This is a genomic window from Streptomyces speibonae, from assembly GCF_984686075.1.
Genome location: NZ_OZ480260.1, coordinates 791,735 through 1,244,069 on the forward strand (window position 1 = coordinate 791,735; position 452,335 = coordinate 1,244,069).

Here is a 452,335-nt window from a genome sequence, read left to right on the forward strand (position 1 = left end):
CCGGCGGCGCGGATCTCGTCGAGGGTGGCGCGCAGGTCGTCGCGCACGGAGTCGAACATGATGACGGGGCTCCTTGGGAGGCGGATGACTTACGCGGTCCAGTCGAGGATGACCTTGCCGCCCTTGCCCGCGGCGGCGTCCTCGAAGGCGGACTCGAAGTCGCGGTAGGAGTAGCGGCCGGTGATCACGGGGGCGAGGTCGAGGCCGCCCTCCAGCAGGACCGACATGGCGTACCAGGTCTCGAACATCTCACGGCCGTAGATGCCCTTGATGGTGATCATCGAGGTGACGACGCGGGCCCAGTCGACCGGGAACTCCTCGGCGGGCAGGCCGAGCATCGCGATGCGGCCGCCGTGCGTCATGTTGCCGATCATGTCGCGCATGGCCTCGGGCCGGCCGGACATCTCCAGGCCGACGTCGAAGCCCTCGCGCAGCCCGAGGGCGTGCTGCCCGTCGGCGATGGTGGACTCGGCGACGTTCAGCGCCAGGGTCGCGCCGATCTTGCGGGCGAGCTCCAGGCGCTCCTCGCTGACGTCGGTGATGACGACGTTGCGCGCACCGGCGTGCCGGGCCACGGCGGCGGCCATCAGACCGATCGGGCCCGCGCCCGTGATCAGGACGTCCTCGCCGACCAGCGGGAAGGACAGCGCGGTGTGCACGGCGTTGCCGAACGGGTCGAAGATCGCGGCGACGTCGAGGTCGACGGGGACCCGGTGCACCCAGACGTTGGTGGCGGGCAGGACGACGTACTCGGCGAAGGCTCCGTCGCGTCCGACGCCGAGGCCGACCGTGGCCCGGCACAGGTGGCGGCGTCCGGCCAGGCAGTTGCGGCACTTGCCGCACACGAGGTGGCCCTCGCCGCTGACCCGGTCACCGGGCTTGGTGTCGGTGACGTCCCGGCCGGTCTCGAGGACCTCGCCGACGAACTCGTGCCCGAGCACCAGCGGCGTACTGATCGTCTGCCGCGCCCAGCCGTCCCAGGACCGGATGTGCAGATCGGTACCGCAGATACCGGTGCGCAGCACCTTGATCAGCACGTCGCCGGGTCCGACGGCGGGCTCCGGGACGTCCACGAGCCACAGCCCGGGCTCCGCCTTCTCCTTGACCAGCGCCTTCAACGCTACGGCTCCTGAGGGTGAGTCCCGGCCCCCGGGCACGCCTAAGCGGCCCCGGTCCGGGAGGAGGAGTGGAATCGCACAGCAATCTGCCGTACAACACCCTCACGGGTCCATCGAGGTTTTCTTAAGCACGGCCACAGCTTTGCTTCACACGGTCACCCCATCGGCGGCGCCGCCGGGTCTCACAGCGGCAGCCCCTCGTCCTGGAGCCGCTCCAGCCGCGCGGCGAGGTCCGCGGCCTGTGCCTTGATGGCGGCGAGTCCCGGCCGGCCCCAGGCCCGCGGCTGGACGTCGGTGACCGAGACGGTGCCGAGCACCATGCCGGTGCTGTCGATCAGCGGGGCGCCCAGGTAGGAGCGGATCCCGAACTCGTCCACCACCGGATTGCCCGCGAACCGCGGATAGTCGCTCACGTCCTCCAGGACCAGCGCCTTGCGCCGGGCCACCACATGGGGGCAGAAGCCGTGGTCGCGGGGCAGCGTGCGGTCCAGCAGCGCGCCGGTGCCGTCGGCGCGCACGAACGGGGCGGCGACCGGGGTGCGCAGTCCCGCGAAGAACTGGCCGTCCTCGCCGAGAAAGTTGACCATGGCGTACGGCGCGCCGGTGAGCTCCGCGAGGCCGTGGGCGAAGGCGTCGAGCGCGGGCTCGGGGCGGTGTCCCAGCCCCAGGCCGCGGAGTCTGCCGGTGCGGGCCGGGGCCTCCTTGTCCTCGGGGGTGAGCAGCAGACGACCTGCCGGGCGGGGCGGGTCGTAGCTCATGGGCGGGCTCCCGGTGTGTGGGCGAGGGTCATGTACGGGCTCCGAGGGGCTGCGGGGGTCATCTGTGCGCGCCGTACCCCGTGGTGGTGGCCGGGGCGTGGACGATGAGGTGGCGGACGAGGGTCAGCAGGGTCTGGACGCCGGAGCTGGAGATCCGGGCGTCGCAGCGGACGACCGGGACCTCGGCGGGGAGGTCGAGGGCGCCCCGCACCTCCGCGGGGTCGTAGCGGAACGCTCCGTCGAACTCGTTGACGGCGACGATGAATCCGAGGCCGCGCTGCTCGAAGAAGTCGACCGCCGCGAAGCACTCCTCCAGACGCCGGGTGTCGGCGAGGATGACCGCGCCGAGCGCGCCCTCGCAGAGCTCGTCCCACATGAACCAGAAGCGTTCCTGGCCGGGCGTGCCGAACAGGTACAGCACGTGGTCCGCGTCGAGGGTGATGCGGCCGAAGTCCATGGCCACGGTCGTCTCGACCTTGTTCTCGATGCCGTCGAGGTTGTCGGTGCCGGCGCTGACCGTGGTGAGGAGTTCCTCCGTGCTGAGCGGCGCGATCTCGCTGACCGCGCCGACGAAGGTCGTCTTGCCCACGCCGAACCCGCCCGCCACCAGGATCTTGAGGGCGGTCGGGAACGCGTCGTCACCGTGGGCCGTGCCGGCGCCCCGCTCAGAGCTGTCGTCGTAGTCCATCGAGCACTGCCTCCAGAAGGGCCCGGTCCGTGGGGTGGTGGTGGAACGCGGGGGGTTGGTCGGTCAGCGCCCCGCAGTCGACGAGGTCCGCCAGCAGCACCTTGGTGACGGCCACCGGCAGCCTCAGATGTGCGGCGACCTCGGCGACCGGGACCGGGGCGCGGCACAGGTCCAGGGCCTGTGCGTGCTCGGGGCCGAGATAGCCGAGTGGGGTGGCGCCGGTGGCTCTGACCTGCGACAGCAGGTCGAGTGCGACGGTGGGGCGGGTACGCCCGTTGCTGACCGTGAAGGGGCGCACCAGCCGGCCGGCCGCGTCGTCGAGCCACGGCCCGTCACCGGCCGCCTTCACGCTCAAGGCCTCATCGCCGGGGGTTCGACGCCCTGCTGCCGGGGGGCCGTCATCAGGTACGGCCGGACGGATTTGACCAGCATGGCCATCTCGTAGCCGAGCACGGCGGCGTCGGCCTCCCGGCCGGCCATCACGGCCAGGCAGGTGCCGGAGCCGGCGGTGGTGACGAACAGCAGCGTCGAGTCGAGTTCGACGACGACCTGGCGGACGTCGCCGCCGTCGCCGAAGCGGATGCCGGCGCTGCGGCCGAGGGAGTACAGGCCGGAGGCCAGGGCGGCCATGTGGTCGGCGCTGTCCGGGTCGAGGCCGTGCACGGACTTCACCAGCCCGTCGCAGGACAGCAGGACGGCGCTGCTCGTGTGCGGTACGCGTTGCACGAGGCCGCTCATCAGCCAGTCGAGGTCGGATACCTGGGCGGTCGGCGCATCGCTCGCCATGGTGGATCGACTCCTTGGGGTACGAAGGTCTGCGGGAGCGCTGGGCGTGGGGGTGGAAGGGCGGGTGGTCATCCGGCGGGTGCGCTCCCGTCCTGCCGGGCCGTGAGGTCGGTGCGGGGTGCGGCCGCGGACGGCCGCGGGGCGGCGGACGGCTCCTGCTGGGACTCGGCGAGGCTGACGCCCCGCTGGAAGGCCGCCATCAGCTGAGGGTCGTGGCCGGCGACGAACTCGGTGTCCTGGCGGGGTTCCGGTCGGTCGCGCAGTTGCGGTGCGATGTGCTCCTGGGCGCGGCGGCGCGGCAGTTGGGGGCGGCTCATGGTGCCGCGCACCGTGGTGCTGCGCGGGGTGAGGGGCGCGGTGGCGTTGGTGTCGACGGTGGCCCGGTCGCCGGGGCTCACCCCGGGTACGGCCTCGGCGGGATTGGGGCGCACCGAGCGGGCACCGCGCAGGGGCAGGGGCGGGGGGACGGCGCCCTGGTCGGGGGCCGTGGCCGGGGGGCGGGGCTGGGGGACGGCCGGGGTGAGGGACGCGGCGGGCGCGGGCGTGGCGGCGCCGTGGTGCGGGGTGCCCGGACCGTGTGCGGGGGCGGGGGCGGCGGCGGTTACGGCGGGCATGTGACGGGCCGTCGGCACGGCGCCGCTGCCGCTGTCGTGCGGCTGCCGGCCCGCCCCTGTGCCCTGTCCGCCGCCCGCGGCGTCCTGTTCCGTGCCGAGCAGGGACTGCGGCACCACGAGGACGGCCTGGACCCCGCCGTAGATGTTGGTCTGGAGCCGGACCTGGATCCCGTGCCGCTTGGCGAGCTGGGAGACCACGAAGAGCCCGATGCGGCCGTCGGCGAGCAGGCTGGCGACATGCACCTGGTCGGGGTCGGTGAGCAGCGCGTTCATCCGTTCCTGCTCGCCGACCGGCATCCCGAGTCCGCGGTCCTCGACCTCGACGGCGAGCCCGGAGGTGACGAGGTTGGCCCGCAGCAGCACCTGGGTGTGGGGTGCGGAGAACACCGTGGCGTTCTCCACGAGTTCGGCGAGCAGGTGGATGACGTCGGCGACGGCGTGCCCGCGCAGCGTGCCGTCGACCGGGGGCACGAGCTTGACCCGCGAATACTGCTCGACCTCGGCGATCGCCGAGCGGAGCACCTCCGTCATGGAGACGGGGTTGCTCCACTGCCGCCGGGAGACCGCCCCGCCGAGCACGGCGAGGTTCTCGGCGTGGCGGCGGATGCGGGTGGCGAGGTGGTCGACGTGGAAGAGGCCCTTGAGCAGGTCCGGGTCCTCCATCTCGTTCTCGAGCTCGTCGAGGATGGAGATCTCGCGGTGCACCAGGGACTGCAGGCGCCGGGCGAGGTTGACGAACACCTCGAGTTTCTGTTCGCTGCCCGTCTGGCTGGAGAGCTGCGCGGCCTGCACGACGGCGGTGACGGCGCCGTCGTGGGCGCGGGTGAGGTCGGCGGCGAGGAGGTCGAACTCGTCGGCGTCCTCGGGGGCCTGTTCACCGCGCCGGGGGCGCGGGGGCGGGGTCTCGCCGTGACGGAGCGCCTCGACGAGGGCGCGCAGATCGGCCTCGCGCCGGGTGGTGCTCCGGCGCAGGGTGCCGATGCGGTCGGTCACGCTCCGGGCGGCGCGGTCGGCGGCCACGGCGGCGATGACGATGCCGGCGCAGGTCACCGACAGGGCGCCGCCGAGCACGCCCCACAGGGTGGGGCCCGGCCGCACTCCGGTGGAGCGGACGGTGAAGAGCACGGCCGCGCAGGCGCTGAGCGCCACCGCGACGGGCGGCAGCACGGCGAGGCGCAGCAACTGGGGCCGTATCTGGGTCTCGGGCAGCAGGGAAGCGGTCCGCGCGGGCGGCCGTCCGTGCCGTCCGCCCTCGCGCCGCTCCGGCCGGCCCGCCGGGCCGGTCCGGCGGCTGCGGGAGTCGCCGGGGACCGCCCCGCCGCGGTCCGCCGCGCGGGCCACGACCGTGGTGCCGACGGGCGCCGGCGTGTGGATCGTGCCGCGAGCCCCCGCCGGACCGGGGGCGCCGGCCGGGCCCGGGCGCCGGGGCCCCTCGCCCCGCCGACTGACTCGTCCGCCTTGTGGCTGCACGTACCGGTCCCCGCTCCCTGATCCCGATCTCTCCGACGCGGTCCCGCGGCGCGACGCGCCCTGCGGTGTGAGCCGTCGCGCCTTCCGACCGACACTCACCGTAGTCGCCACCGCATCATGTGCGGTGGGCAGTTGACAAACTCATGCGGACAGCATCGCGCTCTGGTATGAGGCGTCGTACGACAGACCGATAACCGTCCAGCATGGCGGATCGAGAGTGGACACCGGGCGATCTACCCTGGTCATAAGCGGTCATCGAGCGTCGGGGCAGGCCGGGGCACCTCCGCCCGCGGCCCCGGTCCGGCACCCCGCCCCGACGGCCGGGACCGGCGCGCCGCGAGGGTCCGGACGTCTGCCGGGCGCCACACCCCTCCGGCCAGAGCGTGACGCTCCGTAGCGGAGAGTGCGAGGGCGCGGTTCCGGTTCGCGTCGGTACACGGGGACCAACTTGACAGCAGGTGGCTCAAGTTTTATCACGTCATGTAGAGCAGGTCACTGCACAGCAGCTCACCGGCAGGAGATCCGGCAGCCAGAGGCAGCACGAGGAGGGTGAACCCGAATGGCGCGTTCAGTCGGCATCGACCTCGGTACGACGAACTCGGTGGTCTCGGTCCTGGAGGGCGGCGAGCCCACCGTCATCACCAACACGGAGGGGACCCGTACGACCCCGTCGGTCGTGGCGTTCGCCAAGAACGGCGAGGTGCTGGTCGGCGAGGTCGCCAAGCGGCAGGCCGTGACGAACGTGGAGCGCACCGCGCGGTCCGTCAAGCGGTACGTGGGCGACCACGACTGGCGGTTCCCGGAGAAGGGCGACATCGACGGCAAGCGGTACACCGCGCAGGAGATCTCCGCGCGGGTGCTGCAGAAGCTGAAGCGGGACGCGGAGTCCTACCTGGGCGAGGACGTGACCGACGCCGTGGTCACGGTCCCCGCCTACTTCGACGACACCCAGCGGCAGGCCACCAAGGAGGCCGGGGAGATCGCCGGCCTGAACGTGCTGCGGATCATCAACGAGCCGACGGCGGCGGCCCTGGCGTACGGACTGGACAAGGAGGAGGACCAGACCGTCCTCGTCTTCGACCTGGGCGGTGGCACCTTCGACGTCTCCCTGCTGGAGATCGGTGAGGGCGTCATCGAGGTGAAGGCCACCAACGGCGACACCCGCCTGGGCGGCGACGACTGGGACGAGCGGATCGTCGATCACCTGGTCAAGCAGTTCAAGAACGGCTACGGCGTCGACCTGTCCAAGGACAAGATGGCCGTGCAGCGGCTGCGCGAGGCGGCGGAGAAGGCCAAGATCGAGCTGTCCAGCTCGACCGAGACGACGATCAACCTGCCCTACATCACCGCCTCGTCCGAGGGCCCGCTGCACCTGGACGAGAAGCTCACCCGCGCCCAGTTCGAGCAGCTGACCGCCGACCTGCTGGAGCGCTGCAAGGCGCCGTTCCACAACGCGGTCAAGGACGCCGGGATCAAGGTGTCCGACATCAACCACGTGATCCTGGTGGGCGGCTCGACGCGGATGCCGGCCGTCACCGAGCTGGTGCGGGAACTGACCGGCAAGGATCCGCACAAGGGCGTGAACCCGGACGAGGTCGTGGCCGTGGGCGCCTCGCTGCAGGCCGGTGTGCTCAAGGGCGAGGTCAAGGACGTCCTGCTGCTCGACGTCACCCCGCTGTCCCTCGGCATCGAGACCAAGGGCGGCATCATGACCAAGCTCATCGAGCGCAACACCACGATCCCGACCCGCCGTTCGGAGATCTTCACCACCGCCGAGGACAACCAGCCCTCGGTGACCGTGCAGGTCTACCAGGGCGAGCGGGAGATCGCGGCCTACAACAAGAAGCTCGGCATGTTCGAGCTGACCGGCATCGCCCCCGCTCCGCGCGGAGTGCCGCAGATCGAGGTGGCCTTCGACATCGACGCCAACGGCATCATGCATGTGTCCGCCAAGGACCTCGCCACGGGCCGGGAGCAGAAGATGACCGTCACCGGCGGTTCGGCACTGCCGAAGGAGGACATCGACCGGATGGTCCGCGAGGCGGAGCAGCACGCCGAGGAGGACCGCAAGCGCCGGGAGGCCGCCGAGACGCGGAACCAGGCCGAGCAGCTCGTCTACTCCACCGAGAAGCTGCTCCAGGACAACGCGGACAACATCCCGGCCGACGCGAAGTCCGAGACCGAGGCGGCGGTCGGCGAGCTGAAGGAGGCGCTGAAGGGCGACGACACGGCGGCCATCCGGCAGGCCGTGGAACGGGCCACGCAGGCGGCGCAGAAGGTCGGCACCGCGATGTACGAGCGGACGCGCGCCGAGAGCGGGCAGAGCACCGGGACCTCTGCGGGGACCTCGGCCGGGACCGGCGACGAGGACGAGGTGGTGGACGCCGAGATCGTCGACGACGACAAGGACGACAGGCGGGAGGCGGGCTGACCGTGGAGCGGGGCGGGCTGTCGGCCGGGGACTCCACCCGGCTGAAGCGTCTGCTGGAGGAGCGCACGGCCGACCTGCAGCGAGTGAAGGCCGAGTACGACAACTACCGCAAGCGGGTGCGCCGGGACCGTATCGCCGTACGGCAGATCGCCGTGGCCAACGTCCTGCGCACCCTCGTGCCCGTCCTGGACGCGGTCGACCGGACCTGCGCGCACGAACCCATGACGCCGGGCCTGAAGGACATCTCCGACACCCTGCGGACGCAGCTGGGGTCCTTGGGGCTCGAGGCGTTCGGGGAGGAGGGGGACGTGTTCGAGCCCGCCTGTCACGAGGCCGTGACGCATCATGTCTCCCCCGGCGCCGAGCGGCTCGTCTGCACGAAGATCCTGCGCTCCGGCTACCGGCTCGGCGACCAGCTGCTGCGTCCGGCCCATGTGGAGGTCACGGGCCCGCCGCCGGCCGCGGCGAACGGCACGGAGGGGTGATGTCGGGGTACGCGCAGGGGCGCGGGGCCGAGGAGGTGAGGGGTTCATGTGGCAGTCGTGCGTCCTGCTGAAGTACGGGGAGCTGATGCTCAAGGGCCGCAACCGGGGCCGCTTCGAGCGACAGCTGGTCGACAACGTGCGCCGTGTCCTGGACGACCTGGACCGCCCGGTCCGGGTGCGGCGCCGCGGCGGGCTGCTGCTGCTCTACTCCCCCGGGCAGGCGGAACTCCCGGCGGGTCTCCTCGAGCGGGTCCGGGATGTGATCGGGGTCAGCGTGGTGCAGCCCGCGCTCCGCGTGGACTCTACGCCCGAGGCCGCCGTCGACGCCGCGCTCCAGGTGGCCCGCGGGGTGCGGCCCGCGGGCCGGGCCGCCCGTTTCGCGGTCCGGGCGCGCCGCCGGCACAAGGGCTTCCCGCTCGGCTCCGCGCAGCTGGCCGCACGGATCGGGGAGCGGGTCGGCGCCGAGCTGGGCTGGTCGGTCGATCTGAGCACCCCCGAGGTGGAGATCGCGGTGGAGGTGGACCTGCACGAGGTCTTCGTGTCCGTGGAGCGGTACCGGGGCCATGACGGTCTGCCGGTGGGCAGCAGCGGGCGGGCGCTGGTCCTGCTCTCCGGCGGCTACGACTCGCCCGTGGCCGCGCACCGCGCCATGCGCCGCGGTCTGGCCTGCGACTTCGTCCACTTCACCGGTGCCCCGCTGACCGGGCCCGCCTCCGCGTACAAGGCGTACGCGCTGGCCCGGCGCCTTGCGCGGTTCCAGGGTCCCTCACGGCTGTGGCTGATCCCGCTGGGGCAGGCCCAGAAGGAGCTGGCCCTGGCCGGTGCCGGTTCCCTGCAGGTGGTGGCCCAGCGGCGGCTGATGGTGCGCGCCGCGGACCGGCTCGCCCGCGAGCACGGCGGGCAGGGCCTGGTCACCGGGGACAGCCTGGGCCAGGTCTCCAGCCAGACCCTGGCCAACCTGGCCACCGTGGAGCAGGCGGCCGAGCTGCCGCTGCTGCGTCCGCTGCTGGCCTGGGACAAGGACGAGATCATGGCCGAGGCGGGCAGGCTGGGCACCGCGGAGATCTCCCGGCTCCCGGACGAGGACTGCTGCACCCTGCTGCTGCCCCGGTCGGTGGCCACCCGCACCACGCCGGGACAGCTCGCCCGGATCGAGCGGCGGCTGGACGTGGACGACATGGTCGACACGCTGCTCACCAAGGCACGGCTGCTGCCCGTGTCCGTCGACCGGCCGTCGCCGGACGCCGGTTCTCCCGCGGACCGGGCCGTGTCGTGACCGGCCGGGCGGGCGACAGCGGCCCGCCCTACGGCGGTCTCACTTTTCGGGCGGTCCGTCGTCCGCCCGGTAACTTCTGCTCCACGTGGCACCACAGCGGCAGCGGGACTGCTCGACCAGTTCGCCGCCCTCACTCACACTGAGGCCGTCCCAGACGCGGACGTGAACGTGTTCACCCATCGCTACTCCTCTTCCGATGGGCGAAATGCTAGGCCGTGCGACGTCGAAATGGACAAGAACAGCTCACATGGTGAGATTTACCTCTTCTCACCTCTTCTTGCGCAGAAAGCGTCGCAGGCGGGTCTCCGGCCAGGTGTTGATCACGTCGTCCTTGGTGAGCCAGCCGCGCTGGGCCGTGCCCACGCCGTAGCACATGTGGGCCAGGTGGACGACGGCATGGGCGTCGCTGTCGACGGCGAACTTCACGCCGTGCTTCCTGGCCCGCAGGATGTCCTCGTCGCGCAGGTCCAGCCGGTCGGGGTGGGCGTTGATCTCCAGCGCGGTGCCGGTGCGGGCGCAGGCGGCGAAGATCACGTCGAGGTCGGCGTCGAGCGGCGGCCGCCTGCCGATCTTCCGGGTGGTGGGGTGGCCGATGATGTTGACGTACGGGTTTTCGCAGGCGCGGACGATCCTGCGGGTCAGCGCCTCGCGGCTCTGGTTGAAGTGCGAGTGCACCGAGGCCACGCACAGGTCGAAGCCGGCCAGGAACTCCTCGGGCCAGTCGACGGCGCCCTCCGGGCCGATGTTCAGCTCCGCTCCGTGCAGCAGCCGCATGCCGCGCCGCTTGCCGCGCCGTGCGTACCGCTCGTCGAGCTCCCGGACGCGTTCGCGCTGGGCCAGCATGCGTGCGTCGGTCATGCGCTGCATGTACAGGTCGGGGCCGTGGTCGGTGACGGCGTAGTAGGCGTAGCCGCGCCCGGCGGCCGCGGCGGCCATCTCCTCCAGCGGGGCCAGACCGTCGGTGAGGTCGGTGTGCGTGTGCAGGTCGCCCCGGATGTCCGACTCCTGGAGCAGGTCTGGCAGCTCGCCGCGCAGTCCGGCCTCGATCTCGCCGCGGTCCTCGCGCAGGGTCGGCGGGATCCAGGGCAGGCCGAGCCGGGCGTACACCTCTTCCTCGGTCTCGGAGACGATCCGCCGGCCGCTCTCGGTGTCGAAGAGCCCGTACTCGGAGAGCTTCAGCTTCTGGCGGACGGCGAGCTCGCGGGTGCGGATGTTGTGCGCCTTGGAGCCGGTGAAGTACTGCATTGCGGCGCCCCAGGACTCCGGCGGTACGACGCGCAGGTCGACGGAGAGGCCCTTGGTGGTGCGGACGGAGGTCTTCTTCTCGCCGTGCGCGATGACCTCCGAGACGTACGGCAGCTCGGTGAACGCCCGCATGACGGGGGCAGCTTCGCCGGCCGCGGCGAGCACGTCGATGTCGCCGATCGTCTCCCGGAAGCGGCGCAGCGACCCGGCGTAGGCGCAGCGCCGGCAGCCGGTCGCCCGGGACAGCGCGGTGACGATGTCGTCGGCCAGGTCCATCGCGGTGTCGAGCAGGACCCGCTCGCCGGAGGACCGCAGGAGCTCGATGCCGTGGAGGATGTTCTGCTCCGTCTTCGGGCCGAAGCCCTTCAGGTCGCGCAGGCGTTCCTGGTGGATGGCGTCGGCCAGTTCCTCGACGGAGGCGATGCCCAGCTCCTCGTACAGGAGGGAGGCCTTCTTCGGGCCCAGTGTGGGGATCCCGGTCAGCCGCCGGACACCGGCCGGGATCTTCGCCCGCAGCTCCTCGACGGCGGACACCCGGCCGCTGTCCAGGTACTCGAGGATCTTCTCGGCGATGGACCTGCCGACGTTGGGGATCTCCTGGAGCCCTTTGGCGTCGAGGGTGGACACGTCGGCGTGGTGGCCGCCCACGGACCGGGCGGCCTTCTCGTAGACGCGTGCCTTGTACGCGTCCCCTCCGGTGATCGATATCAGGTCCGCGTATTCGGAGAACAGCGCGGCCACCTCGTCGTTGGTGCGGGCCATGACTCCCGAGTGGACGGGCCGGGGCCGTTTCATGCCTGCCCGACGCCGTGCGGCGTTTCATGCCTTCATGGCGCGCCCGGGTCCTTTTGCCGATGAGGCAGGCGATACGGGCAAACATCCGCGGCCCGGTCGCACCACGCGAAGAGGACTCCCACCATGGAAAGTGACCGGAAGGAACCAAAGGAACCACCTCGTGGAGGTGAGCCGCGATGACGCTTCCCGTACCCCACCGATCCGGCAGCCTGCTGGAGCGGCCGTTCGCCGGCCTGGGCTGGGGCGAACCCCTCGCCGCCGGGTTCGAAGAACTGTTCGACCACATGAACCGGCTGATGGGCACCGCCGCTCCCGCCGCCATGTCCTGGTCTCCCGCGGCAGACATGCGGGAGACCGACGACGCCTATGTGATCGAGGCGGAACTGCCCGGGATCAAGCGGGACGACATCGACATCGAGATGAGCGAGCGGGGACTGCGCATCACCGGGGAGTACAAGGAGCGCGAACGCGACGGTGTGCTGCGCCGCAGCACGCGCCGCACCGGCCGCTTCGAGTACGAGACCCTCCTGCCCTCCGACGTCAAGGCCGACGAGGTCAGCGCGACCCTGCACGACGGCGTTCTGACCGTCACCGTGCCGAAGGCACAGGCCGCCAAGCCGCGGCACATCGAGATCACCGAGGGCTGACCGGACCCGGTGTGCGGCCGTCGCGCGGCAGGCCCTTCCCCTGATGGGGATCTCCGCCGCCGTGCGACGGCCGACCCGTGGGCACCGGCCGCGGCAATTGCCCCCGCAGCGAGGCAATTCATAATTCCCCCGCGCGCGAATGCTCATTCCCTCGCGAGCCGGGATGTGCGAGTGCGTCCGGCAATGAGCGCCCGAAAGGGCAGCCCGGTATTTACGTGAGGGCACTGCTTGAAAGTCAAGTGTTGACATGTGTGCGATCCGTGACTGATCATCACCAGTGCCTCACACGCCACAAGGCTTTCCGGCGATCCGCAATCGAGCCACCTCTTCTTTTCGGGAGCGGACCACTGAGCAGCACTTCTTCCGTCGTAATCCCCTCACGACCGCTTCCCCGCCTCTCCCATCCCCCTTCCGCGCGTCCTTCTCGGCCCCCTGCCTTCCGGTAATCCCGGACGGCCGTGTCCCTCACCTCCCCCAGTCCCACTCTGACGGGAAGACCAGGTAAGCCGATGCCGCACACACCCACCTCCGCCCCCGCGCCCCGCTCGTACGAGACCCCGGAGCACCGCGCCGAGGCCGCGCCGCCCGACGTCCGGCCGGCCTCCTTCGCCCAGCAACGCCTGTGGTTCCTGGCGCAGTTACCCGGCGCGAGCGCCGCGTACAACGAGACCGTGGCGCTCTCGCTCACCGGCCCGCTCGACCGCCCCGCGCTGGCCAGGGCCCTGGACGTCCTCAGCGACCGCCACGAGACGCTGCGCACGCGGCTGGTGTCCGATGCGGGGAGTGTCCGGCAACTCGTCGACCCGCCCGGCACCGGCTTCGCACTGACCCAGCAGGACCTCAGCGGCCTCGCCGGCCCCGACGCCGTGGTCGGCGCAGTCGCCGCCCTGCAACAGCGGGAAGCGGAACAGGAGTTCGACCTGGAGGCGGGGCCCCTCGGGCGCGGCCGGCTGCTCACGCTGGCCCCCGGGCGACACGCGCTTCTGCTGACGTTCCATCACAGTGTGTACGACGGCGCGTCGATGACCGTCATGATGCGCGAACTCGGCGTGATCTATGCGGCGTTGCTGGCGAAGGAGCCGGTCCCTCTGGCACCGCTCGTCACGCAGTACGCCGACCACGCACAGGCCCAGCGCGAGGCAGTGCTGTCCGGCGCCCTCGCGGACCAGGAACGGTACTGGGAGCGGACGCTGTCGGGGGCGCCGCCCGTGCTGGATCTGCCGACCGACCGGCCGCGTCCCGGGGAGCAGCGGTACGAGGGGGGCCGGGTCGAGTTCACGCTGGACTCGGACGTGGTCCCGGCGCTGCGTGCGCTGGCCCGGAGGCACCGGGCCACCCCGTTCGTGGCGGTGCTGACCGGGTGGAGCATTCTGCTCTCCCGCCTGTCCCGGATGGATGACATCGTTGTCGGCAGTCCGGTGGCGAACCGGCGCGGGTCCGGGGCGGCCGGCCTCATCGGCTTTCTGGTCAACTCGCTTCCCTTGCGCATCGATCTGTCCGGTGCGCCAACCGCCGCGGAGGCGCTCGCCCGTACCCGGTCCGTGGTCCGGGAGGCCCTGGCCCACCAGGATCTGCCCTTCGAGCGGATCGTCGAGCTGGTCAATCCCCCGCGCAGCGCCGCGCACACCCCGCTGTTCCAGACCATGCTGGCCTGGGTCCCGGACCGCCGGGACCTGCTCGACCTGCCCGGCGTCGAGACCCGGCCGCTGCCCATCGCCGACGCCCCGGCCAAGTTCGACCTCGCCCTGTCGGTGACCGAGTCCGAGGGGCGCCTGCACGGCCACCTCGACTACGCGACCGCCCTGTTCGACGACGCCACGGTACGGCGCTGGGCGGAGTACCTGCGCCGCCTGCTGACCGACATGGCCCACCATCCCGACCGCGACATCCGCGACCTGGAACTGATGGCCCCGCAGGAGATACGGCAATTGCTGCGAGCGGGCGACGCGACGACCGACGCGGCGACGGGCGCGGGGGCCTCCGCGCAAACCCGCGCGGTGACCGATCCGCGGGCCGGTGCGGAGGCTGATGCGACGGCCGATGACGCACAGACGCCCACGCTGGCCCACGCCACGACCGAACCACAGACCGCCCCGGAGCCCGACACAGCCGCCGACGCGAAGGCAGACACGAGTACCGAACCACCGGCCCACGCAGTGACCGACGCGCGGGCCGGTACCGGGCCCTTCACCATGGCCGACGCGCAAGCCCACGCAGCCGCCGACGCGAAGACGGGCACGCAGGCCCACACAGCGACCGAACCGCGGGCCGGTACCGCCCCCGGCACCATGGCCGAAGCGCAAGCCCACGCAGCCGCCCACGCGAAGACGGGCACGCAGGCCCACACAGCGACCGAACCGCGGGCCGGTACCGCCCCCGGCACCATGGCCGAAGCGCAAGCCCACGCAGCCGCCCACGCGAAGACGGGCACGCAGGCCCACACAGCGACCGAACCGCGGGCCGGTGCGGAACCCGACGCGCAGGCCCACGCAGTGACCGACACGCGAGCCGGTGCCGTGGCCGACGCGCACGCCGATGCAGTCGCGGGTGGACAGGCACGGCCGCGAACTCACGCAGTGGGCGGCGATGGAAGTGATCCCGTGGGTCTCGCGTTGCGGTCGGCGTCCGGGATCGCCGCGTTGTTCGAGGCTCAGGCGCGGGCGCGTGGGGAGGCCGTGGCCGTGGTGGACGGTGAGCGGTCGCTGGACTACGCGACCGTGGACCGCCGCGCCAACCGGCTGGCGCACGCCCTCGTCGCCCGGTCCGTGCGCCCCGGGGACGTGGTGGGCCTGCACGCCGGACGGTCGTGCGACCTCGTGGTCGGCATCCTGGGCATCCTCAAGGCGGGCGCCGCCTACCTCCCGCTCGACCCCGGCCAGCCCCTCCTGCGGCTCGCTGGCATGGTCGCGGACGCCGCCTGTCCCGTCGTACTGAGCGACCAGGGCGAGGAGGCGGACCGGCCCGAGGGCTGGCTCCCGCTCGCCGCCGTCGAGGCCGAGGGGCCGACCGGCGAGCGCCCGCCCTCCGGCACCGACCGGGCCCCGGACCGCATCGCGTACGTGATCTTCACCTCCGGTTCCACGGGCCGGCCCAAGGGCGTCGCGGTGGAACACCGCAGTGTCCTCAACCTCTTCGCCGCCTGGCACGACCGCATGGGCACGGCCCCCGGCGAGGCCGGTTCCGCCTGGTCCAGCATCGGCTTCGACGCCTCCATCCACGAACTGCTGCTCCCCCTGACCACCGGCGGTGTCCTGCACCTCGTTCCGGAGGAGCTGCGCGGCGACCCGGAGCACCTGCTGGCGTGGCTTCGGGAGCGCCGGGTGATCCAGGCGTTCCTGCCGCCGGCCTACGTCAAGTGGATCGACGAGGACCCCGCCGCACGGCTGCGCGGGCTGGCGCTGCGCAAACTGCTCACCGGGGTGGAGTCGCTCACCGAGGCCGCCCTGCACCGGATGTCCGAGCACCTGCCCGGCCTGCGGATCTGCTTCGGATACGGGCCCACCGAGGCGACGCTGTACAGCACCGCCTACTACACGCCGCGTCCGCTGGAGCGCCCCTGCCCCATCGGCCGCCCGCTCCCCGGCACCCGTCTGTATCTGCTCGATGACCGGATGCGTCCCGTGCCGCCGGGCGTGGTCGGAGAGGTGTACCTCGGCGGGGCCGGTCTCGCCCGCGGCTACCTGGGCCGCCCCGACCTCACCGAGGAGCGGTTCCTGCCGGACCCGTTCGTGCCCGGCGAGCGGATCTACCGCACCGGCGACCTGGCCAGGCGCCGGCCGGACGGCGAGGCGGTCTACGCCGGACGCGCGGACGACCAGGTCAAGCTGCGCGGCTTCCGCATCGAACCGGCGGAGATCGAGGCGGCGTTCATGGCACTGCCCGGGGTCCGGGAGGCCGTGGTCCTGGCCGACCGGGACGCCGCGGGCCAGGTCCGTCTCGTCGCCGGGGTCGGCCGGGGCACGGCACCGGCCCGTGTCGGCGGCGACTGGCGCGCCACGCTCTCCCACCGGCTGCCCGACTACATGGTCCCCTCCGTCGTGGTCGACCTCGAGGCCCTGCCGCTCAACCGCAGCGGCAAGGTCGACCGTGCCGCCCTGCTGGCGCTGGCCCGCGAACAGACCTCCCGGCAGGTCAACACCGCCAGCCCGCGCGACCACGTCGAGCACACCCTGTACCGGATCTGGCGCAGCATCCTGCTCCGCCCGGACATAGGCGTGGGCGACGACTTCTTCGAGGCCGGCGGGACGTCCCTGTCGGCGATCAAGATGGCCCACGCCGTCACGGAGGAGTTCGGGCGGCATCTGCCGGTGGCCGAGGTCGTGACGCGGCCCACGATCGAGGCGCTCGCGGCGCTGCTGCGCGAGGACACCGCCGACGCCACCCCGGGCAGTCTCATCGAGTTCCGGCGCGGTGCGGGGCCGCGGGTGGTCTGCGTCCATCCGGCCGGGGGCACCGCCTTCTGCTACCTGCCGCTGGCCGAGCATCTGCCCGCCGACGCGGGGCTCCACGGGATCCAGTCGCCGGGCGTGAACCCCGGCGAGGACGTCCTGCCCACGGTGGAGGCGATGGCGGAGGAGTATCTGCGCCTCCTCGGGCCGATGGACGACGGCCCCGTGGTGCTGACCGGCCTGTCCTACGGGGGGCTGGTCGCCCACCGGATGGGGGAGATCCTCGGCCGGGCCGGACGCCGTGACGTCAGCGTCGTCCTCCTCGACACCCAGGCCACCGACGACGCCGCGGCCCGTGCGGCGATCTCCTCGGTCGACGAGGCGGAGTTCCGCGACAAGCTTGTGAGGTTCAACGGGATGTACCCCGGCATCAGTGACGCGCAGATCGAGCGCTACTTGCGGCTGTACAACCACAACCGGTCGACGGCCCGGGAGTACCTGCCCGCCCCCTCCCCCACCCGCCTGGTCCTCGCCCAGGCGGTGCCGGACGGTGCGGACACGCCGTTCCACGCCGAGGTCCGCGCCTTCTGGCGGCGCCGCGCCGAGGGCGACTTCCGGGTCGAGACCCTCGCCTGTGACCACTGGGAGATCCTCGAAGGCGCCGAGGCGGTCCGGGTCGGCGCCCTGCTGACGGCGGAACTGGCCCACCACGGCCACCGGCCCGCGCCGGCGCCCGCCGGCGCCCTCCCCGTGGCGGGGGCACGATGAACACCGACGTCGCCGCCGCTTCCCACGGCGCCTCCCCCGCCCGGCCGGTCTCCGCTCTCGCCGACGCGGTGCTGGCAAGGGCCCAAAGCGCCCCGTCCGCGCTCGCCGTCGAGGACGGAGCACACCGCCTCGACCACGCCGGCCTCGACCGTCTCAGCGGCCGGGTGGCCGCGCGGCTGCGGGCCCTCGGGGTGGGCCCGGGGCAGGCCGTCGCCGTCTGCGTGCCGCGCTCGTGGCGGCTGGTCTGCGTGATGCTCGGCATCCGCCGCGCGGGCGCCACCGTCGTTCCCCTGGACCGGCTCAGCCCGTCCGGCCGACAGCGGCACATCCTCGACGACTCGGGGGCCGTCGCCGTCGTCGCACACGACGAACTCCCGGACATGGGCGAGGAGTTACCAGTCCTCGACGCCGACCTGCTCCTGCGCGACGAGGAACCGGACGCGGCGCGGTGGGCCCGTACCGTCCCGGACGCGGCGGCGCCCGCGGACACCGGGACCGGTTTCGTCTTCTACACCTCCGGCAGCACGGGCCGCCCCAAGGGCGTCGAGGTCACCGACGCGGGCGTACTGCGCCTGGCCCGGCCCGGCTACATCTCCCTGCCGCCCGGCGCCCGCTACGGCTGCCTGTCCAACCCGGCCTTCGACGCCCTCAGTTTCGAGGTCTGGGTGCCGTTGCTGACCGGCGGTGTCTGCGTGATCCTCGACGACGAGCAGGTGCACAGCCCGCACCGGCTCGCCGAGGTGCTCACGGAGCGGCGCGTCGACACCCTGTTCATCACGGTCGCGTTGTTCAACACGGTCGTCGAGAAGGTGCCCGACTGCTTCGCCACGGTCTCCCGGGTCCTCGTCGGCGGCGAGCAGCTCGACGCGCGGCTGATCCGCCGGTGGTACGGGAGCAACACCGCCTCGCGCACCGTCCTGCACAACGTGTACGGGCCGACGGAGGCGACCACGTTCGCCCTCTGCCATCCGATCCCCCGGGACTTCGCGGGCGCCACCGTGCCCCTCGGCACCCCGCTGCCCGGCACACGCATCCGGCTGCGCACCGAGGACGGACGCACAGCGGAGCCGGACGAGGTCGCCGAACTGCTCCTCGCCGGGCCCGCGTTGGCCCGGGGCTACCGCAACCTGCCCGAACAGACCGCGCGGAGCTTCGTCACACTCCCGGGCCCGCAGGGCGGCGAGGGCGGCGAGGGCGGCGAGGGCGGCGAGGAGCGCTGGTACCGCACGGGCGACCTCGTGCGCCAGGACTCCGAGGGCCGGGTGGCCTACGTCGGCCGGGCGGACCGCCAGGTGAAGGTGCGGGGCTTCCGCATCGAGCCCGGGGAGGTGGAGCGCTGCGTCCTCGCCCACCCGTCCGTGCGCCAGGCGTACGTGTGCACCCGACGCGACGAGGCCGGCCGCAACGAACTGCTCGCCTTCGTCGTCCCCGGCGGCGATCCCGGCGACCTGTCCTTCGACGCCTACGACCGCCACCTCACGGCCGGGCTGCCCCCGTACATGCGGCCCCACCGCACCCATCTCGTACCGGAACTGCCGCTCACCCCCAACGGCAAGGTCGACCGGGACGCGCTGCTGCGCGACGCCCCGCCGCCGTGGCGGCGCCCGTACGACGGCGAGGCGCGCGTCAGCGACGAGCAGCGGCCCGTGCTCGAGCTCGCCGAGAGCATCCTCGGGGTGGCCGGACTGCGCCCCGACGACCGGTGGATACCGCATGGCGGCGACTCCCTGAAGGCGCTGCGCTTCCGCTTCGAGGTCATGCGGCGTTTCCGCGCCGACCTGCCGCAGGGCCTGGTGCTCACCGCCGACTTCGCCGCACTCGCCGAGGCCGTGCACGCCCGGGGCAGCGGAGCCGGCGAGCATCCGCCCGTGCCCGCCGCCGGTTCCGGCGGGCCGGCCGCGCCGGCCACCCGGGAGCAGGAACGCCTCTGGTTCGTGCACCAGCGCGACCCCGAGGACCGCGCCTACGACGTACCGCTCGTGTTCCGTGTCCGGGGCGCGGTCGACCGGGCGGCCCTGCGCGAGGCGGTGCGGGCGCTGGTGGAGCGGCACCCCGCCCTGCGGACGCGGCTGGTCCCCACCCCGCACGGACTGCGTCAGCGGGCGGGCGACCCGTACGACCCCTGGGTGCCGCTCGACGGCGGCGAGGACGTGGACGCGCGGGACCTCGACGGCTGCGCGGACGAAGGGTGGCGGGAGCTCGCCGACCGGTTCTTCGGCCACCGCTTCGACCTCACGGACACCCGTATGCTGCGCGCCGCGTGGGTGGGCGGTCCGGACGCGGGGGTGCTCCTGCTGCACCTGCACCACGTCGCCGTGGACGGCTGGTCGCTCAACCTCCTCTTCCGCGACCTCGGCGACGCCTACTCCGCCGCGCTGCGGGGCGAGCCGGGCGGGTCCGGCACCACGTCCGCGTGCACCCCTCTGGACTTCGCGCGGTGGCAGCGGGAGTGGCAGGCGAGCGCCGCGTACGGACGGCGACGGGCCCGGCTCGGCGAGCGCTACGGCCGTGACGGCGGCCCCTCCCCCGCCCTGCCCGCCCCGGAGACGGCGACCGGCCGGCCCCGGGCCGGGCTGCTGCGGACCTCCCTCGACCTGGTCCGCCGGGCCGCCCTGGACCGGCTCGCCGCCGAACGCGGGCTGACGCGCTTCCAGTTGCTGGTGTCCGCGTTCGCCACGAGCCTGTACGGCGTGACCGGGCAGGACCGTCCGCTCGTGGCGTCACCGGTCTCCGGGCGGCCGCGGCCCGAATTCGCCGACGCCGTCGGCATGTTCGCCAACACCGTCCTGCTGGAGCTCGAGTTGCGCCCCCACGACGCCCTGGCCATCCAGCTCGCGTCACACGCGGAGACCGTCCGGGACGTCCTGGAGGACCAGGAGGTGGCCCTGGCCGACCTGCTGGCCGATCCGGTGCTGCGCGAGCGCACCCCTCTCTTCGACTATCTCTTCGTCCTGGAGAACACGGACTTCTCCGCGCTGCTGCTGGACGGCTGCGAGGTACGGCCCGTATGGCCCGAGCCGCTCGGCGCCAAGTGCGCGCTCACCCTGTCCGTCGTCGAGCACGAGTCCGGGTTCGACTGCCTGTGGGAGTACCGCGACGACTTCGGCGCCGAGCGCGCGCGGGCGGCGGCGCGGCTGTTCCGCCGGTGCCTGGACCACGTGACCGACGGCGACGACGTCACCGTGCGCGAACTGATCGCCGGCCACCGCCGCGCCCTGCCCGACACCGGCCGGGGCGAGGCGCTCGTCCCCGACTTCCCGACCGTCGCCGACGGCTTCGCCCGGCAAGTGACCGCCACCCCCGACGCCCCGGCCCTCACGGACGGCGCTACGACCCTCACCTACGCCGAACTCGACGCGCGGGCCCACGCGTTGGCGGCCGAGTTGGGCGCCCGCCATCCGCTGCCGGACGATCCAGCCGCACCGGCGTCCGTGGCGCTGTACCTCCAGCCTTCCGTCGAACACGTCGTGGCGCTGCTGGCCGCCGCCCGGCTGGGCGTGACCGTCGTCCCCCTCGACCCGGCCTATCCGCCGGCGCTGCTGCGGCACGTGCTCGGGCAGGCGGCCCCCCTGTGCGTACTGGTGTCCCGTCAGGATCTCGATGTCCTGGCCGCCTTCGCACCGCCGTCGCTCCCCCGCCACGTCGTCACCCTCGCCGACCTGTCCACCGACGCGTCGTCCTCCGTGCCGGTACCGTCCGCGCACGCCGGGGCGCGCCCGCTGTACACGCTGTTCACCTCGGGCTCCACCGGCGTCCCCAAGGGCGTCCAGGTGCCCGACCGGACCCTGTGCAATCTGCTGACCTGGCAGCGCGTCGCGGGCGGACTGGACCGGCCGGCCCGCACCCAGCAGTTCTCGATGCTCTCCTTCGACGTCTCCTTCCAGGAGATCTTCACCACGCTGTGCTCCGGTGGCCTGCTGCACCTGGTCGACCCCGCCTGGCGGCACGACCCGCCCGCCCTGCTCGACCAGTTGGAGGCAGCGGCGGTGGAGCGTGTCTTCCTGCCGTACGTGGCGCTCCAGTTGCTCGCCGAACACGGTGTCCGCTCCGGGCGGTACCCGTCGCGGCTGCGTGATGTCGTCACCGCGGGCGAGCAGTTGGTGTGCACCGACGCGATCCGCCGCTGGTTCGCGGGACTGCCGGGTGCGCGGCTGTTCAACCACTACGGTCCCACCGAGACGCATGTCGTCAGCGCCCTGTGTCTGGAGGGCGACCCGGCCGGCTGGCCGCTGCGTCCCGCCATCGGGCGGCCCGTGGCGGGCGCGGTGCTGCGGGTGGTGGACGACACCGGCCTCCCCGTCGCGCCGGGAGCCACCGGAGAGCTGCTGATCGGCGGGCCCATGGCGGGGCGCTGCTATCTCGGTGACCAGGCCGCGCACCGCGAACGCTTCGTCGACGACCCCGAGGTGGGCGTGCTGTACCGGACGGGCGACCTCGCCCGCTTCGACGCGCGGGGCCTGCTCCACTACGCGGGGCGGGACGACGCCCAGATCAAACTCGCCGGTCACCGGCTGGAGCTGGGACAGGTGGAGGCGGCGCTCCTGCAGTACCCGGGCGTGGTCAACGCGGTGGCGGCGGTGGCGGACGGCCGTCTGGTCGCCGCGCTGGAGTGCCGGGGCGAGGACCCCGACCCGGCCGGGCTCACGGAGCACCTGGCGGCGCTGCTGCCCGCGCACGTACGCGTCGCCCGCTTCCGCCGCGTGACCGCGCTGCCGCGCACCCCGAGCGGCAAGCTGGACCGGCGCGCGACGCTCACCGCCCCCGGGCACGAGCTGCGCCGGGGACAAGCGGCCGACGCCGGCCCGTCACCGCTGGAGGAGCGGCTGACGGCGCTGTTCGAGGAGGTCACGGGCACACCGATCGGCGTACGCCAGCGCTACTTCGACGCGGGCGCCACCAGCCTGGACCTCATGCGCTTCCAGCTCGCCTGCGCCGGCGAGAACGGCCTCTCCTTCGCCGTACCGGACCTCTTCGAACACGTCACACCCCGGGCCCTCGCCCGCTTCCTGGAGGGACGGGGCGGAGGGGAGGAGACGACGGCGGATCCGGAGGAGAGAGCGGGCGGCGCCCCGCCGGGCCGGGCGACGGGAGTGGCCGCACCCGACCGGGACGGCGGCCCGCACCGCCCCGGCCGGAACGCAGGCCCGGCGGCAGTGACGACGCCCGGCGGGAAGACCGACGGAGCGCTGCCGGGCCGCGGGACGGGCACGACGGCGCGGGACCGGGTCAGCGGCGCGATCCCGCCGGGGCGGGACACCGGCGTCGCACGACCCGCCCCGGAGGCGGACGTGGTCCGGGCGGGCCCGGAGGCCGCCGGCGAGCCCGTCGCCGTCGTCGGTATGGCCGTGCGGCTGCCGGGTGCGCGCGATCTGGGTGCCTTCTGGGAGCTGGTGGCCGCCGGACGCCGGGGGATCGAGCACTTCCCCGCGGCGGACGGCCGGGTCGGTGCCCGGAGCCAGATGGAGGGGCTCCTCGCCTTCGACCCGGGGCGCTTCGCCCTCAGCCCGGGCGAGGCGCGACTCATGGACCCGCAACAGCGCCACCTGCTGATGAGCTGCGCCGAGGCGCTCGCCCACGCTGGCATCGGCGATCCGGCCGGCCGGGAGGTGGGGCTGATCGCGGCGTGCGGGGAGAACACCTACTTCCAGAACATGCTGCGCGAGGGCGACCCGGACGCGCTGCCCGACGCCTTCCGGCTGGCCCTGCACCACGAGAAGGACTTCCTCGCCACCAAGGCGGCCTACCACCTGGGGCTGACCGGCCCCGCGTTCACCGTGCAGTCGGCGTGCTCCAGTTCGCTCGTCGGCGTGCACCTCGCGGCCGGGCTGCTGCGCCAGGGCGACGCCGAGGTCATGCTCGTCGGCGGGGTCCTCGTCGACACCGAGCTGACCGGCGGCTACACCTACCGGCCGCAGCACATCTTCTCCCCCGACGGGCACTGCCGTCCGTTCAGCGCGGACGCCGCGGGCACCGTCGGGGCGAGCGGCACCGGTGTGGTCGTCCTCAAACCCCTCGCGGCCGCCCGCCGGGACGGCGACACGGTGTACGCGGTCGTCACGGGCTCCGGCATCAACAACGACGGCGCGGACAAGCTCGGTTACAGCGCGCCCGCCCGCTCCGGCCAGCGGGCCGCGATCCGGGCCGCCCTGCGCCGCGGCGGCCGCAGGGGAACCGACGTCGGCTATGTGGAGGCGCACGGCACGGGCACCGCCCTGGGCGACCCGGTGGAGGCCGCCGCGCTGCGCGACGCGTACGGCCTGGCGGACGACGCCGGCGTGGCGCTGTCGTCCGTGAAGAGCCAGATCGGGCATCTGGGCGCCGCCGCGGGCGTCGTCGGCATGGTCCGTGCCGTGCTCGCCGTCCACCACGGGGTGATCCCGCCCACCGTGGACTTCGACCGCCTCAATCCGGAGATCGACGCGGGGCCGTTCCGGGTGCCGGTGACCGCCGAGCCCTGGCCCGGTGACGTGCCCCGGGTGGCCGCCGTCAGCAGTTTCGGGATCGGCGGGACCAACGCCCACCTGCTCGTGGAGCACCCCGCCGAGCGGGAGTCCGGCCCGGCGCCCGGCACCGCCGCGCCCGCCGCTGTGCCGTGTGTGGTGCTCTCCGCGAGCGGCGAGGCCGCGCTGCGCGCCGACGGCCGCCGCATCGCGGACTACCTGGACGCGCACCCCGCCTCCTACCCGCAGGTGCTGAGGCACCTTCAGGCCGGGCGCCCGGCGCTCGGTCACCGCGCGGCGGCGGTGTGCCCGGACGCCGCGTCCGCCTCGGCGTGGCTGCGCGCGCCCGCGCCGGTCGCCGCTCCGGGCACCGTCCGGGCCGGTGCGGAGGAGGTGCCGGTGCGCAGCGGTGACCCGCACCAGCTCGCGGAGGCGTGGACGGCCGGCCGCACCGTCGCCTGGCCCGAGGGACCGGCCTGCGCCCCCTGGGACTTCCCGCCGCCCGCCTTCGACCTGTCCGAGTACGACTTCCCGCGCGCCCCCGGCCGCGACGTGCCCGATCCCCCTCCGGCTGCCGGGGACGCGGGCCCGCCGTCGCGGCGGCTGCCCGCCGGCCAGTGGCTGCACCAGCCGCAGTGGACCCGGTTGCGCATGGCCCGTGCCGGCGCCCCCTCGGGACCGGACGCCGCCGGGCGTACCGCCGTCGTCGTCACCGAGGACGCCGGCGGGACCGGCGCGGACGCCTGGCGGTTCCTGGAGGACCACTACGCCCGGGTGGTGCGGGTGCGCCCCGGGACGGCGCTCGGCCGGCTCGCCGACGACCGTTACGAGGCCGCCCCCGACGACGCGGCCCAGCTCGGGGCCCTGCTCGCCCTCGTCGGCGCCGGTGCCGCCCCCACGGACGGCGGGCCCGGCCGCGTCGACTGGCTGCACGCGCTGCCGCTGGCCCTGGACGGCCGGACCGACGACGACGCGCTGGAGGACGCCCAGCGCGTCTGCCTCGACGCGGTGGCCGCGCTGGGCAAGGCCCTCGCCGGCCTGCCGGAGGCCTCCAGGCCCCGGGTGTGGCTGCTGTCGCAGCGGGCACAACCCGTCACCGGCGCCGTCGGCACCCCCCTGGCCGGTCTGCTCGCCGGGGGCATCGAGACACCCCGTCAGGAACTGGGGGTGGCCCCGCGCTGGATCGACCTGCCCGGCCCCGACCCGGCGGACTGGGCACCGTACCTGCCGGGACTGCTGCGCGACGACACGCTCGCCCCGCGCGTGGTGGCCCTGCGCGACGGCTACTGGTGGCAGCGCACCGTCCAGCCGGTCCCGGCGCCCGCGTTCCCGGCCGCCACCGACCGGGTGGCGGAGCCGGGTACGCATCTGGTCCTCGGCGGGACCGGAGGCATCGGTGCCACCCTGGCCGCCCGGCTGCTGGCGGACCCCGCCAACCGCGTGGTCCTGCTCGCCCGCGGCACCGAGGTCCCGGAGCAGCTGCGGCCGTACGGGGACCGTGTGACGCCCGTCGGCGCCGACCTCGCCGCGGAGGACCTGGACGCGATCGCCGGGCGGCTCGCCCCGCACCTCGACGGACTCGCCGGTGTCGTGCACGCGGCGGGCACGGCCGCGGGCGGGCTCCTCGCCGGGCGGGTGCCCGCCACCGCCCGCCGCGTCACCGCGGCCAAGCTGCGCGGTGCCCTGCTCGTCGAACGGCTCGCGGCCCGCCACGCCCCCGCGTACGTGGCGTACTGCTCGTCGATGGCGGCCCACCACGGCGGGGTCGGGCAGTTCGACTACGCGGCGGCCAACGCCTGCCTGGACGCCTTCGCCCACCACGCGCCCCCGGAGGGCGGCGGGGCGGGTGTCCGGCTGAGCGTCGGCTGGGACATCTGGGGCGAGGTCGGCATGGCGCGGCGGGCGCCGGCCGGTGACACCCGCCACCAGGAGCACCTGAAGGTGGCGCTCACCCCCGAGGACGGCGCGGCGGTCTTCGCGCACGCTCTGAACCTGCGCCTGCCGCATCTGATGGTCAGTACGACACCCCTGCCGCAGGCCCGGTTCTTCTACGAGGCGAGTCCCGTCGCCCACCGGCCCCGGCCGGAGGGAGCGGTGACGGAGGGCGCGAGGGAGACCGCGGCGGAGGGCGCCCTGGCGGCCGGCCTCACCGAGGTCCTGTGCGCACTGCTCGGCGTCGGCACCCTCGACCCCGACGCCCCCCTGTACGACCTGGGGGCCGACTCGCTGACCCTGCTGGAACTGCTGGAGGAGGTGAAACGCCGGCACGGCACCGATCTCGACCTCGCCGCTCTCGGCCACCGCGTGACGCTCACGGACATCCTGGCGAAGCTGGACGGCGGCGCCCGCCGGCCCGCCCAGGCGGGCGCCGAGGCGGAGGTCGAGGTCTGGCAGCGCGGCACCGGCGGGGACGTGGTGTGCCTGGTCCATCCGGTCGGCGGCGACATCCAGGCGTACCGGCCGCTGGTCTCGGCCCTGCCCGGTGAGCTGACGGTCTGTCTGGTCCCCGACCCGGCGCTGCGCGACCCGCGGCAGCCCGCCCGGTCGATCGCCGACCGGGCCGCCGGGTATCTGCGGGCCGTGCGGGCCGCGTTCCCCGGCTCAGGGCCCCGGCTGCGGCTGGCGGGCTGGTCGTTCGGGGCGTGGACCGCGCTGTCGATGGCGGCCCTCGCCGAACAGGACGGGCGGCCCGCGGCGGGCCTGTACCTGCTCGACCCTCCGCCGCCCGGTGCCGGAGCGGAGTTCGCCGTGTACGACCGGGCGCAGGTGGACGAGGTCTTCGCCCGTGAGCTGGGCGGCAACCGGGCCGGCGGCGCGAACGGTGCGGGCCGCGCGTACGCCGAGCGCCTCGCCCGCTGCTGCCGCGCCAACCTGGCCGCCATGGCCGAGCACCGGCTGCCGCGGATCACCACGACACCCACCACGGTGTGGCTCGCCGAACGCCCGGTGGACGGCTCGGTGCTCGCCCCGTGTCCGACACCGCCGGGCGCCTGGGACGCGCACCTGCCCCGCACTACGCGGGTGCACCGGGTCGACGCCGACCACTACGGCCTCGTCGCCGCGCCGCACGCGCGGGACGTCGCCGCCGTACTCGCCGCCGGCCCGCGCCCACGGCAGCCCTGAGGAGGCACCCCGCCCGCCATGGCAGCACACCCCTGTACGCGCCTGCCCGCACGCTCCCTCCGGCGCAGCGCGGTCGCCCCCGCACACCGCGGGCGGAGAGGAGCACTCCTGTGACGACGCCCCGCTCGACCACCACGGCCCCCGCCCGATTCCTCCTGCTCGGTGACTCCCACGCGGTCTGCGCCGGACAGGCCGCGCGGGCCGCCGAACTGCCCTTCGCGGGCGGGCCGGCCGGCTCGGGCAGGGTCCTGCACAGCGCGCTCCTGTCGACCCTGGCGGCGACTCGCCCTCTACGAGCACACGGCCGCGCTCGGTCTGCGGGTGGTGGCGGTCGTGCCGCCGCGGCGCGTCGCCGCCCCGGCCGACGCACGGGTTTCGCCTCGTGATCGCCGAACTCCTCGACCGGGGACTGTGATCCGCCCCCGGTCCGCTTCCCTTCCCGTCCCGTTCCCCTCCGGAGGTCCCCATGGAGCAGTACGCCCTTCAGGCCGTCGAGCGCCTCACCACCCGGCCCGCCGAGCCGTACGAGACCCTCTCCGTCCAGCCCCTCACCCCCGTGCTGGGCGCCGAGGTCTCGGGGCTCGACCTGTCGCGGGAGCTGACGCCCCAGCAGGAGAAGGAGATCAAGCACGCCTTCCGCACCCACCACGTCCTGGTCTTCCGCGACCAGGATCTCAGCCCCGAGCAGCACAAGCGGTTCGCGGGCGTCTTCGGTGAACTGCACCCGGTCACCCTCCCCGTGGAGGGTTCCGACCCGTACATCCTGGAGATCAGCGCGGACAAGAACTCCCGGGCGGTGGCCGGCAACGGCTGGCACTCCGACGGCACGGCGGACCCGGCGCCCTCCCTCGGCTCCCTGCTGTACCTCACGACGGTCCCCGAGGGAGGCAGCGGCGGCGACACCCTGTTCGCCAACATGCACCTCGCCTACGAACTGCTCTCCCCCGCGCTGCGGGAGTTCCTCCAGGGCCTGACCGCCCTGCATGACGGCGCCCTGCCGTGGACCGCCGCCGGGCAGACCCCTCCGGCCGAGTACGACGTGCCGCGCACCGAGCACCCCGTCGTGCCCCGGCACCCGGAGACCGGCCGCGAGCTGCTCTTCGTGAACGCCCCCTACACCTCGCACATCACCCAGCTCTCCCGCGCCGAGAGCGACGCCCTGCTGGGCATGCTGTACGCGCATGTGGCCCGTACCCCGATGCTGCAGTGCCGTGTGCGGTGGCAGCCGCGCACCCTGGTGCTCTGGGACAACCGCAGTGTGCAGCACCACGCCGTGTGGGACTACTTCCCCCTCAGCCGGCACGGCCGCCGGATCGCCGTCGAGGGCACGTCCCTGCACCGCTGACCCGGGTCCGGGTCCGGGTCCGTGCCGCGCCGGGCGTCACCCATGGGGAGCACAGTCCTGCCGCTCGACCCACCCTGGAATGGGCATGATTGAGGTGGTGTCGACAGGGCCAGGCGCAACCGCGCGGTGAGCCGCGGGTCCCCGGCCGGTGTTCAGCGGCCGCCGGCGAGGTCGAGGTTCTTCCGGTCGGTTCCGGGCGGCTGTTCGCTGCTTCCTGGGCGCCGCCACGGGCGGGGGATCGGGGCGGACACCGCGCGCCACCACGCCTCCCCGGGCACCTTCCCCGCCGGTTCGAACGGCTCGCCCGGCAGCGGGAACGCCAGTGTCTGGCCGGCCTCCTCGGCCACGTCCTTCATCCACTCCCCCGGCTCCGCCCACGCGTGCGGCGCCAGGTTGAAGGTGGCCCAGTGGATGGGCAGCAGCACGCCGGACGCCGCACCGCCCTGGAGGTCCAGGTGGGAACGCAGGCCCTCCTCGGGCGTCATGTGGATGTCCGGCCAGAAGTCCGAGTACGCGCCGACCTGGATCATCGTCGCGTCGAACGGGCCGTGGTCGGCGCCGATGTCGCGGAAGCCCTCGAAGTAGCCGGTGTCGCCGCTGTGGTAGATCCGGTGCTCCTCGCCGGTGACCACCCAGGAGGCCCAGAGGGTGTGCTGGGTGTTGCGCAGCGCCCGGCCGCAGAAGTGACGGGCCGGGGTGGCGGTCAGGGTGAGGCCGCCGACCTTCGTCGTCTCGTGCCAGTCCAGTTCCCGCAGCCGGCCCTCGGAGACGCCCCAGTGCTCCAGGTGCGCGCCCACGCCGAGGGGCACGGCGAACAGGGTGTCCGTGCCGGCCAGCTCCTTGATCGTGGGCAGGTCCAGGTGGTCGTAGTGGTCGTGGGAGATCACGACGGCGTCGACCGGGCCGAGCGCGGCCAGCGGCAGGGGCGCGGGGTGCAGCCGCTTGGGTCCGGCGAAGGGGAACGGCGAGCAGCGCTCACCCCACACGGGGTCGAACAGGATCCGGTGACTGTCGATCTCCGCGAGCACTCCGGAGTGGCCCATCCAGGTCAGGCGCAGCCCCGTGGCGGGCGGGCGGGAGATGTCGGCGAGGGTGGTCGGGTGCACCGGTATGCCGCCCGTGGGGGTGCGGCGGGACCGGCTGTCCCGGTCGAGGAAGAGCTTGGCCAGGTCCAGCTTCGAGCCCGAGGGACCGATGGTGACGGAGCCGCCCGGGTTCTGGAACACACCGTCCTTGAAGTGCGGGGATCTGCGGATGCGGGCCATGCGCTCACCGCTCGGGTCCACACCGAAGGCTTCGGGCCGCAGGGCACGCGGCCCTGGGCCAAGGAGACGGTAACCGGCCACGCTTCCTCCAAATGGAGTGGGTCAGGCGTTCCATTATGTGGGGACGGTGCGGCACCGCGGCGCGAGCTGCGGACGCGGCCACTGTGACGGGCGGCACACCATGAACACGTCCGTGCATCCTCCGACGCAGTGGCCGGCCGCAGTGTCCAGTCCTCCATGATCATCACGCTGTCGCGCGGGGGTTCACGCCACCGAGGCGATCCGCAGTTTGATGTCGTCCGGGGAGAGGGTGCCCTTGGCGGTCACGTGGTCGCCGGAGGACTCACCGCGCAGACGGCGGCCGATCCATGGCACCAGGTACTCGCGGGCCCAGTGGACGTCGTCGCGGCGGACCTCGAGGGTGCCGCGGACCGGCAGCGGCGGCCAGGGCTGCTCAGGGTCGGCGGGGACCTCGAGGCCGAGGGCCTGTCCGGCGCGGAGCGCCACCCGGGTGTGGCCCTCGGGCGACAGGTGCAGCCGGTCGGCGTCCCAGGCCCTGCGGTCCTGGACGCTCTTGAGGGACCACAGGTCGAGCACCGGGCAGCCGTAGCGGTCGGCGACGGCCCGGACATGTCCGTTGTAGGTGGCGATCTTGCCGCGCAGATGCTTGAGCAGGGGGACGCCGCGGGTGTCGAACCCGGTCGTCACCAGGACCGTGCCGGCCGCGGGCGCGAGCGCGGCGACGGCCCGCTCGAAGCGTTCGGCGACCTCGTCCGGGTCGGTGCCCGGGCGGAGGATGTCGTTGCCGCCCGCACAGAACGAGACCAGGTCGGGGGCGAGTTCCACGGCCCTCGGGAGCTGGTCCGCCACGATCTGGTCCAACAGCTTCCCGCGCACCGCGAGGTTGGTGTACTCGAAGTCACCTTCGGGCCGGCGGTCTGCGAGCAGCACGGCGAGCCGGTCGGCCCACCCGACGAACGCCCCGTCGGGACCGGGGTCGCCGACCCCCTCGGTGAAGCTGTCCCCCAGCGCCACGTACGACCCGATCACTCTTCTGCTGTCACTTCTCGAATCGTCTGCCACAGCAGCTCATGATTCACCCTCGAATGTGACCTACGCGACCGTAGGGGAGGGTTGACGAGCGGTGAGATAAGCCACTCCCACAGTGTCGCCCTGCCGGGAATACACGGGAATACACCGGAGGCCGGACCCGGGGATCGGGGTCCGGCCTTCGGCGCGCGTGTCAGGAAGGTCGCCGCAGGGGGTCAGATGGAGACGCCCTTGGAGCGGAGGTAGGAGATCGGGTCCACGTCCGAGCCGTAGTTCGGGCTGGTCCGGATCTCGAAGTGCAGGTGCGGGCCGGTCGAGTTGCCGGTCGAGCCGGAGAGACCGACCTGCTGGCCGGCGCTCACGGTCTGGCCGGCCGAGACCGACAGCGAGGACAGGTGGGCGTACTGGGCGTAGTAGCCGTCGCTCAGCTTGATGACGACCTGGTTGCCGTACGCGCCGGCCCAGCCCGCGGAGACGACCGTGCCGTTGCCGACCGCCTTCAGGGAGGTGCCGGTCCCGACGCTGAAGTCGACACCGGTGTGGTAGCCGCTGGACCACATGCTGCCGGCCACCTTGTAGGCGGTGCCGATGCCGCCGCCGGGCACCGGGGAGCTGTAACCGGAGGCGGCCTGGTTGGCGGTGGTCTGCTGGGCCGGCTTCTCGGCGGGCTTCTCGGCGGGCTTCTCGGCCTTGGGCGCGGCGGGCTTCTCGGCCTTCGGCGCGGCGGGCTTCGCGGTCGCCGGCGAAGAGGACTTCTTCGGCGTGGCCTTGGCAGCCTCGCCGTCGAGGGTGAGCTTCAGGCCGGGGTGGATGAGCGACGGGTCGTCGCCGACGGCCTCGCGGTTGTCCGCGTAGAGCTGCTTCCAGCCGCCGTCGACGTTCTCCGCCTCGGCGATCTTCGCGAGGTAGTCGCCGGCCTTCACGGTGTACGTGCGGGACTGGTCGCCCTTTTCGGCGGTGGCCTGCTGGCCGGTGACCGAAACGGAAAGTGACTGGGCGGCCTTTTCGGGGGCCGCCTGCGGCGTGGCCGCGTGGGCGCCGGTGGCGCCGAGAAGCGGCAGGGCGAGTGCGGCGCCACCGGTTCCGGCGACGGCGATGGAACGGGTGAAACGCTGAGCCTTGGTACGGCGGTGCTTACCCTTCGCGGGCATGACGAATTCCTCTCCGGCGCCTGCGAGGTGAGCTGTCGGGTTCGGACTGGAGATGTCCGGCCGCGATGTCACGCGGCTTAACCCCAAGCCTGTTCCGGAGACCGGACCAGGCAGTCTTACCTGTGGGTCCCCCGCTCCTGCCGTACACGGGTCAGTGTGTGCGGGCTCCGGGCGGCGGCAGGATTAGGCGTCCGTCCGGATCGGTGGCGAACGTAAGCGACCCGGACGCGAGGGGACAAGCGGAGGTTCCCCGCGAAGGTGCTTTTTCCGTGATCCACAGGAGGAATTGACGTCACCGAGCGTCGATCCCGACGTGGATTGCGTTTCGAATTCCCTTGTCGTTCGCCGTCATTACGTGAGCATGGCGACAACACATCGTCACGGATATGACGATGCTCACGCACCCCATTCCCATCCCCCTTTCTTTCGGGGCGCATTATGGCGAAGTGAATTAATCGGACAGAACGCCTTAATGCTGCTATTACCGGATGCCGGACGCCGCGTGTGGACAACTCATTGCCCCAGGCAGGCATGTCGTATCGTCGAGTGACGCACGCCGACGAGCCGCGGCGGCGGCGCCGAGTGGGAGGAGTCCCCGTGACGCAGCAGATCCCGTCGACCGAACCCGAGCTGGCCGGAGTGCGCAACTTCCGCGACGTGGGCGGACTGCCGACCGTGGACGGTCGGCGGGTGCGGCACGGAGTGCTGTTCCGCAGCGGTCACCTGGCCCACGCGACCGCGGAGGACGCCGTCTTCCTCTCCTCGCTCGGGCTGCACACGATCTTCGACTTCCGCAACGCGGCGGACCAGAAACTGGAAGGGCCGGACGTCGCGCTGCCGGGGGTGCGCAATGTGAACCTGCCGCTCAGCGACCCGGCCGACGGCGCCGAGTTCTGGAAGATGGTCCGCGACGGCGACCTGGACCAGCTGCGCTCGATCCTCGCGGACGGCCAGGGCGCGGACCGGATGATCCACTCCTACCGGACGATCATCAAGGAGCGCACCGCCGAGCACGCCCAGGTGCTGCGCTCACTCGCCGAGGACAGCTTCCCGGCACTGATGCACTGCGCGGCGGGCAAGGACCGGGCGGGACTGTCGGTGGCGGTGACGCTGCTCGCGCTGGGGGTCGAGCGGGAGGCGATCGTGGAGGACTACCTGAAGTCCAACGCCAAGCACCGCCGTTACAAGGTGTACCGCAGCGGCGGCTCCGACTCGGCCTACTCCCCCGAGGTGATGGAGCTGCTCAGCCCGCTGTTCGACGCGCGGGCGGAGTACCTGTCGGCCGCCTTCGACACCGTCGAGGAGACCTGGGGCGGCGTGGACACCTATCTGGAGCGGGGCCTCGGCCTCACCGCCGGGGCCCGGGAGCGGCTGCGCGCGCGCATGCTCGACTGAGGGGAGCCGCGCCGCCCGGCGGCTACTTCTTGGGAGCCATCTCGAACAGGAAGTAGATGAAGGCCGCGAAGACGTGCCCCACCACCACGTAGACGAACAGCCGCACCCACAGGGCCCGGGGGATTTTGTCCTCCATGTCCTTGATGCCCGCGGTGTCCTTGCTGTCCTTGCTGTCCTTGCCGATCTTGCCGGTCATGGCGCCTCTCCGTGGATCGGGCCCAGGCACAGCGCGGCCGTGGGACTCTGCAGCAGGGTGTGGACGAACAGCAGCTCCACCCCGTCGGGGCCGGCCGCGGCGATACGGTGCGGGGTCAGCGAGTCGAAGTGCGCACTGTCACCCGGGTCGAGCCGGTGCAGTACGTCGCCGAGGCGCAGCCGCAGCCGGCCCTTGAGGACGTACAGCCACTCCTCGCCGGGGTGGACGCGCACGATGTCGCCCTGGGAGCCGCGCGGTACATGGACCCGCAGGGCCTGCATGCCGCGCCCGGACGCCCCGGCCGGCCAGTACGTCCAGCCGCCCGCCGCCGTGGGTTCCATGTCGGCGGCGCGGACCACGGCGTCCCGGCCGGCGGCCGCCTCCCCGAGCAGCTCGGAGACCGTCGTACCGTAGATCCCGGCGAGGGAGAGCAGCATCGGCAGCGAGGGCTGGCGCTGTCCGGTCTCCAGCCGGGAGAGATGGGCCGGCGACAGACCGGCCTCGCGGGCCGCGGCCTCGAGGGTCAGGGAGGCCCGTCGCCGCAGGGAGCGCAGCTGGGGCGCGATCGCGGGAAGGGCACCGGCCGGACCGGCCGGCGGCCCGGCGTCGGAGGAGCTCATGCCTCCATTGAGCCGGAGGGAGTGCCTCTGAGGCAATTTTCTTGTCTCAGAGGCAAACACGCTCGGTACGCCGGTCTTCTCCGGTCAGCGCGTGGCGACCGCCTGCTTCACCAGTGCCCGGCCGAACTCCCACATCAGACCGCCGTCGTGCGCGTCGTCCATGACCGCGACGAAGGCGCGCACGAACCGGTCCACGTCCGCCTCGTCGACGACGAGCGGCGGGATCAGTTTGATCACCTCCATGTGATCGCCGGAGACCTGGGTGAGGATCCGGTGCCGTTGCAGCAGCGGCACGACCACCATCTGCGCGAAGAGCCCCTTGCGGGCCGCCTGGAGCATGGTCCAGCGCGAGCGCAGCTTCAGCGACCGGGGCCGGCCGAACTCGATGCCGATCATCAGGCCCCGGCCGCGCACGTCGGCGAGCAGCTCGTAGCGGTCGGTCAGGGCGGCCAGCCGGCTCCGCAGCAGCTCGCCGGTGGTGCGGACATTGGCGATGATCTGCTCGTCCTCCATGACCGAGAGCACCGCCAGGCCCGCCGCCATGGCCTGGGCGTTGGCCCCGAAGCTGGCCGAGTGGACCAGCACCCGGTCCATCGACGAGAAGACCTTCTTGAAGATCCAGTCCTTGCCGATGGTGGCGCCCACCGGTACGTACCCGCCGGAGAGCGCCTTGGCCACGCACACCAGGTCCGGCTCCACTCCCACCTCGTGCTGGTAGGCGTAGAAGTCGCCGGTGCGGCCCAGTCCGGTCTGCACCTCGTCGGCGATCAGCAGCGCCTTGTGCCGGTGCAGCAGCTCCTGGGCGGCCCGCAGATAGCCGGGAGGCGCCTCGTGCACGCCCTTGCCCTGGATCGGCTCGACGATCAGCGCGGCGACGTCCTTCTTGCGCAGCTCCCGCTCCAGGGCGTCCAGGTCGCCGAGCGGCACGGCCGTGTCCGGCAGCAGCGGGGTGAACCCGTCCCGGAAGCCGGACTCGCCGTTGACGGAGAGGGAGCCGGCGGTCAGCCCGTGGAAGGCGTGCTCGCAGTACAGGACGCGGGGCCTGCCGGTCACGTAGCGGGCGAACTTCAGGGCGCCCTCGACCGCCTCCGTGCCGCTGTTGCCGAAGAACACCCGGTCCAGGTGGGGGCTGTGCGCGAGCAGCTTCTCGGCCAGCAGTCCGGGCAGCGGCTGGCAGTCGAAGCGGGTGAGGTCGGCGAGCTGGGCGTCCAGGACGTCGTGCAGCGCCTTGCGGACCACGGGGTGATGGCGGCCCACACCCATCACCCCGAACCCGGCGAGCATGTCCAGGTAGTCGTTGCCGTCGGCGTCCCAGAAGTGGGCGCCCTCGGCGCGCTCGTAGACCTTGTCGAAGCCGATGGTGTGCAGCATGCGCGGGAGCTGGTGGTTGAGGTACCGGCTGTGCAGCTCGTAGCGCTCGGCCCCGCGTTCGGCCAGCAGTGCGCCGAGGTCGAACGTGCCGGCGGGTGAGGACTCCGAGGCGGACTCCGCGGTGGTCATGCCTGGTGCTCCTGTGCGTCATGTGACTGTTTCGCGCGTTCTTCCCCGGCGGCGAGGCCCGCGCCGATCCGCCCGGCGACCTCGACGGGCGTGAGACCGATGTCGGCGAGCACCTCCCCGCGCTTGGCGTGCGCGAGGAACTGCTCCGGGATGCCGAACCGGCGTACCGGCACGTCGACCTCGGCGTCGCCCAAGGACAGCGCCACCGCCGAACCCACCCCGGCGGCCCGGCTGTTGTCCTCCACCACGGCCACCATGCGGTGACCGGCGGCCAGCGGCGGGAGGGCCGGGTCGACGGGTTTGACCCAGCGGGGGTCGACCACCGTGCATCCGATGCCCCGGGCCTCGAGCAGTTCGGCGGCCTGAAGACAGACCGGGGCCATCACACCGACGGCCACCAGCAGCACCTCGGGCGCGTCCGCGCGGTGCAGCACGTCCATGCCGCCGATCCGGTCCAGCGCCGGGATCGCCGGGCCCACCGACTCCTTCGGGAAGCGGATCAGGGTGGGGGCGTCGTCGACGCAGACCGCCTCGCGCAGCTGAGCGCGCAGCTGGTCGGCGTCGCGGGGTGCGGCTATCCGCAGGCCGGGGACGACCTGGAGGACGGACAGGTCCCACATGCCGTTGTGGGAGGGCCCGTCGGCGCCGGTGACACCGGCCCGGTCCAGGACGAAGGTCACCCCGCAGCGGTGCAGCGCCACGTCCATCAGCAGCTGGTCGAAGGCGCGGTTGAGGAAGGTGGCGTAGACGGCGAGGACCGGATGCAGGCCGCCCGTGGCCAGGCCCGCCGCGGAGACGGCGGCGTGCTGTTCGGCGATGCCGACGTCCCACACCCGGTCCGGGAACCGCTCGGCGAAGGCGCCGAGGCCGACCGGGTGCAGCATGGCGGCGGTGATCGCCACCACGTCCTCGCGCTCCTCCCCGATCCGGACGATCTCCTCGCCGAAGACGGAGGTCCAGGAGGGGCCGCCGGACGGTGCGAGGGGCGCGCAGGTGAGCGGGTCCATCTTGCCGACGGTGTGGAAGTGGTCCTCCTCGTGAGCCAGGGCGGGCTCGTAGCCGCGGCCCTTCTCGGTGAGGCAGTGGACCAGGACGGGGCCGTGGAAGCGTTTGGCGCGGCGCAGCGCGGACTCCACGGCCCCGATGTCGTGGCCGTCGATCGGGCCGACGTACTTCAGCCCCAGGTCCTCGAAGAGGCCCTGGGGGGCGAAGGCGTCCTTGAAGCCCTTCTTCGCGCCGTGCAGTGCCTCGTAGACGGTGGAGCCGACCACGGGGGTGCGCTGGAGCACCTCCTTGCCCCAGGCCAGCACCCGTTCGTAGCCGTCCGTGGTGCGCAGGGTCGCCAGATGGTTGGCGAGCCCGCCGATGGTCGGGGCGTAGGAACGTTCGTTGTCGTTGACGACGATGATCAGCGGCCGGTCCTTGGCGGCGGCGATGTTGTTCAGCGCCTCCCAGGCCATCCCGCCGGTGAGCGCGCCGTCGCCGATCACCGCCACGACATGGCCCTTCTCCCCCTGCACCTGGCGGGCCTTGGCGAGCCCGTCGGCCCAGCCGAGGGCGGTGGAGGCGTGGCTGTTCTCGATGACGTCGTGCTCGGACTCCTCGCGGGAGGGATAGCCGGACAGGCCTCCCTTGCCGCGCAGCTTGGAGAAGTCCTGACGGCCGGTCAGCAGCTTGTGCACGTAGCTCTGGTGGCCGGTGTCCCACAGGATGCGGTCCGCGGGCGACTCGAAGACCCGGTGCAGGGCGACGGTGAGCTCGACCACCCCCAGGTTGGGTCCGAGGTGGCCGCCGGTCCTGGCCACCGCCTGCACCAGGAACTCTCTGATCTCGTGGGACAGTTCGCCGAGTTCCTCCTCGGACAGCGCCTTCAGGTCACGCGGTTGCCGGATGCTCTCCAGAATCGTCACGCTCGGGCCCCCTTCGGATTCCGTGCTGTTCAGCTCACGGTGACGGCCGGCTCCCCCGACGCGGCGCCGTCCTTCTCCATCTGCTCGGCGATCTTCATCGCCTCTTCGATCAGCGTCTCGACGATCTTCGACTCGGGGACGGTCTTGATGACCTCGCCCTTGACGAAGATCTGGCCCTTGCCGTTGCCGGAGGCGACCCCCAGGTCGGCCTCGCGCGCCTCGCCGGGGCCGTTGACCACACAGCCCATGACGGCGACCCGCAGTGGCACGGTCATGCCGTCCAGCCCGGCGGTGACCTCGTCGGCCAGCTTGTACACGTCGACCTGGGCGCGCCCGCAGGACGGGCAGGACACGATCTCCAGCCGCCGCTCCCTGAGCCCCAGCGACTGGAGGATCTGGATGCCGACCTTGACCTCCTCGGCCGGCGGCGCGGACAGGGACACCCGGATGGTGTCGCCGATGCCCTCGCTGAGCAGCGCCCCGAAGGCGACGGCCGACTTGACCGTGCCCTGGAACGCCGGTCCGGCCTCGGTGACGCCGAGGTGCAGCGGGTAGTCGCAGCGCTCGGCGAGCAGCCGGTAGGCGTTGATCATGACCACCGGGTCGTTGTGCTTCACGGAGATCTTGATGTCGCGGAAGTCGTGCTCCTCGAAGAGGGACGCCTCCCACAGCGCGGACTCCACCAGCGCCTCGGGCGTCGCCTTGCCGTACTTCTGGAGCAGGCGCCGGTCCAGCGAGCCGGCGTTGACCCCGATCCGGATCGGGGTGCCGTGGTCCTGCGCGGCCCGCGCGATCTCCTTCACCCGGTCGTCGAACTGCTTGATGTTGCCCGGGTTGACGCGGACGGCGGCGCATCCGGCCTCGATGGCCGCGAACACGTACTTGGGCTGGAAGTGGATGTCCGCGATCACCGGGATCTGCGACTTGCGGGCGATGGTGGCCAGCGCGTCCGCGTCGTCCTGTGTGGGGCAGGCGACCCGGACGATCTGGCAGCCGGAAGCGGTGAGTTCGGCGATCTGCTGCAAGGTGGCGCCGATGTCGGAGGTGCGGGTCGTCGTCATCGACTGCACCGACACCGGGGCGCCGCCGCCGACCGCCACCGGTCCGACCTGGATCCGCCGCGACGCGCGACGCTCGGCGAGCGGCGGCGCCGGAACCCCGGGCATACCCAGCGGGACAGCGGTCATGGCCTCACCCCCGGTTTCCGGAGACGGTCTCGCGCATGGCGCGCAGCGACTCCTTCAGCGATCCCATGGTGGCGAGGACGGCGGTGGGCTCGTAGCCGCAGTGCGCCATGCAGTTGGCGCAGCGCGGGTCCTTGCCGCGGCCGTAGCGGTCCCAGTCGGTCTCCTCGATCAGCTCCCGGTAGGTCGGCACGTACCCGTCGCTCATCAGGTAGCAGGGGCGCTGCCAGCCGAAGAGGGAGTAGTTCGGGATCGCCCACGCGGTGCACGGGAAGTCGACCTTGCCCTCGAGGAAGTCCAGGAAGAGCGGGGAGTGGTTGAGCCGCCAGCGGTTGCGGTTGCCGCCCGCGAAGGCCTTCTTGAACAGCTCGCGGGTCTGTTCCACGCCGAGGAAGTGCTCCTGGTCGGGGGCCTTCTCGTAGGCGTAGGCGGGCGAGATCATCATCTCGTCGACCTTGAGGTCGTCGTTGAGGTAGTTGAGCACCTCGACGACGGTCTGCGGGGTGTCGGTGTTGAAGAAGGTCGAGTTGGTGGTCACCCGGAAGCCGCGCCGCTTGGCCTCCTTGATGGCCTCGACGGCCTCGTCGAACACGCCCTCCTTCGCCACCGACTCGTCGTGCCGCTCACGCAGCCCGTCGATGTGCACGGCGAAGGCGAAGTAGGGCGAGGGGGTGAACCGGTCCATCTTCTTGCGCATCAGCAGGGCGTTGGTGCACAGGAAGACGTACTTGCGCTTGGCGACCAGCTGGCGCACGATCTCGTCGATCTGGGGGTGCATCAGGGGCTCGCCGCCCGCGATGGACACCATCGGCGCCCCGGACTCCAGCACCGCGCCCACGGCCTGGGCGACGGGCATGCGCTGCTTGAGCACACCGGCCGGATGCTGGATCTTGCCGCACCCCTCGCACTTGAGGTTGCAGGCGAAGAGCGGCTCCAGTTCGACGATGAGCGGGAACTTGTCCCGCCTGCGGAGCTTCTGTTCGGCCAAGTATGTAGCGACCTTGATGGACTGACGCAGCGGCATGGCCATCTGGCTCACCTCCTGGGGAGCAGCAAGGAACGGTGCCATTCATAGAAAGCCGGTAGTACGGAACGAAGGACACGGAAAGCCGATATTCCACCGCGGACCGTGCCGATGCGGACGAGTTCGTGTTCAGGAGCGTCCACGACCACCCGGACGGCCGCAACCGGGCGCTCGCCCGCGCGCACGGCGCTCAGGAGCGTGGCCGCCGATTCCATGTCGGCCGCGATCGCGCCGGTCGCCAGCAGATCGGACCGTTCGTGACCGCGGACGACGTGGTCGGAGCCGGTGAGCGGACCGGTGTGGACGGTGCGCCCGGGAATGGTGCGCACCAGCTCCTTCACCAGCAGTTCGGTCCCGGTGCAGCGGACGCTGCCGCGCGGGTCCCGGGTCTCCTCGGCCACCACCAGGTCGCCGGGGTGCATCCCGGGGGCGAGTCCGGCGCAGAAGCCGGTGGCCAGGACGGCCGCACCGCTCAGGGCCGGGCCGTCGAGCACCCGGGTGACGGAGCGCCCGGCCGCCGCCGGCCCCATGCCCGTACGGAGCACGGTGACCGGCCCGCCCGGGCTGCCGCCGCGTTCATGCCTGCGCAGGGCGAACTGCTCGATGCCGAGCGCGCAGGCGATCAGCAGCGGCGCCGGGGCGGGCTGAGGGCTCATCAGCTTCCCTTCGCCTCGGCGAGTGCCTGCTCCGCACCGGTGCGCGCCGGCACCGGCTTCTTCGTGAACGGCTCCCCGTGCACGTACCGGCCGAGCGCCGTGAGCGGGAAGACCTGGCGGTAGAGGTGGTAGTTGATGGAGAAGTCCCAGGGGAAGCCGGTACCGGTGAAGTACGGCTCGTCCCAGGAGCCGTCCTCGCGCTGGGTGGCGGCCAGCCACCGGATGCCCCGTTCGACGGCCCGGGAGTCCCGTTCGCCGGCCGCGAGCAGCGCCATCAGCGCCCAGGCCGTCTGCGAGGCGGTGGAGGCGCCCCGGCCGCTCCACTCCCGGACGTAGCGGTAGGAGCGCAGGTCCTCGCCCCAGCCGCCGTCGTCGTTCTGCACCTTCTCCAGCCAGGCCACGGCGCGCCGGATCGCCGGGTGCGAGGCGGGGATCCCGGCCGCGGTCAGGGCGGGGACGACGGAGCCGGTGCCGTAGATGTAGTTGACGCCCCAGCGTCCGAACCAGGAGCCGTCCAGCTCCTGTTCGGCGAGCAGCCACTGGATGCCGCGCCGGGTGCGGGGGTCGTGGGCGAGTCCCTCGACGGCGAGCATCTCCACGACGTGCGCGGTGACGTCGGCCGACGGGGGGTCGATGACCTCGCCGAAGTCGCAGAACGGCAGCCGGTTGGGGAAGGGGCTGGTGTTGTCCACGTCGAAGGCGCCCCAGGCGCCGTTCCTCGACTGCATGCCGAGGTTCCAGCGCACCCCGCGTCCGACGGCGTTGTCCAGCCGCTCGGGGTCGTGGTGCTTGACGCGGCGCAGCGCGAGGACCACCTCGGCGGTGTCGTCGATGTCCGGGTAGTTGTCGTTGTGGAACTCGAACGCCCAGCCGCCGGGCGGGAGATGAGGTCTGCGGACGGACCAGTCGCCGGGCCGCACGATCTGCTCGCCGAGCATCCAGTCGGCGGCCTTGACCAGTTGCGGATGGTCGGAGGGCAGCCCGGCGTCGGCGAGCGCGATGGTGGCCAGGCAGGTGTCCCACACCGGGGACTGGCAGGCCTCGATCATGCGGGCCCCGTCCTCGCGCCACACCGCGAACCGGTCCAGCGACTCCAGTCCGGCCCGCATCACCGGGTGGTTGAGGTCGTAGCCGAGCAGGTGCAGCGCGATGACCGAGTAGACGGCCGGGGGCTGGATGCCGCCCCAGCAGCCGTCGTTCTCCTGCCGCTCGATGATCCAGCGGGCGGCGGTGTTCATGGCCGCCCCGCGCAGCCGGCGCGGCACCGCCCGGCGCAGGACGTGCAGGCCCTTGTCCAGCCGCTGGAAGGCGCCGTCCCAGGTGTTCGGCGGGGCGAGCGGCCGGGGAGGGTTCGGCGTGCGCGGGTCGGTGTGCAGTTCGTCCAGCGGGAACGGGGCGGGGCGCACCGGCCGCTTGGCGGAGACGATGGTCAGCGGCACGATGGTCTGCCGGGCCCAGCAGCCGAAGTCGTAGATGTTGAGCGGCAGCCAGGTCGGGAACCAGATCAGCTCGGGCGGGAGTTCGGGCAGGTCCTCCCACTTCCACCAGCCGAACAGGGCCAGCCAGATCCGGGTGAAGACCCGGGCGGAGGCGATGCCGCCCCGCTCGCGGATCCAGGCGGAGGCCCTGGCCATGTGCGGGGCGTCGGGCGGGTCGCCGGCCAGCCGCAGGGCGACGTACGCCTCGATGGTGGTGGACAGTTCGCCGGGTCCGCCGTGGAAGGTGGCCCAGGTGCCGTCCTCGCGCTGCTCGCCGCGGATGAACAGGGCGGCGGCGCGGGTGGTGTCCTCGTCGAGGATGCCGAGGAACTGACGCAGCAGCAGGTCCTCGGCGTCCATCGTGACGTTGGTCTCGAGGTCGCCCTTCCACCAGCCCTGGTCGTGCTGCCGGGACAGCAGGAAGTCGGTGGCGCGCCGCATGGCGCGGGCGGCGATGTCGGGAACCCCGGCCGCCTCGGGGACGTCGGTGTCGTTGTCGCTGGCCGCGGTCACGCGGGGCGGCAGGGCGGCCCCGGTGCTTCCGTCGGTCGTCGCTGTCATGGCTTCCCCTTCGTGCAGTGCTGCAAGTGGTGCGTCTGCTGTGGGTCCGCCGTCGGCCGGTGCTGCTCTCCCCTGGGCACCGGCCGGCGACTACGCGAGGGCTATTCGACCGATAGTGATCATCTCTTTCGTACGACGACGAAGTCCGCGAGCGCCGTGAACTGCTCCCGCACCCGGTCGGGCATGTCCACGGTGTCGAGGGCCTCGATGGCGATGGTGTGCTGACGGCGTGCCTCGTCGGCGGTCCACTCGCGGCCGCCGGCCTCCTCGATGAGGGCGGCACGGGCCGCGAACTCCTCCTCGGAGAAGTTCGCGAAGTCGCTGCTCTTGGCGTCGGCCGCGAGGATCTCGCCGAGCCGGCGGGCGGCCGGCCCGTCGGCGGCGAGCGCGGCCACGACCGGGAGGGACTTCTTGCGCTGGCGCAGGTCGCTCCAGGTCTGCTTGCCGGTGGCCTCCGGGTCGCCCCAGATGCCGAGAAGGTCGTCCACGGCCTGGAAGGCAAGGCCGAGGTGGTGGCCGTAGCGCTCCAGGGCGTCGGCGGTGCGGTCGTCCGCGCCGCCGAGCACGGCGCCGACGGAGCTGGCGCAGGCGAGCAGGGCGCCGGTCTTGTTGCCCTCCATCTCCAGGCACTCCGCCACGCTGACGCGGTCGCGGTGCTCGAAGGACATGTCCTGGGCCTGGCCGTCGATGAGCGCCCGGCTGGCGGTGGCGAGCCGGCGGGTGGCGCGGCCCGACTCGACGGTGCCGAGCTCGAGGAGCACCTCGTTGGCCAGGGCGAACAGGGCGTCACCGACGAGGATGGCCTGGTCGGGGCCGTGCACCTTCCAGACGGTGTCGCGGTGCCGGCGCTGTTCGTCGCCGTCCATCAGGTCGTCGTGCAGCAGCGAGAAGTTGTGGACCAGTTCGACGGCGACCGCTCCCGGGACGCCGGTCTCCGGGCCGGCGCCGGTGACCTCGGCGGACAGCACGGCGAGGGCGGGGCGCACGGCCTTGCCCCCGTCGCCCTCCGCGGGCCGGCCGTGGGCGTCGGTCCAGCCGAAGTGGTAGGCGGCGACCGTGTCCATGGGAGATACCAGGCGGTCGACGGCCGCCCGCAGCACCGGAGTGGCCAGGGTCCGGCCGCGCTCCAGGAGCGCGGACACGTCCACCGCGGTCCTTCGAGCGGCCTGCGAGGCCGGGGGCACAGTGGGCACAGTCTCTCCTCTTGTCGCGGTACGGGGGGTGCGGGGACCTGCCGCGCCGCTCTGCTGGAGCATCAGGCCGCCTCCTCGATCGCGAAGAGGCGGCGGGGGCGGGGCCGGCCGAGGGAGTCCAGCGCGGCGTCCGCCGCGCCGACGCCGCTGCGGACCGCACTCTCCATGGTCGCGGGCCACCCGGTGGCGGTCCACGCTCCGGCCAGGTACAGGCCGGGGGCCTCGGTGCGGGCGCCGGGCCTGAGGCGTCCGACGCCGGGGGCGGGAGCGAAGGTGGCGGTGCGCTCCCGGGTGACGAAGAAGTCCTCGACGCGGGCGCCTTGGGCGCGCGGCAGCAGCCGCCGGAGTTCGGGCAGATACCGTGCGCGCAGGGCGGCCACCGGCTCGTCGATGTCGTCCTGGGCGACCGACTGGGACACCGCCAGGTACTGACCCCGTTTCAGGCCGGAGGCGGCGGTGCGGTCGAAGACCCACTGCACGGGGGTGCCGAGGGCCGCGAAGAACGGGCTGGCGAGCACCTGGCGGTCGTAGACGACGTGGAGGTTGAGGATCGGGGCGGTGCCGATGCCGAGCAGCCGCTCGGGGTCCCGGAGCGCTCCGTCCGGCAGCAGGTCGTACGCCTCGCGCTGCGGTACGGCGAGGACCACCGCGTCGGAGCGGAGGGTCTCGCCGGGAACCTGGACGCTCCAGCGCCCGTTCTCCTGGGGGGAGACGGAGGTGACCCGTGTACGGACCTCGGTACGCACGCCCGCGGAGTCGAGCGCCTTGCGGGCGAGCCGGTCGTGCAGTTCACCCAGCGGCACCCGGGCCCAGCCGATGTCGGCCGCGCCCGGGTCGGACAGCAGACCGGTCTTGAACACCATCGCGGCGAGCGCCAGGGACGAGTCGTCCGCGACCGCGTTGAGGGTGGCCACGCCGACCAGGTTCCACAGGGCTTCGACGGCGCGCGCCGACTGGCCGTGCGCGGCCAGCCAGCCGCCGAAGTCCTGGGCGTCCAGGGCCGGATCGGCGAGGTCGAGCCGTTGCAGCGCGAGCGCGGCCCGGCCCACCCTGGCCCGGTCGGCGAGCGACAGATGCGGATACGCGGCGAGGCTGCGCCCCAGGTGCAGGGGGACGGGCAGCGGGTCGCGCCGCAGTCTGCCCAGCCGGCGCCCCTCGGGGCGGGTGACGTCGAGCACGGGCACGTCCAGCCGGTCCTGCAGCGGTGCCAGCGCCGTGCCGCCGACGCGGTCCAGGAACCAGCGGTAGGCGGTGCAGCAGCGCAGGTACACGTGCTGGCCGTTGTCGACGGTCAGGTCGCCGCGCCGGAAGGAGAAGGCGAGCCCGCCCAGGCGCGGCCGGCCTTCGAGCAGGGTGACGCCGACTCCCGCGTCGGCGAGGGCGAGGGCTGCGGTGACGCCGGCCAGGCCGCCGCCGACCACGACGGCGTGCCGTCCCGCCGGGGCGGGGACGTCCGTGGGCGGCTCCGCGGTGCGTGTGCCGTGTCTCATGCGCCCTCCCCCGCCGGCCCGGACCGCTCGAACCGTGCGCGCCGGGCCGTCTCAGTCTGGGACGCGGCGTCGGGGCGGAGGGTTGCCCGCCGTTTGCCGCCGGGGAGCGGAGTGTCCATCAGGCGCGCCTCCTGACGGTCCGCCGGGTCACGTTCCTGGTGTCCAGGCCGGACAGGCCGCGCACGGCGACGTAGGCCTTCTCGCGGCCGGGCAGGGAGACCCGGCCGCGCAGCACCGCCTCGGGCTCGCGCTCGATGCGGTCCAGCAGCCGGCGGTAGATGCCGGCCATGGCGGCGACGCAGGCGCCGCTGCGCCGGTCGAGCAGGGGGAGCAGCCGGTAGCCCTCGGCGAAGAGGGCGCGGGCCCTGCGCACCTCGAAGTGGATCAGGCCCGCGAAGTCGGAGCCCTCCGGCGGTGTGGGTCCGTCGAACCCGGCCGAGCAGCCGAACTTGGCGAGGTCGTCGGCGGGCAGGTAGGTGCGCCCGCCCGCGGCGTCCTCGCGCACGTCGCGGAGGATGTTGGTCAGCTGGAGCGCGAGACCGAGCGTGTCGGCGTACTCGGGTGCGCGTTCGGCGCCGCGGGCGCCCGGTTCGGTGCCGAACACGCCGAGGCAGAGCCGTCCGATGGCGCCGGCCACACAGCGGCAGTAGACCTTGAGGTCGTCCCAGGTCTCGTAGGTCTCGCCGCGTACGTCCATCTGGACGCCGTCGATGAGCTCGTCCAGGCCGCCGAGGGGGATCGGGAAGCGCCGGGCGGCGTGGGCGAGGGCGACGGCGACCGGGTCGGTGTCGTCCTCGTCGACGGCGCCGTCGCGGATCCGGGAGAGCAGCGCCCGGGCGTCCTCCAAGCGGGTGACCTTGACCTCGTCGGCGAGCGCTCCGTCGCCGATGTCGTCGACGCGTCGGGAGAACGCGTACAGCGCCGACATCGCGCGCCGCTCGGGTGTCGGCAGCAGCCGGATGCCGTAGGCGAAGTTGCGCGCCTGCTGTCCGGTGACGGTCTCGCAGTAGCTGTAGGCGGCGAGTACCGGTGCGGACGCGGGTGGTTGCGACTCCACGGTCCGGATCACCCCTTTCCTCGCAGAGTCACGCCCGCCTCGCGCAGCAGCTGCATCCTGCCGGGCTTGGGCGGGCCGGGGAGTACGTCGTATTCGGCGGCGGCGATCGCCCGGACGGCCGCCCTTCCTCCCGCCACGAACCCCGCGAGCAGCAGTCTGAGCCTGCCGTGGACGCTACCCACCAGGGGGGCGCCCTCATTCAGCAGGTCGAGGGCGCGTTGCGCCTGGTACGCGACGAGCGCGCGCACCGACGCGCCGGCGGTGGGTGCGGCGAGGTCCGCCTCCTGGACGTGGAAGCGCTTCATGTCCGTGGCGGGCAGGTAGATGCGGTCGCGGCCGAGGTCCTCGGCGACGTCCTGGAGGTGTTCGACGATCTGCAGGGCCGTGCAGATCGCGTCGGAGCGGCGGATCCGTTCGGGGGTGGCGGTCCCGGTCACGGCGAGGACGAGACGGCCGACGGGGTTGGCCGACAGCTCGCAGTAGGCGAGCAGGTCGTCGTAGGTCTCGTAGCGGGTGACGAGCTGGTCCTGGCGGTTGGCCGCGATCAGGCCGAGGAACGGCTCGGGGGTCAGCGCGTGCCGGCGGACCGTGGGCCGCAGCCGGAGCAGCAGCGGATGCCGGGGCTCCGGGCCAGCCGGGTCGAACACCCGGTGAAGATCGGCTTCGAAGGCGTCGAGGAGCGCGAGCCGGTCCCCGGCCCGGTCGTCCGGGACGCCGAGGAGGCGGGCGTCGGCGCCGCCCGGCGCCAGGTCTCCGTCGCCGATGTCGTCGACCAGACGGGCGAAGCCGTACACGGCCATGAGGTCGGCCCGCCAGGGCCGGGGCAGGAAGAAGGGGGCCACGGGGAAGTTCTCGGCGGCGGCCTTGTCGAGGGTGGCACGCTCGACGTCGGCGCCGCCCGCCCTGTCGGGGGGCGTCATCGCGGACTGCCCGGAGCGGGGACGGCACATGCTGCGTTCAGCCGGGGAGTCTCCGTAGCCATTGCCGTCACATCTCCCGTTCTACACCGCTGACCCAATGCACACTATTTCGGACACGCCGCCCAGGTTCCCGCCCGGCGGCATCGTTGGACGGTGTCGGGCATTATGGCCCTGATTGCCGCCTTTCGGGACCGGTACAGCTTACGTTGTACAACGCGGTGCGCACCGCCGGGGGTCTCCTGGTCCGCACACAACACACCGAACGGCGTCAAGATTCCACGCCACGGCCGGAATTGACGCTTCTTTTGCAGACGCCGGACCCCGTCGGACAGTTGCGGCGGGGCCCTGGGCGGATCGGGTTACTTGCCCGTGAACTTCTCGTACTCCTTGAGCACCTCGTCGGTCGGCCCGTCCATGCGCAGCTCGCCCCGCTCCAGCCACAGCACGCGGTCGCAGGTGTCGCGGATGGACTTGTTGTTGTGGCTGACCAGGAAGACGGTGCCGGCCTCCTTGCGCAGCTCGCGGATGCGGGCCTCGGAGCGCTTCTGGAACTTGCGGTCCCCGGTGGCCAGCGCCTCGTCGATCATCAGGACGTCGTGGTCCTTGGCGGCGGCGATGGAGAAGCGCAGCCGGGCCGCCATGCCGGAGGAGTAGGTGCGCATCGGCAGGGTGATGAAGTCGCCCTTCTCGTTGATGCCGGAGAAGTCGACGATGTCCTGGTACCGGGCCTTGATCTGGTCACGGGACATGCCCATCGCGAGCCCGCCCAGGATGACGTTCCGCTCGCCGGTCAGGTCGTTCATCAGAGCCGCGTTCACCCCGAGCAGGGAGGGCTGGCCGTCGGTGTAGACCTTGCCCTTCTCGGCGGGCAGCAGTCCGGCGATGGCCCGCAGCAGGGTCGACTTGCCGGAGCCGTTGGAGCCGATCAGGCCGATGGCCTCGCCCCGGTAGGCGACGAAGGAGACCCCGCGCACGGCGTGCACCTTGCGCACCCCCCGCTCCTCGCCCCTCCGGAGGATACGGCTGAGCGCCGCCGTGGCACTGCCCTTCCCCGTCTTGGCACCGTTGACGCGGTAGACGATGTGCAGCTCGTCCGCGATGACGGTGGGCACCCGTGCGCCCGTCCGGTCGTCAGCCACGGCCGTACCTCTCCTCGGACTTCCAGAAGTAGACGAAGCCGACCACGCCGGTCAGCAGGGCCCAGCCCAGCGCGAACGCCCACACGTGCGGCGGCAGGTACGACGAGCCGTACTCGTCGATCAGCGCGAACCGCACCAGATCCATGTACACCGCCGCCGGATTCCACTGCAGGACGTCGGCCAGCCAGGACGGAACGTCCTTGTCGTGCAGCATCGCCGGAATGCTGAACATCACACCCGAGGCGTACATCCACGTACGCAGCACGAACGGCATCAGCTGGGCCAGGTCCGGCGTCTTGCTGCCCATCCGCGCGAAGATCAGCGCAAGCCCGGTGTTGAACACGAACTGCAGCACCAGCGCCGGCACGACCAGCAGCCACGACAGATCCGGAAAGCTGCCGAACGCCAGCATGATCACCACCAGCACGATCATCGACGCCAGCAACTGCTGGAGCTGCTGCAACGCGAACGAGATCGGCAGCGAGGCCCGCGGGAAGTGCAGCGCCCGCACCAGCCCCAGGTTGCCCGAGATCGCCCGCACACCCGCCAGCACCGAGCTCTGGGTGAACGTGAACACGAACACGCCCGTCACCAGGAACGGCACGTAGACATCCTTCGGGATGCCCCGGTTGGCGCCCAGCAGCAGACCGAAGATGAAGAAGTACACCGCCGCGTTCAGCAGCGGGGTCGCCACCTGCCACAGCTGGCCCAGCTTCGCCTGGCTGTACTGCGCGGTGAGCTTCGCCTGGGAGAAGGCGAGGATGAAATGCCGCCGGCCCCAGAGCTGACGGACGTACTCGATGAGGGACGGCCGGGCACCGCTGACGGACAGCCCGTACTTGGCGGCCAGCTGGGCCGGCGTGAGGCCCTCGTCGGGCGACACGGCCGCGGTGACCGCGACCGTGTCGTCGTGCGTTGTCTCGCTCACTGGTGGAAAAACTTTCGTCCTCGGGATGCGCGGCCCGCGCGGGCCTGACATGGACAGGAGAGCCTGGGTGCGGTTCCGGTCCCGGACCCGAGCTTGTCAGATCACGGGAGGCCGGCCCAGTCGGGTCAGCCGCCACACCGTACGCCACTTCATGGGCCGGCGGGGACCGCAGGGAGTGGTCAGGCCCTCCCTGAACCCCGCGAACCAGGCCCGCAGGGCCGGACGGGACGGCCGGCGCACGAGGGTGAGGACCATCCACACGCCCAGGTAGAGCGGGACGAGGAGGGCGGGCAGGTTGCGGCGGGCGAGCCAGACCCGGTTGCGGGCGACCATGCGGTGGTAGACCGCGTGCCGGGAGGGGGCGGTCGCCGGGTGGTACAGCACCATGTCGGCCCGGTAGTCGATCATCCAGTCGGCGTCGAGGGCCCGCCAGGCCAGATCGGTCTCCTCATGGGCGTAGAAGAACTCGTCCGGCAGTCCGCCGACCTCGGCGAAGACCTTGGTGCGCACGGCGTTGGCGCCGCCGAGGAAGGTGGTCACGCGGGAGGAGCGCATCGGGTCGGAGGCGCGCAGCCGCGGCACGTGGCGGCGCTGGGTGAGGCCGGTCTCCGGGTCGGCGATGCGGAAGCTGATGATGCCGAGCCGGGGGTCGGCCGCGAAGGCCTCCCGGCACAGCTCGGCGGTGTCGTGACGGGCGAGCAGGCCGTCGTCGTCGAGGAACAGCAGGATGTCGACGTCCCGGCCGCCGGGGCCGAAGGCCTCGACGCCGACGTTGCGGCCGCCGGGGATGCCCAGGTTCTCCGGCAGCTCGACGGTGCGCACGCCCTCGGGGACCTCGGGCACGGGCGAGCCGTTGCCGACGACCACGACCTGGACCGGGTCGCCGTCCTGCTTGGCGACCGAGTCCAGCAGGGCGCGCAGTTCGTCGGGGCGGTTGCCCATGGTGATGATCACCGCCCCGACCTTCATGCCGGTGCTCATTTCAGCCTGCTGGACGCCAGGACGGACACCAGGTGCAGCACCGTCTGCAGCAGCGCGATGCCGGCGAGCACGGCGGTGCCGAGGCGGGTGAAGAACAGGTCGCCACGGGCCGCGTCCACGATCGCGAGGACCAGGATCAGCAGGGACGCCTCGATACCGAGGATGAGCCGGTGGAACTTGAGCGCGGCGGCGGCCCTGCGGGCCAGCGCCATGCCGGAGGAGCGCGGCTCGGACGCCGCCTCCTTCACCGGGGGCAGTCCGCCCTGGTGGCGGGCGACTCCGACCAGGTCGGTCTCGGCCTTGACCAGGATCGCGCCGAGCGCGGCCAGGGTGCCGAGGAAGGCCCACAGCCAGTCGATCCGCCCGGAGCCCCACAGGTCGGCGGCGCGCAGGCCGAGCCCGACCAGAACGGCCGCGTCGCACAGGTAGGCGCCGACGCGGTCCAGGTAGACCCCGCCGAGCGAGTACTGCTTCTTCCAGCGCGCGACCTCGCCGTCGACGCAGTCCAGCAGCAGGTACAGCTGGACCATGACCACGCCGAGGACGGCTCCCGCGATCCCCGGCACCAGCAGGGCCGGGGCCGCCAGGACGCCGAAGACGGTCATCAGGTACGTGAGCTGGTTGGGCGTGACCCTGGTGTTCACCAGGTAGCGGTCCACCCGGAGGGACACCTCGCGCATGTAGAGGCGCCCCATCCAGTGCTCACCGCTGCGCCGGTCCTTGACCCCGGCGGGGTGCACGACCGGACGGAGTTCAGCTACCGATGGCCTTGACATAGTCGGCGTAGGTGTCCTTGATCTGGTCGGTCTTCAGGTCGAGGTGTTCGAGGATCGTGAAGCGGCCGGGGCGGGTCTCCGGGGCGAACTCGACGGCGCGGACGAACTCGTCCACGGTGAATCCGATCTCCTCGGGGAGCACCGGCAGCCCGTGCCGGCGCAGTACCTCGGCCATGGCCGCCGCCTCCTCGTGGGCCCCGCGCAGATGCATCGCGAAGGCGGCGCCCAGTCCGCACTGCTCGCCGTGGGCGGCGGCGCGTTTGGGGTAGAGCAGGTCGAAGGCGTGGTTGATCTCGTGGCAGGCGCCGGAGGAGGGGCGGGAGTCGCCCGACACGGACATGGCGATGCCGGTGAGGACCAGGGCCTCGGCGAGCACCTGGAGGAAGCCGTCGTCGCCGACGCCGCCGGGGTGGCGCAGCACGGCCTCGCCGGCCTGGCGGGCCATGGCGGCGGCGAGGCCGTCGATCTTCTCGCCGTTGACGCGGTGGGACAGCTCCCAGTCGGCGACGGCGGAGATGTTGGAGATGACGTCGCCGATGCCGGAGCGCACGAACCGGACGGGGGCCTCACGGATCACGTTGAGGTCGATGACCACCGCGATCGGGTTGGGCACGCCGTAGGAGCCGCGGCCCGCGTCGTTGTCGAGGGTCGCCACCGGCGAGCACAGGCCGTCGTGCGCGAGGTTGGTGGCGACGGCGACCAGCGGCAGGCCGACGCGCGCGGAGGCGAACTTGGCGCAGTCGATGATCTTGCCGCCGCCGAGTCCGACGACCGCGTCGTAGTGGCCGCCCTGGATGTCGCTCGCCAGGCGGACGGCGTCGTCGATGGTGCCGCCGCCGACCTGGTACCAGGTGGCGCCGGGCAGCGAGGGTGCGAGCCGCTCGCGCAGCCGGGCGCCCGAACCGCCGCTGACGGCGATCGCGAGCCGGCCCGACTGGGAGATGCGTTCGTCGGCGAGGACGCAGGCCAGGTCGTCGAGGGCGCCGGGGCGGATGTCGACGACGACCGGCGAGGGAATGAGCCGGGTCAGTACTGGCACGCGATCTCCCGCCCGCGCGCGAGGTCGTCGTGGTTGTCGATCTCGACCCACTCGACGTCGCCGATCGGCGCCACATCGACCCGGAACCCGCGGTTCACCAGCTCCTGGTAACCGTCCTCGTAGTACAGCTGCGGGTCCCGCTCGAACGTCGCCCTCAGCGCGTCCGCCAGCTCCCCGGCCGCCTCGCCCTCGATCAGCGTGACCCCGATGTACTCACCCGTCGCCTCGGCCGGATCCATCAGCTTCGTGATCCGCGTCATCCCCCGCTCCGGGTCGACGACGACCTTCATCTCCTCGTCGGCGAGCTTCTTCACCGTGTCCAGCGCGAGAATGATCCTCTTGCCGTCACCGCGCGCCGCCAGGAGGGTCTTCTCCACCGACACCGGGTGCACCGTGTCCCCGTTGGCGAGGATCACCCCGTCCTTCAGGGCGTCCCGGCCGCACCACAGCGAGTAGGCGTTGTTCCACTCCTCGGCCTTGTCGTTGTCGATCAGCGTCAGCTTCAGCCCGTACTTCGCCTCCAGGGCCGCCTTGCGCTCGTAGACGGCCTCCTTGGCGTAGCCGACGATGACACCGGCCTCGGTCAGCCCGATCTCGGCGAAGTTGGCGAGGGTCAGGTCCAGAACCGTCGGCTCGCCCTCCTCACCCGCGGGGCCCACCGGCACCAGCGCCTTGGGCAGGGTGTCGGTGTAGGGGCGCAGACGGCGTCCGGCGCCGGCCGCAAGCACGAGGCCGATCATGCGGGTTCTCCTTCGTCGTGTACGGCGGGCGCCCCTGCGGACACCCAGAAGCGGATGCTCTCGGCGAGCACCACGAGGGCCACGGCCACGGCGAGCGCCGTGAGCGCGACGGTGAACTGAGAGGCGGTGAGCACGGCCGCGAGCACGGCGACCGCCAGGGTGCGGCCCTCGTGTCCGCCGATCGCCCGGACCAGCCGGCGCGGGGGCGCGCCCGCGTTGCCGCGGATCCGGTAGACCGTGTCGTAGTGATGGTAGGCGACCGCGGCCACCAGCCCGTAGGCCGCCGGAAGGGCTCCGTCCACGTCCGCGTCGGCCGCCAGCGCCAGGACGGTGCCGTACTCGGCGGCGCGGAAGAACGGGGGGACCAGCCAGTCGAGGGCGCCCTTGAGAGGGCGGGCGACGGCGAGGGCCGAGGTCAGGACGTACGCACAGGCGGCGACGGCCGTCCAGGGGCCGCCGAAGCCGGTGGCCACGGCCGTCGCCGCCACGGCGAGGCCGCCGAGCAGGGCGACGGCGGGGACGGCGGTCCCGGGCAGCCGGCTCGCGGGCCGCGCCAGCGGGCCGCCCAGGGCCTGGGCGAGCGGGCCGGAGTCGGCCAGGTCCGCCAGCGCCTGTGCCGCCCGGTCGGTGCGGCGGGCCTTGCGGGTCAGCGAGCGCAGGACGCGGCCTGCGGTGGTGTACGTCGCGGCGAAGGCGCAGCCGACGAGCAGCGCGTAGAAGGTGATCCGGGGGGTGGTGACGGCCGTGAGGACGGCGATCATGGCCCAGCGTTCGCCGATCGGCAGGACGATCATGCGGCGCACCCAGACCGTCCAGCCGACGCTGTCGAGCCGGTCGGAGAGCGCGGCGGTGGGGCTGGTGTTGGCCGTCGCGTCGTGGTTGGCCTCGTTGAAGGAGAAGTCGACCACGTGCCGGCAGGTCTGCAGGACCATCGCGCCGAGGGCGAGGGCCCATACGTCGTCGCCGCCGCGGGCCGCGCCGAGGGCGAGGCCCGCGTAGTAGGCGTACTCCTTGGCGCGGTCGAAGGTGGCGTCGAGCCAGGCGCCGAGGGTGGAGTACTGCAGCGAGTAGCGGGCGAGCTGCCCGTCGGTGCAGTCCAGCACGAACGAGGCGAGGAGCAGCAGGCCGGCGGCGACGAACCCGCCGCGGGTGCCGGTGGCGGCGCAGCCGGCCGCTATGAGCGCGGTGAGCAGGGAGGCGGTGGTGACCTGGTTGGGGGTCAGTCCGCGGCGGGCGCACCAGCGCGCGATGTAGCGGGAGTACGGGCTGATGCAGTGGGTGGTGAAGAAGCCGTCGCGGGCCTTGACGGCGGACTTCAGGCGTATGGCCTCGTCGTCGACGGCGGCGACGGCCTGCCGGGCCTCGTTGCGGGTCTGGGGGTCGGCGGGGACGGTGGCGACGAGGCTGCCGAGCTCCGGGCGGTGCACGTCGGCGCCCTCGGCGCCGAGGGCGGTGACGACGCGGTCGGCGAGGCAGTCGACGAGGGTGGTGCCGCTGCCGGGTGCCTGGTCCGCCGAGCTCTCGCGGGCCAGCGCGCGGGTGAGGGCCTGGCGGCCGGACTGCTGGGCGGTGACGGCGCCGGGGATGGCGGAGATCGGGAAGCGGGGGTCGGTGAGGCCGAGGCGCAGCGCGTGCACATGCCCCACGAACCGGGCGTCGACCACGGCGACCCGCTGCCCCGCGGGCACCCCGGCGAGCAGCGTCTCGGCCTCGGCGGTGCCGGAGGCGATCCGTACGTCGAAGCCGAGGGAGCGCAGGTCGCCCTCGAGTGACGAACCGGGGACCGGCTGGCCGGTGAGGATGGCGGTCGACAACCGAATCTCACTCCCTGGGTGCCGACGCGTCCACGCCGGTCATGTACATGGTGGAGGCGCCCGTGCGGGGCCTCCGGGCGGCATGTCGGCAGAGGCTATCGGATACCCGGAAGCCCGCGTTCACCGCCCGTTCGGCCGCTGGATCGCGGTGGTTCGCCCGCGCCGGTGCCGCGATCATCATCGGGGATACGGGGCCCGCCCCACAAACCGCACCCCCACGACCGCCCCCGCCCCTCCGCTCCGGGAAGAACACCGGCCCATGATCACCGCCCTCACGCCTCCCCCCGGCCGCGTCCCACGCGCGGTCCTGCCCCGGCCCTCCGGCATCCGTGCCCCTCGACGGCCCGCCGCCCCGGCCACCTCCCGCACCACCGGCCCATAGGGCCCGCCACACCGGGACGGGAACCGTCAGGTGTGCCGGCGCCCGCGCCGCCCGGCCGCCTCCTGCGCCCACCGGCCCACACGGCCCGCCGCACCGGGATGGGAGTCGGCCAGGCCCCAGCACCCGTGCCGCCCGACGGCGCGCCACACCCGACCGCCTCCCGCGCCCACCAGTCCACACCGCCCGCACCACCGGGACAGGAGCCGACCAGGCCCCGGCGCCCGTACCGCCCGGTGGTCCGCTCGTGCAGACCCCGGTGGCCCGCGGGACGGCCGGCCGCCGTCGTCCTGCCCGGCCGGGCACCCGCCCGTGCCCCGAACGCCGGTGCGGGGCGGCATAGGGTGGGCGACCATGACGTGGCTGATCACCGGCGGAGCCGGGTACATCGGGGCACATGTGGTGCGCACCATGACAGGTGCCGGGGAGAGCGTCGTCGCCCTGGACGACCTCTCGGCCGGCGTGCCGGGGCGGCTTCCCGCCGGCGTACCGCTGGTCAGGGGCTCGGCGCTGGACGGCGAGCTGCTGAAGCGGACGCTCGCCGAGCACGAGGTGACGGGGGTGCTGCATCTCGCGGCGCGCAAGCAGGTCGCCGAGTCCGTGGCGCAGCCGACCCGGTACTACCGGGAGAACGTGGGCGGACTGGCGACGCTCCTGGACGCCGCCGCGGAGGCCGGTGTGCGGCGCTTCGTCTTCTCCTCCTCCGCCGCCGTGTACGGCGACCCGCGGGTGGACCTCATCACGGAGGACACCCCCTGCGCCCCGGTGAACCCCTACGGCGAGACCAAGCTCGCCGGGGAGTGGCTGGTCCGGGCGGCCGGCGAGGCGCACGGCATGGACACGGTGTGCCTGCGCTACTTCAACGTCGCGGGGGCGGCGGCGCCGGAGCTGGCCGACACCGGTGTCTTCAACATCGTGCCGATGGTGTTCGACCGGCTCACCCGTGGCGAGGCCCCGCGCATCTTCGGGGACGACTACCCGACACCGGACGGTACGTGTGTGCGGGACTACATCCATGTGGCCGATCTGGCGGAGGCACACCTGGCGGCGGTCCGCGCGCTGTCGGAGGGGGACCTGGCCGGGGACCTGACGGTCAACGTCGGCCGCGGCGAGGGCGTCTCCGTGCGCGAGCTGATCACGACCGTCGGCGAGGTCACCGGCGACAGGCGGGCCCCGGTCGTGGAGCCCCGCCGCCCCGGCGACGCGCCCCGCGCGGTGGCCTCCTCGGCCCTCGCGCGCGAGCGGCTCGGCTGGACCGCCCGCCGTTCGGTGCGCGAGATGGTCGGCTCGGCCTGGCAGGGCTGGCAACGGCACCAGGCCGCCGCGGCCGGCCGATGACGGGCATGGACAGGCGCTGACCTGCGGATCGTTTCCGCAGGTCAGGGCACATGACAACGGTGTTCAGTGCCGCTTTGCCCCATACCCCCCACCCGTAGTTCACTGTGCCTGGAGACGGCCATGGAAGGACGACGGAAGGACGGCGGCACCCATGGGGGCTGGACACGATCACGGGCATGCGCACGGTGCGCCTGCCGGCGGTACGGCGAGTGCGGCGTACCGCGGCAGGCTGCGCACCGCGCTGGCGATCACGCTCGGGGTCATGGTGGTCCAGATCACCGGCGGGCTGCTGGCCGACTCGCTGGCGCTGGTGGCGGACGCGGCCCACATGGCGACGGACGCCCTGGGCCTGGGCATGGCGCTGCTGGCGATCCACTTCGCGGGCCGCCCGCCGAGCGAGTACCGCACCTTCGGGCTCGCCCGCGCGGAGATCCTCGCCGCGCTGGCCAACTGTCTGCTGCTGCTCGGCGTCGGCGGCTATGTGCTGTACGAGGCGGTCGAGCGGTTCATCACCCCGGCCGGCACCGACGGCGGTCTGACCCTGCTCTTCGGCGCGATCGGCCTGGTCGCCAACCTCGTGTCGCTGACCCTGCTGATGCGCGGGCAGAAGGAGAGCCTGAACGTGCGCGGCGCCTTCCTGGAGGTGGCCGCCGACGCGCTCGGCTCGGTCGCGGTGATGCTGTCCGCGCTGGTGATCCTGACCACCGGCTGGACGGCGGCCGACCCGGCCGCCTCGCTGCTGATCGCGCTGATGATCGTGCCCCGGACCGTGAAGCTGCTGCGCGAGACGCTGGACGTGCTGCTGGAGGCGGCGCCCAAGGGCGTGGACATGGCGCGGGTACGGGAGCACATCCTCGCCACGGACGGCGTGGAGGACGTCCACGATCTGCACGCATGGACGATCACCTCGGGGATGCCGGTGCTGTCCGCGCACGTGGTCGTCAGCTCCGAGGTCCTGAACGCCATCGGGCACGAGAAGATGCTGCACGAGTTGCAGAGCTGCCTGGGCGACCACTTCGACGTGGAGCACTGCACCTTCCAGCTGGAGCCCGGCGGGCACGCCGAGCACGAGGCGCGTCTCTGCCACTGACCCCGGCCGGCGAGCGCCCCGGTGCATCTGTGCGCCACGGAAGACATCCTTCCGCCCCGTGACGGCGTCCCGTCCCGCACAGCACCCGTGGTGGCCGCATGTCCGCCGGCCCCCACGGGCACGCTCGGTTCCGTGTCCGCGGCTCCCTCCGGCCGGTACGACCGCCCCCGCGCCCGGCACGGACATGCGGGCGGGGAGCGGAGTGCCGGGAGTACCGGATTCGTGCGGCAGACTGGGCGCGAAGACCGAGTGAAGGATGGGTATGCCGATCACACCTGCCACCGCGACGAACAGCCCGTCGAGCGGCGCCGAGCCGATTTTGCTGGAACTGGTCGACGAGGAAGGCGTGACGATCGGCACCGCGGAGAAGCTCGCCGCGCATCAGCCACCGGGGCAGTTGCACCGGGCGTTCTCGGTGTTCCTGTTCGACGAGCGCGGCCGGCTGCTGGTCCAGCAACGGGCGCTGGGCAAGTACCACTCCCCCGGTGTGTGGTCCAACACCTGCTGCGGCCACCCGTACCCCGGTGAGGCGCCGTTCGCGGCGGCGGCCCGGCGGACCTTCGAGGAGCTGGGGGTGTCGCCCTCCCTCCTCGCCGAGGCCGGGACCGTCCGTTACAACCACCCGGACCCGGCCTCGGGCCTGGTAGAGCAGGAGTACAACCATCTCTTCGTCGGCCTGGTGCAGTCGCCGCTCCGGCCGGACCCGGAGGAGGTGGCGTCCACGGTGTTCGTGACGCCGGACGAGCTGGCGGAGCGGCACGCGAAGGACACCTTCTCCGCGTGGTTCATGACCGTGCTGGACGCGGCCCGCCCGGCGGTCCGGGAACTGACGGGACCGTCGGCGGGCTGGTGATCCGGGGCCGCGGTGCGCCCCCTCGTGACCGGGGGGCGCCCGTCTAGGGCTGCGCGGGCTTGAGCGGCAGGGCGGCCCAGATCACCTTGCCGCCGGTCGCGGTGTGCTCGACCTCGCACGCCCCGCCGGCCTCACGGGTGATCTCCCGCACCAGGAGCAGTCCGCGGCCGCCGGTGCGGGCGTGGTCGGTCTCCAGGGCGGTGGGGCGGTAGGGGTGGTTGTCCTCCACGGACACCCGGATCCACTCGGCGCCGACGGCGACCTCGACGCCGAGCATCGGGGACAGCAGCGCCGCGTGCCGCACCGCGTTGGTGACCAGCTCGGAGACGATCAGCAGCAGCCCCTGGACCACCTCGTCCGCGACCGGCACCCCCTGGCGCAGCAGCAGGTCCCGCACGGCGTGGCGGGCCTGGGGCACGGAGGCGTCCACGGCCGGGGCGGTGAACCGCCAGACACCCTCGTACGGCAGTGGATCGCCACTCTCACGCTCGATTGTCACCACACGTCGAGTGTTGGTACCGATCGGCTCCGCACTTCCGCACTGAACAGAAGTCAGCACATATCGAGCGTTTGCGACCGCCTGCGTATGACACCGTCAAACGACGGACCGTTCCCGTACGCCTTGTGCCGTGTCGGCGCACTATTCGGGTTGTACGGGTTTGGCGCCCGGCTCCCCATCCGAGCGCCCCGCCTCCTCACCGGCCAGCCGGTCGGAGACCATGCCGACGATCCGGCGTCCGCCGTACCCGGTGGCGATCAGGCCCAGCCCGTCGAAGAGCAGGGAGAGGGAGAAGAAGGTCCCGATGACGTACTGGCTGCTGCTCGGCCAGGTGCCCAGCACCAGGATGCCCAGCAGCAGTCCGAAGGCGCCCTGGACCAGGGTCCAGCCGAACTGCGGGCCGCGCACCACCAGGCTGCCGGCCAGCCGGAACACCCCGCCGGTGAGGAAGAGCAGCGCGGCGAACATGGTCAGCGCCTCGGCCGCCGCCTCCGGCGTCTTGATCACCACCACCCCGGCCGCGATGTTCAGCGCCGCGACGACCACGCCGAGCCAGAAGAAGTTGGTGTGCCGCGCCTGGACGGCGTGCAGCAGCCCGACCACTCCGCCGACCAGCAGCAGCCAGCCGAACAGCAGCATCGTGGTCAGGGTGGCGACTCCCGTGTACACCAGACCCACCAGCCCGGCGACGACCAGGATCACCCCGAGCACGGCGAGCCAGCCGAAGCCCCGGCTCAGTTCGGCGGCCCCGCCGCGGGGCTTCGCGGTCCCGGTGGACTTGCCCATGAGTGCCTCCCGGGTCTCGTTCCCCTTCCCCAGTCCCCCGCACCGGCCGGACGTAACGCCCCGCGCACTCCTGCCCGCGGGCGCGCCGGCCAGGGCGGATAGCATCCGGCCCATGGAGCCGCAGCTGCTGCACGCCGTCACCGACTCGGTCGCCACGGTCGTCATCCGCCACCCGGAGAAGCGCAACGCCATGACGTCCGCGATGTGGGCGTCGCTGCCGCCCCTGCTGGACACGCTGGCGGCCGACCCGGACGTCCGGGTGCTGGTGCTCACCGGGGACGGCTCCACGTTCTGCGCCGGTGCGGACATCTCAGCGCTGCGCGAGTCGGCCGCCGAGGCGCAGCGGCTGGCGGTGACGGCGGAGGAGGCGCTCGCCGCGTTCCCCAAGCCGACCCTGGCGGTGGTCCGCGGGCACTGCGTGGGCGGCGGTGCCCAGCTGGCGGCGGCCTGCGACCTGCGGTTCGCCGAGGAAGGCGCGCGGTTCGGGGTGACACCGGCGAAGCTCGGCATCGTCTACCCGGCCTCCGCCACCCGCCGGCTGGTGTCGCTGGTGGGCCCGGCGACCGCCAAGTACCTGCTGTTCTCGGGCGAGTTGATCGGGACCCGGCGGGCGCTGCGCACCGGCTTCGTGGACGAGGTGCTCCCCGGGGACGAACTGGACGCGCGGGTCGCGGAGTTCACCCGGATCCTGGTGTCCCGCTCGCAGCTGACACAGGGAGCGGCGAAGGAGTTCGCCGACGGCCGGATGGACCGGGACGCCTACTGGAGCGAGCGGGCCCGGGAGAGCGGCGACACCGCCGAGGGCGTCGCCGCGTTCCTGGAGCGGCGCCCGCCCCGCTTCACCTGGAGCGTGCCTACGTCCGCGCGAAGCGGCTCCGCGACCTGAACTTCTCGACGAGGTGCGCGGGCGCCTTCTCGGGCGATCCGGCGTCGTAGGGCGGCTGCGGGTCGTACTCGGTGAGCAGCTGTATGGACTGGGCGTGCTCGTCGCCGGCGATCCGGCCGAGCAGGGTGAACCCCATGTCGATGCCGGAGGAGACGCCGGCCGCGGTGACGTACTTGCCGTCGGTCTCCACGCGCTGCCCGGTCGGCTCGGCGCCGAACCGCTTCAGGTGGTCCAGGGCCAGCCAGTGGGAGGTGGCCCGGCGCCCCCGGAGGAGTCCGGCCGCGGCCAGCAGCAGGGATCCGGTGCATACGGACGTCGTCCAGGTGCTGGCGGCGTCGGCGGCGCGCAGCCAGTCCAGCAGGGCCCGGTTCTCCATCTGCCGGGTCTGGCCGGGGCCGCCGGGGACGACGACGATGTCCGGGGCCGGGACGTCGGCCAGGGCCTGGTCGGCGGTGAGCGCGAGCGCGCCGGTGTCGGTGCGCACGGGCCCGGTCCGTTCGGCGACGAACACGGTCTGTGCGTCCGGGAGCCGGCCGAGGGTCTCGTAAGGGCCCACGGCGTCGAGGGCGGTGAAGCGGTCGAAGAGGACGATGGCGATCTGCATCGGCGGCCTTTCAGGCGCGGGCGGGTGAGGGAGCGGGCCGGAAGCGGCGGCGGTACTCCGCCGGTGACGACCCGAGGGTGCGGACGAAGGCGCGGCGCATCGCCTCGGGCGTGCCGTAGCCGCTGGCGCGGGAGATCTCCTCGACACCGTCGCCGGTGTCCTCCAGCAGCCGCCGGGCGTGTTCCAGCCGTACCCGGTCGACGTAGCGGCGCGGCGTCACACCGGTCTCGGCGTGGAAGGCGCGGGCGAAGTGACGCGGCGAGAGAGCGGCGCGTGCGGCGAGCGCCTCGACGCTCAGATCCGCGCCGGGGTGCTCGGTGATCCACCGCTGGACTTCACGCAACGGCTCACGCTGTGCGGTCTGGGCGGCGAGCTGGGCGCTGAACTGGGCCTGGTTCCCCGGCCGGCGCAGGAACACCACCAGGTGCCGGGCGACGGTGAGGGCGGTCTCGCGGCCGAGGTCCTCCTCGACCAGGGCGAGGGCCAGGTCGATGCCCGAGGTGACACCGGCGGACGTGGCGACGTGTCCGTCCCGGATGTAGATGGGGTCGGGGTCGACCTCGACGGCCGGGTGGTCCCGCGCGAGCCGGCCGCTGTGGGCCCAGTGGGTGGTGGCGCGGCGGCCGTCCAGCAGTCCCGCCCCGGCGAGCAGGTGGGCCCCGGTGCAGACGGAGACCAGCCGCTCGGCGCGCGGTCCGTGCCGGCGCAGCCAGTCGGTCAGCCGCGGGTCGGGCCGGCGGCTGCCCCGCCCGCCGGGCACGAGCAGGGTGTGCGGGTCCGGTGCCCCGTCCAGCGCCCCGTCCGGTACGACGGTCAGTCCGCTGCTCGTCCGCACGGGAGCGCCGTCGAGGGAGGCGGTGCACAGCCGGTAGGTGCCCGGGGTGTGCTGCTCGGCGCCCGCGAACACCTCCACGGGTCCGGTGACATCGAGGCTCTGCACCCCGTCGAAGAGGACCACGAGAACGGTTCGCTGCGCCATGCGCATGATTCTTGACGTCGCCCTCGATGACCGCAATGACGGGTTCCCCACCTTTCCCGCCATGCATGTTGAAGCGTGGACGAGGTACCCGTGGTACGTCCGGCCGGGAAGGCCGGGAGACGAAAGGGGAGACACCGTGTTCCGAGCCATCGCAGATGTACTGCGCCAGATCGGCGGCGCGATCGCCACCGTGGTGACGCTGCCGTTCCGGGCACTCGCCCGGCTGTTCGGCGGGGCCTCGTCCGCCACCCGTGGCCGTCGCGCCTGACCCCGCCCGGGCCGTCCGGGGGCGCGTCGCCGCCCTGATCCCCTGTTGTCGGCGTCACCTGCCACAATTGCCGCGCAACCTCAGTGGAGAAGGCGGTACGGGAACGTGACGACACCCCTCGCAGGGTCCATCGAAGGCAGGATCGCCGAAGAGCTCGGCGTACGGGAGCGGCAGGTCAGGGCTGCCGTCGAACTGCTCGACGGCGGTTCGACGGTGCCCTTCATCGCCCGCTACCGCAAGGAAGCGACCGAGATGCTCGACGACGCGCAGCTGCGCACGCTCGAGGAGCGGCTGCGCTACCTGCGGGAGCTGGAGGACCGCCGGACGGCGATCCTGGAGTCGGTCCGCGAACAGGGCAAGCTCACCGAGGAACTGGAGGCCCGGATCCGGGGCGCGGAGACCAAGGCGCGCCTGGAGGACATCTATCTGCCGTTCAAGCCGAAGCGGCGCACCAAGGCGCAGATCGCGCGCGAGGCCGGGCTCGAGCCGCTGGCGGAGGGGCTGCTCGGGGATCCGGGTGTCGAGCCCCTCTCCGCGGCCGCCGCGTTCGTGGACGCCGGCAAGGGGGTCGCCGATCCCCAGGCCGCGCTGGACGGCGCGCGGGCGATCCTGACGGAGCGGTTCTCGGAGGACGCCGACCTGATCGGCGAGCTGCGCGAGCGGATGTGGACGCGCGGCCGGCTGGCCGCGAAGGTGCGCGAGGGCAAGGAGGAGGCGGGCGCGAAGTTCGCCGACTACTTCGACTTCGCCGAGCCGTTCACCGAGCTGCCCTCGCACCGTGTGCTGGCGCTGCTGCGCGGCGAGAAGGAGGAGGTCCTCGACCTCGTCCTGGAGCCGGAGGAGCCGGTGGACGGCCCGTCGTCGTACGAGGGGATCGTCGCGCACCGCTTCGGGGTCGCCGACCGGGGGCGTCCGGCGGACAAGTGGCTGCTCGACACGGTCCGCTGGGCCTGGCGCACCCGCATCCTGGTGCACCTGGGGATCGACCTCAGGCTGCGGCTGCGTACCGCGGCCGAGGACGAGGCGGTGCGGGTCTTCGCGGCGAACCTGCGCGACCTGCTGCTCGCCGCCCCCGCCGGTACGCGCGCGACGCTCGGTCTCGACCCGGGCTTCCGTACGGGTGTGAAGGTGGCCGTGGTGGACGCGACCGGCAAGGTCGTGGCCACGGACGTGATCCATCCGCATGTTCCGGCCAACCGGTGGGACGAGTCGATCGCCAAGCTGGCGCGGCTGGCGAAGGAGCACGCGGTCGAACTGATCGCGATCGGCAACGGCACGGCGTCCCGCGAGACCGACAAGCTCGCCGGTGAGCTCATCGCCAGGCACCCCGAGCTGAAGCTGACGAAGGTGATGGTGTCCGAGGCGGGCGCCTCGGTGTACTCGGCCTCCGCCTTCGCCTCGCAGGAACTGCCGGACATGGACGTGTCGCTGCGCGGCGCGGTGTCCATCGCGCGGCGGCTCCAGGACCCGCTTGCCGAGCTGGTGAAGATCGACCCGAAGTCGATCGGCGTCGGCCAGTACCAGCACGACCTGTCCGAGGTGAAGCTGTCGCGTTCGCTCGACGCGGTGGTCGAGGACTGTGTGAACGGCGTGGGCGTGGACGTCAACACGGCGTCGGCGCCGCTGCTCGCCCGGGTCTCCGGCATCACCTCCGGCCTCGCCGAGAACATCGTGGCGCACCGGGACTCCAACGGGCCGTTCCGGTCGCGCGGCGAGCTGAAGAAGGTGGCGCGGCTCGGCCCGAAGGCGTACGAGCAGTGTGCGGGCTTCCTGCGGATCCGCGGCGGGGAGGACCCGCTGGACGCGTCCAGCGTGCACCCCGAGGCGTACCCGGTGGTGCGGCGGATGGTGAAGACCACCGGCCAGGAGGTGGCCTCGCTCGTCGGCAACACGGCGGTGCTGCGCTCGCTGCGCCCGCAGGACTTCGTGGACGACACCTTCGGGCTGCCGACGGTGTCGGACATCCTCAAGGAGCTGGAGAAGCCGGGGCGTGACCCGCGTCCGGCGTTCAGGACCGCCGCCTTCAAGGAGGGCGTGGAGAAGATCTCCGACCTGTCCTCCGGGATGGTGCTGGAGGGTGTCGTCACGAACGTCGCCGCGTTCGGCGCGTTCGTGGACGTCGGTGTGCACCAGGACGGTCTGGTGCATGTGTCGGCGATGTCGAAGACGTTCGTCAAGGACCCGCGGGACGTGGTGAAGCCGGGTGACATCGTCAAGGTGAAGGTCCTGGATGTGGACATCCCGCGCAAGCGGATCTCGCTGACGCTGCGGCTGGACGACGAGGCCGCGCCGCAGGACCGGGGGTCCGGCGGTGAGCGCCGGCAGCGCGGCGGCCGTCCGCCGCAGCAGCGCCAGGGCCGCGGTGGCGGCGGCTCGCGGCAGGCGCCCGCGCCGGCGAACAGCGCGATGGCCGACGCCCTGCGCCGGGCCGGCCTGGTCGACCCCAAGGGCGGCAGGCGCTGAGCGGTCCCGCTTCCGGGCCCGGGTCCCGCGCGGTGGCGCGCGGATCCGGGCCCGGGCCGTAGGGTGGCGGCATGCCGGGATCACGCGTCATCACCTGGGACGTCACCGCGAGCGAGGGGTACGAGACGGCCTGGGCGGACATCGGTACAGGGTTGCTGCGGGCCCGCGGCCGGGCCGTCGGAACCGTCCCGGAGCCGTACTGGATCACCTACGGCCTCGAGACCGCGGACGACTACGTGACGAGGCGGCTGACGGTGACGGCCGAGGACGCCTCCGGCACCCGCACGCTCGATCTGCTGCACGACGGGCACGGCGGCTGGACGGCGAACGGTGAGCGCCTGCCCGGGCTCGCCGGCGCGCTCGACTGCGACCTGGGGCTGTGCCCGCTGACCAACACGATGCCGGTGCTCCGGCACGGGCTGCACCGGCGGGCCGGCGAGCGGGAGTTCCTGATGGCGTGGGTGTCCGTGCCCGACCTCGGCGTGCGGCCCTCGCGGCAGACGTACACGCATCTGGGTCCCGGGCGCGTCCGCTACGCGTCGGGGGACTTCAGCAGCGACCTGGAGTTCGACGACGACGGCTGTGTGGTCGACTATCCGCGCCTGGCCCGCCGCCTGACCGCCCGTTAGCGCTCGGGCGCCCGAGCGCTCAGTGCCGTACGGCCGTCACCAGGACCGTGCCGCCGGTGCGGGCCACGACGCAGGCGTCGCCCCGTGCCGACTTGGTGTCCAGGGGGACGCGGTGGCGGCCGGGTTCCAGCACGCCGTCGAAGAGGTCCCGGGTGTGGGCGCGGGCGAGGCGGTCGACCCGGTACGCGGTGAGCCGGACCCGGCAGGACGAGGTGACCTCGACCTCCACGGCTCCGTCGGCGGCGGTGAGTTCTGTCAGGCGGCGCCGCTGCGGCGGGCTGTTGTCGAGGGCCTGTTCGGTCTGGGCGACCAGCAGCGGGACGATCGGGGCGAGGCCGTCGACGCAGGGCACGTCGGCCCCGGCGGTGGTGAAGGCGCGGCGGACGGCGTCGCGGTCCGCGGCGCCGACGGACCGGCCGAAGACGACGGCGCCGTAGGCGCGCAGTTCGTCGGCGGGGACACCGTCGGCGTCCTGGGCGATGTCGGCGCCGATGCCGATCGTGCGCAGGGCGGCGGCGAGCCGGGCGAGCAGGGCGACCCGGGCGCCGATCAGCAGAACCCGGCGGCGGGAGCCGGGGGCGCCGCCGTCGAGCAGGGCGGCGAGCGCGGCGCGGTACTCGGTGCCGCGGAAGCGGAACGGGCCTATGCCGTGGTAGCCGTTGAACTCCAGGTCGGCGTGGTCGTCGGTCTGCCAGGCGAAGTCCCGCCAGACGACGTCCTCGCCGTCGCGTTCGATGACCGCGGTGACCGCGCCGCAGGCGAGATCCTCGCACTCGGGGCAGCCGTAGACGATGTACCGGCCGGCGGGCAGCGGCGCCTCGGTCTCCAGGAGCAGGCTGCGGACCTGGGCGGTGAAGATCGAGGGCGGGACGTCGGAGGCGAGCGGGGAGACGGCGTCCAGGTCGGAGAGGCGGAACAGCAGCGGGCATCCGTCGACGACGAAGTCGACGAAGTCCCGGTGGGCCTGGTGGTCACCGTTGGCGAGGAGTCCACCGGCCCTGGTCGCCGGTGCCAGGCCGAAGGTCGCGTACGCGGCAGACATGCCGTGAGTATTCCCTCCGGGGGACGGACCCGAGCACGGCATGACATATTCCGCTAAGGTCCACGCGATGGAGAGCGAACTGGGCTGCGACGTACTGGTGATCGGCGGCGGCGTCGTGGGGCTGTCCACGGCGGTGGTCCTGGCCGAGCGCGGCGCGCGGGTCCGGCTGTGGGCGCGGGACCCGGTGGAGGGGACCACCTCGGCGGTCGCGGGCGCGCTGTGGTGGCCGTACCACGTCGAGCCGATGGCGTCGGCCCGGGCGTGGGCGCTGCGCTCGCTGGACGTGTACGAGGAGCTGGCGCAGCGGCCCGGCACCACCGGCGTACGGATGGTCGAAGGGGTACTGGGCGAGACGTCCCTGGACGAGGTCGCCGCGTGGGCCGCTGCGAGGCTGCCGGGGCTGCGCCCGGCGACGGCCGCGGAGTATCCCGCAGGGACGGGGGTGCGGGCCCGGCTTCCGCTCATCGACATGTCGACTCATCTCCCGTGGCTGCGGGACCGGTTCCTGGCGGCGGGGGGTGTGGTCGAGGCGCGTACGGCGACGGATCTGTCCGGCACCGGAGCGCCGGTCGTGGTCAACTGCACGGGGCTGAGCGCGCGGGAGCTGGTGCCGGATCCGTCGGTGCGGCCGGTGCGGGGGCAGTTGGTGATCGTGGAGAACCCGGGGATCCGAACGTGGACGGTCTCCACGGGCGCCGACGGCTCGCTGGCGTACGTCTTCCCGCAGCCGGGGTGGCTGGTCCTCGGCGGTACGGCGGAGGAGGGCGTCTGGTCCACGGACCCGGACCCGGCGGAGGCCGACGCGATCGTACGACGGTGCACGGCCCTGCGCCCGGAGATCGCCGGCGCCCGCGTCCTGGACCACCGCGTGGGCCTGCGCCCGGCCCGCGACACGGTCCGCCTGGAACGCGTCCCCCTCCCCGACGGCACCGCCCTCGTCCACAACTACGGCCACGGCGGCGCGGGAGTCACGGTCGCCTGGGGCTGCGCGGAGGCCACGGCAACTCTGGCCCTGCGCTGAGCCGACCAGGTGGGCACCATGGGCGCGGCCGAGCGTGCGCACCGCCGGGCAGGGCCACGACCCGACGGCCGCTGCGACCGCCGCGTCGCCGACCGCGCGCACCCGGCATGCACGCCCGGCCGACTGCCCCGTCGCGACCGGCCCGCCCTGGCAAGGGCGGCATCCGCCCACGGCACACGCGCCGTTGCCCCGGGCCTCGCGCGAACAAGGCCCCTGCCGCCGGTACACCCCGGCAGGGGCGCGAAGCCGACCTAGGAGCCGGGCCGCCCACGGGTGCGGTCGGCCCCTCAGGGCTCCCCTGCGCCGCGCCGCCCCGGGCGTGCCACGGAGGAGCGGCCCGGGGGCGCCGCGCTTGCCGGCTCGACGCGGGTCCCCGCGCGGAGCGGGGCCCTGCGCTCGATGTGCGACGGCCGCGGCGGGGCAGGATGGGTGCCGGTGCGGAGCCGGGCAGCGCCCGGGGCACCCCGCCTCGCGTCGGCCCGGGTGCGCTGCCGGCCGAGCGCGATCGCGGCTTCGGCGACCGCGCTGTCACGTGGGCGTGGGTCCCCGCGCTGTGCGACGGCCGCAGCGGGGCAGGATGGGTGCCGGTGCGGAGCCGGGCAGCGCCCGGGGCACCCCGCCTCGCGTCGGCCCGGGTGCGCTGCCGGCCGAGCGCGATCGCGGCTTCGGCGGCCGCGCTGTCACGTGGGCGTGGGTCCCCGCGCGGGCGGCGGGCAGCCGGTCGGGCTCCCCTGCCCCGCGCCGGCAGGGCGCGTTGTGGACGAGCACGCTCGCGCGGCGGGAACGTCCGCCCACACGTACGACGTTGCCGCGGACCTCACGGGCCAGCCCCCGCAGTGGGCCGCGACGCCACCCGCGCGCAACCGCCACGTGCCCCCGGGCGGCTGACCATCGCGGCCGACCCGCCCGGGTGAGCCGTGTCCGCCGCCGGCACCCGTGCCGTGGGCGCGCGGCCCCCAAGCGGGCGGGGTTCCGACGCCGGTGCCCGGCGGCGAAGCGGACAGACGAGCCGGACCGGCCGGCGGGGCGTGTTCGGCACCGGTCGGGCTCCTCTGCCCGCGTCGGCCCGGGTGTGCCCGGGGTGCGGCGCGACCGCGCATGCCGCGTCGACACGCGCCCCCGCGCCCGCGGTGGGGGTCAGTGTTTGCCGATGGGGTCGCCCTCCACGTCCGGGCCCCGGCCGGGGCCGACGCGGAGTTCGAACTCGCCGTCGTACTTGGTGTGGCCCTCGATGACGGCGAGGCCCACCGCCTCGGAGCCCATGCGGTGCCGCACGATGAGCGGATCGCGGCGCAGGTCGCGCATGAGGGCCACGCACATGAAGATCATCACGATGATGAACGGGGCCGCCGCGAGGATCGTCAGGTTCTGCAGGCCGGTCAGCGCGTCGCCCTCGCCGCTGCCGACGAGCAGCATGATCGCCGCCACCGCACCGGTGACCACACCCCAGAACACCACGACCAGACGCCCCGGTTCGAGCGCTCCCTTCTGCGAGAGGGTGCCCATCACGACGGAGGCCGCGTCGGCGCCCGAGACGAAGAAGATGCCGACGAGGATCATCACCAGCAGGCTGGTGACGGTGGCGATGGGATAGTCCTGGAGCACGGCGAAGAGCCGCCCCTCGGGCGTCGTCTCGTCCCCGAGCCGGTTCTGCTCCTCCAGCCGCATCGCCGAGCCGCCGAAGATCGCGAACCAGACCAGGCTGACCACGCTCGGCACGAGGATGACCCCGCCGATGAACTGACGGATGGTCCGGCCCCGGCTGATGCGTGCGATGAACATGCCGACGAACGGCGTCCAGGAGATCCACCACGCCCAGTAGAAGACCGTCCAACTGCCCAGCCAGTCGGCGACGCCCTCACCACCGCTGATCTCGGTGCGGCCGGCCAGTTCGGGCAGGTCGCCGAGGTAGGCGAAGACCGAGGTGGGCAACAGGTCCAGGATGAGGATGGTCGGGCCCGCGACGAACACGAACACGGCGAGCAGCAGCGCCAGCACCATGTTGGTGTTGGACAGCCACTGGATGCCCTTCTCCACACCGGAGACGGCGGAGGCCACGAACGCCACGGTCAGGACGGCGATGATGGCGACCAGCAGGCCGGTGCTGACCGTGTCCAGCCAGTCGAGCTTCTCGACCCCGGACCCGATCTGCAGCGCCCCGAGGCCGAGCGAGGCCGCGGAGCCGAAGACCGTCGCGATGATGGCGAGGATGTCGATGACCCGGCCGCCGATGCCGCTCGCGTTCTTCTCGCCGATGAGCGGGGTGAACACCGCGCTGATGGTCTGCCGGCGGCGGCGCCGGAAGGTGCTGTAGGCGATGGCGAGGCCCACCACCGCGTAGATCGCCCACGGGTGGAGCGTCCAGTGGAAGAGGGTGGTGGCCATGGCCGTTTCCATGCGGTCGCCGGAGTCGGCCGGGCTGGTGCCGGGCGGGGAGTTCGTGTAGTGGGCGAGCGGTTCGCTCACGCCCCAGAACATCAGGCCGATGCCCATACCGGCGCTGAACATCATGGCGATCCACGACACCGTCCGGAACTCCGGCTCCTCGCCCTCCGCACCGAGGTGGATCCGGCCGTAGCGGCTGGCCGCGAGCCAGAGCGCGAAGACCACGAAGCCCGAGGCGGCCAGCATGAATCCCCAGCCGCCGTTGTGCATCAGCCCGCCGAGCATGCTGGAGGAGGCGTCCTCGAGCGAATCCGTCCAGATGGCGCCCCAGAGCACGAACGCGAGGGTGAGCACGGCGGTGACGCCGAACACCACCCGGTCGGTCCGCGGCTTGTCCCGTCCGGGCAGGCCCGCTTCGGAGCCGGGCAGCGGGCCCGCCACGTGGTCCTTGTCGGTATGTTCGTCCTGCGTCACAGGCGGCACCCTTCGTCAGAGCCGTGGGGCGGAGAACGTTTCTCCCGATAGGCCATTACCACCTTCGGCGCAAAACTCACCTCTTCAGCACAACGACGCGGTCTCGCCGGCCCGGGATGTTTCACCGGTCCGCCCCGGGGACACGGTGGGTGGCGTCGGGCCGGCCCACGCCGTGCAGGACGGCGTCCGGGGCGGCGGTGGCCTGCGCACCCGCCGTGGCGCGGGCGAACGCGGCCGTGCCGCCGACGAACGGCACCCGGGCGAACGTGCGTGCCAGGTCGACGCGGAGGGCCGGGGTGTCGGCAGGCGGGTCGATCAGGCCACGGTCCGTGCCGGCGACGATCAGCGCCAGACGGTGTCCCTCGGGCACCACGTGGTCGGTGGCGGCCAGGTCGAGCGTGATCGTGTACCGCTTGCCGGGGACCAGGGGCTCGCCCGTGCCGTCGCCCGCGTGGTGTCCGAGATCCGCCCAGCCGCGGCTGACGACGGTGTGCTCGACGTCGACGGTGCTCGCGCGGGTCTCGAGGAAGCAGGAGCTGTCGCCCTCGGTGCTCGCGCCCCAGCAGGTGCGTTCGGGCAGGGTGGCGATGCCCTCGCCGTCGCCGGTGTAGTCGCGGATGGTGTCGGGGCCGAGGTCCACGAGGACGGCGGACAGATGGGCCGTGGGGGTGCTGGGTGTGGCGGTGACGGTGACCTCGGAGGCACCGGACAGGCGCAGGTCGCGGGTGAGCGGGCCGGTGACGAAGCCCGCCTTGGCTGAAGTCGATGTGTCGACCTGGGCGGCCCAGTCGGCCTCGCCGAGGCGGGGGTCGTCGGTGAAGGACTCGCTGCCCGTGCCGCGGCGCAGCCCCAGGGTGCCGACGCCGGGTTCGTCACCCGCGCGGGGGCGCAGGGTGGTGGTGTGCGTGCCGCGCGGAGGCCAGGCGGGCGAGGTGACCCACTGGTCGGGCCTGCGCTCGATGTCGGCCATGGGTTCGCGGTCGATGCCGTTGTCGTAGCCGAGGAGTTCGTGGTCGAACCAGCGGTGCAGGGTGCGGACCCACTCGGCGCGGCGGAAGTCGAAGGGGTCGACGTGGCCGGTCTGGGAGAGCCAGATCTTGCGCCGCACGCCGGCCTTCCCGAGGGCGTCCCACCAGGGGCCGACGTGCTGCATACGCACGTTGAGGTCCTGCATGCCGTGCACCAGGAAGACGCTGGCCTCGACCTGCTCGGCCGCGCGCACGTAGTCGCGGGCGGTCCACAGCGGGGTGCGGTCGCCGCTGCGCGGGGCGCCCTCGACAAGTGCGCGCTGGACCTCGGCGCACTGGGCGCGGGCCTCGGGTGTCTCGACGTACTGGGAGAGCCAGTCGGGGCCGGAGTCGTAGAGCGGGGCGCCCTGGCTGAAGTAGTAGTCGTACCAGGTGGAGATGGCGGCGATCGGGACGATGGTCTCCAGGCCCTCGACGCCGGTGGCGGCGACGCCGTTGGCGATGGTGCCGTCCCAGCTCTTGCCGATCATGCCGGTGCGGCCGTTGGTCCAGCCGGCCCGGGCGCGCTCGGTGCCGGTGCGGCTGGTGTACGCCGTGCCGCGGCCGTTGAGCCAGTCGACGACGGCCTTCGCGGACTGGATGTCGGAGCGGCCCCCGACGTCCACGCAGCCGTCGGACCGGCTGGTTCCGGCCAGGTCCACGCCGACGACGGCGTAGCCGCGCGGCACGAAGTAGTTGTCGTAGAACAGCGGCATGCGCACGACGTCGCCGTTCGCGTCGTACGTCTTGCGCTGGCTCTCGTTGCCGCGCCCGCAGCAGGAGTAGTACGGGCTGGCGTCCATGATGACGGGGACCTTCCGGCCCTGCTGAGCCGGTTCGCGGGGCCGGACGATGTCGACGGCGACCCGGTCGGTCCGTCCGTCGCGGTCCTCGTCGAGGCCTGTGTCCACCCAGACGGCCTCGCGGATGGCGTCGTCGTAGGAGTGGACGGGCCGGCTCTCACGCGGCGTGGCCTCCGCCGCGGCCGGGGTGAGCAGGGTGGCCGTCAGGGCGGCGGTGGCCGCCGTCGCGAGCGTTCTCCAGATCGTGGGGCGCGTGCGTATCGGCATGCGCGGACGGTACATCCGTGAACTCGCGTGCAAAAGAGCGCATCTGACGCCTCGTGAGGTCTCGCCGCTCAGTCCCCGTGGTCGTACACCGTCACCGGTATCCCCCGCCGGGCCAGCCGCTCGTCGACGAGCGGCTCGACGCGGGACCACGTGCCGCCGGCGAGACCGCACCCGATGCGGGGCATGTGGACCGAGGCGCGCAGCGCGCTCGCGTGGCCGGCGAGGCGGTCGAGGGCCGCGTCGATCGCCTCGTAGCGCACGGGCACGCCCTTGCCGCCGGTCCTGATGCCCCGCTGGCCGATCATGTTGGCCACCCAGACGTGCCGCTCCACCTGGACGAGCCGCACCGCGCCCAGCGCGAAGTCGTTGCGGGCGCGGTCGCGGTGCCAGGCGCGGTAGGCCGCCTCGGGCTCGGGCCAGCGGCGCGACACGGCGAGGACGAAGCCCTTCCCCCAGCCCCCGATGTCGTTGCAGACGTGGGCGATCACCTTGGCGCCCTTCACGGACGGTGCGGTGGCGTCGCCCCGGATGTAAGTGATCCCCGACATGGCGCCACCCTACGGACCGCCACTGACAATGCGGCGGGGTGACAGTGCGGGTGTCACAGTGGTGGTGGGACAGCGATACTGCTGCACATGACGACCGAGACCGAGGCCCTGACGATCGACGAGCTGGCGGCCCGGGCGGGGGTCACCGTGCGCACGGTGCGCTTCTACGGCACCAAGGGGCTGCTGCCGCCGCCGGTGATCGGTCCGCGGCGGGTCGGCCGCTACGGCCGGGAACATCTGGCCCGGCTGGAACTCATCGAGGAACTGCAGAGCCGGGGCATGACGCTCGCGGCCATCGAACGCTATCTGGGGCAGCTGCCGTCGGACCTGAGCGTGCGTGACCTGGCGGTCCAGCGGGCCGTGGTGGCGTCCTGGGCGCCCGGCGCGACGGAGACGGTGTCGCGCGGGGAGCTGGAGCGCCGCGCGGGGCGTGCGCTGGGCGAGGAGGACCTGAAGCGGCTGGCGGCGATGGACGTCGTCGAGCGGACCGGGGAGACGCCGGACGGCGAGGTCTTCCGGGTCGACGCCGGGCTGTTGCGGCTCGGCGTCGAACTGCTGGACGTACCGCTGTCGCACGAGACGGTCCTCGCCGCCCGTACCGCGCTCATCGAGCACTCCCGCGCGGCGGCCCGTGAGCTGTCGCGGCTGCTGCGCGACGCGGTGGCGGACAAGGACGCGCGGGATGTGCGGTCCCTGTCCGCCCGGATGCATCCGCTCGTGGTGCAGGCGCTGCTCACGGCCTTTCAGCGGTCGCTGCGGGAGGAGCTGCGGGAGTGGCTCGACGAGGAGGGCGAGGGGCGTTGAACGCCGTCAGCGCGCGTCCCTGAAGACCTCCCCCTTCTCCGCCTTCGCCACCAGCAGGGCGGGCGGGGTGAAACGCTCCCCGTAGCGCTCGGCGAGCTCCCGCGCGCGGGCGACGAACCCGGGCAGCCCTCCCTCGTAGCCGTTGATGTACTGCAGGACGCCGCCGGTCCAGCCGGGGAAGCCGATGCCGAGGATCGAGCCGATGTTGGCGTCGGCGACGGATGTCAGCACGCCCTCCTCGAGCAGCCGGACGGTGTCCAGCGCCTCGGCGAACAGCATGCGTTCCTGCATGTCGCGGAAGGGGATCCGGTGGCCCGGCACGGTGAAGTGCTCGCGCAGTCCCGGCCACAGGGCGCCGCGGCCGCCGTCCTCGGCGTACTCGTAGAAGCCGGCGCCGCCGCTGCGGCCGGTGCGTCCGAACTCGTCGACCATGCGGTCGATGACCGCCTCGGCCGGGTGCGGGGTCCAGGTGCCGCCCGCCTCCTGCACGGCCCGCTTCGACTCGTCCCGGATCTTCCGCGGCAGGGTGAGCGTGAGCTCGTCCATCAGGGAGAGCACCTTGGCCGGGTAGCCCGCCTGGGCGGCGGCCTGCTCCACGGAGGCGGGCTCGACGCCCTCGCCGACCATGGCGACGCCCTCGTTGATGAAGTGCCCGATGACGCGGGAGGTGAAGAAGCCGCGCGAGTCGTTGACCACGATCGGGGTCTTGTTGATCTGCCGGACCAGGTCGAAGGCGCGGGCCAGTGCCTCCTCGCCGGTGCGCTCGCCCTTGATGATCTCGACCAGCGGCATCTTGTCGACGGGAGAGAAGAAGTGCAGCCCGATGAAGTCGTCCTGCCGCTCGACGCCCTCGGCCAGGGCGGTGATGGGCAGGGTGGAGGTGTTGGAGCACAGCAGCGCGTCGGGGGCGACGACGTCCTGGATCTCCTGGAACACCTTGTGCTTGAGGGAGGTGTCCTCGAAGACGGCCTCGATGACCGCGTCGCAGCCGGCGAGGTCGGCCGCCTCCGCCGTGGGCGTGATCCGCGCGAGCAGCGCGTCGGCCTTGTCCTGGGTGGTACGTCCCCTGCCGACGGCCTTGGCGCACAGCTTCTCGGAGTAGCCCTTGCCCTTGAGCGCGGCTTCGAGGGAGACGTCCTTCAGGACGACGTCGATCCCCGCGCGGGCGCACGAGTAGGCGATGCCGGCGCCCATCATCCCGGCGCCGAGGACGGCGACCTTGCGGACCGTGCGCGGTGCGATGCCCTGGGGGCGGTTGGCGCCGGAGTTGACGGCCTGGAGGTCGAAGAAGAACGCCTGGATCATGTTCTTGGCGGTCTGTCCTGCGGCCAGTTCGACGAAGTAGCGGGCCTCGATCACCTGGGCGGCCTCGAAGTCGACCTGGGCGCCCTCGACGGCGGCGGCCATGATGTTGCGCGGGGCCGGGTAGGGGGCGCCGCCGGTCTGCTTGCGCAGGTTGGCGGGGAAGGCGGGCAGGTTGGCGGCGAACTTCGGGTTCGACGGGGTGCCGCCCGGGATGCGGTAGCCGGGCCGGTCCCAGGGCTGCTGCGACTCGGGGTGGGCGTCGATGAAGGCGCGGGCCTTGGCGATCATGTCTTCGGGTGTGTCGGCGACCTCGTCGACCAGGCCGTTCTCCAGGGCGCGGCGCGGGGAGTACTGGGTGCCCTGGAGCAGCACCTTCAGCAGCGCGTCGGTGATGCCGAGCAGCCGCACGGTGCGCACGACACCGCCGCCGCCGGGGAGCAGGCCGAGGGTGACCTCGGGGCAGCCGATCCTGGAGCCGGGTGCGTCCAGGGCGATGCGGTGGTGGCAGGCCAGGGCGAGTTCGTAACCGCCCCCGAGGGCGGCGCCGTTGAGGGCGGCGACGACCGGCTTGCCGAGGGTCTCGATGCGGCGCAGCTGCCGCTTGAGCGCCAGGCCGCCGTCGAACAGTTCCTGGGCGGTCTCGGGCGTGACCCGGATCAGGTCGCGCAGGTCGCCGCCGGCGAAGAAGGTCTTCTTGGCGGAGGTGATGACGACCCCGCGGATGGAGTCCTGCTCGGCCTCCAGGCGGTCGGTGATCACGGCGAGGGAGTCGCGGAACGCCCGGTTCATGGTGTTCGCGGACTGGTGGGGGTCGTCGATCACGAGGGTGATGACGCCGGTGCGGTCCTGCTCCCAGCGGATGGTGGTGCTCTCGGTCATGAGGAGGTCTCCGTGAGTGAGGTGGCGGGACGCCGGGAGGTCAGAGGCGTTCGACGACGGTGGCGATGCCCATGCCGCCGCCCACGCACAGGGTGGCGAGCCCGTAGCGCTTGTCCTGGCGCTCGAGTTCGTCGACGAGGGTGCCGAGGATCATGGCGCCGGTGGCGCCGAGGGGGTGGCCCAGCGCGATGGCGCCACCGTTGACGTTGACCTTGTCCAGCGACAGGCCCATGTCCTTCACGAAGCGCAGGACGACGGCCGCGAACGCCTCGTTGATCTCGACCAGGTCGATGTCGTCGATGGTCAGTCCGGCCTTGGCGAGCGCCTTGTGGGTGGCCGGGGCGGGGCCGGTGAGCATGATGGTGGGCTCGGAGCCGGAGACGGCGGCGGAGACGATCCGGGCGCGCGGGGTGAGTCCGTTGCGTTCGCCGGCCTCCCTGGAGCCGATGGCGACGAGGGCGGCGCCGTCCACGATGCCGGAGGAGTTCCCCGCGTGGTGGACGTGGTCGATCTTCTCCACCCAGTGGTACTTCTGCAGGGCGACGGCGTCGAAACCGCCGAGGTCGCCGATGTCCGCGAAGGACGGCTTCAGCCTGCCCAGCGAGTCGGCGGTCGTGCCGGGTCGCATGTGCTCGTCGTGGTCGAGGACGACCAGGCCGCTGCGGTCCCTGACCGGGACGACGGACCGCTCGAAGCGGTTCTCCTTCCAGGCGGTGGCCGCGCGCTCCTGGGAGAGGGCCGCGTACTCGTCGACGTCGCGCCGGGAGAAGCCCTCGATGGTGGCGATGAGGTCGGCGCCGATGCCCTGCGGAACGAAGTTGACGGCGAGGTTGGTCATCGGGTCGTTGAACCAGGCGCCGCCGTCGGAGGCCATGGGGACGCGGGACATGGACTCCACGCCGCCCGCGAGGACGAGGTCCTCCCAGCCGGAGCGCACCTTGGCGGCGGCCAGGTTGACGGCCTCGAGACCCGAGGCGCAGAACCGGTTCTCCTGGACGCCCGCAACCGTGTCGGGCAGTCCGGCGGCGATCGCGGCGATGCGGGCGATGTCGGAGCCCTGGTCGCCGACCGGGCCGACGACGCCGAGCACGATGTCGTCCACGGCAGCCGGGTCCAGGTCCGGGAAGCGGTCCCGGATCTCGTGGATGAGGCCGACGACCAGGTCGATGGGCTTGGTCCCGTGCAGGGCGCCGGTCGCCTTGCCGCGCCCGCGCGGGGTGCGGATCGCGTCGTACACGTACGCTTCGGTGCTCACGAGGAGGCCTTTCACTGAGGGTGGGAGGGCGGTGAAGTGCGGGCGGGAGCCGGTGTCGCCGGCCGGGGCAGGTCCCAGTCGCGGGCCACGTCGTCGGTGTGCGCGCCCGGCCGGGCGGGGCCGGTGCGGACGGTGGCGGGCGTCGCGGAGAACCGCGGGGCGGGCGCGGGCTGGGTGATGCCGTCGTGGTCGGTGAAGGTGCCGCGGGCGGCGAGATGCGGGTGGTGCGGGGCCTCGCGGAGGGAGAGCACGGGCGCCACACAGGCGTCGGTACCCTCGAAGACGGCCGTCCACGCCTCGCGGGTGCGTTCCCGGAAGCGGGCGGCGACCCGTTCGCGCAGGGCGGGCCAGCGGGAGACGTCGGCGTGGGCCGCCTCCTGGTCCTCGATGCCGAGCAGGCGCAGGAACTCGGCGTAGAACCGCGGCTCCAGCGCGCCGACCGCCATGTGCCCGCCGTCGGCGGTCTCGTAGGTGCCGTAGTAGGGGCATCCCCCGTCGAGGAGGTTGGCGCCGCGCCGGTCCTGCCAGGCTCCCGCGGCGAGCATGCCGTGGATCATCGTGGACAGGTGGGCGGTCCCGTCCACGATCGCGGCGTCGACGACCTGGCCGGTGCCGGTCGCGCGCGCGTGGTGCAGGGCGGCGAGGACTCCGACGACGAGGTAGAGGGAGCCGCCCGCGTAGTCGCCGAGCAGGTTGGCGGGGACGGCCGGGGGCTCGTCGGGGCCGCCGATCAGGCCGAGGGTGCCGGTGAGGGCGATGTAGGCGATGTCGTGTCCCGCGCGGTCGGCGAGCGGGCCGTGCTGGCCCCAGCCGGTCATCCGGCCGTAGACCAGGCGGGGGTTGCGGGCGTGGCAGTCCCCGGGGCCGACGCCGAGGCGTTCGGCCACGCCGGGCCGGTAGCCCTCGATGAGGACGTCGGCGCGTTCGACGAGGTCCAGGACGCGGGCGGGGCCGTCGGTGTGCTTCAGGTCGACGATGACGGACCGCTTGTTGCGGTTGGTGACGTCCAGGGCGGGGTCGATGCCCAGGCCGGGCCCGCCCGGGCGGTCCACGCGCACGACGTCGGCGCCCAGGTCGGCCAGGAGCATCGCGGCGAACGGGCCCGGCCCGATGCCGGCCAGTTCGACCACGCGCACGCCGGTGAGCGGACCCTGTCCCGGCGCCTTCGCCTCCGTCATCGAGCCCCCAACGGCTGTGACACACATGCTGTAACACCAGCGATGTTAAGAACACGTTCCACCCGGCACAAGACCGGGCGAGCAAGCGCTTGGCCACTGTACGGTCCGGGCTCCGTCCCCGCCCGGTCACGCGGCCCTCTCAGCGTGCGTCGAGCTCGGCCGCCAGCCGCTTGGGGGCGATGGTCCGGTAGCTCTCCTCCACCCAGTCGCACAGCAGTCCCGCCGCCGGGGCGCCCTGGGGCTCCAGGGGGATGCTCACCCAGCCGGACCTGCCCAGTCCGTACCCGGCGGGCTCGGCGCCGGGGCAGGACAGCGCGTGGGCGTGCGCCGTCTCGTCCGTGAGCTTCACCGTCACCCTCAGGGGGTAGCTGCCGTCGTCGGTACCGAGGAAGACGAACACCTTCTTGTTGACCTTGGCGACGGTCTCGCCCCAGGGGTGCTCCTCGACGGCTTCCGGCAGCCCGAGGGCGTGGTCGCGCGTTTTTTCCCACTTCTTCAGGGCGTTCGGGGGCACGGCCATCGCTTTCCTCCGGGCTCGTCGTCGCGCTCCGCTCCCCTCACGCTAGCCTCGGCCCCCGACAGCGGCGCGGCCGCACGACCAAGGGGTGTCATGAGCAGGCTGAACAGGACGGATCGTCCCTACGACATCGTGCTCTTCGGAGCGACCGGGTTCGTCGGAACGCTGACCGCGGAGTACCTCGCCGCCCATGCCCCGGCCGGGCTGCGCTGGGCGATCGCGGGCCGCGGCACGGAGCGGCTCCAGCGGCTGCGGGAGCGGCTGCCCGGCGGCGCGGACGTGGGGCTGCTGCGGGCGGACGTCGCCGACCCGGGCTCCCTGCGCGCCCTCGCCGATCAGGCCCGCGTGGTCGCCACGACCGTGGGCCCCTATGTCGAGTACGGCGAGGAACTCGTCGCCGCCTGCGCGGACGCCGGGACGGACTACGCCGATCTCACGGGTGAACCGGAGTTCGTGGATCTCGTGTACGTCCGCCATGACGCACGCGCGCGGGAGACCGGGGCGCGGCTGGTGCACGCCTGCGGCTTCGACTCGGTGCCGCACGACCTCGGGGCGTACTTCACCGTGCGGCAGCTGCCGGAGGGGGTGCCGCTGACCGTGGACGGTTACGTCACCGTGGACGCGGCCTTCTCGGGCGGGACCCTCGCCTCGGCGCTGAACCAGTTCGCCCGGCACCGCCGGATCCGCGCGGCGGCCCGCGACCGCGGACGCCACGAACCGCGGCTGATGGACCGCCGGGCCTCGGCGCCCCTGGGCGCCCCGCGCTACGCGCCGGAGGTGGGCGCCTGGGCGCTGCCCCTGCCGACGATCGACGGGCAGATCGTGCGCCGCTCGGCGAGGTCGCTCGACCGCTACGGCCCCGACTTCCGCTACCGGCACTACGCGGCCGTGCCCCGCCTCCCGGTCGCCGTGGGCGGGGTCGCGGCGGTCGGCGCGCTGGTCACGGCGGCCCAGTTCCCGGCGCTGCGGCGCCGGCTCTCCGACCGGCTCAGGCCCGGCGAAGGGCCGGATCCGCAGAAGCGCGCCCGGAGCTGGTTCACCGTCCGCTTCGTCGGGGAGGGTGGCGGACGGCGGGTGTTCACGGAGGTCGCGGGAGGCGACCCCGGCTACGACGAGACCGCGAAGATGCTGGCCGAGGGGGCCCTGTGTCTGGCCCTGGACGACCTTCCCCCGACGGCGGGCCAGGTCACGACGGCGGTGGCGATGGGCGACGCCCTGACCGACCGCCTCCGCGCGGCGGGCATCCGCTTCCGCGTGGCGGCGACACGCTGAACGGCGTCCGGCGGGAGGCATGCTACAGCGGCCACCGGACCAGCGTGTAGATCATCCCGACGATCCAGCCCAGCCCGGCGATCGCGGCCAGGGCGAGCCCCACGGTGACGGCCCGCTCGACGGGCCGGCCGCCGGCGACGGACTTGGGTGCGCGGTGTGTCGTCATGCGGCCAAGGCTGCCGGGAGGGGCGGGCGCCGGCATCCGTACGGGTACTCAGGAGCGGTACTCACTCCGGCGGTGCCGTACGCCGCGCTGGGGCACCACCCCTTTGAGACTTCGGCACCCGGATCCCTCTCAGCACCGGCCCGGCAGGCTTCCAAGCTTCACTGGGCAGTTCAATGACACACTTGAAGGCATGCGATTTCACCTCGAAGTGGCCATGGACGGCGACGCCCTGACGAAGGACCCGGCGGGCGAGCTGGGACGGATCCTGCGGTACTGGGGCGGGAACCTGCGGCACTACGCGATGGAGCCCGGGGACGGGGCGGCGGTCTACGACTCGGACTACCGCGAAGTGGGGCGGTGGAGGGTCGAGGACGCCTCCTGAACGGGGGCGGCGGCCCCCGCGAGCGCCCGGCGGCACAGCGCGTCGGCTCTGCGGGTGGTCTCCGGAAGACGGTAGGCGGGGGCCAGCGCGAGAGTGTGGGCGCAGGCGTTGTCCAGGCTCACACGGTGGCCGACCGAGACGAAGACCGGCTTGACGGCGTCCCTGGTGCGCAGGGCGCGGCCGACCTCCTCGTGGCCGGCGAGCAGCGGGGCCGTGCTGCCGCGCGGGGTGTCCGGTTCCTCGTACGTGAAGGTGAAGGGGTTCTTGGCGACGCCGATCGTGGGCAGGCCGGTGAGGACGCCGAGGTGGGCGGCCAGGCCGAAGCGGCGGGGGTGGGCGCGGCCGTAGCCGTCACAGACCACGAGGCCGGGCGGGCACGGCAGGGCGTCCAGGGCCGCCAGCACGGCCGGGATCTCGCGGAAGGCGAGCAGGCCGGGGACGTACGGGAAGGAGACGCGGCCGACGGCCGTGGACTCGGCGACGACGTCCAGGGTGGCCGCGTCCAGGACGACCGCTGCGGCGGCGACGAGGTCCCGCTCGTCGTCGTACGCCACGTCGACGCCGGTCGCGTGGCCGGTGCCGGGTGGCGGGCCGGCCTCGTCGAGCACCACCCGCTCCCGCAGCCGGTCCTGGACGGCTCGGGCCTCTTCCTCGGTCGCGGGCCAGCCGGGCGGTGTGCGTACGGTCGTCATGGTGCCCCGAGCCTACGGGGCGGGTGTGCTCCGCGCGGAGGGCGCCTCCCGGTCCGTCCCCTCCGCGCGGAGGCGGCTCACTTGCCGAGCGCCCGCTGGAGCTGACTCTTGTTCATGCTCGAACGGCCTTCCACGCCCTTCTTCCTGGCCTCCTCGTACAACTGGTCGCGGGTCGGTCCCTGGGGACCCTTGCCGGACCGCTGACCGCCCCGCCTGCCGGACGACATGTCCTGGGTGGAGGTGCGGCTGGCTGTTTTGGACTCGCCGGACCGGGCGCGCTCCTTGTTGACGGTGCGGGCGGCGATCTCCTTGGCGCGCCCGGCGCTCTCGCCCCGGTCCTCGGCGCTCTCCTTGATGTGCTCGTACTGACGCTCCCGTTTGGGACTGGAACCGCGTGGCATGTCCGCTCACTTCCTCTCGCGTACGGCGCACGGGTACCCGGCCCGGCGGCGATCAGGGCACGCCGTCCGCGCTCAGTGCTCCAGACGGGCGACCCGCCCCTGCTCCCCCGCGGCCCAGCAGCCGCGGTCGGGCGTGCAGTCGACCGTGTCGTACGAGCCGGTGTCGACGGTCCGCCAGGTGCGGCCGGCGTCGGTCGTCAGGTCGGTGCCGGTGGGGCCGACCGCGAGGGCGGCGGTGCGGCGGTGCGGGAGCCAGGCGACGCCGGAGCGGTAGGCCGGGGGCGAGGCGTGGGCCGGGCGCCAGACGCGGCCGCCGTCGGCGGTGCGGGCGGCGGCGTCGGGTGAGGCCTGGTCGGGGCGGAAGTCGCCGCCGACGGCGAGGCCGTGGGCGCGGTCGCGGAAGGCGAGGGCGAAGACGCCGCGCGCCGGGTCGCCGCCCGGGATCGGGCTGTCGGTGACCGTCCAGGTGCGGCCCCGGTCGGCGGAGTGCAGCACGCGCGCGCGTGCCGCTCCTCCGGTGGCCAGCCAGACGTCCCTCGGTCCGGAGGACACCAGGCACTGGCCGCTCGCCGCGAACCCGGCCTCGCCCTCAAGGGCGGGCGGCATGCCGGTGTCCGGGAGCACCTTCCAGGACCGGCCGCCGTCGCCGGTCGCCAGGATGCGGAACCTCCCGTCCACCGGGTCGCTCATCGCCAGGCCGTGGCGGTGGTCGAAGAAGGTGAGGCAGTCGTAGAAGGCACGGGGGTCGGTGTTGCGGAAGGACTCCGTCCATGTGACTCCGCCGTCGTCGGTGCGGTACACGCGGGAGGCCTCGCCCTCGCCGATGGCGAGCACCACGGCGCGCCGCGCGTCGAACGCCTCGATGTCGCGGAACCGCACGTCCCCCGCGTCGGGCGGGGAGACGTTCCGCCAGTTCCGGCCGCCGTCGGTGGTGCGCAGGACGGTGCCCGCGGTGCCGGCCACCCACGCGGTGCTCCGGCTCACGGCGGCCAGCCCGCGGAACCTGACCTCCGGGGTGCCCGTGTCCTTGAGCGACCAGTGCGGTGCCGTGTGCCGTTCCGGTCCGTGCGCCTGTGCCGGTACGGCCGTGAGCGCGGCCACGGCCGCCGTGCACACCGCCGCCGCGGTCACCCGGAGGCGCGTACGCCCCGTCCGTCCCGCCGGTCCCGTCCGTCGCGTACTCCCCGAGCGCCTCATGGCGGGCGAAGCTAGTCCCCACGCCGTGGTGCCGTCCAGAGGGCCTCCCGCCGCCCCACCGGGCGTCTCGTGGAAACACCCAACGTCCGGATGTCCACAGCCCGTTGGTCCGGGCGTCAGGCGTCGCGCATCAGCTCCGCGAGGTCGTGGTCCAGGTCGAGCCGGAGGTGTTCGAGACCGGTCGGCACCAGTTCGCTCGTGGCGTCCAGGAACCGGCGCACCTCGCCCGAGCGGACGTGCACGACGGCGGTCCCCTCGGGGGCGTGGAACTCCAGCACGGTGCGGTCGTAGCCGTACGGGCGCACGCGTACGTCGCCGTGCCCCTCAGGACCCTGAAGCCCCGCGGCGAGCAGCTCACGGGCGAAGGTCCAGCAGACCTCGACGCCCTCCAGGGTGGCGGGCGCGGGGAAGGTCATGCGGACGGCGAAGGGGTCGTCGCCGTCGTAGTGCAGGGTGGCGGGGATGTTCGGCATCCGTGGCGCGGCGGCGACCAGACGGGCCTCTACGGGCTGCTCAATGACGGTGGACAACGCCTTGCTCCCTCGTGACGGCTGGGCGGGCTTCCGGGCGGTACGGGTCGGCTACTGGAAGAGACGACGGAATCAGCCAATCCGTGCACACGAAAAACGAGTGACCTCTGTCACCGCCTTCATGCACCGGAGTGACAAGGCTCTCCCCGCGGCGCCGTGAGGGGGACGGTGGGACACACGCGCATCGCGGCAGCCGTCGGCGCAGGCGCCAGGGCGATGCCACGCGAGGCGCCCGCGCGCCTCACCCACCGCGCGGGGGGCGCAAGCGCGCGGCCTGGACGAGGGACAACCGGCTTCACCGGCCCCGGAACCGCTGCCCCTCCCGCCGGGAGCGGCCACGGGTCAGGCCGGCCGTCACGCGCGCGTCCGCCCCCGTACGCCCCCGTCGATTCCACGCCGGGAATGCGCCGCACACGGGGTCGGCGTGCGCGTGGCCGCTTCCGGCGGGAAGTCAGCGGCTTCGGGCCAGTGGGCCCGCGCTCCCGCGCGGGGCGCGTTGAGGGCTGTACGGGGTGTTCAGCGGGCCTGCGGCGACTGGCAGAGCACCGAGCCGTCTCGTGGCCGCTTCGCCCGGTGAGGGTCAGCGGGTCCGGGCGGGGGAAGGCAGTGGGGTTTTGTCCGTCAGGCCTGCGCGGAGTTCGCGGAGGATGGGCTCGAGTCCGGGGGTGGACGTCCCCGCGCGGTGGGTGAGGGCCTCGGCGTGATGCCCCCGCGGCAGGGGCTTCGGCAGGCCCGCGGCCGCCGCGAGGGCGAGGGCCGTGGCGGTCGGCTCGGGGACGTCGTCGGTGCGGGCGGATCCGTCCAGGAGCCGGTGCGCCTCCCGGCGCAGGGCGTCCGCGCGGGCGGTGTCGGCCAGGACGTGCTCCACGGACGGGAACACGCCGAGCACCCGGTGCTTCTCGGCCCGCAGGACGCCCTCGGCCACCAGCTGCTCCCGGACCGCGTCCAGGGTGTGCCGCGCGTGCAGCGTCACCCAGACGCGCCAGCGGTGCGGGAGCGACTCGGTGACCAGTTCGAGGAGACCGTCGAGCACCGGATCCCCGGTCCTGGAGTCCAGGTCGACCGGCGTGGCGATGCCGTCGTCGTCGGTCAGCAGGCCGCGCCGGGCCAGCTCGGCGAGGGCACCGGCCCGCACCAGGGCGGACAGCCGGGCCGGATCGGTGTCCCAGGCCAGCAGGCAGAGACGGGCCGGCAGGGAGAGCGGGCCGTGGGGCACGGGGCCTCCTCGAACGGTTGGCGTCGCGGTCGTGAAAAGGCGTTGACAGCCCTTCCCGGCCGCTCCTACGGTGTACAACGCTTCTGTTGCCGTCGATTGGAGAAGGACGTTGCTCGTCTGAGGTTCTGAGACACCGCGTCACACCCCTCAGGTGTGCACGCCGCGTGCGACCTCGGCGTTCGAGCCGTCCTTGTGCTCCCTCCGGAACAGGGCTCTTCTCATGCCCACGGATTCCTTCCCGGCTGCCGGTCGTCGTCCCGCGGTGTCTCGATACGCGTTTGCCCCTGATCGCCCCGAGCAACCGCGGAGGCCCGCATGTCACCATCCATCACCTGTACGTCGCTCGCCTTCACCTGGCCCGACGGCACCCCCGTCTTCGAGGGTCTCGACGTCGCCTTCGGCCCCGGCCGCACCGGACTCGTCGGGGTCAACGGCTCGGGCAAGTCCACCCTGCTGAAGCTGATCGCCGGTGAGCTCACCCCGGCCGACGGCGCCGTCCGCGTCAGCGGCGAGGTGGGCCGGCTGCCGCAGAACGTGACCCTCGACACCGCGCTGCGGGTCGACGAGGCCCTCGGGATCGCCGCCCGGCGGGCCGCGCTGCACGCCATCGAGGCGGGCGACGTGGCCGAGGAGCACTTCGAGACCGTCGGCGACGACTGGGACGTGGAGGAACGCGCCCTGGCCACGCTGGGCGAACTCGGCCTCGGGCACATCGGTCTCGACCGCACCGCGGGCGAGGTGTCCGGCGGCGAGTCGGTGCTGCTGCGGCTGGCGGCGCTGCTGCTGCGGCGTCCGGACGTCCTGCTGCTCGACGAGCCCACCAACAACCTCGACCTGTACGCCCGCAGACGGCTGTACGCGGCCGTGGAGAACTGGCCCGGCGTCATGATCGTGGTCAGCCACGACCGTGAGCTGCTGGATCTCGTCGACCAGATCGCGGATCTGCGCTCCGGTGACGTTACCTGGTACGGCGGCAACTTCTCGGCGTACGAGGAGGCCCTGGCCGTCGAGCAGGAGGCCGCCGAGCGGATGGTGCGCGTCGCCGAGGCGGACCTGCGCAAGCAGAAGCGCGAACTGGTCGACGCCCAGGTCAAGCTGGCCCGCCGCCGGCGGTACGGCCAGAAGATGTTCGAGCAGAAGCGCGAGCCGAAGATCGTCATGGGGGCGCGCAAGCGCGCGGCGCAGGTGTCCGCGGGCAAGCACCGCATCATGCACGAGGAGAAGCTGTCCGAGGCCAAGGAGCGGCTCGACGACGCGGTGGAGGCCGTACGGGACGACGACGAGATCCGCGTCGACCTGCCGTACACGGCCGTACCGCCGGGCCGGGGCGTCCTCACTCTCATGGACCTGGACCTCGCGTACGGCGCGCGGGTGCGCGGCGGTCTCGATCTGCGCGGGCCGGAGCGGGTGGCGCTGATCGGGCGCAACGGCGCGGGCAAGACGACGCTGCTGCGCACGATCGCCGGGGAACTGGACCCGGTCTCCGGCGAGGCGCGGGCGCATGTGCCCCTGCGGTTCCTGCCGCAGCGCCTCGACGTCCTCGACCCGGAGCTGACCGTCGCCGAGAACGTGGCGCGGTTCGCCCCGGGCGCCACCAACAACCGGGTCCGGGCCCGGCTCGCCCGGTTCCTGTTCCGGGGCGCCCGCGCCGACCAGAAGGCGCTGACGCTCTCCGGCGGGGAACGTTTCCGGGCGGCGCTGGCCGCGCTGATGCTGGCGGAGCCCGCGCCGCAGCTGCTGATGCTGGACGAGCCGACCAACAACCTCGACATGGCGAGCGTCCGCCAGCTCACCACCGCGCTGGAGTCGTACGAGGGGGCGCTGATCGTGGCCAGTCACGATCTGCCGTTCCTGGAGTCGATCGGCATCACGCGGTGGCTGCTGATGGAGGAGGGAGAGCTGAAGGAGACCACGGCCGGGGCCGTGGGGGCGTCCCGCCCGGCGCACTGAGGCGTTACCGGTGGTACAACTCCGCCGTCAGGGGTGGTCCTGTCCGGATTCGCCCTGCATGATGGCTGCGCCGACGCCCGTGGGAGGCCGGCCGCCGCACGGCCTCCCCGGCTCGGCGGAGCCATGCCCGTCCCGTTCGAAAGGCGCACCCGTGCCCAGCAAGAAGGCCCTCGTCCGCCGCCCCTCCCCCCGCCTGGCCGAAGGTCTGGTGACGCACGTCGAACGCCAGGACGTCGACCTCGACCGGGCCGTGGAGCAGTGGGAGGCGTACACGGAGGCGCTGCGCGCCCACGGGTGGGAGACCATCGAGGTGGAGCCGGCCGACGACTGCCCGGACTCGGTCTTCGTGGAGGACACGGTGGTCATGTTCCGCAACGTGGCGCTGATCGCGCGGTCCGGCGCGGAGTCCCGGCGGGAGGAGACCTTCGGGGTCGAGGAGGCCGTGGCGTCCCTGGGCTGCTCGGTGAACTGGGTGTGGGAGCCGGGCACCCTGGACGGCGGCGATGTGCTGAAGGTCGGCGACACGGTGTACGTCGGCCGGGGCGGGCGCACCAACGCCGCCGGGGTGCAGCAGGTGCGGGCCGCGTTCGAGCCGCTGGGCGCGCGGGTCGTGGCGGTGCCGGTCGCGAAGGTGCTGCATCTGAAGTCGGCGGTGACGGCGCTGCCGGACGGGACGGTCGTCGGGCACATCCCGGCCATGGACGCGCCCTCGCTGTTCCCGCGCTTCCTGCCGGTACCGGAGGAGTCCGGGTCGCACGTGGTGCTGCTCGGCGGGGACAAGCTGCTGATGGCGGCGAGCGCGCCGAAGACCGCGGACCTCTACGCGGACCTCGGCTACGAGCCGGTCCTGGTGGACATCGGCGAGTTCGAGAAGCTCGAAGGGTGTGTGACGTGCCTCTCGGTGCGGCTGCGGGAGCTGTACGCCTGACGGCGTCGCCTCACCCGTACGGCGCAGCGACCTGCGGCTCCTGAGCCCGCGACGGCATCGGGTCCACTCGTACGGACCCCCGCTGATCAGCGGTCTTTACGGCGGCCTTAACCTACGGTTTCGTAACCTACGGATTCGTAGCCTACGATTCCGTAGGTTCCCGGCACCGCTCGCCGGACCTCAGCATGTCACCGTCCCCCTGGAGTCACCCGTGTCGATCACTTCCCCTCACCTCGGCAGCCCTTCCGTCTGGACCGACGCGCGGCTGTTGCACGCCCTGGAGGAAGTGGTCGAGAAGGAACTCAACCGGCATCTGAAGGTCGCCAAGGACTGGATGCCGCACGAGTACGTGCCGTTCAGCGACGCCCGCAACTTCCCCGGCTTCTTCGAGGACGGCGAGGCCTGGGACAAGGAGCAGTCGAAGGTCACCGAGGTCGGCCGGATCGCCCTGGTGGTGAACCTGCTGACCGAGGACAACCTCCCCAGCTACCACCACGAGATCGCCACGCTCTTCGGCCGGGAGGGCGCCTGGGGCACCTGGGTGCACCGCTGGACGGCCGAGGAGGGCCGGCACGGCATCGTGATGCGGGACTACCTGCTCGCCTCGCGGGCCGTCGACCCGGACAAGCTGGAGCAGTTCCGCATGGCGCACATGAGCGAGGGCTTCGAGTCGGACAACCGGCACTCGATGCTCCACTCGATCGCCTACGTCGCCTTCCAGGAGCTGGCCACCCGCATCTCGCACCGCAACACCGGCCACCAGTCGGGCGATCCGGTCTGCGACCGCATGCTGGCCCGCATCGCGACCGACGAGAACCTGCACATGGTCTTCTACCGCAACCTGCTCAAGTCGGCGTTCGAACTGGCGCCTGACCTCACGATGCGGGCGGTGCGCGACGTCGTGGTGAACTTCCGGATGCCCGGCCACGGCATCCCCGGCTTCGAGCGGGCGGCCGCGCAGATGGCCATCGGCGAGGTGTACAACCTGCGCATCCACCACGACGACGTGCTCCAGCCGGTGCTCCGCTTCCTCAAGGTCTTGGAGATCGACGGGCTGGGCCCGGAGGGCGTCAAGGCCCAGGAGGAACTGGGCCTGTTCATGGGCGGTCTGGACGCGGAGGCCGCGAAGTTCGACGAGAAGCTGGCGGCCCGCAAGGCCCGGATGGCGGCCCGCGCCGCCGGCTGACGCCACGGCCTCCCCCGAGGGGTCGACACGGCCCGCCCTCGCCGGCGAAGCCGGCGAGGGCGCACTCGGATGGCGGAGCGGAACGGTGCTCCGGTCACCGTCCCGTACGGCGCAGTTCGAGGCGTTCCTTCTCCGACATGCCGCCCCAGACTCCGAAGCGCATGTCGTGCGTCAGGGCGTACTCGAGGCAGGTGGCGCGGATCGGGCAGAGGCCGCAGATGCGCTTGGCCTCACGGACCGAGCTGCCCGGCTCGGGGAAGAAGAAGTCTCCCCCCGTCTGCGCGCACAACGCCTCCTCCTGCCAGGCGAGGTCGGGCGACGGGAATGTGTCGATGTGCATGGCGGGAAGCGTGCCCGAGCGGGAAAAACGTTCGATCAACGCCGCATCAACGCCAGGGCGTGCGGTGTCGGCGCGGTGACGGACGATGATGGCGCCCGGGCCCGACGTACGCACGGCGGCGCGCCGGTGGTCAGGTCTGGCGCGGATCGCCCTTGAGGACGGCGAAGCGCGCGCCGTAGGGATCCTCCAGTCGGGCGAGCCGGCCGACGCCGGCGAGGGATGTGGCGGGCATGCGTACCCTGCCGCCCAGTTCGGCGGCCCGGGCGACGACGGCGTCCGGGTCCTCCACTCCGATGTACGGCAGCCAGTACGGGGTCCCGCTCTCCGCCTCGACGGGGTCGTCGGCCAGCGGGACCAGCCCGCCGAACATGCCCTCGTCCCCCGTTCCGGCGGGGTTGACGGAGGTGTAGACGCCGCCGGGGAAGGTCACCGCCGAGGTCTCCCAGCCGAGGGTGGAGTGGTAGAAGGCGGCGCTGCGGGCGATGTCCGGGGTGTACAGCTCGGTCCAGCACAGTGAGCCCGCCTCGCCCGCCGCTTCGATGCCCTTGCGCCGCGCGGGCTCCCAGATGCCGAAGTGGGCGCCCGCCGGGTCGGTGAGGATCGCCGTCCTGCCCTGTTCCATCACGTCCACGGGTGCCATCGCCACGCCGCCGCCGGCCTGCCGGGCGGCGTCCGCGGTGGCGTCCGCGTCGGGGCTCTGGAAGTAGACGGTCCATGCGGGCGGGCCCTGCCCGGGTGCGCTCCGCATGCCGCCGGCGACGATGCGGCCGGCGAGCTCGAAGAAGCCGTAGCCTCCGGCGTCGGGGCCGGCGTCGCGGTAGTCCCAGCCGAACAGGGCCCGGTAGAACGACGCGGCGCCGTCGATGTCGGAGGTGCCGACGTCGATCCAGTTGGGGGCGCCGTTGACGAAGCGGGTGGTGAGCATGGGGGCCTCCTCCGGTGCGAGTCTTCCACCGTTCGCCGGTGATCACCGTCCGGAGCTCCCGGGTGAGGGTCGGGCTTTTCGCCCCCGCCGCCCCTTCCCGTCCCGTCCCCGGGGGCGCTGCCCCCGGACCCCGCTCCTCAAACGCCGGAGGGGCTGCATGGGGCGGCGCAGCCCTCGGCGCGGTCACGCCGACGCGCGGCGGATCAGTGTGGTCGGGAGGACGAGGCCGCCCGGGGTCTCGTCCCGCTCACCCGTACCGTCGAGCCTGCGCAGCAGCATGCGGGCCATCAGGCGGCCCATCTCCTCGATGTCCTGGCGCACCGTGGTGAGCGGAGGTTCCGTCTGTTCGGCGATCGGGAGCATGTCGTCGAAGCCGACCACCGCCACGTCGTCCGGCACCCGCCGCCCCCGTTCGCGCAGCACGCGCAGCGCGCCCGCCGCCATGAGGTCGTTGCCCGCGAACACCGCGTCGAGGCCGGGGCGGCGGCCGAGGAGTTCGCGCATCGCCCGCTCGCCGCTCGCCGAGGTGAAGTCGCCCTCCACGACCAGCTCGGGATCGGCGTCGGCCACGGCGTCGCGGTAGCCGTCGACCCGGTCCACGGCCGAGGTCTGGTCGAGGGCCCCGGTGATGTGCGCGATGCGGCCGCGGCCGAGCCCGATGAGATGCCGTACGGCGTCGCGGGCACCGCCCCGGTTGTCGCAGTCGACGTAGACGACGCCGTCGCCGCCGCCGCCGGTGAAGTCGGGCCGGCCGCCGAACACGGCCGGGACCCCGGCGCTCTGGATCAGCTCGGGCAGCGGGTCGTCGATGTGCAGCGAGATGACCAGCGCGCCGTCGACATGGCCGCCGGCGAGGTAGCGGCCGACGCGGGCGTGGTCGTCGCGGTCCTCGGTGAGCAGCAGGACGAGCTGGTTGTCGTGGGCGGTCAGTTCCTTGCTGATGCCGCGCAGCTGGCGGGCGAAGAAGGGGTCGGCGAAGACGCGGGTCTCCGGTTCGGCGACGATGACGGCGACGGCGTCGTGCCGCTTCGTCACCAGGCTGCGGGCGGCCTGGTTGGGGACGTACCCGAGTTCCTCCACCGCCTGTCTCACCCGCTCGGCCAGGGGTTCGCGCACCGCGTCGGAACCGTTGACCACGCGGGAGACCGTGGCCCGGGAGACCCCGGCGCGTGCGGCCACCGCCTCCAGCGTGGGGCGCGGCACTGTCTCGGTCACTTGGGCGCTCCTCACCTGCTGCTGCGGGAAAGGATATCCCCGGCCCGCCCATCGGCGAGAGCGCTCTTCGATCATGCCGGACGCCGTCAGTGCTCGTGCGTCGGTTCCTCCCCGGCGGCCGGCTCATGGGCGTGCTCGTGTTCGTCCGGGTCGTATCCCGGGATGGTGCCGTCCGGCTTCTTCACCAGGAACAGCCCGACCATGCCCATGTCGGAGTGGCTCTGGACGTGGCAGTGGTACATCCAGGCGCCCGCTCCGACGCCCTCCCCCGCGATGATCTGGAAGCCGAAGGAGTCGGCGGGGCCGCAGATCTTGTTGTCGATGACCGGGCTCGGGTCGTCGGGTCCGGTGAGCATGCCGGTGCGGTTGTCGGCCCAGCGGTGACCGTGCATGTGGAAGGTGTGGTAGAACTCGCCGTGCGTGATCATGACGATCTCGACGCGGTCGCCCACCGTGGCCTCGAAGTCGGGGCCGGAGTGGGCGGGCAGGTTGTTGATCGACATGTCGTTGAAGACGATGGTGTGGGTGGCGTCGGGCAGGATGTCGCCCTTGCGGCGGACGATCACGGGGCCGTAGAGGCCGTTGCGAATGCCTCCGGTGCCGTGCACCGTGCCGACGACGTGGTCGTGGTAGTGCCAGTAACCGGCGCTGCCCGCCCGCCAGGTGCCGTCGGAGCGCCGGCCCGGTTTGTGGGTGCGCCAGGTGTAGGTGCGGGTGCCGCCGGGCTCGACGTCGCTCTTGTTCTGCCGGGTGCCGTCGCTGGAGATCTCGTAGTCGAGGCCGTGGACGTGCAGGCTCACGGGTACGTCCATGGTGTTCTCGAACTCGATGTGCAGGGTGTCGCCCTCGTTGAGCTCGATCAGGGGGCCGGGGATCGACGCCTTGCCCTTCTCGAAGCCGTAGCCCATCTGTCCGCCGTCCAGCCGTTCGGCGTACATCTTGATGCGCCGCACCTCGCCGCCGGCGGGCGCGGTCTTCGCCGTCTTCGCCGCGCTCACTGCCTCGGGTGCCATGGACAACGATGTCGCCGCTACGGCGCCGCCCAGCAGTACCCGACGGTTGAACCCGCGTCTGTCCATGCCGAACTCCCCATGTGGCTGTCATGAACCTGTGAAACCGTAGCGGCCGCCCCGCTGTTTATCCACACTCAGGACAAAGTTTGATTCATTGCTGCGATAGGTATTGGCGTGTGGCGCAAAGAGGTCTAGCTTCCTTGACGCTGTTGCTGCGACCGAGGAGGGGTGGGTGGCCACGTGCGGTCCACATCGCATCAAGAACCCATGCGCTTAAGAGGGTTGAGCACGTCAAGCGCCATGAACGGACGACGGACGAGAAGAGGAAGACGCGTCTGGGCGGCCACCGTGACCGCCGGCGTCCTCGCCGCCGGGCTGCTGTCGGGTCCCGCCGCCAGCGCGCGCCCGGCCCCGGATCCGTCCCTGACAACGATGTCCATCAAGTCGCCCCCGGGCGGCGCGAACGTACGGGTGCTGCTCTTCCACGGCTCGGCGGCCGGCGGTGACGAGTCGCCGCTGGTGAACGCCGGCATCGCGGCGATCGAGAAGATCGGCCTGACCGGCCCGGAGGAGCAGCGGTTCCAGGTCACCGCCACCGACAACGCCTCGGTCTTCACCAACGACAAGAAGCTGGGCCGGTTCAACACCATCGTGTTCCTGACCGGCGGCGGCGACATCCTGACCCCGGAGCAGGAGGCGGGGCTCGAGGCGTACATGGAGGCCGGCGGCGGTTTCGTCGGGCTGCACGACGCCGCCCGCGCGGAGCCGTACTCGGACTGGTTCACCGGTCTGATCGGCGCCCGCCCGGCCGCCGGCGGCCCCGACAAGGCGCAGCGGGCGACCGTGGAGGTCGGCGACCGCGCCCATCCGGCGACCAAGGCTCTGCCGATGGAGTGGAAGCGCTCCGACAAGTGGCTGAACTGGGTGAAGAACCCCTCCGGCGATGTGCACACGGTCGCCAGGGTGCGCGAGTCGACCTACACGCCCGGTGCGGGCGCGGCCGGCTGGGACCACCCGGTCAGCTGGTGCCGTGACTACGACGGCGGCCGGTCCTTCTACACCGGCATGGGCGGCACGGTGTCGTCGTACGACGAGACCGACTTCCGCGACCATCTGCGCGGCGCCCTGCTGTGGACCAACCGGCTCGTGCGGGCCGACTGCAAGGCCACCATCACCGGCAACTACAAGGCGGAGCGCCTCACACAGCCCAACCAGCCCGGGCAGAACGACCAGATCGGCGAGCCGCACGGCCTGGTCACCGCCCCCGACGGACGGGTGTTCTACATCGGCCGGGGCGGCGCGGACGCCTCGCAGCCCGTGGTCACCGACTGGAACGACCCCGACATCGGCAAGGGCAAGGGCGAGATCCACGTCTGGGACCCCGGGACCGGCAAGGTCACCCTGGCCGGAGCGCTCACCGTCTTCGGCAACAAGGGCGGCGGCGACGAGCTGAGGAAGGTCGAGGAGGGCCTGCTCGGCATCGAACTGGACCCCGCGTTCGAGCGGAACGGATGGGTGTACCTGCACTACACGCCGCACTCCGAGATCAACCGGGACACCCACATGGCCGAGCGGCGGGTCTCCCGCTTCACGCTCGACCACGCCACCGACAAGCTGGACCTGAGCAGCGAGAAGGTGCTGCTGGAGTGGCCGGTGCAGATCCACAGCTGCTGCCACGCCGGCGGCGGGATGGCCTGGGACTCCAAGGGCAACCTGTACATCGCCACCGGTGACAACAACTCCAGCGGCTTCAGCGGCGGTTACTCGGGCAACAACCCCGAGCCCGACTTCAAGGGCGTGTCCTTCGCGGACGCCCGCCGCACGGCCGGCAACACCAACAACCTCAACGGCAAGATCCTGCGCATCCACCCCGAGCCGGACGGCACGTACACCCTCCCCGAGGGCAACCTGTTCACCGGCGAGGAGACCGCCGAGGGCGGCGGCAAGACGCGCGGCGAGATCTATGTGATGGGCGTGCGCAACCCGGCGCGCATCTCCGTCGACAAGAAGACCGACGTCCTCTACGCGGGCTGGGTCGGCCCCGACGCCGGTTCCCCGTCGACCGTCTGGGGCCCGGCGAAGTACGACACGTTCGCCGTCATCACCGAGGCGTCCAACCGCGGCTGGCCGTACTGCATGGGCAACAAGCAGCCCTACCGGGACCGCAACCTGCCGGACCCGTCCAAGCCGCTGGGCTGGTACGACTGCGACCACCCGAAGAACGAGTCGCCCAACAACGACGGTCTGGTCAATCTGCCGCCGGTGACCGGCAACAACATCTGGTACTCGCCGCAGGGCGGGGCCCCGGACTACCCGCGCGACGCGAACGGCATCCCGTCGTACGTGCAGGACGAGGCCACCTACCGGCTGCCCTGGCTGAAGGGCGGCGGCCAGGCCGCGATGAACGGCCCGGTCTACCGCTACGACGCCGGCAGCTCCAGTGACGTCAAGTGGCCGGCCTACTGGGACGGCAAGTGGTTCGTCGGTGACTTCTACGACGCCGACCAGCCGCGCAACGCGGTGCTCATGGACCCGAAGACCCAGGGCGACGGCGGTCTTCCGGTGCACTCGGAGTCCCTGAAGAAGATCGTGCCGGTCGGCAACGACGGCATCAGGAACCTGATGGGCTGGAAGTTCGGTCCGGACGGCGCGCTGTACGTCCTCGACTACGGCCGCGGGTTCTTCACCTCGGACGCCAAGTCCGCGCTGTGGCGGGTCACCTACACGGGCGGCGGCCCGACCCCGGCCGCCGGTCAGCTGGCGAGGAAGGCCGGATGAGACCAGTGACACGGAAACGAAGAGTGTGGGCCGGCCTGCTGGCCGCCCTGCTGATGATGCTCGGTCTGCAGACCACGGCGTCCTCGGCCGGCGAGAAGGAGTCCACGGCCGACGCGGCCGCGGCGCAGGTGCTCACCTGGACCGCGGGCGACAGCATCACCGCGTACACGTCCGCGCCGAAGACGGCGGTGGCCGGTCCGGCGACGATCGTCTTCGAGAACAGCGCGGCCACCGGCAACACCACCGGTATGCCGCACACGCTGACGTTCGTGACCTCCGACCCGGAGTTCAACAACGACGTCCAGCTCAACATCATGGCCACGCCCGGTGACGCGCAGGGCGGCCGGCACACGGCGGAGGTGACGCTCACCCCGGGCCGCTACTTCTATCACTGCACCATTCCCGGCCACCCCGAGATGCAGGGCATCCTGACGGTGACCGAGGGCAGTGGCGAGGACACCACCGCGCCCGAGGCCACCGCCGAGGTGACCGGCTCGCAGAACGACAAGGGCGAGTACGTCGGCGCGGCGAGCGTGACCCTCGAGGCCACGGACGACGCTTCCGGGGTGGAGCGGATCGAGTACGCCCTCGGCGCCGACGGCGCCTGGCAGCCGTACACCGCCCCGGTGGTCGTCGACCAGGTCGGCGCGCACACGCTGCGCTACCGCGCCCTGGACAAGGCGGGCAACGTCTCGGCGGAGCAGACCGTGACCTTCACGGTCGTCGCGCCGCCGACGGACGACACCACCGCGCCGGAGACCTCGGCGACGGTGGACGGCGAGAAGAACGACGACGGTGCCTACATCGACATGGCGACGGTCACCGTCACCGCGTCCGACACCGGCTCCGGCGTCAACACCATCGAGTACGCCCTCGGCGCCGACGGCGCCTGGCAGCCGTACACCGGGCCGGTGATGGTGCACCAGGTGGGCACGCACACCGTGCGCTACCGCGCCACCGACCGGGCGGGCAACACGGCGGCGGCCAAGAGCGTGGAGTTCACCGTCGTCGCCGCTCCCCCGCAGGACACCACCCCGCCGGCCACCGGCGTGACCGTGGAGGGCACCAGGAACTCCGACGGCGCCTACGTCGGTGACGCCACCGTGACCGTCACCGCGGACGACGGGCACGGCGGGTCCGGTGTCGCGGCCGTCGAGTACTCCCTCGACGGCGGCCCGTACCTGGCCTACACCGGGCCCGTGGTCGTCGACCGGGCGGGCCGGCACACCGTGGCCTACCGGGCGAGCGACAAGGCCGGCAACACCTCCGAGCCGCTCACGGTGAGCTTCACGGTCGTGGCGGACGGCGGGGTGCCCGCGCCCAACTGCCCCGAGTACGACGAACGGCTGACGGTGTTCGTCGGCACGGTCGACACGGGGGTGCCGAACCGGGTCACCAACAACCGCTGCCGGATCGGTGAGCTGATCGAGGACGAGAAGGAATGGACCTCGCACGCGCTGTTCCTCAAGCATGTGAAGAGCGTCGTGAACAAGCTCAAGAAGGAAGGGGTCATCGACAAGCGGGAGAAGCGGGCGATCAACCAGGCCGCCCGTGAGTCCGGCATCGGCGAGCCCGGCCGGACCGAGGGCTACCGCAAGATCCTCGACGGCACCCAGGAGTCGTTCGCCAAGTGGGAGCACGTCGGCGGCGGTTCGTTCGCGCTGAACCCGGACGGGTCGATCACCTCCGGCACCACCCGGGGCGGACTGGGCATGCTGTGGTTCCCCGAGCGCAAGTACGGCGACTTCTCGCTGAAGCTGCAGTGGCGTGACGACGCCCCGGGCACCGGCAACGCCAACTCCGGTGTGTTCGTGCGGTTCCCGCAGATCCACGACCACCCGGAGGAGCCGCGTCCGGAGTGGGCCGCCATCAAGTTCGGGCACGAGATCCAGGTGTTCGACTCGCCCACCGGCGACGTGTACAAGACCGGCTCGGTCTACGGCTTCGACCGGGTGGGCCTGGCCGGTGCGGGTGTGACGCAGAAGGGCACCTGGAACGACTACGAGATCCGCGTGGTGGACCAGCACTACTCCGTCTACCGCAACGGTGTGCTGATCAACGAGTTCGACAACATCGGCGGCCAGGACTTCACCCCGCCGCGCTCGGACGACCCGGGCACGGACGGGCGGCGGTACGCCACCGGTTACATCGGACTGCAGGTGCACGGCACGGGGGACGTCATCTCCTACCGTGACGTGCGGATCAAGGACCTGTAGCGCCCACGGGTGCTGAGGTCGCCCCGGGTCAGGAGGCCGAGGGTTTCGGCTTCCTGGCCCGGCTCGGCTGGACCCGGCTGGGTTCGCCCGGCATCTTCGGATACTCGGGCGGGTAGGGCAGATCGCCCAGGCCGTGGTCGTGTTCGTCACGGCGGGCGAGTTCCAGCAAGGGCTCCAGCGAGAAGGCGTGATCGTCCATGTCCGCGTGCACGTCGCCGAGTTCGGCGAAGCGCGCGGGCATGGTCGTGATGTCGAAGTCCCGCGGATGCGCCTCGCCGACCTCCTCCCAGCGCAGCGGCGCCGACACCGGCGCGTGCGGGTGGGGCCGCACGGAGTAGGCGGAGGCGATGGTGCGGTCGCGGGCGGTCTGGTTGTAGTCGACGAAGATGCGTTCGCCGCGCTCCTCCTTCCACCACTTGATGGTCACCTGCTGCGGCATCCGGCGTTCCAGTTCCCGGCCCACGGCGATGGCGGCGCGGCGCACCTGGGTGAAGGTCCAGCGCGGTTCGATCGGGACGAACACGTGGAGGCCGCGTCCGCCGGAGGTCTTGGGCCAGCCGCGCATCCCGTGGTCGTCGAGGACGGCGCGCAGTTCCCCGGCGGCCCGCACGGCGTCGTCGTAGTCGGTGCCGGGCTGCGGGTCGAGGTCGATGCGCAGTTCGTCGGGGTGGTCCACGTCCGAGCGCCGCACCGGCCAGGGGTGGAAGACGAGCGTGCCGTACTGGGCCGCCCACACCACGGCCGCCTCCTCGGTGGGGCACATCTCGTCGGCGCTGCGGCCGCTGGGGAAGGTGATGTGCGCGGTGGGGATCCAGTCGGGCATGCCCTTGGGGGCGCGCTTCTGGTAGAACCACTCGCCGGTGATGCCGTCGGGGTAGCGCTGGAGGGTGGTGGGCCGGTCGCGCAGGGCGCGCAGCAGCCCGGGGGCGACGGCCTGGTAGTAGCGGGCGACGTCCAGCTTGGTGTACCCGTGTTCCGGGAAGAAGACCTTGTCCGGACTGGACAGCCGTACGGTCCGGCCGCCCACCTCGAGTTCCACCGCGTCACCCATGCGAGCCACGGTACGGGTGGCACACATACCTCGCACACCGGGCGGCAACGGGCGCGGGCGCGCAGAATCGGAACATGGATCTTCCCGTCATGCCGCCCGTGAAGCCGATGCTCGCCAAGTCCGTGGCGAAGATCCCGCCGGGCATGCAGTACGAGGCGAAGTGGGACGGGTTCCGGGCGATCGTGTTCCGCGACGGGGACGAGGTCGAGCTGGGCAGCCGCACCGGGAAGTCGCTGACCAGGTATTTCCCCGAGGTGGTGGAGGCGGTGCGGGAGCGGCTTCCGGAGCGCTGCGTGCTGGACGGGGAGATCGTCATCGCCCGGGAGGGGCATCTGGACTTCGACGCGCTCACCGAGCGCATCCACCCGGCCGACTCGCGGGTGCGCACGCTCGCCGCGCGGAACCCGGCGTCCTTCGTCGCCTTCGACATCCTGGCGCTGGGGGACGAGTCGCTGCTGGACGTCCCGCAGTCGGACCGCCGGGAGCTGCTGGTCCGGGCGCTTCAGGGAGTGACGCCTCCGGTGCACGTGGCGCCGGCGACCACCGACATCGAGGTGGCGCGGGGGTGGTTCGAGCAGTACGAGGGCGCGGGTCTGGACGGGGTGATCGCCAAGCCGCTCGATCTGCGCTACCGGCAGGACGAGCGGGCCATGTTCAAGATCAAGCACGAGCGCACGGCCGATGTGGTCGTCGCCGGGTACCGGCTGCACAAGAGCGGCCCGGTCGTGGGCTCGCTGCTGCTGGGTCTGTACGACGACGGCCGGCTCCAGCACGTCGGCGTCTGCGCTGCGTTCCCGATGAAGCGGCGCGCGGAGCTGATCGAGGAGCTGGAGCCGCTGCGGATGGACGATGTGTCCGGCCATCCGTGGGCGGCCTGGGCGGACGAGGCGGCCCATGAGTCGGCGCGGCTGCCGGGGGCGCCGAGCCGCTGGTCGGGCGGCAAGGACCTGTCCTGGGTGCCGCTGCGGCCGGAGCGGGTGGCCGAGGTGGCCTACGACCACATGGAGAACGGGCAGCGTTTCCGGCACACCGCCCGCTTCCGCCGCTGGCGCCCGGACCGGGATCCCGCGAGCTGCACCTACGCCCAGCTGGAGGAGCCGGTCCGCTACGACCTGGCCGAGATCCTCGGCGGGCCGTGACCCGCCGGGTCGTGCGTCAGGGCCGCACGGTGTGCTGGGTGCTGGGTGTGCTGGGTGTGCGTCAGGGCTTGATCAGCACCTTGACCGCGCCGTCGCGCTTCTCCTGGAACATCGCGTAGGCCTCCGGCGCCTCGCTCAGCGGCACCCGGTGGGTGGCGAAGCCGTCCACGCCGAGGGGGTCCTCGTCGGTGAGGTAGGGGATGATCTCGTCGCTCCAGCGGCGGACGTTCGCCTGGCCCATGCGCATCTGGATCTGCTTGTCGAACAGGGTGAGTATGGGCATCGGGTCGGCCATGCCGCCGTAGACGCCGCTGATGGAGATGGTGCCGCCGCGGCGCACCAGGTCGATGGCGGTGTACAGGGCGGCGAGGCGGTCGACGCTGAAGCGTTCGGCCATCGGGCCGCTCAGTTTGCGGGGCAGCAGGGCCGAGGCGTTCTGCACCATGCGGGCCGCGGCGCTGCCGTGTGCCTCGGTGCCGACGGCGTCGATCACGGCGTCCGGTCCCCGGCCGTCGGTCTGGTCGCGGACGGCGGCGACCAGTTCCTTCTCGTCGTCGAAGGAGCGCAGGTCGAAGGTCTCCACGCCCCGCTCCTTGGCCCGGTTCAGCCGCTCCGGGACCATGTCCACGCCGAACACCCGTCCCGCGCCCTGGGCCTGGGCGACCCGGCAGGTCATGTCGCCGATGGGGCCGAGGCCGAGCACGGCGACGCTGCCGCCCTTGGGGATCCCGGCGTAGGCGACGGCCTGCCAGGCGGTGGGCAGCACGTCGGAGAGGTAGACGAAGCGGTCGTCGGAGGGCCCCTCGGGGACCTTGATCGGACCGTACTGGGCCTGCGGGACCCGCAGGTACTCGGCCTGGGCGCCCGGTACCGCGCCGTACAGCCGGGTGTAGCCGAACAGGGCGGCGCCCATGCCCTCGGAGCTGACCTGGGTGGTCTCGCACTGGGTGGGCAGTCCGGTCAGGCACATCCAGCAGTTGCCGCAGGCGATCTGGAACGGCACCACGACCCGGTCGCCGACCTGGAGGTCGGGCACCGCGGCGCCGACCTCCTCGACGATCCCCATGGGTTCGTGGCCGAGAATGTCCCCGGGGGTCATGAACGGGGTCAGCACCTCGTAGAGGTGGAGGTCGGATCCGCACAGTCCCGTGGAGGTGATGCGGATGACCGCGTCCGTCGGCTCCTCGATCCGTGGGTCGGGCACGTTCTCCACGCGTACGTCCCGCTTTCCCTGCCAGGTCAGTGCCCTCATCGCCGCCCGCTCCCTCCGTGCCTGCCCGTGTGTCGCTCGTGCGGTGGGCGTCCGGGTACCCGGGCGGCCGGACGCCGAACCACGGGTCGCTGGGCCGATCGGCGGACGTCACCGCGCGGGAGTGCTTCCGGTGTGCGATGGGCACCGACCATCGGAAAAGCGCACAATCGAAACTACGGATGATGTGAGGCAGGCGCGGTGGCAACGGTGGGCACGGTACGAGGGGCGCGCCGACGGCGGCGCGGTACGGGGGCCGGGTTGCTGCTGGCCGCCGTGCTGGCGGGCGGTCTGGCCGCGGGCTGTACGACGTCGGACGGCCCGGATGACGACGGCCGGGGTTCGCCGGACGAGTCCCCGTCCCGGGGGCAGGACGCCCCGCCGGTCCTCGCCGTGAAGGTCGACAACGCCCCCGCCGCCCGGCCCCAGACCGGTCTGGACGCCGCCGACGTGGTGTACACCGAGGAGGTCGAGGGCGGGAGCAGCAGGCTGATCGCCGTGTACGCCACCGAGCTCCCGGACTCCGTCGGGCCGGTGCGCAGCGCCCGGGAGGCCGATCTGGAGCTGCTGCGCCAGTTCGACCGGCCGCTGCTGGCCTACTCCGGGGCGCAGAGCAAGCTGAATCCGCTGATCGAGCAGGCCCCGCTGGAGGCGGTGACTCCTGCATCGGAGCCCGGCGCCTACTCCCGGGATTCCGGCCGGGCGGCTCCGCACAACCTGTATCTGCGCCCGGACCGGATTCTGGACGAACCGCCCGGCGAGGCCGCCCTGACCACCGGCTTCCGCTTCGGCCCGCCCCCGGCGGGCGGTGCGGCCCGCGACGAGATGACGGTCCGCTACCCGGCGGCGCGTTTCACCTTCACCTGGTCCGAGGACCGCGACCGCTGGCTGGTGTCGATGGACGGCGCGCCGGCCCGCACCACGGACGGCGAGCGGATGGCGCCCGCGACGGTCGTCGTGCAGTACGTGACCGTGCGCTCCTCGGCGTTCCGGGACTTCCTCGGCAACACCACCCCCTACACCGAGACGGTGGGCTCCGGTGAGGCGACCGTACTGCGCGACGGACGGGCGTACGAGGCGGACTGGGAGCGTGCGGCCGCCGAGGACGGCACCTCCTTCACCACGGACGACGGCGAGCCGCTGAACTTCGCGCGCGGCCAGGTGTGGGTGGTGTACGCGAAGGCGCCCTGAGCCGGTCTCGGTCAGTGCGGGGCGCGCAGGGCGGGGAGGGGGTCGCGCAGGCTCTCGGCCGCGTCCGCCACGCGCCGGATCAGCTCCAGGAAGACGGCGCGCTCGTCGGCGTCGAGCGGGGCCAGGAGGACCTGGTTCATGCGCGCGGTGCGCACCGTCAGCCCGCGGTGGGTACGCACCCCCTCGTCGGTGAGGCGCAGCAGGAACCGCCGGCCGTCCCGCGCGTCGCGGACCTTGTCCAGCAGTCCGCGCCGGATGAGCCGGGCGACCACCTCGGCGACGGTGGACCGGTCGAGCCCGACCCGCTCCCCCACCGTGCGCTGGTCCAGGCCCGGTTCGGCGACGAGCGCGTTGAGCACGGCGAACTGCGGTGAGGTGATCTCCTCGGAGACCATCGTGGTCCACAGCAGGTGGTGCGCCTGCTGGAGCCGCCGGGCCAGATGCCCGGGATGGGTGGCGAGGTCCACGGCGGCCATGTGCGCTCCCACGGGTCTTTTCATCGGTGCACTGATCTTATCGACCTCCTGAACGGTACTGGACACGCGCGTCGCCGCGCGTAAATACTCAGTGCACTGACCATATGAGGATCGGATGACCCGGAAGGGGTGGGGTTCCTCTGATGGACAAGGTGGTCGCCTCGGCCGCGGAGGCGGTGGCCGACGTGCCGCACGGCGCGTCGCTCGCGGTGGGCGGCTTCGGCCTCAGCGGTGTGCCCCAGGTGCTGATCCGGGCGCTCTACGAGCGGGGCGTCGGCTCGCTGTCGGTCGTCTCCAACAACTGCGGGGCGATGGAGTCCGGGCTCGCGGTGCTGCTCGCGGCGGACCGGATCGCCCGGGTGACCGGCTCCTACATCGGGGCGAACAAGGAGTTCGCCCGGCGGTATCTGGCCGGCGAGCTGGAGGTGGAGCTGATCCCGCAGGGCACGCTCGCGGAGCGGCTGCGCGCCGGAGGCGCCGGGATCCCCGCGTTCTACACGCCCGCCGGAGTGGGCACCCAGGTCGCCGAGGGCGGGCTGCCCTGGCGCTACGACGGCTCCGGCGGGGTGGCGCTCGCCTCGCCGCCGAAGGAGGTACGGGAGTTCGACGGCCGGGAGTACGTGCTGGAGCGCGGGATCCGCACCGACTACGCGCTGGTGCGGGCGGCGAAGGGCGACCGGCACGGCAACCTGGTGTTCCGCAGGTCCGCCCGCAACTTCAACCCCCTCGCGGCGATGGCGGGCCGGGTGACGGTCGCGGAGGTGGAGGAGCTGGTCGAGCCGGGCGGCCTCGACCCGGACGCGGTGCATCTGCCGGGCGTCTTCGTACAGCGGGTGGTCGCCCTCACCCCCGCCCAGGCGGGGGGCAAGCAGGTCGAGCGGCGGACGGTGAGCGACTGATGGCCTGGACCCGCGAGCAGATGGCGGCGCGGGCGGCCCGCGAACTGAGGGACGGTCAGTACGTCAACCTCGGCATCGGACTGCCCACCCTGATCCCCGATCACCTCCCGCCCGGCGTCGAGGTGGTGCTGGAGAGCGAGAACGGCATCCTCGGCACCGGCCCCTACCCCGCCGCGGACGCCGTCGACCCGGACCTGATCAACGCCGGGAAGGAGACCGTCACGGTCCTTCCGGGCGCGTCCTTCTTCGACTCGGCGCTGTCGTTCGCCATGATCCGCGGCGGGCACATCGACGTCGCCGTCCTCGGCGCGATGCAGGTGTCCGGCCGCGGCGACCTGGCCAACTGGGCGGTGCCCGGCCGGCTCGTCACCGGGATCGGCGGCGCCATGGACCTGGTCCACGGCGTCCGCACGGTGATCGTGATCACCACCCACACCACGAAGGACGGCGCTGCGAAGATCGTGCCGGAGTGCACGCTGCCGCTGACCGGCCGGGCCTGCGTCGACCGGATCATCACCGACCTCGGCGTCCTCGACGTCACCGCCGACGGCCTGGTCCTCGTCGAGACCGCCCCCGGTACGACCGTCGAGGAGATCACCGCCAGGACCGGAGCACCCCTCACCCCCGCGGAGAGCCTGTCGTGACCGACGCACTCACCCAAGCCGACATCGACCGGGAGATCGCGGCCGAGCGCGCCGCGTACGAGAAGCGGCTCGCCGGCGGCGCACCGGCCGAGCACCATCCGCGCCGCGACTACGCGCCGTACCGTTCCTCGGTGCTGCGGCACCCGAAGCGGCCGCCGGTGGCCGTCGACGTGTCCCGGGACCCGGAGCTGGTGGAGCTGTCCTCCCCCGTGTTCGGCAGCCGGGACGTCACGGAGACCGACAACGACCTCACCCGGCAGCACACCGGTGAGCCGATCGGTGAGCGCATCACCGTCTCGGGCCGGCTGCTGGACCGCGACGGCCAGCCCGTGCGCGGTCAGCTGGTGGAGATCTGGCAGGCCAACTCGGCCGGACGGTACGCCCATCTGCGCGAGCAGCACGACGCCCCGCTGGACCCGAACTTCACGGGCGTGGGCCGCACCCTCACCGGCACCGACGGCCGCTACGCCTTCACCACGATCCGGCCAGGACCCTACCCGTGGCGCAACCACGTGGGCGCCTGGCGCCCGGCGCACATCCACTTCTCCGTGTTCGGCAGCGCGTTCACCCAGCGGCTGGTGACCCAGATGTACTTCCCGGGCGACCCGCTGCTCCCCTACGACCCGATCCTGCACTCCGTGACCGACGACGCGGCACGGCAGCGGCTGGTCGCCGCCTACGACCACGGCCTGTCCGTACCGGAGTTCTCCCTGGGCTACCGCTGGGACATCGTGCTCGACGGACCGCGGGCCACCTGGACGGAAGAAGGACGCTGACCGCCATGACGCACCCCGCCGGACCGCACGGCGCCCTGCCCACCCCCTCGCACACCGTCGGCCCCTTCTACGGTCACGCCCTGCCCTTCCGCGGCGGCGAGGACATCGCCCCCGCCGGGCACCCGGACACCGTGACCGTGCACGGATACGTGTACGACGGCGCGGGCGCGCCCGTGCCGGACGCGCTGCTGGAGCTGTGGGGCCCGGACCCGCACGGGAACCTGCCGACGACGGACGGTTCGATGCGGCGGGACCCGGCGAGCGGAGGCTTCCAGGGCCGCAACGGCGTGGAGTTCACCGGCTTCGGACGGATCCAGACCGACGCGGACGGCCACTGGTACGCCCGGACCCTGCGCCCGGGAGCACGCGGCCGGAACGCGCCGTACCTGAGCGTGTGCGTCTTCGCGCGCGGCCTGCTGGCGCACCTGTTCACCCGCATCCATCTGCCGGGCGACACGGCCGCGCTGCGTGCCGATCCGCTGCTGTCCCGGCTCGACGCGGAGCGCCGCGACACGCTGGTCGCGGACGACGAGGGCGCCGGCACGTACCGTTTCGACATCCGTCTTCAGGGCGAAGGCGAGACGGTCTTCCTGGAGTTCCCGTGACCTCAGCCGCTTCCGACGCCGGTCTGCTCGCCCCCGGGTGGACCGGCTCCGCGGCCGCCGCCGAGACCGGCGACGCGGCGTTCCTGCGGGCGCTGCTCGACGCGGAGGCCGCGCTCGCCCGGGCCCAGGCCGCGCTGGGCCTCGTGCCGGCGGAGGCGGCGGCGGCGGTGACCCGGGCGGCCGACCCGGCGCGTTTCGATCTCGCGTCGCTCGCCGCGCGGGCCCGGGACGGCGGGAACCCGGTGATCCCGCTGGTGGCCGAGCTGACCCGGGCGGTCGGCGAGGAGCACGGGGCCGCCGTGCACCGGGGGGCGACCAGCCAGGACATCATGGACTCGGCGACGATGCTGGTCGCCCACCGCGCTCTGGGTCCCCTCCTCGCCGACCTCGACCGTGTGCAGCGGGCCCTGGCCCGGCTGGCCGCCGAGCACCGGGACACCGTGCTGCCGGGCCGGACCCTGACGCAGCACGCCGTGCCGACGACGTTCGGTCTGAAGGCCGCCGGGTGGCGGTCGCTGGTGCTCGACGCCCGGGACCGGGTGCGGACGGTACGGGACTCGCTGCCCGCCCAGCTCGGGGGCGCGGCCGGCACCCTGGCGGCCTTCGCCGCGTACGGGGCCGACGACGCGACCGCGCTGCCGGCCGCGTACGCCCGCGAACTGGGGCTGCGGGCACCGCTGTTGCCCTGGCACACCCTGCGCACGCCCCTCGCCGACCTCGCCGGGTGCCTGGCGACGACGGCCGGGGCCCTCGGCAAGCCGGCGGCCGACGTCCTCACCCTCTCCCGCACCGAGATCGCGGAGGTGGCCGAGGACGGCGGCGGTGGTTCCTCGGCCATGCCGCACAAGGCGAACCCGGTCCGCTCGACGCTCGTCGCGGCGGCGGCCCGGCGCGCGCCGCAGCTCGCGGCCACGCTGTACGGCTCGCTGGTGGCCGAGGACGAGCGTCCGGCGGGCGCGTGGCACGCCGAGTGGGAACCGCTCAGGGACCTGCTCCGCCTGGTCGGCGGCGCGGCCCGGGACGCCGTCGAGCTCACCGAGGGGCTGCGGGTGCGTCCGGAGGTGATGCGCGAACACCTGGACGTGACGGGCGGGTTGATCGTCTCCGAGCTGCTCGCCGCCGGGCTGGAGCCCGTGCTCGGCCGTGCCCGGGCGAAGGAACTGCTCGCCGAACTGGCCCGGCGGGCACGGGCGGAGGGCCGCGAACTGGGTGAACTGCTGGCCGCCGTACCGGAGCTGAAGGACGTCCGCCTCGCCCCGCTCGCCGACCCCGCCCGCTGCACCGGCGCCGCCGGAGTGCTCACCGACCGTGCCCTGGAGCGATCGTGACCCCCGCCCTTCTCCACCACCGTGCCGAGGGGGCCGTCTCCGCTCCCCCGCTGCTGCTCGGCCCCTCGCTCGGCACGTCGCTGGCCCTGTGGGACGAGGTGGCGCCGGAGCTGTCGGCCGCGCACCGGGTGGTGCGCTGGGACCTGCCCGGGCACGGGGGTTCCGCCGCGGGGCTGATCGGTCCCGGCGCCAGCGTGGGTGATCTCGCCGGGCTGGTGCTGGCGCTGGCCGACGCGCTCGGCATCGAGCGGTTCGCCTACGCGGGTGTCTCGCTGGGCGGTGCGGTGGGGCTGCATCTGGCCGTGCACCATCCGGGGCGGCTGTCGTCGCTGGCCGTCATCTGCTCCTCGGCGCACTTCAACGGGTCGAAGCCGTGGGAGGAGCGGGCGGCGCTGGCGCGGCGCGAGGGACTGGCCGGGCTCGCGGCGAACGCGGACGCCCGGTGGTTCACGGGCGGCTTCACCGTGCCGGCGCTGGTCCGCGATCACCGGGAGGCCGACCCGGAGGCGTATGCCGCGTGCTGTGACGCGCTGGCCGCCTTCGATCTGCGGGAGCGGCTCGCGGAGGTCGGCGTGCCGACGCTGCTCATCGCCGGCCGGGAGGACCCGGCGACCCCGCCCGCGCATCTGCGCCAGATCGCGGACGCGGTGCCGGACGCGACCCTGGTGGAGATCCCCGGCGCCTCGCATCTGGCGCCGGCCCAGTGTCCGCGGGCCGTGCTGACCGCGTTGCGGGCGCACTTCGGCGGCGGCGCGGCGCGGGGGATGGCGGTGCGGCGCGAGGTGCTGGGCGATGCGCACGTGGACCGGGCGCAGGCCCGCCAGACGCCGTTCACCGCCCGCTTCCAGGACTTCGTCGCGCGCTACGCGTGGGGCGAGATCTGGACGGATCCGACGCTCAGCCGCCGCGAACGCAGCATGATCACGCTCACGGCCCTCGTCGCGCACGGCCACCACGACGAACTCGCGATGCATGTCCGCGCGGCCCGGCGGAACGGGCTCACCCCCGAGGAGATCGGCGCGGTGCTGCTGCAGACGGCCGTGTACTGCGGGGTCCCGGCCGCCAACGCGGCGTTCGCGACGGCCCAGCGGGTGCTGGCGGAGGAGGACGAGTAGCCCTTTCCGCGCCGGGCTACCGCAGTCCCGCGCCCGTTTCCAGTTCCGCCCGGGCCCGCTCCACCAGGCCGTCCGCACCGCAGGAACGGGCCAGCGCCAGGCCGCGTTCGAGGTCGGCGGCGGAGCGGGCGAGGGTGCCGTACTCCACGCGGGCCGCGGCGTGTTCGTACTGGCAGGGCGAGGACTCCAGGTAGGTGACGGCCTGGGCGGCGAGGCGGACCGCGCGCTGGCCGGTCTCCAGGGCGGCGGTGACGCGCAGGGCCTCTCCTATGGCGGTGTCCGTGCCGAAGCGCTCGGCACGCCGGCGGACGTCGACGGCCAGCCGGGCGGCGCGGGCGGGGTCCTCGGCGGCGAGGGCGCGGGCCAGGTCGGCGGCGCCGAAGACGTGCACGGGGTTGTGGTGGCCGCGGGCGGCCGCCGCCTTCTCCGCCGCCTCCAGCTCATTGATGCCGTCCTTGGTGCGGCCGACGGCGAGCAGCAGCCGTCCGCGTACGGAGCGCGGGTCGGGCAGGACGATGGTGGACGGATACGGCGGTGCGAAGCCGTGCCGTTCGGCCATCGCCCAGGCCTCGTCGATGTGGCCGCGCGCGAGCAGGGTGTCGACGAGGTTGCAGCTGGCGGTCCAGTACAGGGGCAGTCCGCGGCCGACGCGTTCGGCGAGGCGCAGGGACTCGCGCAGTGACTGCTCGGCCGCCTCCAGCCGGCCGCGCCTGCGGTGGGCCAGGCCGACGTAGGCGTGGGCGAGAACCAGGTGGCCGCCGCTCCAGCCCGCCGTCTCGTAGGCGTTCAGGCCCTCGTGGTACAGGCTCTCGGCGCGGTCCAGGCGGTCGGTGTAGGCATAGGCGTCGGCCAGCATCAGCAGCAGCTCGATGCCCCACTCGGGGTCGGTCCAGCCGAGGCCGGGGGCGAGGCGGCCGTTGACGAGGGCGCGGTCGCAGATCTCCACGATCTCCTCGGCGTTCTCGCCGCGCATCATGGCGTCGAAGCCGCGCACGATGAGCAGCGCGCGTTCGGAATTGTCCCGGCCGGTGCAGGTGGCGGCGAGTTCGGCCAGCCGCTCGGAGCGGTTGGGCGAGGCAGCCTCGTCGGCGTGGATGCCCTCCCACATGAACTGCACCGTCCGCAGCCGCAGTTGCGCGGGGCCGGGTTCGAGCCGGGCGGCCTCCGCCTCGACCGTGCGGACGGCCTCCTCCAGCTGGTCGTTGTGGAGCAGTGCCTGGGAGAGGCGGACCACGGAGTCCACCCGCCGGTCGCCGTCGAGGCCGGGCATGCCGAGGGCGGCCCGCAGGTGGCCGATGGTGCGGGCGGGTGCGGTGAGGAAGGTGGCACAGCCCAGTTCGTAGAGGACGTGGGCGTGGACCTCGGGGCGGGGCGGTTCCTCCAGGGCGCGTTCCAGGCAGCGGCGGGCGGCGTCGGGGGCGCCGACGGCGAGGTGTTCGCGGGCGGCCTCGCGCAGCTGCCGGACGAGTTCCTCGTCGTCGTCCGGGTGTACTTCGAGGAGGTGACGGGCGGCCGACGCGGCGCCGCGTCCGGAGTCGGTGACGATACGGGCCGCTATGCCGTGCATGGCCCGGCGCAGCGCGTCGGGGATGGAGTTGTAGACGGCGGTGGCGATCAGCGGGTGCACGAACTCCAGGTCGGCGGCCGAGGTGCCGCCGGTGGTGGCGGGGTCGGGCGCGGTGAGGATGCGGGCGCTGCGCAGGAGTTCGGCGCAGCGCACGGCGTCGTCGCGGCCGAGGGTGGCGAGTTCGGCCACCAGGTCGACGGTGATGTCGCTGCCCAGGATGGCGGCGGCCCAGGCGAACCGGGTGGCGTCTATGCCGAGTTGTTCCAGCCGGGCGACGAGGCCGCCGCCGCGGGCGGAGCGGTTGAGGTCGCGCAGTTCTCCCGCGTGAGCCTCGACGGGCTCGAGTTCGCTGTCCTGGACCTTGGCGAGGAGTTCGACGGTCTCGTACGGGTTGCCGGCGGTGACGGCCCACACCTCGCGGCAGAACGCGGCGTCGGCGTTCTCACCGAGGGTGGCCCGGGTGAGTCCGGCCGTGGCGTCCGGAGTGAGGGCGCTGAGGGTGGCCACGGGGCGGTCGGCCGCGGCGGCGACGGCGTCCAGGTGGCGGGCTCCCGGGCCGGAGATCTCGCCGGGCCGGCGGGCGACCACGACGAGGACGGACAGGTCGGACAGGCGCTCGGCGAAGGTGGCGAGCCAGTGCAGGGTCTCCTGGTCGGCCCAGTGGGCGTCGTCGATGAGCAGGACCAACGGCCAGTCCCGGCGGGCGAGTCGGCGCACGGCGGCGACCAGTCCCTCGCACACGCCCTGCGGGTCGAGGTGCCGGTCGCCGGGGTTGGTTATGCCGAGGGCGGGGCCGGCGATGTCGTACCAGTCGCCGAGGTACTCGCGTGCCTCCTCCGGCAGCATCGACACCAGGGCGGGCTGGAGGAGTTGGCGTACGACGTTGAAGGGGACGGAGCGCAGGGTCTCGCCGCCGCGGGCCGACCAGACGGTGCAGCCGCGCCGTTCGGCGATGTGCCGGGTCTCCGCCAGCAGCGCGGTCTTGCCGAGCCCGGCCTCGCCCCGGAGCAGCAGGAGGCCGCCCGGCGAGGACCGGTCGGCGCACAGGATGTCGACGGCCTCCTCGATCGCGGCCACTTCCTCGTCCCGCTCCCACAGGGAAGCCGAGGAAGCGGCCCGAGGCCGTACCTCCGTCATCCCGCTACCTCCCCGAGTCGCCCGAATGACGTACCAGTGACGAGCGTAGTCCTCCTCCCGGCCGCATGGGCCCGGTCGGACCAGTGTTGCCGTGACGAGTGACACCCAACACACCACGTCGGCGCAAGCCGCCCCCCACCAGCGATCCTGCGGACCAACGGCTGTCAAGGGGGCGCGGGTTGAGAGGAGGGGCGCCGGCTGGGGGACGGGGACCGCGAGGCAGGGCGGCGGGCCGCGAGGGCCGCGAGCGCCGGGGCGGCGGGGGCCGGGGCGGCGGGGCGCGAGGGCGCCGACACGGCGGGGCGCGGCACTGGGGTGGTGGGCCGCGGGCGCCCAGAGCACGGGACCGCCAGCGCCGGAACGGCGCGCGCAAGCGCCGAAGACCAAGACCGCAGACGCGAGGCAGCGGGCCACACACGCCCGGAGCACAGGACCACGGGCACCCGGACGGCGCGCGCAAGCGCCGAAGACCAAGACCGCAGACGCGAGGCAGCGGGCCACACACGCCCGGAGCACAGGACCACGGGCACCCGGACGGCGCGCGCAAGCACCGAAGACCAAGACCGCAGACGCGAGGCAGCGGGCCACACACGCCCGGAGCACAGGACCACGGGCACCCGGACGGCGCGCGCAAGCGCCGAAGACGCGGCCACACAAGCGAGAGGCAACGGGCCTCGGACACCAGGCACGGAGACAGCGGACCGCAGACACCCGGAGCGCAGGATCGTGAGCGCCGGGACGGCGGGCGCACGCGCCGAAGGCGCGGCGGCACAGGCGTCGAGGACGGCCGGCCACAGGCGCCGCGGACGCGAGGCGCTGACGGCGGCAGACGCAGGCACCCGGGGGGCGCGGGGCCCCGAGCGTGGGTGCGGAGGGTCGCAGGCGCCGAGGGCGCGGGGGCGCAGCGGCGAGGCGGGGGCGCAAGCGCCGGATGGCGCGGGGTCGTAGGCGCGAGGACAAGCCGGGCGTGAGGGTGGGCGTCGGCGGTCGGGGCTCTCATCCGGCTTTCACCGTTGCCCCATACGGTGGGGACATGACGCAGGTGACTCCTCCCGGGTGGTATCCCGACCCCGGGCAGACGAATGACGGGCCGGCCACCGAGCGCTGGTGGGACGGCGCGGCCTGGACGGAACAGGTCCGGCCGGCGGGGTCGGCCGCCGCCTGGGGTCCGCCGGCACCGGACACCGGGGCGGCACACCCGACGTACCCGGCATACCCGGCGTATCCCGCTCCGCCGACGCCCGCACGGGGGCGCAAGCTGCGGTACGGCATAGCCGTCGCGGTGGCGGTCGCCGTCCTGGCGAGCATCGGTGTGGGTGTGTACGCCCTGACGGACGACGGCGGTGACAGAGGTTCCACGGCCTCACAGGGGCAGGGCGACCGGGACGAGGGCGGATCGGACGGCGGGGAGCCGGAGCCGGACGGCTCCGAGGCGCCACGGATCGAGAGCGGGTCGGTGACGGACGCACTGAGCGGGATCAGCCTGCCGGTCCCGGACGGCTGGTACGGCCAGGAGCTCCAGGTGGGTGCCGCGGTGACGTCGAAGGACGAGTACGACTGTCCGGGCAACACGTCCAAGAACTGCACCAAGGGCGGCGCGTACTCGGCGCCCGCCCTGGCCCTGGGCACCCGCGGCTCCACCGCCGAGGAGGTCGCCAAGGCGGACATCGCCGCCAACGCCGAGGAGAGCTACGGCGGTGACTCCTACGGCAGGATCACCTCGCACGACGTGCTCGAGTCCACGGCCGTGACGGTGGCCGGGCAGAAGGGGTACCTGGTGCGCTGGAAGGCGGTCACCAGCAAGGGCTCCGACGGGTACGTGCAGTCGCTCGCGTTCCCGTCCCCCGCGCAGCCGCGGCAGATCGTCGTGGTGCGCTTCGGGGTCGACACCGATCAGACGCAGGCCGTGCTGGACGAGATCACCGAGGGCATCGAGGTGTCGTCGGGCGGCGGCAACGGCCAGGAGGTCTGACCCCCGCGTTCGACGGCCGGGTGGGTCACCCCTCCGCTCAAAGAGGTGCCCCACCCGGCCGGAATCCGCGCCGCCCCCGTCCCCACGGTGCGGCGCGATCAGGTCACCGTCCGGTCCGTCCCGGACCCGGCTCCCTGAGCCTTTGTCCTGTAGCGGTCCTCGCCCTTTCCGAGGCCGAGCGCCGGCAGCACCGCGGCCTCCACGAACCGGATCAGATAGTCCGGGTCCGCGTTGCGCCCCTCCAGCATGGGCCGTACCCGCAGCACACCGAAGAGCTGTGCCGGGACGTACTCCAGCGCCGGGTTCCCCGCGTCCACCTCGCCGCGCTCGACCCCGCGCCGCAGGATCTGCGTCAGCGCCGCGAGTTCGGGGTCGACGAGCGCCTCGCGCAGGGCATGCGCCAGTTCCTTGTCCTGGACGATGGCGTGGCCGAGCGCCTGGAGCAGCGTGGCGTCCTTCGGTGACCACTCCCCCGCGCACCGCGCCGCCTCCCGCAGGTCCCCGGCCAGGGTACCGGTGTCGATGTGCGAGAACCTGGCCTGCCGACTGGAGCGCAGGGCGGCCGCGACGAACCGCGGCTTGGTCCGCCACTGCCGGTAGAGCGTCGACTTGCTGCACCGGGTGCTGGCGGCGATGCCCTCCATGCTCACGGCGTCGTAACCGCACTCGCGGATCTGGTTGAGCACGGCGTCGAAGAACTCCCGCTCACGCTCGGGCGTGATCTTGGAGCGGCGCGAGGTTCCGGCCGTCCCCGGCCGGTCCGCGTCCTGCGACGTCATGGGCTGGACCCCCTGCTGCTGTGGCGTGTCTCGAGGTGGTGTGTTCCGACACCTTAACGATACGCCAGTGTACCGGTACGGGAACGTATCGGTACACTACCGTATCGGTACGGTCGCGTATCGACCACGCGAACGCACCACGACAGCACCACGACAGCACCACCGTCAGCGAAAGAGCCGGCCGATGCATTCCCGCAAGGCGAAGGAGTCCGCACCGGCCGGGCACCCCGCTCCGGGGCGCCCGCCGCTCGTCCGCGAACTCCTCCTCGTGGCCGGCCTGTTCCTCGTGTACAAACTCGGCCGGCAGCTGGCGACGGGCCACACCGGCCGGGCGTACCGCAACGGCCACGACGTGTGGGACCTGGAACGTGGGCTCCGCCTGCCCGGCGAGGACGCGGTGCAGTCCCTGCTGCTGCACGGCGACACGCTCGCGCACCTCGCGAACACCTACTACGCGGCCGTCCACTTCCCGGCCACCGCGGCCTTCCTGATCTGGCTCTATCTGCGCCGCCCGGCCCACTACGTCTGGGTCCGCCGCACCCTCGCGGCGCTCACCGCCGCGGCGCTCGTGCTGCACCTGACGTATCCCCTGGCCCCGCCGAGGCTGCTCACGGTCACGGGGCTCGTGGACACCGCCCGCGTGTACGGACCGTCGGTGTACGGCACCCCGGACACGGACCAGCTGTCGAACCAGTTCGCCGCGATGCCCTCGCTGCACTTCGGGTGGGCGCTGATGGTGGCCGTCGGCCTGATCGCCGTCTCGCGCGCGTGGTGGCGCTGGCTGTGGCTGCTGCACCCGCTGGTGACGCTGCTGGTGATCGTCGCAACGGCGAACCACTTCTGGCTGGACGCGCTCGCGGCGGCGGCCCTGCTGGGCCTCGCGCTCGCGGTGATACGCCGCCCGCGGCCCAAAGCGGGCGGCGTATCACGGATCCGGGCCCGGCACCTGCCCGCCCACGCCAGAGCCCTCGTGGGCGCGCGGCGATGAACGCCGTCCTCGCGACGGCGTCCGGCTCGGCACCCGGCGATGTGCTGAGCGCGCCGGAGGCGCTGGCCGTGGCGGGCGGCACGGCGTCCCTCATCGGCCTGCTGGCCGGGTGGACACCCGGCCGGGCCTGCGCCACGCGACCGCGTCGGGCTCCAAGGGCGATCAACTCGCCCGGGCCTTGTTCGAGTAGTCCCGTTCGTGGTCTTCGACCCGATCACACTCGGCGAACGGGGCCTCCGGTCGCAGCGGTTCGGACGTCAGACATCTCAAACCACTGCCCGAGGACCTCGCCTTCTGTCCACCCCCGGCCGTCACCCGGTCGGTGACCACTCCCGAAGACCCTACTCGTCCTCGAATACACGATTCTCCAGACCGAAGAATACCTCGGCGTGATCCTCCGCTCCCACCACCGTAGAATTACGGAGGGGAATGTGGAACCGGGTAGGAGGATCGAGGCTCCGGGTTTTCGCAACCGGGAACTCACGTTCCTGCTGGTCTTCCATTTCGTCGGTGTCCTCAGATGCTCCCTCGAAGAATCGGCAAATGGCGTGAACCGTGATCACTTCGTTGTTGCCGTCAAACATGGCCTCCCAGTCAACCTCTACCCTGCACTCCCCGCCCCACCTGACGGTCGGCATTCCGAGATCGACCCAGCCATCGCCCGGGTTCATCACTCGCGGCGTGACCTGAATGAGGTTGCCAGTCGGGTGTTCGTTCGGGCCGAAGTCTTCGTGGTCCGTGCCATGGACAGTGATGTCTCCGCTCAATACTCGTGGTGCCATTTCCCTGCCTCCCTGTCGTCGTGCGGATGGGGGTCAGTCGTCTTCGAAGACCCGGTTGGAGAAGTCGAAGAACACCTCTGCTGAATCCTCGGCGCCGATCAGTACCTGGTTCCTGAGCGACACATGATGATGGCGAGGCGGACTTCCGCCAAGCGTTCGCGGAACAGTGAAGTCGATACCGACCTGGTCTTCCAGTTCGCCGGTTTCTTCGGACCCACCTTCGAAGAACTTGGAATTTCCCGTGATCTTGATTGCGTTGTTGGTGAGCATGAGTGCGTTGAGCTCGACTTCCACTCGGCACTCCCCGCCCCACTTCACCGGTGCGATGAAGAGGTTCTGGGCGGGCTGGTCGGTATCGAGAACCATTTGCACGAAACGGATCTTGTCGGTGGGGTGCTCGTTTGCCGTGAAATCTTCATGATCCACGCCCTCGACGCGCACTGTCCCAATGAGGAGCCTAGGCATTTCAGACCTCCGAGCCTGCACTGGCGGCAGGATGTCGATTTACCTAATGGTTGTTCTCGGTAAATCCGCATGACAACTTCGTCGCTTGCGCGACGGGCCTATGAATGCTCGCGAAACGTGCGGACAAACCGCACTCGTCCCGCACCTCGGGGTGCGTCGGATTCAGAATGCGACTGCCACCAGCCGCAATCTGCATCGCCGGTCATCGCACACTGAGTGCTCATACCAGGTAACCTCGAACCTTACTTTCTCGCAACCCCCCTTCCGCCCACGGAAGTTGAATTATCCACAGTAGATGGGCTGATTGGGAGGACAGTTCGACGGTCACGACGACGATTCGCGAGGGCGGCAGTTCGACCGGCGCAGGGCCGCTTCCGTGCCGGTGAGGTACACCGCCGTGGCCAGCCATTGGAGGGCGTAGCGGTCGTGGTCGCCGTCGTCGAGGCGGCCGAAGGGGTCGCGGGTCCGGTGGGCGGCCACGGTGGCCAGCGCGGTCGCCAGGTCCGCGCCGGTGGTGAAGCCCCCTCGGCGCAGGGCGGTGAGGTGTCCGTGGCGGTCGTGGTCGCGGGCGGGTTCGGCGACGGCCCGGCGTCCGCCCGCGACGGCCAGTTCGACCAGCCTGCGCACGCGCCAGAGGGGCCACGCGTCGGCCGTCGCCGGGTCGGCGGAGGGGCGGGGCGGGTCCGGGGGGAAGTGGTCGTCCCGGAGTTCGTCGTAGCCGAGGTCGGCGCGCTCGTGCCAGTCGGGCGGGAGGCGCAGGGTGGGCCCGGTGCCGGGCAGCGGGGCGACGGCGAGCGGGCGGAGGGTCGTGACGCGGTCGTGGCCGAGGCGTCCGGCGACCCGCAGGCGCAGGCCGGGCCACGCGCCCAGGCGGCGGAGGTTCGCGGTGTGGAGGAGACGGGGGTGGCGGTGGGCGGGGGCCGGCCGGATCAGTACGTTCCCTCCGTCCGGCAGGACGCGGGCCAGCACGTCCGTGCCGTCCGCACCGTGGATCTCGATGTCGCGGATGGTTGGGGCACCGGCGGGCTCGGTCCCGTGCGGGGGCGCCGGCCAGGGGCGTCCGGCGGCGAACGTGGCCCGCACTCCCGGTTCCGGCAGCAGCCGGCCGTCCGGGGAGATCACGGCGTCGGTGAGGACCAGGCCGCCGCGGGAGAGCCGGACGTGGTCGCTGAGGAAGGACCGGATCGCGACGTGGGCGGTGCCCGCGCGCAGGGCGCGGGCGGGGCCGCCGGGTCGGACGTCGCGGAGCGTGTACCAGCGCCCGCCGTCGTCGACGAAGTGCGTGACCACACCGCCGAGGTCCGCCGGGCCGATCACCGGTTCGCGGCAGACGCCGTACAGCCGGAGCGGCCCCTCGGGGCGTTCGTTCCGGCGCGCGGTGCCGATCAGTGCCGGGTCGGTGTCGCCGTTCCTCAAGCGGTGCGTCACGAGGAGGAGTTCGCGCAGGGCCGCGGTCAGTGCGGTGAGGGTGCGCGAGCCGTGCGGGTCGCGTTCGTCGCGCAGCCGGCGCACCACGTCGAGGGCGGCCGCTTCCGCGCGGTGGAGGTCGGCCAGGCGGGCCGTGTGGGCCGCGCGGAGCAGTTCGGACTGCAGTACCGCCCCGGCGCCGGAGGTTCCCGCGGCCAGGACGGCCGCGGCTGCCGTCCAGAGTCCGGTGGCCGCCCGCGTCCGCCGGGCGGAAAGAGCGGCGGGCGCCGTCGGCGGCGGCGCGGGGGCCGGCTCGGGGTCCGGGGCCGTGGCGTGGTGCGTCGCGGAGACCGGGCAGGCGGTCAGGACGGCGGCGCGGTGCAGGCAGCGGGGGGACAACAGGCAGGTGCACACGGCCTGTTCGGGGCGGGTGAGGGCGCCGTCCGGGCCGGGGGTCAGGGTCACCCACACGTCCTCGCCGCAGCGGACGCGGACAGCTCCGTCGTCGGTGGGCCGGGTGGTGACGGGCGCGTCGGTCAGGGATGCCACGGCCGCGTCCAGTCTGCCCCGCAGGCGGCCGGTGAGCCCTTCCACCGCGGAGGCGACCACCTCCGGTGCGGCGGGCGGGAGCGGGAGGGAAGGGGTCATGAGCGTGCTCCACGGACGCGTTCGCCCACCCAGCGGGCGAGGGAGAGGGGGCTGAGGGCGGCCACCGGCATCCCGGCGGCGACGAGTTGCCCGGCGATGGGCACCGAGTAGCGGGGGACGCCCTCGTCGTCCAGGGCGGCGCAGCCCAGCAGGTGGACACCGGAGGTGACCAGGGACCTGACCTCGTTCAGCAGGCCCTCCGCCCCGAAGCCCTCCTCGAAATCGCTGACGACCACCATCAGCGTGCGGTTCGGCACCTTCACCAGCGTGCGGGCGTGCGCGAGCCCCGCCGCGATGTGCGTACCGCCGCCGACCCTCACCTCCAGCAGCAGGGAGAGCGGGTCGTCGACCCGGTGGGTGAGGTCGACGACCTGGGTGCTGAAGGTGAGGAAGTGCGTGGAGAGCATGGGCGTGCCGCCCAGGACGGCGGCGGTCAGCGCCGACCAGATCACCGCGGCCTCCATCGATCCCGACACGTCGACGAGCAGGATCAGCCGCCAGTCGTTGCGCCGGTTGGCGCGGGTGTGGAACACCGGCCGCTCGGGGACGAGTTCGACCGTACCGTCCTCCCGTAGGCGGCTGTGGGGCAGGTTCTCCCGCACGGTGCGGGTCAGGTCGAGCCGGCCGCCGGGACGCCGGGTGGGGCGTGGGGTGTTGAGGCCGGTCAGGGTGGGTCGCAGCCGGGTGGCGAGTTCGCGGCTGAGTTCCTCGACGAGCCGTGCGACGAGGGGCCGCAGTCGCGCGATCCGCTGCTCCGGCATCCCCTGGGCGAGGGTCAGCACGGCGGTCAGCAGTTCGACGGAAGGGCGGACCGAGGCCGGGTCGAGGTGGGCGATGACGTCCGTACGGCCGTTCGCGGCGGCGCGTCCCAGGACCTCCTCCCGGATGTCCGGGCCGAACAGCGCCTCGAGTTCCTCGGCCCAGTGCCGGACGCTGGGGTAGCCGGGGTCCCCCTGGCCGCCGGTGAGTTCGTCCCTGTCGCCGTGGAGCGCCGCGGCCGCCCCGTCCGGGCCCTCGCCGTCCGCGGCCCCGGGTGCCGTCCCGTCCAGGCCGTCACGGCCCTGTCCCTCCTCGCCGTCCTGGCCGAAGAGTTCGTCGAGGGCCCGGGCGTACGGCACCAGGTCCGGCGGGAGCCCCGCCCGTTCCCGGCCGAGCAGCAGCCGCCACCGGTCGGCGGGGCGGAGCCGCAGGGTCCCGGTGTCCGCCGTCCCGCTGCCGGACAGCGGCGTGGGCGCCGGCCCCTCGGCGGCCGGGGCGTGCACCAGCTCCGCGAGCCCCGCCTCCTTCAGCAGGGCCAGCCCGGCGTCGTCCGCCTCGGCCCAGCGGCCGATCAGTTCGGGCGGCGCGTCGAGCCGCAGGTCGGGGCGGTCGCCCAGGCGGGCGGTCACGGCCGTCAGCAGCCGTCCGCGGCCCTCGGGGGTGAGCGCGCGGAAGCCGCCGCGCAGGGCGGCGAGCCGGTTCAGGAAGGCGCGGTCGCTCATCGTCTCGACGCGCTCCAGCAGCGGGTCCAGGGCCGCGGGCACGGACTCGATCAGGGGTGCGGCGGCGATGAGCACACCGGTGAGCCGGCGCTCCAGCCGGTGCCGGGTCTCCGGTGCGGTCGCCGCGTCGACCCAGCCCGCGAGCCGCGCGCCCAGCAGGTCGGAGCCGTCGAGGTCGAGCAGCACCCGGGCGGCGAGGGCCGCTCCCTGGACGAGCGGCGAACCGGTGCGGGCGAGGTCGTACAACGCGCCGTCCAGGCGCAGCCCGAGCCGGTCCTCGCCGCTGCGCACCGCCAGGGTCACGAGGGCGGCGGCGTCCTCCCTGTCGTCGCTGCCGGCCAGCCCGGGCAGGGCGCGGACGGCCGCCTCCAGGAGGGTGTCGCGCAGGGCTGCCGCCCGGGTGCGTATCCGTTGCGTGGTGCCGGGCAGGTGGGCGCGGCGCAGGGACTCCGACAGGTCCAGGGCGTCCAGCAGTTCGGGGAGGGTGGCCGCGGACGGGAGCACCCGTGCGGCCTCGGTGAGGGCCTCTCCGACCAGGTCCGGCAGGGCGCACCGGGCCGCGTCGCCGAGGAGGGCGATCACCCGGGCGGGGGTGAGGCCGGCGGAGGCGCAGGATCGGCGGTGGTTCTCCCGGAGCATGCCGTCGGCTGCCTGGGCGGCGGTGACGCCCCTGGCGCCCACCAGGTCGAGCCGGGCGGCGACGGACGGGGTCCAGGCGGCCTGCCAGCGGGTGGTGAGGGCGCTCCCCTCCCCCGTCGCGGACACCGCGGCCGGCTCCGCGTAGCCCACCCCGCACACGTGGAGGCGCTGGAGCAGGATCTCGCGCCGGGAGTCGAGGGAGGACCGAAGGGGCGAGAGCCGGACCTCCCGGCGGGCGGGGCGGTGCGGCCCGGGCAGCCGCAGTGACGCCAGCTCGGCCTCCACCCAGGGGCCGAGTCCGGAGCGGGGTGTGCCGGGGGCGAGCCGGCCGCGTCCGGTGCCGACCAGCACCGGTTCCAGGGCCGGTTCGAGGGGGTTGCCCTGTCCCAGGACGGACGTCACCGCTTCCCGCAGTTCGCGCCGGCCGGGTGCGGGAAGGCCGCGCAGGGTGCCCAGGTCGCAGGCCATCCGCAGGGCTTCGACGGCCTCGCCGGTTCCGGCGGCGCGGCCGGACGCGCGGATCTCCCGGCAGATCTCGGTGACGAGCCGGGCGGCGGCCTCGCGGATCCGGTCCGGGTCGCCGCCGGCGTCGAGCACGGCCTGCTGCCAGCGCGGGTCGCGGATGCCGGCCGGGTAGCCGGAGCCCGGGTCCAGCTGGGCGAAGGCGTACGGCACGAGGGAAGTGACGGCCGGCCCGCCCGCCCTCCCGGTGGTGACGACCGTATCGTCGGCGCCGGTCAGGGCGGGGGCGTGGAAGGCGCCGGTCACCGCGGCCACCCGGCGCTTGCCGAAGGCGGCGAGCACCCGGCGCATGTGGGCCTCGCGGGCCCGGTCGGTGTCCGTGATGCCGCCCCGCGCCCGCCGGTTGCGGCGCAGGGCCCAGCCGAAGGCGAGCGCGGCCCGGCGCAGGGCCTCCGGTGTGCTGCCGGGGGCAGGGGCCTCCACGGTGCGGTCCCAGAGGTCGTGCGCGTCGGGTCCGTGTCCTCGCGCACCGGGCGCGGGACCGGCCTGCCACCCCGGGTCGGCCAGGGGCAGGTCGCAGCAGACCACCTCCGCACCGCGCTCGCGTGCCCAGCGGATCGCCGCCAGTTCGGGTGAGAAGTCGGCGAGGGGGTGGACGTACAGCCGCCCGTCCTCGTAGGCGCCGGTGAGCGCCACGGGCGCGGTGGTGCGCGGGTCGGAGAGGTACGGCAGCCACTCCTGGAAGTCGGCGGGCAGTTCGACGCAGACGACCTCGGCGCCGGCGGCGTCCAGCAGCCAGGGTACGGCGCCGGCCAGTGCGGGACTGTGGTGCCGTACGCCGATCAGGTACGGCCGGGTGCCGGCGGCCAGTGCGGCGACATCGGCGGTCACGCGGTCGGCCGCCCGGGGGGCCGTCTCTTCTCGTGCGGTCATGGGTCCAAGCAGGCGGTGGGGAAGGGGCGGCCGTACGGCACGGCCGCCCCCTTCGGTTTCCGGTCTTCCCGCGGAACTCAGCGGCGGCGCCTCCGCGGGGACGGCACCTCCAGTTCCGTCGGCTGCGGTACGTCCCCGTCCTGGATCCGCTGCCACACGTCGCGGTAGAGACGCGCGACCGGGCGGAGGGGTACCGCGACGCCCAGCACCGGGTCCTGGCCCTCGGTCAGGTCGTACAGGGGCAGTTTCCAGCTCTCCAGCGGGAGGTGCGGGTTGGTGAGCCGGGTCCAGCCTCCGGGGAGGAACAGGGAGCGTCCCGCCTTGGAGCGGCTGCCCTCGATGACCAGGTCGGTAGCGGCGAGTTCGGCGCGGGCGGCCCGGAGCCGGGCCGTTCCGCCGCGCTGCTTGCCCCAGCCGGTCCAGCGTGCGGTGTTGCGGTCGGTGGGGTCGGGCATGGCGAGCAGCATCAGGTACAGGACGGCGGCGTCCTCGCCGATGCCGTACCGCTTGGCTACTTCCGTGACCAGGTCGGGTACGGAACGGGCGGGGTCCTGCGGCCACCACGTGCCCTCCGCGTCGCGCTCCCCGCCGACCGGGTTGCCCGGGTCGGCGAGCAGTTCGGCGAAGGCCCGGTCGTGCATGAGGCGCAGCGCGGTCTGTACGACGGTCGGCGGCTGCCCGGGGAACAGCGCCGCCGCGTACGGGTCGTTGCCCGCCGGGTCGAGCAGGGCGGTGCGGAGTGCGGCGTAGGGCGAGGAGCTTCCCGTGCCCAGCACGACGGCGCCGTAGCGCTCGAAGCCGTCGCCGGTCTCCGTGGGGTCGCCGGCGGCCCGCCGGTACTCCTCCGCGTCGATCCTCCCGTCGACTTCGACCAGCAGGTCCGGGTGGGCCAGCCGGGCGCGTATCGCGGTCAGTACGCCGGGCAGGGCGGCGCGGACCGGGTCGCCTGCCGCGAGGCGGTGGGCGAGCCACGCGGCCAGCGGTACGGCTCCCTTCAGGGCGTCGCCGTCGAAGCCGGGCCCGGACTCGGCCGGCTGGGGACCGTAGGGGCCGGGCGTCCAGGTCAGGTCCCGGGTCAGCCGGGGCTCGGTCCGCAGGTCGACGAAGCCGTACAGGGCCGGGACCGGGGCCCATCCCCGTGGCGCCACGGTGCGGGCGGCGTCGTGGACCACTTCCTCGGGGACGGGGGTGCGCCGGCCCAGCCGCTCGTTCCAGACCGCGGCCGCGCGGGCGGCGTCGGGGCCGTCCGTCCACAGCCGGGCGGGGTCGTCGGGCAGCAGGGCCGCCACGACTGCCTGCCGGACCCTCGGGTCCACGGCCTTCAACTCGTCCTTGGCCACGCGCGCGTCCGCCGTCTTCACGCCGATCGTCTTCAGTGTCGCGGCGGGTACGGGTTCGCGCTGGTCGTCGATCCTGGGCAGGCCCGCGACGATCAGACGGGCCATGGTCGGGGTGACTCCGGTGAGCCGTGCGAACTCCTCGGCCGCCGCCGGGAACCAAGGGGCCGGTCCGCGTGCGGCGAGTTCGGCGCGCAGCCGCGCGGCCCAGCCGGACGGGCGCGTCGGCTCGGGGACGAACGGCCGTGTGGCGACCGCGGTGTAGGGCGCGGGGACGGCGAAGCGGCCGGAGGGGTCGTGGAAGAGTGCTCCGTAGTGCCGGCCCGTGGGCTCGTCCGCGTCCTCCTCCGCCAGGAAGAAGTACGGGCGGTCGGGGACCAGCAGGAACGCCCCACCACCGAGGTCGAGGACGGTGGTGTCCATGTATCCCTTGATGGCGTCGGGCCCTTCGAACAGGCTCGGGTCCAGGCGCAGCCGGACGCACCGCCAGTGGCCGGGGTCCAGGTCGGTGAGCCCCTGTGCGTCGAACTCCTCGAGGAACCTCCGCAGCGCGTCCCGGTATTCCTCCGCGGTGGCCTCGGACGCGGCCCTCAGGGCCACGATCGCGGGCAGTGTCGGCAGGGCTATGGGGTCCAGTTTCACCAACGCCCGCTGCTTCTCCTGGTCCAGGTGGGTCCGTCCGGCGGGGGCCGGCTCGGGTTCGCCCCGCATCGACCGGCCGACCAGGCCCGGCAGGTCGAACAGGTAGTGGTCGGAGCGGTAGTACCTGTCCCGCCAGCCGTTGCCGGTCAGGCCCACGCCGTTCACCGCCGCCTCGAGCAGTTCGTCCCCCGGCCTGGGCCGCGGCTCGTCGGGCTTGTGAGGGGCGGCCCCGGCGACCGCGGCGTCCAGCCGGGCGCGCGCCGCGTCCAGGGTGCGCTGCTGCTCCGCGGCGAACCGCACCACGCCGGTGATGCCGGCCCGCAGCGCCTCGTGGGTGACCTCCGGCAGCAGGGTGCGCACCAGGGCGGGCACCCGTTCCACGCCCCGCTCGGCGGGTTCCGTTCCCGGCTCGTCCTGGTCGCCGGTGTCGCGCGGCGTCTCCTCCTCCATGGCCTCGGCGAGCAGTGCTGCCGCGGTGTCGTCCACGATCCGGCGGAGCGCCGCGGAGCCCTGCGGGTCGCGGGGCTGGAGCCGGTGCCAGTGGGAGAGAGGCGGCATCACGGGGGTGCCCGCCGAGAAGGGGCCGGCGACGCAACCGTCGGCGACCTCGGCGAGGGACTCGCCGTCCGCACCGAGCAGGCGGACCCTGCCGTGCATCCATTCCAGGACGCTCACGACCCGGTCGGTGCCGGGGAACACCAGGGCGTGCGCCAGGACACCCCCGATGTGGGGCGGCACGAGGGCCGTGCGGCCGCCGAGGTCCTCGCCCCGCTGCGAGCCGTCGGGCAGCGTGATCACCCGCCAGCCGATCAGTCCGTCCACGGGGGCGCACACCGGGCCCGGTACGGCGGTGGGGTCGGGCAGCAGCAGCCCGGAGTGGAGGGTGCTGCCCTCGGGGGCGGTGCTGAGCCCCTCGCTGATCCAGCCGGGCGCGCCGGGCGGGCCCTCCGCGCCACTGACCGGGTCGTACCGGCGCCAGTTGCTCTTCGATCTGTCGACCCAGTCGTGGGACCACACCCAGTACGACGTGCCGTCGCTGATCATCCGCCGCCTGCCCGGCACATGGGTGTCCCCTCGCCGCAGCACGCCCTCGCCGGCGGTCCGGCCGCCGCCGGGCAGCGGGACGGAGGCGTGCGGCATGCCGTTCGACCCGTTGGTTTCGGCCGCCTCGACGGCGCGGGAGAAGCGGACGTCGCCCACGAGCTCCGTCGGTGGCGTGGCGCCCGTGTCGGGGTGGTACCAGTAGCCGTACGACTGGCCCGCGGACCTGTCGTACCACGAGACGAGCAGTGCGCCGTCCACATAGCGGGCGTCGCTGCCTGCCGCCGTGTCCGGCAGGCGCAGCCGGTGGCTGAGGACCGTGCCCTCCGCGCCGATCACCCGGGCGTGTCCGTCGCGCAGCACGATCAGGTGCGGCCATGCCTCGGCCATGCGGGTCTTCCGCGCCGCCTCGGCGGAAGCTGCCGAGGCGATGGCCTCGTCCCAGGCGGGCCAGCCCAGTTCGTCGAGTATCCCGGAGCGCAGGGTGCGGGCGAGGACCCCGGCCATGCCGGTGCTCAGGGCCTGTCGCACCTCCGCTTCGGCGGCCGCGAGGATCTCGCCGGGCAGCCACTCCAGCGTCTCGAACGGACCGCGGCGGTCGAAGGCGCCCAAGGTGCTGGTGATGTACCGGCGGCTGACCTCGGCGACCCACTCGGCGAGCATCGGGCGCCCACCGGGCGACTCGGCCAGCGCGGCCAGGGCGCGTCCTTCGCCGGGCAGGCGCCCGTCGGTGGGGCAGCCGCGCCGGAAGGCCTCGCGGAAGCGGGCGTCGGCCTCCAGGGCGACGAGGTCACGCCGCTCGTCGCGGACGCCCCAGCCGCGCAGGCCCAGACTCGCGCCTTCCTCGGGGTCCGCGACCGGGATGCGCAGGGCGAGCAGCTGGTCGAGGAGGTCGATGTCGCCGACGGGCGGTCGCAGGGTGCCGCCCGAGGCGGTCAGTTCGGTGCGCAGGGCGTCGGCCATGCGGTCGACGAGCGGGTACAGCTCGGGCGGCGCGAGGTGGCGGCTGTCGGCGCGGCACAGGGTGATGAACCTGCGCGTCCAGCCGGCCGTGCCGTCGGGCGAGCGTTCCTCGGCGGGCAGCGCGGCGTCGCACAGCCCGGTGGTGGCTCCGGTCTCCTCCAGCAGGCCGATCCACAGCCCCAGCTCTTCGTGCTCCCACTCGGAGGGAAGCAGCCCCAGCAGGGCGCCGCGGGCGGCGGGGTCGCGCTTGGCCAGTTGCTTGAGGGCGGTGCGGTGGGCCTTCCACCAGCCGACGGGCGCCTTGGCGGTGCCGGGCAGCGTCAGCATCTCGCGCAGATACGCCGTCTCCTCGGCGAGCGCGTTCTTGCCCGCGGCCGCCTTCGCCAGTCTGCGCAGGTCGCCCGCGGCCGGGCTGGACGGGGGGAGGCCGTGCGCCGCGAGCCGCAGGAAGAGGCCGCGCAGATGCCGGAACGCCGTCGCCGCCGGGACCCGGGCCGGGAGCCCCTTGGCGTAGCTGGAGAGCACCTTGGTCGGCATGGCGTCGGCGAGGGCGAACTCCAGGAAGACCGCGTCCATGCGGGCCTCGTCGAACGGCAGTCCGTGCGCCGTCTCGGCCTTGCGCGCGTTGACGAACATCATGGACGCGTAGGACCGCTCACCGGCCGCGAGGAAGACCCGTCCGGCCTGCTCGTAGAAGGTCGGCAGGAAGTGCGGTACGGAACCGGCGAGGCGTTCGCCGATGGACTCGTAGGCGGCGCGGGCCCGCTTCGGCCGGGACCGGGCCGTCCGGGCGATCTTGTCCATCTCCTCGACCAGGGACATGGCCAGGTGTCCGTCCGAGGGGTGACGGGTCAGGATCCAGTCGGGGAAGCCCAGGGCCCGGTGCTGCCCGACGCCGACCTCCACCGGATCGCCCTCGGGCACGAGTCCGAGGAAACCGGTGTCCGGGGTTCCGGTCCCGTCGTCGGCGGTCAGCCGGACGACGACCCGGCCGTCCAGGCCCGGATGGCGGTAGGCCCGGGTGTACATGGGCACGGCCCGCTCGCCGCCGCCCGCGGTGCCCGGCGGCAGCACCGCGCCGGCGCGCAGCAGCTCCTCCACCTCCGCCGGCTCCCCGCCTCGTGTGGTCGCGTCGTTCATGCTCGTGCTGCCTTCCGTGGGTGTGCGTGCCGCCTCGCCGTTCACCGGGAGCCCTCCGTGCCCTCGCTGCGGCCGGCGTGCAGGGCGGCGGCCATGCGCATGCCTTCGGACCAGGCCACGGGGCCGACCTCGGTCAGCGGGAGCGTGCCCTGCCCGTCCGCGTCGCCCCAGGTCAGGTGGCCGGTCCAGGCCTTCTCCTCGCTGTAGGGGTCGCTCATGCCGACCGAGGCGGTGACGATGCGTCCGGCATCCCGGATCCGGTCGACGACGGCGCTGCCGGCGATCTTGTAGCCGAGGGAGGTGGCGCGGGCGGTGAGGTGGAACCACGAGCGGTACTCGGCCTCGGCGAACTCGGTGACCCTGGTGGTCCCGGGGGCGATCCCCTCGGGCTTGCGCCAGGTGGCGCGGTGGAGCTGCTCGACGCCCTGGACCATGCCCGACTCGGCCGCGAACACGCGGAGTTCCTCCAGGTCGGGCAGGAGTACCGGGTGCGGCATGGTCACGGTGGGCAGGTTCAGCCGGACGGTCTCGCCGTCCAGGTTCACCACGCTGAGTTCGCCCGTGTCACGGGCGTCGCGCAGGAAGCCGGTCTCGTCGGGGCCGTCACCGACCACGACGATGTCACGCAGGGCCGTCCGCCACGCCTCGTCGGGCCAGACCCGGGCCAGCAGGCCGGCCGGCACCGGCAGCGAGGACACCATCCACGTGGTGACCTGGGCCGCGCACTCCGCCGCGTGGCGGTCCAGCCACTGGGCGAACCGCTGGAGTTCGACCACCTCGGGCCGGTCCCGTATCTCCGCCGGCAGGGTCTTGCGCGGTGTGTGCTCCTGTCCTGCCGGGGCGTCCGGCGTCGCCTGCCGCGCCACCACCCGCCCGTCCACCAGAGCGACTTCGTACGCCTCGCCCGCTGCCAGCCAGCCCATGGGTCCTTCGCCTCTTCCAGCACTCGTCCGCACGCACAGCGCGTCCGGCGGCCCCAAGGGGCGCGCCCTGCTGTGACGTTGGCGAAAGACTAGGGGCAGCCACCGACATCGGCCGTGCCGGCTGCGCGGCGGCCCGGCACGGCGGAACGAACGGCCGCCCCTACGAGCAGCGGAGCGGGCCTTCCCTGCCGTCACGGCGGGTCGTCCCGAGGCCCGCGGCCCTGGCGTTTCTCTTCTCCGGTCCGCCGAAAGACCAGGTCAGCGATGCTCCCGACGATGCCTCAGGTGGCGCAACAGTTCTGCAACACCACTTTCCCTATCGGATAGGTAGGGTTCCGGCCATGCCTCCGACCGAACGCATCCGAGACCACGCCGGCCAGGGCGCGACCACCGTCGCCGCCCACCGTGCGCGACGCCGGCTGCGCGCGGACCGGGCACGCCGGCTCGCCGACCTCCTCCGGCACCAGATCCTGGCCGGCGGCTTCCCGACCGGGATCCTCCCCCACGAGTCCACTCTCTCCGGTGACTACGGCGCCTCCCGCAACACCGTCCGCGAGGCGCTGGACCTCCTGCGCGCCGAAGGGCTGGTCGAACGCCGGCCCGGCGTCGGCACGGTGGTCGTGGCCCGCAAGTACCCCCACGGCCTCGACCGTCTGATGGGCCTCGCGGAGACACTCCACGAGCACGGCCGGGTCACCAACGAGGTCCGGACCATGGGCCCCGTCGCGGCACCGCTCCCCGTCGCCGACCGGCTCCGCCTCCCGGCCGGCACCGATGTCCTGTGCATCGAACGCCTGCGCCGCCTGGGCGGTCTCCCCCTGTCCCTGGACCTGACCTACATCCCCCTGGACATCGGCACCGCCCTGCTCGACTGCGACCTGGAGAACACGGACGTCTTCCGTCTGCTGGAAGCGGTCACCGGCCGGCCGCTCGGCCACGCCGAGATGACGCTGGAGGCGGTCAACGCCGACGCGCACTCCGCCGCCGTGCTCCAGGCCCCGCGCGGCGCGGCCGTGCTGATGCTGGAACGCCTCACCCACCTCGCCGACGGGCGCCCCGTCGACCTGGAGTTCATCCGCTTCCGCGGCGACCGCATCACGATGAGCGGCCTGCTGCACCGCTCCCTGTGACCGCACCGCCTTCCCGCCACCCGCCCCGCCTTCCCCGCCGGACCGCACCGCCTCGCAGCACTCGCACCGCCCTTTTCTCTCACCGAGTCCGACCTTCCGGAGACAGCCATGCCCCTGGTGCCCCAACGGGCCGACGTGCCCGTGACCATCGACGCCTCGAAGTGCATCGACGGCTGCACGCTCTGCGTGGACATGTGCCCGCTGGACTCCCTGGCCATCGACACCGACAGCGGCACGGCCTACATGCACGTCGACGAGTGCTGGTACTGCGGGCCGTGCGCGGCCCGCTGCCCCACGGGAGCCGTCACGGTCAACATGCCCTACCTGCTCCGGTGAAAGGCCCCGCCACCATGAAACGCACGGCAGTCGCCGCGTCCGCGCTCGCCCTTCTGCTCCCGCTCGCCGCCTGCGGCGGTGAGGCCGGGGCCGGGGACGACTCCACGGTCACCGTCACCGTCGGCTACCAGTCCAAGACCATCAACACGGTCACGGCCGGCACTCTGCTCCGCTCCCTCGGCTACTTCGAGAAGCGGCTGAACGCGCGCGGCGACGGCGTCACCTACAAGGTCGTCTGGCAGGACTACGCCACCGGTGCCCCCATCACGGCCCAGATGACCGCCGGAAAGATCGACATCGGGTCGATGGGCGACTTCCCCCTGCTCATCAACGCCGCCCGGGGCAAGCAGCTGGGCCGCCCCACCCGCCTGGTGTCGGTCACCGGCTACAACCTGCGCGGCGGCCTGAACACCATCGTCACCGCGCCCGGCTCCCGGCTCACCTCCCTGAAGGACCTCAAGGGCCGGAAGGTGTCCACGAGCGTCGGCTCGGCCGCCGACGGCACGCTGGTACGGGCCCTGCAACGCGCCGGCGTCGACCCGGGCGAGGACGTCGAGAAGCTCAACCAGCAGCCCGCGGTGGGCGCCTCGGCCCTCGCCGCCGGCAGCGCGGACGCGCTGTCGCAGTTCGTCGCCTGGCCGGGCCTGCTGGCCCACCAGGGCAAGGCGACGGCCCTGTACGACGGCGCGCAGCTGAATCTGCCGACCTTCCACGGCGTCGCGGCCCGCCAGGACTTCGCGAAGGCACGGCCGGCCGTGCTGGAGGAGTTCCTCAAGGCGCAGGCACAGGCCACCGACTACCTCGACGACCATCCCGTCGCCGCCGCCGAGAAGGTCGCGGAGGCCACCGGACTGCCCGCCGAGGTGGTCTACCTCTACAACGGCGCCCACGGCATCGCCACCTTCGACCCGGCCCTCAAGCCGCGGCTCGTCTCCGCCCTGAAGCAGGACGTGACGATCCTGAAGTCGGCCGGGCTGACCGGCGACGTGGACGTGGACTCCTTCGTCGACGACCGGTATGTGAAGAAGGCTCTGGGGGCGGCGGCGTACGCGGAGCGGCTCGCCGCCACGCCACCGGCCGCGGCGAGCGAGGTGTGGCCGAAGGGCGCCACGCGGACGCGCACCTTCACCTCACCCGGGCAGCTGCTGCGTCACGTGTCCGGCCACCGCGACACCGTCCGCGCCGCCTACGTCCCCGACGCCGTCACCGGCACCCTGTGGTTCGCGGACCGGGCGGTGTGGGTGGCGGACGGCAGCAGACTGCTGCCCTTCGCCGCACGGGCGACCGCGCGGACCTACACCGACACGCACGGCGGCGCCCGCGTCATCACCTACGCCGAGGCACTGGAGCGGGCGTCATGACCCGGTACGCGCTGCGCGGTCTGTCCCTGGCCGCGGGTCTCGGCCTCTGGCAGTTGCTGACCGGCCGCGACGTCGACATCTGGCTGCGCTTCTCGCAGTTCCCCACGGTCACGGACGTGGCCCGGACCTTCGGCGAGCGGCTGTCGGGCCCCGACTACTGGACGGATCTGACGGACAGCCTCACCCGCATCGTCACCGGATTCCTGCTGGCCACCGTGGTGGGAGTCGCCACGGGTGTGCTGGTGGCCCGCTCACGGCTCGCGGAGGACCTGCTCGGCACGCTGCTGGAAGTCGTCCGCCCGATCCCGGCCATCGCCCTGGTCCCCGTGGCGATCCTGCTGTTCCCCTCGAACGAACAGGGCATCGTCTTCATCACCTTCACCGCCGCCTACTTCCCGGTCCTGGTCTCCACCCGGCACGCCGTACGCGCCCTGACGCCCGTGTGGGAGGAGGCGGTGCGCACCATGGGCGGGGGCAGATGGCGGGTCCTCGGCTCGGTCGTCCTGCCGGGGGCGCTGCCCGGCATCTTCGGCGGGCTGTCCGTGGGCATCGGCGTCTCGTGGATCTGTGTGATCTCCGCCGAGATGATCTCCGGCCAGTACGGGGTCGGCTACCGCACCTGGCAGGACTACACGGTCGTCGACTACCCCGGCGTGTTCGTCGGCATGGTCACCATCGGCGTGCTCGGCTGGCTCACCTCCACCGCCGTCGAACTGCTGGGCCGCCGGCTGACCCACTGGCTGCCCCGGACGTCGTACGTGCCCGGCGGGCGGCCCCTGCGGCGGGCGCGCGGCGCCGCCGCCGTCGTACCGGCCGGCCCCGCAACCGAGGAGAAGGTGCCCCATGACCAGCTCGTCTGATGTGCGTTCGCCCGCTCGCACCGGGGCGGGGCTCTCCCTGCGCGGCGCCGCCCTGGGGCGGCCCGGCGCGCCCGTGCTCGAGGAGGTGGACCTCCAGGTGGCCCCGGGCGAGACCCTCACCGTCGTCGGGCCCTCCGGCTGCGGCAAGTCGACGCTGCTGCGCACGCTGGCCGGGCTGCTGCCGCCCCTCGCCGGTGAGGTCACCCAGGACGCGGACCCGCTGACGGGGCCCTCCGCCGACCGTGCGCTGATCTTCCAGGAGGACGCCCTCCTGCCGTGGCGCACCCTGCGCGCCAACGTCGAACTGCCGCTCGCGGTCAAGGGGGTGCCCCGCCGGGAACGCCGTGCGCAGGCGGCGGCCTGGCTCACCCGCGTCGGGCTCACCGACCAGTCCCGGCAGCTGCCGCACCGCGTCTCCGGCGGGCAACGCCAGCGCGCCCAGCTGGCCCGGGCCCTCGCGGGAGCACCCCGCGCGGTGCTGATGGACGAACCGTTCGGCGCCCTCGACGCCCAGACCCGGGCGGGCATGCAGGACCTGCTGGTGGAGGTGTTGCACGGCACGGGCGCCACCGTCGTCTTCGTCACCCACGACGTGGACGAGGCGCTGTTCCTCGGCGACCGGGTGGCCCTGCTCGGCGCCGGCCGCCTCGTCGCCGTACGGGACGTTCCGCGCCCGCGCGAGCGCGCCGTGGACGACGATCCGGCGCGCGTCGCCCTGCGGCGCGACGTCCTCACCTCACTCGGTGCCTGAAAGGCACGCTCCCCGAAAGGCACGCTTCGTGAAAGGCACGCTGGTGGACACCCCCTTGCGGATCCCGGACCTCGCCGACGCCGAGGAAGTGACCTGCGACGTCCTCGTGATCGGCGGCGGCACCGCCGGCACCATGGCCGCCCTGACGGCCGCCGAGCACGGCGCGGACGTGCTGCTGCTGGAGAAGGCGCACGTCCGTCACTCGGGCGCGCTCGCCATGGGCATGGACGGCGTCAACAACGCGGTCGTCCCGGGCCGCGCGGAGCCGGACGACTACGTCGCCGAGATCACCCGTGCCAACGACGGCATCGTCGACCAGAGCACCGTCCGGCAGACCGCCACCCGCGGCTTCGCGATGGTGCGCCGGCTGGAGTCGTACGGGGTGAAGTTCGAGAAGGACGAGCACGGCGCGTACGCGGTCCGGCAGGTCCACCGCTCCGGCTCGTACGTGCTGCCGATGCCCGAGGGCAAGGACGTCAAGAAGGTCCTGTACCGGCAGTTGCGCCGGCGCGAGATGCGCGAGCGGATCCGGATCGAGAACCGGGTGATGCCGGTCCGCGTGCTCACGGCCGGGGGGCGGGCCGTGGGCGCGGCCGGCTTCCACACGCGCACGGGCGCCTTCGTCACCGTCCGGGCGGGTGCCGTGATCCTGGCGACCGGTGCCTGCGGGCGTCTCGGCCTTCCCGCGTCGGGCTATCTGTACGGCACGTACGAGAACCCGACGAACGCGGGTGACGGCTACGCGATGGCCTATCACGCGGGCGCGGAGCTCACCGGCATCGAGTGCTTCCAGATCAATCCGCTCATCAAGGACTACAACGGCCCGGCCTGCGCCTACGTCGCCAATCCCTTCGGCGGCTATCAGGTCAACCGGCACGGCGAACGGTTCGTGGACTCCGACTACTGGTCGGGCCACATGATGGCGGAGTTCGCGGCCGAGGTGGCCGGCGACCGGGGGCCGGTGTACCTGAAGCTCAGTCACCTGCCGGAGGAGTCGGTCGCGGCGCTGGAGTCGATCCTGCACTCGACGGAACGCCCGACGCGCGGCACCTTCCACGCCGGCCGCGGCCACGACTACCGCACCCACGACGTCGAGATGCACATCTCCGAGATCGGCCTGTGCGGCGGCCACTCGGCCTCGGGCGTACGGGTCGACGACCACGCCCGGACCACCGTCCCGCGCCTGTATGCCGCCGGCGACCTGGCCTGCGTCCCGCACAACTACATGATCGGCGCGTTCGTCTTCGGGGACCTGGCCGGTGCGGACGCGTCCCAGTACGCGCCGTACGAGGGGACGTTGCCCCTCGACCAGCTCCGGGAGGCGCACGAGCTGATCTACCGTCCGCTGCGCAATCCTGACGGCCCGCCGCAGCCCCAGGTCGAGTACAAGCTGCGGCGCTTCGTGAACGACTACGTGGCCCCGCCCAAGTCCGGCGCCCGGCTGTCGCTGGCACTGGAGGCCTTCGAGCGGATGCGGGACGACATCGCCGCGATGGGCGCCCGCACCCCGCACGAGCTGATGCGCTGCGCGGAGGTGAGCTTCATCCGCGACTGCGCGGAGATGGCCGCGCGGGCCTCCCTGGCCCGCACGGAGTCCCGCTGGGGTCTCTACCACGAGCGTCTCGACCACCCGCGGCGCGACGACGCCTCCTGGCTGCACCATCTCGATCTGCGCAAGTCGCCTTCGGGGGCCATGGAGTTCACGGCGCGTCCGGTGGCTCCCTACGTCGTTCCCGTCGACGAGTTCAGTCCGGTCGGGGGGCCGTCCCGGCACCTCGGCGAGGTCCACCCGGAGCAGGTGGCGGTCGCGGGGGCCCGGGACGCGGCTCCGGTGGCGGTGCGGCCGGAGCCGGCCGTCACCCCATCGTCCGCAGGCGCCGGTACCGGCGCGGACACACCGGCCACCCCACGCCTGCTGGAACTGCTCTCCCTCGCGGAGGACGGAACCGAACTCCCTGTCCTCACACCCTACTTGGCCGATCCCGACCCCGCCGTGCGCCGGACGGCCGTCACCGTCCTGACGGAGACGGTGCCGCCGGGCACCGGGCCGGCCCTGGCCGCCGCGCTCGCCGACACCGACGCCGGCGTCCGCGCCGCCGCGGCCGCCTCGCTGCGCGAACTGGTCGAGACGCTGGCCCCCGAACCCGCCCTGCGCGACGGCCTCGCGGGCGCGCTGTCCGGCTCGGACCCCGTCGCCCGCGCCGCCGCGCTGGACGTCCTGCGGGTCCTGCGCCTCGGTGACACCGGGCTGTTCGCGGATGCCCTGTCGGACGCGGACATCTCCGTGCGTGTCGCGGCGGTGCGGGCGCTCGTGTCGGTCGACGCGGCCGAGGAGCTGGCCCGCGCGGCCGCCGACCCCTCCCGCGAGGTCCGTGTCACCGTCGCGAAGGCCCTGGCCGGCGTGGCAGGGCAGCTGGGTGACACGCCGGACGGTCCGGCGCCGGGCCGGGTCCGGTCCGCGCTCGTCGGGCTCCTCGACGACGCCGACGCGCTGGTGAGGGCGGCCGCGTACGAAGCCCTGGGCACGACCGGCTGTCCGGCTCCGCTGGCCGCACGCGCGCGGGCGGCTCTGTCCGACGCCGCCTGGCAGGTGCGGGCCGGGGCGGCCACCGCGCTGTCCCGCGCGGAGTCCGGCATCGCGGTGCCCGCCCTGGCCGAGGCCCTCGGGGACTCGAACGCCGATGTCCGCAAGGCCGCCGTGACGGCACTGGCCCGGCACCGTGCCGGCGCGGACGCGCGGGCGGCCCTGGCGACGGCGACGGCGGATCCGGACGCGGACGTCAGGGCCTATGCGGCCCGCGCCCTGTGACGGCCCGCGGCAGCGCCGGCCGCCGCCCCGGTGGACGGCCGTCCTCTCGGAGTGTGAGATCTTTCCCAATTTTCCTAGTGAAATACTAGGGAATGCTTGACCGGGCTCGTGGAGGGTGCGCAGGATGGGGAGCATGTCCCGTCAGCAGCAGCGACTCGTTCGTCGTCGGCACGTCGACTTTGGTCACGTCGTCAGTGCCGCGTGCTGTCGCGCGTGAGGCACCCGGCCCGCTCGCGGGCCGACGCCGCTCCGCTCCCGCCTGCCCAGGCCGTCGGACGCCCGCGTCCGGTGTCCGCGACGGCCCCACCCACTCCTGAGGGACAACGCCATGACCACGGCACTTCCGGCCCAGGCCGCCACGACTCCCCCCGACACCCCCCGTCTGCGCCTGGTGGGCGACACCGCTCGCCGGCCCCGCCAGGACCACGCGTCCGCGCCGCTCGTCGGCTACCTCCTCCTCGTCCCCGAAGGCACCGATCCCGCCGAGCTCTTCGCCAAGGACAGGCCGCGCCCGGAGATCCGGCCCGTGGCGGCCGCCGCGGACCCGGCCCCCGTCCCGCCGCCGGTCGACGACGTGATCCGCATCGATCCGGAGCGCCATGTCGCCTCGGTCGACGGACGTGAACTCGACCTGACCTACCTGGAGTTCGCGCTGCTGGCGCACCTCGTCCGGCATCCCCACCACGTGCAGGCGCGGGAGCGGCTGGTGACCGCCGTGTGGGGCTACGACCACGTCGGCGACGGCCGCACCGTGGACGTCCACATCGCCCGTCTGCGCCGCAAGCTGGGCGCCGCCCACCGGCACCGCATCGTCACCGTCCGGCGCGTGGGCTACAAGTACGTGCCCGAGCGGCGGGAGAGCACCCCCACCGCTTCCCAGGGCCGAATCTGAGGAGACCACGACCATGGGCCCTGCCTGCGCGCCGCCCCGTCCCGCCCCGCCGTCCGACCGGGCCGGGCCCGGTGCCGCGCACTGGCTGCGCGTGGCCCGCGAGGCGGCTGACGACCTGGCCACGGACTGTGTCGCCCGGGAGCAGGCGGGCAAGGCCCCGGTCGACGAGGTGTCCCGGCTGCGCGAGGCGGGACTGCTGACGCTCCGTGCCCCGGCCGGGTCCTGGGAAGGCGGCGCGGACTGGACCACGGCCTATGCGGTCGTGCGGGAGATCGCCGCGGCCGACGGCGCGATCGGGCGACTGCTCGGCTGTCACTACTTCCTGGGGTGGAGCGCCCGGTTCTTCGCCGGGCCCGGGTCCGCGGCCCGGCTGGAGGAGCGGTCCGCGGCCGAACAGTGGTGCTGGGGCGGCGGTCTGGCGCGTCAGGAGCCGCCGCTGACGCTGGCCAGGACCTCCAAGGGGATGGTGCTCCACGGCCGGCAGAGCTACTCCACCGGGGTCCTGGTCGCCGACCGGCTCGCCGTGCGCGCCGTGCGGGAGAACACGGGTGAACCGCTCGCCGTCGTGGTGGATCCCGCACGGCGCGGTGTCGTGACCGACGGCGACGCCGACACGTTCGGCCAGCGGCTCGCGGCCGGCGGCAGCGTGGAGTTCGACCGCGTGCGGGTGAGTGCGGACGACGTGCTCGGCTCCCTGTCGGCGGACGAGGACGTGCTGTCGCCCCGGGCCGCCCTGGCCTCTCCCGTCGGGCGGCTGTTCTCCGCCCAGTTGCTGCTCGGCATGGCCGAGGGAGTGCTCGGTGAGACCCGTGAGTACAGCCGGACGGGCCCCACGCCCGGTCACCCCGCCTGGGCGCCCGGAGTCCCGCGCGATCCGGGCGACGCGCAGGTGCAGACCGCCTACGGGGAGCTGGCCGTCCTCTCCCGCTCCGCGTCCGCGCTCACCGACCAGGCCCTGGACGCCGTACGGGACGCGGTGGCGCTCGGCGAGGACCTCACCTACGAGGAGTGCGCGGACCTCTCCGCCCTGGTGGCCATGGCCGAGACCGCCGCGGCCCGGGCCGCGCAGGAGACCGCCACCCGCTCCCTCGACATCATCGGCAGCCGCTCCGCCTCCGCGCGGCTGGGCCTCGACCGGTTCTGGCGCAACACGCGCACGCACACCCTGTACGAGCCCGTCGCCCACCGGCTCCGCGACGTCGGGGAGTACTTCCTCAGCGGCGCGCACCCTCCGTTCGTGCTGCCCGTCTGATCCGAGGAGCGGGAACATGCGGATCGCGGGGCCGTCGTGACGTGGTCCACGGGGTCGGCCGGGCTGGCCGCCGGGCTGCTCATCGCGCTGGTGACCGCGCCGGTCGGGGTGTCGGGCGCGGTGTTCCTGCTGCCGGTGCAGCTGAGCGTCCTCGGGGTGCCCAGCCCGGCGGTCACCCCCACCAATCTGCTGTTCAACGTGGTCGCCGGGCCCGGCGCCCTGCTGCGCCACCACCGCGAGGGCCTGCTGCGCGGCCCGCTGACGCGCCGCCTCGTGGCCGGCACGCTGCCCGGGGTGGTCATCGGCGCAGCCGTCCGGGTCTTCGCCGTGCCGGGGGCCACCGTGTTCCGGTTGCTGGTCGCCGCTCTGCTGCTGCCGCTGGGCCTGTGGCTCGTGGGGCGCACGCTGCGGCCCGCCCGGCGGTCCGGGGCTGCGGAACCCTCACCCCGCGCCCTCACCGGACTGGCCCTGGCCGTCGGGGTCGTCGGCGGGATCTACGGAATCGGCGGCGGGTCGGTCCTGGGCCCGGTGCTGGCCGGCCGGGGCATGCCCGTCGCCCGCGTGGCACCGGCCGCCCTCGCCTGCACCTTCGCCACCTCCGTCACCGGCGCCGCGGCCTTCGCGCTGCTGTCCCTGACCGGCACCGGTGACACCGCCCCCGTCTGGTCCCTGGGCCTGGCCTGCGGTGTCGGCGGACTGGTCGGCGGGTATCTCGGGGCACGGCTGCGGCCCCGGCTGCCCGAGACGGCGCTGCGGCTCCTGCTCGGCACCCTGGCCGTCCTGCTCGGCGTCCTCTACACCGCGCAGTCACTGCGCTGACGACGGCGGCGGATACCGGACACGGCGATACTGGATAATGGACGCATGCGGATCTCAGCCAGGGCGGACTACGCGGTACGTGCCGCGCTACAACTCGCCGTACCGCGCGACGACCGGCCGCTGAAGGCCGAGGCGATCGCCGACGCCCAGGACATCCCGCACAAGTTCCTCGAGAGCATTCTCAACGACATGCGCCGGGGCGGTCTCGTGCTCAGCCGGCGCGGTGGCAACGGCGGTTACCTGCTGGCCAAGCCCGCCGAATCGATCAGCATCGCCGACGTGATCCGTGTCGTGGAGGGGCCCCTGGTCTCGGTGCGCGGGGTCCGCCCGCCCGAACTGTCCTACACGGGCCCCGCCGAGTCCCTGCTCCCGCTGTGGATCGCGCTGCGGTCCAATGTGCGCGAGATCCTCGAGGGCGTGTCGCTCGCCGATGTCGCCTCGGGCCGGCTCCCCGCGGAAGTGAACGCCCTGACGGACACTCCGAAGGCCTGGGTGAACCCCTGATCCGCCGCCGGCCCACCGGGTACGGATCCTGAAGGGCGGGACAAGCCCGTCCGCCATCTGAACACCCTCTTGGGGTGACCCCCGGTTTCTGCAACGATCCCTATCAGCCAGGTAGGAAAACTAGGGATGGGGGGACGGTCCATGCGCACACGCGACCGCGCCGGTCTGTCGTTCCCCCTGCTGACCTCGCGCCGCCACATCGACTTCGGCCACACGTCCAGCGCCCTCTGTCCGCCCGCCTGACGCCCTCGGCAGAGCGTCCCCTTCGCCCGGCAGCGCCACGCGCGCGCCCGACCGATCCGCCCCTTCCCCCGAGAGGACACCTCCGTGTCTGCCGCTGCACCACTTCGCACCGCCCTGCGCACCGTCGCGGCCCTTGCCGCGCTCCCCCTCCTGCTCACCGCCTGCGGCTACGGCTCCGACGCCGCCGACGACGACCAGCCGGCCGAGGTCGCGGCGGGCGCCGAGAAGCTCTCCGCCGACGAGGTGCGGATCGGTTACTTCCCCAACCTCACCCACGGAACCGCTCTGGTGGGCGTGCAGGAGGGCCTGTTCCAGAAGGAACTCGGCGGCACTCGGATCAAGACCTCGACGTTCAACGCGGGCCCGTCCGAGATCGAGGCGCTCAACGCGGGCTCCATCGACATCGGCTGGATCGGCCCCTCCCCCTCCATCAACGGCTACACCAAGTCGGGCGGCAGGAATCTGCGCATCGTCGGCGGTTCCGCCTCCGGCGGCGTGAAGCTCGTCGTCGACCCCGACAAGATCAAGACCCTGGACGACCTCAAGGGCAAGAAGATCGCCACACCGCAGCTCGGCAACACCCAGGACGTCGCGTTCCTCAACTGGATCGCGGAGAAGGGCTGGAAGGTCGACGCGCAGAGCGGCAAGGGCGACGTGTCCGTCGTCCGCACCAACAACAAGGTCACCCCGGACGCCTACAAGTCCGGCTCGATCGACGGGGCCTGGGTGCCCGAACCGACCGCGTCCAGGCTGGTCGCCCAGGGTGCGAAGGTGCTTCTGGACGAGGCCGACCTGTGGCCCGCCGAGAAGTTCGTGATCACGAACGTCATCGTCCGTCAGGAGTTTCTCGAGAAGCACCCGGACGTCGTCGAGGCCGTGCTGCGCGGCTCGGTGAAGACCAACGCGTGGATCAACGCCAACCCCGGCAAGGCGAAGGCGTCCGCCAACACGGCGCTGGAGAAGCTGTCGGGCAAGGCGCTGCCCGCCGACGTCATCGATCCGGCCTGGAAGTCCATCGTCTTCCTCGACGACCCGCTGGCCGCCACGCTCGAGAGCCAGGCGGAGCACGCGGTGCAGGCCGGTCTGCTCGACGAGCCCGACCTGCACGGCATCTACGACCTGACCCTGCTCAACAAGGTTCTCAGGGCCGAGGGCGAGAAGGAGGTCGACGACGCGGGTCTCGGCGTCGGGTGACGCCGGGCCGCACCGGCCTCATACCGGCGGTCGCTCCGCCCGCTCCCGGGCCCGCAGCCACAGCACCAGGTGCCAGTCCTGGTCGTTGGCGAGGGGGTCGGCGGTGTGGGCGGGGCGGCCGTCGACGGTCGAGGGCAGGACGAAGGCGCAGGTGGCGGAGCCGTCCGGACGGTAGTTGGCCATGTTGGCGCGCAGGATCGCCTCGGCGAGCCGGTCGGTTTCCGGCGTGCGCAGGGCGGGCGGGAGGCGCAGGAGCGTGGTGGCGGTCAGGGTGCTCCAGTAGTGGGGGAAGACGTCGCCCCACAGGCGGTGGGCTCCGAACCAGTAGCCGTCCCAGTGGCGGATCGCTATGCCGTGCAGGCGGACGTGGGGCTGCGGGCCGCCGAAGGCCAGCAGCCACGGCAGCCGTTCGGCCGCCGCGTCGAGGAAGGCGGGGTCCCCGGTGAGGGTGTGGGCGTCGACGAGAAGGTCGAGCAGGGGTGCCACGATGGACTGCTCGTAGGCCACCTCGTGGGCGGGCAGCCGCCTGCCCATGGCGACGAACTGACGTGCGCTGCCGATCAGTTGGGTGCGCAGGCTCTCGGCGCGGTCCTTCTGTCCGGCGGTGTCCAGGGCGGCGCCGACGGCCAGCGTCGCCGGGGAGAGGCCGATGGACAGGTGGGCGGCGCCGCCGAGTTCGAAGCCGCGCTCGAGGATGCGGGCCGCGAGGTCGAGGTCCTCCGGGCGGCCGTTCGCGCGGTGCCGGTCGTGGAAGAAGTGGGCCAGCCACGGGGTGTCGTACAGCCGGGGGCCGGTGTGCCAGTTCTGTGAGCCGCGGCGCGGGGCGGCGGTCTCGTCCAGCAGATGGGTCCGGGCGAATTGGGACCAGCCGTCCAGCAGCGGCTCGGTCTCCTCCGGGTCGGCCAGGCCACGGGCGGCGGCGGTCTGGAGGAGCTGCGGCATGGCGATCCGCTCGGAGCCGTCCGTCCAGTCCGGCCAGCCGTTGGTCGGCTGGGTGAGACCGGTCCGGGTGTCCACCGGCACGAAGGCGTGGGCGAGCAAACCGGGCCGCTCCCGGGCCCGCTGGTGGCGGATGATGTAGTCGACCCGGCGTCGTACGACCTCCTCCAGCGGCAGATGGAAGAGGACTTCGGTACGGGCGCCGTCTCCGAGGTCGAGGGTGCGGGTGCCGTGCCGGGACGCGCTGACCCGGTGGCGGCCCTCCGCGTCGCGCTCCACCGTCACCTCGGGGTCCGGGCTGCTCACCGGGGCGGCCCCCGTGACGACGATCGGCTGCCCGGTCTCGACGGCGTAGGCGGACAGGACGGCCGGCGGCCGGGTCGCGGTGGTGAAGTCCGCGACCGACGCGTACCAGCCCAGCTCCCACGTCAGGGTCAGCGTCTCTCCGGTCGGAACGCGCAGCACCGGCTGGCCGCCGAAGGAATCCGGGTTGCGGGCCCGGTCGGTGACCAGCAGCACCAGGTGACCGCGGGCGTCGGACCCGGAGTTCTGGTTGCGCGACTCGACGGAGTACGCCCGCAGCGCACCCTCCCGTACGGTCAGGCCCAGGCACCGGCCCTCCCCCGACATCGGCTGGGCCAGCGCCCACGCCCAGGTCCCGCCGGTGAACACGTGCGCGTGCACCGCCCGCTCCAGGGAGCGCTCCGCGCCGTCGTACAGGTCGCCGAACGGGGTCCGGATGCCCAGACCGGTGACCGCGAGCGGCTCCCGGCCGGTGTTGCGGACCGCGCACCGCTCGTACAGCAGGCCCTCGCGCACGGAGCGCCGCACCTCCACGCGGACCCCGGGGAGGGGTGTGTGCACGGCCTCGATCACCCCGTCCGCCGCCCGCAGTTCGGCGGGTGTGTGCCAGCGGGCCGCGCCCCGGTCCGTGACCAGGTGTCCCGCACCCCACTGGTGCTCGACCGAGTGCCACGCGGTGGCGTCGGTGTCCAGCAGGAACCGGCGTTCCGGGTGCTCCTCGTCGACGAACCGCAGGGGGGCACCGGTGAGGGGATCGAGGACCACGTGGCCCGGGCCGAAGGTGAGGATCTCCGGGACAACATCCTTGGTCGGCACGGCGCTTTCCCCTTCCTCCGGTGTCACACCCGTCTCTCCGGTGTCACACCCGACCCTCCCCGCTCACGGGGCGATCAATGCGGCCGCCCTGGAAACGGTCCGGGGAGCGGGCCCGTCACGGACGCTTCCGCCTGGCAGAAGCCGCCTTGCGCGGCGGCCGCGCCCGTCAGGACCCTGTTGCCCAACCACGGCACGCGGGGCCATGGCGCCCCGCCGACAGGGACGGGGACGCCCATGCCTCACATGACGGCCTTCGCCAGGAACCAGTGGTACGTCGCCGCCTACAGCCACGAGGTGGGTCGGGAGCTGCTCGGCCGGTCGGTGCTCGGTGAGCCGCTCGTGCTGTACCGGAGCGAGCAGGACGGCACCCCGGTCGTGCTCAACGACCGGTGCGTGCACCGCCGTTATCCGCTGTCCGAGGCGCCGACGCGGCTCGACGGGGACCGGATCGTGTGCGGGTACCACGGGTTCACCTACGACACGACCGGCGCGTGTGTGTACGTGCCGGGGCAGAAGCGCGTGCCGCGTACCGCGCGCGTGGCCTCCTACCCGGTCGTGGAGCAGGACTCGCTGGTGTGGGTGTGGATCGGTGACCCGGCGCTCGCCGACCGGGGGACCGTTCCGCGGGCCCGGCACCTGGACTCCCCGGGGTGGGTGACCGTGCGGGGCATGGAGCCCGTCGACTGCGACTACGGGCTGCTCGTGGACAACCTCCTCGACCTGTCCCACGAGACCTATCTGCACGGGGGTTACATCGGCACCCCCGAGGTCGCCGAGACCCCGATCACCACCGAGGTCGACGAGGGCGCCGGGATCGTACGGGTGAGCCGGCACATGGACAACGCCGAGTGCCCGCCGTTCTACGCCCGGTCCACCGGGATCGACGGGCGGATCGACCGGTGGCAGGACATCGAGTACCACGCGCCCTGTCTGTATCTGCTGCACAGCCGGGTCGCCCCGGCCGGTGTGGCGCCGGAGCCGGACGGCAGCGATCCGCACGGCTTCCACACCGAGATCACGTACGCCATCACCCCGTCCGCCGACGGCAGTGTGTACGACTTCTGGGCGGTCTCCCGGGACTGGGCCACCGACGACACGGAGGTGAGCGACTTCCTGCGGGACAACAACCGCACGGTCGTCATGCAGGACGTGGACGCGCTCAATCTGCTCCAGCGCTCCCTCGGCAGCGAACGCGCCGGCTACCAGGAGCTGAGCATCAACATCGACACCGGCGGGCTGGCCGCCCGCCGCATCCTCGCCCGGCTGGTGGAGGAGGGCAACAAGCCCGTGGAGAACGTGCGATGAGCGGGCGCACCGGCGAGATCTACCGCATCGACTGGCTTCCGGGCACCGATCTGCTGCACGGCACCTGCCACTGCGGCCGCGAGCACACGGCGCAGGACCCGGTCGAGATGTGGGACTGGATGCTCGCCCATCCGCAGGGCCACGAACCCCGGGGAGCCGGTGCATGACGTCGTACGACGGCATGGAACTCGTCGTCGAACGGCGGGAGCGGGCGGCCGCGGACGTGCTGCTGCTCACCCTGCGCCACCCGCACGGCGCGGACCTGCCCGCCTGGGAGCCGGGCGCGCACGTCGACCTGCTGCTCGGGCCCGGACTGGAGCGGCAGTACTCGCTGTGCTCGGACCCGGCGGACCGCGGCGCCTGGCGGATCGCCGTGCTGCGCGAGCCGGACGGGCGCGGCGGCTCCGCCTACGTGCACCGGCGGATCCGGCCGGGCGACACGGTACGGGTGCGCGGACCGCGCAACCGCTTCCCGCTGGAGCCCGCCCGCCGCTACCGCTTCATCGCGGGCGGCATCGGCATCACCCCGATCCTGCCCATGCTGGCCGCGGCCGAGGAGGCGGGCGCCGACTGGACGCTGCTCTACGGCGGGCGCACCCGCGCGTCGATGGCGTTCACCGGTGAACTGGCCCGCTACGGGGCGCGGGTGAGCCTCGCCCCCGAGGACGAGACCGGGCTGCTCGACCTGCCCGCGGTGCTGGCCGGCCTGCCGTCCGGCACCCTCGTCTACTGCTGCGGTCCCGGGCCGCTGCTCGACGCGGTGGAGGAGCGGTGCCCGCCCGGGGTGCTGCGCGTGGAGCGGTTCCGGCCGAAGGAGCGGCCCGCCGGCGCCGGGAACGCGTTCGAGGTCGTGCTGTCCCGCAGCGGCCGTACGCTCACCGTTACCCCGGACGTGTCCGTGCTGGACGCCGTCCGGGGAGCCGGCGTCGAGGTGCTGTACTCCTGCACCGAGGGCACCTGCGGCACGTGCGAGACCGACGTGCTGGAAGGGGAGCCCGACCACCGCGACTCGCTGCTCACCGAGGAGGAGCGGGCCCGCGGGGAGACGATGCTCATCTGCGTCTCCCGGTGCCGGGGGCGGCGGCTGGTGCTGGACCTGTGATGTGGGTGAATCGTCAACAACCCATGGGTGCCGAGGCATTGACCCGGGTTCCGCGCGGGCCCTACGTTCGCGATCAGCACGTGTTCTCTCTGCGCACAGCCTGTTCGGAACGTCCGGTCCGGTACCACCGCGGGAGTCACTTTCATGCGTCGTCTGTTCATCGGTCTCACGGCCGTCTCCGTCCTCGCCGCCGCGACCGCCTGCGGCTCGTCCGACTCCGGCGGATCGGACGGGTCCGGCTCCTCCGCGGGCACCACGACGGTGACCGTGGGGCTCATTCCCATCGTCGATGTGGCGCCGCTGTATCTGGGTCAGAAGAAGGGGTTCTTCAGCGAGCGCGGACTGAAGCTGGACTTCTCCAGTGCGCAGGGCGGCGCCGCCATCGTGCCCGGTGTGGTCAGCGGCCAGTTCGAGTTCGGCTTCTCCAACATGCGCCCAGGTAACCATTAAAGCCGCAGGCTGCGGGCCTGCGGCTTCGACGGATCGTTCATGCTGGACGGGTCACCCGACACCGGGCCAGTTCTGCACCCACCACCCCTCACCCACGATGCGCCGCAGCTGGTCCTCGAGCTCGGCGGCCGCCTTGGGGTGCACGTACTTCCGGGACGCCAGCCACATGAATGTGCCTTCCTGCTCGACCCCGATCACTGCACGGTCCCCCGGCAGGCTGTCCCGGAGCTCCATGTGGATCTCGGCGGCGTGCGGAGTTTCGATCTGCTCCTCGCCGTCTCGGCCCTCCTCGCGCGATCCCCCGTGCTCCCCATCCGCCATCGCACTACCTCCCCAGGTACAGCCGCACACTCGCTCTAACGTTCGGGCGTGCGTGCGGAGTTGTCCGTTTGCGCCCCCCAGGCGGTGAGCCGACGATGCCATACGGTTCAGGATGTGACCAGGGTGAATCACTGAGTAACGGAAAGTCGTACTAATCGCCTGAATTGCCCTGGCCAGAGCCTCTACGCTTAGCGCGCCTCCGGGCCATGATCTCAGCAATCTCCGCCAGCTCCTGGCGGTCCTCCTCCGTCATCGCCCCCGCGTGGGCCACGATGATCCGGGTCGTGTGGTCATCGCTCCACACGACGGAAGAGTCGCCGGCCAGCTCGAGCCCGAGGAACTGCCTGGCGGCGGCGGCCTTGAGGGTCTTCTCCGGAATGCCGTAGCCGATGGAGAGCGCCACGAGGAGCTCTTCCTTCGGGGTGTCGACGGGCTTTCCGTTCTCGACCTTGGACAGCCAGCCGAACTTCGCCTGTGTCCCGCTTGCCGGGTCAACGCACCGGGCCTCCATCTCGCGCAGGCTCAGGCCGAGCTCTGCCCGGCGGTCCTTCAGGAGATAGGTGAAGTCGGTCCGCTCAGTCATGGCGTGCATTCTGCCCTCTCACCCCCGCGTGTGACACCTGATGTCTACGGTACGTCGCCTGACCTCTAAGCAAGTCCCAGGTCAGAGGGCACAACCATCCTCACCCCGACACAAAGTGTCTACGCAAACGCACCCTCGCGCCATCCCCTCAGGGGGCGATGACTGATTTTGACGGCTGTGCGCCTGCGTAGACAGAGCGTCTACGGACGTGTACTGTCGTGCTCGTTCACACAAACGCACACCCCGTCTACGGAGGTGAACACGTGCGTACCCCCGAGACCTACATGGTCCTCGTCAGCGCTGACCTCCTGGTCCAGCTCATGAAGCGCACCGGCGACGGCCGAGAGGTCACCGTCCGCGACCTCGCCGAGGCCGCCGGATGCCACCCCAGCAAGATCGACGCCCTGCGCAACGGGCGCCGCAAGAAGTCGACACTCGACGAGGCACTGGCAATTGCCAAGCGGCTTGGAGTAGACCTCCTCGTCCTGTGGGAGCACACCGGCCGCACCGTCACCGCCCCCACCGAGCCCCTCCACATGGCCGCGGTGCCGGCATGACCGGCCGCCGCTTCTCCATCGCGGAAGCCGAGGAGCGTCTCGGCCCGGCTGCCGCCGCAGAGGCGGCGAGGAGCGCGGCCGAGGCACCGCGGTGGAGCCCCGAGCAGATCGAGTTCCTTCGGGCTCTGTTCGCGTCGGCCCGGGCGCTGAGTGCGCCCTCGGCGGCCGAGGCTGCCTGACCCCGTACACGCCGAAGGGCCGGCGGAGAGCGCCCACCAGCCCAACGACTCGGCGAACCACTCCAACCATCAAGAGAGGTCACCTTGAAGACCCAGCCTATCTCTCAGCTCAGCGCGGCGACCGCGCTGGTGCAGCTCCTCCAGGAGCACCCGCACCTGACCGCCGCCGAGTGGTCGATCAACTCCGTGACCGCGGAACTGCGCGGCTTCGTCTACGGCGCCGGCATGAAGGCGCTGGCCCAGTACGCCGACGTCCTCGGCGGCAGCATCCAGGCCGACAAGCACACCTATGAGGACCAAGGCCGTCAGGTGCGGGCGCACCGGTTGTCGTCGGTGTGGCGGGACGTGCGGGTCGTGGTCACGGTGGCGCTGCCGGTGGCGGAGAACGCGCAGGTGGCGGCATGAGCGAGCAGACCACCACCGTACGCACGGACGAGCTCCGTCCCGGGGACCGTGTCTGGCACCCCTTCGACATTGCGTGCTTCACGGTCGCCCACAAGCCGGAGCCGGTTGCGCTGGACTTCGAGGGCGAGCGCGGCTTGCGCGTCACGGGCACCGACGACCGTGGTGAGACCGTGCACGTGGACGTCTCCCCGGCCTACAAGTGGCACCGCGGGCCGAAGGTCACCGCCCCGACGACGCACGACCCGCTGGTGGTGAACACGAAGGACGGCGTCTGTTGGACGCGCCGCACGGTGACGTCGGGCGGGATCGCCCTGTACGCGCCGGAGTCGGTGAAGACGTACCCCGAGTTCGTGATGGCGACCGAGGCCGAGCTGGCGGAGCACGGGATCGTCGGGTCGGCGTTCGCGCTGCCGATGCCGGTCGCCCCGGAGCCGCAGGAGGACCCGGTCGCTGCGGGCCGTCGGCTGGACCTGCTGGCGCTGATGGACGAGCGGGCGGCGTCGGCCGTGAGCCCGGTGCTGGCTGGGGTGTTGGACGAGGCGGAGCGCCTGCGGGCCTCGCGGTGGGACGCCACAAAGGTAGTGGCGCAGATGGAGTCCAAGCTGCTCGCGATGCACGGGGAGTTGACCCGGGCCACGGAGCGAGTCGCGGAGCTGGAGGCGGAGCGGCACTCGACGAACGAGTCTCCGTCCGAGGCGGCCGAGACGCTGCGAGCGAACCGCGACCGCATCACCGAGCTGGAGACCGAGCTGGAGACCGAGCGGGAGAAGCTGGTCCGCTGGCACGGCGAGGACAGTGAGGCCATCACCAAGTTGGTGGCTCGCGTCGAGCGGCGCCGGGCCGAGCTGGTGGCGTTCCGCAACGACGCGCTGAGTATGCGGGGGTCGTTGTCCCCGGCCGACGGCGACCGCAAGGTGCCGTTCGAGCTCGGCGAGACGCTGGCCCCGGCTGTGGACTGGCTGATCGCTCGCGTCGCCGAGCTGGAGGCCGCGCAGGGCACGGTCTACCGGGCGTCGCACGACTCGATCGTGATGGGCCTGTACACCAGCCGCGAGGCTGCCCGCGCCCACTGCGAAACGGTGCTGCGCCACGAGATTGGCGACAAGGGCGTCCTTGGCTGGATCCCCGACGACGGGTCGGACCTCGCCCCCGAAGAGCTGTTCATCTTCGGGCCCAGCGTCGACGAGGACGGCTTCCCCCGCGAGACGGACACCGGGTACGTGGTCACGCCGCTGGAGGTCGCCGCCGCCTACGACCCGGACGGTGACGAGTGATGCCCGCCGCCACCCCCGCCGAGTGGGGCGAGGCCCTCTCCATCGCCCTCATCCTCACCGGCGCCACCGGAGGCCTGTTCTACCTCACCGTCGACGCCGACCCGTCCGACTTCGACCCCCGGCCCGCCCTGCGCCGCACCACCGCCGCCGTCCACCAGGCCGCCGTGCACGCCGGCCACGACCTGAACCGGGCGTACGCCACCAGCGAGCGCCTGGCCAAGCAGACCGCCCGCGACACGGCGATCACCACGGCCGCGCTGCTGATGCTCCTCACCGCCTCGGAGGCCACCCGATGAACCGCATCCGCCTGTACCTCCACCGCCTCTTCCGGCGGCCCGTCATCACCGGCCCCTACCAGCTGTACGTCCGCCGCACACCGACCGGAGCGCTCCTCGACGTGGAGCACTACCTGATCGCCGTGATCGAGACGCTCGCCGACAACCCGGACCTGATGGATCTCCTGGCCGACATCGAGGAGGACCGCAGGAACGCTGCCGCTCACCGGCACGACGGGTGGGCGCCGGAGGAGCTGCTCGTCGAGAAGCTGTGCACTGCGCTGGGCTACGAGTTGCCGGTGTACGGGCCTGCGGTGGTGCGGCTGTCGGAGCGGCTGCGCGCGTGTGCTCCGGCGCCTGTGGTGTCGGTTCCGGCGCAGCGTGAGGCAGGTGCCGCATGAGCCTCGCCACCATCCCCGCCGACGCCCTGCCCCCGCAGGCCTACGCCCACACCGAAGACCACGACGTCAACCTCACCGCCGACCCCGCCCACTGGCGGCCCATCCGCGGCATCGTCACCGGCTGGGTCAAGCCCCACGCAGGCACCGGACTGTGGACCGCCCCGGTCACCGCACGCCGCGCCGACGGCACCCCGACCGACAGTGCCTGGCTGCAGTGGTCCCGGTCCGAGATGGACTCGGACACCAGCGGCCTGTGGCTCACGGAGATCTGGCCCACCGGCGACGCCCGCCTGCTGCTGATCGACGACCAGACCCAGTTGGCCGCCATCATCGACGCCTACCCGGCCGATCCGAACCCGTACGCTGCCCACCGCAACGGCGGCCGCTACCCGGACTGGGAGGCGCTGGCCGCCGATGGCTGGGACGGCGTCTACCTGACCGACCGGGGGCAGTGGGAGACCCGTCTGCCCCGGGGCGGCCCGGACTTGTACGGCTGGGATCTGGAGTCGTGTCTGTGGCTGCGGCCCTCGTATGTGGTGGGTCGCACGGTCCGCTCGTCGCCGTGTGGCCGCAGGACGGGTGCCGCATGAGCGCCCGCGACGAGCTCATCGGCTACTGCCTGGTCAACCTGCCCAACGAACCGGCCTTCGAGCACGCTGAGGTGCTGGCGGACCGCTACCGCGCCGAGATCCTCGCCGAGCACCCCACCGCACCCGCCGAGGCCTACCCCGGCGAACTCGCCGCACTCCGCGGCCTCGCCCGCACCCTCCGCACCACCATCCGACCCGACAACGCCGACATCGACGAAGTACGGGAACTGCTCCACCTCCACGCCACCGCCGACGCTGCGGCCCGCGCGCGGGTCGGCGCCGGCCACGAGCAGCGCGTCGCCCAGCTCCTGGAGGCGATCCGCGCCCACCGCGGCGCGTGGACGGTCAAGCGCGTGCAGGAGTGGCGCCGCTTCACCGGCGGCCCCACGCAGCGCGGCACCGCCCGCCGGGACCTCGACGAGCTATACCGCCGCGGCCACCTCCACCGCCGCGGCCCGGACGACGGCCGCTTCTACACGCTCAACCCCAGGAAGGACCACACGCCGTGAGCTTCCCCACCCGCACCCCCATGTCCGACGCGCAGCGCGTCCTGGGCCAGATCGAACGCGGCGAAGTCCGCGCCGGCGCCGACGCCGCCCGGCAGATCGCCGCGAAGCATCAGGCCGCCTACGGCGACGCCGTCTGGGGCCGCCCCACCACCGCCAGCACCACGACCGACAGCATCTCGGGGGACCAGTGATCAGCATCAACGGGCTGCGCGAACACCTCGCCGCCGCAGCCGACGAACTCCACCTCCCACTCACCCACCAGCACATCGCCCTGCTCACCGACCGGCTCGCCGTCCTCGCCGCACAGGGCACCCGCCCGCAGCGCACCCTGCACCACCGCGAACACGTGGCGCTGGTCGCGCTCGCCTCCGGCGAATCCGCACACGAGACGAGCCGCCGCCTCGGCATCCCCGTCGACACCGTCAAGGGCCACCGCCGCACCCTCTACCGGGCGCTCGGCGTGGACGGCGCACCGCAGGCCGTCGCGGTCGCGATCGACCTGGGCCTGCTCCGCACCGACAACCTGCCGGGCGGTGGCGCCTGATGACGACCACCGCGCGCGCCGGTGCTTCAGCCCAGGTCGGCCGAACCCCTACGACCCACACCACCACCAGGAAGGACGTGCGCCCGTGAGCGCCGAACTTGCACAGCCGGGTGGCGCCCTCGCCATCCGCGCCGACCAGACCACGTGGACGCCCGACCAGGCCGCCGTCCTCCAGCAGTCCGGCATCGACAACCAGGTCGCCCCCGCCGAGCTGTCCGCGTTCCTGCACCTGTGCCAGCGGACCCGGTTGGACCCGTTCTCCCGGCAGATCTACCTCATCGGCCGGTGGGACAACCGGCAGCAGCGGAAGGTGTACACGCCGCAGACCAGCATTGACGGGTACCGCGTCATCGCTCACAGGGCGGCGGCCGAGGCCGGTCACGCGCTGGGCTACGAGGACACCCTGTGGTGCGCGAAGGACGGCCGCTGGCAGGACGTGTGGCTGTCGGAGGAGCCACCGGCCGCCGCGAAGGTCGTCGTGATCCGTAACGGAATGCGGTTCTCGGCGGTCGCCCGGTACTCGGAGTACGTCCAGACGAAGAAGGGCGGGGAGCCGTCGGGGCTGTGGGTGAAGATGCCCGCGACCATGACTGCGAAGTGCGCCGAGGCGCTCGCGCTCCGCATGGCGTTCCCGCACGATCTGGCCGGGGTGTACACGGCTGAGGAGATGGCGCAGGCGGACAACCCGGCGGCCGGTGAGCGGCATCTGCGGAAGGTGCAGCCGGGCGAGGGCGACCCGTGGGCCACGCCGGGACCGGACGCCGAGCAGACCGGGACGACCGCCGTAAAGGGCCGGTCGCAGCCCGCGCAGGACATCGCCGACGTCGCCGGTACGACGACCGACCGGGACGCCGTGAAGGAGCTGTACCGGCAGGCGCACGCCGAGGGGCTGCTCGCCGAGACGGTGAAGACCGCCGACCGGGAGCTGCTGGAGCTGGGCAAGTTCCTGATCGCGCGGGGCAAGCAGCTCGCCGAGCCCTCCCCGGCGACGGACGACTGCAGCCGCCCGGAGGAAGAGACCCGCGCTGCTCCGCTGGACTTCCCGGCCGCGCAGGACGACGACGGGGTGGTGGAGGGCGAGGTCGTGGAGACCACCGCTCCCGCCGCCGACCCCGTCGCCGACGCACAGGCCGCCGAACGCGAGCTCCGCGCCGCCGCCGCCCGGGTCGGGCTCGACAACCTCGACGAGGAGTTCGAGCAGTCCTACGGCCTGCCCATCTCGGAGGCCGCCGCCCGGGACCTGCGCGGCATGACCGCGATCCTCACCGGCACCGCCGCCTGACCACCGCACGACTCGGGGCCGCCCACGGGCGAATCGCGGGCGGCCCCACCCCCAAGGAGTAGCACATGAGTCTGAAGGACACCGCTCGCACCGTCGCGGTCCTCTCCACCCTCCACGCCGCCATCGGCGACCAGCTGAAGACCGCCAAGCGCGAGCTGGAGACCGGCCTCAAGGACGCAAAGGCCGAGACCGGAACGCAGAAGATCGCCGTCAGCCTCGCAGAGGGCCAGGACATCGGCACCGTCAGCCTGGTACAGCCCAAGGCGGCCGCCGCCGTCACCGACCCCGACGCCTTCACCGCGTGGGTCCTCGAGCACTACGCGGGCGAGATCAAGCGCGAGTTCGTCACCTCCGTCCAGCCCGGCTTCCAGAAGAAGATCCTCGACGCGCTCACCGCCGCCGGCACGGCCGAGTGGGCGGACCCGGAGACCGGCGTCATCCACGAGGTGCCCGGCGTGACGATGCAGGGCCGGGCCGCGTACACGCGGCTGACCGTGCCGGAGGCCGGTAAGGCCGCCATCGCTGAAGCGTGGCGCGAGGGCCGCCTGGGCGCCGCGGTACCGCCAGCCATCACCACCGGGGCCGCCGAGGACGGCCAGGACACCGGGGAGCTGGAAAAGCTGCGGCGAGAGCTGGCCGAGCTGAAGGAGCGGGACGCGTGGCTGTCCGCTCTCGAAGCCGCCGGCGTCGACAACTGGGAAGGCTGGGACACCGCCCGCGAGGTCGCCGGGGGTGCCGAGTGAAGTACCTCAACTCCCGCCGGCTCGGCTGGGACACGGAGACCACCGGGCCGAACCCGCTCGAAGACCGCATCGTCACCGCGGCGATCGTCGTCCGCGGCGGTGACCGACCGGACCGTGTCTTCTCGTGGCTGATCGACCCGAAGATCCCGATCCCGGCGGAGGCCTCCGAAGTCCACGGCGTCACCGACGCCATGGTCCAGGCCGATGGGCAGGACCCGAAGACCGCCCTCGACGAGATCGCCACCCACCTGTTCCAGGCAGCCGCGTGGGGCATGCCGATCGTCGCGTTCAACCAGTCGTTCGACTGGACGATCCTGCACCACGACCTGCGCCGGCACGGACTGCCCACCGTGGAGGAGCGCCTCGCGGAGTACGCGCCTGTGCCGTTGCCGCTGATCGACCCGCACGTCATCGACAAGCAGTGCGATCGGTACGTGAAGGGCTCCGGGCAGCGGAAGCTGAAGCCCACCTGCGAGCGGTACGGCGTCCAGCTGGACGACTGGCACACCGCCGAGGCCGACGCGCTCGCCGCGCTCCTGCTCGCCGAGGCGCAGTTCAAACGGTACCCCCTCCTTGACGACTACCGCCCGGCTCAGCTGTTCGCGGCGCAGAAGGCATGGCGGGCGGAACAGCAAGCCGGTCTGCAGGAGTGGTTCCGGACGAAGGCCACGCCGGAGCAAGGCGGGGATCCGAACAAGGTGATCGACGGCTCCTGGCCGCTGATCCCTGCCCAGCGGGGCGGGGGTGAGGCGTGATGTTCGGACTGACCACCACCCGGCGGCTGCGCGAGGAACAGGCAGCCCGGCGCGAGGCAACCGACCGGCTCCGCCGCCGCGCCGAGGCCGCGGAACAGCGGGCCGGCATCGCCGAGAACAACCGCTCCCAGATCCTCCGCCAGAACCGGGAACTCGACACCGCCAACCGCCGCCTGACCGGCCGTATCGAGGAACTCGGCCGCCGCAACTCGACGCTGGCCGAGTCCGACCCGGAGTATCTGGCCGACCTCGAGGAGCAGCTCGCCGCCGTGCGCGAGCAACTGGCCGCCGAGACACGCCGCGCCGACCGCCTCCAGCGGCGCCTCGACGACGCCGTCGGCCTCCCGGCCCGCGGCCCCATCAAGGACAGCAGCATCTGGCAGCCCGGCTACCAGCCGCCCAAGCCGAAGGAGAGCACCACGTGAGCGGCTACGAAACCGCCCTCGCCGGCGCCCTCACCACCCTCGGCATCGGCGCCACCCTCCTCGGCCGGTACTGGCCCGCACCGACCGGCCGGCACCGCCGCCCGACGCGGCCGCCGTTCGCGCTGGCCGTGCAGGAGTTCCGCATGTGCGCGGCGTGCGGCGTCGAGACCGCCGCGGTCGTGCACCCGGGCGGCGCGTTCCACTGCGCCGAGGGCCACCTGACCGTCCCCGGGGGCGGGGATGGCTGACGCGCCGCTGCTGGCCGCGTACACGCAGCTCGGGCAGAACAGCCGGGCTGAGCGGGTCGCGGCGTCGCGGGTGGTCCTCGCACACGCCCGCTCTCGGAAGGACCTGCACGAACTGCTGGACGCGCTCGGCCTCAACCAGACCGCCACCACCGCACCGATCCTCGAGGAGGAGCAGTGAGCACGCTGTTCGACCTCACCGGAGCCCCGGCCGCCACCCAGGCGGCCGGGCCCCCGGCCCGCTACCGAGTCGCCGGCCTCGACATCTCCCTCACCGGCACAGGGGTTGCCACCCTCGGCGGCACCACCTGCATCCGCACCAAAGGCCGCCGCGCCGACAGCATCCCCGACCGCCGCGCCCGCCAAAAGCACATCGTCGACACCGCCCTCACCGAGATCGGCACCGTCGACCTCGCCTGCGTCGAAGGCCCCTCCCACGCCTCCATGGGCCAGGCAGGACACCACGACCTGTCCGGCCTGTGGTGGTGCATCGTCGGCGCCCTCGTCGACCGGGACATCCCCGTCGCCGTCGTCCCGCCGATGTCCCGCGCCAAGTACGCCACCGGCAAGGGCAACTCCCGTAAGGCGGCCGTCCTCGAAGCCGCCCGGAAACGGTACGGGGCGATCCTCCCGAACGACAACGAGGCGGACGCGCTGATCCTCCGCGCGATGGGCATGGAGTGGCTCGGTACGCCGCTCGCGGAGGTCCCGGACGGGCATCGTGCGGCGCTGGCCGGCGTGCAGTGGCCGGACCGCGAGGCGGTGACCCGCCGATGACCGCACGAACCGCCAGCAGGTCCGCCGACCACGGCACCTACAGCCGCTACATCAACGGCTGCCGCTGCGAACCCTGCCGCCACGCCGGACGCTCCTACAAGCTCCGCCTCGGCTACGACCACAGCAACGGCATCCGCCGCCTCATCGACAGCACCCAAGTCCGCATCCACATCGAACAGCTCACCGCCAAGGGCTGGACACAGGAGCAGATCGCCGCCGCAGCCGGCGTCAACCAGACCACCGTGTCCCTGATCATGTCTCGCCCTGAGCAACGGGTCCGGCGCAGCACCGCAGCCGCGATCCTCGACGTCCGGCTCGACCAGATGGCGCCCGTACCGCGCGGCTTGGTCGACGCCACCGGCACCCGCCGCAGGCTCCAGGCCCTCATGGTCCTTGGCCACACCATCCCCGAGGTCGCCCGCCTCACGGGCATCGGAGTCAGCAGCCTCCAGCAGACCGCTGAAGGCCGGTGGGAGCGCGTCAAGTCGGTGTCGGCCACCAAGGTGGCGCGCGTCTACCGGCAGCTGTCCACCGCCCCGGCACCCGAGTCCCGGCAGGCGGAACAGGCCCGCAACAACGCCCACGCCCGTGGCTGGCACGGCCCGATGGCGTGGGAAGACATCGACGACCCGACGTGCGTGCCGGACCCCGGGGAGCCCCTGGCGCCCCGGAGTGTCCACCCGGACGACGTCGCCGAGCTGGCGGCGCTCGGCCTGGACGACCACGAGATCGGCCGCCGGCTGCGGGTGTCCCCGCGGACGGTGCTTCGGGCCCGTACCGCGCACGGCATCCCGGCGGGGGCCGCGGCGTGAGCAGCCGGGTCCCGGAGCCGTGCGACACCCCGCGCGACGACCACGACGGCCAGGTGCGGTTCTACACCACCGGCTGGAAGTGCGACGCGCACTCGCCCTGGGCCGCCAAGAAGCTGCCCGCGCCGGCGCCGGGACCCGGCCCGATCTACACCTACCGCGCCCCCAAGGACGCGGACAACCACGAGAACGGACCCACCCCATGACCATCCCCAAGGGCAAGCAGCTCCGCGGCACCACCCGCGCCGAGACCGCCCGCCGTGCCGCCGACCTGTACGGGCAGGGCTGCACCATCCGCACCGTCGCCGCGCAGATCGGCCGCTCCTACGGCTGCACCCGGGCGCTGCTGCTGGAGGCCGGCGTACGGCTCCGGGAGCGCGGTGGACGCCTCTGGAAGGCGGCCGTCTGATGCCGACCGACCAGCAGCGCGCCTGGGCCTACCGGTCACCGGAACAGCCCCGTCGTTGGCAGCAGCCCAAGTTGACGAACGAGCAGCGGCAGGAGATCCGCCGCCGCTACGAGGCCGGCGAGAGCATCCAGGACCTCGCGGCGGCCTACGGGGTCAGCAGATCGACGATCAACCGCTACCGCTGACCCACCGCCCACACGACAGCGCCCCGCCGGGCGGACACCGGCGGGGCACCAACCCCAAGGAGAACACACCCCATGACCGACAACGTCACGATGACCGCCATCGACGGCACCGACGCCCTCGCCTTCGTCATCATCCGCCCCGGCAGCACCGGAGGCGGCGTCAGCATCGAGGCCGCCGCGAAGGGCCTCGACAAGGCCAGCGCCGCCTTCGTCCTGCGCCACGTCGCGAACCAGTGGGACGGCGGGCAGGCCGACCAGAGCGCCATCCTGACCGCCCTCAACACCCTCGCCGAGCGCTGGGAGCGCATGGGCAAGGCCGCCCCCGAGCTGGGCAACGGGCTGTTCGTCGACGAGCCGACGCCCACCCAGCTCGCGCAGCACGAGCGCGCCGCGACCTACCGCAGGGCCGCCGCAGACCTCCGCGAGGTGCTCGTGACCGGCCGCATCCCGCATGGCCTGATGACGGACGCCGAACTCGGCGACTGACCACCTGAAGCGGCGGCCGGCCCCCACGGCCGCCACCCGGGGCCCGCGCAACTTCCCCCCAAGCGCGGGCCCCGGGACCCCCGGACAGCACGAAGGCCCCGCCGAAACGGGGCCAGAACGAGAGAGGAGGAAACGGTGTCAGGACTTCTTCGGAGCAGGGGCGATCTTCGCCACCCACTCGCGGGTGAACCCGGTCAGCTTCGCCATGTGCGACGGCCCCTTGCCGGCCGCCCGTCCCTCTCTCAGCAGCTCGCGCAGCTCAGCGTCGGCGCTCAGGAACGCGGTCTCGGCACGGGTGCGCCGCTTCGTGGCCGCCACGATCCGCTCGTCCAGCTCGTCCAGCTCCTTCATGGCGCCCATCGTGGCACGGATTGTCACGGTCGCGCTACGCGAACGCGCACAGCAGTCGCGAACGGACTATGCGAACGGTATTCTCATCTCAGGGCTAGCGGAAGGCCGCCCTGAACAGGGGCTCCCTTCGCCATGCCCTAACCAGCACGACACCTAAGGAACCTGAATGCCCCGCATCCGCACGGTCAAGCCGGAGTTCTGGGAGGACGAGGTCGTCGGGCTCCTGCCCCGCGATGCGCGCCTCCTCTTCATCTCGACCTTCAACATGGCCGACGACGAAGGACTGCTCCGCTGGACGCCCGCGTACATCAAGGCCAGCGCCTTCATGTACGACGACGACCTCACCCTCAAGCACGTCGAAGAACTCATGGGGATGGTGACCGACGCCGGCCTGCTCTTCCCCTACATCGGCGGCCTAGCCCGGCAACAGATGGCCGTCGTCGTCAACTTCCGCAAGCACCAGCGGATCAACCGCCCGCAGAAGAGCAAGCTGCCGCCTCCCTCGCTGGGCAACTACAAGGTGCGCGAGATGTACGCCCGGCGCGACGGCTGGACGTGCCAGCTGTGCGGCCTCGCCATCCCCCGCCTACCGGTGGTGAACGACTCCCACAACCTCTCGATCGACCACATCCGCCCCCAGTCGGCAGGCGGCACCGACCACCCTTCCAACCTCCGGGCCGCACACCAGGCGTGCAACAAGAGCCGCCGCGACACCCCGGACGGGGCCGACTTCATCCCTCCGCGCAGCCTGGCCGGGCTCGACCATTCCGTGAGCGACGCACTGAGCCGTTCCGTGAACGGTCACCACGACGCGATGAACGACTCACTGAACGATTCAGTGAACGAAGCCCACGCTCCGCAGTATTCGGAGCCGCCTGCATCCACGCAGGGTGACTTTCCTTCACTGAACCATTCACTGCCGGAAGGGAAAGGAAGGGAAGGGAACAGGGAAGGGAAGGGAACCCCCCTACCCCCCGCTGACCAGTCCGGCTTTCCCGCCGCCTCGCAGACGGGCGAACGGCACATCGCCGACCGCATGACGGACGCCTTCCTCGACCGCTTCCGCACCGGCAACGCCTACAGCCGCAGGCAGGTCCGCACCGTCATCGCCGACACCCTCACCAACGGCACCAACCCCGACGAACTGTGGTCCGCCCTCGAACGACTCGGCGACACCAGCAAGCCGGTCACCGCCGGAACCCTCCAGTTCGTCTTCTCCGAACTGCGCAAGGCCCCCAGCGCCGACGTCATCCCCTTCGCCGCCCGCCAGCAGCAGGCCACCGACGACCTCTTCGACCGCGCCATGGCCCGCGCCAAAGCCCGCATGCAGGAGACCTCATGACCCCCGACGAGACCGTGATCCTCGCCCGCTACGTCCGAGCCCTCTGCCCCCAGCAGAAGTTCGACGAGTACACCCCCGACGCCTGGCACGACATCCTCGGCGACTACCAACTCGCCGACGCCCGCCAGGCCGCCGCCTCCGTGGCCCGCCGACAGCCCTTCGTCGCCCCCGCCGAGATCGCCCACGAGATCGCCAAGATCCGCAGCACCCGCACCCACGACTTCGTTTACGAACCGCCCGCCGGCGGCACCGACCCCGACTACCTCACCCGGTACCGCCAGCAGCTCGCCGCAACCGGCAACGGCCAGCGCCCCCCGGTCATCACCCACGAACTCCCACGCCGCCCCGTCGCCGCGCTCGTGGCCAGCCTCGCCGAAGCCATGCCCAAGCCCCCCGAGCACGACGAGGCCATCGCGAAAGTCCGCCGCCCCGGTCCCCTCGGCCGCGAATGCCCCGCGTGCGGTGCTGCGGTCGGGCGGCCCTGCCGGATTGGACAGACCGGCCGTGAACGCGCCCCCCACGAAGCGAGGGAGGCCGCCGCGCTCGGCCGCCGCTACGACCCGGACGCCGAAGAACAGCGCCGCCGCGCCGCCGCGGCCCAGTTCGCCGGCCGTCACGACGAGACGCGCACCGCGTGAACCGGGACCACCCGGAGTGGGCGATCCGCTGCCCCTGGTGCCACGCCCCACCCGGCACCCGCTGCACCACCCCCACCGGACGCCGCATCGCCATCCCCAGCCACGACGCCCGACGAGACGCCTGGACCACCCGGCCGAAGGAGACCACCCCATGACCACCATCCCCGACGCCGCCATCGCCCTCATCGCCGCCGCCCTCGACGACTACCGCCTCACCACACCCCCCACCCAACAAACCCCCCGAGGCGCCGCCGAACGCGCCGCCCAATACCTCACCAGCAGCGGATGGGGACTCCACATCCCCCGCACCCCACCCCGCCTCCGCACCCGCACGGCATGCCCCCACTGCACCGTCCAGCACCTCGTCACCGCCCAAGGCCTCATCCGACGACACGGCCCCCACGGCCACCCGTGCCCCGGCTCCGGCACCCCCGCCCGGATCGCCCAAGTCCCTGCCACCCCCGCGTGATCACTAACGCGCGTGACCTGACCCCCCAGTAACAACCAGCCGAAAGGCCCACCATGACCACCACACCCCGCCGCATCCAACGCCGCCGCACCAAAGGCTGGCGCGACACCAGCGAACACGCCGAAGCCAAACGCACGCCGACACCTCCACCTCATCCAGCCCAACCAGCCAGACACCACCGCCGCCTGACCGGCCGCCTACCCGGTTCCGCCATCCCCGCGCGCACCAGACAGGACATGACCATGACCAACCAGCCCCTCACCGCCGACGAGTGGAACGCCCGCTACCCCATCGGCACGCCCGTGACCGCCTACCCCCTCAGCCGCGACGACGACCCGCTGAAGACGACGACCCGCACCCCGGCCTGGACGCTCGGGCACGGTGCGGCGGTCGTCTCGGTGGAGGGCGAAGCCGGCGGTATCTGCCTGACCCACGTCGACCCCGTCCGGCCGTGACCATCACCGCGCTGCGCCGGCTCCTCGCCGACATCGACGACCAGGGCGGCCCCGACGCCGCCCGCGACAACCGCCTCACCCTCCCCCGGCTCGAGCGGTCGATCAGCTTCACCGCCGTCCGCGCCTGGGCCCGACAACACGGCATCCCCTGCCAGCCCCAAGGCCGCCCACCCCAAGCCGCGGTGGACGCGTGGCGCGCCGCCCACCAGCACCTGACCGACCCGACCGAAGGAAAACCCACATGAGCGACGACATCCAGATCGACGACTACGCCACCTACTCCGAGACCACCGAACACGAGAACGGCCACACCAGCCGACCGGTGATCGTCCAGGGCCGCCAGGCCCGCCAGCGCATGACGGCCACGGTGTACACGGCCGACGGCGAAGCCCCGGAGTATCAGGTGGTCGTGCAGGACCCGGAGACCGGCGTCATCACCGGCATCTCCACGGCGGTCAAGCACGGGCGCCACACGACGACATGGACGCGGATTGACGGTGGCGAGCAGGACCGCATCAGGCAGGAGCGGGACGCGCAGAGGGCGCGGATGTGGCAGGCCGCTGCGGCCGCCGGCGCTTTGACGCCCGCCCGGTGACATCCCGTAGCCCGGGGCGCGGCTATCGCCCCGGGCCTGACCCCACCGTCCCACACCACCGAAAGGGAACCCGACATGACCCCGTACTGGGAAGACGAAGAGACCGGCCTGGTCCTGTACCACGGCGACATGCGCGAGGTGCTGCCCGCGCTCGGGCTGCAAGCCGACTGCATCGTCACTGACGCGCCCTACGCGGAGACCAGCCTCGCCTGGGACCGCTGGCCTGACGGCTGGCCGACGTTGGCCGCCACCGCCGCCAGCAGCATGTGGTGCTTCGGGTCGATGCGCATGTTCCTCGACCGCGGCCACGAGTTCACCGCCTCCGACTGGAAGCTCTCCCAGGACGTCGTCTGGGAGAAGCAGAACGGCACCGGCTTCGCCGCCGACCGCTTCAAGCGCGTCCACGAGCATGCCCTCCACTGGTACCGCGGCGACTGGCGCAGCGTGCATCACGACGTGCCAGTGGAGGAGGCTGGCCGCCAGGGCGGCGGTAAGAGAGGCTTCAAGACAAGGGCCTCGACGCAAGACCACCTGGGGAAGATCGCTTCTCAGATGTGGGTCGGTGACGGGACTCGCCTGCTGCGTTCGGTGATCAAGATCCGTTCCATGCACGGGCGAGCGATCCACCCGACCCAGAAGCCCACTGGAATCTTGCAGCCACTCATCGAATACGCCTGCCCGCCCGGCGGCCTCGTCGTCGACCCCTTCACCGGCTCTGGCAGCACCCTCGACGCGGCCCGCCAGTGCGGCCGGCGCGCGGTCGGGATCGAGGCCCGCGAGGAGTACTGCGAGGCGGCTGCCCGCCGTCTGTCGGCGCTGACGCTGCCCATCCCGTGACCACGCATGGCGGCCTGGGCGCGTTGCTGTCGCGCCCAGGCCTGGCCCGCACCCTACCCACACCCCCTGGAGCCAACCGTGACCACACCCGCCGACGAACTCCGCACCGCCGCCGAAACGCTGCGCGCCGCCGGGGCACAGCCATACGCGGCCTGGCTGGCCGAGCACGCCCGCCGGCTCGACGCCGGAGGCCTTCCTGCCGTCCACGAGCACGTGCTGGTGGTGGCCCGGCAGATCAACGCCGCTGCCTGTTCTTGACCGTTCTGTCGGCCGCCCCGCGCACCGGGGCGGCCCCACCACCCGGAGACCCGATGACCCACCAGACCACCGCCGAGACCGCCGAGCGCCGCGCCAAGGCGGAAGGCGCCATCGAAGCCCTGCGGACCGCCGCCGAAGAGATGCACGTCGGCATCGCCGTCGGCTCGATCCCGCTCGAAGTCCGCCCGGCAGTCGAGTCATGGCTGCGCCGTCTTGCCGAGCAGCGCCTCGACCGCTCGCGCAAGGAAACCGCCACGCCCGCCGCTGCGCCTGCTGCCGTGGAGCCGCCCGCCGACCAGACCGCCGACGCTCCCGCCGCTGAGTGCAGCGCGCAGCACCGCCGGTTCGACGACGACCGACTCTGCATCCGCGCCGCGCAGCACCACGGCGACCACATCGACGAGCGCGGCTACCACTGGTCCGACACCGTGGCCGTCTACCCGGTGGCCGACGGCACGTTCCGCACTGGAACCGACGTGGGCGCCGAGCTGCGCCGCATGGCCGACGAGACGGCAACCGAGACGCAGCCCGCGCGCTGCGTCTGTGGGCACCCCATCGGCCTCCACCACGAAGACGTCTGCCTCCGCACCGACTGTGGATGCGCTGACGCGCTGGAGATCAACGCCGTGCCCGAGGCCCTCGAAGCGGTACTGACGGAGCGCTACACCGAACTCGGCAACTCCTTCTCCCGGATGCGGCGCCAGGAGCAGGGCCCGGACGGGTGGCCCGCAGAGCGCCCCGTCGGCCCGCACCACGTCGCCGAGACGCTGCGGGAGCTGCTGCGGCGGGCGGCCACCGACGGACCCGGACTCCGCCTGCCCGACCACACCGTCAACGAGGAAGAGACCCCGCCCCCTGCCCCCCGCGACCGCCACCGCGCCGCATGGAACGCACTCACCCCCCAGCAGCAGGCCGCCTACCTCGCCCAACTCGACAGCGCCGGTGCGCGGCAGGACCAGACCACAACCGACGAGCCGGAGCGCTGCGCCCACTGCACCCACCCCAAGCGCGACCACGACGGCCGCGCCGACCACCGAGCCAAGCACTCCCCGCTGGTCGCAGGAGACCCCTGGTGCCACGCCTGCGACGGCCCGTGCGACTACGCCGCCGGGGCGCGGCAGGACGAGACGGCAACCGACCAGCCCGCGCCCGGGAGCACCGAGACCCGCCCCTGCCGGACGTCCGTCTCCGGCGGCACGGTGTGGTGCTGCGAAGAAGGCGAGACCGACTGCCCGTGCGTCTGCCACCAGCCCGCCGCCGGGGCGCGACAGGCCGACGAGACGGCAACCACCGAGGCGCCCTGGCCGACCGTCACCGACTTCTCCCTGGAGGTCTGGGAGGGCGACACCTGGGTCGGCGTCACCTTCAAGCGGAAGACCCTCGACGAAGCCCGCGAGCGCCGCGAGTCCTTCCGCCGCCGCTTCCCGGAGGCCCAGCTCCGCATCGTCCGCTGGGACGAGACGTCCACCGTCGTGGAAGCCGATCCCGGGCCCGCCGCCGGGGCGCGGCAGGACGGGGGCCGGCCGTGATCGGTGAGGCCATAGACACCGCGATCACTCTCGGCGTGGCGCTCCTCGTGTGGATCGTCGTCGCGGCCGCTGTCGGCACGGTGGTCCTCCTCGGGGCGGCTGCGGCCGCCGCGTGGGTTGTGAAGACCCTGCGGCGGGGCGTCCGGGCCAGGAGGCACCCAGAGGACTGCTGTACGCCCGCTGGAGCGACGAACACCCCCTCCGGCGGCTCTGCGGACACCGGAACCCCTCCCAGGCCCGCAGAGGGCCGCTCACGGCCTTCGTGGTCCCACAGTCAGCCACCCGACTACGACGAGGCCGCCTGATGGGCCGCGCCCTCGGCATCGGCATCGTGCTCGCCCCGTTCATCAGCGCCGCCCTGCTCAGCCTCCGCTGGGCAGGGCGCGCCCTCCACAACCACTACCGGAAGGACCGCCGATGACACCCGCCCTCCGCTACGGCCACGCCGCCACCCTCACCGCCATCCTCTTCACCACCGCAGCCGCCTACCTCGCCCACACCGGCCACTGGCTCCCCGCCGCCGCCCTCATCTACACCGCCGCCCTCTTCACCTGGATCGCCACCCGCGAATACGCCACCCACAAGCGCACCCTCCTCGAGCACGACTGGGCCAGACGCCAAGCCCTCGGCCACAACCCGCCCCCGCTCAACCCGTGCTGCCGCCTCGGCCGCGCCTCCTACGGCGCAGCCCACGACCACCTGTGCACCGACCTCACCACCCGCCACACCGACCGCCCGGAGGACCACGCAGCATGAACCAGCGCATCCCCCTCGACCACCTCACCAGCGACCAACTCGACCACCTCTACGAACGCGCCGAACAGGCCGAGGCCGCCCTCACCCGCGTCCAGCACGTCGCCGCCCTCATCCACGCCGGCGCGCCCTGGACCGCCAACCGGACCGACACGGCCGCCCGCATCCGCGCCGCCATCGCCGGACCCGGCACGGCAGCGACCGAAGCGACTGTGCCCCGCGCCCTGTTCGACGAGAACGCCCGCCGCCACCAGGCCGCCATCGACCGTGTCGACGAGCTCCTGGCCGCCATCGCCCGCGTCCGCAAGGTCGCCACCGCCATCCGCGACGCCACCGCCGCCGGCCGCAACGACTGGCAGATCGGGCAGCACGACTGCGCACTCACCATCCTCGCCGCCCTGACCGAGCCCGCCCCAGCAGCGACCGAAGCGACCGAGCTGGAGACCACCGTCCGCGTCATCTCCGCCCTCCACCAGACCGCCAACGACACCGTCACCCGAGTCATCGACCTCCACGAGCAGTGGGTAGCGGCCGGCCCGCCCCCGCTCGGCACCAGCCTCGCCCGCTGGTGGGACAAGCGACTCGCCGAACTCCACGACGCCATCCAGCCCGCCGACCAGCCCAAGGAGCAGTGACCATGCCCGCGAAACCACTCGCCGTCGGCGACGTCATCCACGGCTTCGCCTACGGAGCATTCGGCCGCGACCACTACGACTGCGTCCGCATCGAAGCCGTCGGCCCCGACTGGATCGTCACCCGCGACCCCCACGCCGAGTTCGACGACGGCCTGTCGTTCGTCTCCGGAAGCCGCTCTCTGAAGCTGTGCATCCAAGCCCGAGACGAGCCCTGCTCCGGCGGCCCCTGCCCGCTCGCGCGAATCGATCCGCCGCTCACGGACCTCGCCTCGAACCGCTGAAGAACGACGCAGGGGCGCGCCTCACAGTCTCCCCAGACCAGGCACGCCCCCAGGTGCTGATCACCGTACCGCCCCAAGCACCACAGGAGCCACGATGACCACCACCACCCACCTCACCGTCGTGATCCGCCACTGGCCGGACCTTCAGGACGCCCTCGGCCAGCCCGCCATCCACCACGGCTTCGGCATCGGCCTCCGCGGACACCTCGCCGCACTCACCGACATCGCCGACCGCGCCCTCGCCCGCGCAGCCGAGCGAGCCGACTCCGCCCCCGACGCCCCCGGGGAGCGGCCGGCCCCGCTCCGCACGACGATCCTCGACACCATGACCGAGGTCGAGGCCGCGCTCGTCGACTGCGCCGACCAACTCGCCGCCCACATTCAGCGCACCCCCATGAGCCGCGCGCCCCGCGACTGGCCGGCCGCCGACCGCGCCCGCCGGAACGAGCTCGCCGACCAGGACGCCAACGATCCGCGCCGCTGGAAGTGGACGGGGCGGCGGACGGCACCGCATGCCGCCCTGTGGCTGTACGCCCGTCTCACCCAGCCTGGTGGGCCGTTCGCGCCGCTGACCGATCGGCACCGGGAGACCGTCGCCGCCGTGGCCCGAGCCTCCGCGGAGCGGGTGGAGCGGGCGTTGGACATCGCCGCGCAGCGCCGCACGCTGGAGCAGCGGCACGACTGCGGCGGCCGGATCGACGTCCACGGCGGCGAGGGCAGGCAGCCGCTCGCGCACTGCACCGGCTGCGGACGCATCTGGACCGAGAACGGGATGGTGGCCGCGTGAACGACGACGAGGCCAGGGCATTCGTAGAGATCTGGCGAGAGGAGTTGCTACGCGAGCACCCCGAGGTCGCTCGGGAGATGCGGCGCATGCGGCGGGGCATGACGAGCCCGAGCAGGATCGTCATGGACGATGCGCGCCTCAACGAAGCGGACGGACCCGACGGGAGGGCGGGGTGATCGCCGCATGAGCCCGGAGTGGCGGCGGCTCCTCGGCCGGTGCCTGATCGTGGCCGCACTCGCTGTCGTCCTGTGGGTGGCACTCACGGCCTGAACAGCACGAAGCCCGCCGTACCCCACAGGGTGCGGCGGGCTTCGCTCTCCCAAGTAGCCACCGACGCTACGCCCCAGACGGTCACGGCGTCCAGACGTCCGGCCCGCCACCCCGCCACTCGATCAGCAGCGACCGCACCACGTCCATCTCGTCGGCCTCCTGCAGACCGGCCTCCTGGAGATACCTCGCCACGTCGAGGACGGAGAACGCCCGGCCGACGATCGCGCCGTCGATGCGGACACGCCGGCCTCCGTCGTCGTCGGGCGGGTAGATCACGACAGGGGGAACAGCCATACGGCCAGCGTGCGGGCGCGGGCGGGTGGGCGCACGCGGGGATGGGCCGGACACGCGAAGAGGGCCCCCTGCTGTTCCTAGGTCAGCAGGGAGCCCTCTGGTCTGCGGTCGGCTACGGCCGCCACTCCTCACGGTAGCCGGGCCGGTCCGCGTAGGGCAGGGCGAGGCTGCGCAACAGGTCCCCGTGGACCTCGTCCCATCCCATGATGGTGGCGTGGGTGTTGATACGCCCGATCAGCCGCCGCTTGGCGTCGATCTCGCGCAGCACCCGCGCCGGATCCCACTCCGCGATGTGCGCAGCCAGCTCGGGCCCCTCCACGGTCAGGCCGCGCCAGTGCTTGTCCTGCTCGTATGGAGTGTGGTGTTCGGGCGGCCACATGAGGACCATCTCCGAGTTCGTCCAGTCCGGATCATCGCCGGGGCCCTGGTGCCAGTCGTGGGGCGCCCGCACGGCCCGCGCGGTCCGCTCGTCCTCGTCGAGCTGCGCGCGCAACCACTCCACCAGGTCACCCATCCTGCGCCTCCGGCTCCACGCTCGTGACGTCAAAGCTGAACGACACGTCCGAACACGCGTCGTAGATCTCTTGCCGGATCTGGTCCGGTGCCGCATCGGCGTCGGCCTCGATCCGCATCGTCAGCACGAACGTCCTCATACCGGTCTCCTTGGGTCGCTGTCTCGAGGTCGCGAGGTCGGTCCGCTTACCTGGCTGTTTGGGGTTCGCCGCGAAGAACGCGGCCACCTCGTCCTCTCGCCATCGAAGCGCCGTCGTGCCCGGCACCGGTACAGGCTGAGGAAAGGTCCCGCGGCGTCGGTACGTGTGGATCGACACGCGGCTGACCCCGTGCTCCACCGCGATGTCGTTAAGGCTCATCAATCGCGGGCTCCCCTCGCGCTCAGGGTTCTTGGGCACGGCAGCATCCTCCCCGAACCCCTTGACGTTTGTAAAGGGGTCCTGCACTCTGGAACGGCAACAACAAGTCGGCCCCGACCGGAGCTCTCACCCTGCCGGTCGGGGCCAGTCACCCAACCTGCCGTGAACAGGAGAGATGACCGTGACCGATCGTAACGGCCAGCAGCCGCCCCAGCCCAGCCCCCGCGCCCGCGCCATCCAGGCCGCCGCCGACGCCTGCAACGCCCACCAGCAGGCCCCCGACACCAACACGCTCCACCGCCTGCGGGCCACCGTGCAGACCGCCCACAACCTCGGCGCCACCTGGGCTGACATCCGCGCCGCCAGGGGACAGCGGTGAGCACCGAGCAGGACTCCCTCGCCCCGCGGGCGAACCGGATCTTGTCCACGCCGGACACCGTCGAGCAGTGCCGCACCGAGCTGCGCACCCCCACCGAACAGACCATCGCCGCCGGTGCCGCACGCGACCAGGCCGCGTTCGCCCGCATCAACGCCGCCCGCTGACCCCGAGGAGAACCACCGTGCCCGAACAGCACACCGACCTCACCACCCCCGAAGCCGTCGCCGCCGGCCAGCAGGTCTACGACCGCATCACCACCGGCCAGTGCACCGACGCGGTCGCCGAACTCAACGCCGCCTACGGCCAGAAGGAGAACTAGACGTGGGCTTCGGGCAGATCGCCGCGCACCAGGTGCAGTCACTCGCCGCCGCAGCCCGCGCCGGCGCCCTGGACCCGGAGCAGGCCCGCAAGGCCGCGGAGGACAACCTCAACAGGCTCAACCCGGTCGACCGGGCGGAGGCGGAGGCGATCCTCCGCGCCAACGCCCCCCGCTGAACCCACCAGCCGCCGCGCCCCGGTCACCATCCCCCGGCCGGGGCGCGGCTCACCCCCGCAAGGAGCCCCGGCCCGATGCTCGCCTTCCTCACCCGCCGAAAGGACACCCCCATGACCAGCACCACCACCGAGACGTCCCCTCCGCAGACCGACGACAACGTCGTGATGCGGTTCCTCACCCAGGGCGGCGCCACCGTCGAGCTCCGCCGACAGACCCGCACCGTCAACTACCAGTACGGGAACCCCGGCTACCTGCTCGGCAACGGGCAGACCCGCGTCTCCAACGGCTTCAACTGGCGGTGCCTCGGCTGCAACGCCATCGGAGGTGGCGGCCGGTACGGCTTCGGCGACAACCACTTCGACGAGTACATGCCGGAGAAGTCCCGCACCGAGGCCAACGAGCACGCCGCCACCTGCCGGGCCATGCCCAAGCCCACCGCCTGACCGGTAGCCCTCGGCGCACGACCACAACGCGTGCGCCCTGGACATCCGGCCAGCCACCACCCACCCGACCCGAGTGAAAGGGCCGCCATGCGACGCCGCCCCGACCACCTCCTCCGCAGCCTCCTCGCCGCCGCCCTGGCCGTCCTCGCTCTCATGCACCCCGAGGCCACCGCCCAGCTCGCCCAGCTGGCCACCGCGCTCCTCCTCGGCATCGTCACCGGTATCACCCACGCCGCCGCCGCCCAGCCCGAAGCCGCCCTCCTCACCGCCGGCGGTATCTACCTCGCCCACCAGATCCGCACCCACCGCCCCCGCACCACCGCCCGCACCTGACCCGGAGAAACCCGCGATGCCCAGCCGCTTCCGCCGCCCCCGCACCCAGACCATCACCGACACCGTCAACGGCACCCCCGTCACCTACACCATCCCCGACACCAGCCCGCCCCCGCCGCGGCTGCCGTTCCACCTCGACAGCCTCCTCCGCAAAATCCTGTTCACCACCGCCATCCTCATGACGATCGGCGCGATCATCTGGGGCACCGTCGCCATCGGCGGCATGCTCGCCATGCTCGCCCCCGCCTGGGCCGCCTACCTCGTCGCCGGAGTGTTCGACGCCGGATGGGCCGCCTGCCTCATCGCCGAATGGCTCCTGCGCCACGACCACAAACGCGCCGAACTCCCGCGCACCGCCGGCGTCGCCATGCTCGTCGTGTCCATGGCGGCGATCATCATGCACGGACACCTCACCGGCCCGTGGGGCTGGATCGTCGGCATCGTCGGCGCGCTCGTCTCCGCCGCCGCCAAGGGCGTCTGGGCGATCGGCATGCACACCATCCGCATCAAACTCGACCCCAAGTACGAGGCGTACCTGTCCGCGCTGCAGCAGCAGGCCGGCACCGAGATGGCGCTCGCCCTCGGAGAGCGGGACCGGCTCCTGTCGCAGGAACGCACGGTCGCTGTGCGGCTCGCCCTCGAGGCCCGCCGTCCGCCCGCACCGCCGGTGGTCGAGCCCGAGAACCGGCCCGTGGACCGGCCTGAACCGCAGCCGGTCCAGACCGCCGACCAGCCGGTGAACCACGCCGAACCCGCGCCCGCGCCCGCCCCGGTCCACGCCGCCGGGCGTGCCGTGGACCGGCCCATGCAGCCCGAGGACCAGGTCGACCAGCTGCTGTCCCGGCTCCGCAGGGGCGAGCACATCACCAAGCGCGGCGCCGCCTTGATCCTCGGCGTGTCGGAGTCGACCGCGTACCGGCGGCTGAAGGACGCCGAGTCGAAGCTCCACCAGTACAACTAGCCACCCCCGCGGCCGCCCCCGTCCCCGGGGGGCGGCCCTCGTTCTGCCGGAGCCCGCCAGTGAAGATCACCACCGCCGATCTCGCCACCAGCCTCGCCGTGCCCAGCATCGTCACCGGCGCCGCCCTCATCGCCGAATGGCAGTACGGCACCAGCGCGGCCGCCGTCGAGTTCACCGCCGCCGTCGCCGCGGGCAAGCTCGCCTTCGTCAGCTTCGCTAAGAAGTGGAGCCCCGCCCTGGCCTGGTCCAGCCTCGCCGCCGCTGGCCTGTTCACTCAGGCCGGCGTCACCACCGTCGCCGGGATAGGGCCCACCGCCTACGCGTGGCTCGTCTCGTCGGCTGCCGCGGTCGCTGCCCGGCTGGTGTACAAGCACCACACCCGGCATGACGCGATCAAGCTCGACCATGAGTCGGTGAAGCTGCGGACTGCCATGATCCGGCAGGAGATGGCTGCGCACGCCCTCGCGCAGCGGACCGCGCCTGAACCGGTTCAGGCCGGGCCGGACCTGACCGGGCGGACCGTGGAAGAGACCCGCCTGCGGACCGTGGTCCACGAACTGTTCCAGGCCGAACTCCCGGGCTGCACCGTGGAACGGACCAAGACCGGCTGGACCGCGGTTCTTGATCTGCCTGTGAATCTGGACCGGTCCCGCCTCAAGTCCGCCTGGGATCGGGTGGCGTCGGGCATGGGCGTGGCCGGGGAGTTCATGCTGGAAGACGGGGCGCTCACGAACCAGATCATCGCCCGGTTCATCGACGGTGACCCGCTCGCCGCGGTGGTCCCCTACACGCGAACCCAGGGCGCCCGGTTCACCGACCCGGTCCTGTTGGGCGTGGACCGGTTCCTGAACCCGGTCTGGCTCGACCTGGCCTACAACCACACCTTGGTCGCCGGATCGTCCAAGTTCGGCAAGTCCACCCTGGTCCGGTCCATCGCGGTCCAGCTCGCGGACCGCCCGGACACCGTGCTGTACGGCATGGACCTCAAGCCGGGCGCGCCGGAGCTGACCCCGATGGCGCCGATCCTTCAGGACGTCGCGACCACCCCGGAGCAGGCGCACGCCCTCCTCGACTGGCTCAAGGAGGAACTCGGCGAGCGCGGCGAGATCCTCGCTGCCGCGGGCGATCAGGAGTGGGACCCCGCCAAGCACGGCCGGCCCGCGATCTGGGTCATCGAGGACGAACTCGCCGAGCTGGTCCGGCAGGGCGACGACGGCCCGTGGAAGAAGCAGCCGGCCTCCAAGAAGCAGGAGTCCCTTCTCGCGCTGATGCGGTTCGCCGGCATGCACTTCCTGTCCGCCACCCAGCAGCCGAGCAGGAAGGTGTTCGGCGGCACCACGGACGCCCGCGGGAACTACGCGAACCGGCTGTCCACCCGCATGAACGACGCGGACCACCGCCGGTTCATCTTCGGTAACACCCCTGGTTGGGAGCCCGGGAAGCTGGACCAGCCGGGGAAGTTCCTGCTGCAGTCGCCGGTCCACCAGGTCGCCGCGCCGTACAAGGGGATGTGGCTGACGGGCGATGAGTTCCGTGCTGAGGTGGCGCGGATTGGGGCGACGACGGTGCGTGCGCCGGTGGGGAAGCGGCTGGTTCTGCCGGTGGGTGGGTCGTCGAATCAGGAGAAGGTGCGGGCTGCGTTGGCGAAGTACGGCAATGCGACGCGGCGGGAGCTGGAGCAGGCGACCGGGCTGGAGGAGCGGCAGGTGTTGAAGGCGCTGGACGGGCTGAAGCCGGAGGTGGAGCGCACGGACGCGGGGACGTGGCGGATGGTGCCTGAGGAGGCGTGGGACGCGCAGGCGGTCTCCGTCCCGGTGGAGCGGTAAACGCCGAGGTCGGAGCCGGTTTGTGTGGGGTCTCCTACCCCCTTCCCTGAGCGGTGCTGGAAGGTCCGCCAGGGGAGGGGGTTTCCTGTGCCCGGGAGACCCTCTGGGGGACCGTGTCGGGCCGTCGGAGAGAGCTGCCAGATGTCCCGTCCTGGCGGGGCCCACACGCGAGAGGATGCTGCCATGGCTACAGAGCACAAGATGACCTGGGACCCCGACTTCACGGAGTCGGTGGATGAGAACGGGTGGGTGGTCAGGGAGCTGACTGGTATCACGCCCGTGAATTGTTCGTGCGGCTTCGCCAAGGTCGTGGCGAACCGCGATGTGCGGCGGGTGGTCGAGGAGCACGAGGCCGGTGCCGATACCGCGGACACCGCCTGACCTCAACCTTGCTTGACGTATGACCCGTCGTACCGCACCATGGGTCGCAGATCTGGCATGCCCGGAAACGATCACCCCAACTGCGACATGATGCCCCCTCAGCACCACAGTTCCAGGGGGGAACATGAGCAAGAAGCCCAAAGCAGGGAACATCGCCGGACTCGGCTGCCTCAGCCTCGTAGCTATCATCGTCGGAGTCTTCATCATCGCCATCGCCACCAGCGACGGCGACAGCAACGACGGCAGCGACAACAAGCCGCTCAGCGAGAGCGCTGCCGTCATGTGCGAGGAGTTCGTCAAGAAGCGCCTAAAGTCGCCGGGCAGCGCCGAATTCCCCGACCCGTTCGATGCCGACTACGCCAAAACCGTCGTCCTCAGCGACGCCAAGCCGTGGAAGTATGAGGTCACTGGCGTGGTCGACAGCGAGAACTCGTTCGGCGGGCTGGTCCGTGCCGACTACGTGTGCACCGTGTCCACCAAGGACGATGACACGTGGACGCTCGACGACCTTGAGCTAAATCAGCGCTGACACTCGCAGTCTGGCCCGGCCGCCCCGTGCGGTCGGGCCTTTCCCATGCCCGGAGGTGACCCGTGGCCGCCAAGCCGAACCCGCGCCCGGTCACCGACGAGGACCGCAAGGCCGTACGCCGACTCGCCGCGCAAGGCCTCGGCCGGAACGCCATCGCCCGGGAACTGGGCCGGTCCTCTCGCACCATCAGCGTCATAGCCGCCGAACTCGACCCGCCGGTGACGTTCGACCGCACCATGACCGCCGTCGCGACCGAGGCCCGCGTCATCGACGCCAAGGCCCGCCGTGCCGCGCTCATCCAACGCGCCTACACCCGCGCGGAGAAGATCTTCGACCGGCTTGAAGCCGACGAGACCAGCGGCTACAAGTTCACCGCCACCAGCGTCAACGGCATCGAGACCAAGACTCTCGACCACGTGCCCGGCCCCGAAGAGCGCTCCTTGGCCACCGCGGCTGGCCAGTACCTCGCGCAGGCCGCCAAGCTCGAAGCGATCGACGGCGACCCCGGCGTGGACGCCGCGCGGTCGATGCTCGGCTCCCTCGCCGAGGGCCTGCAGAAGCTCGCCGACTCCCCTGCTGAGCAGGGCAGTTCGGTAGACTGATCGCACAACCAAAGACGGACCCCGGCGGGTGCGGGAACACCCCCGGGGCGTGGCCAACCTGGATGAGAGGTTGACGTGACCGAGGCTACATGCTCGGAGCCCGGATGCGAGCGCCGCCGACCCGTGTGTCTTCTGCGGAGGCGAGAGCGAGGCCGTCGACCACATCCACCCGGTCGTCCGTGGTGGCTCCGACCGGTGGACGAACCTGGCGCCCATCTGCCAGTCCTGCAACTCGATCAAGCGCGACCGATCGCTGCTGGAGGTGCTGCTCCCCGGGAGGTGACCCGTGATCCGTGGGTTGGACCTTCCGCTCAGCCGCAAGCAGATCGAGGCGGTCGCGTACTCGACGGCGCGCATCAACATCCTCCATGGCGCGATCCGCTCGGGTAAGACCGTCGCCTCGCTGATCGCGTTCCTGATCGCGGTCGCCGCGGCCCCGTCGTCGGGGCTGATCGTGATCGTGGGCCGGTCGCTGCAGACGATCGAACGGAACGTCCTCGACCCGCTCCAGGACGACGCCCTGTTCGGGCCGATCGCCAAGCTGGTCGTCCACACCCGTGGCGCGACGACGGCGACGATCCTCGGCCGGACTGTGCACCTGATCGGCGCCGCCGACTCCCGCGCGGAGGGCCGCCTCCGTGGTCTGACCGCCTGCCTCGCGTACGTGGACGAGGCGACGCTGATCCCGCGCGGCTTCTGGAACCAGCTTCTCGGCCGCCTCAGCGTGCCGGGTGCGCGGCTGCTGGCGACGACGAACCCCGACAACCCGGGGCACTGGTTGAAGAAGGAGTTCCTCGACCGCGCGGCCGACTTGGACCTGCGGGAGTGGCACTTCACCCTCGACGACAACCCCGCCCTCGACGAGGCGTACGTCGCTTCCCTGAAGGCCGAGTACGTCGGCCTGTGGTACCGGCGGTTCATCTCCGGCCACTGGGTGCAGTCCGAGGGCGCCATCTACGAGATGTTCGACACCACGAAGCATGTGGTGCGGGACCTGCCGCGCATCGACCGCTGGCTGTGCGACGCGATCGACTACGGCACCGTCAACCCGTACGCCGACCTGCTGATCGGCGTCGGCGCGGACCGGCGCCTGTACGTGGTCAGCGAGTTCCGGCATGACTCCCGTACCGCGCGCCGGCAGATGACGGACAGCGAGTACTCGAAGGCGCGCCGGGCGTGGCTGGCCAGGGTGCCGCAGCCGCAGTCGAACGTCGTGGGTGTGGCGCCGGAGTGGACGATCGTGGACCCGTCGGCGTCGTCGTACATCGAGCAGCTGCACCGGGACGGTGTGAGCGGTGTGACGGCGGCGGACAATGCGGTGCTCGACGGCATCCGCACGGTGTCCTCGCTGATCTCCACCGGGGATCTGCTGGTGCACGAGTCCGCGCGCGGCCTGATCGACGAGTTCCCGGGCTACTCGTGGGACGACTCTGCGGCGGAGCGCGGCGAGGATAAGCCGATCAAAGAGAATGATCATTCGCTCGACGCGATTCGCTACGGCCTACGGACGACCGAGGCCCTGTGGCGGCCGTACCTACCGACCCGACTGGAGGTGGCTGCCTGATGTCCCTGCCCGCAGGCAACACCGCGTGGCCTCCGCCTTACCTCGGACCGGCCCTCGACGCGATGCACGCCTGGGATTCCTGGTGGTCCGGTGACCCCGACCGGCTGGAGCAGCTCTACGGCGGCTCGACGGGCGGCGGCCCCGACCCCAAGCGTCTGCAGTTCGCCGGCGGGGTGATCGGCCGTCTCGCACGCTGGTGGTGGGGCACGCCGACCGCCCCGGGCGAGCGCCGCACGAAGTTGCACGTGCCGATCGCCGGTGACCTCTGCGGTGGGTCGGCCGACCTCCTGTTCTCGGAGCCGCCGAAGCTCACCGTCGACGACGACACCACCCAGGACCGACTCGATGCCCTCGTCGACGACGGCATGCTGGCCACGCTGCAGACAGCCGCTGAGGTTGGCGCTGCCCTGGGCGGCGTGTATCTGCGGCCGGTCTACGACAAGGAGCTGGCGGACCGGCCGTGGATCGTCGCCGAGCACGCCGACCGGGCCCTGCCCGAGTTCACCTGGGGCCGCCTCTCCGTAGTCACGTTCTGGAAGGCCGTCCGCGAGGAGGACGGCCAGATCTGGCGGTGGCTGGAGCGGCACGAGCCGGGCGTCATCATGCACGGCCTGTACCAGGGCACGAAGGACAACCTCGGCCGACCGGTCCCCCTCGAGGACTCGGAGGCCACAGCCCCGTTCGCGCCCCTGGTCAACGCCGAGGGCGCAATCCCGACCGGCTACAACGGCCTGGACGTCGTGTACATCCCCAACCAGATCAGCCGCCGCTGGCGGTGCAAGCCGAAGCTGAAGGACTTCGGCCGCTCCGACCTGGACGGGGTCGAGCCGATGATGGACGCCCTCGATGAGACCTACAGCTCGTGGATGCGGGACATCCGGATCGGCAAGGGCCGCATCGTCGTGCCGAACGCCTACCTGCAGTCGCAGGGGCCTGGGCGGGGCGGCTCGTGGAATCCGGATCAGGAGGTGTTCGCCGGGCTGGACATGCTGGCTCGTGCGGATGCGAGCGGGCAGCTCACCGTGGCCCAGTTCGCGATCCGGGTCGCCGAGCATCGGGAGACGGCGGAGGACTTGGTCAACCAGATCCTTCGGTCGGCCGGCTACTCGGGGCAGACGTTCGGGCTCGGTGGCGACGCCGCGGTGACCGCGACGGAGATCACCGCCCGGGAACGGCGGTCGATGACGACTCGCGGCAAGAAGATCCTCCGGTGGCGGCCGGCACTGGCGCAGCTGGTGGAGGCGCTCCTCGCCATCGATCAGGCCGTGTTCGGCGGGAGCATCGTGCCCCAGCGGCCCACGGTCGAGTTCGAGGACTCCGTGCAGGAGGACCCGCTGACGCTCGCCAACACGGCGGACGTTCTGCGGCGGGCGCAGGCGGCGAGCACGGACACGCTGGTGCGGATGGCCCACCCCGAGTGGGACGACACCCAGGTGCAGGAGGAAGTCGACCGGATCCAGCAGGAGGCGGGCACCGCGGTGCCGGACCCGATGCAGACCGGAGCCCTCCCGTAGAAGGTGGTGATCGGCCATGCCCGTGTCCCCGGCCATGGCCGAAGACCTCGCCGCAGCAGTCGCGGACCTGTACGAGGCCGCCGAGGGCGAGCTCATCGGGAGGATCCGACGGGCGCTCGCTGAGGGCATCAACAGCCCCGTGTGGGTCGAGCTCAAGCTGGCCGCGGTCGGCAACCTGCAGGTCGCGATCGAAGAGGTCATCGCCGCGCTCCAGCTGGACGCGTCGGGCGCCGTGCACCAGGCGCTCGCCGAGGCCTACGACCGTGGCCAGCAGGCCGCTGTCGCCGAACTCGGGGCCCTCGGTGTCGGCCAGACGGCTGCGGCCGCGGCGGCAGTACCGACGGCGCCGGTGGTGGACCGGCTGGCGCAGGCCGTCATCGCGGACACGGGGCCGGTGCATCTGCGGATGCTGCGCCAGTCCATGGACGTGTACCGGGAGGTCATCGGCCGGGCCGCCGCAGCCCCCGCGCTCGGCGTGCAGACCCGCCGCCAGGCGGCACAGTCCGCGTTCGACCAGTTCGCCAACCGCGGGGTACGCGGTTTCGTCGACCAGTCGGGCCGGTCGTGGGAGCTGCGCTCCTACGTGGAAATGGCGATGCGGTCGGCGACCGCCCGCGCCGCCGTCGAGGCCCACTCGGATCGGCTGGGTGCGGCCGGGGTGGACCTGGTGATCGTGTCGCAGGCGCCGGAGGAGTGCCCGCTGTGCCGGCCGTGGGAGCGGAAGGTGCTCGCCCGAACGGGCGCGCCCGGGGAGCGGACGGTGCAGGTGGAGCACGCCACGGAGGACGGCGAGATGGTGACCGTGGTGGTGGCCGGGTCGCTGCCGGAGGCGCGCGGGAAGGGCTTCATGCATCCGAACTGCCGGCACACGGTGTCCGCGTACTTGCCTGGGGTGTCCAGGATTCCGAAGGCGCAGCCGTCGCGGGGGACGTACGAGGACTCGCAGCGGCAGCGGTACCTGGAGCGGCAGGTGCGGAAGTGGAAGCGTCTGGAGGACGCGGCCATGGACGAGGCCACAGCGAAAGCGCGGCGTGCGCGGGTGCGCGCGTATCAGGCCCGCATCCGCGAGCTGGCCGCGGAGACGGGCCTGCCCCGCAAGAGCCACCGCGAGCAGCTCTCCACGGCCCGCTGACCGGGCACACAGAGTCTTCCGCCCGCCGGGTGCGGGCCGGATCGCACAACCCCCGCCAGGCGCGGGGCCGAACCATTCCGACGCGCACCAGGAGTGCACGCATGCCCAAGCGAACCCTCCCCCGCCACGCCCTGACCGGCGCTGGCTGGGCACACCCCTACGGCCACGCCCCTTTCGCGCCGTACCTGTACGCCGACGGCGGGGACGGAGACGGCTCCGGATCCGACAACGGCGACAGCGGTAACGGCACGGGCGACGACGACCAGGACGACGATGCCGGCGGGACCGGCGACGACGACCAGGGCGACGACGGCGCGGGCAAGGACGACAAGCCCAAGCCGAAGCCGCCCGCCAAGAAGGACGAGGACCCGGCGGCCGAGCTGGAGCGGCTCCGCAAGGAGCTGAAGCAGGCCAACGCCGACGCGGCGAAGGCCCGCACGAACGCGAAGAAGGCCGCGGCGGACGAGGCCCGATCCGAGATCACCAAGCAGATCGCGAAGACGCTCGGGCTGATCGAGGACGACAAGGACACCCCGCCGGACCCGAAGGCGCTGTCTGCGGAGATCGAGAAGGCGAAGGCCGCGCACCGCGAGACCGCGGTGGAGCTGGCCGTGTTCCGGGGCGCGTCGAAGTACGGCGCCGACGCGGAGGCCCTGACCGACTCCCGCAGCTTCCTGCGGTCGATCGCTGACCTCGACCCGGGTGACGAGGAGTTCGCGAAGAAGGTGAACGCCGCGATCAAGCAGGCGGTCACCGACAACCCCAAGCTCAAGGCCGCGGGTCAGGCGCCCGCGCGCACCAGCGGCGACTTCTCCGGCAGCACGGAGAAGCCCAAGAACGGCAACAGCATCGAGGCGCAGCGAGAAGCGTTCCGTAAGGGACGACGCTGACGCCTCCACACAGATGGGAGGCCCGTCGTGGCCAACACCTTTCTCACCCCCGACCTGATCGCCACGCGCGGGCTCGCCACGCTGTACGAGAACACCGTGATGGCGCAGCTCGTGCACCGCGACTACGAGGCCGACTTCCGCGGCCGGCAGGGCGACACCATCACGGTGCGCAAACCCGCGACGTTCACCGCGTCGCAGTTCGACCGGAACACGGGCATCGTCCCGCAGAACGCGACCGAGACCGGTGTGCCGGTCACGCTGAACCACTTCCCGGACGTGTCCGTCGCGGTGACGACGGAGCAGCTCACCCTGGAGATCAACGACTTCGGCGAGCAGATCCTCGACCCGATGATGAAGGCGATCGCGGAGAAGATCGACCGCGACCTCCTCGCCCTGCGCACGGACGTCGTGCAGCAGGTCGGCGGCGTCGCCGCGAACACCGACGGCGAGGACTACCACGGCTACGACGGGAACTACCCGTGGTCCGACTCCCGCGTCCTCATCGAGGCGGGCGAAGTCCTCGACACGCAGAACGTGCCGATGGACGAGCGGCGGGTCGTCGTCGGCCCGCGCACGAAGTCGCGGTGGATCGCGGAGAAGGCGTGGCGTGCGGCCGACCAGTCCGGGTCCACGGTGGGTCTGCGGCAGGCGCAGTTCGGTGGCATGGCGTCCGGGTTCGACCCGTACATGTCGCAGAACGTGAAGCTGGAGTCTCCGGCGACGACCGAGGAGTCCCTGGCGTTCCACAAGACGGCGTTCGCGCTGGTGACGCGGACGCTGGAGGTGCCGCCGGGCGCCCAGGACGCGGCGATCATGAACTACGAAGGGTTCGCGCTGCGCGTGGTCTACGACTACGACATCAAGTACAAGCAGACCGTCGTCAGCGTGGACTGCCTGTACGGCACGAAGACCCTCGACGCGAACCGGGCCGTGATCATCAGCGGCGAGACCGGGTCCTGACCCCCTCTCCGGTGAGGGCAGGGGTGGTGGGCAGGTGGAGGGGAGGCCGTGACGTGCGTGTAGTGCAGATCGGCCTCCCTGGCCTGGCCCGCTCCTGGAAGAACGATGTCGCCGCCGCCGGTACCCGGTTGGGCTGGGACGTGCTGCACCTCTCCCCGCACGATCCCGGCCCGATCGTCCAGGCGCTGCCCGGCGCCGACATGCTGCTCTGGGTCCACACACCCGGTAAGGCCCCGCAGCACGGTGACCGCATCCTCGCTGCCGCCCGGTCAGCCGGCGCAGCCACGGTGGGGATGCACATGGACCTGTACTGGACGCGCCCCAACCGGGAGCCGGAAATCGGCCGGGACGCGTGGTGGCGCTGCGACCACGTGTTCACCGCCGACGGCGGCCACCAGAAGAAGTTCAAGGCGCGTGGCATCAACCACCGCTGGCTTCCTGCTCCGGCGGGGCGCCGCTGGCTCACCCCCGGCGTCGTGGATAAGGAGCGGTGGCCGGAGCCGATCGTGTTCGTGGGGACGTGCTCGGCGGGCAGCCATCGCAACCACCGCAGGCAGCTCCTCACGTGGGCGAAGGAACGGTGGGGGGATCGGTTCGGCTGGTACGGCACGCCGCGCCGCCGCGTATGGGGCACCGACCTGTCCAGCCTCTACGCCACGGCGCGGGTGGTGCTCGCTGATTCGGTGCCGGTGCCGCGCTACTGGTCGGACCGGGTCCCGTTGACCCTCGCGCGGGGGGCGCCGCTGGCGCATCCGCTGATCGAGGGCATGGACGAGCAGGGCTACACCCCCGACCTGCTGCTGGGGTACGAGGTCGGCGAGTTCGGGCCGCTCGGGGACCTCATCGACAGCATCACCGACCGCGAGCTGGCCGACCGTGCGGAGCGGGGGCGGGCGCTGGTGGAGGAGCGGCATCTGTGGGAGCACCGGCTCCAGTACATCCAGAAGGTGGTGTTCGGGTGAGCGGGCCGACCGTGATCGTCATCTGCGCGGGCGAGGCGACCCGGTGGGGCGACCACCGGGGCACGCCGAAGCACCTGCTGGCGCCGGAGGGCGAGCGGCTGCTCGACCGTACGGTGCGGCTGGCGCGCGAGCATGGCGCGGGGCGGGTGCTGGTGGTGTCCAAGCCCGGCGATGCCCGGTATGAAGCGGACGGCGCGGAGCGGGTGGACGCCCGGCTGACGCCGTCCAACGCGGACGCGGACAAGTTTCTGTCGTCGCGTCATCTCTGGGCCCCCGACGGTCGCACGGTCGTCCTCTACGGCGACGTGTGGTTCGACGACGAGGCGATGGCCCTGATCCTCGGCGACGAGCGGCGCCAGTGGCTGCTGTGGTGCCGGCCCGGCGCCTCACAGACCACCGGCGCCACCTCGGGCGAGTGCTTCGCCGTCACCTTCTGGCCCGAGCACCACGCCGAATACGAGCAGGCCCTGCACCGGGTGGCCTCGCTGTGGCGAGCCGGGCTGCTGCGTCGGTGCGGCGGCTGGGAAACCTACCGGGCGATGTGCGGCCGGGGCGACCGTGAACTGCGTACGCACCGCATGTACGGCCGGTACGAGGTGATCGGCGGCTGGACAGAGGACTTCGACAAGCCCCTGGACTACGAGCGGTGGCTCGACCGGCGGCGGGGTCGGAGCGTGTCGGTGGTGATCCCGTGGCGGCCGGCCCCTGGCCGCCAGCGCATCCTCGGATGGGTGCGGCGGCAGTGGCAGGAAGCCTTCCCGACCTGGCAGGTCGTCACTGGCCGGGCCCCGGAGGGGACGTGGCGCAAGGGGGCTGCCGTCCAGGACGGTATCCGCCGGGCGCAAGGCACCACGATCATCGTCGCGGACGCGGATGTGTGGTGCGACGGCATCGAGCAGGCCGTGGACGAGGTCGCGGCCGGGCGGGCGAAGTGGGCGATGCCCCACACCCTGGTGCGGCGGCTGACCGAGGAGGCTACGGAGAAGGTGCTCGAGGGCGGGCCGCTGGACGGGCCCACGGTCGAGACGCATCCGGGGATGGCGGGCGGCGGCATGGTCGTCCTCACCCGGCAGACCGCTCGCGGGGTGCCGATGGACCCCGGGTTCGAGGGCTGGGGCCAGGAGGACCAGGCGTGGGCGGTCGCGCTGGAGACGCTGGCGGGCCCGATGTGGCGCGGGACGGCGGATCTGGTGCATCTGTGGCATCCGCCGGCCGAGCGGCTGTCCCGCGCGTCCGGATCGCGGGAGGGGCTGGCCCGGTACCGCCGCTATCTGGACGCGCGGGACCGGCCCGCCGCGATGCGGGCCCTGCTCGCCGAATTCTGCACGAGCCCGCTGAAGGGATCACCTCTGATGTACAGGTACCGCAACGCGAACACGGGCGACGAGGTCGAGTACGCGCACCGGAACGCCCGGCTGGAGATGCTGCCGAACTGGTCCCGCATCCCGGCCGAGACCGCGCCGGAGCCGGAGCAGTACGAGGCGGCGCCCGCCGCCCCGGAGCAGCCGGGGGAAGCACCCGGGCCCGCCCCGGAGCCGGTGCCGGTGCCGGTGCCGGTGCCGCCGGTGGAGGAGACCGCGGTTGTGGCGCGCCCTGCAGTGAGCGCATCGAAGGCGGCGTGGGTGGAGTACGCCACCAGCCTCGCCCAGGACTCGGACGAGGCCGCCGAGATCGCCACCCTCACGAAGGCCCAGATCATCGACCGCTACGGCAGCAAGGAGCACTGACACCATGGCCGACCTGGTCACCAACATCGGCAAAGGCCGGTTCATCTACTACGCCAGCCTGCCCGCTTCGGACGATGCGCTGATCGCAGTTGTGTTGGAAGCGGCCGACCTCGAGGCGGACGACGCGCTGCAGGACTACGACACCCTCAGCGCGCTGCTCGCAGGCGCGTCCAACGAGCAGACGACGATGGGTCGCAAGACGCTCACGAACGTGACCGTCACCGTCGACGACACGGCGAACGACGCCAGCTTCGACGCGGACGACATCACCTGGACCGCGGCCACCGGCAACGCCACCGGGAAGCTGGTGATCTGCTACGACCCGGACACCACCGGCGGCACGGACGCCGACCTGATTCCGCTGACCATCCACGACTTCGCGGTCACCCCGGACGGCACGGACATCACCGCGCAGATCGACTCCGACGGCCTCGCGGTCGCCGAAAACCCCTCCTGACCCCAGCCCGAGCCCCCGGGGGGTGAGTCGTGCCGCTGTTCGACACCCTCACGGACGACTTCAACGACAACGTCCGGGACACCGTCAAGTGGCCGGACTCCTACGGGGGCGTCACCGAGGTCGGGGGCCGCGCGCGGGTCCCCTGCACCGACGACTACGCGGCGTACGCCTCCGACACCGCATACACCCTGGCAGGCTCGCACGTGCAGGCCAGGGTGTACCCGCCCGCCGAGGGCGAAGCCACAGAAGTGTGGGCGCAGATCCTCGTCACCACAACGACGGCCGGCACCGACGCGATCATCGAGATCAGTCCGCTCGAGACGTACGTCGGTATGGCCGTGCGCGTGGACTACACCGATCCGAACTACACGGCGATCGACTACGACCCCGTCGCGCACGCGCATCTGCGGATCCGCGAGACAGACGGGACCCTGTACTGGGAGACGTCCCCAGACGGGGCGACGTGGACGGTGCAGCGCAGCGTCACCTCGCCGGCGTGGGTGGCCGATGAGACGCTGCAGGTGCAGCTGATCTCCCACCGCGACGACGAGACGGTCGATTTCGCGGAGTTCGACGACTTCAACGTGGTCCCGGCGGCTGGGCATGTGCTGCCGACCGGTCCCGCGGTAGAGGCTGAGTCGGGGCGGCCGGTGCAGGCGGCCAAGACGGCTGCGGTCGCTGCGGCCTCGGCGGTGGCCCGGGCTGGAGCGGTGACCGTCCGCAAGACGGCCGGTGTGGGCTGTGCGCGCACGGCGGTGGCGGCGGGCGAGGTGCAGGCGGCCAAGACCGCCGGCAACACGGCCAGTGGTTCGGTGGAGGCCGGGCGGCCCCTGCGCATCACGCGCACTGCGTCGGCCGGAACGGCACGCACGGTGGTGGCGGCCCGGCCGCTCGCCGTCGTGCGGGCCGCAGCTGTAGCGCATGCGGCCGAGGCGACGGAGGCACGGCCGGTCCAGGCCGCGCACGTCGCCGCTGCGGCAGCAGCCAGCGAGACCAGTACGGCCCTCCCGGTTACCGTGGCGCGCACCGTGCACGTGGGCGCAGCACGCACGGTCGATACGGCCGGGGCCCTGCCCCCTGCCAAGACGGCCGGTGTGGACGCGGCCCGCGTGGTCGCAGCTGGCCGCTCGCTGTCGACAGCGGGCACCGCCCACGTGGGAGCGGCTCGCACAGTGGAGGCCGGGCGGCCGGTGACCGCCGTACGGGTGGTGCCGGTCACGGGTGCGGCCGCGGTCGAGCAGGCACGGCCGGTGCAGGTGGCCCGGACCGCGCAGCTGGCGGCCGCGCGTGAGATGGCGCGGGCCGGGCGGCTGTCCGTCTCGGGCGCGACCGACGTTGGCGCGGCTGGGGCGGTCGCCCGGGCGCACCCGCTGGCGGCCGCCAAGACGGCTGCGGTAGGGGCGGCTGCCGGGGCCGAAGCGGCCCGCCCGGTCACAGCAGTACGCACGATCCAGGTGGGTGCGGCCCGGGAGACCAGCGTCGCCCGCGGCCTGGCCCACTCCCGCACAGCGCTCCTCGGGGCATCTCGAGAGCGCACGGCCGGGCGGAGCCTGGTCACCACGGCCGGGCTGCCCGTTGCTCCCGCGCTGCTGGTGGAGCAGGGCCGCCCGGTCACCGCCGCGAAGACGCGCGGCATTGAGCCGGCTGGGGTGGCCGAGGCCGGTCGGCCGGTACGGGCGGTGCGGCTCGTACCGGCCGGCACGGCACCATCCCTCGAGGGAGCCCGTCCGCTCGCGGCGGCCAAGGTGCTGCGGCTGGGTGCGGCGCGGTCGAGTGAGACCGGGACGCTCCTGCTGCTGGCGGGCGCGCTCGAGGCGTCCGCGGCCCGCGAGATGGCGGCGGCCCGGCCGGTACGCGCGGGCAAGACGGCAGCGGTCGGCCGCGCGGCAGCTGTAGAGGCCGCTGGGCCGGTCCTGGCCGGGCACCGGGTGCGTCTCGGCGCCGCCCGCGTGCTGCTGGCTGGCCGGCCGGTGCGGGCCCGCAGTGATGTGCCGCTCGGTACGGCCCGCTGCACGGCCGTGGCGGGGCCGGTGCGGGCGGCCAAGGGGCTGCTCGTGGGCAGCGCGCTCGAGCGCGGGCGCGCGGGGACCATCCGGCAGCCGTTCCAGACGCGCATGGTCCGTGCCGCCCGCACCACGGCCCGGGCACGCCCGACGGGGTGGAGCAGGCAGCGGCCGGCGGACGAGCTGACGCCGTCCACGTCGGGGCCGCTCCTCACTCCGTCGACGGCTGGCCCGTCGCTGACTGCATCCGTATCCGGGCCGCACCTGGCGGCCTCCAGCACAGGAGGAGGCTGACATGCCGGACGTGGGCGACCTGGTCACCGCGCAGCTGGTGGTGTCCCCGTATGACGGGACGACCCAGGCTGCGCTGGCGGTGACCGCGCCGGACGGCACCGTGACGACCCCGGTGGTGTCGACCGGCGACGGTGGGCAGACGTGGACGGCTCCGCTCACCTACACGGCGGCCGGGATCTGGCGGCTGTCGTGGACGGTGACCGGGACCGGCGCGAGCGTTGAGCACGAGCTGGTCTCCGTCGCACCCGCCCCCGGGGCGGGGCTGGCGGGGCGGGTGTACGCGACGACCACACAACTCGCCGAGTACATGCAGGCTGCCCCGCCGCTGGACGCAGCAAAGCTGCTGGCGGACGCCTCCCGGATGCTGGATGCGCTGGTGCTGGCGTACTGCCGGTACGACGTGGACGACGGCGGCATGCCCACCGACGACGCTGTGGCGGCGGCGATCGGGCGGGCGGTGTGCGCGCAGGTCGCCTGGTGGGACGAGCTCGGCGACCACCGCGGCGCGGCTGGTGCGGGCTGGGGGTCGGTGAGCATCGGCTCGGTGAGCCTCGGCGGGAGCCCCGCCTCGTCTGCGGATGGCTCGGATTCCGCGGCTCGGCAGGTGGCTCCGCAGGTGTGGGACGAGCTGCGCTCCCCGGACCTGCACGATCGCCTGTACGTCGGCGCGGTGGCGGTGCCCTGGTGAGCCGCGTGCCCGGGTGGCTGCTGCGTCACCGCATCACGATCGAGGCATACGAGGGCGAGTCCAGCACCGGCCCCCTGTACGGGCCGCCGGTCGAGGTACGCGCCTTCGTGGACGAGCAGACCCGCACGGTGCGCACGCCGGGCGGCGAGGAGACCACCTCGTCATCCACGGCCTACGCGGCCCCCGGCACCACGGCGCCGCCCCTGTCGCGCGTCACTCTCCCGTCCGGCCGGACCACCACGGTCATCGCCTCCCTGACCCGGGACGGCGGCGGCCTGCCGACCCCGGACCACGTGGAGATCCAACTCACCTAGGAGGCCGGTATGCCGCTGAACTTTCGGCTCGACTTCGACAGGTCAGCGGCAGGCGAGTTGCGGGCCGCCGCCGCGCGCGGCCTCCTCCTGGGCGCCGAGCACGTCCTGACGGAGGCCCAGGACCTGGTGCCGCTCGACGAGGGCGGCCTCCAGAACACCGGCACCGCGTCGGTGGACGAGGGGTCGCTGACGGCGATGGTGTCCTTCGACACCCCCTACGCGGTCCGCCAGCACGAAGAGCTGGACTGGCGGCACGCCCCCGGCAGGCAGGCCAAGTACCTCGAGCAGCCGCTCAACGCCGAACGGTCGACGGTGCTGGCCCTGGTGGCTGCCCAGCTGAGGCGGGTGCTGCGATGAGCCACGAAACCGACCTGCTGCGGGGGGTCGCCGAGCTCCTCGAGGACGCTGGCGTCGGCGTGTACGACGAGACGGGCCCGCTGCCGGCCGAGGGTACGGGCATCGTCCTCGGACGGCTCCCGGACGGCCCGGACAGGGCGCTCGGGCTGACGACGTATCCGGTGGCCGACGACTACTCCACCGACTCCATCACCGGCGTCCAGGCGCGCATGCGGGCGGGCACGGCCCCGCTCGACGTGCTCGACCTTTCCGACGCCGTCTTCGACGTCCTGCACAACCGGCGCCGCTGGGACGCGCGGGGTGTGCGGGTGGAGATCTCCTGGCGGAACTCCGAGGCGTGGATCGGCCAGGACGCGAGCGGGCGCATGGAGCGCACCGCGAACTACTACTTCCGGACCGTGCGGTCCGGGCCTCACACGATCGACTAGGAGGACCGCATGTCCACTCCCATCGAGGAGAACGAGCTCGCACGCGAGTGGCGGCTTGAGATCAACATGGGCACCGAGGAGTCCCCGGACTGGCAACTGTGCCCCGGGGTCCGCGAGTTCCAGCCCGTGTCCGAGCCGAACATCGAGGACTCGTCGGACTACGACGGCGAGGGCTGGGCGGGCAACACGAAGACCGCGCAGTCGTGGGAGCTGTCCGTCACTATCCGCCGCAAGGCCAACAAGACGGCGAAGGAGTACCACCCGGTTCACGAGGCCATCCGGCTGGCGCACTTCGAGTACGGGGAGTCCAACCTCGTCCACCTGCGGTACATGAACAGGGAGGGGCTGCCGGAGGCGTACGAGGGCAAGGCCATCCCGAACTGGCAGCCCGCCGGTGGCGAGTACACCGCGCTCGGCGAGGTCGAGATCACCTTCACCGGTGACGGGCCGCTCACGCCGATCGACAACCCGCTGGCCGGATCCTGATGGCCGAAGCGTCCACCCAGTTCGAGGCGCTCAACAGCTTCCTCGACGACTACCTGGAGCTCCCCGTCCGCGGCCGGGACGGGGAGACCCGCATCTACCGGATCGAGGACCCGCCCGCCGAGGACGGCCTGCGGATCGAGCGCATCACCACGCTGGCCGCCCGCCTCGCGGCCGGCGGGAAGCGGCCCGAGACCCCGGTCCTGGACGACGAGGAGGAGAAGGATCTCTTCCGGCTGTGCCTCGGGGAGACGTACGACCAGCTGCTCGCCGACGGTGTGAAGTGGGCGCAGTTCAAGCACGTTGCCCTGACGGCGATGTTCTGGGTGGTGTCTGACAAGGAGACCGCCGCCGAGTTCTGGCGGACGGGCCAGCAGCCGGGAAAAGCCCGGAACCGGGAGGCCCGGAGAGCGCAGGCGAAGCAAGGTACCTCGGGGTCGGGCGCGGGGAGTACGACCCGGTCACCGGCCTCTACGAGTGGTACGAGGGCGGGCTCCCGCCGCCGTCGCGGGCGCGGTCAGGGTCGCTGAAGAACCTGACCTGGGAGCGGATGCTCCAGCAGTGGCCGCTGATCGAGGCCGACCTGCACTCGCAGTACGGCATCGACGCCTCCTCCGGCATCCTCCGCGAGCGCACGTGGCGGTGGCTGCAGGTCCGCATCCTCGGCCTGCTGTCCGCGGAGACGCGCCTGTACCGGCACTTCGCACCGCCTCCCGAGGACCGCAAGAAGACCCGACCCCGAAGGAGGTAGTGCTGTGGCGCTGACCGTGGGCGAGCTGCAGGCCGTGCTCTCGATCGACGACCGGGCGGTGACCCCTGCCCTGCGCAGGGCCGAGGAGGCGCTGCGGCAGTCCGGGCAGCGCATGGGCTCCGACGCCGAGGCCGAGGGCGAGCGGATCGGCGAGATTCTCGGTCAGGGTCTGGTGCGGGGCGCGGATGGCCAGTGGCGGAACATGCGCGGCGAGCTGGTCGACGCAGCGACCGCCGCAGTGGCGGAGGCTGAGGCCGTCATGCGGCGCGGTGGGCAGCGCATCGCCAACGCCGCCGGCGACGCGGGCGACGAGGCGGGGCAGGAGCTCGCCGATGGCGTGGCCCAGGGCGCGGACGAGGCTGTCGATCAGGCGTCCTCGCGGATGGACCGGCTGAAGATGGCGGCCGCCGGTGCGGGCATCGCGGCGGGCGCCGTCCTCATGTCGTCGTTCCAGGAGGCGCTGAGCCAGTCGCAGATCACGGCCCGGCTCGGGGCCCAGCTCGGGACGACCCCGGCCGTTGCGCAGCAGTACGGCAAGGTAGCCGGGCAGTTGTTCAAGGACGCGATCGTCGAGGATTTCCAGGCGGGGGCGGACGCGATCAAGGCGATCGCTGGGGCTGGCCTGCTGCCGCCTGACGCGACGAACGCGCAGATCAAGGACATCGCGACCAACGCAGCTGACTTGGCGTCCGCCTTTGAGGTGGATGTGTCCATGGCTGCCAACGCGGCTGGTATCGCAGTCAAGACCGGTCTGGCGAAGAACTCGGAAGAGGCCTTCGACATGATCACCAAGGGCATGGCCGGTATGGGCCCTGCTGGTGAGGACCTGCTGGAGACGATCACTGAGTACGGCGTCCAGTTTCAGAAGTCGGGCCTCTCTGGGCGCACGGCGTTCGGGTTGATGCGGCAGGCTGTTCAGGCTGGTTGGAAGGACACCGACAAGATCGCGGACGCGTTCAAGGAGCTGGAGCTCCGGGTGACGTCCGGCGGTAAGGCCCAGGTCGAGGCGCTCAAATCGGTCGGCCTGAACGCCGACGAGATGATCGCCGACCTGTCCGCGGGCGGTAAGCGCGGCGAGGAGGCCATGACGAAGATCCACGACGCGATCGTGGAGTTGGGCCCGGAGTCCGACGTCGCCAAGGTGGCCATTCAGGATCTGTTCGGCGGCCCTGGCGAGGACCTCGGTGCCGCCTTCTTCGCGCTGAACCTGCACACCGCGGCGAAGGAGATGGGCAAGACTGCGGGCGAGGCGGACAAGCTCGGCAAAGGGCTGCGGGACAATGCCGGCGCGAAAGTCACGGCCTTCAAGAACACGATGCAGCAGAACCTGGTGGAGTTCCTCGGTACCGAGGTGATTCCCCGGCTGGAGAAGGTGTTCGGCTTCGTCCAGGAGCACTCTGGTGTTTTCCTCGCTGCGGCGGCCGGAGTGACCGCGTTGGGCGCGGCGTTCTCGCTGGCTGCGATCGGCGTCTGGGCAATGAACTCGGCGATGCTCGCCAACCCCATGTTCTGGATCATCGCGGGTATCGCGGCCGCGATCGCCGGCCTGGTGATCCTGATCGTCCTGTACTGGGACGACATCAAGTCGGCCACGCTCACAGCCTGGGACTGGGTGGTCGGGAAGGTCTCGTCGGCGAAGGACGCGATCCTCGCTGCGGTCGACTGGCTCGGCCAGATCCCGGGCAAGGTCTCGACGTTCTTCGGCCAGGCGAAGGACTGGGCCGTCAAGAAGATGACCGAGCTGAAGGACTGGCTCGCCGGTCTGCCGGGGCGGCTGCTCGGCGCTATCTCGGCGCTGGGCTCGCAGCTGGCGGGCGCTGCCACACGGCACTTCAACGCCATGCGCAGCGCTGCCGTCAACCGGGCGATGGCGCTGGTGACGTGGGTGACCGGTCTGCCGGGGCGGATCTCCCGCGGCATCGGGTCCCTGTCCAGCCTGCTGACACAGAAGGGCCGCAACGTCGTCCAGGGCCTGTGGGCGGGCATCCGCGGTATGGGCGGCTGGATCAAGTCGAAGATCATGGGCTGGGCGCGGTCCGTGATCCCCGGGCCGGTCGCCAAGGCGCTGGGGATCGCGTCACCGTCGAAGGTGACGAAAGCCCAGGGCCGGTGGATCGCGCGTGGTCTGGTCGACGGGCTCACCGGCAGCACGAAGCAGGTCAAGGCCGCCTCGTACAAGCTTGTCGACATCGTGAAGGACGCGCTCACCGGGAAGCGGGAGCGCGCTGCCCTGAAGCGCATCAACAAGGACGCCAACTCGCTGGTTTTCAACGCGCAGTGGGCCAACCGCGTCGGCTCCCAGCTGAAGGACGCCAAGAAGAAGCTGGCGGACCTGAAGAAGACCCGTCAGAAGCTCGTCGACGATGTGAAGAAGGGCGTCCTGGACGACGCGAACATCACCAAGCAGGACACGGGCGGCTGGGCACAGTCGGCAGAGACGATCCTCGCGGGCCTGAAGCAGGACACTGCCGCCGCGATCAGGTTCGCGAAGAACCTCGCAACGCTGCGGAAGAAGGGCGTACGCGCGGACCTGGTGGCGCAGATCGCGCAGGCCGGCGTGAGCGGCGGGGCCTCGTCGGCTGCCGCTCTGGCGAACGCCACGAGCTCGCAGGTGAAGGCGATCAACAGCCAGCAGGCTGCCCTGGTGAAGGCGGCCGGGCAGGCCGGTACGACCGCTGGTGACGCGATGTACGGGGCCGGGATCCGGGCCGCGCAGGGCCTGGTGAAGGGCCTTGAGGATCACCAGAAGTACATCGAGAAGACGATGCTGCGGATCGCGAAGGGCATGTCGACGGCGATGCGCAAGGCGCTCGGGATCAAGTCGCCGTCGCGGGTGATGGCGCTGGTGGGCTCCTACACCGCGCAGGGGCTCGTGAAGGGCCTGGAGGGCGAGCGCGGGGCGGTCAACAGCACCATGGCCAGCCTGGTGGAGACGCCGGCGCCTGGCTCGTGGGACATGGCGTCCTCGAGGGCGCGGGCTGCCGCATCTCAGCGGGTCGTGCTCGAGTTGCACTCCTCCGGCCGGGGCGCTGACGAGTACGTGCTCGAGTCGCTGCGGCGCGGCGTACGCAAGCGCGGCGGGCAGGACGTCGACCTTGTGATCGCAGGGAGGAGGAGCAGCTGATGGCGTTCCCGGAGGATCCGCTCGGCACCAAGGTGGAGTTCCAGATCGGCGGCGAGTGGACCGACGTCACTGGGTACGTCCAGGTGCAGGACGTCATCAAGCACACCCGCGGGCGCACGGGCGAGGGGCAGGCGGTAGACCCTGCCTCCTGCTCCCTCACCCTGAAGTCGCCGGATGGTCTGTTCTCGCCCCGCAACCCGCGCTCTCCGTACTACGGGCAGCTGGGGAAGAACACTCCGATGCGGGTGAGCCTGCGGGCGGGGGGCCCGTACCTGGAACTGACGGGTGAGGCGGGGATCGCGTCGACCCCGGACGATGCCGCGCTTGACATCACCGGGGACATCGATCTGCGGTGGGAGGGCGAGGCGGACTGGTACAGCACGGCAGCCCAGATGCTCATCGGCAAGTGGGGTGACGCTGGAAACCGCTCCTACCACATGCGCATCGAAGAGGGCTACCTGGTCATGCTGGTGACCACGGACGGCACAACCGGTGTCAGCGGGGTGTGGCGGCTGCCCGAGATGCCCCGGCACGCCGCCGTGCGTATGACCCTGGCTTCGGACACCGTGGCCGGCACCTACCTCATGCGCACGTACTGGGCTGAGACCCTCGACGGGCCGTGGGTCCAGTTCAGTGACGACGACCTCATGATGGGGCCTACGGCGATCACCATCTTCGCGAGCACCGCGCCCCTGTCGATCGCCCCGCAGCAGTTCGACTTGTCCGCCGCCCTCGACCCCCGTACGCCGGTGAAGGGCCGCTGTTACCGGGCTGAGGTGCGGTCGGGTATCGACGGCACGGTGGTGGCCGCGCCCGACTTCACTGCGCAGGAACCGGGCACCACTTCGTTCACTGACAGCGCGGGCCGCACGTGGACCCTGACCAATCCGGTGACCGACCGGCGCGTCCGGTTCTCCGGCGAGTACTCGGAGTGGCCCACGACCGCGTCCCGCGGCGGGCACCTGATCCGGGTGACCGGTGAAGGCGCGGGAATCCTGCGCCGCCTGAATCAGGGCAAGGCACCGCTGCAGTCGACGCTGCGGCGCCGTATCCCCTCCGGGGACCCGCTGGTGTACTGGCCGATGGAGGACGGCGAGAACGCCACCCGCGCGGCCTCGGGGCTGCCGGGCGGGATCCCGCTCCCCCTGACCGGCGTCAAATGGGCCGAGGACGACACGCTGTTCGGCTCCGAGGCGCTGCCGGTCCTCGATGGCCCGGCCGTGCTCAAGGCCGCCGTCCCGGGCGCGGCGGCTGGCGGGTGGCACGCCGAGATGGTCTACAAACTCGAGGCCGTCTCGCCCACGGAGCAGACCTTTTTCAGTGTGCGTCTGCGGCCGGGTACGGGCGGCGTCGCGCAGGTCCGGGCCCGCGTCTCCAACGCCAACGTGCGTGTGCAGGCGCTCGACGCGGACGAAAGCGTGGTCGCCTTCTTCAACTTCACCGACGCTTCCGCGGTCGCGGCCTTCACCGGGGTGTGGAATCGCCTGCAGCTTTTCTCGGCGGTCGACGGGGCGACCACCTATGTCACGGTGGCGTGGCGCGACGTCGTGGCCGACACCTGGTGCTACGCCACCACGGCCTACACCGGCAGCCCCGGCGCGGTCACCGGCGTGCAGGCGCAGTGGAGTAGCGACTTCGCCGGTATGGCGATCGGCCACTTGGCCGTTTTCGATACAGGCGGCAGCTACCCGGTGGCTCCGGGTGTGAGGATCTACGACTCGGCGGACGATGGGTTCTTCGGGGAGACGGCGGGCGCGAGGCTGCAGCGGCTCGCCGGGGAGGAGAGCTTGCCGGTCGAGGTGATGGGCCCGCCCACGCTCACGGCGCGGATGGGCCCGCAGCGGGCGGCGACTATGCTTGAGCAGCTCGAGCAGTGCGCGGCGGCGGACGGCGGGATCCTGGTGGAGACCCCGGAGCGTCCAGGCCTGCGGTATCGGCCGCGGGTGTCTCTCTACAACCAGGAGCCCGCGCTCGTGCTGTCGTTCCGGCAGCGCGGGCTCGTCGTGGTCGACCCGGTCGAGGACGACTCGGCGTTGCGCAACGATGTGCAGGTCATTCGGTCGGGCGGCTCGTCGGGGCGCGCCGAGCTGACGTCGGGCCCGCTGTCGGTACTGGATCCGCCGGACGGGGCGGGCCGCTACGACGACTCGGTCACGCTCAATCTGTACGAGGACGAGCAGGCCGAGCCGATGGCGCACTGGCTGCTGCACCTGGGCACGGTGGACGAGGCCCGCTACCCGCTGATCACGCTCAAGCTGCATCGGGCGCCCGAGCTGATCGAGACGGTCATCGACCTGTCTGAGGGGGACCTGATCCGGCTCACGGACCTGCCGGCCTGGCTGCCGCCGGGGCCGGTGGATCTGATCCTGCAGGGCTACACCGAGCGGATTGGTGTGCGCACGTGGGAGATCGACCTGGTATGTGCCCCGGGTTCCCCGTGGCAGGTAGGGGTGGTCGAGGACGAGATCCTTGGCCGGGTCGATACGGATGCCAGCGAACTGGCTGCCGACGTGGATGAGGCCGACACGACGCTGGTGGTCGCAGCGACAGAGGGCCCGGAGTGGGGTCGCTCGGCTGAGTACGCGGGTGAGTTCCCGTTCGGCGTAGTGGCGGGCGGCGAGCAGATGACCGTCACCGCCATCACCGACGGGGCGACGGATGCCTTCGCGCGGACGGTGGCCTCGGGGTGGGGGACGGCGGACTCGGGCCAGTCCTGGTCGACGGCCGGCGGCTCGTCATCGGACTATGCGGTCGGCTCCGGGGTGGGCACTCACACGCTCGCCTCGACGAACGTCTCCCGCCGGTCGCTGATGACGCAGCCGTACGCGGACTGGGATCTCGTTGTCGACGTGGCGACGTCCGCGACGGCGGCGGGCGGTTTCCTGTCGGGTGGGCTCGTCGCCCGGGTGGTGGACGCGAACAATCTCTACCAGGCGCGTCTGGAGTTCTCGACGACGCAGACGATCATCCTGACCCTCCGCAAGCGGGTGGGGGGTACCGAGACGGCGCTAGGCTCGTACACCCTCCCCCTGACCCATGTGGCGGGCACTCTGTACCGGCTGCGGTTTCAGGGGCAGGGGTCCGCCCTGCGGGCGCGCGCGTGGCTGGCATCCGGTCAGGATCCGTACGGCTGGCACGTGACCGCTACCGACACGGACTTGACGGCGGCCGGGAGCATGGGTGTCCGGTCGATCAGCGCATCGGCCAACACGAACACGAATCCTGTCGTTCGCTACGACAACTTCCGGCTGCTGAACCCGCAAGTTTTCACGGTCACGCGGGCCGAGAACGGTGTCGAGAAGTCCCAGAGTGCCGGGACGGCCATCCAGCTCGCCACTCCCCCCACCGTCGCCCTGTAGGAGGTTCTCGTGGCATATGAGCCCTGGCAGCCAGGCATGCTGATCACGGCGAACAGGCTGCTCGCCATCTCGCCGACGTGGCAGGACTGGGTACCGGCCTGGTCCACCAGCACCGGCTCCAATCTGCCGTCTTTCGGCGACGCGACGGTCACGGCCCGGTACGCAGTATCGGCCCTCACTGTGTACTGGCGGCTGGAGATCGCGTTCGGCACGACCACGAATTTCGGCGGAGGCAGCGGGAGCGATAACTGGCAGTTCAGCGCGCCGGTGACCGCGGCCGCCGCGCAGCTGGTGGCCGGTAGCGGGGAGGCCCAGGACACTGATGCGACGCTGCGTGTGCCGCTGCGTGCCCGTCTCCTCAGCACGACCCGGATCGGTTTCGAGACGTCGGGTGGGGCGACCGATGGCGCCTCGACGAGCTCCGGTCTGATCGACTCCGTGACCCCGTTCACCTGGGCCAGTGGGGACTTCGTTCGGGCGTGGGGCACCTACGAGGCAGCCGCCTGACCCTGCCGCTGTCCCGCCGTCAGCCGCTCCGGAGCCGTCCGGCCCGGGGCTCTTCTCATGTCTGGAGGCAGCATGGCTCCACCTATGTCCGCGAGCAGCTTCCTCGCTGCGCTGGTCCGCGAGGGGCTGGAGGTCGTGCAGGTCGGTGACTGGCGCGACCACAACCGGGACCACAAGGGCCCTTGGGGCCCGGTGCACGGGGTGATGATCCACCACACGGTGACCAAGGGCATCGCCAGAACGGTGGAGATCTGCCGCAAGGGCTACAGCGGTCTGCCCGGCCCGCTCTGCCACGGTGTGATCACCAAGGACGGCCGTGTCCACCTCGTCGGCTACGGCCGCGCCAACCACGCGGGGCTCGGCGACGACGACGTCCTGCGCGCGGTGATCGCGGAGCGGAGCCTGCCGCCGGACAACGAGGCGACCACCGACGGCAACCGGCACTTCTACGGCTTCGAGTGCGAGAACCTGGGCGACGGCGAGGACCCGTGGCCGGACGTCCAGCTGGAGGCGATCGAGAAGGCCGCGGCCGCGGTCTGCCGCCACCACGGCTGGAACGAGCGCTCGGTCATCGGACACGCCGAGTGGCAGCCGGGGAAGGTCGACCCGCGAGGGTTTTCGATGACCGGCATGCGCGGCCGGATTGGCGACCGGCTCGGCGGCAAGACGCCGGCGGCCCCGCGGCCGGCTCCGAAGCGGCCGGTCGTCGATCTCTCCGAGCTGGTGAAGGCAGCCCGTACCAACCCTGGAATGAAGGGCACGCCGGTCACCTACAGCGGGACGCGGACGGTGGAGGCCGCGCTCGTCGACGAGGGCCTGCTCGCGAAGGCGCGCCTGGACGGGCACTTCGGCAGCGACACCGTCAGCGCCTACTCCCGCTGGCAGCTGCGGCTGTACCCCGGGGCCAGCACCGCTCCGGGCGGCGCCGCTGACGGCATCCCCGGCAAGGACAGCCTGCGGCGCCTCGGCAGCAAGCACGGCTTCGACGTGAAGGACTGACCCATGACCAACCTCTTCACCTCCCTGATGCGCACGGTCGTTCCGATCGTCGCCGGTCTCCTCCTCGGCCTGGCCGCGAAGGCGGGCCTGGACCTGGACGACGCCACCGTGACGGCCTACGTCACGGCGGGCCTGACGGCCGGGTACTACGCGCTGTGGCGGGCCCTCGAGGAGCTCGCCGGGCGGATCGGCTGGGAGCCGCTGCGCACGCTGGCCGGCCTGCTGCTGGGGTGGGCCAAGCCGCCGGAGTACCAGAAGGGCGGGCCGCTCACGGTGCCGCTGAAGGTGCGCCTGGAGTTCGACTCGGATACGTTCGCCGACCGGGTGTCCGACGCGGTGGAGCGTGGCGGCGGGAAGGTCCAGTGACGCCGCAGGACCCGGGCGTGTACATACCGCCCGCGCAGATGTACCAGGAACTGAGGTCACTGAGTGACGGCCTGACCCGGGTGGAGACCAAGCTCGACGGCATCGGGCAGGGCCTCACCGACCTCGGCAAGGACGTCGCCGACCACGAGACGCGGCTGCGCGCGCTCGAGCGTGCCCGGTGGCCGCTTCCGACGATCGCTGTCCTGGCTGGTGCGGCTGGTGCTGGCACGGGCCTCTTCTCGCTGCTGTCCCGCTGACTGATCGTGTGGCCCCCATCGCCTTCGGGCGGTGGGGGCCGCTTCGTCATGTCTGGGGGCGGTCGGTGGGCGGGTTGTCGGCGACGAACGTTCCGATGCCGGTCTCACCCCGCAACCAGCCCTCGCGCCGCAGGTAGGCGAGCGCTTTCTGGCTGGTGGACGACGCGATACCCAGCTCGGTCGCAAGCTCCAGCGTGGACGGGACACGAGTGCCAGGCGGGTAGGTGCCGTCCTTGATACGGCCGATGACGATCTGCGCCACCTGCCGCCACACGGCCCGCGTCCGGTCAAGATCCTCACCCATATCACCGAACGTAGGCAGCCGCGCCACACCGCGCGACCGCAGTAACCTGCGTGAACCCTCGGCATAGCGCGGTAAGGCGCGGTATGGTCCGAGTCACAGGAGACCCCCGCGCCGTGCTACCGGCCGGGGGCGTGGCCACCGCTACGAGGGAGCGACGACATGGCAGAGCCTATCCAGCCCACCGCCTTACGGACAGACAGCGTCCTTCAGCTGCCGCTGCCTTCGATCCTCGTCCTGTCCGACGCGCAGCGTCGTGGCTCCTGCTGCGCCTGGTGCCACACGCCGCTGACCGCCGAGGCCGCCGTCGATGCCGGGGAGCGGGCCGCCGAGGACGGCGGACAGCTCTTCCCCCGCGGCTGCGCCCCCTGCGCCGCGCGCGCCGCGTACCGCCTGCTCTTCGACCACACCCGCGCGTGCGAGCGGTGCCGGACGGACGCGTCCTGCCCGGTGGCCGTGGCCGCGCAGCGGCTGATGCGGGAGGGCGGCCTGTGACCAGGCGGGCGAAGACGATGGAAGACGCGCCGCTCCTGGGGGAGCCTCTCCCCACACCGGAGCCCGCGCCCGACTGCGGCCGCTGCGAGCAGCTGGCTGCCCGGCGCACCGCCGCCCGGGAGGCCGGTGACTGGACCTCGGTGTCCGACTGCAACATCGAGATTCGCCGCTGTACCCACTGACCCCGCTCCCGGCCCGCAGTCCGCCGACCGGGCCGGTAGCGGGACCGCGGCCCGCCCCCGGCCCCCGACGGGGACGGGCCGCCCTCGTTCCCCTCGGGGCGTGACTGTGAGCGCGCCCCCAGGGAAGGGCGGCTGCCCGTGCTGACCGCCCATAAGGGGCAGCCGCCCTGTCACCCGACCAGATCCCGCAACGGCACACCCAGCACCCGCGCGATCCGCAGCAGCGTGAACAGGGTCGGGTTGTGCTGGCCGGCCTCGATCCGCTGGAGGACGTCACGGCTGATCCCGGCGGCCAGATAGAGGCGCTCCTGGGTGATGCGCTGCTGGTGGCGTGCGGTGCGGATCCGGTCTCCGAGGACGCGGCTGTGCTCGTAGAGCCAGGCGTCGTCGTCGGGTGGGTGCACTCGACAAACGCTCTGACGAAGATCATCCTAAGTCAGCACGATAAATCAGGCATCCTGAACCTGGGAGCGCAACCCCCTCACTCCGGAAACGCACGTTCGAGTGACACGGGGCATGAGCCACCCCGATTCAGGCAACGCGTCCGACAACCCCCCGAGACCGGCCGGCCGCCGCTTTGCCCCCCAGGCGAGCGGCGGCCCGGCCACCGGCGGCCCCGGCACGGACCCACCGGCCGGGGGTGTCGCCCTACTTCCAGTCGATCACGACCGACGACCGGTCAAAGTATCCGCCATCCGCCTGACGCCCAGGCCTCGCCTTCCCTACGCGCACCCGCATCACGTAGTCGATCGCCGCCCGCCGCCGCGACAGGTCGAACGCGTCGTTCCACACCGCCTCCGGATCGTCCGCCGCCAGCAGCTCAGCCACCGGATTCGCGGCCACAGCCGTCTTCAACGCATCCTCCGCATCCTGCAGACGCTTCCTCGCCGCCCCCGACGCGACCCGCCACTCCTGCATGTCCATCTCATCCCGGCCCAACGCGGCGGCCAGCTCATCCAGCCGCTGCCGCGCTTTGCGCATGTCCCGCCGCACCTGCGCCACATCCACCTGCGGCTCGCTACGCCGCGCGAACACCACCGCCGCGTCGTCCTCCTGCAACCGCCGCAGCAGGTGCAGCTGCACGTAGTCGTCCAGACTCTCCCCATCGCGGACCACGCACCCGTTCTCACACCGGTACGCCAGTCTCTTCACAGGCTCCGCCCGCACCCCCATGCGCTTCTGCCGCTCACGCACCGCCTTGCTGCGGACCACCGCCCGAGGGAAACCGGTCAACTTCCCCGTTCCGCACTCGCCGCACTCATAAATGTTCGACCCCAGGTACTTCCTCACGTTCGTCCCCGACGTATACCGACTCGGATCCTCGAGGATCGCCAGCACACTGCGCCACGTCGCCTCATCCACAAGCGGCATCCAATCGGCCCGCCCGGCGACCTGCCCGCGGTGCTGGAGGAGTCCGGCGTTGCGGGGCCGCTGAAGGATCGTCCGCAGCTGGTTGTTGTCCGGCTTCTTCCCGCGGGCCGAGACGACACCCCGCTCGGCGAGGCCCTGGGCAACAGCACGGAGGGATGCGCCGGCGAGGACGGCTTCCATGGCGTGGCCGACGAGCGCCGCCTCGGACCCTTCGGCGAAGGTCGCTGGAGTGCGGCACTCGTCGCACGCGAAGCCGACGCATAGAGCGTCCTTGGCGTCGCAGGCCCGGCAGGTGAGGTCGCGGGAGAACTGGTCGACCGCCTGGCACGCCTCGCAGGTGCGGCGGATGGTGAATCCGTCCGGTCCCTCATGGCCGCAGCGGCGGCACTCAAGGGTGCGGGGCGTGACACCGTCCGGCTCGTACCCGAAAGGGCGGGGGCCTCCGGCGTACTCGCCGTGGCTGGCCTTCTGGTCACGGGCCCGCCTTGACCGCTCGATCATCCGCTCTACCTCGTAGCGGGCCTGGACGCCGAGCTGCCGGGCGATCATCCGGCCGGTCGCTGTGGACAGGTCGAGGTCGCCGGCCTTGACGGTGCGGGTGGGGATCTCGCGGGGGCCGCAGACGTCGATGTACTCCTCGAGTTCGACTGGGGAGCGGTGGAGGCGGTCGGTGTGCCACGCCAGGACGCAGTCAGCTTCGCCGTTGCGGAGCCGGGCCAGCATGTCCTTGTAGTCGGGCCGCGGCTTGCCGGAGTAGGCGGAGAGGTCGTTGTCTTCGAAGACGCGGATGATGCGGTACTCGACGGTGGGGGTGGACAGCCGCTCGGCAAGTTCCCGGCCGTCCTGGATCTGCCGCTCGGTGGCGAGGTGAGCACCCTCGCGGTCCTCGCTGATGCGGGCGTAGAAGAAGCAGCGGATGACACGGCGCGCGGCGGTGTCGATGGCAGTGTGGAGGCTCCTGGGCACGGGGCCACCCTGCCAGAACATCAGCCACTTTCGCAGGTGTTCGGCTTCTCCAACATGCGCCCAGGTAACCATTAAAGCCGCAGGCTGCGGGCCTGCGGCTTCGACGGATCGTTCATGCTGGACGGGTCACCCGACACCGGGCCAGTTCTGCACCCACCACCCCTCACCCACGATGCGCCGCAGCTGGTCCTCGAGCTCGGCGGCCGCCTTGGGGTGCACGTACTTCCGGGACGCCAGCCACATGAATGTGCCTTCCTGCTCGACCCCGATCACTGCACGGTCCCCCGGCAGGCTGTCCCGGAGCTCCATGTGGATCTCGGCGGCGTGCGGAGTTTCGATCTGCTCCTCGCCGTCTCGGCCCTCCTCGCGCGATCCCCCGTGCTCCCCATCCGCCATCGCACTACCTCCCCAGGTACAGCCGCACACTCGCTCTAACGTTCGGGCGTGCGTGCGGAGTTGTCCGTTTGCGCCCCCCAGGCGGTGAGCCGACGATGCCATACGGTTCAGGATGTGACCAGGGTGAATCACTGAGTAACGGAAAGTCGTACTAATCGCCTGAATTGCCCTGGCCAGAGCCTCTACGCTTAGCGCGCCTCCGGGCCATGATCTCAGCAATCTCCGCCAGCTCCTGGCGGTCCTCCTCCGTCATCGCCCCCGCGTGGGCCACGATGATCCGGGTCGTGTGGTCATCGCTCCACACGACGGAAGAGTCGCCGGCCAGCTCGAGCCCGAGGAACTGCCTGGCGGCGGCGGCCTTGAGGGTCTTCTCCGGAATGCCGTAGCCGATGGAGAGCGCCACGAGGAGCTCTTCCTTCGGGGTGTCGACGGGCTTTCCGTTCTCGACCTTGGACAGCCAGCCGAACTTCGCCTGTGTCCCGCTTGCCGGGTCAACGCACCGGGCCTCCATCTCGCGCAGGCTCAGGCCGAGCTCTGCCCGGCGGTCCTTCAGGAGATAGGTGAAGTCGGTCCGCTCAGTCATGGCGTGCATTCTGCCCTCTCACCCCCGCGTGTGACACCTGATGTCTACGGTACGTCGCCTGACCTCTAAGCAAGTCCCAGGTCAGAGGGCACAACCATCCTCACCCCGACACAAAGTGTCTACGCAAACGCACCCTCGCGCCATCCCCTCAGGGGGCGATGACTGATTTTGACGGCTGTGCGCCTGCGTAGACAGAGCGTCTACGGACGTGTACTGTCGTGCTCGTTCACACAAACGCACACCCCGTCTACGGAGGTGAACACGTGCGTACCCCCGAGACCTACATGGTCCTCGTCAGCGCTGACCTCCTGGTCCAGCTCATGAAGCGCACCGGCGACGGCCGAGAGGTCACCGTCCGCGACCTCGCCGAGGCCGCCGGATGCCACCCCAGCAAGATCGACGCCCTGCGCAACGGGCGCCGCAAGAAGTCGACACTCGACGAGGCACTGGCAATTGCCAAGCGGCTTGGAGTAGACCTCCTCGTCCTGTGGGAGCACACCGGCCGCACCGTCACCGCCCCCACCGAGCCCCTCCACATGGCCGCGGTGCCGGCATGACCGGCCGCCGCTTCTCCATCGCGGAAGCCGAGGAGCGTCTCGGCCCGGCTGCCGCCGCAGAGGCGGCGAGGAGCGCGGCCGAGGCACCGCGGTGGAGCCCCGAGCAGATCGAGTTCCTTCGGGCTCTGTTCGCGTCGGCCCGGGCGCTGAGTGCGCCCTCGGCGGCCGAGGCTGCCTGACCCCGTACACGCCGAAGGGCCGGCGGAGAGCGCCCACCAGCCCAACGACTCGGCGAACCACTCCAACCATCAAGAGAGGTCACCTTGAAGACCCAGCCTATCTCTCAGCTCAGCGCGGCGACCGCGCTGGTGCAGCTCCTCCAGGAGCACCCGCACCTGACCGCCGCCGAGTGGTCGATCAACTCCGTGACCGCGGAACTGCGCGGCTTCGTCTACGGCGCCGGCATGAAGGCGCTGGCCCAGTACGCCGACGTCCTCGGCGGCAGCATCCAGGCCGACAAGCACACCTATGAGGACCAAGGCCGTCAGGTGCGGGCGCACCGGTTGTCGTCGGTGTGGCGGGACGTGCGGGTCGTGGTCACGGTGGCGCTGCCGGTGGCGGAGAACGCGCAGGTGGCGGCATGAGCGAGCAGACCACCACCGTACGCACGGACGAGCTCCGTCCCGGGGACCGTGTCTGGCACCCCTTCGACATTGCGTGCTTCACGGTCGCCCACAAGCCGGAGCCGGTTGCGCTGGACTTCGAGGGCGAGCGCGGCTTGCGCGTCACGGGCACCGACGACCGTGGTGAGACCGTGCACGTGGACGTCTCCCCGGCCTACAAGTGGCACCGCGGGCCGAAGGTCACCGCCCCGACGACGCACGACCCGCTGGTGGTGAACACGAAGGACGGCGTCTGTTGGACGCGCCGCACGGTGACGTCGGGCGGGATCGCCCTGTACGCGCCGGAGTCGGTGAAGACGTACCCCGAGTTCGTGATGGCGACCGAGGCCGAGCTGGCGGAGCACGGGATCGTCGGGTCGGCGTTCGCGCTGCCGATGCCGGTCGCCCCGGAGCCGCAGGAGGACCCGGTCGCTGCGGGCCGTCGGCTGGACCTGCTGGCGCTGATGGACGAGCGGGCGGCGTCGGCCGTGAGCCCGGTGCTGGCTGGGGTGTTGGACGAGGCGGAGCGCCTGCGGGCCTCGCGGTGGGACGCCACAAAGGTAGTGGCGCAGATGGAGTCCAAGCTGCTCGCGATGCACGGGGAGTTGACCCGGGCCACGGAGCGAGTCGCGGAGCTGGAGGCGGAGCGGCACTCGACGAACGAGTCTCCGTCCGAGGCGGCCGAGACGCTGCGAGCGAACCGCGACCGCATCACCGAGCTGGAGACCGAGCTGGAGACCGAGCGGGAGAAGCTGGTCCGCTGGCACGGCGAGGACAGTGAGGCCATCACCAAGTTGGTGGCTCGCGTCGAGCGGCGCCGGGCCGAGCTGGTGGCGTTCCGCAACGACGCGCTGAGTATGCGGGGGTCGTTGTCCCCGGCCGACGGCGACCGCAAGGTGCCGTTCGAGCTCGGCGAGACGCTGGCCCCGGCTGTGGACTGGCTGATCGCTCGCGTCGCCGAGCTGGAGGCCGCGCAGGGCACGGTCTACCGGGCGTCGCACGACTCGATCGTGATGGGCCTGTACACCAGCCGCGAGGCTGCCCGCGCCCACTGCGAAACGGTGCTGCGCCACGAGATTGGCGACAAGGGCGTCCTTGGCTGGATCCCCGACGACGGGTCGGACCTCGCCCCCGAAGAGCTGTTCATCTTCGGGCCCAGCGTCGACGAGGACGGCTTCCCCCGCGAGACGGACACCGGGTACGTGGTCACGCCGCTGGAGGTCGCCGCCGCCTACGACCCGGACGGTGACGAGTGATGCCCGCCGCCACCCCCGCCGAGTGGGGCGAGGCCCTCTCCATCGCCCTCATCCTCACCGGCGCCACCGGAGGCCTGTTCTACCTCACCGTCGACGCCGACCCGTCCGACTTCGACCCCCGGCCCGCCCTGCGCCGCACCACCGCCGCCGTCCACCAGGCCGCCGTGCACGCCGGCCACGACCTGAACCGGGCGTACGCCACCAGCGAGCGCCTGGCCAAGCAGACCGCCCGCGACACGGCGATCACCACGGCCGCGCTGCTGATGCTCCTCACCGCCTCGGAGGCCACCCGATGAACCGCATCCGCCTGTACCTCCACCGCCTCTTCCGGCGGCCCGTCATCACCGGCCCCTACCAGCTGTACGTCCGCCGCACACCGACCGGAGCGCTCCTCGACGTGGAGCACTACCTGATCGCCGTGATCGAGACGCTCGCCGACAACCCGGACCTGATGGATCTCCTGGCCGACATCGAGGAGGACCGCAGGAACGCTGCCGCTCACCGGCACGACGGGTGGGCGCCGGAGGAGCTGCTCGTCGAGAAGCTGTGCACTGCGCTGGGCTACGAGTTGCCGGTGTACGGGCCTGCGGTGGTGCGGCTGTCGGAGCGGCTGCGCGCGTGTGCTCCGGCGCCTGTGGTGTCGGTTCCGGCGCAGCGTGAGGCAGGTGCCGCATGAGCCTCGCCACCATCCCCGCCGACGCCCTGCCCCCGCAGGCCTACGCCCACACCGAAGACCACGACGTCAACCTCACCGCCGACCCCGCCCACTGGCGGCCCATCCGCGGCATCGTCACCGGCTGGGTCAAGCCCCACGCAGGCACCGGACTGTGGACCGCCCCGGTCACCGCACGCCGCGCCGACGGCACCCCGACCGACAGTGCCTGGCTGCAGTGGTCCCGGTCCGAGATGGACTCGGACACCAGCGGCCTGTGGCTCACGGAGATCTGGCCCACCGGCGACGCCCGCCTGCTGCTGATCGACGACCAGACCCAGTTGGCCGCCATCATCGACGCCTACCCGGCCGATCCGAACCCGTACGCTGCCCACCGCAACGGCGGCCGCTACCCGGACTGGGAGGCGCTGGCCGCCGATGGCTGGGACGGCGTCTACCTGACCGACCGGGGGCAGTGGGAGACCCGTCTGCCCCGGGGCGGCCCGGACTTGTACGGCTGGGATCTGGAGTCGTGTCTGTGGCTGCGGCCCTCGTATGTGGTGGGTCGCACGGTCCGCTCGTCGCCGTGTGGCCGCAGGACGGGTGCCGCATGAGCGCCCGCGACGAGCTCATCGGCTACTGCCTGGTCAACCTGCCCAACGAACCGGCCTTCGAGCACGCTGAGGTGCTGGCGGACCGCTACCGCGCCGAGATCCTCGCCGAGCACCCCACCGCACCCGCCGAGGCCTACCCCGGCGAACTCGCCGCACTCCGCGGCCTCGCCCGCACCCTCCGCACCACCATCCGACCCGACAACGCCGACATCGACGAAGTACGGGAACTGCTCCACCTCCACGCCACCGCCGACGCTGCGGCCCGCGCGCGGGTCGGCGCCGGCCACGAGCAGCGCGTCGCCCAGCTCCTGGAGGCGATCCGCGCCCACCGCGGCGCGTGGACGGTCAAGCGCGTGCAGGAGTGGCGCCGCTTCACCGGCGGCCCCACGCAGCGCGGCACCGCCCGCCGGGACCTCGACGAGCTATACCGCCGCGGCCACCTCCACCGCCGCGGCCCGGACGACGGCCGCTTCTACACGCTCAACCCCAGGAAGGACCACACGCCGTGAGCTTCCCCACCCGCACCCCCATGTCCGACGCGCAGCGCGTCCTGGGCCAGATCGAACGCGGCGAAGTCCGCGCCGGCGCCGACGCCGCCCGGCAGATCGCCGCGAAGCATCAGGCCGCCTACGGCGACGCCGTCTGGGGCCGCCCCACCACCGCCAGCACCACGACCGACAGCATCTCGGGGGACCAGTGATCAGCATCAACGGGCTGCGCGAACACCTCGCCGCCGCAGCCGACGAACTCCACCTCCCACTCACCCACCAGCACATCGCCCTGCTCACCGACCGGCTCGCCGTCCTCGCCGCACAGGGCACCCGCCCGCAGCGCACCCTGCACCACCGCGAACACGTGGCGCTGGTCGCGCTCGCCTCCGGCGAATCCGCACACGAGACGAGCCGCCGCCTCGGCATCCCCGTCGACACCGTCAAGGGCCACCGCCGCACCCTCTACCGGGCGCTCGGCGTGGACGGCGCACCGCAGGCCGTCGCGGTCGCGATCGACCTGGGCCTGCTCCGCACCGACAACCTGCCGGGCGGTGGCGCCTGATGACGACCACCGCGCGCGCCGGTGCTTCAGCCCAGGTCGGCCGAACCCCTACGACCCACACCACCACCAGGAAGGACGTGCGCCCGTGAGCGCCGAACTTGCACAGCCGGGTGGCGCCCTCGCCATCCGCGCCGACCAGACCACGTGGACGCCCGACCAGGCCGCCGTCCTCCAGCAGTCCGGCATCGACAACCAGGTCGCCCCCGCCGAGCTGTCCGCGTTCCTGCACCTGTGCCAGCGGACCCGGTTGGACCCGTTCTCCCGGCAGATCTACCTCATCGGCCGGTGGGACAACCGGCAGCAGCGGAAGGTGTACACGCCGCAGACCAGCATTGACGGGTACCGCGTCATCGCTCACAGGGCGGCGGCCGAGGCCGGTCACGCGCTGGGCTACGAGGACACCCTGTGGTGCGCGAAGGACGGCCGCTGGCAGGACGTGTGGCTGTCGGAGGAGCCACCGGCCGCCGCGAAGGTCGTCGTGATCCGTAACGGAATGCGGTTCTCGGCGGTCGCCCGGTACTCGGAGTACGTCCAGACGAAGAAGGGCGGGGAGCCGTCGGGGCTGTGGGTGAAGATGCCCGCGACCATGACTGCGAAGTGCGCCGAGGCGCTCGCGCTCCGCATGGCGTTCCCGCACGATCTGGCCGGGGTGTACACGGCTGAGGAGATGGCGCAGGCGGACAACCCGGCGGCCGGTGAGCGGCATCTGCGGAAGGTGCAGCCGGGCGAGGGCGACCCGTGGGCCACGCCGGGACCGGACGCCGAGCAGACCGGGACGACCGCCGTAAAGGGCCGGTCGCAGCCCGCGCAGGACATCGCCGACGTCGCCGGTACGACGACCGACCGGGACGCCGTGAAGGAGCTGTACCGGCAGGCGCACGCCGAGGGGCTGCTCGCCGAGACGGTGAAGACCGCCGACCGGGAGCTGCTGGAGCTGGGCAAGTTCCTGATCGCGCGGGGCAAGCAGCTCGCCGAGCCCTCCCCGGCGACGGACGACTGCAGCCGCCCGGAGGAAGAGACCCGCGCTGCTCCGCTGGACTTCCCGGCCGCGCAGGACGACGACGGGGTGGTGGAGGGCGAGGTCGTGGAGACCACCGCTCCCGCCGCCGACCCCGTCGCCGACGCACAGGCCGCCGAACGCGAGCTCCGCGCCGCCGCCGCCCGGGTCGGGCTCGACAACCTCGACGAGGAGTTCGAGCAGTCCTACGGCCTGCCCATCTCGGAGGCCGCCGCCCGGGACCTGCGCGGCATGACCGCGATCCTCACCGGCACCGCCGCCTGACCACCGCACGACTCGGGGCCGCCCACGGGCGAATCGCGGGCGGCCCCACCCCCAAGGAGTAGCACATGAGTCTGAAGGACACCGCTCGCACCGTCGCGGTCCTCTCCACCCTCCACGCCGCCATCGGCGACCAGCTGAAGACCGCCAAGCGCGAGCTGGAGACCGGCCTCAAGGACGCAAAGGCCGAGACCGGAACGCAGAAGATCGCCGTCAGCCTCGCAGAGGGCCAGGACATCGGCACCGTCAGCCTGGTACAGCCCAAGGCGGCCGCCGCCGTCACCGACCCCGACGCCTTCACCGCGTGGGTCCTCGAGCACTACGCGGGCGAGATCAAGCGCGAGTTCGTCACCTCCGTCCAGCCCGGCTTCCAGAAGAAGATCCTCGACGCGCTCACCGCCGCCGGCACGGCCGAGTGGGCGGACCCGGAGACCGGCGTCATCCACGAGGTGCCCGGCGTGACGATGCAGGGCCGGGCCGCGTACACGCGGCTGACCGTGCCGGAGGCCGGTAAGGCCGCCATCGCTGAAGCGTGGCGCGAGGGCCGCCTGGGCGCCGCGGTACCGCCAGCCATCACCACCGGGGCCGCCGAGGACGGCCAGGACACCGGGGAGCTGGAAAAGCTGCGGCGAGAGCTGGCCGAGCTGAAGGAGCGGGACGCGTGGCTGTCCGCTCTCGAAGCCGCCGGCGTCGACAACTGGGAAGGCTGGGACACCGCCCGCGAGGTCGCCGGGGGTGCCGAGTGAAGTACCTCAACTCCCGCCGGCTCGGCTGGGACACGGAGACCACCGGGCCGAACCCGCTCGAAGACCGCATCGTCACCGCGGCGATCGTCGTCCGCGGCGGTGACCGACCGGACCGTGTCTTCTCGTGGCTGATCGACCCGAAGATCCCGATCCCGGCGGAGGCCTCCGAAGTCCACGGCGTCACCGACGCCATGGTCCAGGCCGATGGGCAGGACCCGAAGACCGCCCTCGACGAGATCGCCACCCACCTGTTCCAGGCAGCCGCGTGGGGCATGCCGATCGTCGCGTTCAACCAGTCGTTCGACTGGACGATCCTGCACCACGACCTGCGCCGGCACGGACTGCCCACCGTGGAGGAGCGCCTCGCGGAGTACGCGCCTGTGCCGTTGCCGCTGATCGACCCGCACGTCATCGACAAGCAGTGCGATCGGTACGTGAAGGGCTCCGGGCAGCGGAAGCTGAAGCCCACCTGCGAGCGGTACGGCGTCCAGCTGGACGACTGGCACACCGCCGAGGCCGACGCGCTCGCCGCGCTCCTGCTCGCCGAGGCGCAGTTCAAACGGTACCCCCTCCTTGACGACTACCGCCCGGCTCAGCTGTTCGCGGCGCAGAAGGCATGGCGGGCGGAACAGCAAGCCGGTCTGCAGGAGTGGTTCCGGACGAAGGCCACGCCGGAGCAAGGCGGGGATCCGAACAAGGTGATCGACGGCTCCTGGCCGCTGATCCCTGCCCAGCGGGGCGGGGGTGAGGCGTGATGTTCGGACTGACCACCACCCGGCGGCTGCGCGAGGAACAGGCAGCCCGGCGCGAGGCAACCGACCGGCTCCGCCGCCGCGCCGAGGCCGCGGAACAGCGGGCCGGCATCGCCGAGAACAACCGCTCCCAGATCCTCCGCCAGAACCGGGAACTCGACACCGCCAACCGCCGCCTGACCGGCCGTATCGAGGAACTCGGCCGCCGCAACTCGACGCTGGCCGAGTCCGACCCGGAGTATCTGGCCGACCTCGAGGAGCAGCTCGCCGCCGTGCGCGAGCAACTGGCCGCCGAGACACGCCGCGCCGACCGCCTCCAGCGGCGCCTCGACGACGCCGTCGGCCTCCCGGCCCGCGGCCCCATCAAGGACAGCAGCATCTGGCAGCCCGGCTACCAGCCGCCCAAGCCGAAGGAGAGCACCACGTGAGCGGCTACGAAACCGCCCTCGCCGGCGCCCTCACCACCCTCGGCATCGGCGCCACCCTCCTCGGCCGGTACTGGCCCGCACCGACCGGCCGGCACCGCCGCCCGACGCGGCCGCCGTTCGCGCTGGCCGTGCAGGAGTTCCGCATGTGCGCGGCGTGCGGCGTCGAGACCGCCGCGGTCGTGCACCCGGGCGGCGCGTTCCACTGCGCCGAGGGCCACCTGACCGTCCCCGGGGGCGGGGATGGCTGACGCGCCGCTGCTGGCCGCGTACACGCAGCTCGGGCAGAACAGCCGGGCTGAGCGGGTCGCGGCGTCGCGGGTGGTCCTCGCACACGCCCGCTCTCGGAAGGACCTGCACGAACTGCTGGACGCGCTCGGCCTCAACCAGACCGCCACCACCGCACCGATCCTCGAGGAGGAGCAGTGAGCACGCTGTTCGACCTCACCGGAGCCCCGGCCGCCACCCAGGCGGCCGGGCCCCCGGCCCGCTACCGAGTCGCCGGCCTCGACATCTCCCTCACCGGCACAGGGGTTGCCACCCTCGGCGGCACCACCTGCATCCGCACCAAAGGCCGCCGCGCCGACAGCATCCCCGACCGCCGCGCCCGCCAAAAGCACATCGTCGACACCGCCCTCACCGAGATCGGCACCGTCGACCTCGCCTGCGTCGAAGGCCCCTCCCACGCCTCCATGGGCCAGGCAGGACACCACGACCTGTCCGGCCTGTGGTGGTGCATCGTCGGCGCCCTCGTCGACCGGGACATCCCCGTCGCCGTCGTCCCGCCGATGTCCCGCGCCAAGTACGCCACCGGCAAGGGCAACTCCCGTAAGGCGGCCGTCCTCGAAGCCGCCCGGAAACGGTACGGGGCGATCCTCCCGAACGACAACGAGGCGGACGCGCTGATCCTCCGCGCGATGGGCATGGAGTGGCTCGGTACGCCGCTCGCGGAGGTCCCGGACGGGCATCGTGCGGCGCTGGCCGGCGTGCAGTGGCCGGACCGCGAGGCGGTGACCCGCCGATGACCGCACGAACCGCCAGCAGGTCCGCCGACCACGGCACCTACAGCCGCTACATCAACGGCTGCCGCTGCGAACCCTGCCGCCACGCCGGACGCTCCTACAAGCTCCGCCTCGGCTACGACCACAGCAACGGCATCCGCCGCCTCATCGACAGCACCCAAGTCCGCATCCACATCGAACAGCTCACCGCCAAGGGCTGGACACAGGAGCAGATCGCCGCCGCAGCCGGCGTCAACCAGACCACCGTGTCCCTGATCATGTCTCGCCCTGAGCAACGGGTCCGGCGCAGCACCGCAGCCGCGATCCTCGACGTCCGGCTCGACCAGATGGCGCCCGTACCGCGCGGCTTGGTCGACGCCACCGGCACCCGCCGCAGGCTCCAGGCCCTCATGGTCCTTGGCCACACCATCCCCGAGGTCGCCCGCCTCACGGGCATCGGAGTCAGCAGCCTCCAGCAGACCGCTGAAGGCCGGTGGGAGCGCGTCAAGTCGGTGTCGGCCACCAAGGTGGCGCGCGTCTACCGGCAGCTGTCCACCGCCCCGGCACCCGAGTCCCGGCAGGCGGAACAGGCCCGCAACAACGCCCACGCCCGTGGCTGGCACGGCCCGATGGCGTGGGAAGACATCGACGACCCGACGTGCGTGCCGGACCCCGGGGAGCCCCTGGCGCCCCGGAGTGTCCACCCGGACGACGTCGCCGAGCTGGCGGCGCTCGGCCTGGACGACCACGAGATCGGCCGCCGGCTGCGGGTGTCCCCGCGGACGGTGCTTCGGGCCCGTACCGCGCACGGCATCCCGGCGGGGGCCGCGGCGTGAGCAGCCGGGTCCCGGAGCCGTGCGACACCCCGCGCGACGACCACGACGGCCAGGTGCGGTTCTACACCACCGGCTGGAAGTGCGACGCGCACTCGCCCTGGGCCGCCAAGAAGCTGCCCGCGCCGGCGCCGGGACCCGGCCCGATCTACACCTACCGCGCCCCCAAGGACGCGGACAACCACGAGAACGGACCCACCCCATGACCATCCCCAAGGGCAAGCAGCTCCGCGGCACCACCCGCGCCGAGACCGCCCGCCGTGCCGCCGACCTGTACGGGCAGGGCTGCACCATCCGCACCGTCGCCGCGCAGATCGGCCGCTCCTACGGCTGCACCCGGGCGCTGCTGCTGGAGGCCGGCGTACGGCTCCGGGAGCGCGGTGGACGCCTCTGGAAGGCGGCCGTCTGATGCCGACCGACCAGCAGCGCGCCTGGGCCTACCGGTCACCGGAACAGCCCCGTCGTTGGCAGCAGCCCAAGTTGACGAACGAGCAGCGGCAGGAGATCCGCCGCCGCTACGAGGCCGGCGAGAGCATCCAGGACCTCGCGGCGGCCTACGGGGTCAGCAGATCGACGATCAACCGCTACCGCTGACCCACCGCCCACACGACAGCGCCCCGCCGGGCGGACACCGGCGGGGCACCAACCCCAAGGAGAACACACCCCATGACCGACAACGTCACGATGACCGCCATCGACGGCACCGACGCCCTCGCCTTCGTCATCATCCGCCCCGGCAGCACCGGAGGCGGCGTCAGCATCGAGGCCGCCGCGAAGGGCCTCGACAAGGCCAGCGCCGCCTTCGTCCTGCGCCACGTCGCGAACCAGTGGGACGGCGGGCAGGCCGACCAGAGCGCCATCCTGACCGCCCTCAACACCCTCGCCGAGCGCTGGGAGCGCATGGGCAAGGCCGCCCCCGAGCTGGGCAACGGGCTGTTCGTCGACGAGCCGACGCCCACCCAGCTCGCGCAGCACGAGCGCGCCGCGACCTACCGCAGGGCCGCCGCAGACCTCCGCGAGGTGCTCGTGACCGGCCGCATCCCGCATGGCCTGATGACGGACGCCGAACTCGGCGACTGACCACCTGAAGCGGCGGCCGGCCCCCACGGCCGCCACCCGGGGCCCGCGCAACTTCCCCCCAAGCGCGGGCCCCGGGACCCCCGGACAGCACGAAGGCCCCGCCGAAACGGGGCCAGAACGAGAGAGGAGGAAACGGTGTCAGGACTTCTTCGGAGCAGGGGCGATCTTCGCCACCCACTCGCGGGTGAACCCGGTCAGCTTCGCCATGTGCGACGGCCCCTTGCCGGCCGCCCGTCCCTCTCTCAGCAGCTCGCGCAGCTCAGCGTCGGCGCTCAGGAACGCGGTCTCGGCACGGGTGCGCCGCTTCGTGGCCGCCACGATCCGCTCGTCCAGCTCGTCCAGCTCCTTCATGGCGCCCATCGTGGCACGGATTGTCACGGTCGCGCTACGCGAACGCGCACAGCAGTCGCGAACGGACTATGCGAACGGTATTCTCATCTCAGGGCTAGCGGAAGGCCGCCCTGAACAGGGGCTCCCTTCGCCATGCCCTAACCAGCACGACACCTAAGGAACCTGAATGCCCCGCATCCGCACGGTCAAGCCGGAGTTCTGGGAGGACGAGGTCGTCGGGCTCCTGCCCCGCGATGCGCGCCTCCTCTTCATCTCGACCTTCAACATGGCCGACGACGAAGGACTGCTCCGCTGGACGCCCGCGTACATCAAGGCCAGCGCCTTCATGTACGACGACGACCTCACCCTCAAGCACGTCGAAGAACTCATGGGGATGGTGACCGACGCCGGCCTGCTCTTCCCCTACATCGGCGGCCTAGCCCGGCAACAGATGGCCGTCGTCGTCAACTTCCGCAAGCACCAGCGGATCAACCGCCCGCAGAAGAGCAAGCTGCCGCCTCCCTCGCTGGGCAACTACAAGGTGCGCGAGATGTACGCCCGGCGCGACGGCTGGACGTGCCAGCTGTGCGGCCTCGCCATCCCCCGCCTACCGGTGGTGAACGACTCCCACAACCTCTCGATCGACCACATCCGCCCCCAGTCGGCAGGCGGCACCGACCACCCTTCCAACCTCCGGGCCGCACACCAGGCGTGCAACAAGAGCCGCCGCGACACCCCGGACGGGGCCGACTTCATCCCTCCGCGCAGCCTGGCCGGGCTCGACCATTCCGTGAGCGACGCACTGAGCCGTTCCGTGAACGGTCACCACGACGCGATGAACGACTCACTGAACGATTCAGTGAACGAAGCCCACGCTCCGCAGTATTCGGAGCCGCCTGCATCCACGCAGGGTGACTTTCCTTCACTGAACCATTCACTGCCGGAAGGGAAAGGAAGGGAAGGGAACAGGGAAGGGAAGGGAACCCCCCTACCCCCCGCTGACCAGTCCGGCTTTCCCGCCGCCTCGCAGACGGGCGAACGGCACATCGCCGACCGCATGACGGACGCCTTCCTCGACCGCTTCCGCACCGGCAACGCCTACAGCCGCAGGCAGGTCCGCACCGTCATCGCCGACACCCTCACCAACGGCACCAACCCCGACGAACTGTGGTCCGCCCTCGAACGACTCGGCGACACCAGCAAGCCGGTCACCGCCGGAACCCTCCAGTTCGTCTTCTCCGAACTGCGCAAGGCCCCCAGCGCCGACGTCATCCCCTTCGCCGCCCGCCAGCAGCAGGCCACCGACGACCTCTTCGACCGCGCCATGGCCCGCGCCAAAGCCCGCATGCAGGAGACCTCATGACCCCCGACGAGACCGTGATCCTCGCCCGCTACGTCCGAGCCCTCTGCCCCCAGCAGAAGTTCGACGAGTACACCCCCGACGCCTGGCACGACATCCTCGGCGACTACCAACTCGCCGACGCCCGCCAGGCCGCCGCCTCCGTGGCCCGCCGACAGCCCTTCGTCGCCCCCGCCGAGATCGCCCACGAGATCGCCAAGATCCGCAGCACCCGCACCCACGACTTCGTTTACGAACCGCCCGCCGGCGGCACCGACCCCGACTACCTCACCCGGTACCGCCAGCAGCTCGCCGCAACCGGCAACGGCCAGCGCCCCCCGGTCATCACCCACGAACTCCCACGCCGCCCCGTCGCCGCGCTCGTGGCCAGCCTCGCCGAAGCCATGCCCAAGCCCCCCGAGCACGACGAGGCCATCGCGAAAGTCCGCCGCCCCGGTCCCCTCGGCCGCGAATGCCCCGCGTGCGGTGCTGCGGTCGGGCGGCCCTGCCGGATTGGACAGACCGGCCGTGAACGCGCCCCCCACGAAGCGAGGGAGGCCGCCGCGCTCGGCCGCCGCTACGACCCGGACGCCGAAGAACAGCGCCGCCGCGCCGCCGCGGCCCAGTTCGCCGGCCGTCACGACGAGACGCGCACCGCGTGAACCGGGACCACCCGGAGTGGGCGATCCGCTGCCCCTGGTGCCACGCCCCACCCGGCACCCGCTGCACCACCCCCACCGGACGCCGCATCGCCATCCCCAGCCACGACGCCCGACGAGACGCCTGGACCACCCGGCCGAAGGAGACCACCCCATGACCACCATCCCCGACGCCGCCATCGCCCTCATCGCCGCCGCCCTCGACGACTACCGCCTCACCACACCCCCCACCCAACAAACCCCCCGAGGCGCCGCCGAACGCGCCGCCCAATACCTCACCAGCAGCGGATGGGGACTCCACATCCCCCGCACCCCACCCCGCCTCCGCACCCGCACGGCATGCCCCCACTGCACCGTCCAGCACCTCGTCACCGCCCAAGGCCTCATCCGACGACACGGCCCCCACGGCCACCCGTGCCCCGGCTCCGGCACCCCCGCCCGGATCGCCCAAGTCCCTGCCACCCCCGCGTGATCACTAACGCGCGTGACCTGACCCCCCAGTAACAACCAGCCGAAAGGCCCACCATGACCACCACACCCCGCCGCATCCAACGCCGCCGCACCAAAGGCTGGCGCGACACCAGCGAACACGCCGAAGCCAAACGCACGCCGACACCTCCACCTCATCCAGCCCAACCAGCCAGACACCACCGCCGCCTGACCGGCCGCCTACCCGGTTCCGCCATCCCCGCGCGCACCAGACAGGACATGACCATGACCAACCAGCCCCTCACCGCCGACGAGTGGAACGCCCGCTACCCCATCGGCACGCCCGTGACCGCCTACCCCCTCAGCCGCGACGACGACCCGCTGAAGACGACGACCCGCACCCCGGCCTGGACGCTCGGGCACGGTGCGGCGGTCGTCTCGGTGGAGGGCGAAGCCGGCGGTATCTGCCTGACCCACGTCGACCCCGTCCGGCCGTGACCATCACCGCGCTGCGCCGGCTCCTCGCCGACATCGACGACCAGGGCGGCCCCGACGCCGCCCGCGACAACCGCCTCACCCTCCCCCGGCTCGAGCGGTCGATCAGCTTCACCGCCGTCCGCGCCTGGGCCCGACAACACGGCATCCCCTGCCAGCCCCAAGGCCGCCCACCCCAAGCCGCGGTGGACGCGTGGCGCGCCGCCCACCAGCACCTGACCGACCCGACCGAAGGAAAACCCACATGAGCGACGACATCCAGATCGACGACTACGCCACCTACTCCGAGACCACCGAACACGAGAACGGCCACACCAGCCGACCGGTGATCGTCCAGGGCCGCCAGGCCCGCCAGCGCATGACGGCCACGGTGTACACGGCCGACGGCGAAGCCCCGGAGTATCAGGTGGTCGTGCAGGACCCGGAGACCGGCGTCATCACCGGCATCTCCACGGCGGTCAAGCACGGGCGCCACACGACGACATGGACGCGGATTGACGGTGGCGAGCAGGACCGCATCAGGCAGGAGCGGGACGCGCAGAGGGCGCGGATGTGGCAGGCCGCTGCGGCCGCCGGCGCTTTGACGCCCGCCCGGTGACATCCCGTAGCCCGGGGCGCGGCTATCGCCCCGGGCCTGACCCCACCGTCCCACACCACCGAAAGGGAACCCGACATGACCCCGTACTGGGAAGACGAAGAGACCGGCCTGGTCCTGTACCACGGCGACATGCGCGAGGTGCTGCCCGCGCTCGGGCTGCAAGCCGACTGCATCGTCACTGACGCGCCCTACGCGGAGACCAGCCTCGCCTGGGACCGCTGGCCTGACGGCTGGCCGACGTTGGCCGCCACCGCCGCCAGCAGCATGTGGTGCTTCGGGTCGATGCGCATGTTCCTCGACCGCGGCCACGAGTTCACCGCCTCCGACTGGAAGCTCTCCCAGGACGTCGTCTGGGAGAAGCAGAACGGCACCGGCTTCGCCGCCGACCGCTTCAAGCGCGTCCACGAGCATGCCCTCCACTGGTACCGCGGCGACTGGCGCAGCGTGCATCACGACGTGCCAGTGGAGGAGGCTGGCCGCCAGGGCGGCGGTAAGAGAGGCTTCAAGACAAGGGCCTCGACGCAAGACCACCTGGGGAAGATCGCTTCTCAGATGTGGGTCGGTGACGGGACTCGCCTGCTGCGTTCGGTGATCAAGATCCGTTCCATGCACGGGCGAGCGATCCACCCGACCCAGAAGCCCACTGGAATCTTGCAGCCACTCATCGAATACGCCTGCCCGCCCGGCGGCCTCGTCGTCGACCCCTTCACCGGCTCTGGCAGCACCCTCGACGCGGCCCGCCAGTGCGGCCGGCGCGCGGTCGGGATCGAGGCCCGCGAGGAGTACTGCGAGGCGGCTGCCCGCCGTCTGTCGGCGCTGACGCTGCCCATCCCGTGACCACGCATGGCGGCCTGGGCGCGTTGCTGTCGCGCCCAGGCCTGGCCCGCACCCTACCCACACCCCCTGGAGCCAACCGTGACCACACCCGCCGACGAACTCCGCACCGCCGCCGAAACGCTGCGCGCCGCCGGGGCACAGCCATACGCGGCCTGGCTGGCCGAGCACGCCCGCCGGCTCGACGCCGGAGGCCTTCCTGCCGTCCACGAGCACGTGCTGGTGGTGGCCCGGCAGATCAACGCCGCTGCCTGTTCTTGACCGTTCTGTCGGCCGCCCCGCGCACCGGGGCGGCCCCACCACCCGGAGACCCGATGACCCACCAGACCACCGCCGAGACCGCCGAGCGCCGCGCCAAGGCGGAAGGCGCCATCGAAGCCCTGCGGACCGCCGCCGAAGAGATGCACGTCGGCATCGCCGTCGGCTCGATCCCGCTCGAAGTCCGCCCGGCAGTCGAGTCATGGCTGCGCCGTCTTGCCGAGCAGCGCCTCGACCGCTCGCGCAAGGAAACCGCCACGCCCGCCGCTGCGCCTGCTGCCGTGGAGCCGCCCGCCGACCAGACCGCCGACGCTCCCGCCGCTGAGTGCAGCGCGCAGCACCGCCGGTTCGACGACGACCGACTCTGCATCCGCGCCGCGCAGCACCACGGCGACCACATCGACGAGCGCGGCTACCACTGGTCCGACACCGTGGCCGTCTACCCGGTGGCCGACGGCACGTTCCGCACTGGAACCGACGTGGGCGCCGAGCTGCGCCGCATGGCCGACGAGACGGCAACCGAGACGCAGCCCGCGCGCTGCGTCTGTGGGCACCCCATCGGCCTCCACCACGAAGACGTCTGCCTCCGCACCGACTGTGGATGCGCTGACGCGCTGGAGATCAACGCCGTGCCCGAGGCCCTCGAAGCGGTACTGACGGAGCGCTACACCGAACTCGGCAACTCCTTCTCCCGGATGCGGCGCCAGGAGCAGGGCCCGGACGGGTGGCCCGCAGAGCGCCCCGTCGGCCCGCACCACGTCGCCGAGACGCTGCGGGAGCTGCTGCGGCGGGCGGCCACCGACGGACCCGGACTCCGCCTGCCCGACCACACCGTCAACGAGGAAGAGACCCCGCCCCCTGCCCCCCGCGACCGCCACCGCGCCGCATGGAACGCACTCACCCCCCAGCAGCAGGCCGCCTACCTCGCCCAACTCGACAGCGCCGGTGCGCGGCAGGACCAGACCACAACCGACGAGCCGGAGCGCTGCGCCCACTGCACCCACCCCAAGCGCGACCACGACGGCCGCGCCGACCACCGAGCCAAGCACTCCCCGCTGGTCGCAGGAGACCCCTGGTGCCACGCCTGCGACGGCCCGTGCGACTACGCCGCCGGGGCGCGGCAGGACGAGACGGCAACCGACCAGCCCGCGCCCGGGAGCACCGAGACCCGCCCCTGCCGGACGTCCGTCTCCGGCGGCACGGTGTGGTGCTGCGAAGAAGGCGAGACCGACTGCCCGTGCGTCTGCCACCAGCCCGCCGCCGGGGCGCGACAGGCCGACGAGACGGCAACCACCGAGGCGCCCTGGCCGACCGTCACCGACTTCTCCCTGGAGGTCTGGGAGGGCGACACCTGGGTCGGCGTCACCTTCAAGCGGAAGACCCTCGACGAAGCCCGCGAGCGCCGCGAGTCCTTCCGCCGCCGCTTCCCGGAGGCCCAGCTCCGCATCGTCCGCTGGGACGAGACGTCCACCGTCGTGGAAGCCGATCCCGGGCCCGCCGCCGGGGCGCGGCAGGACGGGGGCCGGCCGTGATCGGTGAGGCCATAGACACCGCGATCACTCTCGGCGTGGCGCTCCTCGTGTGGATCGTCGTCGCGGCCGCTGTCGGCACGGTGGTCCTCCTCGGGGCGGCTGCGGCCGCCGCGTGGGTTGTGAAGACCCTGCGGCGGGGCGTCCGGGCCAGGAGGCACCCAGAGGACTGCTGTACGCCCGCTGGAGCGACGAACACCCCCTCCGGCGGCTCTGCGGACACCGGAACCCCTCCCAGGCCCGCAGAGGGCCGCTCACGGCCTTCGTGGTCCCACAGTCAGCCACCCGACTACGACGAGGCCGCCTGATGGGCCGCGCCCTCGGCATCGGCATCGTGCTCGCCCCGTTCATCAGCGCCGCCCTGCTCAGCCTCCGCTGGGCAGGGCGCGCCCTCCACAACCACTACCGGAAGGACCGCCGATGACACCCGCCCTCCGCTACGGCCACGCCGCCACCCTCACCGCCATCCTCTTCACCACCGCAGCCGCCTACCTCGCCCACACCGGCCACTGGCTCCCCGCCGCCGCCCTCATCTACACCGCCGCCCTCTTCACCTGGATCGCCACCCGCGAATACGCCACCCACAAGCGCACCCTCCTCGAGCACGACTGGGCCAGACGCCAAGCCCTCGGCCACAACCCGCCCCCGCTCAACCCGTGCTGCCGCCTCGGCCGCGCCTCCTACGGCGCAGCCCACGACCACCTGTGCACCGACCTCACCACCCGCCACACCGACCGCCCGGAGGACCACGCAGCATGAACCAGCGCATCCCCCTCGACCACCTCACCAGCGACCAACTCGACCACCTCTACGAACGCGCCGAACAGGCCGAGGCCGCCCTCACCCGCGTCCAGCACGTCGCCGCCCTCATCCACGCCGGCGCGCCCTGGACCGCCAACCGGACCGACACGGCCGCCCGCATCCGCGCCGCCATCGCCGGACCCGGCACGGCAGCGACCGAAGCGACTGTGCCCCGCGCCCTGTTCGACGAGAACGCCCGCCGCCACCAGGCCGCCATCGACCGTGTCGACGAGCTCCTGGCCGCCATCGCCCGCGTCCGCAAGGTCGCCACCGCCATCCGCGACGCCACCGCCGCCGGCCGCAACGACTGGCAGATCGGGCAGCACGACTGCGCACTCACCATCCTCGCCGCCCTGACCGAGCCCGCCCCAGCAGCGACCGAAGCGACCGAGCTGGAGACCACCGTCCGCGTCATCTCCGCCCTCCACCAGACCGCCAACGACACCGTCACCCGAGTCATCGACCTCCACGAGCAGTGGGTAGCGGCCGGCCCGCCCCCGCTCGGCACCAGCCTCGCCCGCTGGTGGGACAAGCGACTCGCCGAACTCCACGACGCCATCCAGCCCGCCGACCAGCCCAAGGAGCAGTGACCATGCCCGCGAAACCACTCGCCGTCGGCGACGTCATCCACGGCTTCGCCTACGGAGCATTCGGCCGCGACCACTACGACTGCGTCCGCATCGAAGCCGTCGGCCCCGACTGGATCGTCACCCGCGACCCCCACGCCGAGTTCGACGACGGCCTGTCGTTCGTCTCCGGAAGCCGCTCTCTGAAGCTGTGCATCCAAGCCCGAGACGAGCCCTGCTCCGGCGGCCCCTGCCCGCTCGCGCGAATCGATCCGCCGCTCACGGACCTCGCCTCGAACCGCTGAAGAACGACGCAGGGGCGCGCCTCACAGTCTCCCCAGACCAGGCACGCCCCCAGGTGCTGATCACCGTACCGCCCCAAGCACCACAGGAGCCACGATGACCACCACCACCCACCTCACCGTCGTGATCCGCCACTGGCCGGACCTTCAGGACGCCCTCGGCCAGCCCGCCATCCACCACGGCTTCGGCATCGGCCTCCGCGGACACCTCGCCGCACTCACCGACATCGCCGACCGCGCCCTCGCCCGCGCAGCCGAGCGAGCCGACTCCGCCCCCGACGCCCCCGGGGAGCGGCCGGCCCCGCTCCGCACGACGATCCTCGACACCATGACCGAGGTCGAGGCCGCGCTCGTCGACTGCGCCGACCAACTCGCCGCCCACATTCAGCGCACCCCCATGAGCCGCGCGCCCCGCGACTGGCCGGCCGCCGACCGCGCCCGCCGGAACGAGCTCGCCGACCAGGACGCCAACGATCCGCGCCGCTGGAAGTGGACGGGGCGGCGGACGGCACCGCATGCCGCCCTGTGGCTGTACGCCCGTCTCACCCAGCCTGGTGGGCCGTTCGCGCCGCTGACCGATCGGCACCGGGAGACCGTCGCCGCCGTGGCCCGAGCCTCCGCGGAGCGGGTGGAGCGGGCGTTGGACATCGCCGCGCAGCGCCGCACGCTGGAGCAGCGGCACGACTGCGGCGGCCGGATCGACGTCCACGGCGGCGAGGGCAGGCAGCCGCTCGCGCACTGCACCGGCTGCGGACGCATCTGGACCGAGAACGGGATGGTGGCCGCGTGAACGACGACGAGGCCAGGGCATTCGTAGAGATCTGGCGAGAGGAGTTGCTACGCGAGCACCCCGAGGTCGCTCGGGAGATGCGGCGCATGCGGCGGGGCATGACGAGCCCGAGCAGGATCGTCATGGACGATGCGCGCCTCAACGAAGCGGACGGACCCGACGGGAGGGCGGGGTGATCGCCGCATGAGCCCGGAGTGGCGGCGGCTCCTCGGCCGGTGCCTGATCGTGGCCGCACTCGCTGTCGTCCTGTGGGTGGCACTCACGGCCTGAACAGCACGAAGCCCGCCGTACCCCACAGGGTGCGGCGGGCTTCGCTCTCCCAAGTAGCCACCGACGCTACGCCCCAGACGGTCACGGCGTCCAGACGTCCGGCCCGCCACCCCGCCACTCGATCAGCAGCGACCGCACCACGTCCATCTCGTCGGCCTCCTGCAGACCGGCCTCCTGGAGATACCTCGCCACGTCGAGGACGGAGAACGCCCGGCCGACGATCGCGCCGTCGATGCGGACACGCCGGCCTCCGTCGTCGTCGGGCGGGTAGATCACGACAGGGGGAACAGCCATACGGCCAGCGTGCGGGCGCGGGCGGGTGGGCGCACGCGGGGATGGGCCGGACACGCGAAGAGGGCCCCCTGCTGTTCCTAGGTCAGCAGGGAGCCCTCTGGTCTGCGGTCGGCTACGGCCGCCACTCCTCACGGTAGCCGGGCCGGTCCGCGTAGGGCAGGGCGAGGCTGCGCAACAGGTCCCCGTGGACCTCGTCCCATCCCATGATGGTGGCGTGGGTGTTGATACGCCCGATCAGCCGCCGCTTGGCGTCGATCTCGCGCAGCACCCGCGCCGGATCCCACTCCGCGATGTGCGCAGCCAGCTCGGGCCCCTCCACGGTCAGGCCGCGCCAGTGCTTGTCCTGCTCGTATGGAGTGTGGTGTTCGGGCGGCCACATGAGGACCATCTCCGAGTTCGTCCAGTCCGGATCATCGCCGGGGCCCTGGTGCCAGTCGTGGGGCGCCCGCACGGCCCGCGCGGTCCGCTCGTCCTCGTCGAGCTGCGCGCGCAACCACTCCACCAGGTCACCCATCCTGCGCCTCCGGCTCCACGCTCGTGACGTCAAAGCTGAACGACACGTCCGAACACGCGTCGTAGATCTCTTGCCGGATCTGGTCCGGTGCCGCATCGGCGTCGGCCTCGATCCGCATCGTCAGCACGAACGTCCTCATACCGGTCTCCTTGGGTCGCTGTCTCGAGGTCGCGAGGTCGGTCCGCTTACCTGGCTGTTTGGGGTTCGCCGCGAAGAACGCGGCCACCTCGTCCTCTCGCCATCGAAGCGCCGTCGTGCCCGGCACCGGTACAGGCTGAGGAAAGGTCCCGCGGCGTCGGTACGTGTGGATCGACACGCGGCTGACCCCGTGCTCCACCGCGATGTCGTTAAGGCTCATCAATCGCGGGCTCCCCTCGCGCTCAGGGTTCTTGGGCACGGCAGCATCCTCCCCGAACCCCTTGACGTTTGTAAAGGGGTCCTGCACTCTGGAACGGCAACAACAAGTCGGCCCCGACCGGAGCTCTCACCCTGCCGGTCGGGGCCAGTCACCCAACCTGCCGTGAACAGGAGAGATGACCGTGACCGATCGTAACGGCCAGCAGCCGCCCCAGCCCAGCCCCCGCGCCCGCGCCATCCAGGCCGCCGCCGACGCCTGCAACGCCCACCAGCAGGCCCCCGACACCAACACGCTCCACCGCCTGCGGGCCACCGTGCAGACCGCCCACAACCTCGGCGCCACCTGGGCTGACATCCGCGCCGCCAGGGGACAGCGGTGAGCACCGAGCAGGACTCCCTCGCCCCGCGGGCGAACCGGATCTTGTCCACGCCGGACACCGTCGAGCAGTGCCGCACCGAGCTGCGCACCCCCACCGAACAGACCATCGCCGCCGGTGCCGCACGCGACCAGGCCGCGTTCGCCCGCATCAACGCCGCCCGCTGACCCCGAGGAGAACCACCGTGCCCGAACAGCACACCGACCTCACCACCCCCGAAGCCGTCGCCGCCGGCCAGCAGGTCTACGACCGCATCACCACCGGCCAGTGCACCGACGCGGTCGCCGAACTCAACGCCGCCTACGGCCAGAAGGAGAACTAGACGTGGGCTTCGGGCAGATCGCCGCGCACCAGGTGCAGTCACTCGCCGCCGCAGCCCGCGCCGGCGCCCTGGACCCGGAGCAGGCCCGCAAGGCCGCGGAGGACAACCTCAACAGGCTCAACCCGGTCGACCGGGCGGAGGCGGAGGCGATCCTCCGCGCCAACGCCCCCCGCTGAACCCACCAGCCGCCGCGCCCCGGTCACCATCCCCCGGCCGGGGCGCGGCTCACCCCCGCAAGGAGCCCCGGCCCGATGCTCGCCTTCCTCACCCGCCGAAAGGACACCCCCATGACCAGCACCACCACCGAGACGTCCCCTCCGCAGACCGACGACAACGTCGTGATGCGGTTCCTCACCCAGGGCGGCGCCACCGTCGAGCTCCGCCGACAGACCCGCACCGTCAACTACCAGTACGGGAACCCCGGCTACCTGCTCGGCAACGGGCAGACCCGCGTCTCCAACGGCTTCAACTGGCGGTGCCTCGGCTGCAACGCCATCGGAGGTGGCGGCCGGTACGGCTTCGGCGACAACCACTTCGACGAGTACATGCCGGAGAAGTCCCGCACCGAGGCCAACGAGCACGCCGCCACCTGCCGGGCCATGCCCAAGCCCACCGCCTGACCGGTAGCCCTCGGCGCACGACCACAACGCGTGCGCCCTGGACATCCGGCCAGCCACCACCCACCCGACCCGAGTGAAAGGGCCGCCATGCGACGCCGCCCCGACCACCTCCTCCGCAGCCTCCTCGCCGCCGCCCTGGCCGTCCTCGCTCTCATGCACCCCGAGGCCACCGCCCAGCTCGCCCAGCTGGCCACCGCGCTCCTCCTCGGCATCGTCACCGGTATCACCCACGCCGCCGCCGCCCAGCCCGAAGCCGCCCTCCTCACCGCCGGCGGTATCTACCTCGCCCACCAGATCCGCACCCACCGCCCCCGCACCACCGCCCGCACCTGACCCGGAGAAACCCGCGATGCCCAGCCGCTTCCGCCGCCCCCGCACCCAGACCATCACCGACACCGTCAACGGCACCCCCGTCACCTACACCATCCCCGACACCAGCCCGCCCCCGCCGCGGCTGCCGTTCCACCTCGACAGCCTCCTCCGCAAAATCCTGTTCACCACCGCCATCCTCATGACGATCGGCGCGATCATCTGGGGCACCGTCGCCATCGGCGGCATGCTCGCCATGCTCGCCCCCGCCTGGGCCGCCTACCTCGTCGCCGGAGTGTTCGACGCCGGATGGGCCGCCTGCCTCATCGCCGAATGGCTCCTGCGCCACGACCACAAACGCGCCGAACTCCCGCGCACCGCCGGCGTCGCCATGCTCGTCGTGTCCATGGCGGCGATCATCATGCACGGACACCTCACCGGCCCGTGGGGCTGGATCGTCGGCATCGTCGGCGCGCTCGTCTCCGCCGCCGCCAAGGGCGTCTGGGCGATCGGCATGCACACCATCCGCATCAAACTCGACCCCAAGTACGAGGCGTACCTGTCCGCGCTGCAGCAGCAGGCCGGCACCGAGATGGCGCTCGCCCTCGGAGAGCGGGACCGGCTCCTGTCGCAGGAACGCACGGTCGCTGTGCGGCTCGCCCTCGAGGCCCGCCGTCCGCCCGCACCGCCGGTGGTCGAGCCCGAGAACCGGCCCGTGGACCGGCCTGAACCGCAGCCGGTCCAGACCGCCGACCAGCCGGTGAACCACGCCGAACCCGCGCCCGCGCCCGCCCCGGTCCACGCCGCCGGGCGTGCCGTGGACCGGCCCATGCAGCCCGAGGACCAGGTCGACCAGCTGCTGTCCCGGCTCCGCAGGGGCGAGCACATCACCAAGCGCGGCGCCGCCTTGATCCTCGGCGTGTCGGAGTCGACCGCGTACCGGCGGCTGAAGGACGCCGAGTCGAAGCTCCACCAGTACAACTAGCCACCCCCGCGGCCGCCCCCGTCCCCGGGGGGCGGCCCTCGTTCTGCCGGAGCCCGCCAGTGAAGATCACCACCGCCGATCTCGCCACCAGCCTCGCCGTGCCCAGCATCGTCACCGGCGCCGCCCTCATCGCCGAATGGCAGTACGGCACCAGCGCGGCCGCCGTCGAGTTCACCGCCGCCGTCGCCGCGGGCAAGCTCGCCTTCGTCAGCTTCGCTAAGAAGTGGAGCCCCGCCCTGGCCTGGTCCAGCCTCGCCGCCGCTGGCCTGTTCACTCAGGCCGGCGTCACCACCGTCGCCGGGATAGGGCCCACCGCCTACGCGTGGCTCGTCTCGTCGGCTGCCGCGGTCGCTGCCCGGCTGGTGTACAAGCACCACACCCGGCATGACGCGATCAAGCTCGACCATGAGTCGGTGAAGCTGCGGACTGCCATGATCCGGCAGGAGATGGCTGCGCACGCCCTCGCGCAGCGGACCGCGCCTGAACCGGTTCAGGCCGGGCCGGACCTGACCGGGCGGACCGTGGAAGAGACCCGCCTGCGGACCGTGGTCCACGAACTGTTCCAGGCCGAACTCCCGGGCTGCACCGTGGAACGGACCAAGACCGGCTGGACCGCGGTTCTTGATCTGCCTGTGAATCTGGACCGGTCCCGCCTCAAGTCCGCCTGGGATCGGGTGGCGTCGGGCATGGGCGTGGCCGGGGAGTTCATGCTGGAAGACGGGGCGCTCACGAACCAGATCATCGCCCGGTTCATCGACGGTGACCCGCTCGCCGCGGTGGTCCCCTACACGCGAACCCAGGGCGCCCGGTTCACCGACCCGGTCCTGTTGGGCGTGGACCGGTTCCTGAACCCGGTCTGGCTCGACCTGGCCTACAACCACACCTTGGTCGCCGGATCGTCCAAGTTCGGCAAGTCCACCCTGGTCCGGTCCATCGCGGTCCAGCTCGCGGACCGCCCGGACACCGTGCTGTACGGCATGGACCTCAAGCCGGGCGCGCCGGAGCTGACCCCGATGGCGCCGATCCTTCAGGACGTCGCGACCACCCCGGAGCAGGCGCACGCCCTCCTCGACTGGCTCAAGGAGGAACTCGGCGAGCGCGGCGAGATCCTCGCTGCCGCGGGCGATCAGGAGTGGGACCCCGCCAAGCACGGCCGGCCCGCGATCTGGGTCATCGAGGACGAACTCGCCGAGCTGGTCCGGCAGGGCGACGACGGCCCGTGGAAGAAGCAGCCGGCCTCCAAGAAGCAGGAGTCCCTTCTCGCGCTGATGCGGTTCGCCGGCATGCACTTCCTGTCCGCCACCCAGCAGCCGAGCAGGAAGGTGTTCGGCGGCACCACGGACGCCCGCGGGAACTACGCGAACCGGCTGTCCACCCGCATGAACGACGCGGACCACCGCCGGTTCATCTTCGGTAACACCCCTGGTTGGGAGCCCGGGAAGCTGGACCAGCCGGGGAAGTTCCTGCTGCAGTCGCCGGTCCACCAGGTCGCCGCGCCGTACAAGGGGATGTGGCTGACGGGCGATGAGTTCCGTGCTGAGGTGGCGCGGATTGGGGCGACGACGGTGCGTGCGCCGGTGGGGAAGCGGCTGGTTCTGCCGGTGGGTGGGTCGTCGAATCAGGAGAAGGTGCGGGCTGCGTTGGCGAAGTACGGCAATGCGACGCGGCGGGAGCTGGAGCAGGCGACCGGGCTGGAGGAGCGGCAGGTGTTGAAGGCGCTGGACGGGCTGAAGCCGGAGGTGGAGCGCACGGACGCGGGGACGTGGCGGATGGTGCCTGAGGAGGCGTGGGACGCGCAGGCGGTCTCCGTCCCGGTGGAGCGGTAAACGCCGAGGTCGGAGCCGGTTTGTGTGGGGTCTCCTACCCCCTTCCCTGAGCGGTGCTGGAAGGTCCGCCAGGGGAGGGGGTTTCCTGTGCCCGGGAGACCCTCTGGGGGACCGTGTCGGGCCGTCGGAGAGAGCTGCCAGATGTCCCGTCCTGGCGGGGCCCACACGCGAGAGGATGCTGCCATGGCTACAGAGCACAAGATGACCTGGGACCCCGACTTCACGGAGTCGGTGGATGAGAACGGGTGGGTGGTCAGGGAGCTGACTGGTATCACGCCCGTGAATTGTTCGTGCGGCTTCGCCAAGGTCGTGGCGAACCGCGATGTGCGGCGGGTGGTCGAGGAGCACGAGGCCGGTGCCGATACCGCGGACACCGCCTGACCTCAACCTTGCTTGACGTATGACCCGTCGTACCGCACCATGGGTCGCAGATCTGGCATGCCCGGAAACGATCACCCCAACTGCGACATGATGCCCCCTCAGCACCACAGTTCCAGGGGGGAACATGAGCAAGAAGCCCAAAGCAGGGAACATCGCCGGACTCGGCTGCCTCAGCCTCGTAGCTATCATCGTCGGAGTCTTCATCATCGCCATCGCCACCAGCGACGGCGACAGCAACGACGGCAGCGACAACAAGCCGCTCAGCGAGAGCGCTGCCGTCATGTGCGAGGAGTTCGTCAAGAAGCGCCTAAAGTCGCCGGGCAGCGCCGAATTCCCCGACCCGTTCGATGCCGACTACGCCAAAACCGTCGTCCTCAGCGACGCCAAGCCGTGGAAGTATGAGGTCACTGGCGTGGTCGACAGCGAGAACTCGTTCGGCGGGCTGGTCCGTGCCGACTACGTGTGCACCGTGTCCACCAAGGACGATGACACGTGGACGCTCGACGACCTTGAGCTAAATCAGCGCTGACACTCGCAGTCTGGCCCGGCCGCCCCGTGCGGTCGGGCCTTTCCCATGCCCGGAGGTGACCCGTGGCCGCCAAGCCGAACCCGCGCCCGGTCACCGACGAGGACCGCAAGGCCGTACGCCGACTCGCCGCGCAAGGCCTCGGCCGGAACGCCATCGCCCGGGAACTGGGCCGGTCCTCTCGCACCATCAGCGTCATAGCCGCCGAACTCGACCCGCCGGTGACGTTCGACCGCACCATGACCGCCGTCGCGACCGAGGCCCGCGTCATCGACGCCAAGGCCCGCCGTGCCGCGCTCATCCAACGCGCCTACACCCGCGCGGAGAAGATCTTCGACCGGCTTGAAGCCGACGAGACCAGCGGCTACAAGTTCACCGCCACCAGCGTCAACGGCATCGAGACCAAGACTCTCGACCACGTGCCCGGCCCCGAAGAGCGCTCCTTGGCCACCGCGGCTGGCCAGTACCTCGCGCAGGCCGCCAAGCTCGAAGCGATCGACGGCGACCCCGGCGTGGACGCCGCGCGGTCGATGCTCGGCTCCCTCGCCGAGGGCCTGCAGAAGCTCGCCGACTCCCCTGCTGAGCAGGGCAGTTCGGTAGACTGATCGCACAACCAAAGACGGACCCCGGCGGGTGCGGGAACACCCCCGGGGCGTGGCCAACCTGGATGAGAGGTTGACGTGACCGAGGCTACATGCTCGGAGCCCGGATGCGAGCGCCGCCGACCCGTGTGTCTTCTGCGGAGGCGAGAGCGAGGCCGTCGACCACATCCACCCGGTCGTCCGTGGTGGCTCCGACCGGTGGACGAACCTGGCGCCCATCTGCCAGTCCTGCAACTCGATCAAGCGCGACCGATCGCTGCTGGAGGTGCTGCTCCCCGGGAGGTGACCCGTGATCCGTGGGTTGGACCTTCCGCTCAGCCGCAAGCAGATCGAGGCGGTCGCGTACTCGACGGCGCGCATCAACATCCTCCATGGCGCGATCCGCTCGGGTAAGACCGTCGCCTCGCTGATCGCGTTCCTGATCGCGGTCGCCGCGGCCCCGTCGTCGGGGCTGATCGTGATCGTGGGCCGGTCGCTGCAGACGATCGAACGGAACGTCCTCGACCCGCTCCAGGACGACGCCCTGTTCGGGCCGATCGCCAAGCTGGTCGTCCACACCCGTGGCGCGACGACGGCGACGATCCTCGGCCGGACTGTGCACCTGATCGGCGCCGCCGACTCCCGCGCGGAGGGCCGCCTCCGTGGTCTGACCGCCTGCCTCGCGTACGTGGACGAGGCGACGCTGATCCCGCGCGGCTTCTGGAACCAGCTTCTCGGCCGCCTCAGCGTGCCGGGTGCGCGGCTGCTGGCGACGACGAACCCCGACAACCCGGGGCACTGGTTGAAGAAGGAGTTCCTCGACCGCGCGGCCGACTTGGACCTGCGGGAGTGGCACTTCACCCTCGACGACAACCCCGCCCTCGACGAGGCGTACGTCGCTTCCCTGAAGGCCGAGTACGTCGGCCTGTGGTACCGGCGGTTCATCTCCGGCCACTGGGTGCAGTCCGAGGGCGCCATCTACGAGATGTTCGACACCACGAAGCATGTGGTGCGGGACCTGCCGCGCATCGACCGCTGGCTGTGCGACGCGATCGACTACGGCACCGTCAACCCGTACGCCGACCTGCTGATCGGCGTCGGCGCGGACCGGCGCCTGTACGTGGTCAGCGAGTTCCGGCATGACTCCCGTACCGCGCGCCGGCAGATGACGGACAGCGAGTACTCGAAGGCGCGCCGGGCGTGGCTGGCCAGGGTGCCGCAGCCGCAGTCGAACGTCGTGGGTGTGGCGCCGGAGTGGACGATCGTGGACCCGTCGGCGTCGTCGTACATCGAGCAGCTGCACCGGGACGGTGTGAGCGGTGTGACGGCGGCGGACAATGCGGTGCTCGACGGCATCCGCACGGTGTCCTCGCTGATCTCCACCGGGGATCTGCTGGTGCACGAGTCCGCGCGCGGCCTGATCGACGAGTTCCCGGGCTACTCGTGGGACGACTCTGCGGCGGAGCGCGGCGAGGATAAGCCGATCAAAGAGAATGATCATTCGCTCGACGCGATTCGCTACGGCCTACGGACGACCGAGGCCCTGTGGCGGCCGTACCTACCGACCCGACTGGAGGTGGCTGCCTGATGTCCCTGCCCGCAGGCAACACCGCGTGGCCTCCGCCTTACCTCGGACCGGCCCTCGACGCGATGCACGCCTGGGATTCCTGGTGGTCCGGTGACCCCGACCGGCTGGAGCAGCTCTACGGCGGCTCGACGGGCGGCGGCCCCGACCCCAAGCGTCTGCAGTTCGCCGGCGGGGTGATCGGCCGTCTCGCACGCTGGTGGTGGGGCACGCCGACCGCCCCGGGCGAGCGCCGCACGAAGTTGCACGTGCCGATCGCCGGTGACCTCTGCGGTGGGTCGGCCGACCTCCTGTTCTCGGAGCCGCCGAAGCTCACCGTCGACGACGACACCACCCAGGACCGACTCGATGCCCTCGTCGACGACGGCATGCTGGCCACGCTGCAGACAGCCGCTGAGGTTGGCGCTGCCCTGGGCGGCGTGTATCTGCGGCCGGTCTACGACAAGGAGCTGGCGGACCGGCCGTGGATCGTCGCCGAGCACGCCGACCGGGCCCTGCCCGAGTTCACCTGGGGCCGCCTCTCCGTAGTCACGTTCTGGAAGGCCGTCCGCGAGGAGGACGGCCAGATCTGGCGGTGGCTGGAGCGGCACGAGCCGGGCGTCATCATGCACGGCCTGTACCAGGGCACGAAGGACAACCTCGGCCGACCGGTCCCCCTCGAGGACTCGGAGGCCACAGCCCCGTTCGCGCCCCTGGTCAACGCCGAGGGCGCAATCCCGACCGGCTACAACGGCCTGGACGTCGTGTACATCCCCAACCAGATCAGCCGCCGCTGGCGGTGCAAGCCGAAGCTGAAGGACTTCGGCCGCTCCGACCTGGACGGGGTCGAGCCGATGATGGACGCCCTCGATGAGACCTACAGCTCGTGGATGCGGGACATCCGGATCGGCAAGGGCCGCATCGTCGTGCCGAACGCCTACCTGCAGTCGCAGGGGCCTGGGCGGGGCGGCTCGTGGAATCCGGATCAGGAGGTGTTCGCCGGGCTGGACATGCTGGCTCGTGCGGATGCGAGCGGGCAGCTCACCGTGGCCCAGTTCGCGATCCGGGTCGCCGAGCATCGGGAGACGGCGGAGGACTTGGTCAACCAGATCCTTCGGTCGGCCGGCTACTCGGGGCAGACGTTCGGGCTCGGTGGCGACGCCGCGGTGACCGCGACGGAGATCACCGCCCGGGAACGGCGGTCGATGACGACTCGCGGCAAGAAGATCCTCCGGTGGCGGCCGGCACTGGCGCAGCTGGTGGAGGCGCTCCTCGCCATCGATCAGGCCGTGTTCGGCGGGAGCATCGTGCCCCAGCGGCCCACGGTCGAGTTCGAGGACTCCGTGCAGGAGGACCCGCTGACGCTCGCCAACACGGCGGACGTTCTGCGGCGGGCGCAGGCGGCGAGCACGGACACGCTGGTGCGGATGGCCCACCCCGAGTGGGACGACACCCAGGTGCAGGAGGAAGTCGACCGGATCCAGCAGGAGGCGGGCACCGCGGTGCCGGACCCGATGCAGACCGGAGCCCTCCCGTAGAAGGTGGTGATCGGCCATGCCCGTGTCCCCGGCCATGGCCGAAGACCTCGCCGCAGCAGTCGCGGACCTGTACGAGGCCGCCGAGGGCGAGCTCATCGGGAGGATCCGACGGGCGCTCGCTGAGGGCATCAACAGCCCCGTGTGGGTCGAGCTCAAGCTGGCCGCGGTCGGCAACCTGCAGGTCGCGATCGAAGAGGTCATCGCCGCGCTCCAGCTGGACGCGTCGGGCGCCGTGCACCAGGCGCTCGCCGAGGCCTACGACCGTGGCCAGCAGGCCGCTGTCGCCGAACTCGGGGCCCTCGGTGTCGGCCAGACGGCTGCGGCCGCGGCGGCAGTACCGACGGCGCCGGTGGTGGACCGGCTGGCGCAGGCCGTCATCGCGGACACGGGGCCGGTGCATCTGCGGATGCTGCGCCAGTCCATGGACGTGTACCGGGAGGTCATCGGCCGGGCCGCCGCAGCCCCCGCGCTCGGCGTGCAGACCCGCCGCCAGGCGGCACAGTCCGCGTTCGACCAGTTCGCCAACCGCGGGGTACGCGGTTTCGTCGACCAGTCGGGCCGGTCGTGGGAGCTGCGCTCCTACGTGGAAATGGCGATGCGGTCGGCGACCGCCCGCGCCGCCGTCGAGGCCCACTCGGATCGGCTGGGTGCGGCCGGGGTGGACCTGGTGATCGTGTCGCAGGCGCCGGAGGAGTGCCCGCTGTGCCGGCCGTGGGAGCGGAAGGTGCTCGCCCGAACGGGCGCGCCCGGGGAGCGGACGGTGCAGGTGGAGCACGCCACGGAGGACGGCGAGATGGTGACCGTGGTGGTGGCCGGGTCGCTGCCGGAGGCGCGCGGGAAGGGCTTCATGCATCCGAACTGCCGGCACACGGTGTCCGCGTACTTGCCTGGGGTGTCCAGGATTCCGAAGGCGCAGCCGTCGCGGGGGACGTACGAGGACTCGCAGCGGCAGCGGTACCTGGAGCGGCAGGTGCGGAAGTGGAAGCGTCTGGAGGACGCGGCCATGGACGAGGCCACAGCGAAAGCGCGGCGTGCGCGGGTGCGCGCGTATCAGGCCCGCATCCGCGAGCTGGCCGCGGAGACGGGCCTGCCCCGCAAGAGCCACCGCGAGCAGCTCTCCACGGCCCGCTGACCGGGCACACAGAGTCTTCCGCCCGCCGGGTGCGGGCCGGATCGCACAACCCCCGCCAGGCGCGGGGCCGAACCATTCCGACGCGCACCAGGAGTGCACGCATGCCCAAGCGAACCCTCCCCCGCCACGCCCTGACCGGCGCTGGCTGGGCACACCCCTACGGCCACGCCCCTTTCGCGCCGTACCTGTACGCCGACGGCGGGGACGGAGACGGCTCCGGATCCGACAACGGCGACAGCGGTAACGGCACGGGCGACGACGACCAGGACGACGATGCCGGCGGGACCGGCGACGACGACCAGGGCGACGACGGCGCGGGCAAGGACGACAAGCCCAAGCCGAAGCCGCCCGCCAAGAAGGACGAGGACCCGGCGGCCGAGCTGGAGCGGCTCCGCAAGGAGCTGAAGCAGGCCAACGCCGACGCGGCGAAGGCCCGCACGAACGCGAAGAAGGCCGCGGCGGACGAGGCCCGATCCGAGATCACCAAGCAGATCGCGAAGACGCTCGGGCTGATCGAGGACGACAAGGACACCCCGCCGGACCCGAAGGCGCTGTCTGCGGAGATCGAGAAGGCGAAGGCCGCGCACCGCGAGACCGCGGTGGAGCTGGCCGTGTTCCGGGGCGCGTCGAAGTACGGCGCCGACGCGGAGGCCCTGACCGACTCCCGCAGCTTCCTGCGGTCGATCGCTGACCTCGACCCGGGTGACGAGGAGTTCGCGAAGAAGGTGAACGCCGCGATCAAGCAGGCGGTCACCGACAACCCCAAGCTCAAGGCCGCGGGTCAGGCGCCCGCGCGCACCAGCGGCGACTTCTCCGGCAGCACGGAGAAGCCCAAGAACGGCAACAGCATCGAGGCGCAGCGAGAAGCGTTCCGTAAGGGACGACGCTGACGCCTCCACACAGATGGGAGGCCCGTCGTGGCCAACACCTTTCTCACCCCCGACCTGATCGCCACGCGCGGGCTCGCCACGCTGTACGAGAACACCGTGATGGCGCAGCTCGTGCACCGCGACTACGAGGCCGACTTCCGCGGCCGGCAGGGCGACACCATCACGGTGCGCAAACCCGCGACGTTCACCGCGTCGCAGTTCGACCGGAACACGGGCATCGTCCCGCAGAACGCGACCGAGACCGGTGTGCCGGTCACGCTGAACCACTTCCCGGACGTGTCCGTCGCGGTGACGACGGAGCAGCTCACCCTGGAGATCAACGACTTCGGCGAGCAGATCCTCGACCCGATGATGAAGGCGATCGCGGAGAAGATCGACCGCGACCTCCTCGCCCTGCGCACGGACGTCGTGCAGCAGGTCGGCGGCGTCGCCGCGAACACCGACGGCGAGGACTACCACGGCTACGACGGGAACTACCCGTGGTCCGACTCCCGCGTCCTCATCGAGGCGGGCGAAGTCCTCGACACGCAGAACGTGCCGATGGACGAGCGGCGGGTCGTCGTCGGCCCGCGCACGAAGTCGCGGTGGATCGCGGAGAAGGCGTGGCGTGCGGCCGACCAGTCCGGGTCCACGGTGGGTCTGCGGCAGGCGCAGTTCGGTGGCATGGCGTCCGGGTTCGACCCGTACATGTCGCAGAACGTGAAGCTGGAGTCTCCGGCGACGACCGAGGAGTCCCTGGCGTTCCACAAGACGGCGTTCGCGCTGGTGACGCGGACGCTGGAGGTGCCGCCGGGCGCCCAGGACGCGGCGATCATGAACTACGAAGGGTTCGCGCTGCGCGTGGTCTACGACTACGACATCAAGTACAAGCAGACCGTCGTCAGCGTGGACTGCCTGTACGGCACGAAGACCCTCGACGCGAACCGGGCCGTGATCATCAGCGGCGAGACCGGGTCCTGACCCCCTCTCCGGTGAGGGCAGGGGTGGTGGGCAGGTGGAGGGGAGGCCGTGACGTGCGTGTAGTGCAGATCGGCCTCCCTGGCCTGGCCCGCTCCTGGAAGAACGATGTCGCCGCCGCCGGTACCCGGTTGGGCTGGGACGTGCTGCACCTCTCCCCGCACGATCCCGGCCCGATCGTCCAGGCGCTGCCCGGCGCCGACATGCTGCTCTGGGTCCACACACCCGGTAAGGCCCCGCAGCACGGTGACCGCATCCTCGCTGCCGCCCGGTCAGCCGGCGCAGCCACGGTGGGGATGCACATGGACCTGTACTGGACGCGCCCCAACCGGGAGCCGGAAATCGGCCGGGACGCGTGGTGGCGCTGCGACCACGTGTTCACCGCCGACGGCGGCCACCAGAAGAAGTTCAAGGCGCGTGGCATCAACCACCGCTGGCTTCCTGCTCCGGCGGGGCGCCGCTGGCTCACCCCCGGCGTCGTGGATAAGGAGCGGTGGCCGGAGCCGATCGTGTTCGTGGGGACGTGCTCGGCGGGCAGCCATCGCAACCACCGCAGGCAGCTCCTCACGTGGGCGAAGGAACGGTGGGGGGATCGGTTCGGCTGGTACGGCACGCCGCGCCGCCGCGTATGGGGCACCGACCTGTCCAGCCTCTACGCCACGGCGCGGGTGGTGCTCGCTGATTCGGTGCCGGTGCCGCGCTACTGGTCGGACCGGGTCCCGTTGACCCTCGCGCGGGGGGCGCCGCTGGCGCATCCGCTGATCGAGGGCATGGACGAGCAGGGCTACACCCCCGACCTGCTGCTGGGGTACGAGGTCGGCGAGTTCGGGCCGCTCGGGGACCTCATCGACAGCATCACCGACCGCGAGCTGGCCGACCGTGCGGAGCGGGGGCGGGCGCTGGTGGAGGAGCGGCATCTGTGGGAGCACCGGCTCCAGTACATCCAGAAGGTGGTGTTCGGGTGAGCGGGCCGACCGTGATCGTCATCTGCGCGGGCGAGGCGACCCGGTGGGGCGACCACCGGGGCACGCCGAAGCACCTGCTGGCGCCGGAGGGCGAGCGGCTGCTCGACCGTACGGTGCGGCTGGCGCGCGAGCATGGCGCGGGGCGGGTGCTGGTGGTGTCCAAGCCCGGCGATGCCCGGTATGAAGCGGACGGCGCGGAGCGGGTGGACGCCCGGCTGACGCCGTCCAACGCGGACGCGGACAAGTTTCTGTCGTCGCGTCATCTCTGGGCCCCCGACGGTCGCACGGTCGTCCTCTACGGCGACGTGTGGTTCGACGACGAGGCGATGGCCCTGATCCTCGGCGACGAGCGGCGCCAGTGGCTGCTGTGGTGCCGGCCCGGCGCCTCACAGACCACCGGCGCCACCTCGGGCGAGTGCTTCGCCGTCACCTTCTGGCCCGAGCACCACGCCGAATACGAGCAGGCCCTGCACCGGGTGGCCTCGCTGTGGCGAGCCGGGCTGCTGCGTCGGTGCGGCGGCTGGGAAACCTACCGGGCGATGTGCGGCCGGGGCGACCGTGAACTGCGTACGCACCGCATGTACGGCCGGTACGAGGTGATCGGCGGCTGGACAGAGGACTTCGACAAGCCCCTGGACTACGAGCGGTGGCTCGACCGGCGGCGGGGTCGGAGCGTGTCGGTGGTGATCCCGTGGCGGCCGGCCCCTGGCCGCCAGCGCATCCTCGGATGGGTGCGGCGGCAGTGGCAGGAAGCCTTCCCGACCTGGCAGGTCGTCACTGGCCGGGCCCCGGAGGGGACGTGGCGCAAGGGGGCTGCCGTCCAGGACGGTATCCGCCGGGCGCAAGGCACCACGATCATCGTCGCGGACGCGGATGTGTGGTGCGACGGCATCGAGCAGGCCGTGGACGAGGTCGCGGCCGGGCGGGCGAAGTGGGCGATGCCCCACACCCTGGTGCGGCGGCTGACCGAGGAGGCTACGGAGAAGGTGCTCGAGGGCGGGCCGCTGGACGGGCCCACGGTCGAGACGCATCCGGGGATGGCGGGCGGCGGCATGGTCGTCCTCACCCGGCAGACCGCTCGCGGGGTGCCGATGGACCCCGGGTTCGAGGGCTGGGGCCAGGAGGACCAGGCGTGGGCGGTCGCGCTGGAGACGCTGGCGGGCCCGATGTGGCGCGGGACGGCGGATCTGGTGCATCTGTGGCATCCGCCGGCCGAGCGGCTGTCCCGCGCGTCCGGATCGCGGGAGGGGCTGGCCCGGTACCGCCGCTATCTGGACGCGCGGGACCGGCCCGCCGCGATGCGGGCCCTGCTCGCCGAATTCTGCACGAGCCCGCTGAAGGGATCACCTCTGATGTACAGGTACCGCAACGCGAACACGGGCGACGAGGTCGAGTACGCGCACCGGAACGCCCGGCTGGAGATGCTGCCGAACTGGTCCCGCATCCCGGCCGAGACCGCGCCGGAGCCGGAGCAGTACGAGGCGGCGCCCGCCGCCCCGGAGCAGCCGGGGGAAGCACCCGGGCCCGCCCCGGAGCCGGTGCCGGTGCCGGTGCCGGTGCCGCCGGTGGAGGAGACCGCGGTTGTGGCGCGCCCTGCAGTGAGCGCATCGAAGGCGGCGTGGGTGGAGTACGCCACCAGCCTCGCCCAGGACTCGGACGAGGCCGCCGAGATCGCCACCCTCACGAAGGCCCAGATCATCGACCGCTACGGCAGCAAGGAGCACTGACACCATGGCCGACCTGGTCACCAACATCGGCAAAGGCCGGTTCATCTACTACGCCAGCCTGCCCGCTTCGGACGATGCGCTGATCGCAGTTGTGTTGGAAGCGGCCGACCTCGAGGCGGACGACGCGCTGCAGGACTACGACACCCTCAGCGCGCTGCTCGCAGGCGCGTCCAACGAGCAGACGACGATGGGTCGCAAGACGCTCACGAACGTGACCGTCACCGTCGACGACACGGCGAACGACGCCAGCTTCGACGCGGACGACATCACCTGGACCGCGGCCACCGGCAACGCCACCGGGAAGCTGGTGATCTGCTACGACCCGGACACCACCGGCGGCACGGACGCCGACCTGATTCCGCTGACCATCCACGACTTCGCGGTCACCCCGGACGGCACGGACATCACCGCGCAGATCGACTCCGACGGCCTCGCGGTCGCCGAAAACCCCTCCTGACCCCAGCCCGAGCCCCCGGGGGGTGAGTCGTGCCGCTGTTCGACACCCTCACGGACGACTTCAACGACAACGTCCGGGACACCGTCAAGTGGCCGGACTCCTACGGGGGCGTCACCGAGGTCGGGGGCCGCGCGCGGGTCCCCTGCACCGACGACTACGCGGCGTACGCCTCCGACACCGCATACACCCTGGCAGGCTCGCACGTGCAGGCCAGGGTGTACCCGCCCGCCGAGGGCGAAGCCACAGAAGTGTGGGCGCAGATCCTCGTCACCACAACGACGGCCGGCACCGACGCGATCATCGAGATCAGTCCGCTCGAGACGTACGTCGGTATGGCCGTGCGCGTGGACTACACCGATCCGAACTACACGGCGATCGACTACGACCCCGTCGCGCACGCGCATCTGCGGATCCGCGAGACAGACGGGACCCTGTACTGGGAGACGTCCCCAGACGGGGCGACGTGGACGGTGCAGCGCAGCGTCACCTCGCCGGCGTGGGTGGCCGATGAGACGCTGCAGGTGCAGCTGATCTCCCACCGCGACGACGAGACGGTCGATTTCGCGGAGTTCGACGACTTCAACGTGGTCCCGGCGGCTGGGCATGTGCTGCCGACCGGTCCCGCGGTAGAGGCTGAGTCGGGGCGGCCGGTGCAGGCGGCCAAGACGGCTGCGGTCGCTGCGGCCTCGGCGGTGGCCCGGGCTGGAGCGGTGACCGTCCGCAAGACGGCCGGTGTGGGCTGTGCGCGCACGGCGGTGGCGGCGGGCGAGGTGCAGGCGGCCAAGACCGCCGGCAACACGGCCAGTGGTTCGGTGGAGGCCGGGCGGCCCCTGCGCATCACGCGCACTGCGTCGGCCGGAACGGCACGCACGGTGGTGGCGGCCCGGCCGCTCGCCGTCGTGCGGGCCGCAGCTGTAGCGCATGCGGCCGAGGCGACGGAGGCACGGCCGGTCCAGGCCGCGCACGTCGCCGCTGCGGCAGCAGCCAGCGAGACCAGTACGGCCCTCCCGGTTACCGTGGCGCGCACCGTGCACGTGGGCGCAGCACGCACGGTCGATACGGCCGGGGCCCTGCCCCCTGCCAAGACGGCCGGTGTGGACGCGGCCCGCGTGGTCGCAGCTGGCCGCTCGCTGTCGACAGCGGGCACCGCCCACGTGGGAGCGGCTCGCACAGTGGAGGCCGGGCGGCCGGTGACCGCCGTACGGGTGGTGCCGGTCACGGGTGCGGCCGCGGTCGAGCAGGCACGGCCGGTGCAGGTGGCCCGGACCGCGCAGCTGGCGGCCGCGCGTGAGATGGCGCGGGCCGGGCGGCTGTCCGTCTCGGGCGCGACCGACGTTGGCGCGGCTGGGGCGGTCGCCCGGGCGCACCCGCTGGCGGCCGCCAAGACGGCTGCGGTAGGGGCGGCTGCCGGGGCCGAAGCGGCCCGCCCGGTCACAGCAGTACGCACGATCCAGGTGGGTGCGGCCCGGGAGACCAGCGTCGCCCGCGGCCTGGCCCACTCCCGCACAGCGCTCCTCGGGGCATCTCGAGAGCGCACGGCCGGGCGGAGCCTGGTCACCACGGCCGGGCTGCCCGTTGCTCCCGCGCTGCTGGTGGAGCAGGGCCGCCCGGTCACCGCCGCGAAGACGCGCGGCATTGAGCCGGCTGGGGTGGCCGAGGCCGGTCGGCCGGTACGGGCGGTGCGGCTCGTACCGGCCGGCACGGCACCATCCCTCGAGGGAGCCCGTCCGCTCGCGGCGGCCAAGGTGCTGCGGCTGGGTGCGGCGCGGTCGAGTGAGACCGGGACGCTCCTGCTGCTGGCGGGCGCGCTCGAGGCGTCCGCGGCCCGCGAGATGGCGGCGGCCCGGCCGGTACGCGCGGGCAAGACGGCAGCGGTCGGCCGCGCGGCAGCTGTAGAGGCCGCTGGGCCGGTCCTGGCCGGGCACCGGGTGCGTCTCGGCGCCGCCCGCGTGCTGCTGGCTGGCCGGCCGGTGCGGGCCCGCAGTGATGTGCCGCTCGGTACGGCCCGCTGCACGGCCGTGGCGGGGCCGGTGCGGGCGGCCAAGGGGCTGCTCGTGGGCAGCGCGCTCGAGCGCGGGCGCGCGGGGACCATCCGGCAGCCGTTCCAGACGCGCATGGTCCGTGCCGCCCGCACCACGGCCCGGGCACGCCCGACGGGGTGGAGCAGGCAGCGGCCGGCGGACGAGCTGACGCCGTCCACGTCGGGGCCGCTCCTCACTCCGTCGACGGCTGGCCCGTCGCTGACTGCATCCGTATCCGGGCCGCACCTGGCGGCCTCCAGCACAGGAGGAGGCTGACATGCCGGACGTGGGCGACCTGGTCACCGCGCAGCTGGTGGTGTCCCCGTATGACGGGACGACCCAGGCTGCGCTGGCGGTGACCGCGCCGGACGGCACCGTGACGACCCCGGTGGTGTCGACCGGCGACGGTGGGCAGACGTGGACGGCTCCGCTCACCTACACGGCGGCCGGGATCTGGCGGCTGTCGTGGACGGTGACCGGGACCGGCGCGAGCGTTGAGCACGAGCTGGTCTCCGTCGCACCCGCCCCCGGGGCGGGGCTGGCGGGGCGGGTGTACGCGACGACCACACAACTCGCCGAGTACATGCAGGCTGCCCCGCCGCTGGACGCAGCAAAGCTGCTGGCGGACGCCTCCCGGATGCTGGATGCGCTGGTGCTGGCGTACTGCCGGTACGACGTGGACGACGGCGGCATGCCCACCGACGACGCTGTGGCGGCGGCGATCGGGCGGGCGGTGTGCGCGCAGGTCGCCTGGTGGGACGAGCTCGGCGACCACCGCGGCGCGGCTGGTGCGGGCTGGGGGTCGGTGAGCATCGGCTCGGTGAGCCTCGGCGGGAGCCCCGCCTCGTCTGCGGATGGCTCGGATTCCGCGGCTCGGCAGGTGGCTCCGCAGGTGTGGGACGAGCTGCGCTCCCCGGACCTGCACGATCGCCTGTACGTCGGCGCGGTGGCGGTGCCCTGGTGAGCCGCGTGCCCGGGTGGCTGCTGCGTCACCGCATCACGATCGAGGCATACGAGGGCGAGTCCAGCACCGGCCCCCTGTACGGGCCGCCGGTCGAGGTACGCGCCTTCGTGGACGAGCAGACCCGCACGGTGCGCACGCCGGGCGGCGAGGAGACCACCTCGTCATCCACGGCCTACGCGGCCCCCGGCACCACGGCGCCGCCCCTGTCGCGCGTCACTCTCCCGTCCGGCCGGACCACCACGGTCATCGCCTCCCTGACCCGGGACGGCGGCGGCCTGCCGACCCCGGACCACGTGGAGATCCAACTCACCTAGGAGGCCGGTATGCCGCTGAACTTTCGGCTCGACTTCGACAGGTCAGCGGCAGGCGAGTTGCGGGCCGCCGCCGCGCGCGGCCTCCTCCTGGGCGCCGAGCACGTCCTGACGGAGGCCCAGGACCTGGTGCCGCTCGACGAGGGCGGCCTCCAGAACACCGGCACCGCGTCGGTGGACGAGGGGTCGCTGACGGCGATGGTGTCCTTCGACACCCCCTACGCGGTCCGCCAGCACGAAGAGCTGGACTGGCGGCACGCCCCCGGCAGGCAGGCCAAGTACCTCGAGCAGCCGCTCAACGCCGAACGGTCGACGGTGCTGGCCCTGGTGGCTGCCCAGCTGAGGCGGGTGCTGCGATGAGCCACGAAACCGACCTGCTGCGGGGGGTCGCCGAGCTCCTCGAGGACGCTGGCGTCGGCGTGTACGACGAGACGGGCCCGCTGCCGGCCGAGGGTACGGGCATCGTCCTCGGACGGCTCCCGGACGGCCCGGACAGGGCGCTCGGGCTGACGACGTATCCGGTGGCCGACGACTACTCCACCGACTCCATCACCGGCGTCCAGGCGCGCATGCGGGCGGGCACGGCCCCGCTCGACGTGCTCGACCTTTCCGACGCCGTCTTCGACGTCCTGCACAACCGGCGCCGCTGGGACGCGCGGGGTGTGCGGGTGGAGATCTCCTGGCGGAACTCCGAGGCGTGGATCGGCCAGGACGCGAGCGGGCGCATGGAGCGCACCGCGAACTACTACTTCCGGACCGTGCGGTCCGGGCCTCACACGATCGACTAGGAGGACCGCATGTCCACTCCCATCGAGGAGAACGAGCTCGCACGCGAGTGGCGGCTTGAGATCAACATGGGCACCGAGGAGTCCCCGGACTGGCAACTGTGCCCCGGGGTCCGCGAGTTCCAGCCCGTGTCCGAGCCGAACATCGAGGACTCGTCGGACTACGACGGCGAGGGCTGGGCGGGCAACACGAAGACCGCGCAGTCGTGGGAGCTGTCCGTCACTATCCGCCGCAAGGCCAACAAGACGGCGAAGGAGTACCACCCGGTTCACGAGGCCATCCGGCTGGCGCACTTCGAGTACGGGGAGTCCAACCTCGTCCACCTGCGGTACATGAACAGGGAGGGGCTGCCGGAGGCGTACGAGGGCAAGGCCATCCCGAACTGGCAGCCCGCCGGTGGCGAGTACACCGCGCTCGGCGAGGTCGAGATCACCTTCACCGGTGACGGGCCGCTCACGCCGATCGACAACCCGCTGGCCGGATCCTGATGGCCGAAGCGTCCACCCAGTTCGAGGCGCTCAACAGCTTCCTCGACGACTACCTGGAGCTCCCCGTCCGCGGCCGGGACGGGGAGACCCGCATCTACCGGATCGAGGACCCGCCCGCCGAGGACGGCCTGCGGATCGAGCGCATCACCACGCTGGCCGCCCGCCTCGCGGCCGGCGGGAAGCGGCCCGAGACCCCGGTCCTGGACGACGAGGAGGAGAAGGATCTCTTCCGGCTGTGCCTCGGGGAGACGTACGACCAGCTGCTCGCCGACGGTGTGAAGTGGGCGCAGTTCAAGCACGTTGCCCTGACGGCGATGTTCTGGGTGGTGTCTGACAAGGAGACCGCCGCCGAGTTCTGGCGGACGGGCCAGCAGCCGGGAAAAGCCCGGAACCGGGAGGCCCGGAGAGCGCAGGCGAAGCAAGGTACCTCGGGGTCGGGCGCGGGGAGTACGACCCGGTCACCGGCCTCTACGAGTGGTACGAGGGCGGGCTCCCGCCGCCGTCGCGGGCGCGGTCAGGGTCGCTGAAGAACCTGACCTGGGAGCGGATGCTCCAGCAGTGGCCGCTGATCGAGGCCGACCTGCACTCGCAGTACGGCATCGACGCCTCCTCCGGCATCCTCCGCGAGCGCACGTGGCGGTGGCTGCAGGTCCGCATCCTCGGCCTGCTGTCCGCGGAGACGCGCCTGTACCGGCACTTCGCACCGCCTCCCGAGGACCGCAAGAAGACCCGACCCCGAAGGAGGTAGTGCTGTGGCGCTGACCGTGGGCGAGCTGCAGGCCGTGCTCTCGATCGACGACCGGGCGGTGACCCCTGCCCTGCGCAGGGCCGAGGAGGCGCTGCGGCAGTCCGGGCAGCGCATGGGCTCCGACGCCGAGGCCGAGGGCGAGCGGATCGGCGAGATTCTCGGTCAGGGTCTGGTGCGGGGCGCGGATGGCCAGTGGCGGAACATGCGCGGCGAGCTGGTCGACGCAGCGACCGCCGCAGTGGCGGAGGCTGAGGCCGTCATGCGGCGCGGTGGGCAGCGCATCGCCAACGCCGCCGGCGACGCGGGCGACGAGGCGGGGCAGGAGCTCGCCGATGGCGTGGCCCAGGGCGCGGACGAGGCTGTCGATCAGGCGTCCTCGCGGATGGACCGGCTGAAGATGGCGGCCGCCGGTGCGGGCATCGCGGCGGGCGCCGTCCTCATGTCGTCGTTCCAGGAGGCGCTGAGCCAGTCGCAGATCACGGCCCGGCTCGGGGCCCAGCTCGGGACGACCCCGGCCGTTGCGCAGCAGTACGGCAAGGTAGCCGGGCAGTTGTTCAAGGACGCGATCGTCGAGGATTTCCAGGCGGGGGCGGACGCGATCAAGGCGATCGCTGGGGCTGGCCTGCTGCCGCCTGACGCGACGAACGCGCAGATCAAGGACATCGCGACCAACGCAGCTGACTTGGCGTCCGCCTTTGAGGTGGATGTGTCCATGGCTGCCAACGCGGCTGGTATCGCAGTCAAGACCGGTCTGGCGAAGAACTCGGAAGAGGCCTTCGACATGATCACCAAGGGCATGGCCGGTATGGGCCCTGCTGGTGAGGACCTGCTGGAGACGATCACTGAGTACGGCGTCCAGTTTCAGAAGTCGGGCCTCTCTGGGCGCACGGCGTTCGGGTTGATGCGGCAGGCTGTTCAGGCTGGTTGGAAGGACACCGACAAGATCGCGGACGCGTTCAAGGAGCTGGAGCTCCGGGTGACGTCCGGCGGTAAGGCCCAGGTCGAGGCGCTCAAATCGGTCGGCCTGAACGCCGACGAGATGATCGCCGACCTGTCCGCGGGCGGTAAGCGCGGCGAGGAGGCCATGACGAAGATCCACGACGCGATCGTGGAGTTGGGCCCGGAGTCCGACGTCGCCAAGGTGGCCATTCAGGATCTGTTCGGCGGCCCTGGCGAGGACCTCGGTGCCGCCTTCTTCGCGCTGAACCTGCACACCGCGGCGAAGGAGATGGGCAAGACTGCGGGCGAGGCGGACAAGCTCGGCAAAGGGCTGCGGGACAATGCCGGCGCGAAAGTCACGGCCTTCAAGAACACGATGCAGCAGAACCTGGTGGAGTTCCTCGGTACCGAGGTGATTCCCCGGCTGGAGAAGGTGTTCGGCTTCGTCCAGGAGCACTCTGGTGTTTTCCTCGCTGCGGCGGCCGGAGTGACCGCGTTGGGCGCGGCGTTCTCGCTGGCTGCGATCGGCGTCTGGGCAATGAACTCGGCGATGCTCGCCAACCCCATGTTCTGGATCATCGCGGGTATCGCGGCCGCGATCGCCGGCCTGGTGATCCTGATCGTCCTGTACTGGGACGACATCAAGTCGGCCACGCTCACAGCCTGGGACTGGGTGGTCGGGAAGGTCTCGTCGGCGAAGGACGCGATCCTCGCTGCGGTCGACTGGCTCGGCCAGATCCCGGGCAAGGTCTCGACGTTCTTCGGCCAGGCGAAGGACTGGGCCGTCAAGAAGATGACCGAGCTGAAGGACTGGCTCGCCGGTCTGCCGGGGCGGCTGCTCGGCGCTATCTCGGCGCTGGGCTCGCAGCTGGCGGGCGCTGCCACACGGCACTTCAACGCCATGCGCAGCGCTGCCGTCAACCGGGCGATGGCGCTGGTGACGTGGGTGACCGGTCTGCCGGGGCGGATCTCCCGCGGCATCGGGTCCCTGTCCAGCCTGCTGACACAGAAGGGCCGCAACGTCGTCCAGGGCCTGTGGGCGGGCATCCGCGGTATGGGCGGCTGGATCAAGTCGAAGATCATGGGCTGGGCGCGGTCCGTGATCCCCGGGCCGGTCGCCAAGGCGCTGGGGATCGCGTCACCGTCGAAGGTGACGAAAGCCCAGGGCCGGTGGATCGCGCGTGGTCTGGTCGACGGGCTCACCGGCAGCACGAAGCAGGTCAAGGCCGCCTCGTACAAGCTTGTCGACATCGTGAAGGACGCGCTCACCGGGAAGCGGGAGCGCGCTGCCCTGAAGCGCATCAACAAGGACGCCAACTCGCTGGTTTTCAACGCGCAGTGGGCCAACCGCGTCGGCTCCCAGCTGAAGGACGCCAAGAAGAAGCTGGCGGACCTGAAGAAGACCCGTCAGAAGCTCGTCGACGATGTGAAGAAGGGCGTCCTGGACGACGCGAACATCACCAAGCAGGACACGGGCGGCTGGGCACAGTCGGCAGAGACGATCCTCGCGGGCCTGAAGCAGGACACTGCCGCCGCGATCAGGTTCGCGAAGAACCTCGCAACGCTGCGGAAGAAGGGCGTACGCGCGGACCTGGTGGCGCAGATCGCGCAGGCCGGCGTGAGCGGCGGGGCCTCGTCGGCTGCCGCTCTGGCGAACGCCACGAGCTCGCAGGTGAAGGCGATCAACAGCCAGCAGGCTGCCCTGGTGAAGGCGGCCGGGCAGGCCGGTACGACCGCTGGTGACGCGATGTACGGGGCCGGGATCCGGGCCGCGCAGGGCCTGGTGAAGGGCCTTGAGGATCACCAGAAGTACATCGAGAAGACGATGCTGCGGATCGCGAAGGGCATGTCGACGGCGATGCGCAAGGCGCTCGGGATCAAGTCGCCGTCGCGGGTGATGGCGCTGGTGGGCTCCTACACCGCGCAGGGGCTCGTGAAGGGCCTGGAGGGCGAGCGCGGGGCGGTCAACAGCACCATGGCCAGCCTGGTGGAGACGCCGGCGCCTGGCTCGTGGGACATGGCGTCCTCGAGGGCGCGGGCTGCCGCATCTCAGCGGGTCGTGCTCGAGTTGCACTCCTCCGGCCGGGGCGCTGACGAGTACGTGCTCGAGTCGCTGCGGCGCGGCGTACGCAAGCGCGGCGGGCAGGACGTCGACCTTGTGATCGCAGGGAGGAGGAGCAGCTGATGGCGTTCCCGGAGGATCCGCTCGGCACCAAGGTGGAGTTCCAGATCGGCGGCGAGTGGACCGACGTCACTGGGTACGTCCAGGTGCAGGACGTCATCAAGCACACCCGCGGGCGCACGGGCGAGGGGCAGGCGGTAGACCCTGCCTCCTGCTCCCTCACCCTGAAGTCGCCGGATGGTCTGTTCTCGCCCCGCAACCCGCGCTCTCCGTACTACGGGCAGCTGGGGAAGAACACTCCGATGCGGGTGAGCCTGCGGGCGGGGGGCCCGTACCTGGAACTGACGGGTGAGGCGGGGATCGCGTCGACCCCGGACGATGCCGCGCTTGACATCACCGGGGACATCGATCTGCGGTGGGAGGGCGAGGCGGACTGGTACAGCACGGCAGCCCAGATGCTCATCGGCAAGTGGGGTGACGCTGGAAACCGCTCCTACCACATGCGCATCGAAGAGGGCTACCTGGTCATGCTGGTGACCACGGACGGCACAACCGGTGTCAGCGGGGTGTGGCGGCTGCCCGAGATGCCCCGGCACGCCGCCGTGCGTATGACCCTGGCTTCGGACACCGTGGCCGGCACCTACCTCATGCGCACGTACTGGGCTGAGACCCTCGACGGGCCGTGGGTCCAGTTCAGTGACGACGACCTCATGATGGGGCCTACGGCGATCACCATCTTCGCGAGCACCGCGCCCCTGTCGATCGCCCCGCAGCAGTTCGACTTGTCCGCCGCCCTCGACCCCCGTACGCCGGTGAAGGGCCGCTGTTACCGGGCTGAGGTGCGGTCGGGTATCGACGGCACGGTGGTGGCCGCGCCCGACTTCACTGCGCAGGAACCGGGCACCACTTCGTTCACTGACAGCGCGGGCCGCACGTGGACCCTGACCAATCCGGTGACCGACCGGCGCGTCCGGTTCTCCGGCGAGTACTCGGAGTGGCCCACGACCGCGTCCCGCGGCGGGCACCTGATCCGGGTGACCGGTGAAGGCGCGGGAATCCTGCGCCGCCTGAATCAGGGCAAGGCACCGCTGCAGTCGACGCTGCGGCGCCGTATCCCCTCCGGGGACCCGCTGGTGTACTGGCCGATGGAGGACGGCGAGAACGCCACCCGCGCGGCCTCGGGGCTGCCGGGCGGGATCCCGCTCCCCCTGACCGGCGTCAAATGGGCCGAGGACGACACGCTGTTCGGCTCCGAGGCGCTGCCGGTCCTCGATGGCCCGGCCGTGCTCAAGGCCGCCGTCCCGGGCGCGGCGGCTGGCGGGTGGCACGCCGAGATGGTCTACAAACTCGAGGCCGTCTCGCCCACGGAGCAGACCTTTTTCAGTGTGCGTCTGCGGCCGGGTACGGGCGGCGTCGCGCAGGTCCGGGCCCGCGTCTCCAACGCCAACGTGCGTGTGCAGGCGCTCGACGCGGACGAAAGCGTGGTCGCCTTCTTCAACTTCACCGACGCTTCCGCGGTCGCGGCCTTCACCGGGGTGTGGAATCGCCTGCAGCTTTTCTCGGCGGTCGACGGGGCGACCACCTATGTCACGGTGGCGTGGCGCGACGTCGTGGCCGACACCTGGTGCTACGCCACCACGGCCTACACCGGCAGCCCCGGCGCGGTCACCGGCGTGCAGGCGCAGTGGAGTAGCGACTTCGCCGGTATGGCGATCGGCCACTTGGCCGTTTTCGATACAGGCGGCAGCTACCCGGTGGCTCCGGGTGTGAGGATCTACGACTCGGCGGACGATGGGTTCTTCGGGGAGACGGCGGGCGCGAGGCTGCAGCGGCTCGCCGGGGAGGAGAGCTTGCCGGTCGAGGTGATGGGCCCGCCCACGCTCACGGCGCGGATGGGCCCGCAGCGGGCGGCGACTATGCTTGAGCAGCTCGAGCAGTGCGCGGCGGCGGACGGCGGGATCCTGGTGGAGACCCCGGAGCGTCCAGGCCTGCGGTATCGGCCGCGGGTGTCTCTCTACAACCAGGAGCCCGCGCTCGTGCTGTCGTTCCGGCAGCGCGGGCTCGTCGTGGTCGACCCGGTCGAGGACGACTCGGCGTTGCGCAACGATGTGCAGGTCATTCGGTCGGGCGGCTCGTCGGGGCGCGCCGAGCTGACGTCGGGCCCGCTGTCGGTACTGGATCCGCCGGACGGGGCGGGCCGCTACGACGACTCGGTCACGCTCAATCTGTACGAGGACGAGCAGGCCGAGCCGATGGCGCACTGGCTGCTGCACCTGGGCACGGTGGACGAGGCCCGCTACCCGCTGATCACGCTCAAGCTGCATCGGGCGCCCGAGCTGATCGAGACGGTCATCGACCTGTCTGAGGGGGACCTGATCCGGCTCACGGACCTGCCGGCCTGGCTGCCGCCGGGGCCGGTGGATCTGATCCTGCAGGGCTACACCGAGCGGATTGGTGTGCGCACGTGGGAGATCGACCTGGTATGTGCCCCGGGTTCCCCGTGGCAGGTAGGGGTGGTCGAGGACGAGATCCTTGGCCGGGTCGATACGGATGCCAGCGAACTGGCTGCCGACGTGGATGAGGCCGACACGACGCTGGTGGTCGCAGCGACAGAGGGCCCGGAGTGGGGTCGCTCGGCTGAGTACGCGGGTGAGTTCCCGTTCGGCGTAGTGGCGGGCGGCGAGCAGATGACCGTCACCGCCATCACCGACGGGGCGACGGATGCCTTCGCGCGGACGGTGGCCTCGGGGTGGGGGACGGCGGACTCGGGCCAGTCCTGGTCGACGGCCGGCGGCTCGTCATCGGACTATGCGGTCGGCTCCGGGGTGGGCACTCACACGCTCGCCTCGACGAACGTCTCCCGCCGGTCGCTGATGACGCAGCCGTACGCGGACTGGGATCTCGTTGTCGACGTGGCGACGTCCGCGACGGCGGCGGGCGGTTTCCTGTCGGGTGGGCTCGTCGCCCGGGTGGTGGACGCGAACAATCTCTACCAGGCGCGTCTGGAGTTCTCGACGACGCAGACGATCATCCTGACCCTCCGCAAGCGGGTGGGGGGTACCGAGACGGCGCTAGGCTCGTACACCCTCCCCCTGACCCATGTGGCGGGCACTCTGTACCGGCTGCGGTTTCAGGGGCAGGGGTCCGCCCTGCGGGCGCGCGCGTGGCTGGCATCCGGTCAGGATCCGTACGGCTGGCACGTGACCGCTACCGACACGGACTTGACGGCGGCCGGGAGCATGGGTGTCCGGTCGATCAGCGCATCGGCCAACACGAACACGAATCCTGTCGTTCGCTACGACAACTTCCGGCTGCTGAACCCGCAAGTTTTCACGGTCACGCGGGCCGAGAACGGTGTCGAGAAGTCCCAGAGTGCCGGGACGGCCATCCAGCTCGCCACTCCCCCCACCGTCGCCCTGTAGGAGGTTCTCGTGGCATATGAGCCCTGGCAGCCAGGCATGCTGATCACGGCGAACAGGCTGCTCGCCATCTCGCCGACGTGGCAGGACTGGGTACCGGCCTGGTCCACCAGCACCGGCTCCAATCTGCCGTCTTTCGGCGACGCGACGGTCACGGCCCGGTACGCAGTATCGGCCCTCACTGTGTACTGGCGGCTGGAGATCGCGTTCGGCACGACCACGAATTTCGGCGGAGGCAGCGGGAGCGATAACTGGCAGTTCAGCGCGCCGGTGACCGCGGCCGCCGCGCAGCTGGTGGCCGGTAGCGGGGAGGCCCAGGACACTGATGCGACGCTGCGTGTGCCGCTGCGTGCCCGTCTCCTCAGCACGACCCGGATCGGTTTCGAGACGTCGGGTGGGGCGACCGATGGCGCCTCGACGAGCTCCGGTCTGATCGACTCCGTGACCCCGTTCACCTGGGCCAGTGGGGACTTCGTTCGGGCGTGGGGCACCTACGAGGCAGCCGCCTGACCCTGCCGCTGTCCCGCCGTCAGCCGCTCCGGAGCCGTCCGGCCCGGGGCTCTTCTCATGTCTGGAGGCAGCATGGCTCCACCTATGTCCGCGAGCAGCTTCCTCGCTGCGCTGGTCCGCGAGGGGCTGGAGGTCGTGCAGGTCGGTGACTGGCGCGACCACAACCGGGACCACAAGGGCCCTTGGGGCCCGGTGCACGGGGTGATGATCCACCACACGGTGACCAAGGGCATCGCCAGAACGGTGGAGATCTGCCGCAAGGGCTACAGCGGTCTGCCCGGCCCGCTCTGCCACGGTGTGATCACCAAGGACGGCCGTGTCCACCTCGTCGGCTACGGCCGCGCCAACCACGCGGGGCTCGGCGACGACGACGTCCTGCGCGCGGTGATCGCGGAGCGGAGCCTGCCGCCGGACAACGAGGCGACCACCGACGGCAACCGGCACTTCTACGGCTTCGAGTGCGAGAACCTGGGCGACGGCGAGGACCCGTGGCCGGACGTCCAGCTGGAGGCGATCGAGAAGGCCGCGGCCGCGGTCTGCCGCCACCACGGCTGGAACGAGCGCTCGGTCATCGGACACGCCGAGTGGCAGCCGGGGAAGGTCGACCCGCGAGGGTTTTCGATGACCGGCATGCGCGGCCGGATTGGCGACCGGCTCGGCGGCAAGACGCCGGCGGCCCCGCGGCCGGCTCCGAAGCGGCCGGTCGTCGATCTCTCCGAGCTGGTGAAGGCAGCCCGTACCAACCCTGGAATGAAGGGCACGCCGGTCACCTACAGCGGGACGCGGACGGTGGAGGCCGCGCTCGTCGACGAGGGCCTGCTCGCGAAGGCGCGCCTGGACGGGCACTTCGGCAGCGACACCGTCAGCGCCTACTCCCGCTGGCAGCTGCGGCTGTACCCCGGGGCCAGCACCGCTCCGGGCGGCGCCGCTGACGGCATCCCCGGCAAGGACAGCCTGCGGCGCCTCGGCAGCAAGCACGGCTTCGACGTGAAGGACTGACCCATGACCAACCTCTTCACCTCCCTGATGCGCACGGTCGTTCCGATCGTCGCCGGTCTCCTCCTCGGCCTGGCCGCGAAGGCGGGCCTGGACCTGGACGACGCCACCGTGACGGCCTACGTCACGGCGGGCCTGACGGCCGGGTACTACGCGCTGTGGCGGGCCCTCGAGGAGCTCGCCGGGCGGATCGGCTGGGAGCCGCTGCGCACGCTGGCCGGCCTGCTGCTGGGGTGGGCCAAGCCGCCGGAGTACCAGAAGGGCGGGCCGCTCACGGTGCCGCTGAAGGTGCGCCTGGAGTTCGACTCGGATACGTTCGCCGACCGGGTGTCCGACGCGGTGGAGCGTGGCGGCGGGAAGGTCCAGTGACGCCGCAGGACCCGGGCGTGTACATACCGCCCGCGCAGATGTACCAGGAACTGAGGTCACTGAGTGACGGCCTGACCCGGGTGGAGACCAAGCTCGACGGCATCGGGCAGGGCCTCACCGACCTCGGCAAGGACGTCGCCGACCACGAGACGCGGCTGCGCGCGCTCGAGCGTGCCCGGTGGCCGCTTCCGACGATCGCTGTCCTGGCTGGTGCGGCTGGTGCTGGCACGGGCCTCTTCTCGCTGCTGTCCCGCTGACTGATCGTGTGGCCCCCATCGCCTTCGGGCGGTGGGGGCCGCTTCGTCATGTCTGGGGGCGGTCGGTGGGCGGGTTGTCGGCGACGAACGTTCCGATGCCGGTCTCACCCCGCAACCAGCCCTCGCGCCGCAGGTAGGCGAGCGCTTTCTGGCTGGTGGACGACGCGATACCCAGCTCGGTCGCAAGCTCCAGCGTGGACGGGACACGAGTGCCAGGCGGGTAGGTGCCGTCCTTGATACGGCCGATGACGATCTGCGCCACCTGCCGCCACACGGCCCGCGTCCGGTCAAGATCCTCACCCATATCACCGAACGTAGGCAGCCGCGCCACACCGCGCGACCGCAGTAACCTGCGTGAACCCTCGGCATAGCGCGGTAAGGCGCGGTATGGTCCGAGTCACAGGAGACCCCCGCGCCGTGCTACCGGCCGGGGGCGTGGCCACCGCTACGAGGGAGCGACGACATGGCAGAGCCTATCCAGCCCACCGCCTTACGGACAGACAGCGTCCTTCAGCTGCCGCTGCCTTCGATCCTCGTCCTGTCCGACGCGCAGCGTCGTGGCTCCTGCTGCGCCTGGTGCCACACGCCGCTGACCGCCGAGGCCGCCGTCGATGCCGGGGAGCGGGCCGCCGAGGACGGCGGACAGCTCTTCCCCCGCGGCTGCGCCCCCTGCGCCGCGCGCGCCGCGTACCGCCTGCTCTTCGACCACACCCGCGCGTGCGAGCGGTGCCGGACGGACGCGTCCTGCCCGGTGGCCGTGGCCGCGCAGCGGCTGATGCGGGAGGGCGGCCTGTGACCAGGCGGGCGAAGACGATGGAAGACGCGCCGCTCCTGGGGGAGCCTCTCCCCACACCGGAGCCCGCGCCCGACTGCGGCCGCTGCGAGCAGCTGGCTGCCCGGCGCACCGCCGCCCGGGAGGCCGGTGACTGGACCTCGGTGTCCGACTGCAACATCGAGATTCGCCGCTGTACCCACTGACCCCGCTCCCGGCCCGCAGTCCGCCGACCGGGCCGGTAGCGGGACCGCGGCCCGCCCCCGGCCCCCGACGGGGACGGGCCGCCCTCGTTCCCCTCGGGGCGTGACTGTGAGCGCGCCCCCAGGGAAGGGCGGCTGCCCGTGCTGACCGCCCATAAGGGGCAGCCGCCCTGTCACCCGACCAGATCCCGCAACGGCACACCCAGCACCCGCGCGATCCGCAGCAGCGTGAACAGGGTCGGGTTGTGCTGGCCGGCCTCGATCCGCTGGAGGACGTCACGGCTGATCCCGGCGGCCAGATAGAGGCGCTCCTGGGTGATGCGCTGCTGGTGGCGTGCGGTGCGGATCCGGTCTCCGAGGACGCGGCTGTGCTCGTAGAGCCAGGCGTCGTCGTCGGGTGGGTGCACTCGACAAACGCTCTGACGAAGATCATCCTAAGTCAGCACGATAAATCAGGCATCCTGAACCTGGGAGCGCAACCCCCTCACTCCGGAAACGCACGTTCGAGTGACACGGGGCATGAGCCACCCCGATTCAGGCAACGCGTCCGACAACCCCCCGAGACCGGCCGGCCGCCGCTTTGCCCCCCAGGCGAGCGGCGGCCCGGCCACCGGCGGCCCCGGCACGGACCCACCGGCCGGGGGTGTCGCCCTACTTCCAGTCGATCACGACCGACGACCGGTCAAAGTATCCGCCATCCGCCTGACGCCCAGGCCTCGCCTTCCCTACGCGCACCCGCATCACGTAGTCGATCGCCGCCCGCCGCCGCGACAGGTCGAACGCGTCGTTCCACACCGCCTCCGGATCGTCCGCCGCCAGCAGCTCAGCCACCGGATTCGCGGCCACAGCCGTCTTCAACGCATCCTCCGCATCCTGCAGACGCTTCCTCGCCGCCCCCGACGCGACCCGCCACTCCTGCATGTCCATCTCATCCCGGCCCAACGCGGCGGCCAGCTCATCCAGCCGCTGCCGCGCTTTGCGCATGTCCCGCCGCACCTGCGCCACATCCACCTGCGGCTCGCTACGCCGCGCGAACACCACCGCCGCGTCGTCCTCCTGCAACCGCCGCAGCAGGTGCAGCTGCACGTAGTCGTCCAGACTCTCCCCATCGCGGACCACGCACCCGTTCTCACACCGGTACGCCAGTCTCTTCACAGGCTCCGCCCGCACCCCCATGCGCTTCTGCCGCTCACGCACCGCCTTGCTGCGGACCACCGCCCGAGGGAAACCGGTCAACTTCCCCGTTCCGCACTCGCCGCACTCATAAATGTTCGACCCCAGGTACTTCCTCACGTTCGTCCCCGACGTATACCGACTCGGATCCTCGAGGATCGCCAGCACACTGCGCCACGTCGCCTCATCCACAAGCGGCATCCAATCGGCCCGCCCGGCGACCTGCCCGCGGTGCTGGAGGAGTCCGGCGTTGCGGGGCCGCTGAAGGATCGTCCGCAGCTGGTTGTTGTCCGGCTTCTTCCCGCGGGCCGAGACGACACCCCGCTCGGCGAGGCCCTGGGCAACAGCACGGAGGGATGCGCCGGCGAGGACGGCTTCCATGGCGTGGCCGACGAGCGCCGCCTCGGACCCTTCGGCGAAGGTCGCTGGAGTGCGGCACTCGTCGCACGCGAAGCCGACGCATAGAGCGTCCTTGGCGTCGCAGGCCCGGCAGGTGAGGTCGCGGGAGAACTGGTCGACCGCCTGGCACGCCTCGCAGGTGCGGCGGATGGTGAATCCGTCCGGTCCCTCATGGCCGCAGCGGCGGCACTCAAGGGTGCGGGGCGTGACACCGTCCGGCTCGTACCCGAAAGGGCGGGGGCCTCCGGCGTACTCGCCGTGGCTGGCCTTCTGGTCACGGGCCCGCCTTGACCGCTCGATCATCCGCTCTACCTCGTAGCGGGCCTGGACGCCGAGCTGCCGGGCGATCATCCGGCCGGTCGCTGTGGACAGGTCGAGGTCGCCGGCCTTGACGGTGCGGGTGGGGATCTCGCGGGGGCCGCAGACGTCGATGTACTCCTCGAGTTCGACTGGGGAGCGGTGGAGGCGGTCGGTGTGCCACGCCAGGACGCAGTCAGCTTCGCCGTTGCGGAGCCGGGCCAGCATGTCCTTGTAGTCGGGCCGCGGCTTGCCGGAGTAGGCGGAGAGGTCGTTGTCTTCGAAGACGCGGATGATGCGGTACTCGACGGTGGGGGTGGACAGCCGCTCGGCAAGTTCCCGGCCGTCCTGGATCTGCCGCTCGGTGGCGAGGTGAGCACCCTCGCGGTCCTCGCTGATGCGGGCGTAGAAGAAGCAGCGGATGACACGGCGCGCGGCGGTGTCGATGGCAGTGTGGAGGCTCCTGGGCACGGGGCCACCCTGCCAGAACATCAGCCACTTTCGCAGGTGTTCGGCTTCTCCAACATGACCTCACTGATGATCGCCCAGTCCAACAACGTGCCGGTGCGGGCGGTGGCGAACGGCATCGCCTCGACCGGTGAGGCGGGCAAGGACTTCGCGGCGCTCACCGTCAAGGGCGACAGCCCGGTCGGGTCGGCGAAGGAACTGGAGGGCAAGAAGGTCGCCATCAACACCCTGAAGAACATCAACGAGACGGCGGTGCGCGCCTCGGTGCGCACGGCGGGCGGCGACCCGGACGAGGTGGAGTTCGTCGAGCTCGCCTTCGACCAGATGCCCGCCGCGCTCGACGGCGGACGGATCGACGCGGCGATGGTGGTGGAACCGGCCCTGGCCACGATCAAGAACCAGGGCGGCCGGGAGATTGCCTCGCCCATGATCGACATCGCGCCGAAGCTCACGGTCGCCATGTACTTCACCTCCACGCAGTACGCGCGGAAGAACCCCGACGTGGTGAAGAAGTTCCAGGAGGCCACCGCCGAGTCCCTGGCCTACGCCGACGCCCACCCCGACGAGGTGCGGGAGATCGTCACCACGTACACGAAGATCCCGGCGGACGTGCTGGCGAAGGTGACGCTGCCGAAGTGGCCCGCCGAGCCCAACCGGGCCGCCATCGAGGAACTGGCGAAGCTGGGCGAGGCGGACGGCCTGTTCGAGCAGACGCCGGACCTGGACAAGCTGCTGCCGTGAGGGGCGCCAACGCCGCACTCGGCGCGGCCGGGCTCGCGGCCTTCCTCGCCCTGGCCGAGGCGGTGCCCCGGCTCGGCCTGGTCCGGGAGGACCACTTCCCGCCGGCCGGCCGCATCGCGGCCGCGCTCGGCGCGGAGGTCACGGACGGCGCCTTCTGGACCGCGCTCGGCGACACCCTCACCGGCTGGGCGCTGGGACTGGCGATCGCCGTCGGCGCGGGCGTCGTCGTCGGGGTCGTCGTGTCGGTGGTGCCGTATCTGCGGGAGGCGACCGCGTCGACCGTCGAGTTCCTGCGTCCGATCCCGTCGGTCGCGCTGATCCCGCTGGCGGTGCTGCTGTACGGCACCGAACTGGGGTCCGTACTGCTGCTGGTCGTGTACGCGGCCTTCTGGCAGGTGCTCGTCCAGGTGCTCTACGGCGTCCAGGACGTCGACCCGGTCGCCGAGGAGACGGCACGCTCGTACGGCCTGGGCACCTGGGCGCGGATCCGGTACGTGCTGTGGCCGACGGCGCTGCCGTACGTCATGACGGGGGTGCGGCTGGCGGCCTCGGTGGCCCTGATCCTGGCGATCACCGCCGAACTCGTCATCGGCGCGCCCGGCCTGGGCTCCCGGATCGCCGTGGCGCAGACCTCGCAGGCCGTGCCCGAGATGTACGCGCTGATCGTCGTCACGGGGCTGCTGGGGCTGCTGATCAATGTCGGCGCCCGGACCGTGGAACGGCGCGCGCTGGCCTGGCACCAGTCGGTGCGCGGGGAGGTGGCGGTGTGAGACGCCTGCTGCTGCGGCTGGTGTTCGTGCTCGCCCTGCCGGTGCTGCTGGTGACCCTGTGGTGGGTGTCGTCGGCCGGCAGCGAGAACGTGTACTGGCCGCCGCTCGGCACCATCCTGGAGACCTTCCCGGACGTGTGGACCGGCGAGCGGTGGCGCGGTGACGTGCTGCCGAGCATGCTGAGGCTCGCGGCGGGCTGGACGCTGGCGGCGCTCGCCGGTGTCGCCCTGGGCACACTGATCGGCTCCCGCCGTCAGGTGCGGGCGGTGTGCGAGCCGGTGCTGGAGTTCCTGCGGGCCGTGCCGCCGCCCGTGCTGGTGCCGGTGATCATGCTGTTCGCGGGCATCGGCGACACCATGAAGGTCGTCGTCATCGCGAGCGGCTGCGTCTGGCCCGTGCTGCTCAACACGGTCGAGGGGGTGCGCGCGGTCGACGCGGTGATGACCGAGACGGCCCGCTCCTACGGCATCACGGGCGCCGCGCGCCTGAGGGACGTGGTGCTGCCGGCGGCGAGCCCGCAGATCTTCGCGGGGCTGCGGCAGGCCCTGTCGATCGGCATCATCCTCATGGTGATCAGTGAGATGTTCGCGGCCAGCAACGGACTCGGGTTCACCATCGTGCAGTTCCAGCGTTCCTTCGCGATCCCCGACATGTGGACCGGCATCCTGCTGCTCGGTCTGCTCGGCTTCGCTCTGTCGGTCCTCTTCCAGTGGGCCGAGCGGCGGGCGCTCGGCTGGTACCACGGTCTGCGCGCCGTCGCCCGGCGGTCCCGGTGAAACTCCTGAAAGGGCGGTCGATGCTCGACGTACGCGGCCTGCGGAAGGTCTACGAGGGATCGGGGCGGCGGACCGAGGCGGTGCGCGATCTGACGTTCACGGTGGCGGCCGGGGAACTGGTGTGTCTGGTCGGCCCGTCGGGCTGCGGCAAGACGACGCTGCTGAAGTGCGTGGGCGGGCTGCTCGAACCGACCGCCGGTGAGGTGCTGCTGGCCGGGCGGAGGGTGGAGGGGCCGCCGCCGGGGACGGCGTTCGTGTTCCAGGAGTACGGGCGCAGTCTGTTCCCCTGGATGCGGGTCGGGCAGAACGTCGGACTGCCGCTGAAGCGGAAGGAATCGAGCAGGTCGCGGCGGCGCGAGCTGGTCGCGGACGCGCTCGCCTCGGTGGGGCTCGAGGACGCGGCCGGGGCGTATCCGTGGCAGTTGTCCGGTGGGATGCAGCAGCGGGTGGCGATCGCGCGGGCGCTGGCGTACGAGCCCGAGGTGCTGCTGATGGACGAGCCGTTCGCGGCGGTGGACGCGCAGACCCGGGCCGATCTCGAGGACCTGGTACGGCGGCTGTGGCGGGAGCGGGGGATCACGGTCCTGTTCGTCACCCATGACATCGACGAGGCGGTGTACCTCGGCGAGCGGGTGATCGTGCTGTCGGGCTCCCCCACCGTGGTGCGCGAGCAGCTGAAGGTGGATCTGCCGGACGTGCGGGACCAGTTGACCACGCGGGTGGCCCCGCGCTTCGCCGAGCTGCGGACCCATGTGTACGAGCAGATCCAGGCGGCGAAGCGCGGGGCCGGCGCGGTCAGGAAAGATACGCCTCCACCTCGCTGAACTGGGCGGCCGGCCAGCCGGTGTTGCCGGTGACGTGCAGCCGGAGGTACCGGAGGTCGCCGTCGACCGGGATCGTCACGGTGTTGCCGGTGGCGGGGTCGAAGCGGTAGTCGCGCGAGGGGACCACCGTGGAGTACGCGCTGCCGTCGGTGCTGCCCCGCACGGACAGGGTCTGGGTGCGCGCCTGCCAGACGGCCTGCGGCGGCAGCTTCAGCACCAGCCGGCGCACGGGCCGGCGGGAGCCGAGGTCGACGGTGAGCGACTGCGGGAAGGCGTGGTTGGCGGACTCCCAGTAGCTGTGCGGGTCGCCGTCGACGGCCCCGCCGGGCGTGTAGACGTCCTGGGAGCCGGTCGCCGTGGCCGGGCGGCCCTGGGCGAGGTTGCGGTCCGGGTCCGGGCCGGGGTTGCCCTGGCCGGGCTCGGGCCAGGTGGAGCAGTCCGACCAGGTGCTGTCCCAGCCGGTGTTGCCGCCGGCGTCGGTGACGGTGAAGATGCCGGAGCCCGCCGGGTAGGGGCAGTTGTAGACGCCGGCCGCTCCGACGCCGGTGGCCGTGACGTCGCGGAAGGTGGCGGCGCCCTGGGTCTCGGCCTGGACGACGACCGTGCCCACACCGTTCACGGTGGCGCCGTCGACGGTGATGTTCCGGGCGGCGTATCCGCGTCCGCTGCCGGAGACGAACTCGAAGGCGCTGTAGGGGCTGTCGGTGACGGTGGTGTCGGTGATCCTCACCTGCGCCTCGATCGGGCTGTCGTAGGGGTCGACGCGCAGGGCGGCCATCGGGTGGTTCCAGTTGGGGTTCATGGCGCCGGTGCGCACCAGGGTGTTGCCGTCGACCGTGATGGTGCCGGCCAGCGGATGGAAGGGGTCGAGGAACTTCTGGTTGGAGATCGCGATGCCGCTGCCGAGGGCGTTGGTGTCGCTGACCAGGTTGTTCCGGACGGTGATGTCGGTTCCGCCGTAGATGGCGATGCCGTTGGCGAGGTTGGGCTGGGAGATGGTGTTGTTCTCGAAGCTGCTGTTCGTGTTCGGCGCGTACAGGGACCACATGGCGAGGGCGTCGTCGCCCTGGTTGCGCAGGAAGTTGTTGCGGACCTTCACGCCGCGCGCGTTGCCGTTGAGGTTGAGGCCGTCCGCGGTCATGTCGAGGAACCGGTTGTTCTCGACGACGAGGTTGTCGTTGGTGCCGGTCAGCCAGAGGCCCACCTTGAGGTGCTGGAGCCACATGCCGGAGACGGAGGAGCCCGGACCGAGGGAGCCGTTGACGAAGTTGTCGGGGCTGGAGTCGACGCGCTCGGTGACCTCGCCGATGACCGCGAAGTCCCTGATGTGGACGTCGCCGGCGGAGCTCTGCTGGTCGATGAAGCGTGAGGTGCGCACGACCGAGTGCCAGTGTCCCGCGCCGCGCAGCGTGACGTTCTGGACGCCGGAGAGGGAGGAGGTGAGCCGGTACTCGCCCGGCGGGATCCACACCACTCCCCCTGGTGCGGCGGCGATGGCGTCGCGGAAGGCCTGGGTGGAGTCGTCCCGGCCGCTGGGGTCGGCTCCCTTGTCGGTCACGGAGACGGAGCCCGCGGGCCGGGCGGCGGGGCCCGCGGCCTGCTCGAAGTCGGCGACGTCCACGGTGACCGGCACGTCCGTGGCCTGGAAGGCGACCTTGTCGCCCGCCTGGAGGTCACGGCCCAGCAGCATCCGGGCGTTGGCGTAGAAGTGATGCGTCCGGGCGCCGGGGATCCAGGGGGTGTCCACGTAGGAGTACTTGGAGGTCACCGCGAGGGTCTGCGCCAGCTTCTGGCCGTTGACGTACACGTCGAGCGTGCCGGAGCGGCCGTCGGGGACGCTGTGGGCGACGTTCACGGCGTTGGCCGCGCGCGGGACGGTGAACTCGATCCGCCGGCCGGCGTCGAGGCGTACCGCCCGGCGTCCGGAGGCCTCGGAGGCGAGGGTGCCCTGGGTGTGGTCGGGTCCGATGACGGTGCCGGTGGTGACGGCGGACTCGGCCTCGACGGAGGTGAAGGGGAGCGTGGCGCCGGCGGCGGCGTGGGCGGGTGCGGGCGCGAGGGCGACGAGGGTGCCGGCGGCCAGGGCCACCGCCGTGGCCAGGGCGGGGGTGCGTCGGACGGAGCGCGGGGTTCTCATGTGCTGATCCCTTCGGGGTGGGGGTGCGGGAACGAGCAGGTGGAACGGGTGCGGTCTCAGGCGCTCAGCCAGACCGCGGTGTCCTTCGGCAGCCGTCCGTCGTCGGTGAGCGGGCCGCTGCCGAGGAGGAGTCCGGTATGGGCGGGGAGGGCGGCGGGGGTGTCCGCGAGGTTCACCGCGCAGAGGGCGCGGCCGTCCGCGCGGGCGAAGGCGAGCACGCCGTCGGGGGCGGGCAGCCAGCGGAGCGGTCCGGTGCCGAAGACGGGGCGCAGGCGGATCGCCTCGCGGTACAGGCTGAGCATGGAGCCGGGGTCCCGGGCCTGCCGGTCGGCCGCGTACGACGCCCAGCCGGGCGGCTGCGGCAGCCACGGATCGCCGCCGAAACCGGCGTGCGGTGCGTCCGCCGTCCACGGCAGCGGCACCCGGCAGCCGTCGCGTCCGGGGTCGGTGCCCCCGGAGCGGGCGTGCATGGGGTCCTGGATGCGGTCGAGGGGGATGTCCGCCTCGGGCAGGCCGAGTTCCTCGCCCTGGTAGACGTAGACGGCGCCGGGCAGGGCGAGGGAGAGCAGGGCGGCGGCGCGGGCGCGGCGGGTGCCGAGGGCGAGGTCGGCCGGGGTACCGAAGGCCTTGGTGGCGAAGTCGAAGCCGGTGTCGGCGCGGCCGTAGCGGGTGACCGTGCGGGTGATGTCGTGGTTGCACAGCACCCAGGTGGCGGGGGCGCCGACGGGGGCGTGCTCGGCCAGCGTCTCGTCGATGGCGGCGCGCAGCCGCGCCGCCTCCCAGGGGCAGGTCATGAAGGAGAAGTTGAACGCGGTGTGCAGTTCGTCGGGGCGCAGATAGCGGGTGAAGCGCTCGGTGTCGGGGAGCCAGACCTCGCCGACGAACACGGCGCCGTACTCGTCGGCGACGGCCCGCCAGCTCCGGTAGATGTCGTGGAGCTCGTCACGGTCGACGTAGGGGTGCGGGTCGCGGCCGGGCACGAAGTCCGGCAGCAGGGGGTCCTTGGCCGGCAGCGCGGCGGAGTCGATGCGCACGCCGGCCACGCCGCGCTCGAACCAGAAGCGCAGGATGTCCTCGTGCTCCTGGCGGACGGCGGGGTGCGCCCAGTTGAGGTCGGGCTGTTCGGGTGCGAACAGGTGGAGGTACCAGTCGCCGTCGGGCAGTCTGGTCCAGGCGGGGCCGCCGAACTCGGACTGCCAGTCGTTCGGGGGGAGTTCGCCGTAGGCGCCGCGGCCGGGGCGGAAGTGGAACAGCTCCCGTTCCGCGCCGCCCGCGAGCGCCGCCCGGAACCAGGGGTGCTGGTCGGAGACGTGGTTGGGCACGATGTCGACGAGGGTGCGGATGCCCAGTTCGCGTGCCTCGGCGATGAGCTTCTCCGCCTCGGCGAGGGTGCCGAACGCGGGGTCGATCACCCGGTAGTCGGCGACGTCGTAGCCGCCGTCCTTCATCGGGGACAGGTACCAGGGGTTGAACCACAGGGCGTCGACGCCGAGTTCGGCGAGGTGGGCGAGGCGGGACCGGACGCCCGCGAGGTCGCCGGTGCCGTCGCCGTCGCCGTCGGCGAAGCTGCGGACGTACACCTGGTAGATGACGGCGGAGCGCCACCAGTCGTCGTCGCTGGGGGCAGGGGTGGGCTGTCCCACGGTGCGTGCCTTTCTCTCGGGTGGACGGGGTGCGGTGTCAGCCCTTGGTGCTGCCCGCGCTGATTCCGGCGATGATGTGCCGCTGGAAGACGAGGAACAGTGCGACCATGGGGATGCTGGCGATCACCATGGCGGCGATGAGCACGGTCAGCTGGATGTTCTGCGACAGTTGCACCAGGGCCACGCTGATCGGCTGTTTGCCGGTGTCGGAGAAGACCATCAGCGGCCACAGGAAGTCCTGCCACACGGCGACCAGCGCGAAGATCGACACCACGCCGAGCACCGGGCGCGACATGGGCAGCACGATCGACCACAGGGTGCGCAGCTTTCCCGCGCCGTCGATCTCGGCGGCCTCGAGCACGTCCTTCGGCAACTGGTCGAAGAACCGCTTGAGCAGGTAGAGGTTGAAGGCGTTGGCGACGGCCGGCAGCCAGATGGCGAGCGGATCGTTGAGCAGTCCGAGGTCCGCGACGGTCAGGTACTTCGGTACGACGAGGGCCTGGGCCGGCACCATCAGGGTGGCGAGGATGCCGCCGAGGATCAGCTTGCCGAAGGCGGGCCGCAGCCGGGACAGGGCGTAGGCGGCGGCCGTGCAGAACACCAGCTGGAAGAACCAGGCGCCGGCCGCCTGCACCACCGTGTTCCACAGGTGCGTGGGCAGCTGCATCAGGTCCCAGGCGTCGGTGTAGCCGCTGGTGCTCCAGTTCTCCGGGACGAGGGTGGGGGGTGTGCGGGCCACCTCGTCGGGTGACTTCAACGCGCCGGTCGCCATCCAGTAGACGGGGAAGAGGAAGGCCAGGGCGAAGAGCACGACGGTGCCGGTGAAGACGGTCCAGTAGACGGCCCGGCCGCGGGGGCGGGCCAGGACGGCCGGGGAGACGAGGGTGCGGGTGCTGCTCATGCGGTGGCCTCCTCCGAGGAGCGGGTGAGGCGGAGGTAGCCGGCGGAGAACGCGCCGAGCAGCGCGAGGAGCATCACGCTGAGCGCGCAGGCGCCGCCGAAGTCGTTGTAGAGGAAGGCGTACTTGTAGATGAGGTAGAGCACGGTCACGGTGGCGTTCTCCGGGCCGCCGCCGGTGATCACGAAGGGCTCGGTGAACACCTGCATGGTGGCGATGATCTGAAGCAGCATCAGCATGAGGATCACGAACCTGGTCTGGGGGACGGTCACGTGGCGGATGCGCTGGAGCAGGCCCGCCCCGTCCAGCTCGGCGGCCTCGTACAGCTCGCCGGGGACGGACTGGAGCGCGGCCAGGTAGATGAGCACGGTGCCGCCCATGTTGGCCCAGGTGGCGACGACGACCAGGGAGATCAGGGCGGTGTCGGCGCCGTTGGACCAGGTGGACGTGGGCAGGTGCAGGAAACGCAGGGCCTCGTTGGCCAGGCCGGAGCCGGGGTCGTAGAACCACTTCCACAGCAGGGCGCTGACCACCGGCGGGATCATCACCGGGAGATAGACGACGACCCGGAAGAAGGCCTTGGCGTGCCTCAGTTCGTTGAGGACGAGGGCCAGGACGAAGGGGATCGCGAAGCCGATCAGCAGGGCGAGCAGGGTGAAGGTGAGCGTGTTGCGCCAGGCCGCGCCGAACTCGGGGTCGTGCAGGACCCGGGTGAAGTTGGCGGTGCCGACCCATTCGGGGTCGGAGCCGGGGGTGTACTTCTGGAAGGCGATCACGATGGCGCGGACCGCCGGGTACCAGGAGAACAGGGCGAAGCAGACGAGTCCGCCGAGGAGGAAGCCGTAGGCGCGCAGCTGGTCGGTGAGGCGGCGCCGTCCCCGGTCCCCTGCCGGTGACGGCGCCTCGACCGGTGTGACCCGCACGGGCGCGGGCCGTTCAGCCGTCTTCGTCACCGCTCAGCCCCGGGCCAGGATGCCGTCGATCTTTCCGGAGGCGTCCTCGAGGAGCTGGTCGATGTCGGCGTCCTCCTTGGTGAGGACGGCGGAGACGACGCCGTCGAGGACGGAGTAGAGATGCTGGGCGTGCGGCGGCTCGATCTTCATCTCGAGCTTCTGGTTGCCGTCGAGGAAGGCCTGGTAGTTCTCCACCGGGACGTTGGCGTTGGCCTGTTTGACCTGCTGGTCCTTCGCGTCGGCGGCGCCGGTGAACAGGCGGGGTTCGGGCAGGCCGACGGGGGCGTCGTGCTGCTTGGCGCGGGCGTAGTCGCCGAGGAAGCCGTCTCCGGGGGTGAGGAACATGTGGTCGAGCCACTTGAGGCCGGCGCGGATCTGCTCGGGTGAGGCCTTCTTGCTGAACATGTAGCCGTCGCCGCCGATGAGGGTGCCCTCGCCGCCGGGCATCGGCGCGATGGCGATGTTCTCGTACTCGGCGCCCTTCTCCTTGACGAGGATCGGGATGTTGTCGGGCGCGGCGAGGTACATGCCGAGTTTGCCGGCGCCCATCATCTGCTGGACGTCGTTGATGACGAGCAGCTGCTTGCTGCCCATCGACTCGTCCTTCCACCGCATGTCGTGCAGCGTCCGCAGGACGGCGCGGCCTTCGGGGGTGTCGATGGTGGCCTTCTTGCCGTCGGCGCTCACCACGTCGCCGCCCCGGGAGTAGAGCTCGGCGGTGAAGTGCCAGCCGCCCTGGTTCTGGGCGCTGTAGTCGGCGTAGCCGAGGACGCCGTCGCCGAGCGCGGCGATCTTCTTCGCGGCGGCGCGGACCTCGTCCCAGGTGGCGGGCGGCCGGTCGGGGTCGAGGCCGGCCTTCTCGAAGAGGTCCCGGTTGTAGATCAGGCCCATGGAGTAGCCGGTGCGCGGGATGCCGTAGATCCTGCCGTCGACGGTGTAGATGTCCCTCAGCTGCTGCTGGATGGTGTCGTAGCTCTTCAACTCCTTGATGTACGGGGTGAGATCGGCGGCCTGATTGATGTCGACGACGTGCCGGGCGTCGGTGAAGTACGTGTAGAACACGTCCTCCATCTGGCCGCCGGCGAGTTTGGCGTCGAAGGTCTTGGGGTCCTGACAGGGGAACGCGTCGTGCGGGACGACGTCGATGCCGGGGTTCTTCTTCTCGAAGGCGGCGACGTCCTCCTCGAAGAACTGCCGGTCGACCTTGGCGCTCTTGGGCGGCATGCAGTTGACGGTGATGCGGGTCTTGCCGTCGGCGGTTTCGTCGCCGTCCGAGCCGCAGGCGGTGAGCGCGAGCGCGCCGACACCCAGCGCGACGAGGGTACGGCGGATCCCGGTGCTTCTCATCGGTGGACCCCTTACGGGACAGGAGCGGGTGAACCCCTCCGGACAGGAGCGGTGGGCGGGGCACACTCAAGCACCGACGACATCGGTCCGCAAGATGTCGCGCAGAATCTGAAATTATTGGACAGTCGAGCGGTCCTCAGGAACGAGGCGCCTGGCCGGTCGATCCCCGCACCACCAGCTCGGGCTCGAACAGCAGCTCCTCGGGCGCCACCGTGCTGCCGTTGATCTGGGCGTTCAGCAGTTCCACGGCCGCCTTGCCCATGGCCTCGATGGGCTGCCGGACGGTGGTGAGCGGGGGCTCGGTGCAGTTCATCAGCGCGGAGTCGTCGTACCCGACGACGGAGATCTCCCCGGGCACGTCGAGCCCCTTGCGCCGGGCGGCCCGTACGACTCCGAGGGCGAGGGGGTCGCTGGCGCAGATGTACCCGGTGACGCCCCGCTCGATGAGCCGGGTGGCCGCGGCGTGCCCGCCCTCGATGGAGAACATGGCACGGGCGACATGGGCGTCGGGCAGCTCCCCGGCCAGCGGGCGGGCGGCGGCGAGCTTGCGGGCCGAGGGCACGTGGTCACCGGGGCCGAGCACCAACCCGATGCGCTCGTGCCCGAGCGAGGCCAGGTGCCGCCAGGCCTGCTCCACGGCCACGGCGTCGTCGCAGGACACGGCGGGGAACCCGAGATGCTCTATGGCCGCGTTGACGACGACGACCGGGATCTTGCGCTCGGCGAGCCGGCGGTAGTGGTCGTGCGGCGCGTCGGCCTGCGCGTACAGACCTCCGGCGAACACCACGCCGGAAACCTGCTGCTGGAGCAGCAGGTCCACGTAGTCGGCCTCGGAGACACCGCCGCGGGTCTGGGTGCACAGCACCGGCGTCAGTCCGAGCTGTGCCAGCGCGCCGCCGATGACCTCGGCGAAGGCGGGGAAGATCGGGTTCTGCAGCTCGGGCAGGACCAGGCCGACCAGCCGGGCGCGCTCGCCGCGCAGCTGGGTCGGCCGCTCGTAGCCGAGGACGTCCAGGGCGGAGAGCACTGCCTGCCGGGTCGCCTCGGAGACTCCGGGCTTGCCGTTGAGCACCCGGCTGACCGTGGCCTCGCTGACCCCGACCTTCTTCGCCACCACAGCAAGTCGTCGCGTCATGGACGCAAGAATAGCGCAAGGAACGCAAACCGCTTGCGTGGGGGCGCAAACCCCCTGGCGGAGCGCGCCGGAGGCGGGCGGCTCACTCGGCGGCGTGGACCACCCGGAGGTGGGAGGCGGCGCGGCGGGTCCTGCGGCGGGCCCTCGGCACGCGGTGGGACTCGCGCAGCACCAGGGTCAGCCGGACGCAGCCCAGCTCCTGGAGGGTGCCGGTGGTCTCGACGACGATGCGGCAGTCGGTGGCGCCCCAGCGCGGGTCGGGGTGGAGCAGCGGCCGCACCGCGCCGTCGGGTTCGGCGGCCCGCTCGCCGACGGTCCGCAGCCAGTGCGGCAGCCCGTGCCGGTAGGCGGCCTCCATGATCGGGTCCTGGGCGATGTCGCGGCGGATGGCCTGCAACCCGTGGTCGTGGCCGTGATGCTCGACGGTCTTGGCGAAGTGGGCCAGCATCGGCAGGCACCAGCTCGACTCGTGGTCGCCGAGGATCGTGGCGGCGTCGGGGTGGAAGAGCACGAACCGCAGGAAGTTGTCGCCGGGCAGGGCCGTGGGGTGCGGCTCGACGTCCTCGAAAAGTGTCCGGAAAGCACGGTTGGTCAGCAGCACGTCCCAGCGGTGGTCCACGACCAGCGAGGGGAAGGGGGCCGCTTCCAGCAGAGCGGCGTAGTCCTGCAGATAGGCCTGGGCCTCCGGGGTCCCGGGGACGGGCCGCGGTGCCGGCCGCTGCCCTCCTGCCTGATGTGTCATCGGGAGGTCACCCCTCTTGCCTGTGCGGCCCTGACGCGGGCCCCGATCCTGGTGCCCGAACGCGCGGCATGTCAACTATCGTGGCATTCCACGACGGTTGACGGCCGAAATTGGCCACAGTTGTGGCGAGACCTGGATGTAAGTTCGAACCATTGGCTAGTCTCCGTGAAGTTCACGGCAATCGCTTGTGAGAAGCCTGTGAGAGACCTAGGAGATCTTTCGGTGACGGGTGGCTTCGAGGGTCCGGGCACCGCGCCGACGACCGCGCTGCCGGCCGTCGTCGCCCGCGTCACCGCTCTCGCCGACCGGCTGGGCGTGGCGCACGCCGAGGTCTTCGACGTCGGCCGGCTGTCCGTGGCCTCCGGCGTACCGGAGCCCGTGGTCAAGGCGCTGCTGAGCGGCCGGCCCGCGGGCGAGCCCGATGTGCAGGCGCGGTTCGTCCAGCGGCTGGACCTGCTGCGGCGCACCCGGCTGAAGCCGAACGGCCGCAAGTACACGCAGCAGGAGATCGCCGACGGCGCGGGCATGTCGCGCCAGCAGGCCGGCGCGCTCATCAACGGCGACCGGCGGCCCACCATGGAGCACTGCGACGCCATCCAGCGGTTCTTCCGGGTGCACGCCGGGTTCCTGACCGCCGAGGACCCCGAGGCGCTCGCGAGCACCCTCCAGCACACCGAGCAGGATCTGTTGCAGAAGCTCGCGGACCGGGAGCGGGAAGCGGCGGAGGTCGCCGACGACCCCCTGGAACGGCTGCTTCAGGACCACGGTGTGCGGGGAATCGCCTGGCGGGCCGCGCAGTTGCCCACCGACCAGCACCGCGACAAGGTGGCGGAGTGGCTGGACATGCTCCTGGAGAGTGTCCAGCGGCCCACGTCGTGACCCGGGGAGAACTGTGGGCATCGGTAGGGAAATGCGCCGCCTGTGCGGCGAGTTGCTCGCGGAGCTGACGCTTCCCGCCCCGGCGCGGCCCGCCGATCTGTACGCCGCCCTGTGCGAGGCGATGAGCAGGCGCCGCGGCCGTCCGGTGCTGTGCCGTACGGCCGTCTTCCCGCCGGGGACGGCGAGCGGGCTGTGGCTGGACATGGCCGACCAGGACCTCGTGGTGATCGAGGAACGCACGGCGCCCGCCCACCAGTTGGTGATCCTGGGCCACGAACTGTGGCACATGCAGGCGGGCCACTGCGGACGCCGTGTGGCCGGTGCGGACGTCGCGACCCGGCTGCGGGGCGCGGCGGCGCCGGACGACGACACCCTGCGTGCGACGGTCCTGAAGGTCGCCGCACGCACCCGGTTCGACCTCGCCGAGGAGAAGGAGGCCGAGGCGTTCGGTCTGCTGCTGGCCAGCAGGTGCCGCCCGCTGCTGGCCGGTTCGTCCCTGCGGGGGCCGGTGCGGCGGGACCACCTGGCGGACCGTATCGGGGCGTCGCTCGGCTATCTGGGTCCGTAGAGCTGAACGGGCGGCGGCCCGATTGTCAGTGGTGGACGGCAAGCTGGAGGCGCGTCCCCTCCGTGTGCGGGGACGTGGCACCGACGACCACGACACGGGGAGAGCCGAGCGATGCCCACCGCCGTACTGACCGACCGCGAGCGCACCGCCGTCCAGGCCTATCTACGGCTGCTGCACACCGTCCGCGCCGCCCTCGACACCCACCCCGGCCCACCCGGCCCCCCGGTCCCGCCCTCCGTCCTCGCAGAAGCGGAAACCGCCCTGTCCCAGGCCGGTCTGAGAGGCAACGAGGAGTCCTTCTTCCGCCTCCTCCACGCCTGCCACCCGGACCAGTAGCGCCGGTTCCCACCGAACGGCAACTCCCCGCGCCTCTCGCTGAACGCTCACGCCAACCCACCCGGGGGCGCGGGGAACTGCGCGCCCAGCCCCCACCGGCCCGCAGAGCAGATGCACCACCCCCCGAAGCCGAGTATCCCGGGCAGGCTCAACCCCCCAAGGGGCGCGGGGAACTGCGCGATCAGCCCTCACCCGGCCGCAGCCGCCCCACCACCGCTGCAGGCACCCGTTGCGACAGCTCAGCCGTGCGGAACCGCAATCGCCGTCGCGACGAACCCGCCCCCGGCGACCCACCGCCCGGTGAACCCCCCGAGCCGGCGCCCGCCCACCTCCGGACCGGGCACGAGCAGCGTCGCACGGAACCCGCCGCCCCCCACCACCCCGTCGTCCGCGAACAGCTCGATGTCCGCCTCCGAGAAGTCCAGCCACTTCCGCGTGAGCGGAAACCACGCCTTGTACACCGCTTCCTTCGCGCTGAACAGCAGCCGGTCCCAGTGGACATCGGGCCGGTCACGGGTCAGCCCGGCGACCCGTTCCGCCTCCCCGGGCAGCGCCACGGAGGACAGCACACCCTCCGGCAGCGGCCCGTGGACCTCCGCGTCGATGCCGACGGACGCCAGATCGCCGGCGCGGACCAGCGCGGCCGCGCAGTAGCCCACGCAGTGCGTCATGCTGCCGGTCAGCCCGTCCGGCCAGACCGGCGCCCCGCGCTCCCCCGTGAGCACGGCCTGCGGCGCCACGCCGAGCTTCTCCATCGCGCGACGCGCACACGTACGCACCGCGGTGAACTCCCGCCGCCGCTTGAGGACGGCCCGCTCCACCAGCTCCGCCTCCCCCGGGTACAGCGGAGCGTCGCCGCCCTCCTCGCCGTAGGCCTCGACGGCCACCACCGTCTGCGGAAGCAGTTCCTCGATCACCCTTCGTCCTCCCCCGGCACGATCCGGCGCAGCCGGCCCGGCGGCCGGTCCCGCTTGCGCCACTCGCGCGGGTAGCCCACCGACACCTCTTCGAAGCGGACCCCGTCCATCGATGTGGTGCGGGGAATGTGCAGATGCCCGTAGACCATGGTGTGGACGGGGAACCGCCGGTGCCAGTCGTCGGTCAGCACCGTCCCGCACCACATGGCGAACTCCGGGTACCAGAGCACCTCCGTGGGATGGCGGTGCAGCGGGTAGTGGTTGACGAGGACGACGGGCAGACCGTCCGGCAGTTCACCGAGCCGGCGCTCGGTCTCGGCGACCCGGGCCCGGCACCAGTCCTCCCGGGTCGGGTACGGGTCGGGGTGCAGCAGATGCTCGTCCGTGCAGACGACCCCCGTGCCGTGCGCGTACTCCAGCCCTTCCTCCTTGGTGGCGCAGCCGGAGGGCAGGAAGGTGTAGTCGTACAGCAGGAAGAGGGGGGCGACGGCCACCGGCCCGCCGGGTCCCTCCCAGACGGGGTAGGGGTCCTCGGGCGTGACCACGCCGAGGTCGCGGCATTGCTCGACCAGATGCTCGTAGCGCTCGACGCCGCGCAGGGTGACCGGATCGCTCGGGTGGGTCCACAGCTCGTGGTTGCCGGGCACCCAGACGACCTTGGCGAACCGGCCGGCCAGCGTCTTGAGGGCCCAGCGGATGTCCTCCACGGTCTCGGCGACATCGCCGGCCACCAGCAGCCAGTCCTCGTCCGACTCCGGCTGCATCGCCTCGACCAGGGCTCGGTTCTCGGCGTAGCCGATGTGCAGGTCGCTGATGGCCCACAGCTGTCCGCCGCCGCCCGTTGCCGACATTCCCCGTCGTCCCTTCAGCCGTCACCGAATTCCACCACGAGATCACATCCACGGCACCGGAAACAAGCACGACCTGTCGTCCGTCCGTGGTATCAGGACCGGCCTCCGAAGGCCTATGATCGCCCCGACACCACCGCCGTGAATGCCCTTCGGACAGGGCGGTTCGGTGCCCCTCCTTACGTCTGCCCGGGCAACGGGCCGCTGCGCCCTGCCCGCGAACCGTGAAAGGCGGCCTGCATGGTCTCTCGCGTACGCGTCTGGCTCAACCGCACGTACGCGGAGAACGTGTTCTTCATGGATCAGCTGAGGAGAAATCCCGGCAACCGGGCCGTCGAGATCCATGCGACCCACGGCGACCCCGACTCCCCCGTCCTCGCCGCCGCCGACACCGCCGAGCTGGAGCCCGAGGGGCTGTCCCCGGCCGCGTACGCCGAGTACGCGCTCACCCAGTGCCGGCGGCGCGGCATCGACGTGTTCGTGCCCCGGCTGCACCAGGCGGCGATCGTCGCGCACCGCGCCGAGTTCGAGGCGGCCGGTACGGCGCTGCTCGCGCCTCCGCCCGAGGCGGTGGCCGCGTTCCAGGACAAGGTGATCGCCTATGAGGCGGTCCAGGCCATCGGGGTGCCGGTGCCGCCGTGGTGGCGGGTGCGCGGCGCGGAGGAACTTCTCGCGGCGGTCGAGGAGCTGGAGGGGCGGGGACACCGGGCCTGTCTGAAACCCGCGTCCGGCGCGGGCGGCGTCGGTTTCCGCATGATCACCCGTGCGCCCTTCTCGCTGTCGCAGTTGAGCGGCTTCCCGAGCCCGTACGTGTCCCTCGGGCCGGTGCTGGAGGCCGTACGGCGGGCGGAGGAGCCGGTGGACTGGCTGGTGATGCCGCTTCTGGAGCAGCCCGAGGTGTCGGTGGACTGTCTGACCGGGCCGGACAACCGGGTGCGGCTGGCGGTGGGACGCACCAAGAACGGCCGGCGCAGGGGCTTCACGCTGCACGAGCAGTGGCTGGAGCCGGCCCGGCGGATCGCGGAGGGGTTCGGTCTGCACCACCTGTCGAACATCCAGTTCCGGATGCTCGGCGAACGGCCCGTGCTGATGGACGTCAACACCCGGCCGGCGGGCGGGCTGCACCAGCTGTCGCTGTGCGGGGTGAACGCTCCGTGGGCCGCCGTACGGCTGGCGCTCGGCGACGACCCGGGCGAGATCGTGCCGCCGTTCCTGGGCCAGGACTACTCGGTGGTGTCCGGTCCGCGTCCGCTGCTGCCGGTGACGGTGCCGCAGCAGCGGGCCGGGGCGCCCGAGTCCGGGCCGGCTCCCGCGCCCGCGTCCGCGCGGGGCGCGGCACCCGTTCCGGCGGCGCCCGTCGGGCCGCGAACGACGACCGGGGCGCCGTCGTAGGGACGACCGGGGCGCCGTCGTAGGGACGACCGGGGCGCCGTCGTAGGGACGGCCGGGACACCCTCGTAGAACTTCTCGGGAAATTTCTCCCCGGGGGTGTATCAGGGGCCGGGGCGCGGGCTCTTGATGGTGACGGCGACTTGGGGAAGCCGCCGGGGGGAAGCACGGGGGAACCGGGGGGCTCGGGTCGGTCGGCCGCTGTCACGGGGGGCGACCGGCCGGTCCGAAGCCCTGCCCGGCCCGGCTAGCCGAGGTAGGCGAGGCCGGGATGGACCGCCAGATAGCCCTCGACGAGCCGCCGGGCCACCGAGACGGAGTCCACCAGCGGGTGCAGCGCGAACGCCTTGACGGCGGCCGCGCGGGAGCCCGACCGGGCGGCGGCGAGCACCTCGCGTTCCACGGCCTTGACGGCGCAGACCAGACCGGTGGCGTGGCCCGGCAGCGGGTCCACGGACACCGGATGCGCCCCGTTGGCGTCCACCATGCAGGGCACCTCGATCACGGCCTCGGCGTCCAGCGGCGCGAGGGTGCCCCGGTTGCGGACGTTGAGGATCAGCGCGGTGCGTTCGTCGCGGGCGATGGCCCGCATCAGGGCGAGGGCCACCTTCTCGTAGCCGCCGGACAGATCGTCGGCCTCGCGCTCGCCCGCGCCCGCCGCCTCCCGGTTCTCGGACATGTAGGTGGCCTCGCGTTCGGCGCGGGTGCGGTCCCACAGGTCCAGGGCGGAGACACCGGGGTCGCCGGCGCCGGCGTAGAAGGCGGTCTGCTGGTCACGCAGGAACGCGCCCCGGGTCCGCTCGGCCCGCCGGTAGGCGTCGACGGTCTCGCGGTTGAAGTAGTAGTAGTGCAGATACTCGTTGGGGACCGCGCCCAGGGACCGCAGCCAGTCGGCGCCGAACAGCCTGCCCTCCTCGAAGGAGCCGAGCAGGGCGGGGTCGGCCAGCAGGCGCGGGAGTTCGTCGCGGCCCGCGACCCGCAGGCCGCGCACCCAGCCGAGGTGGTTGAGGCCGACGTAGTCGATCCACGTCTCGCGCGGCGGTACGCCGAGCACCCGGGCGATACGGCGGCCGAGGCCGACCGGTGAGTCGCAGATGCCGATGACGCGGTCCCCGAGGTGGCCGGCCATGGCCTCGGTGACCAGGCCCGCCGGGTTGGTGAAGTTGATGACCCACGCGTCGGGGGCGTGCCGGGCCACGCGGCGGGCGATGTCGACGGCGACGGGTACGGTGCGCAGGCCGTAGGCGATGCCGCCCGCGCCGACCGTCTCCTGGCCGAGCACGCCCTCGGCGAGGGCGACCCGTTCGTCGTTCGCCCTGCCCTCCAGGCCGCCGACGCGGATCGCGGAGAAGACGAAGTCGGCGCCGCGCAGCGCCTCGTCGAGATCGGTGGTCGTGGTCACCCGGGGTGCGTCGGGCACGCCGTCGGCCTGCTCGGCGAGGACCCGGGCGATCGCGCGCAGCCGGCCGGCGTCCACGTCGTGCAGCACGACCCGGGTCACCCGGCCCTCGGCGTGGTCGGCGAGCAGCGCGCCGTACACCAGCGGAACGCGGAACCCTCCGCCGCCCAGAATCGTCAGCCTCACCACACGCACCCTTCCCACCACGACGAACGTGGACGACCCTACTCGCGGGGCGGGCGTCACCGCGGGCCGCACGACCGCGCCGCGCGTGCCCGGTGCCGGCCCGCCCGACCCCTGGGGGACCGCCGTCCATGACCGCCCGCTCAGCGCCCGACCGTCTGCTGGCCGTGCTCGCCGCCTTCGACCACACGCATCCGGCGCTGACCCTGACGGACATCAGCCGCAGGGCCGGGCTCACCCTGACCACGACGCACCGGCTGGTGGGTGCGCTCGCCCGCTGGGGCGCGCTGGAGCGGGACGCGTCGGGGACGTACCACGTGGGGCTGCGGCTGTGGGAGCTGGCGGCGCTCGCGCCGCGCGGGCCGGCGCTGCGGCAGGCCGCGCTGCCGTATCTGGAGGACCTGTACGAGGCGACGCACGAGAACGTGCAGCTGGCGGTGCGCGACGGGGGTGAGGTCGTCTACACCGAGTGGCTGTCGGGGCGCTCGGCGGTCGGTGTGCACATCCGGGTCGGCGCGCGCTGGCCGCTGCACGCCACCGGCGTCGGCCTCGTTCTGCTCGCGCACTGTGACCCCGCTCTCCAGGAGGAGTACTGCGCGGGTCCGCTCGCCGCCTTCACGCCGCACACGCTCACCGAACCCGGTGAGCTGCGGCGGGTCCTGGCCGAGGTGCGGCGCTCGGGCGTGGCGGTGAGCGACCGTCAGGTCACCGAGGACGCGCTGTCGGTCGCGGCCCCGGTGCGCGGGCCGGACGGGTCGGTCGTCGCCGCCGTGTCGGTCGTCGTGGCCCGCTCCGACGCCCGGCTCTCCGCCCTCTCCCCGGCCGTTCGCGTCGCGGCCCGCGGCATCTCCCGCGCCCTGGGCTGGCAACCGCCCGCCCCGCCCCGGTCCGGGGACACCTGACGAACGGTCCCGACGCCCGGCACGACCACGGCCGGCGCGAGCCCGGCGACCGGTCCCGCGTCCGGTGCGGCGGCCCTCGCCACCCCGGCCGACAGCCGACCCTCCTGAACGGCCACCGGCCCAGACCCGCACCCGCCCCCGGCCCACCACGGCCGCCGCACAGGGCTTCGCCCCCCCGGGCGCCGCTCCGCCTCCCGCGCCCTCCGCGCCGCCGGTGCACCCCGCGCCGACGATCGCCGCGCCCACGGACGCACCCGCCCGGCGCCTCCCCCGCACCGCCGCCGGCCGCGCCCCCAGCTCCGCAACCGCCGTACGGCCGGCCGCCGCCGCCCGTCGGCGCTCGGCTCGGCGAGTGCCCGCGCGATGGCGGGCTGCCGGATGTCCGCCTGGACGAAGTCGGCGCCGCCCAGGTGGTGCTCGGGCGGAACCGCGTCAACGCCGGCGACCCGGTCCACCTCGGGATCCCTCGGGACGCGCCGGAGCTACGCGCGGCCCGGGCGCCGCAGGCCGACCGCCTGTCCGCCCACGCACCGCGGGCAGAGGCGAACCCGCCGCGAACGGTCGAGGCCGAGCGAGCCGGGCACCGGAGCGGAGTCACGACCGGCCGTGTTCCCGTTCGCCGTTCGCGGCTCGGCCACGCCGGCCACGCCCGCCCCGGCGCATGCCTGCGGGCCGACGTCCGGCCCACCTCGGCGGCCGGCGGAGGGGTCAGCCGGACGTGCCGTCCGTGTCCGCGGGGACCGCGAAATCCCTCTCACCGGTGAGGACCCGGCTCCCTGCCCCTCGTGATACTGGGACGGCCCCCGCCCCGAGGAGCCGCAGATGTCCCTCCGGTCCGCCCTCACGCCGGTCGTCACGCGCTGGCGTCCGGCGAATCCGTATGCCCTCGACACGGCGCTCGCCGCGCTCGTGCTGTTCGCCGTCTCCCTGCAGTGGATGTTCCCCGACGAGGGGGACGACCCGCTGACCTGGCAGGGCTGGCTGCTCGGCGCCGCCACGGCCGTGCCGCTGATCTGGCGGCGGCGGGCGCCCTGCGCGGCCGCGTGTGCGGTGTCGGTCGCCACCCCGGCGCAGGCGCTGTACCACGCACCCCCGCCGGACGTGATGTACGGCGGGATGGTGGTCCTGTACACGCTGGCCACCGTGGGCAAGCCCTGGCAACGCCGGATGATGCTCGCGGGCTGGATCATCGGGGTCGTCACGACCATGCAGCACCAGTCGAACAAGGAGCCCTTCGAGTACGCCTTCCATCTGATGGGCATTGTCTGCGCCTACGCCCTGGGCATGCTCGCCCGCGTGCAGCGCGCCTACACCACGGAGCTCGAGGACCGGGCCCGCCGGCTGGAGCGTGAGCGGGCCGCCGACACCGCGCGGGCACGGGCGGAGGAACGCTCCCGCATCGCCCGGGACATGCACGACATCCTGGCGCACGCGGTGAGTCTCATGGTCGTGCAGGCGGAGGCCGGGCCCGTCGTCGTGCGCAAGGATCCCGAGCGCGCGGAGGCGACGTTCGACACCATCGCGGCGACCGGGCGGGACGCGATGGCCCAACTGCGCCGCATCCTGGGGGTGCTGAAGGAGGAGCGGTCGGACGGAGAGAGTATGCGGTGGCTGCCGCAGCCGAGTGTGACGGCCCTGCCTGCCCTGATCCGCCAGGTGGAGGAGTCCACGGGGCTGCGCACCGAACTGCGCACCAGAGGCGAGCCCTGTCCCCTGTCCTCGGACACCCAGGTCGCGGCCTACCGTGTGGTCCAGGAAGCACTCACCAACACCGTGAAGCACGCCCGTGCCTCACGCGCGGTGGTCGAGCTGGACTGGGCGGAGGACGGGGTGACCCTCACGGTGACGGACGACGGACGGGGCCCGGCCGGGCCGGGCGGCGGGCACGGGCTGATCAACATCCGGGAGCGGGCCGCGGCGTGCGGGGGCAGCGCCGAGACCGGAAGCGGTCCGGACGGCGGATTCCGGGTCGTCGTACGGCTGCCCGCGGCGGCCGAGCGCGAGGGGGCGCTCGGGTGAGCATCCGGGTGGTCGTCGCCGACGACCAGGAACTGGTCCGGGCGGGTTTCGGCATGATCCTCGACGCGCAGGACGACATCGAGGTGGTCGCCGAGGCCGGTGACGGTGAGGAGGCCGTCGCGGCGGTGCGACGGCACGCGCCGGACGTGCTGCTGCTCGACATCCGCATGCCGGTGATGGACGGTCTGGAGGCGGCCCGCCAGGTGTGCGCGCAGTCGGGCTGCAAGGTGGTCATGCTGACCACGTTCGACCTGGACGAGTACGTGTACGAGGCGTTGTACGCGGGTGCCAGCGGCTTCCTGCTGAAGGACGTCCGCCGGGACGACCTGGTGCACGCGGTGCGGGTGGTCGCGGCCGGCGACTCGCTGCTCGCCCCGGCCGTCACGCGGCGGCTGGTGGCGGACATCGTGCGGCGCCGCCGGGAACGGGCCTGCGCCGAGCCGGCGGCGGCCCCCGCCCGCCTCGACGCCCTCACCGCACGCGAGGTGGAGACCCTGCGGCTGCTGGCCCGGGGGCTGTCCAACGCGGAGATCGCCACGACGCTGTTCGTCAGTGAGCACACCGTCAAGACGCATGTGAGCAATGTGCTGAGCAAGCTCGGTCTCAGGGACCGGGTGCAGGCGGTGATCTGCGCGTACGAGACGGGGCTGATCACTCCCGGCTCCCCCTGAGGAGTGAGTGCGGGGGCCGTCTCCCCCGTACGGGCGAGGGAACCGAACCCCTCCCACCGGCGATCCGCCGACCCGCCTCACGGCTGGAGTCTGGGGCGTGTTGACGAACCATCACCCGCCGGGAGGGACCGTGCTTTCCGCACTTGCCCGGGTGGCCACTCGCCGCCCCTTGACCGTGATGCTCCTGTGGGGGCTCTTTCTGCTGCTGGGCTTCGGCCTGGGGACGGGAGTCTTCGCGCGGCTCTCCGACAACGTGCCCGAAGTGCCCGGTACCGAGTCGGAGTCGGCCGCCCGTCATCTGGACCGGGCGGACCCGGCGGGCGAGTCGATCACCGGCGTGGTGGCCGGCACCGCCGTCTCGGACCCGGAGCTGCGCGCCGACGTCGAGCGGGCCGTGGCCGAGGTCCGGAAGGTCGCCGGGGTCGCCGCCGTGCCCGACCCGTACACCACGCCCGGCCTGACCGCCGAGGACGGGCAGGCGCTGATCATCCCCGTCACGCTGACGGGCGGGCTGGACGACGACGCCGAGGAACGCACGCTCGACGCGGCCGCCGACCGGATCCGGGAGATCGACGCGCCCGACGTCCATGTGAGCGGCGGCCCGCTGCTGGGACTGCAGATCGGGGAGCGGGCCCAGGAGGACGTGAAGAACGCGGAGTTGATCTCTCTGCCGGTGGTGCTGGCGCTGCTGCTCGTGGTGTTCGGCGGACTGCGGTCGGCGCTGCTGCCGCTGACCGTCGCGGTCAGCGGGATCGCGGGGGCGTTCCTGGCACTGTTCGCGTTCAGCGAGGTCACCGACATCTCCGTGTACGCGATCCAGGTGACGACCATGCTGGGGCTCGGACTCGCCGTGGACTACGCCCTGTTGATGCTGGTGCGGTTCCGGGAGGAGCGCCGGCACACCCAGGACGTCGTCGAGGCGGTGCACCGTACGGTCGCGGCGGCCGGGCGGACGGTGCTGTTCTCCGGGCTCACGGTGGCCGTCAGCCTGACCGGGCTGCTGGTCTTCCCGAGTGTGTTCCTGCGCAGCATGGGTCTCGCGGTCGCCGCCGTGGTCGTCATCGACATGCTGGCGGCGCTCACCCTGCTGCCCGCGCTGCTGGCGCGGTTCGGCGGGCGGATCCCTCCGGCGAAGACGCCGAAGGGCGGCGAGGAGGGCCGGTTCTTCGCCCGGGTGGCCCGCTTCGCGGCCCGGCGCAAGGTCGCCGTACTGGCGGTCGTGGTCCCGGTGCTGCTGGTGCTGGCCCTGCCCGTGTCCGGGATGAGCATCGCCGTGGGGGACGCACGGCAGCTGCCCACGGACACCGAGGCACGGCAGCTGCACGACACCGTCGCCGGGCACTTCCCGCCGGGCACGGGTGTCTCGCCGGTCACCGTCGTGGTCGGGCCCGGCACGGACGCGGCGGTCGCCGACCGGATCCGGGAGCTGTCACCGCGTTCCGAGACACGTGAACTGCCGGACGGTGCCTCGGTGATCGAGATGCTGCCGCCCGGGGAGAGCGACGGCGATGAGGCGACCCGCCTGGTCGAGCGGGTACGGGAGATACGGGGCGACGAACCGGTGGAGGTCACCGGCACCGCGGCCCGGCTGGTCGACTTCCGCGAGATGCTCTCGGAACGGGCACCGTGGGCGGCGCTGACCGTCCTGGCCGGAATCTTCCTGCTGCTGTTCGCGTTCACCGGGTCCCTTCTGCTGCCGCTGCGCACCATCGTGACGACGCTGCTCAGTCTGGGCGCCGCCCTCGGCGTGGTGGTGTGGGTCTTCCAGGACGGTCATCTCGCGGGGCTGCTGGGCGCCGAGGGACTGGGCGCGCTCAGTCTCACCGCGCCGCCGCTGATCGTCGCGATCGCGTTCGGACTCGCCATGGACTACGAACTGTTCATCCTCGCCCGGATGCGCGAGGCACGCGGCCGCGGCGACGACGACCGGGAGGCCGTGGTGACGGGGCTGCGCCGTTCCGGACGGGTGGTCACCTGCGCGGCGCTGCTCCTGGCGGTGGTCTTCGCCGCGTTCATGACGGGCGGGTTCTCGCCCATCCTGCAGATCGGCCTCGGTCTCACCCTGGCCGTCCTCATCGACGCGACGATCGTCCGGATGCTGCTGGTTCCGGCCACCATGGCCGTCCTCGGCCGCGGCGCCTGGTGGGCGCCGGCACCCCTGCGCCGTGCGCACGACCGCTTCGGCCTGCGGGAGGAGCCCGCGCGGACGCCCCGGACAGGGGTGCCGACCGGGGTGTGAGGGGCGGCGGCGCCGGAGGGCGTCCGCCTCCCGCCCGCGCGTGGCCGGACGGGCGAAGGGGCACGGCGTCCGGGACCGTCCCGGGTGCCGTGCTCCCGTGCGCCGGGCGTCGTGCGCCGCGCGGCAGCACGGCACCCCTTGCGCCCGTTCGCGTCTTTCGGGACCTGAACTCGCCACGCGCGCACAGAGTTTCTCGGTTCCACCTCTTGACGATGAACAGACAGGAGAGCACATTTAGGTCACCCGTGAGAGCGCTCTCTGCATCGTTCCGGGCTCTCGAACGTACCTCCCCGCACAGATTCACCCGTACCGAGAGGGCATCCCCACATGAATGACACCTCCGGCATACCCCGCCCCCTCCGCAGACCCCGTCCCCTGCGGCGCGCGCTCGTCGCCGTCGTCGGCACGCTCGCTCTCGCGGCGGGCGCGGCCACCGCCGCGAGTCCGTCCGCGAGCGCGTCCGTGCCGCCTCCGCCGTCGGGCTGGAACCAGATCTTCGCCGACGACTTCACCGGACCCGCGGGCAGCGGCGTCAACACCTCCAACTGGCAGTACGCGACCGGCAAGGGCTACCCGGGCGGCCCCGCCAACTGGGGCACCGGCGAGATCGAGACCATGACGTCCAGCACGGACAACGTGTCCCTCGACGGCGCCGGCAACCTGCGCATCACCCCGCGGCGCGACGGCGCCGGCAACTGGACCTCGGGCCGCATCGAGACCAACCGGACCGACTTCCAGCCCCCGGCCGGCGGCACGATGCGCGTCGAGGCCCGGATCCAGGTCCCGAACGTCACCGGCGCCGCCGCCCGGGGCTACTGGCCGGCGTTCTGGATGCTGGGCGCCCCCTACCGGGGCAACTACTGGAACTGGCCCGCCGTCGGCGAGCTGGACATCATGGAGAACACGCAGGGCATGAACACCGTGTTCGCCACGATGCACTGCGGCACCACGCCGGACGGCCCGTGCCACGAGACCAGCGGCATCGGCGGTTCGACCACGTGTCAGGGCACGAGCTGTCAGGCGGGCTTCCACACCTACCGGCTGGAGTGGGACCGCTCGACGAGCCTGGAGGAGATCCGGTTCTACCTGGACGGCAACAACTTCCACACCGTGCGGGAGAACCAGGTCGACGCGACGACCTGGCGCAACGCCACGGACCACGGCTTCTTCATCATCCTCAACGTGGCGATGGGCGGCGGCTTCCCCGACGCCTTCGGCGGCGGTCCGGACGCGGGCACCCAGCCCGGGCACTCGATGCTCGTCGACTACGTGCAGGTGCTGACCTCCGGAGGCGGCGGCGACCCGGGCGACCCCGGTGACCCGGGTGAGCCCGGCAACCGTGACGCCTACGGGACCATCCAGGCCGAGTCCTACGACGCCCAGTCCGGCGTGATCAGGGAGTCGACCTCGGACGCGGGCGGCGGCCAGAACGTGGGCGCGCTCGCCAACGGCGACTGGCTGCAGTTCCGGGGCGTCAACTTCGGTTCGAACCCGGCGCGGCAGTTCTCCGCGCGGGTGGCCAGCGGTGCGGGGGCCGGCGTCAGCGGGCTCGTCGAAGTACGCCTGGACAGCCGCGGCAACGCGCCCATCGGCAGCTTCGCGGTGGGCAACACGGGCGGCTGGCAGTCCTGGCGGACGATCCCGGCGAACATCAGCAGCGTGACGGGCACGCACGACGTCTACCTGACCTTCACCAGCGGCCAGCCGGCGGACTTCGTGAACGTCAACTGGTTCACCTTCGGCCACTGACCCTCCCCGTCCCCCCACACCCGGCCGGGCCCCTCCCGCCGGGACACGAAAGAGGGCTCCACGCCTGCGTGGAGCCCTCTTTCGCATGCCCGGAGCCCGTGCCCGCGCGGCGTCCGTGCCATGCCCCCTCCGCATCCGCCGAGAAAAAGTCATACTTTTAAGGGGTGCACGCATCCGCGGAGGGTGGCGCGGTCCCGGCCGGCCACCCCGAACGGACCAACACGCCGAGTCCGGGCGGGGCCGACGTGGTACCGGTTCACGCGAGTACCGAACCGGCGTGCGCGGTTGACGCCGTCGCGAGAAAGAAGATGATCAATGTGAGCGAAGCGACCGCGAACGCGGGAGCACTGCAGCGACTGTCCGGCGCGGGCGTGTCGGTATGGCTCGACGGCCTGTCCCGCACGGACCTCACCTCCGGCGCCCTCGCCGCCCTGGTGCGGTCCGGCGCCGTCACGGGGATCACCGCCGGCCCCGCCGCCTTCCGCGCGGCCTTCGGTACCGGGGCGGAGTACGAGGAGCAGCTGGCCGGGGCGGCCGTGCGGGGCGTGACCGCGGACGAGGCCGTTCGGATGATGACGACCGCGGACGCGCGGGCGGCCGCCGACCTCCTGATGCCCGTGTTCGAGGCGACGGGCGGGCGCGACGGACGGGTCTCCCTCGGGGTCGACCCCCGCCTGGCGCACCGTACGGCGGCCCTCGTCGCCGAGGCGAGGCAGCTCGCCTGGCTGGTCGGCCGGCCGAATGTGCTGATCGGGATCCCGGCGACGGACGCCGGTCTCGCCGCGGTCACCGAGGTCACCGGGGCCGGTATCGGTGTCGACGTGCGGACGGTCGTCTCCCTGGAGCGCTACCGCGAGGTCATGGACGCCTACGTGACCGGCCTCGAGAGGGCGCGGGCCGGCGGGCTCGACCCGGCCGCGATCCACTCCGTCGCCTCCTTCTCGGTCTCCCCCGTCGACCGCGAGATCGACAAGCGGCTGACCGTGCTGGGCACGGACGCCGCCCTCGCCCTGCGGGGCCGGGCGGCGGTGGCGAACGCGCGGCTCGCCTATGCGGCGTACGAGGAGTTCTTCTCCTCGGAGCGGTGGCTCGCGGCGGCCGGTGGTACCCGGGCCAACAAGCAGCGGCCGCTGTGGGTGTCCACCGGGGTGAGGGACCCCGCGCTCCGGGACACCCTGTATGTGGAGGAGCTGGTCGCACCCGGCACCGTCAGCGCGCTGTCCGAGGCCACGCTGCGGGCCACCGCCGGTCACGGCGCGGTCCGCGGCGACACCGTCACCGGCGGTTACGCCCAGGCACGGGCCGATCTGGCCGCCGTGGAGCGGCTCGGGATCTCGTACGACGAGGTGGTGCGGCAGCTGGCGGACGAGGACGTCACGGCGTCCCGGGACGCCTGGCAGGAACTTCTCGACGCGGTGACGAAGGCGCTCGACGGCAAGGGAGTTGACGCGGAATGACCGACGAGACGACCCACCCCGCCCCCGGCGGGACGCCCGACCCGGGTGGGGCAACGCGACCCGCGACGGGGGCCGCGACGGGGGCGGCAGCCCCCGGCACTCCGGCATCCCCCGGCCCGAAGAGCCCCGCACCGCCGACCGCCCCCGGGCCGGAGTCCCCCGCCGCGGAGACGGCCACCCCGGGAACCGGTACAGCACCGTCCGCCCCGCAGACAGACACACCGCACGCCGAGACGGCGCCCACCGGGGCAAGGACGGCCGCCCCGGGAACCGGTACAGCACCGTCCGCCCCGCAGACAGACACACCGCACGCCGAGACGGCACCGACCGGGACAGGGGCGAACACCCCGGCAGCCGGACGCGCGCCGACCGACGCGAGGGCGGAGACCCCGGCAGCCGGGCAGGCCGCAAACCGCGCAAAGACCCACACCCCGGCAACCGGACCGGCGCCTGCCGGCCCAGGCACCCACACCCCGGCCGCCGGGACGGCGCCGGCAGAGGCGGGGGTGGGGACCCCGGCCGGCGGGGCCGCGGCCGTCGGGCTCACCGCGCCCCCGGTCGGCTGGTGCAACCCCTTGCGGGATCCGCGGGACCGGCGGTTGCCGCGGATTGCCGGGCCCTCGGGGCTGGTCATCTTCGGGGTGACCGGGGACCTGTCGCGCAGGAAGCTGATGCCGGCCGTGTACGACCTCGCCAACCGGGGGCTGCTGCCGCCCGGCTTCTCGCTGGTCGGGTTCGCCCGCCGGGACTGGGAGGACCAGGACTTCGCCGAGGTGGTGCACAACGCCGTCAAGGAGCACGCGCGGACACCGTTCCGCGAGGAGGTCTGGCAGCAGCTCTCCGAGGGCATGCGGTTCGTCCCGGGCGACTTCGACGACGACCAGGCCTTCGAACAGCTGCGCAAGGCGGTCGACGAGCTGGACGCCTCCCGGGGCACCAGCGGCAACTACGCCTTCTACCTCTCCGTACCGCCCCGCTTCTTCCCGAAGGTCGTCCAGCAGCTGAAGCGGCACGGGCTGGCCGACGCCCCCGAGGGCTCCTGGCGGCGGGCCGTGATCGAGAAGCCGTTCGGCCACGACCTGAAGTCGGCCCAGGAGCTGAACGCGATCGTGCACGAGGTCTTCGACCCCGAGCAGGTCTTCCGCATCGACCACTACCTGGGCAAGGAGACCGTCCAGAACATCCTGGCGCTGCGCTTCGCCAACCAGCTGTTCGAACCGATCTGGAACCGCTCCTTCGTGGACCACGTGCAGATCACCATGGCCGAGGACATCGGCATCGGCGGCCGCGCGGGCTACTACGACGGCATCGGCGCCGCCCGCGACGTCATCCAGAACCACCTGCTGCAACTGCTGGCGCTCACCGCGATGGAGGAGCCGGCCGCCTTCGACGCGGGCTCGCTGCTCACCGAGAAGCTGAAGGTGTTCCGGGCCGTGCGGCTCCCGGAGGACCTGGGGCGGCACACCGTGCGCGGGCAGTACGCGGGCGCCTGGCAGGGCGGTACGAAGGTGTGCGGCTATCTGGAGGAGGAGGGCATCACCCCGTCCTCCACCACCGACACCTACGCCGCGATCAAGCTGCGGGTGGACAACCGCCGCTGGGCGGGCGTGCCCTTCTACCTGCGCACCGGCAAGCGGCTCGGCCGCCGCGTCACCGAGATCGCCGTGGTGTTCCAGCGGGCGCCGCACTCCCCCTTCGACTCCACAGCCACCGAGGAGCTGGGCCAGAACGCCGTGGTCATCCGCGTCCAGCCGGACGAGGGCATGACGGTCCGGTTCGGCTCCAAGGTGCCGGGTACCTCGATGGAGCTGCGGGACGTGACCATGGACTTCGCCTACGGCGAGTCGTTCACCGAGTCCAGCCCGGAGGCGTACGAACGGCTCATCCTGGATGTGCTGCTCGGGGACGCCAACCTGTTCCCCCGTCACCAGGAAGTGGAGGAGTCCTGGAAGATCCTCGACCCGATCGAGGAGTACTGGGCGTCGAACGGCCGGCCGGCGCAGTATCCGGCGGGCAGCTGGGGGCCCGCGGAAGCCGACGAGATGCTCGCACGAGACGGACGGAGCTGGCGCAGGCCATGAAGATCGACCTGACCGACACCACGGCAAGCAAGGTCAACAGAGCGCTGGTGCAGGGCCGCCGGGCCATCGGCACCCCGGCCGTGGGCATGGTCCTGACCCTGGTGATCGTCACGGACGAGGAGAACGCCTACGACTCGATCAAGGCGGCCGAGGAGGCCTCGCACGAGCACCCCTCACGTACCCTCGTGGTGATCAAGCGGCACGCCCGCAACCCGCGCGAGCGCACCCACTCCCGGCTGGACGCCGAGGTCAGGGTGGGCTCGGAGGCGGGCACCGGGGAGACGGTGGTGCTGCGGACGTACGGCGAGGTGTCCGACCACGCCGACTCGGTGGTGCTGCCGCTGCTGCTGCCGGACGCCCCCGTGGTGGTGTGGTGGCCGGCCGAGGCGCCGGAGAACCCCGCCCAGGACCCACTGGGCGCCCTGGGGCAGCGCCGGATCACCGACCTGTACGCCGTCGAGAATCCCATGCAGGTGCTGGAGACCCGGATGCGCACCTACGCGCCCGGCGACACCGACCTCGCATGGACCCGGCTGACGCTGTGGCGTTCCATGCTGGCGGCGGCGCTGGACCAGGCGCACGCGTCGGTGACCTCGGCGGCCGTGGAGGCGGAGGCCGACAACCCCGCCGCCGAGCTGCTGGCGCGCTGGCTGGGGGCGCGGCTGCGGGTCCCCGTCGACCGGGTGGTGACCGCGGGTCCGGTGGTCACGGCGGTCCGTCTGGGGACCGAGGACGGCGAGGTGGTCATCGACCGGCCGGAGGGCCCGCTGGCCACCCTGACTCTGCCCGGCCAGCCCGCACGCCGCCTCGCACTGAAGGTCCGCCCCACCTCCGAGCTCATCGCCGAGGAACTCAGGCGCCTCGACGCGGACGAGATGTACGCCGTCGCCCTGCGCGGCGAGGCACCCGAGGAGACCCCCGCCCATGTCTGACGTCCCCGAGCCGACCCGGCGACCCGAGTGGGCAGCCCTGGAGAACCTGCGCGCGGACCGGCTGCCGCGGCCGGACCTGCGCGCGCTGTTCGCCGACGACCCCTCCCGCGCGCGGCGCTACGTCGTGCACGTGGGCGACCTGCGCATCGACTACTCCAAGCACCTGGTCGACGACGAGACGCTGGCGCTGCTGCTCGAACTGGCCGCGGCCACCGATGTGGCCGGCCTGCGCGACGCCATGTTCCGCGGCGAGCGGATCAACGTCACCGAGGACCGGGCGGTGCTGCACACCGCGCTCCGCGCGCCGCGCGACGCGGTGATCGAGGTCGACGGGGAGAACGTCGTCCCGGCCGTGCACGCCGTGCTGGACCGGATGGCCGACTTCGCCGCCCGCGTCCGCTCCGGCGAGTGGACCGGCCACACCGGCCGGCGCATCCGCACCGTCGTCAACATCGGCATCGGCGGCTCCGACCTCGGTCCGGCGATGGCGTACGAGGCGCTGCGCGCCTTCACCGACCGGGAGCTGACGTTCCGTTTCGTGTCCAACGTGGACGGCGCCGACCTGCACGAGGCGGTGCGCGACCTGGACCCGGCGGAGACGCTGTTCATCGTCGCGTCCAAGACCTTCACCACGATCGAGACGATCACCAACGCCACCTCGGCGCGGTCCTGGCTGCTCGGCGGCCTCGGCGGCGACGAGAAGGCGGTCGCGAAACACTTCGTGGCCCTCTCGACGAACGCGGAGAAGGTCGCCGAGTTCGGTATCGACACGGAGAACATGTTCGAGTTCTGGGACTGGGTCGGCGGACGCTACTCCTACGACTCCGCCATCGGCCTGTCCCTGATGATCGCCATCGGCCCGGACCGCTTCCGGGAGATGCTCGACGGCTTCCGCATCGTCGACGAGCACTTCGCCCACGCGCCGGCGGAGGCCAACGCGCCGCTGATCATGGGCCTGCTGGGCGTCTGGTACAACAACTTCTTCGGCGCGCAGTCGCACGCGGTGCTGCCGTACTCGCACTACCTGTCGAAGTTCACCGCCTACCTCCAGCAGCTGGACATGGAGTCCAACGGCAAGTCCGTGGACCGTCAGGGCCGTCCCGTGTCCTGGCAGACGGGACCGGTGGTGTGGGGCACGCCCGGCACCAACGGGCAGCACGCGTACTACCAGTTGATCCACCAGGGGACGAAGCTGATCCCGGCCGACCTGATCGGCTTCGCGCGTCCGGTCGCCGGGCTGGGTGACCGGCTCGAGGCGCAGCACGACCTGCTGATGGCCAACCTGTTCGCTCAGGGCCAGGCGCTCGCCTTCGGCAAGACCGCCGAGGAGGTGCGGGCGGAGGGCGTGCCCGAGGAGCGGGTGCCGCACCGCACGTTCGAGGGCAACCGCCCCACCACCACGATCCTGGCCACCGAACTGACCCCCTCGGTGCTCGGTCAGCTGATCGCCCTGTACGAGCACAAGGTGTTCGTGCAGGGCGCGATCTGGAACATCGACTCCTTCGACCAGTGGGGCGTCGAACTCGGCAAGGTGCTCGCCAAACGGGTCGAGCCCGCCCTCACTTCGGGCACCGACGTCCCCGGCCTCGACCCGTCCACGGCCGCGTTGGTGGCCGCCTACCGCGAACGCAGAAGGTGAACTGACATGCAGATCGGTCTTGTTGGTCTCGGCAAGATGGGCGGCAACATGCGCGAGCGGCTGCGCCGCGCGGGCCACACCGTCATCGGGTTCGACACCAATCCCGAGGTGTCCGACGTACCGCACCTCTCCGACATGGTCGACCGGCTCGAAGGGCCGCGCGCGGTCTGGGTGATGGTCCCCGCGGGCGGCCCCACGCAGGACGTCGTGGACCGGCTGGCGAGCCTCCTCAAGCACGACGACATCGTGGTGGACGGCGGCAACTCCCGCTGGACCGACGACGAGAAGCACGCCAAGGAGCTGGCCGCCCGGGGCATCGGCTTCGTCGACGCGGGGGTCTCGGGCGGCGTATGGGGCCTGGAGCACGGTTACGCCCTCATGGTCGGCGGCGAGAAGGCCCATGTACGGCGGCTCGAGCCGATCTTCGAGGCGCTCAAGCCGGAGGGCCCGTACGGCTACGTCCACGCGGGCCGGGTCGGCGCCGGGCACTTCGCGAAGATGGTCCACAACGGCATCGAGTACGCCATGATGCAGGCCTACGCCGAGGGCTGGGAGCTCCTGGAGAAGGTCGAGTCGGTGGACAACGTCCGGGAGGTCTTCCGCTCCTGGCAGCAGGGCACCGTCATCCGCTCCTGGCTGCTGGACCTGGCGGTCGACGCCCTCGACGACGACGAGCACCTGGAGCGGCTGCGCGGCTACGCCGAGGACTCCGGCGAGGGCCGCTGGACGGTGGAGGCGGCCGTCGACAACGCCGTGCCGCTGCCCGCGATCACCGCGTCCCTGTTCGCCCGGTTCACCTCCCGCCAGGAGGACTCGCCGCAGATGAGAATGGTCGCGGCACTGCGCAACCAGTTCGGCGGGCACGCGGTCGAGACGGTGCGGAAGGCCTGACGGCGTGGGTGATCTGCTGCTGGCGCGGCACGGCGAGACGGAGTGGAGCCGGGACGGTCGGCACACCGGCCGCACGGACGTGCCGCTGACGCCCCGGGGTGAGGACCAGGCGAAGTCCCTCGCCCCGCTGCTCGCGGGGCGGACCTTCGCGCTGGTCCTCACCAGCCCGCTGGTCCGCGCCCGCCGCACCGCCGAGCTGGCGGGCCTGACGGGCGCGGAGCCGGAGCCCGATCTGCGGGAGTGGGACTACGGCGGCTACGAGGGGATCACCACGGCTCGGATCCGCCGCGACCGGCCCGGCTGGAACCTGTGGACCGACGGCGTCCCGCCCGGCCGCGAGTACCCCGGCGAGTCACCGGCCCAGGTCGGCGACCGCGCGGACCGCGTCCTGGCCCGGGTGACCGCTCCTCTGGCCGAGGGTGACGTCCTCCTGGTGGCCCACGGCCACCTCCTCCGCGTCCTCACCGCCCGCCGCCTGGGCCTCCCCCCGTCGGCCGGCCGCCTGTTCCGCCTGGACACCGGCACCCTGTCCCGCCTCTCCGAGGAACACGACACCCCGGTCATCGCGGAGTGGAACACCCGCCCGTGAGGCAAGCGGCCCGCGTCGGCTCCGCCGCGCGGCCGCAAAGGGAACCGACCACGCCCTCGAGGCAGCCGCCTCCCACCCGCCCCCCGGGGGGTACGCGGTGCGGCCGCACCCCGGGGCGCGGGGCTGTGCCGATCCGCGGCTCCGCCGCGTGGGTGCAAAGGGGGCCGGGGGCGGAGCCGCACCACCAAGGGGCGCGGGGCTGTGCCGATCCGCGGCTTCGCCGCGCGGGCGCAAAGGGGGCCGGGGACGGTGCCGCACCATCAAGGGGCGCGGGACTGTGCCGATCTGCGGCTTCGCCGCGCGGCGCAAAGGGGGCCCGGGGGCGGAGCCCCCGGGGACGGGACGGGAAGGGGCGGCGGGGGCGAGGAAACCCCCTCAAGACCCCGGTCGCACCGCCCGCGCACCCCACCCCGTCAGGAATGGAGAAGCGCAGCCGCACCCACCCGTCTAGCCTAGCCATGGCCAAGGGCCAGCCGGGAAGCAGGCCGCCCGCACCCGGCCCGCCCCCGGCGACAGCCCGAGCCCGCCCGACGGATGGAGAACGATGAGCAAGGACACGAGGACGGACCGGCAGTCGGCCGCACCCCACCCCGCCGACAGCCACGACCTGATCCGCGTCCACGGCGCACGCGAGAACAACCTCAAGGACGTCAGCGTAGAACTCCCCAAGCGCCGCCTCACCGTGTTCACCGGCGTCTCCGGCTCCGGCAAGAGCTCCCTGGTGTTCGACACGATCGCCGCCGAGTCCCAGCGGATGATCAACGAGACGTACAGCGCGTTCCTCCAGGGCTTCATGCCGACCCTCGCCCGCCCCGAGGTCGACGTCCTCGACGGCCTGACCACCGCGATCACCGTCGACCAGCAGCGGATGGGCTCCGACCCGCGCTCCACCGTGGGCACCGCCACCGACGCCAACGCGATGCTCCGCATCCTTTTCAGCCGCCTCGGCAAGCCCTACTTCGGCCCGCCCGGGGCGTTCTCCTTCAACGTCGCCTCCGTCTCGGCCAGCGGCGGCTTCACCGTCGACCGGGGTGCCGACAAGACCAGAACGGAAAAGGTGTCCTTCAGCCGCACCGGCGGCATGTGCACGCACTGCGAGGGCCGGGGCACCGTCTCCGACATCGACCTGACGCAGCTCTACGACGACTCCAAGTCGCTCTCGCAGGATCCTTTCACCATCCCCACCTACACGGGCGGCGGCTGGGTGGTGCGGGTCATCGCCGAGTCGGGCTTCTTCGACCCGGACAAGCCGATCCGCGAGTACACGAAGAAGGAGCGGCACGACTTCCTGTACCGCGAGCCGACCAAGGTCAAGATCAACGGCGTCAACCTCACCTACGAGGGCCTGATCCCCAAGCTGCAGAAGTCGATGCTCAACAAGGACCGGGAGGCGATGCAGCCGCACATCCGGGCCTTCGTGGACCGGGCGGTCACCTTCGCCACCTGCCCCGAGTGCGACGGCACCCGGCTCACCGCGGGGGCGCGGTCGTCGAAGATCAAGGACATCAGCATCGCCGACGCCTGCGCGATGGAGATCAGGGACCTGGCCGAGTGGGCGCGCGGCCTCGACGAGCCGTCGGTGAAGCCGCTGCTCACCGCGCTCCAGCACACCCTCGACTCGTTCGTGGAGATCGGGCTCGGCTATCTCTCCCTCGACCGGGCCTCGGGCACCCTGTCGGGCGGCGAGGCGCAGCGCGTGAAGATGATCCGGCACCTCGGCTCCTCGCTCACCGACGTCACGTACGTCTTCGACGAGCCCACCGTCGGTCTGCACCCGCACGACATCCAGCGGATGAACAACCTGCTGCTGCGCCTGCGGGACAAGGGCAACACGGTGCTGGTCGTCGAGCACAAGCCGGAGGCGATCGCGATCGCCGACCACGTCGTCGACCTGGGCCCGGGCGCGGGCGCGGAGGGCGGCACCGTCTGCTTCGAGGGGACCGTGGAGGGGCTGCGGGCCAGTGACACGGTCACCGGCCGCCACCTCGACGACCGGGCCGCCGTCAAGGACACGGTCCGCCAGCCCACCGGCACGCTGCCGATCCGCGGCGCGACGGCGAACAACCTGCGGGACGTGGACGTCGACATCCCCCTCGGCGTGCTCACCGTCGTCACCGGGGTGGCGGGCTCCGGGAAGAGCTCCCTCGTGCACGGATCGATCCCGGCCGAGGAAGGGGTGATCGCGGTCGACCAGACCCCGATCCGCGGCTCCCGGCGCAGCAACCCGGCCACGTACACCGGCCTGCTCGACCCGATCCGCAAGGCGTTCGCCAAGGCCAACGGCGTGAAGCCGGCGCTGTTCAGCGCGAACTCCGAGGGCGCGTGCCCCACCTGCAACGGCGCCGGTGTGATCTACACCGACCTGGGCATGATGGCCGGGGTCTCCACGACCTGCGAGGACTGCGGCGGCAAGCGGTTCGACGCGTCGGTGCTGGAGTACCGCTTCGGCGGCCGCGACATCAGCGAGGTGCTGGCGATGTCGGTGGCCCAGGCGGAGGAGTTCTTCCGCGAGGGCGAGTCGCGGATCCCGGCGGCCCACCGGATCGTCGCGCGGATGGCGGACGTCGGCCTCGGCTATCTCACCCTGGGGCAGCCGCTCACCACCCTGTCCGGCGGTGAGCGCCAGCGGCTCAAGCTGGCCACGCACATGGGCGACAAGGGCGGGGTGTACGTGCTCGACGAGCCGACCACCGGCCTGCACCTGGCGGATGTGGAGCAGTTGCTCGGTCTGCTGGACCGGCTGGTCGACGCCGGCAAGTCGGTCATCGTCATCGAGCACCACCAGGCGGTCATGGCGCACGCCGACTGGATCATCGACCTCGGCCCGGGCGCCGGTCACGACGGCGGCCGGGTCGTCTTCGAGGGCACCCCGGCCGAGCTGGTCGCGGCCCGCTCCACCCTCACGGGTGAGCACCTCGCGGAGTACGTCGGCGCCTGAGCCGCCGCCCGCGCGGGCGCCGGGGACGCTATGCCCCGGCGCCGCGCGGGATGCCGTACGCCCGTTCGACCCGCAGGCGCAGGACCAGCCGCTTGTCACGGACCATCGCCGCCCGGTACTCGTTCCAGTCCGGGTGCTCGCCGTTGATGTCGCGGTACAGCCGGATCAGTTCCTCCACCGTCTCGTCGTAGGGGTCCCGGGCGACGGGTGACAGCGCGGCGGTGCCCTCGGCGACGGTGTAGGCCCACCGGTCGGGGGTGGTGACGTGGTAGGAGGCCCGGGGGTCCCGCCGCAGGTTGCGGGTCTTGGCCCGGTCGTCGGTGAGCGAGACGCGGATGACGCGCTCGTCGGGGTAGTAGGCGTGCATGACGTTCGACAGCTGGGGGCGGCCGTCGCGTTTCAGCGTGACGAGCACGCCGCCGTGCACCTCCGAGAGCAGGGCGAGCAGTGCGTTCTGTTCGGCGTCCTGAGTCATGACTCGCTCAACGGTCCTTGGCGGGCCGGCGTTCCCCGAAGGAGACCGATGGGAGTACTGCGGCAGGAGACCGGGCCCGAGGAGGCCGGGCTGGACGCGGCGGCGCTGGAGCGTCTCGACCGGCATTTCGCCCGCCTGGTCGACGCGGGGAAGCTGCCCGGCTTCCTCGTGGCCCTCGCCCGGAACGGACGGGTCGCGCATCTGACGGCGTACGGGGCGCGGGACGTCGCGGCCGGGCTGCCCGTGGAGAGCGACACACTGTGGCGGATCTACTCCATGACCAAGCCGGTGACGGCGGTGGGCGCGCTGATGCTGGTCGAGGAGGGCCTGCTGTCGCTGGACGACCCGGTGGGCCGCCACCTCCCCGCCTTCGCCGAGCCCCGCGTGTACGCGGGCGGCTCGGGTGACCGGGTGCGCACCCGTCCGGCCGCCGGGCCCCTCCTGGTACGGCATCTGATGACGCACACCGCCGGGCTGACGTTCGCCTTCTACCACGCCCATCCGGTCGACGCGCTGTACCGCGCGGCCGGTCTTGAGTCGTCGGTGGCGCCGGGTGCGGACCTCGCGGGGACGACCGAGGTGTACGCGAGCCTGCCCCTGCAGTTCGATCCCGGGACGCAGTGGAACTACTCGGTGGCCTCGAACGTCCTGGGCCGGATCGTCGAGGTCGTGTCGGGCCGTCCGCTCGACGTGTACCTGGCCGAGCGCGTCTTCCGGCCGCTCGGCATGACGGACGCCGGTTTCCAGGTGTCCGACGGACAGGCGGAGCGCCTGGCGGAGCTGTACGGCGAGTCGGACACCGGCGGTATCCGCCCGATCCCCGGCCTGCCCCTGCGGGGGCGTCCCCGTTTCCTGTCCGGCAGCGGCGGCATGGTGGCCTCCGCCCGTGACTGGCACCGTTTCATGGAACTGCTGCGCCGGCGCGGCGAGCTCGACGGTACGCGGCTGCTCACCCCGGCGACGGTCGACCTGATGACCCGCAACCACCTTCCGGGCGGCGCCGACCTGCGGTCCTTCGGCAGCCGCCCCGCGCACGACGAACCGGGCAACGAGGGTGTCGGCTTCGGTCTCGGGGTCAGCGTCGTCGTCGACCCGGCCCGCACGCAGTCGCCGTCCGCCCCGGGCAGTTACGGCTGGAGCGGGGTGGCCACCACCACCTTCTGGGTCGACCCGGGCCGCGACCTGACCGTGCAGTTCCACACGCAGGTGCGGCCCAGGTCCTCCCACACCGTCTTCCGGGATCTCAAGCGGCTGGTGCACGAGGCGGTGGCGCACTGACGGGGGCTGCCCGTCAGGACAGGTGCGCCACGGCGTCCAGGTGGGGCAGATGGTGGTCGAGGCGCTCCCGCTTGGTGCGCAGGTAGGTGATGTTGCTCTCGGACGGCGGTATGAGCAGCGGCACCTGCTCGGCGACCTGGACGCCGTGGCGGACCAGCGCCTCGCGCTTGCGCGGGTTGTTGGACATCAGCCGCACCGACCGCACTCCCAGGTCCTTGAGCATCCCGGCGGCGACCGCGTAGTCACGGGCGTCGACGGGCAGGCCGAGCGCGAGGTTCGCCTCGACGGTGTCCAGGCCCTCGGCCTGCAACGCCATCGCCCGCAGCTTGGCGAGCAGCCCGATGCCGCGGCCCTCGTGACCGCGCAAGTAGACGACCACGCCCGCCCCTTCGGCGGCCACCGCGCGCAGCGCCGCCGCCAGCTGCTCACCGCACTCGCAGTGCTGGGAACCGAAGGCGTCGCCGGTCAGGCACTCCGAGTGGAGCCGGGTGAGCACACGGTCCGCCCCGAGATCGCCGTACACGAGGGCGACTTGCTCGTCACCGCGGTCGTGGTCGAGGTAGCCGACCGCCTGGAACTGTCCGTACACGGTGGGCAGCGGCGCATTCACGACGCGTTCCACACCGGTCCGCCGCTGAGGCTTCTTGCCGAGTACGCCTACTTTTTCTGTCATCATTCTCGAGTTCCTAAGCAGAGACGAAAGGCCGTGACGATATGGGTGGTTCACAAAAGCGGTCGGCGGCATACGGCCCGGTGCACGGTCTGTTGCCGGCGGATACTACAGAGGATGTACGGACGCGGGGAGCCGACGTCTCACAGCAGATCGCGGTACTTCCGGTCGGGAGTTTCGAACAGCACGGCCCGTACCTTCCGCTGACGACCGATACGCTGGTCGCCTGTGCGATCGCGCGGGAGATCGCCGACGCCTACCCGGTGCACCTCCTTCCTCCGGTGACGATCTCGTGCTCGCACGAGCACGCGGCCTGGCCGGGGACCGTCTCCCTCTCCTCCGTGACCCTGCACGCGGTGATCCGGGACATCGCCGACTCGCTCCGCCGCTCGGGCGTGGACGCTTTGGTGCTGGTCAACGGCCACGGCGGAAACTACGTCCTGGGCAACGCCGTTCAGGAGGCCTCGGCACGCGGTGAGCGGATGGCCCTGTTCCCGGCCCCGGAGGACTGGGAAACGGCACGCGAGCGGGCCGGCGTCGTCACGTCCCTCCTCACCGACATGCACGCGGGCGAAATCGAGACGTCGATCCTTCTGCACACGCATCCCGAAGTGCTCCGCCCCGGTTATGAAACCTCCGATCACGTCGCCGACGACCGACGCCACCTTCTGACCACCGGCATGTCCGCCTATACGGATTCCGGCGTCATCGGCCGCCCTTCCCTGGCCTCACCGGAAAAGGGCAAGCAACTCCTGGCAAGCCTGACGGATTCCTTCGGGGCATATTTCTCACTTCTGACATCAGAGGCCTGAACTCCCAGCCCGTCCAGGCCTTGTGAACCAGCCCGAGCCGCAACTCCCAGCCCGTCCGGCGTTTGAGGACGAGGCCGAAGGCCGACGGGGGGTCCGGGGGCAACGCCCCCGGGGTCGGGACGGGAAGGGGCGGCGGGGGCGAAAGAGGCCCGCCCGGCACCACGTACACGCGCATACCACCGCCCTACCAGCACCACCACCCCCGGCAGACTCGCCACAAGACTGAGCACGCCGTACACCACGGCGACCGACAACCCCCGCCCGGCCCCCAGCCCCGCCGCCCCGAACGCCCACGCGGCAACCCCTTCCCGCGGCCCCCATCCCCCCACGTTCAACGGCAACCCCATCGCCAGCAACGCCAGCAACGCCAGCGGCAGCAACTCCCCCACCGACGCCCCGACCCCCACGACATCCGCGGCGAGAACGAACATCGCGACATACCCCGCCAGCACCACCACCGAAGAGAGAAGCACCCCAGGCGCGTTCCGCCGCGAGAACAACCCCACCCGGGCCTCCCCGAGCACCCCGCGCAGAAGCCCCCGCTTCCGCTCCCGCTCCCGCTCCCGCCCGGAATCCGAGCCCCCCGCCCGATTCATCCGCAAGGCCAGCACCACCGCACAGACCCCCACCACCCCGAGCCCGACCACCGGCACCGCCTGCCGCACCTCACCGAGCACCGGCGACGGCATCGTCACCAGCACCACACCCCCGGCGACGAACAGCGCGAGCTGTCCCGCCGTGCGCTCCAGCACCACCGCCCGCACGCCGCGCCCCATGTCCCCGGCGTCCTGCCCGTGCCGCACGGCCCGGTGCACGTCGCCGACGACGCCGCCGGGCAGCGCGGCGTTGAGGAAGAGGGCACGGTAGTAGTCGGCGACGGCGGCTCCCAGCGGGAGCCGGATGCCGATCCCCCGCGCCACCAGCGCCCAGCGCCACGCGCTGAACACGGTGGTCACCAGCCCGATGCCCAGCGCCCCGAGCAGCGCGGCCGCGTCGATGCGCCGTATCCCGTCCACGAACGTCCCGGTGCCGAGCCGCCAGAACAGCAGGGCGAGGATCGCGACGCCGGCGAGGGTGCCGAGACGATTCCGCACGGTGCGGGAGTTGAGCCGTGCCCACACCGTCCTCATGCGGTCCCGCCCGCCGGCCGGCACAGGGCGAGCAGGTCGCTGTGGTGGACGACGACCCACAACTCCCCCGCCGCGCAGGCTTCCAGCCGCTCGGCCAGATACGCGTCGGCCCGTGCCTTCAGCTCGGGCCGCTCCTCCACGGCGGCGCCGACCCAGCCGCGCAGCCACTGCTCGGTGAGGTCCGCGTCGTCGGGTCCGAGGCGCCAGGGGCTCGGGTGCAGCCGTACGGTCGCGCCGTGCTCGGTGAACGCCTCGGCCGCGACCGTGACGGCGTCCGGGCCGAGGAGGTCGCCGCGCCGCTGGTGGGCGTTGAAGGCATCGGTGATCTCCTGGTCCATGGGGTGCGGGGCGGTCAGTTCCACGCGTCCGGCCACCGACAGGGTCAGCAGGGCCGGGCAGCCGGCGCCCGCGCAGGCGGCGGCGAGGGTGGCGATCTCCTCGCGGGTGAGGACGTCGAGCAGGGCGGAGGCGGTCACCAGGGAGGCGCCGTTCAGCGCGTCCGGGGTGAGCCGGGCGACGTCGCCGCGCCGGGTCTCGACGGTGACGTGGCTGCCGTCGGCGGCGGAGCGCGGGGAGGCGACGGCGGCGAAGTGCAGCAGGTAGGGGTCGCGGTCGTGCAGGACCCAGTGCTGGGCGCCGTCGAGGTGCGGGGCGAGCCAGCGGCCCATCGAGCCGGTGCCGCAGCCGATGTCGTGGATGACGAGGCCGTCGGCCCGCCCGGGGAGGTTGGCGAGCCGGATGCGCAGCGGGTCGAGCAGGTCGTAGGAGCGGGCGGCGGCGTCGGCGGGTTCGCGCAGCTGCAGCCACTCGGGTGCGTAGCGGGCCGGTTCGTCGTCGCCGGTGTCCCGCAGTCGCAGGGTGGCGCGCTCCCCGGGCCGGGGTGCGGCGGGTCCGGCTCCGGGGATGACGGACTGCTGGGCGGGGAGCGTGACACCGTGCTGGGTGGTGGTCGCCGGGTTGGTCATGCTGCCCTCCGGGGTTCGGTCGGGAGCCGGCGCAGTACGCCCGCCAGGCTCTGTGCGGTGCTCGCCCAGCCGCCGAGCGCGGCCCGCCGGCTGCGGGCGGCGGCCTTCAGCCGGCGCCGCACGTCCGCCTCGCCGAACCAGCCGCGCAGTTCGGCGGCGATGGCGGCGGGGTTCTCCGGCGGCACGAGGATGCCGGGCACTCCGCCGTCGGGTGCGCGGCCGACGGCCTCGGGCACTCCGCCGACGTCGGTCGCCAGCACGGGGATGCCGCGCGCCAGGGCCTCGGTGACCGCCATGCCGTAGGTCTCGGCGTAGGAGGTGAGCACCATCAGGTCGGCGGCGGCGTAGCTGGCGTCGAGTGCGGCGCCGGTCTGCGGTCCGGTCAGTTCCAGGCGGTCGTCGAGTCCGTGTTCGCGGATGAGGCCGCGCAGGTGGGTGACGTAGTCGGGGTCCTGGTGGAGTCCGCCGACGAGCGCGCAGGTCCAGGGCAGGTCGGCGACCGCGGCCAGTGCCTCCACGAGCCGGTGCTGTCCCTTGCGCGGGGTGACGGCGGCCACGCACAGCAGCCGTGAGACGCCGTCGGTGCCGGGCGCGAGGGGTGCGATGTCGGCGCCGGGGGCGGCGACGTGCACCCGGTCGGGGTCCAGGCCGTGGTGGGAGACCAGGCGGCGTACGGCCCAGTCGCTGGTGGCGACGACGGCCGGGACGGCCCGCAGCACCGCGCGTTCACGTGCGTCGAGTTCGGCGGCGACGTCCGTGTCGAGGCCGGTCTCGTCGCCGAGCGGGAGGTGGACGAGTACGGCCATGCGCAGCCGTCCCTCCTCCGCCTCCGGGACGATGACCTCGGGCACCGAGCAGGCGACGAGCCCGTCGAAGAGGACGACGGCGCCGTCCGGCAGTTCCCGCAGGGTGCGGGCGAGTTCCGCGCGGGCTTCGGCGTCGGGGCGGGGCCAGTCCCCCGCGACCGTGTGCCGCTGCACCTGCCAGCCGAAGCCGGGCAGGTCCAGGCAGGCGCGGCGGTCGTAGGCGTTGCCGCCGCTGGGCGCGGACGGGTCGTCGACGCCGCCGGGCATCACGAAGTGGACCGTGCGCAGGGACATGGGGATGATCCCGCCGTTCCTCGGGAAGGACGCCTGTTTCGGAACGTAGCCCAGTCGGGCGGTCCCGGCCCGGTCGTGGGGCGTGCCGGTCGTGGCGGTCGTGGTGGCGGTGGTCGCGTGTGTCATGTCGTAGGCCGTCCCGCTCACAGCGCACGCTCGTAGCTCGCCCAGGCGATGTGCGACTCGTGCAGGGTGACGGCGATCTTCGCGATGCCCTTGGCGCCCTCGCCGAGCGCGCCCTTGTGGACGCGTTCGGCGAGCCGGTCGGCGATGACCTTGGCCAGGTACTCCGTGGAGGTGTTGATTCCCGCGAAGTCCGGTTCGTTGTCGAGGTTGCGGTAGTTCAGCTCGCCGACGACGGCGCCGAGTTCCTGTGTGGCCAGGCCGATGTCGACGACGATGTTGTCCTCGTCCAGCTGTTCGCGCCGGAACGTGGCGTCCACGAGGAACGTGGCCCCGTGGAGGCGCTGGGCCGGTCCGAAGACCTCGCCGCGGAAGCTGTGGGCGATCATGATGTGATCGCGGACGGTGATGCTGAACAACGGACGACCCTCCAGGTGCGGCGCGTCTGTTCCCCGGTAGGTCTCCGCCGGGGATTGCCGAGTTATACGGCTGACTGCCTTCCCCTGTTCAGCGTCGGCTACGTCTTTTCTCAGGTCAGGCGTGTGCGTTTCGGCCGGGGCCGGCGTAACGCACGCGGTGGCACAGTGCGGGGATCTCGCCGGAGGCGAGGCGGGGCATGACGTCGGGCAGCTCCTCGAAGGGGGATTCGCCGGTGATCAGGGCGTCGAGGGCGGGGTCGGCGAGCAGGTCGAGGGCGAGGGCGAGCCGGTCGCCGTAGCCGCGGCCGGCGCGGGCCGGGGAGACGGTGCCGACCTGGCTGCCGCGGATGGTCAGCCGCCGTGAGTGGAAGGCCTCGCCCAGCGGGAGGCTCACCGTCCGGTCGCCGTACCAGCTCAGCTCGACGACGGTGCCCTCGGGGCGGAGCAGTTCGAGTGCCCTGGTCAGCCCCTGTTCGGTGGCGCTGGCGTGCACGACGAGGTCGCATCCGCCGAGGGCGTCGGCGGGGGTGGCGAACCCGACGCCGAGGGCCTCGGCGGTCTTCGCCCGGGCGGGGTCCGCGTCGACGAGCTGGACGCGTACGCCGGGGAAGCGGGCCAGCAGCGCGGCCACGGAGCAGCCGACCATTCCGCCGCCGACCACGGCGATGCGGTCGCCTACCAGGGGTGCCGCGTCCCACAGGGCGTTGACGGCGGTCTCCACGGTGCCGGCGAGCACGGCCCGCCCGGCGGGCACACCGTCCGGCACGGGGGTGACGGCGCTCGCCGGGACGACGTAGCGCGTCTGGTGGGGGTGGAGGCAGAAGACGGTGCGTCCGGTGAGCGCCTCGGGGCCCTCCTCCACCACGCCCACGCTGAGGTAGCCGTACTTCACCGGCCCCGGGAAGTCGCCCTCCTGGAACGGTGCGCGCATCGCCGTGTGCTGGCTCTCGGGCACGCCGCCCCGGAACACGAGCGTCTCGGTGCCGCGGCTCACCCCGGAGTAGAGCGAGCGGACGAGTACCTCGTCCGCGCCGGGCGCGGGGAGGGTGAACTCGCGGATCTCCCCTCGGCCAGGTGAGTCGAGCCAGAACGCACGTGCGGTGCGGTTCATCGAAGTCCTCCTGAACGATCGGGATCCTGCACGCGTACCGAGTGGTGCACGGGCCGCGCACAAGGTAGCGGCCTTGATCGACTCTGTCACACGGCCGGAGGATGCTCGGTGGCCCTGAACAACACTTACGACGCGAGGCTCGTACAGCAGGAGACCGCCGTAGGGGCGGGCGTACAGATCCTGTTGCTGGCCCTGATCGGTACGGCGATCGGGATGGGCCCCGCGGGCTGGCTGACCGGCCTCGCGTTCGCGATCGCCACCTGGGCGGTGCTCTCCCGGGCCCTGCACCGGTCCCGGCTGCGGACCTTCGGCCCGGCGAACCGGGTCACCCTGGGCCGGGCCACCCTCGTCGGCGGGGTGACCGCGCTGGTCGCCGACTCGTTCCAGGACTCACCGCCCGTCTCCCTCTTCGTGGGCCTGACCGCGGTGGCCCTGATCCTCGACGGCGTGGACGGCAAGGTGGCCCGCAGGACGGGTACGGCGACCCCGCTGGGCGCCCGCTTCGACATGGAGGTGGACGCGTTCCTGATCCTGGTGCTGAGCGTGTACGTGTCGATGGCGATGGGTCCCTGGGTGCTCCTGATCGGCGGTATGCGCTACGTCTTCGTCGCGGCGGCCCGGGTGTGGCCCTGGCTGACCGCCCCGCTCCCGCCGAGCACGGCCCGCAAGACGGTGGCGGCGCTCCAGGGCGTGCTGTTGCTGCTGGCGGGCGCGGCCGTGCTGCCGCACGCGGTCAACGTCGCGGTGGTGGCGCTGGCGCTGGGCCTCCTGGTGTGGTCCTTCGGCCGCGATGTGCTGTGGCTGTGGCGCACCTCCAGGACGACGGCCGTCCCGGCCGTTCCCGAGGTGCGGCGCGAACTGGTCGCGAGCTGACATCCGGGTGCCACTCGCCCGTTGGGGCGCGGGGATTTGACGCGGTGTCGATCACCGTCCTAAAACTACAGACATGACATTCATTTTCAACAGTGCGAGGCGCTGGTGAGGATCGCTTTCGTCGGCAAGGGCGGCAGCGGCAAGACCACCCTGTCCGCCCTCTTCACCCGCCACCTGGCCCACTCCGGCGCCCCGGTCCTCGCGGTCGACGGCGACATCAACCAGCATCTGGCGCAGGCACTGGCCCCCGGCGAGGACGACCCGCCCACTCCCCCTCCCCTGGGCCCGGGCATCCCGGACATCAAGGCGCTCCTACGGGGCACCAACCCCCGGATCGGCTCGCCCGAGTCCATGATCAAGACGACTCCGCCCGGCCGGGGTTCGCGGCTGCTGAGCCTCCTCGGCGACGACCCGCTGCACACCCGGCACGTCTCCCGGCCCTGCGGCATCCCGCTGATGGTCACGGGCGAGTTCGACGAGAGCGACCTGGGCGTCGCCTGCTACCACTCCAAACTGGGCGCGGTGGAGCTCTACCTGAGCCACCTGCTCGACGGCCCCGGCGAGTACGTCGTGGTCGACATGACCGCCGGCGCCGACGCCTTCGCCTCCGGTCTGTTCACCCGCTTCGACATCACGTTCCTGGTCGCCGAACCGACCCGCAAGGGCGTCTCGGTCTACCGCCAGTACCGCGACCACGCCCGGGAGTTCGGCATCCGCGTCGCGGTCGTCGGCAACAAGGTGACCGGCGAGGACGACCTGCTCTTCCTCAAGGAGCACGTCGGCGACGATCTGCTGACCCATCTGGTCCAGTCGGACTGGGTGCGCGCGGCGGAGCAGGGCCGGGCCGCGTCCGACGCGCTCGACGCGCTGGAGCCGCAGAACCGCCACGCCCTGACGGTCCTGCGCGAGGAGGTGGATGCGCGGCCCCGCGACTGGGACCGCATCCACCGCCACGCCGTCGAGTTCCACCTGCGCAACGCACGCTCGTGGGGAGACGCGCGCACGGGCGAGGACCTGGCCGCCCAGGTGGACCCGGACTACGTCCCGGGCACGGCGGCACCGGCCTGACGCGCGCCCTCCGTCTCCTCACCCTTCACCTTCACTCTTCACCTTCACTCCTTCGCTCCTTCACCCGCACCGAGAACGGACCCCTTCATGTCCCTCGACGTCTCCGACCAGCTCCTCGCCGAAGCCGAGCGCGGTGACATCCGCGAGCAGGACTTCGTGGACACCGTCCGCACGTCCCTGCCGTACGCCTACGACCTGATCGCCTCCCTCGCCGCCGATCTCCGGGCCGGCACCGCCGAGTTCACCGACAACCGGACACCGCCTCCCTCCGAGAAGGAGCGCGGCCAGCTCCTGCGCGCCCTCGCCAGCGACGCGATCCGCGGCAGCCTGGAACGGCACTTCGGAGTGACCCTCGCCTTCCAGAACTGCCACCGGGTGGCGGCCTTCCGCCCCGAGGCCAAGGGCGGTGACACGCACCACCGCTTCACCTCGGTCCGCGCCCAGATCCTGAACCAGTCCCCGGAGTTCAGGGACTGCTGAGCCCCGCCCCCAGGCGCCGGCGGGAACTCCCCGCCCGCGCCGCTCCGGCGGTTGTTACGCTCCCCCGGTGAAGATCCCGGCCCCCGCAGAGATACGCGCGCTGCACGAGAAGTACGCGCCCACCCCCGAGGCGTTCGCAGACGTCCACACGCACTGCGAGACCGTCTGGAGCGTCGCCGAGCGGCTGCTCGCCTCGCCCCGTCTCGCGCACCTCGACGCCGACCTGGTCCGAGCGGGCTGCCTCCTCCACGACATCGGCGTCTACCGCCTCATCGACGCCGAGGGACGGCTCGACCACCCCAACTACGTCCGGCACGGCGTGCTCGGCCACGAACTGCTGGAGCAGGAGGGCTTCCCCGAGCCGCTGCGCCGGTTCTGCTCCCACCACACCGGTGTGGGCCTCACCAAGGACGACGTCATCAGCCGGAACCTGCCCGTGCCGCCCGCCGACTACCTGGCGGAGACGCCGGAGGAGCGCCTGGTGATGTACGCGGACAAGTTCCACACCAAGTCCCGGCCGTCGGTGTTCCTCACGCCCGACGAATACGCCGAGCACCTCCGCCGCTTCGGCGAGGACAAGGTGACCGCCTTCCAGGCCCTGCGCGCGGAGTTCGGCGATCCCGGCCTCCCTGCGACCGTGCCCACGGGGTGACGGCGGGCCCGGTCCGCGGGACGGCCGGGCCTACTCCTCCGGCAGATGCGCGTCGGCGGCGTCCGGGCGGTGGTCGGGGAGGTTCGACCGGGTGGACGCCTCGTGGCGCATCCGCAGGAACTCCAGGTGCCGCTCGTACTGGTCGAGGCTGTCGGCGATGAGCTGCTCCTTGGTGTAGCCCATCACGTCGTAGTCCTGGTTGCCCTCGGTGAGCCGGACCTCGAACCGTACGTAGGTGTCGTGCGTGCCCACCGCCCGGGTGGCGAACCCGGGGGTGGGCAGTTCCACCGGCCACACCTCGTAGACGAACGCGTCGTCCTCGCCGATGGGGACCCGCAGGCCGACGTGGTTCAGGCCGTTCTCCTCGACCGTCCCCTCCAGGACCTCCGCCTCCACGCCCTGCTCGCGCAGTTCCTGTACGACCTCCTGGAAGGCGGGCCGGCACACCTGGTCGACGAAGCGCGCGGCCGCCCGCCTGCCCGGGAACGCCATGGCCCGCGCCAGCCGGTGCCGCCAGTTCGGTGCGCCCGGCAGACCGTGGTGCGCGATGCGCCCGGAGAGCGACGCGGGCAGCGTGACCACTCTCGCCTCCACCTTCATCCGCTCGGTGCGCAACGCCAGGAAGAGCCCGGCCATGATCAGGAACATCACGAAGGAGAAGGGCAGTCCCATGATGATGGTGGCGTTGGTGAGCGCCTCCACACCGCCCACGATGAGCATGGCGAGGGTGAGCAGACCGGTCGCCACCGCCCAGAAGATGCGCAGCCACGCGGGCGCGTCGGTCACCGGGGTGGGCAGTTCGGCGCTGAGGTTGCCCATGACCAGGGCGCCGGAGTCGGCGGAGGTGACGTACAGCAGCAGCCCGACGAACGTCGCGAGGCCGGCGCTGAACAAGAAACCCGGGTATTGGTCCAGCAGGGTGTAGAAGCCCTGCTCGGGGACGTTCATCGCGGTCTCGCCGAACTCGGTGTTGCCGTCGCGCACCACGAACAGGGCGCTGTTGCCGAAGATCGCCAGGAAGAGGCCGGTGAAGATGAAGGGGATGACCAGCGTCGCCGCGATGAACTCGCGCAGGGTGCGGCCGCGGGAGATGCGGGCCAGGAAGAGCCCGACGAACGGCGCCCAGGCGACCCACCAGGCCCAGAAGAACAGCGTCCAGGCGTCCAGCCACTCGGTGGGCTGGTCGTAGGCGAAGGTGTTCAGGGTCATCGACGGGAAGCCGCTGACGTAGTCCCCGACGTTCTGGACCACGGCGTTGAGCACGCGGAACGGTTCTCCGACGACCAGGATGTAGAACATCAGCACCGCGGCCAGGATGATGTTCAGCTGCGAGAGCCTGCGGATGCCCTTGTCGACGCCGGACGCCGCGGACGCGGTGGCCATGCCCACCGCGATGACGATCAGCGCGATCTGCGCGGCCAGCCCCTCCTCCACGTCGAAGAGGGCTTTGAGGCCGTAGTTCAGCTGCACCACGCCGATGCCGAGGGTCACGCCGATGCCGAAGACCGTGCCGATGATGGCGGCCAGGTCGACGGTGTCGCCGATCCGTCCGTGGATGCGGCGGCCGATGATCGGGTAGAGCGCGGAGCGGATCGCGAGCGGCAGCCGGTAGCGGAAGGAGAAGTAGCCGAGGGCCATGCCCATCAGCGCGTACATGCCCCAGCCGGAGATGCCGTAGTGGAACAGGGTCCACACCACGGCCTGCCGCGCGGCCTCGAGCGTCTCCGGGTCGCCCTGCGGAGGGGCCAGGTAGTGGCTGACGGGGCCGGAGACGGAGAAGAACATCAGGTCGATGCCGATGCCCGCCGCGAACAGCATCGACCCCCAGGTGAACAGGCCGTAGTCGGGCTTGGAGTGCTTGGGACCCAGCTTGACCGTGCCGTACTTCGACGCGGCGATGAAGACGACGAACAGCAGGTAGAGGGTGGCGGCGACGAAGTAGTACCAGCCGAACCAGTGGGAGATCTTGCCGACGGCCACGCCGATGACGTCCTCGGCCCCGTCGGGGGTCACGATCGCCCAGAGCGAGATCGCGAGGACGAAGACGGCCGCCCCGAAGAAGACCACGGGTTTGAGCCGTACCGGGGCCGACGGCTCGTCCTCGGACGTCATCTCCCGCGGCGCCGCCCCGGGGTCCTTGTCACCAGCGGTCGACACCGTCGTGCACCTCCTTCGCCGATGGCCGGGGCGCCGGCTCCCGCCGCCCGTTCACCGTGCGGCCGCCCGGCCGGTGATCAGGTCCGCGGCGCGTTCGGCGGCGAGCAGGACCGTCACCATGGGGTTGATGGTGGGCATCGTCGGGAACACCGACGCGTCGACGATGCGTACGCCCTCGACGCCGCGCAGTCTCAGCTGCGGATCGCAGACGGCCATCGGGTCGTCGGCCGCGCCCATCCGGCAGGTGCCCGCCGGGTGGTAGACGGTGTGGGCCGCGCGACGCCCGTACTCCGACAGGCCGGCGTCGGAGGTGACGTCCGGGCCCGGCGCGACCTCGCGCACCAGCCAGCCCTTCAGCGGATCGGTCGCGGCGACCTCCCGGGCCACCTTCAGCCCTTCGACGACGGTGCGCTCGTCATGACCCTCCGGGTCGGTGAAGTACCGGAAGTCCAGGGCCGGATGCTCGGCCGGGTTCGAACTGCGCAGCCACATGCGGCCGGTGGAGCGGGCCCGGGGCACGTTCGGGGTCATGCACACCCCGTGCTCGGGGACGGGGTAGCCCAGCCGTTCGGTGTTGACGGTGAACGGCACCTGGTAGAAGTGGAACATCAGATCCGGGCGCGGCTGTTGCTTGTCGAGGCGCAGGAACAGGCCGGCGTCGGAGTCCATCGCGGAGTTGGGCGGCAGCGGGCCCTCGGTCTCCCAGACCATCACGGACTCGGGGTGGTCGAGCAGGTTCTCCCCCACGCCGGGCAGGTCGGCGTGCACGTCGATGCCGAGGCGGCGCAGGTCGTCGGCGGGGCCGAGGCCGGACAGCAGCAGCAGGCGCGGGGTGTCGATGGCGCCGGCGCAGAGCAGGAGTTCGCGTTCGGCGCGTACGGTGGCGGGCTCGCCGTCGGCGCCGCGGATGGCGACGCGGGTCAGCCGCCCGGCCTCGTCGGTGAGCAGCCGGTGCGCCCAGGTCTCCAGCAGGAGGGTGAGGTTGGGGCGGTCCAGGACGGGGTGCAGATAGGCGACGGAGGCCGAGGAGCGCAGGTTGCCCTCGGGCTCGTAGGCCAGGGAGAAGAAGCCGGTGCCGTCGGCGAAGGGCTCGGCGTTGAAGTCGTCGACGACGGGGACGCCGGTGGCGCGGGCGGCGGCGGTGACGAAGTCCTTGGCGATGGGATTGCGGTCCGCCTCGGCCACCGGCACGATCGTGGTCTGGAGCCGGTCGCGGTACGGCAGGATCGTCGCCGGGTCCCAGCCGGCGCACCCGGCGGCCACCCAGTCGTCGAGGTCCTGCGGCAGCGGCAGGAAGCTGATCAGCGTGTTGTGCGAGGAGCAGCCGCCGAGCACCCGGGCCCGTGAGTGCAGGATGTGCGAATTCCCGCGCGGCTGTTCGACGGTGGTGTAGCCGTAGTCGAACTCGGTGCCGAGCAGGTTGATCCAGTTGCGCAGCCGCAGGATGCGTTCGTCACCGACGTCGCTGGGTCCGCCTTCGACGACGCAGACACGGCAGTCCGGGTCCTCGCTCAGGCGGGCGGCGAGCACACAGCCGGCGGTGCCGCCGCCGACGATGACGTAGTCGTAGGAGGACTCGGTGCCGTGCGGGGTGGTGGACGCCATGGAACGCCTTTCTTCGGTGCCTGCGGGTGGCGGCGGACCGCGCCGGGCCGGCCCTCGAGCCCGGTCAGCCCTTGAACCAGCCGGAGGGGGCCGGAGCGAGGTTCTGGTAGATGTGCTTGGCCTCCTGGTACTCGCGCAGACCCGTGGGGCCCAGTTCGCGCCCGACGCCGGAACGTCCGAAGCCGCCCCACTCGGCCTGCGGTACGTAGGGGTGGAAGTCGTTGATCCACACGGTGCCGTGGCGCAGCCGCTGGGCGACGCGCTGGGCACGGCTCGCGTCGGAGGTCCACACGCCGCCGGCCAGGCCGTAGCGGGTGTCGTTGGCCAGGCGCACGGCCTCGTCCTCGGTGCGGAAGCGCTCGACGGTGACCACCGGTCCGAAGACCTCTTCCTGCACGATGCTCATGGAACTGTCGCAGTCGGCGAAGATCGTCGGCAGCAGGAAGAACCCGCGGCTCAGCTCGGGGTCGTCGGGGCGGGTCCCGCCGGTGACGAGCCGCGCGCCCTCCTTCTTCGCGGCGGCGATGTGCCGCTCCACCTTGTCCCGGTGCTCGGCCGAGCTGAGCGGGCCGCTCTCCGTGCCCTCCTCCAGGCCGCTGCCGAGCCGGACGGCCCGGGCGCGCTCGGCGAACGCCTCGACGAACCGGTCGTGCAGGGAGTCCTGGACGAGCAGGCGCGAGCCGGCGGAGCAGACCTGGCCGGAGTGCAGGAAGGCCGCGTCGAGGGCGAAGTCCACGGCGGCGGCGAAGTCGGCGTCCTCGAAGACGATGTTGGGGTTCTTGCCGCCCAGTTCCAGGGCGATGTTCTTCGGCCCGTCCGCGGCGGCGGCCATGATGGCGCGTCCGGTGGCCAGGCCGCCGGTGAAGGACACCAGGTCGACCTCGGGGTGGGAGGTGAGCGCCGCGCCGACGGTCGCTCCGGGGCCGAGCACCAGGTTGGCGACGCCGGGCGGCGCGCCGGCCTCCTCGATCAGCCGGATCATGGCGATCGTCGTGAGCGGTGTGGTCTCGCTGGGTTTCAGTACGAAGGTGTTGCCGGCGGCGAGCGCCGGCGCGACCTTCCACGACGCCTGGAGCAGGGGGTAGTTCCAGGGCGCGATGAGCGCGCACACCCCGACGGGCTGGTACACGACCCGGCTGAGGACGTCCGGTCCGACGTCCACGACCCGGCCGCCGTCCTTGCCCGCCAGTTCCCCGAAGTAGCGGAAGGCGTTGGCCACGTCCTCCACGTCGATGCGGGCCTCGGTGAGCGTCTTGCCGGTGTCGAGGGTCTCGGTGCGGGCGATCTCCTCCTTGTCGCGCAGCAGCAGGTCGTGCACGCGCAGCAGGAGGTCGGCGCGCCGGCGGGTGGGGGCGTACGCCCAGTCCTCCTCCTCGAAGGCCCGCCGCGCGGCACGCACCGCGCGGTCCACGTCGGTGGCGTCCGCCTCGTCCACGGTGGTGACGACGGAGGCGTCGTACGGGTTCACCACGTCCCGCTTCCCGCCGGCCGCCGGCCCCGTCCACTCACCGTCGATGTACAGCTCGCCCATCGCGCGGGCCCTCCTTCGCATCCGCCCGGTACCGATCGGGTTGCCGGTCGGCAGCACGACCCATGCTGCGGCGAGCGCGCGGAGGGTGCGCGGTGGCGGGTGCGGACGGGTGGCGGGGTGACTCGGGTGGGCTAGCTGTTCTGTCCGGGGAGGTTGTGAACGGTGAGACAGGTCTCGGCCGAGGGATCTTGAACGGGTGAGGGCCTTCCGGTTCGGTGTGGATTGCGACGTCTACACCAACCAGAAAGGCCCTCGTGCCCCACCGTAATGCACCCCTGACCGAGACCGGACGGCTGCGCCTGGCCCGTTGCGTGGTCGAGGACGGCTGGCCCCTGCGCCGGGCCGCCGAACGCTTCCAGGTCTCGCCCACCACCGCCCAGCGGTGGGCCGACCGCTACCGCCGCCTGGGGGAAGCCGGCATGGCCGACCGCTCCAGCCGCCCACGCACGAGCCCGGGCCGCACTCCCACCCGTACCGAGCGGCGGATCATCAAGGTCCGTCTGCTGCGCCGGTGGGGACCGGCCCGCATCGCGCACTTCCTGCACCTGGTGCCCTCGACCGTGCACCGCGTGCTCACCCGCTACCGCCTGGCCCGCCTGTCTCATCTCGACCGGACCACCGGCCGCGTGGTGCGCCGCTACGAACGCGCCAGGCCCGGCGAACTCGTCCACGTCGACATCAAGAAACTGGGCAACATCCCCGACGGCGGCGGACACAAGGTCCATGGCAGGGCTCAGGGCAGCCGCAACAGCTCCGCGCACCGCGACCCCGCCCGGCCCCGCGCCGTCCACGGCCGTCCCAACCTCGGCTACAGCTACCTGCACACCGCCGTCGACGACCACTCCCGCCTCGCCTACAGCGAGATCCACGCGGACGAGAAGAAGGAGACCGCCACCGCCTTCTGGCAGCGGGCCCACACCTTCTTCACCCAGGCCGGGATCTCCGTCGAACGGGTACTGACCGACAACGGCTCCTGCTACCGCTCACGCGACTGGCGCGATGCCCTGGCAGCGACCGGGATCGCCCACAAGCGAACCCGGCCCTACCGGCCCCAGACGAACGGCAAGGTCGAACGCTTCAACCGCACCCTGCTGGACGAGTGGGCCTACGCACGCCCCTACCGGTCAGAAGCCGAGCGCCGCCAAGCGTTCCCGCAATGGCTGCACACCTACAATCACCACCGCGGACACACCGCGCTGAAAGGGCAACCACCCGCCAGCCGCGTCCCCAACCTCACAGGGCAATACAGCTAGCCCGTCGTTCGGATGACGCCGCAGACGCGGGGCCTGGAACGCGCGTCCGCGGTGTTGTCGTCGGTTGCCAGGGCCCGCTCACGGTGCTGACAAGGCGCCGCCGGTGTCCTGCGGCGTGATCCGAACGACGGACCCTAGCGGGCCGGTCTGCGCAGGCGCAGCACCAGGGCCCCGGCGGCGCTCACGAGCGCGACCACCGCCGGGAACACGATGGTCGCGGCGAGCAGCGCGGTCACGCGGGTGCCGGTCGCCACGGAGTAGAGGGTGCCCCACATACCGCGCCGGACCTCGATCTCGTCCCCCGGGCCGGCCTCCTCACTGAGCCACACCTTCACCCACCCGCCCTCCTCGCCGAGCGCGCGGTCGGGCAGCCATCGGGCGACACAGATGTGGTCGGCGACTCCGGGCCCGCCCCGCTGCACACGGCAGGAGTGGACCCGCGCCCGGCCTTCGTCGCCGGCGAGCCCCAGCTTGGGCAGATTGGTCGCCGCGAGCCCGACGGCCCACAAACACGCGACGAGACACACCACCCACAGATGCCCACTGCGCACCCGCCGCCCCCACCACGCTCCCACGGGGCCTCCTCCGGGCTGCTCGACTACGGGCCCTGGCAACCAGTTCAGGATGAGGTGGGCCCTGGTCGCGAACAAGACCTCCCTTGTTGTCGTGGCATCCCGTAGAGCCTGCAGTGATCCGCGACTACAGTTTGGGTTGCATCTGGTCACAGAGACTTGACCCGGGGGTAAGAGTGCGCGTTCGTGTAGAAGTTGCAAACGGCGTACAGAGTCAAGACGCGTCGCGATTAACGGAAGCTTTTGAGCGCTGGCTGGGGCAGGATCGCACGGTAGGCCCGCACGTCGAAATTAACCGCATCCGCTCCGAGTCAGCCGATGGTGCGATGTCCGGCGAGCTGGTCAACTGGCTCGGCCTGGTGCTGAGCAACGGCTTTTCCGCGGCCTCGTTGGTGTACTCGCACCTGGCCTTCCGTGCTTCGCTGCCGCCCCGTGAGCGGCAGTCCGTGCGGCTAGTGGTCGAACTCGGCAACTCCCGAGTAGAGGTCGAGGCAGGTACGGCCGAGGAGGTGGCCCAGCTCACGCGCCTGGTGGGCGGCGTCGGGCTCCTCGACCACCAGGCGCCCGAATCGGAGGGAGACACTGGCTCCGGCGGAGGAGCCGCCGGTGCTGCCTGACCCTCGGAGAAGCCGGGCGGTGCTGATCGGGGTGGACAGCTACCGCGAGTTGCCCTCGCTCCCTGCCGTTGCCTCCGGAACCCTGCGGCTCTCCAAGCTGATACGCGATCTTTGGGGCTTTCCGAAGAGCCATGTCACGACACTTAACGCCGCAACGTCCGAGCACGAGGTCCTCGCAACAGTACGGGATGCGGCGAAGGCCACGCGCGACACCCTGATCGTGTACTACGCCGGGCACGGACTGCGTGATCACGATGTTCCGAACCTGTACTTGTGTCTATCCAATGCCGATGAGACTCACCGGCAGATCGGAACTGTGGCGTACAGGGATCTACGTGATGTCATACGGCAGGCTGGCCACCGTGCGCGTTACCGCTTGACTTTCCTGGACTGCTGCTACAGCGGTTTGGCCGGGGCCATGGGTGCCCACGGCCCGGCCACGCGCGAAGAACTGGCCCTGGCCCTGGACGAAGATCCCGCTCCGGAGAGCGATCCCACGGACGATCACGGGAACGTGGTACTCACTTCCGCACCGCATGACAGACCGTCCTTTTCCCTACCGAACGCCGATTGCCCGGAGGCCACCGGAGAACTGATCAGAGTCCTGACATATGGGATTCGCGGCAGGGGGCCGGAACTGAGCGTCAGTCTCGTCTGGCAGCATGTGCGAAAGGAGCTCGTCTTGAGAGGACGCCCTGAGCCGCAACTGTACGCCCAGAACCGCGCGGCTGAACTCCTCGGCTTCCCGAACCGTGCCCCCGTCACCGTGACAGTGATTCCGGCAGTGAACGGAGCAGCCGAGCGTCTCGGCGTCGCTTCGCCCGACAGCGGCAAACCCGCTCTGGCACAGACGGACATGGCGAGTGCACCCACCACCGCCCCGAGCAACATGCCGGAGCCGGATTGGCAGCCCGCCCCGATTGTCCGGTGGCGACCCGAGAAGCAAACTCCCTATCCCGGTAGCTGGTACTTCAAGGACCAGCAGGCATGCCTTTTCGCGTTGGATGCCGCCTGGGGGCATCTGAAGAAGGAGTTCAGGACGGTCCGCCGACGCCTGCGGGTACCTCTCCATGTACGAAACCCCGTGAGCACCGCGACCTGGCTGTACCGCTCCACGGCAGATTCCCGGTGGGAGATCATCGCAGAGTCACTCAAAATTCTCGAAGATCGCAAAGACGGATATCTACCCCACACTCCGGTGGACCCGTACGCGGGCCTCGTCCCCTCCGCAACCACACCACCCAGCTGGAAGCTGACCACGGACATGGTCGACACCTACTGGGAGAAGGTGGAGCAGCTGCGGGCCGACATCAACAAGCTGGCCGAGCTGCACTCCGGCGTGCGCGAGTAGCCACGTCGCGATGCGAGCCACGCCGGCGACCCGTTACGCCACGGTGTGCCCGTTCCTCACGCTGCTCGCGAGTCCAAGGCGTTGGACGCGGCCCGCCTTGTCGGTGGACACCTGTTTACTTGGCCCATGACCGACAAGATGAGTCACAGCGATGTCCACCGAACCATGGCTCCCGCTCCCGACACCGAGATGGTCGAGCCGTACGGAGGCGGGAAGGGAATTCGGTTCAGGATCCGCAACGTGAGGATCGACGGCCGGGCCAACGTGGTGCACGTCCGCGGGGGAGGTTCACACGAGGTCGGTTTCGACCTGCTGCACGACTGCTCGGAGTACGGCAACGCCATCAACCAGGTGATCGTCGGACTGGCGGGCCAGGAACGAGCCCAGGCATCGGTGTGGAACGGCAAGCAGCGCAGCGGGGGCGGCGTGAAGGTGGTCAACACCGGCACCCATGTCGAGGCACTGGCGGAGGACAACCCGGGTCCGGCGGAGGGGGTACATGTGTCGTGCGACCTCGTTGTTCCTGACGAACCCGGCGTCTACTCGATCCGAGCACGGTACGCCCAGGCGTATCAGGGACGCCTGATGACTGTCGAAGGACGTGCGATCCCACAGCCGGAGTACGAGGACGTGCTGGGCTGGTGGAAGGTCGACCGCCCGGAAGGGCCCGGCCCGGAATCGGCCATAGGCACCATCATCGTTGAGGCCGGGGCCGCCGGTTAGTCGCTTCGGCCGACCAAATGACCTCGACCGAGCCCGGCACGGTCTCACCACCCACGTCGATCGCGGCCCAGCGGGCCCGCCTCATCCGCCGGGGTCGGTTCACCACCACTCCAGAAACACCGTGCCGACGCTCAAGTACTCGTGAGATACGTGAATCACACGCCCCTTCCCCGACGTGGGCACCACCCTGAAGTCGCCCTCCCCATACCGCTCTTCGGTCCGGTCGTTGGGCAGGTGAACGGAGACGATGAACTGCTCACCGGTCGACGAGACCAGCATCCCCTCGGCGATCGAACCGAAGATCGTCAGCTCGCCCGGTTGAAACACGGTGATCTCACCCTCCTCCGCACGACCGGAACGGTCATCCGCGAGCTGGAAGGATCCCGCCTTGTTGCGGCACAGCACCCGCTCGTCACCGACCCACCCCACGATGCCGACGCACCCGCTGAGCAGCGTGACCGAACGGGCCGTCGACGTGGTCAGCGGCCCTGAGGAGTCCAACGTGTCGAAGACGTGGCCGAAGACCTTGGGCGCGGTCGCGGTGCGGCGCCGGCCGTCGGGAGCGAGGCGGACCATGTTGGCCTGAACGGCACGCGGAGGCTTCCCGGAGACAACGAGCGGGAGGTCGTGTCCTGTCGCCGGCCCCTCGTCGGACAGCGCATGGTCCCCCTGGACCGACCGGGAACCGATCCTTTGCTCACCGCCGGTATCGGTATAGGTGAACCACACTTCGCGCCCGTCCGGCGACATCACGGCATTCTGCTCGTCCGCACCTCTCGCGCTGCCCAGTCGCTCGAACTTGTCCGCACCAGTGCCGCTCTCCACATAGCCGACGCGGGAGGTTCTGCCGTCGGAGTCCCGCACCACCACGGCCATGCGTGTGAACGCCAGGTCGAACAGGGCCCGGACCCGTGGAGTCACGTACTCCAGGTCGTCCACACCATAGGGGGACGGGTTGTCCGGGAACGTCCCGCACAGATCGATGAGAGGGCTGTTGACCGCCTTGACGCCCGTGAAGTTGTTGAAAGCGGCATCCCCCGGAATGAGGAAGTACCGCTCCCCGCGCGGCTCCCACCGCTCGGTGTCCCAGGCTCGCACCACGACGCCGGCCGAGCCCGCGCCCACGACGCAGGTCGCGGTGACGACCGTGCCCTCGCGGGTGAAGGGACTGTCCGGAAGGAGGTACTCCCGGTTGCCGAGGTAAGGCGCCGGGGGCACAGAGGTCGCGGTCTCCGGCTTCTCCTTGCTTGGTTTGCTCAGCTGCCCGCTGCTGCACCCCTGGACGCACAGCACGGTCAGGAGCAGCAGAGCCACGGCTCGGCCGGCTATGTGATGCACTTCGACACATCCTCCTGATCGCACAGTCTCACAGGGAGGGGGTGGAGGAAGTACGCCTGCTGGGCGTCCACAGGGGCGGACTCGGTGTGGATGCGCAGGGGCTTCCCCTCGCTGTCGTCCAGTTGGACCCACCGCGTCTTCTGGTACGCGTCGGTGTAGCGGACCTTGATGCCCCAGTCACAGGCCTGACCTGGTGGCGCGATGGCCTGCACCTTGAAGCCGGCCGAGGACTGACCGCCTCCGACCTCGATGTAGTGGGCGCCGAAGTAGGGCTCGCCCTGTCCCTCCGTGTTGTCGGCCAGCACCGGTTCGCCGGCGAGAGGCGGAATGTGGAGCTGGAGACCTGTGTAGGACGCGTCCCCCTGCGGTGGCAGCTCGACGAGTGTCTGCGCCGTAGTTTTCCGGCAGGAGATGTCGGTGACTTTCCAGCCGTTGATGACCACCGTGGAGGAGCGGGTGCTCATCAGATTCATGTAGAACACGTCGACGAAGTGGCTGTCGCCGACCAATTGCAGCTGCTCGATGTAACGCTCGGGGGCGTACTCCAGGGCGGCCGCGTGTTCGAGGGGGCGGCCGCCCAGCTCCCTCAGGTACCGGAAGGCGGCAGCCGGGTTCTCGTCGGCCACGAGTCTCCGCTTCTCCTTCGGAGTCAGTGGCCGGTCGAGAACGACTGCCCAGGACCAACTGTCGCCGCTTTCCGCAGGACGCATGGACACCGTGAACGGCGCCTTGTTGGCGTCGTATTCGGCTGTGGACTCGTTCTCCCTCGTCACACTGGGCCCGATCATGACGTAGCCGATCAGGGTGTCCCGGAAGACGGCCACCAGAGCGATCGCCAGCGTCACCAGGAATGTCACCGCTCTTCTTCGCCGGGAGGAACCGGGCGCGAGGCCGAGCGTCTCGGCCACGATCGACGCGTAGCTCTCCCTGGGACGGTCGGCCTCGCTCTGCCCGGTCTGCGCGGCCGGCTCCTCTCGGGTGGTGTCGGCGCCGTCCGCCTGCGGCTCGGGTCTGCCGTCGGGTGACCCTGTCGTCGCCATACCCGTCCCCCCACCAGGTGACTGCCGAGGCGGAACGCTGCCACCATGCGCGTCCCGCGCTATCCCCTCGATACCCCTCCTTCGCCTCCCCGACAACACTCGATTACGCCATGGTGGCTGCGTCCCCTCCGCCTGGCACGCGCCCGCCCCTGATCACAGCCGAGCTGTGCTCGTCCGGCACGCCGCACGCCCCGCCCTGTACAGACGCGTCGCCGCTGCGGCCGTGAGGCCGTCTCGCCTCACGGCCGCAGCACCGCACGGCTCAGTCGCCGATCCGATCGGTCACCGGCCTACTGCATTCGTCGTTGCCCAGATCGGGGCCCGTGGTGCAGACCCAGAGCGTGATCGTCCCCTCTTCACGCATGTTGTAATTGCAGGTCTTCTCCACCTCCGGTGTGGTCACGCTGCACGAGCCCGAGCGACCGTAGTCCGTGAACCACTCGACGGAACTGGTGCGGTGCTCGTAGTGCTCGACCCAGATTTTGTCGCCGTACCGGATGAATCCGCCGTAGGCGTAGCCGTTGGACACGGCCGCGTCGGCATGGGCTGATGTCGAGACGAACAGGAGTGTCGCGGCAGCACAGACGGCGGCCACGGCTGAACGGGCGCGCATGCGCATGGATTTATCCCTTCGCTGGGGAGTGGGTCATCGGCGATGACCCGGGCCGGTGATGCCGAAAAGCGCGGTACGCGTCGCGTCTCCTGCTCCGCGCACGACGACTACGAGCACGCGTCGCGCCGGGCAATAGCCGGGCCGGCACGGCTCGGGGCTCAACCGCCGGTGGTCCTCAGGTGCCTCTGCCCGAAGGCCGGTGGCTCAGAGGTACCAGACCCAGAGCTGGTAGTTCCGGTTGGCGGAGTTCCAGCGGCATTCCCAGTCCCAGGCGTTCCAGTGGTTGTCGTAGTACCACTCACCGCGAATGTCACAGGAAGCGAGCCGGTTGAACCGCTCGCCTGTGTCCTCCCAGCCGAATGCGGCGGCATTGGACTGCGATGCCACGGCCGGCGACGGTGCGGCTGCGGCGGGGACGGCTGCGCCGCCCAGGACGAGCGCGACTCCCACCCCTGCGCTCGCCACAATCTTGCCAATACTCACGAAAGTACTCCTGTCTGCACACATGGATGTCGAGTTCGACGGCGGCCGGGAACTCTTCACGTTCCAGGACGTGCCGCTCACAGTGCCTTGGCCGGCATCGGTAAACCTTCGGAGAAGCTTGAATCCGCTCAGGGAGCGCACCGAGTTCGGATCACGGGTTCGGAGCCGGGTGTCACCAGCCGGCGGGACGCAAGTGGGGCAGGGACAGCGGATGGTGCAGGTCCAGCCGGACGCGGATGTCCGTCGCGTTCCTGTCGTGGTGCCGGGCCGTGCGTGAGTCGGTCGGGGCCAGTGTCCGGGCGAGTTCGCCGTGTGCCTGGGCCTGTTCGTGGAGATGATGTCCCTTGTCGGCTACGGTGAGGGCGAACTCGTACTGCGCGATCGCCTCGGCCGTGCGTCCGAGTGCGGTGAGTGTCCGGCCGAGTTCGATGCGTGCGTAGGCCTGGAGCCGGGTGTCGTCGTCCAGCAGGGCGGCGGCGCGCTGGAGTTCCAGCGCGTCACCGGCGTACCCGGAACCACGCAGTGCCGTTCCCATGAGCGTCAGCACCTCGGCTTCGCCTTCCTTGTCATGGATCCGCTGCCGCAGTTCTCGTACCTGGCGGAGGTGGCCGAGGGCCTCCTCATGGTCGCCCAGAGCGATGAGGCACCGGGCGAGGGCCGTGACCACGTGGTCGTTGGGACTGGCCTGTCCCAGTTCCTCGCAGCCGGCGTGGGCCGCACGCAGGTACGGCAGCGCCGCATCGTTCTCCACTCTGAGCACCCGGTTCACGCCGCGGGTCCAGAAGGTGATGATCTTGGCGTCGAGTCCCAGGGGGGAAAGGCCGGGGAGCTTCTCGAGTTCCGCAAAGGCCCGTTCCGCATACTCCTCGGCCCCGGCGTGGTCACCGCCGCGCAGACGCATCAGGCCGAGCAGCGCGGGGCTGTGCGCATGGAACTCGGTGTTGCCCTCCATGCGCGCCGAGGCCATCAGCAGGTCGTGGGCGAGGGAGACACGGCCGGCCGACCAGTGGGCCAGGGCCAGCAGCGTGTTGAGCATCGCCTCGCCGCCGTCCGCCGCCTCTCTCGCTGCGGACACGCCCTGTTCGAGCAACTCGATGGGATCACCGGCGAGTTCCCGGCCGAGGAAACGCCAGAAGGAAATGGCGAGCCGCCACGCGTAGTCACTGTGTCCTTCCGCCGCGGCGCACCGTGTCGCGGCCAAGAGATTGCCCTTCTCCGCCGTCAGCCAGGCGTGTGCGGCCTCAGCCCCCGCGCTCCCGCCGTCGAGGCGGGCCGTCGCGGCCGCGACGGCGGCCAGATAGTGGTCCAGCATCCGCTCGGTCATCCGCGGGTCCTCGGACAGACCGCGCGCGTACTGGCGCAGGAGGTCGTGCTGCCGGTAGCGGCCGACGACGGCTTCCTCGGCCAAATGCGCATCCACCAGCCGCTGGAGACAGTCGTCGGCCCGGCCCGTCGGCATGTCCGCCATATCCGCGATGACCCCGGCGTTCGCGTCCACACCGGGATGCCGCCCCAGAGCGCAGAAGACGGTCCGGTCGGCCGGCGCCAGCTGCTCGTAGGACATGCGGAACGCCAACGCCACCTCCCGGTCGGCGAACAGCTTCGGCAACCGGTCGCGCTCCTTGGACAGTTGACCGGACAGATGGGTGATCGGCCACGCGGTGCGGTGGGCCAACTGGGCGCCGGACAGCCGCAGTGCCAACGGCAGCCCCGCGCACAAGCGGACGACGTGGGTCACGGCGTCCGGTTCGGCGGCTGCCCTGTCGTGGCCCACGAGACGCGCGAAGAACTCCGTCGCCTTGTTCTCCGGCAGGACCGTCAAGGACGTGGGCCGTGCCCCGGCGAGCGCCGACAACCTGGCCCTGCTGGTGACGATCACGAGACTGGCACCGGCCGGCAGCAACAGGGTCACCTGCGTCTCGTCGACGGCGTTGTCGAAAACGAGCAGGAGCCGTAACCCCGCGGTCCGTGCCCGCCAGTGGGCCTGGGCGTTGCCCGGCGCCTCGATCTCCAGCTGGTCCAGCAGTACTTCCAGAGCCTCGTTCGCGGTCAGCGGCGTCTTTCCCGGGCTGTGCCCCTGCAGATCGACGAAGAGCACACCGTCCGGAAAGCGCTTGGCGAGGACATGCCCGGCATGGACGGCGAACGCCGTCTTGCCGGCCCCAGCCATCCCGTCGAGCGTGCAGACGGCGCCTCCTTCCGCGGCGGCGGCCGTCAGGCGGGCGAGTTCGTCCTCCCGCCCGGTGAAGTCCGGCAGGTCGCGGGGAAGGTAGTTGCGCCCGCGCCGGCGAGTTCGCGAGGCCCTTCCGGCCGGACCGGGCACGGCGCCGCGCGCGGCTGGGGCCCCCGTCGGAGCATCCTCGTCGGCCGGCACGCCGGCGGCGGACGGATTCCGCTCGCGGGTGACCGGCGCCGGCCGCTCGCCGGTGGCTCCCGACGCCGCACCGGCCAGCTCCAGTGCCGGATCGGCGACGAGGACCTGCTGATGCAACCGCCGCAGCCGCGCGCCCGGATCCAGCCCCATCTCCTCCGACAGCCGCCGCCGGACCTGCTCGTACCACTCCAGCGCCTCGGCCTGCCGTCCGCTCCGGTACAGCGCGAGCATCAGCTGACCACACACGCGTTCGTCCAGCGGGTCCTGTTCGACCCAGGCCGACAACCGGGCCAGCACGGCGGCGTGCTGGCCGAGCCGCAGCCGCGCCTCCACCAGTTCCGCTCTGCGCCGCCAGCCGTTCCTGGTCCAGAAGGGAACGCTGCGCGTTGAACCACGGAGTGTCCGCACCGGTGAAGGCCTCGCCCCGCCAGAGCCCCAGTGCCTCCTCCCACAACGCGGCCCGCCGCTCGTCCCCGTACAACGCCGGGGCGGCCTGCGCCCGGGCCGACAGCTCACGGAACCGCTGCACATCCACCGCGCCATCCCCCACCGTCAGCCGGTAGCCTCCCTGCTCACGGACGATGTCCGCTCCCGAGGACGACAGCGCCCCGCGCAGCCGGGACACATACCCGTACAGCGCCTCCCGTCCGCGCCTCGGCTCCCGCTCCCCCCACACCCGGTCCACCAGCACATCCGCCGGCACCACCCGGCCGGCGTCCACGAGCAGCGCGGCCAGCACCTGGCGCTGTCGCGCATGCCCCACGTCCACCGGCTCGCCGCCCCGCCTCACCTCGACGACGCCCAGGACTCCGAAGTGCACCGACATCCGCCCCCACCTCGTGTCACGCCATACGCATCATTCGTCTACCTGGCGCTGACCAGCGGACCAAGGCCAATTCGAGACGTTCCGAATCTTCCGAACGTCCCTTCACGGTCCGCAGGACCGGCCCTGGGAACGGGCCGCGACCGGCTGCGTCTCCACGCCGGCCGGGTGACCGGCCCTCTGACGCCCCGTGCTGAGTACGGATACTCAGTCCCGACCGACGATCTCCTGGGTACGCTGCCTCGGGCGCAGCGGGAAGCGCGGAAGCAGCGGGAAGCGCGGAACAGGGGGAAGGACGACGCATGGCATGGGACGAGTGGGATCAGCTCAAGCAGGAGGCCGCTCAGCGGCACGCCGCGCAGATGCAGCTCAACCAGCTCCCGCCGGGTGACGGTCCGGGGCCGGCCACCAGCAGCGTCACCAAGGGGCTCGTCTCCAGCAAGAAGGCGTGGAACAAGGCCGGGGAGGACGTCGGCGGGCTGGGCAGCGGCGTCGACAAGGCCGTGAAGAAGCTGCAGGACGGGCAGCAGGGAATGGGTGACACGACCGGATGCCTGTCGGCCGCGGCGCAGAAGGAGGTCCATGAGTCCTGGGCCGCCTACCTCAAGGGCATCGACGACCGCTGTGGCAGCATCAAGAAGATCTTCGAGCAGATCGGACACGACGTGCTGCTGACGGACGAGGCCGTACGCTCGGCGCTCGCCGCCGTCGACGCCCGGTACGCGGACACGCCCGCCGTGGGCGGCGAGACCCAGGGGCGGTGACGGAGCGGTATGGACCTCGCGACCCTGAAGAAGCTGAAACCCTCGGAGTTCGAGGAGGCCGCCGACGGCTATCGTGCCGCCGGTGACATGGCCGACACGGCCAAGGACCACATCGACCGTGTCGTGGTCCCGGGCATGCGCAAGTCCCTCAACGGTGAGGCGCTGGACGCGGCCGTCGGGGAGCTGAGGAAGCTCGCGGCCAACTTCCACTACTCACAGATCGAATGCGGCCTGGTCAGCACGGCGCTCAACGGATTCGCGCACGAGCTGGACGCTGCCCGCAAGGAACTCCTGGCCGCGCTCGACGACGCGGAGGCGGCGAAGTTCACCGTCGACGCGAACGGCAATGTCACCTACCCGGAGGGCCCGCCGGAGGAGGGGTCCAAGTCGCCGTCCAAGGGCGGCACGGTCGGCAGCCACACCGACCCGATGGCCCAGGCCATCGCCCGCCAGGCCGCGAACGTCGATCCCAATCCCCACCACGCCAGGGCCCTGGCCATCGCGGACCGCATCGCCCACGCCCTCAGGACGGCGACGCAGGCGGACGAGAAGTGGGCGCCGAAGATCCGTGCGCTGAAGGCCGACGACGACCTGACGGTGTCCGACGCGGACCTGAAGGACGCCCAGACCGACATGAGCGGGGTCCGCGAGGCCGGCAAGGAGTACCTGGCGTCCATCGGCGGACCGCCCAAGGACGCCACCCCCCAGCAGAACGCGGACTGGTGGAGAGGGCTCAGCCCCGAGGAGCGCGAGGCGTACCTCGCCACCCACCCCGAGCTCGTGGGACGGCTGGACGGCCTGCCCGCCGAGATCAGGGACGAGGCGAACCGCGTGGTGTTCGAAGAGAAGCGCTCCGAGTACCAGCTCAGGCTCGACTCGATCCCGAAGCCCCCCGCCAACGAATGGACGTGGATCACGGCGGGCGGATACCCGTCCAAGGTGCACACGGACGAATGGATGGCGTGGGACAGGAAGTACGGTGACGAGTACCGCCACCTCACCGCCTCCCTCAAGGGCATGGGCTCCATCCAGAGCCGCTTCGACGCCACGGGCAAGGAGGGGCTTCCCGAGGCCTACCTGCTCGGCTTCAGCCCGGAGGGGAACGGCAGGGCCATCGTCGCGACTGGCAACCCCGACACCGCCCAGCACCAGGCGGTGTACGTACCGGGCACCACGTCGAACCTGGAAAAGGTCGGGGGCGACATCAACCGGATGACCGAACTGTGGCGCCAGACCAATCAGGCGTCACCGGGCGCCTCCGTCTCGACCATCACCTGGCTCGGTTACGACGCGCCCCAGTCGATCGTCAAGGACGCCCCCTTCGAGCACTACGCCTACGACGGCGCCCCCGCGTACCGGCAGTTCATGGACGGCCTGGACGCCTCCCACTCCGGTCCCGGGGAACCGCACCGGACCGCCATCGGTCACTCGTACGGCACCACCCTCATCGGGGCCGCCGCCGAGACCGGCACCCTCAACGCCGACGACGTGATCTTCGCCGGAAGCCCGGGCGTCAAGGTCGGCCACGCCGACGAGATGGATGTTCCGACGGGGCACGTCTGGAACCAGGAGGCCGAGGACGACCCCGTGCCCGACATCGGCCGCTGGGGTCACGGCGGCAGCAACTGGAGTCTCGGCGGCGGCGTGTTCCTCATCCCCAGCGACGAGGAGGCCTTCGGCGCGAACCAGATGAACACCGGCCCGGAGGGGAGCGGACCCACGGGAACCACCGGGGCCACGGGCCACAGCGAATACTGGGACCGGGGCACGACGGCGCTGAAGAACCAGGCGCTGGTCGTGGTCGGCGATTACATCCACGTGACCACTCCCGAGTAAGCGGCAGGACGGTGCCGAGCACCGTTCCGCCACCACCCCCTATGACGAAGACCTTGGATTCCATGTTCTACGCACCCCGCCCCTCACCGGCCCAGCCCCACCGGCGCCGCCTCCCCCGCACCCTCCCCCTGACCCTCGTCCTGACCGGACTTCTCCTCAGTGGATGTGGCATGACCGACAACGACGCCAACGACTCCCCCGGCAGCACCGCAGGCGAATCCCAGGAGGCCCGTACAAGTCCTCCCGACGCGGGCACGGCGACGACCGATGACGCGGTCGCCGCCGTGAAGGAGGTGTCCAGCGAGCTCTACCGCCTCGCCGGCGTCCCCGGCAAGGCGTCCGAGCCCGGCCCCGGCGTCAAGGAGTGCGAGGGCAAGGACCCGGATGTGTACTTCACCGTCTACCACCCCTGGAACTTCGCACCGTCCAAGCCCGGCGACGTCGACGTGGCGATGGAGAACTTGAAGAAGAAGCTGAACACGGGCGGCTGGGTGATCAAAGATTTGTACCACGACAACAGCCCCGCCAAGGCGCTCAACCTGGTCGCCGACAACGACGCGAAGAAGGTCAGCGTCTGGATCGTCCAGTACTCCAAGAGCGCGACACCGAGCCTGGGGTTCAACGTCACGTCCGGCTGCTACCAGGTACCCGAGGGCGAGACGGTCGACCACTTCTGAGGCCCCGCGGCGACGACGTGTCCTCGAAGGAAGGCCTCCCGGTGCGTCCGGGAGAGCGATGTCCAGTCGTCGTCCGCGAGGCTGAAACACCGGCTGGACCCGGCCGTCGGCACGCTTCGACGACGTCCGTGCTGAACTCCGTCACCAGCGTTCCACATTCTCTGTCTCCGCTTCGCCCTGCGGGCGAACGTGCCATGTACGGGACGCCACGCGGAACCTAGCATCGTCCGGGGCCAGCACCGCCTTCTCGGCCTTCACCTCCATGCCTGTCGGACGATGGCGGGGCGGCCGACCGCAATGAACGGCTCTCGCGCGCCGCATCGTGAGGGGATGCCGCACACGGCGCAGCAAATCGGGACCCAGCAGCCGCTCTGGGCCGTTCCGCGCCCCTGTTCCTCTGCCGAAGCACCGTTCCGCCACGGCGCGCCGACTGCGGGCATACCGGTCGAAGGCCGAGGGCGGCCACCGCAACGGAGGTGGTCGCGGAGCCCCCTCGGAGCCGAGCCGCCGGGGTGTCCCGCGCTGCCCGGCCGCTCAAGGGGTGGTCACACCGTGACCGTACGGGGGCAACCCTTCACGACCCGGCCGGGTCTTACGAGCGTGATCAGACACCTTTCCGGTACAGGTGCGGTGCTCGCCGTTGCCTCCCTGCTCCTGACCTCCTGCTCCGGCGGTCGGCAGACCCCCGCCGAGCCTCCCGCCGAGCAGCACCCCGTCTTCAGCAAGGAACTCGGCCTCCAGGTCTTCCACGCCCTGCGCCGGACGCAGAAGGCGGGCGGGGCCGATTTCGTCCAGACCATGACCTTCACTTCGAAGAAGGGCCGGGCCGTCCAAACCCTCAGCGGACGGATGGACTTCCCGGAGAGGACGGGCCAGGCGACCCTGACGTGGCGGCTGTCGAAGGGGCTCCCCCGGAAAACGAAGGACACGCTCCTGGGCACCACCCCGGGCAAGAGCAACGCCTCCCCCTCGGCGCGCTTCCTCGTCGATCCTCAACGCATCCACTACCGCGCCGGATCGGCGGGATACTGGCTGCGGTACACGACGGGCAACACCGGCCCGGAACTCGGCATCGACGGCATCGACCACCTACGCGGATCCGGAGGACCGGTGGGAGGCACCCTCCTCGAAGGACTCGGCGCCACGGAGGCGACGTCCAGACGGACCGACGGCTCCCGGCGCACCTACGCGGCGGAGGTGCCCGCCGACGCCGGCCGAAACCTGTTCCCCGAAGACCTCGGGAGCGAGCTGTCCCTCCCCTTGCCCGGTGATTCCCCCGGCAAGAGCGCCCCATTACCGACGACCGTCTCCGTGGACGGCCGGGGACGCATCACCCACGTGTGGGCCGACCTCTCGGCGACCCTGGGGAAGAAGGGCAGCGCGTTCGAGGACATGACCTCCCTGACAATCGACCTCCGGCTCTCCGGACACGGTGCGTCGAGGCCCGCCGCGAAGCCCGGCGGATCCGTCCGGCCGGCCGAAGAGGCGGTCCGGTCCGTCGACTCGGTGCAACCCGGTAGCTGCATCGACTTCGACACGGGCCAGCGGGTCGTGAGCACCGCCGTGGAGGTGCCGTGCTCGACCCCGCACGACGCCAGGATCTTCACCCAGGAAGCGCTCGGCACGGGCCCCTACCCGGGCGAAAAGGCCACCCGGGAGAAAGCCGAGGCCGCCTGCCGCGCCGCCCATGGCACTGCCCCAGCGGCATGGCTTTCCGAGGCGGGCCAGACCGGAGAATACTGGTACATGTGGTCGAACCCCGGCGAATGGACGCAGGGCGGGGGGCACATCAGCTGCTACGTCGTCACCGCCAGAGGCACCACCGCGAACAGGTGACAGAAGTCCGTGACCGGGCCGGTCCGGAGCGGGCAGGGCGGCCCGGCCACCCGGGACACGGGCGACGGCATGTCGGCGTGGTTCAGGAAGGCCGAGTGACCGCCGGGGGCATACGGCCGGTCCGGGTGCCCTGCCAGCCGGGTACCAATGTGGATCACTCAACGTAAGGAATCACTACTACGTGAACACCCAGTGGCGTTCGACCCGCGCGAGCTTGACGAAACGCCCCTTCTCCGCGACCCACGGATAGGGCAGGCGCAGACGTCTCAGGTCCTCCATCGACACGACCAGAGCGTCGAGTTGCTGGGCCACGTTGAGCACGGCCTGCGGAGAGGCCGACGGAACGGTGACGATGTGCCCTTCCGCGATGGCTCTGTCCAGCAGGCCCTGCTCGTCGTACTCCACGAGGTCGACCAGATCCGTGCCGATCACGGCGACCACGTGATGGTCCGCGTAGCGACGCCGGACTTCCCGCAGGGCGGACCCGAGCAATCGCATGCTCGGTGGCCTCGGTGAGGCGGCGGTACGCCCCGCGGTCATGATGCCCCGGCCGTCGACCACGAGGGTCGGAGCGTCCGGGCCCACCGGTTCCTCCCATGTCTCGGGGCTGTCCGTGGGTGTTTCGGCCCGCGGAGGCGGGGGTGCCTGTGCGGCGGCGCCGAGTGCGGGCTCGTCGATGCGCCGGAGCAGCCGCTCGAGTTCCCTGTCGATCCCTTGCACGATCGGCGTTCCATCGGGACCGAAGCAGTCCAGTTCCTCGTCGAGGATGACCGTGCCGCTGTGACGGGCGGTGGCGTGCACCTTGAGGATGCCGCTGCGGTCGTAGTGGTAGTCGACGTCGAAGACGTTGCTCGACGGGTCGGCGTTCGGCTGGGGCACCGGGAGTTCGAGCCGGGCCAGAGGGAACGTCCGCTCGTCGTCCGCGGCACGTTCTCCGTCGCCCTCCACGATCTCGAGGACCACCTTGGACGCTCCGCGCACGGCCGGCATGGCGCTGCGGGTTCCTCGCGCGGGAAGTGTGGAGTAGCGGGGGATGAGAGGGGCGAATCCTCTGCGTTCGCCGGCCACGAAGGACAGGCCGAGATCGTGACTCGTCGCCACGGAGATGGTCGTCTCAGGAATCAGGCCGTCGATCTCGGCGGCCGTGATGGCGGCGCCCCTGGCCACGGCGGTCATCGGTTTGCACAGCCGAGGGTCGACGACCGCCGCCCCGAGGACCCGCTCGACTTCCCGCCGGACCAGGGGGATCTGCGACGTGCCACCGATCATCAGCACGGCGTCCAGGTCGTCGGCGGTCAACCCGACGTCCAGCAGGCACTCCTCCAGGGGGACCAGGGCACGGCGGACGAGCGGTTCCACTGCCTGTTCGAACTCGTCACGGTGGATCACTACGGGGGCGAGACCTCCGAGCGGTTCGAACAGCACCTGATCCGTCTCGGGCTGAGACAACGCGATCTTCGTCAGTTCGACATGGCGCCTCCAACGCCGCGCCTCCTGGCGGGTCAGCCCGTGCGGGTGGCTTCCCAGTTTGCGCAGCACGAGCTTCACGAGTTCCTCGTCGAACTCCAGACCGCCGAGCGCCGTGATGCCACGTGAGGCGACCTCGTCGAAGATGCCGTCGTAGTGCTCGAGAAGGGTCACGTCGATGGTGCCGCCGCCCCAGTCGAACACGAGGAAGCGGCCTTCGCCGGGGAAGTCGTGCGCGTAGCTGATCGCAGCCGCGGTGGGTTCGTTGATCAGCGCCTTGACCTTGATGCCGGCGAGACGGGCGGCTGCCCTGGTGCGGTAACGCGCGGCGCCCGTGGCGTTCGCTGGCACGGTGACCACCGCCGCGTCCATCTCACGCAGATTCCGGCGAACACCGTCCCGCATACGGTCGAAGAGAGCTGCGGCTACGGCGGTACTTCGGAAGGGTTCGTCGCCGAGCCACACCTCGTGTTCTTCGGGAACCGTGCTGACGGCAGCCGTGTCCTCGTCGTCCATCGCCCTGGGCCGTGAGGCGAGCATGCGCTTGACCGCGTCCTGCGGATCGGCAGTCTCGCACTTGGCGGACCAGCCGAAACACAAGGTCCGCTGGATGTCCCGGAGGGAGACCACGGATGGGAACAGCTCGTCGAACCCTGGCCGGTTCCACTCCGCGGGCAGCGCGGCCGAGTCCACTCGTATCACCTCGGTGGCGCTGCCCGTCCAGCGGGCCACGACGCTGTTGCTCGTACCGAAGTCGATGCCGAACGTCATCTGCTCGTCCCTTCCTCGGGAGCCGGGGCCTCCCGATCCGGCGGCAGGCGCCGCATTTCGCCGCGCTGGATGATGCGGCCGCTGCCGCTGTCCGCGTATGCCGGTGCCAGCACCTCGTACGTGGTACTGCCCCCGTGCTCCGTGGGATTGACCAGGTTGAAGGCCTTCGGGTCCGCGGCAGTGATCCGGGTGAGACCCGAGCGGCGCATCTCCTGCTCGACGCGGAGTCGAACGGCGTCGAGATCCGCTGCCGTCTGAGCGGTGCGGTCGATCAGGGCGAGTTGCGCCAGATGTTCCTCGTGGACGCGGGTGGCGTTGAGCACCGCGGTGCGCAGGGCCTCGTCCACGGCGGACTGGACCGCCTGCTGGACGAGCGTGCCCATTTTCCCGGCGGCCGACTGGGCCCCGGCGATGGCGGCGTCCAGTTCGGCGGTCAGCCGTCGGCTCACTTCCTGGGCGGCGCTCGCTCCGGCCTTCATCGCGGCTCGGTCCACCTTCGCGGCGATCTTCTCACTGAGGATGCGGAACATCACCTCGGGGTCCGAACGCGGGTCGACCAGCGGTTCGACGTCCGTGCGCGTAGACGCCCGAGAGTCGTCACGCGGCGGCCGCTCACCCTTCCCCTCCGCCGGGTTCCGATACGCGCCGCCACCCCTGCGCGGTTTGGATCTCACCCCTTCGAACTCCGGGATGTGACGACGCTGTTGTGCTGCCGACTTCTTCGGCTTCTTCTCGGAGGGCATCAGTGACGGTTCCTCGTGCTCGCGGCGCAACGGCCGATGATCTCCCGGGCCGCCTCCGCGGCGGCCCACGACTTCTCCTGCTCAGTGCTGGGTGCGGTCCTGCGGTCCAGTGGCCTGGGACCGGGCTGCAAGAGAGAGCTGCGCTCCTTCGGCACCCACAGGAACCGCTCGTGCACCGGCAACTCGTAGAGTTCTTCCGGCTCTTGCCCCAGGCGTTGTGCCGTGTTGATGCGTCGGATGCGGTCCTTCGCCCCGTTGATGTATTCGAGGCGGTCCGTCGCCACCTGACGACGCAGGTCCCGCCACCCCTGCCCCCACTCGGTGGAGCCGTGTTCGACGCACAGGGCCAGGTACGGGTTGAGCACGTCTTGGGGCCTGGACTTGAAGCGCAGCGACTGCAGAAGTTCGCTGAGGCGCTGCATGTGGCGGCGCTCCGCTCCGTCCACGCCACCTCGCTGCTTGCCTCCCCGCTTGAGCACGTCCTCGAGGAGGCCGACGCCCATGTCGAGCCGGTCGCGGTCCCCGGGGCGGACATGCAGGAAGGCGACGTAGGCCTGTACGGCCCTGGCCTCCCGGTCGGCCGAACCGGCGGCGCCCCGTGGCTCCGGGTTGCGCAGAGCGGCGGCCTGCTGCAGGACGGAGCGCAGCACGGTGTCGGTCCGCTCCGGTTCGCAGGCCATGGCCCAGTGCATGTCGTCAAGAAGCCGGTAGAGACGCCGGGTTCCGGCCCAGTAGTGGAACGGAGTGCCGCCGGACACAAGACGTTCGTGGGCGAAGCAGTCCTCCAGCAGACCGAACAGTGACCGGTCCCGTGCCAGTCGGACGTCGGGGCTGCCCCCGCGGCGGATCCGCTGCAGACAGAGCACGAGGTCCCGCAGATCAGCCGGCAGACCGGGGTCGTCGTACGGGCTGACGTCGTCCACAGCCGACACTTCGCCGCCGAGCAGTGCCGAGCGCAGGCTCCACTCGTCGTACCGGCCGTCGACCGGGTCGATCGTTCCGCCTGCCTCGAGCGTTCGCCGGCACTCCTCGCCCCGCCAGTCCAGAGCCCGTACGTCGTCGTCGGCGAGTGCACCGGGATCCAGCCGCGCCGTCATGTACATGACGTGTTCGGTCTGCTCCGGCCAGGTACGGGGGGACGGAGCCTGGCGAAGAGCGCCGGAGTCGATCAGGTCGTCGACGACCGGCAACGGCAGTTCCCGCGCCAGGCGCTGCCACGCGGCGGTGGACAGCACGGCTCGTCCCCGCGCCTCATTGAGTTCGAGGCACAGCTGCCACGCGTCGGCGGACGACACATCCACCGCCGGTGGAGGCAGACGACCGGACCGCAGCGCCTCGGCGCGCGCCCGGTCCTCCTCGCTGAGGACGGGGAGGCCTCCGGCAGCGAGATCGAGGACATGTCCCAGACCCTGCAGGGGGTCCGTCCGACTCACCAGGGCGACGGCCTCCACGGCCACCGCTCGCAGCGGATCCGGGGAGTGAGCGGCCCTCTCCGCCACGCGCTCGGGCAGCGAGGGCTCCTGCCCCAGTTCCGCGACGACGCGCTCGAGTACGTGCACCACACGAGGAGGCAATCGCACCGGCTCGGGCCTCGGCTGCTCGACGACGCCGTTCCCCGGCTCGGGCCCCGGCCGTGTGCCGCTGCCGCCCGGGGCGGAGCGGCGCCGCGCATGCAGCGGAGTGGCCGCACCGGTCTCCCGCGCCCGACGCCGCTGCTCCCGCCGTTCCGTCTCGGCACGCCGCAGGGCTTCCAGAACATCCGGGGCAGCCGGGTCCGTGCTCATCGATGCAGTCCTTTCCCCCTCGCCGCGAACCCTCGCATCTCCCCAGATCGACAAGATCCCGGCGCTTTCAGATAGTAAGGCAGGACATCATGGCCCCAGAAGCACAGCAGCCAAGTTCACCAGCTCAAACGTCCCGTCCCGGCGCCCTGGGAGGGGAACCGGTACGACCGCCGTTCACCCCGCCCGTTTCCACTCCTGGCAGCGGTTGGTCTTGAAGGTCTCGCCCTTGTTGAGGGTCACCCGTCCCGGGCCGTTGAGGATGTTGTTGGCGATGATCGAGTCGAACTCGCCGCTGGCGTTGGTGGCCCGTTCCCAGTAGCAGCCGAAGTCACCCTCGGGGCCCGCCGTCTTGTAGGTGCCGGGCTTGATGTCCTCACCGACGAGGTACTCGCCCTCGCCGGAGAAGGTGGTCGCCGGGCCCGGCTTCTCGGTCTTCTTCGGCTTCGCCGTGACCGTCTCGGTCTCGGTCTCGGTGACGGTGGGGGCCGGTTCTGCCTCGGCGGTTTCGGTGACGGTGGCCGTGGGGCGCGGGCTCGCCTTGGTGCCGGCGGCCGTCGCCTCGCCGTCGTCGGTGGAGGCGCCGCTCGTGCCGATGCCGACGCCTATGAGCAGGGAGACCAGCGCGACGCCTCCGTACTTCAGCCAGCGTCTGCGGTCGCCCGGGGGCCGTCCGGGGCCGGTCGGGGCGCCGAGGCCGAAGGGGCCGGCGGCGTGCGGTGGTTGGTTGGGCGGCGGCGGGGGCTGGTGGAAGGACATGGTGTGCTCCGTTCCAGGAGGCGTGACGGGTGTGGGTGCGTGAGAGGGCGGCGCCGCCCGTGGGTCAGCAGCCGCGGATCCTGCGGCCCGCCTCCGTCGCCGGGTAGAGGATCGCCTCGGCGACCCGGCCGCCGGAGTCCTTGACGCCGCCGCTGAAGTTGAGGCGTCCGGAGGTGCCGGTCTTGGCCGCGACGCCGTCCCAGTACTTCGCCTCGCGCTCCCAGCGGATGTCGCCCATGAGGCGGACCAGGTCGTCGGTGCGGAAGGCGGACGCCGTGTCGGTCCACGGCATGGTGTGGTGGGCGGCGATGCCGATGCCGGCGAGGACGGCGGGCGCGGTGATGGCGCTGCGCGCGGTGAAGTGGTGGGCGTGGCGGGCGATGAGCTGCGCGAGGACCGGTACGACGGTGGCCTCGACCTGCTCGGGCCGGTACGCCGCCGGGAGTTCGTCCTCGTGCACCGATTCGGCGGAGCGCTGAAGACCGTTGCGTCCGTAGAGCGTGGTGACGACGAGGGCGCGCAGCGCGGAGAGGGTGACGACCTCGCGGTCGCTCACGGACACCTGCCGCTTGCTGACGTTGACGAGGCGGGAGAAGGGTACGCGCTGACCGTCCACGTCGACGTTCACGGCGTCGGCGAGCAGGTGGGCGAGACGGGTGCCGTAGTCGCGCTGGTCCATGGACATGGCCAGGTTCTTGGCGACGGCCACGCCCTGCACGTTGCGGTCGTAGAAGATCTGCCGGGCGTCGGCGGGCGCGAGGTCGATGTACAGCTCGAACGGCAGGCGCACGCGGGCGAGTTCGGGGTGGGTCAGGCCGTAGGCCTCGGGGTCCTCGTAGAGGTCGTGCCAGGCGGTGGTCTGGGTCTCGCCGTCGATGGCGACGACCATCGTGCCGGGCGCGACGGTGAGAGTACGCAGTCCGCTGCCGGGGACGAGCTCCTCGCTGAGCGCGGCGAGCGGTCCGGCGTGCCAGAGGGTGACGGGCGGGGTGGACCAGGCCGCGCCGAGTTCGCCCTTCAGTCCGGCGGCGATGTACTCGGCGTAGGGGCCGACGTTCTTGCCCTTCTGCGACGACTTCAGCGTGCGCTGCACGGTGGCCCGCAGCTCGGCGTGCCGCCGCACCAGGCCGGACGCCGCCTTCAGTTTGCGCGGGTCCTCCTCGGCGCGGGGCGAGGGCACGAGCTGGACGAGCGTCGGCACGGACATCGTCCCGACGACCGCGTCGGTGCGGAACGGCATCACCGTGAGCTGGGTGCCTTCGACGACGGCCGTCGGCATGGTCAGAAGCATGGGACTCCCCCCGGAGGTTCTGCGGCTTCCCCTCGGAAGCAGAACCAGACAAGCACAGCGTTGAAAGCACCGTCAATCACGTTGACACATATGACGGACGCTGTAGGTTGTTGACCATCGTCTCCAGGGAGGGCCCACCCGTCGCCATGCCCCAGTCATCCGCGCAGGTGACCGCCGCCGAGATCTCCCGCATCGCGGGGGTCACGCGCGCCACGGTCAGCAACTGGCGCCGTCGGCACGAGGACTTCCCGGCGCCGGCTGGCGGTACGGACAGCAGTCCGCTCTACGACCTGGAGGCGGTGCGCGCCTGGCTCGCCGCGCGTGGTCACGCCTCGGCGGCGAACCCCGTGGAGGAGCTGCGTACGACGTTGCGGCTGCGGGCGCAGTCCGGTGGCAGCGGCCCGATGGAGGGCCTCCTGCTGCTGGTCCTCGCGGCGGCGGGGCGCTCGCCCGAGGAGCTGACGGCCGCGACGGAGCTGCCGGACGCGGAGCTCGTGGCGCAGGCGCAGCGTGACGCCACGGCGGCCGCCGAGGCCGTACCGGCCGCCGATCCGGTCCGTTTCGAGCAGGGCGACGCGGCGGCGCTGCGGGCGCTGTACGCGTGCGTCCGCGACGAGAGCGGCCAGGCCGCGCTGGGCGTGCTCGCGGAACGGGAGCTGGAGGACAGCGCGGCGTCCGGCGCCTATCTGACGCCCGCCCCGCTGGCCGACCTGATGGCCCGTCTGCTCCCCGGTGCACCGGCGCGGGTCCTCGACCCGGCGTGCGGCAGCGGCTCCCTGCTGGCGGCGGCCGCGCGCCGGGGAGCGCGTGAGCTGTACGGCCAGGACAGCCTGCCCGTGCAGGTGCTGCGCAGCGCGGTGAGCCTGACGTTGACGGCCCCCGGGGCCACGGTCACCGTGCACGCCGCCGACAGCCTCCGCGCGGACGCCTTCGCCGACGTGCTCGCCGACGCGGTCCTGTGCAATCCGCCGTACGGCGTGCGGGACTGGGGTCACGACGAGCTGGCGTACGACCCGCGCTGGGCGTACGGCGTCCCGCCGCGCGCGGAGTCGGAGCTGGCGTGGGTGCAGCACGCGCTCGCCCATCTCACCCCCGGCGGCCACGCCGCCGTGCTCCTGCCGCCCGCCACGGCCGGCCGCGCGTCGGGGCGCCGGGTGCGGGCGGAGCTGGTGCGCAGCGGCGCCCTGCGCGCGGTGATCGCACTGCCGCCCGGCGCCTCGCTGCCGCTGCACGTCGGGCTCCAGGTGTGGGTGCTGCAACGGCCCGACCCCGGCGGTCCGGAGCGCAAGTCGGTGCTGTTCGTGGACGCGGCGGCGGACTCGGCGGCCGGAGCTGCGGCCGGTACGGCGTCGGGCCGTACGCGCGGCGCGGGCCGCTCCGCCTCCCTGGACTGGCCGGGTGTGACCGCGCGGGCGCTCGGGGCGTGGCGGGCGTTCACGCGGGACCCGGACGCGTTCGAGGGCGAACCGGGTGTCGCGCGCGCGGTCGGTGTGGTGGACCTGCTGGACGACGTGGTGGATCTGACCCCGGCCCGGCTGGTCCGGGCGTCACGGTCCGAGGTCGATCCGGCGCAGCTGTCGGCGGAGGTCGAGGCCGCCCGCCGGGACCTGGCCCAGGCGGGGAAGGCGCTGGTGCGGGCGGCCGGTCAGGAGGAGTGGAGCGCGGCGGGGGCGACGGCGCGGGAGTGGCGGACTGCGACGGTGGCCGATCTCGCGCGCGGCGGGGCGCTCACGCTGCTGCGCACGGTGCCGGAGGGTGCGCGCAGTCGCGGGTCCGCAGCGGGCGGGGAGGGGACGGAGGGCCGTGCGGTGCTCACCGGTGCGGACATCTCGCGCGGCTCGGGTCCCTCGGGAGACCCGGCGGAGCTGAGGAGCGACACGGCGCCCGTGATCACCGCTGGGGACGTTCTCGTACGGGCGGTCGTGAGCGGCGAGGGGCCGATGGCCCGGGTGGCGGGCGAGGAGGAGGCCGGGGCGCTGCTCGGTCTGCACGTCCACCTGTTCCGTCCGGATCCGGAGCGCCTGGACGCGTGGTTCCTCGCCGGTTTCCTGGGCGCCGACGAGAACATCGCGGGCGCGTCCACGGGCAGCACGGTGCTGAGCGTCAACCCGGGCAGGTTGCGCGTACCCCTTCTGCCGCTGGAGGAGCAGCGGCGGTACGGGGAGGCGTTCCGGCACGTGCACGCGCTCCGGGCGCAGGCGCGGCGGACCACGCGGCTGGCGGAGGAGACGGCGCGGCTGCTGGCCGCAGGGCTGACCGGGGGTCAGCTGCTCCCGCCCCGGGACGCCCTGCCATAGGCGGCAGACCGCCACCACCGCGAACCCTCCACAACTTCCTCACCCATAGAGGTTGATATCTCCATTCCGCAACCCCCGTTCCTGAGTCCCCCGTCATCCACTACCGTGTCTCCAGGCACGCATCGCGGCTGATCAGAGGCGCGCCCGGACCGAATGTCGAGGACACACGTGCAGATCACGCCCCTGAACCCCGAGGATCCGCTCTCGCTGGGCGACTTCGAGCTCCTCGGCCGGATCGGCCAGGGCGGCATGGGCCAGGTCTTCCTGGGCGAGTCACTCGGCGGTGAGCCCGCCGCGGTCAAGGTGATCAAACCGTCGGTGGTGGACTCCGAGTCCCGGCAGCGGTTCGCGCAGGAGATCGAGGTGCTCAAGACCATCTGGGGTCCGCGCATCGCGGCCTTCCTGGGCGCCGACGCGGAGGCGGAGCAGCCGTGGCTGGCGACGGAGTACGTGGACGGCCCGGACCTCGCGCGGCATGTGAAGAAGCACGGCCCGCTGCCGTCCGTCCTCACGGCGGCGCTCGGCGCGATCCTCGCGGAGGCGCTGTCGGGGGTGCACGCGCAGGGTCTGCTGCACCGTGACCTCAAGCCGGCCAACGTGCTGCTCGGACCCAACGGTCCGAAGATCATCGACTTCGGCCTGGCGGCGTTCACCGAGTCGACCATCTCGCTCACCGCCCCGCACCAGGTCGTCGGCACCCCGATCTGCATGGCCCCGGAGCAGGCCGCCGGGGTGAAGCCGCTGACGGCGGCGGTGGACGTGTACGCGCTGGGGGCCCTGCTGCTGTTCGCCGTGGCGGGTCACTACCCGCACCAGGCGGCCACCCCGTACATGGTGTTCCACCTGGTCACGGACCCCGGCTCGGCGCCGGACCTGTCCGGTGTGCCGGACGATCTGACGCCGCTGCTGACCGGCATGCTCGCCCACGGCGCCGGGGACCGGCCGTCGCTGACCGAGGTGGTGCAGCAGTGCCGCGCGCTGATCGAGGCCCAGGGCATGAAGATCGCCCACGCCCGGCGCAAACTCACCGCGCACACGACGGAGCGACGGCAGCACAGGCCGGCCCCCGCCGACAGCGTCCCCACGCTGGCCTGGCCCGCGCCCGCGCACGAGACGCAGGTCATGGAGATCACGCCAGCCGAGCTGGAGACACCGGCCGAGGTGCCGGCGACCCCAGCCACGCTCGTCGAGCCCGCCGCCCCGGCCGAGCCCGACCCGCTGCCCGCACACACCCCCGGTGCCGCATCCGCCGGGCCGGGTGACGGCCCCGCCGGTGCCGCGCCCGACCAGCCGGAGCCGAGCCTCCGCCCGCCCGTGGACACCCGGCGGACCCCGGAGCCGGCGCCCACGCTGCGGCACTCCGTCCAGGCTCGGAAGACGGCGGAGCGGCTGCGTACCGTGTACGCGGCGAAGGCCCCGTTCTGAGCGACCCCCGGCGGGTCGCCCGGCCCGGCCTCGTCTCCGCTCCCCCCACTGCACCATCCGGCGGTCCGCCCGTCCCCCCACCGGCGGCCTGCCCCACCCCCCGTCCACCCCATCGACCCGACCGTCCAGGAGGCACCCGCGTGACCGCCGACTTGAGCACCGCTCCCGCGACGAGCGGCGAGGACGCGCAGTTCCCGCCGGGCGCCCAGATCCTCGTACGGGACGAGGTGTGGCTGGTGCGCAACGCGACGCGGACCGAGCACGACGGGGCCAGGATCGAAGCGGTGGGCGCGTCGGACTTCGTGCGCGACCAGGAAGCGGTCTTCTTCACCGGCCTCGACCGGATCGAGCTGCTCGACCCGAGGCGGACCCGTCTGGTGCGGGACGACTCGCCGAACTTCCGCCGCTCGCGCCTGTTCCTCGAAGCGGTGCTGCGCAAGACGCCGCTGCCGCAGGCCGAGCGCGGCCTGGCGCTCGCGGACTCCTTCCTCCTGGACGCCCTCCCCTACCAGCAGCGCCCCGCGCAGCTTGCCCTGTCGGGCCGCAATCTGCGCCCGCGCCTGCTCATCGCGGACGTGGTGGGCCTCGGCAAGACCCTGGAGATCGGCCTTACGCTGGCCGAGCTGATCCGCCGGGGCCGGGGCGAGCGCATCCTCGTCGTCACCCCGCAGCACGTGCTCGAGCAGTTCCAGCACGAACTGTGGACGCGGTTCGCGATCCCGCTGGTGCGGCTGGACTCGGTGGGCATCGAGCGGATCCAGCGGGAGATCCCGGCGGGCCGCAACCCGTTCACGTACTTCAAGCGGGTCATCGTCTCCATCGACACCCTGAAGAACACCGACCAGTACAAGCACCACCTGGAGCGCATCAACTGGGACGCGGTCGTCATCGACGAGTCGCACAACCTCATCAACAAGGGCTCCCTGCGCAACCAGCTCGCCCGCACCCTCGCCCCGCACACCGACGCGCTGCTGCTGGCCTCGGCGACCCCGCACAACGGTGACGCCCGCTCCTTCGCCGAGCTGATCTCGCTGCTCGACCCGGCCGCGATCCGCGACCCGGAGCACTACCGCGCCGACGACATCAAGCACCTGTTCATCCGCCGTACGAAGGTCAGCCCCGAGGTGCGGGAGCAGATGAAGGGGCAGTGGGCGGACCGGGGCCCGTCGCGTTCGATCCGGGTGGACGCCACGCCCGCCGAGGAGAAGATCTTCGAGGAGCTGGCGGCGGTGTGGCTGCCGTCCGACGGGTCGGCGTCGGTCAGCGACGTCCCCCTGTTCCCGTACACACTGCTGAAATCGTTCCTCTCCTCCCACGCGGCCCTGAAGGCCACGGTCGGTACGCGCATCAAGACGCTGGAGAAGAAGAACGCCCCCGAGTCGACGGCCGCCGAGCGCGCGGCGCTGCACCGGCTGCTGGAGCTGGCGTCGGGGATGACGGAGACGGACTCCGGCAAGTTCGGGGCGCTGGTCGAGCAGCTGCGGGAGATCGGAGTCGGGCCGAAGTCGGACACCCGGGTCGTGGTGTTCTCCGAGCGGGTGCAGACGCTGGAGTGGCTCGCGCGGACGGTACCGGCGGCGCTCGGCTTCAAGGGGAAGGCCGCCGAGCACGCGGCCCGGGTGATGCACGGCGGTCTGTCGGACGAGCAGCAGATGCAGTGCGTGGAGGACTTCGGCCTCGCGGACACGCCGGTACGCATCCTGTTCACGGGCGACGTCGCCTCCGAGGGCGTCAACCTGCACCGCCAGTGCCACCAGCTCGTGCACTACGACGTGCCGTGGTCGCTGATCCGCATCGAGCAGCGCAACGGCCGCATCGACCGCTACGGGCAGGCGCACCAGCCGCAGTTCCGGGCGCTGATCCTCACCAGCGGCGTCGACGGCGCCAAGGACGACACGCTCGTCTCCGAGCGCCTCCTTGAGCGGGAGGCGGAGGCGCACCGGTCGCTGGGCACGGCGGAGGCGGTGTCCGGCCTGTACCGGGCGGAGGCCGAGGAGAAGTCCCTCATCCAGGATCTGCTCCGGGGGCGGGACGTGGACGAGTCCCTGGACGCGGACCGGAGTTCCGGTGGCGATGCCGGCGACGGCGTGGACGACTTCCTCGCGGACTTCTTCGGCGCGGTGAACGACGAGCCGGAGGAGGACCCCGGCACCTCCGAGGCGGGCGACGGAACGAGTTCAGTACCCCGGGCGGACGTGCCCCGTCTGTTCGGCTCCGCGCGTGAGTTCCTCGACGAGGCGCTGCGCGAGGTGTATCCGGACGCCCACGCCCGGCTGGACCTGTCCGCCGACCCGGACACGGGTCTGCTGTCGTTCGTCCCGCCGTCCGACCTGGTGCACCGTCTCAAGGCGCTGCCTCCGGACTACGTCCGTGAGCAGGGCCTGCGCGACCGGCTGAGGGTCACCTTCAACCGGCGGCTCGCCGACGCCAGCCTGACGCGCGCCCGCGCGTCGGCGACGTCGAGCTGGCCCGACATCTCCCTGCTCACCGATCTGCACCCGGTGATGGAGTGGCTCACGGACAAGGTCCTGGTCCGCCTGGACCGGCAGGAGGCGCCGGTCCTGACGGCCGAGGTGACGCGACCGACGTACCTCGTCCAGGGCATCTACTCCAATGCTCTCGGCCGGCCGACCGTCGTCAAGTGGATGGCGGTCACCACGGACGGCGAGGTCGACGACGACATGGTGGCGGTGCTGCGCCGCGCCCAGGTCGGCCCGACGATGGCCAACCCGGGCCTCTCCCACGACACGGAACTGCTCGCCGAGGCGATCCCCGGCGTCCTGGACACGGCGGAGGCGTTCCTGGAGCGGCACCGCGAGGCGTGGGACGAACCGCTGCGGGCGCCCATCGAGGAGTACAAGACGCGTCTGGGCGCGTGGGAGCAGCCGACGCTGACAACGGGCGGCCGTTCCGCACCGACCGCCACGCGGGACCGGCTCACCTCCCTCGCGGACTCCCTCCTCACCACCGGCCGCCCGATGCTCCGCGTCCTCGCCGTCCTTGCCCCGGCCGCCCACACCGCCGCCTGACCGACCCACTTCGAGGTTTCTCACGATGACGTTCGATTCCCTGGTCAACCGCGGTGACTACTTCTCCGCGCACTACCTCGCCGAGGTCTTCCCGAAAGACCTCAAGTCAGGTCTCCTCGCGGAGTGGAAGCAGCGCGAGGAGGACGCCGCAGGCGCCGAACGGCCCGAGGGGGCCCTCCCGGTCACCCCGCGCGCGGGCCTGCGGGCGCTGCGCCGCACGTACTTCGCCGCCCGGTCGTACTTCACGCTGGACGAGGAGCAGGCGGCGACCGGCGACGACGCGGTGACGTACGACGCCCCCGAGTGGCGCGACCGGGTGCGGACGCTGAACGGGGAGGTGCTGCGGGCGCTCGGCTTCGATGCCAAGCCGGGCACGCTCACCGTCGTGCGCGCGGACCAGTCGTACGAGGTGACGGTCGCGCACGCGGAGAAGGATCTCGTCGCCCTGGACTGCGGCTGGTCGGCCGAGCCGGACGACGCGCTGGACCCGGACGGGGCCGGGCGGCTGCTGGAGGAGCTGCGTCTGGACGGCCAGCACACGGTCGCCACGGGGTCCAAGCTCGCGTCGTTCCTGTTCGCGTGCGAGGACGCGCCGCGCTATGTGCTGCTGCTGGTCGGCGGTGTCGTCGTGCTCGCGGACCGGGCGGTGTGGGGTGAGGGCCGGTACCTCGCGGTATCGCTGGACACGGCGCTGGAGCGCAACGACACCAAGGCGGGCGGCGAACTCGACACGGTGGCCGCGCTGTTCGGCGCGGATTCGCTGCGCACGCCGGAGGAGGGCGGGGAGAACCCGCTCGCCACGCTGGTCGACAAGTCGACGAAGCACGCGGTGGGCGTCAGCAGCGAGCTGCGGGACGGGCTGCGGCTGAGCGTCGAGCTGATCGCCAACGAGGTTTTGGACCGGATCCGGGAGGGCGGTGTCCGCCCGGAAGAGGTCAAGGAACTCCCGGAGCTGGGCCGCCAGTTGACGCGGGAGTCGCTGCGCTATCTGTACCGGATCCTGTTCCTGCTGTACGCCGAGGCCCGGCCGGAGCTGGGCATCCTGCCGTCGGACTACCCGGAGTACCAGATGGGGTACGGGCTGGGCCGGCTCGGTGAGCTGATCGCCGAGCGGGATCTCGTCGACGAGAAGTCCCGCAAGGGGTTCTACCTGTACGAGTCGCTGGATCTGCTCTTCAGCAAGGTGCAAGAGGGGTACCGGCCGCGCCGTACGCACGGGGTGGTGGAGGAGAAGGCCTCGGAGGACGTGGGGCTGCGGTTCGAGCCGCTGCACTCCAAGCTGTTCGAGCCGGAGGCGATCCGGCTGATCGGCGCGCGTGCGGTTCCCGACCCGCGCGTCGAGAGTGAGGGCGACGGCGGGGAGCGGTTCATCGACACCCGGCTGCGCAACGAGACGCTGTACCGGGTGCTGCGGCTGCTGATGCTCACGCGGGGCAAGAAGAGGGAGCGCGGTGGGTTCATCTCGTATGCGCAGCTCGGGATCAACCAGTTGGGGGCCGTGTACGAGGGGCTGATGTCGTACTCCGGCTTCGTCGCGGGCGAGGAGCTGTACGAGGTCGCGAAGAACGGTGACCCCAAGGACGGTTCGTGGCTGGTTCCGGCGACCAAGGCCGACGAGTACCCGGACGAGGTGTTCGTCCGGCACAAGGACGAGGACACGGGTGAGGAGCGGCGGGTCCGGTATGCGCCGGGCTCGTTCGTGTACCGGCTGTCGGGGCGGGACCGGCAGACGTCGGCGTCGTACTACACGCCGGAGTCGCTGACGCGGGTCACCGTGCAGTTGGCGTTGCAGCACCGGTTGGACCAGGACGACACGGTGACCGAGGCGCGTGAGCTCCTTGACTGGAAGATCTGCGAGCCGGCGCTCGGCTCGGGTGCGTTCCTCAACGAGGCGATCAACCAGGTCGCGGCGGAGTATCTGCGGCGGCGGCAGGACGAGTTGGGCGTCGCGATCGACACGGAGAAGTACGCGGTCGAGCTTCAGAAGGCCAAGGCGTACATCGCGCTGCACAACTCCTACGGCGTCGACCTCAACAACACGGCGGTGGAGCTGGCGGAGGTGTCGTTGTGGCTCAACACGATGCATCCGGGGATGGAGGCGCCGTGGTTCGGGCTGCACCTGCGGCGGGGCAACTCGCTGATCGGCGGGCGTCGGGAGATCTACTCCGCTGAGCGCCTGAAGAAGGGCGGCTGGCTGGGGGCGACTCCGGAGCGCTTCCCGTTGTCGGAGGCCGTGGGGGGCGCTGCGCTGCCTGAGGGGGCTGTGCATCACTTCCTGCTTCCGGCGAAGGAGTGGGGCGCGGTCGCGGCCGAGAAGGAGGCGAAGGCGCTGGCGCCGGAGGAGGCGAAGGCGCTGGGTGCTTGGCGGAAGGCGATCACCAAGTCGCCGAACGCCACGCAGACCAAGCGGTTGCAGGGGTTGGCTCGGCGGGCCGAGTACCTGTGGGGGCTGGTCGTGCGGCGACTGGAGATCTCCGAGCGGGAGATTTCGCGGCGGGTGGATGTGTGGGGGGCGGAGGAGGGGTGGCTGCGGTCGCCGGAAGTTGCGGTGCCGAGGGAGAAGGTCAAGGCGGACCTGGAGGCCGTTGACACGCCGTACTGGCGGCTGAAGACGCTGATGGACGCGTGGTGTGCGCTGTGGTTCTGGCCCGTGCAGAGTGCGGCGCTGCTGGACGGGTCGGCGGAGGTGTACACGCGGGCGGCGGAGGTTGCTTCGCAGTCGGCGGGGTGGACGGTGTCGGCGGCGCCGGCCTCGCCTGCGGATGCGGTTCCGAGTCAGGCGGGGGCGCCTGCGCGGGAGACGTATGAGTCGGAGGACCTGTTCGGTGAGGTTCAGGTCGTGGAGGTCAAGTCGCGGGCAGCGCGGGGTGGTAGTCGCAAGGAGCAGATTCGCGGTGAGCGGCGGGCTGTGATTCCGCTGGCCTCGCTGGACGACTGGCTGGACTTCGCCGAGTCGTTGCTGGGGACGCAGGATGTGTCTGCGGATTCGTTGGTGGCTCAGTTCGACACGCTGGATGAGCTGGAGCGGTACGAGGACGAGTTGCCCGAGTGGATGGGCATGGAGCGGTTCACGTCGTTGGAGTCGCGGTATCAGTGGGCGGGGGTTGCGAGGGACGTGGCTGAGCGGCAGGGATTCTTTCACTGGGAGTTGGAGTTCGGGCAGGTCTTTGGGGCGCGGGGTGGGTTCGACCTGCAGGTGGGGAATCCGCCTTGGGTTCGACCTCGATGGCTGGAGGACGGGGTTCTTGCCGAGTATGAACCGTGGTTCATACTGACCGAGAGGCCGGGGGTAACCGAGTGGCGGTCGCGAAAGTCAGAGCTGTTGCGGGAAGATTCCCCAGCGCGACCGTACTTCCTCAGCGAGCTGACCGACAACGCTGGACTCGTCTCATCACTCGCGAGTACTGCGACTTACCCGCTGCTGGTCGGGACCCAGCCAGATCTATATCGCGCCTTCATGTGCCGCGTCTGGAACTCAACAGCAGAACTTGGAATCGCCGGCCTGATCCACCCGGACACGCATTTCAGTGGCACCAGGGAGCTCAACCTGCGCGCCGCCACGTATAGACATCTACGACTGCACGCTCATTTCGCAAATGCTCTCACACTTTTCGAAATCGCCCATCGGTTCGAGTTCGGCGTACACATTTACGGCCAATCCCAATCGGTCAATTTCACGCACATCAGTTGGCTATTTTCACCTGAAACCCTGCCTGCCTCGCTGATCCATGATGGCACCGGCCCGACGCCCGGAATGAAGCACAATCAAACTTGGGATCTTCGCCCTCACCTTTCACGCCTCACCCAAGTCGACGCAGTCAGGTTGCAGCAGTGGCATCGGCTCGCCGGCGAAGACCTGGACGGCCATGAATCCGCGGCTCTGTTGTACCCAGTCACAAGTAGTGAACAGAAAGCCATCTCAGCGCTTGCCAGCGTAAACCTACGCTTGGGTGACCAGAACCCCAGAATCACTTCCGGATACCACGAGAAGAACGGAAAAGAAGAGGGACACATCCGATGGTCGACGCAGGTCCCCGACGCCTTGGATGACCTGATCCTACAAGGGCCTCACCTGGCCCCCGCGACACCCCTCTTCAAGCAACCCAACGAAAACTGTCGCAGCAAGGGAGACTGGTCCGCCTTTGACCTGCTCACCATCTCGGCCGGCGTCGTTCCTCGCACAAACTACGTCCGTGCCTGCTCCGAGGCTGACTTCACCGCTGCGCAAGACATCTGGGAATTGTCCGGAACTCGACGCTACACGGAGTACTTCCGAGTCGCCTGGCGCAAGATGATCCCGCTGACCAACGAGCGCAGCCTTTTTGCCGCTCTGATCCCGCCGGGTCCTGCGCACATTCACGCCGTACAATCGATGGCTCTGCCGAATAACCGGCTGACCGCCCTCACGGCAGGCTTCTGGGCTTCCTTACCTTTGGACTACCTGTTGCGTGTCACAGGCCGTTCTGATCTGCAAGTGGCCGAGGCCCGCAAGATGCCCGCCGCCGACCCGTCCCATCCCCTCGCCCCGGCCATTCTTCTCCGTACGCTGCGCCTGAACGCCCTCACCGAGCACTACTCCCCCTTGTGGGAGGAGCTCTACGATCCGCGCTGGGCCGGCTACGAGGACTGGGCAAATCCCGACTGGCCCCACATGAAGCCGCTCGCCGCCGGGCTCACCGCCACCTGGCAGTACAATATCCCCCTTCGAACCGAGTACGAACGCCGTGCCGCGCTCGTCGAACTCGACGCACTCGTCTCCGTCTGCCTCGGCATTACTGCTGACGAACTCGTGGCAATCTACAAGTCTCGCTACCCGGTTCTGTACGACTACGAGGCGCAGACCTACTTCGACGCCAACGGCCGCAAGATCGCGGGCCATCACAACACCTACGGTCACGGCCAGACCAAGCAGGACTACATCGACCTCCTGGCCCACCTGGAGAACCCTGAGACAACCCCACCCCCGGCCGGCTACACCACTCCCTTTTACAAGGCGGACCGCGAGTCCGAGATGCGCGCCGCGCACGCGCACTTTCAAGGCCGCCTGGACGCGGAGATCGCCGCCAGCCGCTGGACTCCTCCCGCGAAGAGTGAGGTCTGAGTGCCGCCCCTCGGACAACGGTCGGCGCTTCTGAGAGAAGCGCCGACCGTCGCGGGGAACCATGCAGGCTCACATCGTCCTGAGCAGGGCCGTCCAAGCCGCCGAGCCAATCTGCAATACAGGTCCGTCGTGTGCCCGGCACTTCGAGTCGCGCACATGGACAGCGGCCGCGTCCAGCGCAACCTCAACGCACTCGCCGCCCGCACCACTGCTGTAGCTACTCGTGAACCAGCACAGGTCCGAGCGGGGCTGACGGCTCGCGTCTTCCGTGTTCATAGGTCTCCCAACAGCTTCTGAACGAAGGCCAGTGACTCCGAGGGCGTGAGGCCCTGCGCCCGCAGGATGCCGTACCGCTCCTCGTACCCTCGGACCACCGGCCGCTCACTGTAGAGGTGGCTGTGCTCGTTCACCTCCACGTAGGCGATCCTCTGCGCCTTGCCCGTCTCCATCAAGGTGAACGGGCCACCCATTCCAGCGTGTTGGCGCCGGTCCGTTGGCATGACCTGAATCTCGACGTTGCGCTGCTGGCCGTAGAGGAGAACCTGCTCCAGCTGTGCCCGCATCACCGCGCTCCCGCCCAGCGGCCGACGCAGAGTGCTCTCCTCGATGACGAAGCTGATCGTGGGCATGGGCATGCGCGAGAACAACTCCTGGCGGGCCAACCGGGCGGCCACACGCTGGTTCACCGTGTCCTCGTCCAGCAATGGGCGCCACATCTCGAACACCACCCTGGCGTACTCCTCGACCTGCAACAAACCCGGCACAGCCTGGTTGGCATAAACATGCAGCTCAACCGCCTCCGCCTCCAACTTCGCCGCATCGCGAAAGAACGACGGATACCGCGCCCGAGCCACCTCCTCCTTCATCACCGTCAGCAGCCCGCCGGCCTCCAACACCACATCCGCCCGCTCGATGAACTCCGGCTTCGGAATCCGCCGCCCCAGCTCCACCGACGCAACCATGTCCTCGCCGTAGCTGAGCCTCGCCCCCAACTCAGCCCGCGTCAGCCCCCTGCTCGTCCGAAGCAGCCGCAACATCTGCCCGAAGCACCGCAGGATGCCCGTTTCACTCTCACCGTGAGTCGTCGTCACCGGTGCCCTCACCTCGCCCACCCGCACAGTGGCGCCGTCCCGCACCACACCCGGCCATCACTCACAGCTCACTCTAAAGACACGCACCGTAGCCTTCGCGCCACTTGGCCCCACTTCCCCCGTACCGGGGACGAGCGCCCGCCCTCCCCGTACAGCCCCCGCCTGTACACGCCCTCATGCCAGGCCCCCGCACCCGCCCCACACCCCACGCCGACCTACTGTCCGGCCAAAACCTGCACCTTCATCCCGTGCCTTTTGCGCTCGCCGGAGGAGAAGGGTCGGTCCGCGGCCATGCAAGTGATCGGCCGGGCATGCGCTCCAGGAGCGGCCCACCTCGTCGTCGTGTTGCGGGCGACGCTGCCCAAGGGCTGGGTGTGAGGGCGTCAGAGCGACCGGAAGGCCGATTCAGCGGGGCAGTGGGCATTCACGCCCCGCTGGACACCCACCACGCCACCGCCGCCACTCCCAGCACCACGGCCGGTACCGCCCACGGCCACCGCATCACCCGCCGCACCGAGGGCGCCAGCCACAGTGCTCCCACCGCGCCCGCCGAGACGACGGCCAAGGCACTGCCCAACTCGATCCCGCCGTACGCTGCCTCGTCCCAGTCGCCGTCCGGACGGGTGTTGACCGCCAGCCAGAGGAAGAACGCCGACACCAGGGTCAGCAGCACCACCGGCACGGCGAGAATGACGCGGAGCAGGCGGCGATCGTCGTCTGGGTGGTGCGGGCGGTCGTCCATCGGGTGACGGGAGTGACCGACCTTCTGCCTGTCTCCGGTGTGCGAGGGTTTCGAGGACTGCATCAGCGGATCGCGTTCCTTGCCTGGTCCAGTTGACGGGCGAAGTCCCGGCCGTAGCGCTGCGCCTGGTCGTTCTCCCAGTACGGTCCCCCGTTGTACCGCGCGGCGAGCTCCTGTTGCTGCTCCACCGTCAATTCCTCCGGGGGTACGTCGGCGAAGTCGCTCTCCGCTTTGAGCTGGGCCAGGTACTCGGCGGCGATGAAGATGTTCTGGCCCGGCTCCTGGAGCGACTCCTCCACGATGGTTCGCTGTTGACCGGTGAGGTTCTCCGGGTCGTAGCCGAGCACCTCGGCGCCACGCCGTACCTGGATGGCGATCGGCCCGAAGGACGTCTCGTCGGGGTCACCGCCCAGTCGTGACGGCAGGTTCTCCGGCGCGATGGGGCTCAGCGGGGAGTCCGCTTGTTCCCGGAGGGTGTCGGTGATGTCGTCGAGTGGGCCGGGCTGGCCGGCGATCTCCTTCCAGGCGATACCCGCCACCATCGACGGCGGGAGCCCCGAGTTCTGCGCGGCGGCCTTGATGATGTCCTTGTTGGCCCGGATCCATTCGGTCTTCTCCTGGTCGCCGGAGGGCGGAATCCAGTAGCTGTCCGTCGCACCCGGCAGTGAAGCGAGTTGTATCCGGATGCTCTGGAGCGTCGGGGAGACCGGCTTGTCCCCGGCCGTCGGGTAGTAGTCCTGCTTGGGACCGCTGCCCGGCAACCGGGTCACCGGGTTACTGCTCGCCTCGGCCGCCTCGCGCCGGAGGTCGGGCATGGCAGCGGCGACGTCCACCCGCTCCGTGAGGAACACCTGGAAGTCCGGCAGCAGGTCGTACGCCTGCTTGAGCTCGTGGACACAGAGGGCGCGGGCCTCCGCCTCGGTGGTCCGCGCCAGGTCGAAGTCGCCGCCCGCCGCATCGTGCAGCCGGTTGGCCTCGTCCCGGATGTCGTCGACGTCCATGGTCAGCTCCGCGAGGAAGTCCAGGACGCCGGTGGTGGCGCGCATGTCCTCCCACTGCCTCATCGGCTCGGCCTCCTGAGCCGTGCGGGTGATCGCGGTGCCCTTGGTGTGGATCAGGTCCGCGAGCGCCTGCTCGTTGACCAGACCGTTGGAGTAGTACGCCTTCGCCACCGTCAGCGCCTCCGCGTAGCGGCGCAGCGCGCCCGCGGCGTGCCCGTATCCCTCGGCGAGCTCGTCCACCAGGCGGCGGCCCTCCGAGAGGCGGGCTGTGTAGTGCGCGCTGCCTTTGCTGCGCCACTCGGTGTGCTTCTCCGCCCGCTCCGCCGCGGGAGCGACAGCCGTCAGGAGCGTCTGGATGCGGCCGAATTCGTCTGCGTTGCGTTCCACCAAAGGCGGGTTGCAGTTCTCCAGGAACTCGACGTCCTTGCGGTAGCTGAGGCTGTCGCTCATCGCGTGCCCGGCGAGACGTAACGGCCGTCGAGCACGGTCTCCAGGAACCGGCGGGCGGTCTCGTCCTCGATCTCCGCGAAGTCCCCGCCGACCGTCCGCAGTCGGGTCGACAGCGCTGCGAACAAGGCCATGGTGTCCAGGAACTGGTCACCCGCGAACTCGGCGAAGCGCTCCACCTGACGTGCCACGTCCGCGGGCGTCCTGGGATTCCGCGCCAGGGTGGTCAGTTCGGCGTCCGGGCGGCCTTCGTACAGGAGCCCGGCGATCTCCACCAGCAGGTTGGAGTTCCCGTTGATGGAGTCGGCCTTTGCCACCAGGTCCGGCGCGCCTCCGCCAGAGTCTGCCGGCAACTGGTCGAGCCGCATGCCGCCCTCGGCCTGCCGCGCCAACGCATCGGCTTTCAGCTGCGCCCATTCCTGCTCGAAGGACACCCCATCTCCTTCTGTTCCCTCTGCATCTCTCGACGCCGATTGACGCCCTGTGGGCCGAGAGTCGACCGAAGTGAGCCTCTCCACCGAACCCGGAACGGTTCACACTGTAGCTTTCGTGCCACTCGGCCCCACTTCCCCGGCACCGAGGACGAGCCTGCACGGCTCACCTGACGCGGGGGTCGGCACGCGTCCTCAGTCGGTCTCCCGCACGCGTGCGGCGGTCCGCTCGGCGAGCTCGCGGACGCCCTTGCCGGCGTTCTCCGAGAGCTCGCCGAGTACGGCGTCGGCGGAGGTGAGGAGGGCACGGGCCTCCTCGGGGCGGCCCGCGTCGGCGAGGGCAAGGGTGAGCCGGTAGTGCTCCTCGGCGATGAAGCGGCCGAGGTTGACCCGTTGCCAGTGGCGCAGCGAGTCGTCACCCGAGGTGGCCAGGGCCTCGCGCACGGCGGTCAGGCTGTTCACCGCCTGCGGCAGCCGGCCCGCCTCCCGCTCCAGGCGGGCGAGGGTGTGCCGGGCCGAGGCCCGGTCCCATGCCGTCTCCTGGAGAGCGGCGTACAGGCGCTGAGCGCACAGCGCCTGGGGAAGGTCACCGAGTTCCTCGAAGTCCCGGGCGAGCCCGCTCAGCGGAGCCGACTCACGTACAGCACCCCCCGTACACACGTCTCCGCTGGTGACACGCCCGTCTCAGCCGCCACTCTGACGTCATGCACAGTCCGACCCGGCAGCGGCCCCGGCTGCTCTCCCTCCTGCCCGTGCCCGCCGCCGAGTTCGCGATGGCCTTCACCTCCACCCCGCGCGGTGCACGCCTGGCCCGGCAGTTCGTCGCGCACTGCCTGGACTCCTGGGGGTCACCCGCACACCAGTGCCGTCAACGAGACACTGACCCTGATCACGGCCGAGTTGTGCGCCAACGCCGTTCAGCACGGTCGTGTCCCCGGCCGTGACTTCCACGTACGGCTGGCCGAGGAGGCGGACGGCGCGCGGCTGCGCGTGGAGGTGTCCGACACCCGCGCGGAACGCCGGCCCGCCGCCACCGCCCCCGCCGGCCCCCATGCCGAGTCCGAGTCCGGCCGCGGCCTCCTCCTCGTCGCCGCCCTCGCCGACGACTGGGGCGTCACCGACCGCCGCGGCGGCCCCGGCAAGACGGTGTGGGCGACCCCTGAGCAGGGGCCGGTCCCCGGCCACATGCCCACGCCGGATGGACAACGGGATGTCAGCCGTCCCCGATACGCTGAGCACAATGCTGCACGCGCGACCGGTTGCGTACCGACCGCGCGTGAAAGCCGACCTTCGCACCCACTCGATAGGTTTCCCATGCCCGGTCGTCTCCTCGAACTGCACGTCGAGAACTTCCGCAGTCTCCGCGACGTGACCGTGCCGCTCGGTCCGCTCACGGTGTTGGTGGGGCCGAACGGGGCCGGCAAGTCGAATGTGCTGCAGGTGTTCGACTTCCTCGCCGACATCATCCGGACCGACCTCCAGCCGGCGCTCGACGCACGCGGTGGGTTCGACGAGGTGTCCTTCTGGGGCGGTAGCAAGCCGCCGACCACGATGCGCGTCCACCTGAAGGCCACCTGGACGACGAACTCCACCCTCAACGCGCCGGACGAGTACGGCCTCACCATCCGGCGCCGTTCCCTCCGGTCGAGGCAGAGTGACGAGCGGCCGTCCTATTACACCCTCTCCCGCGAGGAGAGCTTCGCATTCAAACGCAGGCAGGGGCGGGGGCGGCGCATCACCATTTCAGGTGAGGAGGCACGCATCCTCGACGTGCGCGTGGGCAAGAGCGGAGACACCTCCAGCATCGGTATCCGAAGGCTGAGCAGCGGCTTGTCCACGCTCCCCAGGCTCGGTCCCGCCGACGGCGGTGACGAGGTGACCCGGGTCGCCGACCGGCTGTCGTCGTTCCGGGTCTTCGACGTCGACGTGGCCGCCGCCCGGCAGCCGACCCGCCTGCGCGGTACGGACTTCGGCACCCTCTCCCCTCACGCCGAGAACCTGGCCGGGTTCCTGATCCACCTGAGCAGTCGCGAGGAGATCTGGGACGACCTGGTCGCCGACGCCCGCACGGTTCTCCCGCAGTTGGAGAACATCGAGTTCGAAGAGGTCGGCGGGGCCACCGACCAGCTGACCGTCGTGCTGCGCGAGCATGGCCTGCGCCGCCTGACCCCGCTCGCCGACGCCTCGTACGGGACTGTCCGCCTGCTTGGGCTCCTCGCGCTGCTCTATGATCCCAACCCTCCGGCGTTCACCTGTATCGAGGAGATCGATCACGGGCTCCACCCGCAAGCACTCGAACTCGTAGTGCAGCGCCTGCGTGAGGCCGCCGAGCGAACGCAGTTCATCGTCGCCACCCACTCGCCCGCACTCGTGAACCGCCTGCGTCCGGAGGAGTTCGTCGTGTGCGACCGGGATGAGGACGGCGCGTCGATCATCCCGGCACTTACGGTGGACGAAGTCAAGGCCATCGTCGCGGAGTCCGGTGAACAGCCACTCGGTGAGTTGTGGTTCTCCGGAGTGCTCGGCGGTGACCTCACCGGGGGTGAGCTGTGACCCCGAAGGGACGGCAGGGCGGCGGGCGGGCGTCCCGGTCACAGGACCGGCGTGTCATCGTGCTGGCCGGGGAAGACCGCAACGATTGCGAGATCATGGCCGCGCTCATACGCGCCCACCGACCCGACGTGGACACGGTGGCCAAACTGGTCCGCATCAATGACCCGGTACGCCTGCGCCGGAAGTCCGGTCCCAAGCTCACCGCCGCCGTGGAAGCGCTGGTCGGCAAGGCGAGGGCCAAAGCCCGCCTGGAGCGTGCCGACCTACTCGGGTTCGTCGTCCACGAGGATCTGGACGGGTACACCGACGCCCAGTACGACCGGGTCCGCACGACGCTGTCCGACGAGTTCGCGCGCCAGTGCCGGGAGTTCCGGACGGCGGTCGCACTCGCCGCGTGGGAGAGTGAGGGCTGGCTGCTGCTCTTCCCGGAAGCCTTCCCCCACGTCCGGCCGCGCTGGAAGGTCCCCGGCCGCCTCCTCGACAAGGACACCGGCCGCCTCAGGGATGCCAAAGAGGAACTCAAGCGGGGGCTCGGCTCGCCCCTGTTCCGGGAGAGCGACGGCCCCGCGGTAGCCCGCCAGGCGTTGAAGCACCGGCTGATCCCCTTCCCGCGTGGCAGCAACCGCTCGTATGCGGACTTCATCACGGACATCACGGGCTGGAGCTGAACGCTGAGGCGGACGCGGAACGAAGGCAGCGCAGCCGCTCGTTGCCTTCCCACCCGTGTGCATCCTGTACGCCTGCACCGCCGGGGCCGCGCACTCCCAGGGATCGTCGAGGACCTGTGCCTTCATCCCGTACCTCTTGCGCCTCCTGATGTTCGCCTCGGCGTGTACCGGCCAGGACTCCGGTCCCGGAGCGACCGGGGTGCCCTCCCCGACCGCGTCACCCGCGCCCGGGGAGGTGGTCCTTCCCATCAACGCGTACCTGCCCACCGCCGACGACCAGGCCCGGATGGGGCGACCCAGGGCGATACTGATCGACCGCTGCATGCGCAGATTCGGCCTTTCCTTCCCCCAGCCTTCCGCGGCCGCCCTGGAGGCCAGCGCCAAGGACAACGGTGTGTACGGGAACAAGCGCCGCTACGGAGTGACGGACGCGGCCACGGCACAGCGATACGGGTACCACTTGCCGTCCACCGTGGACCGAGCCTCCCAGGACGGTGAGCCGGATGGCACCGAGGCGGGAACCGGGGCGGAAGCAGAGAGCGCCGAGGGGAAGCGCAGTCAGCGGCGGGACCCCGCGTACGCGGCCGTCCTCAACGGACACGAGGGGAACGAGTCGGACCGCGGTGCGCGTCGGGACGACGTCCCCTCGGGCGGCTGTGTGGGCGAGGCCGGGGCGAAACTGGCCGAGGCGGGCAGCGCGACGGACGGTTTCTCCTACGCCAAGGCGGCCTCGGACATCAAAGCGGATTCTCATTTCCGGTCGATGTCCAGTACGCGCGTGACCACGGCGTTCAAGGAGTGGTCCCGGTGCATGCGGGACAAAGGCTATTCCACGACCGCTCCCGTCGGCGAGCGCCTTCCCTTCGACATCGACAGTGCCCGGGTGAGCCGGAAAGAGATCAAAAGGGCGCTGGCCGATGTCGCGTGCAAGGAGCGGACCCGGCTCATGGAGATCTGGTCCGGTGAGGAGCGCAGATACCTGAACGCGCAGATCAAGGAGCATTCAACGGAGTTGCGGACGGCCGCGGAGGAACACCGGAGCCGTATGAAGGCGATCACCGCGATACTTGCCCGCGAATGAGCGATGGACGACTGAGCCATCGTGTGCGGCCCGTGTAACCGTCCCGCGGGTGCGGGTGTCCGCACCGGAAGGGCGAGGGGGGTCAGCTCTGGGCGGTGGGCCGGACGACGATGTCGTTCACGTCGACCGCGGCGGGCTGTTCGATCGCGAAAGCGATGGCGCGGGCGATCGCGTCGGGCGGGATCGCGATGTCGTCCCGCATCTTCGTGATCTCTGCTCTGACCCGGCTGTTGGTTGACGCCTCGGCGAAGTCGGTTGGCCCGGGACATCCTCATCGACTGGGAACCCGAAGCGCGCGGTCTGCTCGGCCGGCTTCGGACGCTGGCGGCGCGCCATCCCGACGACCCGCGGTACACCCGACTGATCGAGGACCTGCACGAGGGCAGCCCACAGGTGCGGGACTGGTGGCCGCAGTACGAGGTGCAGGCCCGGCACAGCGGCCGGAAACGGCTACGACACCCGACACGGGGAGCGGTCGATTACGCCTACACCGCCTTCCACTTGGCCGAACAACCTGAACAGACGCTGGTCGTCTATGCCGACAGCAGCGAACCCCCGATGGAAGCGCGGCCGGGACCGGCGACTGAAGGAGGAGGCCGACGGCACGCCATCTGAGAACACGTCAGCCCTGGCCCCGGCACAGGCCGGTAAGTGGCGACGGTTCACCACCGCCACCAGCCCCTGCGCGCCGAACCGGAAGCCGAAGCAGGTGAACGGCCACCGGACCGGGACTCGTGCCAGCGGCGGCGTTCCCTACGAAGACGGCGCCGTGATCGGTGCTGGCTGATCCGCTTGCCGCACTCTGTTCCCGCGCCCAGGAGCAGCAGCAACGTCAGAAGTGTGGCCGCAACCGTCTGCGAGACACAGGCCATCGGCAGATCGGCCCGGGAGAAGCCGTAGCCGGCCAGTATCGAGAAGGTCGCCCCCACGGACAGCACCCAGAGGAACCGGTTCGTCGCACCCGGAACCGGTCCTCCCTTGGCTGCCCACTTCTTCATGCCTTCGACGAACCAGAAGGCGACCAGCACCGCCCCTTCCAGCCCCGACAACAGGACCGCCAGGCCAAGGTCCAGGACCGCCTTCGACATACGTCCCATGCTGCCGGGACAAGGCGGCCGCACGCCTGAGTACGGCTACTCAGAGGGCGAAGGCGGGCCCCGGGCCGGCCCCGTACCTCGCGTACAACCGCCGTCCGTACAGGCGTCGCTGCTGGTGACACGCCGGCCGGGGCCTCCACGCTGGGGCCATGCACAGGCACCCCCGTCGTCCCTTCCGCGGCGGCGCCCGACCACCCCCGGCGCTCGGCCCCGGAACGAGAAGACGCACCTTCCACCCCCACCAGGAGGCACCGATGTTCGCCCACTCCGACCGGCTCCCCACCGGGACGCCCTTGCCCGACGGCACCACCACCCCCGTTCCCTGGGGACTGCGCCGTATGGCGCCGTACCCGGCCCTCGCCCCCTCGTACGCCCGCGTCGAACTGGACCCGGCCACCCAGACCGGCCGCTACTTCGACGCCGCCGGTCAGGTGATGGAGATGCCCGGGCACGGGACCAGCACCGGCACCCGGCCCGCCACCAACACCGGGAACCCCTCCGACGGTTCGCGCCCCGGCGGCAGCGGTGGCGGCGACCAGGACACCGGGAACGACACCGACCAGTGACGGACACCCGCCCGGTTCTGGTCGTCACCAACCTGGACGACCCCACGACCGACCTCGTGATCGACGAACTGCACCGCCGGGATGTCCCGGTGGTGCGGTTCGACTCCGGGGACTTCCCCGGCACCCTGTCGTTCGCGGCCACCCTCACGGCGCGCGGGATCGAGGGCACGCTGACGACGCCCACGCGCACGGCGGACCTGTCCCGGGTCCGCTCGCTGTACTACCGCAGGCCCTCCGGGTTCACCTTCCCCCACCTCGACCGCCAGACCGAGCGCTTCGCCCTCACCCAGGCCCGCTACGGGCTCGGCGGGGTCGTGGCCTCGTTGCCCGGCTGTCTCTACGTCAACCACCCGCACCGCATCGGAGACGCCGAGTTCAAGCCCTCCGGGCTCGCTGCTGCTGCCGCTTGCGGGTTCCGTCTGCCGCGGACGACGATCACGTCCTGCCCGGTCGCCGCACGCACCTTCGCCGAGAGCCACGGCCCGGTGCTCCACAAGCCGCTGTCCACGCCGTTGTACCGGATCGACGGCGTCTCCTGCACGGTGGAGGTGCGCGAGGTCACCGCCGACGAGATCGACGACACGGTGTCGGGGACCGCCCACCTCTTCCAGCAGCGGATCGACAAGACCGGTGACGTGCGCGTGACCGTCATCGGCGACCGGATCTTCTGCGTCCGTATCGACTCGGACCTGCTGGACTGGCGTACCGACTACGCGCGGCTGAGCTACCGCGTGGTCCAGCCCCCGCCGGGCGTCCCCCAGGCGCTGCGCGCCTATCTCGACCACTTCCGGCTGGTGTTCGGCGCTTTCGACTTCGCCGTGGACCGGCGGGGGCAATGGTGGTTCCTGGAGTGCAACCCGTCCGGGCAGTGGGCGTGGCTGGAAGCGGAGACCGGGCTGCCGATGGTGGCGGCGATGGCGGATCTCCTGGAGAGGAGGACGGCGTGAACGACCAGGAGTTGAGGACGCGGCTCGTCGAACGGCTGACCGCGGACGGTCATCTACGGACCGGGCCCTGGCGTGCGGCCGTGTCCGCCGTGCCGCGCCACGCGTTCCTGAGCGGCGGCTTCTTCGAGCAGGTCGACGGTTCCGGGCCCACCGCCTGGGCCCCGGTCATGCCGGACGATCCACGGTGGCTGGAGGCCTGCTACGACGACGTCTCCCTGGTGACGCAGGTCGCCGGGACCGTCGTGCCCGGGGACGTCCGCGGGGAGATCATGCGGGCCCCCACCTCGTCCAGCACCATGCCCGGCCTGGTGGTGCGGATGCTCGAGGACCTGCGGGTCGAGGCGGGCCACCGGGTCCTGGAGATCGGCACGGGCACCGGATACTCCACCGCCCTGCTGTGCCACCGGCTCGGCGACGACGCGGTGACCTCCGTCGACATCGACGAGGACGTGTCCACCCGCGCCCGCGCCGCCCTGGGCCACTGCGGGTTCGCGCCGGAGCTGATCGTCGGGGACGGCCTCGCCGGACACGGGGCCGCGGCCCCCTACGACCGGGTGATCGCCAGCTGCGGGCTCCTCACCGTGCCCCCCGAGCTGGTCGAGCAGACCCGTCCCGGCGGGGTCCTGCTGGTGACCCTCTGCGGCTGGCTGTACTCCTCCGAACTGGCCCGGCTCACCGTCCACGAGGACGGCACGGCGTCCGGGCGGCTCCTCGGCGGGCAGGTGTCCTTCATGCTCGCCCGGCCGCACCTGCCGCCGCCGCTGGGGCTGCTCCCCGATCTCGACGAGGGCGACGAACGGCACGCGGTCCTCGGCGCCGACGTGATCGACGACTGGGACACCCGGTTCGTCGCCCAACTCGCCGTGCCCCGGGTCCAGTACGTCACCCTGGACCGCGAAGGCCGCGCGGAGCAACTGTTCCTCGACGCCGACACCGGCGCCTGGGCGCTGCTCCGGGAGCGAGACGGCCGGTGGATGGTCCGGCAGGGCGGGCCGTCCCGCCTCTGGGACGCCGTCGAGGAGCACATCACCCGCTGGCGCGGCGCCGGAGCCCCGCCGCTGGAGCGGTTCACGGTCACCCTCACCTCCGGGCGACCGACGCTCACCTGGCCCGGCGGCTGACCTGCGTCCCACGGCTGCGCTCCGCCCCACCGGCACCACGGGGCGGAGGCAATCGCACACATCATCCGGGTGCCGGTACCCGGCGTGCCCGCGCCGCGATCACCCCCCGTGCGTCACACCGGCAGCGCGTGCAGCTCGGTGCCGTGGAGGGCGAAGACGCGCTCGCCGTCGGTGGCCACCAGCCAGGCGTGGTGGTCACCGGTGCCGTCGTTGAACGTCCAGCGCACGGCGCCGGTCTTCGCGTCCATGGCGATGACGCCGCCCTTCTTGTCCAGGTCCGTGGCGCCGAAGAGGGTGTCCTTCACCTTGACGTACTGGCGCGGTACCTGGAGACCGGCGTCGGCGAGGGCCTCCGACGTCCAGAGCTGCTTGCCTGTGCGCGGATCGACGGCCCGCAACGTCCTGGCGCTGTCGGCGATGTACAGCACGTCCTCCACGACCGAGGGTTCCTTGAAGAGGGTGAACTCCGCTGTCTCCAGGGCCCACTTCTCCTTCCCGTCGGCCAGGTTGAAGGCCTGGAGCTTCCGCCCCTGCGGGACGATCACCAGGTCCTGGTGGACGGCGAAGACGCCGTAGTTGGTCTTGGCCGTCTTGTGCGTCCACACCTGGCTGCCGGTGGCGGTGTCGCGGACGGTGAGGTTCTTCTTGAAGTCGGTGTAGACGAGGTGGCGGCCGCGGACGGCGGCGTGGACGCCGTTCTGCTCGGTGCCGAGGTCGCGTTGTTCCTTCCAGGCGATCCTGCCGGTGGTGCTGTCGAGGGCCGCGATGACGTTCGTCCTGGAGGAGCCGTCGTCCTCGAGGATCTCGGCGACGACGTACACCTGCCCCTCGTCCACCGCGATCGGCCGCGGCTGCCGGTAGCCCTTGCCCAGACGGCTGCGCCACGTCTCCTTGCCCGACGCGGGGTCGTAACCGATGACGCTGCCGTCGTACTGGCTGCTGGCCAGGTACAGCGTGTCCTTGCCGAGCAGCAGGGGCGCGCCGGGGACGGCGCCGCCGGGCAGGGACCACTTCTCGCTGCCGGTCGCGGTGTCCAGAGCGGCCAGCGGGCTGCCGCTGGCGATCACGGCTCCGCCCGCGACCACGAGTTCGTCGTTGTCGCCGTAGGTTTCGGCCGAGGTCGACTTCGTCCACAGCGGCTTGGGGCCCTGGCCGTTCTTCCCGGTGCCGCCCCCGGAGTCCTTGCCGCCGCCGCTCGGCTTGTCGCCGCCGGCGTTTCCCGCGTCCTCGGCCTCCGCCGCGCCCTCGTCGCAGCCGACCGTGCCGGCCGTCAGGGCGACCAGCGCGAGACCGCCGCCGGTCAACCGCAGCACACGCCGACGGGAAGGTCCGCCGGACATCCCGGATGTTCTGTCGTCCGGCGTGTTGTCTCGCTCAGTCATTGCGGCTTACCCCCGTGGTACGTCAGATCGGCAACATGAACGGGAAGGCCCCACGCCGTCCGGACAAGCGGACGTACGCACGGCCTTGCGATCATGAACGGTAACCGGGCTTCCGCCACGCCCCCACCACCGGATCCCAACCGGGACAGCACCGTGAAGCAATCGAGACAACCCCCCAACGCCCCCAGGGACCCGCCCCGCCGTCACCTGTACAGCACACTCCCGTACAGGTGTCGCCGCTGGTGACACGCCCGTCGCGGCCACCACGCTGACGCCATGCACAGTCGTTCCCCGCAGTCGCCCCGGCTGCTCTCCCTCCTTCCCATGCCCGCCACCGAGTTCGCGATGGCCTTCACCTCCACCCCGCGCGGTGCCCGCCTCGCCCGGCTGTTCGTCGCGCACTGTCTGGACTCCTGGGGCCACCCGCACACCAGTGCCGTCAACGAGACACTGACGCTGATCACGGCCGAGCTGTGCGCCAACGCCGTTCAGCACGGTCGTGTCCCCGGGCGGGACTTCCACGTACGGCTCGTCGCCGAGGCGGACGGCGCGCGGTTGCGCGTGGAGGTGTCCGACACCCGCGCGGAACGCCGGCCCGCCGCCACCGTGCCCGCGGACCCCGATGCCGAGTCAGGCCGCGGCCTCCTCCTCGTCGCCGCCCTCGCCGACGGCTGGGGCGTCACCGACCGCCGCGGCGGCCCCGGCAAGACGGTGTGGGCGACGGTGGGCGTCCCGTCGGGCACCTGAGCCCTCCGCCCCCTCCCGGCATCGTCCGGCGCCGGGACCGGGGCCCTTCAGGTCCGGGATCCGACCAGGTGGGTATCGATGTCCGAGGTGGGCGCTATTTTTGATGCCGATCGTCACGGTACGTGCGCCCGGTCGCCACCGGGGGCACGCACCGGCGGTCCCGGTACCCGACTTGTCCGAAAGGTCCTCGTGAAGCCCACCCTGGCCGCCGCGCAGCTCCGCGGCAGTCTGACGCAGTACCTCACGACGACGTACGCACTGGCCGACGAGGACACGCGGCTCGCGCTGGAGCGGTTTCTCGAGGACCCCGAGACGGGGATCTTCCGGGGGCCGTACCTGCGGATCAGGACGCCGTTCCATCCGGCCGGTGACGGGTGGCGGGCCGCGCTGGAGTGGCAGCCGGCGTTCACTCCGTGGCGGCACCAGGCGAAGGCGTGGGAGCGGCTGAGTACGTACCGGGGGGCGGCCGAGCCGACGCTCGTGACGACCGGCACCGGGTCCGGCAAGACGGAGTCGTTCCTGATCCCCGTGCTCGACCACTGCCGTCGGCAGAAGGCGCTGGGGCGGCGCGGGGTGAAGGCCGTCCTGCTGTATCCGATGAACGCGCTCGCCACTGACCAGGCGGGCCGTATCGGCGAGTACCTCGCGCAGCCGGAGCTGGCGCAGGTGACGGCCGGTCTCTACATCGGGGACAGACCGGACACCGACTTCCGGCGGGTGATGACGCGGCGCGAGGAGATGCGCCAGGCGCCGCCGGACGTGCTGATCACCAACTACAAGATGCTGGACCTGCTGCTCCAGCGGGCCGAGGACCGGCCGCTGTGGGAGGGCGCGGACCCGGCGTACGTGGTGCTGGACGAGTTCCACACCTACGACGGCGCGCAGGGCACGGACGTCGCGATGCTGCTGCGGCGGCTGGCGTCGGCCGTGGGCGCCTCGAAGCCGGAGCGGCCGCTCGGGTCGATCTGCCCGGTGGCGACCTCGGCGACCCTCGGTGAGGGCGGGGGCGACGGCAGCGGCATCCTCGCCGTCGCCGAGCAGGTGTTCGGCGTACCGTTCGGTCCGGACTCCGTGATCGGTGAGGAGCGGCTGAGCGCCGACGACTTCGTCGGTGACATCGACTACGAGCTGCCCGAGCCCCCCGACCCCAAGGAGGTCATCGAGGTCTCCGGCGGGCCGGGCGTCGAGTCCGCCCCGGACCGGCTCGACCTGGACGGGCTCGCCGAGCGGCTGCTGGGGCGGCGCGGTCTGGACGCCTTCCAGATCGGAAGGCTGCTGCGGAAGCACGACTTCACCCACGGGGTGCTCGCCCTGCTGAACGGCGACCCGCTCGACGAGTGGGGGCTGCGGGACCGTATGGCCCGCTTCGGGTACGCGTGGGCGCGCACCGCGCGGGAGAGCCCGCGGCTCGCCCTGCAGGCGCTGTCGCGGTTCGTGGCGCTGCTGTCGTCCGCGCGGGACCCGGAGTCCGACGAGCGCCGGCCGCGTCCGCTGCTGCACATCGAGGCACATCTGTGGGTGCGGCCGGTGGGGCGGATCCTGAGCGGGGTGGGCGCCCGGCCGGAGTTCCGCTGGTACGAGGACGAGCGGACCGTCGCCCGGCGCTCCGCGCTCACCGCCGCGTCCGCGTCCGAGGAGTCGTCCGACAGCGACGAGTGGCCGACGGCGGACTCGCGGCGGCCCGAGTCGCTGCCCGGGTCGGACACCGTGCAGCGGCCGGCCCAGGCGCACCTGCCGGCGGTCTACTGCCGCGTGTGCGGGCGCTCGGGGTGGGCGGCGCTGTCCCCGGAGGCCGATCCGCAGAAGCTGGAGACCGGCCCGCTGAAGATCTGGCAGGCCTCCGTCGGGCGCGACAAGCGCCGGCTGCGGTACTTCATCTCGGCGACACCGGCCGAGGCGCGCGACGCCCTCGCGGCCCTCACCGGCAGCGCGCCGAAGGCGGCGGGCGGCGTGGACCCGCAGTCCGTGGTGGTGCTGGACGGCGCGCAGGGCACGTACCGGATGCCCGTCGCCGAGGACGGGGAGGGGTTGCAGGACGCCTGGTTCGCGCGGGCCGTCCTGGACAAGAAGACCGCCGACCAGGCCGCCAAGGACGACACCTGCCCGGCGTGCAACACCGACAACGGCATCCGCTTCCTCGGCACCGCGCTCGCCGCCCTGGCGTCCGCCACCGTCACCCAGCTGTTCACCGGCGGCCAGGAGATCGCGCTGGCGCCGGAGGAGCGCAAGACGCTGCTGTTCAACGACTCCACGCAGGACGCGGCGCACCGGGCCGGATACGTCGCCAACGCCTCGTACAAGTTCTCGCTGCGCTCCCTGCTCGCCCACCGGCTGGACGACGACGGCGCGGCGCTCCCCCTGAACGACCTGATCGGCGACGTCCTGGACGCCGTCGACGACCCGCAGACGCTGGCCGCGGTCGTCCCGCCGGACCTGCACGACGAACCGGGCGTGGACCGGCTGCTGTCGGGGCGCGGCACGGGCGACGCGCGGACCTGGAAGCTCATCGGGGAACGGCTCGCGTTCGCCACGGTCATGGAGTTCGGGCTGCGCTCCCGCCTCGGGCGCACCCTGGAGCTGACCCGGACCACGGCCGCCGAGGTGGTGATCGCCGACCCGGAGCGGATCGTCGCGCTCGCCCGCGACCTGCACCTCACGCTGCCGGGACAGCTCGGCCTCGGTGGCGGTCTGCCCACGCCCGACCGGTATCTGGCGTACGTGCGGGGGCTGCTGGAACGGATGCGGCTGCGCGGCGGCGTCCGGCACCGGTGGCTGGACACCTGGATCAGGGAAACCGGCGTCAACCAGTACCTCATTTCCGGGCGCCGTCCGGAGGGGATGCCCGCCTTCCCCGAGGGGTATGTGGCGCCGCCTCGGTTCCTGCTCGCCGGGCCGAAGGAGAGGACCAAGTTCGACACCATCACCGGGCGGGGCAACTGGTACCAGGACTGGACGCGCCGCTGCCTCGGCCTGGACGCCGCCCAGGCGACGGAGTACCTGCGGCGGCTGCTGCCGGTCCTCGCCGAGGAGGGCGTGGTGTCGGCGCGCACCGGCAAGGACCGCACCACCCGTGTGTACGGGCTCCAGCCGGGCCACATCCAGGTGCGGCTCCTGGCCGACGACCTGGTCAACAAGGCGTTCGTGGCCTGCGAGGAGTGCGGCTGGCAGCAGGTCGTACCGCCCGAGCGGCGCACCCGCTGGTACGGGCACCCCTGCCCGCGCTGGCGCTGCACCGGCTTCCTCACGCCTCCCCAGTACGGCATGTCGTCGACCGGGGCGGGCAGCGGCGGCTTCGGCGGGAAACTGGAGCGCGACTACCGCGAGGACTACTACCGGCGGCTGTATCTGACCGGCGGCACCTACCGGGTCGTCACCGCCGAGCACACCGGCATGCTGACCCGGCCCGAACGGGAGCGCGTCGAGCGGACGTTCCGCCAGGGCGTGCACTACACCGACCCCAACGTGTTGTCCTGCACGCCCACGCTGGAACTCGGCATCGACATCGGCGACCTGTCGGCGGTGCTGCTCGGCTCGCTGCCGGGCGGCCCGGCCAACTACGTGCAGCGCGCGGGGCGGGCCGGGCGACGAACCGGCAACGCCCTGGTGGTCGCCTTCGGCGGGCGGCGGGCCCGGGACCGGTACTACCTGGACGACCCGGCCGAGATGATCGCCGGTGACATCGTGCCGCCGGGCTGCTACCTGTCGGCCGTGGAGATCCTGCGCCGCCAGTACACGGCGCATCTGCTGGACCGGGCGGCCCGCGGGGAACTGACCACGTCGGACGGCGAGGCGCTCATGCCCGTGCCGCGCCTTTCGTCGGCGCTGTTCGGCACGACCGGCTGGTGCCAGGACCTGTCGGACGCGGCGCTCACCCACGGGGCCCGGCTGGCCGAGGAGTTCCTGGCGCTGTTCCCGCAGGCGCCGGGCGGCCCCGACGACGACCGGGGCGTGTCCCCGCACGCCGCCGACGAGCTGCGCGCGTACGCGACCGGCGGCATCGCCCGCACCCTGGCCGAGGCCGAGGAGGAGTGGACGGCGCGCCGCGAGGAACTGCGCCGCCGTATCGCCGCCATCGACACGGCGGTGGACGGGCTGCTCGCCGAGGACCGCGAACAGGGCGCCGAGCGGCGTCAGTTGCTCGCGGAGCGGCGGGCCACAGGCGAACTGCTGCGCCAGCTGAGCCAGACGAGCGCCCACGGCGCCCTCGTCGAACTCGGCCTGCTGCCCAACTACAGCCTCACCGACACCACGACGTCCCTGGAGGCCACCCTCTACTGGAAGGAGGCCACCGGCGGCGACGAGGGCGCGGAGGCGTCGGAGGGCTCCGGGGCATCGGGGGGCTTCAGGGCGTCCGAGGGCGGAGACGACGAGCGGCGGGAGTGGGTGTACCGCAGCGAGATGCGCGACTACGAGCGCTCCCGCAAACTCGCCCTGACCGAACTCGCGCCCGGCAACAGCTTCTACGTCAACGGCTACCGGCACGTGGTGCGCGCCCTCGACATCGGCAGCCCGGAGCGGCGCGCCTGGTCGGTGTGGCGGCTCTGCCCGGCCTGCGGATACGCGCGCACCCACGGCGACCCGAAGAACGACACCTCGCCGTGCCCGCGCTGCGGCTCCCGGGAGATCGCCGACGCGGGCTGTGTGCACCACGTACTGGAGCCCCGCCGCGTCACCTCCCGGGACAAGCGGGACGACGCCCGGGTGCGCGACGACCGCGACGAGCGGGACCGCAGGCGCTACGCGGTACTCACCACTGTCGACATCGACCCGGCGCACCTCGCGGCCGGATCGTGGCGGCACGACACCGCGGTCTTCGGCGCCGACTTCACCCGCAGGGCCGTCGTGCGCACCCTGAACCTGGGCGTCGACCGGCAGGACGGCAGCAGCACGGTCGCGCTGGCCGGGGACGACGTACGGCTCAACCCCTTCTACGTGTGCACGAGTTGCGGCGGCGCGACCGCCGACGGACGGCCGGTCGTCGACCAGTCGCAGCACGCGCTCACCGCGTCCCTCGCCCAGTCCACCCGGGCCAGCGCCCACCACCAGCTGTGGTGCCCGCGCCGGCGGCTGCGCGGCGGCGCGGAGGCGCAGGGCGCCGGAGAGGACGTACCGCTGCTGCTGGCGCACGAGCTGATCACCGAGGCCGTCCGCATCCTGCTGCCGGCGTCCGTGGCGCGGGCCGGGGAGCGGCTCGCCTCGTTCACCGCCGCCCTGTTCGCGGGCATAGCGGCCCGCTACGGCGGCGACCCCGACCACATCGACATCACGGCCGCGTCCATGCCGGACGGCGAGGACCGCGACTGGCCGCGCCGGTTCCTCGTGGTCTACGACCGGCTGCCCGGCGGCACCGGGTACCTGCACCGCCTGGCGACCTCCGACGGCTTCCGCGAGGTCCTGCTGAAGGCGCGGGAGGTGATCGAGAGCTGCGGCTGCCTGGAGAAGGGCCTCGACGGCTGCCACCGCTGTCTGCTGCGCCGCGTCCCGCCGGGCGACTACGACAAGGTCAGCCGCAACGAGGTCCGGCAGATGCTGGACGAACTGCTCGGCGCGGACGGCGAACGCTGGGCCACCTCCCCCGTGACCACCACCCAGCACATCCCGATGCACCAGCAGGCCGAGAGCGACCTCGAGGTCTTGTTCATCGACACGCTGCGGGAGTGGGCCGCCCTGCCCGAGAGCCGCGCCAGCGGCGACGCCTACATCACCCCCGCCGGCACCCACGCGCTCGACCTGCGGCTGACCGCCGCCGACGGCACCACACTGAGCTGGCGGGTGTCACAGCAGCGGGTCCTCGACGGCACCCGGCCCGACGTCCTCTTCGAACGGGTCGACGCGCCCGGCCCGCGCGTGGCGCTCTACCTGGACGGCTACGAGTTCCACGCCGGACGCGCGCACAACCGGGCCGGTGACGACGCCGACAAGCGCACCGGGCTGCGCGCGGAAGGGCTGCGGGTCTTCCAGCTCACCTACGGCGACGTGAGCGACTGGCGGCGCCGCGTGCGGGACACCGGGCACGGGGGTGCCGGACCGGCCGACCCGGTGTGGGAGCCGTACGGCGACGGCGCCCGGGACAAGGCACGCCGCTACTACTCCGCCGTGCGGGGCGGGCTGCCCGGGGAGCTCGCGGAGACGGTGTGGGTCAACCCGGCCGTGCAGCTCGTGGAGTATCTGCGCCGGCCGGACGCCGAGCGCTGGCAGTGGCGGGCGGAGGCGGCACTGGCCGGCTTCATGGGCGCCGGCACGCCCCCGTCCGCGCTCACGCCGGATGTACTGGGCGAGCAGATCATGGCCGCGCTGCGCGGGAAGGCACCCGCAGGACCGCGCGGCCCGGTGCAGTTGTTCTCGGTGACCGACCGCTCGGAACTGCCGCTGGTGTTCGCGGCCGACGGCCGGGTGAAGCCGCCCGTGTGGACCGGCGTCGTCCTTCTCGACGACGCGCCCGGTGTCCACGCCCGGGAGGAGGCGCACAAGCGCCGCTGGCGCGCCTGGCTGTACTGGTCCAACCTGCTCCAGTTCCTGGACACCGGCGGCGGCGACGCCGTCCAGCTCACCACCGGCCGTCTCGACGGGTTCGCGGTGGAGACGCTGACGGTGACGGGCGGCGGCGGTGTCCTGGAGAGCGTTCGCGCCACGCTCGCGGGCGGCACGCCGGAGCGTGCCGGGACCGGTTCGCCCGAGCCCGAGGCTCCCCCGGCCGTCGAGGTGACCGCCCCGCGCGGCGCCCCGCCCGTCCGGGACGCGGCCTGGGACAAGGTCATCGAGTACCTCGACCCGGACGAGCCCGGCCTGCTCGCGCTCGCCGAGGCCCTCGCCGCACGGGGCGTCCCGGTGCCCCGGGACGGCTACGAGCTCGACGGCCACACCGGCTGGCAGGCCGAACTGGCCTGGCCGGACGCCCGCACGGGAGTCGTCCTCGCCCCGCGCCCGCCGGACGGCGAGGACGTCGATCCGGAGGCCGCCGACCGGGACCGCGACTTCGCCGCGGCCGGCTGGGAGGTGCGGACCGCCGCCCAGTGGACGGCGGACGCCCTCGCGGACCGCCTCGGCCACCACCAGTCACACGACACCACCACGGACAACGGGGGGAACGACCAGCCGTGACCGGCACGAACGTCACATTGCGCCTGCTCGACAAGGCGGACCGGGAGATCCTCAAGCTCCCCCGTCCGGTCAAGGGCGCGATCTACGACTTCCAGCACAAGTTCAAGACCAACCCGGACTCGGCGGGCCTGCGCCTGAAGCGGTTGCAGGGGCACGACAAGCTGTACTCGGCGCGGGTCAACGACGAGTACCGCGCGCTGCTGCTGCGGCTGGCCGACGACGACTGGCTGATCGTCTCGGTCAAGCACCGCAAGGATGTGTACGCGCACCTGGACCGGCTCACCTACTCGGTCAACCGCGTCACCGGCGGCATCGAGTACGTGGACCTCCAGGTCGTACAGGAGGAGGTGCTCACCCCCGCCGCGCCACCCGCCGCGCCCGCCGTCGAGCCCGCCCGCCCGGCCGGACCCGCCGAACCCGCCGCTCCGCGGCCGCTGTTCGCGCAGTGGTCGGAACAGCAGCTCACCGACCTGGGCGTGGCCCCGTCCCTGGTGCCCGTCGTCGCCGCGCTGACCACCGAGGACCAGCTCCTCGGCCTCGTCGAGTACGCGCCGCAGCTCTCCGGCGAGGTGCTGCTGGCCCTGTACGACGGCACGTCCTACGACGACGTCCTCGAGCAGGTCACCGCGCCCGTCGCGGCGCCCGACCCCGTGGATGTCGAGGACTTCAGCGCCGCCGTCGACCGTCCCGCCACCATCGTCACCACGACCGACGACGCGCTGCGCGAGGCGCTGGAGGGTGAGGACTTCGGGCGCTGGAAGGTGTTCCTGCACCCCACCCAGGCCAAGCTGGTCACCCGCGACTACAGCGGCCCGGCCCGGGTGGGCGGCGGGCCCGGCACCGGCAAGACGATCGTGGCGCTGCACCGGGTCAGGCACCTGGTGGAGCGGCTCCCGGCCGGCCGTACCAAGCCGGTCCTGCTGACCACGTACAACAAGAACCTGGCGGCGGACCTGCGTTCCCGGCTGCTGGCCCTGGGCGGCGAGGCGCTGCTGTCGCGCGTCGAGATCAGCCACGTCGACCAGCTCGCGCTGCGCACCGTCCGGGAGGCCGAACCGGGCAACCGCAAGCGCATCGTCGACGAGGCGCAGGCGGTCCGCGAATGGCGCTCGCTCCTCGACGAGCTCGGCGAGGACGGCTGGGACGCGGAGTTCCTGCACGACGAGTGGACCCAGGTGATCCTCGGCCAGGCGGTCACGTCCCGCACGGACTACTTCCGGGCCCGGCGCGCCGGACGCGGACGCACGGTCAGCCGTGCCGAGCGGGCCGAGATCTGGCAGCTCGCCGAGCGGTTCACCCAGCGCCTGGACCGGCTCGGCGTGCAGACGTGGGACCAGATCGCCGAGCGTGCCGCGCAGTTGGAGGCCGGGCGGGCCCGGCGCATCCAGGACCTCGAGCGGCGGCGGGAGGAGGCGGGCGGGCTCGACAACGTCCACGTGGCGGACGGTTCCGGGGGCTGGCTGCGCTACCGGTACCGGCACATCGTGGTCGACGAGGCCCAGGACCTGCGGCCCGCGCACTGGAAGATGCTGCGCGCGATGACCGCGCCGGACCGCAACGACCTGTTCCTGGTCGGCGACACCCACCAGCGCATCTACAAGAACCAGGTGACCCTCGGCAGCCTCGGCATCAACATCCGCGGCCGGTCGTCGCGGCTGTCGCTGAGCTACCGCACCACGCGGCAGATCCTGCGCTCGGCGCTGAACGTGCTCGGTGAGGAGACGTACGACGACCTCGACGGCGCGGCCGAGACGCTCGCCGGGTTCCGGTCCGTGCTCAGCGGCGGCGTGCCGGACCTGCACCGGCTGGCCGACTGGCAGGAGGAGCGCGAGGCGATCGCCGCGCTGATCACGTCGTGGGGCGAGGTGCCGCACGAGCAGATCGCCATCGCCGTACCGACCAACGACATGGCCCGCGAGGTCGCGTACACGCTGCGGCAGCACGAGATCATGGCGCTGGAGATCGGTCCGGACGGACCCCTCGGCGACAGCGGCGTGCACATCGGCACGATGTTCCGCTTCAAGGGGCTGGAGTACCGGCGGATGATCCTGGCCGGGGTGACCGACGGGCTGGTGCCGCGCGCGAGCATCCAGCAACGGCGCACCACGGACCCGGCGCGCCACCGGTCGGAGATGCAACGCGCCCGTTCCCTGCTCTTCGTGGCGGCCACGCGCGCCCGGGACAGTCTGGACGTCTTCTGGCACGGAGAGCCGAGCCCGTTCCTCAAGCAACTGCTCGAGACCAGGCCGCCGGCCGCGGCGTGAGCCGTCCCGGGGGCGCGGCGCGGTCCGGGCGCGGCGGCGCACCCGCGGTTGACCCGGCGCGCCCCCGGCTGACGCGGCGCGGTCCCGAGCAGCGCGGTGCCCCCGGCTCACGCGGCGCACTGACGGCCGCGGCGTGCTCCTGGCCGACGCGGCGCATCCCCGGCAGGCGGGGCGCGGTCCCGGGCGCGGCGGCGTTCCCCCGGCCGGGGCGGCGCGCGGCCGGCTAGCGCGGCATGACCGGGGCCTGAGGCAGCAGGAACGGGCGTCGGGGGTCCTCCGGCGGCATTCTGCGGGTTGCGAACACCGGGTCGGGGACCGGCAGATACGGGGCGAGGGCCTCGTACACGTCCGCCGCCCCGTCGGGACGGTCCTCGGGACGCTTGGCGAGGAGGGCTCGTGTCAGACATCCCATGACGCTGGATGTCAAGTTGTGGCGAGGTTCGCGTGGTGGGCCCATGCTGTGGCCTCGCTGTAGTGAGTGCGGGTCTTGAGGCATCCGTGGAGGATGCCGACGAGTCGGTTGCCCAGCTGCCGCAGGGCAGGGTTGTAGTCCAAGTCGCGGGCGCGCTGTTTGTCGTAGTAGCGGCGGGCTCCGGGCGAGTTCTGCAGCGCGCAGAACGCCTGTCGCTGGAGAGCGTCGGCGAGCCGGTTGTTGCGGACGAAGCGGGCCTGGACGCTGTGGCTTTTGCCGGAGGCCCGGGTGATGGGGCTGGTGCCGGCGTAGTTCTTGCGGGCCTTCGCGGACGTGTAGCGGGTTGGGTCGTCTCCGAACTCGGCCAGCACCCGAGCGCCGGTGATCTCGCCGATGCCGGGCATCGACAGGTAGATCTCAGCGTCCGGGTGCGCCAGAAAATGCGTCTTCACCTGCCCCTCCAGGGCGTCTATCTGCTCGTTCAGAGTGATCATCAGCCGGGCGTGGGCGGTCACGGCGGCTGCGTAGGCATCGGCGACAGGAGCCGCGACGTTCAGTTGCGGCTCGCGCAGGGCGGCCTGGATGGAGGCGGCTCTCTGCTCCCGGTTGCGGCGCCGGTGCCGGGCGAGGACCGCGGTGATCTGTTGCTTCGTCAGCTTCGCCGCCTGCTCCGGCGTAGGTGCCTTGAGCAGCAGTTCCAGGGCGTCCGTGCTGGTCAGCTCCAGTCCCGCGTAGGCGGCGAGCGCGCCGGGGAAGTACTCGCGCAGCGTGCTGCGCAGCCGCTGGAAGGTGCGGGTGCGCTCCCAGATCAGCGTCTGGTGGGCACGGGCGACGACCTTGACGGACTGGGCCTGCTCGCTGTCTCCGGCGATCGGCCGCAACTGGGCACGGTCGATGCGGACCATGTCGGCCAGCGCGTGTGCGTCGCCCTTGTCGCTCTTGGCACCGGAGGTGCCGTACCGCTCCTTGAACCGGGCCGCTTGCCGGGGGTTGACCGCGTAGACCTGGTAACCGGCCGCGAGCAGGGCCTGGACCCACGGGCCGCGATCGGTCTCGATCCCGACCACCACCCCTCCCGGCTCCAGGTCCTCGCCGCCGTGCCGGGCGATCAGGGCGTGCAGCTTCGCGACGCCTTCGACCCCTTCCGGCAGCCGGGCGGCCCAGAGCCTTCGGCCCGAGTCGTCCTGGACCTCGACATCGTGATGGTCTTCGGCCCAGTCGTCGCCGACGAACAGCACCCGCTTCTCCAACCTCTCGACGTACACCGCGCGTGTGGCCCGCGGAAGACACAGCTCGCGCCCTAATGGATCCAGTGCTCACGCCCCACAACCCGGCGGGCACGCCATCCCATCAGCAGTCCGGCCTCCCGGCCGACCAGCAGGGGCACGGTCTGACACCAGAGCTCGAACGGCTCCGGCGACGAAAGTGCTCACCTGCTGGCGGCCACTCATCGAGTCTCACTCATGACCCGATGAGCCCCATTAGGTCCTCGAGCGCGGCCGGGGCGTCGACACCGTGGTCGGCCAGCCGGGGCGGGGACGCGGTGAGATGCTGGGTCACCAGTTCGGCGGGATTCCGGGCGCGGAAGGGAGGGTGGCCGGTGAGCATGTGGTGCAGCAGGCAGCCCACCGCGTACAGGTCGCTGCGGCCGTCCAGCGTCCTGTCCCCGGCGAGGAGTTCGGGCGAGGCGTAGGCGACGTTGCCGAGCGTCTCGCCGGTCATGGTGAGCTGCGGGTCGGTGTCCGAGAGGACCTTCACGAGCCCGAAGTCGAGGATCTTCACCAGTCCGCTGGTACGCACCATGACGTTCTGCGGCTTGAGGTCGCGGTGGACGAGCCCGGCGGCGTGGGCCGCGGAGAGCCCCGCACACAGCTGCGCGGCCACCGAGACCGCGGCCGGCACGTCGAGGCGCCCCTCGTCGGAACCGTCGACGACGTTGTCGAGGGTGGTGCCGTCGACGAGTTGCATCACCAGGCAGCAGAAATCGTCGGTGACGGCCGCGTCGTACACGGTGGTGACGTTGGCGTGATCGAGGCGCGCCGCGGTCTTCGCCTCCCGCTCGAACCGCGCCAGAGCGGTACGGCGCCAGTCGGGCAGGGCCAGGAGGTCCGCGGCGACGGTCTTGACGGCGACCGGACGCTCCAGATACTCGTCCGTCCCCTGCCAGACGTGGCCCATCGCCCCTCTGCCCAGAACCCGGTCCAGCCGGTACCTGCCGCGCAGTACCTTGCCCGCAGCGAACTGCTCCACGTGCACTTCCTTCGGTGAGCCCCAGCGATGTGTCGGCGCGCGGTCCGCCCGGCCGGAGGACCGGTGCCGTCGGCACGCGCGGAAGAAGTCAACCAGTCTCGCGCACCTGCCGTCGGCCGCCGCCCTCACCCTGACAACGACGAGGTCACGCGCCCGGCTGCGACACCGGGACGCCTTCCGGCCAGAATTCTTCACCCGGCATGACGACTTGAGATGCCTGAGGCGTTTACGGACGGTTCGTCCGACACTCACGACGTCCTCGTGGCATATCCATGAATCGACGACCGGCGCACAGCCGCCTGATCGGCGGGCCCCGGGCTCACGCCGGTGACAGTGCTCACGCTGTCGTCCTCCCGGTTGGACCACCAGCGGGCCCCGGGGCCGAGTGCGTCCACCACGCATCCGGCGACGGCATCGGCCTCGCCCCTATCCATGTATGTGTGCGTCGGCCACAGCAGGCTCACCGAGGCGAGTTCCCCCAGCAACGCCGCCGCGTCCGGGGCGCTCAGGGGCACGAGCGACTCCTCGATCTGACCTATGCGGCGGGGTTCGTCCGCAGGAGCCGGGCGAGCCAGTCGGTGCGGGCTCGGCGGGCTGTGGCCGAGATGTGTGCCTGCGGGTACAGGGCGTCGAATCCGTGGAAGCCGCCTGCCCAGACGTGGAGTTCGGCCTGGCCGCCGGCCGCCCAGATGCGGGTGGCGTAGCCGGTGTCCTCGTCGCGGAAGACTTCGGCGGAGCCGGTGTCGATGTAGGTGGTCGGCAGGCCCGCGAGGTCGTCGGCCAGGGCGGGTGAGACGTATGCGGGTACCTCGTCGTCGGTGAGGTCGCCGAGGAGGCAGCGCCATGCGAATGCGTTCATCTCGTGGGTCCAGACGCCGGGCCCGTTCGAGTACTGGAGGCTGGAGGTGGTGGTGTTGCGGTGGTCGAGCATGGGGCCGATCAGGACCTGGGCGGCGATCGTCGGGGTGCCGAGGTCGCGGGCCAGCAGGGTGACGCCGGCGGCGAGGCCGCCGCCCGCGCTGGCGCCTGCGACGACGATCCGGGCGGGGTCGATGCCCAGTTCGGCGGCGTGGTCGGCGATCCAGAGCAGTCCCTGGTAGCAGTCGTGGACCGGGATGGTGCCGGTGGACTCGGGCGCGAGCCGGTAGTCGACGGAGACCACGACGGCGCCGAACTCGTCGAGCCACTCCAGCGGGATGTCGATCTGTGAGAAGCGGTCGCCCATGACCATCCCGCCGCCGTGCATCCAGTAGACGCAGGGAGCGGCTGCGGTGCGATCGCTGTTCGCGGGGCTGAAGACGGACAAGGGGATCGGGGTGCCGTCCGGACTCGCAACGGTGACCTCGCGCCGGTCGATGGCGAGACCTTCGAGGAGGGGTTCGACGGGCATCGAGGAGAAGGGGCGTACCTGCGCCAGCACTTCCGGGCTGAGCTGGGACATCAGCGGCATGTCGGCCAGGAGTTCATGCAGTTCGGGGTCGAGGGAGGGGCGTGCTGTGGTCATGGTCGTTGCCTCTCGTGGGTGGTGGCGGGACGGTCGGGCGAGGACGGGGGCCGCCTCGGTGGGCACCGAGGCGGCGGAGGCTGGGGTGGGGGGTGTTCGGCGGGTCAGAGGGCGGATTTGCCGCGGACCGGAACGTAGTCGGTGTACTCGGAGTCCTTGGCGAGCAGCGGGTCGATCTGCGCCACGATGGCCTGGGCGGTCTTGCCGGCGAAGACGCGGTGGTGGTCCTCCTCGCTGGTCCAGCCTTCGGCGACGTGGACGACGTCGGGGTCGGACGCGGAGCGGGAGACGAGGTAGACGAGGCAGTATTCGCTCGCACCGGGGCTGCCCTCGTTCAGTCCGGTCAGCAGCAGATCGACGAGCTGGTCGCCCATACCGGGCCTGGCGGTCAGGGTGGCGCCGAAGCCGTAGTCGGCAATCATGAATTTCTTCTCTTTCTCTTCGGTGGTGGAGTGCGGTGATTCCATTCAAGCGGCTTGAACTGCGGAAACGTTAGACCGATCCTCGTTCGTACTTGCACGATCCTCGCGACTTCGGGAACCGCGGCGCGGAATGGTGCTGCAATGGACGCATGCACCTCGAAGAACTCCGCACCCTGCTGGCCCGCCATGCGCGGCCCGACTGGACCACCGCCGTCGACGGCGTCCTCATCTCGAAGGTCGACCGCCCTGATCCGCCGGCGCCTTCGATGTCCGGCACGGTCCTGGCCGTCATCGCACAGGGCGCCAAACGCCTGGCCCTGGGTAGGAGGGTGTTCGAGTACGGGCCCGGGCAGTACCTGGTCGCATCCGTCGATCTGCCTGTCACAGGGCAGTTCACCCAGGCCGACCCCAAGCAGCCGGCGCTGGGGTTCGGTCTCGTCCTGGAACCGTCCGCCGTTGCCGAGCTGCTGCTTGAGGCCGGGCCCGGAGACGCCCCCCGGAGCAGCGGGGGCGCGCCGTCGGGGATCGCCGTCAGTGACGCTCCGGCCGCGCTGCTGGACGCGGTGGTCCGGCTGTTGCGCCTGCTCGACGAGCCCCGCGACCGGGCCGTACTGGCCCCGCTGGTCAAGCGCGAGATCCTGTGGCGTCTGATCACCGGCGAGCAGGGTGCGACGGTTCGCCAGCTCGGCCTGGCCGACAGCAGCCTCAGCCACATCTCGCGGGCCGTGCGCTGGATCCGCGAGCACTACGCGCAGCCCTTCCGGGTCGAGGACGTGGCGCGGCAGTCCGGCATGGGCGTCTCCGCCTTCTACCGCAACTTCCAAGCGGTGACCGCGATGAGCCCCATCCAGTTCCAGAAGCAGATCCGGCTCCAGGAGGCCCGGCTGCTGCTCGCCACCCACCCCGGAGACGTCACCGGAGTCGGCCAGCGCGTCGGCTACGACAACCCGTCGCAGTTCAGCCGGGAGTACCGCCGCCAGTTCGGCGCGCCCCCCAGCCAGGACGCCGCCCGCCTGCGTCAGGCCGTGCGTGCACCGGCAGGTCTCCTGCCCTGAGCCGGGTGGGCCTTTCTGGAGGATCGTGCAAGGAGGAGCGAGGATAGTTCTACTATCTCCGCAGGTCAGAACGCTTCAATGGGATCACCGGTTCTCCCGTGGAGCAGGAAAATACCTGCCCACCCGTATGGATCCCAGCACATCGCAAAGGGGCACCACATGAAGACAGTTCTGATCACTGGCACCTCATCCGGGTACGGGCGGGAGACCGCCCTCTACTTCCACTCGCAGGGGTGGAACGTCATCGCCACGATGCGGACGCCGCGTCCAGGCGTCCTTCCTGAGTCGGACCGGCTCCGCGTCATCGAGCTCGACGTGACCAGGCCCGAGAGCATCACCGCCGCGTTCGAGGCCGAGGGCCCCATCGATGTCCTGGTCAACAACGCGGGGGTGCCCTCGATCAGCGTGTTCGAGGGCACTCCCATGGCCCGAGTGCGGGAGGTCTTCGAGACCAACACGTTCGGCGTGATGGCGATGACGCAGGCGGTGCTGCCCCAGTTCCGCGAGCGTGGCTCCGGCGTGGTGGTCAACGTGACCTCGAGCGTGGTGCTGGGGCACATGCCGCTCTCGGCCGTCTACAAGGCGAGCAAGATGGCCATCGAGGGGTTCACCGCATCCCTCGCGCTCGAGCTCGCGCCGTTCGGTGTGCGGGCGAAGACGGTCGAGCCGGGCGCCTGCCTGACGACGAACTTCGCGGCCAACGCGACGAAGGGCGCCTCGCTGGACGAGCTGGTCCCGGCGCCCTACGCACCATGGGCGAAGAAGGCCATGGGCGACTTCACGGGCCAGGAGCTGTTCACCAAGGAGAGCGACGTCGCCGAGACAGTGTGGCGAGCCGTGCACGACACGACCGGCCAGCTGCGATTCCCCGCCGGCCCCGACGCGGTCTCGCTCTCCCAGGCGAAGTGATCAGCCGGCAGGCAAGGTCACGCCGCACTGATACCAGGAGCTGGCCCGGCGCCCACGCACCGGGGCATCTCGCCGTCGGGCGCTCACCCCGATGAGTACAGGTCAAAGCACTCTCAGGTGCACGGGAGGCTCAGCGCCGGTTTCGTTCCGATGCTCCTCAACCCCCGCAACGCCGACAACGGGGCCGGGGCGGATGCCCCCGCCGTTTCAGGGCCCGGTCACCGGGAACAGCATGCACGTGCTGGTGGCGTGGGCGAGCACGCGGTCCGTCGCGTCGACCAACTGGGCCTGGGCGAGGGCGGTGCTGCGGCCGCCGTGGACGATCGTGCCGATGGCGCGGACCCGGCCGGTGTCCACCGTGATGCGGCGCAGGAACTTCACGGTGAGGTCGAGTGAGGTGTACCCCATGCCCGGCGGCAGGGTGGACTGGACGGCGCAGCCCGCCGCCGAGTCGAGCAGCGTCGCGTAGACCCCGCCGTGCACACTGCCGATCGGGTTGTAGTGCTCCTCACCCGGGAGCATCGAGAAGACCGCGCGCCCCTTCTCCACCTCGTCGAGGCTGATGCTCAGCGCCGCGCTCACGGGCGGCGCGGGCAGGCTCCCGGTCTGCAGGTCGCGCAGGAAATCCAGCCCGGAGGAGAGTCCCACGGCGGCGGCCGACGGTGCGGGATCCTCCCACTCATACGTTCGCGTCCGTTCCACGGCCCACTCCTCCCGGTCTGACTTTCGAAATTGAAGCTAGCGGTTGTCGCGGCTGGCTGTCAATCACGAAGTCAGGCTCCTACGATGGCGGTATGAAGTGGCTTGAGACGAGCACGGAGAACTGCCCGGTCCAGCTCACGCTCGGCGTGGTCGGCGAGAAGTGGACCCTGTTGATCCTGCGCGACGCCTGCAACGGCGTCCGCCGCTTCGACGAGTTCCGCCGCCACATCGGCCTGTCGGACGCCGTCCTCAGCGACCGCCTCCGGAAGCTGACCGCGGCGGGCATCCTGCGGGCCGTGCCGTATCAGGAGCCCGGCAGTCGCGCCCGCCACGAGTACCGCGTGACGCGCAAGGGCTGGGATCTGTGGCCGGTCCTGGTGGCGCTCAAGCAGTGGGGCGAGACGCACATGGGTGACGGGGACGGACCGGTCCTCGACCTGCGGCACGAGGAGTGCGGGACCCCGGTCCGCGTGGTGGTCGAGTGCGAGCGGGGACACACCGCGCTGACCCCCCACAAAGTCACCGCGAAACCCGGCCCCGGAGCCCGTCCCCACGCGGCCTGAACCTCACGCGAGCGCACTCAAGGGCGCGGGCTCCGTGTCGCGTCCGCGAGGAACACGAGGGCGTCGGTGTGCGGGAGTTGGGCCGGGTCGAACGGGGCGTAGCCGAACCATGGGGATACGCGGAGCGGAGGGTGCTTGTCTGCAAGGGTGGCGGACAGGCGGGCCGGGTCGATGACGCAGCGGTCCTCGGGGAGGGCGTACAGGAGCCCTTCGAGGGTGTCCGGGGGCGGTGCCTCCACGCCCTGGTGGCGGATCGTGCCGAGCGCGGTGGCCAGGAAGGCGTACCGCTCTCCCAAGTACGCGCTCACCAGGGCGCCGGCGCTCCACCACTCCAGGCGTGGATGGTCCCACATGGTCATCGAGCTCTTGTCCCGCTGGAGGTGGCTGTTCTGGGCGTGGACCAGGACCGGGGCGCGCTCGGCGAGGGCGAGGAGGTTGCCGGACATCATCGCGTCGCGCGTGGCCAGCAGGCGTGTCATGCGGGCGGGTGAGGGGTCGGCCATCCAGAAGTGGTAGCGCAGCAGGCCGGTGGCGGTACGGCCGTACAGGCGTGCGCGGTCCCAGTCGTCCCGTGAGGTCGTCGCGAGGAGGTGGGGCGTCTGTGTGTCGAGCAGCGCGACGAGGTCGTCGGCGAGCAGCCGCAGTTCGAGCGCCTCGGGCGAGCGGCCCACGGACCGGGACGGGTCGGTCATCACGGCCTCGTCGGTCCACGGCTCGTCGGCGCCGAGGAGACGGTCGAGCGTGTCCGTGGTGCAGGGAAGCAGACCCGGGTCGACGTGCGCCGCGAGGTAGTCGTGGAGGGCGGTCAGGGACTGCCTCGGGCTCGCGGCGCCGGTGATCTCCAGTGGGCCGTCCATGCCCGCGAAGCGGAGCCGCTCCGGCGCGGGGCGCCCCTCGTTGTACTCCCGCATCCAGCGGACGAGTGCGCGGTTGCCCTCCGACGCGCCCCAACCGTGGCTGAATCCGCGCTCCATGACGTCGTCGAGGGCGCCGGTGCCGGTGGTGACGTACGCGTCCACGACCAGGCCCCGTACGCAGTCGGTCTCGAGCGCGATGGTGCGGTAGCCCTCCCGCTCCACCAGTTGGCGGAAGAGTTCGTTGCGCAGGTGGAGCAGAGCGTCCTCGCCGTGGGTGGGCTCGCCGAGGGCCAGGATCCGCGGGCGGGACGGGAGCAGCCCCATCACCGCCGCGGCATCGACGGAACGGGCGATGTCCTTGATGTCGGTTGCCATGCTTCAACCGTATCGTTGAACTTTCGGTGGAGACTTGGGCGCGATAGCGTCGGCTTCATGGGGCGAAACCTTCAAAGTGCCGGGAAGCTCAGGCCCGTCGACCTGGCACGACGCCACGGTCTGTCCACGCAGGCCGTGCGGAACTACGAGGAGGCCGGCATCCTCCCGCCCGCCGGCCGCACGGCCCACGGCTACCGCACCTACACCGAGCTGCACGCGCAGGCGCTCGCCGCGTTCCTCGCCCTGGTGCCCGGGCACAGCCACCGGACGGCGACGGCGGTCATGCAGGCCGTGAACCGGGGTGCGACCGACGAGGCGCTGCGCCTGATCGACGAGAGCCACGCGCAGTTGCTCGAGGACCGGCGCACGTTGCGGGCCGTGGAGAGCGCTCTGCGCGCCCTGTCCCCGGAGAGGCGGTCCGCGTCCGGCACCCCCGCGCCCCGCACCGGCCGTACGTTCATCGGTCCGCTCGCCGCGGAGCTGGGGGTGCGGCCGGCGACCCTGCGCAAGTGGGAGGCGGCCGGGCTCGTGCGCCCGCGCCGGGATCCGGTGACCGGGTACCGGGTCTACGACGACGCCGACGTACGCGACGCGCGGCTGGCACATCAGCTCCGGCGCGGCGGTCGCCTGTTGGAGCAGATCGCCCCGCTGATCACGCAGGTGCGGGAGGCGGGCGGGCTGGAGCCGCTGGAGGACACGCTGCGCCAGTGGCACGGCCGGCTGTCCGCCCGGGGACGGGCGATGCTGGCCGGGGCCGCGGAACTGGACACCTACCTCCGCGCCCGCGCACAAGCCGACAGCGACGGCGGTCGCTGAAAAGCGTTCGACAGGCCGCCGTCCCCCTCGGTGCGATGACTCCTGACCGCCCGCCGTACGGAGCGGGCCCGACCGCAGGAGCCGCTTTGGCCACCGCTGAAATGGACCACGAGCCGTCGGCTCACCCGCGAGCTCACCGTCCCCTCCATCCCGAGGCAGGAACCCCAGAACCTGCTCGATGAGGACGATCGGTGGCCACTCCTCCAGCGATGTCTGACCGACGATGCCCTGCCCACGGACGTCCGGGCGGCCGGGGCGATCACCCTGCCGTTCGGCCCGTCCACCGAACGCCTCTGCCATCTGACGCCCGAGCACCTCAAGTTCGGCGACAAGCACGCCCACCTGGTCCTGGGCCGCCACCCCGTGCTGCTGCCTCCACGGCTCGCCGAGCTCTTTCGGTGCCTCGCCGAACAGCCCCAGCTGCGGCCGCAGCTCTCGCGAGTCCGCCCAGGGCCTCGGTGGCTCTTCCCGGGCATGGTCCCGGGCAAGCCGATCTCGACCCACGGCATGACCCAGAAGCTGGGCCGTCACGGCATTCCGGTTCGCACCGCCCGCAACGCGGCGCTGGCCGCCCTCGCTGCAGATCTCCCCAGCCCGATCCTCGCCGACGTGACCGGGATGCGCCGCCACACCGCGCTCCGCTGGGTCGCCTACGCCAGGCGCGACTGGGCCGAATACCTGGCGGCCCGGGCCGCAGACGACGAGGAAGCTCCTCCTCCCTAACGAGGCAGAGGTATCAGGCGCCGTACTTGGCTGTCCTCGCGGCCTCGCCCGTGTCCGTATCCCGCGCGCACACCCTGGTGGATGAGGTGTCACCACGATGGACGATGACGACCGCTGCGAGGCCGACGGCCAGGCCGAGAGCGGTATGCGGACCGAACGGTTCGCCGAACATGAGGGCTCCCCAGACTGCCGTGACCGGGGCCATGAGGAACATGAGCGTGTTGACCTTGGTGACTCCAGAGCGCCTCAGGATGAGCCAGTACAGCCCGTATCCGCCGAAAGTCGACAAGGCTACGAGCCAGATGATCGCGGCCCAGAACGAGAGCTCAGCGGGCGGCTCCGCGGCTCCGGCGCTCACGGCAAGTGCCGTGAAGATGACGGCACTGGTGGCGCAGTGGACGGTCAGCGACACTGCTGGCGCAACCCGTACGCGGGAGCGGCTTTCGAGGAACGTGGCCGCTACCAGCGAGAACATGCCGAGGAAGGGAATGAGATAGGCCCACCAGGCCGCACCGGTGCCGGCCGCGGCATCGGCCATGGTGACGATGGCGACGCCGCTCACCCCCAGGCACAGGCCGAGCCACTGCTTGTGTGAGACGTGCTGACGCAACAACGGTCCGGCAAGTGCTCCGGCGACGAGGGGCTGGACGCCGTCGATCAGGGCTGTGGTGCCGCTGGAGACCCCGAGTTGGATCGCGTAGTAGACGGTGAGTAGATAGCCGCTCTGCGACAGCATGCCGATCATGCCCTGCCGGGCCAGATCCCGCACCGCGAGGTCCCGCCACGACGTTCTGGAGACGGTGGCAATGACGATCAGGATGACGGCCAGCGGCAGGAACCGCCACATCAGGATCGTGACCGCAGACGCACTGCCCGCGCCGAGCTTGGCTCCGATGAACCCGGAACTCCAGCAGATCACGAAGGCGATCGAGAGCAGGAAGTTCACGCCTCACCCTCCACTAAACAGATCGGTATACCCATCGACTCACTATACAGATCGGTATACTCCTGAGGTATGGGCACTACCGAGAGGCCGCGACGGATCACGATGACGCCTGCCGCCCGGCGCGTCCTGGAGGCCGCCGCGAGGCTGTTCTACGAGCGCGGCATCCATGCCGTCGGGGTGGACCTGATCGCCGCCGAGGCCGGGGTGACAAAGAAGACCCTCTACGACCGGTTCGGTTCCAAGGAGCAGATCGTCGTGGAGTACCTCGCGGATCGTGATGAACGCTGGCGGGCCTTCCTCGCCCAGTGCCTCGACGCCGCACCACCGGTGTCGGCGGCGCGCGTCCTTGCCGTCTTCGATGCCTCACGCGCGTGGTCGGCGAAGAACAGTTCCAAGGGGTGCAGCATGGTCAATGCTCACGCCGAGATCAGCGATCCGTCCCACCCGGCCTACGCGATCATCGCCGGGCAAAAGCAGTGGATGCTCACCCTGTTCACCGACCTCGCCGGGGACATCACCCCGGACGGGGCCGGCCATCTGGGCCAGACACTCATGCTGCTTCATGAAGGAGCGCTCGTCGCCCACGGCCTGAACATCTTCGCGGACCCCATCGGCCATGCCCGCGAACAGGCGAAAGCTGTCCTTGCCGCCACTGGGAACTCCGCAGCAAAGCGGTGAGGCGACACCCAAAAGATCGCTTCTGCGAGCCGGAAAGAGGAGGAATAGCGCACGGTCGGAATAACCCCCTCCCGCCAGTAATTCTCGGCCTTCGGTCCGGCTGCTGCCCCGATCCCGAGGAAGGCCGGCACCTCATCCGCGGCAACGTCTACACGACGGCCCGTGACGAGGACGGCTTCCACCTGTCCACCGGTGAGCTTCGTGAAGTTCCCTGGGTCGCGATCAAGCCCGTCGTCAACGCCATCCGCGTCCTGGAACGCTTCGTGCCCGACGGAGTTCTCCTGTTCGACCAGAGTGCCCAGGCTTCATGGCGAGCCTGTTTGCCGGGCCGCCGGATCGCCTCAGCTCGAGTGCTGTAGTATTCGCTTCGGGTTGACCTTGAAGGTAGTGTTCTCGACGGTTAGGTGGCAAGAGGGTGAGTGACGCGACTTCCGACCATCCGCTCCACGAACGGATCGCCGCTGCCGCCTTGACGCCCAGCGAGGCGCAGGTTGCCGCGTTCATAGTGGCCAACTCGGCCCTGGTCGCCGTGTCCTCGACGGCCGAGCTCGGACGCCTTACCTCCACCAGTGATGCCACCGTGGTTAGAACAGCCAAGAAGCTTGGCTATCCGAACTTCCGCGAGTTGCGCCGTTCGGCGCTGGCCACATCCAACCGGTATCTGGATCCGTCCAAGGTGCTCGATGATCAACTCGGTCAGATCGGCAGCTCCAGCTTCGGCGCGAGAAGGGTTCTGCGCGACACCGCAGAACTCGTTGCTCAGTTCGAGGCAAATCTGGACGCGGAGAGCTGGGATCGCGCTGTCGCTGCGATGGCAGACGCGGCGCGTGTCGTCGCTTACGGCATCGGCCCCAGCGGCTGCGCCGCTGACTACCTCAGTACCAAGGTCAAACGTGCCGGGGTGCCCAGTACGAGCATCAAGGCGACAGGGCTCACGCTCGCAGATCACTTGCTCGATATCACCGCAGACGATGTGGTCCTCGTCTTTGCCACCCTGCGCCGCTTCCGGGAAATCGACATCGTCCTCGAGCATGCGGCCGACGTGGGGGCAACCACCATCCTTGTCAGTGAGACACTCGGAATAACGCTGCGTGACCGCGTAGATATCGTCCTGGCTACGCCTCCGACCACTCACGGCACCAGCGACGGGGTCATCATGGGAATGATCGTCGCCCGAGCACTCGAACTCTCTGTTGCAGCGCAAGATCAGGCCAATGCTGTCCGTTCGATGGAACAGATCAACGCCCTCAGGGCCAACATCGTCGGGGGCAAACTCGACATTGAGGGCTGACGTTCGCACTGCAGTCCACGGACCCTCCGTAATCCCCGGGGCCGTGCAGGGGTGTGTGCTGGTCGGGTGTGTCAACCGGGACAAGTCCACCACCGGGGCGAGCGGGGCGGTCCAGTGGGACGTACAGGTCGCCGCCTGCAGGATGCAAGTCTGGCTGGCAGCCTGGGGCGCTTCATTTGGTGGCCCACGATCATCAAGCATTCAGACCCTGCTGCGGGCCCTTGACCTGGCGACTGAGTTGGGCGGCCAGGAGAGGCGTGCCCTTCAGCACGACAGGATGTGCGCCTGGAGCTCGCACTCTGCCTGTACGCCCTCTTGGCAACAGGTGAAACGAGGGCCATGTACGGCGGATGAAAAGTGAGCCACTCTGCGATCTCTTGATCATTCTGACTTCACTGTCTGTGGAGTCAGGAGGAAGCGAGGGTGATCGAGGTGGAGGGCGGGGCGGAGACCGCCGGATGCACCGGGTTGAAGGGGTGTCAGCGAGGGCTGTGGCCCGGCATCTGGGGATCTCCAGGAACACCGTGCTGCGTGCTCTGGCCTCGGACCGGCCGCCGCAGTACCGGCGAGCGCCGAAGGGCTCGGCGGTGGACGCGGCCGAGCCGACCGTGCGGGAGCTTTTGAATCAGACGCCGACCATGCCCGTGCCGGTGATCGCGGAGCGGATCGGCTGGGAACGCGGGCTGACGATCCTGCGCGAGCGGGTGCGCGAGTCGCGGACGGCCTACCTCCCGGTGGACCCGGTCTCGCGGACGGTCTATGAGCCGGGCGAACTCGCGCAGTGCGACCTGTGGTTTTGCAAGCTTCTTCATCGCCAACATCATCCTCCTTGTGCTGAATCTTCCACTGGTCAGCCTCTGGGTGAAGGTGATCAAGGTGCCGACCGGGCTACTCATGAGCATCGTGGCGTCCTGCTGCCTGCTCGGCGCGTATCTTGCGCGGAACAGCTTCACCGACGTGTGGGTATGTGTCGCCTTCGGCCTAGTCGGCTGGCTTTTCACAGCCTGGGATGTGCCCATTGCGCCACTAGTAATGGGGATGATTCTGGGGCCTCTGGTAGAAATGCGGGCGGAACAATCACTCGCCATGTCGCCTACCTTCTTCCTGGAGCGGCCAATCTTCATCGCCTTTGCCCTCCTTACAGTCATCTCGGCGGTTTTCGGGATGCAAATGCGTCACAAGGGCATGGCCTCTGACGAGGATTGAGAATCCATCCACAAGCCGTTCCTTGACCGGCCGCACCGAAATCGCGACTTGCTCGGTGCAATCCAGCTCCCAGCGGTTCGCCGGCGCCGTACCAACGAGTGGCGCAGTGGGCGTCCAGCGGAGTTTCCGCTGGACGCCCACTGCTGCGCAAGCTGAAGGTCGTGTGCTGAAACGGAGCGCTGAGATTTACAAGCCGCTGCAATCCGCTTGTCGACAATAGAGCTAGAAGCTCCACCTGAGCGGGCGGTCACCAGATAGTCGGCTGTCTGGTGACCGCTCCCCACGTTCGGTCGTTCATCAAATTCCGTAATGTGTCCGGGCTGCCCAAGGTGCCCTACGACAACACCTCCAAGGAAGCTGCAGCGGGAGGCGCTAGCCGCCCAGTTCCTCTGCACCGCGCGGACCGCACTCCGAGAGAGGCGAGGCCGGACACGGAGAGCACAGGAGGTTCAATACGATGGTTCTGAAAACGTTCGGCTGGTCGTTCGCGGTCACCGCGCTCGGCCTGGTTGCGGCGGTCCTCTTCGGGGGGTGGACCGCTCTCGGCATCGTGGCGATCCTCTCCGTCCTGGAAATCTCGCTGTCGTTTGACAACGCGGTGGTCAACGCCGGGATCCTGAAGAAGATGAATGCCTTCTGGCAGAAGTTCTTCCTCACCATCGGCATCCTGATCGCCGTGTTCGGTATGCGACTGGTCTTCCCCGTCGTCATCGTCGCGATCAGCGCCCAGCTCGGGCCGATCGAGGCGGTCGACCTCGCGCTCAACGACAAGGACATGTACCAGCAGCTCGTCACCGACGCGCACCCGGCGATCGCCGCGTTCGGTGGGATGTTCCTGCTGATGATCTTCCTGGACTTCATCTTCGAGGACCGGGACATCAAGTGGCTGAGCTGGCTGGAGCGCCCGCTGGCCAAGCTCGGCAAGGTCGACATGCTGTCGGTCTGCATCGCGCTCATCATCCTGCTGATCTCCGCCATCACCTTCGCCACCAACGCCCACCAGCACGGCGGCGCGCATGTGGACAAGTCGGGCACGGTCCTGCTCTCCGGTATCGCGGGTCTGATCACCTACATGGTCGTGGGCGGCCTGTCCGGCTTCTTCGAGGACCGGCTCGAAGAGGAGGAGGAGCGCGAGCACGAGGCGGAGGAAGCGGCCGAGCGCGCCGGCAAGCCGCGCTCCGCGGTCGCCCTGGCCGGCAAGGCCGCGTTCTTCATGTTCCTCTACCTCGAGGTCCTGGACGCCTCCTTCTCCTTCGACGGTGTGATCGGCGCCTTCGCCATCACCAACGACATCGTCCTGATGGCGCTGGGTCTCGGAATCGGCGCGATGTACGTCCGTTCACTGACCGTGTACCTGGTCCGCCAGGGCACCCTCGACGACTACGTCTACCTGGAGCACGGCGCGCACTACGCGATCGGCGCGCTCGCCATGATCCTGCTGGTCACGATCCAGTACGAGATCAACGAGATCATCACCGGCCTGATCGGTGTCGTCCTGATCGGTGCCTCCTTCTGGTCCTCGATGCACCGCAACCACGCCCTGGCCACCGCCGAAGGCAGGACACAGGATCCATCCCGCGCTGAAGCGGCTCCGTATCCAGCAGAGCCGAGTCGGAAGTAGCCGACCTTCCGCGGGGGCCGAGGCGCTCCTCCTGCTTTCGCCCACGAGGTAGGCACATCCGCCACGTCCTCCTGGTGTGGGGGGAGGCAAACCGAGACCTCGTGAAGTATTCACTACGCATTGCTTATAGTTGTAGCGCATGCTACCTTTCGGGTGTTGCGAGGTGACCGAGCTCGACTCGCTTCTCCACGCGTTGGGGACCCAGGCGGACGGGCCCCTCCGCTCGATCGGACAGAGGCTCACCACGGCCGAGGATGCCTCGCCGCGGCGCGAACGCACGTCCTCTGATTGCCCTTCCGGCATCCCCGCCGAAGCCGAGCCCTTGGCACTGCCAACGCGGCTGTTGCCAGGCGGGCCGAATCGGCACTGGCCAGGCACCGCTCGGCGCCGCTGCGCCAAGTGCCTCCACGGCAGCTGCAGTGCAGCAGCGCATCGCGGCAAATCCCTCTGGCTCCGCTCGGTTTTACAAGCGCCGTTGCCCGAGCGGAAGTCCCGGCGATCCCCACCCCAGGATGGCCGGGACTCTCTCATGTCCTGCGGTAGAACGGGCGTTCCTGCTCTCCGTGGCAGGGGCAGGCTGAGGTTGCCGAGCAGCGAGGGTCGCGTCCCGCGAGGTGCAACACCGTTGCCTTATGCCGTCCGGCAACTTTGTCAAGTTCATGAACGAGAGGACGGGACCCCTGGTAGATCCCTGTGGTGTCGAGCCCAGAGATCGTCGTACCGGTGGTCCCGTTGCCGCGGCATTCTGCCACCCCGCCACCCGTGGCGTCAGCTCATGATGTGTACGCTCCCGGCCACCTGGGAGAGTTGACGCAGGTCATCGACAGCGGACAGTCCCCGGGCTCGAGCAGGAGGTCTATGCCCTGCTGACGGTCTACCAGGCGCTGGTGCGGACCGCGGACGACCTGGTCACAGCCCAGCCGGGCCTGTCGGCGGAGCGCGTCAGCTGATCGTGCTGCTCAACGCCGCCGCCGACCAGATCGTGGCCGCCCGCGGCATCGCCCCAGACGGTCCGGTGGGCCTCGTCGGGGCGATCGGTCGTGTCGCCCTGGCCGGCCTCCTGCCGAAGGGCCGGCGCTGGCGTCTGAAGGCCCGCGTCCGCAAGCGCAACAGCAAGTACACGTTCACTACCGGCAAGCACCCCAGAACAGCCAAGGCGTACACCCTTCACTTCGAGATGATCAAGGAAGGCGGCTGCCTTGACACCACCAACCGTGGCTAAAGGCAACGGTGTTGCACCTCGCGGGACGCGATCACAGCGAGTCGCACGATCATCCGCTTACTGTCGGGCATTGCTAGCGAACGGGGACTCCGCAAAGGTTGGAGTTACACATGTGATGACTGGTCAGGAACCGTCACCTCGAACCACACGGTCTTTCCATGAGGCTGAGACTTGATGCCCCACTGGTCGGCGAGCGCGTCCACCAACTGCATGCCGCGCCCCGATTCGTCACCCGGATCGGGTGAATGGATGTGGGGCGCGGCGGGGTGGTGGTCTGACACTTCACAGCGGAGTGTGCCGGGCTGGCTCTTGAGGCAGAGTCGGACCGGGCTGCAGCCGTGAGTGATGGCGTTGGTGACGAGCTCGCTGACGAGCAACTCGGTGGTGTCGGAATGTGCAGCGAGGTCCCAGCGGCTCAGTTGCTGTCGCGTGACTTTGCGGGCTTGGCTCACTGCGGCGAGGTTGCATGGAACCTGCCATGAGAAGGCGTCGTTCACTGAGGAGACCCGGCAGGGGTGGCCATGAGGCGCCGGCGCAGGACTGCTTTCGCGCAGCGTGTCATGAAGGGTCACGCACGAGCCGGGAATTCCTGTAGGCAGAGGTGATTCGCGGAGCGGGAATGAGTAGTACATGATCGCTGTCGATTCGATCTGACTGATATCAGTCGCGTTGGCAGGGTTGCGCGGTTTCCAAGTTGATGTTGGACCTGTTGATCTCGCTCATTCACAGAACACCGCCATAGTAGCATTTACTACAGATGATGCAATACTGAAGTGGGCACTTCAGAATGATCTCGGGCTGGGCATACGACGCCCGCAGCTCGGGATATCTCGCCCCTTGCAAGCGGCCTGCGGCAGGCCGATGGCGCAGTGCCCCGGCTAACAACTCACAACACAGGCACCATGTGTCCTCGTCCGCGTTGCGCGATGTGTCGGTGCTCCCCTCACGCGATGCCCTGCTGCGCCGGCCGGGTCCCGAGTGACTCGTCGACCGGGTCACCGCATACCGAGCCCTGGCAAGGCTGGAGCACTCCCGGGCGGAAGGAATGCTCCTGCGGGCGAACCGTGACAGCGACACCGGATCGATGCCGTGCCGCAGCGGGCGTGCGCGCAGGACGACGACGTCGGCAAGGCGATGCAGCAGCGACGGCGCCACCGCCTCGTCACTCAAGGACATGGTCATCGCAGGTCCATCCGTCCGCTCATCAGCTCATTGATCATCTTTGCCTGCGGCTGGGTAAGGTCCCGGCGCGTCTTCCGCGACGCGCTGGGCGTCGACGAGGCGACCTGGCTGCGGGGGCGCGGCTGGGCCCTGGCCACCGGCCTGAACGCGTACTCCTCCTACGCCGCCGTCAATCCGGTGATCGCCGCCCAGACCACGCGGCAGATCGAGGCGGCCCTGGCGGGGTGAGTCGAAGAGGCGTACCACCCTCCACCCATGCGATGCGTTGATGATGTCAACACGCACAACTGCTACATCCCCGTGAGCGTTTCGTGTACGGTGATGCCCACTGACACACCTCAGGGGGGACCATGAGCGACTTGCAGCCGCCGCATTCCGTTCCGTCGGAGTACGAACTCGCGGCATGGCGGTCCATCCAGCAGTTCAAGGGCCGCCCGCTGTCGCACGGGATGCAGAACGCCGGCGAGCGCATGGCCAAGGGCGTCGCACAGCTCGGCAAGCGCGCGACGAAGCAGCTGGAGAAGCATCCGCGGGCCGCGTCGGCGGTCGCGCGCGGCCAGGAGTTCGCCGCCAAGGGCGCTTCCAAGGTCGGCGCCGGCGCGCGCGTCGCCGCCGACGCCATGCCGGACTGGGGCGGCACCGCCGTGCAGTCCGTGAAGAAGACGGTGGGGCGGGTGTCGCGGGCGGGACTCTCTCCCCAGCGGGTGGTGGCACTCCACAACAAGCGCGGCCACGACGTCACTTCACTGTCCGACCTGCGCCGCCTCGATCTCGAACAGGTCGACGCGGTCCACGGCAGGGCGGCGAGCTGGTACTACCCCGCCGCCGCGGCGCTCTCCGGAGCGGGCTCGGCATTCGCCATCTCCGGCGGGGAGTTGGTCATCGCGGCGTCCGCCGGGGCCGCGGCGGCGCCGTCGGGAGGTGCGATCGCCGGTGCCTTCCTCGCCGACGCGGCCTTCGTCCTCGGACTCGCGTCCCGCGCCGTCGGCCAGGTCTCGCTGGCCTACGGGTACGACCCGGAGGATCCCGCCGAGAAGCTCTTCGTGATGTCGGTCGTCAACGTCGGCACCGCCGGTACGGCCACGGCCAAGAACGCCGCGATGGCCGACCTCTCGAAGCTCACCCAGGCGCTTTTCAAGGGCAAGACCTGGGAGAAGCTGAACGAGACCCTCATCGCCAAGGTGTCCTCGGCGTTCGCGAAGGCGTTCGAGTTCCGCCTCACCAAGAAGGGGCTCGGCAAGGCCGTACCCGCCCTGGGCATCGCCGTGGGCAGCACCCTGAACTGGGCCACCCTGGAAGGGATCATCGACGCGGCCGAGATGGCGTACCGGCGCCGCTTCCTCCTGGAGAAGTACCCGCATCTCGCCGAGGAGGCGTCCGAGGCACCCGAGGCGTCCGCCGACGCCGCCCCGGACACCCCGGACGACGACGCGGACGCGGACGCGGAGATCAGCGTCCTCGACCAACTCGCCGAGGCGGGCGGCCCCGACCTCCGCTGACGCGACGTCCCGTCCGCACGCGGTCCGCCGGCCCCGCGTCCGACGGATCCGCCGGGTTGCGTAACATCCTGACCAAGGCGGGAACCCCCATGATCTGCGGCCCGGGCTCCGACGGCCGCAATCGCTGGCACAAGCCATGAGGTGATGGCGGTCGCTCACCTGCCACCACCGCCCAATGCATGCCCACGTACATCAGCAACGTGCGCAATTGTCCTACGTAACGCCGATCACCCCATGTGGTCGTCGTCTAGCATTGCGCGATCAATGAAGGAGATGTGAAGTTCCTGCCGCTTCGTTCATGGGGCAGGGGTGTGTGAAGCGCGCCGGCGCTCTGGTCGCCGTGTGCTCGGATCGTTGGAAAGTCCCGGCTTCACCGGGCAAGGGTGGGGAATGTTCACGGGGACACATCTCGACAGAGAGGTGACGGCGCGTCACCTCGAGGACGTGGCGCGGGATCCCGCGCTCGCCCCGCGTGCGGAGGAACTGCGCGCGCTGGCACAGGCACTCGAATCCACCGAGGGAGACGCCCTCGACGCCTGGGCCGATCTGGATCTGATGGGCCACTTCGCACGGCCCGAGAGCATCGCCGAGCCCGTGGACGTCCGTCGGGGGGCACGGCTCGACTCCGTGCTGGACTGGGTGCTGGGCGCGTTGGTCTTCCTGCCCTTGCTGTTCACATGGTTCGGCCTGTGGCAGGCGTCGAGTGCCTACGGGGCGCTCACCGGGGACGACCCCAAGGCGGCCGGGCGGCCGTTCCTGCAGCTGTGGCAGTCCGGGTTCGACGGGCATCTGAGTGAGACGTACCGCTTCGGTCATGTGGCCGTGGGGGGATGTCTGGCGTTGGTGATGCTGTTCGTTCTCACGGCCGTGCACGGCTACCGGCGTACCGGTGCCGACCGGCGCGAGGAGCAGGCGCGTGGCCGTGCCTCCGCGGCTCTGGCCCGGCTGGTTCCCGTGCTCACCCGTGCCCAACTCGCGCTCAACGAGCACCGGTTCGCCTCGCCCCAGCGGTTCGCCGCCGAGCTCAACGCGGCGGCGGGGCGGCTGCAACGGATGCACACCAAGGCCATCACCACGCAGGAGGCGCTGACCCGGGCCGCCGAGATGGTGAGCGAGGCCGCGGACAAGGCGGAGCGGCGTCTGGCGCAGGCGGAGGCGTACGTACGGCCCGTCGAGCAGGTCGTGCTGCGGATCGAGGAGACCGTGCGGGACAGCGGTACGGCCCTCCAGGCCGCCGTGCAGGCGCTGGACGCCCCGTTGACCCAGGCGGGCCGGCGGCTGGCCGACGCCGTCGACGGGCAGACCGGTGTCCTGGACAAGGCGCTGGAGGGTCTCAAGGCGGCCGGCGACGACATGCGTGACGTGCTGTCCCGCGCCGCCGACCGGCTGGAGACGGCCGTCGGCGACAACGGTGACCGCGTGCGCGGCGCGCTGTCCGACGCGGCCCGGCAGGTCGAGGACTCGCTGACCGTGCTGGCCGCCTCCCAACGGGGGTTCACCACCGGCGTCGAGGTGGTGGCGGACGTCAACGGCCGTTTGCTGAACGACCTGGGCGTGGTGGCGCACCGGACCGGTGAGGCCGCCGAGGCGTCACGGGACGCGCTGCTCGGTATCGAGTCGCGTACCCGCGCCGTCCAGGAGGCGACGGACCGCTTCACGGAGGTCACCGACACCCTCGAACGGGCGCTGCGTGAGACGGAGGCCGCGCGGACCGAGGCGGAGGCGGCGCGTGCGGGTGCGGAGGCGGCCCAACGGCGCGCGGAGAGCGATCTGCGGCGGGCCGAGGCGATGCGGACCGGGATCGGACCGGCTCGGTGAGTCCTCCGCGGAGGCGTTTCCGGTTCACGCCGCTGCACCTGGCGGGGTGGCTCTTCGCCGACATGCTCCTCGTCCTCGCGCTGGTGTCCATGGGAGACCGCGGTGATCCGCTCGGCGCGCGTGCCGGTGCCGAGCCCTCGGCCTCACCGGCCGCCACACGGTCACCGAAACCGAAGCCGAGTCCGGACCCGACGCCGACCGGGCCGCGGTCGGTGGCGCGCAAGCCGGTGACGGTGCGTCTGACGGCGGCGGCCGGTGACACCCCGCGCATGGTGGAGCAGCTCCGCGCCGCCACCACCCGGTACGAGGGGCGCGACGCGGCCTTCGTGCTGACCTTCGGCCAGGCACCGGAGCCCGGTGCCGGCCAGGCGTACGCGCGGGAGGTGAACGAGGCCCTGCGCGAAGCCCGGCCGGAGATGTTCACCGACGCGACGACCCGGGACTTCTGGAACGGCGGCCCTTCGGGCTCGGCCGACCTGGAGATCTACTTCTACACCCGTTGACGGCCACGCCGTCCCATCAGCTCAGGAGAACCAGCCCATGCAACTCCTCCCCTTCTACATGGTGTGCGACGAGTCCGGCTCCATGGCGGGGCCGGAAGGCGTCGGCACCATCAACGCGGCGTTGCCCGACCTGCACCACGAGATCAGCACCAACCCGAGTGTCGCGGACAAGACCCGGTTCGCCCTCATCGGCTTCTCCACCCAGGCCACCGTGTTGCAGCCCCTCGCCGACCTGAGCGAACTGACGCAGCTGCCTGCCCTGTCGGCGGGCGGCGTCACGTCCTTCGGTGCCGTCTTCCGGCTGCTCAAGGACACCATCGAGCAGGACGTCACGGCGCTGAAGGCAGAGGGCCACGACGTCTACCGGCCCGTGGTGTTCTTCCTCTCCGACGGTATCCCCACCGACGACGGCTGGCAGGCCGCGCTCAAGGACCTCAACTCCTTCCGGTACGCGCCGAAGATCATCGCGTTCGGGATCAGCGACGCCGACGCCGCGACGATCACCGAGGTGGCCAACTTCAAGGCGTTCATCCAGCGGGACCAGTCCGTCTCGCCGGCCCTCGCCCTGCGGGAGTTCGCCTCCAGCCTGACCCGGTCCATCGTCAGCTCGGCGACCAGCATGGCCGCGCAGGGCGGGGACGGGTTCGAGCTGCAGGTGGACGAGCAGGTGCCCGGGTTCACCAGCCTCTCCTTGGACAAGCTGTGAGGGGCCCGGTGCAGTACGGAGGAGGAGTTCCGGAGCCGCACGAGGGCGCCCCTGACGTGAGCGCACGTACCCACGCCGACGAGTTGGACGCGCACCTGGCGGGTCTGCCCACCGGCATCGTCCAGGACACGCGTATGCCGCCGGGGACCGCCGGTCCCGCGTCCCAGCCGCCGGGGACCGCCGCTCCCGCGTCCCAGCCGCCGGCTCCGGCGACCGAGCACTGCCCGCCGGCCCCGGCGGCCCCGGCAGTCCCGGCGGCCCCGGCGGAACCGGCAGAACCGGCCGGACTTCCGCCGCGCGGGGAGCCCGCGCACGTCGGCGGGCGGCCGCCCAGCTACCCGCCGCACCCGCTGCGGTGCCCGTCCGTGCGGGACGGCGACCCCTTCGCGGCCCTCACCCCGGCCGTGCTGCTGGACGGTGCGCAGGTCGGCCGGCTGACCGTCCGGGCGGCCTCCATCCGCGGCGACTCCCACAACTGGGAGGGAAGCTGCCGCCAGGACTCCATGACGGTGACCCGCGTCGGTCCGCCCGAGGCCGAACTGCTGTTGCTGGCGGTCGCCGACGGGGTGGGCTCGGCGGCCCGCTCGCACGAGGGCTCGTACCACGTCACCCACCGGGCGGCGCTCCATCTGGACCGGGAGGCGGAGAACATCCACGCGGCGCTGACCGCCCGGGACGAGGGTGAGCTGCGCGCGATCGCCAACAAGGCGATCGCCGGAGCCGTCAGCGATCTGCACATCGGGCCGGAACACGCCACGACCCTGCACGTACTGCTGGTGCCGGTCGACACCGCCGTCCCCGGGCGCGTCCTGTTCAGCGTGGGTGACGGCGGGCTGTTCGTCCTGCGGGAGGGGCAGTGGCACGAGACCGGCCCGGTGGACGAGGGAAGCCTCCTGGACACCCGTACCGAGGCCCTCCCGCATGCGTACCGCAGCGTCAAGGCAAGGCTGCTGTACGGCGATCCCAGGCAGGTTCTCCTCCTGGGCACCGACGGCATCACCAACCCGCTCACGCAGAAGGACCCGGCGTTCGCCCGGCACCTCGCCCGCGCGTGGGGCGGGCCGGCCGTGCCGTCGCTGTCCGACTTCCTGTGGCAGGCGCAGACGCGGATCAAGTCCTACGACGACGACCGGACCGTGATCTGTCTGTGGGAGGGGACGGAATGAGCGCGGAGGACGGGGCCGACGTCGAACGGTCCACGCTCACCCTCGCGGAACGGGTGGGCAGCGGCGGCCAGGGGGACGTCCACGCGGTCACGGACGGCCCGCTGCTGTTCAAGGAGTACAAGGAGCCGTCCAAGGTCAACGGCACCGCCCTCGCGGACCTGGTCGCCCTGCGGCAGGGCCTCGGCGGGACGGACCGGGGGCGCCTGGACGACCTCGCCGCCTGGCCGCTGTGCCGGGTGGTCGAGGGAGGCCGGGTGGTCGGGTTCCTCATGCGACGCGCTCCGGCGAACATGACCTGGCGGACCGCCTCGGGGGCCACGAAGCTGCTGGAACTGCAGTACCTCATCCGGCCTCCGAAGGCGGCCTGGCAGGACGTCGTGCAGCCGGATCCGGACCAGCGCAGAGCGCTCGCGCTGGCCTGCGTCGAGGCCGTCGGCTGGTTCCACGGCGCCGGGCTCGTGATCGGTGACATCTCACAGGCCAACGTCCTGTGGTCCCTCTCCCCCGGGCCGACCGTGTACTTCCTCGACTGCGACGGTTTCCGCCGGGTGGGGCGCCCGGCGGTCCAGGCCCAGGCCGCCACCCCGGACTGGAGCGATCCGCGCGCCCCCTCCACGGACGCGATGGTGGACACCGACGCCTACAAGACGGCTCTGGTGGCGGGACGCGTCGTCGCCCAGGAGCCGTACGTGCTCCCGGGTCATGAACTTCAGCCGGTATCCGGTTGCCTGAATGACCGTCAGACCGACGCCGTGCGCGCGCTGTTCGCCCAGGCCGCCGGGGAGCGCGGCACGCGGCCCCGGCCGGGCGAGTGGCAGACGGCGCTCGGTGACCGCGACGTCATCACGCTCACCGCGGCCCCGCCGCGGCCCCGGCCGTCCGTCGACCACACGGTCCTGGACGGACATCGCGACAGGCCAACGATCCGGCTGCGGGGGCCGGTGCGGTAAGGAGGGCGGCTCACCGGGAAGCCGCCCTCCTCCCGCCGGTCAGAGGCCCGCCCGCTCCAACAGCACCGGAAGCGCCTGCGGCTTCACCTTCTGGACCGAGCGCACCTGTGCGAGTGCCAGTTCGTCCCGGGTCACGGGATTGCGGTACAGCGCCTGCGTCGCATCGGCGAGCAGGCTCGCGCCGACCAGGTAGGACACACCGGGGGCCTCCGGGTCGTCCCAGGGCTCCTTGTCCACCTCGGCCACCGCGGCGACCGCCGAGTCGGGGTGGGTGAAGAAGAACCAGAGGCGGTCTCCGTACTCCATGCGGTTGCGACGGCTCAGCCAGAGGTCGAGCTCGGGCTCCTCCTGCGCCAGCCGTCGCATCGTCTCCTTGTCGGACGGTTCCCCGTCGAGCGTGTCCTTGTTCGGATTGAGGATGTATATCCAGTCCGCCACTGCTCCCCCTCGGTCGGCACCCGCACATCGCCACCACGGCAGCCCGCGTCATGTCATGTCGCGCGCCGCGTACAGCCGTTCCCCCCATCACATGGTGCCAAGTCCCGGCGGTAAAAGCAGCATCACATTCCCCTTCACCGGCAGTGTTGCGGCCGCACGGGCACGCATCGGGGGGCGGACCGCGCGATGCACTCCTATACGTACACACTTGCGGGTCTTCACTCGTTCTCGTTAATGCGTTGACAGCATTCACATGCTCGCGTCATTGTTGTTTCGCCAACAGGTCGACCCGTCGGCCTCAAGCGCATCTCCCTCAGCACCCACACAGGAGGAGCAGCACATGACCGACCGTCCGCAGACCCCTGCCGATTCCGACACCGACCGGCCGGCCTCCGTGCGGGAGCTTCTCCTCGCCCGGCTCGACGGCTCGGATCTCCCCCCGGACGTACGCTCCGTGCTGCGCGAACTGCTGCCCGAGGAGCGGGTCGGGAGCGGCGAGGGGCGGTCCGGCCCGGTGCAGTTGCGTTCCGTCACCGCCGCCGGCTGGCGGGGCATCGGGCCGCGCACCACGCTCGAACTGCCGCCCGGACCGGGCCTGGTGGTCGTCGCCGGGCCCAACGGCTCCGGCAAGTCGAGCTTCGCCGAGGCGGCGGAGACGGCCCTGACCGGACGCAACTCCCGCTGGGACAAGCGCAGGGCCGGTGACTGGAAGCAGGGGTGGCGGAACCTGCACAGCCCCGACGTGGTGCCCGAGGTGTCCGTCGAACTGAGCGTCGGCGAGCACCGCGAACCCGTCACTGTGCGCCGGACCTGGTACGGAGCGAAGGTGGACGACGCGCACACGCGCGCCGAAGGGCCCGACGGCACGGAGCGTCAGGTGAGCGAGATCGTCGACGCCCGCGCGCTCGACCTCGCCCGGCCCTTCCTGCCGTACAGCGAGCTCGGCTCCATGATCAACGGCACGCTCTCCGATCTGCACGACGCCTTCTTCAAGCTCCTCGGGCTGGAGTTACTGGCCGACCTCGACGGACGCGTCAAGGACGCGGCCGCCGCGTGTGACAAGGCCGACAAGGACGAGAAGCAGCGCACGGAACAGCTGCGCGGCGAACTGGCCGCGCTGGACGACCCGAGGGCGCGGGAGGCGGCCGAGGCGCTGTCCTGCGGTCCGCCGGACACCGGCAGGGTGCGGGCGCTGCTGGCGAACCGGTCCGTGGCGGCCGAGACGGAACTGGCCCGGCTGCGGCGGCATGCCGGCGTCACCGGTCCCGACCTGTGCGAGGTCTCCGGAGCGGTTGCGCGGCTGCGTGAGGCGGCGGCTCGCGCGGAGGACGCCCGGGACGGCAGTGCGGAGAACTCCCGGCGGCTGGCGATGCTGCTGGAAGCGGCACTGGACCACCGGCGCCGGTCCCGGTCCCCGGACTGCCCGGTGTGCGGCACCGGCGGACGGCTCGACCAGGCGTGGGCCGAGCGGGCGCGGGCCGAGGTGGAACGGCTGCAGCAGGAGGCCGCCGAGGCGGAGACCGCGCTGCAGGACGTCGCGAAGGCCCGGCAGGCGCTGCACGACGTGATCGACCCCGTCCCGGCGTGGCTGCAGACGGACGACTCGCCCCTTGCCGAGCTCTGGCGGCAGTGGGCGCTGTGCCGGAACGTCGCCGACGTCCCGGACCTGGCCGGCCGGGCGGAGCGCGCCGCCGTCGCCCTGGAGGAGGCGTGCCGGCAGGTCCGCGAGGACGCGGTCCGCCGGCTGGCCGAGCAGGACGGCGACTGGCAGCCGATGGCCGTGCGGCTCACCGACTGGCTGTCCGTGGCCGAAGGGGCCGACACCGCCCGCGCCCGCCGCCCCCAGGTGAAGAAGGCACGTGCCTGGCTGCGCAAGGTCATCGACGAACTGCGCGACGAGCGGCTGCGTCCCTTCGCCGAACGCTCGCAGGAGGTGTGGCAGCAGCTGTGCGAGCACAGCAGCGTCACGCTGGGTTCCGTCACCCTTGCCGGGACCCCCGGCCGCGGCAGAGTGGAACTCGACGTCACCGTCGACGACATGACCGCACCCGCGTACAGCGTGATGAGCCAGGGCGAGCTCCACTCGCTGGCGCTCTCGCTGTTCCTGCCGCGCGCCACACATGAGGACAGCCCGTTCGGCTTCCTGGTGATCGACGACCCCGTCCAGTCCATGGACCCGGAGAAGGTCGAGGGACTCGCCCGGGTGCTCGACACCGTGGCCCGGGACCGCCAGGTGATCGTCTTCACCCATGACACCCGGCTGCAGCAGGCGATCGCCCACCTGGGCATCCGGGCCACCGTGCTGCGGGTCACCCGTCGCACCGATTCCGTGGTGGGCGTCGAAACGGTGACCGACCCGGTGGACCAGGCACTGTCGGAGGCGCGAGCCGTTTCCCTCGACCCCGACCTGCCCCAGGACGTGGCCGATCGCGTACTGCCCGCCATGTGCAGGGGCGCCATCGAAGTCGCGAGTCTGACGGTGGCGCGACGCCGCCTGCGCGACGAGCGCGGGATGTCACTGCCGGAGGTCGAGAAGCGTATCGCGTCTCTGGAACGCACCAAGGAGTACGTGGCGCTCGCCCTGCTGGGCGATGAGAAGCAGCACGCCCGCGATGCCGTCGAGCGGACGCGCGCAGGCGGCTGGAAACTACTCGAGTCCCTCAACATCGGCACGCACACAGCCCTGCCCACGGTCGACGACCGCAAGGCGCTGGTGTCCCGCACGAGCTCGTTGGCGAGGGCCATCCTCAGTAGTTCCGGAGCCGCCGCCAACGGCGTACCGACGCCCGTGAACGGTGGGGACGCGCGATGACGGCCGCCCCGGAGAAGCTGGTGGCCGATGCCGGCCGGCTGCTGCTGCCGCCGGCCGGGGCCGTGGGGCTCCTGACTCCGGGACTGCGGGCGCGCGCCGCGGCGGTCCTCCTGCGCATGGCGCTCGAGCAGGCCCTCGACGCCTACTGGCGGCAGGTCACCCCGCGCATGACCCGGATCGGCAAGCACCGCATCCTGTGTCTGGAGTGGTACGCGGGACGTGACACCGCGCGCCGGTGCCGCACGACGTGGGCGGCGCTCAGCGCGGCCTGCCACTACCGCACCTACGAACTGCCGCCCGCGCCGGCCGAAGTGGCGGTGCGGCTGGAGGAAGTCACGGCGCTGCTGGCGGTGCTGGGCGCCGGTCCGCCGGCGACGGACGGGGTCCCGGGGACGAGGAGGAGTGCGTGAGCGTGGAGCACGAGGCCCTGTCCGGAGAGGACCGGCCTCCCTCCGGCACGACGGAGTACCCGGAGTTCCGGTTGCGGCTGCCGGGCGGTGGCCCCGAGGCACGGGGGCGACTGCTCACGGAGAAGGGAACCAACGGAAGTCAGAAGTTCGTCGTCCTGGCCGGATCGCCCGGGCGGACGGAGGTCGTGCCGTCTTTCCCGCACCGCATGAAGTCGTCGTACCGGCTCCGTCAGCGGCTGATCGCCGAGGGGACGCTGGCCGGTTCCGCCCGGTGGCCCGGCCGGCTGGAACTGACGGAGGACGTCGAGTGCAACTCGCCGTCGGCGGCCGCCGAGATCCTGGTCGGACGCAGCGCCAACGGGTGGACCGAGTGGAAGTCGGCGGACGGACACCCGCTGGCCGACTATCTCGACCAGGTCTGGTGGGGACGCAGCCGGGCCTGGCTGGTGCGCGGGGCCAACGTCTCCGGTCTCGACCTGGTGCGACAGCTGTGGCTGTCCGAGGGGCTGGTCTCCCTCTCGGCCCGCCATCTGCGCAAGGGCGTGGCGCAGGGTGTCAGCAAGGACGGACTGCGCAGGGCCGTCGACGAGGACTACGCGTCCACCGCCACGTACAACCAGAAGATGCAACTGGTCGAGGACATGCACGCGTTCGTGTCCCGCATGCGGCCGGGCGACGTGGTGTGCACCCGCTCCGGCGGATGGCTCCACGTCGGTGTCGTCTCCGGCCCCGCCGAGCAGGTCGACTCCGAGGACGGGCGGTCCAATCTGCGCCGTCCGGTGGACTGGGCGGAGCAGGCGCACGCGTACGACGAGCTGCCGGAGGAGTTGCAGCAGCGGCTCGCATCCCCTCACGAGGTGGTCGATCTCACGGTGGTCAAGGACCTGCTCGACGGCCTCGGGCTGAGCGACCAGGATCTGATCGACGAGGCCGAGGCCACCGACCGTGCTCCCGGCGTGGAGATCCCCGCCCTCACGGCCCGTCGTGACCTGGAACTGCCCCGGCCGACACCGGAGCTGGCCGACAAGCTGCTGGTGCACGACATGGCCTGGCTGGAGGAGCTGTGCGGTCTGCTGTGGGACGAGCGCCAGCTGGTACTCTACGGCCCGCCCGGCACCGGCAAGACCTATCTCGCCCTGGAGCTCGCCGAGTTCCTGGGCGGTGGCCCCGAACAGGTCAAGCTGGTGCAGTTCCACCCCTCGTACTCCTACGAGGACTTCTTCGAGGGCTTCCGGCCGCAGGAGGACCCGGAGACCCGTGAGGTGGCCTTCCGGCTCACCGCCGGGCCGCTGCGGGAGCTGGCCGACCTCGCCTCCGGTGAGGGCAACCATCACATCCCGCATTTCCTGATCATCGACGAGATCAACCGGGCCAACCTCGCAAAGGTCTTCGGTGAGCTGTACTTCCTGCTGGAGTACCGCAGGAAGTCGGTGCGGCTGACGTACTCCGGGGACGACTTCTCCCTTCCGCGGAACCTGTTCGTGATCGGCACGATGAACACGGCCGACCGGTCCATCGCCCTGGTGGACGCGGCGATGCGGCGGCGGTTCGCGTTCGTCGAGCTGTCGCCGCGCACCGAGCCGACCAGGGGACTGCTGCGGCGCTGGCTGGAGAAGGAGGCCAGGGACTGCGAACCGGCCGATCTGCTCGACGCCCTCAACGTGCGGATCGACGACCCCGACTTCCGTATCGGGCCCTCGTACCTCATGAAGGACGGTGTCCACCGGGACGGCGGTCTGGAGCGGACCTGGCGGACGAAGATCCTCCCGCTGCTGGAGGAACACCACTACGGCGAGGGCGTGGACGTCGAGAAGCGGTACGGGCTGACGGCGCTGCGGGAGTCTCCGGGGTGACGCGGGTCGTCGAACTCGTCGAGCACGCGCCCGCGGTGAGTGTCGCGCTACCCGAGGGTGTGGGACAGGCGGTCGCCGCCCTGCGGATCGCGGACGCGGTTCCGGACGCGTACTCCCCCGGGCGGTGGCTGCTGCGGGCGGGGAGCAAGGTCGGGGCCGTCGGCGTCGCCGTGCCGGGAGGGGGTGCTCCGTTCACACTGCGGATCGTCCCCAAGGTGCCGGTCGGCCGTCTGTTCTTCCTGCTCGGGTACAGCCTCGACCCCGCCGGTGCCTGGCGGGACGGCGAGGTGGAGGTGGCCGAGCACGAGGACCTGGTGCCGGCACTCGCCCACGCCGTCGAGCGGCAGGTGGACCGGGCCTTGCGGCAGGGGCTGTTGCAGGGGTACCGGGTGGCCGAGGAGTCGTCGCTGGTCGTGCGGGGGCGGATCCGGGAGGCCGAGCAGATACGACGCCGCTTCGGAACGACCGTGCCCGTGGAGGTGGCGTACGACGAGTTCACGACGGACATCGCGGAGAACCGGATCCTGCGCACCGCCGTGGAGCGCCTGCTGCGGGTGCCGGGGGTGCCGCGGGACGTACGGCGCGGGCTGCTGCACCAGCGGGCCCGGCTGGCGGATGTGACGGTGCTCGGGCGCGGCCGTCCGCTTCCCGCGTGGCGTCCGAGCCGGCTCAACGCCCGCTACCACCACGCGCTGGGGCTCGCGCGTGCCGTCCTGGAGGACGCCTCGCCGGAGCACGGGCCGGGCGGGCTGCGCGTCGAAGGGTTCCTGTTCGACATGAACCAGCTGTTCGAGGACTTCGTGACGGTCGCCCTGCGGGAAGCGCTGCGCAGGTCGGGGCATCTCGCCCGGTTCCAGGACGCCCATCATCTGGACGAGGCGGCGGCCGTCCGCATGAGGCCCGACCTCGTCCTGTACGGGCCGGACCGCGCGCTGTGTGCGGTGGCCGACGCCAAGTACAAGGCAGAGAAACCGAGCGGATATCCGGACGCCGATCTGTATCAGATGCTCGCCTACTGCACGGCGCTCGGGCTGCGCGAAGGACACCTGGTGTACGCGAAGGGCCATGCCGGTCATGCCGCCCATCGCGTACGGCACGCGGGCATCGTGCTGCACCAGCACGCCCTGGACCTCGATCAGGATCCGGCGGGGCTGCTCGCGGACGTCGCGGAAGTCGCCGCCCGGATGGTGCGCGGCGGGGCGGGCGGGTCAGTCGTGGGGGCGTAGGGCGCCGGTGCTCAGGGCGTCGTGGGCCAGGGTGGTGATCTGGCGGGTGAGTTCCGTGACGCGGCGGGAGCGTTCCTCGAATTCCTTCAGGGCGCGGAAGGCGGAGCCGTAGCGGCGCTGGGCGGTGATGTCCATCTGCGGGATGCGGGCGCCCTTGCTGTCCAGGCGGAAAGTGCCGCTGGCGCTGGTGGAGCGGCGGCTGTTGGCGGTGCCGTGCAGGAAGCCCTGGAGGAAGTCGGTGTCGAGCTGGTCGCTGGTCGAGACCGGCTCCGGGTCGCCGAATTCGACCAGCCCGGCACGGACCAGGTCGGCGACGCTGACGCTGGGCCCGTCCAGTACGCCGGCCGGCTCGCCCGCGGTCAGCGCCGGCAGCAGTTCCGCCAGCCGGTCCAGCTGCTCGGCCAGTTCCCGGCGCAGGGCCTCGTACTCGGCTCCGTAGTCGCGGTGGGACTCCGCCACGTAGCGGCCGGGGGTGAGGTCGACGAGGTCGTCCAGCAGGTCGATCTGGGCGACCTCGGTGATCTGCTCGGGCCGCGGGTCCAGGGAGGCGTCCGGATCGTTGGACGTCAGGTCGACCATGCGCACCGTGGCGGCCATGTCGTCCGGTGTCGGGGGTCGGCGCAGGTGCCACAGGTGCACGGGGAGGGAGTGCGCGGCGGCGGTGCCCGGGGCCAGCGCGGTGACCTGGGTCAGGATGCCGCGGCGGACGAGCTCCGCGCGGATGCGGCGGCCGGCCTTGCGGTAGGCCACCGAGGCGGGCATGACCACGATCACACGGCCGCCGGGCGCGGTGTGGGCGTAGGCGTGCTGGAGCCAGGCCAGTTCGCCCTCCGCGCGGGACGGCGTACCGAGTTCCCAGCGCGGGTCGAGGAGCAGCTCCTCCCGGCCCCAGTCGGTGTCGCTCACCGGCGGATCGCACACGACCAGGTCGGCCTTGACCTCGGGCCACCGGTCCGAACGCAGGGAATCGCCCTGTTCGACGTCGATGTGGGTCCGCTCGGTGAGATCGCCCCGTGCCTGCGCGAACCGGGCGCTGCGGGCGTCCGCTTCCTGGCCGTACCGGCGGACATCCGGGGCGGATCCCACGGCGAGGAGGAGGGTGCCGATGCCGCAGGCGGGGTCGAACAGTACGGCGTCGGCCGGCACATCCCCGGCGAAGTGGCGGACGGCGCGGACCACCCGGGGCGAGGTGACCTGGTCGGAGCCGGCACGGCGTACGGAGTCCGTGAAGCGCTCGGCGAGGTCGTTCACCACCTCGGCGGGGGTACGTTCCTCCGCCAGGCGCCGGGCGAGGTCGAGGGCCTGCTCCGGGAGCGCGGGGGGCGTGTCGGCTCCGTCGGCGGTGAGGGTCTCGGCGACGTCGGCGAGGCCGCCGAGGATGTCGTCGCCGTAGGTGCCGCGCAGCACCTGCCACAGGTGCACCTCGTCGGTGACGTCCTGCCCCTTGCGCTGCTTGTCCAGCCAGGCCTGCACCTCGGCCAGGTCGAACAGCGGGCTGTGGGCCCCGCCGCCGGCCGGTGCCGGAAAGTCGTCGTACCGCCGTCTCCAGTTGGACACGGCGGCACGGGTGACACCTGCGATACGGGCGATCTCGGAACCGGTTACCAACGGGTTCGTCGGAGTGGCCGGGGTCTGTGGCATGCGGCCACCGTACACAGCGCGACGCCGGGCGTTCAATAACGTATGGACGTTGACGGCGTCAACGGTGCCTCAGGCATCGATTTCCGGAAGTGGTGCTTCCATCGTGCGTGGTGGCCGGCCCGCGAGGGCTCAGCGGTGCATGCCGAGCGCGCCGAGCAGCATCGGGAGCGAGGCGTGCAGTTCGCGTTCCCAGTAGGCCCAGGCGTGCGTGCCGGGACCGTAGAAGTTGGTGGTCAGGTGCTTCGCGCCCACGCGCCTCAACTCCGCCGCCAGTGCGTGGTTTTGGCGGTTGAAGTCGGCCTCCAGGGCGCTGGTGCTGCCCGGCGCGTCCAGGGGGCCGGTGGTGCCGTCTCCGCAGGACAGGTAGACGGGGACGTGCTTGAGGCGCTTGGCCAGGTGGAAGGGGTCGTGCGCCTGCCAGATGCGGCGCTGCGCGACCGGGTCGCCCCAGACGCGCAGGGGGTCGTCGCCCTGGCCCGCGAAGAAGCCCATGATGCGGTCGACCGACTCGTCGTTGAGCAGCGGATGCGCGGAGCCGGAGTAGGCGGCGGTGGCCCGGAACATGCCGGGGTGGCGGGCGGCGTACAGCAGGGCGCCCTGGCCGCCCATCGACAGGCCGGCCACGACGCGGTCGCGCCCCGCACCCCAGTCCCGCTCGAGGAGGTGCCGCAGCTCCACGGTGTGGAAGGTCTCCCAGGCGGGGTCGCCGCCCCGGCCGTGGTTCCACCAGTCGCTGTACCAGCCGTTCCAGCCGGCCTCGGGCATGACCACGAGCACGTCGCGGAGGCTGTCGATGTCCGCGACGTCCGTCATGGCGGTCCAGGACGTGTAGTCGCCGCAGCAGCCGTGCAGGAGCCAGAAGGTCGGCCAGTGCTGCCGTCGGTCGGCCGGGTTCCAGCCGTCGGGGGTGAGGAGGCGGACGTCGACCGTCCGGCCGCCCAGGGCCTGTGAGCGCACCGTCAGGTCCAGCTGGCGGTCCGCGACCTGGGTGACCGCGACGACCTCGGCTCCGTGCGGTCTCGTGGCGGCGGGGGTCGGGGCACCGGGGGTCGTGCCGGGGGTGGCCGTGCCGGGTGGGGCGGCGGCCAGTGCGGGGGCGGAGGGTATGAGGGTGAGAAGGAGGAGTGCGGCGAGGACGAGCCGGATACGGGCTCGGAGGGTCAGGACGGCGGTCACGGCGGCTCCCTGCGGGGCGGTGTGTCGCTTCATGAACGGTTCGACCGGGCTCGGGGGCTGACTTGCCCCGGGGAAGGATCCACCACGGGGGCGATCCGCGACAGAGCGCCGGGGCGTCCGGCGGGTCGGGACGGCCGGGCCGGGAGGGCAGGAAGGGGGCAGGAAGGGCGGACAAGAAGGGCGGATTTTTTTCCTCGCTGCTGCGTACAACCTTTGTGCGACGTCGCAGGTCACCTCCGTGTGGGCCGTGGCCGGAAATCGCCCCTCGTCTCCGCCCGCACCGCACCCCGGGCCCCGGCCCTCGACACCCCGTTGCCCTGTTCCCTGAGGAAGGCCTCATTGACCGACAGCACCACCCCCCGCCGGGACGGATCGGTTTCCGTCCCGCCCTCGGCCGCCCCTTCCCCGTCGGAGGTGCGGGCGGAACGCCGCCGGCTCGTCCAGTCGATCGGCGCCCTCCGTCGCCTCCTCTCCGAGCGCCGCGCCTTCGAGGTCGCCGACCAGCGGCGCCTCCGGCACGAGGCGAGGCAGCGCGACCGCGTCGAAGACGCGCACGGCGAGAAGCTGCGGCGCATCGACAAGGAGCGGGCCGGCCGGGAGGCCTCGCTGAACCACCGGATCGGCGCCCTGGACGGAGAACGCGACCGCCGTGAGGAGCAGGCCCTGGCCGTCCTGCGCCGTCAGTCGGTCGAGCGGGCCCTCGGCCGCACGTACCTCAACGAGCGCGAGGTCAACGGCATCGGCGCCGGCCTCGTCCGCAGCCTGGCGGCGCAGGGCATCAGGACCGCCGCCGACTTCGACGACGTGAGCTGGGGCAAGGCGCCGAACGGCAAGGGCGGCGACGTCCTCTACATCCACCGCACCGAGGGCGGCAAGGTCCACATCAACGGCATCGGCGAGCACCGCGGGCGTCCGCTGCTGGAGTGGCGCCGGGCCGCCCTGGCCCGTGCGGAGGCCCGCGCCCCGCGCAGGCTGCCTCCGGACGAGCGGCACCGCATCACCGAGATCATCGAGGCCGAAAAGACCCGGCTGCGGGAGGAGTTGGGCCGGGTGTCGCAGACCGCCGGGACGGCGCGCGCGGAGGCCGTACGGCTGCACAGCGAGGCCCTCGGCCTGCTCGACGGCGCCGCCCGGGAGGCCGCGCGGCTCGCCGCCGTACGCCGGGCGGAGTTCGACACGATGGCCGAGCAGCTCAGGGACATCCAGGGTGAACTGGCCGCGCACATCGAGGCATACGGCGATGTCGGCCGCCGCGGCCGCCGCGCTCAGCGGCGCGCGCTCCGGCCGGTCGCCGAGGTGCCGCCGCCGTCCCACCTCCCCGGCATCCCGTCTCCCCGAGCTCCGGAGGGCGCAGACACCGGGGCCGGCCGCGCGGCGGTCACGGAGCCGGCCGGTCACCGTCCGGTTTCGGTCAACCGGGCGAGTCCCGGCTGGCTGGTCCCGGTGCTCTATTTCGGCTTCACGGCCGTGGTGGGTGTGGGTGAACTGGGCGGCAACACGGCTCACCCGTACACGATGATCGCTTCTCGGCTCGTCGCTCTGGCCGCCGTCGTCGAGCTGCTGCGGCTGTGGGTGCCGCGCGTACGGACGCGGTCCGCGGGTCCGATGCCCGGGGGAACCGGTTGGCAGACATCCGGCGTCTTCCTGGCGCTGACCGCGACCGGCATGTTCGAGGACGAGCAGTCCGATGTCTTCGGGATGGCGTGCGTCGTGGCGGTCCTTGCCGCCGTGCTCTTCCTGGCGGGGACCATCAGCCGCATGGTGAGGACGGACGACCGCACCGGCGAGAGTTCCCGTGCGTCCACCTGAGTCCACTTGGAGCCCCTCATGACCGAGAGCACGCCCGAGAGACCGGACACCACCACTCCCCCGCCGCCCCCGCCGCCCCCGGCGGCACCGCCCACCGCGACCCAGTCCTTTGCCGCGCCCGCCCCGGCCGCCACTACGGGCCGTCGGCGGAGCAAGGGACTCCTCATAGCCGCCTGTGTCACCGCCTTACTCCTCGCCGGCGGCGGAGTCGCCTGGTGGGCGCTGGAGGATGACGACGACGAACCCCTCGACCATGTCGAGGTCTCGGGCGGCAAGCTCGTCACCGAGGAGGGCGATTCGTACGAACTCTGCGACGACACCGACGAGTTCACCTACAACGACTGCGACGAGGCGACCGACGAGACCTACGAGTTCGTCTACAGGATCACCAACGAGGGTGGCGAACACGCCAACTACTCGGTCATCGTCAACGCCTTCGACGAGGACGGCGACTTCGTCGCCCAGACGTACATCGGGTCGACGCATCTGGCGGCGGGCAGAACCGACGCCGACAAGAGCGAGTTCAACGAGTACAGCGAGATCGAGGACAGGCACGAGCTGTCCGACATCGCGACCGTGAAGGTCGCCTACGTGGAGCGCCTCGCGCTGGCCAACTGAGCCCGCGGGCCCGGCGGCTGGGGGCAAGGGCCTCAGCCGCCTGGGCACGGCGGCGGGAGTCTCTTAACTCCCCAACCCTGGCCTCCTAGGGGTTGCAAGTATCTGGTCCCCCTGTCAGGATGCGTACGGACGTACGGGGCAACTGGCCCTGTGCACAGTCGTGTTGGGGGAATTCATGATTCACATCGCGCTCGGTCCCATGCGGTACGTCAACCCGAAGGAGGACCAGCTGGGCCGCAACCACGTCGGCTGGGACCCGGCCATGGACGACGAAGCGCTGTTCGAGGCCAACCGCGGCTGCTGGGTGCTCGGCGAGCGGGCCGAGAAGGAGCAGTACGCGCTGCTGTCCGCCGACGGCACGGTCCGCATGGCCATCGCGATCGACCGGCTGGTGCCGGTGGCCGGCGGGCGCAAGGCCATGGAGGGCAGGTTCCTCAAGCCGGGCGACGAGGTGTACGACGCCTACGTGGGCGGCGAGCCCCCCGTGGCCGCCCACCGCAACCCGATCGCCTACTTCGAGTCCCCGCACGACGCCCGTCTGTGCCAGTGCGGCTGCGGGGAGTCCGTCAGCACCGGCTGGTTCCTGATCGGCCACGACCAGAAGGCCCTGCACGCCAGGGTCGCCAGGATCGGCACGGTGCGGGAGTTCATCGACTGGTTCGACAACACCTACGTCGAGCCGCAGACGGCGGCAGAGTAGCCGTCAGGCGCCGGTCAGGGCGGTGGCGATGCCGCGGTGCCGGGCGGCGCCGTGCGCGAAGTCGGGGACGGCCGAGGTGCCCTCGCGCAGGTCGTCCAGGAATTGCCGGTAGGCGTGGGCGACCGCGTAGGCCGGCGCGTCGGTCCGCGGGTCAAGACCGGGGACGCGGACGTACGACTCCGGCACCGGGAGGGGCGCCAGGCCGGTGGACGCGCCACGGCCGCCCTCGAGGGTGAGCCGGCTGAGCTGGGGGTGGCCGACCGGGGCGGTGACGACGAGGTCGCCCTCGGTGCCGTTGATCTCCCAGCGGAAGTTGGTGCCCCGGGACATGCCTCCGCGGTAGTGGAAGGTGACCACCGCGCCGCCGGGGAGCCGTCCCGAGGCCACCACCTGGTCGGGGGCGGTCATGGGCACGGCCCGTCCGCTCTCGGTGTCCACGGCCGCCGTACGCCGTGACGCCAGGCCGATCCGCAGCTCCTCGGGCTCGCCCAGCACGGACGCGAGCCCGTCGAGCGCGTGACTGAAGGGGATGGTGAGCAGGGTCGCGCCGTTGGCGGCGTCGAGGACGTAGTGGTCGCCGGGGCCGACGGTGGGGCCCCAGGCGCCGCCGGAGCCGACGACCGTCGTGGACAGCACCTCCCCCACGTAGCCGTCCGCCAGGAGGTCCCGCAGGTGGGCGAGAGCGGGGTGCGAACGCGCCTGGAGGCCTACGGCGGTCGGCACGGCGTGCCCCCGGGCCAGCCGGGCCATCTCCTCGGCCTCCGCGAGCCCGTTGCCCAGCGGCCATTCGCACAGCACGCTCTTGCCCGCACTCAGCGCCGTCTCCACCAGTTCGCGGTGGTGCGGCACCTTCACCGCCACGACCACGAGGTCCACCTCGTCGCAGGCGGCCAGCTCGGCCGCGGTGCCGAAGGTGCGGGGTACGCCGTGTTTGCGGCCGGAGAGCTCCGCCGACTGCTGCGAGCTGGTGCTCAGCGCCCTCAGCTCGTACCCGGGGACGGCGCGCAGGGCCGGCAGGTGGGAGCGCTCGGCCCAGCTCCCCTGCGCGCCGAGTCCGATGATGCCCACTCCGATCGGCTTCCCGGAGCGGGCCAGGTCGGCAAGGGGTGAGGGGGATGTGTTCATGAAGGCAGCCCGTCCATTGTTAGTGTTGATATCTCAACACTAAGAAAGGGTGCGTTGACATGTCAACACGCGGCGAGGGGGCGACCGGTCCGGACGAGTCCAGGGGCGACACCCCGCTGGAGCCCGTGGACCTCTGGTCCGCCTTCAAGCGCGCCCACGAGGTCGTGCGCGCCCGCGTGATCGCGGACACCGCCGAGGCCGCGGGCCTGTCCGAGCCGGACCTGACGATCCTCACCGACCTCAACAAGGCCGGGGGCGCGCTGCGGCAGAGCGAACTCGCCGCGTCGCTCGGCTGGGACCGCACGCGCATCTCCCACCAGCTCACCCGCATGGAGAAGCGCGGACTCGTCGGCCGCGAACGCGCCGCCGGTGTCACCGTCGTCCTCACCGGCGCCGGGCGCGAGGCCGTCGCCGCCGTGCATCCCGGACTGGAAGCGGCCGTGCGGCGGCACTTCACCGACAAGCTCTCCGCGCGGGAGATCGACACCCTGAGCTCGCTGCTGCGCCGGCTGTAGTCGTCCCGGAGTGCCCGGGCTACGGCGCCCGCCGGTCCCGGCCGGGGAGGATCAGCAGCGCGTCCCCGACCGGGCGCTCTCCCGCCGCGTCGGACGGGTCGTTGATCACCCGGCCGCCCGCGACCATCGTCGTCGAGCCGCCGCCGTCGAGGTTGACCGCGTCGCGCAGGCCGAGGGAGCGGGCGACCTTCGCGGCCTCGGTGATGCTCAGGCCGAGGGCGTCGGTGCCGCGGCCGTCGGCGGTGACGAGGACCGTGCGGCCGGCCGCGTCGACGCCCGCCAGGGTGCGCGGGTTGCGCTTGTGCACCCAGCCGTAGTACCAGCTCGGGTCGCCCGGGTGCACCATGCCGTCGGTGGCGGGGGTGACGTGGAGGCGGCCGTCCCGGACCAGTTCGGGGCCGGCGTTGACGATGTCCGTCCCGCGGGACGGGGTGACCCGGTGGCCGCGGTCGTTCAGCAGGGTGGTGGTGAGACGCAGACGGCGGCCTGGTCGTGCCGACTCGGTGAGTTCCGCAACACGTTGGCCGGTCGCCTGGACGGAGCTGCCGCCGGGCGGGAGCGGGCCGCCGCGCGGGGAGCGCAGTTCAGTGACCCGGCCGTGTGAGTCCAGCACGGCCTCCGTTCCCTCGCCCTGGGGCGTACTCGTGCCGAAGTCGGGGGTGAACGCGACGAGTTGGTCGAGGTTGGTGCACGTCACGTCGTGCAGGGGCAGCGCGGTCGGGGTGTCGCCCTCGCTGCCGCCGCAGTTCCTGATCAGGCCGGGTACGCGGTTGATGCCGTCCAGGCTCAGCGAGGTGCGGCCGGCGGTCACCCGGCCCCGCCAGGTGAGGCGGGTGACGTCGGTGCGGCGGCCGTGGTCGTGGACGACCAGGGCGGGGCGGCCACGGACCGGCTCGCTCAGCAGGCGGCCGTCGTACACGCCGACGCCGGCCGGGTCCCCGGGAGCGCCCGCGCGGGGGTCGAGCACGAAGAAGCCGGCGTTGACCGCCGCCGTCGCGCCCGCGGCGGCGGACAGTGCGCTGGTGGTCTCGCGGTTCTCCAGGTCGGGGCCGTAGGAGGCGTCCAGGGTGCCGCGGAACCGGCGCGGGTCGATGGTGAGGACGTCGACCCGCCACGGGCCGCGGTCGGTGGTGGCGCCGTCCCAGCCGGTGTAGGTGACCGATCCGGTGAATCCGGCCGCGCGGAGCCGGGCGCGTTCCGCCGTCGCGGCGGACTGCGCGTCGAAGGTGCCGATGCGGACGCGCCAGCCCAGGGTGCCGCCCGCGTAGTCGGCCGTGCGCGGTGTCGTCACCCGCTCCACCCGTGCCTGGAAACCCTGGTCGCGCAGGTCCCCGGCGAGTGCGTGGGCGCTCGCCCGGTCCTTGAGGGTGGTCGGGGGTGCGTCGGGGTCCGGTGAGGTGTCGCCGCCGGGGATGGACGCCTCGACGGTCCAGTGGTGGGCCGGGTCAACGGCTCCGCGCACGATCCGGGTGAGGGTGACGCCGGGCTGCAGGGTCCGCGTCGTGCGGGTCTCCGCCAGGCCGGGCGTGCCCAGGGGCAGTGCCGTGGGCCTGCCGGGCTGTCGGGTGTCGTCGGCGGACGCCTGGGCCGGCAGTCCGGCCGCCGACACGGCCAGGACGGTACCGAGGACGGCGCTCGCGGCGCGGAGTCTCTTCGTCAGCTGCACACGCGTCACTCTCCCATCGCGCACCGACAGGGACACGAACAGTCACTTGACGCACGGTGGACAAGTATTGGCCCCTTCCGTCACACGTCAAGAACGCCTCCGGGGCCCGGGGGCCGCGTCCGGGCGGCGTTGTCAGTGGGCGCCGATAGATTCCTTTCCGTCCCGCCGGTCCGGCGAGGACTTCCCCTTTCGCATGCATGGGAGATGGTGCGTTGTCGTCCGTACGGGAGAGGTCGAGCACGGCGCGGATGGTGCCGTCCGCACGGCCGCGGAAGCTGTCCAAGGTGCCCTTCGTCGAGTTGGCCGACGGGCGCTTGCAGGGGGTGGTGTCCAGTGGGTCGGACATCGGGCGGGTGTATGTGTCGTCGGTCGCGGCGGGGACGTACGCGTTCGCGTGCAGCACCAACAACAACCGGCCCTGCGGCGGGGCGCGCGGCGCCTTCTGCAATCACATACGCGCGCTGGTCGACGAGGCCGTGCTGCAGTACGGCGTCGCGCGGGTGGCCCGGTATCTGAAGGCCGAACTCACGAGTGAGGACCCGGACGCGCACCACGTCTTCAGTGTCATGTCCTACACGCGGCCCGCGCAGGGGGACAGTTCGGCGGCGGCTCAGGTGTTCAGCCGGTTCCTGCGGCACCTGGCCTATCTCGAACTCGCGCCGACGACCGCTCCGTTGCCCGAGATGCAGTGGTTCCCGACGACGAGGGCGGTGGCCTGATGCGTACCGATCTGCTGACCGACGCCGTCGACGGGCTCGACGAGGCTCTCGCCGCCGTGGACGGTTTCGACGACGCTCTCGTGGGCGGTCTGCTGCGTCCGCAGCCCGCCCAGGCGGCCGGTCTGGCGGGGATCGCCGACGCGGTGGCCGCCTCGCCGCTGGCCGCGCGGGTCGCCGAGGCGGCGGAGAAGACGGCCGCCGGTGCCGCCGGCGAGGACCACTTCGTGGCACTCGCCGCCGCCCGCACCGCGCTGCTCGGTTCCGTGCACGACGCGCTGGTGGCGCGGGTGGAGGAGGCCGTCGGACGGCCGCACGCGGAGGAGGCCGGCACCGCCCCGGCCGGCGATGCGGAGCCCGCGGGCAATCTGCTCATCGCCGCCCGCAGTTGGCTGTGCGATCTGGCGCGTGCGGGATGGCGGGGCATCGACCACGAGCTGGTCGGCGGAGCCTCGGCCGTCGTCTCGGCGATGCTGCCGGAGCCGGGCCTGCGCCGACTGGCGGCGCTGCTCGACGGATTCGCCGCCGAACTCGCCGCGTCCTGTCCCGGCGCGACCCTGGAGGAGGTTCCCGTACGGCGGTGGGCCGACCTGTGGTCGCGGGCCGTGCTGCTCACCCTGCCGGGCGCCGCCGCCGTCCCGGCCGTCGCCGAGGCCACCGGCCGTCTGCTCCCGCTCGGGGTGGACGTCCAGGAGCATGCCACCGCCGTCCAGGCGCAGGTGCACGCCGTGTTCGAGCCGGCCGACGGCGGGACGCCGCGGCTGGTGCGGGCCAGTGTGTCCGCGCCGAAGCCGGACACGGTCGTCGGGGCGGGGCTGTGGCAGCTGCTGAGGCCCCACATGACGCTGCTGGCCGCCGTGAGCGAGGGGCGTGCCATGGAGCTCGACGGCATGCCGGTCACCGGTGAGGGCGATCTCCTCTGGGAGGACGGCCGGGCCCGGACGGGCGAGCCGGCCGACGTGTTCGCCACCGCGCGGGTGGCGCTGCCCGCGGCGGCCGCGTTCCCGACCGCTCCGTTGGACCGCCATCCCGCGCGGATCGCCGTGCCCGTGCTGCTCGAGGGGTACGCGGTGGAGGAAGAGGAGGACGGGGTGGCCTTCCAGGTCGCCGGGGAGCGGCTGGCCGTCGACGCCGACCGGGTTCCGGCTGCCGGTCCGCTCACGCCCGAGGTCGTCGCCTCGTCGGGAGCGTGTGTCGGGCTGCTGCGCTGGGACGCCGGGGCGTTCCTGCTCCAGCCGCTCGCCGTGGAGCGGACCGTGCGGAAGAAGGCCGTCGGCGTGCACGCCGGGGCCTGGGCCGGGGGGACGGCGGACAAGGCCGGTGTGCGGGCCGAGAAGGCGGCGACCGATGCCGTCAAGGTGCTGCGCGAGCGGGCCGGAAGGCTGCTGCGGAAATGAACGAGAGCATCGTGGGGACCCCGGCGCCCGACGCGGACGAGAACCGGCGGCAGGTGCTCTACTGGCGGCTGCTGGCCCGGCTGTTCGATCCGGAGGAGCAGGCGTCCCTGGAGTCGGCGAGCCTCGCCGTCGTGGAGAACATCGGTCTGCCGGCGGCGCTGCTCGATCCGGGCGCGTCGGTCGATTCCGTGGTGCAGCGGCATCCGGAGCTGGCGGCCGAGTTCGACGGGCTGATGACGCCCGGACCGGACGAGGAGGACGGGGAGGACGGGGAGCGCGACCGGGCGGCGGAGGTGCGGCGCGCGGCGCTCGTGTCGAAGGTGCTGCTGAACGTCTTCGACTCCGGCTCCGGCACCGTCACCGCCGAACAGCTGGCCCGCTGGCAGTCCGACGCCGGCTGGCTGGAGCGGGCACTGGGCTGCCGGCCCGGTGAGCTGCGCGGCGGGCGCGGCGGCGCGGGCACGGGCACGGGGGCCGGCGGGGGCGTCTCGCCGAACGGTACCGGCGTCGGCGGGCCCGCACCCGACCTGAGCCGGCTGATCCCCGAGATCGGGCCCGAGCTGGGTTCGATCGAGGCCGGTCTCGTCCAGCGGATGCATCTGCGCGAGGTGCTGGCCGACCCGGCGCTGGCGTCCCGGCTGACGCCGAGCATGTCGCTGATCGAGCAGCTGCTGCGGGACAAGGACAACCTGTCCGGGGTGGCCCTGGCCAACGCCAAGTCGCTGATCCGGCGTTACGTCGACGAGGTCGCCCAGGTCCTGCGCAGCCAGGTGGAGAAGGCCACGGTCGGCGAGCTCGACCGGTCCGTCCCGCCCAAGCGGGTCTTCCGCAACCTCGATCTGGACCGCACCATCTGGAAGAACCTCACCAACTGGAGCCCGGAGGAGGAGCGGCTCTACGTCGACCGGCTCTACTACCGGCACACCAGCCGCAGGACGATGCCGCAGCGGCTGATCGTGGTCGTGGACCAGTCGGGCTCGATGGTGGACTCCATGGTCAACTGCACCATCCTGGCGTCCATTTTCGCCGGGCTGCCGAAGGTCGACGTGCACCTGATCGCGTACGACACCCAGGCGCTGGACCTCACGCCGTGGTCGCACGACCCGTTCGAGACGCTGCTGCGCACCAAGCTGGGCGGCGGCACCGACGGCACCGTCGCCATGGCGGTGGCCCAGCCGAAGATCGCCGAACCGCGCAACACCGTCGTGGTGTGGATCTCCGACTTCTACGAGTGGCGCAGGGACGAGCTGTTCGACAGCATGGCCGCCATCCACCGCTCGGGGGCGAAGTTCATCCCGGTGGGCTCGGTGACCAGCTCCGGGCACGGCAGCGTCAACCCGTGGTTCCGGGAGAAGTTCAAGGACCTCGGTACGCCGGTGATCTCCGGCCACATCAAGAAGCTCGTGCACGAGCTCAAGACGTTCCTCACCTGACCGGCGCGGCGGCGTCACCCGTTTCCTCCCGACCACCGTACGAAAGGCGTTTTCCCCATGTCCGACCTGCTGCGCGCTCCCGCCGAGATCAAGTACGCCGAGGAGCTCGACTGGCTGGAGTCGATCGACGACAACCCCAAGCCGTTCTCGTGGCGCCTGTCGCCGAAGATGGTGCGGCTGTTCATCCTCGGCTCCGAACGGGCCGACGGACTGGACCGGGAGGTGTCGCAGAAGTGGTTCGGTGACCGCAGCTTCGTGGAGCGGTCCATCGTCACCCTCGCCTCCGACCGCGGTCTGCTGCTCATCGGCGACCCCGGCACCGGCAAAAGCTGGCTGGCGGAGCTGCTGTCCGCCGCGATCTGCCGCAACTCCACGCTGGTGGTGCAGGGCACGGCCGGCACCACCGAGGACCACATCAAGTACTCGTGGAACGTCTCCATGGTCATCGCCAAGGGGCAGTCGCGGGAGTCGATGATCCCCTCGCCGATCATGACCGCGATGGAGAGCGGTGCCATCGGCCGGTTCGAGGAACTGACCCGGTCCACCAGCGATGTGCAGGACGCGCTGATCTCGATCCTCTCCGAGAAGTACATCTCCGTGCCCGAGCTGGAGAGCGGGGGCGGCGACGACAACATCGTGTTCGCCAAGCCCGGTTTCTCGATCATCGCCACGGCCAACAGCCGCGACCGGGGGGTCAACGACCTGTCGTCCGCGCTGAAGCGCCGCTTCAACTTCGTCCGCATCCCGGTGGTGACGAACAAGAAGAGCGAGGCGGAGATCGTCCGCTTCCGCACCGAGGAGCTGCTGCGCCGGCACGCGATCGACCTGGACGTGCCGCCGACCCTGCTGGACGTGCTGCTGCAGAGCTTCGCCGACCTCCGGGCGTCCGCGGCGGCGGCCGGCAGCGACGACGAGAAGCTGGAGTCGGCCCTGTCGACGGCCGAGCAGATCGGTGTGCTGGAGGACGCGGTCCTGCACAGCAACTTCTTCGGGGAGCGCGCCCTGACCGCCCGGACCCTGGCCTCCTCGCTGGTCGGTTCCCTGACCCGGCGCGAGCCGGAGGACCTGGCCATCCTCAACAAGTACCTGCACGGGGTCGTCGAGCCGCGCAGCAAGGAGGAGGGCGGCTCCTGGCCGGAGTTCCTGGAGGGCGGCCGCGACGCGATCGCCACCCTGTCATGAGCGGGCACCCCGAGAGCACGCAGGGCGCGTCGTTCACCGCCCTGCGCGGGCAACTGCAGGAGGCCGCCGCCGCGTTCGCCGGCGGGCCGGACGCCCTCGAGGGCATCCTCCTCGGCATGGTCGACGACGTGGACCGCGCGGTGCGCGAGCCACTGGAGATCTTCCCCGTCTGCCACCACTCCCCCGCCTCCGCACTCGCCATGGCGCGCAGGCTGCGGCAGAAGCAGCCGAAGGTGGTGTATCTGGAGCTGTGCGAGGACATGGCTCCGCTCCTGACCGAGCTGCGCAACTGCCGGCTGCCGGTGGCGGTGCAGGCGTTCGCCGGTGAGGTCGACGGCTTCCCCCGGGAGTGGGCGCCGCTGTCGGTCGTCGCGCCGGTCACCGAGGCGTCGGCCGAGTACCAGGCGATCGCGTACGCGCTGGACACGCCGGGCGTGGAGCTGGTGCTGGTCGACCGGTCCTCGGACCACGTCTTCCAGTGGGACCGCCGGGACGAGCGGACCGAGGAGGACGGCGACGCTCCGCAGGAGGCCGGGGCCGCGCTGCACGGCGAGGCCGTGGGCGTCGAGATCGGCGATCTGCGGCCGCGCTTCGCGGAGCTGGAGGAGCATCTGCTGCGCCACGGCAAGGTGCGGCACTGGTCGGAGTGGTGGCACCAGTACGTCGAGGTGCCGCTCGGCGACGGCACCGCCGACCACGACACCTACCGCCAGGTGATGTTCCTCATCGGCAGCCTGTTCCGGCGGCTGGCCCCCGGCGACGGGGACCGGGTCCGGGTGGACGAGGACCGCGAGCGGTACATGTGGACGCGGATGCGGGAGCACCTGGCGGCGACGGGCACGGACCCGGAGGACTGCCTGTATGTGTGCGGGGCGTTCCACGCGGCCAGCCGAGTGGCGGAGTTCGGCGTGCACGGCGCGGACACGTTCACCGTCCCACCGCGCACCGGCACCGTCTGGCAGTACGGGCTGATCCCGTCCAGCCACGCCGCCGTCGAGGCGCAGTTCGGGCTCGCGGCCGGCTCGGTGTCGATCGCGGCGACGCAGTGGGCGAAGAGCCTGAAGCGGACCGGGATCGAGCCGTACCGGCTGAAGGGCCGGGCGGGGGCGAAGAAGAACGGGCGGAAGAAGGCGGCCGCGGCCGTCCCGGCGCCGCGGCCCGCGGTCGCCGGGGACAGGCTGTCCGGGTTCCTCCAGCGGCCGCCCGTGCTCGACACGCTCGACGAGGCCGAACTGCTGGGCTGGTCGGTGGAGATCGTGCGCGCGGCCCGGCGCAACGGCTATCTCGCCTCCACCGCCGACGCCATCGCCGTGTTCGAGACGTCGATCCTGCTCGCCGGCATGCGGGACCGGGCGAGGCCGACGCCGTACGACTTCCAGGACGCGGCGGTCACCTGCATCGAGAAGGACAGCGTCCCCGGACGGCGGGACGTGCGGCGCCTGGTCGAGAGCATGATGGGCGGCGACCGGGTCGGCCTGGTGGGCTACGAGTCGCTGCCGCCGCTGGCCCGGGACGTGTACGACCGGCTGGAGCCGCTGGGGCTGAAGCTCCAGCAGCGCGGGGTGCGGCGGGCGTTGCTGGACATGACGTCACGGCCCGAGCTGGAGGCGTGCTCCGATGTGCTGTGGATGCTGCGGCGGCTCATGCCGGCCGGGGCGGCGCGGCCGATCATGGGTGAGCGGCGGCTCGGTGAGCGTTCCATCCAGGAGTCCTGGGACCTGGCGATCGGCACGCATCAGCGGGCGCTCATCGAGCTCGGGTACGAGGGCGTCAGCATCGAGCAGGTGCTGGAGCAGCGGCTGCGCCGCGACGCGTACGGGCCGCAGGCGACGACGGCGACGGTGCTGGCGGCGGTCGAGGACACGCTGCTGTACCTGCGCGGCCGCCGGCTCGCCGACGAGCTCGGCACGCACGCGCTGAAGGTGCTCTCGGCGGAGCGCAGCGTCGACGGGGCGCCGGAGGTGCTGCGCCGGGCGCGTGGGCTGCTGGCGTACTACCGCACCGCCGAGCCGGTGCTGCCGGGGTGGATCGAGTCCTTCGTCAAGACGGGGTACGCCCACTACTGCACGCTGCTGCCGACGGCGTTCCGGGACGAGGACGCGACGGTGGGGCAGGTCGCGGCGATGCTCGGCTTCCTGTTCTCCATGGAGAACCTGGCGCTGTCGCTGGGCTGCGACCGGCACCAGCTGGAGCTGGCGGTGGCCCAGTCGCATCCCGACGATCCGGCGAAGACGGCTCTGCTGTGGGCCGCGCAGGTGCAGCTCGGCACGCTGTCCCGGACGGAACTGCGGGAGCGGTGCGCCGGGTTGCTGGACAACCCGCTGGTGGTGCCCGCCTATCCGCGTTACCTCAACGGCTTCGTGCACGCACTGGAGCCGGTGCCGGGGCTGGCGGACGTGGTGGTGGAGGCGGTGTCGAACGCGTTCGGGCGGCTGCCGGACGCGGTGCTGCTGCCGTGGCTGCCGCTGCTGATCACCACGCTGCGCAAGGGCGCGGCGGATCTCGCCCCGCTGCTGATCCGCGAGGCGGGCCGGATCTTCCCGGGCCGGCTGGCGGCGCTGGACGCGTGGACACCGCCGTGGCTTGTGCCCGAGGCGGACCCGTTCGCGGCCCGACGGCCACGACCGGAGGCCGAGGCCGGCCGTGGCGCCGCGTTGCTCCCGGCCCACCCGGCGACGTGCGACGCGGTGGCGGAACTGCTGGGCTGCACGGACGGATGGGCACGGCCCGCTGACCCGGCCCCGTCGGGCACGGCACTGCTCGCCGCGCACCCGGCGACGTGCGAGGCGGTGGCGAGGGTGCTCGGCTGCACGGACGAGTGGGCACGGCCCGCTGACCCGGTCCCGCCGGGCGCGGCACTGCTCGCCGCGCACCCGGCGACGTGCGAGGCGGTGGCGAGGGTGCTCGGCTGCACGGACGAGTGGGCACGGCCCGCTGACCCGGCCCCGTCGGGCGCGAGCCTGCTCACGGCCCACCCGGCAACCGGCGCGGCGGTGGCGAGGGTACTCGCCTGAGTGACAGCGGCCGGACACCGGGGCATGGAACCGCTCGCCGCACACGGAGGCGACGGTGCTCGGCCGCACGGAGGCGTGGTGCGGCCCAAGGGCCCACCACCCTCGGGCGCGGTGATGCTCGCCGCACATCGGACGACGCGCGGACGCGGATACGCACGTGCTCGGCCGCACGGAGACGTGGGCACGGCCGGGGCCCCCGTCCCCCGTCGGGTGCGGGGCCGCTCGCCGCACACCCGATGAGATGCCGCCCGGAGGCGAGTGCGCTCCGCTGCGCAGAGGCGCGGGCAAGACCCATGACCCCGCCCCCCGCCGGGCGCGAGGCCGCTCGCCATGCACCCCGCGAGGTGCGGCGCGGCGGCGCAACCGTCCGGCGGCAAAGGCGAGTGGGCGGCCGTGGCCGGCGGGGCGAGCCGGGGCGGCGCGTGGCGCGTCGTCCGGGCTTGCCGGAGGCGCTGATCGCGCGCACCTCAGCGGCAGCGGCCGGGCACCGGGGGCACCGGTGTCCGGCCGCTGGGGCGGGGGTCAGGTCATCAAGACCTCTGTCAGTCGAACGGGATGGTCAGGACCGAGCCCTTGCCCACCTGGAGGGTGGAGGGGCCGTTGCCCAGGGCGCTCCAGACCTCGACGCGGACGGTGCCGCCGTCCAGGTCGCCCAGGGTACCCGTGGCGGAGTGCACCCCCTGTCGCGCCGAGGAGTACTCCTCCCAGCCGGGAACCGGGTCGGTGGCGAAGTAGCGGAACGTTTCTACACGGTCGAACGTGCCGTCACCGGTCAGGTCGTACGACACCCGGGCCTGCTGTGCGTACCCGACGGAGGTGCCCGCGTCCACCTTGAACGTGAAGGACGTGGCGGAGCCCGACTTCAGGTCACCGCTGACGTTGCGCACCTCGTAGACGAGGGGGTTCTTCGGGGTCCCGTCGTTGTTGGTGCCGCCGGCCGAGGGGATGGTGTCGGAGCTGTCCGAGGCGGCCGCCTCCGTGGCGAGACTGCCGCCCGACTGCGGGTAGAAGGTGTCCCCGGTGACGTCCGGAGGGCCGCCGTCACCGGTGGTGGTGACGGTCACCGTGCCGCTCGCCGGGCCGACCTGGCCGGCGGTGTCACGCGCGCGGACGCTGTAGGTGTACTCGGTGCCGGGGTTCAGCCCGGTGTCGGTGTACGTGGTCCCGGTGACGGTGGCGGCCTTGGTGGAGCCGCGGTACACGTCGTAGTCCTTGACGCCCTTGTCGTCGGTCGCCGCGCCCCAGGTCAGGGTGACGGAGGTGTCGGTGAGGTCGCCCGCGACCGGGGTGCCGGGCGCGCTGGGCCGCTCGTCACCCGGCTCCGGGTCCCCGCCGCCGACGGCACCGCAGAGCGTGTCGAGCCGGGTGTCGCCGCCCGCTCCGGACGCGGTCGACCGCGCCGGTACGTTCAGCACACCGCCGTCGGAGAAGAGCACCGAGCACTCCTCGCCGCCGTAGTTGTGCGCGGCGTAGGTGGTGGTGCCGCCCTTGGCGAAGGCGACGGCCGTCGGTGTGTTGGCCGTGACGGCCATGTCGGGGGCGCCGATCGAGTTCATCGTCGCGACCCAGTCGTAGGTGTGGGCCCTGGTCTCGCCGCCCTCGGGTGTGTACCCGCCGTTGGACTGGTTCCACTTCTGCATCGCGCCGGCCGGGTCGTAGAGGGCCTGGACCTCCCAGAAGATGTCGCGCCACTCGACGGCGGCTCCGCCGTTCTCCCTCTCCATCTCCGCGATGCTGCGGCGCAGCATGTCCTTCTCGCGGGCCAGGTGCAGCGAACCGCCCGTGACGGGAAGGAAGTTGATGCCGTGGATCTCCTCGGGATTGGCGGTCCACCAGGTGGCGTACGCGCCGCCGCTGCTCCAGACCATGCCCACGACGTCGTGGCCGAAGTTGTCGGGGTAGACCTCCTGGTCGGCGTCGAACCAGTACTGCGCGATCGCCTCCGACTCGGTCATCATCATGTAGACGCCCTGGTCGCGCAGCGCCTTGTCCCCTGTGGCCGAGCCCCACAGGATCAGGCCGGCGCTGAGGTTGATCGACTCCGAGGACGACTCCTGGTTGTTGCCGGCGGCGAAGGCCTGGTGGCCCGCGGCCCAGCTGTGTCCGGCGTAGACGTCGAAGCCGCGAAGGAAGGGGTACTTGGTGTCGTTCCTGGCCGGGTTGGCCGCGTCCTCGATGAGTTCCCCGACCATGCCGCCCCACTCCGATTCGGCGGCCCACTGCGGGTCGTACTGCGCCACGATCGCCGCGGCCATCACATAGTAGGAGTAATGGAAGTGGTGGTCGTTGAGCTCCTTGTCGCTGCCGTAGGAGGCGGGGTAGCCGATGAGGGTGCGCCACTGCTGGTCGTAGGAGAACTCCGAGGCCCCGCCGACGGTGAACCATTCCTGCAGCCGGCCCTTGAGCAGGTCGAGCAGCCGGTCGCGGTCCGCGGTCTCACCGATCCGGTCGGCGAGCGGCACGAGCACGGCGAGTTTGCCGAGGGCCTTGCCGGTCCAGTAGGTGTCGACGGCGCCGCTGAACGGATCGGGCCGGCTCAGCTCCTCGTCGATGTAGGAGGCGATCCTGTTCCGGTCCACACCGGGGGCGCTCGGCAGTCCCGGCAGGACGCCGTTCACGTCCTGCACGGTGGTGAAGGAGGTGCCCTCGCGGACCTTCATCTCACCGCGCGGCGAGACGTAGCGGTAGCCGGTGAGCGGGTCGGAGGTGTGCAGCCACTGGTGGCGGTAGAGCGCCTGGAGGGTGCCGGTCTCCTGGCCCTCCTTGGCCTCGGTGGTCAGCCGGTAGGTCGCGGCGACCTCGCCGTCGCCCTCCCGGTAGTCCCACTCGACCTCGGAACCGGTGACGAAGCTGAAGGCGTACTTCTGGAAGTCGGAGAGGGCGTCCCGGTCCGGCAGGACCGCCAGGGAGAAGTAGTCCTTGGAGCCGAGGTCGGCCCGCAGGGTGTTCCCGGACACGGTCCAGTCGCTGCCGCTCGGCGCGAACAGCCCGTAGTGGTGGCCCGAGATGGTGACCCCGAGGACGTTGCCGCGGTCCGCGAAGACGGTCGGCGCGGCCGCGGCGCTGATCTGCGCGGCGCCTCCGGTCCCCTCGGCGTACACGTACGGCATGCCGTGACCGATGGTGGTCCGCAGGGTGCGCGATCCGTCGCTCCAGTACGGGGTGACGGTCCAGTCGCTCCACCGGTCGGCCTTGGCGTCGGGTGAGTCGAGGCCCGCGAGGCCGAGGGTCAGGTCGGCCTTGTGGGGGAACTCGTACTGGCGTCCCTCACCGACGATCTGATGCGAGGTCGGATAGCCGACCTCGAGTCCGCCGGACACAGCCTTGTAGGTGAGGGGGTGTCCGTACAGGTTCTCTGAGTAGGGGTTGCCGGCGAACCGCTGGAACGCCAGTGACGACCACCAGTCGTTGGTCGGCACCGGCCGGTTGGCCGCGGCGGACGTGACCTTCGGTCTGACCGCCTGACCGTCGCTGTTGGACGGCCCCTCCGCCCCGGCAGGCCGGGCGTCGCTGTAACTCCCCTTGCCCACCGGGATGGTGGCGGCCGAGGCGACGCCGGCACCGGCCGTCGCCACCAGGCCCGCCGCGGCCAGGGCAGCCGCCGACAGGAGGGAGAAGTGTTTTCGGAATCTCATGAGCCACCTTTCTGAGAGCGCTCTCACGAGTGCCGTCAACGTAGGCCCGTGATAGTGAACGGTCAATAGTTGTAACCAAGAACGACCCGCGGGGCAGGCTGCGTTCAAGCGATGACGCAGCCTGCCCCGCGGGCACGTAGGGACGGAAAAATCAGAACGCAGGGACGGAAAAATCAGAAGCGAGCGGGGCGGTAGGCGTCGTTGACGTCCACCGGGGCGCCGCCGCCCAGAACTCCGCCGCCGGGGATGTGGATCGTGCCGCGCACGGCGACGGCGGCCGTGCCGTGGCGCGGCACCGGCATGGGGGCCAGCCGCTCCCAGCGGTCGCGCACGGTGTCGTACGCCTCGGTCTCGTCGAAGACCGTGTTCGGGTCGGTGCCGTCGTGCCGGCCCTCGCCGCCGAAGGTGTAGATCTTCCTCCCCACGGCCGCGGCGGCGATGCCACCCCGGGCGGTGGGCATCGGTGCCCGCTCGGTCCAGCGACGGGCGCGCGGGTTCAGCGCGTAAACGTTGTCACGCACGTTCACCTGCCCCCGGTCCCGGCCGCCGAGCACGTAGAACGTCCCGCCGACGACGGCCCCGCCCACGTGGTCACGGGCCTCCGGCAGCTCCGGCAGCTCCTCCCACCGGCCGGTCACCACGTCGTACGCCGACACGGTGGCCACCGTGTCCTGCAGTCCGCCCGGGCCCGGCACGAGCACGCGCATGCCGCCCGCGAGGAGGATCCTCCTCCCGTACACGCCCATCGCGGCGCTCCCCCGCTCGAGGCCCCGGGGCATGGGAGGCAGCCGCCGCCACCGGTCGGCGCGCGGGGAGTAGACGAAGCAGTCGCGCAGGGCCTGCCACTCCGAGCCCCCGGACAGCCCGCCGAGGACGTGGATCCGGCCGCCGACGACCGCCACATTGGGATGGTTCATCGGCACGGGCAGCGGTGCCGCCGTCGACCAGGTGTCGCGGCGGGTGTCGTAGACGTCGACCCGTCCGGTGGTGGGGATGCCCCCGGACCCGTCGGTGACGATGCCGCCGATCACGTAGACGTGGTCGCCGACGGCGGCGACGCTGTGCTCCTGCCGGGGGCCGCTCGCGATCGGTGCCAGCGGCCGCCACCCCCGGCCGTAGGGACCCGGTTGCGGAGGTGAGCCGCCGGGGTCGGCGGGGTGGTCGGGGTGCGCGTGGGCCGGGACCGCCGGGGCGACCGCTAAGGCTGCGCCGAGAAGCAGCGCTGTCCTTCGCCGCATGAGAAACTCCTTGTCACAGGGCCTGATCGTGCGCGCGAAGCGGATGGCTTCGGTCCGTTCAGGATTTCTGTGCCATGGCAGAGGAACCAGGGGATGTCATCCCATGTTTCGGCTGTTTCGGCCAGGTCCGTCCTGGTCAGGACGTGGACTCGACGACGTCCTGGGTGCCGAGGACCGCGAGCAGGTCGAGCAGGTCGGCGCTGTCGGTGCCCACGGCGGGGGTGAACCAGAGCAGCCGCTGCCGGCCGTCCTCACTGAACAGGTTGAGGCAGTTCACCTCGAGGACCCCCAGCGCGGGGTGCCGGATGCGTTTGCGGTCGTCGCGCCGGAAGGCCACGTCGTGCTCGGCCCACAGTGCGGCGAACTCCTGCGAGGTGTCCAGCAGTGTCCGGATCAGCGACGTGACCTCGGCGTCCTTGGCGTCCCGCCGGGCGGCCGCCGCCCGCAGGTCGGCGACGAACGCACGGGACTGGGTCGCGTGCTCGGCCTCGGGGTACAGGTCCCGGGCCCGCGGTTCCATGAACCAGCGGAACACGAAACTGGCGCGCGCCCCCCGGTAGCCGGACTGGTCGCCCAGCAGCGCCACCGCCAGCGGGTTCTGCACCAGGGTGACGTGCAGGTCGGTGATGACCTGTGCGGGGGTAGAGGGCATCCGCTGGAGCAGATCGAGCATGCCGGGGTGGACGTGGGAGGCGGCGCCGCCCGCCACGGGCACGGGGCGGCCCGCCAGGTGGTAGAGGTAGGCGCGCTCGTCGGCGGTCAGCCGCAGCGCCCGCGCCAGCGCGGCGATCATCTGCTCCGAGGGCTGGGACCCGGCGCCCCGCTCGAGCTCGTTGTAGTAGTCCACCGACGCCCCGGCGAGCTGGGCGACCTCGTCCCGGCGCAGGCCCGGCACGCGGCGCCGCGGCCCGGCGGGAAGTCCCACGTCGGCCGGGCGGATCCGGTCGCGCCGCGACCTCAGGAACACGCCGAGCTCGGTGTATTTCACAGCAGCCATGCCCTCATTCTCCGCCGCTCCGTGGCCGCGGCCCAGGGGATGACATCACCTGGCTCCGCCCGCCGGCACCGCGCATCGTGAAGGACATGACCACCAACGACCCCCCTTTCACTCCGGCGCCCGAGCGGGTCGCCATCGTCACCGGCGGATCACGCGGCATCGGCCGCGCGGTCTCCGTCAGGCTGGCCCAGGACGGTCTGGCCGTCGTGGTGAACTACGCCAAGGACGTGGCGGCGGCCGACGAGACGGTGAAGACGATCACCGCCGCGGGCGGGCGGGCGATCTCCGTGCAGGCGGACGTGGCCGACGAGCACGAGGTCGCCGACATGTTCGACAAGGCCGAGCGGGAGTTCGGCGGCGTGGACGTCGTCGTGAACTCGGCCGGCCGGCTCGCGCTGTCGCCCGTCGCCGACCTCGACCTGTCGGTGCTCGACTCCCTGCACCGCACCAACATCCGGGGCACCTTCGTCGTCGCCCAGCAGGCCGCGCGGCGGCTGCGGGCCGGCGGTTCCTTCCTGGGCGTGTCGACATCCGTGGTCGGCACGCAGTTCCCGAACTATGGTGCGTATGTGGCGAGCAAGGGCGCCATCGAGTCGATCACCCTGATCCTGGCCCGCGAGCTGCGCGGGCGGGACGTCACGGTGAACACCATCGCCCCCGGCCCCACGGCCACGGACCTGTTCCTCGAGGGCAAGACGCCGGAGGAGATCGACCGGCTCGCGAAGAACCCGCCGCTGGAGCGGCTGGGCACGCCGGACGACATCGCCCGGGCCGCCGCCTTCCTCACCAGCCCCGAGGGCCACTGGATCAACGGACAGGTGCTGCGGGCCAACGGCGGCATGGTGTGAACCCGGACCCCGGCACCGGCACCACCCATTCCATTCGATGACACGGTTTTACTGATGACACGGCTTTTCTGAGGAGAACAGTTATGCCTTTCGCCAATTTCAAGGTTCCCGCCGGCACCGTCACCGACGAGGACAAGAAGAAGATCGTCGAGCGCACCACCGAGCTGTACGTGGAGATCTACGGGGAGCGCGCCCGCGCCACCACCGTCGTCCTCGTGGACGAGGTCGTCGACGGGGGCTGGGGGGTGGCCGGCAACGTCCTCACCGCCGCCATGCTCAACGGCCATTCCTGACGTCCGGCACCACCGGCGGGCGCGGGGTCGTGGGACCCCGCGCCCGCCGGCGTGTCAGGCCGCGCGCCGGGCGCGGTCCCGGTGGCCACGGATGAGGTCCGCGTAGTGGTGGCCGGAGCCCTTGATCGTGCGGACCTGGGTGGCGTAGTCGACGTGGACGAGGCCGAAGCGCTTGTCGTAGCCGTAGGCCCACTCGAAGTTGTCCAGCAGCGACCAGGCGAAGTAGCCGGCCAGCGGGGCGCCCTTGCGGGCGGCGTCGGCGCAGGCGGCCAGGTGCCGGGTGAGGTACTCCCGGCGCTCCGGGTCGTCGACGGTGCCCTCGGGGCGTACGACGTCGGGGAAGGCGGAGCCGTTCTCGGTGACGTAGAGCCTGCGGGCGCCGTACTCGTGGGTCAGGCGCAGCAGCAGGGTCTCGATGCCGCTCGGGTCGATCTCCCAGTCCATGCCGGTGCGCGGCACGCCGTCCCGGCGCACGAGGGCGGCGTAAGGGGCGGGTCCGTCCGGGTCGGCGGCGACGACCTGCGGGAAGTAGTAGTTCAGGCCGAGCCAGTCGAGGGGGGCCGCGATGGTCTCCGCGTCGCCCTGCCGCTCGGGGAGGTCGACGCCGTAGACCTCGCGCATGTCCTCGGGGAAGCCGCGGCCGTGGACGGGGTCGAGCCACCAGCGGTTGGTGTGGCCGTCCATGCGGTCGGCGGCGGCCAGATCCTCGGGGCGGTCGCTCGCCGCGTGGATGGTGGAGAGGTTGTTGACGATGCCGACCTGGGCGCCCGGGGCGGCGGCGCGGACGGCGCCGGCGGCCAGGCCGTGGCCGAGCAGCAGGTGGTAGGAGGCGCGGACGGCCGCCGCGAGGTCGGTCCAGCCCGGGGCCATCCTGCCCTCGAGGTGGCCGATCCAGGCCGAGCAGAGGGGTTCGTTGAGCGTGGCCCAGTGCCGCACGCGGTCCCCGAGGCGCCCGGCGACGGCGGAGGCGTACGCGGCGAAGTGCTCGGCGGTGGCGCGCTCGGGCCAGCCGCCGCGGTCCTGGAGGACCTGCGGCAGGTCCCAGTGGTAGAGGGTGACCGACGGGGTGATGCCGGCCTCGAGCAGGGCGTCGACCAGCCGGTCGTAGAAGGCCAGGCCCTTGGCGTTCACCGGGCCGTCGCCGCCCGGTACGACGCGCGGCCAGGCGACGGACAGCCGGTAGGCGTTGGTGCCGAGGCCGCGCATCAGGCCGATGTCCTCGCGCCAGCGGTGGTAGTGGTCGCAGGCGATGTCGCCGTGGTCGCCGCCCGCGATCGTGCCGGGGGTGTGCGCGAAGGTGTCCCAGATCGACGGGGAACGGCCGTCCTCGGCCACGGCTCCCTCGATCTGGTAGGCCGAGGTGGCCGTGCCCCACAGGAAGTCGTCGGGGAGGGCGGCGTAGTCGATGGTCACGGAGGTCCTTTCAGGGCGGGGGAAGGCGGTCACTTGACGGCTCCCGCCGTCAGTCCGGCGACCAGGTAGCGCTGAAGCAGCAGGAAGCCGGCGACCACGGGCACGCTCACCACGAGGGAGGCGGCCATGATCTGGTTCCAGTAGACGTCGTTGAGGGTGGAGTAGCCCTGGAGGCCGACCGCGAGGGTGCGGGTCGTGTCGTTCGTCATCACGGACGCGAAGAGGACCTCGCCCCAGGCGGTCATGAACGCGTAGACGGCGACCGCGACGATCCCGGGGACCGCCGCCGGGACGACGACGCGGAACAGCGCGCCGAGCGGGCCGCAGCCGTCCACCAGGGCCGCCTCGTCGAGGTCGCGCGGGACCGAGTCGAAGTAGCCGATCAGCATCCAGATGGAGAACGGCAGCGAGAAGGTCAGATACGTCAGGATCAGTCCGCCGCGGGAGCCGAACAGGGCGATGCCGGTGGCGTTGCCGATATTGACGTAGATGAGGAACAGCGGCAGGAGGAACAGGATGCCGGGGAACATCTGCGTCGACAGCACCGTCACCGTGAAGACGCGCTTGCCGCGGAAGCTGTAGCGGCTGACGGCGTGGGCGGAGAACACGGCGATGACGACCGAGCAGACGGTCGCGGCGCCCGCGACGACGAGCGAGTTCACGAAGTAGCGGCCCAGCGGGACCGTGGACCAGATGTCGATGTACGGGTCGACGGTCAGCTCGGTGGGCAGCCGGCGGAACTTCCCGGTGACGTCGGCCAGCGGCTTGAGCGAGCTGGAGATCATCACGTAGACGGGGACCAGGACGAAGCCGGTCAGCAGGGTGAGGAAGATCCGCCGGGTCCACAGGAACGAGCGGGGCGGCGCCGTCGGGGAGGCCGGCGCGGTCGTCCGGGTGCTAGGCATGCGAGGCCCTCCGCTCGCGCGAGGTGAGTGCGAGGTAGACGCCCGTGACGAGCAGCAGGAACAGCAGGAGCAGTACGGACATCGCCGAGCCGGTGCCGAAGTTCCAGGTGACGAACGACGCCTGGTAGATGTGGACCGAGATGAGGTCCGCCGCCTCGGGTGCCGTCTTGCCGAACATGACGTACGGGGTGTTGAAGTCGTTGAACGTCCACAGGAACAGCACGAGGACCAGCACCTGGTTGACGGGCCGGAGCGAGGGCAGGGTGATGCGGCGGATCTGCTGGAGCATCCCGGCGCCGTCGAGGGCGGCGGCCTCGTACAGCTCGCGGGGGATGTTCTGCAGTCCGGCCATCACGATGAGGAGAGCTTGACGTTGATGCCGGTCTGCTTCTCGAACTTGTCGAGTTCGGGCTGGAGCACCTTCTTGTCGATCTCGATACTGGCGCCCTGGTTCGAGGCCCAGTACGTGAGTTCCTTCGGCGAGTCGTTGGACCCGCCGCCCGTGCTCGAGCCGCCTCCGCAGGCCGAGGCGGTGAGTGCGAGAGACAGCATGACGGCGCCTGTGGCCGCGGCTCGGATTCTGCGCATGGCTCCTGGTGTCCCTTTCCGGGGAAGTGCTGGGGCGGGGCGTGCGATGGCGGCCCAGAAGTGCCTCATGCCTTAATTTAGGACGTGAGTTAAATCCTCCCGGCGCGGCACGTCAAGGGTTTGGGCGGACTCACCCAAGTCGTGCGCCATCCCTTGACGCATGTCTTCCGGAGATGAACCATTCAACGACGAGAGAGCGCTCCCACACCCCCACGTAGTTCACTTCCCGAACTGAGGAGAGCCGCCCCATGACGTCCGACTCCCCATCGTCCCCACGGCCCCCATCCGTTGGCCGCCGCGCCGTCCTCGGTGCCGCGGCCGCCGCGCCCATGCTGGCCGGGCTGCCCTCGGTGGCGGCCGCCGCACCTCCCGCGCACCGCCGAAAACCGCGCCGCCGAAAGCCGCGCCGGCTGAAGGGCGGCGGCGATCTCGGCCCCAACGTGATCGTCTTCGACCCGTCCACCCCGGGCATCCAGGCGAAGCTCGACGAGATATTCACCCGCCAGGAGTCGGACCAGTTCGGCCCCGGCCGCTACCAACTGCTGTTCAAGCCGGGCGCCTACCACGGGCTCAACGCCCAACTCGGCTTCTACACCTCCATCTCGGGACTCGGCCTCTCCCCCGACGACACCACCATCAACGGCGACGTGACGGTCGACGCCGGCTGGTTCGAGGGCAACGCCACGCAGAACTTCTGGCGTTCGGCGGAGAACCTGGCGCTGGTCCCGGTCAACGGCACCAACCGGTGGGCGGTCGCGCAGGCCGCCCCGTTCCGCCGGATGCACGTACGCGGCGGGCTGAACCTCGCGCCGTCCGGCTACGGCTGGGCGAGCGGCGGCTACATCGCCGACAGCCGGATCGACGGCACGGTCGGACCGTACTCGCAGCAGCAGTGGTACACCCGGGACAGCTCGGTCGGCGGCTGGCTCAACGCCGTGTGGAACATGGTGTTCTCCGGCGTCGAGGGCGCCCCCGCCCAGAGCTTCCCCAACCCGCCGTACACCACGCTCGACCGGACGCCGCTCTCCCGCGAGAAGCCCTTCCTGTACCTCGACGGCGGCCAGTACCGCGTGTTCCTTCCCGAACTGCGCAGAGACGCGCGCGGTGTCACGTGGGGCAACGGCACCCCGCGCGGCACCTCCCTGCCGCTGGAGCGCTTCTACGTCGCCAAGCCCGGCGACTCGGCCGCGACCCTCAACCAGGCGCTGGAGCAGGGCCTCAACCTGCTGTTCACGCCGGGCATCTACCACGTCGACCGGCCCGTCGAGGTGAACCGCCCGGGCACGGTCGTCCTGGGGCTCGGCTACGCCACCCTGATCCCGGACAACGGCGCCACCGCCCTGAAGGTCGCCGACGTCGACGGCGTACGGCTGGCCGGCTTCCTGATCGACGCCGGGCCCGTCGCCTCGCGCGTCCTGCTGGAGGTCGGGCCGGGCGGCTCGCGCCGGAGCCACGCCGCGAACCCCATCACCGTGCAGGACGTGTTCATCCGCATCGGCGGGGCGGGCCCCGGCCGGGCCGTCACCAGCATGGTGGTCAACGCCCGGCACACCATCATCGACCACACCTGGGTCTGGCGCGCCGACCACGGCGAGGGCGTCGGCTGGGAGACCAACCGCTGCGACTACGGCGTCGTCGTCAACGGCGACGACGTCCTCGCTACCGGTCTGTTCGTCGAGCACTTCAACAAGTACGACGTGCAGTGGAACGGCGAACGCGGCCGCACGATCTTCTTCCAGAACGAGAAGGCGTACGACGCCCCCGACCAGGCCGCCATCCAGAACGGCTCGATGAAGGGCTACGCCGCGTACAAGGTGGGCGACCGGGTCACCAGCCACGAGGGCTGGGGCATGGGCAGCTACTGCTACTACAACGTGAACCCGAGCATCGTCCAGCACCACGGCTTCGCCGCACCCGTCCGTCCGGGCGTGCGCTTCCACCACCTGATGGTCATCTCGCTCAGCGGCCACGGGCAGTACGAGTGCGTCATCAACGACACGGGCGCACCGACGTCCGGCAGCGACACCGTGCCCTCCGTGGTGGTGTCCTACCCCTGACCCCGGCGCCGCGGGGCACGCCACGGGCGATGCCGGGCCGGGCGTGCCCCCGCGGCACCGGTGGCGGCCCCCTCCCGACTCCGGGGACGGGAAGGGGCCGCCGTGCGCGCTACCGCGCGGGTGCGGGGGGGCCGGGGAGGACGCGGGGCCGCACGAGCCCTCCGCAGGACACATCACCTCCCCCACCCAACCCCGACGACGGGGACAGGCCCCCGCCGCGCACCCCGATCGCGGGGTCCGGTGCGCACGGCGGCCCCTCCCGCTCCGGGAACAGAAGGGGCCACCGTGCTCCGCCCCGCCGCAGGAGCCCGGGCCGGGGCAGGCGCGCGGCGCGCACCAGGGCTCCGCAGGACACATCACCTCCCCCACCCAACCCCGACGACGGGGACAGGCCCCCGCCGCGCACCCCGATCGCGGGGTCCGGTGCGCACGGCGGCCCCTCCCGCTCCGGGGACGGGAAGGGAGGGGCCGCCGTGTTCCGCGCTACCGCGCCGGGGCGGGGGACGGTGCGGGTGCGTAGCCGGTGGGCCGGGCGGCGAAGGTGCCGCGGCCACGGGTGCGGCTGCGCAACCGGGTCGCGTAGCCGAACAGTTCGGCCAGCGGCACGGTCGCGGTGACCACCGTCGCGCCGGCCCGGGTGACGGAGCCGGTCACCCGGCCGCGGCGCGCGGCCAGATCACCGAGCACGCCGCCCACCGCGTCCTCGGGCACGGTCACCGTGACCTCGGCGACCGGCTCCAGCAGGACCATCGCGCAGGCCCGCAGGGCGTCCCGCAGTCCGAACCGGCCGGCGGTGCGGAAGGCGGTGTCCGAGGAGTCCTTCACATGCGTCGACCCGTCGGTGAGCGTGACGCGCAGCCCGGTCACCGGGTGCCCGCCCAGCGGTCCCTCCTCGAGCGCGTCCCGGCAGCCGGCCTCCACGGCGCGCACGTACTCCTGCGGCACGCGCCCGCCGACGACCGTCGAGCGGAACTCGAAGCCGGACTCCGGTGGGTCCAGCGCCTCCACGTCCAGGACCACATGGGCGAACTGGCCCGCCCCGCCATCCTGTTTGACGTGCCGGAACACGAACCCGGACACCCCCCGGCCGACCGCCTCCCGGTGACTGACGCGCGGCCGGCCCACGGTGACGCCCAGGCCGTGGTCGCGCCGGATCTTCTCCACCGCGACCTCCAGGTGCAGTTCGCCCATGCCGGACAGCACCGTCTGCCCCGTCTCCGGGTCGGTGCGCACGACCAGCGAGGGGTCCTCCTCGGTGAGCCGCGCCAGCGCCGACGCCAGGCGCCCGGTATCGGTGCCCTTCAGCGCCTCGACCGCCACGGAGACGACCGGTTCGGCGACCCCCGGAGGCTCGAGGACCAGCGGGGCGTCCGGCGCGCACAGCGTCGATCCGGCGCGGGCCGACTTCAGCCCGACCACGGCGACGATGTCGCCGGCACTCGCCCGGTCCAGCCGGTCGTGCCGGTCGGCCCGCACCCGCAGGATGCGTCCGACCCGCTCGGCGCGGCCCGCGGTGGCGTCCCACACGGTGTCTCCCTTCTCGATCGTGCCCGCGTACAGGCGCAGGTAGGTCAGCCGCCCGGTGGCGGTGGCGTTCACCTTGAACGCGAGGGCGGCCAGCGGCGCCGCCGGGTCGGCGGTTCGCTCCCGCTCGGTGCCGTCGTCGCCCCGGCCGCGCACCGGGGGCACGTCGAGCGGCGACGGCAGCCAGGCCGCTACGGCGTCCAGCAGCGGTTCGATGCCGCGGTTGCGGTAGGCCGAGCCGCACAGCACGACGACGGCGTCACCGCCGCGGGTCAGGTCCTGCAGGGCCTCGGTGAGCGTGCCGGTGCCGACCGCGCCCGTGTCGCAGAACTCCTCCAGCGCCCTCGGATGCAGCTCGGCGACGGCCTCCTCCAGCAGCCGGCGCCGCCGGTGCGCCTCCTCTCGCAGCTCCTCCGGCACGGGCGCCGCGTCGCGGGCCTCGCCCTCGTCGGTCCAGGTCAGGGCCCGCATCCGCAGCAGATCGACGACGCCGGTGAAGGCGTCCTCGGCGCCGATCGGCAGCTGCACCGCCAGGGGTACGGGGTGCAGCCGCCGCCGTATGGAGGCGACGGCGGCGTCCAGGTCGGCCCCGGCCCGGTCCATCTTGTTGACGAACGCGATGCGCGGCACACCGTGCCGGTCAGCCTGCCGCCACACCGACTCGCTCTGCGGCTCGACACCGGCGACGGCGTCGAACACAGCGACCGCGCCGTCGAGGACACGCAGGGAGCGCTCCACCTCGTCGGCGAAGTCGACGTGGCCCGGGGTGTCGATGAGGTTGATCCGGTGACCGTCCCAGGCACAGCTGACGGCGGCGGAGAAGATGGTGATGCCCCGGTCGCGTTCCTGCGGGTCGAAGTCGGTGACGGTGGTGCCGTCGTGCACCTCGCCACGCTTGTGCGTGGTGCCGGTGGCGAACAGGATCCGCTCGGTGACGGTGGTCTTGCCGGCGTCGACATGGGCGAGGATGCCCAGGTTGCGGACGGTGGCAAGGGGGTTGGTGCGCATGGCCCGTGGCCTTTCGGAGATGAGGAGAAGGGCGGCGCGATTCCCCCTGACGCACACGGCGCCGGACGCCCAGGAGGTGGGGCGTCGCGGGTCAGGTGTGCGTCACGGGCATCCGGTACCGGCCGCGCAGCGGGCACCGGACGGACGGGGACACCAGGATCACCACGGACCGACGGGACCGGGAACGGGGAGCGGCGGCAGCGGCGCGGTCACGCACGGCCCGTCTCCCCTCCACTGGTCATGAGCGCACCGTCCGACGGCCGGGCGGCGCCTGTGCGGTGAGTGTAGGGACGGGCCTCCGGAGCGGGCCACGGATTTTCCCGGGAGGGACGGGGCGCGGCACCGTCTTCTCCGCAAGGTCAAGATCTCTTTGGACTCGGCGGCGACGGGCCCGTCTTCCCATGACCAGACCAGGAGTGGTGCTCGTGGAAGCACGTGAAATGGGGGTCCTCGGGCTGTCCGCGGCCGAGGAACACGTCTACCGGCACCTGTTGCGCAACCCGGGTGCCCAACTGGACGACGCGCACATCCTGTTGCGGCACAGCGCGGAGACCGTGCGCGCGACGGTGGATCAGCTGCGCACCCTGCGGATCATCAGGGAGGAGGACGGGGGGATGTGGGCCGCTGAGCCGCAGCTCGTCGTCGCCAGGCTGGCCGAACAGCGCCTGGAGGAGCTGTACGGGGAGATACGCGTCCTCACCCACCTCGGCCCGATCACCGACACCCTGACGCGCGACATGCCCGCCGCCGAGACACCGGAGACCGCCCCCACCGTCGAGCGGATCACCGACGTGAAGGAGATCCGCACCCGCCTGGACGAGCTGTCCTTCTTCGCCCGCACCGAGGTGCTCTCCGCCGAGCCCTACGACGCGCTCAGCGTCGAGAACATCGAGCACGCCTGTCCGTTGGACATGCGCTGTCTGCGACGCGGCGTCGTCATCCGCAATCTGGTGCGCCCCGAGGCGCTGGAGGACCCGCCGACCGCCGCGTATCTGACGGAACTCGCCGTGGCCGGCGCCGAGATACGGGTCTCCGGCGAACTGACGGAGCTGATGCTGGTGTACGACCACCACACGGCGCTGGTGCCGATCGATCCGCAGCACACCTCCAAGGGCGCGCTGTGCGCCCGGGAGTCGGGGATCGTCACCAACATCATCCGGCACTTCGAACGGCTCTGGGACGACGCCGATGTGTTCAGTCCCCTGACCGGTCTCGCCGAGTCCACGGACCCGGAGCTGACGCAGGCGCAGAAGAAGGTGCTCGCGGCCATGTGTTCGGTCGGCACGGACGAGGCCGGGGCCCGTGCCAGCGGGATGGCCCTGCGCACCTACCGGCGTCACATCTCCGCCCTGATGCAGATCCTGGGCGCGGAGAACCGCGCCCATGCCGCGCTGCTGCGTTCGTACAGGATGAGGTCGTGGTCCGCGGGCAGCAGAGATCCACCAACGCCGGCCTGCCGGAGATTCGAGGGACGGGGGAGCCGCCGCGCCGCGAGACGCACTTCTGCTCGGCTTGCTGTGACTGGAGGAGTGATCATCCTCCTGGGCCGCGGCAACGTGGATCGTGACGGACCCGGTGACCAAGCCATCACCGGCCAACTCGTCGAGTACTTCGACGGCTGGGCGGAGGAGGCCCTCGACCGCAGCTTCTCGTACTTCTCAGCCGGTGCGGAGCTGCCCGTGTTCCGCCTGGTCAACGGAGACTCCCTCGTCGTCTCGAAGTGCCTGCCGGGAAGGCGGCGCCCGCCACCGTTCTGTCCGGCAACTGCTACGCCTCGCAAGTGCTGTCTGCGAGTGGCGTCCGGCCGTGAGGGCCGGAGAGGGGGACGCACAGGGCGAACCGCCCCGTGCCCGGTCGCTGACCTGAGCACGGGGCGTTCTGGGTGTCGGGGCGTTACTCAGCCGGGCAGGTTCCACTTCTGCGGAGCCAGTCCGTTGCAGTCGTAGATCTGGAGCTTGGTGCCGTTGGCGGTGGCTCCGCCCGGACTGTCCAGGCAGCGGCCCGACTGCGGGTTGCGCAGCGAGCCGTCCGGCTGCGGCTGCCATTGCTGGCCCCCGGCGCCGTTGCACTCCCACAGCTGCACCTTGGTGAAGTTCGCCGTGCCGTTGCCGTCGATGTCCAGGCACTTGCCGAAGGCCCGCAGGGTGCCGTCGGGGTGGACGGACCAGCGCTGGCCGGTGGCGTCACCGCAGGTCCACAGCTGGACCGGCTTGCCGTTGCCGCTGATGTTCGTATCGACGTCGACGCACTTGCCGGCGCCCGCCGGACCGGTGATGTACCCGACCGGGCCGTGCAGCTCGCCCCGGCCGAAGCGGACCTCGCACTGGTTGCCGGTACCGAGCCACGTGCCCGTCAGATACAGGAAGGACGTACCGTCACTCAGCGGCTCGATGGGGGAGCTGTAGCCGGGGCAGCCGGCCTCGCCCGGACTGTAGCCGTTGGTGGGAGCGGTGAGGACGGGCGCCTCGATCTCGGTCCAGGCCCCGGCGCCGAGGTTGGTGTTGGCGAACAGGACCTGTCCCGACTCCGTCATGACGTCCTTGTCTCCGGTCGGCCCCGTGGTGACGCGCTGACCGGACAGCAGCAGGGTGCCGTTGGGACCGCCGCCGGGCAGCCAGGCGACGTACGGGGTGTGCAGGAGATGTCTGCCGTCGCTGGTCTGCGCGAGCGTGCCCTTGTTGTCCGCCGGGGACCAGTCCAGACCGTCGGTGCTGGTCTTGATGTAGGTCTCGCAGGCGTGGTCGGGGTCGGTGGCGTCCCGGCACAGCTCGTACGCCATCAGGAAGGTGCCGTTGGGCAGCGGGATGACGATGGACATGCCGGGGCGGGCCAGGTTGTCCGACGGGAACGCCACGTCCTGGGTCAGGGTGCTGCTCCAGGTCTGCCCGCCGTCGGTGGACGTGTAGTGGCCGATGACCTGGTTGTTGGTGGAGCTGTTGGCGGGGCGCTCGTCGGAGACGAAGCAGGCCAGGGTGTCGTTCTCGGTGAGTAGGAACCACGGTTCCCAGATGCCGTGCCCGATGGTGTCGGGCAGCCCCGAGGTCTCGGTGCAGTTGGACAGGTACTGCCAGGTCTCCCCGTGGTCGGTGCTCTTGAACACCTCGATCTTCTGCGCGGTGAAGTCCCATTCGTCCCAGGCGGTCGCGGCGGCCAGCAGGTCGCCCTGGTTGAGACCGTTGGCGTCGCGCGGCACCTCGTAGAGGACGGGGGCCGCGAGATCCCAGCCCGAGGTGTGCGAAGTGATTGTGGAGATCGGGGAGTTGGACCAGGTCTGCCCGCCGTCGGTGCTGCGGTAGACCGGCAGCGAGTTGGCCGCGCCCTGCCCGCGCCTGGCGAAGGTGGCGAGGACCGTTTCGTTCGGCGAGCCGTCGTGGGCCAGTCGGACGGCGCGCGGGTAGCTGTTGTCGCCCTGCGGGTGGGCGTTGAGGTCGGGTGTGGCCAGCACCTGGCCGGCGGGTGCGGCCGAGGCCGGAGTCGTGGTGGTCAGGGCGGAGAACAGGGTCGCCATGAGGGCGAGGACGCCCAGCAGGGCGGACGGTGTTCTCCAGCGCCGCCTCGGCGGTTGGGATGTGGGGATCACGGGTGGTGCGCTCCTTTCCCGAAAGGGGGGTCAGCGGGCCGGCGGGTTGTCACCGAGCTGCGGTGCGATGGCCGTGTCGACGTCGAGGGCGCTGCGCGCGACGACGGCGCCCTCGCTGACCAGGGCGAGGTGCAGCCGTCCGCTGGTCCAGCCCTTCGGGAGACGGGCGGTGACCGGTACGGCGGGTGAGAGGACGTAGGGCTTGGCCTCGGCCCAGCCCTCGGGGGCCGCCTCTCCGGGGCCGGCGGGGGCGGGACCGAAGACGTGGGTCCACGCCAGGTGCAGCTGGCCGGCGACCGGTTCGGTGCCGTGGTGGGAGACGCGTACGCCCACGGTGACCTGCCCGTCGGCGGTGAGCAGGTCCCGACCGGGGGCGACGGGGGTGATGTCGAGGACGAGCGCGGTCGGCGCGTTGACGTGCGCGGGGTCGACGCCGGCGAGGTCCTTGACCCGCCGTTCGTAGTCCAGCAGTCCGGCGGTCTCGTGCTCGATGTCGTACAGCTCGGTGTACACGTATCCGGCGAGCCGGTCGTGGCGGCGCAGTTCCTGGGTCTGCCAGCGCAGGTGCCAGCCGCGTTCGGGTGCGGTGAACCCGCCGCCGTATTCGCTGTTGAGGTTCGGCAGGCCGCGCAGCGCCTGGCCGGGGACGGCGAGCTTCTTGTGCACGACGAAGTCGGGGCCGAGCTTGACCGGGAAGTCGTCGCGGGCGCCGCCGATCAGGTCGGCGACGACGGTGGCCCAGGAGGCGGGGCTCTCGTCGTAGTAGTGCCAGTCCAGCAGGTCCGTCTTCACATGGGTCCAGCCGGAGTTGTCCACGACGGGACGGCTCGCGTCGAGCGCCTTGAGACGGTCGTAGACGTCGGCGGTGGCCTGCTGCTTGGCCTTGTCGTCGGGGATGTCCCAGTCCAGGCCCCATTCCTCGTTGTAGAGGCCCCAGATGACGATGGCCGGGGAGTTGCCGTCCCGTTCGACCATCGGCTCGATCTGCTCGGCGAACGCCGCGACGGAGGCGGGGGAGAAGCGGCCCGGCGAGGCTGGTTCGGCCCACAGGAGCATGCCGAGGATGTCGGCGTGGTGGACGAAGCGGGGGTCCTCCAGCTTCAGGTGCTTGCGTACGAGGTTGTAGCCGGCCCGCGCGGCGAGTTCCAGGTCGTGGCGCAGGGCCGCGTCGTCCGGTGCGGTGATGCCGCTCTCGGGCCAGTAGCCCTGGTCCAGTACGCCGCGCACGTACAGCCGCTCGCCGTTGAGGTACAGCTCCTCGTCGCGCACGGCGATCGAGCGCAGACCGGTGTATCCGGTGACGCGGTCGGTGCCGTCGGGGGTGGGCAGTTCGGCCTCGACGTAGTAGAGGTACGGATCGGCCGGGGACCACAGGCGCGGCTGTGCGGGCCTGAGGACGGTGTGCACGCGTCCGTCCGCGTCCGCGGTCACGCTCACCTTGGCGCCCTCGCCGCGCAGGCGCAGCCGGACCTCGGCACCGGCCGCGTTCGGGCCGTGCACCTCGGCGTCGACGGTGATCGCGGTGAGGTCGTCGGTCGGGCGCAGGCGCAGGGCGGCCAGGTGGGTCGCGGGCCGGGCCTCCAGCCAGACGCTCTGCCAGATGCCGGACGACGGGGTGAAGCAGACGCCGTCGTAGTCGTCACGGGGCATGCTGCGCTGCTTGCCGTGGACGATGTCGCGCTTGTCGGCGGGTGCGTGCACCCGCACCACCAACTCCTGTTCCCCGGCGTTCTTGTGGAGCCGGTCGGTGATGTCGGTGCTGAACGGGACGTAGCCGCCCTCGTGCCGTATCACCCGCACGCCGTTGACCCACACCGTGGCCTCGTGGTGCACGGCGCCGAAGTGCAGCACGATCCGCTGTCCGGCCCAGTCGCCGGGCACGGTGAAGGAGCGGCGGTACCAGGCGGTCGGCAGCCAGTGGGCGCCGATGCCGGAGGCCGGGGACTCCCAGGGGTAGGGGACGGTGATGTGCCGGTCGAAGTCGGGGGCGTCGTCGGCGCGGAAGTCCCAGGTGCCGTTGAGGCACAGCCAGGAGTGCGAGCGGTCGAGGTGCGGCCGGGGGTACTCGGCGCGCGGGATGGCGGGCATGTCGCTCCGTTTCGAAGAGGCGAAGAAGGAAGGGGTCGAGAAGAAGAGGAAGGGGCGGGCAGGAGGTCAGCCCTTGACGCTTCCGGCGAGGATTCCCTGGATGAAGTGGCGCTGGAGGAGGATGAAGACGATCAGCGCGGGCAGCATCGCGATGCTCCCGGCGGCCAGCAGTTCGCCCCACACGGAGGCGAAGTCGGCGCCGATGCGATTGCCGGTCACGTTCTGCGCGAGGGTGGCCAGGACGACCTGAAGGGTCTGGTGCCCCTCGTCGTTGACCGCGACGACCGGCCAGACGAAGTCGTTGTAGATGTTCATGGCGGTCAGCACACCGAGCGCGGCGAGTCCGGGCCGGATGACGGGCACCACGATCCGGGTGAACACCCCCAGCTCGCTCGCCCCGTCCATGCGTCCGGCGTCGAGGAGTTCGTCGGGGACGGCGGCGATGGTCTGGCGCATCCAGAAGATGCTGAAGGCGTCGATGCTGCCCGGCAGGATGAGGGCCTGGTAGGTGTTGACCCAGCCGAGGGCGCTCATCTCCAGCAGCAGCGGGATGATCAGCACGAGCGTCGGCAGCATCAGCGTGAGCAGGACCAGGCCGAACAGCAGGTTCTTGCCGCGGAACTCGTACTTGGCGAAGGCGTATCCCGCCAGCGGACAGAACACCATGGTCATGGCGCCCTTGACCGCCACCACGAGCGCGGTGTTGGCGAAGCCGGTCGCGATGGGGACGTCCTCGAACATCGCCCGGTAGTTGTCGAGGGTGGCCGTGCCGAGGGAGAAGGACAGGGGGTCGGTGATGATGTCGTTCGCCGGCTTCAGCGAGGAGCTGACGGCCCACCAGATCGGGTAGGCGAACAGGACGGTGAGGGCCAGCAGGGTGAGGTATTGCGGTGGCCCAGGCCGCCGGTGGCGTGGAGTCGGCCGGGTCCTGTTCCGGCGGGTCGGGGGCTGGGTGGGGGAGAGAGTCTTCATGGTCACTCGTCTCGGGTGCGCAGCAGGCGTACGGCGATCAGGGAGAGCGCGAACACCAGCAGCACCAGCAGGAAGGAGTTGGCCGCACCGGTGCCGAGGTCGGAGGCGGTGATGTGCTCGTAGAGGTACAGGCCCGCGGTGGTCGTGGAGCCGTAGGGGCCGCCCTCGGTGACCACGAACGGTTCGGCGAACATCTGGAAGACCGCCAGGGTCTGCACCACCAGCAGGAAGGTGATGCTTCTGCGCATCAGGGGCAAGGTGAGGGACCAGAACTGCCGTATGCGGGAGGCGCCGTCGAGGTCGGCGGCCTCGTAGACGGCCGGGGGCACGGCCTGGAGCCCGGCGAGCAGGATGATGATCGCGAAGCCGGTCGTCTTCCACAGGAACAGCAGGGCGAGGGTCGGCTTGGCCCAGAACGTCGAGGTCAGCCATTCGACGTCGGGGCCCCCGAGCAGGCCGAGGATGTGGTTGACGAGCCCGTACTCGGTGTCGAACACCACGATCCACACCTGGGCCATGGCCACCAGCGGCGTGATGAACGGGGCGATGAAGGCCACCTGGAACATCCCGCGCAGCTTGAGCTTGGCGTTGGCGAGCAGGACGGCGGCCGCCAGGGCGCCGAGGATCTGCACGGGCACGATCAGCAGCCACATCACCCCGCTGTTGCCGAGCGAGGCCCAGAAGTCCGGATTGGTCAGCAGGTAGGTGTAGTTGTCGAGCCCGACGAACCGGGCCTGACCCGCGCCGTGCCAGTCGGTGAAGCTCAACTGGAGGGCGTAGAGCAGCGGGTAGACCCCGAAGGCGGCGAAGACGACGAAGAACGGGGCGATGAACGCGTACGGTGCCAGGCGCGGCCCGCGCCGGGGCCGGCGCGGGCGGGACTCGGTGCCAGGCCGGTGCCTGCCCGTCCCGGCGGATACGGCCGCCTCGGGTGTTCGTCCGAGCGTGGTGGTTCTCATCGCGCCCGGTCCACCAGGTTGCGCTGGATCTTGCGCGCCGATTCGTCGATGACGTCGTCGGGGGTCAGCTTGCCCTCGATGAGCCGCTGGAGGTTGTTGCCGAGGTAGTCGACCGACTGCGCCCACCAGCCGGGAATCGGCGCGGCGGCCGGAATGTCGGCGGACGCCTCCACGGCGACCTTCCACAGGTCCTGGTTGCCGAGCGCCTGCACCGGCTCGAACAGCGGTTTGTCGGCCTTGCGGGCCGGCGCGTAGCTGGGTACGGAGGTGCTCAGGCCCTTGGGGTAGACGTCGTTGGGGCCGTACACGGCGGTGTAGCCGGGCTCCTTGAAGCACAGGAACTCGTACAGCAGCCAGGCCAGTTCGGGGTTCTTCGCCTTGGCCGGGATGATGAAGCTGCTGCCGCCCATGGCGCCGCTGCGGGCGCCGCCGGGCGTCCAGGCGGGCAGAGGCGCGGCACGCCACTTGCCCTTGGTCTTCTTCAGCAGCTGCTGCGGGGCGAACGACCACCAGATCGCCCAGGGCACGAACGCCTGCCTGCCGTCCTCCAGGGCGGCGAGGTCGGCGGGCTTGAGGTATTCGGCATGGGTGACCAGTTTGTCGCCGACGGCGGCCTGTATCCAGCGCAGGATGCGGCGGTACTCGGGGCTGTCGAGGCGGAGTTGGCCCCGGGCGTCGGCGAGGCTGGTGCCCTGCTGGTTGGCGAGCATCTCCAGCCACAGCTGGCCGAGGAAGGGGTCCTTGTCCAGGTGGATGGGAGCGGCGCGGCCGTCGCGCTCCTTCAGGGCCCTGGCCGCGTCGAGGAGGTCGTCGTAGGTCTTGATTCCGGCCGGGTCGACACCGGCGTCCTCCAGGAGATCCTCGCGGTACCAGAGCAGACCGGGGTCGAGGTCCCACGGGACGCCGTAGATGCGCCCGTCCACCGTGTTGACGGAGAGCTTGTAGGCGGAGGTCTGCTTGCGGTAGGGCGCGATCAGGTCGGTGAGGTCGTAGAGGTGCTCGGCCTGGCTGCCGATCTTGGCGTCGTCCCAGAAGCTGCCGTCCGGCACATCGGTGCCCGAGACCAGGGTGTTGGCGAGCTTGGCGTCGATGTCGACGGCCTGATGGTTGACCTTGATCTTCGGATACGCCTTGCGGAAGGCGTCGATCGCGGCGTCGAAGACCTTGAACAGGTCGCCCGAGCGGTTCCAGATGGTGATCTCGCCCTTGGCGGAGGCGCTGGGCGTGCCGGCGAGCCTGCTCGGCTCCGCCGCGGAGCCGGAACCGGGGGTGCAGGCGGCGAGCGGACCGGCCGTCGCGGCGAGCGCTCCGGCCCCGAGCGTGCCGCGAAGGACGGTGCGGCGGGCGACATTTCGGGCGTGCACAGGATGGGGCGCGGACATGGGGGCGGCTCCTGGAGGAAGAGGGAAGGGGTGATCGGCTCGAAGTGTGCAGATGGGGTAGATGAGCTCAAGTCACGTGTGCGGCGCGTATCGGGCCCTTTGCGACGATGCAGAGAGTATGCATAGCGTTTTGCAACGATGCAATACCCGAGTAGGATCCGTGTAACAGGCCGTCATCGTGGCCGGGCCGCTCAGGAGAACCGTCGGGCGTCCGGCGGCGACGGGCGCCCGGTGTCACGCCGCTACCAGGGCATGGCGCGCGTGCGCCCTCCGAGGAAAGGAAGGACGTGCATGGCAGGCGCCACGCTGCGCGACGTCGCCCGTCGCGCCGGGGTCTCCATCCGGACGGTGTCCAACGTGGTCAACAACTCCGTCCCGGTCTCGGACGAGCTGCGCACACGCGTGAACCAGGCGATCGAGGAACTCGACTACCGGCCGAACCTCGTCGCCCGCAACCTCCGCAGGGGCCGCACCGGCATGATCGCGCTGGTCGTCCCCGAACTGGACGTGCCCTACTTCGCGGAGTTGGCGCGCGAAATCATCACCGCCGCCCGCTCCCACGGGTACGTCGTCATGCTCGACCAGACCGACGGCGACGGCGAGCGTGAACGGGAACTGCTCGGCCGCGACTCACGGGCCACCATGTTCGACGGGCTGCTGCTCAGCCCGCTGGCCATCTCAGCCGAGGAACTGCGCCACCGCGCCAACCGCGTGCCCGTCGTGCTGCTCGGCGAGCACATCTTCAACGGCAGCTTCCACCACGTCGCCATCGACAACATCGCCGCGGCACGCGAGGCCACCGAGCATCTCGTCGGCCTCGGCCGCCGCCGCATCGCCGCCATCGGTGACCAGCCCTACGCCACCGGCGAGACGGCCCAACTGCGCACCATCGGCTACCGCCAGGCGCTGCAGCGGGCCGGTATCGGCATCGACGACGACCTGATCGTCCCCACTCCCCGCTTCCACCGCCACCTGGGCGCGGAGGCGATGCGCCGGCTGCTCGCCCTCCCCGAGCCCCCCGACGCCGTCTTCTGCTACAACGACCTGCTCGCCATCGGCGCCATGCACGCCATCGCCCGCGCCGGACTGCGCGTCCCCGAGGACATCGCGGTCGTGGGCCTCGACGGCATCCAGGAGGGCCACTACAGCTCACCCACCCTCACCACGGTCGCCCCCGACAAGGCGGAGCTGGCCCGCGCCGCCGTAGGCGCCCTGCTCGGGATCATCGACGGCTCGGCGACCGAGCCGAAGGAGATCAGGACGACGCACCGACTGGTGGTGAGGGAGAGCACTGCAGGCCGGGAATGACCGTGTGAGGGTGTGCGATCAGGGCGTCACCAGGTCGCTGGGATCGGTGTTGGCGCCGCACAGCACCACGCACACGTTTCCGCCGGAGGCGATGGTGACCGCGGCATCGGGAAGCGTGCCCGCTTCACGGTGGGCCCGGACGAAATTCTGGGCGCCGCGGGCCTTGAAACTGCCGGTGTGCTGCGTACGACGGCCACGAAGGCCTCGGCGTCGGAGCCCTCGAACCAGCGCACCGGGACCCGGTCCAGTCCGCGCAGCCGTGCCGCGGCCAGCCGGTGGTGCCCGTCGATCACCCGCAGCGTGGCCCGGTGGACCAGCAGGGGCGGCATGGTCTCGGCGCGCTCGGCGAGCTGCCGGACGTGGTCCGTGTCCAGGCCGTCGAGCCGGGGCGAGTCTCCCTCGGCCAGCGCGGCGGTCTCGATCTCAGCAGCGCCCTGGTCCGTCGTCATCGGGCCCCTCCCCGGGAAAGCTCGCACCCTTGTGCCGCCGGTAGGAACCCTGCCCGTGACGGGGGCCTGGTGGGCGCGGCCGACGTGGCAACTTGCGGCCACGGGCCGACACTCTCTTGCCACGCGGGGGCGGCGCCTTGCCGCGCGGGGGCGGCGCGCGCCCGCCCGCGTCCGGCCCGGCCCGTCCTGCCCCGGACATGCCGAGAGGGCCGTGACCGGTGAGTCACAGCCCTCTGGAACGCGTACGCGCGATGAATGGGTGAGTGTCCGAGGGGGGACTTGAACCCCCACGCCCGATAAAGGGCACTAGCACCTCAAGCTAGCGCGTCTGCCATTCCGCCACCCGGACAAGGTGTCCGCCGCCTGAGCGGGAGTGCTCCCCGCGCGGCGACATGGACCACCATACCAAGGTTTCGCAGTGCCTTTCACCTGCGTTTTCCATCACCGGGGGCGGGCGGCCGGGTCAGCAGCGCCGCTTGCGCAGGGCGGCCATGTTGTCGTAGCTGATCTTCGCCTCGCGCAGTGACTGCGCGGGGTCGGTGGCGCTCGGGGAGTTGTCGTCCTCGACCATCGGGTTGTGGTAGTTCATGTGCCCGATGCGCGAGAAGAACGTCGTGTAGTCCATGTCGCCGGTGCCGAAGGGCACCATGTCCCAGCCCATGCCGTTGGTGGTGTCGACGACGCCGTCCTTGGCGTGGAACAGGGGGTAGCGCTTGTTGTGGCGGGCGACCAGGGCCGCGGGGTCGAAGACGTTCTCGCGGGTGGAGCCGTCGTGGGCGGTGTAGGTGTGGAACTTGTACTGGGCGACGTGCGCCCAGAAGATGTCCATCTCCAGCCAGACGAGCCGCGGGTCGGTGATCTTCAGGAAGTACTCCAGCTTGCGGATGCCCGAGCTGCGGGTGGGCCGGCCCTGGTCGTCCAGCGGCCCGCCGTCGAGCAGGAAGCCGTAGGCGCCGTCGTGGTTGTGGGTGTAGAGCTTGATGCCCTCGCGGCGGGCGATCTCCCCCAGGGCGTTCCACTTGTCGGCGGCCACGTCCCAGTCGGCGCGGTGGGCACTGCCGGTGGGGTCGCCGCCGGTGCCCATGTGGTCCATGCCGAGGATGTTGGCGATCTCCAGGTGCTTCTTGAAGGTGTCCTTGTCCTCCCTGGTCAGCGGCCAGGAGGACGGGATGAATCCGTGGTTGCCCTGGGCGCGCAGCCCGTAGTCGTCGAGCCACGAGCGCAGCAGTCTGGCGCCCCGGACGTTCTCCAGGTCGGCTCCGCCGGGCGCGTTGTCGTGCTGGCGGTAGCCGGCGAACTCCACCTGGCGGTAGCCGTGGCGGGCCAGCTGCTTGAACACCTCGCGGAAGCCGGAGGGCAGGTCGCCGGCGAGGGGGTCGCGGGCGGTGGCGTCACGGACGGTGTAGAGGATGATGCCGCGCTTGTGCGGCGGGACGAGCACATGCCCGTGCCCGTGTCCGTGTCCGTGTCCGTGTCCGTGCCCATGGCCGTGTCCGTGTCCGTGGTCTCTGCCGCGGTCGTGTGCGAGTGCGGGGGACGCGCCGAAGACGGGGGCCGCGATGGCTCCGGCCGCCACGGCGGTGCAGGTGCTGAAGAAGCGGCGCCGGTCCACGCCGAGGCTGCGGCGCAGCCCCTCGTCCGGGGCGTCGGCGGCGGTGTCGGTGCGGGAGGGATCGGGGTTCAGGGTCACGAGTGGCCTGCCTTCTCGGTCGTGGCCGGTTCCGGTGCGGCCGGGACCGGCCCGCTGTCAGTGCCGTGTGTTTCACTCTCGGTAGTCGGAAATCGGCGGCCGTGCGTGGGGCGGCGTCAGCCGAGTCCGGCGAGCCGGAGCAGGAGTTGTTTCACATCGGTGGCCGCGACGCGGTCGCCGACGGCGCGGGGGGTGGAGCAGATGAGGAGCGGACCGTCGTCGTCGCTCGCGGGGAGGCGGCCGTGGCTGCCCCGAATAGGTGAGGGGTCCAGGGGCACGACCGCCATGCGGTAGCGCATGCCGAGCTTCTTGCGCGCCAGGGCGGTGGCCGCCTTGACCTTGACGTAGGGGTCGAGCGGGTCCATGAACAGCTCGACCGGGTCGTAGCCGGGTTTGCGGTGGATCTCGACGAGCTGTGCGAAGTCGGGCGCGCGGGCGTCGTCGAGCCAGTAGTAGTACGTGAACCAGGCGTCGGGTGCGGCGACGGCGACCAGTTCACCGGCGCGCGGATGGTCGAGGTGGTGGGCCTTCTTGCCCTCGTCGTCGAGGAGCTGCTCGATGCCGGGCAGGCCGTCGAGTGCGGCGCGGGCGGCGTCGAGGTCCTCCGGCCGGCGCACGTAGACGTGGGCGATCTGGTGGTCGGCGACCGCGAAGGCGCGGGAGGCCATCGGGTCGAGGTACTCCATGCCGTCCTGGGTGTGCACCTCGAGTAGGCCCGCGCGGCGCAGGGCGCGGTTGATGTCCACGGGCCGGTTCACGCGGGTGATGCCGTACTCGGACAGGGCGACGACGGTACGGCCCTCGTCGCGGGCGTCGTCCAGCAGCGGGGCCAGGGCGGTGTCCAGATCGGCGGCCGCCTGGAGGGAGCGCGGGTCGTCGGGGCCGAAGCGCTGGAGGTCGTAGTCGAGATGAGGGAGGTAGCAGAGCGTCAGGTCGGGGCGGCGGGTGCGCATGATGTGGCGGGTGGCGTCGATGATCCACTGGCTGGAGACCAGATCGGCGCCGGGGCCCCAGAAGTGGAACAGCGGGAAGGTGCCCAGCTTCTCGGTGAGTTCGTCGTGCAGGGCGGGCGGCCGGGTGTAGCAGTCGGGTTCCTTGCGGCCGTCGGCGTAGTAGACGGGGCGGGGCGTGACGGTGATGTCGGTGTCCGCGCCCATGGCGTACCACCAGCAGATGTTGGCGACGGTGTAGCCGGGGTGGGCGCGGCGGGCGGCGTCCCAGAGCTTGTCCCCGGAGACCAGTCCGTTGTGCTGCCGCCAGAGCAGGACGTCGCCCAGCTCGCGGAAGTACCAGCCGTTGCCGACGATGCCGTGTTCCGAGGGCATGGCGCCGGTGAGAAAGGTGGACTGGGCGGCGCAGGTCACGGCGGGCAGGACGGTGCCCAGCGCGGCACGGGAGCCGGACTGCCCGAGCGACTTGAGATGGGGCATGTGGTCGAGCAGCCGGGGGGTGAGACCCACGACGTCGAGGACGAGGAGGGGGGTGGGGCCGGGGGCGGCGCCAGGGGTGGTGTCGCTCATGGGAGTTCCTTCAGGCCGAGGTCCGTCAGGAGGTCGCGGGCGAGGGTGAGTTCGGCGGCGATGCCGTCGGCGAGCCGGCTGCGGCCGCGGGGGCGCAGGGCGGGCGGCAGCGCCTGCCAGGTGTAGGTCTCGACCTCGAGGTGACGGGTGAGCGGGTGCGGGCCGCCGACGAGCCGGGTCAGGGCGGATTTCAGCACCGGCAGGGTGGAGGTGAGGGGCGCGGTGGGGGCCGCGTGCAGCGGGACGTGGAAGTGGGCGCGCCAGGGCGCCGCGTCGGGCAGGGCCTCGCCGGCCAGGGCCTCGTCGAGGTCGTCGGTGCCGCGCAGGCCGGCGAGGGTCGCGGTGCGGGTCTGGTGCAGGAAGCGGGGTTCGGCGAAGGCGGCCAGGGCCTCGCGGACCTCGGGGAGGTGGGGCTGGTCGGCGTGCAGGGCGGCGGAGAGCTGGGACTTGACCACGGGCACACCGGCCCGGGTGAGGTCGTCCAGGGCGGTGTGCGGGTCCTCGAAGGAGGTGGCGAGGTGGCAGGTGTCGACGCAGATGCCGACGCGGTCGTGGGCGATCGCGGTGAGCGGGGCGATGGCGTCGCGGGTGGTCTCGACGACGCAGCCGGGTTCGGGTTCCAGGCCGACGCGGATGGAGCGTCCGGTGAGGTCCTGGAGGGCGTCGAGGCGGTCGGCGAGGGTGCGCAGGGCGGTGCGGGCCGCCTCCGCGCGCCGTTCGTCGTAGGCGGTGCGCCAGGCGAGGGGGAGGGTGGAGATGCTGCCGTCGGTGACGTCGTCGGGGAGCAGTCCGGCGAGGACCCGGGCCAGCGCGATGGTGTGGTCCAGGCGTTCGGGGTCGCCCCAGTCCGGGGTGTAGACGCGGTACTTGACCTCCTCGGCGCCGAAGCCCTCGTAGGGGAAGCCGTTGAGGGTGACGACCTCGAGGCCGCGCCGTTCGAGTTCGCAGCGCAGTCCGCGCAGGGCGGAGGGGTCGGTGACGAGGGCGTGGGCGGCGTCCTTGGCGAGCCACAGGCCGATGCCGAGCCTGTCCCGGCCGAGACGGCGGCGGACGGGCTCGCAGTGGTCGCGGAGCTGGGCGAGGACGCCGTCGAGGGTCTCGGCGGGGTGGACGTTGGTGCAGTAGGCGAGGTGGACGGTGGAGCCGTCGGGGTGGCGGAAGCGCATGGCTCACGCCTCCGTGGCGGGGGCGCCGGCCGGCCGGGGCTCGTCCTTCGGTGCGCCGCGCAGGATGGAGTTGCCCTCGTGGGTGGCGTCCGTGGCGGCGACGTCGAGATCGAGGCGTCCGCTGAGGCCGTAGAAGGCGACGGGGTTGCGCCACAGCACCCGGTCGACGTCGTCCTCGGTGAAGCCCCCGGCGAGCATCAGGTCGGCGACCTTGCGGGTCTTGAGCGGATCGCTTCTGCCCCAGTCGGCGGCGGAGTTGACCAGGACCCGCTCGGGGCCGTGGTCGCGCAGGATCGCGACCATCCGCTCCTCGTCCATCTTGGTGTCCGGGTAGACGGAGAAGCCGAGCCAGGCGCCGCTGTCCCTGGCCTCCTTGACGGTGGTCTCGTTGAGGTGGTCGACCAGGACGCGGTCCATCGGCAGCGCGGACTCGCGGACGACGTCGAGGGTGCGGCGCAGCCCGGCGAGCTTGTCGCGGTGCGGGGTGTGCACCAGCGCGGGCAGGCCGTGGTCGGCGGCGAGCTGGAGCTGCGCGGCGAGGGCGGTGTCCTCGGCGGGGGTCATGGAGTCGTAGCCGATCTCGCCGACGGCCACCACGTTGTCCTTGACCAGATACCGGGGCAGCACGTCGAGGACGGGTGTGCAGCGCGGGTCGTTGGCCTCTTTCGGGTTGAGGGCGAGCGTGCAGTGGTGGGCGATGCCGTACTGGGCGGCGCGGAAGGGCTCCCAGCCGAGGAGGGAGTCGAAGTAGTCGAGGAAGGAGGCCGGGGAGGTGCGGGGCTGGCCGAGCCAGAAGGCGGGTTCGACGACGGCGCGGACACCCGCCGCGTACATGGCCTCGTAGTCGTCGGTGGTGCGCGACGTCATGTGGATGTGGGGGTCGAAGATGCGCATCAGGACTCCTTGCCGTGGGGGGTGTCCGGGCCGTGCGGCGGGGTCGCGGGGGCGGACCCGGTCAGGGCCAGGACGCGGTGCAGGTCCTCCGGTACGTCGCGGCCGGCGGCGCGGCGTTCCTCGGCGTAGTCGCCGAGCATGCGGGCGAGTTCGGCGTCGCCCCGGGCGCGCGGGGCCAGGTCCGCCACCTGGTCCAGGCGGACGCCGGTGAAGAGGCACTTCAGTACGGCGTGCCGCCAGGCGTGTGCGTCCAGGTGGCGGGCGCCGTAGGGGCCGAGGGCGGCGGCGACGAGCCGGGTGTCGTTGGTGCGCAGGGCGTCCTCGACGAGCGGGAGGGCGTCGCGGGTGTCCGGCACGAGGTGGGGCAGGGCGTGCAGGACGGCCCGGCGTTCGTCGGCGGTGCCCTGGTAGTAGACCCGGGTCAGCGCGGCGGCGTCGGCGCGGGCCGCGTGCAGGATGAGCACGCGGGCGGCGTCGGCGTGGGCGGCGCCGCAGCGGCGGCCGGCCTCGGCCAGGCGCAGTTCCCACACCGAGATGGGTCCGTGGGTGCCGGGGTGGGCGGAGGCCTCCGCCAGGGCCTGGTCGAGCCAGGCGCGGGCGGCTCCGCCCAGCAGGCCGGCGAGGCGGTGGCGCAGTGCGGCGGGCGGGGCGAGGGCGGGGGTGGTGCCGTCGCCGGGGGTCGCCGGTCTGCCGGAGGTGCCGGCCTCCGGGGTGGCCGAGGTGGCCTGGGGGCGGTTCATGGAGTGTCGCTCCCTTCGGGGGTGGCGGAGGGATCGCCGTGCGGTGGGACGGGGACGGAGGGTGCGGCGGTGGCCGCGAGCCGGTCGGCCCGGCGCAGGAACGGCAAGGACTGGGCGGCGAAGTGCGGGCCGGCGTGGGAGTGCCGGGGCAGTTCGACGACGGTCAGGCCCTGGTATCCGGTGGCGGCGAGGGCCGCCAGCACGGGCGGGAAGTCGATCTCGCCGGTGCCGAAGGGGAGGTGCTCGTGGACTCCCCTGCGCATGTCCTCGATCTGGACGTGGCGCAGCCAGGGGGCGGCCTGGCGCACGCAGTCCGCGGGCGAGGCGGGTTCGAGGCACTGGCAGTGGCCGATGTCCAGGGTGAGGCCGAGGGGCTCGGGGTCGCCGAGCGTGCGGCGCAGACGGTGGAAGTCGGCGAGGGTGGCGAGGAGGTGACCGGGTTCGGGTTCGACGGCGAGGGGGACGCCGGCGGTCGCGGCGGCCTCCAGGACGGGGGTGAGGGTCTCGGCGAGGCGTTTCCAGGCGGTCTCCTCGTCGGTGCCGTCGGGGACGACGCCGCTGAAGCAGTGCACGGCGTGGGCTCCGAGGTCGGCGGCGACGCGGACGGCGCGCAGGAGCAGGTCGACGCGGCGGGCGCGGTCGTCCGGGCCGGCGTCCAGCAGCGACGGGCCGTGCTTGCGGCGGGGGTCCAGCACATAGCGGGCGCCGGTCTCGACGGTCACGCCGAGCCCGAGCTCGTCCAGCCGCCGCGCGACCCGGCGGGTGCGGGCGGCGAGGTCCGGGGCGAGCGGGTCGAGGTGCATGTGATCGAGGGTCAGTCCCACGCCGTCGTACCCGAGCTCGGCGAGCAGCCCGAGGGCGTCGTCGAGCCGGAGATCGGCAAGCCCGTTGGTCCCGTACCCGAACCGCAGCGGGGCCCGTGCGGATTGCCCCGCCTCCCCCCTGACACCGCTCACGCTCTCCCCGCCCCCGTCCCGGCCCGCGTCGCCGGACGGGCGGACGGCCACGCGCCGGGCCGCCGGCGGGGCCGGGTCCCGGCCGTCGTTCCCAGCTGCCTCCCGGCTCACGTCCCCCGTCCGGCCGGCGCGGCCCGCAGCGCGGGCCGGGCGGACGGCCGCGTCCCGTTCCGCCGGGCCGGAGAGGAGAACGTCCGCCTCCCGAGCCGCGACGTGGGACAGGCCGACGGCCGCACCCCGGACCGTTCCCGGGACCGAGGTCCGGCCACCGTCCCCGGCCGCCTCCCGGCTCGCGCCCCGCGCCGCATCCGCGTCCCCACCACGGCCCGCAACCCGGGACACGCCGACCGCCGCGCGCCACGCCGCTTCCGGAGCCGAGGCCCGGCCACCGTCCCCGGCCGACCGGGCCGCTTCCGGGGCCGGGGCCCGGTCACCGTTACCAGCCGCCTCCCGGCCTGCGCCCCGCGCCGCGGCCACGCCCTTGTTCCCGCCCGCGGGGCGGGACTGGTGGGGTTCAGCGCCCCGGGGCGTTTCGGGGGACGTGGGGCGGACGGTTCCGGGGGTGGTGGGGGCGGGGTCGTGGTCTCGGCTTCGGGTCATGTGATGCTCACCTTCCTCATGGCGGCTCGCCTGGCGAACGCGCGGCCGGCCGGGGCGAGGGCCGCGATCAGGAGGGAGGTGACGGGCGAGCCGGAGCGGGCGGTGAGCGCGGCCTGGAGCGGGATCGTCGCCCGGATGCCGCCGCCGACGGCGCGCTGGGTGAGCGGGGGTGAGGGGTTGAGCGCGGCGTGGAGGTAGGGCCGGGCGGCCGTGGCCGCGTAGGCGGCGCCCAGGACGGTGGTGAGGGTGCCCGCTGCCCGGGCCGGGCTGGAGCCCGACAGGCCGGGGGCGGCTGCTGCCCTCCGGCCTGCCGGGAGTCGGATGCGGCGGTGGGTGACCAGCCCGGCCAGTACCCCCGTCGTCGCGAGCGCCGCCAGGGGGGCCGGTACCGAGCCGCCGGTGGTCTCCCGGCGGGACACGGCCGTGACCGCGAGCGTGTGGCTGCCGAGCAGCGCGGCGGAGGGCAGTGCGGCCTGGGTGCCGCCGCCGGTCGCGGCCGCGCCCAGGAGCAGGTCGAGTCCGCGCGCCGCCGCCATGGCCGCGGGTCCGGCGGGCGTGTGCTTCAGCGCCAGGTCGTAGGACCAGACGGTCGCCGCCAGCGGAGCGGCCACCGCGAGCGCGGGCCGTCCGGCCCGGGCGGCGAGCACCAGACCGGCGCCGGTGAGGGCACCGGCGGCGGCGAGGGCGGCGGCCGGTGCGACGCGGCCGGAGGGAATCGGGCGGTGCGGACGCTCGACGGCGTCCTCGGCGCGGTCGGCCCAGTCGTTGAGGGCCATGCCCGCCTCGTACAGGCACAGGGAGGAGCCGATGGCGAGCAGCGTCCGCGGCCCGGGCCGCACGCCGGCCGCGGCCGCACCGGCGAGGGCGTCACCCGGGACGGTGAAGAGCGCGGGCAGCCGCAGCAGTTCCGCCCAGGCGCTCGCCCGCCCGGAACGCGGGGGCGCGGTACGGGACACGGCTCCGAAGGCGCCGGCGACCACGGGCAGCTCCACCGCCCCGTCCCGCGAGCGGGACCCGCTATCGCGGGGCGCGGCACCGCCGCCGGCAGGCGGCCCGCCCGGAACCGCGCTGTCCGCCGCCGAGCGCCCTGCGGGCCGCCGCCGAAGCAACTCGGCCCAGCCACCCGCCCGGCCCCGCCCGGGACCGGGGAGCCGCGCGAGCCGCCGCGGCAGCCCGGCCCGGTTCAGGGGGCGGGTCATCGCGGCACCCCGGGGTTGTCGCGCAGGCGGCCGGCGAAGGTTCGCAGTTGGGTGTACTGCTCGGCCAGGGCGGAGGGGCCGTCGCCCACCGGGTCCTTGAAGTAGAAGGCCAGTTCGCTCAGGGGGCCGGTGAGGCCCTTCTCCCGGGCGCGGGCGGTGAGGCGGGCCAGGTCCAGGACGAGCGGGGCGGCGAGGGCGGAGTCGCAGCCCTGCCAGATGGTCTGGAGGATCATGCGGGAGCCGAGGAAGCCGTCGAAGGCGATGTGGTCCCAGGCCGTCTTCCAGTCGCCGAGGGCCGGTACGTCGTCGATGTGGACCTCGCCCTCCGGGGTGGCGCCGAGGGTGTCGGCGAGGACGCGTTCCTTGCCGGCGTTCTTCGCGGCGGCGGCCGCCGGGTCGGCGAGAGCAGCGCCGTCGCCCCCGCCCAGGAGGTTCGTGCCGGACCAGGCGCGCACGGCGAGGGCGCGCTGCGCGAACATCGGGCCGAGGACGGAGCGCAGGAGGGTCTGCCCCGTCTTGCCGTCACGGCCGGCGTACGGCAGTCCCGAGGATGCGGCGAGTCCGGCCAGCGCCGGGTGGTGCAGTCCCGTGGAGGGGGTGAAGTTGACGTAGGGGCAGCCGGCGCGCAGGGCGGCCGCCGCGTAGAGGGAGCTGGGCGGCAGGGAGCCGTCGGCGGGCGCGGGTTCGGTGGAGGCGACGTTGACCACGACGGCGCCCGCGAGCTCGTGCCGGCGGACGAAGTCGCGGATGTCGGCCGCGAACACCTCGATCCAGTCGTCGTCGGCGCGTGAGGTGTCGCCGGGCAGGGGGCCGCCGGGCCTGATCTCGCGGTCGGCGGCGACGAGTTCGGCGTGCACCGCGGCCGGCAGGCCGTGCGGCAGCACACCCCCGTCGGCGAGGTGTTCCGCACGCTTGGGGAGCGGGCAGTCGACGGTGTCGTGGCCGCCGAAGACGAGGGAGGCCAACGGGGGCAGGTGGCAGGAGGCGAAGTCGGGGGTTTCGGTGACCATGCCGGTCGGGGGGTGGAGTCCGGCGGCGACGGCGGCGCAGCCCGCGACGGCGGTCGTGGCGACGGATCCGCGTGCCCCGATGAACCAGACGCCGAGGCGCGGGGCCGGGGCGGGGGTGGGGAGGAACGGTTCGGCGGACATGGGCAGCCTCCTTGTCGTACGCGAACCCGGTGCGAGCGCCGGTGGGGGGATGCGCGGGGTGCCGGGCGGCCGGGCCCGGCGGGACGACGGGCGGAGGTCCGGCGTCCTCCGCCCGCCGCCGTCTGGGTGGCCCTAGGAGGGCAGTTCCTTCAACTGGATGTTGCGGAAGGAGACCTGGTCGTCGGCGCCGTGGTTCTGGAGGCCGATGTAGCCGTCGGTCAGGCTCCGCTCGGGGTCCTTGTTGGTGAAGTCGTTGATCTTGACTCCGTTGAGGAACACCTGGAGGCGTTCGCCGCGGACCTTGATCTCGTAGGAGTTCCACTGGCCGGGCGGCCGCAGGACCTGGTCACGGGCCTTGATGTCGGCCGACTGGAAGGAGTAGATCGCGCCCGTGGTGCGGTCCGGCGCGTCCGTGGCGTCGATCTGGATCTCGTAGCCCCGGTCCACCGCGGACCAGGGGTCGTCGGAGGCCGGGAAGCCCACGAAGACACCGGAGTTGTCGTCTCCCTGCATCTTCCAGTCGAGCTTGAGGGAGTACGACCCGAGCTCCTTGGCCTGGTACCAGAGCAGGCCCATGCCGCCCTCGGACTGAAGCGTGCCGTCCTTCACCACGAACCGGCCGGGGCCGGCCTGCTTCCAGCCGTCCAGGGTCTCGCCGTTGAAGATCTCCCGGTAGCCCTTGTCCGGCTTGCAGTTGGCCTTGACCTGACCGGTGGCGTACTGAAGTCCGCCGAGCAGGTGGGTGCGGAAGGCCTCGTCGGCGTAGGACTCCTTGGTGTGGCCGCCGCCGGTGTAGAAGGAGCGGCCGCCGCCGTAGTTCTGGCACCAGGCGATCGGGTGGTCGCCCTTCATCTTCCCGCCCTCGTAGGTGGTCTCGTCGAGGGTGGCGAGGATCCTGGCCTGTCCGCGCGGGTTGGTGCGGTAGTTGTACCACTCGTCGGTGCGCTCCCAGCTGTCGCCGAGGTGCGCGGTGGACGGGTGGTCGTGGTCGTGGACGCGCACGGTGGCCTTCTGGATGGCCGGGTGCGAGTCGAAGTAGGCACCCACGAGGCCGCCGTAGAACTCCCAGTCGTACTCGGTGTCGGCGGCGGCGTGGACGCCCATGTAGCCGCCGCCGTTCGCGACGTAGTTCTCGAACGCCTTCTGCTGCTCGGCGTCGAGCACGTTACCGGTGGTGGAGAGGAAGACCACGGCGTCGTACTTGGCGAGGTTGGTGGTGGTGAACTGGCGGGCCTCCTCGGTGGCCGTGACGGAGATGTTGGCCGGGTCGCCCAGTTCCTTCAGCGTGGCGACGCCCTCCGGGATGGAGTCGTGGCGGAAGCCGGCCGTTTTGGAGAAGACGAGGACCTTCTTGCCCTTCTTGAAGGGCTTCGTGGAGAACTCGAAGTCGTCGATGTCGTAGAGCGCTCCGTCGCCGCCCCGGAAGACCAGGTAGATCTCCGTGGTGCGCTTGGGCAGCGCCCGCAGCGGCACGTCGACGTTCTGGAACGTCTCCCAGCTGCCGGTCGGCGGGATGTACGCGGAGCCGTGCAGCTTGCCGTCGGGCGAGCCGGTGCGCAGTTCGATGAAGCCGCCGGAGCCGCCGGAGGACGCCCGCACGGTCATCTTCTTCTGCCCGTCGAACCGGTAGGGCTCGAAGGAGATCCAGTCGCCGTCGTGGATGTCGCCGACGGTCCGGCCGCCGTTGGCACCGGACTTCTCGACCACCGACACGCCCTGCTGGGTGCCGAAGTGCTCGGCCTGGCGGTGCAGCGGCTGGAGCACGGCGCGCGCGGTGCCGGTCAGCGCCTCCTGCCCGCCCGCGCCGCCGTCGGTGTAGCTGGCGCCGACCACACCGTAGATGTTGGCGTTGGGGTCGTGACCGCCGTCGCCGGCGGGCGGCTCGAGGGTGCCCTCACAGCCCATCTCGCTGGTCAGCTCGTGGGCGTGGGAGTCGTGGCCGAGGCTGTAGGCGACCTTGACCCGGGAGCAGTCGATGGTCTCCTCGGGGTCGGTGACGGTCACCTTGAACGGGACGGGCTCGCCGAAGGCGGCCAGGCTGCCGTTGCCCGGGATCTCGATCGTCACCGTGGGCTCGGTGTTGCCGACGACGATCCGCACGCTGGCGTTGCCGGTGTTGCCCTCGGGGTCCTTGGCGGTGAAGGTCGCGGTGTAGGTGCCGGCCTTCTTGTAGCGGTGGGTGGGGTTGAGTCCCTCGCCCGTGGTGCCGTCGCCGAAGTCCCAGCTGTAGGTGAGCTCCGGGGAGTCGGCGTCCTCGGCGGAGGCGGTGAACCTGACCCTGAGACCCACCGCGCCGGAGGTCTTGTCCGCGCTCGCCTCGGCGATCGGGGAGAAGCCGTCCTCGGCGTTCTCGATCCGGTACAGCGCGGAGTTCTCGTCGCCCTGGAACCAGGACAGGCCGTAGTCGAGGACGTAGAGCGCGCCGTCGGGGCCGAACTCCATGTCCATGATCTGGGTGCCGGTCCAGGGGAAGTCGTTGATCTTCGCGACGGAGCCGTCGTCGTTCTGCTCGATCCGCTTGATCCAGCGGCGGCCGAACTCGCCCGCGAAGAAGTCGCCGTCGTAGGCCTCGGGGAACTTCACCGAGGACTCGAGATCGGGGTCGTAGCGGTAGACCGGGCCGGCCATCGGCGACTCGGATCCGCTGCCGAACTCGGGCACGGAACCGCCGTCGTACGGGATCCAGGCGGGCTGGGCGGGCGGCAGGTCGACGAGTCCGGTGTTGTGCCGCGAGGTGTTCTTCGGGGCGTCGCAGTCGAACTTCTCGCCGGAGGCGCCGGTGCCGAAGTCGTAGTCGTTGTAGGCGTCGTTGTCGCCGGTGCAGAACGGCCAGCCGAAGTTGGCGGGCTCGGTCACCTTGGCGAACTCGACCTGCCCGGCCGGGCCGCGGTCCGGGTCGGCTGCGCCGGCATCGGGGCCGTAGTCACCGACGTAGACGGTGCCGGTCTGCTCGTCGACGCTCATCCGGAACGGGTTGCGGAAGCCCATCGCGTAGATCTCGGGACGGGTCTTCTCGGTGCCGGGGGCGAAGAGGTTGCCTTCCGGGACGGTGTAGGAGCCGTCCTCGGCGACCTTGATGCGCAGGATCTTGCCGCGCAGGTCGTTGGTGTTGCCGGAGCTGCGGCGGGCGTCGAACGCCGGGTTGCGGTCCGCCCGTTCGTCGAGCGGCGCGTAGCCGTCGGAGGCGAAGGGGTTGGTGTCGTCGCCGGTGGACAGGTAGAGGTTGCCCTCGGCGTCGAAGTCGATGTCGCCGCCGACGTGGCAGCAGATGCCGCGGGAGGCGGCGACGTCCAGGACCTTCTTCTCGCTGGACAGGTCGAGTGTGCCGTTGGCGTTGAGGACGAAGCGGGACAGGCGGTTGACGCCGTCGAACTGCGCGAAGTCCTCGGCGGTGCCCGTCTCCGGGGCGTCGCCGGCGGGGGTGTCGAGGGGCGGGGCGTAGTAGAGGTAGACGGCCCGGTTGTTCTCGAAGTCCGGGTCGACGCCGACGCCCTGGAGGCCCTCCTCGTCGTGGCTGTAGACGGGGATGCGGCCGGCGACCTTGGTGACGCCGCCCTGGTCGGTGATGCGCAGGGTGCCGTCGCGGGAGGTGTGCAGGACGCTGCGGTCGGGGAGCACGGCGAGCGACATCGGCTCGCCCATCTCGGGCTCTCCCTTGGCGAGCGGTACCTGCTGGAACTGGCCTTCCTCGGCCGCCGTTTTGGCCTCGGCCGGTGCCGCGCCGGCGACGGTGGCCGGGGTGCCGACGGCGAGCA

430 protein-coding genes, 1 tRNA gene, 14 pseudogenes and 1 riboswitch (2 of these 446 cut by a window edge) are annotated in these 452,335 nt (G+C 71.8%); of the genes and pseudogenes, 280 read left to right on the forward strand and 165 right to left on the reverse strand.

Features of this window, described 5'->3' with window-relative positions:
- The 7 genes from AC5L3C_RS03295 to AC5L3C_RS03325 all read right to left on the reverse strand — a co-directional run.
- A protein-coding gene (locus AC5L3C_RS03295; RefSeq protein WP_493646767.1) for a glycine C-acetyltransferase crosses the window boundary here: on the reverse strand, positions 1–59 show its start. 1,141 nt of this gene lie to the left of the window's left edge; the window shows 59 of its 1,200 coding nt (coding positions 1–59); it begins with the start codon at positions 57–59; its stop codon lies off the left edge, out of view.
- A 30-nt stretch (positions 60–89) separates the two neighbouring features.
- Positions 90–1,118, reverse strand: a complete 1,029-nt coding sequence (tdh, locus tag AC5L3C_RS03300; RefSeq protein WP_493646769.1) for an L-threonine 3-dehydrogenase — start codon at positions 1,116–1,118, stop codon at positions 90–92.
- A 182-nt stretch (positions 1,119–1,300) separates the two neighbouring features.
- Complete coding sequence (locus tag AC5L3C_RS03305) at positions 1,301–1,876, reverse strand: GAF domain-containing protein (RefSeq protein WP_125502383.1); 576 nt, start codon at positions 1,874–1,876, stop codon at positions 1,301–1,303.
- A gap of 58 nt (positions 1,877–1,934) precedes the next feature.
- On the reverse strand, positions 1,935–2,564 hold the full coding sequence (locus AC5L3C_RS03310) for a GTP-binding protein (RefSeq protein ID WP_125502385.1): 630 nt from the start codon (positions 2,562–2,564) through the stop codon (positions 1,935–1,937).
- Complete coding sequence (locus AC5L3C_RS03315; RefSeq protein ID WP_493653729.1) at positions 2,542–2,913, reverse strand: DUF742 domain-containing protein; 372 nt, start codon at positions 2,911–2,913, stop codon at positions 2,542–2,544. Before AC5L3C_RS03315 ends, AC5L3C_RS03310 begins: the two co-directional genes overlap by 23 nt.
- A gap of 2 nt (positions 2,914–2,915) precedes the next feature.
- The gene (locus AC5L3C_RS03320) at positions 2,916–3,350 is read right to left on the reverse strand and encodes a roadblock/LC7 domain-containing protein (protein ID WP_125502387.1); all 435 of its coding nucleotides are present in this window, start codon (positions 3,348–3,350) and stop codon (positions 2,916–2,918) included.
- A gap of 68 nt (positions 3,351–3,418) precedes the next feature.
- Positions 3,419–5,305 (reverse strand): sensor histidine kinase, encoded by a 1,887-nt coding sequence (locus AC5L3C_RS03325; protein ID WP_493646772.1) that lies wholly within the window; start codon positions 5,303–5,305, stop codon positions 3,419–3,421.
- 688 nt (positions 5,306–5,993) lie between these two features.
- Between AC5L3C_RS03325 and dnaK the strand changes: the two genes are divergently transcribed.
- Genes dnaK through thiI form a run of 3 tightly spaced genes read left to right on the forward strand, consistent with a single transcriptional unit; the run spans position 5,994 to position 9,626 of the window.
- The gene (dnaK, locus tag AC5L3C_RS03330) at positions 5,994–7,865 is read left to right on the forward strand and encodes a molecular chaperone DnaK (protein WP_493646774.1); all 1,872 of its coding nucleotides are present in this window, start codon (positions 5,994–5,996) and stop codon (positions 7,863–7,865) included.
- A gap of 2 nt (positions 7,866–7,867) precedes the next feature.
- Entirely contained in the window at positions 7,868–8,350 is a 483-nt protein-coding gene (gene grpE, locus AC5L3C_RS03335; protein WP_240661091.1) for a nucleotide exchange factor GrpE, read from the forward strand.
- Between the two features lie 46 nt (positions 8,351–8,396).
- Complete coding sequence (thiI, locus tag AC5L3C_RS03340; protein WP_493646775.1) at positions 8,397–9,626, forward strand: tRNA uracil 4-sulfurtransferase ThiI; 1,230 nt, start codon at positions 8,397–8,399, stop codon at positions 9,624–9,626.
- 39 nt (positions 9,627–9,665) lie between these two features.
- On the opposite strand, the gene AC5L3C_RS03345 is transcribed toward thiI, so the two are convergent.
- Both AC5L3C_RS03345 and polX read right to left on the reverse strand, forming a co-directional pair.
- Positions 9,666–9,806, reverse strand: coding sequence for a hypothetical protein (locus AC5L3C_RS03345; RefSeq protein WP_493646777.1), 141 nt, complete (start codon positions 9,804–9,806; stop codon positions 9,666–9,668).
- 87 nt (positions 9,807–9,893) lie between these two features.
- Positions 9,894–11,633 (reverse strand): DNA polymerase/3'-5' exonuclease PolX, encoded by a 1,740-nt coding sequence (polX, locus tag AC5L3C_RS03350; RefSeq protein WP_493646779.1) that lies wholly within the window; start codon positions 11,631–11,633, stop codon positions 9,894–9,896.
- A gap of 209 nt (positions 11,634–11,842) precedes the next feature.
- On the opposite strand from polX, the gene AC5L3C_RS03355 reads away from it, so the two are divergent.
- The 4 genes from AC5L3C_RS03355 (at position 11,843) to AC5L3C_RS03370 (ending at position 28,377) form a co-directional block, all read left to right on the forward strand.
- Entirely contained in the window at positions 11,843–12,313 is a 471-nt protein-coding gene (locus tag AC5L3C_RS03355; protein ID WP_493646780.1) for an Hsp20/alpha crystallin family protein, read from the forward strand.
- A 509-nt stretch (positions 12,314–12,822) separates the two neighbouring features.
- Positions 12,823–17,469 carry an amino acid adenylation domain-containing protein gene (locus AC5L3C_RS03360; protein ID WP_493646782.1) on the forward strand — a complete coding sequence of 1,549 codons (4,647 nt, stop codon included), beginning with the start codon at positions 12,823–12,825 and terminating at the stop codon, positions 17,467–17,469.
- Positions 17,466–27,032, forward strand: coding sequence for an amino acid adenylation domain-containing protein (locus tag AC5L3C_RS03365; protein WP_493646784.1), 9,567 nt, complete (start codon positions 17,466–17,468; stop codon positions 27,030–27,032). The genes AC5L3C_RS03360 and AC5L3C_RS03365 overlap by 4 nt, the downstream gene beginning before the upstream one ends.
- Before the next feature lie 466 nt (positions 27,033–27,498).
- Positions 27,499–28,377 carry a TauD/TfdA dioxygenase family protein gene (locus tag AC5L3C_RS03370; protein WP_493646786.1) on the forward strand — a complete coding sequence of 293 codons (879 nt, stop codon included), beginning with the start codon at positions 27,499–27,501 and terminating at the stop codon, positions 28,375–28,377.
- A 152-nt stretch (positions 28,378–28,529) separates the two neighbouring features.
- Here AC5L3C_RS03370 and AC5L3C_RS03375 read toward each other — a convergent pair whose 3' ends face one another.
- From AC5L3C_RS03375 to AC5L3C_RS03385, 3 genes are all read right to left on the reverse strand, one after another.
- Entirely contained in the window at positions 28,530–29,723 is a 1,194-nt protein-coding gene (locus AC5L3C_RS03375; RefSeq protein WP_493646787.1) for an MBL fold metallo-hydrolase, read from the reverse strand.
- A gap of 183 nt (positions 29,724–29,906) precedes the next feature.
- Positions 29,907–30,692, reverse strand: a complete 786-nt coding sequence (locus AC5L3C_RS03380) for an SGNH/GDSL hydrolase family protein (protein ID WP_493646789.1) — start codon at positions 30,690–30,692, stop codon at positions 29,907–29,909.
- A 215-nt stretch (positions 30,693–30,907) separates the two neighbouring features.
- Positions 30,908–31,843, reverse strand: coding sequence for a M23 family metallopeptidase (locus AC5L3C_RS03385; protein WP_493646791.1), 936 nt, complete (start codon positions 31,841–31,843; stop codon positions 30,908–30,910).
- Between the two features lie 2 nt (positions 31,844–31,845).
- A riboswitch (cyclic di-AMP (ydaO/yuaA leader) is annotated at positions 31,846–32,010 on the reverse strand.
- A gap of 430 nt (positions 32,011–32,440) precedes the next feature.
- Between AC5L3C_RS03385 and AC5L3C_RS03390 the strand changes: the two genes are divergently transcribed.
- Positions 32,441–33,238, forward strand: coding sequence for a tyrosine-protein phosphatase (locus tag AC5L3C_RS03390; RefSeq protein ID WP_493646793.1), 798 nt, complete (start codon positions 32,441–32,443; stop codon positions 33,236–33,238).
- 22 nt (positions 33,239–33,260) lie between these two features.
- Here the strand turns inward: AC5L3C_RS03390 and AC5L3C_RS03395 are convergent, their stop codons facing one another.
- From AC5L3C_RS03395 to AC5L3C_RS03490, 20 genes are all read right to left on the reverse strand, one after another.
- Positions 33,261–33,374, reverse strand: a complete 114-nt coding sequence (locus AC5L3C_RS03395; RefSeq protein ID WP_125509924.1) for a DUF6126 family protein — start codon at positions 33,372–33,374, stop codon at positions 33,261–33,263.
- Positions 33,375–33,430: 56 nt separating this feature from the next.
- Positions 33,431–34,054, reverse strand: coding sequence for a helix-turn-helix domain-containing protein (locus AC5L3C_RS03400; RefSeq protein WP_493646795.1), 624 nt, complete (start codon positions 34,052–34,054; stop codon positions 33,431–33,433).
- 84 nt (positions 34,055–34,138) lie between these two features.
- The gene (locus AC5L3C_RS03405; RefSeq protein ID WP_493646797.1) at positions 34,139–35,554 is read right to left on the reverse strand and encodes an aspartate aminotransferase family protein; all 1,416 of its coding nucleotides are present in this window, start codon (positions 35,552–35,554) and stop codon (positions 34,139–34,141) included.
- Positions 35,551–37,464, reverse strand: a complete 1,914-nt coding sequence (dxs, locus tag AC5L3C_RS03410; RefSeq protein ID WP_493646799.1) for a 1-deoxy-D-xylulose-5-phosphate synthase — start codon at positions 37,462–37,464, stop codon at positions 35,551–35,553. The genes AC5L3C_RS03405 and dxs overlap by 4 nt, the downstream gene beginning before the upstream one ends.
- Before the next feature lie 29 nt (positions 37,465–37,493).
- Entirely contained in the window at positions 37,494–38,651 is a 1,158-nt protein-coding gene (ispG, locus tag AC5L3C_RS03415) for a flavodoxin-dependent (E)-4-hydroxy-3-methylbut-2-enyl-diphosphate synthase (RefSeq protein WP_493646801.1), read from the reverse strand.
- A 4-nt stretch (positions 38,652–38,655) separates the two neighbouring features.
- The gene (gene hpnH / locus AC5L3C_RS03420; RefSeq protein ID WP_493646803.1) at positions 38,656–39,678 is read right to left on the reverse strand and encodes an adenosyl-hopene transferase HpnH; all 1,023 of its coding nucleotides are present in this window, start codon (positions 39,676–39,678) and stop codon (positions 38,656–38,658) included.
- A gap of 5 nt (positions 39,679–39,683) precedes the next feature.
- Entirely contained in the window at positions 39,684–40,328 is a 645-nt protein-coding gene (locus AC5L3C_RS03425) for a 5'-methylthioadenosine/S-adenosylhomocysteine nucleosidase family protein (protein WP_125502420.1), read from the reverse strand.
- Positions 40,328–42,367 carry a squalene--hopene cyclase gene (gene shc, locus AC5L3C_RS03430; protein ID WP_493646805.1) on the reverse strand — a complete coding sequence of 680 codons (2,040 nt, stop codon included), beginning with the start codon at positions 42,365–42,367 and terminating at the stop codon, positions 40,328–40,330. Before shc ends, AC5L3C_RS03425 begins: the two co-directional genes overlap by 1 nt.
- 119 nt (positions 42,368–42,486) lie before the next feature.
- Positions 42,487–43,551, reverse strand: a complete 1,065-nt coding sequence (locus AC5L3C_RS03435) for a polyprenyl synthetase family protein (protein ID WP_493653731.1) — start codon at positions 43,549–43,551, stop codon at positions 42,487–42,489.
- A 71-nt stretch (positions 43,552–43,622) separates the two neighbouring features.
- Complete coding sequence (gene hpnE, locus AC5L3C_RS03440) at positions 43,623–45,050, reverse strand: hydroxysqualene dehydroxylase HpnE (RefSeq protein WP_493646807.1); 1,428 nt, start codon at positions 45,048–45,050, stop codon at positions 43,623–43,625.
- The gene (locus AC5L3C_RS03445; RefSeq protein ID WP_493646808.1) at positions 45,047–45,169 is read right to left on the reverse strand and encodes a DUF6380 family protein; all 123 of its coding nucleotides are present in this window, start codon (positions 45,167–45,169) and stop codon (positions 45,047–45,049) included. The genes hpnE and AC5L3C_RS03445 overlap by 4 nt, the downstream gene beginning before the upstream one ends.
- A complete protein-coding gene (gene hpnD, locus AC5L3C_RS03450; RefSeq protein ID WP_125502429.1) occupies positions 45,169–46,119 on the reverse strand; it encodes a presqualene diphosphate synthase HpnD in 951 nt (316 codons plus the stop codon). The genes AC5L3C_RS03445 and hpnD overlap by 1 nt, the downstream gene beginning before the upstream one ends.
- Complete coding sequence (gene hpnC / locus AC5L3C_RS03455) at positions 46,116–47,027, reverse strand: squalene synthase HpnC (protein ID WP_493646809.1); 912 nt, start codon at positions 47,025–47,027, stop codon at positions 46,116–46,118. Before hpnC ends, hpnD begins: the two co-directional genes overlap by 4 nt.
- A 359-nt stretch (positions 47,028–47,386) precedes the next feature.
- Positions 47,387–48,166, reverse strand: coding sequence for an ABC transporter ATP-binding protein (locus tag AC5L3C_RS03460; protein ID WP_493646810.1), 780 nt, complete (start codon positions 48,164–48,166; stop codon positions 47,387–47,389).
- Positions 48,159–49,094, reverse strand: coding sequence for an ABC transporter permease (locus AC5L3C_RS03465; protein WP_493646812.1), 936 nt, complete (start codon positions 49,092–49,094; stop codon positions 48,159–48,161). Before AC5L3C_RS03465 ends, AC5L3C_RS03460 begins: the two co-directional genes overlap by 8 nt.
- Positions 49,095–49,190: 96 nt before the next feature.
- On the reverse strand, positions 49,191–50,075 hold the full coding sequence (locus tag AC5L3C_RS03470) for a glycosyltransferase family 2 protein (protein ID WP_493646814.1): 885 nt from the start codon (positions 50,073–50,075) through the stop codon (positions 49,191–49,193).
- Positions 50,072–50,851 carry a CDP-alcohol phosphatidyltransferase family protein gene (locus AC5L3C_RS03475; protein ID WP_493646816.1) on the reverse strand — a complete coding sequence of 260 codons (780 nt, stop codon included), beginning with the start codon at positions 50,849–50,851 and terminating at the stop codon, positions 50,072–50,074. The genes AC5L3C_RS03470 and AC5L3C_RS03475 overlap by 4 nt, the downstream gene beginning before the upstream one ends.
- Entirely contained in the window at positions 50,829–51,890 is a 1,062-nt protein-coding gene (locus AC5L3C_RS03480) for an iron-containing alcohol dehydrogenase family protein (RefSeq protein WP_493646818.1), read from the reverse strand. The genes AC5L3C_RS03475 and AC5L3C_RS03480 overlap by 23 nt, the downstream gene beginning before the upstream one ends.
- A complete protein-coding gene (locus AC5L3C_RS03485; protein WP_493646819.1) occupies positions 51,878–52,630 on the reverse strand; it encodes a phosphocholine cytidylyltransferase family protein in 753 nt (250 codons plus the stop codon). The genes AC5L3C_RS03480 and AC5L3C_RS03485 overlap by 13 nt, the downstream gene beginning before the upstream one ends.
- Positions 52,627–54,444, reverse strand: coding sequence for a DUF5941 domain-containing protein (locus AC5L3C_RS03490; RefSeq protein ID WP_493646820.1), 1,818 nt, complete (start codon positions 54,442–54,444; stop codon positions 52,627–52,629). The genes AC5L3C_RS03485 and AC5L3C_RS03490 overlap by 4 nt, the downstream gene beginning before the upstream one ends.
- A gap of 733 nt (positions 54,445–55,177) precedes the next feature.
- Between AC5L3C_RS03490 and galE the strand changes: the two genes are divergently transcribed.
- The 3 genes from galE to idi all read left to right on the forward strand — a co-directional run bounded on the left by galE (position 55,178) and on the right by idi (position 58,104).
- The gene (galE, locus tag AC5L3C_RS03495; protein ID WP_493646822.1) at positions 55,178–56,161 is read left to right on the forward strand and encodes a UDP-glucose 4-epimerase GalE; all 984 of its coding nucleotides are present in this window, start codon (positions 55,178–55,180) and stop codon (positions 56,159–56,161) included.
- A 151-nt stretch (positions 56,162–56,312) separates the two neighbouring features.
- Entirely contained in the window at positions 56,313–57,251 is a 939-nt protein-coding gene (locus AC5L3C_RS03500; protein ID WP_125502445.1) for a cation diffusion facilitator family transporter, read from the forward strand.
- Positions 57,252–57,513: 262 nt separating this feature from the next.
- On the forward strand, positions 57,514–58,104 hold the full coding sequence (idi, locus tag AC5L3C_RS03505) for an isopentenyl-diphosphate Delta-isomerase (RefSeq protein WP_125502447.1): 591 nt from the start codon (positions 57,514–57,516) through the stop codon (positions 58,102–58,104).
- A 43-nt stretch (positions 58,105–58,147) separates the two neighbouring features.
- Here the strand turns inward: idi and AC5L3C_RS03510 are convergent, their stop codons facing one another.
- Complete coding sequence (locus AC5L3C_RS03510; protein ID WP_125502449.1) at positions 58,148–58,606, reverse strand: ATP-binding protein; 459 nt, start codon at positions 58,604–58,606, stop codon at positions 58,148–58,150.
- 138 nt (positions 58,607–58,744) lie between these two features.
- A complete protein-coding gene (locus AC5L3C_RS03515) occupies positions 58,745–59,389 on the reverse strand; it encodes an HdeD family acid-resistance protein (protein ID WP_493646824.1) in 645 nt (214 codons plus the stop codon).
- Between the two features lie 112 nt (positions 59,390–59,501).
- Here AC5L3C_RS03515 and AC5L3C_RS03520 point away from each other — a divergent pair, with 112 nt between their 5' ends.
- Entirely contained in the window at positions 59,502–60,275 is a 774-nt protein-coding gene (locus AC5L3C_RS03520) for an enoyl-CoA hydratase/isomerase family protein (RefSeq protein WP_493646826.1), read from the forward strand.
- On the opposite strand, the gene AC5L3C_RS03525 is transcribed toward AC5L3C_RS03520, so the two are convergent.
- Together AC5L3C_RS03525 and AC5L3C_RS03530 are read right to left on the reverse strand one after the other, a co-directional pair.
- Complete coding sequence (locus tag AC5L3C_RS03525) at positions 60,244–60,879, reverse strand: DJ-1/PfpI family protein (protein ID WP_493646828.1); 636 nt, start codon at positions 60,877–60,879, stop codon at positions 60,244–60,246. The genes AC5L3C_RS03520 and AC5L3C_RS03525 overlap by 32 nt on opposite strands.
- Before the next feature lie 10 nt (positions 60,880–60,889).
- On the reverse strand, positions 60,890–61,858 hold the full coding sequence (locus AC5L3C_RS03530; protein ID WP_493646830.1) for a GlxA family transcriptional regulator: 969 nt from the start codon (positions 61,856–61,858) through the stop codon (positions 60,890–60,892).
- A gap of 136 nt (positions 61,859–61,994) precedes the next feature.
- On the opposite strand from AC5L3C_RS03530, the gene AC5L3C_RS03535 reads away from it, so the two are divergent.
- The 3 genes from AC5L3C_RS03535 (at position 61,995) to AC5L3C_RS03545 (ending at position 65,218) form a co-directional block, all read left to right on the forward strand.
- Complete coding sequence (locus AC5L3C_RS03535; RefSeq protein ID WP_260605009.1) at positions 61,995–62,126, forward strand: LPFR motif small protein; 132 nt, start codon at positions 61,995–61,997, stop codon at positions 62,124–62,126.
- A gap of 105 nt (positions 62,127–62,231) precedes the next feature.
- The gene (locus AC5L3C_RS03540; RefSeq protein ID WP_493646832.1) at positions 62,232–64,589 is read left to right on the forward strand and encodes a Tex family protein; all 2,358 of its coding nucleotides are present in this window, start codon (positions 62,232–62,234) and stop codon (positions 64,587–64,589) included.
- A gap of 71 nt (positions 64,590–64,660) precedes the next feature.
- Positions 64,661–65,218, forward strand: a complete 558-nt coding sequence (locus AC5L3C_RS03545) for a putative glycolipid-binding domain-containing protein (RefSeq protein ID WP_493646834.1) — start codon at positions 64,661–64,663, stop codon at positions 65,216–65,218.
- Positions 65,219–65,237: 19 nt separating this feature from the next.
- Here the strand turns inward: AC5L3C_RS03545 and AC5L3C_RS03550 are convergent, their stop codons facing one another.
- Positions 65,238–66,260, reverse strand: coding sequence for an oxidoreductase (locus tag AC5L3C_RS03550; RefSeq protein ID WP_493646836.1), 1,023 nt, complete (start codon positions 66,258–66,260; stop codon positions 65,238–65,240).
- A 67-nt stretch (positions 66,261–66,327) separates the two neighbouring features.
- Between AC5L3C_RS03550 and AC5L3C_RS03555 the strand changes: the two genes are divergently transcribed.
- Positions 66,328–67,281 carry an FAD-dependent oxidoreductase gene (locus tag AC5L3C_RS03555; protein ID WP_493653732.1) on the forward strand — a complete coding sequence of 318 codons (954 nt, stop codon included), beginning with the start codon at positions 66,328–66,330 and terminating at the stop codon, positions 67,279–67,281.
- A gap of 1,137 nt (positions 67,282–68,418) precedes the next feature.
- Here AC5L3C_RS03555 and AC5L3C_RS03560 read toward each other — a convergent pair.
- The 3 genes from AC5L3C_RS03560 to AC5L3C_RS03570 all read right to left on the reverse strand — a co-directional run bounded on the left by AC5L3C_RS03560 (position 68,419) and on the right by AC5L3C_RS03570 (position 72,765).
- Positions 68,419–70,140, reverse strand: coding sequence for a BCCT family transporter (locus tag AC5L3C_RS03560; protein ID WP_493646838.1), 1,722 nt, complete (start codon positions 70,138–70,140; stop codon positions 68,419–68,421).
- A 121-nt stretch (positions 70,141–70,261) separates the two neighbouring features.
- Positions 70,262–72,217 carry a Xaa-Pro dipeptidyl-peptidase gene (locus AC5L3C_RS03565; RefSeq protein ID WP_493646840.1) on the reverse strand — a complete coding sequence of 652 codons (1,956 nt, stop codon included), beginning with the start codon at positions 72,215–72,217 and terminating at the stop codon, positions 70,262–70,264.
- A 68-nt stretch (positions 72,218–72,285) separates the two neighbouring features.
- Positions 72,286–72,765 carry a macro domain-containing protein gene (locus AC5L3C_RS03570; RefSeq protein WP_493646842.1) on the reverse strand — a complete coding sequence of 160 codons (480 nt, stop codon included), beginning with the start codon at positions 72,763–72,765 and terminating at the stop codon, positions 72,286–72,288.
- A gap of 87 nt (positions 72,766–72,852) precedes the next feature.
- On the opposite strand from AC5L3C_RS03570, the gene AC5L3C_RS03575 reads away from it, so the two are divergent.
- Positions 72,853–73,569 (forward strand): MerR family transcriptional regulator, encoded by a 717-nt coding sequence (locus tag AC5L3C_RS03575; RefSeq protein ID WP_493646844.1) that lies wholly within the window; start codon positions 72,853–72,855, stop codon positions 73,567–73,569.
- A gap of 6 nt (positions 73,570–73,575) precedes the next feature.
- Here AC5L3C_RS03575 and AC5L3C_RS03580 read toward each other — a convergent pair whose 3' ends face one another.
- The 4 genes from AC5L3C_RS03580 to AC5L3C_RS03595 all read right to left on the reverse strand — a co-directional run bounded on the left by AC5L3C_RS03580 (position 73,576) and on the right by AC5L3C_RS03595 (position 78,706).
- Complete coding sequence (locus AC5L3C_RS03580) at positions 73,576–75,753, reverse strand: 3-hydroxyacyl-CoA dehydrogenase NAD-binding domain-containing protein (protein WP_493646846.1); 2,178 nt, start codon at positions 75,751–75,753, stop codon at positions 73,576–73,578.
- A gap of 40 nt (positions 75,754–75,793) precedes the next feature.
- On the reverse strand, positions 75,794–77,008 hold the full coding sequence (locus tag AC5L3C_RS03585) for an acetyl-CoA C-acetyltransferase (protein ID WP_493646848.1): 1,215 nt from the start codon (positions 77,006–77,008) through the stop codon (positions 75,794–75,796).
- Between the two features lie 11 nt (positions 77,009–77,019).
- On the reverse strand, positions 77,020–78,186 hold the full coding sequence (locus AC5L3C_RS03590) for a CaiB/BaiF CoA transferase family protein (RefSeq protein ID WP_493646849.1): 1,167 nt from the start codon (positions 78,184–78,186) through the stop codon (positions 77,020–77,022).
- Positions 78,187–78,325: 139 nt separating this feature from the next.
- The gene (locus tag AC5L3C_RS03595; RefSeq protein ID WP_493646851.1) at positions 78,326–78,706 is read right to left on the reverse strand and encodes an MmcQ/YjbR family DNA-binding protein; all 381 of its coding nucleotides are present in this window, start codon (positions 78,704–78,706) and stop codon (positions 78,326–78,328) included.
- Positions 78,707–78,796: 90 nt separating this feature from the next.
- On the opposite strand from AC5L3C_RS03595, the gene AC5L3C_RS03600 reads away from it, so the two are divergent.
- Positions 78,797–79,975 carry a saccharopine dehydrogenase family protein gene (locus tag AC5L3C_RS03600; protein WP_493646852.1) on the forward strand — a complete coding sequence of 393 codons (1,179 nt, stop codon included), beginning with the start codon at positions 78,797–78,799 and terminating at the stop codon, positions 79,973–79,975.
- A 22-nt stretch (positions 79,976–79,997) separates the two neighbouring features.
- Here AC5L3C_RS03600 and mmpA read toward each other — a convergent pair whose 3' ends face one another.
- Positions 79,998–80,141: a morphogenic membrane protein MmpA gene (gene mmpA, locus AC5L3C_RS03605; protein WP_493646853.1), complete on the reverse strand. Its 144-nt coding sequence runs from the start codon at positions 80,139–80,141 to the stop codon at positions 79,998–80,000.
- Between the two features lie 190 nt (positions 80,142–80,331).
- Between mmpA and AC5L3C_RS03610 the strand changes: the two genes are divergently transcribed.
- On the forward strand, positions 80,332–80,523 hold the full coding sequence (locus AC5L3C_RS03610) for a hypothetical protein (RefSeq protein ID WP_493646855.1): 192 nt from the start codon (positions 80,332–80,334) through the stop codon (positions 80,521–80,523).
- Here AC5L3C_RS03610 and AC5L3C_RS03615 read toward each other — a convergent pair.
- From AC5L3C_RS03615 to AC5L3C_RS03635, 5 genes are all read right to left on the reverse strand, one after another.
- Complete coding sequence (locus AC5L3C_RS03615) at positions 80,481–81,215, reverse strand: endonuclease V (protein ID WP_493646857.1); 735 nt, start codon at positions 81,213–81,215, stop codon at positions 80,481–80,483. The two genes, AC5L3C_RS03610 and AC5L3C_RS03615, sit on opposite strands and share 43 nt — an antisense overlap.
- Before the next feature lie 77 nt (positions 81,216–81,292).
- Complete coding sequence (locus AC5L3C_RS03620) at positions 81,293–81,616, reverse strand: plasmid stabilization protein (RefSeq protein ID WP_493646859.1); 324 nt, start codon at positions 81,614–81,616, stop codon at positions 81,293–81,295.
- Between the two features lie 72 nt (positions 81,617–81,688).
- Positions 81,689–82,747, reverse strand: coding sequence for a WD40/YVTN/BNR-like repeat-containing protein (locus AC5L3C_RS03625; RefSeq protein WP_493646861.1), 1,059 nt, complete (start codon positions 82,745–82,747; stop codon positions 81,689–81,691).
- Between the two features lie 182 nt (positions 82,748–82,929).
- Positions 82,930–83,343: a spore wall synthesis regulator SsgD gene (gene ssgD, locus AC5L3C_RS03630; RefSeq protein ID WP_493646863.1), complete on the reverse strand. Its 414-nt coding sequence runs from the start codon at positions 83,341–83,343 to the stop codon at positions 82,930–82,932.
- Positions 83,344–83,923: 580 nt separating this feature from the next.
- Positions 83,924–84,559 carry a GOLPH3/VPS74 family protein gene (locus tag AC5L3C_RS03635; protein WP_493646864.1) on the reverse strand — a complete coding sequence of 212 codons (636 nt, stop codon included), beginning with the start codon at positions 84,557–84,559 and terminating at the stop codon, positions 83,924–83,926.
- Positions 84,560–84,874: 315 nt separating this feature from the next.
- Here AC5L3C_RS03635 and AC5L3C_RS03640 point away from each other — a divergent pair, with 315 nt between their 5' ends.
- The 3 genes from AC5L3C_RS03640 (at position 84,875) to AC5L3C_RS03650 (ending at position 88,623) form a co-directional block, all read left to right on the forward strand.
- Positions 84,875–86,509, forward strand: a complete 1,635-nt coding sequence (locus AC5L3C_RS03640; RefSeq protein ID WP_493646866.1) for an ABC-F family ATP-binding cassette domain-containing protein — start codon at positions 84,875–84,877, stop codon at positions 86,507–86,509.
- 151 nt (positions 86,510–86,660) lie between these two features.
- Positions 86,661–87,437 (forward strand): dimethylargininase, encoded by a 777-nt coding sequence (ddaH, locus tag AC5L3C_RS03645; protein ID WP_493646868.1) that lies wholly within the window; start codon positions 86,661–86,663, stop codon positions 87,435–87,437.
- A 211-nt stretch (positions 87,438–87,648) separates the two neighbouring features.
- Positions 87,649–88,623, forward strand: coding sequence for an acyl-ACP desaturase (locus AC5L3C_RS03650; RefSeq protein WP_493646870.1), 975 nt, complete (start codon positions 87,649–87,651; stop codon positions 88,621–88,623).
- A gap of 94 nt (positions 88,624–88,717) precedes the next feature.
- On the opposite strand, the gene AC5L3C_RS03655 is transcribed toward AC5L3C_RS03650, so the two are convergent.
- From AC5L3C_RS03655 to AC5L3C_RS03670, 4 genes are all read right to left on the reverse strand, one after another.
- Positions 88,718–88,963, reverse strand: a complete 246-nt coding sequence (locus AC5L3C_RS03655) for a WhiB family transcriptional regulator (protein WP_493646872.1) — start codon at positions 88,961–88,963, stop codon at positions 88,718–88,720.
- Between the two features lie 130 nt (positions 88,964–89,093).
- On the reverse strand, positions 89,094–89,888 hold the full coding sequence (locus AC5L3C_RS03660) for a VOC family protein (RefSeq protein ID WP_493646874.1): 795 nt from the start codon (positions 89,886–89,888) through the stop codon (positions 89,094–89,096).
- 183 nt (positions 89,889–90,071) lie between these two features.
- Positions 90,072–91,103 carry a LacI family DNA-binding transcriptional regulator gene (locus AC5L3C_RS03665; RefSeq protein WP_493646876.1) on the reverse strand — a complete coding sequence of 344 codons (1,032 nt, stop codon included), beginning with the start codon at positions 91,101–91,103 and terminating at the stop codon, positions 90,072–90,074.
- An 86-nt stretch (positions 91,104–91,189) separates the two neighbouring features.
- On the reverse strand, positions 91,190–92,182 hold the full coding sequence (locus AC5L3C_RS03670) for a multicopper oxidase domain-containing protein (protein WP_493646877.1): 993 nt from the start codon (positions 92,180–92,182) through the stop codon (positions 91,190–91,192).
- A 234-nt stretch (positions 92,183–92,416) separates the two neighbouring features.
- Between AC5L3C_RS03670 and AC5L3C_RS03675 the strand changes: the two genes are divergently transcribed.
- Complete coding sequence (locus AC5L3C_RS03675) at positions 92,417–94,894, forward strand: ThuA domain-containing protein (RefSeq protein WP_493646879.1); 2,478 nt, start codon at positions 92,417–92,419, stop codon at positions 94,892–94,894.
- Positions 94,895–94,917: 23 nt separating this feature from the next.
- Positions 94,918–97,110 carry an OmpL47-type beta-barrel domain-containing protein gene (locus AC5L3C_RS03680; RefSeq protein ID WP_493653734.1) on the forward strand — a complete coding sequence of 731 codons (2,193 nt, stop codon included), beginning with the start codon at positions 94,918–94,920 and terminating at the stop codon, positions 97,108–97,110.
- 28 nt (positions 97,111–97,138) lie between these two features.
- Here the strand turns inward: AC5L3C_RS03680 and ligD are convergent, their stop codons facing one another.
- Positions 97,139–98,161: a non-homologous end-joining DNA ligase gene (gene ligD, locus AC5L3C_RS03685; protein WP_493646881.1), complete on the reverse strand. Its 1,023-nt coding sequence runs from the start codon at positions 98,159–98,161 to the stop codon at positions 97,139–97,141.
- 74 nt (positions 98,162–98,235) lie between these two features.
- Here ligD and AC5L3C_RS03690 point away from each other — a divergent pair, with 74 nt between their 5' ends.
- Complete coding sequence (locus AC5L3C_RS03690; RefSeq protein ID WP_493646882.1) at positions 98,236–99,300, forward strand: ATP-dependent DNA ligase; 1,065 nt, start codon at positions 98,236–98,238, stop codon at positions 99,298–99,300.
- 61 nt (positions 99,301–99,361) lie between these two features.
- Here AC5L3C_RS03690 and AC5L3C_RS03695 read toward each other — a convergent pair whose 3' ends face one another.
- Positions 99,362–100,552, reverse strand: a complete 1,191-nt coding sequence (locus AC5L3C_RS03695; protein ID WP_493646883.1) for a zinc-dependent alcohol dehydrogenase — start codon at positions 100,550–100,552, stop codon at positions 99,362–99,364.
- 198 nt (positions 100,553–100,750) lie between these two features.
- Between AC5L3C_RS03695 and AC5L3C_RS03700 the strand changes: the two genes are divergently transcribed.
- Positions 100,751–101,740: a DUF3048 domain-containing protein gene (locus tag AC5L3C_RS03700; protein ID WP_493646885.1), complete on the forward strand. Its 990-nt coding sequence runs from the start codon at positions 100,751–100,753 to the stop codon at positions 101,738–101,740.
- An 11-nt stretch (positions 101,741–101,751) separates the two neighbouring features.
- Here the strand turns inward: AC5L3C_RS03700 and AC5L3C_RS03705 are convergent, their stop codons facing one another.
- The gene (locus tag AC5L3C_RS03705) at positions 101,752–102,216 is read right to left on the reverse strand and encodes a MarR family winged helix-turn-helix transcriptional regulator (RefSeq protein ID WP_125502521.1); all 465 of its coding nucleotides are present in this window, start codon (positions 102,214–102,216) and stop codon (positions 101,752–101,754) included.
- A 143-nt stretch (positions 102,217–102,359) separates the two neighbouring features.
- Here AC5L3C_RS03705 and AC5L3C_RS03710 point away from each other — a divergent pair, with 143 nt between their 5' ends.
- From AC5L3C_RS03710 to pcaDC, 6 genes are read left to right on the forward strand one after another with little or no spacing between them, the layout of a single operon-like run.
- Positions 102,360–103,115, forward strand: coding sequence for a CoA transferase subunit A (locus AC5L3C_RS03710; protein ID WP_493646887.1), 756 nt, complete (start codon positions 102,360–102,362; stop codon positions 103,113–103,115).
- Entirely contained in the window at positions 103,115–103,759 is a 645-nt protein-coding gene (locus AC5L3C_RS03715) for a 3-oxoacid CoA-transferase subunit B (protein WP_493646888.1), read from the forward strand. The genes AC5L3C_RS03710 and AC5L3C_RS03715 overlap by 1 nt, the downstream gene beginning before the upstream one ends.
- Positions 103,756–104,535, forward strand: coding sequence for a protocatechuate 3,4-dioxygenase subunit beta (pcaH, locus tag AC5L3C_RS03720; RefSeq protein ID WP_493646890.1), 780 nt, complete (start codon positions 103,756–103,758; stop codon positions 104,533–104,535). The genes AC5L3C_RS03715 and pcaH overlap by 4 nt, the downstream gene beginning before the upstream one ends.
- 5 nt (positions 104,536–104,540) lie before the next feature.
- A complete protein-coding gene (gene pcaG, locus AC5L3C_RS03725) occupies positions 104,541–105,140 on the forward strand; it encodes a protocatechuate 3,4-dioxygenase subunit alpha (protein ID WP_493646891.1) in 600 nt (199 codons plus the stop codon).
- Positions 105,137–106,468, forward strand: a complete 1,332-nt coding sequence (gene pcaB / locus AC5L3C_RS03730; RefSeq protein WP_493646893.1) for a 3-carboxy-cis,cis-muconate cycloisomerase — start codon at positions 105,137–105,139, stop codon at positions 106,466–106,468. Before pcaG ends, pcaB begins: the two co-directional genes overlap by 4 nt.
- The gene (gene pcaDC, locus AC5L3C_RS03735) at positions 106,465–107,583 is read left to right on the forward strand and encodes a bifunctional 3-oxoadipate enol-lactonase/4-carboxymuconolactone decarboxylase PcaDC (protein WP_493646895.1); all 1,119 of its coding nucleotides are present in this window, start codon (positions 106,465–106,467) and stop codon (positions 107,581–107,583) included. Before pcaB ends, pcaDC begins: the two co-directional genes overlap by 4 nt.
- Before the next feature lie 16 nt (positions 107,584–107,599).
- Here pcaDC and AC5L3C_RS03740 read toward each other — a convergent pair whose 3' ends face one another.
- Positions 107,600–110,287, reverse strand: coding sequence for an ATP-binding protein (locus tag AC5L3C_RS03740; protein ID WP_493646897.1), 2,688 nt, complete (start codon positions 110,285–110,287; stop codon positions 107,600–107,602).
- A 1,033-nt stretch (positions 110,288–111,320) separates the two neighbouring features.
- Between AC5L3C_RS03740 and AC5L3C_RS03745 the strand changes: the two genes are divergently transcribed.
- Entirely contained in the window at positions 111,321–112,259 is a 939-nt protein-coding gene (locus AC5L3C_RS03745; RefSeq protein WP_493646899.1) for a DUF2510 domain-containing protein, read from the forward strand.
- A gap of 170 nt (positions 112,260–112,429) precedes the next feature.
- Here AC5L3C_RS03745 and AC5L3C_RS03750 read toward each other — a convergent pair.
- A pseudogene (locus AC5L3C_RS03750) lies at positions 112,430–113,038 on the reverse strand (TetR/AcrR family transcriptional regulator); the annotation flags it as partial.
- A gap of 184 nt (positions 113,039–113,222) precedes the next feature.
- Between AC5L3C_RS03750 and AC5L3C_RS03755 the strand changes: the two are divergent.
- A complete protein-coding gene (locus AC5L3C_RS03755; RefSeq protein WP_493646901.1) occupies positions 113,223–114,026 on the forward strand; it encodes a phosphatase PAP2 family protein in 804 nt (267 codons plus the stop codon).
- Between the two features lie 341 nt (positions 114,027–114,367).
- On the opposite strand, the gene AC5L3C_RS03760 is transcribed toward AC5L3C_RS03755, so the two are convergent.
- The 6 genes from AC5L3C_RS03760 to AC5L3C_RS03785 all read right to left on the reverse strand — a co-directional run bounded on the left by AC5L3C_RS03760 (position 114,368) and on the right by AC5L3C_RS03785 (position 126,889).
- Positions 114,368–114,808, reverse strand: coding sequence for a hypothetical protein (locus AC5L3C_RS03760; RefSeq protein ID WP_493646904.1), 441 nt, complete (start codon positions 114,806–114,808; stop codon positions 114,368–114,370).
- A 33-nt stretch (positions 114,809–114,841) separates the two neighbouring features.
- Positions 114,842–115,249, reverse strand: a complete 408-nt coding sequence (locus AC5L3C_RS03765) for a hypothetical protein (RefSeq protein WP_493646905.1) — start codon at positions 115,247–115,249, stop codon at positions 114,842–114,844.
- Positions 115,250–115,597: 348 nt separating this feature from the next.
- Positions 115,598–117,328 carry an SWIM zinc finger family protein gene (locus AC5L3C_RS03770; protein WP_493646906.1) on the reverse strand — a complete coding sequence of 577 codons (1,731 nt, stop codon included), beginning with the start codon at positions 117,326–117,328 and terminating at the stop codon, positions 115,598–115,600.
- On the reverse strand, positions 117,325–120,843 hold the full coding sequence (locus tag AC5L3C_RS03775; protein ID WP_493646908.1) for a DUF5682 family protein: 3,519 nt from the start codon (positions 120,841–120,843) through the stop codon (positions 117,325–117,327). Before AC5L3C_RS03775 ends, AC5L3C_RS03770 begins: the two co-directional genes overlap by 4 nt.
- 77 nt (positions 120,844–120,920) lie before the next feature.
- Entirely contained in the window at positions 120,921–125,966 is a 5,046-nt protein-coding gene (locus AC5L3C_RS03780; protein WP_493646910.1) for a DNA-binding protein, read from the reverse strand.
- A gap of 41 nt (positions 125,967–126,007) precedes the next feature.
- Complete coding sequence (locus AC5L3C_RS03785) at positions 126,008–126,889, reverse strand: DUF4132 domain-containing protein (RefSeq protein WP_125502553.1); 882 nt, start codon at positions 126,887–126,889, stop codon at positions 126,008–126,010.
- Between the two features lie 341 nt (positions 126,890–127,230).
- On the opposite strand from AC5L3C_RS03785, the gene AC5L3C_RS03790 reads away from it, so the two are divergent.
- From AC5L3C_RS03790 to AC5L3C_RS03840, 11 genes are all read left to right on the forward strand, one after another.
- Positions 127,231–128,019: a GntR family transcriptional regulator gene (locus AC5L3C_RS03790; RefSeq protein ID WP_125502555.1), complete on the forward strand. Its 789-nt coding sequence runs from the start codon at positions 127,231–127,233 to the stop codon at positions 128,017–128,019.
- A 108-nt stretch (positions 128,020–128,127) separates the two neighbouring features.
- The gene (locus tag AC5L3C_RS03795) at positions 128,128–128,355 is read left to right on the forward strand and encodes a 4Fe-4S dicluster domain-containing protein (RefSeq protein ID WP_125502557.1); all 228 of its coding nucleotides are present in this window, start codon (positions 128,128–128,130) and stop codon (positions 128,353–128,355) included.
- A 14-nt stretch (positions 128,356–128,369) separates the two neighbouring features.
- A complete protein-coding gene (locus AC5L3C_RS03800; RefSeq protein WP_125502559.1) occupies positions 128,370–129,716 on the forward strand; it encodes an ABC transporter substrate-binding protein in 1,347 nt (448 codons plus the stop codon).
- The gene (locus AC5L3C_RS03805; RefSeq protein WP_125502561.1) at positions 129,713–130,576 is read left to right on the forward strand and encodes an ABC transporter permease; all 864 of its coding nucleotides are present in this window, start codon (positions 129,713–129,715) and stop codon (positions 130,574–130,576) included. Before AC5L3C_RS03800 ends, AC5L3C_RS03805 begins: the two co-directional genes overlap by 4 nt.
- Complete coding sequence (locus AC5L3C_RS03810) at positions 130,560–131,327, forward strand: ABC transporter ATP-binding protein (RefSeq protein ID WP_125502563.1); 768 nt, start codon at positions 130,560–130,562, stop codon at positions 131,325–131,327. The genes AC5L3C_RS03805 and AC5L3C_RS03810 overlap by 17 nt, the downstream gene beginning before the upstream one ends.
- Before the next feature lie 28 nt (positions 131,328–131,355).
- The gene (locus AC5L3C_RS03815) at positions 131,356–134,136 is read left to right on the forward strand and encodes a fumarate reductase/succinate dehydrogenase flavoprotein subunit (protein ID WP_125502565.1); all 2,781 of its coding nucleotides are present in this window, start codon (positions 131,356–131,358) and stop codon (positions 134,134–134,136) included.
- 328 nt (positions 134,137–134,464) lie between these two features.
- Positions 134,465–135,028: a winged helix-turn-helix domain-containing protein gene (locus AC5L3C_RS03820; protein ID WP_125502567.1), complete on the forward strand. Its 564-nt coding sequence runs from the start codon at positions 134,465–134,467 to the stop codon at positions 135,026–135,028.
- Between the two features lie 13 nt (positions 135,029–135,041).
- Positions 135,042–136,280, forward strand: a complete 1,239-nt coding sequence (locus AC5L3C_RS03825) for an acyl-CoA dehydrogenase family protein (protein WP_125502568.1) — start codon at positions 135,042–135,044, stop codon at positions 136,278–136,280.
- 36 nt (positions 136,281–136,316) lie between these two features.
- Positions 136,317–137,099 carry a sulfite exporter TauE/SafE family protein gene (locus tag AC5L3C_RS03830; protein WP_125502570.1) on the forward strand — a complete coding sequence of 261 codons (783 nt, stop codon included), beginning with the start codon at positions 136,317–136,319 and terminating at the stop codon, positions 137,097–137,099.
- A 45-nt stretch (positions 137,100–137,144) separates the two neighbouring features.
- Complete coding sequence (locus AC5L3C_RS03835; RefSeq protein WP_493646916.1) at positions 137,145–137,603, forward strand: RrF2 family transcriptional regulator; 459 nt, start codon at positions 137,145–137,147, stop codon at positions 137,601–137,603.
- 327 nt (positions 137,604–137,930) lie between these two features.
- Positions 137,931–139,040: an aliphatic sulfonate ABC transporter substrate-binding protein gene (locus AC5L3C_RS03840; protein WP_493646917.1), complete on the forward strand. Its 1,110-nt coding sequence runs from the start codon at positions 137,931–137,933 to the stop codon at positions 139,038–139,040.
- Positions 139,041–139,058: 18 nt separating this feature from the next.
- On the opposite strand, the gene AC5L3C_RS03845 is transcribed toward AC5L3C_RS03840, so the two are convergent.
- A complete protein-coding gene (locus tag AC5L3C_RS03845; RefSeq protein WP_493646919.1) occupies positions 139,059–141,098 on the reverse strand; it encodes a hypothetical protein in 2,040 nt (679 codons plus the stop codon).
- A 234-nt stretch (positions 141,099–141,332) separates the two neighbouring features.
- Here AC5L3C_RS03845 and AC5L3C_RS03850 point away from each other — a divergent pair, with 234 nt between their 5' ends.
- From AC5L3C_RS03850 to AC5L3C_RS03865, 4 genes and pseudogenes are all read left to right on the forward strand, one after another.
- Complete coding sequence (locus tag AC5L3C_RS03850; RefSeq protein ID WP_493646920.1) at positions 141,333–142,403, forward strand: Rieske 2Fe-2S domain-containing protein; 1,071 nt, start codon at positions 141,333–141,335, stop codon at positions 142,401–142,403.
- Positions 142,400–142,570 (forward strand): hypothetical protein, encoded by a 171-nt coding sequence (locus AC5L3C_RS03855; protein WP_125502579.1) that lies wholly within the window; start codon positions 142,400–142,402, stop codon positions 142,568–142,570. Before AC5L3C_RS03850 ends, AC5L3C_RS03855 begins: the two co-directional genes overlap by 4 nt.
- The gene (locus tag AC5L3C_RS03860; RefSeq protein ID WP_125502582.1) at positions 142,567–143,505 is read left to right on the forward strand and encodes a PDR/VanB family oxidoreductase; all 939 of its coding nucleotides are present in this window, start codon (positions 142,567–142,569) and stop codon (positions 143,503–143,505) included. The genes AC5L3C_RS03855 and AC5L3C_RS03860 overlap by 4 nt, the downstream gene beginning before the upstream one ends.
- A 144-nt stretch (positions 143,506–143,649) precedes the next feature.
- Positions 143,650–143,937 (forward strand): annotated as a pseudogene (locus AC5L3C_RS03865) (ABC transporter substrate-binding protein); the annotation flags it as partial.
- A gap of 69 nt (positions 143,938–144,006) precedes the next feature.
- Here AC5L3C_RS03865 and AC5L3C_RS03870 read toward each other — a convergent pair.
- Both AC5L3C_RS03870 and AC5L3C_RS03875 read right to left on the reverse strand, forming a co-directional pair.
- Positions 144,007–144,276 carry a hypothetical protein gene (locus tag AC5L3C_RS03870; RefSeq protein ID WP_493646922.1) on the reverse strand — a complete coding sequence of 90 codons (270 nt, stop codon included), beginning with the start codon at positions 144,274–144,276 and terminating at the stop codon, positions 144,007–144,009.
- A 151-nt stretch (positions 144,277–144,427) separates the two neighbouring features.
- Positions 144,428–144,859: an XRE family transcriptional regulator gene (locus AC5L3C_RS03875; RefSeq protein ID WP_493646924.1), complete on the reverse strand. Its 432-nt coding sequence runs from the start codon at positions 144,857–144,859 to the stop codon at positions 144,428–144,430.
- A 263-nt stretch (positions 144,860–145,122) separates the two neighbouring features.
- On the opposite strand from AC5L3C_RS03875, the gene AC5L3C_RS03880 reads away from it, so the two are divergent.
- From AC5L3C_RS03880 to AC5L3C_RS03985, 22 genes are all read left to right on the forward strand, one after another.
- On the forward strand, positions 145,123–145,416 hold the full coding sequence (locus AC5L3C_RS03880; RefSeq protein WP_493646926.1) for a helix-turn-helix domain-containing protein: 294 nt from the start codon (positions 145,123–145,125) through the stop codon (positions 145,414–145,416).
- Positions 145,413–145,595: a hypothetical protein gene (locus tag AC5L3C_RS03885; RefSeq protein WP_493646928.1), complete on the forward strand. Its 183-nt coding sequence runs from the start codon at positions 145,413–145,415 to the stop codon at positions 145,593–145,595. The genes AC5L3C_RS03880 and AC5L3C_RS03885 overlap by 4 nt, the downstream gene beginning before the upstream one ends.
- An 84-nt stretch (positions 145,596–145,679) precedes the next feature.
- Positions 145,680–146,000, forward strand: a complete 321-nt coding sequence (locus AC5L3C_RS03890; protein WP_493646929.1) for a hypothetical protein — start codon at positions 145,680–145,682, stop codon at positions 145,998–146,000.
- The gene (locus AC5L3C_RS03895) at positions 145,997–147,274 is read left to right on the forward strand and encodes a hypothetical protein (RefSeq protein ID WP_493646931.1); all 1,278 of its coding nucleotides are present in this window, start codon (positions 145,997–145,999) and stop codon (positions 147,272–147,274) included. Before AC5L3C_RS03890 ends, AC5L3C_RS03895 begins: the two co-directional genes overlap by 4 nt.
- Positions 147,274–147,570, forward strand: coding sequence for a hypothetical protein (locus AC5L3C_RS03900; RefSeq protein WP_493646933.1), 297 nt, complete (start codon positions 147,274–147,276; stop codon positions 147,568–147,570). The genes AC5L3C_RS03895 and AC5L3C_RS03900 overlap by 1 nt, the downstream gene beginning before the upstream one ends.
- Complete coding sequence (locus AC5L3C_RS03905) at positions 147,567–147,950, forward strand: hypothetical protein (protein WP_493646935.1); 384 nt, start codon at positions 147,567–147,569, stop codon at positions 147,948–147,950. Before AC5L3C_RS03900 ends, AC5L3C_RS03905 begins: the two co-directional genes overlap by 4 nt.
- Positions 147,947–148,540, forward strand: coding sequence for a hypothetical protein (locus tag AC5L3C_RS03910; protein ID WP_493646937.1), 594 nt, complete (start codon positions 147,947–147,949; stop codon positions 148,538–148,540). Before AC5L3C_RS03905 ends, AC5L3C_RS03910 begins: the two co-directional genes overlap by 4 nt.
- A complete protein-coding gene (locus tag AC5L3C_RS03915; RefSeq protein WP_493646939.1) occupies positions 148,537–149,049 on the forward strand; it encodes a hypothetical protein in 513 nt (170 codons plus the stop codon). The genes AC5L3C_RS03910 and AC5L3C_RS03915 overlap by 4 nt, the downstream gene beginning before the upstream one ends.
- Complete coding sequence (locus AC5L3C_RS03920) at positions 149,046–149,240, forward strand: hypothetical protein (RefSeq protein WP_493646940.1); 195 nt, start codon at positions 149,046–149,048, stop codon at positions 149,238–149,240. The genes AC5L3C_RS03915 and AC5L3C_RS03920 overlap by 4 nt, the downstream gene beginning before the upstream one ends.
- Entirely contained in the window at positions 149,237–149,593 is a 357-nt protein-coding gene (locus AC5L3C_RS03925) for a LuxR C-terminal-related transcriptional regulator (protein WP_493646942.1), read from the forward strand. The genes AC5L3C_RS03920 and AC5L3C_RS03925 overlap by 4 nt, the downstream gene beginning before the upstream one ends.
- Positions 149,594–149,678: 85 nt before the next feature.
- The gene (gene bet / locus AC5L3C_RS03930; protein WP_493646944.1) at positions 149,679–150,875 is read left to right on the forward strand and encodes a phage recombination protein Bet; all 1,197 of its coding nucleotides are present in this window, start codon (positions 149,679–149,681) and stop codon (positions 150,873–150,875) included.
- A gap of 65 nt (positions 150,876–150,940) precedes the next feature.
- Positions 150,941–151,618 (forward strand): hypothetical protein, encoded by a 678-nt coding sequence (locus AC5L3C_RS03935; RefSeq protein WP_493646945.1) that lies wholly within the window; start codon positions 150,941–150,943, stop codon positions 151,616–151,618.
- Positions 151,615–152,373, forward strand: a complete 759-nt coding sequence (locus AC5L3C_RS03940) for an exonuclease domain-containing protein (protein WP_493646947.1) — start codon at positions 151,615–151,617, stop codon at positions 152,371–152,373. Before AC5L3C_RS03935 ends, AC5L3C_RS03940 begins: the two co-directional genes overlap by 4 nt.
- Positions 152,373–152,798 carry a hypothetical protein gene (locus tag AC5L3C_RS03945; RefSeq protein ID WP_493646948.1) on the forward strand — a complete coding sequence of 142 codons (426 nt, stop codon included), beginning with the start codon at positions 152,373–152,375 and terminating at the stop codon, positions 152,796–152,798. Before AC5L3C_RS03940 ends, AC5L3C_RS03945 begins: the two co-directional genes overlap by 1 nt.
- Positions 152,795–153,046, forward strand: a complete 252-nt coding sequence (locus tag AC5L3C_RS03950; RefSeq protein WP_493646950.1) for a hypothetical protein — start codon at positions 152,795–152,797, stop codon at positions 153,044–153,046. The genes AC5L3C_RS03945 and AC5L3C_RS03950 overlap by 4 nt, the downstream gene beginning before the upstream one ends.
- Complete coding sequence (locus AC5L3C_RS03955) at positions 153,039–153,224, forward strand: hypothetical protein (protein ID WP_493646952.1); 186 nt, start codon at positions 153,039–153,041, stop codon at positions 153,222–153,224. Before AC5L3C_RS03950 ends, AC5L3C_RS03955 begins: the two co-directional genes overlap by 8 nt.
- On the forward strand, positions 153,221–153,820 hold the full coding sequence (locus tag AC5L3C_RS03960; RefSeq protein ID WP_493646954.1) for a hypothetical protein: 600 nt from the start codon (positions 153,221–153,223) through the stop codon (positions 153,818–153,820). The genes AC5L3C_RS03955 and AC5L3C_RS03960 overlap by 4 nt, the downstream gene beginning before the upstream one ends.
- On the forward strand, positions 153,817–154,632 hold the full coding sequence (locus tag AC5L3C_RS03965) for a hypothetical protein (protein ID WP_493646955.1): 816 nt from the start codon (positions 153,817–153,819) through the stop codon (positions 154,630–154,632). The genes AC5L3C_RS03960 and AC5L3C_RS03965 overlap by 4 nt, the downstream gene beginning before the upstream one ends.
- Positions 154,629–154,835 (forward strand): hypothetical protein, encoded by a 207-nt coding sequence (locus AC5L3C_RS03970; protein ID WP_493646957.1) that lies wholly within the window; start codon positions 154,629–154,631, stop codon positions 154,833–154,835. The genes AC5L3C_RS03965 and AC5L3C_RS03970 overlap by 4 nt, the downstream gene beginning before the upstream one ends.
- Complete coding sequence (locus AC5L3C_RS03975; RefSeq protein WP_493646959.1) at positions 154,832–155,038, forward strand: helix-turn-helix domain-containing protein; 207 nt, start codon at positions 154,832–154,834, stop codon at positions 155,036–155,038. Before AC5L3C_RS03970 ends, AC5L3C_RS03975 begins: the two co-directional genes overlap by 4 nt.
- Positions 155,038–155,223, forward strand: a complete 186-nt coding sequence (locus AC5L3C_RS03980; RefSeq protein ID WP_473898729.1) for a helix-turn-helix domain-containing protein — start codon at positions 155,038–155,040, stop codon at positions 155,221–155,223. The genes AC5L3C_RS03975 and AC5L3C_RS03980 overlap by 1 nt, the downstream gene beginning before the upstream one ends.
- A gap of 72 nt (positions 155,224–155,295) precedes the next feature.
- Entirely contained in the window at positions 155,296–155,709 is a 414-nt protein-coding gene (locus AC5L3C_RS03985; protein ID WP_493646961.1) for a hypothetical protein, read from the forward strand.
- A gap of 138 nt (positions 155,710–155,847) precedes the next feature.
- Here the strand turns inward: AC5L3C_RS03985 and AC5L3C_RS03990 are convergent, their stop codons facing one another.
- Entirely contained in the window at positions 155,848–156,060 is a 213-nt protein-coding gene (locus AC5L3C_RS03990) for a hypothetical protein (protein ID WP_493646963.1), read from the reverse strand.
- Positions 156,061–156,226: 166 nt separating this feature from the next.
- Here AC5L3C_RS03990 and AC5L3C_RS03995 point away from each other — a divergent pair, with 166 nt between their 5' ends.
- The 15 genes from AC5L3C_RS03995 (at position 156,227) to AC5L3C_RS04065 (ending at position 164,815) form a co-directional block, all read left to right on the forward strand.
- Positions 156,227–157,402 (forward strand): HNH endonuclease, encoded by a 1,176-nt coding sequence (locus AC5L3C_RS03995; RefSeq protein ID WP_493646964.1) that lies wholly within the window; start codon positions 156,227–156,229, stop codon positions 157,400–157,402.
- The gene (locus AC5L3C_RS04000; RefSeq protein WP_493646966.1) at positions 157,399–158,040 is read left to right on the forward strand and encodes a zinc finger domain-containing protein; all 642 of its coding nucleotides are present in this window, start codon (positions 157,399–157,401) and stop codon (positions 158,038–158,040) included. The genes AC5L3C_RS03995 and AC5L3C_RS04000 overlap by 4 nt, the downstream gene beginning before the upstream one ends.
- Positions 158,037–158,195 carry a zinc finger domain-containing protein gene (locus AC5L3C_RS04005; protein ID WP_493646968.1) on the forward strand — a complete coding sequence of 53 codons (159 nt, stop codon included), beginning with the start codon at positions 158,037–158,039 and terminating at the stop codon, positions 158,193–158,195. Before AC5L3C_RS04000 ends, AC5L3C_RS04005 begins: the two co-directional genes overlap by 4 nt.
- Complete coding sequence (locus tag AC5L3C_RS04010; protein WP_493646969.1) at positions 158,192–158,509, forward strand: hypothetical protein; 318 nt, start codon at positions 158,192–158,194, stop codon at positions 158,507–158,509. Before AC5L3C_RS04005 ends, AC5L3C_RS04010 begins: the two co-directional genes overlap by 4 nt.
- 242 nt (positions 158,510–158,751) lie before the next feature.
- Positions 158,752–158,964, forward strand: a complete 213-nt coding sequence (locus tag AC5L3C_RS04015) for a hypothetical protein (protein WP_493646971.1) — start codon at positions 158,752–158,754, stop codon at positions 158,962–158,964.
- Positions 158,961–159,209, forward strand: coding sequence for a hypothetical protein (locus AC5L3C_RS04020; RefSeq protein ID WP_493646973.1), 249 nt, complete (start codon positions 158,961–158,963; stop codon positions 159,207–159,209). Before AC5L3C_RS04015 ends, AC5L3C_RS04020 begins: the two co-directional genes overlap by 4 nt.
- Positions 159,206–159,559 carry a hypothetical protein gene (locus AC5L3C_RS04025; RefSeq protein ID WP_493646975.1) on the forward strand — a complete coding sequence of 118 codons (354 nt, stop codon included), beginning with the start codon at positions 159,206–159,208 and terminating at the stop codon, positions 159,557–159,559. The genes AC5L3C_RS04020 and AC5L3C_RS04025 overlap by 4 nt, the downstream gene beginning before the upstream one ends.
- A 75-nt stretch (positions 159,560–159,634) precedes the next feature.
- The gene (locus AC5L3C_RS04030; protein WP_493646977.1) at positions 159,635–160,396 is read left to right on the forward strand and encodes a DNA-methyltransferase; all 762 of its coding nucleotides are present in this window, start codon (positions 159,635–159,637) and stop codon (positions 160,394–160,396) included.
- A 78-nt stretch (positions 160,397–160,474) separates the two neighbouring features.
- Positions 160,475–160,654: a hypothetical protein gene (locus AC5L3C_RS04035; RefSeq protein ID WP_493646979.1), complete on the forward strand. Its 180-nt coding sequence runs from the start codon at positions 160,475–160,477 to the stop codon at positions 160,652–160,654.
- Between the two features lie 53 nt (positions 160,655–160,707).
- Positions 160,708–162,183, forward strand: a complete 1,476-nt coding sequence (locus AC5L3C_RS04040; RefSeq protein WP_493646980.1) for a hypothetical protein — start codon at positions 160,708–160,710, stop codon at positions 162,181–162,183.
- Between the two features lie 417 nt (positions 162,184–162,600).
- Complete coding sequence (locus AC5L3C_RS04045) at positions 162,601–162,939, forward strand: hypothetical protein (RefSeq protein WP_493646982.1); 339 nt, start codon at positions 162,601–162,603, stop codon at positions 162,937–162,939.
- Complete coding sequence (locus AC5L3C_RS04050; RefSeq protein ID WP_493646983.1) at positions 162,936–163,571, forward strand: hypothetical protein; 636 nt, start codon at positions 162,936–162,938, stop codon at positions 163,569–163,571. Before AC5L3C_RS04045 ends, AC5L3C_RS04050 begins: the two co-directional genes overlap by 4 nt.
- A gap of 2 nt (positions 163,572–163,573) precedes the next feature.
- Complete coding sequence (locus tag AC5L3C_RS04055) at positions 163,574–163,852, forward strand: hypothetical protein (RefSeq protein WP_493646985.1); 279 nt, start codon at positions 163,574–163,576, stop codon at positions 163,850–163,852.
- Positions 163,853–163,946: 94 nt separating this feature from the next.
- On the forward strand, positions 163,947–164,639 hold the full coding sequence (locus AC5L3C_RS04060; RefSeq protein WP_493646987.1) for a hypothetical protein: 693 nt from the start codon (positions 163,947–163,949) through the stop codon (positions 164,637–164,639).
- The gene (locus tag AC5L3C_RS04065; RefSeq protein ID WP_493646988.1) at positions 164,636–164,815 is read left to right on the forward strand and encodes a hypothetical protein; all 180 of its coding nucleotides are present in this window, start codon (positions 164,636–164,638) and stop codon (positions 164,813–164,815) included. The genes AC5L3C_RS04060 and AC5L3C_RS04065 overlap by 4 nt, the downstream gene beginning before the upstream one ends.
- A 175-nt stretch (positions 164,816–164,990) precedes the next feature.
- Here the strand turns inward: AC5L3C_RS04065 and AC5L3C_RS04070 are convergent, their stop codons facing one another.
- The 3 genes from AC5L3C_RS04070 to AC5L3C_RS04080 form a co-directional block, all read right to left on the reverse strand.
- Entirely contained in the window at positions 164,991–165,203 is a 213-nt protein-coding gene (locus AC5L3C_RS04070) for a hypothetical protein (RefSeq protein WP_493646989.1), read from the reverse strand.
- 112 nt (positions 165,204–165,315) lie between these two features.
- Positions 165,316–165,717, reverse strand: a complete 402-nt coding sequence (locus AC5L3C_RS04075; protein WP_493646991.1) for a DUF6221 family protein — start codon at positions 165,715–165,717, stop codon at positions 165,316–165,318.
- Positions 165,710–166,114 (reverse strand): helix-turn-helix transcriptional regulator, encoded by a 405-nt coding sequence (locus tag AC5L3C_RS04080; protein ID WP_493646993.1) that lies wholly within the window; start codon positions 166,112–166,114, stop codon positions 165,710–165,712. The genes AC5L3C_RS04075 and AC5L3C_RS04080 overlap by 8 nt, the downstream gene beginning before the upstream one ends.
- 142 nt (positions 166,115–166,256) lie before the next feature.
- Between AC5L3C_RS04080 and AC5L3C_RS04085 the strand changes: the two genes are divergently transcribed.
- The 34 genes and pseudogenes from AC5L3C_RS04085 (at position 166,257) to AC5L3C_RS04250 (ending at position 195,161) form a co-directional block, all read left to right on the forward strand.
- Complete coding sequence (locus AC5L3C_RS04085) at positions 166,257–166,454, forward strand: hypothetical protein (RefSeq protein WP_493646994.1); 198 nt, start codon at positions 166,257–166,259, stop codon at positions 166,452–166,454.
- Entirely contained in the window at positions 166,451–166,618 is a 168-nt protein-coding gene (locus AC5L3C_RS04090) for a hypothetical protein (protein ID WP_493646996.1), read from the forward strand. The genes AC5L3C_RS04085 and AC5L3C_RS04090 overlap by 4 nt, the downstream gene beginning before the upstream one ends.
- Before the next feature lie 17 nt (positions 166,619–166,635).
- On the forward strand, positions 166,636–166,773 hold the full coding sequence (locus tag AC5L3C_RS04095; protein ID WP_493646997.1) for a hypothetical protein: 138 nt from the start codon (positions 166,636–166,638) through the stop codon (positions 166,771–166,773).
- Positions 166,774–166,775: 2 nt separating this feature from the next.
- Positions 166,776–166,949, forward strand: a complete 174-nt coding sequence (locus AC5L3C_RS04100; RefSeq protein WP_493646999.1) for a hypothetical protein — start codon at positions 166,776–166,778, stop codon at positions 166,947–166,949.
- A gap of 111 nt (positions 166,950–167,060) precedes the next feature.
- The gene (locus AC5L3C_RS04105) at positions 167,061–167,393 is read left to right on the forward strand and encodes a hypothetical protein (protein ID WP_493647000.1); all 333 of its coding nucleotides are present in this window, start codon (positions 167,061–167,063) and stop codon (positions 167,391–167,393) included.
- Between the two features lie 87 nt (positions 167,394–167,480).
- Positions 167,481–167,726: a hypothetical protein gene (locus AC5L3C_RS04110; RefSeq protein WP_493647001.1), complete on the forward strand. Its 246-nt coding sequence runs from the start codon at positions 167,481–167,483 to the stop codon at positions 167,724–167,726.
- A 16-nt stretch (positions 167,727–167,742) separates the two neighbouring features.
- Positions 167,743–168,687 carry a hypothetical protein gene (locus AC5L3C_RS04115; protein ID WP_493647003.1) on the forward strand — a complete coding sequence of 315 codons (945 nt, stop codon included), beginning with the start codon at positions 167,743–167,745 and terminating at the stop codon, positions 168,685–168,687.
- Positions 168,688–168,746: 59 nt separating this feature from the next.
- Entirely contained in the window at positions 168,747–170,513 is a 1,767-nt protein-coding gene (locus AC5L3C_RS04120; RefSeq protein WP_493647004.1) for an FtsK/SpoIIIE domain-containing protein, read from the forward strand.
- Positions 170,514–170,696: 183 nt separating this feature from the next.
- Positions 170,697–170,894, forward strand: a complete 198-nt coding sequence (locus tag AC5L3C_RS04125) for a hypothetical protein (protein WP_493647006.1) — start codon at positions 170,697–170,699, stop codon at positions 170,892–170,894.
- Positions 170,895–171,018: 124 nt separating this feature from the next.
- Positions 171,019–171,423 (forward strand): hypothetical protein, encoded by a 405-nt coding sequence (locus AC5L3C_RS04130; RefSeq protein ID WP_493647008.1) that lies wholly within the window; start codon positions 171,019–171,021, stop codon positions 171,421–171,423.
- A gap of 62 nt (positions 171,424–171,485) precedes the next feature.
- Positions 171,486–172,025 carry a helix-turn-helix domain-containing protein gene (locus AC5L3C_RS04135; RefSeq protein WP_493647009.1) on the forward strand — a complete coding sequence of 180 codons (540 nt, stop codon included), beginning with the start codon at positions 171,486–171,488 and terminating at the stop codon, positions 172,023–172,025.
- Between the two features lie 136 nt (positions 172,026–172,161).
- Positions 172,162–172,308: pseudogene (locus AC5L3C_RS04140) on the forward strand (HNH endonuclease); the annotation flags it as partial.
- A 6-nt stretch (positions 172,309–172,314) separates the two neighbouring features.
- On the forward strand, positions 172,315–173,589 hold the full coding sequence (locus AC5L3C_RS04145) for a PBSX family phage terminase large subunit (protein ID WP_493653736.1): 1,275 nt from the start codon (positions 172,315–172,317) through the stop codon (positions 173,587–173,589).
- The gene (locus AC5L3C_RS04150; RefSeq protein ID WP_493647011.1) at positions 173,589–175,103 is read left to right on the forward strand and encodes a phage portal protein; all 1,515 of its coding nucleotides are present in this window, start codon (positions 173,589–173,591) and stop codon (positions 175,101–175,103) included. Before AC5L3C_RS04145 ends, AC5L3C_RS04150 begins: the two co-directional genes overlap by 1 nt.
- Before the next feature lie 16 nt (positions 175,104–175,119).
- The gene (locus tag AC5L3C_RS04155) at positions 175,120–176,235 is read left to right on the forward strand and encodes a phage minor capsid protein (protein WP_493647012.1); all 1,116 of its coding nucleotides are present in this window, start codon (positions 175,120–175,122) and stop codon (positions 176,233–176,235) included.
- 101 nt (positions 176,236–176,336) lie between these two features.
- Complete coding sequence (locus AC5L3C_RS04160; RefSeq protein WP_493647013.1) at positions 176,337–177,125, forward strand: hypothetical protein; 789 nt, start codon at positions 176,337–176,339, stop codon at positions 177,123–177,125.
- Positions 177,126–177,152: 27 nt separating this feature from the next.
- Positions 177,153–178,085 (forward strand): major capsid protein, encoded by a 933-nt coding sequence (locus AC5L3C_RS04165; protein WP_493647015.1) that lies wholly within the window; start codon positions 177,153–177,155, stop codon positions 178,083–178,085.
- A gap of 53 nt (positions 178,086–178,138) precedes the next feature.
- Positions 178,139–179,047, forward strand: a complete 909-nt coding sequence (locus tag AC5L3C_RS04170; protein ID WP_493647017.1) for a glycosyltransferase family protein — start codon at positions 178,139–178,141, stop codon at positions 179,045–179,047.
- Complete coding sequence (locus tag AC5L3C_RS04175; protein ID WP_493647019.1) at positions 179,044–180,774, forward strand: NTP transferase domain-containing protein; 1,731 nt, start codon at positions 179,044–179,046, stop codon at positions 180,772–180,774. The genes AC5L3C_RS04170 and AC5L3C_RS04175 overlap by 4 nt, the downstream gene beginning before the upstream one ends.
- Before the next feature lie 4 nt (positions 180,775–180,778).
- Positions 180,779–181,231 carry a hypothetical protein gene (locus AC5L3C_RS04180; protein ID WP_493647021.1) on the forward strand — a complete coding sequence of 151 codons (453 nt, stop codon included), beginning with the start codon at positions 180,779–180,781 and terminating at the stop codon, positions 181,229–181,231.
- A 29-nt stretch (positions 181,232–181,260) separates the two neighbouring features.
- Positions 181,261–183,528: a hypothetical protein gene (locus AC5L3C_RS04185; protein ID WP_493647023.1), complete on the forward strand. Its 2,268-nt coding sequence runs from the start codon at positions 181,261–181,263 to the stop codon at positions 183,526–183,528.
- 1 nt (position 183,529) lies between these two features.
- Positions 183,530–184,216 (forward strand): hypothetical protein, encoded by a 687-nt coding sequence (locus AC5L3C_RS04190; protein ID WP_493647025.1) that lies wholly within the window; start codon positions 183,530–183,532, stop codon positions 184,214–184,216.
- On the forward strand, positions 184,213–184,530 hold the full coding sequence (locus AC5L3C_RS04195) for a hypothetical protein (RefSeq protein WP_493647027.1): 318 nt from the start codon (positions 184,213–184,215) through the stop codon (positions 184,528–184,530). Before AC5L3C_RS04190 ends, AC5L3C_RS04195 begins: the two co-directional genes overlap by 4 nt.
- A gap of 9 nt (positions 184,531–184,539) precedes the next feature.
- Positions 184,540–184,887 (forward strand): hypothetical protein, encoded by a 348-nt coding sequence (locus AC5L3C_RS04200; RefSeq protein ID WP_493647028.1) that lies wholly within the window; start codon positions 184,540–184,542, stop codon positions 184,885–184,887.
- Positions 184,884–185,315: a minor capsid protein gene (locus AC5L3C_RS04205; RefSeq protein ID WP_493647030.1), complete on the forward strand. Its 432-nt coding sequence runs from the start codon at positions 184,884–184,886 to the stop codon at positions 185,313–185,315. The genes AC5L3C_RS04200 and AC5L3C_RS04205 overlap by 4 nt, the downstream gene beginning before the upstream one ends.
- Positions 185,316–185,324: 9 nt before the next feature.
- Positions 185,325–185,801 (forward strand): phage tail tube protein, encoded by a 477-nt coding sequence (locus AC5L3C_RS04210; RefSeq protein WP_493647031.1) that lies wholly within the window; start codon positions 185,325–185,327, stop codon positions 185,799–185,801.
- Positions 185,801–186,328, forward strand: coding sequence for a DUF7426 family protein (locus tag AC5L3C_RS04215; RefSeq protein ID WP_493647033.1), 528 nt, complete (start codon positions 185,801–185,803; stop codon positions 186,326–186,328). Before AC5L3C_RS04210 ends, AC5L3C_RS04215 begins: the two co-directional genes overlap by 1 nt.
- Positions 186,329–186,348: 20 nt before the next feature.
- Positions 186,349–186,549, forward strand: a complete 201-nt coding sequence (locus AC5L3C_RS04220; RefSeq protein ID WP_493647034.1) for a hypothetical protein — start codon at positions 186,349–186,351, stop codon at positions 186,547–186,549.
- Positions 186,550–186,553: 4 nt separating this feature from the next.
- A complete protein-coding gene (locus AC5L3C_RS04225; protein ID WP_493647036.1) occupies positions 186,554–189,673 on the forward strand; it encodes a phage tail tape measure protein in 3,120 nt (1,039 codons plus the stop codon).
- An 83-nt stretch (positions 189,674–189,756) separates the two neighbouring features.
- Positions 189,757–193,032, forward strand: coding sequence for a hypothetical protein (locus AC5L3C_RS04230; RefSeq protein ID WP_493647038.1), 3,276 nt, complete (start codon positions 189,757–189,759; stop codon positions 193,030–193,032).
- A 9-nt stretch (positions 193,033–193,041) separates the two neighbouring features.
- Entirely contained in the window at positions 193,042–193,539 is a 498-nt protein-coding gene (locus AC5L3C_RS04235) for a hypothetical protein (protein ID WP_493647039.1), read from the forward strand.
- Positions 193,540–193,611: 72 nt separating this feature from the next.
- Complete coding sequence (locus tag AC5L3C_RS04240; RefSeq protein WP_493647041.1) at positions 193,612–194,538, forward strand: N-acetylmuramoyl-L-alanine amidase; 927 nt, start codon at positions 193,612–193,614, stop codon at positions 194,536–194,538.
- A 3-nt stretch (positions 194,539–194,541) separates the two neighbouring features.
- Entirely contained in the window at positions 194,542–194,904 is a 363-nt protein-coding gene (locus AC5L3C_RS04245) for a hypothetical protein (RefSeq protein ID WP_493647043.1), read from the forward strand.
- A gap of 17 nt (positions 194,905–194,921) precedes the next feature.
- Positions 194,922–195,161, forward strand: coding sequence for a hypothetical protein (locus AC5L3C_RS04250; protein ID WP_493647045.1), 240 nt, complete (start codon positions 194,922–194,924; stop codon positions 195,159–195,161).
- 46 nt (positions 195,162–195,207) lie between these two features.
- On the opposite strand, the gene AC5L3C_RS04255 is transcribed toward AC5L3C_RS04250, so the two are convergent.
- Complete coding sequence (locus AC5L3C_RS04255; protein ID WP_493647047.1) at positions 195,208–195,465, reverse strand: GntR family transcriptional regulator; 258 nt, start codon at positions 195,463–195,465, stop codon at positions 195,208–195,210.
- A gap of 159 nt (positions 195,466–195,624) precedes the next feature.
- On the opposite strand from AC5L3C_RS04255, the gene AC5L3C_RS04260 reads away from it, so the two are divergent.
- Both AC5L3C_RS04260 and AC5L3C_RS04265 read left to right on the forward strand, forming a co-directional pair.
- On the forward strand, positions 195,625–195,957 hold the full coding sequence (locus tag AC5L3C_RS04260; protein ID WP_493647049.1) for a hypothetical protein: 333 nt from the start codon (positions 195,625–195,627) through the stop codon (positions 195,955–195,957).
- The gene (locus tag AC5L3C_RS04265) at positions 195,954–196,139 is read left to right on the forward strand and encodes a hypothetical protein (RefSeq protein ID WP_493647051.1); all 186 of its coding nucleotides are present in this window, start codon (positions 195,954–195,956) and stop codon (positions 196,137–196,139) included. The genes AC5L3C_RS04260 and AC5L3C_RS04265 overlap by 4 nt, the downstream gene beginning before the upstream one ends.
- A gap of 170 nt (positions 196,140–196,309) precedes the next feature.
- On the opposite strand, the gene AC5L3C_RS04270 is transcribed toward AC5L3C_RS04265, so the two are convergent.
- From AC5L3C_RS04270 to AC5L3C_RS04285, 4 genes are all read right to left on the reverse strand, one after another.
- Positions 196,310–196,543, reverse strand: coding sequence for a helix-turn-helix domain-containing protein (locus AC5L3C_RS04270; protein ID WP_493647053.1), 234 nt, complete (start codon positions 196,541–196,543; stop codon positions 196,310–196,312).
- A gap of 244 nt (positions 196,544–196,787) precedes the next feature.
- Positions 196,788–198,476 (reverse strand): recombinase family protein, encoded by a 1,689-nt coding sequence (locus AC5L3C_RS04275; RefSeq protein ID WP_493647056.1) that lies wholly within the window; start codon positions 198,474–198,476, stop codon positions 196,788–196,790.
- Between the two features lie 126 nt (positions 198,477–198,602).
- Positions 198,603–198,872: a hypothetical protein gene (locus AC5L3C_RS04280; protein ID WP_493646922.1), complete on the reverse strand. Its 270-nt coding sequence runs from the start codon at positions 198,870–198,872 to the stop codon at positions 198,603–198,605.
- Between the two features lie 151 nt (positions 198,873–199,023).
- A complete protein-coding gene (locus tag AC5L3C_RS04285) occupies positions 199,024–199,455 on the reverse strand; it encodes an XRE family transcriptional regulator (protein WP_493646924.1) in 432 nt (143 codons plus the stop codon).
- A gap of 263 nt (positions 199,456–199,718) precedes the next feature.
- Between AC5L3C_RS04285 and AC5L3C_RS04290 the strand changes: the two genes are divergently transcribed.
- From AC5L3C_RS04290 to AC5L3C_RS04395, 22 genes are all read left to right on the forward strand, one after another.
- The gene (locus tag AC5L3C_RS04290) at positions 199,719–200,012 is read left to right on the forward strand and encodes a helix-turn-helix domain-containing protein (protein ID WP_493646926.1); all 294 of its coding nucleotides are present in this window, start codon (positions 199,719–199,721) and stop codon (positions 200,010–200,012) included.
- On the forward strand, positions 200,009–200,191 hold the full coding sequence (locus AC5L3C_RS04295; protein WP_493646928.1) for a hypothetical protein: 183 nt from the start codon (positions 200,009–200,011) through the stop codon (positions 200,189–200,191). Before AC5L3C_RS04290 ends, AC5L3C_RS04295 begins: the two co-directional genes overlap by 4 nt.
- Positions 200,192–200,275: 84 nt before the next feature.
- Positions 200,276–200,596 (forward strand): hypothetical protein, encoded by a 321-nt coding sequence (locus AC5L3C_RS04300; protein ID WP_493646929.1) that lies wholly within the window; start codon positions 200,276–200,278, stop codon positions 200,594–200,596.
- Positions 200,593–201,870 carry a hypothetical protein gene (locus AC5L3C_RS04305; RefSeq protein ID WP_493646931.1) on the forward strand — a complete coding sequence of 426 codons (1,278 nt, stop codon included), beginning with the start codon at positions 200,593–200,595 and terminating at the stop codon, positions 201,868–201,870. Before AC5L3C_RS04300 ends, AC5L3C_RS04305 begins: the two co-directional genes overlap by 4 nt.
- Positions 201,870–202,166: a hypothetical protein gene (locus AC5L3C_RS04310; RefSeq protein ID WP_493646933.1), complete on the forward strand. Its 297-nt coding sequence runs from the start codon at positions 201,870–201,872 to the stop codon at positions 202,164–202,166. Before AC5L3C_RS04305 ends, AC5L3C_RS04310 begins: the two co-directional genes overlap by 1 nt.
- Entirely contained in the window at positions 202,163–202,546 is a 384-nt protein-coding gene (locus AC5L3C_RS04315; RefSeq protein WP_493646935.1) for a hypothetical protein, read from the forward strand. The genes AC5L3C_RS04310 and AC5L3C_RS04315 overlap by 4 nt, the downstream gene beginning before the upstream one ends.
- On the forward strand, positions 202,543–203,136 hold the full coding sequence (locus AC5L3C_RS04320; protein ID WP_493646937.1) for a hypothetical protein: 594 nt from the start codon (positions 202,543–202,545) through the stop codon (positions 203,134–203,136). The genes AC5L3C_RS04315 and AC5L3C_RS04320 overlap by 4 nt, the downstream gene beginning before the upstream one ends.
- Positions 203,133–203,645, forward strand: a complete 513-nt coding sequence (locus tag AC5L3C_RS04325) for a hypothetical protein (RefSeq protein ID WP_493646939.1) — start codon at positions 203,133–203,135, stop codon at positions 203,643–203,645. Before AC5L3C_RS04320 ends, AC5L3C_RS04325 begins: the two co-directional genes overlap by 4 nt.
- The gene (locus AC5L3C_RS04330) at positions 203,642–203,836 is read left to right on the forward strand and encodes a hypothetical protein (RefSeq protein WP_493646940.1); all 195 of its coding nucleotides are present in this window, start codon (positions 203,642–203,644) and stop codon (positions 203,834–203,836) included. Before AC5L3C_RS04325 ends, AC5L3C_RS04330 begins: the two co-directional genes overlap by 4 nt.
- Complete coding sequence (locus AC5L3C_RS04335) at positions 203,833–204,189, forward strand: LuxR C-terminal-related transcriptional regulator (protein WP_493646942.1); 357 nt, start codon at positions 203,833–203,835, stop codon at positions 204,187–204,189. The genes AC5L3C_RS04330 and AC5L3C_RS04335 overlap by 4 nt, the downstream gene beginning before the upstream one ends.
- Positions 204,190–204,274: 85 nt before the next feature.
- The gene (bet, locus tag AC5L3C_RS04340; protein ID WP_493646944.1) at positions 204,275–205,471 is read left to right on the forward strand and encodes a phage recombination protein Bet; all 1,197 of its coding nucleotides are present in this window, start codon (positions 204,275–204,277) and stop codon (positions 205,469–205,471) included.
- Positions 205,472–205,536: 65 nt separating this feature from the next.
- Entirely contained in the window at positions 205,537–206,214 is a 678-nt protein-coding gene (locus AC5L3C_RS04345) for a hypothetical protein (protein ID WP_493646945.1), read from the forward strand.
- Positions 206,211–206,969 carry an exonuclease domain-containing protein gene (locus AC5L3C_RS04350; RefSeq protein ID WP_493646947.1) on the forward strand — a complete coding sequence of 253 codons (759 nt, stop codon included), beginning with the start codon at positions 206,211–206,213 and terminating at the stop codon, positions 206,967–206,969. Before AC5L3C_RS04345 ends, AC5L3C_RS04350 begins: the two co-directional genes overlap by 4 nt.
- The gene (locus AC5L3C_RS04355) at positions 206,969–207,394 is read left to right on the forward strand and encodes a hypothetical protein (protein WP_493646948.1); all 426 of its coding nucleotides are present in this window, start codon (positions 206,969–206,971) and stop codon (positions 207,392–207,394) included. Before AC5L3C_RS04350 ends, AC5L3C_RS04355 begins: the two co-directional genes overlap by 1 nt.
- Positions 207,391–207,642 carry a hypothetical protein gene (locus AC5L3C_RS04360; RefSeq protein WP_493646950.1) on the forward strand — a complete coding sequence of 84 codons (252 nt, stop codon included), beginning with the start codon at positions 207,391–207,393 and terminating at the stop codon, positions 207,640–207,642. The genes AC5L3C_RS04355 and AC5L3C_RS04360 overlap by 4 nt, the downstream gene beginning before the upstream one ends.
- Positions 207,635–207,820, forward strand: a complete 186-nt coding sequence (locus AC5L3C_RS04365) for a hypothetical protein (RefSeq protein ID WP_493646952.1) — start codon at positions 207,635–207,637, stop codon at positions 207,818–207,820. Before AC5L3C_RS04360 ends, AC5L3C_RS04365 begins: the two co-directional genes overlap by 8 nt.
- A complete protein-coding gene (locus AC5L3C_RS04370; protein ID WP_493646954.1) occupies positions 207,817–208,416 on the forward strand; it encodes a hypothetical protein in 600 nt (199 codons plus the stop codon). Before AC5L3C_RS04365 ends, AC5L3C_RS04370 begins: the two co-directional genes overlap by 4 nt.
- Positions 208,413–209,228: a hypothetical protein gene (locus AC5L3C_RS04375; RefSeq protein WP_493646955.1), complete on the forward strand. Its 816-nt coding sequence runs from the start codon at positions 208,413–208,415 to the stop codon at positions 209,226–209,228. Before AC5L3C_RS04370 ends, AC5L3C_RS04375 begins: the two co-directional genes overlap by 4 nt.
- Complete coding sequence (locus tag AC5L3C_RS04380) at positions 209,225–209,431, forward strand: hypothetical protein (RefSeq protein ID WP_493646957.1); 207 nt, start codon at positions 209,225–209,227, stop codon at positions 209,429–209,431. The genes AC5L3C_RS04375 and AC5L3C_RS04380 overlap by 4 nt, the downstream gene beginning before the upstream one ends.
- Positions 209,428–209,634, forward strand: a complete 207-nt coding sequence (locus AC5L3C_RS04385; protein WP_493646959.1) for a helix-turn-helix domain-containing protein — start codon at positions 209,428–209,430, stop codon at positions 209,632–209,634. Before AC5L3C_RS04380 ends, AC5L3C_RS04385 begins: the two co-directional genes overlap by 4 nt.
- Positions 209,634–209,819: a helix-turn-helix domain-containing protein gene (locus AC5L3C_RS04390; RefSeq protein WP_473898729.1), complete on the forward strand. Its 186-nt coding sequence runs from the start codon at positions 209,634–209,636 to the stop codon at positions 209,817–209,819. Before AC5L3C_RS04385 ends, AC5L3C_RS04390 begins: the two co-directional genes overlap by 1 nt.
- 72 nt (positions 209,820–209,891) lie before the next feature.
- The gene (locus AC5L3C_RS04395) at positions 209,892–210,305 is read left to right on the forward strand and encodes a hypothetical protein (protein WP_493646961.1); all 414 of its coding nucleotides are present in this window, start codon (positions 209,892–209,894) and stop codon (positions 210,303–210,305) included.
- A 138-nt stretch (positions 210,306–210,443) separates the two neighbouring features.
- On the opposite strand, the gene AC5L3C_RS04400 is transcribed toward AC5L3C_RS04395, so the two are convergent.
- Positions 210,444–210,656 (reverse strand): hypothetical protein, encoded by a 213-nt coding sequence (locus AC5L3C_RS04400; protein WP_493646963.1) that lies wholly within the window; start codon positions 210,654–210,656, stop codon positions 210,444–210,446.
- Between the two features lie 166 nt (positions 210,657–210,822).
- Here AC5L3C_RS04400 and AC5L3C_RS04405 point away from each other — a divergent pair, with 166 nt between their 5' ends.
- From AC5L3C_RS04405 to AC5L3C_RS04475, 15 genes are all read left to right on the forward strand, one after another.
- The gene (locus AC5L3C_RS04405; protein WP_493646964.1) at positions 210,823–211,998 is read left to right on the forward strand and encodes an HNH endonuclease; all 1,176 of its coding nucleotides are present in this window, start codon (positions 210,823–210,825) and stop codon (positions 211,996–211,998) included.
- Positions 211,995–212,636: a zinc finger domain-containing protein gene (locus AC5L3C_RS04410; RefSeq protein WP_493646966.1), complete on the forward strand. Its 642-nt coding sequence runs from the start codon at positions 211,995–211,997 to the stop codon at positions 212,634–212,636. The genes AC5L3C_RS04405 and AC5L3C_RS04410 overlap by 4 nt, the downstream gene beginning before the upstream one ends.
- A complete protein-coding gene (locus AC5L3C_RS04415; RefSeq protein WP_493646968.1) occupies positions 212,633–212,791 on the forward strand; it encodes a zinc finger domain-containing protein in 159 nt (52 codons plus the stop codon). Before AC5L3C_RS04410 ends, AC5L3C_RS04415 begins: the two co-directional genes overlap by 4 nt.
- Entirely contained in the window at positions 212,788–213,105 is a 318-nt protein-coding gene (locus AC5L3C_RS04420) for a hypothetical protein (protein WP_493646969.1), read from the forward strand. Before AC5L3C_RS04415 ends, AC5L3C_RS04420 begins: the two co-directional genes overlap by 4 nt.
- Before the next feature lie 242 nt (positions 213,106–213,347).
- On the forward strand, positions 213,348–213,560 hold the full coding sequence (locus AC5L3C_RS04425) for a hypothetical protein (protein WP_493646971.1): 213 nt from the start codon (positions 213,348–213,350) through the stop codon (positions 213,558–213,560).
- Positions 213,557–213,805, forward strand: coding sequence for a hypothetical protein (locus AC5L3C_RS04430; RefSeq protein WP_493646973.1), 249 nt, complete (start codon positions 213,557–213,559; stop codon positions 213,803–213,805). Before AC5L3C_RS04425 ends, AC5L3C_RS04430 begins: the two co-directional genes overlap by 4 nt.
- A complete protein-coding gene (locus AC5L3C_RS04435) occupies positions 213,802–214,155 on the forward strand; it encodes a hypothetical protein (RefSeq protein WP_493646975.1) in 354 nt (117 codons plus the stop codon). The genes AC5L3C_RS04430 and AC5L3C_RS04435 overlap by 4 nt, the downstream gene beginning before the upstream one ends.
- A 75-nt stretch (positions 214,156–214,230) precedes the next feature.
- Entirely contained in the window at positions 214,231–214,992 is a 762-nt protein-coding gene (locus AC5L3C_RS04440) for a DNA-methyltransferase (RefSeq protein ID WP_493646977.1), read from the forward strand.
- A gap of 78 nt (positions 214,993–215,070) precedes the next feature.
- The gene (locus AC5L3C_RS04445; RefSeq protein ID WP_493646979.1) at positions 215,071–215,250 is read left to right on the forward strand and encodes a hypothetical protein; all 180 of its coding nucleotides are present in this window, start codon (positions 215,071–215,073) and stop codon (positions 215,248–215,250) included.
- A gap of 53 nt (positions 215,251–215,303) precedes the next feature.
- Positions 215,304–216,779 carry a hypothetical protein gene (locus AC5L3C_RS04450; RefSeq protein WP_493646980.1) on the forward strand — a complete coding sequence of 492 codons (1,476 nt, stop codon included), beginning with the start codon at positions 215,304–215,306 and terminating at the stop codon, positions 216,777–216,779.
- A 417-nt stretch (positions 216,780–217,196) separates the two neighbouring features.
- Positions 217,197–217,535: a hypothetical protein gene (locus AC5L3C_RS04455; RefSeq protein ID WP_493646982.1), complete on the forward strand. Its 339-nt coding sequence runs from the start codon at positions 217,197–217,199 to the stop codon at positions 217,533–217,535.
- The gene (locus AC5L3C_RS04460) at positions 217,532–218,167 is read left to right on the forward strand and encodes a hypothetical protein (protein WP_493646983.1); all 636 of its coding nucleotides are present in this window, start codon (positions 217,532–217,534) and stop codon (positions 218,165–218,167) included. Before AC5L3C_RS04455 ends, AC5L3C_RS04460 begins: the two co-directional genes overlap by 4 nt.
- A 2-nt stretch (positions 218,168–218,169) precedes the next feature.
- Positions 218,170–218,448, forward strand: coding sequence for a hypothetical protein (locus AC5L3C_RS04465; RefSeq protein ID WP_493646985.1), 279 nt, complete (start codon positions 218,170–218,172; stop codon positions 218,446–218,448).
- Positions 218,449–218,542: 94 nt separating this feature from the next.
- The gene (locus AC5L3C_RS04470) at positions 218,543–219,235 is read left to right on the forward strand and encodes a hypothetical protein (protein ID WP_493646987.1); all 693 of its coding nucleotides are present in this window, start codon (positions 218,543–218,545) and stop codon (positions 219,233–219,235) included.
- On the forward strand, positions 219,232–219,411 hold the full coding sequence (locus AC5L3C_RS04475) for a hypothetical protein (protein ID WP_493646988.1): 180 nt from the start codon (positions 219,232–219,234) through the stop codon (positions 219,409–219,411). The genes AC5L3C_RS04470 and AC5L3C_RS04475 overlap by 4 nt, the downstream gene beginning before the upstream one ends.
- A gap of 175 nt (positions 219,412–219,586) precedes the next feature.
- On the opposite strand, the gene AC5L3C_RS04480 is transcribed toward AC5L3C_RS04475, so the two are convergent.
- From AC5L3C_RS04480 to AC5L3C_RS04490, 3 genes are all read right to left on the reverse strand, one after another.
- A complete protein-coding gene (locus AC5L3C_RS04480; RefSeq protein WP_493646989.1) occupies positions 219,587–219,799 on the reverse strand; it encodes a hypothetical protein in 213 nt (70 codons plus the stop codon).
- A gap of 112 nt (positions 219,800–219,911) precedes the next feature.
- Positions 219,912–220,313: a DUF6221 family protein gene (locus AC5L3C_RS04485; protein ID WP_493646991.1), complete on the reverse strand. Its 402-nt coding sequence runs from the start codon at positions 220,311–220,313 to the stop codon at positions 219,912–219,914.
- A complete protein-coding gene (locus AC5L3C_RS04490) occupies positions 220,306–220,710 on the reverse strand; it encodes a helix-turn-helix transcriptional regulator (protein WP_493646993.1) in 405 nt (134 codons plus the stop codon). The genes AC5L3C_RS04485 and AC5L3C_RS04490 overlap by 8 nt, the downstream gene beginning before the upstream one ends.
- Positions 220,711–220,852: 142 nt before the next feature.
- Between AC5L3C_RS04490 and AC5L3C_RS04495 the strand changes: the two genes are divergently transcribed.
- The 34 genes and pseudogenes from AC5L3C_RS04495 to AC5L3C_RS04660 all read left to right on the forward strand — a co-directional run bounded on the left by AC5L3C_RS04495 (position 220,853) and on the right by AC5L3C_RS04660 (position 249,757).
- Positions 220,853–221,050, forward strand: a complete 198-nt coding sequence (locus AC5L3C_RS04495; protein WP_493646994.1) for a hypothetical protein — start codon at positions 220,853–220,855, stop codon at positions 221,048–221,050.
- Positions 221,047–221,214 carry a hypothetical protein gene (locus AC5L3C_RS04500; protein WP_493646996.1) on the forward strand — a complete coding sequence of 56 codons (168 nt, stop codon included), beginning with the start codon at positions 221,047–221,049 and terminating at the stop codon, positions 221,212–221,214. Before AC5L3C_RS04495 ends, AC5L3C_RS04500 begins: the two co-directional genes overlap by 4 nt.
- Before the next feature lie 17 nt (positions 221,215–221,231).
- A complete protein-coding gene (locus AC5L3C_RS04505; protein WP_493646997.1) occupies positions 221,232–221,369 on the forward strand; it encodes a hypothetical protein in 138 nt (45 codons plus the stop codon).
- 2 nt (positions 221,370–221,371) lie between these two features.
- On the forward strand, positions 221,372–221,545 hold the full coding sequence (locus AC5L3C_RS04510; protein ID WP_493646999.1) for a hypothetical protein: 174 nt from the start codon (positions 221,372–221,374) through the stop codon (positions 221,543–221,545).
- A 111-nt stretch (positions 221,546–221,656) separates the two neighbouring features.
- Positions 221,657–221,989 (forward strand): hypothetical protein, encoded by a 333-nt coding sequence (locus AC5L3C_RS04515; RefSeq protein WP_493647000.1) that lies wholly within the window; start codon positions 221,657–221,659, stop codon positions 221,987–221,989.
- 87 nt (positions 221,990–222,076) lie between these two features.
- Positions 222,077–222,322, forward strand: coding sequence for a hypothetical protein (locus tag AC5L3C_RS04520; protein WP_493647001.1), 246 nt, complete (start codon positions 222,077–222,079; stop codon positions 222,320–222,322).
- Positions 222,323–222,338: 16 nt separating this feature from the next.
- On the forward strand, positions 222,339–223,283 hold the full coding sequence (locus tag AC5L3C_RS04525; protein ID WP_493647003.1) for a hypothetical protein: 945 nt from the start codon (positions 222,339–222,341) through the stop codon (positions 223,281–223,283).
- Between the two features lie 59 nt (positions 223,284–223,342).
- Positions 223,343–225,109, forward strand: a complete 1,767-nt coding sequence (locus tag AC5L3C_RS04530; protein ID WP_493647004.1) for an FtsK/SpoIIIE domain-containing protein — start codon at positions 223,343–223,345, stop codon at positions 225,107–225,109.
- 183 nt (positions 225,110–225,292) lie between these two features.
- On the forward strand, positions 225,293–225,490 hold the full coding sequence (locus tag AC5L3C_RS04535; protein ID WP_493647006.1) for a hypothetical protein: 198 nt from the start codon (positions 225,293–225,295) through the stop codon (positions 225,488–225,490).
- A 124-nt stretch (positions 225,491–225,614) separates the two neighbouring features.
- Positions 225,615–226,019, forward strand: a complete 405-nt coding sequence (locus AC5L3C_RS04540) for a hypothetical protein (RefSeq protein WP_493647008.1) — start codon at positions 225,615–225,617, stop codon at positions 226,017–226,019.
- Positions 226,020–226,081: 62 nt separating this feature from the next.
- Positions 226,082–226,621 (forward strand): helix-turn-helix domain-containing protein, encoded by a 540-nt coding sequence (locus AC5L3C_RS04545; protein WP_493647009.1) that lies wholly within the window; start codon positions 226,082–226,084, stop codon positions 226,619–226,621.
- Positions 226,622–226,757: 136 nt separating this feature from the next.
- Positions 226,758–226,904: pseudogene (locus AC5L3C_RS04550) on the forward strand (HNH endonuclease); the annotation flags it as partial.
- A 6-nt stretch (positions 226,905–226,910) separates the two neighbouring features.
- Positions 226,911–228,185, forward strand: coding sequence for a PBSX family phage terminase large subunit (locus tag AC5L3C_RS04555; RefSeq protein WP_493653736.1), 1,275 nt, complete (start codon positions 226,911–226,913; stop codon positions 228,183–228,185).
- Positions 228,185–229,699 (forward strand): phage portal protein, encoded by a 1,515-nt coding sequence (locus AC5L3C_RS04560; RefSeq protein ID WP_493647011.1) that lies wholly within the window; start codon positions 228,185–228,187, stop codon positions 229,697–229,699. The genes AC5L3C_RS04555 and AC5L3C_RS04560 overlap by 1 nt, the downstream gene beginning before the upstream one ends.
- A 16-nt stretch (positions 229,700–229,715) precedes the next feature.
- Complete coding sequence (locus AC5L3C_RS04565; RefSeq protein WP_493647012.1) at positions 229,716–230,831, forward strand: phage minor capsid protein; 1,116 nt, start codon at positions 229,716–229,718, stop codon at positions 230,829–230,831.
- A 101-nt stretch (positions 230,832–230,932) separates the two neighbouring features.
- Positions 230,933–231,721, forward strand: coding sequence for a hypothetical protein (locus AC5L3C_RS04570; protein WP_493647013.1), 789 nt, complete (start codon positions 230,933–230,935; stop codon positions 231,719–231,721).
- Positions 231,722–231,748: 27 nt separating this feature from the next.
- Positions 231,749–232,681: a major capsid protein gene (locus AC5L3C_RS04575; protein WP_493647015.1), complete on the forward strand. Its 933-nt coding sequence runs from the start codon at positions 231,749–231,751 to the stop codon at positions 232,679–232,681.
- A 53-nt stretch (positions 232,682–232,734) separates the two neighbouring features.
- Complete coding sequence (locus AC5L3C_RS04580) at positions 232,735–233,643, forward strand: glycosyltransferase family protein (RefSeq protein ID WP_493647017.1); 909 nt, start codon at positions 232,735–232,737, stop codon at positions 233,641–233,643.
- On the forward strand, positions 233,640–235,370 hold the full coding sequence (locus tag AC5L3C_RS04585) for an NTP transferase domain-containing protein (RefSeq protein WP_493647019.1): 1,731 nt from the start codon (positions 233,640–233,642) through the stop codon (positions 235,368–235,370). Before AC5L3C_RS04580 ends, AC5L3C_RS04585 begins: the two co-directional genes overlap by 4 nt.
- A 4-nt stretch (positions 235,371–235,374) precedes the next feature.
- Complete coding sequence (locus AC5L3C_RS04590) at positions 235,375–235,827, forward strand: hypothetical protein (protein WP_493647021.1); 453 nt, start codon at positions 235,375–235,377, stop codon at positions 235,825–235,827.
- A gap of 29 nt (positions 235,828–235,856) precedes the next feature.
- Entirely contained in the window at positions 235,857–238,124 is a 2,268-nt protein-coding gene (locus tag AC5L3C_RS04595; RefSeq protein WP_493647023.1) for a hypothetical protein, read from the forward strand.
- Position 238,125: 1 nt separating this feature from the next.
- On the forward strand, positions 238,126–238,812 hold the full coding sequence (locus AC5L3C_RS04600; protein WP_493647025.1) for a hypothetical protein: 687 nt from the start codon (positions 238,126–238,128) through the stop codon (positions 238,810–238,812).
- Positions 238,809–239,126, forward strand: a complete 318-nt coding sequence (locus AC5L3C_RS04605; RefSeq protein ID WP_493647027.1) for a hypothetical protein — start codon at positions 238,809–238,811, stop codon at positions 239,124–239,126. The genes AC5L3C_RS04600 and AC5L3C_RS04605 overlap by 4 nt, the downstream gene beginning before the upstream one ends.
- Before the next feature lie 9 nt (positions 239,127–239,135).
- Positions 239,136–239,483, forward strand: coding sequence for a hypothetical protein (locus tag AC5L3C_RS04610; RefSeq protein WP_493647028.1), 348 nt, complete (start codon positions 239,136–239,138; stop codon positions 239,481–239,483).
- A complete protein-coding gene (locus AC5L3C_RS04615; RefSeq protein ID WP_493647030.1) occupies positions 239,480–239,911 on the forward strand; it encodes a minor capsid protein in 432 nt (143 codons plus the stop codon). Before AC5L3C_RS04610 ends, AC5L3C_RS04615 begins: the two co-directional genes overlap by 4 nt.
- A 9-nt stretch (positions 239,912–239,920) precedes the next feature.
- The gene (locus tag AC5L3C_RS04620; protein ID WP_493647031.1) at positions 239,921–240,397 is read left to right on the forward strand and encodes a phage tail tube protein; all 477 of its coding nucleotides are present in this window, start codon (positions 239,921–239,923) and stop codon (positions 240,395–240,397) included.
- Positions 240,397–240,924, forward strand: a complete 528-nt coding sequence (locus AC5L3C_RS04625) for a DUF7426 family protein (RefSeq protein WP_493647033.1) — start codon at positions 240,397–240,399, stop codon at positions 240,922–240,924. The genes AC5L3C_RS04620 and AC5L3C_RS04625 overlap by 1 nt, the downstream gene beginning before the upstream one ends.
- A 20-nt stretch (positions 240,925–240,944) precedes the next feature.
- Complete coding sequence (locus AC5L3C_RS04630) at positions 240,945–241,145, forward strand: hypothetical protein (protein WP_493647034.1); 201 nt, start codon at positions 240,945–240,947, stop codon at positions 241,143–241,145.
- A gap of 4 nt (positions 241,146–241,149) precedes the next feature.
- The gene (locus tag AC5L3C_RS04635; protein ID WP_493647036.1) at positions 241,150–244,269 is read left to right on the forward strand and encodes a phage tail tape measure protein; all 3,120 of its coding nucleotides are present in this window, start codon (positions 241,150–241,152) and stop codon (positions 244,267–244,269) included.
- Positions 244,270–244,352: 83 nt separating this feature from the next.
- Positions 244,353–247,628 carry a hypothetical protein gene (locus AC5L3C_RS04640; protein ID WP_493647038.1) on the forward strand — a complete coding sequence of 1,092 codons (3,276 nt, stop codon included), beginning with the start codon at positions 244,353–244,355 and terminating at the stop codon, positions 247,626–247,628.
- A gap of 9 nt (positions 247,629–247,637) precedes the next feature.
- Complete coding sequence (locus AC5L3C_RS04645) at positions 247,638–248,135, forward strand: hypothetical protein (protein WP_493647039.1); 498 nt, start codon at positions 247,638–247,640, stop codon at positions 248,133–248,135.
- A gap of 72 nt (positions 248,136–248,207) precedes the next feature.
- Positions 248,208–249,134 (forward strand): N-acetylmuramoyl-L-alanine amidase, encoded by a 927-nt coding sequence (locus AC5L3C_RS04650; RefSeq protein WP_493647041.1) that lies wholly within the window; start codon positions 248,208–248,210, stop codon positions 249,132–249,134.
- 3 nt (positions 249,135–249,137) lie between these two features.
- Positions 249,138–249,500 (forward strand): hypothetical protein, encoded by a 363-nt coding sequence (locus AC5L3C_RS04655; protein ID WP_493647043.1) that lies wholly within the window; start codon positions 249,138–249,140, stop codon positions 249,498–249,500.
- 17 nt (positions 249,501–249,517) lie between these two features.
- Positions 249,518–249,757 (forward strand): hypothetical protein, encoded by a 240-nt coding sequence (locus tag AC5L3C_RS04660; protein ID WP_493647045.1) that lies wholly within the window; start codon positions 249,518–249,520, stop codon positions 249,755–249,757.
- Positions 249,758–249,803: 46 nt separating this feature from the next.
- Here the strand turns inward: AC5L3C_RS04660 and AC5L3C_RS04665 are convergent, their stop codons facing one another.
- A complete protein-coding gene (locus AC5L3C_RS04665; protein WP_493647047.1) occupies positions 249,804–250,061 on the reverse strand; it encodes a GntR family transcriptional regulator in 258 nt (85 codons plus the stop codon).
- Between the two features lie 159 nt (positions 250,062–250,220).
- On the opposite strand from AC5L3C_RS04665, the gene AC5L3C_RS04670 reads away from it, so the two are divergent.
- Positions 250,221–250,553 carry a hypothetical protein gene (locus AC5L3C_RS04670; protein ID WP_493647049.1) on the forward strand — a complete coding sequence of 111 codons (333 nt, stop codon included), beginning with the start codon at positions 250,221–250,223 and terminating at the stop codon, positions 250,551–250,553.
- Positions 250,550–250,735 carry a hypothetical protein gene (locus AC5L3C_RS04675; protein WP_493647051.1) on the forward strand — a complete coding sequence of 62 codons (186 nt, stop codon included), beginning with the start codon at positions 250,550–250,552 and terminating at the stop codon, positions 250,733–250,735. The genes AC5L3C_RS04670 and AC5L3C_RS04675 overlap by 4 nt, the downstream gene beginning before the upstream one ends.
- Before the next feature lie 170 nt (positions 250,736–250,905).
- Here AC5L3C_RS04675 and AC5L3C_RS04680 read toward each other — a convergent pair whose 3' ends face one another.
- Together AC5L3C_RS04680 and AC5L3C_RS04685 are read right to left on the reverse strand one after the other, a co-directional pair.
- Positions 250,906–251,139 (reverse strand): helix-turn-helix domain-containing protein, encoded by a 234-nt coding sequence (locus AC5L3C_RS04680; protein ID WP_493647053.1) that lies wholly within the window; start codon positions 251,137–251,139, stop codon positions 250,906–250,908.
- 244 nt (positions 251,140–251,383) lie between these two features.
- Positions 251,384–253,072, reverse strand: coding sequence for a recombinase family protein (locus AC5L3C_RS04685; protein WP_493647056.1), 1,689 nt, complete (start codon positions 253,070–253,072; stop codon positions 251,384–251,386).
- 36 nt (positions 253,073–253,108) lie between these two features.
- On the opposite strand from AC5L3C_RS04685, the pseudogene AC5L3C_RS04690 reads away from it, so the two are divergent.
- The 4 genes and pseudogenes from AC5L3C_RS04690 to AC5L3C_RS04705 all read left to right on the forward strand — a co-directional run.
- Positions 253,109–253,810: pseudogene (locus tag AC5L3C_RS04690) on the forward strand (ABC transporter substrate-binding protein); the annotation flags it as partial.
- Positions 253,807–254,580 (forward strand): ABC transporter permease, encoded by a 774-nt coding sequence (locus AC5L3C_RS04695; protein WP_125502586.1) that lies wholly within the window; start codon positions 253,807–253,809, stop codon positions 254,578–254,580. The pseudogene AC5L3C_RS04690 and the gene AC5L3C_RS04695, both read left to right, overlap by 4 nt.
- The gene (locus AC5L3C_RS04700; RefSeq protein ID WP_493647059.1) at positions 254,577–255,356 is read left to right on the forward strand and encodes an ABC transporter permease; all 780 of its coding nucleotides are present in this window, start codon (positions 254,577–254,579) and stop codon (positions 255,354–255,356) included. The genes AC5L3C_RS04695 and AC5L3C_RS04700 overlap by 4 nt, the downstream gene beginning before the upstream one ends.
- Before the next feature lie 20 nt (positions 255,357–255,376).
- Positions 255,377–256,180, forward strand: a complete 804-nt coding sequence (locus AC5L3C_RS04705) for an ABC transporter ATP-binding protein (protein WP_493647061.1) — start codon at positions 255,377–255,379, stop codon at positions 256,178–256,180.
- Here AC5L3C_RS04705 and AC5L3C_RS04710 read toward each other — a convergent pair.
- The 7 genes from AC5L3C_RS04710 to AC5L3C_RS04740 form a co-directional block, all read right to left on the reverse strand.
- A complete protein-coding gene (locus tag AC5L3C_RS04710) occupies positions 256,152–258,317 on the reverse strand; it encodes a discoidin domain-containing protein (RefSeq protein ID WP_493647063.1) in 2,166 nt (721 codons plus the stop codon). The two genes, AC5L3C_RS04705 and AC5L3C_RS04710, sit on opposite strands and share 29 nt — an antisense overlap.
- A gap of 56 nt (positions 258,318–258,373) precedes the next feature.
- Positions 258,374–259,960: a glycoside hydrolase family 13 protein gene (locus tag AC5L3C_RS04715; RefSeq protein WP_493647065.1), complete on the reverse strand. Its 1,587-nt coding sequence runs from the start codon at positions 259,958–259,960 to the stop codon at positions 258,374–258,376.
- Between the two features lie 37 nt (positions 259,961–259,997).
- The gene (locus AC5L3C_RS04720) at positions 259,998–260,861 is read right to left on the reverse strand and encodes a carbohydrate ABC transporter permease (RefSeq protein ID WP_493647067.1); all 864 of its coding nucleotides are present in this window, start codon (positions 260,859–260,861) and stop codon (positions 259,998–260,000) included.
- Complete coding sequence (locus tag AC5L3C_RS04725) at positions 260,858–261,811, reverse strand: carbohydrate ABC transporter permease (protein WP_493647069.1); 954 nt, start codon at positions 261,809–261,811, stop codon at positions 260,858–260,860. The genes AC5L3C_RS04720 and AC5L3C_RS04725 overlap by 4 nt, the downstream gene beginning before the upstream one ends.
- 3 nt (positions 261,812–261,814) lie before the next feature.
- Positions 261,815–263,158, reverse strand: a complete 1,344-nt coding sequence (locus tag AC5L3C_RS04730) for an ABC transporter substrate-binding protein (RefSeq protein WP_493647071.1) — start codon at positions 263,156–263,158, stop codon at positions 261,815–261,817.
- A 136-nt stretch (positions 263,159–263,294) separates the two neighbouring features.
- Positions 263,295–264,293, reverse strand: coding sequence for a LacI family DNA-binding transcriptional regulator (locus tag AC5L3C_RS04735; RefSeq protein WP_493647073.1), 999 nt, complete (start codon positions 264,291–264,293; stop codon positions 263,295–263,297).
- A gap of 82 nt (positions 264,294–264,375) precedes the next feature.
- The gene (locus tag AC5L3C_RS04740) at positions 264,376–265,035 is read right to left on the reverse strand and encodes an MmyB family transcriptional regulator (protein ID WP_493647075.1); all 660 of its coding nucleotides are present in this window, start codon (positions 265,033–265,035) and stop codon (positions 264,376–264,378) included.
- A gap of 222 nt (positions 265,036–265,257) precedes the next feature.
- On the opposite strand from AC5L3C_RS04740, the gene AC5L3C_RS04745 reads away from it, so the two are divergent.
- The 3 genes from AC5L3C_RS04745 (at position 265,258) to AC5L3C_RS04755 (ending at position 266,818) form a co-directional block, all read left to right on the forward strand.
- Complete coding sequence (locus AC5L3C_RS04745) at positions 265,258–265,914, forward strand: helix-turn-helix domain-containing protein (protein WP_493647076.1); 657 nt, start codon at positions 265,258–265,260, stop codon at positions 265,912–265,914.
- A gap of 31 nt (positions 265,915–265,945) precedes the next feature.
- Positions 265,946–266,482, forward strand: a complete 537-nt coding sequence (locus AC5L3C_RS04750; protein ID WP_493647078.1) for a toxin-antitoxin system, toxin component — start codon at positions 265,946–265,948, stop codon at positions 266,480–266,482.
- Between the two features lie 111 nt (positions 266,483–266,593).
- Positions 266,594–266,818 carry a hypothetical protein gene (locus AC5L3C_RS04755; protein WP_493647080.1) on the forward strand — a complete coding sequence of 75 codons (225 nt, stop codon included), beginning with the start codon at positions 266,594–266,596 and terminating at the stop codon, positions 266,816–266,818.
- A gap of 239 nt (positions 266,819–267,057) precedes the next feature.
- On the opposite strand, the gene AC5L3C_RS04760 is transcribed toward AC5L3C_RS04755, so the two are convergent.
- Both AC5L3C_RS04760 and AC5L3C_RS04765 read right to left on the reverse strand, forming a co-directional pair.
- Entirely contained in the window at positions 267,058–267,735 is a 678-nt protein-coding gene (locus AC5L3C_RS04760; protein WP_493647082.1) for a 4'-phosphopantetheinyl transferase family protein, read from the reverse strand.
- Positions 267,732–268,586 carry a metallophosphoesterase family protein gene (locus AC5L3C_RS04765; RefSeq protein ID WP_493647084.1) on the reverse strand — a complete coding sequence of 285 codons (855 nt, stop codon included), beginning with the start codon at positions 268,584–268,586 and terminating at the stop codon, positions 267,732–267,734. Before AC5L3C_RS04765 ends, AC5L3C_RS04760 begins: the two co-directional genes overlap by 4 nt.
- A 237-nt stretch (positions 268,587–268,823) precedes the next feature.
- On the opposite strand from AC5L3C_RS04765, the gene AC5L3C_RS04770 reads away from it, so the two are divergent.
- Positions 268,824–269,975 (forward strand): ATP-grasp domain-containing protein, encoded by a 1,152-nt coding sequence (locus AC5L3C_RS04770; RefSeq protein WP_493647086.1) that lies wholly within the window; start codon positions 268,824–268,826, stop codon positions 269,973–269,975.
- A gap of 244 nt (positions 269,976–270,219) precedes the next feature.
- Here the strand turns inward: AC5L3C_RS04770 and AC5L3C_RS04775 are convergent, their stop codons facing one another.
- The gene (locus AC5L3C_RS04775) at positions 270,220–271,557 is read right to left on the reverse strand and encodes a 6-phospho-beta-glucosidase (protein ID WP_493647087.1); all 1,338 of its coding nucleotides are present in this window, start codon (positions 271,555–271,557) and stop codon (positions 270,220–270,222) included.
- A gap of 128 nt (positions 271,558–271,685) precedes the next feature.
- On the opposite strand from AC5L3C_RS04775, the gene AC5L3C_RS04780 reads away from it, so the two are divergent.
- Positions 271,686–272,456 (forward strand): IclR family transcriptional regulator, encoded by a 771-nt coding sequence (locus tag AC5L3C_RS04780; RefSeq protein ID WP_493647090.1) that lies wholly within the window; start codon positions 271,686–271,688, stop codon positions 272,454–272,456.
- A gap of 332 nt (positions 272,457–272,788) precedes the next feature.
- On the opposite strand, the pseudogene AC5L3C_RS04785 reads toward AC5L3C_RS04780, so the two are convergent.
- Positions 272,789–272,938: pseudogene (locus AC5L3C_RS04785) on the reverse strand (NAD-dependent epimerase/dehydratase family protein); the annotation flags it as partial.
- 340 nt (positions 272,939–273,278) lie between these two features.
- Between AC5L3C_RS04785 and AC5L3C_RS04790 the strand changes: the two are divergent.
- From AC5L3C_RS04790 to AC5L3C_RS04840, 11 genes are all read left to right on the forward strand, one after another.
- Positions 273,279–274,475, forward strand: coding sequence for a sensor histidine kinase (locus tag AC5L3C_RS04790; protein WP_125502620.1), 1,197 nt, complete (start codon positions 273,279–273,281; stop codon positions 274,473–274,475).
- The gene (locus tag AC5L3C_RS04795; RefSeq protein WP_493647092.1) at positions 274,472–275,146 is read left to right on the forward strand and encodes a response regulator transcription factor; all 675 of its coding nucleotides are present in this window, start codon (positions 274,472–274,474) and stop codon (positions 275,144–275,146) included. Before AC5L3C_RS04790 ends, AC5L3C_RS04795 begins: the two co-directional genes overlap by 4 nt.
- A 130-nt stretch (positions 275,147–275,276) precedes the next feature.
- Positions 275,277–277,385 (forward strand): MMPL family transporter, encoded by a 2,109-nt coding sequence (locus AC5L3C_RS04800; RefSeq protein ID WP_493647094.1) that lies wholly within the window; start codon positions 275,277–275,279, stop codon positions 277,383–277,385.
- Between the two features lie 327 nt (positions 277,386–277,712).
- Positions 277,713–279,134 (forward strand): glycoside hydrolase family 16 protein, encoded by a 1,422-nt coding sequence (locus AC5L3C_RS04805; protein WP_493647096.1) that lies wholly within the window; start codon positions 277,713–277,715, stop codon positions 279,132–279,134.
- Between the two features lie 308 nt (positions 279,135–279,442).
- Positions 279,443–280,591 (forward strand): transaldolase, encoded by a 1,149-nt coding sequence (gene tal, locus AC5L3C_RS04810; RefSeq protein WP_493647097.1) that lies wholly within the window; start codon positions 279,443–279,445, stop codon positions 280,589–280,591.
- 506 nt (positions 280,592–281,097) lie between these two features.
- Positions 281,098–282,672: a glucose-6-phosphate dehydrogenase gene (gene zwf, locus AC5L3C_RS04815; RefSeq protein WP_493647099.1), complete on the forward strand. Its 1,575-nt coding sequence runs from the start codon at positions 281,098–281,100 to the stop codon at positions 282,670–282,672.
- Positions 282,669–283,604, forward strand: a complete 936-nt coding sequence (opcA, locus tag AC5L3C_RS04820) for a glucose-6-phosphate dehydrogenase assembly protein OpcA (RefSeq protein WP_493647100.1) — start codon at positions 282,669–282,671, stop codon at positions 283,602–283,604. Before zwf ends, opcA begins: the two co-directional genes overlap by 4 nt.
- The gene (pgi, locus tag AC5L3C_RS04825; protein WP_493647102.1) at positions 283,597–285,243 is read left to right on the forward strand and encodes a glucose-6-phosphate isomerase; all 1,647 of its coding nucleotides are present in this window, start codon (positions 283,597–283,599) and stop codon (positions 285,241–285,243) included. Before opcA ends, pgi begins: the two co-directional genes overlap by 8 nt.
- A gap of 6 nt (positions 285,244–285,249) precedes the next feature.
- Complete coding sequence (gene gnd / locus AC5L3C_RS04830; RefSeq protein WP_493647104.1) at positions 285,250–286,134, forward strand: phosphogluconate dehydrogenase (NAD(+)-dependent, decarboxylating); 885 nt, start codon at positions 285,250–285,252, stop codon at positions 286,132–286,134.
- 4 nt (positions 286,135–286,138) lie between these two features.
- Positions 286,139–286,723 (forward strand): histidine phosphatase family protein, encoded by a 585-nt coding sequence (locus tag AC5L3C_RS04835; RefSeq protein ID WP_493647106.1) that lies wholly within the window; start codon positions 286,139–286,141, stop codon positions 286,721–286,723.
- Positions 286,724–287,267: 544 nt separating this feature from the next.
- On the forward strand, positions 287,268–289,661 hold the full coding sequence (locus AC5L3C_RS04840; RefSeq protein ID WP_125502639.1) for an ATP-binding cassette domain-containing protein: 2,394 nt from the start codon (positions 287,268–287,270) through the stop codon (positions 289,659–289,661).
- Positions 289,662–289,689: 28 nt separating this feature from the next.
- Here AC5L3C_RS04840 and AC5L3C_RS04845 read toward each other — a convergent pair whose 3' ends face one another.
- Entirely contained in the window at positions 289,690–290,136 is a 447-nt protein-coding gene (locus tag AC5L3C_RS04845; RefSeq protein WP_493647109.1) for a PPOX class F420-dependent oxidoreductase, read from the reverse strand.
- Positions 290,137–290,184: 48 nt separating this feature from the next.
- Here AC5L3C_RS04845 and AC5L3C_RS04850 point away from each other — a divergent pair, with 48 nt between their 5' ends.
- On the forward strand, positions 290,185–291,414 hold the full coding sequence (locus AC5L3C_RS04850) for a serine hydrolase domain-containing protein (RefSeq protein WP_493647111.1): 1,230 nt from the start codon (positions 290,185–290,187) through the stop codon (positions 291,412–291,414).
- 13 nt (positions 291,415–291,427) lie between these two features.
- Here AC5L3C_RS04850 and ribA read toward each other — a convergent pair whose 3' ends face one another.
- A complete protein-coding gene (ribA, locus tag AC5L3C_RS04855) occupies positions 291,428–292,087 on the reverse strand; it encodes a GTP cyclohydrolase II (RefSeq protein WP_493653737.1) in 660 nt (219 codons plus the stop codon).
- 41 nt (positions 292,088–292,128) lie between these two features.
- On the opposite strand from ribA, the gene AC5L3C_RS04860 reads away from it, so the two are divergent.
- Positions 292,129–292,896, forward strand: a complete 768-nt coding sequence (locus tag AC5L3C_RS04860; protein WP_493647113.1) for a creatininase family protein — start codon at positions 292,129–292,131, stop codon at positions 292,894–292,896.
- Between the two features lie 263 nt (positions 292,897–293,159).
- Here the strand turns inward: AC5L3C_RS04860 and AC5L3C_RS04865 are convergent.
- The 5 genes and pseudogenes from AC5L3C_RS04865 to AC5L3C_RS04885 form a co-directional block, all read right to left on the reverse strand.
- Positions 293,160–294,026: pseudogene (locus AC5L3C_RS04865) on the reverse strand (lysylphosphatidylglycerol synthase transmembrane domain-containing protein); the annotation flags it as partial.
- Positions 294,023–294,991 carry a class I SAM-dependent methyltransferase gene (locus AC5L3C_RS04870; RefSeq protein WP_493647114.1) on the reverse strand — a complete coding sequence of 323 codons (969 nt, stop codon included), beginning with the start codon at positions 294,989–294,991 and terminating at the stop codon, positions 294,023–294,025. The gene AC5L3C_RS04870 and the pseudogene AC5L3C_RS04865, both read right to left, overlap by 4 nt.
- Entirely contained in the window at positions 294,988–296,217 is a 1,230-nt protein-coding gene (locus AC5L3C_RS04875) for a glycosyltransferase family 4 protein (protein ID WP_240661097.1), read from the reverse strand. Before AC5L3C_RS04875 ends, AC5L3C_RS04870 begins: the two co-directional genes overlap by 4 nt.
- A 17-nt stretch (positions 296,218–296,234) precedes the next feature.
- Positions 296,235–296,633 carry a 6-pyruvoyl trahydropterin synthase family protein gene (locus tag AC5L3C_RS04880; protein WP_125502651.1) on the reverse strand — a complete coding sequence of 133 codons (399 nt, stop codon included), beginning with the start codon at positions 296,631–296,633 and terminating at the stop codon, positions 296,235–296,237.
- Between the two features lie 115 nt (positions 296,634–296,748).
- Positions 296,749–297,744 (reverse strand): zinc-dependent alcohol dehydrogenase, encoded by a 996-nt coding sequence (locus tag AC5L3C_RS04885; protein ID WP_493647117.1) that lies wholly within the window; start codon positions 297,742–297,744, stop codon positions 296,749–296,751.
- 108 nt (positions 297,745–297,852) lie between these two features.
- Between AC5L3C_RS04885 and AC5L3C_RS04890 the strand changes: the two genes are divergently transcribed.
- The 4 genes from AC5L3C_RS04890 to AC5L3C_RS04905 all read left to right on the forward strand — a co-directional run bounded on the left by AC5L3C_RS04890 (position 297,853) and on the right by AC5L3C_RS04905 (position 300,817).
- A complete protein-coding gene (locus AC5L3C_RS04890; RefSeq protein WP_125502656.1) occupies positions 297,853–298,617 on the forward strand; it encodes a CDP-alcohol phosphatidyltransferase family protein in 765 nt (254 codons plus the stop codon).
- 105 nt (positions 298,618–298,722) lie between these two features.
- Positions 298,723–299,685, forward strand: a complete 963-nt coding sequence (locus tag AC5L3C_RS04895) for an ATP-binding protein (protein WP_493647118.1) — start codon at positions 298,723–298,725, stop codon at positions 299,683–299,685.
- A gap of 87 nt (positions 299,686–299,772) precedes the next feature.
- Positions 299,773–300,165: an SCO5389 family protein gene (locus tag AC5L3C_RS04900; RefSeq protein ID WP_493647120.1), complete on the forward strand. Its 393-nt coding sequence runs from the start codon at positions 299,773–299,775 to the stop codon at positions 300,163–300,165.
- Between the two features lie 67 nt (positions 300,166–300,232).
- Complete coding sequence (locus tag AC5L3C_RS04905; protein WP_493647122.1) at positions 300,233–300,817, forward strand: HD domain-containing protein; 585 nt, start codon at positions 300,233–300,235, stop codon at positions 300,815–300,817.
- 30 nt (positions 300,818–300,847) lie between these two features.
- Here the strand turns inward: AC5L3C_RS04905 and betT are convergent, their stop codons facing one another.
- The 3 genes from betT to AC5L3C_RS04920 all read right to left on the reverse strand — a co-directional run bounded on the left by betT (position 300,848) and on the right by AC5L3C_RS04920 (position 306,110).
- Positions 300,848–302,974, reverse strand: a complete 2,127-nt coding sequence (gene betT, locus AC5L3C_RS04910; protein WP_493647123.1) for a choline BCCT transporter BetT — start codon at positions 302,972–302,974, stop codon at positions 300,848–300,850.
- A gap of 51 nt (positions 302,975–303,025) precedes the next feature.
- Positions 303,026–304,579 carry a GMC family oxidoreductase gene (locus tag AC5L3C_RS04915; RefSeq protein WP_493647124.1) on the reverse strand — a complete coding sequence of 518 codons (1,554 nt, stop codon included), beginning with the start codon at positions 304,577–304,579 and terminating at the stop codon, positions 303,026–303,028.
- Between the two features lie 64 nt (positions 304,580–304,643).
- Entirely contained in the window at positions 304,644–306,110 is a 1,467-nt protein-coding gene (locus AC5L3C_RS04920) for an aldehyde dehydrogenase family protein (protein WP_493647125.1), read from the reverse strand.
- A gap of 254 nt (positions 306,111–306,364) precedes the next feature.
- Here AC5L3C_RS04920 and AC5L3C_RS04925 point away from each other — a divergent pair, with 254 nt between their 5' ends.
- Positions 306,365–307,363, forward strand: coding sequence for an IS481 family transposase (locus tag AC5L3C_RS04925; RefSeq protein ID WP_037638204.1), 999 nt, complete (start codon positions 306,365–306,367; stop codon positions 307,361–307,363).
- A gap of 134 nt (positions 307,364–307,497) precedes the next feature.
- Here AC5L3C_RS04925 and AC5L3C_RS04930 read toward each other — a convergent pair whose 3' ends face one another.
- Positions 307,498–307,938 (reverse strand): hypothetical protein, encoded by a 441-nt coding sequence (locus tag AC5L3C_RS04930; protein ID WP_493647126.1) that lies wholly within the window; start codon positions 307,936–307,938, stop codon positions 307,498–307,500.
- A 113-nt stretch (positions 307,939–308,051) separates the two neighbouring features.
- Between AC5L3C_RS04930 and AC5L3C_RS04935 the strand changes: the two genes are divergently transcribed.
- The 3 genes from AC5L3C_RS04935 to AC5L3C_RS04945 all read left to right on the forward strand — a co-directional run bounded on the left by AC5L3C_RS04935 (position 308,052) and on the right by AC5L3C_RS04945 (position 310,626).
- Complete coding sequence (locus AC5L3C_RS04935) at positions 308,052–308,552, forward strand: effector-associated constant component EACC1 (protein WP_493647127.1); 501 nt, start codon at positions 308,052–308,054, stop codon at positions 308,550–308,552.
- Between the two features lie 19 nt (positions 308,553–308,571).
- Entirely contained in the window at positions 308,572–309,903 is a 1,332-nt protein-coding gene (locus tag AC5L3C_RS04940) for a caspase family protein (protein WP_493647128.1), read from the forward strand.
- A gap of 126 nt (positions 309,904–310,029) precedes the next feature.
- A complete protein-coding gene (locus AC5L3C_RS04945) occupies positions 310,030–310,626 on the forward strand; it encodes a hypothetical protein (protein WP_493647130.1) in 597 nt (198 codons plus the stop codon).
- Positions 310,627–310,725: 99 nt separating this feature from the next.
- Here AC5L3C_RS04945 and AC5L3C_RS04950 read toward each other — a convergent pair whose 3' ends face one another.
- The 6 genes and pseudogenes from AC5L3C_RS04950 to AC5L3C_RS04975 all read right to left on the reverse strand — a co-directional run.
- Positions 310,726–311,940: a hypothetical protein gene (locus tag AC5L3C_RS04950; protein WP_493647132.1), complete on the reverse strand. Its 1,215-nt coding sequence runs from the start codon at positions 311,938–311,940 to the stop codon at positions 310,726–310,728.
- 11 nt (positions 311,941–311,951) lie between these two features.
- Positions 311,952–313,004, reverse strand: a complete 1,053-nt coding sequence (locus AC5L3C_RS04955; protein WP_493647134.1) for a hypothetical protein — start codon at positions 313,002–313,004, stop codon at positions 311,952–311,954.
- A 262-nt stretch (positions 313,005–313,266) separates the two neighbouring features.
- Positions 313,267–313,623 (reverse strand): hypothetical protein, encoded by a 357-nt coding sequence (locus AC5L3C_RS04960; protein WP_493647135.1) that lies wholly within the window; start codon positions 313,621–313,623, stop codon positions 313,267–313,269.
- A gap of 198 nt (positions 313,624–313,821) precedes the next feature.
- Positions 313,822–314,100: a hypothetical protein gene (locus tag AC5L3C_RS04965; protein WP_493647137.1), complete on the reverse strand. Its 279-nt coding sequence runs from the start codon at positions 314,098–314,100 to the stop codon at positions 313,822–313,824.
- Positions 314,101–314,272: 172 nt separating this feature from the next.
- Complete coding sequence (locus AC5L3C_RS04970; protein ID WP_493647138.1) at positions 314,273–316,990, reverse strand: ATP-binding protein; 2,718 nt, start codon at positions 316,988–316,990, stop codon at positions 314,273–314,275.
- Positions 316,878–317,300 (reverse strand): annotated as a pseudogene (locus tag AC5L3C_RS04975) (AfsR/SARP family transcriptional regulator); the annotation flags it as partial. The pseudogene AC5L3C_RS04975 and the gene AC5L3C_RS04970, both read right to left, overlap by 113 nt.
- Before the next feature lie 299 nt (positions 317,301–317,599).
- Between AC5L3C_RS04975 and AC5L3C_RS04980 the strand changes: the two are divergent.
- The 4 genes from AC5L3C_RS04980 (at position 317,600) to AC5L3C_RS04995 (ending at position 322,410) form a co-directional block, all read left to right on the forward strand.
- Complete coding sequence (locus AC5L3C_RS04980; protein WP_125502672.1) at positions 317,600–318,061, forward strand: hypothetical protein; 462 nt, start codon at positions 317,600–317,602, stop codon at positions 318,059–318,061.
- Positions 318,062–318,070: 9 nt separating this feature from the next.
- Positions 318,071–319,897, forward strand: coding sequence for an alpha/beta hydrolase (locus AC5L3C_RS04985; protein ID WP_493647140.1), 1,827 nt, complete (start codon positions 318,071–318,073; stop codon positions 319,895–319,897).
- A 170-nt stretch (positions 319,898–320,067) separates the two neighbouring features.
- Positions 320,068–320,574: a hypothetical protein gene (locus AC5L3C_RS04990; protein ID WP_493647142.1), complete on the forward strand. Its 507-nt coding sequence runs from the start codon at positions 320,068–320,070 to the stop codon at positions 320,572–320,574.
- A gap of 630 nt (positions 320,575–321,204) precedes the next feature.
- Positions 321,205–322,410 carry a septum formation family protein gene (locus AC5L3C_RS04995; RefSeq protein WP_493647144.1) on the forward strand — a complete coding sequence of 402 codons (1,206 nt, stop codon included), beginning with the start codon at positions 321,205–321,207 and terminating at the stop codon, positions 322,408–322,410.
- 177 nt (positions 322,411–322,587) lie between these two features.
- Here AC5L3C_RS04995 and AC5L3C_RS05000 read toward each other — a convergent pair whose 3' ends face one another.
- The 5 genes from AC5L3C_RS05000 to AC5L3C_RS05020 all read right to left on the reverse strand — a co-directional run bounded on the left by AC5L3C_RS05000 (position 322,588) and on the right by AC5L3C_RS05020 (position 329,222).
- Positions 322,588–324,648, reverse strand: coding sequence for an Hsp70 family protein (locus AC5L3C_RS05000; protein WP_493647145.1), 2,061 nt, complete (start codon positions 324,646–324,648; stop codon positions 322,588–322,590).
- Complete coding sequence (locus AC5L3C_RS05005) at positions 324,645–325,178, reverse strand: hypothetical protein (RefSeq protein ID WP_493647147.1); 534 nt, start codon at positions 325,176–325,178, stop codon at positions 324,645–324,647. The genes AC5L3C_RS05000 and AC5L3C_RS05005 overlap by 4 nt, the downstream gene beginning before the upstream one ends.
- A gap of 212 nt (positions 325,179–325,390) precedes the next feature.
- Positions 325,391–327,175: a hypothetical protein gene (locus AC5L3C_RS05010; RefSeq protein ID WP_493647148.1), complete on the reverse strand. Its 1,785-nt coding sequence runs from the start codon at positions 327,173–327,175 to the stop codon at positions 325,391–325,393.
- A 174-nt stretch (positions 327,176–327,349) separates the two neighbouring features.
- Positions 327,350–327,931 carry an Rv1352/Rv1906c domain-containing protein gene (locus AC5L3C_RS05015; protein ID WP_493647150.1) on the reverse strand — a complete coding sequence of 194 codons (582 nt, stop codon included), beginning with the start codon at positions 327,929–327,931 and terminating at the stop codon, positions 327,350–327,352.
- A 64-nt stretch (positions 327,932–327,995) separates the two neighbouring features.
- Entirely contained in the window at positions 327,996–329,222 is a 1,227-nt protein-coding gene (locus AC5L3C_RS05020) for a DNA sulfur modification protein DndB (protein WP_493647152.1), read from the reverse strand.
- A 146-nt stretch (positions 329,223–329,368) separates the two neighbouring features.
- Here AC5L3C_RS05020 and AC5L3C_RS05025 point away from each other — a divergent pair, with 146 nt between their 5' ends.
- The 4 genes from AC5L3C_RS05025 to AC5L3C_RS05040 all read left to right on the forward strand — a co-directional run bounded on the left by AC5L3C_RS05025 (position 329,369) and on the right by AC5L3C_RS05040 (position 341,074).
- Positions 329,369–331,519 carry an N-6 DNA methylase gene (locus tag AC5L3C_RS05025; RefSeq protein ID WP_493647154.1) on the forward strand — a complete coding sequence of 717 codons (2,151 nt, stop codon included), beginning with the start codon at positions 329,369–329,371 and terminating at the stop codon, positions 331,517–331,519.
- 168 nt (positions 331,520–331,687) lie between these two features.
- The gene (locus AC5L3C_RS05030; RefSeq protein WP_493647156.1) at positions 331,688–332,944 is read left to right on the forward strand and encodes a serine/threonine-protein kinase; all 1,257 of its coding nucleotides are present in this window, start codon (positions 331,688–331,690) and stop codon (positions 332,942–332,944) included.
- A 140-nt stretch (positions 332,945–333,084) separates the two neighbouring features.
- Entirely contained in the window at positions 333,085–335,973 is a 2,889-nt protein-coding gene (locus AC5L3C_RS05035; protein ID WP_493647158.1) for a DEAD/DEAH box helicase, read from the forward strand.
- A 25-nt stretch (positions 335,974–335,998) separates the two neighbouring features.
- Positions 335,999–341,074, forward strand: coding sequence for a class I SAM-dependent DNA methyltransferase (locus AC5L3C_RS05040; protein WP_493647160.1), 5,076 nt, complete (start codon positions 335,999–336,001; stop codon positions 341,072–341,074).
- 69 nt (positions 341,075–341,143) lie between these two features.
- Here the strand turns inward: AC5L3C_RS05040 and AC5L3C_RS05045 are convergent, their stop codons facing one another.
- From AC5L3C_RS05045 to AC5L3C_RS05070, 6 genes are all read right to left on the reverse strand, one after another.
- On the reverse strand, positions 341,144–341,350 hold the full coding sequence (locus tag AC5L3C_RS05045) for a DUF397 domain-containing protein (protein ID WP_493647162.1): 207 nt from the start codon (positions 341,348–341,350) through the stop codon (positions 341,144–341,146).
- Positions 341,347–342,165 (reverse strand): helix-turn-helix domain-containing protein, encoded by an 819-nt coding sequence (locus AC5L3C_RS05050; protein ID WP_493647163.1) that lies wholly within the window; start codon positions 342,163–342,165, stop codon positions 341,347–341,349. The genes AC5L3C_RS05045 and AC5L3C_RS05050 overlap by 4 nt, the downstream gene beginning before the upstream one ends.
- Positions 342,166–342,589: 424 nt before the next feature.
- Positions 342,590–342,907, reverse strand: a complete 318-nt coding sequence (locus AC5L3C_RS05055; protein ID WP_493647164.1) for a hypothetical protein — start codon at positions 342,905–342,907, stop codon at positions 342,590–342,592.
- A 62-nt stretch (positions 342,908–342,969) separates the two neighbouring features.
- The gene (locus AC5L3C_RS05060; protein ID WP_493647166.1) at positions 342,970–344,358 is read right to left on the reverse strand and encodes a hypothetical protein; all 1,389 of its coding nucleotides are present in this window, start codon (positions 344,356–344,358) and stop codon (positions 342,970–342,972) included.
- A complete protein-coding gene (locus AC5L3C_RS05065; RefSeq protein ID WP_493647168.1) occupies positions 344,355–344,789 on the reverse strand; it encodes a hypothetical protein in 435 nt (144 codons plus the stop codon). The genes AC5L3C_RS05060 and AC5L3C_RS05065 overlap by 4 nt, the downstream gene beginning before the upstream one ends.
- A gap of 192 nt (positions 344,790–344,981) precedes the next feature.
- Positions 344,982–345,446, reverse strand: coding sequence for a hypothetical protein (locus AC5L3C_RS05070; protein WP_493647170.1), 465 nt, complete (start codon positions 345,444–345,446; stop codon positions 344,982–344,984).
- Between the two features lie 44 nt (positions 345,447–345,490).
- Between AC5L3C_RS05070 and AC5L3C_RS05075 the strand changes: the two are divergent.
- From AC5L3C_RS05075 to AC5L3C_RS05090, 4 genes and pseudogenes are all read left to right on the forward strand, one after another.
- Positions 345,491–345,944 (forward strand): annotated as a pseudogene (locus AC5L3C_RS05075) (ATP-binding protein); the annotation flags it as partial.
- Between the two features lie 156 nt (positions 345,945–346,100).
- The gene (locus tag AC5L3C_RS05080) at positions 346,101–347,339 is read left to right on the forward strand and encodes an AAA family ATPase (protein ID WP_493653739.1); all 1,239 of its coding nucleotides are present in this window, start codon (positions 346,101–346,103) and stop codon (positions 347,337–347,339) included.
- A 95-nt stretch (positions 347,340–347,434) separates the two neighbouring features.
- Positions 347,435–348,007, forward strand: a complete 573-nt coding sequence (locus AC5L3C_RS05085) for a hypothetical protein (RefSeq protein WP_493647171.1) — start codon at positions 347,435–347,437, stop codon at positions 348,005–348,007.
- 235 nt (positions 348,008–348,242) lie between these two features.
- On the forward strand, positions 348,243–349,088 hold the full coding sequence (locus tag AC5L3C_RS05090; protein WP_493647173.1) for a hypothetical protein: 846 nt from the start codon (positions 348,243–348,245) through the stop codon (positions 349,086–349,088).
- 82 nt (positions 349,089–349,170) lie between these two features.
- Here the strand turns inward: AC5L3C_RS05090 and AC5L3C_RS05095 are convergent.
- Positions 349,171–349,344, reverse strand: a pseudogene (locus AC5L3C_RS05095) (oxidoreductase); the annotation flags it as partial.
- Between AC5L3C_RS05095 and AC5L3C_RS05100 the strand changes: the two are divergent.
- Entirely contained in the window at positions 349,344–349,703 is a 360-nt protein-coding gene (locus AC5L3C_RS05100; protein ID WP_493647174.1) for an MmyB family transcriptional regulator, read from the forward strand. The pseudogene AC5L3C_RS05095 and the gene AC5L3C_RS05100 sit on opposite strands and share 1 nt — an antisense overlap.
- A gap of 47 nt (positions 349,704–349,750) precedes the next feature.
- Here AC5L3C_RS05100 and AC5L3C_RS05105 read toward each other — a convergent pair whose 3' ends face one another.
- Positions 349,751–350,176: a DUF6234 family protein gene (locus AC5L3C_RS05105; RefSeq protein WP_493647176.1), complete on the reverse strand. Its 426-nt coding sequence runs from the start codon at positions 350,174–350,176 to the stop codon at positions 349,751–349,753.
- Between the two features lie 263 nt (positions 350,177–350,439).
- Between AC5L3C_RS05105 and tgmA the strand changes: the two genes are divergently transcribed.
- The 3 genes from tgmA to tgmC are packed head-to-tail and all read left to right on the forward strand — an operon-like array spanning position 350,440 to position 352,819.
- On the forward strand, positions 350,440–350,751 hold the full coding sequence (tgmA, locus tag AC5L3C_RS05110) for a putative ATP-grasp-modified RiPP (RefSeq protein ID WP_399980674.1): 312 nt from the start codon (positions 350,440–350,442) through the stop codon (positions 350,749–350,751).
- The gene (tgmB, locus tag AC5L3C_RS05115; protein ID WP_399980677.1) at positions 350,748–351,698 is read left to right on the forward strand and encodes an ATP-grasp ribosomal peptide maturase; all 951 of its coding nucleotides are present in this window, start codon (positions 350,748–350,750) and stop codon (positions 351,696–351,698) included. The genes tgmA and tgmB overlap by 4 nt, the downstream gene beginning before the upstream one ends.
- The gene (tgmC, locus tag AC5L3C_RS05120) at positions 351,695–352,819 is read left to right on the forward strand and encodes an ATP-grasp peptide maturase system methyltransferase (protein ID WP_399980680.1); all 1,125 of its coding nucleotides are present in this window, start codon (positions 351,695–351,697) and stop codon (positions 352,817–352,819) included. Before tgmB ends, tgmC begins: the two co-directional genes overlap by 4 nt.
- Positions 352,820–352,932: 113 nt before the next feature.
- On the opposite strand, the gene AC5L3C_RS05125 is transcribed toward tgmC, so the two are convergent.
- Positions 352,933–354,201: a PQQ-binding-like beta-propeller repeat protein gene (locus AC5L3C_RS05125; RefSeq protein WP_493647178.1), complete on the reverse strand. Its 1,269-nt coding sequence runs from the start codon at positions 354,199–354,201 to the stop codon at positions 352,933–352,935.
- 276 nt (positions 354,202–354,477) lie between these two features.
- On the opposite strand from AC5L3C_RS05125, the gene AC5L3C_RS05130 reads away from it, so the two are divergent.
- The 3 genes from AC5L3C_RS05130 (at position 354,478) to AC5L3C_RS05140 (ending at position 364,313) form a co-directional block, all read left to right on the forward strand.
- Complete coding sequence (locus tag AC5L3C_RS05130) at positions 354,478–354,948, forward strand: ATP-binding protein (protein WP_399980686.1); 471 nt, start codon at positions 354,478–354,480, stop codon at positions 354,946–354,948.
- Positions 354,949–355,137: 189 nt separating this feature from the next.
- A complete protein-coding gene (locus tag AC5L3C_RS05135; RefSeq protein WP_493647180.1) occupies positions 355,138–362,049 on the forward strand; it encodes a DEAD/DEAH box helicase in 6,912 nt (2,303 codons plus the stop codon).
- Positions 362,046–364,313, forward strand: coding sequence for a UvrD-helicase domain-containing protein (locus AC5L3C_RS05140; protein ID WP_493647182.1), 2,268 nt, complete (start codon positions 362,046–362,048; stop codon positions 364,311–364,313). Before AC5L3C_RS05135 ends, AC5L3C_RS05140 begins: the two co-directional genes overlap by 4 nt.
- A gap of 223 nt (positions 364,314–364,536) precedes the next feature.
- On the opposite strand, the gene AC5L3C_RS05145 is transcribed toward AC5L3C_RS05140, so the two are convergent.
- The 6 genes from AC5L3C_RS05145 to AC5L3C_RS05170 form a co-directional block, all read right to left on the reverse strand.
- Complete coding sequence (locus tag AC5L3C_RS05145) at positions 364,537–364,725, reverse strand: hypothetical protein (RefSeq protein ID WP_493647184.1); 189 nt, start codon at positions 364,723–364,725, stop codon at positions 364,537–364,539.
- 11 nt (positions 364,726–364,736) lie between these two features.
- Positions 364,737–365,963, reverse strand: coding sequence for an IS110 family RNA-guided transposase (locus tag AC5L3C_RS05150; RefSeq protein WP_124288405.1), 1,227 nt, complete (start codon positions 365,961–365,963; stop codon positions 364,737–364,739).
- Between the two features lie 223 nt (positions 365,964–366,186).
- Positions 366,187–366,975, reverse strand: coding sequence for a serine/threonine-protein kinase (locus AC5L3C_RS05155; RefSeq protein WP_493647186.1), 789 nt, complete (start codon positions 366,973–366,975; stop codon positions 366,187–366,189).
- A gap of 248 nt (positions 366,976–367,223) precedes the next feature.
- Positions 367,224–367,490: a hypothetical protein gene (locus AC5L3C_RS05160; RefSeq protein WP_493647187.1), complete on the reverse strand. Its 267-nt coding sequence runs from the start codon at positions 367,488–367,490 to the stop codon at positions 367,224–367,226.
- A 20-nt stretch (positions 367,491–367,510) separates the two neighbouring features.
- Positions 367,511–368,479, reverse strand: coding sequence for an alpha/beta hydrolase (locus AC5L3C_RS05165; RefSeq protein ID WP_125502718.1), 969 nt, complete (start codon positions 368,477–368,479; stop codon positions 367,511–367,513).
- 104 nt (positions 368,480–368,583) lie between these two features.
- The gene (locus AC5L3C_RS05170; RefSeq protein ID WP_125502720.1) at positions 368,584–368,901 is read right to left on the reverse strand and encodes a putative quinol monooxygenase; all 318 of its coding nucleotides are present in this window, start codon (positions 368,899–368,901) and stop codon (positions 368,584–368,586) included.
- Between the two features lie 149 nt (positions 368,902–369,050).
- Between AC5L3C_RS05170 and AC5L3C_RS05175 the strand changes: the two genes are divergently transcribed.
- Positions 369,051–369,956 (forward strand): AraC family transcriptional regulator, encoded by a 906-nt coding sequence (locus tag AC5L3C_RS05175; RefSeq protein ID WP_125502722.1) that lies wholly within the window; start codon positions 369,051–369,053, stop codon positions 369,954–369,956.
- Positions 369,957–370,115: 159 nt separating this feature from the next.
- The gene (locus tag AC5L3C_RS05180) at positions 370,116–370,865 is read left to right on the forward strand and encodes an SDR family oxidoreductase (protein ID WP_125502724.1); all 750 of its coding nucleotides are present in this window, start codon (positions 370,116–370,118) and stop codon (positions 370,863–370,865) included.
- A 207-nt stretch (positions 370,866–371,072) separates the two neighbouring features.
- On the opposite strand, the gene AC5L3C_RS05185 is transcribed toward AC5L3C_RS05180, so the two are convergent.
- Entirely contained in the window at positions 371,073–371,567 is a 495-nt protein-coding gene (locus tag AC5L3C_RS05185) for a PaaI family thioesterase (RefSeq protein ID WP_125502726.1), read from the reverse strand.
- A 92-nt stretch (positions 371,568–371,659) separates the two neighbouring features.
- Here AC5L3C_RS05185 and AC5L3C_RS05190 point away from each other — a divergent pair, with 92 nt between their 5' ends.
- Positions 371,660–372,130, forward strand: a complete 471-nt coding sequence (locus AC5L3C_RS05190) for a winged helix-turn-helix transcriptional regulator (protein ID WP_125502728.1) — start codon at positions 371,660–371,662, stop codon at positions 372,128–372,130.
- A 17-nt stretch (positions 372,131–372,147) separates the two neighbouring features.
- Here the strand turns inward: AC5L3C_RS05190 and AC5L3C_RS05195 are convergent, their stop codons facing one another.
- A complete protein-coding gene (locus tag AC5L3C_RS05195; protein ID WP_125502730.1) occupies positions 372,148–373,362 on the reverse strand; it encodes an erythromycin esterase family protein in 1,215 nt (404 codons plus the stop codon).
- Between the two features lie 57 nt (positions 373,363–373,419).
- On the opposite strand from AC5L3C_RS05195, the gene AC5L3C_RS05200 reads away from it, so the two are divergent.
- Positions 373,420–374,178, forward strand: coding sequence for a TioE family transcriptional regulator (locus tag AC5L3C_RS05200; protein ID WP_493647189.1), 759 nt, complete (start codon positions 373,420–373,422; stop codon positions 374,176–374,178).
- 507 nt (positions 374,179–374,685) lie between these two features.
- Complete coding sequence (locus AC5L3C_RS05205) at positions 374,686–374,901, forward strand: hypothetical protein (RefSeq protein WP_493647190.1); 216 nt, start codon at positions 374,686–374,688, stop codon at positions 374,899–374,901.
- A 13-nt stretch (positions 374,902–374,914) separates the two neighbouring features.
- Here AC5L3C_RS05205 and AC5L3C_RS05210 read toward each other — a convergent pair whose 3' ends face one another.
- On the reverse strand, positions 374,915–375,847 hold the full coding sequence (locus AC5L3C_RS05210; protein WP_493647192.1) for a DMT family transporter: 933 nt from the start codon (positions 375,845–375,847) through the stop codon (positions 374,915–374,917).
- A 69-nt stretch (positions 375,848–375,916) separates the two neighbouring features.
- On the opposite strand from AC5L3C_RS05210, the gene AC5L3C_RS05215 reads away from it, so the two are divergent.
- From AC5L3C_RS05215 to AC5L3C_RS05240, 6 genes and pseudogenes are all read left to right on the forward strand, one after another.
- On the forward strand, positions 375,917–376,525 hold the full coding sequence (locus AC5L3C_RS05215) for a TetR/AcrR family transcriptional regulator (protein WP_493647194.1): 609 nt from the start codon (positions 375,917–375,919) through the stop codon (positions 376,523–376,525).
- 415 nt (positions 376,526–376,940) lie between these two features.
- Positions 376,941–377,816 (forward strand): MurR/RpiR family transcriptional regulator, encoded by an 876-nt coding sequence (locus AC5L3C_RS05220; protein WP_493647195.1) that lies wholly within the window; start codon positions 376,941–376,943, stop codon positions 377,814–377,816.
- Between the two features lie 458 nt (positions 377,817–378,274).
- A pseudogene (locus AC5L3C_RS05225) lies at positions 378,275–378,613 on the forward strand (IS21 family transposase); the annotation flags it as partial.
- Complete coding sequence (locus tag AC5L3C_RS05230) at positions 378,576–379,022, forward strand: tripartite tricarboxylate transporter permease (protein WP_493647198.1); 447 nt, start codon at positions 378,576–378,578, stop codon at positions 379,020–379,022. The pseudogene AC5L3C_RS05225 and the gene AC5L3C_RS05230, both read left to right, overlap by 38 nt.
- A 457-nt stretch (positions 379,023–379,479) precedes the next feature.
- Positions 379,480–380,643, forward strand: a complete 1,164-nt coding sequence (locus tag AC5L3C_RS05235) for a DUF475 domain-containing protein (protein WP_493647199.1) — start codon at positions 379,480–379,482, stop codon at positions 380,641–380,643.
- Positions 380,644–381,595: 952 nt separating this feature from the next.
- Entirely contained in the window at positions 381,596–381,865 is a 270-nt protein-coding gene (locus AC5L3C_RS05240) for a hypothetical protein (RefSeq protein ID WP_493647200.1), read from the forward strand.
- A gap of 104 nt (positions 381,866–381,969) precedes the next feature.
- Here AC5L3C_RS05240 and AC5L3C_RS05245 read toward each other — a convergent pair whose 3' ends face one another.
- Positions 381,970–382,362 carry an ATP-binding protein gene (locus AC5L3C_RS05245; RefSeq protein WP_493647201.1) on the reverse strand — a complete coding sequence of 131 codons (393 nt, stop codon included), beginning with the start codon at positions 382,360–382,362 and terminating at the stop codon, positions 381,970–381,972.
- A 745-nt stretch (positions 382,363–383,107) separates the two neighbouring features.
- Here AC5L3C_RS05245 and AC5L3C_RS05250 point away from each other — a divergent pair.
- The 7 genes and pseudogenes from AC5L3C_RS05250 to AC5L3C_RS05280 all read left to right on the forward strand — a co-directional run.
- Positions 383,108–383,275 (forward strand): annotated as a pseudogene (locus AC5L3C_RS05250) (phosphotransferase); the annotation flags it as partial.
- Between the two features lie 122 nt (positions 383,276–383,397).
- The gene (locus AC5L3C_RS05255) at positions 383,398–384,546 is read left to right on the forward strand and encodes an EcsC family protein (RefSeq protein WP_493647203.1); all 1,149 of its coding nucleotides are present in this window, start codon (positions 383,398–383,400) and stop codon (positions 384,544–384,546) included.
- A 390-nt stretch (positions 384,547–384,936) separates the two neighbouring features.
- Positions 384,937–386,364 (forward strand): hypothetical protein, encoded by a 1,428-nt coding sequence (locus AC5L3C_RS05260; RefSeq protein WP_493647204.1) that lies wholly within the window; start codon positions 384,937–384,939, stop codon positions 386,362–386,364.
- Positions 386,365–386,426: 62 nt separating this feature from the next.
- Positions 386,427–386,867 carry a hypothetical protein gene (locus AC5L3C_RS05265; RefSeq protein ID WP_493653741.1) on the forward strand — a complete coding sequence of 147 codons (441 nt, stop codon included), beginning with the start codon at positions 386,427–386,429 and terminating at the stop codon, positions 386,865–386,867.
- A 37-nt stretch (positions 386,868–386,904) separates the two neighbouring features.
- Entirely contained in the window at positions 386,905–387,573 is a 669-nt protein-coding gene (locus tag AC5L3C_RS05270) for a vWA domain-containing protein (RefSeq protein ID WP_493647206.1), read from the forward strand.
- A gap of 56 nt (positions 387,574–387,629) precedes the next feature.
- Positions 387,630–388,739, forward strand: coding sequence for a protein phosphatase 2C domain-containing protein (locus tag AC5L3C_RS05275; protein WP_493647207.1), 1,110 nt, complete (start codon positions 387,630–387,632; stop codon positions 388,737–388,739).
- Positions 388,736–389,689 (forward strand): hypothetical protein, encoded by a 954-nt coding sequence (locus AC5L3C_RS05280; protein WP_493647209.1) that lies wholly within the window; start codon positions 388,736–388,738, stop codon positions 389,687–389,689. Before AC5L3C_RS05275 ends, AC5L3C_RS05280 begins: the two co-directional genes overlap by 4 nt.
- Before the next feature lie 39 nt (positions 389,690–389,728).
- Here the strand turns inward: AC5L3C_RS05280 and AC5L3C_RS05285 are convergent, their stop codons facing one another.
- A complete protein-coding gene (locus AC5L3C_RS05285; RefSeq protein WP_493647211.1) occupies positions 389,729–390,127 on the reverse strand; it encodes a hypothetical protein in 399 nt (132 codons plus the stop codon).
- A 340-nt stretch (positions 390,128–390,467) separates the two neighbouring features.
- On the opposite strand from AC5L3C_RS05285, the gene AC5L3C_RS05290 reads away from it, so the two are divergent.
- From AC5L3C_RS05290 to AC5L3C_RS05305, 4 genes are read left to right on the forward strand one after another with little or no spacing between them, the layout of a single operon-like run.
- Positions 390,468–392,939, forward strand: a complete 2,472-nt coding sequence (locus AC5L3C_RS05290) for an AAA family ATPase (RefSeq protein WP_493647212.1) — start codon at positions 390,468–390,470, stop codon at positions 392,937–392,939.
- The gene (locus AC5L3C_RS05295; protein ID WP_493647214.1) at positions 392,936–393,349 is read left to right on the forward strand and encodes a hypothetical protein; all 414 of its coding nucleotides are present in this window, start codon (positions 392,936–392,938) and stop codon (positions 393,347–393,349) included. Before AC5L3C_RS05290 ends, AC5L3C_RS05295 begins: the two co-directional genes overlap by 4 nt.
- Before the next feature lie 2 nt (positions 393,350–393,351).
- Positions 393,352–395,202: a DUF4357 domain-containing protein gene (locus AC5L3C_RS05300; RefSeq protein ID WP_493653742.1), complete on the forward strand. Its 1,851-nt coding sequence runs from the start codon at positions 393,352–393,354 to the stop codon at positions 395,200–395,202.
- Complete coding sequence (locus AC5L3C_RS05305) at positions 395,199–396,428, forward strand: McrC family protein (RefSeq protein ID WP_493647215.1); 1,230 nt, start codon at positions 395,199–395,201, stop codon at positions 396,426–396,428. Before AC5L3C_RS05300 ends, AC5L3C_RS05305 begins: the two co-directional genes overlap by 4 nt.
- Here AC5L3C_RS05305 and AC5L3C_RS05310 read toward each other — a convergent pair.
- Together AC5L3C_RS05310 and AC5L3C_RS05315 are read right to left on the reverse strand one after the other, a co-directional pair.
- Positions 396,411–398,069 (reverse strand): N-6 DNA methylase, encoded by a 1,659-nt coding sequence (locus AC5L3C_RS05310; RefSeq protein ID WP_185931021.1) that lies wholly within the window; start codon positions 398,067–398,069, stop codon positions 396,411–396,413. The two genes, AC5L3C_RS05305 and AC5L3C_RS05310, sit on opposite strands and share 18 nt — an antisense overlap.
- A gap of 129 nt (positions 398,070–398,198) precedes the next feature.
- On the reverse strand, positions 398,199–399,278 hold the full coding sequence (locus AC5L3C_RS05315) for an alpha/beta hydrolase (protein WP_493647216.1): 1,080 nt from the start codon (positions 399,276–399,278) through the stop codon (positions 398,199–398,201).
- 306 nt (positions 399,279–399,584) lie between these two features.
- On the opposite strand from AC5L3C_RS05315, the gene AC5L3C_RS05320 reads away from it, so the two are divergent.
- From AC5L3C_RS05320 to AC5L3C_RS05330, 3 genes are all read left to right on the forward strand, one after another.
- Entirely contained in the window at positions 399,585–401,054 is a 1,470-nt protein-coding gene (locus AC5L3C_RS05320) for a hypothetical protein (protein WP_493647217.1), read from the forward strand.
- Positions 401,055–401,072: 18 nt separating this feature from the next.
- Positions 401,073–401,672 carry a hypothetical protein gene (locus AC5L3C_RS05325; RefSeq protein WP_493647219.1) on the forward strand — a complete coding sequence of 200 codons (600 nt, stop codon included), beginning with the start codon at positions 401,073–401,075 and terminating at the stop codon, positions 401,670–401,672.
- A gap of 175 nt (positions 401,673–401,847) precedes the next feature.
- Positions 401,848–402,372, forward strand: a complete 525-nt coding sequence (locus tag AC5L3C_RS05330) for a hypothetical protein (protein ID WP_493647220.1) — start codon at positions 401,848–401,850, stop codon at positions 402,370–402,372.
- 3 nt (positions 402,373–402,375) lie between these two features.
- Here the strand turns inward: AC5L3C_RS05330 and AC5L3C_RS05335 are convergent, their stop codons facing one another.
- Positions 402,376–403,497 (reverse strand): Gfo/Idh/MocA family protein, encoded by a 1,122-nt coding sequence (locus AC5L3C_RS05335; protein WP_493647221.1) that lies wholly within the window; start codon positions 403,495–403,497, stop codon positions 402,376–402,378.
- Positions 403,498–403,556: 59 nt separating this feature from the next.
- Here AC5L3C_RS05335 and AC5L3C_RS05340 point away from each other — a divergent pair, with 59 nt between their 5' ends.
- Positions 403,557–404,012: a MarR family winged helix-turn-helix transcriptional regulator gene (locus AC5L3C_RS05340; RefSeq protein ID WP_493647223.1), complete on the forward strand. Its 456-nt coding sequence runs from the start codon at positions 403,557–403,559 to the stop codon at positions 404,010–404,012.
- Positions 404,013–404,031: 19 nt separating this feature from the next.
- Here AC5L3C_RS05340 and AC5L3C_RS05345 read toward each other — a convergent pair whose 3' ends face one another.
- On the reverse strand, positions 404,032–405,678 hold the full coding sequence (locus tag AC5L3C_RS05345) for a phosphodiester glycosidase family protein (RefSeq protein WP_493647225.1): 1,647 nt from the start codon (positions 405,676–405,678) through the stop codon (positions 404,032–404,034).
- A gap of 197 nt (positions 405,679–405,875) precedes the next feature.
- Between AC5L3C_RS05345 and AC5L3C_RS05350 the strand changes: the two genes are divergently transcribed.
- From AC5L3C_RS05350 to AC5L3C_RS05370, 5 genes are read left to right on the forward strand one after another with little or no spacing between them, the layout of a single operon-like run.
- Positions 405,876–406,397: a hypothetical protein gene (locus AC5L3C_RS05350; protein WP_493647227.1), complete on the forward strand. Its 522-nt coding sequence runs from the start codon at positions 405,876–405,878 to the stop codon at positions 406,395–406,397.
- On the forward strand, positions 406,397–407,791 hold the full coding sequence (locus AC5L3C_RS05355) for a hypothetical protein (RefSeq protein ID WP_493647228.1): 1,395 nt from the start codon (positions 406,397–406,399) through the stop codon (positions 407,789–407,791). The genes AC5L3C_RS05350 and AC5L3C_RS05355 overlap by 1 nt, the downstream gene beginning before the upstream one ends.
- Positions 407,788–409,224 (forward strand): vWA domain-containing protein, encoded by a 1,437-nt coding sequence (locus AC5L3C_RS05360; RefSeq protein ID WP_493647230.1) that lies wholly within the window; start codon positions 407,788–407,790, stop codon positions 409,222–409,224. Before AC5L3C_RS05355 ends, AC5L3C_RS05360 begins: the two co-directional genes overlap by 4 nt.
- Positions 409,225–409,281: 57 nt before the next feature.
- Positions 409,282–410,406 (forward strand): ATP-binding protein, encoded by a 1,125-nt coding sequence (locus tag AC5L3C_RS05365; protein ID WP_493647231.1) that lies wholly within the window; start codon positions 409,282–409,284, stop codon positions 410,404–410,406.
- The gene (locus AC5L3C_RS05370) at positions 410,403–413,420 is read left to right on the forward strand and encodes a DUF5682 family protein (protein WP_493647233.1); all 3,018 of its coding nucleotides are present in this window, start codon (positions 410,403–410,405) and stop codon (positions 413,418–413,420) included. Before AC5L3C_RS05365 ends, AC5L3C_RS05370 begins: the two co-directional genes overlap by 4 nt.
- Positions 413,421–413,962: 542 nt before the next feature.
- Here the strand turns inward: AC5L3C_RS05370 and AC5L3C_RS05375 are convergent.
- The 3 genes from AC5L3C_RS05375 to AC5L3C_RS05385 all read right to left on the reverse strand — a co-directional run bounded on the left by AC5L3C_RS05375 (position 413,963) and on the right by AC5L3C_RS05385 (position 419,290).
- The gene (locus AC5L3C_RS05375; RefSeq protein ID WP_493647235.1) at positions 413,963–417,055 is read right to left on the reverse strand and encodes a glycosyl hydrolase; all 3,093 of its coding nucleotides are present in this window, start codon (positions 417,053–417,055) and stop codon (positions 413,963–413,965) included.
- Between the two features lie 173 nt (positions 417,056–417,228).
- Positions 417,229–418,293: a Kelch repeat-containing protein gene (locus tag AC5L3C_RS05380; RefSeq protein WP_493647236.1), complete on the reverse strand. Its 1,065-nt coding sequence runs from the start codon at positions 418,291–418,293 to the stop codon at positions 417,229–417,231.
- Positions 418,294–418,429: 136 nt separating this feature from the next.
- Positions 418,430–419,290 (reverse strand): helix-turn-helix transcriptional regulator, encoded by an 861-nt coding sequence (locus tag AC5L3C_RS05385; protein WP_493647238.1) that lies wholly within the window; start codon positions 419,288–419,290, stop codon positions 418,430–418,432.
- Between the two features lie 86 nt (positions 419,291–419,376).
- Here AC5L3C_RS05385 and AC5L3C_RS05390 point away from each other — a divergent pair, with 86 nt between their 5' ends.
- On the forward strand, positions 419,377–420,138 hold the full coding sequence (locus AC5L3C_RS05390) for an SDR family oxidoreductase (protein WP_493647240.1): 762 nt from the start codon (positions 419,377–419,379) through the stop codon (positions 420,136–420,138).
- 83 nt (positions 420,139–420,221) lie between these two features.
- A complete protein-coding gene (locus tag AC5L3C_RS05395; protein ID WP_493647242.1) occupies positions 420,222–420,431 on the forward strand; it encodes a 4-oxalocrotonate tautomerase family protein in 210 nt (69 codons plus the stop codon).
- Between the two features lie 54 nt (positions 420,432–420,485).
- Here AC5L3C_RS05395 and AC5L3C_RS05400 read toward each other — a convergent pair whose 3' ends face one another.
- The 4 genes and pseudogenes from AC5L3C_RS05400 to AC5L3C_RS05415 form a co-directional block, all read right to left on the reverse strand.
- Positions 420,486–421,844 (reverse strand): GH1 family beta-glucosidase, encoded by a 1,359-nt coding sequence (locus tag AC5L3C_RS05400; protein ID WP_493647244.1) that lies wholly within the window; start codon positions 421,842–421,844, stop codon positions 420,486–420,488.
- A gap of 29 nt (positions 421,845–421,873) precedes the next feature.
- Positions 421,874–422,749, reverse strand: a complete 876-nt coding sequence (locus AC5L3C_RS05405) for a carbohydrate ABC transporter permease (protein WP_493647245.1) — start codon at positions 422,747–422,749, stop codon at positions 421,874–421,876.
- Positions 422,742–423,116: pseudogene (locus tag AC5L3C_RS05410) on the reverse strand (carbohydrate ABC transporter permease); the annotation flags it as partial. The pseudogene AC5L3C_RS05410 and the gene AC5L3C_RS05405, both read right to left, overlap by 8 nt.
- A pseudogene (locus tag AC5L3C_RS05415) lies at positions 423,113–423,337 on the reverse strand (sugar ABC transporter substrate-binding protein); the annotation flags it as partial. The pseudogenes AC5L3C_RS05415 and AC5L3C_RS05410, both read right to left, overlap by 4 nt.
- Before the next feature lie 248 nt (positions 423,338–423,585).
- Between AC5L3C_RS05415 and AC5L3C_RS05420 the strand changes: the two are divergent.
- The gene (locus AC5L3C_RS05420) at positions 423,586–425,394 is read left to right on the forward strand and encodes a pectate lyase-like domain-containing protein (RefSeq protein ID WP_493647246.1); all 1,809 of its coding nucleotides are present in this window, start codon (positions 423,586–423,588) and stop codon (positions 425,392–425,394) included.
- Between the two features lie 483 nt (positions 425,395–425,877).
- Here AC5L3C_RS05420 and fusA read toward each other — a convergent pair whose 3' ends face one another.
- Entirely contained in the window at positions 425,878–427,926 is a 2,049-nt protein-coding gene (gene fusA / locus AC5L3C_RS05425) for an elongation factor G (RefSeq protein WP_493647248.1), read from the reverse strand.
- A gap of 425 nt (positions 427,927–428,351) precedes the next feature.
- Between fusA and AC5L3C_RS05430 the strand changes: the two genes are divergently transcribed.
- A complete protein-coding gene (locus AC5L3C_RS05430; protein ID WP_493647249.1) occupies positions 428,352–429,872 on the forward strand; it encodes a hypothetical protein in 1,521 nt (506 codons plus the stop codon).
- On the opposite strand, the gene AC5L3C_RS05435 is transcribed toward AC5L3C_RS05430, so the two are convergent.
- From AC5L3C_RS05435 to AC5L3C_RS05455, 5 genes are all read right to left on the reverse strand, one after another.
- Positions 429,824–431,506 carry a ricin-type beta-trefoil lectin domain protein gene (locus AC5L3C_RS05435; RefSeq protein WP_493647251.1) on the reverse strand — a complete coding sequence of 561 codons (1,683 nt, stop codon included), beginning with the start codon at positions 431,504–431,506 and terminating at the stop codon, positions 429,824–429,826. The genes AC5L3C_RS05430 and AC5L3C_RS05435 overlap by 49 nt on opposite strands.
- 30 nt (positions 431,507–431,536) lie before the next feature.
- Positions 431,537–433,594 carry a glycoside hydrolase family 2 protein gene (locus AC5L3C_RS05440; protein ID WP_493647252.1) on the reverse strand — a complete coding sequence of 686 codons (2,058 nt, stop codon included), beginning with the start codon at positions 433,592–433,594 and terminating at the stop codon, positions 431,537–431,539.
- 66 nt (positions 433,595–433,660) lie between these two features.
- Positions 433,661–434,566, reverse strand: a complete 906-nt coding sequence (locus AC5L3C_RS05445; RefSeq protein WP_493647254.1) for a carbohydrate ABC transporter permease — start codon at positions 434,564–434,566, stop codon at positions 433,661–433,663.
- Between the two features lie 2 nt (positions 434,567–434,568).
- On the reverse strand, positions 434,569–435,525 hold the full coding sequence (locus AC5L3C_RS05450) for a carbohydrate ABC transporter permease (protein ID WP_493647256.1): 957 nt from the start codon (positions 435,523–435,525) through the stop codon (positions 434,569–434,571).
- Positions 435,522–436,907, reverse strand: coding sequence for an ABC transporter substrate-binding protein (locus AC5L3C_RS05455; RefSeq protein ID WP_493647258.1), 1,386 nt, complete (start codon positions 436,905–436,907; stop codon positions 435,522–435,524). Before AC5L3C_RS05455 ends, AC5L3C_RS05450 begins: the two co-directional genes overlap by 4 nt.
- Before the next feature lie 291 nt (positions 436,908–437,198).
- On the opposite strand from AC5L3C_RS05455, the gene AC5L3C_RS05460 reads away from it, so the two are divergent.
- A complete protein-coding gene (locus AC5L3C_RS05460) occupies positions 437,199–438,215 on the forward strand; it encodes a LacI family DNA-binding transcriptional regulator (RefSeq protein ID WP_493647260.1) in 1,017 nt (338 codons plus the stop codon).
- A gap of 26 nt (positions 438,216–438,241) precedes the next feature.
- Here AC5L3C_RS05460 and AC5L3C_RS05465 read toward each other — a convergent pair whose 3' ends face one another.
- The 11 genes from AC5L3C_RS05465 to AC5L3C_RS05515 all read right to left on the reverse strand — a co-directional run.
- A complete protein-coding gene (locus tag AC5L3C_RS05465) occupies positions 438,242–438,664 on the reverse strand; it encodes a ParB/RepB/Spo0J family partition protein (protein WP_493647262.1) in 423 nt (140 codons plus the stop codon).
- Between the two features lie 264 nt (positions 438,665–438,928).
- Positions 438,929–439,013: transfer RNA gene (locus AC5L3C_RS05470), tRNA-Leu, on the reverse strand.
- Positions 439,014–439,127: 114 nt separating this feature from the next.
- Complete coding sequence (locus tag AC5L3C_RS05475) at positions 439,128–440,354, reverse strand: sugar phosphate isomerase/epimerase family protein (RefSeq protein ID WP_493647263.1); 1,227 nt, start codon at positions 440,352–440,354, stop codon at positions 439,128–439,130.
- A gap of 116 nt (positions 440,355–440,470) precedes the next feature.
- Positions 440,471–441,874, reverse strand: coding sequence for an alkaline phosphatase family protein (locus tag AC5L3C_RS05480; RefSeq protein ID WP_493647265.1), 1,404 nt, complete (start codon positions 441,872–441,874; stop codon positions 440,471–440,473).
- Positions 441,871–443,040 (reverse strand): metabolite traffic protein EboE, encoded by a 1,170-nt coding sequence (gene eboE / locus AC5L3C_RS05485; protein ID WP_493647267.1) that lies wholly within the window; start codon positions 443,038–443,040, stop codon positions 441,871–441,873. Before eboE ends, AC5L3C_RS05480 begins: the two co-directional genes overlap by 4 nt.
- Positions 443,041–443,043: 3 nt before the next feature.
- On the reverse strand, positions 443,044–443,934 hold the full coding sequence (locus AC5L3C_RS05490) for a TatD family hydrolase (protein WP_493647268.1): 891 nt from the start codon (positions 443,932–443,934) through the stop codon (positions 443,044–443,046).
- Positions 443,934–444,674, reverse strand: a complete 741-nt coding sequence (locus AC5L3C_RS05495; protein WP_493647270.1) for an EboA domain-containing protein — start codon at positions 444,672–444,674, stop codon at positions 443,934–443,936. Before AC5L3C_RS05495 ends, AC5L3C_RS05490 begins: the two co-directional genes overlap by 1 nt.
- Positions 444,671–445,630 carry a sugar phosphate isomerase/epimerase family protein gene (locus tag AC5L3C_RS05500; protein WP_493647272.1) on the reverse strand — a complete coding sequence of 320 codons (960 nt, stop codon included), beginning with the start codon at positions 445,628–445,630 and terminating at the stop codon, positions 444,671–444,673. The genes AC5L3C_RS05495 and AC5L3C_RS05500 overlap by 4 nt, the downstream gene beginning before the upstream one ends.
- 596 nt (positions 445,631–446,226) lie before the next feature.
- Positions 446,227–447,222, reverse strand: coding sequence for an SCO3242 family prenyltransferase (locus AC5L3C_RS05505; protein WP_493647273.1), 996 nt, complete (start codon positions 447,220–447,222; stop codon positions 446,227–446,229).
- Positions 447,223–447,425: 203 nt separating this feature from the next.
- Complete coding sequence (locus AC5L3C_RS05510; protein ID WP_493647274.1) at positions 447,426–448,580, reverse strand: inositol-3-phosphate synthase; 1,155 nt, start codon at positions 448,578–448,580, stop codon at positions 447,426–447,428.
- Between the two features lie 132 nt (positions 448,581–448,712).
- Positions 448,713–452,335, reverse strand: the 3' portion of a protein-coding gene (locus AC5L3C_RS05515) for a ThuA domain-containing protein (protein ID WP_493647275.1). The gene runs 82 nt beyond the window's last position; 3,623 of the gene's 3,705 nt are visible here — the last part of the coding sequence; its start codon lies off the right edge, out of view; its stop codon occupies positions 448,713–448,715.

What these genes read in the sequence shown, in the direction of transcription:
- AC5L3C_RS04160 (WP_493647013.1), top strand. Translation starts at nt 176,337, where the DNA reads ATGCCCAAGCGAACCCTCCCCCGCCACGCCCTGACCGGCGCTGGCTGG.
- AC5L3C_RS03610 (WP_493646855.1), top strand. Translation starts at nt 80,332, where the DNA reads ATGCGATTTCACCTCGAAGTGGCCATGGACGGCGACGCCCTGACGAAG.
- AC5L3C_RS05290 (WP_493647212.1), top strand. Translation starts at nt 390,468, where the DNA reads ATGACCGACCGTCCGCAGACCCCTGCCGATTCCGACACCGACCGGCCG.
- AC5L3C_RS04125 (WP_493647006.1), top strand. Translation starts at nt 170,697, where the DNA reads ATGGCTACAGAGCACAAGATGACCTGGGACCCCGACTTCACGGAGTCG.
- AC5L3C_RS05270 (WP_493647206.1), top strand. Translation starts at nt 386,905, where the DNA reads ATGCAACTCCTCCCCTTCTACATGGTGTGCGACGAGTCCGGCTCCATG.
- AC5L3C_RS04990 (WP_493647142.1), top strand. Translation starts at nt 320,068, where the DNA reads ATGACCGACAACGACGCCAACGACTCCCCCGGCAGCACCGCAGGCGAA.
- thiI (WP_493646775.1), top strand. Translation starts at nt 8,397, where the DNA reads ATGTGGCAGTCGTGCGTCCTGCTGAAGTACGGGGAGCTGATGCTCAAG.
- AC5L3C_RS04885 (WP_493647117.1), bottom strand. Translation starts at nt 297,744, where the DNA reads ATGAACCGCACCGCACGTGCGTTCTGGCTCGACTCACCTGGCCGAGGG.
- AC5L3C_RS03745 (WP_493646899.1), top strand. Translation starts at nt 111,321, where the DNA reads ATGACGCAGGTGACTCCTCCCGGGTGGTATCCCGACCCCGGGCAGACG.
- AC5L3C_RS05125 (WP_493647178.1), bottom strand. Translation starts at nt 354,201, where the DNA reads ATGACTGAGCGAGACAACACGCCGGACGACAGAACATCCGGGATGTCC.
- AC5L3C_RS04150 (WP_493647011.1), top strand. Translation starts at nt 173,589, where the DNA reads ATGTCCCTGCCCGCAGGCAACACCGCGTGGCCTCCGCCTTACCTCGGA.
- AC5L3C_RS03945 (WP_493646948.1), top strand. Translation starts at nt 152,373, where the DNA reads ATGTTCGGACTGACCACCACCCGGCGGCTGCGCGAGGAACAGGCAGCC.
- AC5L3C_RS03790 (WP_125502555.1), top strand. Translation starts at nt 127,231, where the DNA reads ATGCCTCCGACCGAACGCATCCGAGACCACGCCGGCCAGGGCGCGACC.
- AC5L3C_RS04625 (WP_493647033.1), top strand. Translation starts at nt 240,397, where the DNA reads ATGGCCGAAGCGTCCACCCAGTTCGAGGCGCTCAACAGCTTCCTCGAC.
- AC5L3C_RS03365 (WP_493646784.1), top strand. Translation starts at nt 17,466, where the DNA reads ATGAACACCGACGTCGCCGCCGCTTCCCACGGCGCCTCCCCCGCCCGG.
- AC5L3C_RS04600 (WP_493647025.1), top strand. Translation starts at nt 238,126, where the DNA reads ATGCCGGACGTGGGCGACCTGGTCACCGCGCAGCTGGTGGTGTCCCCG.
- AC5L3C_RS03990 (WP_493646963.1), bottom strand. Translation starts at nt 156,060, where the DNA reads ATGAAGGAGCTGGACGAGCTGGACGAGCGGATCGTGGCGGCCACGAAG.
- AC5L3C_RS03690 (WP_493646882.1), top strand. Translation starts at nt 98,236, where the DNA reads ATGGATCTTCCCGTCATGCCGCCCGTGAAGCCGATGCTCGCCAAGTCC.
- AC5L3C_RS05370 (WP_493647233.1), top strand. Translation starts at nt 410,403, where the DNA reads ATGAGCGGGCACCCCGAGAGCACGCAGGGCGCGTCGTTCACCGCCCTG.
- AC5L3C_RS04400 (WP_493646963.1), bottom strand. Translation starts at nt 210,656, where the DNA reads ATGAAGGAGCTGGACGAGCTGGACGAGCGGATCGTGGCGGCCACGAAG.
- pcaG (WP_493646891.1), top strand. Translation starts at nt 104,541, where the DNA reads ATGACGCACCCCGCCGGACCGCACGGCGCCCTGCCCACCCCCTCGCAC.
- AC5L3C_RS03820 (WP_125502567.1), top strand. Translation starts at nt 134,465, where the DNA reads ATGACCACGGCACTTCCGGCCCAGGCCGCCACGACTCCCCCCGACACC.
- AC5L3C_RS04315 (WP_493646935.1), top strand. Translation starts at nt 202,163, where the DNA reads ATGAACCGCATCCGCCTGTACCTCCACCGCCTCTTCCGGCGGCCCGTC.
- AC5L3C_RS05350 (WP_493647227.1), top strand. Translation starts at nt 405,876, where the DNA reads ATGGGAGATGGTGCGTTGTCGTCCGTACGGGAGAGGTCGAGCACGGCG.
- polX (WP_493646779.1), bottom strand. Translation starts at nt 11,633, where the DNA reads ATGGCCCGCACCAACGACGAGGTGGCCGCGCTGTTCTCCGAATACGCG.
- AC5L3C_RS04670 (WP_493647049.1), top strand. Translation starts at nt 250,221, where the DNA reads ATGGCAGAGCCTATCCAGCCCACCGCCTTACGGACAGACAGCGTCCTT.
- AC5L3C_RS04310 (WP_493646933.1), top strand. Translation starts at nt 201,870, where the DNA reads ATGCCCGCCGCCACCCCCGCCGAGTGGGGCGAGGCCCTCTCCATCGCC.
- AC5L3C_RS04245 (WP_493647043.1), top strand. Translation starts at nt 194,542, where the DNA reads ATGACCAACCTCTTCACCTCCCTGATGCGCACGGTCGTTCCGATCGTC.
- AC5L3C_RS03660 (WP_493646874.1), bottom strand. Translation starts at nt 89,888, where the DNA reads ATGCTCACCACCCGCTTCGTCAACGGCGCCCCCAACTGGATCGACGTC.
- AC5L3C_RS04590 (WP_493647021.1), top strand. Translation starts at nt 235,375, where the DNA reads ATGGCCGACCTGGTCACCAACATCGGCAAAGGCCGGTTCATCTACTAC.
- AC5L3C_RS05510 (WP_493647274.1), bottom strand. Translation starts at nt 448,580, where the DNA reads ATGTCCGCCGAACCGTTCCTCCCCACCCCCGCCCCGGCCCCGCGCCTC.
- AC5L3C_RS03755 (WP_493646901.1), top strand. Translation starts at nt 113,223, where the DNA reads ATGCATTCCCGCAAGGCGAAGGAGTCCGCACCGGCCGGGCACCCCGCT.
- AC5L3C_RS04385 (WP_493646959.1), top strand. Translation starts at nt 209,428, where the DNA reads ATGACCATCCCCAAGGGCAAGCAGCTCCGCGGCACCACCCGCGCCGAG.
- AC5L3C_RS03670 (WP_493646877.1), bottom strand. Translation starts at nt 92,182, where the DNA reads ATGGACAGACGCGGGTTCAACCGTCGGGTACTGCTGGGCGGCGCCGTA.
- AC5L3C_RS04375 (WP_493646955.1), top strand. Translation starts at nt 208,413, where the DNA reads ATGACCGCACGAACCGCCAGCAGGTCCGCCGACCACGGCACCTACAGC.
- AC5L3C_RS04355 (WP_493646948.1), top strand. Translation starts at nt 206,969, where the DNA reads ATGTTCGGACTGACCACCACCCGGCGGCTGCGCGAGGAACAGGCAGCC.
- AC5L3C_RS05420 (WP_493647246.1), top strand. Translation starts at nt 423,586, where the DNA reads ATGACGTCCGACTCCCCATCGTCCCCACGGCCCCCATCCGTTGGCCGC.
- AC5L3C_RS03550 (WP_493646836.1), bottom strand. Translation starts at nt 66,260, where the DNA reads ATGTCTGCCGCGTACGCGACCTTCGGCCTGGCACCGGCGACCAGGGCC.
- ligD (WP_493646881.1), bottom strand. Translation starts at nt 98,161, where the DNA reads ATGGGTGACGCGGTGGAACTCGAGGTGGGCGGCCGGACCGTACGGCTG.
- AC5L3C_RS03870 (WP_493646922.1), bottom strand. Translation starts at nt 144,276, where the DNA reads ATGGCGGATGGGGAGCACGGGGGATCGCGCGAGGAGGGCCGAGACGGC.
- AC5L3C_RS04655 (WP_493647043.1), top strand. Translation starts at nt 249,138, where the DNA reads ATGACCAACCTCTTCACCTCCCTGATGCGCACGGTCGTTCCGATCGTC.
- AC5L3C_RS04425 (WP_493646971.1), top strand. Translation starts at nt 213,348, where the DNA reads ATGACCAACCAGCCCCTCACCGCCGACGAGTGGAACGCCCGCTACCCC.
- AC5L3C_RS05005 (WP_493647147.1), bottom strand. Translation starts at nt 325,178, where the DNA reads ATGTTCCGCATCCTCAGTGAGAAGATCGCCGCGAAGGTGGACCGAGCC.
- AC5L3C_RS04540 (WP_493647008.1), top strand. Translation starts at nt 225,615, where the DNA reads ATGAGCAAGAAGCCCAAAGCAGGGAACATCGCCGGACTCGGCTGCCTC.
- AC5L3C_RS04240 (WP_493647041.1), top strand. Translation starts at nt 193,612, where the DNA reads ATGGCTCCACCTATGTCCGCGAGCAGCTTCCTCGCTGCGCTGGTCCGC.
- idi (WP_125502447.1), top strand. Translation starts at nt 57,514, where the DNA reads ATGCCGATCACACCTGCCACCGCGACGAACAGCCCGTCGAGCGGCGCC.
- AC5L3C_RS05375 (WP_493647235.1), bottom strand. Translation starts at nt 417,055, where the DNA reads ATGAGATTCCGAAAACACTTCTCCCTCCTGTCGGCGGCTGCCCTGGCC.
- AC5L3C_RS05355 (WP_493647228.1), top strand. Translation starts at nt 406,397, where the DNA reads ATGCGTACCGATCTGCTGACCGACGCCGTCGACGGGCTCGACGAGGCT.
- AC5L3C_RS03835 (WP_493646916.1), top strand. Translation starts at nt 137,145, where the DNA reads ATGCGGATCTCAGCCAGGGCGGACTACGCGGTACGTGCCGCGCTACAA.
- AC5L3C_RS04730 (WP_493647071.1), bottom strand. Translation starts at nt 263,158, where the DNA reads ATGAGAAGCACCGGGATCCGCCGTACCCTCGTCGCGCTGGGTGTCGGC.
- tal (WP_493647097.1), top strand. Translation starts at nt 279,443, where the DNA reads ATGATCAATGTGAGCGAAGCGACCGCGAACGCGGGAGCACTGCAGCGA.
- AC5L3C_RS04480 (WP_493646989.1), bottom strand. Translation starts at nt 219,799, where the DNA reads ATGGCTGTTCCCCCTGTCGTGATCTACCCGCCCGACGACGACGGAGGC.
- AC5L3C_RS03385 (WP_493646791.1), bottom strand. Translation starts at nt 31,843, where the DNA reads ATGCCCGCGAAGGGTAAGCACCGCCGTACCAAGGCTCAGCGTTTCACC.
- opcA (WP_493647100.1), top strand. Translation starts at nt 282,669, where the DNA reads ATGAAGATCGACCTGACCGACACCACGGCAAGCAAGGTCAACAGAGCG.
- AC5L3C_RS05200 (WP_493647189.1), top strand. Translation starts at nt 373,420, where the DNA reads ATGGGGCGAAACCTTCAAAGTGCCGGGAAGCTCAGGCCCGTCGACCTG.
- AC5L3C_RS04960 (WP_493647135.1), bottom strand. Translation starts at nt 313,623, where the DNA reads ATGCGCATGCGCGCCCGTTCAGCCGTGGCCGCCGTCTGTGCTGCCGCG.
- AC5L3C_RS05280 (WP_493647209.1), top strand. Translation starts at nt 388,736, where the DNA reads ATGAGCGCGGAGGACGGGGCCGACGTCGAACGGTCCACGCTCACCCTC.
- AC5L3C_RS04720 (WP_493647067.1), bottom strand. Translation starts at nt 260,861, where the DNA reads ATGAGCAGCACCCGCACCCTCGTCTCCCCGGCCGTCCTGGCCCGCCCC.
- AC5L3C_RS03345 (WP_493646777.1), bottom strand. Translation starts at nt 9,806, where the DNA reads ATGGGTGAACACGTTCACGTCCGCGTCTGGGACGGCCTCAGTGTGAGT.
- AC5L3C_RS04395 (WP_493646961.1), top strand. Translation starts at nt 209,892, where the DNA reads ATGACCGACAACGTCACGATGACCGCCATCGACGGCACCGACGCCCTC.
- AC5L3C_RS04440 (WP_493646977.1), top strand. Translation starts at nt 214,231, where the DNA reads ATGACCCCGTACTGGGAAGACGAAGAGACCGGCCTGGTCCTGTACCAC.
- AC5L3C_RS04115 (WP_493647003.1), top strand. Translation starts at nt 167,743, where the DNA reads ATGCCCAGCCGCTTCCGCCGCCCCCGCACCCAGACCATCACCGACACC.
- pgi (WP_493647102.1), top strand. Translation starts at nt 283,597, where the DNA reads ATGTCTGACGTCCCCGAGCCGACCCGGCGACCCGAGTGGGCAGCCCTG.
- AC5L3C_RS05465 (WP_493647262.1), bottom strand. Translation starts at nt 438,664, where the DNA reads ATGACGACGGACCAGGGCGCTGCTGAGATCGAGACCGCCGCGCTGGCC.
- AC5L3C_RS05230 (WP_493647198.1), top strand. Translation starts at nt 378,576, where the DNA reads ATGAGCCGGGCGAACTCGCGCAGTGCGACCTGTGGTTTTGCAAGCTTC.
- AC5L3C_RS04985 (WP_493647140.1), top strand. Translation starts at nt 318,071, where the DNA reads ATGGACCTCGCGACCCTGAAGAAGCTGAAACCCTCGGAGTTCGAGGAG.
- AC5L3C_RS03855 (WP_125502579.1), top strand. Translation starts at nt 142,400, where the DNA reads ATGAGCGGGCGCACCGGCGAGATCTACCGCATCGACTGGCTTCCGGGC.
- AC5L3C_RS04205 (WP_493647030.1), top strand. Translation starts at nt 184,884, where the DNA reads ATGAGCCACGAAACCGACCTGCTGCGGGGGGTCGCCGAGCTCCTCGAG.
- AC5L3C_RS04900 (WP_493647120.1), top strand. Translation starts at nt 299,773, where the DNA reads ATGTCCCTCGACGTCTCCGACCAGCTCCTCGCCGAAGCCGAGCGCGGT.
- AC5L3C_RS04000 (WP_493646966.1), top strand. Translation starts at nt 157,399, where the DNA reads ATGACCCCCGACGAGACCGTGATCCTCGCCCGCTACGTCCGAGCCCTC.
- AC5L3C_RS04450 (WP_493646980.1), top strand. Translation starts at nt 215,304, where the DNA reads ATGACCCACCAGACCACCGCCGAGACCGCCGAGCGCCGCGCCAAGGCG.
- AC5L3C_RS05395 (WP_493647242.1), top strand. Translation starts at nt 420,222, where the DNA reads ATGCCTTTCGCCAATTTCAAGGTTCCCGCCGGCACCGTCACCGACGAG.
- AC5L3C_RS04060 (WP_493646987.1), top strand. Translation starts at nt 163,947, where the DNA reads ATGACCACCACCACCCACCTCACCGTCGTGATCCGCCACTGGCCGGAC.
- AC5L3C_RS04710 (WP_493647063.1), bottom strand. Translation starts at nt 258,317, where the DNA reads ATGAGAACCCCGCGCTCCGTCCGACGCACCCCCGCCCTGGCCACGGCG.
- AC5L3C_RS03530 (WP_493646830.1), bottom strand. Translation starts at nt 61,858, where the DNA reads ATGGCGCAGCGAACCGTTCTCGTGGTCCTCTTCGACGGGGTGCAGAGC.
- AC5L3C_RS04305 (WP_493646931.1), top strand. Translation starts at nt 200,593, where the DNA reads ATGAGCGAGCAGACCACCACCGTACGCACGGACGAGCTCCGTCCCGGG.
- AC5L3C_RS05455 (WP_493647258.1), bottom strand. Translation starts at nt 436,907, where the DNA reads ATGTCCGCGCCCCATCCTGTGCACGCCCGAAATGTCGCCCGCCGCACC.
- AC5L3C_RS05265 (WP_493653741.1), top strand. Translation starts at nt 386,427, where the DNA reads ATGCTCCTCGTCCTCGCGCTGGTGTCCATGGGAGACCGCGGTGATCCG.
- AC5L3C_RS03485 (WP_493646819.1), bottom strand. Translation starts at nt 52,630, where the DNA reads ATGATCGGCCTCGTGCTTGCGGCCGGCGCCGGACGCCGTCTGCGCCCC.
- AC5L3C_RS03715 (WP_493646888.1), top strand. Translation starts at nt 103,115, where the DNA reads ATGGCCTGGACCCGCGAGCAGATGGCGGCGCGGGCGGCCCGCGAACTG.
- AC5L3C_RS05175 (WP_125502722.1), top strand. Translation starts at nt 369,051, where the DNA reads ATGCACCTCGAAGAACTCCGCACCCTGCTGGCCCGCCATGCGCGGCCC.
- AC5L3C_RS04705 (WP_493647061.1), top strand. Translation starts at nt 255,377, where the DNA reads ATGCTCGACGTACGCGGCCTGCGGAAGGTCTACGAGGGATCGGGGCGG.
- AC5L3C_RS04615 (WP_493647030.1), top strand. Translation starts at nt 239,480, where the DNA reads ATGAGCCACGAAACCGACCTGCTGCGGGGGGTCGCCGAGCTCCTCGAG.
- AC5L3C_RS03515 (WP_493646824.1), bottom strand. Translation starts at nt 59,389, where the DNA reads ATGGGCAAGTCCACCGGGACCGCGAAGCCCCGCGGCGGGGCCGCCGAA.
- AC5L3C_RS05335 (WP_493647221.1), bottom strand. Translation starts at nt 403,497, where the DNA reads ATGAACACATCCCCCTCACCCCTTGCCGACCTGGCCCGCTCCGGGAAG.
- AC5L3C_RS04790 (WP_125502620.1), top strand. Translation starts at nt 273,279, where the DNA reads ATGTCCCTCCGGTCCGCCCTCACGCCGGTCGTCACGCGCTGGCGTCCG.
- AC5L3C_RS04945 (WP_493647130.1), top strand. Translation starts at nt 310,030, where the DNA reads ATGACCGACAAGATGAGTCACAGCGATGTCCACCGAACCATGGCTCCC.
- AC5L3C_RS04180 (WP_493647021.1), top strand. Translation starts at nt 180,779, where the DNA reads ATGGCCGACCTGGTCACCAACATCGGCAAAGGCCGGTTCATCTACTAC.
- AC5L3C_RS03810 (WP_125502563.1), top strand. Translation starts at nt 130,560, where the DNA reads ATGACCAGCTCGTCTGATGTGCGTTCGCCCGCTCGCACCGGGGCGGGG.
- AC5L3C_RS03520 (WP_493646826.1), top strand. Translation starts at nt 59,502, where the DNA reads ATGGAGCCGCAGCTGCTGCACGCCGTCACCGACTCGGTCGCCACGGTC.
- AC5L3C_RS05015 (WP_493647150.1), bottom strand. Translation starts at nt 327,931, where the DNA reads ATGTCCTTCCACCAGCCCCCGCCGCCGCCCAACCAACCACCGCACGCC.
- AC5L3C_RS04920 (WP_493647125.1), bottom strand. Translation starts at nt 306,110, where the DNA reads ATGGGCGAGCTGTACATCGACGGTGAGTGGACGGGGCCGGCGGCCGGC.
- AC5L3C_RS04130 (WP_493647008.1), top strand. Translation starts at nt 171,019, where the DNA reads ATGAGCAAGAAGCCCAAAGCAGGGAACATCGCCGGACTCGGCTGCCTC.
- AC5L3C_RS04770 (WP_493647086.1), top strand. Translation starts at nt 268,824, where the DNA reads ATGGTCTCTCGCGTACGCGTCTGGCTCAACCGCACGTACGCGGAGAAC.
- AC5L3C_RS05315 (WP_493647216.1), bottom strand. Translation starts at nt 399,278, where the DNA reads ATGAAGCGACACACCGCCCCGCAGGGAGCCGCCGTGACCGCCGTCCTG.
- AC5L3C_RS05340 (WP_493647223.1), top strand. Translation starts at nt 403,557, where the DNA reads ATGTCAACACGCGGCGAGGGGGCGACCGGTCCGGACGAGTCCAGGGGC.
- AC5L3C_RS04420 (WP_493646969.1), top strand. Translation starts at nt 212,788, where the DNA reads ATGACCACCATCCCCGACGCCGCCATCGCCCTCATCGCCGCCGCCCTC.
- AC5L3C_RS03985 (WP_493646961.1), top strand. Translation starts at nt 155,296, where the DNA reads ATGACCGACAACGTCACGATGACCGCCATCGACGGCACCGACGCCCTC.
- AC5L3C_RS03615 (WP_493646857.1), bottom strand. Translation starts at nt 81,215, where the DNA reads ATGACGACCGTACGCACACCGCCCGGCTGGCCCGCGACCGAGGAAGAG.
- AC5L3C_RS04030 (WP_493646977.1), top strand. Translation starts at nt 159,635, where the DNA reads ATGACCCCGTACTGGGAAGACGAAGAGACCGGCCTGGTCCTGTACCAC.
- AC5L3C_RS03595 (WP_493646851.1), bottom strand. Translation starts at nt 78,706, where the DNA reads ATGGCCGTGCCCCCGAACGCCCTGAAGAAGTGGGAAAAAACGCGCGAC.
- AC5L3C_RS03525 (WP_493646828.1), bottom strand. Translation starts at nt 60,879, where the DNA reads ATGCAGATCGCCATCGTCCTCTTCGACCGCTTCACCGCCCTCGACGCC.
- galE (WP_493646822.1), top strand. Translation starts at nt 55,178, where the DNA reads ATGACGTGGCTGATCACCGGCGGAGCCGGGTACATCGGGGCACATGTG.
- AC5L3C_RS03475 (WP_493646816.1), bottom strand. Translation starts at nt 50,851, where the DNA reads ATGTCAAGGCCATCGGTAGCTGAACTCCGTCCGGTCGTGCACCCCGCC.
- AC5L3C_RS05480 (WP_493647265.1), bottom strand. Translation starts at nt 441,874, where the DNA reads ATGAGCGACACCACCCCTGGCGCCGCCCCCGGCCCCACCCCCCTCCTC.
- AC5L3C_RS04070 (WP_493646989.1), bottom strand. Translation starts at nt 165,203, where the DNA reads ATGGCTGTTCCCCCTGTCGTGATCTACCCGCCCGACGACGACGGAGGC.
- AC5L3C_RS04870 (WP_493647114.1), bottom strand. Translation starts at nt 294,991, where the DNA reads ATGACCAACCCGGCGACCACCACCCAGCACGGTGTCACGCTCCCCGCC.
- AC5L3C_RS05215 (WP_493647194.1), top strand. Translation starts at nt 375,917, where the DNA reads ATGGGCACTACCGAGAGGCCGCGACGGATCACGATGACGCCTGCCGCC.
- eboE (WP_493647267.1), bottom strand. Translation starts at nt 443,040, where the DNA reads ATGCGCTTCCGCCACCCCGACGGCTCCACCGTCCACCTCGCCTACTGC.
- AC5L3C_RS04220 (WP_493647034.1), top strand. Translation starts at nt 186,349, where the DNA reads ATGCTCCAGCAGTGGCCGCTGATCGAGGCCGACCTGCACTCGCAGTAC.
- AC5L3C_RS04630 (WP_493647034.1), top strand. Translation starts at nt 240,945, where the DNA reads ATGCTCCAGCAGTGGCCGCTGATCGAGGCCGACCTGCACTCGCAGTAC.
- AC5L3C_RS04050 (WP_493646983.1), top strand. Translation starts at nt 162,936, where the DNA reads ATGAACCAGCGCATCCCCCTCGACCACCTCACCAGCGACCAACTCGAC.
- AC5L3C_RS04520 (WP_493647001.1), top strand. Translation starts at nt 222,077, where the DNA reads ATGCGACGCCGCCCCGACCACCTCCTCCGCAGCCTCCTCGCCGCCGCC.
- AC5L3C_RS05380 (WP_493647236.1), bottom strand. Translation starts at nt 418,293, where the DNA reads ATGCGGCGAAGGACAGCGCTGCTTCTCGGCGCAGCCTTAGCGGTCGCC.
- AC5L3C_RS04365 (WP_493646952.1), top strand. Translation starts at nt 207,635, where the DNA reads ATGGCTGACGCGCCGCTGCTGGCCGCGTACACGCAGCTCGGGCAGAAC.
- AC5L3C_RS03825 (WP_125502568.1), top strand. Translation starts at nt 135,042, where the DNA reads ATGGGCCCTGCCTGCGCGCCGCCCCGTCCCGCCCCGCCGTCCGACCGG.
- AC5L3C_RS03860 (WP_125502582.1), top strand. Translation starts at nt 142,567, where the DNA reads ATGACGTCGTACGACGGCATGGAACTCGTCGTCGAACGGCGGGAGCGG.
- AC5L3C_RS03885 (WP_493646928.1), top strand. Translation starts at nt 145,413, where the DNA reads ATGACCGGCCGCCGCTTCTCCATCGCGGAAGCCGAGGAGCGTCTCGGC.
- AC5L3C_RS03895 (WP_493646931.1), top strand. Translation starts at nt 145,997, where the DNA reads ATGAGCGAGCAGACCACCACCGTACGCACGGACGAGCTCCGTCCCGGG.
- AC5L3C_RS05195 (WP_125502730.1), bottom strand. Translation starts at nt 373,362, where the DNA reads ATGGCAACCGACATCAAGGACATCGCCCGTTCCGTCGATGCCGCGGCG.
- AC5L3C_RS05205 (WP_493647190.1), top strand. Translation starts at nt 374,686, where the DNA reads ATGACCCAGAAGCTGGGCCGTCACGGCATTCCGGTTCGCACCGCCCGC.
- AC5L3C_RS05445 (WP_493647254.1), bottom strand. Translation starts at nt 434,566, where the DNA reads ATGAAGACTCTCTCCCCCACCCAGCCCCCGACCCGCCGGAACAGGACC.
- AC5L3C_RS04850 (WP_493647111.1), top strand. Translation starts at nt 290,185, where the DNA reads ATGGGAGTACTGCGGCAGGAGACCGGGCCCGAGGAGGCCGGGCTGGAC.
- AC5L3C_RS04110 (WP_493647001.1), top strand. Translation starts at nt 167,481, where the DNA reads ATGCGACGCCGCCCCGACCACCTCCTCCGCAGCCTCCTCGCCGCCGCC.
- AC5L3C_RS05385 (WP_493647238.1), bottom strand. Translation starts at nt 419,290, where the DNA reads ATGGCTGCTGTGAAATACACCGAGCTCGGCGTGTTCCTGAGGTCGCGG.
- AC5L3C_RS05010 (WP_493647148.1), bottom strand. Translation starts at nt 327,175, where the DNA reads ATGAGCACGGACCCGGCTGCCCCGGATGTTCTGGAAGCCCTGCGGCGT.
- AC5L3C_RS04460 (WP_493646983.1), top strand. Translation starts at nt 217,532, where the DNA reads ATGAACCAGCGCATCCCCCTCGACCACCTCACCAGCGACCAACTCGAC.
- AC5L3C_RS05255 (WP_493647203.1), top strand. Translation starts at nt 383,398, where the DNA reads ATGAGCGACTTGCAGCCGCCGCATTCCGTTCCGTCGGAGTACGAACTC.
- AC5L3C_RS04980 (WP_125502672.1), top strand. Translation starts at nt 317,600, where the DNA reads ATGGCATGGGACGAGTGGGATCAGCTCAAGCAGGAGGCCGCTCAGCGG.
- AC5L3C_RS04200 (WP_493647028.1), top strand. Translation starts at nt 184,540, where the DNA reads ATGCCGCTGAACTTTCGGCTCGACTTCGACAGGTCAGCGGCAGGCGAG.
- tgmA (WP_399980674.1), top strand. Translation starts at nt 350,440, where the DNA reads ATGTTCGCCCACTCCGACCGGCTCCCCACCGGGACGCCCTTGCCCGAC.
- AC5L3C_RS04485 (WP_493646991.1), bottom strand. Translation starts at nt 220,313, where the DNA reads ATGGGTGACCTGGTGGAGTGGTTGCGCGCGCAGCTCGACGAGGACGAG.
- AC5L3C_RS03655 (WP_493646872.1), bottom strand. Translation starts at nt 88,963, where the DNA reads ATGCACATCGACACATTCCCGTCGCCCGACCTCGCCTGGCAGGAGGAG.
- AC5L3C_RS05460 (WP_493647260.1), top strand. Translation starts at nt 437,199, where the DNA reads ATGGCAGGCGCCACGCTGCGCGACGTCGCCCGTCGCGCCGGGGTCTCC.
- AC5L3C_RS05130 (WP_399980686.1), top strand. Translation starts at nt 354,478, where the DNA reads ATGCACAGTCGTTCCCCGCAGTCGCCCCGGCTGCTCTCCCTCCTTCCC.
- AC5L3C_RS03640 (WP_493646866.1), top strand. Translation starts at nt 84,875, where the DNA reads ATGTCACCATCCATCACCTGTACGTCGCTCGCCTTCACCTGGCCCGAC.
- AC5L3C_RS05180 (WP_125502724.1), top strand. Translation starts at nt 370,116, where the DNA reads ATGAAGACAGTTCTGATCACTGGCACCTCATCCGGGTACGGGCGGGAG.
- AC5L3C_RS04735 (WP_493647073.1), bottom strand. Translation starts at nt 264,293, where the DNA reads ATGACGCGACGACTTGCTGTGGTGGCGAAGAAGGTCGGGGTCAGCGAG.
- AC5L3C_RS03355 (WP_493646780.1), top strand. Translation starts at nt 11,843, where the DNA reads ATGACGCTTCCCGTACCCCACCGATCCGGCAGCCTGCTGGAGCGGCCG.
- AC5L3C_RS03310 (WP_125502385.1), bottom strand. Translation starts at nt 2,564, where the DNA reads ATGGACTACGACGACAGCTCTGAGCGGGGCGCCGGCACGGCCCACGGT.
- AC5L3C_RS03370 (WP_493646786.1), top strand. Translation starts at nt 27,499, where the DNA reads ATGGAGCAGTACGCCCTTCAGGCCGTCGAGCGCCTCACCACCCGGCCC.
- AC5L3C_RS05170 (WP_125502720.1), bottom strand. Translation starts at nt 368,901, where the DNA reads ATGATTGCCGACTACGGCTTCGGCGCCACCCTGACCGCCAGGCCCGGT.
- AC5L3C_RS04650 (WP_493647041.1), top strand. Translation starts at nt 248,208, where the DNA reads ATGGCTCCACCTATGTCCGCGAGCAGCTTCCTCGCTGCGCTGGTCCGC.
- AC5L3C_RS05440 (WP_493647252.1), bottom strand. Translation starts at nt 433,594, where the DNA reads ATGCCCGCCATCCCGCGCGCCGAGTACCCCCGGCCGCACCTCGACCGC.
- AC5L3C_RS04155 (WP_493647012.1), top strand. Translation starts at nt 175,120, where the DNA reads ATGCCCGTGTCCCCGGCCATGGCCGAAGACCTCGCCGCAGCAGTCGCG.
- AC5L3C_RS05365 (WP_493647231.1), top strand. Translation starts at nt 409,282, where the DNA reads ATGTCCGACCTGCTGCGCGCTCCCGCCGAGATCAAGTACGCCGAGGAG.
- AC5L3C_RS05325 (WP_493647219.1), top strand. Translation starts at nt 401,073, where the DNA reads ATGACCGAGAGCACGCCCGAGAGACCGGACACCACCACTCCCCCGCCG.
- AC5L3C_RS03875 (WP_493646924.1), bottom strand. Translation starts at nt 144,859, where the DNA reads ATGACTGAGCGGACCGACTTCACCTATCTCCTGAAGGACCGCCGGGCA.
- AC5L3C_RS04025 (WP_493646975.1), top strand. Translation starts at nt 159,206, where the DNA reads ATGAGCGACGACATCCAGATCGACGACTACGCCACCTACTCCGAGACC.
- AC5L3C_RS03695 (WP_493646883.1), bottom strand. Translation starts at nt 100,552, where the DNA reads ATGAGGGCACTGACCTGGCAGGGAAAGCGGGACGTACGCGTGGAGAAC.
- AC5L3C_RS05450 (WP_493647256.1), bottom strand. Translation starts at nt 435,525, where the DNA reads ATGAGAACCACCACGCTCGGACGAACACCCGAGGCGGCCGTATCCGCC.
- hpnC (WP_493646809.1), bottom strand. Translation starts at nt 47,027, where the DNA reads ATGACGCCCCCCGACAGGGCGGGCGGCGCCGACGTCGAGCGTGCCACC.
- AC5L3C_RS03770 (WP_493646906.1), bottom strand. Translation starts at nt 117,328, where the DNA reads ATGACCCCTTCCCTCCCGCTCCCGCCCGCCGCACCGGAGGTGGTCGCC.
- AC5L3C_RS03570 (WP_493646842.1), bottom strand. Translation starts at nt 72,765, where the DNA reads ATGTCGGGGATCACTTACATCCGGGGCGACGCCACCGCACCGTCCGTG.
- AC5L3C_RS03555 (WP_493653732.1), top strand. Translation starts at nt 66,328, where the DNA reads ATGGAGAGCGAACTGGGCTGCGACGTACTGGTGATCGGCGGCGGCGTC.
- AC5L3C_RS03675 (WP_493646879.1), top strand. Translation starts at nt 92,417, where the DNA reads ATGAACGGACGACGGACGAGAAGAGGAAGACGCGTCTGGGCGGCCACC.
- AC5L3C_RS04560 (WP_493647011.1), top strand. Translation starts at nt 228,185, where the DNA reads ATGTCCCTGCCCGCAGGCAACACCGCGTGGCCTCCGCCTTACCTCGGA.
- AC5L3C_RS03320 (WP_125502387.1), bottom strand. Translation starts at nt 3,350, where the DNA reads ATGGCGAGCGATGCGCCGACCGCCCAGGTATCCGACCTCGACTGGCTG.
- AC5L3C_RS04040 (WP_493646980.1), top strand. Translation starts at nt 160,708, where the DNA reads ATGACCCACCAGACCACCGCCGAGACCGCCGAGCGCCGCGCCAAGGCG.
- AC5L3C_RS04075 (WP_493646991.1), bottom strand. Translation starts at nt 165,717, where the DNA reads ATGGGTGACCTGGTGGAGTGGTTGCGCGCGCAGCTCGACGAGGACGAG.
- AC5L3C_RS04565 (WP_493647012.1), top strand. Translation starts at nt 229,716, where the DNA reads ATGCCCGTGTCCCCGGCCATGGCCGAAGACCTCGCCGCAGCAGTCGCG.
- AC5L3C_RS04955 (WP_493647134.1), bottom strand. Translation starts at nt 313,004, where the DNA reads ATGGCGACGACAGGGTCACCCGACGGCAGACCCGAGCCGCAGGCGGAC.
- AC5L3C_RS03545 (WP_493646834.1), top strand. Translation starts at nt 64,661, where the DNA reads ATGCCGGGATCACGCGTCATCACCTGGGACGTCACCGCGAGCGAGGGG.
- AC5L3C_RS03445 (WP_493646808.1), bottom strand. Translation starts at nt 45,169, where the DNA reads ATGGACACTCCGCTCCCCGGCGGCAAACGGCGGGCAACCCTCCGCCCC.
- AC5L3C_RS03395 (WP_125509924.1), bottom strand. Translation starts at nt 33,374, where the DNA reads ATGGAGGACAAAATCCCCCGGGCCCTGTGGGTGCGGCTGTTCGTCTAC.
- AC5L3C_RS03785 (WP_125502553.1), bottom strand. Translation starts at nt 126,889, where the DNA reads ATGGGCTGGCTGGCAGCGGGCGAGGCGTACGAAGTCGCTCTGGTGGAC.
- AC5L3C_RS04515 (WP_493647000.1), top strand. Translation starts at nt 221,657, where the DNA reads ATGACCAGCACCACCACCGAGACGTCCCCTCCGCAGACCGACGACAAC.
- AC5L3C_RS05190 (WP_125502728.1), top strand. Translation starts at nt 371,660, where the DNA reads ATGAAGTGGCTTGAGACGAGCACGGAGAACTGCCCGGTCCAGCTCACG.
- AC5L3C_RS04860 (WP_493647113.1), top strand. Translation starts at nt 292,129, where the DNA reads ATGGGTGGTTCACAAAAGCGGTCGGCGGCATACGGCCCGGTGCACGGT.
- AC5L3C_RS04320 (WP_493646937.1), top strand. Translation starts at nt 202,543, where the DNA reads ATGAGCCTCGCCACCATCCCCGCCGACGCCCTGCCCCCGCAGGCCTAC.
- AC5L3C_RS03910 (WP_493646937.1), top strand. Translation starts at nt 147,947, where the DNA reads ATGAGCCTCGCCACCATCCCCGCCGACGCCCTGCCCCCGCAGGCCTAC.
- hpnH (WP_493646803.1), bottom strand. Translation starts at nt 39,678, where the DNA reads ATGGCCATGCCGCTGCGTCAGTCCATCAAGGTCGCTACATACTTGGCC.
- hpnE (WP_493646807.1), bottom strand. Translation starts at nt 45,050, where the DNA reads ATGAGACACGGCACACGCACCGCGGAGCCGCCCACGGACGTCCCCGCC.
- AC5L3C_RS05105 (WP_493647176.1), bottom strand. Translation starts at nt 350,176, where the DNA reads ATGTCGAAGGCGGTCCTGGACCTTGGCCTGGCGGTCCTGTTGTCGGGG.
- AC5L3C_RS03470 (WP_493646814.1), bottom strand. Translation starts at nt 50,075, where the DNA reads ATGAGCACCGGCATGAAGGTCGGGGCGGTGATCATCACCATGGGCAAC.
- AC5L3C_RS04215 (WP_493647033.1), top strand. Translation starts at nt 185,801, where the DNA reads ATGGCCGAAGCGTCCACCCAGTTCGAGGCGCTCAACAGCTTCCTCGAC.
- AC5L3C_RS04525 (WP_493647003.1), top strand. Translation starts at nt 222,339, where the DNA reads ATGCCCAGCCGCTTCCGCCGCCCCCGCACCCAGACCATCACCGACACC.
- AC5L3C_RS03405 (WP_493646797.1), bottom strand. Translation starts at nt 35,554, where the DNA reads ATGACCACCGCGGAGTCCGCCTCGGAGTCCTCACCCGCCGGCACGTTC.
- AC5L3C_RS04280 (WP_493646922.1), bottom strand. Translation starts at nt 198,872, where the DNA reads ATGGCGGATGGGGAGCACGGGGGATCGCGCGAGGAGGGCCGAGACGGC.
- AC5L3C_RS05495 (WP_493647270.1), bottom strand. Translation starts at nt 444,674, where the DNA reads ATGAACCGCCCCCAGGCCACCTCGGCCACCCCGGAGGCCGGCACCTCC.
- AC5L3C_RS04010 (WP_493646969.1), top strand. Translation starts at nt 158,192, where the DNA reads ATGACCACCATCCCCGACGCCGCCATCGCCCTCATCGCCGCCGCCCTC.
- AC5L3C_RS03575 (WP_493646844.1), top strand. Translation starts at nt 72,853, where the DNA reads ATGACGACCGAGACCGAGGCCCTGACGATCGACGAGCTGGCGGCCCGG.
- AC5L3C_RS03580 (WP_493646846.1), bottom strand. Translation starts at nt 75,753, where the DNA reads ATGACCGAGAGCACCACCATCCGCTGGGAGCAGGACCGCACCGGCGTC.
- AC5L3C_RS03850 (WP_493646920.1), top strand. Translation starts at nt 141,333, where the DNA reads ATGCCTCACATGACGGCCTTCGCCAGGAACCAGTGGTACGTCGCCGCC.
- AC5L3C_RS05360 (WP_493647230.1), top strand. Translation starts at nt 407,788, where the DNA reads ATGAACGAGAGCATCGTGGGGACCCCGGCGCCCGACGCGGACGAGAAC.
- AC5L3C_RS05390 (WP_493647240.1), top strand. Translation starts at nt 419,377, where the DNA reads ATGACCACCAACGACCCCCCTTTCACTCCGGCGCCCGAGCGGGTCGCC.
- AC5L3C_RS04435 (WP_493646975.1), top strand. Translation starts at nt 213,802, where the DNA reads ATGAGCGACGACATCCAGATCGACGACTACGCCACCTACTCCGAGACC.
- AC5L3C_RS04470 (WP_493646987.1), top strand. Translation starts at nt 218,543, where the DNA reads ATGACCACCACCACCCACCTCACCGTCGTGATCCGCCACTGGCCGGAC.
- AC5L3C_RS05080 (WP_493653739.1), top strand. Translation starts at nt 346,101, where the DNA reads ATGCCCGGTCGTCTCCTCGAACTGCACGTCGAGAACTTCCGCAGTCTC.
- AC5L3C_RS04620 (WP_493647031.1), top strand. Translation starts at nt 239,921, where the DNA reads ATGTCCACTCCCATCGAGGAGAACGAGCTCGCACGCGAGTGGCGGCTT.
- AC5L3C_RS03305 (WP_125502383.1), bottom strand. Translation starts at nt 1,876, where the DNA reads ATGAGCTACGACCCGCCCCGCCCGGCAGGTCGTCTGCTGCTCACCCCC.
- AC5L3C_RS04570 (WP_493647013.1), top strand. Translation starts at nt 230,933, where the DNA reads ATGCCCAAGCGAACCCTCCCCCGCCACGCCCTGACCGGCGCTGGCTGG.
- shc (WP_493646805.1), bottom strand. Translation starts at nt 42,367, where the DNA reads ATGACAGCGACGACCGACGGAAGCACCGGGGCCGCCCTGCCGCCCCGC.
- AC5L3C_RS04665 (WP_493647047.1), bottom strand. Translation starts at nt 250,061, where the DNA reads ATGGGTGAGGATCTTGACCGGACGCGGGCCGTGTGGCGGCAGGTGGCG.
- AC5L3C_RS04455 (WP_493646982.1), top strand. Translation starts at nt 217,197, where the DNA reads ATGACACCCGCCCTCCGCTACGGCCACGCCGCCACCCTCACCGCCATC.
- AC5L3C_RS03425 (WP_125502420.1), bottom strand. Translation starts at nt 40,328, where the DNA reads ATGAGCCCTCAGCCCGCCCCGGCGCCGCTGCTGATCGCCTGCGCGCTC.
- AC5L3C_RS04210 (WP_493647031.1), top strand. Translation starts at nt 185,325, where the DNA reads ATGTCCACTCCCATCGAGGAGAACGAGCTCGCACGCGAGTGGCGGCTT.
- AC5L3C_RS04295 (WP_493646928.1), top strand. Translation starts at nt 200,009, where the DNA reads ATGACCGGCCGCCGCTTCTCCATCGCGGAAGCCGAGGAGCGTCTCGGC.
- AC5L3C_RS05020 (WP_493647152.1), bottom strand. Translation starts at nt 329,222, where the DNA reads ATGCTTCTGACCATGCCGACGGCCGTCGTCGAAGGCACCCAGCTCACG.
- AC5L3C_RS03800 (WP_125502559.1), top strand. Translation starts at nt 128,370, where the DNA reads ATGAAACGCACGGCAGTCGCCGCGTCCGCGCTCGCCCTTCTGCTCCCG.
- AC5L3C_RS04260 (WP_493647049.1), top strand. Translation starts at nt 195,625, where the DNA reads ATGGCAGAGCCTATCCAGCCCACCGCCTTACGGACAGACAGCGTCCTT.
- AC5L3C_RS04915 (WP_493647124.1), bottom strand. Translation starts at nt 304,579, where the DNA reads ATGGCGTCCACCACCCCGCACGGCACCGAGTCCTCCTACGACTACGTC.
- dnaK (WP_493646774.1), top strand. Translation starts at nt 5,994, where the DNA reads ATGGCGCGTTCAGTCGGCATCGACCTCGGTACGACGAACTCGGTGGTC.
- AC5L3C_RS03360 (WP_493646782.1), top strand. Translation starts at nt 12,823, where the DNA reads ATGCCGCACACACCCACCTCCGCCCCCGCGCCCCGCTCGTACGAGACC.
- AC5L3C_RS04405 (WP_493646964.1), top strand. Translation starts at nt 210,823, where the DNA reads ATGCCCCGCATCCGCACGGTCAAGCCGGAGTTCTGGGAGGACGAGGTC.
- AC5L3C_RS04765 (WP_493647084.1), bottom strand. Translation starts at nt 268,586, where the DNA reads ATGTCGGCAACGGGCGGCGGCGGACAGCTGTGGGCCATCAGCGACCTG.
- AC5L3C_RS03795 (WP_125502557.1), top strand. Translation starts at nt 128,128, where the DNA reads ATGCCCCTGGTGCCCCAACGGGCCGACGTGCCCGTGACCATCGACGCC.
- AC5L3C_RS03805 (WP_125502561.1), top strand. Translation starts at nt 129,713, where the DNA reads ATGACCCGGTACGCGCTGCGCGGTCTGTCCCTGGCCGCGGGTCTCGGC.
- AC5L3C_RS03760 (WP_493646904.1), bottom strand. Translation starts at nt 114,808, where the DNA reads ATGGCACCACGAGTATTGAGCGGAGACATCACTGTCCATGGCACGGAC.
- AC5L3C_RS05055 (WP_493647164.1), bottom strand. Translation starts at nt 342,907, where the DNA reads ATGGACGACCGCCCGCACCACCCAGACGACGATCGCCGCCTGCTCCGC.
- AC5L3C_RS04105 (WP_493647000.1), top strand. Translation starts at nt 167,061, where the DNA reads ATGACCAGCACCACCACCGAGACGTCCCCTCCGCAGACCGACGACAAC.
- AC5L3C_RS03400 (WP_493646795.1), bottom strand. Translation starts at nt 34,054, where the DNA reads ATGAGCTCCTCCGACGCCGGGCCGCCGGCCGGTCCGGCCGGTGCCCTT.
- AC5L3C_RS05295 (WP_493647214.1), top strand. Translation starts at nt 392,936, where the DNA reads ATGACGGCCGCCCCGGAGAAGCTGGTGGCCGATGCCGGCCGGCTGCTG.
- AC5L3C_RS05040 (WP_493647160.1), top strand. Translation starts at nt 335,999, where the DNA reads ATGACGTTCGATTCCCTGGTCAACCGCGGTGACTACTTCTCCGCGCAC.
- AC5L3C_RS04845 (WP_493647109.1), bottom strand. Translation starts at nt 290,136, where the DNA reads ATGACTCAGGACGCCGAACAGAACGCACTGCTCGCCCTGCTCTCGGAG.
- AC5L3C_RS03905 (WP_493646935.1), top strand. Translation starts at nt 147,567, where the DNA reads ATGAACCGCATCCGCCTGTACCTCCACCGCCTCTTCCGGCGGCCCGTC.
- AC5L3C_RS04755 (WP_493647080.1), top strand. Translation starts at nt 266,594, where the DNA reads ATGCCCACCGCCGTACTGACCGACCGCGAGCGCACCGCCGTCCAGGCC.
- AC5L3C_RS05260 (WP_493647204.1), top strand. Translation starts at nt 384,937, where the DNA reads ATGTTCACGGGGACACATCTCGACAGAGAGGTGACGGCGCGTCACCTC.
- AC5L3C_RS05045 (WP_493647162.1), bottom strand. Translation starts at nt 341,350, where the DNA reads ATGAACACGGAAGACGCGAGCCGTCAGCCCCGCTCGGACCTGTGCTGG.
- AC5L3C_RS04805 (WP_493647096.1), top strand. Translation starts at nt 277,713, where the DNA reads ATGAATGACACCTCCGGCATACCCCGCCCCCTCCGCAGACCCCGTCCC.
- AC5L3C_RS03780 (WP_493646910.1), bottom strand. Translation starts at nt 125,966, where the DNA reads ATGAACGACGCGACCACACGAGGCGGGGAGCCGGCGGAGGTGGAGGAG.
- AC5L3C_RS04840 (WP_125502639.1), top strand. Translation starts at nt 287,268, where the DNA reads ATGAGCAAGGACACGAGGACGGACCGGCAGTCGGCCGCACCCCACCCC.
- AC5L3C_RS04750 (WP_493647078.1), top strand. Translation starts at nt 265,946, where the DNA reads ATGCGCCGCCTGTGCGGCGAGTTGCTCGCGGAGCTGACGCTTCCCGCC.
- mmpA (WP_493646853.1), bottom strand. Translation starts at nt 80,141, where the DNA reads ATGACGACACACCGCGCACCCAAGTCCGTCGCCGGCGGCCGGCCCGTC.
- AC5L3C_RS05060 (WP_493647166.1), bottom strand. Translation starts at nt 344,358, where the DNA reads ATGAGCGACAGCCTCAGCTACCGCAAGGACGTCGAGTTCCTGGAGAAC.
- AC5L3C_RS04255 (WP_493647047.1), bottom strand. Translation starts at nt 195,465, where the DNA reads ATGGGTGAGGATCTTGACCGGACGCGGGCCGTGTGGCGGCAGGTGGCG.
- AC5L3C_RS05490 (WP_493647268.1), bottom strand. Translation starts at nt 443,934, where the DNA reads ATGCGCATCTTCGACCCCCACATCCACATGACGTCGCGCACCACCGAC.
- AC5L3C_RS03620 (WP_493646859.1), bottom strand. Translation starts at nt 81,616, where the DNA reads ATGCCACGCGGTTCCAGTCCCAAACGGGAGCGTCAGTACGAGCACATC.
- AC5L3C_RS05025 (WP_493647154.1), top strand. Translation starts at nt 329,369, where the DNA reads ATGCCCCAGTCATCCGCGCAGGTGACCGCCGCCGAGATCTCCCGCATC.
- AC5L3C_RS04610 (WP_493647028.1), top strand. Translation starts at nt 239,136, where the DNA reads ATGCCGCTGAACTTTCGGCTCGACTTCGACAGGTCAGCGGCAGGCGAG.
- AC5L3C_RS03705 (WP_125502521.1), bottom strand. Translation starts at nt 102,216, where the DNA reads ATGGCCGCCGTGGACCTCGCCACCCATCCCGGGCATCTGGCCCGGCGG.
- AC5L3C_RS03565 (WP_493646840.1), bottom strand. Translation starts at nt 72,217, where the DNA reads ATGCCGATACGCACGCGCCCCACGATCTGGAGAACGCTCGCGACGGCG.
- AC5L3C_RS05085 (WP_493647171.1), top strand. Translation starts at nt 347,435, where the DNA reads ATGGCCGCGCTCATACGCGCCCACCGACCCGACGTGGACACGGTGGCC.
- AC5L3C_RS05310 (WP_185931021.1), bottom strand. Translation starts at nt 398,069, where the DNA reads ATGCCACAGACCCCGGCCACTCCGACGAACCCGTTGGTAACCGGTTCC.
- AC5L3C_RS05405 (WP_493647245.1), bottom strand. Translation starts at nt 422,749, where the DNA reads ATGCCTAGCACCCGGACGACCGCGCCGGCCTCCCCGACGGCGCCGCCC.
- fusA (WP_493647248.1), bottom strand. Translation starts at nt 427,926, where the DNA reads ATGCGCACCAACCCCCTTGCCACCGTCCGCAACCTGGGCATCCTCGCC.
- AC5L3C_RS04740 (WP_493647075.1), bottom strand. Translation starts at nt 265,035, where the DNA reads ATGACACATCAGGCAGGAGGGCAGCGGCCGGCACCGCGGCCCGTCCCC.
- AC5L3C_RS04535 (WP_493647006.1), top strand. Translation starts at nt 225,293, where the DNA reads ATGGCTACAGAGCACAAGATGACCTGGGACCCCGACTTCACGGAGTCG.
- AC5L3C_RS03900 (WP_493646933.1), top strand. Translation starts at nt 147,274, where the DNA reads ATGCCCGCCGCCACCCCCGCCGAGTGGGGCGAGGCCCTCTCCATCGCC.
- AC5L3C_RS03590 (WP_493646849.1), bottom strand. Translation starts at nt 78,186, where the DNA reads ATGACGGAGGCGAAGGCGCCGGGACAGGGTCCGCTCACCGGCGTGCGC.
- ispG (WP_493646801.1), bottom strand. Translation starts at nt 38,651, where the DNA reads ATGACCGCTGTCCCGCTGGGTATGCCCGGGGTTCCGGCGCCGCCGCTC.
- AC5L3C_RS03995 (WP_493646964.1), top strand. Translation starts at nt 156,227, where the DNA reads ATGCCCCGCATCCGCACGGTCAAGCCGGAGTTCTGGGAGGACGAGGTC.
- AC5L3C_RS05145 (WP_493647184.1), bottom strand. Translation starts at nt 364,725, where the DNA reads ATGGGATGTCTGACACGAGCCCTCCTCGCCAAGCGTCCCGAGGACCGT.
- AC5L3C_RS05165 (WP_125502718.1), bottom strand. Translation starts at nt 368,479, where the DNA reads ATGACCACAGCACGCCCCTCCCTCGACCCCGAACTGCATGAACTCCTG.
- AC5L3C_RS04325 (WP_493646939.1), top strand. Translation starts at nt 203,133, where the DNA reads ATGAGCGCCCGCGACGAGCTCATCGGCTACTGCCTGGTCAACCTGCCC.
- AC5L3C_RS03500 (WP_125502445.1), top strand. Translation starts at nt 56,313, where the DNA reads ATGGGGGCTGGACACGATCACGGGCATGCGCACGGTGCGCCTGCCGGC.
- AC5L3C_RS03955 (WP_493646952.1), top strand. Translation starts at nt 153,039, where the DNA reads ATGGCTGACGCGCCGCTGCTGGCCGCGTACACGCAGCTCGGGCAGAAC.
- AC5L3C_RS04465 (WP_493646985.1), top strand. Translation starts at nt 218,170, where the DNA reads ATGCCCGCGAAACCACTCGCCGTCGGCGACGTCATCCACGGCTTCGCC.
- gnd (WP_493647104.1), top strand. Translation starts at nt 285,250, where the DNA reads ATGCAGATCGGTCTTGTTGGTCTCGGCAAGATGGGCGGCAACATGCGC.
- ribA (WP_493653737.1), bottom strand. Translation starts at nt 292,087, where the DNA reads ATGACAGAAAAAGTAGGCGTACTCGGCAAGAAGCCTCAGCGGCGGACC.
- AC5L3C_RS05235 (WP_493647199.1), top strand. Translation starts at nt 379,480, where the DNA reads ATGGTTCTGAAAACGTTCGGCTGGTCGTTCGCGGTCACCGCGCTCGGC.
- AC5L3C_RS04345 (WP_493646945.1), top strand. Translation starts at nt 205,537, where the DNA reads ATGAGTCTGAAGGACACCGCTCGCACCGTCGCGGTCCTCTCCACCCTC.
- AC5L3C_RS03600 (WP_493646852.1), top strand. Translation starts at nt 78,797, where the DNA reads ATGAGCAGGCTGAACAGGACGGATCGTCCCTACGACATCGTGCTCTTC.
- AC5L3C_RS03965 (WP_493646955.1), top strand. Translation starts at nt 153,817, where the DNA reads ATGACCGCACGAACCGCCAGCAGGTCCGCCGACCACGGCACCTACAGC.
- AC5L3C_RS03980 (WP_473898729.1), top strand. Translation starts at nt 155,038, where the DNA reads ATGCCGACCGACCAGCAGCGCGCCTGGGCCTACCGGTCACCGGAACAG.
- AC5L3C_RS04285 (WP_493646924.1), bottom strand. Translation starts at nt 199,455, where the DNA reads ATGACTGAGCGGACCGACTTCACCTATCTCCTGAAGGACCGCCGGGCA.
- AC5L3C_RS04410 (WP_493646966.1), top strand. Translation starts at nt 211,995, where the DNA reads ATGACCCCCGACGAGACCGTGATCCTCGCCCGCTACGTCCGAGCCCTC.
- AC5L3C_RS03775 (WP_493646908.1), bottom strand. Translation starts at nt 120,843, where the DNA reads ATGACCGCACGAGAAGAGACGGCCCCCCGGGCGGCCGACCGCGTGACC.
- AC5L3C_RS04390 (WP_473898729.1), top strand. Translation starts at nt 209,634, where the DNA reads ATGCCGACCGACCAGCAGCGCGCCTGGGCCTACCGGTCACCGGAACAG.
- AC5L3C_RS04780 (WP_493647090.1), top strand. Translation starts at nt 271,686, where the DNA reads ATGACCGCCCGCTCAGCGCCCGACCGTCTGCTGGCCGTGCTCGCCGCC.
- AC5L3C_RS04875 (WP_240661097.1), bottom strand. Translation starts at nt 296,217, where the DNA reads ATGACACACGCGACCACCGCCACCACGACCGCCACGACCGGCACGCCC.
- AC5L3C_RS03975 (WP_493646959.1), top strand. Translation starts at nt 154,832, where the DNA reads ATGACCATCCCCAAGGGCAAGCAGCTCCGCGGCACCACCCGCGCCGAG.
- AC5L3C_RS04015 (WP_493646971.1), top strand. Translation starts at nt 158,752, where the DNA reads ATGACCAACCAGCCCCTCACCGCCGACGAGTGGAACGCCCGCTACCCC.
- AC5L3C_RS05330 (WP_493647220.1), top strand. Translation starts at nt 401,848, where the DNA reads ATGATTCACATCGCGCTCGGTCCCATGCGGTACGTCAACCCGAAGGAG.
- AC5L3C_RS04045 (WP_493646982.1), top strand. Translation starts at nt 162,601, where the DNA reads ATGACACCCGCCCTCCGCTACGGCCACGCCGCCACCCTCACCGCCATC.
- AC5L3C_RS04055 (WP_493646985.1), top strand. Translation starts at nt 163,574, where the DNA reads ATGCCCGCGAAACCACTCGCCGTCGGCGACGTCATCCACGGCTTCGCC.
- AC5L3C_RS03740 (WP_493646897.1), bottom strand. Translation starts at nt 110,287, where the DNA reads ATGACGGAGGTACGGCCTCGGGCCGCTTCCTCGGCTTCCCTGTGGGAG.
- AC5L3C_RS03935 (WP_493646945.1), top strand. Translation starts at nt 150,941, where the DNA reads ATGAGTCTGAAGGACACCGCTCGCACCGTCGCGGTCCTCTCCACCCTC.
- AC5L3C_RS05000 (WP_493647145.1), bottom strand. Translation starts at nt 324,648, where the DNA reads ATGACGTTCGGCATCGACTTCGGTACGAGCAACAGCGTCGTGGCCCGC.
- AC5L3C_RS03915 (WP_493646939.1), top strand. Translation starts at nt 148,537, where the DNA reads ATGAGCGCCCGCGACGAGCTCATCGGCTACTGCCTGGTCAACCTGCCC.
- AC5L3C_RS04190 (WP_493647025.1), top strand. Translation starts at nt 183,530, where the DNA reads ATGCCGGACGTGGGCGACCTGGTCACCGCGCAGCTGGTGGTGTCCCCG.
- AC5L3C_RS03710 (WP_493646887.1), top strand. Translation starts at nt 102,360, where the DNA reads ATGGACAAGGTGGTCGCCTCGGCCGCGGAGGCGGTGGCCGACGTGCCG.